Annotated in this window: 449 protein-coding genes, 10 tRNA genes, 7 rRNA genes, 1 other RNA gene, 2 pseudogenes, 2 riboswitches and 1 other annotated feature (2 of these 472 cut by a window edge); of the genes and pseudogenes, 121 read left to right on the forward strand and 348 right to left on the reverse strand. The window is 32.9% G+C overall.

Features of this window, described 5'->3' with window-relative positions; translation table 11 throughout:
• From ACM591_RS10790 to ACM591_RS10805, 4 genes are all read right to left on the reverse strand, one after another.
• Positions 1–473: the start of an ornithine--oxo-acid transaminase gene (locus tag ACM591_RS10790; protein WP_029379178.1), read on the reverse strand. 718 nt of this gene lie to the left of the window's left edge; only the first 473 of its 1,191 coding nucleotides appear in the window; its start codon is at positions 471–473; the stop codon falls past the left edge of the window.
• Positions 474–908: 435 nt separating this feature from the next.
• Positions 909–2,042, reverse strand: a complete 1,134-nt coding sequence (locus tag ACM591_RS10795) for an NADH-dependent flavin oxidoreductase (protein ID WP_029379179.1) — start codon at positions 2,040–2,042, stop codon at positions 909–911.
• Between the two features lie 460 nt (positions 2,043–2,502).
• Positions 2,503–2,883: a S1 domain-containing post-transcriptional regulator Ygs gene (gene ygs, locus ACM591_RS10800; RefSeq protein ID WP_017722342.1), complete on the reverse strand. Its 381-nt coding sequence runs from the start codon at positions 2,881–2,883 to the stop codon at positions 2,503–2,505.
• 479 nt (positions 2,884–3,362) lie between these two features.
• A complete protein-coding gene (locus ACM591_RS10805) occupies positions 3,363–3,956 on the reverse strand; it encodes a peptidylprolyl isomerase (RefSeq protein WP_029379180.1) in 594 nt (197 codons plus the stop codon).
• Between the two features lie 67 nt (positions 3,957–4,023).
• Here ACM591_RS10805 and kapB point away from each other — a divergent pair, with 67 nt between their 5' ends.
• The 9 genes from kapB to ACM591_RS10850 all read left to right on the forward strand — a co-directional run bounded on the left by kapB (position 4,024) and on the right by ACM591_RS10850 (position 11,698).
• Positions 4,024–4,404 (forward strand): sporulation phosphorelay system protein KapB, encoded by a 381-nt coding sequence (kapB, locus tag ACM591_RS10810; RefSeq protein ID WP_029379181.1) that lies wholly within the window; start codon positions 4,024–4,026, stop codon positions 4,402–4,404.
• Positions 4,405–4,532: 128 nt separating this feature from the next.
• Positions 4,533–6,950, forward strand: a complete 2,418-nt coding sequence (locus ACM591_RS10815) for a Na+/H+ antiporter subunit A (RefSeq protein ID WP_418354380.1) — start codon at positions 4,533–4,535, stop codon at positions 6,948–6,950.
• Positions 6,931–7,359, forward strand: coding sequence for a Na(+)/H(+) antiporter subunit B (locus tag ACM591_RS10820; protein WP_029379183.1), 429 nt, complete (start codon positions 6,931–6,933; stop codon positions 7,357–7,359). Before ACM591_RS10815 ends, ACM591_RS10820 begins: the two co-directional genes overlap by 20 nt.
• On the forward strand, positions 7,359–7,706 hold the full coding sequence (gene mnhC1 / locus ACM591_RS10825; RefSeq protein WP_017722347.1) for a Na+/H+ antiporter Mnh1 subunit C: 348 nt from the start codon (positions 7,359–7,361) through the stop codon (positions 7,704–7,706). Before ACM591_RS10820 ends, mnhC1 begins: the two co-directional genes overlap by 1 nt.
• A complete protein-coding gene (gene mnhD1, locus ACM591_RS10830; RefSeq protein WP_042363016.1) occupies positions 7,693–9,189 on the forward strand; it encodes a Na+/H+ antiporter Mnh1 subunit D in 1,497 nt (498 codons plus the stop codon). Before mnhC1 ends, mnhD1 begins: the two co-directional genes overlap by 14 nt.
• Before the next feature lies 1 nt (position 9,190).
• Positions 9,191–9,670, forward strand: coding sequence for a Na+/H+ antiporter subunit E (locus tag ACM591_RS10835; RefSeq protein ID WP_038678213.1), 480 nt, complete (start codon positions 9,191–9,193; stop codon positions 9,668–9,670).
• Positions 9,670–9,963 carry a Na(+)/H(+) antiporter subunit F1 gene (locus ACM591_RS10840; protein ID WP_038678212.1) on the forward strand — a complete coding sequence of 98 codons (294 nt, stop codon included), beginning with the start codon at positions 9,670–9,672 and terminating at the stop codon, positions 9,961–9,963. The genes ACM591_RS10835 and ACM591_RS10840 overlap by 1 nt, the downstream gene beginning before the upstream one ends.
• Positions 9,941–10,297 (forward strand): Na+/H+ antiporter subunit G1, encoded by a 357-nt coding sequence (locus ACM591_RS10845; protein WP_029379187.1) that lies wholly within the window; start codon positions 9,941–9,943, stop codon positions 10,295–10,297. The genes ACM591_RS10840 and ACM591_RS10845 overlap by 23 nt, the downstream gene beginning before the upstream one ends.
• 198 nt (positions 10,298–10,495) lie before the next feature.
• A complete protein-coding gene (locus ACM591_RS10850; protein ID WP_418354381.1) occupies positions 10,496–11,698 on the forward strand; it encodes an NAD(P)-binding domain-containing protein in 1,203 nt (400 codons plus the stop codon).
• Positions 11,699–11,841: 143 nt separating this feature from the next.
• On the opposite strand, the gene ACM591_RS10855 is transcribed toward ACM591_RS10850, so the two are convergent.
• The 7 genes from ACM591_RS10855 to ACM591_RS10885 all read right to left on the reverse strand — a co-directional run bounded on the left by ACM591_RS10855 (position 11,842) and on the right by ACM591_RS10885 (position 19,871).
• Positions 11,842–13,194, reverse strand: a complete 1,353-nt coding sequence (locus ACM591_RS10855) for an IS1182 family transposase (protein WP_411775964.1) — start codon at positions 13,192–13,194, stop codon at positions 11,842–11,844.
• Positions 13,195–13,939: 745 nt separating this feature from the next.
• Positions 13,940–14,317, reverse strand: coding sequence for a hotdog fold thioesterase (locus ACM591_RS10860; protein ID WP_029377557.1), 378 nt, complete (start codon positions 14,315–14,317; stop codon positions 13,940–13,942).
• 29 nt (positions 14,318–14,346) lie between these two features.
• Positions 14,347–15,663: a Na+/H+ antiporter family protein gene (locus ACM591_RS10865; protein ID WP_029377558.1), complete on the reverse strand. Its 1,317-nt coding sequence runs from the start codon at positions 15,661–15,663 to the stop codon at positions 14,347–14,349.
• A 396-nt stretch (positions 15,664–16,059) separates the two neighbouring features.
• Positions 16,060–17,538, reverse strand: coding sequence for a leucyl aminopeptidase family protein (locus ACM591_RS10870; RefSeq protein ID WP_326026116.1), 1,479 nt, complete (start codon positions 17,536–17,538; stop codon positions 16,060–16,062).
• Positions 17,539–17,818: 280 nt separating this feature from the next.
• On the reverse strand, positions 17,819–19,027 hold the full coding sequence (locus ACM591_RS10875; protein ID WP_029377560.1) for an NAD(P)/FAD-dependent oxidoreductase: 1,209 nt from the start codon (positions 19,025–19,027) through the stop codon (positions 17,819–17,821).
• Between the two features lie 234 nt (positions 19,028–19,261).
• Positions 19,262–19,621 carry a HesB/IscA family protein gene (locus ACM591_RS10880; protein ID WP_029377561.1) on the reverse strand — a complete coding sequence of 120 codons (360 nt, stop codon included), beginning with the start codon at positions 19,619–19,621 and terminating at the stop codon, positions 19,262–19,264.
• Positions 19,622–19,634: 13 nt separating this feature from the next.
• The gene (locus ACM591_RS10885; protein ID WP_029377562.1) at positions 19,635–19,871 is read right to left on the reverse strand and encodes a YuzB family protein; all 237 of its coding nucleotides are present in this window, start codon (positions 19,869–19,871) and stop codon (positions 19,635–19,637) included.
• A gap of 406 nt (positions 19,872–20,277) precedes the next feature.
• Between ACM591_RS10885 and ACM591_RS10890 the strand changes: the two genes are divergently transcribed.
• Positions 20,278–21,342 (forward strand): NAD(P)/FAD-dependent oxidoreductase, encoded by a 1,065-nt coding sequence (locus tag ACM591_RS10890; RefSeq protein WP_418354382.1) that lies wholly within the window; start codon positions 20,278–20,280, stop codon positions 21,340–21,342.
• Positions 21,343–21,538: 196 nt separating this feature from the next.
• Here the strand turns inward: ACM591_RS10890 and ACM591_RS10895 are convergent, their stop codons facing one another.
• On the reverse strand, positions 21,539–21,850 hold the full coding sequence (locus tag ACM591_RS10895) for a YuzD family protein (RefSeq protein ID WP_029377564.1): 312 nt from the start codon (positions 21,848–21,850) through the stop codon (positions 21,539–21,541).
• Between the two features lie 106 nt (positions 21,851–21,956).
• Between ACM591_RS10895 and ACM591_RS10900 the strand changes: the two genes are divergently transcribed.
• On the forward strand, positions 21,957–22,199 hold the full coding sequence (locus ACM591_RS10900) for a NifU family protein (RefSeq protein WP_002483816.1): 243 nt from the start codon (positions 21,957–21,959) through the stop codon (positions 22,197–22,199).
• A 166-nt stretch (positions 22,200–22,365) separates the two neighbouring features.
• Here ACM591_RS10900 and dltD read toward each other — a convergent pair whose 3' ends face one another.
• Genes dltD through ACM591_RS10925 form a run of 5 tightly spaced genes read right to left on the reverse strand, consistent with a single transcriptional unit; the run spans position 22,366 to position 26,601 of the window.
• Positions 22,366–23,514 carry a D-alanyl-lipoteichoic acid biosynthesis protein DltD gene (gene dltD, locus ACM591_RS10905; protein WP_326007538.1) on the reverse strand — a complete coding sequence of 383 codons (1,149 nt, stop codon included), beginning with the start codon at positions 23,512–23,514 and terminating at the stop codon, positions 22,366–22,368.
• A complete protein-coding gene (gene dltC / locus ACM591_RS10910; protein ID WP_029377566.1) occupies positions 23,511–23,747 on the reverse strand; it encodes a D-alanine--poly(phosphoribitol) ligase subunit 2 in 237 nt (78 codons plus the stop codon). The genes dltD and dltC overlap by 4 nt, the downstream gene beginning before the upstream one ends.
• Before the next feature lie 18 nt (positions 23,748–23,765).
• Positions 23,766–24,980, reverse strand: a complete 1,215-nt coding sequence (gene dltB / locus ACM591_RS10915) for a D-alanyl-lipoteichoic acid biosynthesis protein DltB (RefSeq protein WP_058625715.1) — start codon at positions 24,978–24,980, stop codon at positions 23,766–23,768.
• Positions 24,977–26,440: a D-alanine--poly(phosphoribitol) ligase subunit DltA gene (gene dltA, locus ACM591_RS10920; RefSeq protein ID WP_029377568.1), complete on the reverse strand. Its 1,464-nt coding sequence runs from the start codon at positions 26,438–26,440 to the stop codon at positions 24,977–24,979. The genes dltB and dltA overlap by 4 nt, the downstream gene beginning before the upstream one ends.
• A gap of 14 nt (positions 26,441–26,454) precedes the next feature.
• Positions 26,455–26,601, reverse strand: coding sequence for a teichoic acid D-Ala incorporation-associated protein DltX (locus tag ACM591_RS10925; RefSeq protein WP_029377569.1), 147 nt, complete (start codon positions 26,599–26,601; stop codon positions 26,455–26,457).
• Positions 26,602–27,754: 1,153 nt separating this feature from the next.
• Between ACM591_RS10925 and ACM591_RS10930 the strand changes: the two genes are divergently transcribed.
• A protein-coding gene (locus tag ACM591_RS10930) for an IS3 family transposase (RefSeq protein ID WP_418354383.1) occupies positions 27,755–28,896 on the forward strand; the annotation gives its coding sequence in 2 pieces (ribosomal slippage) (positions 27,755–28,025 and positions 28,025–28,896; 1,143 coding nt in all).
• Positions 28,897–29,094: 198 nt separating this feature from the next.
• Here ACM591_RS10930 and ACM591_RS10935 read toward each other — a convergent pair.
• The 3 genes from ACM591_RS10935 to ACM591_RS10945 are packed head-to-tail and all read right to left on the reverse strand — an operon-like array spanning position 29,095 to position 31,287.
• A complete protein-coding gene (locus ACM591_RS10935; protein ID WP_326026783.1) occupies positions 29,095–30,060 on the reverse strand; it encodes a D-glycerate dehydrogenase in 966 nt (321 codons plus the stop codon).
• A gap of 10 nt (positions 30,061–30,070) precedes the next feature.
• On the reverse strand, positions 30,071–30,850 hold the full coding sequence (locus ACM591_RS10940) for a TIGR01457 family HAD-type hydrolase (protein ID WP_029377571.1): 780 nt from the start codon (positions 30,848–30,850) through the stop codon (positions 30,071–30,073).
• A gap of 5 nt (positions 30,851–30,855) precedes the next feature.
• A complete protein-coding gene (locus ACM591_RS10945; RefSeq protein WP_029377572.1) occupies positions 30,856–31,287 on the reverse strand; it encodes a DUF86 domain-containing protein in 432 nt (143 codons plus the stop codon).
• 144 nt (positions 31,288–31,431) lie between these two features.
• Here ACM591_RS10945 and ACM591_RS10950 point away from each other — a divergent pair, with 144 nt between their 5' ends.
• Complete coding sequence (locus ACM591_RS10950; RefSeq protein WP_029377573.1) at positions 31,432–31,698, forward strand: DUF3055 domain-containing protein; 267 nt, start codon at positions 31,432–31,434, stop codon at positions 31,696–31,698.
• 217 nt (positions 31,699–31,915) lie between these two features.
• On the opposite strand, the gene ACM591_RS10955 is transcribed toward ACM591_RS10950, so the two are convergent.
• The 7 genes from ACM591_RS10955 to ACM591_RS10985 form a co-directional block, all read right to left on the reverse strand.
• Positions 31,916–32,299, reverse strand: coding sequence for a YutD family protein (locus ACM591_RS10955; RefSeq protein WP_029377574.1), 384 nt, complete (start codon positions 32,297–32,299; stop codon positions 31,916–31,918).
• A gap of 164 nt (positions 32,300–32,463) precedes the next feature.
• Positions 32,464–33,405 (reverse strand): lipoyl synthase, encoded by a 942-nt coding sequence (gene lipA, locus ACM591_RS10960; protein ID WP_029377575.1) that lies wholly within the window; start codon positions 33,403–33,405, stop codon positions 32,464–32,466.
• 80 nt (positions 33,406–33,485) lie between these two features.
• Entirely contained in the window at positions 33,486–34,805 is a 1,320-nt protein-coding gene (locus ACM591_RS10965; protein WP_029377576.1) for a bifunctional metallophosphatase/5'-nucleotidase, read from the reverse strand.
• Positions 34,806–34,826: 21 nt separating this feature from the next.
• Positions 34,827–35,651 (reverse strand): sulfite exporter TauE/SafE family protein, encoded by an 825-nt coding sequence (locus tag ACM591_RS10970; protein WP_418354384.1) that lies wholly within the window; start codon positions 35,649–35,651, stop codon positions 34,827–34,829.
• A 10-nt stretch (positions 35,652–35,661) separates the two neighbouring features.
• On the reverse strand, positions 35,662–36,510 hold the full coding sequence (locus tag ACM591_RS10975) for a DUF72 domain-containing protein (RefSeq protein ID WP_326026784.1): 849 nt from the start codon (positions 36,508–36,510) through the stop codon (positions 35,662–35,664).
• Positions 36,511–36,828: 318 nt separating this feature from the next.
• Positions 36,829–37,896 carry an NAD(P)H-dependent flavin oxidoreductase gene (locus ACM591_RS10980; RefSeq protein WP_029377579.1) on the reverse strand — a complete coding sequence of 356 codons (1,068 nt, stop codon included), beginning with the start codon at positions 37,894–37,896 and terminating at the stop codon, positions 36,829–36,831.
• Positions 37,897–37,951: 55 nt separating this feature from the next.
• A complete protein-coding gene (locus ACM591_RS10985) occupies positions 37,952–38,977 on the reverse strand; it encodes a hemolysin family protein (protein WP_058625711.1) in 1,026 nt (341 codons plus the stop codon).
• Positions 38,978–39,171: 194 nt separating this feature from the next.
• Here ACM591_RS10985 and ACM591_RS10990 point away from each other — a divergent pair, with 194 nt between their 5' ends.
• Positions 39,172–39,438 (forward strand): zinc ribbon domain-containing protein, encoded by a 267-nt coding sequence (locus tag ACM591_RS10990; protein WP_326026120.1) that lies wholly within the window; start codon positions 39,172–39,174, stop codon positions 39,436–39,438.
• A gap of 341 nt (positions 39,439–39,779) precedes the next feature.
• Here the strand turns inward: ACM591_RS10990 and ACM591_RS10995 are convergent, their stop codons facing one another.
• The 7 genes from ACM591_RS10995 to sufC all read right to left on the reverse strand — a co-directional run bounded on the left by ACM591_RS10995 (position 39,780) and on the right by sufC (position 46,527).
• Complete coding sequence (locus ACM591_RS10995; RefSeq protein ID WP_038678195.1) at positions 39,780–40,307, reverse strand: GNAT family N-acetyltransferase; 528 nt, start codon at positions 40,305–40,307, stop codon at positions 39,780–39,782.
• 90 nt (positions 40,308–40,397) lie between these two features.
• The gene (locus ACM591_RS11000) at positions 40,398–40,805 is read right to left on the reverse strand and encodes a phosphate-starvation-inducible protein PsiE (RefSeq protein WP_058625710.1); all 408 of its coding nucleotides are present in this window, start codon (positions 40,803–40,805) and stop codon (positions 40,398–40,400) included.
• A gap of 143 nt (positions 40,806–40,948) precedes the next feature.
• On the reverse strand, positions 40,949–42,346 hold the full coding sequence (gene sufB, locus ACM591_RS11005) for a Fe-S cluster assembly protein SufB (RefSeq protein ID WP_017722380.1): 1,398 nt from the start codon (positions 42,344–42,346) through the stop codon (positions 40,949–40,951).
• Between the two features lie 182 nt (positions 42,347–42,528).
• Positions 42,529–42,978 carry a Fe-S cluster assembly sulfur transfer protein SufU gene (sufU, locus tag ACM591_RS11010; RefSeq protein ID WP_017722381.1) on the reverse strand — a complete coding sequence of 150 codons (450 nt, stop codon included), beginning with the start codon at positions 42,976–42,978 and terminating at the stop codon, positions 42,529–42,531.
• Positions 42,968–44,206 (reverse strand): cysteine desulfurase, encoded by a 1,239-nt coding sequence (locus tag ACM591_RS11015; protein WP_029377584.1) that lies wholly within the window; start codon positions 44,204–44,206, stop codon positions 42,968–42,970. Before ACM591_RS11015 ends, sufU begins: the two co-directional genes overlap by 11 nt.
• A 150-nt stretch (positions 44,207–44,356) precedes the next feature.
• Positions 44,357–45,664 carry a Fe-S cluster assembly protein SufD gene (gene sufD / locus ACM591_RS11020; RefSeq protein ID WP_038678191.1) on the reverse strand — a complete coding sequence of 436 codons (1,308 nt, stop codon included), beginning with the start codon at positions 45,662–45,664 and terminating at the stop codon, positions 44,357–44,359.
• Between the two features lie 101 nt (positions 45,665–45,765).
• Positions 45,766–46,527 (reverse strand): Fe-S cluster assembly ATPase SufC, encoded by a 762-nt coding sequence (gene sufC, locus ACM591_RS11025; protein WP_029377586.1) that lies wholly within the window; start codon positions 46,525–46,527, stop codon positions 45,766–45,768.
• A gap of 364 nt (positions 46,528–46,891) precedes the next feature.
• On the opposite strand from sufC, the gene ACM591_RS11030 reads away from it, so the two are divergent.
• A complete protein-coding gene (locus ACM591_RS11030) occupies positions 46,892–47,740 on the forward strand; it encodes a DUF368 domain-containing protein (protein WP_058625709.1) in 849 nt (282 codons plus the stop codon).
• 153 nt (positions 47,741–47,893) lie between these two features.
• On the forward strand, positions 47,894–48,922 hold the full coding sequence (locus tag ACM591_RS11035; protein WP_081224896.1) for a hemolysin family protein: 1,029 nt from the start codon (positions 47,894–47,896) through the stop codon (positions 48,920–48,922).
• A 617-nt stretch (positions 48,923–49,539) separates the two neighbouring features.
• On the opposite strand, the gene ACM591_RS11040 is transcribed toward ACM591_RS11035, so the two are convergent.
• The 8 genes from ACM591_RS11040 to ACM591_RS11075 all read right to left on the reverse strand — a co-directional run bounded on the left by ACM591_RS11040 (position 49,540) and on the right by ACM591_RS11075 (position 54,689).
• A complete protein-coding gene (locus ACM591_RS11040; RefSeq protein WP_038678186.1) occupies positions 49,540–49,713 on the reverse strand; it encodes a VraH family peptide resistance protein in 174 nt (57 codons plus the stop codon).
• 343 nt (positions 49,714–50,056) lie between these two features.
• A complete protein-coding gene (locus ACM591_RS11045) occupies positions 50,057–50,872 on the reverse strand; it encodes a MetQ/NlpA family ABC transporter substrate-binding protein (RefSeq protein ID WP_029377595.1) in 816 nt (271 codons plus the stop codon).
• A 23-nt stretch (positions 50,873–50,895) separates the two neighbouring features.
• On the reverse strand, positions 50,896–51,591 hold the full coding sequence (locus tag ACM591_RS11050; RefSeq protein ID WP_107556155.1) for a methionine ABC transporter permease: 696 nt from the start codon (positions 51,589–51,591) through the stop codon (positions 50,896–50,898).
• The gene (locus ACM591_RS11055) at positions 51,584–52,609 is read right to left on the reverse strand and encodes a methionine ABC transporter ATP-binding protein (protein ID WP_017722390.1); all 1,026 of its coding nucleotides are present in this window, start codon (positions 52,607–52,609) and stop codon (positions 51,584–51,586) included. Before ACM591_RS11055 ends, ACM591_RS11050 begins: the two co-directional genes overlap by 8 nt.
• An 86-nt stretch (positions 52,610–52,695) precedes the next feature.
• Positions 52,696–52,801, reverse strand: a riboswitch (SAM riboswitch).
• A gap of 54 nt (positions 52,802–52,855) precedes the next feature.
• The gene (locus tag ACM591_RS11060) at positions 52,856–53,155 is read right to left on the reverse strand and encodes a thioredoxin family protein (RefSeq protein ID WP_029377596.1); all 300 of its coding nucleotides are present in this window, start codon (positions 53,153–53,155) and stop codon (positions 52,856–52,858) included.
• Positions 53,152–53,544: a toprim domain-containing protein gene (locus ACM591_RS11065; RefSeq protein ID WP_029377597.1), complete on the reverse strand. Its 393-nt coding sequence runs from the start codon at positions 53,542–53,544 to the stop codon at positions 53,152–53,154. Before ACM591_RS11065 ends, ACM591_RS11060 begins: the two co-directional genes overlap by 4 nt.
• A 234-nt stretch (positions 53,545–53,778) precedes the next feature.
• Positions 53,779–54,159, reverse strand: a complete 381-nt coding sequence (gene gcvH, locus ACM591_RS11070) for a glycine cleavage system protein GcvH (protein WP_029377598.1) — start codon at positions 54,157–54,159, stop codon at positions 53,779–53,781.
• 173 nt (positions 54,160–54,332) lie between these two features.
• Complete coding sequence (locus ACM591_RS11075) at positions 54,333–54,689, reverse strand: arsenate reductase family protein (RefSeq protein WP_029377599.1); 357 nt, start codon at positions 54,687–54,689, stop codon at positions 54,333–54,335.
• 141 nt (positions 54,690–54,830) lie between these two features.
• Here ACM591_RS11075 and ACM591_RS11080 point away from each other — a divergent pair, with 141 nt between their 5' ends.
• Positions 54,831–55,151: a thioredoxin family protein gene (locus ACM591_RS11080; protein ID WP_029377600.1), complete on the forward strand. Its 321-nt coding sequence runs from the start codon at positions 54,831–54,833 to the stop codon at positions 55,149–55,151.
• Between the two features lie 352 nt (positions 55,152–55,503).
• On the opposite strand, the gene ACM591_RS11085 is transcribed toward ACM591_RS11080, so the two are convergent.
• Both ACM591_RS11085 and aroD read right to left on the reverse strand, forming a co-directional pair.
• Positions 55,504–56,043, reverse strand: a complete 540-nt coding sequence (locus ACM591_RS11085) for a nitroreductase (RefSeq protein ID WP_326008785.1) — start codon at positions 56,041–56,043, stop codon at positions 55,504–55,506.
• 66 nt (positions 56,044–56,109) lie between these two features.
• Positions 56,110–56,829, reverse strand: a complete 720-nt coding sequence (gene aroD, locus ACM591_RS11090; protein WP_326026124.1) for a type I 3-dehydroquinate dehydratase — start codon at positions 56,827–56,829, stop codon at positions 56,110–56,112.
• Positions 56,830–56,984: 155 nt separating this feature from the next.
• Here aroD and ACM591_RS11095 point away from each other — a divergent pair, with 155 nt between their 5' ends.
• The 5 genes from ACM591_RS11095 (at position 56,985) to ACM591_RS11115 (ending at position 60,942) form a co-directional block, all read left to right on the forward strand.
• On the forward strand, positions 56,985–57,410 hold the full coding sequence (locus ACM591_RS11095) for an organic hydroperoxide resistance protein (RefSeq protein WP_029377603.1): 426 nt from the start codon (positions 56,985–56,987) through the stop codon (positions 57,408–57,410).
• A 487-nt stretch (positions 57,411–57,897) separates the two neighbouring features.
• Entirely contained in the window at positions 57,898–58,434 is a 537-nt protein-coding gene (locus ACM591_RS11100) for a GNAT family N-acetyltransferase (RefSeq protein ID WP_058625707.1), read from the forward strand.
• A 236-nt stretch (positions 58,435–58,670) separates the two neighbouring features.
• Complete coding sequence (locus ACM591_RS11105) at positions 58,671–58,934, forward strand: hypothetical protein (protein ID WP_029377605.1); 264 nt, start codon at positions 58,671–58,673, stop codon at positions 58,932–58,934.
• A gap of 164 nt (positions 58,935–59,098) precedes the next feature.
• Positions 59,099–60,394 (forward strand): citrate:proton symporter, encoded by a 1,296-nt coding sequence (locus ACM591_RS11110; protein WP_326008546.1) that lies wholly within the window; start codon positions 59,099–59,101, stop codon positions 60,392–60,394.
• Positions 60,395–60,705: 311 nt separating this feature from the next.
• The gene (locus ACM591_RS11115; RefSeq protein ID WP_029377607.1) at positions 60,706–60,942 is read left to right on the forward strand and encodes a hypothetical protein; all 237 of its coding nucleotides are present in this window, start codon (positions 60,706–60,708) and stop codon (positions 60,940–60,942) included.
• Between the two features lie 3 nt (positions 60,943–60,945).
• Here ACM591_RS11115 and ACM591_RS11120 read toward each other — a convergent pair whose 3' ends face one another.
• From ACM591_RS11120 to ACM591_RS11130, 3 genes are all read right to left on the reverse strand, one after another.
• Complete coding sequence (locus ACM591_RS11120) at positions 60,946–61,164, reverse strand: YozE family protein (protein ID WP_029377608.1); 219 nt, start codon at positions 61,162–61,164, stop codon at positions 60,946–60,948.
• A gap of 360 nt (positions 61,165–61,524) precedes the next feature.
• Positions 61,525–61,731 (reverse strand): TM2 domain-containing protein, encoded by a 207-nt coding sequence (locus tag ACM591_RS11125; protein ID WP_029377609.1) that lies wholly within the window; start codon positions 61,729–61,731, stop codon positions 61,525–61,527.
• A 67-nt stretch (positions 61,732–61,798) separates the two neighbouring features.
• Positions 61,799–62,302: a hypothetical protein gene (locus tag ACM591_RS11130; protein ID WP_038678174.1), complete on the reverse strand. Its 504-nt coding sequence runs from the start codon at positions 62,300–62,302 to the stop codon at positions 61,799–61,801.
• A gap of 227 nt (positions 62,303–62,529) precedes the next feature.
• Here ACM591_RS11130 and tsaT point away from each other — a divergent pair, with 227 nt between their 5' ends.
• Positions 62,530–62,712 (forward strand): type II toxin-antitoxin system toxin TsaT, encoded by a 183-nt coding sequence (tsaT, locus tag ACM591_RS11135; RefSeq protein WP_029377611.1) that lies wholly within the window; start codon positions 62,530–62,532, stop codon positions 62,710–62,712.
• Between the two features lie 241 nt (positions 62,713–62,953).
• Here the strand turns inward: tsaT and ACM591_RS11140 are convergent, their stop codons facing one another.
• Entirely contained in the window at positions 62,954–63,163 is a 210-nt protein-coding gene (locus ACM591_RS11140; protein WP_029377612.1) for a hypothetical protein, read from the reverse strand.
• A gap of 163 nt (positions 63,164–63,326) precedes the next feature.
• On the opposite strand from ACM591_RS11140, the gene ACM591_RS11145 reads away from it, so the two are divergent.
• The 6 genes from ACM591_RS11145 to vraX (ACM591_RS11170) all read left to right on the forward strand — a co-directional run bounded on the left by ACM591_RS11145 (position 63,327) and on the right by vraX (ACM591_RS11170) (position 66,458).
• Entirely contained in the window at positions 63,327–63,575 is a 249-nt protein-coding gene (locus ACM591_RS11145; protein WP_038678172.1) for a hypothetical protein, read from the forward strand.
• Between the two features lie 131 nt (positions 63,576–63,706).
• The gene (locus ACM591_RS11150) at positions 63,707–63,838 is read left to right on the forward strand and encodes a hypothetical protein (RefSeq protein WP_255200682.1); all 132 of its coding nucleotides are present in this window, start codon (positions 63,707–63,709) and stop codon (positions 63,836–63,838) included.
• A 100-nt stretch (positions 63,839–63,938) separates the two neighbouring features.
• A complete protein-coding gene (locus tag ACM591_RS11155; protein ID WP_326026787.1) occupies positions 63,939–64,901 on the forward strand; it encodes an arsenic resistance protein in 963 nt (320 codons plus the stop codon).
• 228 nt (positions 64,902–65,129) lie between these two features.
• Positions 65,130–65,258: a hypothetical protein gene (locus ACM591_RS11160; protein ID WP_255201477.1), complete on the forward strand. Its 129-nt coding sequence runs from the start codon at positions 65,130–65,132 to the stop codon at positions 65,256–65,258.
• A gap of 242 nt (positions 65,259–65,500) precedes the next feature.
• The gene (locus ACM591_RS11165; RefSeq protein ID WP_167330433.1) at positions 65,501–65,677 is read left to right on the forward strand and encodes a hypothetical protein; all 177 of its coding nucleotides are present in this window, start codon (positions 65,501–65,503) and stop codon (positions 65,675–65,677) included.
• Between the two features lie 616 nt (positions 65,678–66,293).
• The gene (vraX, locus tag ACM591_RS11170; RefSeq protein WP_017722413.1) at positions 66,294–66,458 is read left to right on the forward strand and encodes a C1q-binding complement inhibitor VraX; all 165 of its coding nucleotides are present in this window, start codon (positions 66,294–66,296) and stop codon (positions 66,456–66,458) included.
• 260 nt (positions 66,459–66,718) lie between these two features.
• Here vraX (ACM591_RS11170) and ACM591_RS11175 read toward each other — a convergent pair whose 3' ends face one another.
• A complete protein-coding gene (locus ACM591_RS11175) occupies positions 66,719–67,159 on the reverse strand; it encodes a GNAT family N-acetyltransferase (RefSeq protein ID WP_418354385.1) in 441 nt (146 codons plus the stop codon).
• Between the two features lie 164 nt (positions 67,160–67,323).
• On the reverse strand, positions 67,324–67,710 hold the full coding sequence (locus ACM591_RS11180) for a VOC family protein (RefSeq protein ID WP_058625706.1): 387 nt from the start codon (positions 67,708–67,710) through the stop codon (positions 67,324–67,326).
• Positions 67,711–67,945: 235 nt separating this feature from the next.
• Between ACM591_RS11180 and ACM591_RS11185 the strand changes: the two genes are divergently transcribed.
• Positions 67,946–68,146: a helix-turn-helix domain-containing protein gene (locus ACM591_RS11185; RefSeq protein WP_029377617.1), complete on the forward strand. Its 201-nt coding sequence runs from the start codon at positions 67,946–67,948 to the stop codon at positions 68,144–68,146.
• A gap of 184 nt (positions 68,147–68,330) precedes the next feature.
• Here ACM591_RS11185 and ACM591_RS11190 read toward each other — a convergent pair whose 3' ends face one another.
• On the reverse strand, positions 68,331–68,513 hold the full coding sequence (locus tag ACM591_RS11190; RefSeq protein WP_029377618.1) for a hypothetical protein: 183 nt from the start codon (positions 68,511–68,513) through the stop codon (positions 68,331–68,333).
• 117 nt (positions 68,514–68,630) lie between these two features.
• Positions 68,631–69,452 (reverse strand): alpha/beta hydrolase, encoded by an 822-nt coding sequence (locus tag ACM591_RS11195; protein WP_029377619.1) that lies wholly within the window; start codon positions 69,450–69,452, stop codon positions 68,631–68,633.
• A gap of 193 nt (positions 69,453–69,645) precedes the next feature.
• Between ACM591_RS11195 and ACM591_RS11200 the strand changes: the two genes are divergently transcribed.
• Positions 69,646–70,134, forward strand: coding sequence for a MepB family protein (locus ACM591_RS11200; RefSeq protein WP_029377620.1), 489 nt, complete (start codon positions 69,646–69,648; stop codon positions 70,132–70,134).
• A gap of 110 nt (positions 70,135–70,244) precedes the next feature.
• Here the strand turns inward: ACM591_RS11200 and ACM591_RS11205 are convergent, their stop codons facing one another.
• Entirely contained in the window at positions 70,245–70,622 is a 378-nt protein-coding gene (locus ACM591_RS11205; protein ID WP_029377621.1) for a DUF1722 domain-containing protein, read from the reverse strand.
• 269 nt (positions 70,623–70,891) lie between these two features.
• Between ACM591_RS11205 and ACM591_RS11210 the strand changes: the two genes are divergently transcribed.
• The 3 genes from ACM591_RS11210 (at position 70,892) to ACM591_RS11220 (ending at position 72,147) form a co-directional block, all read left to right on the forward strand.
• Positions 70,892–71,164, forward strand: a complete 273-nt coding sequence (locus ACM591_RS11210; protein WP_326026790.1) for a hypothetical protein — start codon at positions 70,892–70,894, stop codon at positions 71,162–71,164.
• Between the two features lie 351 nt (positions 71,165–71,515).
• Positions 71,516–71,698, forward strand: coding sequence for a CsbD family protein (locus ACM591_RS11215; RefSeq protein WP_029377623.1), 183 nt, complete (start codon positions 71,516–71,518; stop codon positions 71,696–71,698).
• A 281-nt stretch (positions 71,699–71,979) separates the two neighbouring features.
• A complete protein-coding gene (locus ACM591_RS11220) occupies positions 71,980–72,147 on the forward strand; it encodes a hypothetical protein (protein ID WP_167330432.1) in 168 nt (55 codons plus the stop codon).
• A 117-nt stretch (positions 72,148–72,264) separates the two neighbouring features.
• On the opposite strand, the gene ACM591_RS11225 is transcribed toward ACM591_RS11220, so the two are convergent.
• From ACM591_RS11225 to ACM591_RS11235, 3 genes are all read right to left on the reverse strand, one after another.
• A complete protein-coding gene (locus ACM591_RS11225; RefSeq protein WP_029377624.1) occupies positions 72,265–72,603 on the reverse strand; it encodes an ArsR/SmtB family transcription factor in 339 nt (112 codons plus the stop codon).
• Between the two features lie 13 nt (positions 72,604–72,616).
• Positions 72,617–73,237, reverse strand: coding sequence for a CadD family cadmium resistance transporter (locus ACM591_RS11230; protein ID WP_029377625.1), 621 nt, complete (start codon positions 73,235–73,237; stop codon positions 72,617–72,619).
• Positions 73,238–73,540: 303 nt separating this feature from the next.
• Positions 73,541–74,077, reverse strand: coding sequence for a CHAP domain-containing protein (locus ACM591_RS11235; RefSeq protein ID WP_058625704.1), 537 nt, complete (start codon positions 74,075–74,077; stop codon positions 73,541–73,543).
• Between the two features lie 105 nt (positions 74,078–74,182).
• On the opposite strand from ACM591_RS11235, the gene ACM591_RS11240 reads away from it, so the two are divergent.
• Entirely contained in the window at positions 74,183–74,674 is a 492-nt protein-coding gene (locus ACM591_RS11240) for an AAA family ATPase (RefSeq protein WP_029377627.1), read from the forward strand.
• Positions 74,675–74,771: 97 nt separating this feature from the next.
• Here ACM591_RS11240 and ACM591_RS11245 read toward each other — a convergent pair whose 3' ends face one another.
• Positions 74,772–75,143, reverse strand: a complete 372-nt coding sequence (locus tag ACM591_RS11245; protein WP_029377628.1) for a VOC family protein — start codon at positions 75,141–75,143, stop codon at positions 74,772–74,774.
• Positions 75,144–75,596: 453 nt separating this feature from the next.
• Between ACM591_RS11245 and ACM591_RS11250 the strand changes: the two genes are divergently transcribed.
• On the forward strand, positions 75,597–75,770 hold the full coding sequence (locus ACM591_RS11250) for a hypothetical protein (RefSeq protein ID WP_167330431.1): 174 nt from the start codon (positions 75,597–75,599) through the stop codon (positions 75,768–75,770).
• Between the two features lie 236 nt (positions 75,771–76,006).
• On the opposite strand, the gene ACM591_RS11255 is transcribed toward ACM591_RS11250, so the two are convergent.
• Positions 76,007–76,390 (reverse strand): YxeA family protein, encoded by a 384-nt coding sequence (locus ACM591_RS11255; protein ID WP_326026792.1) that lies wholly within the window; start codon positions 76,388–76,390, stop codon positions 76,007–76,009.
• A 535-nt stretch (positions 76,391–76,925) separates the two neighbouring features.
• Here ACM591_RS11255 and ACM591_RS11260 point away from each other — a divergent pair.
• Complete coding sequence (locus ACM591_RS11260) at positions 76,926–77,246, forward strand: hypothetical protein (protein WP_042363067.1); 321 nt, start codon at positions 76,926–76,928, stop codon at positions 77,244–77,246.
• A 514-nt stretch (positions 77,247–77,760) separates the two neighbouring features.
• On the opposite strand, the gene ACM591_RS11265 is transcribed toward ACM591_RS11260, so the two are convergent.
• Together ACM591_RS11265 and ACM591_RS11270 are read right to left on the reverse strand one after the other, a co-directional pair.
• Positions 77,761–77,934, reverse strand: coding sequence for a VraH family peptide resistance protein (locus ACM591_RS11265; protein ID WP_029377634.1), 174 nt, complete (start codon positions 77,932–77,934; stop codon positions 77,761–77,763).
• A 103-nt stretch (positions 77,935–78,037) separates the two neighbouring features.
• Entirely contained in the window at positions 78,038–78,232 is a 195-nt protein-coding gene (locus ACM591_RS11270; RefSeq protein WP_029377635.1) for a phage head closure protein, read from the reverse strand.
• On the opposite strand from ACM591_RS11270, the gene ACM591_RS11275 reads away from it, so the two are divergent.
• Positions 78,171–78,314 (forward strand): hypothetical protein, encoded by a 144-nt coding sequence (locus tag ACM591_RS11275; protein ID WP_231495855.1) that lies wholly within the window; start codon positions 78,171–78,173, stop codon positions 78,312–78,314. The two genes, ACM591_RS11270 and ACM591_RS11275, sit on opposite strands and share 62 nt — an antisense overlap.
• A 309-nt stretch (positions 78,315–78,623) precedes the next feature.
• On the opposite strand, the gene ACM591_RS11280 is transcribed toward ACM591_RS11275, so the two are convergent.
• Both ACM591_RS11280 and fosB read right to left on the reverse strand, forming a co-directional pair.
• On the reverse strand, positions 78,624–79,070 hold the full coding sequence (locus ACM591_RS11280; protein ID WP_326026793.1) for a GNAT family N-acetyltransferase: 447 nt from the start codon (positions 79,068–79,070) through the stop codon (positions 78,624–78,626).
• 12 nt (positions 79,071–79,082) lie between these two features.
• Positions 79,083–79,502 carry a FosB/FosD family fosfomycin resistance bacillithiol transferase gene (gene fosB, locus ACM591_RS11285; RefSeq protein WP_135059106.1) on the reverse strand — a complete coding sequence of 140 codons (420 nt, stop codon included), beginning with the start codon at positions 79,500–79,502 and terminating at the stop codon, positions 79,083–79,085.
• A 235-nt stretch (positions 79,503–79,737) separates the two neighbouring features.
• Between fosB and ACM591_RS11290 the strand changes: the two genes are divergently transcribed.
• Positions 79,738–80,895 carry a hypothetical protein gene (locus ACM591_RS11290; protein ID WP_326009964.1) on the forward strand — a complete coding sequence of 386 codons (1,158 nt, stop codon included), beginning with the start codon at positions 79,738–79,740 and terminating at the stop codon, positions 80,893–80,895.
• A gap of 307 nt (positions 80,896–81,202) precedes the next feature.
• Complete coding sequence (locus ACM591_RS11295; protein WP_326026794.1) at positions 81,203–81,910, forward strand: hypothetical protein; 708 nt, start codon at positions 81,203–81,205, stop codon at positions 81,908–81,910.
• A gap of 118 nt (positions 81,911–82,028) precedes the next feature.
• Here ACM591_RS11295 and ssrA read toward each other — a convergent pair.
• The 12 genes from ssrA to ACM591_RS11355 form a co-directional block, all read right to left on the reverse strand.
• Positions 82,029–82,389: a transfer-messenger RNA gene (ssrA, locus tag ACM591_RS11300) on the reverse strand.
• 118 nt (positions 82,390–82,507) lie between these two features.
• Complete coding sequence (smpB, locus tag ACM591_RS11305; RefSeq protein ID WP_029377645.1) at positions 82,508–82,972, reverse strand: SsrA-binding protein SmpB; 465 nt, start codon at positions 82,970–82,972, stop codon at positions 82,508–82,510.
• A 22-nt stretch (positions 82,973–82,994) separates the two neighbouring features.
• Positions 82,995–85,382, reverse strand: a complete 2,388-nt coding sequence (gene rnr / locus ACM591_RS11310) for a ribonuclease R (RefSeq protein ID WP_029377646.1) — start codon at positions 85,380–85,382, stop codon at positions 82,995–82,997.
• Positions 85,383–85,418: 36 nt separating this feature from the next.
• On the reverse strand, positions 85,419–86,159 hold the full coding sequence (locus ACM591_RS11315) for an alpha/beta hydrolase (RefSeq protein ID WP_029377647.1): 741 nt from the start codon (positions 86,157–86,159) through the stop codon (positions 85,419–85,421).
• A gap of 133 nt (positions 86,160–86,292) precedes the next feature.
• Positions 86,293–86,526 carry a preprotein translocase subunit SecG gene (secG, locus tag ACM591_RS11320; RefSeq protein WP_017722473.1) on the reverse strand — a complete coding sequence of 78 codons (234 nt, stop codon included), beginning with the start codon at positions 86,524–86,526 and terminating at the stop codon, positions 86,293–86,295.
• A 68-nt stretch (positions 86,527–86,594) separates the two neighbouring features.
• The gene (locus tag ACM591_RS11325) at positions 86,595–87,056 is read right to left on the reverse strand and encodes a hypothetical protein (protein WP_029377648.1); all 462 of its coding nucleotides are present in this window, start codon (positions 87,054–87,056) and stop codon (positions 86,595–86,597) included.
• Positions 87,057–87,910: 854 nt separating this feature from the next.
• Positions 87,911–89,215: a surface-displayed alpha-enolase gene (eno, locus tag ACM591_RS11330; protein WP_029377649.1), complete on the reverse strand. Its 1,305-nt coding sequence runs from the start codon at positions 89,213–89,215 to the stop codon at positions 87,911–87,913.
• A gap of 194 nt (positions 89,216–89,409) precedes the next feature.
• A complete protein-coding gene (gene gpmI / locus ACM591_RS11335) occupies positions 89,410–90,927 on the reverse strand; it encodes a 2,3-bisphosphoglycerate-independent phosphoglycerate mutase (protein WP_029377650.1) in 1,518 nt (505 codons plus the stop codon).
• Between the two features lies 1 nt (position 90,928).
• On the reverse strand, positions 90,929–91,690 hold the full coding sequence (gene tpiA / locus ACM591_RS11340) for a triose-phosphate isomerase (RefSeq protein ID WP_029377651.1): 762 nt from the start codon (positions 91,688–91,690) through the stop codon (positions 90,929–90,931).
• Between the two features lie 79 nt (positions 91,691–91,769).
• Positions 91,770–92,960 carry a phosphoglycerate kinase gene (locus tag ACM591_RS11345; protein ID WP_029377652.1) on the reverse strand — a complete coding sequence of 397 codons (1,191 nt, stop codon included), beginning with the start codon at positions 92,958–92,960 and terminating at the stop codon, positions 91,770–91,772.
• Between the two features lie 130 nt (positions 92,961–93,090).
• Positions 93,091–94,098: a type I glyceraldehyde-3-phosphate dehydrogenase gene (gene gap, locus ACM591_RS11350; RefSeq protein WP_029377653.1), complete on the reverse strand. Its 1,008-nt coding sequence runs from the start codon at positions 94,096–94,098 to the stop codon at positions 93,091–93,093.
• Between the two features lie 41 nt (positions 94,099–94,139).
• Positions 94,140–95,168 (reverse strand): sugar-binding transcriptional regulator, encoded by a 1,029-nt coding sequence (locus ACM591_RS11355; RefSeq protein WP_029377654.1) that lies wholly within the window; start codon positions 95,166–95,168, stop codon positions 94,140–94,142.
• A 368-nt stretch (positions 95,169–95,536) separates the two neighbouring features.
• On the opposite strand from ACM591_RS11355, the gene ACM591_RS11360 reads away from it, so the two are divergent.
• Entirely contained in the window at positions 95,537–95,761 is a 225-nt protein-coding gene (locus ACM591_RS11360) for a hypothetical protein (protein WP_029377655.1), read from the forward strand.
• Positions 95,762–96,420: 659 nt separating this feature from the next.
• Here the strand turns inward: ACM591_RS11360 and ACM591_RS11365 are convergent.
• A complete protein-coding gene (locus ACM591_RS11365; RefSeq protein ID WP_326026796.1) occupies positions 96,421–97,095 on the reverse strand; it encodes a DUF4887 domain-containing protein in 675 nt (224 codons plus the stop codon).
• Positions 97,096–98,076: 981 nt separating this feature from the next.
• On the opposite strand from ACM591_RS11365, the gene ACM591_RS11370 reads away from it, so the two are divergent.
• Both ACM591_RS11370 and ACM591_RS11375 read left to right on the forward strand, forming a co-directional pair.
• Complete coding sequence (locus ACM591_RS11370) at positions 98,077–98,973, forward strand: TIGR01777 family oxidoreductase (RefSeq protein ID WP_029377658.1); 897 nt, start codon at positions 98,077–98,079, stop codon at positions 98,971–98,973.
• A 23-nt stretch (positions 98,974–98,996) separates the two neighbouring features.
• A complete protein-coding gene (locus ACM591_RS11375) occupies positions 98,997–99,206 on the forward strand; it encodes a hypothetical protein (protein WP_029377659.1) in 210 nt (69 codons plus the stop codon).
• Between the two features lie 198 nt (positions 99,207–99,404).
• Here ACM591_RS11375 and clpP read toward each other — a convergent pair whose 3' ends face one another.
• On the reverse strand, positions 99,405–99,989 hold the full coding sequence (gene clpP, locus ACM591_RS11380; protein ID WP_017722486.1) for an ATP-dependent Clp endopeptidase proteolytic subunit ClpP: 585 nt from the start codon (positions 99,987–99,989) through the stop codon (positions 99,405–99,407).
• Between the two features lie 154 nt (positions 99,990–100,143).
• On the opposite strand from clpP, the gene ACM591_RS11385 reads away from it, so the two are divergent.
• Positions 100,144–100,215, forward strand: a tRNA-Arg gene (locus tag ACM591_RS11385).
• A 472-nt stretch (positions 100,216–100,687) separates the two neighbouring features.
• On the opposite strand, the gene whiA is transcribed toward ACM591_RS11385, so the two are convergent.
• From whiA to fakB1, 19 genes are all read right to left on the reverse strand, one after another.
• The gene (gene whiA / locus ACM591_RS11390) at positions 100,688–101,632 is read right to left on the reverse strand and encodes a DNA-binding protein WhiA (protein WP_029377660.1); all 945 of its coding nucleotides are present in this window, start codon (positions 101,630–101,632) and stop codon (positions 100,688–100,690) included.
• A 34-nt stretch (positions 101,633–101,666) separates the two neighbouring features.
• Positions 101,667–102,671 (reverse strand): gluconeogenesis factor YvcK family protein, encoded by a 1,005-nt coding sequence (locus ACM591_RS11395; RefSeq protein WP_029377661.1) that lies wholly within the window; start codon positions 102,669–102,671, stop codon positions 101,667–101,669.
• Positions 102,658–103,584 carry an RNase adapter RapZ gene (rapZ, locus tag ACM591_RS11400; protein WP_029377662.1) on the reverse strand — a complete coding sequence of 309 codons (927 nt, stop codon included), beginning with the start codon at positions 103,582–103,584 and terminating at the stop codon, positions 102,658–102,660. The genes ACM591_RS11395 and rapZ overlap by 14 nt, the downstream gene beginning before the upstream one ends.
• 353 nt (positions 103,585–103,937) lie before the next feature.
• Positions 103,938–104,882, reverse strand: coding sequence for a thioredoxin-disulfide reductase (gene trxB / locus ACM591_RS11405; protein ID WP_029377663.1), 945 nt, complete (start codon positions 104,880–104,882; stop codon positions 103,938–103,940).
• Positions 104,883–104,946: 64 nt separating this feature from the next.
• Positions 104,947–106,383 carry a tetratricopeptide repeat protein gene (locus ACM591_RS11410; protein ID WP_069796705.1) on the reverse strand — a complete coding sequence of 479 codons (1,437 nt, stop codon included), beginning with the start codon at positions 106,381–106,383 and terminating at the stop codon, positions 104,947–104,949.
• Positions 106,384–106,404: 21 nt separating this feature from the next.
• Positions 106,405–106,881 carry a DapH/DapD/GlmU-related protein gene (locus ACM591_RS11415; RefSeq protein ID WP_029377665.1) on the reverse strand — a complete coding sequence of 159 codons (477 nt, stop codon included), beginning with the start codon at positions 106,879–106,881 and terminating at the stop codon, positions 106,405–106,407.
• Between the two features lie 9 nt (positions 106,882–106,890).
• Positions 106,891–107,727 (reverse strand): prolipoprotein diacylglyceryl transferase, encoded by an 837-nt coding sequence (gene lgt / locus ACM591_RS11420; protein WP_326026797.1) that lies wholly within the window; start codon positions 107,725–107,727, stop codon positions 106,891–106,893.
• 3 nt (positions 107,728–107,730) lie between these two features.
• On the reverse strand, positions 107,731–108,675 hold the full coding sequence (gene hprK, locus ACM591_RS11425; protein ID WP_042363085.1) for an HPr(Ser) kinase/phosphatase: 945 nt from the start codon (positions 108,673–108,675) through the stop codon (positions 107,731–107,733).
• Between the two features lie 306 nt (positions 108,676–108,981).
• A complete protein-coding gene (gene uvrA, locus ACM591_RS11430; protein ID WP_135059089.1) occupies positions 108,982–111,816 on the reverse strand; it encodes an excinuclease ABC subunit UvrA in 2,835 nt (944 codons plus the stop codon).
• Between the two features lie 5 nt (positions 111,817–111,821).
• Positions 111,822–113,804 carry an excinuclease ABC subunit UvrB gene (gene uvrB, locus ACM591_RS11435; RefSeq protein WP_038678148.1) on the reverse strand — a complete coding sequence of 661 codons (1,983 nt, stop codon included), beginning with the start codon at positions 113,802–113,804 and terminating at the stop codon, positions 111,822–111,824.
• A 324-nt stretch (positions 113,805–114,128) separates the two neighbouring features.
• Positions 114,129–114,359, reverse strand: a complete 231-nt coding sequence (locus ACM591_RS11440; RefSeq protein WP_017722498.1) for a CsbA family protein — start codon at positions 114,357–114,359, stop codon at positions 114,129–114,131.
• Positions 114,360–114,364: 5 nt separating this feature from the next.
• A complete protein-coding gene (locus tag ACM591_RS11445) occupies positions 114,365–115,006 on the reverse strand; it encodes a YfbR-like 5'-deoxynucleotidase (RefSeq protein ID WP_029377670.1) in 642 nt (213 codons plus the stop codon).
• A 315-nt stretch (positions 115,007–115,321) separates the two neighbouring features.
• A complete protein-coding gene (locus ACM591_RS11450; RefSeq protein ID WP_038678146.1) occupies positions 115,322–116,272 on the reverse strand; it encodes a COG3942 and LysM peptidoglycan-binding domain-containing protein in 951 nt (316 codons plus the stop codon).
• A 472-nt stretch (positions 116,273–116,744) separates the two neighbouring features.
• A protein-coding gene (gene prfB / locus ACM591_RS11455) for a peptide chain release factor 2 (protein WP_099265805.1) occupies positions 116,745–117,861 on the reverse strand; the annotation gives its coding sequence in 2 pieces (ribosomal slippage) (positions 116,745–117,788 and positions 117,790–117,861; 1,116 coding nt in all).
• 220 nt (positions 117,862–118,081) lie between these two features.
• Positions 118,082–120,613 carry a preprotein translocase subunit SecA gene (gene secA / locus ACM591_RS11460; protein WP_029377673.1) on the reverse strand — a complete coding sequence of 844 codons (2,532 nt, stop codon included), beginning with the start codon at positions 120,611–120,613 and terminating at the stop codon, positions 118,082–118,084.
• 285 nt (positions 120,614–120,898) lie between these two features.
• Entirely contained in the window at positions 120,899–121,465 is a 567-nt protein-coding gene (gene hpf / locus ACM591_RS11465) for a ribosome hibernation-promoting factor, HPF/YfiA family (RefSeq protein WP_326026798.1), read from the reverse strand.
• A gap of 66 nt (positions 121,466–121,531) precedes the next feature.
• The gene (locus ACM591_RS11470; protein WP_326026799.1) at positions 121,532–122,203 is read right to left on the reverse strand and encodes a ComF family protein; all 672 of its coding nucleotides are present in this window, start codon (positions 122,201–122,203) and stop codon (positions 121,532–121,534) included.
• Positions 122,196–123,380 (reverse strand): DEAD/DEAH box helicase family protein, encoded by a 1,185-nt coding sequence (locus ACM591_RS11475; RefSeq protein WP_260987848.1) that lies wholly within the window; start codon positions 123,378–123,380, stop codon positions 122,196–122,198. The genes ACM591_RS11470 and ACM591_RS11475 overlap by 8 nt, the downstream gene beginning before the upstream one ends.
• A 168-nt stretch (positions 123,381–123,548) precedes the next feature.
• Positions 123,549–124,412 carry a fatty acid kinase binding subunit FakB1 gene (gene fakB1, locus ACM591_RS11480; RefSeq protein WP_101103892.1) on the reverse strand — a complete coding sequence of 288 codons (864 nt, stop codon included), beginning with the start codon at positions 124,410–124,412 and terminating at the stop codon, positions 123,549–123,551.
• 164 nt (positions 124,413–124,576) lie between these two features.
• On the opposite strand from fakB1, the gene ACM591_RS11485 reads away from it, so the two are divergent.
• Positions 124,577–125,218 carry a YigZ family protein gene (locus ACM591_RS11485; protein ID WP_038678138.1) on the forward strand — a complete coding sequence of 214 codons (642 nt, stop codon included), beginning with the start codon at positions 124,577–124,579 and terminating at the stop codon, positions 125,216–125,218.
• Positions 125,219–125,336: 118 nt separating this feature from the next.
• Here ACM591_RS11485 and ACM591_RS11490 read toward each other — a convergent pair whose 3' ends face one another.
• On the reverse strand, positions 125,337–126,398 hold the full coding sequence (locus ACM591_RS11490; protein WP_029377678.1) for a glycosyltransferase family 4 protein: 1,062 nt from the start codon (positions 126,396–126,398) through the stop codon (positions 125,337–125,339).
• A gap of 403 nt (positions 126,399–126,801) precedes the next feature.
• Here ACM591_RS11490 and gdpS point away from each other — a divergent pair, with 403 nt between their 5' ends.
• From gdpS to pepT, 4 genes are all read left to right on the forward strand, one after another.
• Positions 126,802–127,872: a GGDEF domain-containing protein GdpS gene (gene gdpS, locus ACM591_RS11495; RefSeq protein ID WP_029377679.1), complete on the forward strand. Its 1,071-nt coding sequence runs from the start codon at positions 126,802–126,804 to the stop codon at positions 127,870–127,872.
• Positions 127,873–128,397: 525 nt separating this feature from the next.
• On the forward strand, positions 128,398–129,159 hold the full coding sequence (locus ACM591_RS11500) for a threonine/serine exporter family protein (protein WP_029377680.1): 762 nt from the start codon (positions 128,398–128,400) through the stop codon (positions 129,157–129,159).
• An 18-nt stretch (positions 129,160–129,177) separates the two neighbouring features.
• Entirely contained in the window at positions 129,178–129,678 is a 501-nt protein-coding gene (locus ACM591_RS11505; protein WP_228064924.1) for a threonine/serine exporter family protein, read from the forward strand.
• 17 nt (positions 129,679–129,695) lie between these two features.
• The gene (gene pepT / locus ACM591_RS11510; protein WP_326026801.1) at positions 129,696–130,928 is read left to right on the forward strand and encodes a peptidase T; all 1,233 of its coding nucleotides are present in this window, start codon (positions 129,696–129,698) and stop codon (positions 130,926–130,928) included.
• Positions 130,929–131,119: 191 nt separating this feature from the next.
• Here pepT and ACM591_RS11515 read toward each other — a convergent pair whose 3' ends face one another.
• The 3 genes from ACM591_RS11515 to ACM591_RS11525 all read right to left on the reverse strand — a co-directional run bounded on the left by ACM591_RS11515 (position 131,120) and on the right by ACM591_RS11525 (position 133,888).
• Positions 131,120–132,244 (reverse strand): glycerate kinase, encoded by a 1,125-nt coding sequence (locus ACM591_RS11515; protein WP_029377683.1) that lies wholly within the window; start codon positions 132,242–132,244, stop codon positions 131,120–131,122.
• A gap of 275 nt (positions 132,245–132,519) precedes the next feature.
• Positions 132,520–132,840, reverse strand: coding sequence for a bacillithiol system redox-active protein YtxJ (gene ytxJ, locus ACM591_RS11520; RefSeq protein WP_029377684.1), 321 nt, complete (start codon positions 132,838–132,840; stop codon positions 132,520–132,522).
• 154 nt (positions 132,841–132,994) lie between these two features.
• Positions 132,995–133,888, reverse strand: coding sequence for an EMYY motif lipoprotein (locus tag ACM591_RS11525; protein ID WP_029377685.1), 894 nt, complete (start codon positions 133,886–133,888; stop codon positions 132,995–132,997).
• A gap of 127 nt (positions 133,889–134,015) precedes the next feature.
• On the opposite strand from ACM591_RS11525, the gene ACM591_RS11530 reads away from it, so the two are divergent.
• From ACM591_RS11530 to ACM591_RS11540, 3 genes are all read left to right on the forward strand, one after another.
• The gene (locus ACM591_RS11530; RefSeq protein ID WP_081224876.1) at positions 134,016–134,558 is read left to right on the forward strand and encodes a GrpB family protein; all 543 of its coding nucleotides are present in this window, start codon (positions 134,016–134,018) and stop codon (positions 134,556–134,558) included.
• A 231-nt stretch (positions 134,559–134,789) separates the two neighbouring features.
• Positions 134,790–135,710 carry a UDP-N-acetylmuramate dehydrogenase gene (murB, locus tag ACM591_RS11535; protein ID WP_081224875.1) on the forward strand — a complete coding sequence of 307 codons (921 nt, stop codon included), beginning with the start codon at positions 134,790–134,792 and terminating at the stop codon, positions 135,708–135,710.
• Positions 135,711–135,724: 14 nt separating this feature from the next.
• The gene (locus tag ACM591_RS11540; protein ID WP_029377688.1) at positions 135,725–136,039 is read left to right on the forward strand and encodes a CHY zinc finger protein; all 315 of its coding nucleotides are present in this window, start codon (positions 135,725–135,727) and stop codon (positions 136,037–136,039) included.
• 237 nt (positions 136,040–136,276) lie between these two features.
• On the opposite strand, the gene ACM591_RS11545 is transcribed toward ACM591_RS11540, so the two are convergent.
• The 8 genes from ACM591_RS11545 to nrdI form a co-directional block, all read right to left on the reverse strand.
• Positions 136,277–136,603, reverse strand: a complete 327-nt coding sequence (locus ACM591_RS11545; protein WP_029377689.1) for a PH domain-containing protein — start codon at positions 136,601–136,603, stop codon at positions 136,277–136,279.
• Between the two features lie 314 nt (positions 136,604–136,917).
• Positions 136,918–137,964, reverse strand: coding sequence for a ferrated catecholamine ABC transporter substrate-binding lipoprotein SstD (locus ACM591_RS11550; RefSeq protein ID WP_029377690.1), 1,047 nt, complete (start codon positions 137,962–137,964; stop codon positions 136,918–136,920).
• A 102-nt stretch (positions 137,965–138,066) separates the two neighbouring features.
• Complete coding sequence (locus ACM591_RS11555; RefSeq protein ID WP_029377691.1) at positions 138,067–138,867, reverse strand: ABC transporter ATP-binding protein; 801 nt, start codon at positions 138,865–138,867, stop codon at positions 138,067–138,069.
• On the reverse strand, positions 138,864–139,823 hold the full coding sequence (locus ACM591_RS11560) for an iron chelate uptake ABC transporter family permease subunit (protein WP_418354386.1): 960 nt from the start codon (positions 139,821–139,823) through the stop codon (positions 138,864–138,866). Before ACM591_RS11560 ends, ACM591_RS11555 begins: the two co-directional genes overlap by 4 nt.
• Positions 139,813–140,781, reverse strand: a complete 969-nt coding sequence (locus tag ACM591_RS11565; protein ID WP_029377693.1) for an ABC transporter permease — start codon at positions 140,779–140,781, stop codon at positions 139,813–139,815. The genes ACM591_RS11560 and ACM591_RS11565 overlap by 11 nt, the downstream gene beginning before the upstream one ends.
• 369 nt (positions 140,782–141,150) lie before the next feature.
• Complete coding sequence (nrdF, locus tag ACM591_RS11570) at positions 141,151–142,119, reverse strand: class 1b ribonucleoside-diphosphate reductase subunit beta (RefSeq protein WP_029377694.1); 969 nt, start codon at positions 142,117–142,119, stop codon at positions 141,151–141,153.
• Positions 142,120–142,235: 116 nt separating this feature from the next.
• Positions 142,236–144,341 carry a class 1b ribonucleoside-diphosphate reductase subunit alpha gene (nrdE, locus tag ACM591_RS11575; RefSeq protein ID WP_029377695.1) on the reverse strand — a complete coding sequence of 702 codons (2,106 nt, stop codon included), beginning with the start codon at positions 144,339–144,341 and terminating at the stop codon, positions 142,236–142,238.
• Positions 144,304–144,702 (reverse strand): class Ib ribonucleoside-diphosphate reductase assembly flavoprotein NrdI, encoded by a 399-nt coding sequence (nrdI, locus tag ACM591_RS11580; protein WP_017722526.1) that lies wholly within the window; start codon positions 144,700–144,702, stop codon positions 144,304–144,306. The genes nrdE and nrdI overlap by 38 nt, the downstream gene beginning before the upstream one ends.
• Before the next feature lie 725 nt (positions 144,703–145,427).
• Here nrdI and ACM591_RS11585 point away from each other — a divergent pair.
• The 5 genes from ACM591_RS11585 to ACM591_RS11605 all read left to right on the forward strand — a co-directional run bounded on the left by ACM591_RS11585 (position 145,428) and on the right by ACM591_RS11605 (position 151,822).
• Positions 145,428–146,309 (forward strand): DMT family transporter, encoded by an 882-nt coding sequence (locus tag ACM591_RS11585; protein ID WP_029377696.1) that lies wholly within the window; start codon positions 145,428–145,430, stop codon positions 146,307–146,309.
• Positions 146,310–146,330: 21 nt separating this feature from the next.
• The gene (queF, locus tag ACM591_RS11590) at positions 146,331–146,831 is read left to right on the forward strand and encodes a preQ(1) synthase (protein WP_029377697.1); all 501 of its coding nucleotides are present in this window, start codon (positions 146,331–146,333) and stop codon (positions 146,829–146,831) included.
• Positions 146,832–147,014: 183 nt separating this feature from the next.
• On the forward strand, positions 147,015–148,529 hold the full coding sequence (locus tag ACM591_RS11595; RefSeq protein ID WP_029377698.1) for a peptide MFS transporter: 1,515 nt from the start codon (positions 147,015–147,017) through the stop codon (positions 148,527–148,529).
• A gap of 482 nt (positions 148,530–149,011) precedes the next feature.
• Positions 149,012–150,520 (forward strand): peptide MFS transporter, encoded by a 1,509-nt coding sequence (locus tag ACM591_RS11600; protein ID WP_029377699.1) that lies wholly within the window; start codon positions 149,012–149,014, stop codon positions 150,518–150,520.
• 339 nt (positions 150,521–150,859) lie between these two features.
• Positions 150,860–151,822: a diacylglycerol kinase family protein gene (locus tag ACM591_RS11605; RefSeq protein WP_326026145.1), complete on the forward strand. Its 963-nt coding sequence runs from the start codon at positions 150,860–150,862 to the stop codon at positions 151,820–151,822.
• 164 nt (positions 151,823–151,986) lie between these two features.
• On the opposite strand, the gene ACM591_RS11610 is transcribed toward ACM591_RS11605, so the two are convergent.
• The 6 genes from ACM591_RS11610 to ACM591_RS11635 form a co-directional block, all read right to left on the reverse strand.
• On the reverse strand, positions 151,987–152,535 hold the full coding sequence (locus ACM591_RS11610; protein ID WP_017722532.1) for a 5' nucleotidase, NT5C type: 549 nt from the start codon (positions 152,533–152,535) through the stop codon (positions 151,987–151,989).
• Between the two features lie 249 nt (positions 152,536–152,784).
• Positions 152,785–153,840, reverse strand: a complete 1,056-nt coding sequence (hisC, locus tag ACM591_RS11615) for a histidinol-phosphate transaminase (protein WP_029377701.1) — start codon at positions 153,838–153,840, stop codon at positions 152,785–152,787.
• A 186-nt stretch (positions 153,841–154,026) separates the two neighbouring features.
• The gene (locus ACM591_RS11620; protein ID WP_029377702.1) at positions 154,027–155,544 is read right to left on the reverse strand and encodes an ABC transporter permease/substrate-binding protein; all 1,518 of its coding nucleotides are present in this window, start codon (positions 155,542–155,544) and stop codon (positions 154,027–154,029) included.
• Complete coding sequence (locus ACM591_RS11625) at positions 155,541–156,503, reverse strand: ABC transporter ATP-binding protein (protein WP_418354387.1); 963 nt, start codon at positions 156,501–156,503, stop codon at positions 155,541–155,543. Before ACM591_RS11625 ends, ACM591_RS11620 begins: the two co-directional genes overlap by 4 nt.
• A 455-nt stretch (positions 156,504–156,958) precedes the next feature.
• Positions 156,959–158,737, reverse strand: a complete 1,779-nt coding sequence (gene recQ, locus ACM591_RS11630; protein WP_029377704.1) for a DNA helicase RecQ — start codon at positions 158,735–158,737, stop codon at positions 156,959–156,961.
• 13 nt (positions 158,738–158,750) lie between these two features.
• Complete coding sequence (locus tag ACM591_RS11635; RefSeq protein WP_058625500.1) at positions 158,751–160,631, reverse strand: ABC-F family ATP-binding cassette domain-containing protein; 1,881 nt, start codon at positions 160,629–160,631, stop codon at positions 158,751–158,753.
• A gap of 112 nt (positions 160,632–160,743) precedes the next feature.
• On the opposite strand from ACM591_RS11635, the gene ACM591_RS11640 reads away from it, so the two are divergent.
• Positions 160,744–161,562 (forward strand): ZIP family metal transporter, encoded by an 819-nt coding sequence (locus ACM591_RS11640; RefSeq protein WP_017722538.1) that lies wholly within the window; start codon positions 160,744–160,746, stop codon positions 161,560–161,562.
• A 257-nt stretch (positions 161,563–161,819) separates the two neighbouring features.
• Here the strand turns inward: ACM591_RS11640 and ltaS are convergent, their stop codons facing one another.
• The 7 genes from ltaS to ACM591_RS11675 all read right to left on the reverse strand — a co-directional run bounded on the left by ltaS (position 161,820) and on the right by ACM591_RS11675 (position 168,828).
• Positions 161,820–163,760 carry a polyglycerol-phosphate lipoteichoic acid synthase LtaS gene (gene ltaS, locus ACM591_RS11645; protein ID WP_029377706.1) on the reverse strand — a complete coding sequence of 647 codons (1,941 nt, stop codon included), beginning with the start codon at positions 163,758–163,760 and terminating at the stop codon, positions 161,820–161,822.
• A gap of 699 nt (positions 163,761–164,459) precedes the next feature.
• Positions 164,460–165,464 carry a biotin-dependent carboxyltransferase family protein gene (locus tag ACM591_RS11650; protein WP_326026802.1) on the reverse strand — a complete coding sequence of 335 codons (1,005 nt, stop codon included), beginning with the start codon at positions 165,462–165,464 and terminating at the stop codon, positions 164,460–164,462.
• Positions 165,452–166,159, reverse strand: coding sequence for an allophanate hydrolase subunit 1 (locus ACM591_RS11655; RefSeq protein ID WP_029377708.1), 708 nt, complete (start codon positions 166,157–166,159; stop codon positions 165,452–165,454). The genes ACM591_RS11650 and ACM591_RS11655 overlap by 13 nt, the downstream gene beginning before the upstream one ends.
• Before the next feature lie 22 nt (positions 166,160–166,181).
• Positions 166,182–166,385 carry a hypothetical protein gene (locus ACM591_RS11660; RefSeq protein WP_225489270.1) on the reverse strand — a complete coding sequence of 68 codons (204 nt, stop codon included), beginning with the start codon at positions 166,383–166,385 and terminating at the stop codon, positions 166,182–166,184.
• Positions 166,386–166,500: 115 nt separating this feature from the next.
• On the reverse strand, positions 166,501–167,109 hold the full coding sequence (locus ACM591_RS11665; protein WP_038678119.1) for an aminotransferase class IV: 609 nt from the start codon (positions 167,107–167,109) through the stop codon (positions 166,501–166,503).
• Positions 167,109–168,251: an aminodeoxychorismate synthase component I gene (pabB, locus tag ACM591_RS11670; RefSeq protein WP_029377710.1), complete on the reverse strand. Its 1,143-nt coding sequence runs from the start codon at positions 168,249–168,251 to the stop codon at positions 167,109–167,111. The genes ACM591_RS11665 and pabB overlap by 1 nt, the downstream gene beginning before the upstream one ends.
• Entirely contained in the window at positions 168,235–168,828 is a 594-nt protein-coding gene (locus tag ACM591_RS11675) for an anthranilate synthase component II (protein ID WP_029377711.1), read from the reverse strand. Before ACM591_RS11675 ends, pabB begins: the two co-directional genes overlap by 17 nt.
• Before the next feature lie 109 nt (positions 168,829–168,937).
• Positions 168,938–168,984, forward strand: a riboswitch (PreQ1 riboswitch).
• Between the two features lie 99 nt (positions 168,985–169,083).
• On the opposite strand from ACM591_RS11675, the gene queC reads away from it, so the two are divergent.
• The 5 genes from queC to ACM591_RS11700 all read left to right on the forward strand — a co-directional run bounded on the left by queC (position 169,084) and on the right by ACM591_RS11700 (position 172,043).
• The gene (queC, locus tag ACM591_RS11680; protein ID WP_029377712.1) at positions 169,084–169,755 is read left to right on the forward strand and encodes a 7-cyano-7-deazaguanine synthase QueC; all 672 of its coding nucleotides are present in this window, start codon (positions 169,084–169,086) and stop codon (positions 169,753–169,755) included.
• Between the two features lie 2 nt (positions 169,756–169,757).
• Positions 169,758–170,186 carry a 6-carboxytetrahydropterin synthase QueD gene (gene queD / locus ACM591_RS11685; RefSeq protein WP_029377713.1) on the forward strand — a complete coding sequence of 143 codons (429 nt, stop codon included), beginning with the start codon at positions 169,758–169,760 and terminating at the stop codon, positions 170,184–170,186.
• Positions 170,179–170,895 (forward strand): 7-carboxy-7-deazaguanine synthase QueE, encoded by a 717-nt coding sequence (gene queE, locus ACM591_RS11690; protein ID WP_029377714.1) that lies wholly within the window; start codon positions 170,179–170,181, stop codon positions 170,893–170,895. The genes queD and queE overlap by 8 nt, the downstream gene beginning before the upstream one ends.
• Positions 170,896–171,131: 236 nt before the next feature.
• Positions 171,132–171,725, forward strand: a complete 594-nt coding sequence (locus ACM591_RS11695) for a hypothetical protein (protein WP_029377715.1) — start codon at positions 171,132–171,134, stop codon at positions 171,723–171,725.
• A 63-nt stretch (positions 171,726–171,788) separates the two neighbouring features.
• Positions 171,789–172,043 (forward strand): GlsB/YeaQ/YmgE family stress response membrane protein, encoded by a 255-nt coding sequence (locus tag ACM591_RS11700; protein ID WP_069796712.1) that lies wholly within the window; start codon positions 171,789–171,791, stop codon positions 172,041–172,043.
• 184 nt (positions 172,044–172,227) lie between these two features.
• On the opposite strand, the gene ACM591_RS11705 is transcribed toward ACM591_RS11700, so the two are convergent.
• From ACM591_RS11705 to norA, 11 genes are all read right to left on the reverse strand, one after another.
• Positions 172,228–173,289: a glycosyltransferase family 2 protein gene (locus ACM591_RS11705; RefSeq protein WP_029377717.1), complete on the reverse strand. Its 1,062-nt coding sequence runs from the start codon at positions 173,287–173,289 to the stop codon at positions 172,228–172,230.
• A 370-nt stretch (positions 173,290–173,659) separates the two neighbouring features.
• Positions 173,660–174,499, reverse strand: coding sequence for an aldo/keto reductase (locus ACM591_RS11710; protein WP_135059081.1), 840 nt, complete (start codon positions 174,497–174,499; stop codon positions 173,660–173,662).
• Positions 174,500–174,809: 310 nt separating this feature from the next.
• Positions 174,810–176,159 carry a hemolysin family protein gene (locus tag ACM591_RS11715; protein WP_029377719.1) on the reverse strand — a complete coding sequence of 450 codons (1,350 nt, stop codon included), beginning with the start codon at positions 176,157–176,159 and terminating at the stop codon, positions 174,810–174,812.
• Between the two features lie 268 nt (positions 176,160–176,427).
• Positions 176,428–177,588, reverse strand: a complete 1,161-nt coding sequence (gene nagA / locus ACM591_RS11720; RefSeq protein ID WP_326026803.1) for an N-acetylglucosamine-6-phosphate deacetylase — start codon at positions 177,586–177,588, stop codon at positions 176,428–176,430.
• A 189-nt stretch (positions 177,589–177,777) separates the two neighbouring features.
• Positions 177,778–179,727, reverse strand: coding sequence for a PTS fructose transporter subunit IIABC (locus ACM591_RS11725; protein ID WP_029377721.1), 1,950 nt, complete (start codon positions 179,725–179,727; stop codon positions 177,778–177,780).
• A 1-nt stretch (position 179,728) separates the two neighbouring features.
• Positions 179,729–180,652 carry a 1-phosphofructokinase gene (gene pfkB, locus ACM591_RS11730; protein WP_029377722.1) on the reverse strand — a complete coding sequence of 308 codons (924 nt, stop codon included), beginning with the start codon at positions 180,650–180,652 and terminating at the stop codon, positions 179,729–179,731.
• Positions 180,649–181,407 carry a DeoR/GlpR family DNA-binding transcription regulator gene (locus ACM591_RS11735; protein WP_029377723.1) on the reverse strand — a complete coding sequence of 253 codons (759 nt, stop codon included), beginning with the start codon at positions 181,405–181,407 and terminating at the stop codon, positions 180,649–180,651. The genes pfkB and ACM591_RS11735 overlap by 4 nt, the downstream gene beginning before the upstream one ends.
• A 319-nt stretch (positions 181,408–181,726) precedes the next feature.
• Complete coding sequence (gene ybaK, locus ACM591_RS11740) at positions 181,727–182,212, reverse strand: Cys-tRNA(Pro) deacylase (RefSeq protein WP_029377724.1); 486 nt, start codon at positions 182,210–182,212, stop codon at positions 181,727–181,729.
• A gap of 57 nt (positions 182,213–182,269) precedes the next feature.
• Complete coding sequence (gene galU / locus ACM591_RS11745) at positions 182,270–183,139, reverse strand: UTP--glucose-1-phosphate uridylyltransferase GalU (RefSeq protein ID WP_029377725.1); 870 nt, start codon at positions 183,137–183,139, stop codon at positions 182,270–182,272.
• A gap of 182 nt (positions 183,140–183,321) precedes the next feature.
• Complete coding sequence (locus tag ACM591_RS11750; RefSeq protein WP_029377726.1) at positions 183,322–184,056, reverse strand: hypothetical protein; 735 nt, start codon at positions 184,054–184,056, stop codon at positions 183,322–183,324.
• A 377-nt stretch (positions 184,057–184,433) separates the two neighbouring features.
• Positions 184,434–185,594 (reverse strand): multidrug efflux MFS transporter NorA, encoded by a 1,161-nt coding sequence (gene norA / locus ACM591_RS11755; protein ID WP_029377727.1) that lies wholly within the window; start codon positions 185,592–185,594, stop codon positions 184,434–184,436.
• 204 nt (positions 185,595–185,798) lie between these two features.
• Between norA and ACM591_RS11760 the strand changes: the two genes are divergently transcribed.
• The 3 genes from ACM591_RS11760 (at position 185,799) to ACM591_RS11770 (ending at position 187,486) form a co-directional block, all read left to right on the forward strand.
• Positions 185,799–186,218, forward strand: a complete 420-nt coding sequence (locus ACM591_RS11760) for a PPC domain-containing DNA-binding protein (RefSeq protein WP_029377728.1) — start codon at positions 185,799–185,801, stop codon at positions 186,216–186,218.
• 378 nt (positions 186,219–186,596) lie between these two features.
• The gene (locus tag ACM591_RS11765) at positions 186,597–187,214 is read left to right on the forward strand and encodes a DUF1361 domain-containing protein (protein ID WP_081224871.1); all 618 of its coding nucleotides are present in this window, start codon (positions 186,597–186,599) and stop codon (positions 187,212–187,214) included.
• Entirely contained in the window at positions 187,211–187,486 is a 276-nt protein-coding gene (locus ACM591_RS11770) for a hypothetical protein (protein ID WP_038678107.1), read from the forward strand. The genes ACM591_RS11765 and ACM591_RS11770 overlap by 4 nt, the downstream gene beginning before the upstream one ends.
• A 294-nt stretch (positions 187,487–187,780) precedes the next feature.
• On the opposite strand, the gene mdh is transcribed toward ACM591_RS11770, so the two are convergent.
• The 5 genes from mdh to ACM591_RS11795 all read right to left on the reverse strand — a co-directional run bounded on the left by mdh (position 187,781) and on the right by ACM591_RS11795 (position 191,649).
• Positions 187,781–188,716, reverse strand: coding sequence for a malate dehydrogenase (gene mdh, locus ACM591_RS11775; protein ID WP_029377731.1), 936 nt, complete (start codon positions 188,714–188,716; stop codon positions 187,781–187,783).
• A gap of 100 nt (positions 188,717–188,816) precedes the next feature.
• The gene (locus ACM591_RS11780) at positions 188,817–189,428 is read right to left on the reverse strand and encodes a DedA family protein (RefSeq protein WP_326026804.1); all 612 of its coding nucleotides are present in this window, start codon (positions 189,426–189,428) and stop codon (positions 188,817–188,819) included.
• Positions 189,429–189,461: 33 nt separating this feature from the next.
• A complete protein-coding gene (locus tag ACM591_RS11785; protein ID WP_029377733.1) occupies positions 189,462–189,761 on the reverse strand; it encodes a hypothetical protein in 300 nt (99 codons plus the stop codon).
• An 18-nt stretch (positions 189,762–189,779) separates the two neighbouring features.
• A complete protein-coding gene (locus ACM591_RS11790; RefSeq protein ID WP_326026805.1) occupies positions 189,780–190,688 on the reverse strand; it encodes an aldo/keto reductase in 909 nt (302 codons plus the stop codon).
• Between the two features lie 34 nt (positions 190,689–190,722).
• Positions 190,723–191,649: a CobW family GTP-binding protein gene (locus tag ACM591_RS11795; protein WP_029377735.1), complete on the reverse strand. Its 927-nt coding sequence runs from the start codon at positions 191,647–191,649 to the stop codon at positions 190,723–190,725.
• Between the two features lie 226 nt (positions 191,650–191,875).
• Between ACM591_RS11795 and ACM591_RS11800 the strand changes: the two genes are divergently transcribed.
• A complete protein-coding gene (locus ACM591_RS11800) occupies positions 191,876–192,319 on the forward strand; it encodes a MarR family winged helix-turn-helix transcriptional regulator (protein WP_029377736.1) in 444 nt (147 codons plus the stop codon).
• A 271-nt stretch (positions 192,320–192,590) separates the two neighbouring features.
• Here the strand turns inward: ACM591_RS11800 and cydC are convergent, their stop codons facing one another.
• Both cydC and ACM591_RS11810 read right to left on the reverse strand, forming a co-directional pair.
• The gene (gene cydC, locus ACM591_RS11805; RefSeq protein ID WP_225489275.1) at positions 192,591–194,270 is read right to left on the reverse strand and encodes a thiol reductant ABC exporter subunit CydC; all 1,680 of its coding nucleotides are present in this window, start codon (positions 194,268–194,270) and stop codon (positions 192,591–192,593) included.
• Entirely contained in the window at positions 194,254–195,897 is a 1,644-nt protein-coding gene (locus ACM591_RS11810) for an ABC transporter ATP-binding protein/permease (RefSeq protein ID WP_029377738.1), read from the reverse strand. Before ACM591_RS11810 ends, cydC begins: the two co-directional genes overlap by 17 nt.
• A 295-nt stretch (positions 195,898–196,192) precedes the next feature.
• On the opposite strand from ACM591_RS11810, the gene ACM591_RS11815 reads away from it, so the two are divergent.
• The 4 genes from ACM591_RS11815 to ACM591_RS11830 all read left to right on the forward strand — a co-directional run bounded on the left by ACM591_RS11815 (position 196,193) and on the right by ACM591_RS11830 (position 199,022).
• Positions 196,193–197,068, forward strand: coding sequence for an undecaprenyl-diphosphate phosphatase (locus tag ACM591_RS11815; protein ID WP_029377739.1), 876 nt, complete (start codon positions 196,193–196,195; stop codon positions 197,066–197,068).
• Positions 197,069–197,281: 213 nt separating this feature from the next.
• A complete protein-coding gene (locus ACM591_RS11820; RefSeq protein WP_326026806.1) occupies positions 197,282–197,983 on the forward strand; it encodes a hypothetical protein in 702 nt (233 codons plus the stop codon).
• Positions 197,984–197,988: 5 nt separating this feature from the next.
• Complete coding sequence (locus ACM591_RS11825) at positions 197,989–198,453, forward strand: YaiI/YqxD family protein (protein ID WP_029377741.1); 465 nt, start codon at positions 197,989–197,991, stop codon at positions 198,451–198,453.
• A gap of 2 nt (positions 198,454–198,455) precedes the next feature.
• On the forward strand, positions 198,456–199,022 hold the full coding sequence (locus ACM591_RS11830) for a TIGR00730 family Rossman fold protein (RefSeq protein ID WP_029377742.1): 567 nt from the start codon (positions 198,456–198,458) through the stop codon (positions 199,020–199,022).
• Between the two features lie 58 nt (positions 199,023–199,080).
• Here the strand turns inward: ACM591_RS11830 and ACM591_RS11835 are convergent, their stop codons facing one another.
• Positions 199,081–199,695 (reverse strand): LysE/ArgO family amino acid transporter, encoded by a 615-nt coding sequence (locus tag ACM591_RS11835; protein WP_029377743.1) that lies wholly within the window; start codon positions 199,693–199,695, stop codon positions 199,081–199,083.
• 118 nt (positions 199,696–199,813) lie between these two features.
• Between ACM591_RS11835 and ACM591_RS11840 the strand changes: the two genes are divergently transcribed.
• A complete protein-coding gene (locus ACM591_RS11840; protein WP_029377744.1) occupies positions 199,814–201,241 on the forward strand; it encodes a PLP-dependent aminotransferase family protein in 1,428 nt (475 codons plus the stop codon).
• Positions 201,242–201,462: 221 nt separating this feature from the next.
• Here ACM591_RS11840 and ACM591_RS11845 read toward each other — a convergent pair whose 3' ends face one another.
• The 4 genes from ACM591_RS11845 to ACM591_RS11860 form a co-directional block, all read right to left on the reverse strand.
• Positions 201,463–202,014, reverse strand: a complete 552-nt coding sequence (locus tag ACM591_RS11845; RefSeq protein ID WP_029377745.1) for a GNAT family N-acetyltransferase — start codon at positions 202,012–202,014, stop codon at positions 201,463–201,465.
• Between the two features lie 101 nt (positions 202,015–202,115).
• Positions 202,116–202,412 (reverse strand): hypothetical protein, encoded by a 297-nt coding sequence (locus ACM591_RS11850; RefSeq protein WP_029377746.1) that lies wholly within the window; start codon positions 202,410–202,412, stop codon positions 202,116–202,118.
• A 314-nt stretch (positions 202,413–202,726) separates the two neighbouring features.
• A complete protein-coding gene (locus ACM591_RS11855; protein WP_029377747.1) occupies positions 202,727–202,939 on the reverse strand; it encodes an SA0632 family lipoprotein in 213 nt (70 codons plus the stop codon).
• A gap of 40 nt (positions 202,940–202,979) precedes the next feature.
• Complete coding sequence (locus tag ACM591_RS11860; RefSeq protein ID WP_029377748.1) at positions 202,980–203,447, reverse strand: GNAT family N-acetyltransferase; 468 nt, start codon at positions 203,445–203,447, stop codon at positions 202,980–202,982.
• Between the two features lie 101 nt (positions 203,448–203,548).
• On the opposite strand from ACM591_RS11860, the gene ACM591_RS11865 reads away from it, so the two are divergent.
• Positions 203,549–204,232 (forward strand): DUF1129 family protein, encoded by a 684-nt coding sequence (locus ACM591_RS11865; RefSeq protein WP_029377749.1) that lies wholly within the window; start codon positions 203,549–203,551, stop codon positions 204,230–204,232.
• Positions 204,233–204,438: 206 nt separating this feature from the next.
• Here the strand turns inward: ACM591_RS11865 and ACM591_RS11870 are convergent, their stop codons facing one another.
• From ACM591_RS11870 to ACM591_RS11890, 5 genes are all read right to left on the reverse strand, one after another.
• Positions 204,439–205,599: an MFS transporter gene (locus ACM591_RS11870; RefSeq protein WP_029377750.1), complete on the reverse strand. Its 1,161-nt coding sequence runs from the start codon at positions 205,597–205,599 to the stop codon at positions 204,439–204,441.
• A 258-nt stretch (positions 205,600–205,857) separates the two neighbouring features.
• Positions 205,858–206,346 (reverse strand): DUF456 domain-containing protein, encoded by a 489-nt coding sequence (locus tag ACM591_RS11875; protein ID WP_029377751.1) that lies wholly within the window; start codon positions 206,344–206,346, stop codon positions 205,858–205,860.
• Positions 206,347–206,348: 2 nt separating this feature from the next.
• A complete protein-coding gene (locus ACM591_RS11880; protein ID WP_029377752.1) occupies positions 206,349–207,560 on the reverse strand; it encodes a sugar efflux transporter in 1,212 nt (403 codons plus the stop codon).
• Positions 207,561–207,659: 99 nt separating this feature from the next.
• Positions 207,660–208,514 carry a LysR family transcriptional regulator gene (locus tag ACM591_RS11885; protein ID WP_029377753.1) on the reverse strand — a complete coding sequence of 285 codons (855 nt, stop codon included), beginning with the start codon at positions 208,512–208,514 and terminating at the stop codon, positions 207,660–207,662.
• A 221-nt stretch (positions 208,515–208,735) separates the two neighbouring features.
• A complete protein-coding gene (locus ACM591_RS11890; RefSeq protein WP_058625498.1) occupies positions 208,736–209,416 on the reverse strand; it encodes a DUF402 domain-containing protein in 681 nt (226 codons plus the stop codon).
• Positions 209,417–209,626: 210 nt separating this feature from the next.
• Between ACM591_RS11890 and ACM591_RS11895 the strand changes: the two genes are divergently transcribed.
• Positions 209,627–210,739, forward strand: coding sequence for a 5-methyltetrahydropteroyltriglutamate--homocysteine S-methyltransferase (locus ACM591_RS11895; protein ID WP_058625497.1), 1,113 nt, complete (start codon positions 209,627–209,629; stop codon positions 210,737–210,739).
• A 70-nt stretch (positions 210,740–210,809) separates the two neighbouring features.
• Here ACM591_RS11895 and ACM591_RS11900 read toward each other — a convergent pair whose 3' ends face one another.
• The 5 genes from ACM591_RS11900 to ACM591_RS11920 all read right to left on the reverse strand — a co-directional run bounded on the left by ACM591_RS11900 (position 210,810) and on the right by ACM591_RS11920 (position 215,894).
• A complete protein-coding gene (locus tag ACM591_RS11900) occupies positions 210,810–211,316 on the reverse strand; it encodes a cupin domain-containing protein (protein ID WP_029377756.1) in 507 nt (168 codons plus the stop codon).
• A 1-nt stretch (position 211,317) separates the two neighbouring features.
• Positions 211,318–212,034: a YebC/PmpR family DNA-binding transcriptional regulator gene (locus ACM591_RS11905; protein WP_029377757.1), complete on the reverse strand. Its 717-nt coding sequence runs from the start codon at positions 212,032–212,034 to the stop codon at positions 211,318–211,320.
• Positions 212,035–212,235: 201 nt separating this feature from the next.
• Entirely contained in the window at positions 212,236–212,592 is a 357-nt protein-coding gene (locus tag ACM591_RS11910; protein WP_029377758.1) for a transcriptional regulator, SarA/Rot family, read from the reverse strand.
• Between the two features lie 169 nt (positions 212,593–212,761).
• Positions 212,762–214,912 (reverse strand): AraC family transcriptional regulator, encoded by a 2,151-nt coding sequence (locus tag ACM591_RS11915; protein WP_326026807.1) that lies wholly within the window; start codon positions 214,910–214,912, stop codon positions 212,762–212,764.
• A 316-nt stretch (positions 214,913–215,228) separates the two neighbouring features.
• A complete protein-coding gene (locus ACM591_RS11920; protein ID WP_029377760.1) occupies positions 215,229–215,894 on the reverse strand; it encodes a Bax inhibitor-1 family protein in 666 nt (221 codons plus the stop codon).
• A 465-nt stretch (positions 215,895–216,359) separates the two neighbouring features.
• On the opposite strand from ACM591_RS11920, the gene ACM591_RS11925 reads away from it, so the two are divergent.
• Complete coding sequence (locus ACM591_RS11925; RefSeq protein ID WP_029377761.1) at positions 216,360–217,166, forward strand: LysM peptidoglycan-binding domain-containing protein; 807 nt, start codon at positions 216,360–216,362, stop codon at positions 217,164–217,166.
• 394 nt (positions 217,167–217,560) lie between these two features.
• On the opposite strand, the gene ACM591_RS11930 is transcribed toward ACM591_RS11925, so the two are convergent.
• From ACM591_RS11930 to ACM591_RS11950, 5 genes are all read right to left on the reverse strand, one after another.
• Positions 217,561–218,568 carry an inorganic phosphate transporter gene (locus tag ACM591_RS11930; RefSeq protein WP_029377762.1) on the reverse strand — a complete coding sequence of 336 codons (1,008 nt, stop codon included), beginning with the start codon at positions 218,566–218,568 and terminating at the stop codon, positions 217,561–217,563.
• A 13-nt stretch (positions 218,569–218,581) separates the two neighbouring features.
• Entirely contained in the window at positions 218,582–219,199 is a 618-nt protein-coding gene (locus tag ACM591_RS11935) for a DUF47 domain-containing protein (RefSeq protein WP_017722596.1), read from the reverse strand.
• 605 nt (positions 219,200–219,804) lie between these two features.
• The gene (locus tag ACM591_RS11940) at positions 219,805–220,833 is read right to left on the reverse strand and encodes a sensor histidine kinase (protein ID WP_029377763.1); all 1,029 of its coding nucleotides are present in this window, start codon (positions 220,831–220,833) and stop codon (positions 219,805–219,807) included.
• Positions 220,826–221,500 (reverse strand): response regulator transcription factor, encoded by a 675-nt coding sequence (locus tag ACM591_RS11945; RefSeq protein ID WP_029377764.1) that lies wholly within the window; start codon positions 221,498–221,500, stop codon positions 220,826–220,828. The genes ACM591_RS11940 and ACM591_RS11945 overlap by 8 nt, the downstream gene beginning before the upstream one ends.
• 16 nt (positions 221,501–221,516) lie before the next feature.
• Positions 221,517–222,434, reverse strand: coding sequence for an NAD-dependent epimerase/dehydratase family protein (locus ACM591_RS11950; RefSeq protein WP_029377765.1), 918 nt, complete (start codon positions 222,432–222,434; stop codon positions 221,517–221,519).
• A 121-nt stretch (positions 222,435–222,555) separates the two neighbouring features.
• Here ACM591_RS11950 and ACM591_RS11955 point away from each other — a divergent pair, with 121 nt between their 5' ends.
• Positions 222,556–223,062, forward strand: a complete 507-nt coding sequence (locus ACM591_RS11955; RefSeq protein WP_029377766.1) for a GNAT family N-acetyltransferase — start codon at positions 222,556–222,558, stop codon at positions 223,060–223,062.
• A 379-nt stretch (positions 223,063–223,441) separates the two neighbouring features.
• On the opposite strand, the gene ACM591_RS11960 is transcribed toward ACM591_RS11955, so the two are convergent.
• The 12 genes from ACM591_RS11960 to ACM591_RS12015 form a co-directional block, all read right to left on the reverse strand.
• Positions 223,442–224,473, reverse strand: coding sequence for an alpha/beta hydrolase (locus ACM591_RS11960; protein WP_029377767.1), 1,032 nt, complete (start codon positions 224,471–224,473; stop codon positions 223,442–223,444).
• Positions 224,474–224,617: 144 nt separating this feature from the next.
• A complete protein-coding gene (locus ACM591_RS11965) occupies positions 224,618–225,685 on the reverse strand; it encodes a membrane protein (protein ID WP_029377768.1) in 1,068 nt (355 codons plus the stop codon).
• Positions 225,686–226,080: 395 nt separating this feature from the next.
• Complete coding sequence (locus ACM591_RS11970; protein WP_029377769.1) at positions 226,081–226,581, reverse strand: hypothetical protein; 501 nt, start codon at positions 226,579–226,581, stop codon at positions 226,081–226,083.
• A gap of 155 nt (positions 226,582–226,736) precedes the next feature.
• Complete coding sequence (gene dhaM, locus ACM591_RS11975; RefSeq protein ID WP_029377770.1) at positions 226,737–227,099, reverse strand: dihydroxyacetone kinase phosphoryl donor subunit DhaM; 363 nt, start codon at positions 227,097–227,099, stop codon at positions 226,737–226,739.
• Positions 227,099–227,677, reverse strand: a complete 579-nt coding sequence (gene dhaL, locus ACM591_RS11980; protein ID WP_326026808.1) for a dihydroxyacetone kinase subunit DhaL — start codon at positions 227,675–227,677, stop codon at positions 227,099–227,101. The genes dhaM and dhaL overlap by 1 nt, the downstream gene beginning before the upstream one ends.
• Positions 227,678–227,711: 34 nt before the next feature.
• Positions 227,712–228,677, reverse strand: coding sequence for a dihydroxyacetone kinase subunit DhaK (gene dhaK, locus ACM591_RS11985; protein ID WP_029377772.1), 966 nt, complete (start codon positions 228,675–228,677; stop codon positions 227,712–227,714).
• 539 nt (positions 228,678–229,216) lie between these two features.
• Complete coding sequence (locus ACM591_RS11990) at positions 229,217–230,233, reverse strand: FecCD family ABC transporter permease (RefSeq protein ID WP_029377773.1); 1,017 nt, start codon at positions 230,231–230,233, stop codon at positions 229,217–229,219.
• Positions 230,230–231,231: a FecCD family ABC transporter permease gene (locus tag ACM591_RS11995; protein ID WP_029377774.1), complete on the reverse strand. Its 1,002-nt coding sequence runs from the start codon at positions 231,229–231,231 to the stop codon at positions 230,230–230,232. Before ACM591_RS11995 ends, ACM591_RS11990 begins: the two co-directional genes overlap by 4 nt.
• A 9-nt stretch (positions 231,232–231,240) precedes the next feature.
• Positions 231,241–232,044, reverse strand: a complete 804-nt coding sequence (locus ACM591_RS12000; RefSeq protein ID WP_029377775.1) for an ABC transporter ATP-binding protein — start codon at positions 232,042–232,044, stop codon at positions 231,241–231,243.
• 338 nt (positions 232,045–232,382) lie between these two features.
• Entirely contained in the window at positions 232,383–233,219 is an 837-nt protein-coding gene (locus ACM591_RS12005) for a YitT family protein (RefSeq protein ID WP_029377776.1), read from the reverse strand.
• A gap of 579 nt (positions 233,220–233,798) precedes the next feature.
• Positions 233,799–235,028 carry a NupC/NupG family nucleoside CNT transporter gene (locus tag ACM591_RS12010; RefSeq protein ID WP_042363172.1) on the reverse strand — a complete coding sequence of 410 codons (1,230 nt, stop codon included), beginning with the start codon at positions 235,026–235,028 and terminating at the stop codon, positions 233,799–233,801.
• 381 nt (positions 235,029–235,409) lie between these two features.
• Entirely contained in the window at positions 235,410–237,128 is a 1,719-nt protein-coding gene (locus ACM591_RS12015) for an ABC transporter ATP-binding protein (protein ID WP_216715350.1), read from the reverse strand.
• Positions 237,129–237,369: 241 nt separating this feature from the next.
• Here ACM591_RS12015 and pbp4 point away from each other — a divergent pair, with 241 nt between their 5' ends.
• A complete protein-coding gene (gene pbp4, locus ACM591_RS12020; RefSeq protein WP_038678092.1) occupies positions 237,370–238,665 on the forward strand; it encodes a penicillin-binding protein PBP4 in 1,296 nt (431 codons plus the stop codon).
• A gap of 280 nt (positions 238,666–238,945) precedes the next feature.
• On the opposite strand, the gene tagD is transcribed toward pbp4, so the two are convergent.
• The 4 genes from tagD to ACM591_RS12040 all read right to left on the reverse strand — a co-directional run bounded on the left by tagD (position 238,946) and on the right by ACM591_RS12040 (position 242,746).
• Positions 238,946–239,344, reverse strand: a complete 399-nt coding sequence (tagD, locus tag ACM591_RS12025; RefSeq protein WP_038678090.1) for a glycerol-3-phosphate cytidylyltransferase — start codon at positions 239,342–239,344, stop codon at positions 238,946–238,948.
• Between the two features lie 92 nt (positions 239,345–239,436).
• Positions 239,437–240,495, reverse strand: coding sequence for a glycosyltransferase family 2 protein (locus ACM591_RS12030; RefSeq protein ID WP_029377781.1), 1,059 nt, complete (start codon positions 240,493–240,495; stop codon positions 239,437–239,439).
• Entirely contained in the window at positions 240,492–241,583 is a 1,092-nt protein-coding gene (gene tarB / locus ACM591_RS12035) for a teichoic acid glycerol-phosphate primase TarB (RefSeq protein ID WP_029377782.1), read from the reverse strand. Before tarB ends, ACM591_RS12030 begins: the two co-directional genes overlap by 4 nt.
• 362 nt (positions 241,584–241,945) lie before the next feature.
• Positions 241,946–242,746, reverse strand: a complete 801-nt coding sequence (locus ACM591_RS12040; RefSeq protein WP_029377783.1) for an ABC transporter permease — start codon at positions 242,744–242,746, stop codon at positions 241,946–241,948.
• Between the two features lie 395 nt (positions 242,747–243,141).
• Here ACM591_RS12040 and tagH point away from each other — a divergent pair, with 395 nt between their 5' ends.
• A complete protein-coding gene (gene tagH / locus ACM591_RS12045) occupies positions 243,142–243,936 on the forward strand; it encodes a teichoic acids export ABC transporter ATP-binding subunit TagH (RefSeq protein ID WP_029377784.1) in 795 nt (264 codons plus the stop codon).
• 152 nt (positions 243,937–244,088) lie between these two features.
• Here the strand turns inward: tagH and tarA are convergent, their stop codons facing one another.
• On the reverse strand, positions 244,089–244,835 hold the full coding sequence (gene tarA, locus ACM591_RS12050; RefSeq protein WP_029377785.1) for an N-acetylglucosaminyldiphosphoundecaprenol N-acetyl-beta-D-mannosaminyltransferase TarA: 747 nt from the start codon (positions 244,833–244,835) through the stop codon (positions 244,089–244,091).
• 236 nt (positions 244,836–245,071) lie between these two features.
• On the opposite strand from tarA, the gene ACM591_RS12055 reads away from it, so the two are divergent.
• Positions 245,072–245,821, forward strand: coding sequence for a M50 family metallopeptidase (locus tag ACM591_RS12055; RefSeq protein WP_326026163.1), 750 nt, complete (start codon positions 245,072–245,074; stop codon positions 245,819–245,821).
• A 231-nt stretch (positions 245,822–246,052) separates the two neighbouring features.
• Here ACM591_RS12055 and ACM591_RS12060 read toward each other — a convergent pair whose 3' ends face one another.
• Positions 246,053–246,697: a metal-dependent transcriptional regulator gene (locus ACM591_RS12060; protein ID WP_029377787.1), complete on the reverse strand. Its 645-nt coding sequence runs from the start codon at positions 246,695–246,697 to the stop codon at positions 246,053–246,055.
• 120 nt (positions 246,698–246,817) lie between these two features.
• On the opposite strand from ACM591_RS12060, the gene ACM591_RS12065 reads away from it, so the two are divergent.
• Genes ACM591_RS12065 through mntC form a run of 3 tightly spaced genes read left to right on the forward strand, consistent with a single transcriptional unit; the run spans position 246,818 to position 249,325 of the window.
• Positions 246,818–247,540: a metal ABC transporter ATP-binding protein gene (locus ACM591_RS12065; RefSeq protein ID WP_029377788.1), complete on the forward strand. Its 723-nt coding sequence runs from the start codon at positions 246,818–246,820 to the stop codon at positions 247,538–247,540.
• Positions 247,541–247,565: 25 nt separating this feature from the next.
• Entirely contained in the window at positions 247,566–248,399 is an 834-nt protein-coding gene (locus tag ACM591_RS12070) for a metal ABC transporter permease (RefSeq protein ID WP_037557076.1), read from the forward strand.
• A complete protein-coding gene (gene mntC / locus ACM591_RS12075; protein WP_029377790.1) occupies positions 248,396–249,325 on the forward strand; it encodes a manganese ABC transporter substrate-binding lipoprotein MntC in 930 nt (309 codons plus the stop codon). Before ACM591_RS12070 ends, mntC begins: the two co-directional genes overlap by 4 nt.
• Positions 249,326–249,556: 231 nt before the next feature.
• Here the strand turns inward: mntC and ACM591_RS12080 are convergent, their stop codons facing one another.
• The 9 genes from ACM591_RS12080 to ACM591_RS12120 all read right to left on the reverse strand — a co-directional run bounded on the left by ACM591_RS12080 (position 249,557) and on the right by ACM591_RS12120 (position 258,350).
• Entirely contained in the window at positions 249,557–251,608 is a 2,052-nt protein-coding gene (locus tag ACM591_RS12080) for a cation:proton antiporter (protein WP_029377791.1), read from the reverse strand.
• A gap of 319 nt (positions 251,609–251,927) precedes the next feature.
• Entirely contained in the window at positions 251,928–252,374 is a 447-nt protein-coding gene (locus tag ACM591_RS12085) for a Na+/H+ antiporter subunit G (protein WP_029377792.1), read from the reverse strand.
• On the reverse strand, positions 252,349–252,651 hold the full coding sequence (gene mnhF2 / locus ACM591_RS12090; protein ID WP_029377793.1) for a Na+/H+ antiporter Mnh2 subunit F: 303 nt from the start codon (positions 252,649–252,651) through the stop codon (positions 252,349–252,351). Before mnhF2 ends, ACM591_RS12085 begins: the two co-directional genes overlap by 26 nt.
• Entirely contained in the window at positions 252,648–253,130 is a 483-nt protein-coding gene (gene mnhE2 / locus ACM591_RS12095; protein ID WP_029377794.1) for a Na+/H+ antiporter Mnh2 subunit E, read from the reverse strand. The genes mnhF2 and mnhE2 overlap by 4 nt, the downstream gene beginning before the upstream one ends.
• Entirely contained in the window at positions 253,130–254,632 is a 1,503-nt protein-coding gene (gene mnhD2 / locus ACM591_RS12100; protein WP_058625493.1) for a Na+/H+ antiporter Mnh2 subunit D, read from the reverse strand. The genes mnhE2 and mnhD2 overlap by 1 nt, the downstream gene beginning before the upstream one ends.
• Positions 254,622–254,969: a Na+/H+ antiporter Mnh2 subunit C gene (gene mnhC2, locus ACM591_RS12105; protein WP_029377796.1), complete on the reverse strand. Its 348-nt coding sequence runs from the start codon at positions 254,967–254,969 to the stop codon at positions 254,622–254,624. The genes mnhD2 and mnhC2 overlap by 11 nt, the downstream gene beginning before the upstream one ends.
• Complete coding sequence (gene mnhB2, locus ACM591_RS12110; protein WP_326026811.1) at positions 254,966–255,391, reverse strand: Na+/H+ antiporter Mnh2 subunit B; 426 nt, start codon at positions 255,389–255,391, stop codon at positions 254,966–254,968. The genes mnhC2 and mnhB2 overlap by 4 nt, the downstream gene beginning before the upstream one ends.
• Complete coding sequence (locus ACM591_RS12115) at positions 255,378–257,774, reverse strand: DUF4040 family protein (RefSeq protein ID WP_326026812.1); 2,397 nt, start codon at positions 257,772–257,774, stop codon at positions 255,378–255,380. The genes mnhB2 and ACM591_RS12115 overlap by 14 nt, the downstream gene beginning before the upstream one ends.
• Before the next feature lie 24 nt (positions 257,775–257,798).
• Positions 257,799–258,350: a tyrosine-type recombinase/integrase gene (locus ACM591_RS12120; protein ID WP_029377798.1), complete on the reverse strand. Its 552-nt coding sequence runs from the start codon at positions 258,348–258,350 to the stop codon at positions 257,799–257,801.
• A gap of 147 nt (positions 258,351–258,497) precedes the next feature.
• Between ACM591_RS12120 and sroA the strand changes: the two genes are divergently transcribed.
• Positions 258,498–258,704 carry a sigS mRNA-stabilizing protein SroA gene (gene sroA / locus ACM591_RS12125; protein ID WP_326026167.1) on the forward strand — a complete coding sequence of 69 codons (207 nt, stop codon included), beginning with the start codon at positions 258,498–258,500 and terminating at the stop codon, positions 258,702–258,704.
• A gap of 14 nt (positions 258,705–258,718) precedes the next feature.
• Positions 258,719–258,937 (forward strand): DUF2922 domain-containing protein, encoded by a 219-nt coding sequence (locus ACM591_RS12130; protein WP_029377800.1) that lies wholly within the window; start codon positions 258,719–258,721, stop codon positions 258,935–258,937.
• A gap of 155 nt (positions 258,938–259,092) precedes the next feature.
• Here the strand turns inward: ACM591_RS12130 and ACM591_RS12135 are convergent, their stop codons facing one another.
• Complete coding sequence (locus ACM591_RS12135) at positions 259,093–259,317, reverse strand: hypothetical protein (RefSeq protein WP_037557080.1); 225 nt, start codon at positions 259,315–259,317, stop codon at positions 259,093–259,095.
• A 224-nt stretch (positions 259,318–259,541) separates the two neighbouring features.
• Between ACM591_RS12135 and ACM591_RS12140 the strand changes: the two genes are divergently transcribed.
• The 3 genes from ACM591_RS12140 to sarA all read left to right on the forward strand — a co-directional run bounded on the left by ACM591_RS12140 (position 259,542) and on the right by sarA (position 262,263).
• Positions 259,542–260,471: a DMT family transporter gene (locus ACM591_RS12140; protein WP_029377801.1), complete on the forward strand. Its 930-nt coding sequence runs from the start codon at positions 259,542–259,544 to the stop codon at positions 260,469–260,471.
• Positions 260,472–260,579: 108 nt separating this feature from the next.
• Positions 260,580–261,524, forward strand: coding sequence for an HlyD family efflux transporter periplasmic adaptor subunit (locus tag ACM591_RS12145; protein WP_418354388.1), 945 nt, complete (start codon positions 260,580–260,582; stop codon positions 261,522–261,524).
• Between the two features lie 364 nt (positions 261,525–261,888).
• Positions 261,889–262,263, forward strand: a complete 375-nt coding sequence (sarA, locus tag ACM591_RS12150) for a global transcriptional regulator SarA (protein WP_029377803.1) — start codon at positions 261,889–261,891, stop codon at positions 262,261–262,263.
• A 259-nt stretch (positions 262,264–262,522) separates the two neighbouring features.
• Here sarA and ACM591_RS12155 read toward each other — a convergent pair whose 3' ends face one another.
• The 21 genes and pseudogenes from ACM591_RS12155 to pta all read right to left on the reverse strand — a co-directional run bounded on the left by ACM591_RS12155 (position 262,523) and on the right by pta (position 283,416).
• Entirely contained in the window at positions 262,523–263,326 is an 804-nt protein-coding gene (locus ACM591_RS12155) for an alpha/beta hydrolase (protein WP_326026814.1), read from the reverse strand.
• 203 nt (positions 263,327–263,529) lie between these two features.
• Positions 263,530–264,240 carry a hypothetical protein gene (locus ACM591_RS12160; RefSeq protein ID WP_029377805.1) on the reverse strand — a complete coding sequence of 237 codons (711 nt, stop codon included), beginning with the start codon at positions 264,238–264,240 and terminating at the stop codon, positions 263,530–263,532.
• A 279-nt stretch (positions 264,241–264,519) separates the two neighbouring features.
• Complete coding sequence (locus ACM591_RS12165) at positions 264,520–265,026, reverse strand: SA0570 family protein (RefSeq protein ID WP_029377806.1); 507 nt, start codon at positions 265,024–265,026, stop codon at positions 264,520–264,522.
• Between the two features lie 339 nt (positions 265,027–265,365).
• The gene (locus ACM591_RS12170) at positions 265,366–266,166 is read right to left on the reverse strand and encodes an alpha/beta fold hydrolase (RefSeq protein ID WP_135059067.1); all 801 of its coding nucleotides are present in this window, start codon (positions 266,164–266,166) and stop codon (positions 265,366–265,368) included.
• Positions 266,123–266,867 (reverse strand): annotated as a pseudogene (locus ACM591_RS12175) (HAD family hydrolase). The gene ACM591_RS12170 and the pseudogene ACM591_RS12175 overlap by 44 nt, the downstream one beginning before the upstream one ends.
• 68 nt (positions 266,868–266,935) lie before the next feature.
• Positions 266,936–267,886, reverse strand: coding sequence for an iron ABC transporter permease (locus ACM591_RS12180; protein ID WP_326026815.1), 951 nt, complete (start codon positions 267,884–267,886; stop codon positions 266,936–266,938).
• 270 nt (positions 267,887–268,156) lie between these two features.
• On the reverse strand, positions 268,157–269,038 hold the full coding sequence (locus tag ACM591_RS12185; protein ID WP_135059065.1) for an ABC transporter substrate-binding protein: 882 nt from the start codon (positions 269,036–269,038) through the stop codon (positions 268,157–268,159).
• Between the two features lie 227 nt (positions 269,039–269,265).
• Positions 269,266–269,904: an endonuclease III domain-containing protein gene (locus ACM591_RS12190; RefSeq protein WP_029377811.1), complete on the reverse strand. Its 639-nt coding sequence runs from the start codon at positions 269,902–269,904 to the stop codon at positions 269,266–269,268.
• A 145-nt stretch (positions 269,905–270,049) separates the two neighbouring features.
• A complete protein-coding gene (gene argS, locus ACM591_RS12195) occupies positions 270,050–271,717 on the reverse strand; it encodes an arginine--tRNA ligase (protein WP_326008749.1) in 1,668 nt (555 codons plus the stop codon).
• Positions 271,718–272,131 (reverse strand): DUF1934 domain-containing protein, encoded by a 414-nt coding sequence (locus ACM591_RS12200; protein WP_029377813.1) that lies wholly within the window; start codon positions 272,129–272,131, stop codon positions 271,718–271,720.
• Between the two features lie 320 nt (positions 272,132–272,451).
• Positions 272,452–272,967, reverse strand: coding sequence for a YwhD family protein (locus ACM591_RS12205; protein ID WP_326026817.1), 516 nt, complete (start codon positions 272,965–272,967; stop codon positions 272,452–272,454).
• Positions 272,968–273,221: 254 nt separating this feature from the next.
• Positions 273,222–274,526, reverse strand: coding sequence for an HD domain-containing protein (locus ACM591_RS12210; RefSeq protein WP_326026818.1), 1,305 nt, complete (start codon positions 274,524–274,526; stop codon positions 273,222–273,224).
• Positions 274,527–274,554: 28 nt separating this feature from the next.
• Complete coding sequence (locus ACM591_RS12215; RefSeq protein ID WP_029377816.1) at positions 274,555–275,034, reverse strand: GNAT family N-acetyltransferase; 480 nt, start codon at positions 275,032–275,034, stop codon at positions 274,555–274,557.
• 195 nt (positions 275,035–275,229) lie between these two features.
• A complete protein-coding gene (locus ACM591_RS12220; protein ID WP_029377817.1) occupies positions 275,230–275,769 on the reverse strand; it encodes a flavodoxin family protein in 540 nt (179 codons plus the stop codon).
• A 262-nt stretch (positions 275,770–276,031) separates the two neighbouring features.
• Positions 276,032–276,967, reverse strand: coding sequence for an aldo/keto reductase (locus ACM591_RS12225; protein ID WP_081224861.1), 936 nt, complete (start codon positions 276,965–276,967; stop codon positions 276,032–276,034).
• 415 nt (positions 276,968–277,382) lie between these two features.
• The gene (locus ACM591_RS12230) at positions 277,383–277,724 is read right to left on the reverse strand and encodes a DUF1450 domain-containing protein (RefSeq protein ID WP_029377819.1); all 342 of its coding nucleotides are present in this window, start codon (positions 277,722–277,724) and stop codon (positions 277,383–277,385) included.
• Between the two features lie 250 nt (positions 277,725–277,974).
• Positions 277,975–279,051, reverse strand: a complete 1,077-nt coding sequence (locus ACM591_RS12235; protein ID WP_029377820.1) for a phosphomevalonate kinase — start codon at positions 279,049–279,051, stop codon at positions 277,975–277,977.
• Positions 279,052–279,063: 12 nt separating this feature from the next.
• Entirely contained in the window at positions 279,064–280,047 is a 984-nt protein-coding gene (gene mvaD / locus ACM591_RS12240; RefSeq protein WP_029377821.1) for a diphosphomevalonate decarboxylase, read from the reverse strand.
• Between the two features lie 5 nt (positions 280,048–280,052).
• Positions 280,053–280,976 (reverse strand): mevalonate kinase, encoded by a 924-nt coding sequence (gene mvk / locus ACM591_RS12245; RefSeq protein WP_029377822.1) that lies wholly within the window; start codon positions 280,974–280,976, stop codon positions 280,053–280,055.
• A gap of 617 nt (positions 280,977–281,593) precedes the next feature.
• Positions 281,594–282,430 carry a lipoate--protein ligase family protein gene (locus ACM591_RS12250; protein WP_029377823.1) on the reverse strand — a complete coding sequence of 279 codons (837 nt, stop codon included), beginning with the start codon at positions 282,428–282,430 and terminating at the stop codon, positions 281,594–281,596.
• Positions 282,430–283,416 (reverse strand): phosphate acetyltransferase, encoded by a 987-nt coding sequence (pta, locus tag ACM591_RS12255; RefSeq protein ID WP_029377824.1) that lies wholly within the window; start codon positions 283,414–283,416, stop codon positions 282,430–282,432. Before pta ends, ACM591_RS12250 begins: the two co-directional genes overlap by 1 nt.
• A gap of 172 nt (positions 283,417–283,588) precedes the next feature.
• Between pta and hemQ the strand changes: the two genes are divergently transcribed.
• The 3 genes from hemQ (at position 283,589) to ACM591_RS12270 (ending at position 286,055) form a co-directional block, all read left to right on the forward strand.
• Entirely contained in the window at positions 283,589–284,338 is a 750-nt protein-coding gene (hemQ, locus tag ACM591_RS12260; protein WP_029377825.1) for a hydrogen peroxide-dependent heme synthase, read from the forward strand.
• Between the two features lie 482 nt (positions 284,339–284,820).
• On the forward strand, positions 284,821–285,591 hold the full coding sequence (locus ACM591_RS12265; protein WP_326026831.1) for a threonine/serine exporter family protein: 771 nt from the start codon (positions 284,821–284,823) through the stop codon (positions 285,589–285,591).
• Positions 285,592–285,602: 11 nt separating this feature from the next.
• Entirely contained in the window at positions 285,603–286,055 is a 453-nt protein-coding gene (locus ACM591_RS12270; protein WP_029377827.1) for a threonine/serine exporter family protein, read from the forward strand.
• A gap of 113 nt (positions 286,056–286,168) precedes the next feature.
• Here ACM591_RS12270 and ACM591_RS12275 read toward each other — a convergent pair whose 3' ends face one another.
• The 4 genes from ACM591_RS12275 to ACM591_RS12290 form a co-directional block, all read right to left on the reverse strand.
• On the reverse strand, positions 286,169–287,656 hold the full coding sequence (locus ACM591_RS12275) for an APC family permease (RefSeq protein ID WP_029377828.1): 1,488 nt from the start codon (positions 287,654–287,656) through the stop codon (positions 286,169–286,171).
• Between the two features lie 63 nt (positions 287,657–287,719).
• Positions 287,720–288,082 carry a DUF423 domain-containing protein gene (locus ACM591_RS12280; protein ID WP_326026832.1) on the reverse strand — a complete coding sequence of 121 codons (363 nt, stop codon included), beginning with the start codon at positions 288,080–288,082 and terminating at the stop codon, positions 287,720–287,722.
• A gap of 26 nt (positions 288,083–288,108) precedes the next feature.
• Positions 288,109–288,474 (reverse strand): DUF5327 family protein, encoded by a 366-nt coding sequence (locus ACM591_RS12285; RefSeq protein ID WP_029377830.1) that lies wholly within the window; start codon positions 288,472–288,474, stop codon positions 288,109–288,111.
• A 3-nt stretch (positions 288,475–288,477) separates the two neighbouring features.
• A complete protein-coding gene (locus ACM591_RS12290; protein WP_029377831.1) occupies positions 288,478–289,134 on the reverse strand; it encodes a uracil-DNA glycosylase in 657 nt (218 codons plus the stop codon).
• A gap of 522 nt (positions 289,135–289,656) precedes the next feature.
• Here ACM591_RS12290 and thiD point away from each other — a divergent pair.
• Both thiD and vraX (ACM591_RS12300) read left to right on the forward strand, forming a co-directional pair.
• Entirely contained in the window at positions 289,657–290,487 is an 831-nt protein-coding gene (thiD, locus tag ACM591_RS12295; protein WP_029377832.1) for a bifunctional hydroxymethylpyrimidine kinase/phosphomethylpyrimidine kinase, read from the forward strand.
• 275 nt (positions 290,488–290,762) lie between these two features.
• A complete protein-coding gene (gene vraX, locus ACM591_RS12300) occupies positions 290,763–290,933 on the forward strand; it encodes a C1q-binding complement inhibitor VraX (RefSeq protein ID WP_017723548.1) in 171 nt (56 codons plus the stop codon).
• A gap of 256 nt (positions 290,934–291,189) precedes the next feature.
• Here the strand turns inward: vraX (ACM591_RS12300) and ACM591_RS12305 are convergent, their stop codons facing one another.
• The 8 genes from ACM591_RS12305 to ACM591_RS12340 all read right to left on the reverse strand — a co-directional run bounded on the left by ACM591_RS12305 (position 291,190) and on the right by ACM591_RS12340 (position 299,541).
• A complete protein-coding gene (locus tag ACM591_RS12305; protein WP_029377833.1) occupies positions 291,190–291,636 on the reverse strand; it encodes an ASCH domain-containing protein in 447 nt (148 codons plus the stop codon).
• 295 nt (positions 291,637–291,931) lie between these two features.
• Positions 291,932–293,344, reverse strand: coding sequence for an MFS transporter (locus ACM591_RS12310; RefSeq protein ID WP_029377834.1), 1,413 nt, complete (start codon positions 293,342–293,344; stop codon positions 291,932–291,934).
• Between the two features lie 191 nt (positions 293,345–293,535).
• Positions 293,536–293,799: a hypothetical protein gene (locus ACM591_RS12315; protein ID WP_029377835.1), complete on the reverse strand. Its 264-nt coding sequence runs from the start codon at positions 293,797–293,799 to the stop codon at positions 293,536–293,538.
• 1 nt (position 293,800) lies between these two features.
• Positions 293,801–294,163: a hypothetical protein gene (locus ACM591_RS12320; protein WP_029377836.1), complete on the reverse strand. Its 363-nt coding sequence runs from the start codon at positions 294,161–294,163 to the stop codon at positions 293,801–293,803.
• On the reverse strand, positions 294,135–295,277 hold the full coding sequence (locus ACM591_RS12325) for a thiolase family protein (protein ID WP_029377837.1): 1,143 nt from the start codon (positions 295,275–295,277) through the stop codon (positions 294,135–294,137). Before ACM591_RS12325 ends, ACM591_RS12320 begins: the two co-directional genes overlap by 29 nt.
• Positions 295,277–296,644 (reverse strand): AMP-binding protein, encoded by a 1,368-nt coding sequence (locus ACM591_RS12330; RefSeq protein WP_037557084.1) that lies wholly within the window; start codon positions 296,642–296,644, stop codon positions 295,277–295,279. The genes ACM591_RS12325 and ACM591_RS12330 overlap by 1 nt, the downstream gene beginning before the upstream one ends.
• A 309-nt stretch (positions 296,645–296,953) precedes the next feature.
• Complete coding sequence (locus ACM591_RS12335; RefSeq protein ID WP_326008739.1) at positions 296,954–298,129, reverse strand: NADP-dependent malic enzyme; 1,176 nt, start codon at positions 298,127–298,129, stop codon at positions 296,954–296,956.
• A 68-nt stretch (positions 298,130–298,197) separates the two neighbouring features.
• Complete coding sequence (locus tag ACM591_RS12340; protein WP_326008738.1) at positions 298,198–299,541, reverse strand: 2-hydroxycarboxylate transporter family protein; 1,344 nt, start codon at positions 299,539–299,541, stop codon at positions 298,198–298,200.
• A gap of 293 nt (positions 299,542–299,834) precedes the next feature.
• On the opposite strand from ACM591_RS12340, the gene ACM591_RS12345 reads away from it, so the two are divergent.
• Positions 299,835–300,743, forward strand: a complete 909-nt coding sequence (locus ACM591_RS12345; RefSeq protein ID WP_225489285.1) for a PhzF family phenazine biosynthesis isomerase — start codon at positions 299,835–299,837, stop codon at positions 300,741–300,743.
• A 46-nt stretch (positions 300,744–300,789) separates the two neighbouring features.
• Here the strand turns inward: ACM591_RS12345 and ACM591_RS12350 are convergent.
• The 11 genes and pseudogenes from ACM591_RS12350 to nagB all read right to left on the reverse strand — a co-directional run.
• A pseudogene (locus tag ACM591_RS12350) lies at positions 300,790–300,924 on the reverse strand (Lrp/AsnC ligand binding domain-containing protein); the annotation flags it as partial.
• Positions 300,920–301,213: an antibiotic biosynthesis monooxygenase family protein gene (locus ACM591_RS12355; RefSeq protein WP_058625488.1), complete on the reverse strand. Its 294-nt coding sequence runs from the start codon at positions 301,211–301,213 to the stop codon at positions 300,920–300,922. The gene ACM591_RS12355 and the pseudogene ACM591_RS12350, both read right to left, overlap by 5 nt.
• A 90-nt stretch (positions 301,214–301,303) precedes the next feature.
• On the reverse strand, positions 301,304–302,530 hold the full coding sequence (locus ACM591_RS12360; RefSeq protein ID WP_058625487.1) for a hypothetical protein: 1,227 nt from the start codon (positions 302,528–302,530) through the stop codon (positions 301,304–301,306).
• A gap of 586 nt (positions 302,531–303,116) precedes the next feature.
• Positions 303,117–303,713: an NDxxF motif lipoprotein gene (locus ACM591_RS12365; protein WP_038678055.1), complete on the reverse strand. Its 597-nt coding sequence runs from the start codon at positions 303,711–303,713 to the stop codon at positions 303,117–303,119.
• Between the two features lie 637 nt (positions 303,714–304,350).
• On the reverse strand, positions 304,351–304,515 hold the full coding sequence (locus tag ACM591_RS12370; protein ID WP_167330430.1) for a hypothetical protein: 165 nt from the start codon (positions 304,513–304,515) through the stop codon (positions 304,351–304,353).
• Between the two features lie 107 nt (positions 304,516–304,622).
• Positions 304,623–304,991: a YbaN family protein gene (locus ACM591_RS12375; protein ID WP_037557088.1), complete on the reverse strand. Its 369-nt coding sequence runs from the start codon at positions 304,989–304,991 to the stop codon at positions 304,623–304,625.
• A gap of 154 nt (positions 304,992–305,145) precedes the next feature.
• Complete coding sequence (locus tag ACM591_RS12380) at positions 305,146–305,865, reverse strand: response regulator (RefSeq protein WP_038678053.1); 720 nt, start codon at positions 305,863–305,865, stop codon at positions 305,146–305,148.
• A 14-nt stretch (positions 305,866–305,879) separates the two neighbouring features.
• A complete protein-coding gene (gene dcuS, locus ACM591_RS12385) occupies positions 305,880–307,460 on the reverse strand; it encodes a DcuS/MalK family sensor histidine kinase (RefSeq protein ID WP_326026174.1) in 1,581 nt (526 codons plus the stop codon).
• 427 nt (positions 307,461–307,887) lie between these two features.
• The gene (gene hxlB, locus ACM591_RS12390) at positions 307,888–308,436 is read right to left on the reverse strand and encodes a 6-phospho-3-hexuloisomerase (protein ID WP_029377851.1); all 549 of its coding nucleotides are present in this window, start codon (positions 308,434–308,436) and stop codon (positions 307,888–307,890) included.
• A gap of 1 nt (position 308,437) precedes the next feature.
• Positions 308,438–309,070, reverse strand: coding sequence for a 3-hexulose-6-phosphate synthase (hxlA, locus tag ACM591_RS12395; protein WP_029377852.1), 633 nt, complete (start codon positions 309,068–309,070; stop codon positions 308,438–308,440).
• 113 nt (positions 309,071–309,183) lie between these two features.
• On the reverse strand, positions 309,184–309,912 hold the full coding sequence (gene nagB / locus ACM591_RS12400) for a glucosamine-6-phosphate deaminase (RefSeq protein ID WP_225489286.1): 729 nt from the start codon (positions 309,910–309,912) through the stop codon (positions 309,184–309,186).
• Between the two features lie 365 nt (positions 309,913–310,277).
• On the opposite strand from nagB, the gene ACM591_RS12405 reads away from it, so the two are divergent.
• From ACM591_RS12405 to ACM591_RS12425, 5 genes are all read left to right on the forward strand, one after another.
• Positions 310,278–310,637 carry a YojF family protein gene (locus tag ACM591_RS12405; RefSeq protein ID WP_411848001.1) on the forward strand — a complete coding sequence of 120 codons (360 nt, stop codon included), beginning with the start codon at positions 310,278–310,280 and terminating at the stop codon, positions 310,635–310,637.
• A 12-nt stretch (positions 310,638–310,649) separates the two neighbouring features.
• Positions 310,650–311,315 carry a bacillithiol biosynthesis deacetylase BshB2 gene (bshB2, locus tag ACM591_RS12410; protein ID WP_326026176.1) on the forward strand — a complete coding sequence of 222 codons (666 nt, stop codon included), beginning with the start codon at positions 310,650–310,652 and terminating at the stop codon, positions 311,313–311,315.
• 14 nt (positions 311,316–311,329) lie between these two features.
• Positions 311,330–312,208, forward strand: a complete 879-nt coding sequence (folE2, locus tag ACM591_RS12415; RefSeq protein ID WP_029377856.1) for a GTP cyclohydrolase FolE2 — start codon at positions 311,330–311,332, stop codon at positions 312,206–312,208.
• A 301-nt stretch (positions 312,209–312,509) separates the two neighbouring features.
• Positions 312,510–313,256 carry a hypothetical protein gene (locus ACM591_RS12420; RefSeq protein WP_081224853.1) on the forward strand — a complete coding sequence of 249 codons (747 nt, stop codon included), beginning with the start codon at positions 312,510–312,512 and terminating at the stop codon, positions 313,254–313,256.
• A gap of 107 nt (positions 313,257–313,363) precedes the next feature.
• Positions 313,364–313,702, forward strand: coding sequence for a transcriptional regulator, SarA/Rot family (locus ACM591_RS12425; protein WP_029377858.1), 339 nt, complete (start codon positions 313,364–313,366; stop codon positions 313,700–313,702).
• A gap of 158 nt (positions 313,703–313,860) precedes the next feature.
• Here ACM591_RS12425 and ACM591_RS12430 read toward each other — a convergent pair whose 3' ends face one another.
• The 3 genes from ACM591_RS12430 to tadA form a co-directional block, all read right to left on the reverse strand.
• A complete protein-coding gene (locus tag ACM591_RS12430; RefSeq protein ID WP_029377859.1) occupies positions 313,861–314,427 on the reverse strand; it encodes an NADPH-dependent FMN reductase in 567 nt (188 codons plus the stop codon).
• Positions 314,428–314,445: 18 nt separating this feature from the next.
• Positions 314,446–315,318 carry a Cof-type HAD-IIB family hydrolase gene (locus ACM591_RS12435; RefSeq protein ID WP_029377860.1) on the reverse strand — a complete coding sequence of 291 codons (873 nt, stop codon included), beginning with the start codon at positions 315,316–315,318 and terminating at the stop codon, positions 314,446–314,448.
• A gap of 100 nt (positions 315,319–315,418) precedes the next feature.
• Positions 315,419–315,910 carry a tRNA adenosine(34) deaminase TadA gene (gene tadA, locus ACM591_RS12440; RefSeq protein ID WP_278197865.1) on the reverse strand — a complete coding sequence of 164 codons (492 nt, stop codon included), beginning with the start codon at positions 315,908–315,910 and terminating at the stop codon, positions 315,419–315,421.
• A 64-nt stretch (positions 315,911–315,974) separates the two neighbouring features.
• Here tadA and ACM591_RS12445 point away from each other — a divergent pair, with 64 nt between their 5' ends.
• A complete protein-coding gene (locus ACM591_RS12445; RefSeq protein ID WP_029377862.1) occupies positions 315,975–316,592 on the forward strand; it encodes a deoxynucleoside kinase in 618 nt (205 codons plus the stop codon).
• Entirely contained in the window at positions 316,585–317,247 is a 663-nt protein-coding gene (locus ACM591_RS12450) for a deoxynucleoside kinase (protein ID WP_029377863.1), read from the forward strand. The genes ACM591_RS12445 and ACM591_RS12450 overlap by 8 nt, the downstream gene beginning before the upstream one ends.
• 76 nt (positions 317,248–317,323) lie before the next feature.
• Here ACM591_RS12450 and ACM591_RS12455 read toward each other — a convergent pair whose 3' ends face one another.
• The 3 genes from ACM591_RS12455 to ACM591_RS12465 form a co-directional block, all read right to left on the reverse strand.
• The gene (locus tag ACM591_RS12455) at positions 317,324–317,713 is read right to left on the reverse strand and encodes a hypothetical protein (RefSeq protein ID WP_029377864.1); all 390 of its coding nucleotides are present in this window, start codon (positions 317,711–317,713) and stop codon (positions 317,324–317,326) included.
• 82 nt (positions 317,714–317,795) lie between these two features.
• Positions 317,796–318,488, reverse strand: coding sequence for an HAD family hydrolase (locus tag ACM591_RS12460; RefSeq protein ID WP_038678047.1), 693 nt, complete (start codon positions 318,486–318,488; stop codon positions 317,796–317,798).
• A 106-nt stretch (positions 318,489–318,594) separates the two neighbouring features.
• Entirely contained in the window at positions 318,595–319,065 is a 471-nt protein-coding gene (locus tag ACM591_RS12465) for a DUF1648 domain-containing protein (protein WP_135059056.1), read from the reverse strand.
• A gap of 170 nt (positions 319,066–319,235) precedes the next feature.
• Between ACM591_RS12465 and ACM591_RS12470 the strand changes: the two genes are divergently transcribed.
• Positions 319,236–319,454, forward strand: coding sequence for a hypothetical protein (locus ACM591_RS12470; protein WP_326008734.1), 219 nt, complete (start codon positions 319,236–319,238; stop codon positions 319,452–319,454).
• Between the two features lie 151 nt (positions 319,455–319,605).
• Here ACM591_RS12470 and ACM591_RS12475 read toward each other — a convergent pair whose 3' ends face one another.
• Both ACM591_RS12475 and ACM591_RS12480 read right to left on the reverse strand, forming a co-directional pair.
• Complete coding sequence (locus ACM591_RS12475; protein WP_326026820.1) at positions 319,606–320,682, reverse strand: branched-chain amino acid aminotransferase; 1,077 nt, start codon at positions 320,680–320,682, stop codon at positions 319,606–319,608.
• Between the two features lie 366 nt (positions 320,683–321,048).
• Complete coding sequence (locus ACM591_RS12480; protein WP_029377869.1) at positions 321,049–322,011, reverse strand: NAD-dependent epimerase/dehydratase family protein; 963 nt, start codon at positions 322,009–322,011, stop codon at positions 321,049–321,051.
• A gap of 438 nt (positions 322,012–322,449) precedes the next feature.
• On the opposite strand from ACM591_RS12480, the gene ACM591_RS12485 reads away from it, so the two are divergent.
• A complete protein-coding gene (locus tag ACM591_RS12485) occupies positions 322,450–323,091 on the forward strand; it encodes a FusB/FusC family EF-G-binding protein (RefSeq protein ID WP_326026179.1) in 642 nt (213 codons plus the stop codon).
• A gap of 62 nt (positions 323,092–323,153) precedes the next feature.
• On the opposite strand, the gene ACM591_RS12490 is transcribed toward ACM591_RS12485, so the two are convergent.
• The gene (locus ACM591_RS12490) at positions 323,154–324,086 is read right to left on the reverse strand and encodes a helix-turn-helix transcriptional regulator (protein ID WP_326008731.1); all 933 of its coding nucleotides are present in this window, start codon (positions 324,084–324,086) and stop codon (positions 323,154–323,156) included.
• A gap of 80 nt (positions 324,087–324,166) precedes the next feature.
• Here ACM591_RS12490 and ACM591_RS12495 point away from each other — a divergent pair, with 80 nt between their 5' ends.
• Positions 324,167–324,811 carry an FMN-dependent NADH-azoreductase gene (locus tag ACM591_RS12495; RefSeq protein WP_326008518.1) on the forward strand — a complete coding sequence of 215 codons (645 nt, stop codon included), beginning with the start codon at positions 324,167–324,169 and terminating at the stop codon, positions 324,809–324,811.
• A gap of 181 nt (positions 324,812–324,992) precedes the next feature.
• Here ACM591_RS12495 and ACM591_RS12500 read toward each other — a convergent pair whose 3' ends face one another.
• The 7 genes from ACM591_RS12500 to ACM591_RS12530 form a co-directional block, all read right to left on the reverse strand.
• Positions 324,993–326,300, reverse strand: coding sequence for an NtaA/DmoA family FMN-dependent monooxygenase (locus ACM591_RS12500; RefSeq protein WP_326008730.1), 1,308 nt, complete (start codon positions 326,298–326,300; stop codon positions 324,993–324,995).
• 282 nt (positions 326,301–326,582) lie between these two features.
• The gene (locus tag ACM591_RS12505) at positions 326,583–326,807 is read right to left on the reverse strand and encodes a hypothetical protein (RefSeq protein ID WP_029377874.1); all 225 of its coding nucleotides are present in this window, start codon (positions 326,805–326,807) and stop codon (positions 326,583–326,585) included.
• Between the two features lie 5 nt (positions 326,808–326,812).
• A complete protein-coding gene (locus tag ACM591_RS12510) occupies positions 326,813–328,162 on the reverse strand; it encodes a TRAP transporter large permease subunit (protein ID WP_029377875.1) in 1,350 nt (449 codons plus the stop codon).
• A gap of 15 nt (positions 328,163–328,177) precedes the next feature.
• Entirely contained in the window at positions 328,178–329,041 is an 864-nt protein-coding gene (locus ACM591_RS12515) for a DUF1932 domain-containing protein (RefSeq protein ID WP_029377876.1), read from the reverse strand.
• A 10-nt stretch (positions 329,042–329,051) separates the two neighbouring features.
• Positions 329,052–329,708 (reverse strand): RraA family protein, encoded by a 657-nt coding sequence (locus ACM591_RS12520; protein ID WP_037557094.1) that lies wholly within the window; start codon positions 329,706–329,708, stop codon positions 329,052–329,054.
• Positions 329,709–329,861: 153 nt separating this feature from the next.
• Positions 329,862–330,719, reverse strand: coding sequence for a MurR/RpiR family transcriptional regulator (locus ACM591_RS12525; protein WP_029377878.1), 858 nt, complete (start codon positions 330,717–330,719; stop codon positions 329,862–329,864).
• Between the two features lie 322 nt (positions 330,720–331,041).
• On the reverse strand, positions 331,042–331,395 hold the full coding sequence (locus tag ACM591_RS12530; protein WP_029377879.1) for a zinc ribbon domain-containing protein YjdM: 354 nt from the start codon (positions 331,393–331,395) through the stop codon (positions 331,042–331,044).
• A 272-nt stretch (positions 331,396–331,667) separates the two neighbouring features.
• On the opposite strand from ACM591_RS12530, the gene ACM591_RS12535 reads away from it, so the two are divergent.
• Positions 331,668–331,799 carry a hypothetical protein gene (locus tag ACM591_RS12535; RefSeq protein WP_017723505.1) on the forward strand — a complete coding sequence of 44 codons (132 nt, stop codon included), beginning with the start codon at positions 331,668–331,670 and terminating at the stop codon, positions 331,797–331,799.
• Between the two features lie 181 nt (positions 331,800–331,980).
• Here ACM591_RS12535 and ACM591_RS12540 read toward each other — a convergent pair whose 3' ends face one another.
• The 3 genes from ACM591_RS12540 to ACM591_RS12550 all read right to left on the reverse strand — a co-directional run bounded on the left by ACM591_RS12540 (position 331,981) and on the right by ACM591_RS12550 (position 334,053).
• Positions 331,981–332,283 (reverse strand): hypothetical protein, encoded by a 303-nt coding sequence (locus tag ACM591_RS12540; RefSeq protein ID WP_419749108.1) that lies wholly within the window; start codon positions 332,281–332,283, stop codon positions 331,981–331,983.
• A 45-nt stretch (positions 332,284–332,328) separates the two neighbouring features.
• Positions 332,329–332,457 (reverse strand): hypothetical protein, encoded by a 129-nt coding sequence (locus ACM591_RS12545; protein ID WP_418354390.1) that lies wholly within the window; start codon positions 332,455–332,457, stop codon positions 332,329–332,331.
• Positions 332,458–332,670: 213 nt separating this feature from the next.
• Positions 332,671–334,053, reverse strand: coding sequence for an amino acid permease (locus ACM591_RS12550; protein WP_029377881.1), 1,383 nt, complete (start codon positions 334,051–334,053; stop codon positions 332,671–332,673).
• A gap of 418 nt (positions 334,054–334,471) precedes the next feature.
• On the opposite strand from ACM591_RS12550, the gene ACM591_RS12555 reads away from it, so the two are divergent.
• Positions 334,472–335,479 carry a fatty acid desaturase gene (locus ACM591_RS12555; protein ID WP_029377882.1) on the forward strand — a complete coding sequence of 336 codons (1,008 nt, stop codon included), beginning with the start codon at positions 334,472–334,474 and terminating at the stop codon, positions 335,477–335,479.
• A 288-nt stretch (positions 335,480–335,767) separates the two neighbouring features.
• Positions 335,768–338,287, forward strand: a complete 2,520-nt coding sequence (locus ACM591_RS12560; RefSeq protein WP_418354391.1) for a fibrinogen-binding adhesin SdrG C-terminal domain-containing protein — start codon at positions 335,768–335,770, stop codon at positions 338,285–338,287.
• A gap of 230 nt (positions 338,288–338,517) precedes the next feature.
• Here the strand turns inward: ACM591_RS12560 and mmuM are convergent, their stop codons facing one another.
• Complete coding sequence (gene mmuM / locus ACM591_RS12565; protein ID WP_029377884.1) at positions 338,518–339,426, reverse strand: homocysteine S-methyltransferase; 909 nt, start codon at positions 339,424–339,426, stop codon at positions 338,518–338,520.
• A 9-nt stretch (positions 339,427–339,435) separates the two neighbouring features.
• Entirely contained in the window at positions 339,436–340,764 is a 1,329-nt protein-coding gene (locus tag ACM591_RS12570) for an amino acid permease (protein ID WP_037557097.1), read from the reverse strand.
• A 275-nt stretch (positions 340,765–341,039) separates the two neighbouring features.
• On the opposite strand from ACM591_RS12570, the gene ACM591_RS12575 reads away from it, so the two are divergent.
• The 4 genes from ACM591_RS12575 to ACM591_RS12590 all read left to right on the forward strand — a co-directional run bounded on the left by ACM591_RS12575 (position 341,040) and on the right by ACM591_RS12590 (position 346,452).
• On the forward strand, positions 341,040–342,284 hold the full coding sequence (locus ACM591_RS12575) for a Glu/Leu/Phe/Val dehydrogenase (protein WP_326026186.1): 1,245 nt from the start codon (positions 341,040–341,042) through the stop codon (positions 342,282–342,284).
• A gap of 289 nt (positions 342,285–342,573) precedes the next feature.
• Positions 342,574–343,518 (forward strand): agmatinase family protein, encoded by a 945-nt coding sequence (locus ACM591_RS12580; RefSeq protein WP_326026187.1) that lies wholly within the window; start codon positions 342,574–342,576, stop codon positions 343,516–343,518.
• Positions 343,519–343,535: 17 nt separating this feature from the next.
• Positions 343,536–344,756, forward strand: a complete 1,221-nt coding sequence (locus ACM591_RS12585; RefSeq protein WP_029377887.1) for an Nramp family divalent metal transporter — start codon at positions 343,536–343,538, stop codon at positions 344,754–344,756.
• 409 nt (positions 344,757–345,165) lie between these two features.
• Positions 345,166–346,452: a condensation domain-containing protein gene (locus ACM591_RS12590; RefSeq protein WP_418354392.1), complete on the forward strand. Its 1,287-nt coding sequence runs from the start codon at positions 345,166–345,168 to the stop codon at positions 346,450–346,452.
• A 139-nt stretch (positions 346,453–346,591) separates the two neighbouring features.
• Here ACM591_RS12590 and ACM591_RS12595 read toward each other — a convergent pair whose 3' ends face one another.
• Both ACM591_RS12595 and ACM591_RS12600 read right to left on the reverse strand, forming a co-directional pair.
• Positions 346,592–347,071, reverse strand: coding sequence for an SRPBCC family protein (locus ACM591_RS12595; protein WP_225489292.1), 480 nt, complete (start codon positions 347,069–347,071; stop codon positions 346,592–346,594).
• Between the two features lie 115 nt (positions 347,072–347,186).
• Positions 347,187–348,815, reverse strand: a complete 1,629-nt coding sequence (locus ACM591_RS12600) for a ribulokinase (RefSeq protein ID WP_326026823.1) — start codon at positions 348,813–348,815, stop codon at positions 347,187–347,189.
• Positions 348,816–349,018: 203 nt separating this feature from the next.
• Between ACM591_RS12600 and ACM591_RS12605 the strand changes: the two genes are divergently transcribed.
• The 3 genes from ACM591_RS12605 to ACM591_RS12615 are packed head-to-tail and all read left to right on the forward strand — an operon-like array spanning position 349,019 to position 352,176.
• Entirely contained in the window at positions 349,019–350,092 is a 1,074-nt protein-coding gene (locus ACM591_RS12605; RefSeq protein ID WP_029377891.1) for an alcohol dehydrogenase catalytic domain-containing protein, read from the forward strand.
• Positions 350,093–350,108: 16 nt separating this feature from the next.
• On the forward strand, positions 350,109–351,347 hold the full coding sequence (locus tag ACM591_RS12610; protein ID WP_029377892.1) for an MFS transporter: 1,239 nt from the start codon (positions 350,109–350,111) through the stop codon (positions 351,345–351,347).
• Positions 351,348–351,387: 40 nt separating this feature from the next.
• A complete protein-coding gene (locus tag ACM591_RS12615) occupies positions 351,388–352,176 on the forward strand; it encodes a DeoR/GlpR family DNA-binding transcription regulator (RefSeq protein WP_029377893.1) in 789 nt (262 codons plus the stop codon).
• A gap of 109 nt (positions 352,177–352,285) precedes the next feature.
• On the opposite strand, the gene ACM591_RS12620 is transcribed toward ACM591_RS12615, so the two are convergent.
• The 9 genes from ACM591_RS12620 to eda form a co-directional block, all read right to left on the reverse strand.
• Positions 352,286–354,007, reverse strand: a complete 1,722-nt coding sequence (locus ACM591_RS12620; protein ID WP_029377894.1) for an ABC transporter ATP-binding protein — start codon at positions 354,005–354,007, stop codon at positions 352,286–352,288.
• A 439-nt stretch (positions 354,008–354,446) separates the two neighbouring features.
• A complete protein-coding gene (locus tag ACM591_RS12625; protein ID WP_038678019.1) occupies positions 354,447–355,268 on the reverse strand; it encodes an SDR family oxidoreductase in 822 nt (273 codons plus the stop codon).
• The gene (locus tag ACM591_RS12630; RefSeq protein ID WP_038678017.1) at positions 355,268–356,299 is read right to left on the reverse strand and encodes a mannonate dehydratase; all 1,032 of its coding nucleotides are present in this window, start codon (positions 356,297–356,299) and stop codon (positions 355,268–355,270) included. The genes ACM591_RS12625 and ACM591_RS12630 overlap by 1 nt, the downstream gene beginning before the upstream one ends.
• Before the next feature lie 2 nt (positions 356,300–356,301).
• Positions 356,302–357,708, reverse strand: coding sequence for a glucuronate isomerase (gene uxaC, locus ACM591_RS12635; protein WP_029377897.1), 1,407 nt, complete (start codon positions 357,706–357,708; stop codon positions 356,302–356,304).
• A gap of 17 nt (positions 357,709–357,725) precedes the next feature.
• On the reverse strand, positions 357,726–359,021 hold the full coding sequence (locus ACM591_RS12640; RefSeq protein WP_029377898.1) for a TRAP transporter large permease: 1,296 nt from the start codon (positions 359,019–359,021) through the stop codon (positions 357,726–357,728).
• Entirely contained in the window at positions 359,018–359,527 is a 510-nt protein-coding gene (locus ACM591_RS12645; RefSeq protein WP_029377899.1) for a TRAP transporter small permease, read from the reverse strand. Before ACM591_RS12645 ends, ACM591_RS12640 begins: the two co-directional genes overlap by 4 nt.
• A complete protein-coding gene (locus ACM591_RS12650) occupies positions 359,502–360,539 on the reverse strand; it encodes a TRAP transporter substrate-binding protein (RefSeq protein ID WP_038678013.1) in 1,038 nt (345 codons plus the stop codon). Before ACM591_RS12650 ends, ACM591_RS12645 begins: the two co-directional genes overlap by 26 nt.
• A 25-nt stretch (positions 360,540–360,564) precedes the next feature.
• The gene (locus ACM591_RS12655) at positions 360,565–361,536 is read right to left on the reverse strand and encodes a sugar kinase (protein ID WP_029377901.1); all 972 of its coding nucleotides are present in this window, start codon (positions 361,534–361,536) and stop codon (positions 360,565–360,567) included.
• Between the two features lie 3 nt (positions 361,537–361,539).
• Entirely contained in the window at positions 361,540–362,157 is a 618-nt protein-coding gene (eda, locus tag ACM591_RS12660; protein ID WP_326026825.1) for a bifunctional 4-hydroxy-2-oxoglutarate aldolase/2-dehydro-3-deoxy-phosphogluconate aldolase, read from the reverse strand.
• Positions 362,158–362,293: 136 nt separating this feature from the next.
• Between eda and ACM591_RS12665 the strand changes: the two genes are divergently transcribed.
• Positions 362,294–363,238: a LacI family DNA-binding transcriptional regulator gene (locus tag ACM591_RS12665; protein ID WP_029377903.1), complete on the forward strand. Its 945-nt coding sequence runs from the start codon at positions 362,294–362,296 to the stop codon at positions 363,236–363,238.
• A gap of 819 nt (positions 363,239–364,057) precedes the next feature.
• Here the strand turns inward: ACM591_RS12665 and cidR are convergent.
• The 4 genes from cidR to ACM591_RS12685 all read right to left on the reverse strand — a co-directional run bounded on the left by cidR (position 364,058) and on the right by ACM591_RS12685 (position 367,545).
• Positions 364,058–364,933: a cidABC operon transcriptional activator CidR gene (cidR, locus tag ACM591_RS12670; protein WP_029377904.1), complete on the reverse strand. Its 876-nt coding sequence runs from the start codon at positions 364,931–364,933 to the stop codon at positions 364,058–364,060.
• A gap of 72 nt (positions 364,934–365,005) precedes the next feature.
• The gene (bla, locus tag ACM591_RS12675) at positions 365,006–365,866 is read right to left on the reverse strand and encodes a class A beta-lactamase (protein WP_326026193.1); all 861 of its coding nucleotides are present in this window, start codon (positions 365,864–365,866) and stop codon (positions 365,006–365,008) included.
• 699 nt (positions 365,867–366,565) lie between these two features.
• Positions 366,566–367,150, reverse strand: coding sequence for an immunodominant staphylococcal antigen IsaB family protein (gene isaB, locus ACM591_RS12680; protein ID WP_107546159.1), 585 nt, complete (start codon positions 367,148–367,150; stop codon positions 366,566–366,568).
• A gap of 269 nt (positions 367,151–367,419) precedes the next feature.
• Positions 367,420–367,545: a hypothetical protein gene (locus ACM591_RS12685; RefSeq protein WP_419749109.1), complete on the reverse strand. Its 126-nt coding sequence runs from the start codon at positions 367,543–367,545 to the stop codon at positions 367,420–367,422.
• Between the two features lie 297 nt (positions 367,546–367,842).
• Between ACM591_RS12685 and ACM591_RS12690 the strand changes: the two genes are divergently transcribed.
• Complete coding sequence (locus tag ACM591_RS12690) at positions 367,843–369,234, forward strand: gluconate:H+ symporter (RefSeq protein WP_029377908.1); 1,392 nt, start codon at positions 367,843–367,845, stop codon at positions 369,232–369,234.
• 74 nt (positions 369,235–369,308) lie between these two features.
• Here ACM591_RS12690 and ACM591_RS12695 read toward each other — a convergent pair whose 3' ends face one another.
• Complete coding sequence (locus ACM591_RS12695) at positions 369,309–370,388, reverse strand: aldo/keto reductase (RefSeq protein WP_058625831.1); 1,080 nt, start codon at positions 370,386–370,388, stop codon at positions 369,309–369,311.
• 221 nt (positions 370,389–370,609) lie between these two features.
• Here ACM591_RS12695 and ACM591_RS12700 point away from each other — a divergent pair, with 221 nt between their 5' ends.
• Positions 370,610–370,915, forward strand: coding sequence for a monooxygenase (locus ACM591_RS12700; protein WP_029377910.1), 306 nt, complete (start codon positions 370,610–370,612; stop codon positions 370,913–370,915).
• Positions 370,916–371,132: 217 nt separating this feature from the next.
• On the opposite strand, the gene ACM591_RS12705 is transcribed toward ACM591_RS12700, so the two are convergent.
• The 4 genes from ACM591_RS12705 to wecB are packed head-to-tail and all read right to left on the reverse strand — an operon-like array spanning position 371,133 to position 376,338.
• On the reverse strand, positions 371,133–371,972 hold the full coding sequence (locus ACM591_RS12705; protein ID WP_029377911.1) for a sialate O-acetylesterase: 840 nt from the start codon (positions 371,970–371,972) through the stop codon (positions 371,133–371,135).
• A gap of 57 nt (positions 371,973–372,029) precedes the next feature.
• Entirely contained in the window at positions 372,030–372,824 is a 795-nt protein-coding gene (locus tag ACM591_RS12710) for a hypothetical protein (protein ID WP_135059052.1), read from the reverse strand.
• A 13-nt stretch (positions 372,825–372,837) separates the two neighbouring features.
• Entirely contained in the window at positions 372,838–375,153 is a 2,316-nt protein-coding gene (locus ACM591_RS12715) for a CDP-glycerol glycerophosphotransferase family protein (protein ID WP_135059051.1), read from the reverse strand.
• A 51-nt stretch (positions 375,154–375,204) separates the two neighbouring features.
• Positions 375,205–376,338 (reverse strand): non-hydrolyzing UDP-N-acetylglucosamine 2-epimerase, encoded by a 1,134-nt coding sequence (gene wecB / locus ACM591_RS12720; RefSeq protein ID WP_326026826.1) that lies wholly within the window; start codon positions 376,336–376,338, stop codon positions 375,205–375,207.
• 422 nt (positions 376,339–376,760) lie between these two features.
• Here wecB and ACM591_RS12725 point away from each other — a divergent pair, with 422 nt between their 5' ends.
• Positions 376,761–376,904 (forward strand): hypothetical protein, encoded by a 144-nt coding sequence (locus ACM591_RS12725; RefSeq protein WP_158483908.1) that lies wholly within the window; start codon positions 376,761–376,763, stop codon positions 376,902–376,904.
• A 178-nt stretch (positions 376,905–377,082) separates the two neighbouring features.
• Here the strand turns inward: ACM591_RS12725 and ACM591_RS12730 are convergent, their stop codons facing one another.
• From ACM591_RS12730 to ACM591_RS12775, 10 genes are all read right to left on the reverse strand, one after another.
• The gene (locus ACM591_RS12730; RefSeq protein ID WP_051664327.1) at positions 377,083–378,348 is read right to left on the reverse strand and encodes a DUF1958 domain-containing protein; all 1,266 of its coding nucleotides are present in this window, start codon (positions 378,346–378,348) and stop codon (positions 377,083–377,085) included.
• Positions 378,349–378,587: 239 nt separating this feature from the next.
• A complete protein-coding gene (locus ACM591_RS12735) occupies positions 378,588–379,541 on the reverse strand; it encodes an ornithine cyclodeaminase family protein (protein ID WP_326026827.1) in 954 nt (317 codons plus the stop codon).
• A gap of 9 nt (positions 379,542–379,550) precedes the next feature.
• Positions 379,551–379,970, reverse strand: coding sequence for a hypothetical protein (locus ACM591_RS12740; RefSeq protein ID WP_069796846.1), 420 nt, complete (start codon positions 379,968–379,970; stop codon positions 379,551–379,553).
• A gap of 102 nt (positions 379,971–380,072) precedes the next feature.
• Positions 380,073–380,849: a 3-hydroxybutyrate dehydrogenase gene (locus ACM591_RS12745; RefSeq protein WP_418354393.1), complete on the reverse strand. Its 777-nt coding sequence runs from the start codon at positions 380,847–380,849 to the stop codon at positions 380,073–380,075.
• A 9-nt stretch (positions 380,850–380,858) separates the two neighbouring features.
• Complete coding sequence (locus tag ACM591_RS12750; RefSeq protein WP_326026828.1) at positions 380,859–381,506, reverse strand: 3-oxoacid CoA-transferase subunit B; 648 nt, start codon at positions 381,504–381,506, stop codon at positions 380,859–380,861.
• Positions 381,499–382,203 carry a CoA transferase subunit A gene (locus ACM591_RS12755; RefSeq protein WP_029377917.1) on the reverse strand — a complete coding sequence of 235 codons (705 nt, stop codon included), beginning with the start codon at positions 382,201–382,203 and terminating at the stop codon, positions 381,499–381,501. The genes ACM591_RS12750 and ACM591_RS12755 overlap by 8 nt, the downstream gene beginning before the upstream one ends.
• A 175-nt stretch (positions 382,204–382,378) precedes the next feature.
• A complete protein-coding gene (locus ACM591_RS12760) occupies positions 382,379–383,332 on the reverse strand; it encodes an accessory Sec system protein Asp2 (protein WP_037557100.1) in 954 nt (317 codons plus the stop codon).
• Position 383,333: 1 nt separating this feature from the next.
• Entirely contained in the window at positions 383,334–385,679 is a 2,346-nt protein-coding gene (locus ACM591_RS12765) for a CDP-glycerol glycerophosphotransferase family protein (protein WP_135059048.1), read from the reverse strand.
• A gap of 381 nt (positions 385,680–386,060) precedes the next feature.
• A complete protein-coding gene (locus tag ACM591_RS12770) occupies positions 386,061–386,564 on the reverse strand; it encodes a GNAT family N-acetyltransferase (protein WP_029377920.1) in 504 nt (167 codons plus the stop codon).
• A gap of 24 nt (positions 386,565–386,588) precedes the next feature.
• Positions 386,589–387,161 carry a GNAT family N-acetyltransferase gene (locus ACM591_RS12775; RefSeq protein ID WP_225489298.1) on the reverse strand — a complete coding sequence of 191 codons (573 nt, stop codon included), beginning with the start codon at positions 387,159–387,161 and terminating at the stop codon, positions 386,589–386,591.
• A 251-nt stretch (positions 387,162–387,412) separates the two neighbouring features.
• On the opposite strand from ACM591_RS12775, the gene ACM591_RS12780 reads away from it, so the two are divergent.
• Complete coding sequence (locus ACM591_RS12780) at positions 387,413–387,868, forward strand: hypothetical protein (RefSeq protein WP_029377922.1); 456 nt, start codon at positions 387,413–387,415, stop codon at positions 387,866–387,868.
• A gap of 310 nt (positions 387,869–388,178) precedes the next feature.
• Here the strand turns inward: ACM591_RS12780 and ACM591_RS12785 are convergent, their stop codons facing one another.
• On the reverse strand, positions 388,179–389,369 hold the full coding sequence (locus tag ACM591_RS12785; protein ID WP_326026829.1) for a glycine C-acetyltransferase: 1,191 nt from the start codon (positions 389,367–389,369) through the stop codon (positions 388,179–388,181).
• A 192-nt stretch (positions 389,370–389,561) separates the two neighbouring features.
• Here ACM591_RS12785 and ACM591_RS12790 point away from each other — a divergent pair, with 192 nt between their 5' ends.
• Entirely contained in the window at positions 389,562–390,740 is a 1,179-nt protein-coding gene (locus ACM591_RS12790; protein ID WP_058625507.1) for a M20 family metallopeptidase, read from the forward strand.
• 255 nt (positions 390,741–390,995) lie between these two features.
• On the opposite strand, the gene tuf is transcribed toward ACM591_RS12790, so the two are convergent.
• The 28 genes from tuf to ACM591_RS12930 form a co-directional block, all read right to left on the reverse strand.
• Entirely contained in the window at positions 390,996–392,183 is a 1,188-nt protein-coding gene (gene tuf / locus ACM591_RS12795) for an elongation factor Tu (RefSeq protein ID WP_029377925.1), read from the reverse strand.
• Positions 392,184–392,399: 216 nt separating this feature from the next.
• Positions 392,400–394,490, reverse strand: coding sequence for an elongation factor G (fusA, locus tag ACM591_RS12800; RefSeq protein ID WP_029377926.1), 2,091 nt, complete (start codon positions 394,488–394,490; stop codon positions 392,400–392,402).
• 119 nt (positions 394,491–394,609) lie between these two features.
• Positions 394,610–395,080: a 30S ribosomal protein S7 gene (rpsG, locus tag ACM591_RS12805; protein WP_002484155.1), complete on the reverse strand. Its 471-nt coding sequence runs from the start codon at positions 395,078–395,080 to the stop codon at positions 394,610–394,612.
• A 70-nt stretch (positions 395,081–395,150) separates the two neighbouring features.
• Positions 395,151–395,564 carry a 30S ribosomal protein S12 gene (rpsL, locus tag ACM591_RS12810; RefSeq protein ID WP_002484156.1) on the reverse strand — a complete coding sequence of 138 codons (414 nt, stop codon included), beginning with the start codon at positions 395,562–395,564 and terminating at the stop codon, positions 395,151–395,153.
• 94 nt (positions 395,565–395,658) lie between these two features.
• Complete coding sequence (locus ACM591_RS12815; RefSeq protein WP_038677964.1) at positions 395,659–395,913, reverse strand: ribosomal L7Ae/L30e/S12e/Gadd45 family protein; 255 nt, start codon at positions 395,911–395,913, stop codon at positions 395,659–395,661.
• A gap of 233 nt (positions 395,914–396,146) precedes the next feature.
• On the reverse strand, positions 396,147–399,743 hold the full coding sequence (rpoC, locus tag ACM591_RS12820) for a DNA-directed RNA polymerase subunit beta' (RefSeq protein ID WP_162471898.1): 3,597 nt from the start codon (positions 399,741–399,743) through the stop codon (positions 396,147–396,149).
• 169 nt (positions 399,744–399,912) lie between these two features.
• Positions 399,913–403,464, reverse strand: coding sequence for a DNA-directed RNA polymerase subunit beta (gene rpoB / locus ACM591_RS12825; RefSeq protein ID WP_029377929.1), 3,552 nt, complete (start codon positions 403,462–403,464; stop codon positions 399,913–399,915).
• A gap of 198 nt (positions 403,465–403,662) precedes the next feature.
• Complete coding sequence (locus tag ACM591_RS12830) at positions 403,663–404,271, reverse strand: class I SAM-dependent methyltransferase (RefSeq protein ID WP_058625506.1); 609 nt, start codon at positions 404,269–404,271, stop codon at positions 403,663–403,665.
• 267 nt (positions 404,272–404,538) lie between these two features.
• Positions 404,539–404,907 carry a 50S ribosomal protein L7/L12 gene (gene rplL, locus ACM591_RS12835; RefSeq protein WP_029377931.1) on the reverse strand — a complete coding sequence of 123 codons (369 nt, stop codon included), beginning with the start codon at positions 404,905–404,907 and terminating at the stop codon, positions 404,539–404,541.
• A gap of 41 nt (positions 404,908–404,948) precedes the next feature.
• Positions 404,949–405,458 carry a 50S ribosomal protein L10 gene (gene rplJ, locus ACM591_RS12840; protein ID WP_017723038.1) on the reverse strand — a complete coding sequence of 170 codons (510 nt, stop codon included), beginning with the start codon at positions 405,456–405,458 and terminating at the stop codon, positions 404,949–404,951.
• 76 nt (positions 405,459–405,534) lie between these two features.
• Positions 405,535–405,683, reverse strand: a sequence feature (ribosomal protein L10 leader region).
• Between the two features lie 88 nt (positions 405,684–405,771).
• A complete protein-coding gene (gene rplA / locus ACM591_RS12845) occupies positions 405,772–406,467 on the reverse strand; it encodes a 50S ribosomal protein L1 (protein ID WP_017723039.1) in 696 nt (231 codons plus the stop codon).
• 229 nt (positions 406,468–406,696) lie between these two features.
• The gene (rplK, locus tag ACM591_RS12850; protein WP_017723040.1) at positions 406,697–407,119 is read right to left on the reverse strand and encodes a 50S ribosomal protein L11; all 423 of its coding nucleotides are present in this window, start codon (positions 407,117–407,119) and stop codon (positions 406,697–406,699) included.
• 312 nt (positions 407,120–407,431) lie between these two features.
• Complete coding sequence (gene nusG, locus ACM591_RS12855; protein ID WP_029377932.1) at positions 407,432–407,980, reverse strand: transcription termination/antitermination protein NusG; 549 nt, start codon at positions 407,978–407,980, stop codon at positions 407,432–407,434.
• A 14-nt stretch (positions 407,981–407,994) separates the two neighbouring features.
• A complete protein-coding gene (secE, locus tag ACM591_RS12860; RefSeq protein WP_002484168.1) occupies positions 407,995–408,174 on the reverse strand; it encodes a preprotein translocase subunit SecE in 180 nt (59 codons plus the stop codon).
• Positions 408,175–408,304: 130 nt separating this feature from the next.
• Positions 408,305–408,448, reverse strand: a complete 144-nt coding sequence (gene rpmG, locus ACM591_RS12865) for a 50S ribosomal protein L33 (RefSeq protein ID WP_080661263.1) — start codon at positions 408,446–408,448, stop codon at positions 408,305–408,307.
• Between the two features lie 113 nt (positions 408,449–408,561).
• On the reverse strand, positions 408,562–409,137 hold the full coding sequence (locus ACM591_RS12870; protein WP_029377933.1) for a sigma-70 family RNA polymerase sigma factor: 576 nt from the start codon (positions 409,135–409,137) through the stop codon (positions 408,562–408,564).
• Positions 409,138–409,209: 72 nt separating this feature from the next.
• Positions 409,210–409,734, reverse strand: coding sequence for an NYN domain-containing protein (locus tag ACM591_RS12875; RefSeq protein ID WP_029377934.1), 525 nt, complete (start codon positions 409,732–409,734; stop codon positions 409,210–409,212).
• On the reverse strand, positions 409,731–410,480 hold the full coding sequence (gene rlmB / locus ACM591_RS12880) for a 23S rRNA (guanosine(2251)-2'-O)-methyltransferase RlmB (protein WP_029377935.1): 750 nt from the start codon (positions 410,478–410,480) through the stop codon (positions 409,731–409,733). Before rlmB ends, ACM591_RS12875 begins: the two co-directional genes overlap by 4 nt.
• Before the next feature lie 7 nt (positions 410,481–410,487).
• Positions 410,488–410,835 carry a Mini-ribonuclease 3 gene (locus ACM591_RS12885; protein ID WP_162471897.1) on the reverse strand — a complete coding sequence of 116 codons (348 nt, stop codon included), beginning with the start codon at positions 410,833–410,835 and terminating at the stop codon, positions 410,488–410,490.
• Between the two features lie 40 nt (positions 410,836–410,875).
• On the reverse strand, positions 410,876–412,276 hold the full coding sequence (gene cysS / locus ACM591_RS12890; RefSeq protein WP_038677953.1) for a cysteine--tRNA ligase: 1,401 nt from the start codon (positions 412,274–412,276) through the stop codon (positions 410,876–410,878).
• Complete coding sequence (gene cysE, locus ACM591_RS12895; RefSeq protein WP_037557109.1) at positions 412,260–412,910, reverse strand: serine O-acetyltransferase; 651 nt, start codon at positions 412,908–412,910, stop codon at positions 412,260–412,262. The genes cysS and cysE overlap by 17 nt, the downstream gene beginning before the upstream one ends.
• 343 nt (positions 412,911–413,253) lie before the next feature.
• Positions 413,254–414,708, reverse strand: a complete 1,455-nt coding sequence (gene gltX / locus ACM591_RS12900) for a glutamate--tRNA ligase (RefSeq protein ID WP_099265864.1) — start codon at positions 414,706–414,708, stop codon at positions 413,254–413,256.
• Between the two features lie 423 nt (positions 414,709–415,131).
• The gene (locus tag ACM591_RS12905; RefSeq protein ID WP_029377940.1) at positions 415,132–416,190 is read right to left on the reverse strand and encodes a PIN/TRAM domain-containing protein; all 1,059 of its coding nucleotides are present in this window, start codon (positions 416,188–416,190) and stop codon (positions 415,132–415,134) included.
• An 80-nt stretch (positions 416,191–416,270) separates the two neighbouring features.
• Positions 416,271–417,641, reverse strand: coding sequence for a DNA repair protein RadA (radA, locus tag ACM591_RS12910; RefSeq protein ID WP_029377941.1), 1,371 nt, complete (start codon positions 417,639–417,641; stop codon positions 416,271–416,273).
• A gap of 342 nt (positions 417,642–417,983) precedes the next feature.
• Positions 417,984–420,446, reverse strand: a complete 2,463-nt coding sequence (locus ACM591_RS12915; RefSeq protein WP_029377942.1) for an ATP-dependent Clp protease ATP-binding subunit — start codon at positions 420,444–420,446, stop codon at positions 417,984–417,986.
• 13 nt (positions 420,447–420,459) lie between these two features.
• The gene (locus ACM591_RS12920; protein WP_029377943.1) at positions 420,460–421,470 is read right to left on the reverse strand and encodes a protein arginine kinase; all 1,011 of its coding nucleotides are present in this window, start codon (positions 421,468–421,470) and stop codon (positions 420,460–420,462) included.
• Positions 421,463–422,014 (reverse strand): UvrB/UvrC motif-containing protein, encoded by a 552-nt coding sequence (locus ACM591_RS12925; protein WP_029377944.1) that lies wholly within the window; start codon positions 422,012–422,014, stop codon positions 421,463–421,465. Before ACM591_RS12925 ends, ACM591_RS12920 begins: the two co-directional genes overlap by 8 nt.
• 16 nt (positions 422,015–422,030) lie before the next feature.
• On the reverse strand, positions 422,031–422,492 hold the full coding sequence (locus ACM591_RS12930) for a CtsR family transcriptional regulator (RefSeq protein WP_029377945.1): 462 nt from the start codon (positions 422,490–422,492) through the stop codon (positions 422,031–422,033).
• A 156-nt stretch (positions 422,493–422,648) separates the two neighbouring features.
• Here ACM591_RS12930 and ACM591_RS12935 point away from each other — a divergent pair, with 156 nt between their 5' ends.
• Entirely contained in the window at positions 422,649–423,863 is a 1,215-nt protein-coding gene (locus ACM591_RS12935; RefSeq protein WP_029377946.1) for a NupC/NupG family nucleoside CNT transporter, read from the forward strand.
• A 381-nt stretch (positions 423,864–424,244) separates the two neighbouring features.
• On the opposite strand, the gene pdxT is transcribed toward ACM591_RS12935, so the two are convergent.
• The gene (pdxT, locus tag ACM591_RS12940) at positions 424,245–424,826 is read right to left on the reverse strand and encodes a pyridoxal 5'-phosphate synthase glutaminase subunit PdxT (RefSeq protein ID WP_029377947.1); all 582 of its coding nucleotides are present in this window, start codon (positions 424,824–424,826) and stop codon (positions 424,245–424,247) included.
• Between the two features lies 1 nt (position 424,827).
• Entirely contained in the window at positions 424,828–425,715 is an 888-nt protein-coding gene (pdxS, locus tag ACM591_RS12945; protein ID WP_326026197.1) for a pyridoxal 5'-phosphate synthase lyase subunit PdxS, read from the reverse strand.
• 97 nt (positions 425,716–425,812) lie between these two features.
• Here pdxS and ACM591_RS12950 point away from each other — a divergent pair, with 97 nt between their 5' ends.
• A complete protein-coding gene (locus ACM591_RS12950) occupies positions 425,813–427,186 on the forward strand; it encodes a PLP-dependent aminotransferase family protein (RefSeq protein ID WP_029377949.1) in 1,374 nt (457 codons plus the stop codon).
• 429 nt (positions 427,187–427,615) lie between these two features.
• On the opposite strand, the gene rrf (ACM591_RS12955) is transcribed toward ACM591_RS12950, so the two are convergent.
• The 36 genes from rrf (ACM591_RS12955) to spoVG form a co-directional block, all read right to left on the reverse strand.
• Positions 427,616–427,730, reverse strand: a 5S ribosomal RNA gene (rrf, locus tag ACM591_RS12955).
• 79 nt (positions 427,731–427,809) lie between these two features.
• Positions 427,810–430,732: ribosomal RNA gene (locus ACM591_RS12960) — 23S ribosomal RNA — on the reverse strand.
• Positions 430,733–430,921: 189 nt separating this feature from the next.
• Positions 430,922–430,998, reverse strand: a tRNA-Ile gene (locus ACM591_RS12965).
• A gap of 101 nt (positions 430,999–431,099) precedes the next feature.
• Positions 431,100–432,652: ribosomal RNA gene (locus ACM591_RS12970) — 16S ribosomal RNA — on the reverse strand.
• Between the two features lie 248 nt (positions 432,653–432,900).
• Positions 432,901–433,015, reverse strand: a 5S ribosomal RNA gene (gene rrf / locus ACM591_RS12975).
• A 79-nt stretch (positions 433,016–433,094) separates the two neighbouring features.
• A 23S ribosomal RNA gene (locus ACM591_RS12980) occupies positions 433,095–436,017 on the reverse strand.
• 288 nt (positions 436,018–436,305) lie between these two features.
• A 16S ribosomal RNA gene (locus ACM591_RS12985) occupies positions 436,306–437,858 on the reverse strand.
• Positions 437,859–438,009: 151 nt separating this feature from the next.
• Positions 438,010–438,085 (reverse strand) — tRNA-Ala (locus tag ACM591_RS12990).
• Between the two features lie 18 nt (positions 438,086–438,103).
• Positions 438,104–438,177, reverse strand: a tRNA-Pro gene (locus ACM591_RS12995).
• 23 nt (positions 438,178–438,200) lie between these two features.
• Positions 438,201–438,277 (reverse strand) — tRNA-Arg (locus ACM591_RS13000).
• Positions 438,278–438,290: 13 nt separating this feature from the next.
• Positions 438,291–438,379 (reverse strand) — tRNA-Leu (locus ACM591_RS13005).
• A gap of 8 nt (positions 438,380–438,387) precedes the next feature.
• A tRNA-Gly gene (locus ACM591_RS13010) sits at positions 438,388–438,462 on the reverse strand.
• Positions 438,463–438,476: 14 nt separating this feature from the next.
• A tRNA-Lys gene (locus tag ACM591_RS13015) sits at positions 438,477–438,549 on the reverse strand.
• 6 nt (positions 438,550–438,555) lie between these two features.
• Positions 438,556–438,631: transfer RNA gene (locus ACM591_RS13020), tRNA-Thr, on the reverse strand.
• 13 nt (positions 438,632–438,644) lie between these two features.
• A tRNA-Val gene (locus ACM591_RS13025) sits at positions 438,645–438,720 on the reverse strand.
• A 19-nt stretch (positions 438,721–438,739) separates the two neighbouring features.
• Positions 438,740–438,854, reverse strand: a 5S ribosomal RNA gene (gene rrf / locus ACM591_RS13030).
• Together the 16S, 23S and 5S rRNA genes with 9 tRNA genes alongside form the textbook arrangement of a ribosomal RNA operon.
• Positions 438,855–439,365: 511 nt before the next feature.
• Entirely contained in the window at positions 439,366–440,853 is a 1,488-nt protein-coding gene (gene lysS, locus ACM591_RS13035; protein ID WP_326026260.1) for a lysine--tRNA ligase, read from the reverse strand.
• Between the two features lie 22 nt (positions 440,854–440,875).
• On the reverse strand, positions 440,876–441,355 hold the full coding sequence (folK, locus tag ACM591_RS13040) for a 2-amino-4-hydroxy-6-hydroxymethyldihydropteridine diphosphokinase (protein ID WP_029379222.1): 480 nt from the start codon (positions 441,353–441,355) through the stop codon (positions 440,876–440,878).
• The gene (folB, locus tag ACM591_RS13045) at positions 441,355–441,720 is read right to left on the reverse strand and encodes a dihydroneopterin aldolase (protein WP_038678791.1); all 366 of its coding nucleotides are present in this window, start codon (positions 441,718–441,720) and stop codon (positions 441,355–441,357) included. The genes folK and folB overlap by 1 nt, the downstream gene beginning before the upstream one ends.
• On the reverse strand, positions 441,698–442,501 hold the full coding sequence (gene folP / locus ACM591_RS13050; protein ID WP_058625929.1) for a dihydropteroate synthase: 804 nt from the start codon (positions 442,499–442,501) through the stop codon (positions 441,698–441,700). Before folP ends, folB begins: the two co-directional genes overlap by 23 nt.
• Positions 442,502–442,730: 229 nt before the next feature.
• A complete protein-coding gene (gene cysK, locus ACM591_RS13055; RefSeq protein WP_038678794.1) occupies positions 442,731–443,663 on the reverse strand; it encodes a cysteine synthase A in 933 nt (310 codons plus the stop codon).
• 146 nt (positions 443,664–443,809) lie between these two features.
• Positions 443,810–444,691 (reverse strand): Hsp33 family molecular chaperone HslO, encoded by an 882-nt coding sequence (gene hslO, locus ACM591_RS13060; RefSeq protein ID WP_029379218.1) that lies wholly within the window; start codon positions 444,689–444,691, stop codon positions 443,810–443,812.
• 232 nt (positions 444,692–444,923) lie between these two features.
• Positions 444,924–446,990, reverse strand: a complete 2,067-nt coding sequence (ftsH, locus tag ACM591_RS13065; protein ID WP_029379217.1) for an ATP-dependent zinc metalloprotease FtsH — start codon at positions 446,988–446,990, stop codon at positions 444,924–444,926.
• Between the two features lie 300 nt (positions 446,991–447,290).
• A complete protein-coding gene (gene hpt, locus ACM591_RS13070; protein ID WP_029379216.1) occupies positions 447,291–447,830 on the reverse strand; it encodes a hypoxanthine phosphoribosyltransferase in 540 nt (179 codons plus the stop codon).
• A gap of 4 nt (positions 447,831–447,834) precedes the next feature.
• Positions 447,835–449,118, reverse strand: coding sequence for a tRNA lysidine(34) synthetase TilS (gene tilS / locus ACM591_RS13075; protein WP_326026262.1), 1,284 nt, complete (start codon positions 449,116–449,118; stop codon positions 447,835–447,837).
• A gap of 207 nt (positions 449,119–449,325) precedes the next feature.
• Positions 449,326–449,724, reverse strand: coding sequence for a S1 domain-containing RNA-binding protein (locus tag ACM591_RS13080; RefSeq protein WP_017722020.1), 399 nt, complete (start codon positions 449,722–449,724; stop codon positions 449,326–449,328).
• 100 nt (positions 449,725–449,824) lie between these two features.
• A complete protein-coding gene (locus tag ACM591_RS13085; protein WP_029379214.1) occupies positions 449,825–450,223 on the reverse strand; it encodes a septum formation initiator family protein in 399 nt (132 codons plus the stop codon).
• A gap of 21 nt (positions 450,224–450,244) precedes the next feature.
• Complete coding sequence (locus ACM591_RS13090) at positions 450,245–450,508, reverse strand: RNA-binding S4 domain-containing protein (RefSeq protein ID WP_029379213.1); 264 nt, start codon at positions 450,506–450,508, stop codon at positions 450,245–450,247.
• Positions 450,505–451,698 (reverse strand): MazG nucleotide pyrophosphohydrolase domain-containing protein, encoded by a 1,194-nt coding sequence (locus ACM591_RS13095; protein ID WP_038678797.1) that lies wholly within the window; start codon positions 451,696–451,698, stop codon positions 450,505–450,507. The genes ACM591_RS13090 and ACM591_RS13095 overlap by 4 nt, the downstream gene beginning before the upstream one ends.
• Positions 451,698–453,251, reverse strand: coding sequence for a polysaccharide biosynthesis protein (locus ACM591_RS13100; protein ID WP_326026962.1), 1,554 nt, complete (start codon positions 453,249–453,251; stop codon positions 451,698–451,700). The genes ACM591_RS13095 and ACM591_RS13100 overlap by 1 nt, the downstream gene beginning before the upstream one ends.
• Complete coding sequence (gene mfd / locus ACM591_RS13105) at positions 453,241–456,753, reverse strand: transcription-repair coupling factor (protein ID WP_326026961.1); 3,513 nt, start codon at positions 456,751–456,753, stop codon at positions 453,241–453,243. The genes ACM591_RS13100 and mfd overlap by 11 nt, the downstream gene beginning before the upstream one ends.
• On the reverse strand, positions 456,750–457,322 hold the full coding sequence (gene pth, locus ACM591_RS13110; protein WP_029379209.1) for an aminoacyl-tRNA hydrolase: 573 nt from the start codon (positions 457,320–457,322) through the stop codon (positions 456,750–456,752). Before pth ends, mfd begins: the two co-directional genes overlap by 4 nt.
• A 209-nt stretch (positions 457,323–457,531) precedes the next feature.
• On the reverse strand, positions 457,532–458,188 hold the full coding sequence (locus ACM591_RS13115) for a 50S ribosomal protein L25/general stress protein Ctc (protein ID WP_029379208.1): 657 nt from the start codon (positions 458,186–458,188) through the stop codon (positions 457,532–457,534).
• A 138-nt stretch (positions 458,189–458,326) separates the two neighbouring features.
• Entirely contained in the window at positions 458,327–459,292 is a 966-nt protein-coding gene (locus tag ACM591_RS13120) for a ribose-phosphate diphosphokinase (protein ID WP_029379207.1), read from the reverse strand.
• A gap of 152 nt (positions 459,293–459,444) precedes the next feature.
• Positions 459,445–460,800, reverse strand: coding sequence for a bifunctional UDP-N-acetylglucosamine diphosphorylase/glucosamine-1-phosphate N-acetyltransferase GlmU (glmU, locus tag ACM591_RS13125; RefSeq protein ID WP_099265874.1), 1,356 nt, complete (start codon positions 460,798–460,800; stop codon positions 459,445–459,447).
• Positions 460,801–461,264: 464 nt separating this feature from the next.
• Positions 461,265–461,373: the 3' end of a septation regulator SpoVG gene (gene spoVG / locus ACM591_RS13130; RefSeq protein ID WP_029379205.1), read on the reverse strand. Its footprint extends 203 nt past the window's final position; only the last 109 of its 312 coding nucleotides appear in the window; its start codon lies beyond the right edge, outside the window; its stop codon occupies positions 461,265–461,267.

Below are 461,373 nucleotides of genomic sequence, written 5' to 3' on the forward strand. Positions count from 1 at the left end.
TGATATTCTGGTTCTGATGATAAAGATACAGGTGCCATTGTACGACCGTGGAAGTTACCATTGAAAGCAATAACCTCTGCTTTATCTGGGTCTATTTTTTTAACATCGTAAGCCCAACGACGAGCTGCTTTTAAAGCCGTTTCAACTGCTTCAGCACCCGTGTTCATTGGTAAAGCTTTAGCTTTTCCTGAAAGCTTACAAATTTTTTCATACCATTCACCTAGATTTTCACTATGAAATGCACGTGAAACTAAAGTAACTTTATCCGCTTGGTCTTTCAATGCTTGAATAATCTTTGGATGTCTATGACCTTGGTTTACAGCTGAATATGCTGACAACATATCCATGTATTTGTTACCTTCTGGGTCTTTAACCCAAACACCTTCAGCTTCCGATATAACGATAGGAAGCGGCACATAGTTTTGCGCTCCATAATGATTTGTTACTTCAATGATTTCTTCTGATCTTGACATGATATCTCCCCTTTGTAAAAATTTAAGAGTAAAAAGACTCTTAAGTAATACTCATTCAATAGCATAACGTATTTAGCGATTAACTGAAACCATTTTCTAAAACTGCTTAAGTTTCATGTTACAAACGCCGTCAAATCAGTTAAATTAACGTAAATAATATAATGAGTAAGCACCAATTTTCCAGTGTAAACCCTTACATATATAATGCCACATTTACCAATACTAATACAAGACTATATTAACATTTTAAAAATTAATTATATTTTATTAGTATTGCGCTAAATCGCATATTTAATCACAGACTTCACCGTTCTATTTATAAACTTTACTTTTACAAATAGAACGATGAAGTTAGAAATATTTTATAACGTTATATAGTAATCGAGGCCGAAACATCAACTAAATGTTTCGGCCTCGATTACTATGACAAATATTCTATTTATTATCTGTTCTTGGTAATGGATAAAATCCTTTATTGAATTGTTCCCAAAGTTTAGGTGGTAAATGATGTCTATCTTCTCTATTTGGATCGAAGTGTGAAATAATTTCATCTTCTTTACCATCTTTAATTTTGCTTATAAAGTTATGGTCTAATAATATTTCTCTGCCTAATGCAACAAGTTCAACGTTAGTAGATTCAATCGCTTCAAGAGCTTGTTCCGCAGTAAAAATAGAACCAATACCTACTAAAGGCATACGACCATCAATCCACTCTAATAACAATTTAATACGTTCTTGCCCTTTATATTTACCTTCACGCGTTTCTGAATGTATATCCATTAGAGAAACATGTAAATAGTCTAAAGGTTTATCAATTAAGTGTTTAACTAATGATTCTGTAATTTCCATGCTTATACCAGGTGATTCTGCTTCTTCAGGTGAAAATCTATAACCAACAATAAAATCTTCATTACCATGTTGTTGTACTGTTTCTGTTACTTCATCAACAACGTTTAATGCAAATTTCAAACGATCTTTGCCCCACTCATCTTCACGACGATTATAATAAGGTGAAACAAATTGATGAATTAAGTAGTGATTTGCACCATGGATTTCGACACCATCGAATCCAGCTTCTATAACTCTACGAGTCGCTTCTCCGAAAGCTTTAATTGATTGTTTAATTTCATCTTCAGTAATTTCACGTGCGTGATGTTCTTCTTGCTCACCAAAACTTTTTAGTGAAATTGGTGTTGGTGCAGCTACATCTCCATTTGGTGTTAAATTTGGTAATGATTGTGCCCCACCATGATGAATTTGAACGACAGCTTTTGCGCCGTTTTTCTTCATAGCTTGAGCTAAGCGTTTTAAGCCATCAATATTTGAATCATGTGCTACTGATGGTTGGCCAGGAAATGCTTTGCCTAAATCCGTAACATTACTAGCTGCTGAAATAGCTAAGCCAACATCTTTCGAACGTTGTTCCATATAAACAACTTCTTCATTTGAAATAGATCCGTCGTCATTTGATGAAACATGCGTAAGTGGTGCTAAAACAAATCTATTATCTAAAACAACTTTATTAGGTAATGTTAATTTTTCAAAAAGTGGTTGGAACTTTTTATTCATTTTACTTTTCCTCCTATGCGTTAAAACATTCGAAAATTATAAAAACACTTATAGTTTGTAGTGCTTTTATAATTCTAACTATAATAATCTGATAGATAAATAAATATGCTCACGCATATATCATTGCGTTTTTTCCAAATTCATTTTCTAAATAGTTATTTCTTTTATGCATTTGGTATACCCATAATATAAATAAAGATTTCCCTCTAAAAAGCATGGCCCATTGCTAGGACAATATAAGCCTACTAAAAAACAACATTATTAATTCCTGACGCTCTAAAAAGTTACGCTTTAGTTCGTCTCATATGAAAAAAATTAACTTCTTAATCTAACAATACTTAGACTAATCGAAGTTGTCCAATAAAGTGTTAACGGTCCAAACATAACCACTAAAAATCACACTATAAAACACTTAAGGCTGAGACATAAATTTATGTCTCAGCCTTAAGAAAAGATGACTTTATTCATCTTTGATCGCATTTTTGGACTGTTTAATCCAAACCGGTAAGCGTTCTTTAATTGTTTGAAACCCATATCTTTCGGTTTCTTTAATTTCATCTAATACTGATTGCTTTTCTTTCTTACGCTCATAATTTTTAAAATAGTCATTATCTTTTAATGAAAGGTTTAATTTCCCTTCATCATCAATTGAAATTACTTTCGCTCTTACAATTTGTCCTTCTGATAAAAACTTTTTCAAATTATGGACGTAATCATCCATAATCTCAGAAATATGGATTAATCCTTCAGCATTGTCAGGGGTTTCTACAAAAGCGCCATACGGTTGAATACCAGTCACACGAACTTTAATATGTTGACCTACTTTATAGTGATTATTCAACGTGATAACCCCTTAATTCGTTTTACTTAACACTATTATAATAGCATACATTATAGTAAGGCACTAACATAAACACAGAAAAATTTCACATTTTACATTTTTATGTTGCTAAAACTATTACTAAATACAGCGTATAAACGCTCGATATTGTATTTTATAGAATTACTTAATAAATTATGACTTCTTAATTAGCTAATACTAATTATATTTACTTATATTAAAATTGTTAGTTAAATATTCCAGCTTTTATAAAAATCCTATTTCTTCCTATTCAAAATAAGTTCCAGTTGGAATTTGCAACGATTCATTTTTAACTATTTCATTCCGCATCATTTTAAAACATCTCTAAAAAAGGAGAAGAGTAAAAATCAACATCAAATTGATTTCTAAGCTCTTCTCCTATAGTTTAGATTAAATAATTAATCAGCTTATTCGTACTGAAATTAGATATTTATCTAGAGATTCATATATTCTGTTAATTATTCAACAATATCAATTGAGTCAATTGTAATATCATATAATGGCTTGTCTTGTGGACCTACTTTTGTATTAGCAATGTCCTCTAATGTAGTTTTACCTTCAATTAATTGACCAAATACAGTATGTTTTTGATCTAACCAAGGGGTACCACCAGTTTCGCCATAAGCTTTTACAATCGGTTCTGGCCAACCTCCGTCAGCTAATTGACTAAGCATTGATTCTGGCACTTCATTCATTTGAACAATGAAGAATTGAGAACCATTTGTATTTGGTCCTGCATTTGCCATTGAAAGTGCTCCGTAGATATTAAACGCTTCTCTTGAAAATTCATCTTCAAAAGGTCCACCATAAATACTTTCGCCGCCCATACCTGTAGCAGTTGGGTCTCCACCTTGTACCATAAAGTCATTAATTACACGATGGAAAGTAACACCATTATAATAACCATTTTTAGCATGTGTAACAAAGTTTTCTACTGTTTTTGGTGCAACATCTGGTAATAATTTAAAAGTCATGTCTCCCTTGTTTGTATGCATTACCATTTTAATTTCATTGTCATTTATTTCTGTGTTCAACTGAGGATAGTTCGTCATTTTTATTCTCCATTTCATGTTAAGATGATATATGTATTCTAACACAAAAGAAGGGATGTATTGAATTATGTTATACCGTTTTTCACATAAAACTGGCAGTTATGGCGTAACAATTAAGGAAGAAAATGAAAATAGCGTTCTCGTTCAAGTTGAACAAGTGATTAATCACCCTAAACAAGGTGATTTACACAATCCCACAGAAACTGAAAATGTGTTTTTCCATGAACGTAAAGCACTTAGTCATTATGAAAAGCGCTATACTACAAAGTCACACCTTAGAGAGTTCAATGCAGAAATTATGCCTTACACTGAATCATTACAGCGTGCGATATCAAAATTAGAAGCTCAATTAAAAGGTCAAGATACATTGCACGCAACTATGTCACTCGACAATTTACAAAGATTAAAACATGATTATTCCATTCAATATAAACAAAATTTTGAATAAAAATACCGTGTTTCTTCTTATTTAATAAAACATCTAACACAAGTGTTTCAAGGCTTCCTGACGTTTTTCAGAATAGTCTACTTCATGTATAATGGTTTTATAATACATTTTTAAAGGAGGATAAAATAATGAGTTTGTTACATATATCGGTACTTTTACCGTTCGTTTTCGCACTCATTATTCCAATTGTATATCGTTTTTATAAACGCATACATTTAGGATGGTTTGTGTTACCTATCCCCGTCGTCTTATTTATATATTTCCTATCATATATTTCGACAACCATGTCAGGAAATAACATAATGCAAAAAGCCAATTGGATGCCTCACTTCGGTATGAATTTCAATTTATACGTTGACGGTTTAGGCTTATTATTTAGTTTGTTAATAACTGGCATAGGTAGTTTAATTATACTTTATTCTATAAGTTATTTAAGTCGACAAGAGCAACTGGGAAATTTTTATTGTTATCTATTGCTCTTTATGGGTGCTATGTTAGGTGTTGTATTATCAGATAATTTAATTATCTTATATTTATTTTGGGAATTAACTTCATTTTCTAGTTTCTTGCTCATCTCATTTTGGCGTGATAAGCAAGCATCTATATATGGTGCTCAAAAATCCATGCTCGTTACGGTATTCGGAGGGTTATCGCTTTTAGGCGGTATTATATTACTTTCAATTGCCGGTGGGACAACAAGTATTCAAGAATTAATTCAGAATGTTTCTGAAATTCAAACTAGTCCATTTTTTATTCTTTCAATGATTTTAGTTTTAATTGGGGCTATTACTAAATCGGCGCAATTTCCTTTTTACATATGGTTACCAGATGCTATGGAAGCACCAACACCAGTAAGTGCTTACTTACACTCAGCAACAATGGTTAAAGCTGGTCTTTATTTAGTTGCCCGAGTGACACCAATTTTCGCTGTTTCACAAGGTTGGATTTGGTCAGTAACTTTGATTGGTTTAATAACATTATTATGGGCATCGTTTAATGCCACAAAACAACAAGATTTAAAAGGTATTTTAGCGTTTTCTACTGTTTCACAATTAGGTATGATCATGTCTATGTTAGGTATCGGAGCAGTTAGCTATCATTTTGAAGGCTCTGAAAGTCAACTTTATGTTGCTGCATTTACTGCTGCTGTTTTTCACTTAATTAATCATGCCACTTTTAAAGGCGCATTATTTATGGTAACTGGGGCAATCGACCACTCAACAGGCACACGTGATGTAAATAAATTAGGCGGATTATTAACTATCATGCCGATTTCATTTACGATTACAATCATTACTTCATTAAGTATGGCTGGTATACCGCCATTTAATGGATTTTTATCTAAAGAGTCATTTTTAGAAAGCATGATTGAAATTACAAATGCTAATATATTTAGTTTAAATACGCTTGGCGTATTAATTCCTATTATCGCAATTATTGGTAGTGTATTTACATTTGTTTATTCTGTCAGATTTATTGGTCAAATCTTTTTAGGTAGTCATAAGGCTGAAGAATTACCTAAAAAAGCTCATGAAGTATCTATACTCATGCTAATTTCACCAGCGATTTTAGCTGTATTAGTTATTGTATTCGGTTTCTTCCCATCAATATTAACTGGCACAATCATTGACCCTGCAGTAAATGCAATTAGCCAAACAACTGGTACAACTGCAGAATTTCATATGTTCCATGGCTTTACGCCAGCATTCTTCTCAACATTAGTTATTTATGTTGTAGGTATTTTGCTCATATTTACTTTTGGTTATTGGATTCGTTTATTGCATTTACAACCTACCAAACTCACATTAAATTATTGGTATGATAAATTTGGTAAAGTTATGCCGAATTACTCAGGTAAATTTACCGACTCTTATGTCACTGGATTTACGCGTAATAACTTAATTATTATCTTCGCTTCATTGATAGTAATTACGTTAGTAACGCTTTTAGTTACACCATTTAATATTGACTTTAAAGATGTCAGTGCTGTACGTCCATTTGAATTAATCATTGTAGTATTGATTATTACCGCTGCTTCTATGATTATATTTGCTAAATCTAGATTATTTAGCATTATCATGGCAAGCGCTGTAGGTTATTCTGTTGCCATATTCTTTATTTTCTTTGGTGCACCAGATTTAGCTCTTACACAATTTGTAGTTGAATCTATCTCAACTGCATTGTTCTTATTATGTTTCTATCACTTACCTAATTTAAATAGACATAAAGAAACACGTTCTTTTAAATTATTAAATATTGTTATTGCAGTCTGTGCGGGTATCGTAGTAACTGTACTTGGTTTAATTGCTTATGGTAATAGACATTTCGGCTCTATTGCTGAATTTTATAAATCAAATGTTTATGACTTAGCCCATGGTACCAACATGGTTAACGTTATCCTTGTTGACTTCCGTGGTACCGATACTTTATTTGAATCTGCAGTACTTGGTATTGCCGGTTTAGGTGTGTATACAATGATTAAATTACGTACAAATAATAATAAAAATGATGAAGGAGGTAAAAACGTTGAACAGACAGAAAAATAATTTAATCTTTCAATATTCAGCTGTTGTTATCTTCTTTCTCATCGTGATGTTTGGACTATATTTATTTTTAGCCGGACATTATACACCAGGTGGTGGTTTCGTAGGAGGTTTATTACTTTCTAGTGCACTCGTGATTATTACAGTAGCTTTTGATATAAAAACGATGCGTAAAATTTTCCCTTGGGACTTTAAAAAATTAATCGGTATTGGCTTTTTCTTTTGTCTAGCTACGCCGATGGCAAGTTGGTTTTATCATAAGAACTTTTTCACACATACACCATTTGAAATTCCACTAATAATTTTAAAACCAATGGAAATGCATACTGCTACATTTTTTGATTTGGGTGTATTATGCGCAGTTGTAGGTACAATAATGACTATAATATTAGCGATTGGAGAGAATGAGTAATGGAAATAGTTATGATTTTTGTTTGTGGTATTCTCACTGCGATGAGCGTTTATCTCATTCTTTCTAAAAGTTTGATACGTATCATTATTGGGACTACTTTACAAACACACACAGCCAATTTATTTTTAATTACTATGGGCGGTCTTAAAAAAGGTGAAGTGCCTATTTATGAAAAAGGAATCACTTCATATGTAGATCCAATTCCACAGGCTTTAATACTTACAGCTATAGTAATTTCGTTTTCTGTAACAGCATTTTTCTTAGTGTTAGCTTTTAGAAGTTATAAAGAATTAGGCACAGACAACGTAGAAAGTATGAAAGGAGTGCTGGACAATGATAGAGAGTAATCTCATTATTTCATTACTCGTCATACCAATGATTACTATTATCGCACTCATATTCATTGGTAAGCGCCCTAGGATAAAGCGCTACGTTGCCTTATCAGGTACAGCTATTACATTGATTTTTGCAATTATCAATTTCCAAAATGTGCTTAGAGATGGCCCTATTATATTAGAATTAGGTTCATGGGAAGCACCTTATAGTATTGTCTTTGTCCTTGATATATTCAGTGCCTTACTTGTCATCACAAGTTTGATTATAACGATGTTAATCATCCTTTATTCCTATCAATCAGTAGGCATAGAGCGCGAAACATACTACTATTATTTCGCAGTAATGTTTATGGTTACAGGTATAATTGGGTCGTTTATTACTGGAGATATATTCAACTTATTTGTATTCTTTGAAGTGTTCCTTTTAGCTTCATATATCTTGTTAGTTATAGGCGGAACTAAAATACAATTAAGCGAAACTATTAAATACGTACTTATCAACGTAACTTCATCAGCATTCTTTGTTATAGCTGTAGCTATGCTCTACTCTGTAGTCGGGACTTTGAATTTAGCTGATATTAGTGAAAAGTTAAGTCAACTACCTGCTGAAGATAACGGTATAATAACAATCATATTTATCATGTTTATCTTTGTTTTTGCAACTAAAGCTGGTGCATTCCCAATGTATATTTGGTTGCCAGGTGCATATTATGCCCCACCGATTGCAATTATTGCATTCTTTGGTGCTTTGCTAACAAAAGTAGGCGTATATGCCATTGCAAGAACAGCTAGTTTATTCTTTAATGATTCATCGGACTTTTCATTTTATACAATATTGTTCCTAGCATTACTTACTATTATTTTCGGTTGTGTCGGCGCTGTTAGCTATTTTGATACTAAAAAAATCATACTTTATAACATTGTAATTGCTGTAGGCGTTATCCTAGTTGGTATTGCGATGATGAATCAATCAGGTATGATGGGTGCGATTTACTATACACTACATGATATGTTAGTAAAAGCAGCACTATTCTTCCTAATTGGTGTTATGTATAAAATTACGAAAACACATGATTTACGTAAATATGGTGGTCTTATTAAAGATTATCCTGTTTTAGGATGGACGTTCTTCATCGCTGCACTAAGTCTTGCAGGCATACCGCCACTAAGCGGCTTTTATGGTAAATTTTATATCGTACAAGCTACATTTGAAAAAGGATTTTACTTAAGCGGTATTGTTGTTTTACTATCAAGTTTAGTAGTTCTTTATTCTGTTATTCGTATTTTCTTATTAGGCTTTTTCGGAAAATCTGAAGGTTATCAAGTAAATCCTAAGTTGCAGTATAAAGGAATACTTACAATATCAATCATTTCAGTCATTATCACAGTTGTTTTCGGACTTTCTGCAGATTGGTTGCAACCAATTATTAAAGATGCTGCTGAGACATTCTACAATCCTAGTATCTATAGAGACGCAGTATTGGGAGGTAAATAATATGGCAGTTCAAATATTAGTAAATTTGATGCTTTCTGTATTTTGGTTATTCGTCACAGGCAGTTATACATTTAATAACTTTATTTTAGGTTACTTATTCGCACTTTTATTAGTTTATTTAATGCGCGATGTATTACCTGGTAGATTTTATATCATCACTGTCTACAAAATTGTGAAACTATTCTTAGTGTTTTTAATAGAACTAGTAAAAGCAAATATAGATGTTATACGTATTGTAATTAAACCCAAGATTGATAATGAGCCGGCCTTCTTCACGTACCATACAGATTTAAAAAGTGACTGGCAAATCGCATTATTATCTAATTTAATCACACTAACGCCAGGCACAATTGTATTAGGTATTAGTGATGATCGTACAAAAATATATATACACAGTATCGATTTCACTACAAAAGAAGAAGAAGTAGATAGTATCAAATCATCCCTTGAAAAAGTGGTCAGAGAGGTAGGCGAAAATTAATGAACTATAATATTATATTAATCATTGCGCTAGTTATTGTAGCTTTATCAATGCTAGGCATGCTTGTTCGTGTAATTATCGGCCCTTCTCTCGCTGACAGGGTCGTCGCACTTGATGCAATGGGTATTCAACTCATGGCTATTGTTGCACTATTTAGTATTTTCTTAGGTACAAAGTATATGATTGTGGCCATTTTATTGATAGGTATTTTAGCTTTTCTTGGTACGGCAGTATTTGCCAAATATATGGATAAAGGTAAGGTGATTGAAAATGATAACGACGATCGTCATTAGTATTGCACTTATCTTGGTCATTTTAGGCTCACTTATCAGTGCCCTAGCGGCTATTGGTCTATTACGCTTGGACGATGTATACGCTAGAGCTCACGCAGCCGGTAAAGCTGCAACACTAGGCTCAATGCTATTAATTAGTGGTGTGTTCTTATATTTTATTGGTCGAGAAGGTTATGTGAATATGCAATTACTTGTGGGTATTTTGTTTATTTTAATTACTGGACCTTTAGCAAGTCATTTAATTATCAAATCAGCGTATAATTTACAAACGCCTGCTTCAAAAAGAACGAAGCATGATGAAATTAAAGAAGATTTAAAAGATACAAAATTATAAAAGCAGCTTACTTGGATTTAGTTAAGAACAATTTCTCCTAGTGCTGTTTATAAATTATTTGTGGGAGAGAGATATGTCTCTCCCACTTTTTGTTTACTATACATTTCATAATTTATATACGAAATCAGTTGTTATAAAGTTTATTACATGATATATTAAATCGTAATTATTACGATTTAAATAAACAGGAGTGTTTTTATGACAACTTGGACTATTATCGGCGGTGGACTACATGCTGTAACTATCGCTATTAAGTTAAGATCTTTAGGTTTAAAGGCATCACAATTATCAATTATCGATCCAAACCCTAACTTGTGTGCTCAATTTGATAATTTCTCAAAACGTATCGACATGCCTTATTTACGTTCACCATGTGTACATCATGTTCATCCTAACCCTTTTCATTTAAATAAATATGCTAAAAAAATGCATTATACTAATGCTGCATATGGACAATATAAACGACCTAACCGAAATATGTTTATGGAGCATACACATGATTTAATTCATTCATATCATTTAAATTCATGTCATATTCAAGGATATGTCAGTGATATTAAGCAGAGCAAACAACAATGGCACGTGCAATTGAATAATAAAAACTGGATTAGTTCAGACCATGTAGTAGTTGCATTTGGTTGTAATCATGAAATATACATTCCTGAACTTTTTCAACTTCAACCTGACATTTCTCACATTTTTGAAAATGAACAAGATACTTATACCGAAACATCTCATGTCATTGGTAGTGGTATTTCTGCAGCTCACCTCACGTCAAGGCTTTTAAAAGAAAACAGTAATAATCAGATTCATTTATGGATGAATAAAGCAATAGATGTTCATGACTTTGATGCAGACCCTGGATGGCTAGGACCTAAAAACATGAAAAAATTTAGTGCTATGCAATCTTCTATTGATCGCTTAAACACAATTAAAAATGAGCGACACAAAGGTTCAATGCCAAAAGAACTAGAATTAAGACTTAAAAAGTATATTAAAGCAGGTCGTCTTAAAGTACATATTAACGAAATAACAAATATAGTTAATCACCATATTTGTACTGACACGTATTGTATACATTACGACCATATATTATTAGCTACAGGCTTTAAAGAAACGATTATGCAACAGCCTTTAATTCAACAATTAGTAACAAAATACCAAGCCCCGGTAAGTAGCTGTGGACTACCTTCAATTACACCAACGTTAGAATGGCTCCCTAATCTTTATGTTAGCGGTGGCTTGGCTGATTTGGAGCTCGGACCATTTTCACGGAATATTATGGGAGGTCGTGAAGCCTCATTAAGAATCGGTGAAGCTTTTGAACACAAACAGTACAATCAATCACAGCATTATTATAATAGCGAGGGCTTGTACACCAATCAAAGCATAGGACAATAAAGTTCTTGGACAAGTAAAAAAAGACAATTTCTATATAACTAATATAGAAATTGTCTCAGAACCTAGACAAACCTTGCGCAAATTAATGCGTAAGGTTTGTTTATTTTTATTTATATAGTTATTTTTCAAAAAGCAGTGGTCTTTCAGACCATTATTGGCCCTTTTACTAACCACATTGCTATTTTTTTTAGATTCATGGCAGCACAAATTAGCGTGGTATCCATGGAAACTTTGTCATGCCCTCTATATCTTGTCCATCGCATACCATGCTGTTCTTTTGCATCGCCAAATCTTCTCTCTATTGTTTGACTTCGCAATTTATATTGTTTTTTTACAGTATCAATAAACCTTAAATCTTCAACTATATCTAAATCGTCTTGCCAAACATGTCTTCTAATTTGTTTTATGACATCTTTATTTTCGGTACATTTACTTAATACAGGACAGTCTCGACATATTGAACCATCTGATACATATAACCTGTGTCCTGTCGGCATCGTTCTTTTGTATGATAAAATTTCATCATTAGGACAAATATAAGTATCATAATATTCATCGTAGATGAAATCTTTTGTTCTGAAAAATCCAGGTTTCCCCTTAGGTCTTGTATAGGGCATTGCTGGTACAATTGCTTTTTCAAGTAAAAAGTGGGCATTAAAAGGTGTTTTATAACCTGAGTCAATTGCTAATGTAATAGGCAACATCTGCTTTGCTTCTAGTCTTTCAATCATTGGTTTGAGTTGTGTACTATCATGAATATTACCGGGCGTCACATGCTTATCAATTATATAACCATTTTTATCCACACATGCATGTAAACTATAAGCAAATTGCTTTTCTCGTTCTCCTTTTACATAGTATCCAGCTTCTGGATCAGTTGTACTTACCTTTTTTGTTTTATATTCCTCCTTCTTTTTATTTTTTAATGGCTTTTTTCCTTGTGCTAACCTTTGTTCATTTATTTCATTGTCCAATTCTTCTTGAAAGTGGAGTGTATCTTTTTTAACAATTTCTGTAATATACTTATTTTTATTTGCATTTGCTTTAATATGGGTGGAATCAATAAATAAAGATGAGTGATCGATTAAGTTATTTTTGATAGCTATTTCGAGTATTTTCTCAAATATTTGTTCAAATAAATCCGTATCATGAAAGCGACGTGTATAGTTTTTACTAAAAGTCCCAAAATGAGGTACTTTATCTAAAAAGCTATATCCTAAATACCAACGGTAAGCTACATTTGTTTCTATTTCTTTAATTGTTTGTCTCATTGATTTGATACCAAATAGTCTTTGTATAAGTAATATTTTTACTAAAATAACTGGATCTATAGAAGGTCTACCATTATCGAGACAATATTTGTCTTCGACAAGTTCATATACAAAATTTAAATCTAATATCGTATCGACTTTACGTAATAAATGATTATTAGGGACTAATTCAGAAATAGAAATCATTTCATATTGATCTCTTTTATCAATTGATTTATTCAACATAATAAACACCACCACTGTTTAATTTATATATATTATAATATTTTTCGTATAATATTGGCAGTGATTTGGGCCGACTCCTGCGGGAAGAGCGCTAGCCGAAGACTACAGGCTAAGGCAGTGCCCGCGGAAAGCGTGCACAAAAAACTGCCAACAAAGTCGGAGACTTTGTCGACAGTCTGAGACAATTTCTATATAACTAATATAGAAATTGTCTTTTTCATTATCTTTTTAATTATAGTTAGCTAGTTGGGCTACTATTTTTCTTATATTAGGGTTTATTAATACAAAGCCCAGTTCTCTTTTAAATTTAATTATGTCACGAACCGGTATTCGAGCGAAACTCAAAAAAACTTCACAAATTCCAAAAGTAATTCAACATAATTTTTCTTTGATTATAGATTTCTTTTGTTTTTAGGACTAAAAGCTTTTGCTTGATTTAGAATTTAAAATATTTCGGTTATAATTTTTATACATTAGGTATCTCGTTAATTTAGTTTAATAGTATTTATTAAATTATATGTAAGGGGCTTATCTTTTTAAAAGTATTTTAATTTAAAATTACATATCGATATGACGTATTTGGGCGAGACACTTGAGGAAATAATTATAGGCTAAACTGTTCCCAAAGAAACCTAGCTAAGAATACGTAGTATTGCATAAAAAAAGAAGCACTCAGATGATTTAATTTAATTCATCTGGTGCTATTTTTCTGGGATTTATGCCCCAAGCTCTTTATTTATATTAATTAACGTTTTAATGGTTTTATAGCAATAGTACCTCTCATAACACAAATTAATCTATCTTTATCATCTTTAATATCAATAGACCATACCTGTGTGGTTTTTCCTTCATGAATAATCGTAGCAGTTGCAAATATAGTTCCTTCAGTAGTTGAACCTATATGATTACCATTCATTTCTAATCCAAGCGGTACATATTGTTCAGTATCAATTAAATAAGCAGCTCCCATCGAACATGCTGTTTCACCAAGTGCTAGACTCGCACCTCCGTGCAGATAGCCAAACGGCTGTTTTACATTGTCCGTCACAGGCATCGACATTACCATTAAACCACGTTCTTGTTTCACAACTTTAATATCTAACGCATCTAACATATTAGCCATTGTGTCACCTCATTTTCTTTATATACCTTTTATAGTACCATAGCAGCAATTGTTCCAAAAATAATTAATGGAATATTGTAAAATAGGAAATTAGGTATACAAGTGTCTCTAATGTGGTCATGTTGTCCATCAACATCCAATCCTGCAGTAGGACCAAGCGTAGAATCACTTGCTGGTGAGCCTGAATCCCCTAATGCACTGGCTGTACCTATTAAGGCAATTAATGCCATTGTGCTTAATCCCAAAGATTCTCCTAAAGGCACGAACAATGTAGCAATGATTGGAATAGTAGCAAATGATGAACCAATACCTAAGGTAACTACTAAACCGATTATATACATCACAATGATACTAACTAATTTGTTATCCCCTATAACTCCACTTAATCCCTCTACAAGTCTGTTAATATCTCCAGTTTCATTCATTACTCCTGCAAAACCATTAGCCGATAAAATAACTACTCCGATAAATGACATGATCTTTATACCATCAACAAATTGCTTGTCTAATTCTGTCCATTTATATGCTCTGGAAACAAAGAATACAAGCACACCTGCTAACGCACCAAAGATCATAGAGTCTGTTAATAATTGCACTAAGAATGTTGCTATAATTGAAATAACAGTAACTACAAGTACATAGGGTTTAATTTCTATTTCACTATTATCTTTAATCTCTTCATGTTGAATGTATTTTCTTGGCTTTCTATAATAAAAGATACCTGCAAGCAATCCAAAAATGTAACCTAAAGATGGAATAATCATCGCTTTCCAAATCATGTCCATTTCAATTGGATGATTTGCTTTGGTAAAACCATTCTGAATAATTTGGTGGAATATTTGACCAAATCCAAAAGGTAATAAGACATAAGGCCAACATAAACCAAATCCTATAATAATTGCTATTTGTCTTCTATCTATATTCAGTTCATTAAACAAACTAATTAACGGTGGTATTACAATAGGAATAAACGCAATATGGACGGGTATTAAGTTCTGACTCATAATGCTCATCACTAATAAAGCTAATATGATAATCACTTTCACTTTAATACGTGACATCTTGCTATTTTCAGCATGGATACCATTTATAATTTTATTCACTAAATAATCGGTAATTCCACTATAAGAAATAAGCGCTGCAAAGCCACCAAGCAATGCATAACTTAGTGCTACTTCTGCACCGTCTACAATATTCTTACCAAAAACAGACACGATATCTGAAACACTCATACCTGCAATTAATCCACCTACTAAGGCACTGATAAACAAACTGATTACTACATTTAATCTACATAAACATAAAATAATCATCAGTACCACTGCTATTACTACAGCATTTATCAAAAAGCACAACTCCTTTACCACGTTATCGAACTAAAGCATCATGAGAACTATAATATCAATAACATGAGCACTTGTCAAACACAACAAATAATTTATTCATATATTTCCTATTCATCATTAAATAGCTAATTGTATGTCGCTCATTCTTGTCACTCTAAAACCTTATAACCCACGATTTATAGCATTATCATTCATCTCTCTTTATGATTTAAAAAATAAAAAAAGGAAGTATGAAATCAATATTGTAAAATTAATTTCATACTTCCATTCAAGAAATGTTATGTTTCTATTAACTTTTAAAGTATTAGTTATTTAACTATAGTGATTTTATAATATCAACAAATACAATAAATTAAAATGAACACTTCATATTAACGTCTTTCTAGACTTACATAATTATTTTATATTGCGTAACCATTCAACTATTGTAGGAATTAAATATCCTGTTGGACCTTTTGGACCTTTATACGTATTCTTATTGATAGTTGCAGGGCCAGCTATATCAAAATGCATATGAGGTGTATCTCCTGCAAAATGATTGATAAACGTTGCTGCAAACAAAGCTTTACCTTGGCCATTTGTATGGTTAACTAAATCTGCAACATCACTATTTTTAATTAAATTACGCTCAGTCGTTGTCATTGGTAACTCAAATACAAATTCATCATTAGTCTGTGCATAGTTAAGTATTTTTTGTAAATGATTGAATGCATTATGACTAAACACGGCAGCCTTATCATCTCCTAAAGCTACAATTGCTGCACCTGTTAATGTTGCAAAATCTAAGATCACTTGTGGTTGGAATTGATTTGCATAGAATACTGCATCACCTAATACCAAGCGACCTTCTGCGTCTGTATTCAACACTTCAACTGATTCACCACTTAAAGCGGTATATACATCATCAGGTTTCATTGCAGCTTCATTTATCATGTTTTCTGCTGCAGCAATAACACCGACAATATTTACTTTCAATCTAAGTTTGCGTGCAACTTCTATCATTCCCACGACGTTAGCCGAGCCACACATATCGAATTTCATCGTTTGCATGCCTATTTTTCCTTTTATGGAATAGCCACCTGAATCATAAGTAATACCTTTACCTACTAAAGCAATAGGCGCTTCATCTTTTTGCCCACCATTATATGTTAATGTAATGACTCTTGGACCATTTTTAGAACCTTTACCTACTGCATGAATTAAGCCGAACCCTTCATTTTGTAATGTCTCATGATCTTTAATATCTACATCTACTTCTGTCTCTTTAAAATGATCGTAAATAGAGTTTGCATAATAATCAGGAGTTAATATATTTGGTGGAATATTACTATAATCACGCGCTAAATTTATTGAACTACCAATGATTTGACCTTCTTCAATAAATTTAAGTATGTCATCATCGTCTGTATGTATATCTAATGTTAGTTCAAATGGCACAGATTTATCTGTTTTGTAATTATCAAATTGATAAATCGCACGATTACTCTGTTGTCCTAATATCTCTGCAACTACATCTTTAGATAAAGATGGTGCTTCAAACGTTTCTAATTTAAAAGAGGCTTGTGTAATACGGTTTTGTTTCAAGTATTGAAATAAATTGCCAAACATTTTCAAATAGTCGTTAAACGTCAAGTTTTTAACATTACCCATGCCAACAGTAACCAATTTTACGTATTCATCACGTATTGTAAACATCGTGCTAGAAACTGTACCAATATTAGTACTAACTATTTGATTTTGCTTTAATGACTTTAATTGATCATTAATATTATCTCCGCTAATAATGATTTCCCCTAATTGATTTAAATGTTCAGGTAAACCTATAATTAGCGTATTTGTTGCTATATCGTTGGAGTTTTTAAGATTAACTAACATATAACATCTCTCCTTTATAAGTTTAGACTTCTTTTTAATGCATTTTAAAGTAATACTATCAAAAAGTGTAATAAAAAGAGGCCGGACATAAATTATGTCTCGGCCTAGGATATGTTTTAGATAATGATGACTGCAATATAGAGAGTTTTAACTTTTCTACTCTTGTCATCAAAGTCTTGGCGAGACAATAAAATCATTTTTAGAAAGTGTTTTACTATCCCGCTCCTTTAAAAATTTGCATCACAGTTAAGTATGTGAATTACATATTTAAAATTATATATTAAAATTTACCTTTTTTGAACGCTAAACCGATACCGCCAAGTTTAAATACTGCACGTGTATCAATAACTTTCTTCATAAATGCTGCTTTTTTACCTTGGATATCTTTACCGTAAACAACACCAACGCCATCATGCGCACCTAGTGAACATACAGTACCGCGATCAACATAATCAAATTCTTGAGTTGGTTGACCTCCTAATACATTTTTAATATTTTTAGCAGTATGTTCACCTTGTTGCATAGCGATTTGTGCTGTAGTTGGTAATGGACGTTCTTCTCCAGCAGGGATAAATGCAGAACAGTCACCAATAACAAAGATATCGTCATAACCTTCGATAGTTAAATCTTGTTTAGTTACAATACGTCCACGTTTTACGCCTTCGAATGATTCTTCCATTAATTTACTACCACGAACACCAGCAGCCCATACAACTGTATTAGCTTCTAATTGTTCTTCTTTGTCATTAACTTTTACAACGAAACCTTTTTCGTTAGCTGCAACAATCGGTGTACCAATTTTGAATTCTACACCTTTACCTTCTAAGTAACTTACTGCATAGTTAACTAGTTCGTCAGAGAACATTGGTAACATTTTAGGAGCAGCTTCAACACAAGTAATTTTCACTTTGCTTTGCTCAACACCATATTTATTACATAATTCTGGAATTCTATCAGTTAATTCACCTAAGAATTCAACACCAGTAAATCCAGCACCACCAACAATGATTGCTAAGTCTTTATCATCTTTTTGTTTTGAAGATGCATAGTTAGCAAATTTATCTTCGATGTGACGAGATAATTTACGAGCAGTTAAAATGTTTTCAATTTGGAAAGCATGATCTTTCATACCTTTGATACCAAATGTTTCACTTTCAAAACCTAAACCTACAACTAAGATATCAAAGTCAAAGATTCCAGCATCTGTTTCAACTTTTTTTGCATTGCGATCAATTTTAGTAACTTCTGCCTTAACAAAGTTAACTTTATTTTTGTCTACAACGCTTTCTACTGGATATAGTAAATCTTCATAGCTAAGAGTACCTGCTGAAGCCTCGTGTAACCACGTTGCTTCGTAGTGGTAATCATTTTTATTAATTAATGTAATTTCAGCTTCATCTGCTGAAATTTGCTTTTGTAATTTTGTAATAGTTTGTAAACCGGCATAACCAGCGCCTAGAACTAATACTTTTTTACGATCTTGAGCCATTTCATTCACCTAAGCTTTCTTAATTTTTTTGTTGCAATAGTCTTTTTCTATACCCCATTCACAATATAGTAATTCACAAAAAAGACATTTTTCATCCAATACTAATTTTATAGTTTTTACTGCTGATTTTCAAGCACCAACGACCATATTGTTTATTATTTCACATAAACGAATAAAAGACTATAGTTTACACTTATTTTAAGTAACTATAGTCTTTTATTTAAGTATTATAATTTAGCAATCTTCTGGTGAGCCAGCAACTTTTGCAGTTCTAAATGAACTACCACAACCGCATGAAGCAATTGCATTAGGGTTGTCTATTTGGAAGCCACCACCCATAAGTGATTGTTTAAAATCAATCGTTGTTCCATCTAAAACCGGTTTATCGTATTTATCTATTAAAACTTTTAAACCATGAAACTCATATATTTCATCATTTTCAGCAGGTTCAGCTTCAGCAGACATACCATAAGTTAATCCGGTACAACCGCCACCGTTCACCTTAACTTTCAAATAACCATCCGCCATATCATTTTGTTGTAACATATCTTTAACTTCATATGCAGCAGCTTCAGTCATTTCAATAATAGCCATTATTTTTACCTCCCTAAAAAATCCATGTTTCTTCTATATGTGCGTAAATTTTTTGTAATAAATCATCTGGCGAATCACCTTCAACGATATCACCATTCACTAATGCATACAACCCACTAGAACATATACCACAATTTTGTAAACAACCGTATTCTAATACGTCTACATCTGGGTCATTTTCAAGCTGATTGTATACATAATCTCCACCCTTCGCTAAATTCGAAATGCAGAACTCGATTATTGGATTCATAATACACCCTCTCATAAAATATCAGTTAAACAATTATAACAAAAACGTTATTGTTATTTCTACATACTAGCTTATAAAATATCACTTAATAAATAGCTTGAATTAATATGTACTTTACATCACTAATACAATAAAATTGTAAGTAATAATCTCCATTAAAATAAAATATATATTTTTAATAATTACAATTTGTCTTCTTTATTTGTAGTAACAAATAAAAAAGCATATAATAAATATAAGTAAGCTGATTATAGAAAATTGGTATATCGATGCAGGACGAAATATGATTTAACCACATTATATTTAATAACTTACATTGACGAGATAACAAGTTCAATTACCTACTATAGAAGTAAGTAATTGTATGTTTATGCTCAATACAATTTTTACTAGAGGGGTATCACAAATGAAAAACTTAGTATTATTAGGTGGCGGTTATGGAAATATGCGTATCATGTCTCATATCTTACCATCTGCACTACCTGAAAATTATACGATTACATTAATAGATCGTATGCCTTATCATGGTTTAAAACCAGAATTTTATGAATTAGCAGCTGGTACAAAGTCAGATAAAGATATTCGCATGAACTTTCCTGATTCAGATAGAATCAACAATGTCTATGGAGAAATCAATGATATTAATTTAGAAGATCAAATTGTTTCAGTTGGTAATACGAAAGTAGACTATGATGAATTAGTGATCGGTTTAGGTTGTGAAGATAAATATCATAATGTTCCTGGTGCTGAAGAATACACGCATAGTATTCAAACACTTTCTAAATCACGTGAAACTTTTCATCATTTAAGCGAACTACCAAATGGTGCCAAAGTGGGTATTGTTGGCGCTGGTTTAAGCGGTATTGAATTAGCTAGTGAATTAAGAGAAAGTCGCAAGGACCTTCAAATTTATCTTTACGATAGAGGTGAACGTATTTTAAGTCGTTTCCCTGAAAAACTTAGTAAGTATATTGAAAAATGGTTCAACGACCACGATGTGACAGTTGTTCCAAATTCTGATATTAATCGCGTGGAACCAAGTCGCATTTATAATAATGACGTACCTGAAGATGTAGATTTAATTGTTTGGACTGCCGGAATTCAACCAGTAGAGTTAGTAAGAAATTTACCAATCGATATTAGTAAGAGTGGTCGTGTCATCTTAAACCAATATCACCAAGTACCAACGTACAAAAATGTTTATGTCATAGGTGATTGTGCTGAATTACCACATGCACCAAGTGCTCAACTAGCAGAAGCACAGGGTGACCAAATTGCAGATGTTATGAAATTACAATGGCAAGGTAAACCTCTACCTGAAAAAATGCCAGAAATCAAAATACAAGGTTTCCTTGGTTCCCTAGGAGACAAAAAAGGATTTGCTTATATTATGGATCGTACCGTTACAGGCCGCTTAGCTTCCATTTTAAAATCCGGCGTACTTTGGATGTATAAATATCATAACGGTTAACTAATTACTTTATTAAATATAAACTTTTGGTTATTAAGTTTGTTGAAAGTCCATTTTCATAATTATAAAAGCACAAGCACCGTCATTTGTTTATGACGGTGCTTGTGTTTATTTTTAAAAAGTAAGGTTCTAACACTGAAATCTTTATATGATAAATAGTTATAACTTAAACATCTTTTTCGTCGAATTAATTGATCTAATGATTATCTAAAAAGCGAGTTATATCCTTCAATTGTACATATCCATCAGAAACATACTCGTCATTCATAGTTACGAGTGGATAAAAGAGTTCGTCATCTTGAATACGCTCAATAAATTGTTGGTCATGATCCGACAAATTTTCGGTATCATTTTCTATATCGATATACGTAAATTCAAATTGTTTATCTGGATACTTTCTCTGCAATAATGGTTGCAACCAGTCAAACGTATTACGAGATGTCGGCGCATTAACACAACTTGCACAAATAACATCTGCCCCATAAACAACAACACTTATTTTGTCCATATATCTTTTCCCCTTTTATCTTGAATTATAGATTTTTCATTACATTTCTATTATAATAAAAAGATAAGTAGAAAATGAAATAATATACTTGAAAGGAGGCATTTCCATGCCAACTGAAAACGTAACAATGTTTGATCAAGTAGCGGAAGTTATCGAAAAATTACGTCCCTTCTTACTACGTGATGGCGGTGACTGTTCCCTTGTTGACGTAGAAGACGGAATTGTTAAATTACAATTACATGGTGCTTGTGGTACATGCCCAAGTTCAACAATCACACTAAAAGCAGGTATTGAACGTGCTTTACACGAAGAAGTACCAGGAGTAATCGAAGTAGAACAAGTATTCTAAATGATAGATGCTTTATATATAACATCAGAAAATTTAGTTCCTTTCGAACACTTTTATAGAGAACAGGACAATGTAATTGATTTTTCATTGTCCTGTTCTATTTTTAACGCGAAAAATCCCTTCAACATTTCACTTAAATGTGTACATGTTGAAAGGATTTTTTATTTTATTTCTGGTGCATATGTTCATCGATATTTTTAGTGATATATACCCAGCCTTTCCAGCCAATATGAACTGCATCACTTACAACATATGGTTCGTAGTCTTTATCTGACATATCGTATGTCTGTCCACCATGAGCCACTATTGTTTTATCAATTTTTTTATATATTTTCTGACGTCTATCTTTATCAATACCAATGTGATCATACCACTTACCGTTAGAAGGTATAATTATATAATCAACATCTGCGCCAGCTTCTCGTAATGTATCTACAAGTAACTCTAAATCTTTAAATTCAGGAGAATTTTCCCTAAATTCATGGTTTCGATTAATTTTTCGTTTATGTTTTTTAATTAAATCCCAATATTCATCTCGAATACCAAATTCATTTGTTTTTGTATGTTTAGCGCCATAGATTTCAGCTTCTGTCATCACATCATCCCAAGAATCATTTTTTGAGGTAATTGGATCGATATGCGATACAGGTGATTTTCTCAATGGATATACGGCTTTAATAGCTTCAATTTTTTTCAATTGTTCATCTTTAAAGTTTGAAAGATAATTTTTATTTTCTTGTGATTTTCCTTGTGCAACTTTTTCTAAATATGCGCGATTTTCCACATCTTTAAATTGTAATAATCGGTTTGCATAACGTTGCTTAAGTTCTGGGCTTAGTTGTTCTTGCTTAAACAACTGATTGAGCTGTGCTTTTGAAATACGCGCCTTAAAATTATCTTGCGTTAAGCCATTTTTTGTAAACCACTGTGGCGAAACAATAAATGCCATTTTTTTACCTTTTAAATTTCCATATTGTGAACCTAGTTCCACAGCGTTCACTAAATCTGTCGAACCACCAGTACCAATTAAGAATGGTTTCTTACTAACTTGATTTCGATTATTTAATAAGATTGCTGGATTAAATGGATCGTCTTTTTCTAATTCACTGGAACCATATATCGGATAATAAGCATCAGATTGATACATTTTATCTTGCACTAAAGTTCCTTTTAGTACTTGATCTGTTAGAGCAACACTTTGCGTAGCTACTGTCTTGGAATTGATTAATCCAGCGAACCAACTTGCTGGTAATACTAAGAAAATTCCAAACAATACAAGACTTACAATAACAGGTATAAATGGTTTTAACTTCATCGTAATTCTTCTAATACCGCTACAATCTTGTTAGGTGTCGCCCATTCATCTCTATCAAAATCCATAATCGATACTTCAATATCTAATTTATTTTGAATCTCTAGTAAAAGACCTACCGTTTGAAAAGAATCAATAATCCCCTCTTCAAAAAGTTCTACATCTGGATTTTCCTTAATGACATTATTTTCAGCTACTTCAGTTAATAAATCTAATACTTGTTCTCTAAATTCCATAATAAATCCTCCTCATAATTAAAACAGTTTCCCAGAAAAGATAAGAAAACCAAACGTTACAAAATGGAATGTAACGATAATACTTAACATTGTTGTATATTGGTTAGACCATCTTGGCGGATGATTTTTTCGCCATTTTTCATAATATCCATAACCAATAAATAAAACTGCGTGATATAAACCATACAAAATATAATGAACTTCAATGCCATGCCAAATACCCATAATTAAAAAGTTTAATGAGAAAGCAATATTAGACATTGTAAATTGATTTTTTAATAAGCGTTTTTTCGACATAAAGAATAAGGCTCTCATATAGATACAATCTCTAAACCAGAAAGATAAAGACATATGCCATCTATTCCAAAAATCCTTGATATTCTTTGCTTTAAATGGTTGCTTAAAGTTTTGTGGCGTCTGTATACCATATAAATAGCTAAATGCCATCGCAAATAATGAATAACCAGCGAAGTCGAAGAATAGATACAAACTATATGCATACATATATAACCATTTAGCAGTGAAATTTGAAAAATCTAACATTAATGGATTAATCGCATAAACTTGTATTAAATAAGCAATAATGTATTTATATAAAAAACCTATCATGATGAAATGTATTGCTTTATTTAGTGATGCTCGATAACTTTCGCTACTTTGTATCTTACTTTCATCTTTAACAAAACGTTTGTAGCGGTCAATTGGACCAGATGAAATTGTAGGGAAAAAGGAAATGAATTGAAATACTTTAGTAGCTTTGACTTCTTTTATTGAACCATCGCGAATTTCCATTAATAATTGAACACTTTTGAAAGTAACATAAGAAATACCTAAGAAGCCTATAAATTCAATTACCTTGTTTTCATGGAGCTTTAATTGTGCAGCACCAAACCACGAACTTTGCATTACCTTTACCCCTACAAGTGGTAATATCGATAATACAATCACTATGAAAAACTTTATAAATGAATTGTTTTTCGCACGTGATTTCCAATAAAACATAATGATTGCTACTTGCCACAACAGATATAAAGCAAAGTTTATAAGTTGAACACTTAAATATGATTGACCAAATAAATTATGTTTATCTGAGGAAAAAATGAGCACAATCATGATAGCTGTGCTTATGCCATTATAAATACGGCTTCTTTTTCCAGTTAAACCTAATATAATCACCGGAATTAAGACTATAAATGCTATAAGAAAGAACGTAAATGTGCCATATGGAATCATGCTAATACATCCTCGGCAATCTGCTTACGATCTAATTTCCCATTAATTGTTAAAGGAAATTGCTCTTTAAATATAATCTTTCTTGGAATCATATATTCTGGCATCGCTTGTTTAAGTTCTTGTTTAATATCGTGTATCAAGTTTTGTTCATCTTTGTCATCATTCAAGTCATTTAAGACTACAACACCTTGTAGTTGCGTTACTTTATTATTTTTGTATACTGGTACCACAATTGCTTCTTTGACAACATCTATTTGTCTTAAATGAAATTCTATTTCTTCTAGCTCCATGCGATAGCCATTTAATTTCACTTGAAAATCTATACGTCCAGTGATAAACCATAGGTCATCTTGAACTGTTGCTTTATCTCCAGTAAAGTAAGATTTACGTTTATCTATATCTTTAAACACTGCATTAGAACGTTGCTCATCTTTCACATAACCTTCACTTACACATTGTCCAGAAATGATTAATTCTTCATTTTCTGCTAAAGATAATTGCGTACCTGGTCTCGCTTTCCCCACAGGTAATGGATTATATTGATTAATGACCGCTTCAGTAATTAAGATACTCGTAACTGCAACTGTCGCTTCTGTAGGTCCATATGTATTATAAATATATGCAGATGGAAAGCGTTGCAACAACAACTTAGCAGTTTTATGAGGCAAAATTTCTCCACAAAAGAAAAATTCTTTTAAACTTTCATAATGTGTTTCAGCTAAATTTGGTAACATTAAGCACATTTCCATAAATGATGGTGTAGACACCCAAACATTTATTTTAGATTGCTCTAACATATCATTTAATAATTTAGGCTTGTTAATCATTGTTTTATCTACTAAATTTAGTGTTCCTGCAGTAGCTAAACATGGATAAATTGCCATTACAGATAAATCAAATGAAAATGGAGCTTGATTTAGCCACTGTTGATTCTCACCTATTTTATTCAAATCTACCATCCAGTTCGTAAACTCGTTAAGACTTTCGTATCTAATTTGTACGCCCTTAGGTTCCCCTGTAGAGCCCGATGTGAAAATGGTATACGCAATATCTTTATCTTTAATTTTAGATTCAAATTCAACGGTACGATTATCCGTTAAAAGTGTTTCAGTATTTACGATTTCTCTGCCATTACTATCTAGTGAATGTTCACTTGTATTAAAAATAAAATCAGGGTTGATTTTTTCAATAATAGTATTAATACGCTCTTCAGGCATTGATATATCAAGGGGTACATAACCACATCCCGCTTTCATGCTGGCAATCATACCTACAATCATAAATGGTGACATATGACCATATACGATTAATGGGCTTTTAGTATCTTTGATTAAGTTTGCAAGTTTATTTGCATATTGATTTAACTCACGATACGTTAATACATCTGTATTATGCTTTATCGCTATTTGCTCAGGGTACATTTTTTCATTTTCAATTAATGAATATATAATATCCTTCATACTATTCTCCTCGACTAAAATTCATTATAAATAAAGTTATTATGCGTATCTCCAGAACCGTAAATTAAATACAGTGCTATAAATATTGCAAAATATAAAAGAGTTAATAACCATGGTTTAATTTTTTGATATTTCGTCGTATTTTCCATCTCTTTACGCATTTTTCACCTCTTAATTCAAATTATTTTTTATATTATTAATCATTTATTACATAAGTAAGTTTTTTGTTGTAGCACGATTTACACTACTTTAACATTTTACCAACTTATTATACATTTTTTATGATGTTGTGACAATCGAATTAACATATTTATATATAACAAAAATGTTAGATTGTTTATTTTATAGTGTTTTATAAAATCAAAATATTTGTTTATTCTTAGATAATTTTGCATAATATGATTCGAAGTTATATTTTATTATCGTATTAATATTGTAATGCTTTGTTAAAAATTATTGTTAAAAATACTTGATTAACGCTATAACTTCAAGGTGTTATTGCTATCTATCATATATAGAATGTTTAGTAGCATAATCATAATGCGCCGGAAAATATATGAATTTTTGTGTGAAAATAATACATGATTTTGAAAATAATTTATTATAGCATTACTAAAAATTTTAACGTGTACGCATTTAACCGTGTCAACTTCGTAACAAATTTGACACAATTGGTATTTTTTAAAACAGTATTCTTTACATCATGATTTATAATCTATTAATTAAAATTCCACATAAAAATACACCTCTATTTAAAACAGAAGTGTATTTCAGTATGTCGACAAAGTCTCCGACTTTGTTGGCAGTTTTTTATGCACGCTTTCCGCGGGCACTGCCTTAGCCTGTAGTCTTCGTCTAGTGCTATTCCCGCAGGAGTCGGCATAAACCACTGCCAATATGACAAAAAAGTTATGATAATATATGTAAATTAAACAGTGATGGTGTTTATGTTGAATATATAAGATTAGTGGATATAGTAAAAAACAATATAAAATGCGAAGTCAAACAACAGTAGAGAGAAGATTTGATGATACAAAAGTGCAGCGTGGTATGCGATGAACGAGGTATAGAGCCATGACAAAGTTCCCATGGATATCACACTGATTTGTGCTGACATGAATCTTAAAAATCGCAATGTGACTAATAAAAGGACCATTAATAGTCTGAAAGATTACTACTATTTTGAAAATTCATTTAAAATAGAAAATAAACAAACCTTTCGCATTGATTTGAACTGACCCCAAATAGTGGGAAGGAAATAAAAACACTTTCGTTGAATTCATTTAAAATGAATCATACGGAGGTGTTTTTTCTATGAAAATAATGTCTTATTCAATAGAAACAAAATATAAGACTATTGAAATGAAAGAAGCTGGATATACTGTAAAAGAAATTATGGAAGTATTAAATATCAAAAACAGCACACAGGTAAAAACTTGGTGGCGATGGTATCGAAATGGTGAAACTTATAGATTTTATCAACAAAGAGGCAAGCAATATACTTATGGCAAAGGAGTGAAAGAATTATCAGAAATAGAACAATTAAAGTTAGATAATAAGAAAAAAGATATTGAATTAGATATTTTAAAAAAGTACAAGGAATTAGAAAGGAAGTGGTACCAAAAGTAATTGTAGAATTAGTTAATCAATTAAAGCATAAGTATTCAATCAAAATGATACTTGCTGTTTTAGAAATACCTAAATCGACATACTATAGATGGAAACACAAGAACAATGAAAAAGATAAAGTGACTCAAAAGATTATTGAATTATGTGAAGAAAATAATTTCACCTACGGTTATCGCAAAATTACAGCGTTGATTAATCAATTGTATTCAGCATCAATTAATCATAAAAGAGTTCAGCGAATCATGCGAGAGTATAATCTGAACTGCCGAGTTAGGCCTAAAAAATCTAAAAAAATTGGCAAACCTTATTATAAAACAGAGAATTTATTACAAAGACAGTTTAAAGCTAACCAACCAATGGAAGTATTAACAACTGATATTACTTATTTACCTTTCGGTAACTCTATGTTGTATTTATCTTCAATTATGGATGTTTATAACGGAGAAATTGTGGCGTATAAAATAGATAACAAACAAGATCAAAGCTTAGTAAATGATACATTGAATCAAATAGATATACCTGAGAATTGCATACTACATAGTGACCAAGGCAGTGTTTACACCTCGTACGCTTACTATCAATTATGCAAAGAAAAAGGCATTATCAGAAGTATGTCCCGAAAGGGAACACCAGCTGATAACGCCCCTATAGAAAGTTTCCATTCCTCGCTAAAGTGTGAAGCTTTCTACATAAACAATGAGCTCAATAGCTCTAACCAAATTGTAATAGATATTGTCGAAAATTACATTAAAAACTATAATAATAATCGAATTCAACAAAAACTAGGCTACTTAGCTCCCATAAAATATAAGGAATTAGCAGCCTAGAACAAAGTGTTTTTATTAAGTTCCCATTCTAAGGGTTCAGTGCCGATTTGCGAAGGGTTTGTCAACGTTCTGAAATACACCTCTATTTAAAACAGAGGTGTATTTCTATATTATAGATAAGTATTAACGCTCTACGTTATTTGCTTTATCTTAGGATATGATAATACAAAATATTGATATATCATCTATTTACAATGTTTACTTTAAATTGACTGGCGTTTTAGCTGGTTGGTTATTTAATACTAATCTTATATTATCAACACATAATTGAATCATACGATTTCTGGTTGTAACAGACGCACTTCCAATATGTGGAACTATAACTGCATTGTCCATCTCTAATAAAGGATGAGCCATATCTATTGGCTCTTCACGTAGAACATCTAGTCCACAAGCTGCAATCTGTCTATTTTGTAGCGCAGATACAAGTGCCTCTTCATCTACAACAGCACCTCGTCCAATATTTATAAAAATAGCATCACTTTTCATTTTTTCAAATGCTTGAGCATTAAATTTATTTCTAGTTTCTTCTGTAAGTGGTGCAGTACAAATAATAAAATCACTATGTTCAAGCAAAGTATCAAAAGGAACGTACAATGCACCAAGTGCTTTTTCAGTATCTTTATTTCTAGATCTATTATGGTACATAATCTTAGTATCAAAACCTTTTAATCTTCTTGCAAATACCTTACCAATCTCGCCCATACCATATATTCCTACATTGGCATTAGATAGATCTTTTCCAGCAAACAAGTAAGGCCCCCAACTTTGCCATTCTCCATTTTGAACATACTTTTCAGCTTCCACAATACGCCTAGCTACTGTTAACATCAATGTAAAACCAAGTTCCGCTGTTGTTTCAGTAAGTACACTGGGTGTATTAGTTACAGTGATCCCTTTACTATGTACAAGAGGTACATCTATATTATCAAAACCAACTGCCATATTAGCAATCACTTTTAAATTTGGAGCAGCTTTGATAACTTCACTATCTATTTTTTCACTTAAAGTAATTAAACAAGCAGTTGCATCTTTAATAGCCTCTAGAAATTGATCTCTTGGCATTGGTATTAACGATTCATCCCACATTTCAACTTGTGCAATAGCCTCTAATTGATCTATAAATGGTTGTGGAATACTTCTACTTACAATGATTTTTTCCATTCAATCACTCCTAACTTTCGAGTTCTTTGATAACGTCATTTAAATCTTTAAATGTATATGTCGGAGGAACTGGCTTCTGTTCAATTTCTTCTTTAGTTGTTACACCTGTTTGCACATGAATCGTATCAATATTCACATTGATTCCCGACATTATATCCGTGTCATATAAGTCACCGACCATTGCAACTTCTGAGCGCTCTAACCCTAAAATGTCTAGCGCTTTTTTCATAATAATTGGTTCAGGTTTACCGATAAATGTAGGTTGAATACCAGTTGATACTGTGACCACGCTTGTAATCGCTCCATTTCCAGGTAAAAAGCCACGTTCCTTTGGTATAGATACATCCTGGTTAGTTGAAATAAATTTCGCACCATTACGGACACCTAAAGTAGCAGTTGCTAATTTTTCATAGGTAACGGCCTCATCCAAACCAATAACAACATAATCTACAAATTCATCTTCTTTAACTACTAATCCTTTATCTGTTAACGCATGTTTCAATCCGCTACCACCTAGCATATATACGCTTGCACCTGGAGATTCCTCAGCAATATATTCTGCAGTAGCTAACGCTGATGTAACAACCTCATCAGCTTGTGCGACTAACCCCATTTTATTTAACTTTGCAGCTACCTCTTCTGGCTCTTTAGTAGAATTATTAGTTACATATAAATGTGGAATTTCATATTGATTTAGATATGATATAAATTGAGATGCACCATCTATATGTTCATCTCCTTTATATAAAGTACCATCTAAATCAATTAGGTAAGCTTGATATTTTTTCATACTACTTATTCTCCTTTTTTGCCAAATGCAGTTACTGGTACATTTTCATTCTTTAAAAATTGTATAACTTCTTCTATATATGTTTGATAATAAGATACCGACTCATCAAAAAGTGGTACTAATTCAGCGGTATCAAGTTCATCATAATAATGAACAAATCGTTTTCTGACATCTACAGTTTTATTGATTTGATTTTGAGTATCTTCTGAAATCACTTTTTCTAAAGCTAAGATATCTATTACGTCTTTATAATTTCCTGGGTCTCTTAAGATAAAACCATCAATAATCATGTTTCCAATGTCTACTGCTGATTCAATGAACATTTGTGCTATGCGTTCAAATGCATAAGCATTATCTTTGTTTTGCGGATAATCTTGAATAAGTTGTTGCAAGTAATTTAATTTTGTATTTAATTGATCTTTATTCACGAAATACATCTTTTCACCCCTATCAATCTCATCATACCATACCTTTGCAGTCGAATTCATTTATGGTTATACTGTAAATTAAGACTTTTTAACTAAATTAAATATCTATAGTAATTAGATTTAAAAAATAGAAGAAGTAAGGAGTGTTTCAAAGTGATTGATATGTATCTTTATGACGATGATGAATCTGCTCAGGTGCAATTTGTTGGTTTCGTTGGTGAACATAGTCGCTATGACCTAATGTTAGTCCAAACAAACCGTCACTTCGGTAAAACGATTGTATTAAATATGCAAACGAATCAATTTGGTATAATAGGTACCGACGATTTAGAAGAAGAAGGTTATATAGCCCACATCTTAGGCGTTAATGAAGAAGAAGGTACTGAAATTTCAGAATACCTTAATGAGGTTATTCAATAAATAGACACTAGTATGCAAAGATTATCAACGCAATAAACCTTAGCTAAATAAAAATACTTATATTAATGATAGTAATTCAATTCTATGCGAATATATCCCCTTCTACACCATAATTAAAAAGCAACTTTATTCATTTTTTGAATAAAGTTGCTTTTTTAGCGAGACTTTTCTATTAGTGTGCCAAATTTTTTCAAACAATATTAAATAAGCAAAATCATTATTTTTCAGTATCTTGAATACTAGGTTTTATTTTAACATCATGTAGCTTATCTTCTTCAAGATCCGTTTCAACTATGTCATTTGACTCTACATAATTTTTCATCTCTGCTTCTGGAATACGTCTTAATATAAAGTACGGGCAACCAAAATTACAATATTCTAATAAATAATCTTGAATTGTTGAAAAGCGTTTGCTTAATTCGGCTTTCTTATTAGAATCTTTATAAAAACCTTTTAACCTCAGTTGATCGTAACCAAAATCTCCAACAATAAAATCGTACTTATCTAATATATCAGAATAGCGATTTACAAATGTTTCTTCATCAAAACATTCTCTATAATCTTCGATGATTTCAAAAAATTGTCCATTTAACTTTATCATGTCATTCACCTAATCTAAACGCATCAAATTACTATTATCCACTAATTTATTAATAAATAGTTCTTTGACTTGTATGTAATTATATTTTACTTCTAAGAAAGACTTAGCTCATTGATATTGCGCATCAGCACAACTATAATAAATGAACTAAGTCTTTAATTAACTTATTTATTTAAATGCTTACCTATTTCTGTACCAAGTTGTTCTTCACCAATACGGTGTTTTTCTTTCGCCGCTTCATTTACTTGCTCATCGGCATGATATGAACTTCTTACAAGTGGTCCTGCTTGGCAATGTTTAAATCCTTTATCCATTGCTATTTTTCTTAGTTTACCAAATTCTAATGGCGTATAATATTTTTCAACTTTTAAATGTTTACGTGAAGGTTGCAAATATTGACCAATCGTTAAAATATCAACATCATTAGCACGTAAATCATCCATAGTTTCATAAATTTCCTCGTGTGTTTCACCTAATCCAACCATAAGACTTGATTTTGTTGGGATATCAGGTTGTAATTCTTTAGAACGTCTTAGGAACTCTAACGTACGATCATAAGTTGCTCTAGCACGAACTCTCGGCGTCAAACGGCGGACTGTTTCGATGTTATGGTTTAAAATGTCTGGTTTTGACGCCATTAAAGTTTCTAAAGCATCATAGTCTCCACCCATATCTGAAGGCAAGATTTCTATTGATGTGAATGGATTACGCTCACGCACTTTACGCACTGTTTCAGCGTATACATTTGATCCTGCATCTCTTAAGTCATCACGAGCCACAGCTGTAATAACAACGTGTTTTAAATTCATTAATTCAACAGATTCTGCCACACGCTCTGGCTCATCTAAATCTAATTCATTAGGAAGCCCTGTTTTAACTGCACAGAAACGACATGCACGTGTACACACTGCACCTAAAATCATAAACGTAGCTGTACGACGTTCTCCCCAACATTCATGTATATTTGGACACTTTGCTTCTTCGCAAACTGTATGTAAATTCTTTTCGCGCATCATTTTCTTAAGACCAGTGTAGTTTTCGTTAGTATTCAGCTTTATTTTCAACCAATCTGGTTTACGTAAAATTTCTTCATTTTTAGTAGCCATAACCGCACAATCCTCCTGATTTGAAATCTCTAATCATTATAACGAAAATTCAGGTAAATTAAAACGTATAAAGTCATATTTTAGTATTCTAATAATTTTTCTTTGAAAATATCTCTTAAAAACTCCGGCATCAAGTAATCTATAGACTGATCTTTTAAAGTAGGAAAGTAACGTCCAAACGTATACATATCTATCGTTCCTAATATATACGTTTCGTCATCATTTATTACTTCGCCATTTATAAAGTAACGTGATTCAGATTCAATAAATCCTAAATTATATAAAATATAGCCACCAAAAATATTACCTCTAAAACCCAGACCCTGTGCATGTTCATTAAGATATTCTTGTTTTTGACTTTTAATTATTATATTTTTCAACTCTTGTCCACTTAATCTAATACGCACAGCATTAATTGGATGAGGTAACATTTGATGAATATCATATTCAGTTAAACGCTCTGCCTCTACGCCATTTACAATGAGTCCCGCATTAATAATTGTGCAATCTGCATTCGTAAATTCAAAAACACTTTCTGCTAAAATATGAGCCGTTTGAGTAATAGTATCTGTTCTTCTAGGTAAAGAAATTGGATGATCAATCACTGAATCATTTAACAACATTTTCCCTTCTTCATCAAAATGAGTTTCAACTTCTGGTAGCGTATCAAGAGGATGAAGTATTGCTTGTTTTTTAATTATGCTATTATTTTCAATTTCTAACGTAACTTCTCCTAAAAAATGTCCATACTTTCCTGCTGCAGCCATTAAAACACCGTTGTTAATCTCACCATTTTCAAAATAGTGGTGTGTATGACTACCTAAAATCAGATCAATTTCTGGAATTTCTTGGCATAATTTCTCATCAAAGAATACACCGACATGACTCATAATCACAAGTAAATCATAAGCACCTTCGTTAGCTTTTATTTCATCTTTAATTGCTTCTAAAGGATTTGTAACAATCCAATCTAAAGCTCTATAAAAAGGAGTGAATGGAGCTGTAGCTGCAATAAAAAGTATGCGAACCCCGTCTATAACTTTTATAAATGATGATGACATATTACGCGGTAACTGTCCTTGTTCATCAAAGACATTCGCACAGGTTACATCGAATGTTGCATTATCATATAAAGTATTTAATGCATCATGTGAGATTGTCATACCTTCATTATTACCAATCGTAGCGATATCGCAATGTGCCGCATTTAATAATTCGACATTTTTTATACCCATAGTTGCTTCAGTGACGGGTGCAGAAAGATCAACATGGTCGCCAATATCTAAATATAGTGAATGATGCATTAGTTTTGGTCTATTTTGAGTCATATACTCTGTAATTCGTGCATATTCATGCAAGTGACTATGTATGTCATTTGTATGATAAATTGTTAATTTCATCTATAGTTCCCTCCCTTTATTTTATAAAAATGATTTAATTATTAAATATATACCCATAATTAGCATTACTGTACGCAGCAATATTACAACGGTTTCTGACTTTACCGAATGGTTAATTTTCACACCGATCTTCGCTCCAAAATAACTTGCAGATACTAACACAATTGCATATAAACATGCCACATGACCTTGTGCAATATGGCCTAGTGAACTCATAACACTAGAAAAGAAGATCATCATCATGCTCGTACCGACCGCCACATGTGGTGGAAATCTAAATACAATTAACATCAGTGGCGTCATCAATGCGCCACCACCTATGCCTAGTAATCCTGTTAATATACCAATAAACAATGTTGCTATGAAAGAAATTAAAGGCGGCACATGATAAAAATATTGTCTGCCATAACCATCAATATAACTCCGTTCATACTTTGCTTTAGCAAAAATTTTTAGTGGTTTTATTTTCTTTCGAATTACAAGTAAAATTGCTACTAATATTAAAAACAAACCAAAATACAAGTTAAAAGATGCTAATGTTAAGTAACGACTTATTACAGAACCAATTAGCGCCCCAGGTAACAAACCAAATAAAAATATCGAGCCATTTTTCACATCAACTTGTTTTGTTTTCAAATACCCCAACGTTGAAGATAATCCAGTTACTATTAATATAACTGATGAGGTACCTATAGCGATTTGAGGTGTTATTCCTTCAAGCAAATCATTGTCAACGCCTAAATAAACCAATGTAGGTACAATAATTATGCCTCCACCAATACCAACTAATGATCCTAAAATTGCTGATAAACCACCAATTAAAATCAATAATATTACTGTCAACATCCAATCGCTCCTAAAATAATTTTAATTGTTGTGGCGCTAACCCCTGATAGTCTATGCCCAATAAACGTTGATAAGTTTTAGCATTTTGGGCTGCATGTCCACCAGAATTATTATTAAAAATGACGTAAATATCTTTGGCTTTATGTTCTAGGACTTTCACTTTATCAATTAATGTTTTTAATTCTTGTTCACTATAATCATATAAATACCTTACTTCTCTCCATGCATCATCCGTCATATCTTTTTTAGTCCATCCATGTACATTTCTCCCATGGTAGCGTACAAATGCAGTTTCATTTGTAATGCGGTTAATCATCGGTACAGAACCTTGACCAACTTGAGGTTCATCACAAACTGCATGAATAATATTTTGTTGTGTTAAGAACGACAAAGTTTCTTCTTTAAAAGACTCATTAAACCAAGATTGGTGTCTAAATTCTACGCATACAGGAAAATCTACCAATTGTGCACGGATATAGCGAATATAAGTAATATTTTGAACAGTACAATCAAACCAAGGTGGAAATTGCACCAACACCATCGCAAGTTTATTCTCATCTTTTAATGGTTGAAGCATCATTTTGAATTGATCTACCAAAGTTTGTCTTGTCTCAGCAAAATCATGGTAGTCTGCATGCAAAGTTAATGCTTGATGTATTTTCACTATAAATTTAAATCTATCGGGTGTTTCTTTTATCCATTTTCTAATATTTCTTTCAGGTTGAATAGCGTAATACGTTGCGTCCAATTCTACGATTGGAAAATGGCTTGCATATGTAGCTAATTTATTCGTCTTACGCTGCAAGTCTTCATATAACGAATCGTGGTCACCCCAACCTGTTAATCCTATATTTATCATAGTATCACCAAGTTAATGATACCATATATGTTTTAATGGATTCACTTGATTAAATTCAATTTACTATAACTTAAAAAAATAAATATTAATACTTTATGGTTTTTCAAATGTATTATAAAAATAGATAAAGACATACTAGTTATAGTACGTATTATTTTAATAAAAAATGAGAAGTAGTATTGAAATCAAAAGTTTAAAGTTGATTTCAATTTATACTACTCCTCATTTCTTAAAAACACTATTCACTAAATTATTTTTGACCTAAAATATAGTTAATAAATAATTTTCTTATTGCCTTGGTCATATATTTATAGTTATTTACTGATTCAATAGTTGCTTGGCTTGTTGTACAATACGTTCCATCAATGTAGATGCCGACGAACATTGTGCCAATCTAGGACTTTGACCACTCCATAAGTGTGTCCACTGCTCATTACCCTCTCGAGCCGCTTCTTTGCGAATTGCGCTAGTCAATTGATTTTGTATTGGATAATCTGGAATATCGTCATTATATTCATTCATCTTATGAATAAACTCATTATCTATACCTCTCGCTGGTTTACCAGTAAAGACATTTGTAACTACAGTATCAGTTTCTTTACTATGTTGGATTGCGTTTTTGTAAAGTTGGCTTGCACCGCTTTCTTCTGATGTTAAAAATGCCGTACCCATTTGTATACCTTCAGCACCTAAAATTATACTAGCTACCATACCTCTGCCATCCATGATACCGCCTGCTGCAACAACAGGTATACTCACCTGGTCAACAATTTGAGGTACGAGTGACATCGTACCTATGAGAGGTGTATGATTGCTATTCGTCTCTGTAAAAGCTCCCCTATGCCCACCTGCCTCACTACCTTGAGCGATGATAGCATCCATACCTGCACTTTCATTAGCAATTGCTTCCTCCACACTTGTAGCCGTTCCTATAACTTTAATGTTTCTCTCTTTTAATCTGCTAAGTATTGATTGTTCAGGAATGCCAAACGTAAAGGAAACTACAGGCACTCCCTTTTCAATCACGATATCAATCGTGTCTTCAAACTGCTGTTTTTCACTTATATTTATAATAGGCTCATCTATATTTAACGCTCTGCGATACGGTTTCAACCAAGCGTTCATATGCTCCACTTTTTCAGGAATAAATAACTTATCACTAGGCACAAACAAATTTACTGAATATGGTAAGTCAGTTAATTGTTGTACATGAGTGATTTCTTTTTCCAGTCTCTCTGCACTAAAATAGCCTGCGCCTATCGTTCCTAATCCACCACTATTACTCACTGTCGCTACTAATTCAGGCGTGGTAGATCCTGCCATGCCAGCTTGTATAATTGGATATTTAATATTTAATAATTTAGTAACTCTAGACGATAATTTCATTTAATCTGCCCCTTTGTCTTTTTAACAAAATAACACTATTAAATAACGATTAAAATCATTTATTATTTTTATGATACGCCTTCATTTGTTCCTCTAGTTTTTCATTTTCTTCTTCGTCCATCTCATCTTCTATTTCCATACCTAACATTTCTTCAATAAGATCTTCGTGAGAAACAATAGCTTCCGTACCACCATACTCATCTAAAACAATAGCTAAATGTTTACGTGAAACTGTCATTTTCCTCAATACCCATTCAGCACGATTATGCTCATTTACAAATAAGGGCTCGGATGTATATTTTAAAATATTATTCTCAGGTTCACGACTCCATGCTAATAAATATTTAGAATGAAAAATACCTATAACTTGATCGATGTCGTTACCATAAACAGGGTAACGTGTATATGGGTTAGAAACGACAGTATTATAAGCTTCTTCATACGAAATATCTGAAGGAAAGGCAGTAACATTTATGCGAGGAGTTGTGTGAATATCTTTAACCTTTAATTGTTCAAAGTCCATAACTCCTTGAATACGATTACGCTCCATCTCATTAAATGCGCCTTCACTACCAGCAATGGTTACCATCTGTCTAATCTCTTCCTTGGAATATCGTTGTTGATCTTCCTGTCCCTTAGATAAAAATCGGTTAATTGTATCAGTAATACCATTAAGAATTATTGTAATGGGTTTAAATATTAAGACGAAAAACGATATAGGTGTATACACTAAGCGTGAAATTCTATCTGGGTATGTAGCTGCAATTGACTTAGGAATCACTTCTGATATAACAATGATTACTACTGTTGTTACTGCTGTTGCAATCCCAACATTTAAACCTATATCTACTGCTAATATTGTAACTAATGTAGGTAATATAATATTAGCAATATTATTTCCTATCAGTATTGCAGTGATAAATTCACTTGGTTTTGTTAATAATTTTGATAATTTCCCCGCTTTTTTATTTCCCTCTTGAGCATCTGTTTGTATTTTCATCCTGTTTGCAGCAGTTAATGCAGTTTCACTTCCCGAAAAGAAAAATGAAGCAAACAAAAGTATGATTATACCAATAACCATAAATTCATGACTCCTTTAATAAGCTTTATTAATAAATTCACTTTCATATTATTTCCCACTTTAATAACTTTATAAACGCATTGTTCTTGTATTATGATACATTGCCGCTCAATAAAAAAGTCATATTTAATAACTATTACATACAAATAAATATGTTATGATAAGAAAAATATTATAAAAATGGAGTTGTTTATATGGCTAAGGTAACGCAGTGCCAAAGTTGTGGAATGCCTATAGATAAAAAAACGCCTGCAGGAACAGAAAGTGATGGTTCAGCCGCAGAAAAATATTGTCATCATTGTTATCAAAATGGTTCATTTACTTTGAACCTTGGATTTGATGATATGTACAAGTATAATCTAAAAAGATTTCAAGAATCAGACATGAATAAAATACAAAAATTCTTTTTAAACAAAATGTATACTAAAAAATTCATGGCCAAGTTAGATCGCTGGAAATAACACACATGAATAGCATGCAAAAGTACCAAATCAATTGACTTATTTAAGCCACTTTCACAAAATTGCTCTTAAGTTAAAAACAACTATAATCAAACACATAGTCAGTTCAGTCTTAGTAAATATTATTTTATAAATTCTCAAACTGTTGGCTGTTTTATTTTAAACACTCTCTTTTATAATTTGGAATATAAAAAGAGAGTGAACGCACGAAATCATAACGGTTAACTTGATTTCATTCGATTACTCCCTTTGTTTACGCTGTTATAGTTAAATAATATAATAGTAGTGTTACTAAAAAACCCCTTTTTACGCAAAGCTAATGTTCTACAATTTTAAATAACTTAGCTCATAATTTTTTCAAATTTAAAGAACTCAAATTCTTTTTGCACGCCATTCACATCAAACATCTCTTTATAAAATCCTGTGATATGAAAATTGCATTTATTTATGTAGAAATGGATATTCCGCTTTTCAAAATAAGGTGTATGTAACTCCCAAACTTTAGTTTCTGGAAAATGATTTTCAATCGCTTTCCAAACTTTAGTTCCAATCCCTTGGCCATGTGCATTATCATTAATATATAATGTATCGACATGACTTCTTTTATTTTCTTTATTAATTTCAAAGATAGCACCACCAATATTCCTACCATTTAAATAAAAATAATAAATATGAGGATTATCTGAATAAAAAGATTCATTATAATCTTGTTCTGATGGGATCGGTGCAAAATTTTCTGGATATTCTTGTTCTGGGAAAGTTGCTTGGAGACCCTTCAAAAATGATAATGAAGATTGTTTTTTGAAAGCTTCGAATTCATCCTTTTTAACGCGTATTAATTCTATCTCATCAAATCTTTGCTCTGCCACGTTTTATGACTCCCCTCAAAAAATAGAAAATATTAATTCATTGCATTTTGTTATTCTCAAAATTAAAAATGTTTAAATGTTAGAAATAAGTTAATCTAATGAGAATCTTTTTAAAAAATAAAGTGAAAATACCAATACTATAATAGCAATGGCTAAGCCAATCGTTGTAGACGCACTATGATGATCTACAATAATATATCTCACAATTGCTGTGATTGCAGCATAAATAAAATATTGCATTGAAAAGTGATAATTTTTCTTAAAATACTGAACAATTAATAGTATAAACTCAATATACAAGAATGAGATTAAAAGTTTTTCAATCATATAATCATATTGAACATTACTATTACTTATAAATATCTCATTAATCATGCTAATACATTCTTTAAATAGAAAGATAACCAATATTAATGCTATTGTTGCAATAAACATATTTAATATTAACATTAAAAACATACTAAAGATTTCTGCAGCATTCTTTTTATTATTTACCATTAAACTTCCCCGATAAATATTATTTTTCAAAATAAAAAACACGAAATGATATGTAATTTTAACAACATTTAAAGATAAATGCTATCAATTTAGTATCATTTCGTGCTTTTAATATTATCAAATGGTGATTTCAATGGTTAAATTTAGCCGATTGAACCTTCCATTTCAAATTTAATTAAACGGTTCATCTCTACCGCATATTCCATCGGTAATTCTTTTGTAAATGGTTCAATGAAGCCCATTACAATCATTTCAGTCGCTTCTTCTTCAGAAATACCACGGCTCATCAAGTAGAATAATTGTTCTTCAGATACTTTAGAAACTTTCGCTTCATGTTCTAAAGAGATATTATCATTGAATACTTCGTTATATGGAATTGTATCTGAAGTCGATTCATTATCTAAGATTAAAGTATCACATTCGATGTTTGAACGTGCACCCTTAGCTTTACGTCCAAAATGAACGATACCACGATAAACAACTTTACCGCCATCTTTAGAAATAGATTTAGAAACAATTGTTGAAGAAGTATTTGGCGCTTTATGAATCATCTTAGCACCAGCATCTTGTACTTGTCCTTTACCTGCAAATGCAATAGATAATGTGCTACCTTTGGCACCTTCACCCATCAATACACAGTTTGGATATTTCATTGTTAATTTAGAACCTAAGTTACCGTCAACCCATTCCATGTTACCATTTTCATGAACTAGCGTACGTTTTGTAACTAAGTTATAAACGTTATTTGCCCAGTTTTGAATTGTTGTGTAACGAACATGTGCATCTTTATGAACGATGATTTCAACTACTGCTGAGTGAAGAGAGCTCGTTGAGTAAACAGGAGCTGTACAACCCTCAACATAGTTAACAGATGCACCTTCATCAGCGATGATTAATGTACGTTCAAATTGTCCCATATTTTCAGAGTTAATACGGAAATATGCTTGTAATGGTGTATCTAATTTAATGTTTTTAGGTACATAAATAAATGAACCACCAGACCAAACAGCTGAGTTTAATGCTGAGAACTTGTTGTCAGCTGCAGGCACAACTGTTGAGAAATATTGTCTGAATAACTCTTCGTTTTCTCTTAATGCACTATCTGTATCTTTAAAGATAATTCCTTTATCTTCAAGTTCTTTTTCCATATTATGATAAACAACTTCAGATTCATATTGTGCAGAAACACCAGCAAGGTATTTTTGTTCTGCTTCAGGAATACCTAATTTATCAAACGTACGTTTGATTTCTTCAGGTACTTCATCCCATGAACGTTCTGTATTTTCAGATGGTTTAACATAGTAAGTGATATCATCGAAGTCCAATTCAGATAAATCTCCACCCCATTGTGGCATCGGCATTTTGTAGAATTGTTTTAATGATTTCAATCTATAGTTAAGCATCCATTCTGGTTCATCTTTCATGCTTGAAATTTCACGGACAATATTTTCCGTCAAACCACGTTCTGATCTAAAAATGGAAACATCTTCATCATGAAAACCATATTGATAATCTCCAACATCAGGTGCTTTTTTAGCCATTTAAATCACTCCTTTTATATATTAAAAACGACTTACGTGCAAAAATCATTTTGTGTATTTACTTTTTATATGCTATTTAAATAGGCAATATATTAAACCTTTAGCTACATTAAATATCATGTTGTAATCCCTAGTTTGAATGGAATTTTACACATTGTCAATGCATCAACTTCAGTTTAATCCTACTCTTCAGTATTGCCTTCTTTTTCAACTGTACCCTTTTCGAGTGCTTTCCATGCTAACGTGGCACATTTAATACGCGCAGGGAATTGAGCGACGCCTTGTAGAGCTTCGATATCGCCCATATCTTCGCTGATTTCATAATCTTCACCAAGCATCATTTTGGAAAATTCTTGACTCATTTTCATAGCATCTGCTAGAGAATGACCTTTTACCGCTTCAGTCATCATTGAAGCACTAGACATGGAAATTGAACAGCCTTCCCCATCAAATTTAGCATCTTTTATGAAACCATCTTCAATATCAAACGTAAGATGAATGCGGTCCCCACACGTTGGATTATTCATGTCGACGGTCATGGAACCATTATCTAAAGTACCTTTATTTCTTGGGCTTTTATAATGGTCCATAATCACTGAACGATACAATTGATTTAAATTATTAAAATTCATATGAGAAAAACTCCTTCGTCTGTTTCAACGCTTCGACGAGTTGGTCAATATCTTCTTGCGTGTTATAAATATAAAAACTTGCACGTGCTGTAGAAGATTGATTCAACCACTTCATAAGTGGTTGTGCACAATGATGTCCGGCTCTTACAGCCACACCTTCAGTATCTACCGCAGTTGCTACATCATGCGCATGAACATCAGTCATATTGAATGTAATAACACCAGCGCGTCTTTCTTTCGCAGGTCCATAAATTTCAATACCATCTATTTCTGACATCTTGTCGTAAGCGTACTGTGTTAATGCTGTTTCATGTTGCTGAATCTTTTCGAAACCTAAGTTTTCAATATATCTTACCGCTTCAGCTAAGCCAATTGCTTGAGCTATTAATGGTGTACCAGCTTCAAATTTAGTAGGTAAGTCAGCCCATGAAGCTTCGTATTTGCCTACAAAATCGATCATATCTCCGCCAAATTCAATTGGTTCCATTTTATTAAGTAACGTGCGTTTACCGTATAAAACGCCAATCCCTGTTGGTCCGAGCATTTTATGACCACTAAAGCTGTAAAAATCAACATCTAATGCTTGCATATCTAATGCCATGTGAGGCGCAGCTTGTGCACCATCTACGCTAATAATTGCACCATGTTCATGTGCAACTTCTGTAATAGCTTTTATGTCATTAATAGTGCCAAGTACATTGGATACATGGGCGATAGCTACAATTTTTGTATTATCATTAATTGTAGCTTTTACATCTTCAATCGCTAATTCACCATCATCAGTCATTGGGATAAATTTCAACGATGCATTTTTGCGCTTAGCTAATTGTTGCCATGGCACGATATTAGCATGATGTTCCATTTCAGTGACTACAATTTCATCGCCTTCTGAAATGTTAGCATCACCATAACTATGAGCGACAATATTTATTGATGCTGTTGTACCTCTAGTGAAAATGACTTCTTCAAAGTATTTTGCATTTATAAAGCGTCTCACTGTTTCTCGAGCACTTTCATAACCATCTGTTGCCAATGACCCTAATGTGTGTACACCACGATGTACATTTGAATTATAACGTTTATAATAATCAGCCATTGCATCAATAACTTGCACGGGTGTCTGGCTAGTAGCGGTTGTATCTAAATAAGCCAAGCGATTGCCATTAACTTGTTGATTGAGGATTGGAAAATCTTCTATAATTTCAGTAACATTTAAAGTTTCAGTCAAATTACTCACAGGCCTTCCTTTATTAAAATCAATATGCAGACCTTAGCAAAGGTTCAGTCACAATTGATAGATCGTTATACTTTCTTTATCGTTACGGTCAAAATTGGACTTCCCGTTCTCATTACTATTGTCCTAACTTCAATTTAAAGTCTATTTGTTTACTTTTAATTCAATTACGTCACGTAATTGACGTTTAACATCTTCAATTGGTAGTTCACGAACCACTGGATCTAAGAAACCATGGATAACTAAGCGTTCTGCTTCTTGACGAGAAATACCACGACTCATTAAGTAGTATAATTGCTCTGGGTCTACACGGCCAACTGAAGCTGCGTGTCCTGCTTCTACATCATCTTCATCAATTAATAAGATTGGGTTAGCATCCCCACGCGCATTTTCAGATAACATCAATACACGAGATTCTTGGTTAGCATTTGATTTAGCGCCACCGTGTTTGATGTATCCAATACCATTAAATACGGTTGAGGCACTTTCAAGCATAACACCATGTTTTAAAATATAGCCATTTGTTTCTTTACCATATTGAACAATTTTTGATGTTAAATTAACTTTTTGACTACCTGTACCTACTACAACAGATTTTAATTCACTTTCTGAACGATCACCAATTAAGTTTGTTGTATTATCAATAATCTGGCTACCTTCATTCATAAGTCCAAGTGCCCAATTAATTGTCGCATCTGCTTGCGTAACACCACGACGAATGATATGACCAGTAAAACCTTTATCTAAATAATCTACAGAACCATAAGTGATTTTTGAGTTTGCTCCTGCATTTACTTCTGAGACGATATTCAACTGGCTACCTTCACCGCTAGCATTTGATAGATAGTTTTCAACGTATGTCACTTCTGCACTTTCCTCTGTACTAATAAGGACATGATTGTAGAAACTTGCTTGTTCATCGTCGTGTAAGACAACGTATTGAATTGGATGTTCTACAACCACATTTTTAGGTACATATACAAATACGCCACCGTTTAATAATGCAGTGTGTAATGCTGTTAATCTATGTTCATCAACAGTTACAGTTTCATTCATGAAATATTGTTTTACTAAATCTGGATGGTTAACTAAAGCCTCAGATAAACCTTCAACGATAACGCCATCATTTTTTGCAGAATCAGAAACTTTAGTAAAAGCCAATGTATTATTATGTTGAATAATCAAATTTTCAGAATTATCTATATCGATAATATCTTTTACTGCTTCTGGTAATTCTTCTAACGTTTGATATACGCTACCTGTAGTTTCATGTTGCTTAAATGAGTCAAAATCCCATCTGTTAATTTTTGTTTTATCTGGTTTTGGCATTTCTAAAGTTTCAGTTAATTTTAACGCTTCTTTACGTAATTCTGTTAGCCAAGTAGGTTCATTATGGGCTTGTGAATATTCAACTAGTTGCGCTTCAGAAATGTTCAAAGTTTCAGTCGTCATACTTTTTTCCTCCCATTTGATGATTGTATGATTTAATTCATCGGTATAAATCAAGACCTTAAATCTTCATCTAAATTAATATGTTTCATATGAGTTGAGACTTATTCTGTAGCACCGTACTCTTCTTTAACCCATTCGTAACCTTCTTCTTCAAGACGCTTAGCTAATTCTGGACCACCAGAAGTAACTACTTTACCGCCATACATAACGTGAACATGATCAGGCGTAATGTAATTTAATAGACGTTGATAGTGCGTGATAATTAATGAGCCAAATTCGTCTCCACGCATTTGGTTGATCCCTTTAGAAACAACTTTTAATGCATCAATATCTAAACCTGAGTCAATTTCATCTAAAATTGCGAATTTTGGTTCTAACATCATTAATTGAAGAATTTCATTACGTTTCTTCTCACCGCCAGAGAAACCTTCATTTAAGTAACGTTGTGCCATATCTTGATCGATATCTAAGTAATCCATTTCTTTATCAAGTTTTTTGATAAATTGCATTAAATTGATTTCTTCACCTTCTTCACGTTTAGCATTTATTGCTGAACGCATGAAGTCTGCATTTGTTACACCAGTGATTTCTGATGGATATTGCATTGCTAAGAAAAGACCAGCTTTTGCACGTTCGTCAACTTCTAATTCTAAGATATTAACGCCGTCTAAGATTACTTCCCCTTTTGTTACTTCGTAGCTTGGGTGGCCCATGATTGCTGATGATAATGTTGATTTACCAGTACCGTTTGGTCCCATAACTGCGTGTATTTCACCTGTGTTAATTGTTAAATTAACACCCTTTAGAATCTCTTTATCTTCTATAGACACATGTAGGTCCTTAATTTCTAATGTTGATGGCATACATATTCCCTCCGTATTATATGATATGTTTTTCCTATCTAGTTTATAATAATTTTAATCTACAGTCAAAAGACTGAGCACTTGTTACATCATCTAATTATAACGTAGTTATATACGAATATAAACCTTTTCTAGTGCTAAATTAAAATCGTTATTAAAACACAATAATTTTCGATAATAATACTATGATTTTTGTAAATGATAAAAGCCACCTTAATGTTCTCAATACATTAGAGTCTCTTTTCCATGTTTTTTCGCATTATAAATATGGTATCTACATCATTTAGTTTCTTTGTGTTTATAATATTGTATTTCACTTTTTTATGCTAATATCATTACTACATTATTAAAAAAGGAGAAAGATATGTCAAAAATTAAATGGTCTAATTTATGGAAAGGTTTTGCAATGGGTACGACTGATTTAGTCCCTGGCGTAAGCGGTGGGACAATTGCACTGTTACTAGGTATCTATGATGATTTCATACGTTCCATTAGCGGCATTTTTTCAAAACGATTTTGGGAAAGTTTGAAATTCTTAATACCTATAGGTCTGGGTATGGTTATCGCAATTGGAGTATTAAGTAAACTCATTAATTACTTACTAAGTACACACACGATCCCAACAATGTTCTTTTTTGTTGGTCTTATCGGAGGAATTATTCCTTACCTATTGAAAACGTCTAAATTCAAACAAACATTTAATACACTGCATTATATATTATTAGTATTAGGTATCGTTATTATAGTAGTTATTACATTACTCAATAACGGAGACAAACATGCTGGAGAAACTTTAACATTAAATTCTGGTTTAGTGATTAAATATTTTATTGCGGGTATGTGTGCCTCTAGTGCAATGTTATTACCTGGAATATCAGGTTCATTCATGTTACTCGTCTTTGGGGTTTATGGCACAGTAATGTTTGCTATTTCAGAATTTATGTCATTAAACTTTGCGGCAATACCTATTTTATTAACAGTAGGGTTTGGTGTTATTTGCGGATTTTTATTCTCGAGTAAATTAATTCAGTATTTACTATCTTATTATACTTTTCTCACATATGCCCTTATTATAGGTTTTGTAGTTGGCTCACTTTATGCAGTGTTCCCAGGTCTACCTGGCACATTTATAATTTGGATAATTTCAATCATTACACTTATATTAGGATTTGTTATTAGTTATAAATTAGGAAAAATTACAGCAGATGACTAATGATTTTTTTATTTTGTATTACATTTATCGTTCAACCACCTTATTTCACATAAAGTAATTCTTTACACTAGCTATAAACCTGTACTTTTTATATAATAGAATACCAATCAGAAATGATTGAATAACAAACATATCGGAGGAATTAATTAATTTTTGGGAACCATTATTAGTTTATTTATATTTATTTTATTATTGATATTAACCGCGTTCTTTGTGGCGACAGAATTCGCAATCGTTAAAGTTCGAACATCTAGGATTAACTCACTTGCGAACGGAGACAATAAGAAAGCAGTTGCCGCACAAAAAGTAGTTTCACACTTAGATGAATATTTAGCTGCTTGTCAACTTGGTATTACGATTACAGCTTTAGGTATTGGAATGGTCGGTGAATCTACCTTTGAGTTTTTATTACATCCTATTTTTAGTAGTTTAGGTCTTTCAGAAACAATGATTCATATATTCACATTAATTAGTGCGTTTGTAATTGCAACTTATTTACACGTGGTTGTCGGTGAAATGGCACCTAAAACAATTGCAATTCAAAAAGCCGAACAAATCACATTATTTATCGCTAAGCCAATCATCATGTTTTACAAATTATTTTATCCATTTATTTATATTCTTAACGGCTCGGCAAGATTAATTTTAAAAATGTTTGGTATGCAACCTGCTAAAGAAAGTGAATTATATCATTCAGAAGAAGAATTAAAACTATTAATTAAAGAAAGTCATGAAGGCGGAGAAATTTCTGAAAATGAGTTAACACACATAAATCGTGCTTTCGCGTTCGATGAAATGAAAATTGTAGACGGCTACTTGCCACTTGAAAAAGTCTCAGTTGTTGATATCAATAGTAATATTGACGAAACTAAAGCATACGTAAGTAATGCAAATTACACAAGATTTCCAGTAATTAAAGACACCACTACACAAATTGTAGGTTATATACATGCAAAAGATCTATTAAGTAATGATATCAACTCGCTTAATGATATTACTCACAAAATTCTTAAAATCAAATTAAATTCAAAATACCATCAAGTCTTAGAGCAAATGAAGTCTCACCAAATTCATATAGCTCTAGTGGAAGACGAACATCAAACCCCCCTTGGTATTATTACAATGGAAAATATTTTAGAAAACATTGTCGGTGATATTAAAGACGAATACGATCAATCGTAATAATCAAATAAGTACAAATGATTCCGAGGCATAAATGTATGTCTCGGTTTTTTTATGTATTTAACTATCAATAGTTGTGGTTAAAATTTTAAAAGAAATACTAAAGTTTCAGCTAGATAAATCTGTTAGGGTTAGATTAATATATGGAATCGTTAATGCAAAAATTGATTTCTATGATTTTAGTCCACGAGAAGATTCATCTAATTTTTTATCAAGTATAGTATCACAAATAAAACCCGACACATAACTTATACACGTTTTCATCTATATTGAAATGAAAATGCATATAACATAATTGTCGGGTTTAAAAATGATAAAATATCAATAGCGAAAATGATATTCCATACATGTGATATATCAATAAATAGAGCTATAAGAAAATCTATGTCTCTAATTATTTTAAGCTCTCCCATCACAGTTAAAATTAACAATTGGAAACTAATAACATTAAATTTTCAAAGTAACAATGGTACCTTTGGCATTTAACTTAGCAAATATATTAATTATAACTTAATTATATTTTACACCTTAGAATTGTTTAATTCAAACTTAACTGCTAGGAAATACTTTATTACACTTTCTGTTAGTATTAAATCTAAATACTAATTAATTTCGACTTATTTTTTGAAATTTTTATCAAACCAAAGTAAATAGACGATAGCACCTACTGGTACCCCAACCAATGGTGTTGTAACCATACTCACAACAAACATACAGGCTATAATTGATAATACATCATTAGTTCGCCACTTCTTGTTTAATAAATAATTCCACATTTCTTTTAGGCTCACTTCAATTCACTCCTTAATATTTAAATTTTATTTATTAATAAGATGCGTTTTAACTTACAAATAGCTAAAATGTCAAAACGACATCGATTCAATGTTGTCGATAATTCAATGATAACATGTAATAAAGTAGATAAAACTAACACTGTTGTCACTTTTTAAATAGTTCAATTAATTAATAATATGAGTTAAATTCATCTAATAAATACTCAAAATCTCAGAAAAGCACTAACTATTCAAGCTAGTGAATAGCTAGTGCTTTTTTATTTTTATAGAGTCTTTAACAAAGAACACACAAAAATCCCCTTTAACCATTAAGGCAAAGGGGATGATAACTATTTCGATATTATTTTGCTGGAACTACGGCACCATCATATTTTTTATCGATTTCATCTTTAATTTCTTTAGATTGTAATACTTCCATCAATGCTTTGATTTTTTTATCATCTTTATGTCCTTCTTTAACAGCAATTAAATTAGCGTAAGGATTGTCTTTCGCTTTCTCTAATACAATAGAATCATCTTTAGGACTTAATTTTTGATCGATTGCAAAATTAGAGTTGATAATTACTGCATCAGCATCTTCATTTTGATAAATTTTCGGTAAGTATTCTGCAGATTGTTTATTATTAAATTTGATATCTTTTTTGTTTTCTACGATATCATCAAATTTAGCATCTTCAATCTTCACACCATCTTTTATTTTAATTAATCCTGCATCTTGGAAGAATTTTAAGAAACGGCCTTCTTCAGCTGGATTATTAGAAACATAAACAGTGGCACCTTTTGGTAAATCTTTTAGACTCTTATATTTTTTAGAATAAACAGCCATTGGTTCTAAATGAACATTACCTGCTGATTCTACTTTATATCCTTTATCTTTTTTCTCAGTTTTTAAGTAAGGTGTATGTTGGAAAAAGTTTGCGTCTAATTCACCTTTATCTAATAATTTATTCGGTGTTGTATAATCATTAATTGTTTTAATCTTCAAATCATAGCCTTTATCTTTTAATAATGGCTTGGCTTTTTCTAAAATTTCAGCATGAGGAGCTGGAGAAGCACCTACTGTAATTTTTTTATCTTCACTGCCACCACTATTTCCACAAGCTGCTAAAACAAGCGCTAATACAAGTACAGAAGCTAAGCTAAATAATTTTTTCATATAAAAAGTCCCCCTTTTTAAGATTATCTCTTATCAATTTTATTAGTAGCCCAATCACCAATAAATTGAATGATGAACACAATAATAAGGATTAAAATTGTTGAAACAAAAATAACGTCATTTTGATTTCTGGTGAAACCTGTTAAATAAGCTAGGTTACCTAAGCCACCTGCACCAATAACACCGGCTACTGCAGTAGATCCTACTAAAGCAATCGCTGTGACAGTAATACCTGAAATTAATGCTGGCATCGCTTCAGGTAATAATACTTTTTTGACTACTGTCCAAGTAGTGGCACCCATTGACCAAGCTGCTTCAATAACGCCTTTATCAATCTCTTTAAATGCAATTTCTACAAGTCTGGCATAGAAAGGCGCCGCACTAATGATTAAAGCTGGTAATGCTCCTGTTGGACCACTAATCGTGCCTAAGACTAAACTTGTAAACGGAATTAACAATAAGATTAAAATAATAAATGGTATCGCTCTAAACAAGTTAACTATAAATGAAACAACAGTATAGAAAACTCTCGCTATAGGTGATTTGCTTTTAGCTGATAAAAAGAGTAAAACACCTAATATTAAGCCTAGTACAAAGGCAAAAATTGTCGAAATAACTGTCATATAAATTGTTTCGTATGTCGCTAACCAAACTTCGTCCCAACTGACGTTTGGCATTGTAAACATCTCGCGGAGGATGTCACTCAATGAATTACCCATGTCTTAACACCTCCACTGACACATGCTGTGCTTCTAAATCATTTTTAAACTTTTCGAATTTTTCTGAATTTACATCGCTCAATTGAATTACTAAGAAACCAAGTGAACCATCTTTTGTATGTTTAATATTAGCTTCTAATATATTCACATCGATGTTATGCGTTTTCGTTATGTATGACACGAGAGGTTGCGTGGTATTATTCCCTGTGAAATTCAAACGAACAACATAATCATCTTCATTAAGTGACACTAAGTCGCTAATAGATTTATCAAAATCATCATTTAAATCATCTTTAACAAAACGTTTTGTAACCGCATGTTGTGGATTCTCAAAAACTGTGGAAACTAGACCTTGTTCAATCACACGACCGTTTTCCATAACAGCTACTTCGTCACATATGCGTCTAATGACATGCATTTCGTGTGTGATGATTACAATTGTTAAATTTCTTTCTTCTTTAATTTTCAATAATAATTCTAAAATTTCATCTGTTGTTTGAGGATCTAATGCACTTGTCGCTTCATCACAAAGCAATACAGTTGGTTCGTTTGCTAACGCTCGCGCAATGCCGACACGTTGTTTTTGACCACCTGACAGTTCTGAAGGATACGCACTTTCTCTACCTTTCAGTCCAACAAGTTCTACTAATTCTTTTGCCCGTTGTTTTGCTTCACGGCGAGGCACACCCGCTATTTCCAATGGAAATGTAATATTATTTAATACAGTACGCGACCATAGTAAATTAAAATGTTGAAATATCATGCTCACTTTTTGACGCTTTTTTCTTAACTGTGATTTTGATAGCTTACCAATTGTATCTCCATCGATAATGACGTCTCCTGAAGTTGGTTGTTCGAGATTATTTAAAAGTCTAATTAAAGTACTTTTCCCCGCACCTGAAAAACCAACTACTCCAAAAATCGAGCCTGATTGAATACTTAAATCAACATGATCTACAGCCAGTACGTCCTGTTTTTTCGTTTTGTACTTTTTGACTATTTGATTTAACTCAATCATTCTGTTTCCTCCTTGTGTTGCTAATCCTTCAATTAAAAAAATGCTTTCTCTATGTTCACCGAAGTATAGAGAAAGCAAAATCGCTTCTCTCATCTTCTAAAGTTTTAAAACTTTATGTGAATTGGCACCATTTCTATTAAAGACGGTTGCCGGGCTTCGTAGGGCACATCCCTCCACCTCTCGTGATAAGAGTTTCATTATTTAATTATTTTTAATCCTACCATCGTACTAATATTTCGTCAATAACTATTTTAAATTTTCTAACAAATAAGGCACCGATTGAAATGCATAAATCCTTTTTTGCTCTTCACCTTTTGACATTACTAATAAAACTGGTACAGATTGAATTTCATACATTTGACTAAAATCAGGATGAAAGTTTAAGTCCATTTTTATTATAGGTAATTGCAAAATATCATTAGCAATATCTAGCATACGTTCAGAAACCTTACATGTCCCACATGTTGGTGTATAACCAAAGATAAGATACTTATCTTCATTTATATATTTATTGACGTCAACGCGTTGTTCACTTGTTACATTCATGTTAATAAACTTACCCTCTCAGCTATATAATCCAATCTTGCTTTCGCCACCTTTTCTTCATCCTTAACTATAAAACCATGTTTTTCCAATACTCTAGATAAATATGGTTTAGGACAACGAGCGACTTCGCAATATTGTTTATCTACTCTTATATGTCTACTTTCACTTAAATAGCGTTTGAACCATTTTCGTATTCTTTCACCTTCATCATCCGAATCAACAAGAATATACACTTGTTTGTCATATAAAGTATCAATCATTTCGTCTAATTTATCTACACCCATCGTTCCATTCGTGCAAATAATTTCTATTGGCTGATCAATCACTTGTTTGACACGCTTCTTGTCTGACTTTCCTTCGACAACAATTACTTGGTTCAGTATCGTCATGACATCCACCCTCTAAATGTTGATAGTAAATCTTTTCTACTTAGTTCTTCACAATCCGTAGTGACAATAAACATAATTTACATAGTTAAAATATTTCTTATTATTACAAACATAATTTATCATTATTTTAAGTTGAGGTGAACTTGTTAGACTTATAAAATTGATAAATCTTCAATAATCCTCAATGGTATGAAAAAACTCCAAGATAGTTATATCATGGAGTTCAGTGTTATATTATTCGCCAATCATTTCTGAATATTGCTCTGCAGTTAATAATTCATCTATTTGACTTTCGTCACTTAGTTCAACTTTAACCATCCAAGCTTTTTCGTAAGGTGATTCATTTACGAATTCTGGGCTATCTTCTAACTCATCATTAGATTCAACTACTTTACCTGATACAGGTGCATATAGTTCTGAAACAGTTTTTACGGATTCAACACTACCAAAAGTGTCGCCTTCATTAATTTCGTCATCTACTTCTGGTAATTCAACAAATACGATATCGCCAAGTTCACCTTGAGCGTATTCAGTGATACCAATTGTTACTGTATTACCTTCAACTTTTACCCATTCATGTTCTTTAGAATATTTTAATTCACTCGGTACTGCCACGAGAATCCCCTCCTAAATGATTTTACATATTAATGATGCCATATGCATACCATACAATCAACTATTTATTAACATGTTAATACTATTATAATGTTTTCATAACAATAAATGAAGCGTTTACATACATTACTTATAATTCACTTACAGAGATTGCTCTATTTCCAAAAGAGGAATTAAGATAACCATGTTGCCTTATATTGATCTTCTTTAAAACCAACTGTAACTTTATCCCCAGAAATAGCTAATGGTCTTTTGACCAACATACCATTTGTTGATAATAAATCTAACTTTTCATCATTAGTAAGGTCACTCATTTTGTCTTTAAGACCCAATTCACGATATTTAGCTCCATGCGTATTAAAGAGTTTATTTATATCGATATCTGTCGCCTCTAAGATTTCTTTAAACTCATTTTTAGTGGGCGTATGTTGCACTATATCGATTGGTTCAAAGCTCACACCGTAGTCTTGTAAAAATTTCGCTGCTTTTTTACAAGTAGTACAATTAGGATATTGGTAAAATTTTATCATTATTCTGTACCTCCTATAACTAGTTAACATTAATATATCAAATTTATTGCTAAAACGCTCTAATAAATAAGCTGATTTTTTTTATAACTTTAAAATGTCCGTTATAATAAGCTTAATAATATTTTTAAAAAGGAGAAAATTATGAAACCTATTAATACAAATGATGCATTTAAAGAAACTGTACAAAGTGATAACCCTGTTATTGTAAAATTCGAAGCTGGCTGGTGCCCTGACTGTAAAGCAATGGATATGTGGATTGACCCTATCCAAGAAAAATACAATGATTACGACTGGTTTACAGTTAATCGTGATGAGCTGGAAGACGTTGCAGCTGACAACGACGTGATGGGCATCCCAAGCTTATTAGTATTTAAAAATGGTGAGAAATTAGCTCACTTACACTCAGCTAATGCGAAATCACCAGAACAAGTAGAAGCATTTTTAGCAGAAACATTTAAATAATTGATTTATAAATGAGATATTTCATCTCATCTTGATCGGCTGGGACAAATTAATTGTCTCAGCCTTTATTATTATATTGGTAGTATTTTTAAAGAACCACTACTCAATTTATTGAGTTAGTGGTTCTTACACATGAGTTTATACTCAGGTGTTCCATTTTTGAAAATCAGTGGTTCTTAACCATCAACATGAATTTCAAATCAGATAAAGCCACTATTAGTTTTAGTCGAGTTTGACAAAGTATGACGACGAAGCCTTTTTGACATTTGAGTATATAATCATAAAAATTAGGAATGGGCATACGAAGTCAAATTTCACTTTTACTTTCGTATACCCATTCTCTATAACTACTTTAAAATTTTTCTATTACTTGATCGACATGACGTTTTCTATATGGCATCTCATCTTGTAAATCTGTGAGATACAAGAAACCAACGAGTTGTTCATCATCTCTCACATTAAATATCGACCTTATTTCGGGTGTGAATATATATGCTGGTGATTTCCAACACGTGCCAATTCCCGCTTCATGCAACAATAACATTAAATTTTGTGCGAAGGCTCCAAATGCCATGTTATTCTCTAAATCTTCTCGTTGTCTAGGGTCTCTTTTTAAAATTAAGGCAAGCATGCCACCTAGATTTGTAACAGTGTTATAATGATTTTCTTGTTTTTTATCTAAATTAGGAAACGCAACTTCTGAGAGTTGTTTACTCATAGGACCTAAGCGTTCTTTAGCAATATGAATCACTCTCCAAGGCTCTCTCATGCCATGATTGGGGGCATCTGTTGCTTGCTGTATCGCTTGGTATAGTGCGTTATCATCTATTGTCATATCTCTTTTAAAAATCTTAATACTTCTACGATGTGCAATTGCATCTTGTAGTTCCATGGATTATCGCCCTTTCATTAGTGATAATTATTTTCAATTATAAATCAGGCGACCACTATTTTCAAACTACTCGTATAATTTAATTTGTTGTTTTAATGTTTCAACATGAATTTGGCCAGGCGCTTTTGGTGCGTCTAAGCAACCATATGAAACTGATCCTCCAAATAAACCCTGAGCAGTTCTTGAAATTAATCCAAGCTTAGACATCGCTATACCAACAACATGTTGGGAAACCGTGTCTGAACTCTCAGACATTGCATTTAATAGATTCAAGACATCTTGTTTATCATGAGGCATAACAGCTACTTTTAAATAATCTGGTTCAAGTTGATGCATTTTATAATATAAGCGTTTTAATACTTCCAATTTAGGTGTTTTTTTAAAGTTATGCTGCGATAATACAACTTCTAAATTTTTGCGATGCGCTGATTCTATTAATGATTGGTATTTTTCTATTGGCATCATTTCTTCATATTCAATATCTATCATATCAATATAATCTAATGGAATTATTTTTTCTAGCGCATTTAAGTATTTATCATTTGCTAATTGACCCTCTCCACCTTGAGTCTTCGTTCGATAAGTTACTAACAATTTTTTATTTAAGTTTAAATTGTATATATATTCAGCAATTTTTGCTACATGTGTCTCATCAAAAACTGACCACTGGTCTATTCTTAGTTCTATAATATCTATAGAGGCTTGATATTGTTTTAAATCTTCAATTGTAACTTGTTCGAGTTCATTTTCAGGTGCAATTGTAACAGCTATATCAACTTTGGCCATGTTTAAACTTCCTTTTACTTTAGTAATATTTAAATTATTGTATAACAATTTCTAAAAATAATACAATTAAAAAACATATAAATTACTCCGTGAAATGATTTAAATTATTTTTCTTGGGTAAACATGAATTAGAAGTTTTTTTAGGAGGTCATAAAATGGCAGTAAATTATGAAACGAAAGCAACAAATACAGGTGGACGTAACGGCCACGTTCAAACTGACGATAAAGCAATTGACGTAGCAATTGTACCACCAGCTCAAGCTGATGCTGAAAAAGGTACAAACCCAGAGCAATTGTTTGCAGCAGGTTATGCTTCATGTTTTAATGGCGCATTTGATTTAATCTTAAAACAAAATAAAGTGAGAGGCGCTGAGCCAGAAGTTACTTTAACAGTACGTTTAGAAGATGACCCTGAAGCTGAAAGCCCTAAATTAAGTGTCTCAATTGACGCAAAAGTCAAAAATGTATTATCTCAAGAAGAAGCTGAGAAATATTTACAAGATGCACACGAATTTTGTCCATACTCAAAAGCTACACGTGGCAACATTGATGTTGACTTAAATGTAGCAGTTGTTGACTAATATATTCCCCCGAAAAATTCTTAATTGAACTTTCGGGGGCTTTTTTTGTTTTTTTATTCCTGGTGTGCAATCTAGATGCTTTAATGCTTAATAAATGTTTAGTTAGTTGTCTCTTTAATCTTTACTATGAAATAAGATATAAGCAATCAACACTGCAAAAGAAATCAGGATTAGCACTCCCAGTGAAACTATAATAGTTATTAAAGCTCCCACAATATATGCCTCCATTCACATTTATGTGTCTCGCTATATTATACCACAATTATCATATGCCTATTTTTTACTTAATATATTTATTAATATTTTTTTTATGTTTATAAAAAGTTATTCTTTTTCATACTGAATTGAAAATGTCCACATATTTTTGCAAAAAATTAAAGATAGTATTGCTCAAATAAATTATTTCCTTTAATATTATAATTAAATTGGCAAACTAGAACTATTCATTCTTTATAAAAAATACTTTGCAGAGGTTAGGAGGCATTGAATGACGCAAATTCGCTATTTAACAACTGAAGATTTTTCTATTTATAAATCCTTGTTACTACAAGGCATTAATAAAGAACTCGAAGTATTAGCCTGGAAATTACAAAATGAGAAATGCTTAAATGATACAGATTTACACAAGCTACTATCCACAGACTCAACAGATTGTATCGTTCTTGGCGCCTTTGAACAGGATATACTTATGGGCGCTGTTACACTAATTCATCATCAAACCTATAGCTTGTCTCATAAAGCAACTTTAGAAAATATGTGTGTTAAAGATGAAAATCAAGCATCTAAAGAACAAATTTCAAATTTGCTTATGCGCCAAATATTTAAAATTTGTAATGAAAAAGAGATTGAAATATTGATGACTTCACTTATTTCAAATAACATCAGTGGCAAGGTCTTTTTTAGTAACTTAAATTTTGAAACACTTGTATTAGAACAGCATGCTAGAAAATATGATAATTATTATGTAGATGAGCATTGGCTTATTTATCATTTCGATGGTAATGACAGTGACTTATTTGTTTAACAGTAGTGATTGCTAAATGGTTGACATAGGGTAACTAAATCTCTATTTCGTAATTAATTTTAAATGCAAACGGATAGATTGTATGCTATCTCAAAGAAACTAATTAATATAGTCCAAATCCATTAATCTTTAAAATGACTTGCAATTATATTGCTAAACAAATATTATTTTTGTTAAGTGCTATTTTATTAATAAATATTTTATTCATCTTATTATTTAAGAGAGGGCTGAACATTTTGAAATATGCTACAACATTATTATCACTGTTCTTGTCATTAATCACACTTGCTACTCCATTATTAGTAGTTAATAAAGTTTTAGAGGGTAATCTGCCAATATTAGCCGGTGGACTATTTATCCTAGGCGTTATTTTAATTAATATATATGCAGGCATACGTGGTGATCGTATTGCTAATATATTTGCACTATGTGTCTCTATCTTTTCATTCGTTTTATTAAGCTATCCTTTATGGAAACCTTTTGTAATTAGTTTTTTATAATACCAATAAATACCCTACTTAATTTATAGAAGCTTTATGATTACTTTTTTTGTAATCATAAAGCTTTTTATAGTTTCTTAATGTAATAAATATAACTTTACACATTTTTAAATTTACAAATTTTCTGAAAACGCTATAATATATAAAATAAGGGGGAGAACACTATGAATTTAGCACTATTAGGCTTTATCATGATTATTATTTTTATGATATTAATCATGACACGCAAAATGTCTGCATTAACAGCTTTAATTGTTTTACCAACGATTTTCGCTTTGATTGGTGGTTTCTATGCTGGTCTAGGAAAATTTATGCTGGAAGGAATAGAAACAGTTGCACCGACTGGGATCATGCTTACATTTGCTATTCTCTACTTCGGAGTTATGATTGACGCAGGTTTATTTGAACCTGTAATTAACCAAATCATTAAAGTGGTCAAAGGGGATCCAGTTAAAATTGCATTTGGTACTGTAATCTTAGCTTCAATGGTAGCATTGGATGGAGACGGTACAACTACGTTTATCATCACAGTAACAGCAATGATGCCACTTTATAAAAAAATTGGCATGAGCTTATACACTCTGTCAACACTCGCACTTTTGTCCATCGGGGTTATGAATATGTTACCTTGGGGAGGACCAACAGCACGAGCTATTTCCTCATTACAAGTAACAACTGAAGAGGTATTTATTCCTATAATACCTGCAATGGTAGCAGGTGTTATTTTTGCTTTCGGCGTTGCATTCATACTAGGAAAACGTGCTAAAAAACACATTACTTCATATAGCGATATAGATTTAAATGACGTTAAACCAGAAATTACATCTGAAGATTCATTGTTAAAAAGACCAAAAATGCTTATACCAAATGCAATACTTACAATTTCACTCATTGTCTGTTTGGTAATTGGTATATTGCCAATCCCAGTAATGTTCATGCTTTGGTTTGGAGTAGCAATTTTATTAAATTATCCAAATCTTAGTATTCAAAATTCTGTGGTAAAAAAACATGCAGGAGACGTTCTATCAGTTATCAGTTTAGTATTTGCCTCGGGTATCTTTACAGGCGTAATGAACGGTACAAAAATGGTTAACGAAATGGCAAACGCCTTAGTTAGCATTATTCCTGATGCTTTGGGTAATCATTTTGCATTAATAACTGCCATATTAAGTGGACCATTTACATACTTCATGGCAAACGACCCATTTTATTACGGCGTACTACCTATCCTTGCTGAATCTGCACAGCAATTTGGAATTTCGAAAGTTGATATGGCGAGAGCGTCCGTTTTAGGTCAACCATTACATGTGCTTAGTCCTTTATATGCCGCAGGTTATTTACTAGTCGGTATGCTTGATATTGAATACGGACAAAATCAAAGGATCGTTATAAAATGGGCTGCAGGATCCAGCTTATTTATGATATTTGTGGCGTGTATTTTAGGTATTATACCGTGGTAACATCATATTAAACTTTTAAAATAAATTATAAAATGAGGGCTATGTAACCTATCTAAAAATGATAGATGACATAACCCCATTTTTGGTGAGTAGTATCGTTATGCAAGACCATAATTGGTGTCAGACCATATTTATGGTAGCACATCCTACATACCGCTACTGCAACTTTTTTAAAATTTATATTCAATTATAAACTTAGATAACAATAAAAATACTTCACTAGAAATAAATTTATATTATGCAAACCGTTTGATTTATGTTTTACATGGGTAAAAGTTAACGTCGGATTTACAATATTGAGGAGTGTTTTTATGAATCAAATTAATGAATGTAATTATATCAATCCTTCTAAAGTTTCACTTGATTGGGAATGCTTTGTACTAAGCAAAAGTGACATGGAATTAGATGGATTGCCAAAGGAACTCATTAATTCTTGGATGGCAAAAAACATCATTGAACCTTTTTCTATCAGAAACAACGAGATTAATTTTAAAACAACAGATATAAAAGCCGCTTTAGAAAAACAAAATTGGTATTATGACAATTAAAGTTTAGTTAGCTAACTCTATATTATTTCGATATAAACTTAATGCTCGTTTTGCAGAAGCTAAAACTTCATGATCAAAATAATTACTATAGAAATACGAATTTAATACAATAAAACTTGTTTCATTTTTCGGAAAATTTTTGTCGCCTGTAATATTATGCGCAAGTTGTCCGAGTGGCGTATCATCTTCTATAAAATCGATTACAAAATCGTAAAATGTCATAAGCATTACCTCGATTATCTATATTTTAATCGTTACAGTCTTTTCCAAATGTGAGCGTTTGTTTAATCATAACAAATAATAATGTTTTGTCTATCACGATACATTTATAAATTTAAATGTTTTTTAATTAAATACTGCTATGACAATATTTAATTTGGATTGTAAAATTTACAAAGTTTTTTTAATTTAATGTTAATTTCATAAATTAAACTAAAGGTAGGGATATTTATATAACCGTATAGATCCCCCTACCTTTTTAACATGTCTAATAAATCCTTTTATCTTGGAAATAAAAAAGCTGTGAAGCAATCTAAAATGATAGATTACTTCACAGCTCATATACTTATATTTTAATTGTGTTTATACTAACACATTACCATTTTGATCTGCTGGTTTAAATAGTGTTAATATTGCACCTATAATAGCTAATATTTGTGGAATTCCAGTCCAACAAAAGACCAAGAATAATAAGCCCATTGCTGTTTTTCTAGCATAAAATTTGTGAATTCCAAAGCTACCTAAAAAAACGGCTAAAACAATGTAAATAACTTTATTTACTTCATTCATATTTAATCTCCTAACTTATTTATATTGACTTAATTATACATCAAACTATTTAATAAATTAAATAATGTTACATATTATCATAATATACTTTAAAATATGCTTGCTCTAATTTCAAAATATTCGAATAACTATTAGGCATAATTTCAAGGCTTAATTCGATAAACTTGTCTAAAACTAAATTGATCAAGTGTACATTATATTTATCCTCTTTAAACTTTTGTTTGATTTGTTGAATCATTGTATTTTCTTCTAAGAGCACCAGTGCACGTCCATAAGTTTTATCTACTTTACCTCTTTGAAAAGCTGGCTCTAAATAATTAAGTATGTCATCTACACTACTATACGTTTCAAGCCCTGTTTGGATATGCAAATGAATTTTGTCAGCAATTTCTCTTATTCTCTCATCTTCTTGTTTATTTTTTGGCATTAAACTTTCGCGAATCAAATTTTTTTGTTCAACAATATCATTTTCTACTTGATTATATAACTCAACAAAATCACTAACACTTTTCGACTTTAATGTTTCTATCTTTTGTTCAATCTGTGTAAAGCTACTGTCATATTCTTTCATTATTATCCCTCTTTTCATGCTTCAAATAATTAAATACCCTTATTTATTATCCAATCTTTAATAAATGAAACTTTAAAATTCTTCCTATATGAGATTGTAAATTAGTGATAAGATGTTTATATTACAAGATTAAATATAACTACAGTTAATTTTTTATGATTCACATAAATTTTGCACAAATATGATAGTTTCATGAGTGCATACACATAAAAAGGAGGTGTAGTATTTTGAATCTACATTTCATGGTTGTTTTTTGGCTATCAGTAATTTTCTTAATTTGTGGTATTGGCGCACTTATCGCATACAAAGTAAGAGGATCACAACAAGCTAAAGAATCTTTACTTGGCGTTACAGTCATGCTGATTGTTTTTGGTGTTGTTGGTATACTATTCTCATTAATATTTAGTTAAAAAATAAAATTGAATTTTTAAGAAGAACCAATAAACTATACTTCGAAAAACTTTATATCATTTCTTAACGTGAATTAATCGACGTAAAATTCTTAACATAGTTCTAAGAATAATTTCAGAGAATAAGTTAATATTGTTTTATTTGCGAACAAGACAGAAATCAATTTTAATTTTTTGATTGTTGTCCTGTTCTTTTTTACTATAAGCAAACTGCTTTTCCTATTAATTTAAACTTCACCTTTTAATCTAAAAGAAAGGTATAAATGATTAACATTACTAAAGCTAAAACAAAGAAATAAATAAAACGTTGTAAAGTGCGTCTCTTTTCATGACGTATCTCATCTTTGGCATAATTTTTATTTTGATGTAATCTAGTGTTAATAAATAAAAACGGCATTGTTGCTAAAAATGCAAAAATAAGACTTAATATCATAATAATAACTATGTTCATAGGCTCACCTCTATAAAAACATTGTTTACTTAATTCTTATTCCCTGTATTTTGTACTTTAATGAAAATTAATCAAAGACATTGGAAGTAGCATTATAGCTTTATGATTTATAATTAAATTAATTTCTAATCAACTCGATAAAATTTTAAAAGGAGGCACCAATTTGAATTTAACTTACTTACCACAATGGACAGTAATTAATCAAAGTCAAAAACAATTTGTTATACAAGAGGATGAAACTTCCATTTCAATAGTTAGTCCTATAAATGACTATGCCATGGGTATCTTAAGCCAGGTATCTTTTGATATTGAACAAGGCACAGTAATAAACTATAAAGTAGAAAACAACAGCAAATCTTTAATTATTGATATCGATGAATTAAAGAAACATTTGATAATTAAGGACATTTAAAATACTATATTTTGAACATAGATCTATGAGTAGTATTAGATTTATATTTTCACTTATTAGTGTAATTAACGGGTATAATGTTTATAACATGAGTTATTTTTTATCTAATATAAGATGGGTGAGTGATTCGAATGAAATTCTTCAGAAATTTATTGTTACTCGTATCTGGTGTATTAGTCGTCCGTGCATTATTATTAAGTATTGATAATTCAACTAACGAAAAAATAGAAAACAAAGTTAGCGTTCAAGATAAGCAAAAATAATAAATTAATATTAATTTAACTAACAATCATTATAAAGAATTATAATGATTGTTAGTGTTATATCTGAGGATTTATTTTATATTTTTAAAGAGAGGTTATTATGCATCATTTAAAAACTAAAATTGAAAATTACCAAATTTACTTATATTTTACTGCCATATTACTTGCTATAATAACGGGATTAACGTCAACGCATTTAATTAAATTACTTGAATCGGTCATCCCTATTTTTATTGGAATTTTAATGTTTAGTATGTTCTCACAGATTCCTTTTTTAAAATTACATAAAAACGCTCTAAGCGGCAAATTTATTATGGCATTAGTATTATCAAACTTTATACTTATTCCTATCTTAGTTTATTGTTTAATTCAGTTATTCAATATTACTTCTCCTGCTATATTAATAGGTCTAATGCTCGTATTGTTGACGCCCTGTATTGACTATGTAATTGTCTTCAACTCATTAGGCAAAGGAAACGCGCAATATATGTTAATTTCTACACCTATTTTATTTATTTTACAAATTATCTTATTGCCCTTGTACTTTGCTATCTTTAATAGCAAAAACACCTTTTACTTCATTGATTTAGCACCGTTTATTCAATCATTTATCACTTTTATTGTCCTACCATTTGTAATTGCTGCACTACTACAATATTTTAGTAAACGCATTTTGATCATAGAGAAAACGCTAAAAATTACTGCATGGTTGCCAGAAATATTTATGTCTTTCGTACTTTTTACAGTCATTGCTTCTCAAATACATAAAATCACTCATGATTTAAGCGTCATAGCTACCGTTATCCCTATCTATATCCTATTTATGATTATCGCTCCATTCATTGGATATCTGTCAGGAAAACTATTCGCATTAGAAACTACGACTTTACGAACATTAGCCTTTAGTTCAAGTACAAGAAATGCTTTGGTTGTATTACCTTTAGCACTCTCATTACCAGATAGCTGGGTAACAGTTACAACAACTGTGATTATCACACAAACGTTGGTTGAATTAATAGGAGAAGTTTTTTATATAAAAATAATACCTAAATTTATCAAGTAAGATTTTCCGTGGCATCTATATAGAAAACATGAGACGTTCTCAGATATAAAAAAAGTTTTTTTATGTATTAAAAATTACATATCATACAACTAAAGCATTTGTTGTAATAGATATCAATCGTAAAATATTACCTTTTGATTTAAAAACATCGTATAAGTTAATATTTTAATACGTTTGGCTATGAATTCATTATGTTTCATATTGAAATTAAACAAAGGAGTGGATGTTTTGAAGAAATTTATTTTAGTTTTTTTAGGGGTAATAGGTACAGCATTTTTAATCAAACCATTATTAACAGTTGTAGTTGATGACGAAGATGAAAGTGTTGATGAAGATCGAACAAATGAACAGTTTTAAACTTAACTATTTATAAATACAATAAGTTAATTATTAATAGTTTCAAAAGCGCCGACAAATTCTTAAGATTTTGTTGGTTTTTTATTTTGCTATTTTTAAGCACAATTCAAATATTGTTATTTTGTGTAATTTTACTATAAAGTAGATATATAGTTTCACTTTTTAATGTTTATGTATTCCCTTAATTTACTATAGCTTAATGCCCTCTACACTTGTGAAATTTCTAAATTTGAGGTGATTTTATGCAAATACTAAGAAAAGTTAATGACGATGACACTCTTTTATATTATGTAAAAACTGACTTAGGTTTAATTATTAAAATTAAAGGTAATCCCTCTTTAAATAATGCCGAAACAAAACAAATGTTGATTGATGTAGCCAATGAAATGGATGATAAATTGAGAAGAAATATTGAATAAATAATAATTTCTATACTCTATATATTCAAAACTTATTGATCGCTTATAAACTAGTACCTTTTTATTGTTTTATAAATTCATTTCTATAAATTATTTACTGCTTAATTTATTAATATCATAAGCAAATTATAAAAACTGCGAAAGAATCTGTAGTTAAAGATTTTTCGCAGTTTTTATAATTTTATTAAAGAAGCACTGCAAAATTCTCTTAGAGATTAAATCAAAAAAAGCGCCACCCTTTAAGAATGGCGCAAATCTCGAAAATATAATCCACACTAGAGTTTGGAGGACTTCTTGTGCTTATTAATATATACCCATAAATTATTTAATAAAAACATAAATAACTAATTTTACACTAAATTACTTAGTTTCATTTATTAATGCTGTACATTCATTTTAATGACCCTAATAATATAAACTTTGCTGTTTCAAAAAAAAATTAAATGAATTCAATCATACTGTTGGAAAACAAATTAATAAAAAGTTATCCTATATATAAAGCATTAAATGAAATGAGTTATTGAATAAGCGTTATTCGTAGTAATAATTTACAACGCATTTCTATTTAGTTAGTAGTAAAGAAAATAGAAATGTTTTCAATAAAAAGGGTGATGAAATGGAAGTACTACGTAAAGTCTATAAGGACGATGAGCCAGTCTATCATGTAAAAACTGACAAAGGGTCAGTTATTAGAATTAAAGGTTCAGACGAGCTAACAGACCAAGAAACTGAAGAACTATTAACACTTGTATCTCAAGATATTGATAAAATGAAAAAATAAACCATTACATTTTATAGGCTACTACAGAAAGTATAATGCAGAAACTTATTAGGTGTATGTTTAAAGCAAGGGGCAATTAAACTATAAAACGCCTGTATAAGACAAAAATACATTAACAGTAGTGATATAACGAGATAAAAACTTAATAATACGTTTCTAATAATTTCAAGAATAGTAACACATATGAAATGCGTGAATATGAAACCTAAACATAGTTTTAGATTTCGAATTCACGCATTTCACTTTATTTTATCAGATTATTAATGGTTTAAATGCATTTGAAAAGTTATATGAGGGATATTATCTTCTAAATAAACATCTGAGACACTTTCAAAACCAAATGACTCATAAAATGACTTTAGGTATGCTTGGCCGGATATTCTAACCTGTGTTTGCTTATAGCTTTCTTTAATCTTATTTAATGTTGCCAACACAATTTCTCTACCATAATTAGACTTTCTATACTTTTCTACTACTAGTACCCTACCAAAAGTTATATAAGATGGATGCTCAATAATACGGCTATATGCAACGATTTCTTCTCCCTTTTTAAGCATTACATGCAAAGTATTTAAATCAAATTCATCTACTTCTTGATATATACAATTTTGCTCAACTATGAATACATCGACTCTAGCTTGAAAAACTTTAATCAATTCTATATTCGACATTTCTTTTGTGTGCTTAATAACTAATTCCATCTTATATTCCTCCAATAAATAAAAAGTACTAGATTTATACGATTCTTTTTAAACGAGAACACGTAGCATAAATCTAGCACTATTAACGAAAACATGAAAGAATTTATATTTAGTTCTTATTCGAACTTTTTTCACTACGATGACTTTAACTAAAAATTTAGATCTTATTGTTCAACAATTTGAATTAAATTACCACATGTATCATCAAGTATGGCATATTTCACACCTTCAACCTCTTTAGGTTCTGTATGAAATTCAACCCCTCTATTTACCAATGCTTCATGTTCTATTTCCAGGTTATCTACTCCAAACATGGTTACGGGTATACCCGCTTCATATAAACCATTTTGGTAGTTTTTCGCAATTAGACTTTCATTAGGTTCCAAAACAATTTCAACAGGGTTATTAGAATTTTCCTCAGTCACCGTTAACCATCTAAATCCTCCACCCATTTCAATGTTATGCTTTAATTTAAATCCTAATTTTTCAGTATAAAATTTTTGTGCTTCATCTTGGTTATTAACAAAAATACTCATAGCAATTATTTTCATTATAAATCTCCTTAGTCTTAATTAAATTATTTTTTGCAAAGTTGATGATTTTTACACATTTCTACAATTAATTATTTAATTTACACATTTCTATATCAAGATAAAAAATACATGTAAATATACAATTTTTAATTTAATTTACTTAAATAAAAAAACATAAATTTTGTAATACTAGTACCCATATATTACAATTAAAAGTGGTACAAGTATTATCTATTTTTAGGAGTGAACGATTGTGAAAATTCTTAACGAATTACGCGAGAAATCTAATTTAAGCATATCTAAACTAGCTATTAATTTGAATGATGGCTATGGTACAGATATCAGAAATTGCCAAATATGGGACTGGGAAAATGGCTATCGCACCATTTCAGAAAAAGACGCTGCAATGTTAGCAGACTATTTTAATGTTTCAGGAGAAACATTTACTTCATAATTGCATCATAATGAAATGTAATATAAATTAAGGGACAATAAGTTGTAATAAAGGCTATGGCATAGCAAATGTCATAGCCTTTCATCATGTATGTGATATTATCACATAGCCCTATCTCACTAAAAATAGCTACATCTTTCCTTTCAATCTCAACTCAAATAACTACAATTTCTTTTTAACTATTTTATTTTTTGTAAACAATAGTAATAAAGTAGTCAACGCCTTCAATACTATTTGTCACAGATGGAGTAACACTTACTAATTCCCAGTGTTGTTTCTCATCTACATATTGTAAAAATTCGTTAACACGTTCATCAAATTCTTCAAAATTTTCTTCATATTGCATATGCAATGTTTTTATTTTCATTATAACCTTTCCTTTCAATAAACTTTCCACAATCAATTGTAAATCTTTAAATTTTTCATAACAAACATTACGATAATCGTTTAGTTTGGTTAAACACTTTTATTGTAAGGATGCTCTTTAATTTTTAGAAATACGTATTTCATTATCTATCCAATCAACAATTTCTTTGAAAATACTTAGATTATAAGATGACTCATTTAATATCTCATGTTGCAATCTATCATAAATATGAATGGATTTATGTTCAGATTCTATTTCTTGGTACAATTGCAACGAATCATGATAACTTACTAATCCATCTTCTTTACCATGTAATATCAAAATATTGTTAGTAAAACGCCCCGCATTATTTTTCAAATACGTTACGCCATCTAATAATGTGCGGATAAGCCCCATAGATATTTGTTTTGCGTTTAATTGGTCAATTTCATATTTTCTAATAACTTCAGAATCAGAACATACACCATCTCCTAATTCATTTTTAATATAAGTTTCTGATGAAATACTTGGATCAGGGTCACCAAATAACTTGTTATTATACCTTGTTAACGCACCAGATGTAACTACACCATCTACAGTACCGGGATGAATCGTTTCAAATAAAGTTACTGTATAACCACCCATGCTATGTCCAAGAAGATATACTTTTCCTTCGAAAGTGTTTTTTACATATTCAATTATAGCTGTTAAATCTTCTACAATTTCATACATATTACTATAGTAAGTTTGTACCCCTCCAGATCTACCATGTCCTCTTTGATCGTATCTTATGACATTAAAATTTTTTTCATTTAAGTATGCCGTTAAAATATCATAACGATCTAAATGTTCAGCTAATCCATGTACGATAATAATGTTTGCCTTTGCTTCTGGCGTATCATTAATTTTAGTATATAGTTTCGTGTTATCAGATGAATTTAGGTATTTAATATAATGCATCTTGTTCACCCCTCAATTTATAAATTCTACACTCGCAATTACGTCTACCCTCATTGTATCAATTTACACTTTTTTCATATGAGCAATTTATTATTCATTATAGATTCTATTTAGGTGGAACTAAAAAAATAGTTATACGCTAATGAATTTGGTATACTCAAGGCAATCAAAACTCAATTAAGAAGGTTAAACTATGTATAAATCATTAGACTTTATAAGCTCAATATTAAAATCTACGAAAAGTATTAATTTAAAAAATTGTAAAACAGAATTTTTTAATGCGGAGTATGAAAGTTGTACTTTTCAAGCCGATAAACAAACTTTTAGAAGTAGGATCGCTAAAAAAACGCCAAATAAGCAAGGTTATTTTGTAGTATTTTGGACCAAAGATAACGAGAATAAAAACAGACCTTTTACTTATAATGAATCATGTGACAAATTAATTATTACAGTAATTGATGAGAATCATAAAGGGTTATTTATATTTCCAAAAGACGTGTTAGCTCAACAAAATATTATAGCTAACGGTGCAAAAAAAGGAAAAATGGCAATGCGAATGTATCCAACTTGGGAACAGAAATTAAATCAAACTGCAATTAAAACTCAAAGTTGGCAATTAAATTATTTTATTGATTTAACTGATAATATTGATGAAGTTTCACTATACAAATTGTTAACTTGAAACTTAAGCTAATATAATTCAAGCAACATTAAATACTATAAAAATATTGCTTCATTAATTCTGCGATACACCTTTTAGAAATCGAACAATTTTAAATCGATACACATTCGTCAATTTATTTTTTGTATTATAGTTGAAGTTTTGATATAGCTCATATCATAATAATTTGCCATGCTTTTTAAAAATTGTAATAAATATGTTTCATCTATTTCTTCTTTTTTAAACGCTTCTTTTAAATAGTTATGCAAATTTCTTTCTGATGAACTACATTTTCTTTTAAAATAACCCCACATATGGTCATATGCGTTAACTATTGATCCTTTACTTGGTGTAGTATTTATTGCTTCATTAATTAATGTTTCAATTTCCTCTATCGTTGTGCTATATTTCAATTTTTCTCTAATCGCTTTATATTTATTTTGATCATGCCATAGCACTTCATATTTATGTTGCTTCCATAATTGCTCAATTTCATATTGTCTACTCATTGTTATCTATCCTTTTTAAATCTCCCACCAAATAATATTTTTAATGGGAGAACATATTATTGATATAACGTATATAAGTTAAAAACATAATGTTCATTTCTATCATCTGTATAGAATTTATTACCTTATTTTTAGTTTTATAAACCAGGATATTATCTATATTTTTGACTTTATATTTAAAACTATAATAATTAAAATAAAACTCATACTAGGTTCCTACAACTTTTAAATTTCAGTTAATGATATGCTTGTATGGGAGCGTGATATAAATGTCAAAATATATATTGTCTTATAATTTAAATTCAATTTCATACGGATATGAAAAATTACCGGCACAATTAAATTATTTAGGTAATGCACTATATATTTATAGTAGCCTGTGGTTTTTACAAAGTGACTTAGATAAAAATACAATTTGTGAATGCATCAAATCATCATTTAACGCAACTGATGATTTTCTGATTTTTGAAATTGAACAAAGCCCTTTGGGTACATTAAACGCACAAAAATATTCCGAAATTCAAAAACTAATTAATGCATAAGGGCTTGATTTATTAACTAATGTCTGTAATTTCTTAATAACGCCTCATGCAAGGTTACCTTTACAAAAATACACCAATAATACGTATTGAACTATCTTCACTCCCTACTTTGGGAGGAATACTTTTTTAAGTATAGTTCTCTTTTTAACATCAAAATAGTGAATTTTTATTAGAGTAACATATGACTGCTCATCATCACTTTCCCCCTATTTTATAAACTTTATTCTTTTGTCATATATAATTCATTTTAAATACAAATATATCAAGTTACATACATTTTGATTGTTTTAAATTTTATCATTTTGTATATTATTAATAGAATGATCAAAAAATATTTTTGAGGTGAATAACATGGCAGATGAAAGTAAATTTGAACAAGTAAAGGGAAATATAAAAGAGACAGCAGGCAATGTTATGGATGATAAAGAATTAGAAAAAGAAGGTAAAGAAGATAAGGCTTCAGGTAAAGCAAAAGAAGTAACTGAAAATGTTAAAGACAAGATCAATGGCGTTATCGACAAACTAAATAAGTAAAAATAATTTATATAAGATCACAAAATTAATTATTGTGGTCTTTTTTTCTAGCTGAATTTAAAACAATTCATTAAAATGCTCAAAATACATTCCTCAATAGTTAAAGCTTATCTTTTCACATATAAACATAGTACGCTTTATAGTTGCAAAAGCGTTTATATGTAGTACAATTAAACAAAACATACTATTTCTATAGGAATATTACCTTCATAGTTAAATAGTGGATTTATTTAAACGTATATACTCAAACTAAATTTTAAAAGCTATTTTAAGGGGACATTATGAAAATTATTAAATATAAAATCGGTAGTATAGATATTAGTTACACAGTTGAGACACATAAGGGGCATGTGTTCACACATACTTTACCTAAAGATACACCGTCAGATAATGTTCAACGCTATTTGACGCTATTATCAAATACTGTGGATGAAAGAAAAATTAAATAAACACTTTTAACTATTATAATAAAGGAGTGAATCGACCTACTTATTAAAACAATGAGTTGGCTGACGCACTCCCTTATTCTTATTCATGGTACTTACTAATTTATTAGCTATCTAATATTATAAATTATCCAAAAAAAATGTTTTTATTTGTTCATCTTTTATAAAGTAATAAGACATTTTTCCTTCTTTGTATTTATCAAGTACCCCTTTTTTATATAATAATCTTAAATGATGTGATGTAGTTGCAATACTCATATTTAATAATACAGATATATCACATACACACATTTCACTTTCTTTTAATAACCCAAGTATAATTTTAACTTTAGTCTCATCAGAAATCTTACTAAAAATACTTAATAGCGACTTAGGTGCAGCTTCTTCAATGAAATTCTGTGCGTTTTCAATTTTCTGTTCATGCATACACTGCACTTCACAAATATAATCATTAGCCATCTCTTCCACTTCCTTAATTTATAATTATATTATAAATAGTTTGTATTGTCTCATTTTCAATTATAATGAATAATCCTAACCCTATGTATATCACAGCCATAATCCAACGGTTAAATCGTTCAATTACTTCACCTATACCTGGAGTTTTTGATAAAAGTTGTGCTGAAAATACTAATACCAAAATTAAAATAATAAATATGATTAATGTAGTTATCAGCTCTATTGTTTTTAAAGTTACAAAGTATGGCACAAATAAACCTACATTGTCTGCGCCACAACTAGCTATGGTAACAATTGCAACCATACCAACAAGCTTACTTAGGCCTTTTTCATTTAATTCTCTTTTAGCTCTCTCCTCACCTTCACAATCACCAGAAATCGCTACACGAATCCCTAAATAAATTGGTATTAAACCTAATAACCCTAAAATCCACTTTTCAGGAACATAGTTTAATACAAATGCTAAAAATAAACTTATTAAAATTAATGCTAATGAACCTACATATTGGCCAATATAAATATCCCGATATTCTTTTTTTGTATTAGCTTTAGCAAAAAATATTAATAGAATGACTAATAAATCTACCGCTGTCGCTGTGTACAAAATAATTGCTGTCATAATAGTTTGTAGCATAACACACCTCATTCAAAAATAATTTTGAATGTATTATATAATATTCAACATCATAATTAAATAGAAATTATACTAACTACTATGTAGGTTAGCTTTTATACTCCACTAATAAGTCAAAAATATTCAGTTGAAAATCAAAAAATACGGGACATCAATCTAAATTAAGATTTTAATGCCCCGTCAAAATAAGAATTATATCTATCACTGTACGCTTATGGAACTCACAGTAAAATGCCTACATATTTAAAAACTGAAATTAAAGATTATGCTTCAGTTTTTGACTTATTATTTTTTACTATTCATCTATTTACTGTAATGTGGGCGAATAAATATCATTTCTGATTCATAATCATGAATGATTTTGTGCGCAACTTCAGTTTTATCTGCGCCGCCGCCTTCCCAATTTTGGTCTAAGGACTGAAATTGAAGATAATTACCATCATAATTACCGTTAGTTACAATCGCAGTATGACCAGCTCCTTCACCATAATTTTCATTAAACACTACAATATCTCCTGCAGTTGCTTTGAAATCAGGCGTATTTTCATAAACTGTCGCTTCGCCTATAAAATTATTTTCTTTTGGAATATCTTTTGCATAATCACCCTTTAATCCATGGCCATATAAATAATCCCACTGTTCATTTACCAGATCAAAGCATTGCCATCCATACTCCGAATCATAGTCCCAACCTTTACCGTTTAAAGTTTCAACATGATTAATTGCATCCTGTTGCGTTGCATTTGTAGCTGCTGAAGCATAACTAGATTGATTTATTACAAATATGTATAATGTTGCTACCATTAAAAACGAACTGATTTTCAAAATATACTTAAACATAAAAATCCCCTTTGTTTATTATATAACTCTAGTTTTCACTATAACTTATTTCATTATTTCTTTATACTAAAACTATTCCTAAAAATTCTAAACGGAGGTAACGTAATGGCATATTTTGGTACACTATATTTTTGCACTGGTAAAATGGGTGCTGGTAAATCAACAATTTCTAAAAAGATTGCTAGTGATAAAAATGCCATACTATTGTCAGAAGATGAAATACTTGAACAATTTTATCCAAATCAAATAAAGACCTTTGATGATTATTTAACTTATTCTAATCGTATTAAACCTTTTGTTAAAAATCATGTTCAAAATTTATTAAGGGCTGATACAAGTGTGGTCATGGACTTTCCTGGCAATACTCAAAAACAACGAAAATGGCTAAGTAATATAGCTTCTGAAATCAATGTTAGCCATAAACTCATTTATCTAAATATACCAGACGAAACCTGTTTACAAAGGCTAAAACAACGAAATATAGAAAATCCTGAAAGAGCGAATTTTGACACACTAGAGACGTTTAATTATGTTAGTCAGTATTTTGAAAAACCTAATGAATCTGAAAGACTAAATATAGTAGAAATTACGCAGTAACCATTTACTCATATTTTTGCATAAAATTAAAAAGCGTTTCTTATGATTTTTGAATTCATAAAAAACGCTCTTTTTCTATAACTTAGTACAACTATAATTAGTCACTTACTGCGAAGTAATTGCCTTGACCATCTTGGAAATTAAAGACTCGTGTGCCTGACATTTCAATTATCTCATGACCAGTCAAACCTTTTTCTTTTAATTTTTCATACAACGCATCAAGGTCCTTTTCTTTGAACATTAGAGATGGTGTTGTAACGCTTACTTCAGGACTATATTTTTCCATAAAATCTTTTTCAATGATTGAAATTGATGTTTCAACACTCTCATTTGGTGCTACCTCTACTGCTTTAAAACCTTCTGCCATTTCTTCTTCAGAAACTACAACAAACCCTAAAATGTCTGTCCAAAACTCAACTGATTTCGCTTGATTATCAACATATAACATCACTTGATCTAACTTTTCCATTTAAAAATCCCCCCGTTTGTCTTATATATACTTACCTTTATATTATCGTTTAGAAACATCATTAGTACTAATTACTTCAAATTTATTGATATAAAAAAATTAGTAGCTAACATTAAGTCCCAATTTAATTATAAGTAATTATATTGCAAAGTATAAGGTTTTGTTATCACAAAACCTTACTTATATATAGTACAATTAACTAATATAATTATTTTACTTATATATTCAAAAAAACATATGATTGTTATTAATAAATTTTAGTGTTGTGAGTATTAAAAATTATACTTACATTGAAAAAACTATATCAGGTGCTTTACCTTCTCATTCAATACACAAAGATATAAACTACCTAATAAAATTGCCTCTGAAATATTTTAAAGAGAAAGACAACTTGAATAATGCAGATTGACTTATTACACTAAAAGCAGAAAAACAAAAATAAAGGGAGTTAATATGAAAATATTAAATTATAGCATAGAACACGATGTTTTTAGCGAACTTGTTACTATTGTGGCAGAAACAGCAAAAGGAAAGCAATTTAGTTTTACTTTTGCAGATAGTCACACGCTTAAAGAAGTGAAAATTAAATTGGAAGAACTTGCTGATGCATTAGACAACCAAAAATAATTTTAATTACAGCAGTGATTTTTTGTTATTATTTTAGCCAATACTAATATAATTTCTTAGGCTAAAATATCCCATACACAGCTTATGTTTACAATTGATAAGTAAAAAATTCAGCACTTATCTTTTTGTATGAAACGAACAACTAGTTTACCGTTGTGGACCCATCATTTCATGCTTTTAATCTAAAAATAAAACTATAATATCTAAACCTCACCGACAATGATGAGGTTTAGATATTATAGTTTTATTCTCGCTTTCTTAGGTATGTCTTTTTCTTTCACTTCAGTATATCCTTTTACTTCTCCAACTTTATAATCTAATTCTAAATAATGATTTGTTTTTAATTTTTTTGTTGCTGTATAAGTAATTTCTTTTCCATTACCGTCTTTATCATATGCCTTATTTGTATATTCATATACTTTTATATGTTTACCAGAATCTTTTACACTTTTAGGCTCATTAGTCTGTATATAATATTTTTCAGTTGTAATCAAAGGATTTAAGTTAGCCAAATTCCTAACGTTTTTACTATCTGTATGAGATTCAGCATATAACTTCCAAAAGAATAACACTAAAATTATTGCTACAATTAATAAAAATATTTTAAAAATAATTTTCATTATTCAACCTCCTAAATTTTAATTCAATACTAACATTTCACTTTCATTGAATCGTTCGTAAATTATTACAAAATACCATTCTCATGTGACAATTTTGAAAGAAACGGTCTATCATATAACTAATAAAGATTTCTTTAATACATTGCACTTCGTTATCATTTAAGATAGCTATTGTAAAAATTTAAAACTATAACAATTGTGGTGATAAAATTTTTAATTTTAGAAAATCAGCTACTATGATTAAATCATTGCTTTATTTTACAGGGTAAAATTAATAAACCACCCATATATAATTGGGTGGTTTGTTTAATCATAAATGTTTATTTTTAAATACAATGCCGAAACAATAATAATTTCATATTCTCCCTTGATTGTTGAAATTTTATTTAGCTCCTAATACTAAATTATTGTAATTTCTTGACTCCACTAAAGTCTATTTATTATTTTTGTAATGTCCCCATAAACAGAACAGAACATTTGTTCTTGAAATAAATATAATGTATAGTCTAGTAAAGTTCTTTAGGGGGAGTTTGTAATGGAATTAAATAAAGTAGTAGAAGAAAGTATGAAAATTCGTGAAGCGTATCATGCTCTAGAAGAAAAATACCACGGAAGAAAATGGGATATTCAAGAAGATGCTTTGGCTATGTCAACAGATGTGGGCTTAATTAGTAGACTTATAATGGATGAAGCTAATATTTGGCCCGCTAAAAAAGATGAAACTAATAACTTAGAATATAAAATTGGTGAAGTTGTATGGTGGTTATCTGTTATATCTAATAAAAGTGAAATAGATTTTAACAAAGCTGTGGAAGATTTTATTAAGAAAAAACAAAACGACTTCAATATTGAATAAATTTTATCGCCTATATTAAGTAAATGTTTTTCAGTTGCTTTTTTATTACAAAAGCCACCCAGTAACATGTGTGTGGGGGTAACTTGGGTGAAACTCATCTTGATAGTTAAGTTATTAAATGGTCCTTATTTTTCTTTTACATTTGCATCTAGCACTTTTGTGTTTAACGTTTATTTTCAGGTCATATAATGTTAATTAGTAAGTAATCATATTCATTATTTTTTGTAAGCCATCACATTCACTTGTGGTGGTTTTTGTTTTTATGAAAATAAAAATTCAAGTGTATACAGATTAATCCAATAATTATAAAAGCGCTATGACCTGTTATTTCTAAAGCTATAGATCTATCTAAATTAAATGCTTTAAATACAATTGATTGTATAACTATAATAGCTAATAAATATAGACCTACTTTATTCGATGTAAAATACTTTGCCAAATTAACACACACCTTTCTATATAGAGATACTACTTTATCATTTTTCGATGCAATACAGACGCTCTGACAGAGTGATTATTTATCTAAAATCTCTTCATTAAGGATTAAAAATGCTATAACTCCAATAGGTACTCCTAACAATGGTGTGACAAATATACTTGCTATAAATACATACAATATCAACATCCAAACGTCATCAGATTCCCATTTTTTATTTAATAAATAATGCCACATTTCTTTTAAACTCATAATAAAACCACCCTTTGTATTTTAGTCAATTTAATTTTATTTAAATATAGGTTATCATAATAACTATCATAATAAAAACCCCATCATCACGATGAGGTCATAGCTATTCTGTACTTACTGCAAATATAGTCAGTGTTTCATTTCTTCCATTATCATTAGTAACAGATTTTATATTATATATTTTATTCTGATACTTCACATTGTTTTTTGGGGTAATCCCTTCACGATATCTGATCATGAAACGGATAGGTGTTTCGTTCAGTATTGTACCAGCACCTGAAAACTCTTTACCTTGCATAGATTTAATATCTGCCCATGGCTTTGCTATTGAATATTCTTCAACGTCATCTGGATATGCCGCTGAACTTACTTCTTTATAAATTTTAATTTAATTATTAAAGTAATATGCTAATTATTTCACCTCACAATATATAGACTTTTTTATCCGTTTGCTGTTAGTCATTTTTGGATAATAGTACGCGTCTTTTTTTGACCGTGTACTTTTACATATTGGTTAGACACTTTTGTCTAACTAAATCACATACTCATTTTTGAGTAATAGCTCTTATTAAATAACTAAACATGCATTACATGGCCATAATATAGCTCTGACATTCGCTCTGTACTGCATCGAGAAATGAATAAACGTATAGTTGTTTGATGTTTAATATCTATTCATGCATATCCTCTTATTCTATACTTTTAGAGAATCCAGATGACTTATTTTCAAACCCATTACTTTTATAAAAACTATGTGCACTATCTCGTTCTTCTCTATTACCACTATTTAGAGTAATTGCTTTACATCCTAATTGAGTTGCTAGCATTTCTGACTCTTTTAATAGAAGTCTTCCATAACCTTTTCCTCTATAATTAGAATTAATAACAAATGCTAATAAACGCATGTATTCACCCTTCTTTTCATAGAACATCATTTTGCATAACCCGCTCAAACCGATTATTACATCATCTTTTATTAAAAGTAACAAATAATAATCTTCATGACTGCATATCTTTTTCAAACGATTAACTAAATCCTCTGTTATTGTTGGATAACCTAAATCTTTATATAAAACTAGCAATTCTTTAATTTTGATTAAATCTTGTTCTTCAAATAACCTTGCTTCTATTGTCATAATATAACCTACTTATTTATAAAATTTCATGTGTGGCTTTTCTTCTTTATAATAATCTAACCTATCTTGTAATGTGCCTGTATGTAATTCTAATTTGTGGCCATCTGGATCAGTGAAGTATATTGATTGTTTATCTCTTAAGTCTCTACTGCGCCCCTCTAATATATTAACATTGTTAACTTTTAACCACTGGTACCATTCACCAAATTCACTTTCATCAATTGTAAACGCCATATGTGTATACGAGTATTGAATTTCATTTCTCGGTATATCCTTTTCTTCATTAAGAGCTAACCACAGGCCACCTAATGTGAAATAAACCGTCTTGTCACTCTCTACTAAAATTTCAGCTTTTAATATCTCTTTATAGAAAGCAATAGATGTCTTAATATCTGATACTGAATAAGTCACGTGGTTTATAGATTGAATCATATAAAAACTCCTAAAATAGATTAGTTTACAGAATATTCTAACATATAATCATTCAATAATTACTACTACTTATAATTATTCCACTACTTTAACAGATAGTCCTACGTAATCTTTTACAAAAATGCAATATAAGTATATTCATAAATAATAATTTTGATCATAACTTTTTGTTATCACCATTATTTTTTAAGTATAGTACAATTAAGATATAAAATTATTTTTTGGGAGGTAACAAATGAAAAGAATTTTATTTGTTTCGTTGATAAGCTTTTTAATTTTAGCTGCATGTGGGAATGATAAAAATTCAGAATCAAAACAAAAACAAGATAATTCAAATTTATCTGCTGAAGAACAGGAAAAAAAGTATAAAAAAGAAACTAAAAAACTGGGAAGTTTATTGGAAGCTATGGGCTCAGGTGTTACAGATGAATCGGAAATTGAAGAATCAGATTCAGACATTAATGACGAAGATATAAAAGAAGTTCAAAATGCTATTCAAGATTTTGAGAAAAACACAAAGGGGTTGAATCAAGCTAACAAAGAAATTGGCAATTACGCTCTAAAATCAGCTAAAGCAATGTTAGCCTATGTTGAACGTATTCAAGAATTAGAAGAATTTAAAAGTAATAACCCTGATTTAGAAAAATCATATGACTTAGCATTAACTGATGCCACATTCTCATTGTTCTCTACATTTGAAACAATTAAAATGGATTACGAAGATTTAGATATAAATTATAAAAAAGATTATTTAGGATCTAAAGGTAATGAAGGTTTAACTGACCTTTTAGCTATAACTGCTGATACTGATCTCATGGAATTAGGGGACGGTATGGGGAGTCTAATTATTGAGCACGATGAAGACCTTGATAGCAAACAAACTAAAGAACTATCAAATAAAGGCTATAGAGAAAAAGTATTTAAATCAATGGTTACTGAAGAACCGGATATGTCAAAAAAAGAATATAATACTTTAGTGAATGATTTCAATGATTTATCACCCGAATTTTTACATTATGAGGAAGCAAATAGAATGGTATCAACAACTGAATATAATTACTTTATGGATTTGAGAAACGGTGTAGTTGGTGCTCAGACAGATTCTGAAATAGATGATACTGATTTTTCTAGTGAATCTGATTCGAGTGAAGAATCTAGTGATGATTCAAGTAGTGAAGAAAATGTTAGTAGAAATAATGTAATAGATTATGTAGAAGAGTATGAAGGTGAACCTCTTGATACTGAAATCTATACTTATAAAGAACCCGAAAAAACTGAAGATGGTGAATGGGGATTCTCTTTTACAGATAAAGATGGCGAATTAGCTGGGTCATATATTATTGATGAAAATGGAAAGGTTACAAAATATGATGAGAATGGTGAAGAAAAATAATTTTAAGGGCATATTTAAATGCCCTTTTTTATTTAACTACCTACTTATATATAAAATTTTATACGTGGCTTTTCTTCTTTATAATAATTTAATTTATTCTGATCAGATATTTTAGAACATTCAAATGGTTCTAAAGCGGTAATGATACACAGTGAAGATAAACTAACATATAGTTTCTTTTGATGTTCAATAATTAAGTAAAATTGTCATAACATTAAGCAAAATAATAAATTATGATAAGCTGTTCTCATTAACATTTATGTATAGTGCAATAGTATTTAACGCTATTATAAAAGGAGAATAAGATATGAAAAAGTTATTTTTCTTATTATTATCAAGTTTTTTAGTATTAGCAGCTTGTGGGAATGAAGAAGAAAGTATGCTAGACGATAAGAAAGAAACAAAATCTGAAAATAAAGATAAAGAGACTGATAAAGAAAAAGAATCAGGCAAGAAAGAAGATAAATCAAATAATAATGAAAAATCTAATGAAGAAGTAGCTAATAATGCAAACAAACCAAATAGAACTTCTCAAGAAAAACAAAAAATGGAAAACCAAAATAATACGCAACAACAAGATTCTAATATAAACAATAATGAAGGCCCTACTCAACAAGGTAATAGACCCTTTGGAGGTATACCACCGAAAGGTATGACAAATGAAGAATATCAAGTTCTAGAAAACAATATGCCTAATGCAAATAATGTTTCAAGTGAAGAATATGAGAAACTATTAAACGAACAAGTACAAAGAATAGCTAATAAAAATAATCACTCAATAGAAACACCAATGGGTACATTTACTCCAAATAATCATAATGAGAATACAGATCAAAATCAAAAAATAGATTTAAATAAAATGCCTGCTGGTGGTTTTTCAACTGAAGGTATGTCGGAAGAAGCCAAGAACAAGATAGAAGAACTCACAAGACAAAAAGATTTTGAAGGATTGTCACAAGAAGAATACAATGATCGAGTATCAGAAATAATGAATGAAGAAATGAACAACAATTAATGGTATCATGTGCAATAAATTTTCACATCCTTTTTAACAAAACTTACATCCTCTATGGTATGAATTTTAACATCCTAAAATAAAAAGCCTATGACCATTTCAGTCATAGGCTTTCCTTATATGGAGACGGCGGGATTCGAACCCGCGTCCAGAGGTTCTGATACTAGCACTTCTACGTGCGTAGTCTATCAATAGGTTTCGCATAATGGGAGGTGATAGACATCCGTCATTATGCTAGTTTGATTAATCTCTTCTAGGCAGACTTCAAACGGCAGTGCCTAGCGTATCCTACTATAGGTTGAATCGCGTTAACGGTACATAGGAGATACCGTTAGGCGATGCAGAGTGCTATTACGCAGCTACTGCGAAATTATTGTTTTCTTTGCCAGTTATTATAACTGTGTGTGTTGGTGACGAAGACAACCCTCCGACACGCTTAACTAGCTCATGGAACCCCTGTCGAATCCAAAAACGCCCCCAGAATAATATTAAATGTACTTCCTGCTGACTTCGTAGTGACTTTGTAGTAACTACTAAGCTTTTTCAGAAAGCACATATTATATTACCAAAGATTATCATCTTTGGCAATATATCCGCTTAATAACGGGCTTTCATCTCTCTAGCTACATCACGTTGTACTGCTTTTTCTTTTAAAGCTTGGCGTTTATCATATTTCTTCTTACCTCGAGCAACACCTAATAAGACTTTGCAGTGACCGTGTTTGAGATAGAGTTTCAATGGAACAATTGAATAACCAACTTCACGTGTACGTTCGCCTAGCTTTGTAATTTCACGTTTGTGCAATAATAGCTTACGTGAACGACGTGGATCATGGTTAAATCGGTTGCCTTCTTCATATGGTGCAATATGCATGTTATTTAAATACATTTCACCACGATTGACTTGTGCATAACTATCTTTAAGGTTTGCACTGCCTCGGCGGATCGATTTAATTTCTGTTCCTTGTAACACAATGCCCGCTTCAATCGTATCTTCAATATTATAATCATGTCTTGCTTTACGATTTTCTGCTAGTGTTCCTGGTGATTTTTTCTTTGGCATTGAGTTTCACCTCTTTGTTGAGTTATTTTTTCTTCTTGCGCGCTTTATTTTTCACTTTTTTATCTTTGTAAAATGGTTTATGTTTCGTATTACCTTGTTCTTGTTTCCCATTATTACGTTTATTTTTACCCTTACGTTGTTTCTGTTTCGTTCGGTTGCCTTTATTGTTTCGATCATCTTTTGATTTGTCTGATGATTTACCACGCGGGTTAGCTTGAATCGTCTTACCACGCGAAGGTCTTTGACCACGTTCATTTTTAGGTAATGGCATACCTACAATTTGGAAATCAATCATGCGTTCATCAACATCAACATTGATTACTTTGATCTCTACAGGATCACCTATACGGAATACTTTAGCTTGGCGTTCACCAATCATAGCCATTTGACGCTCATCAAAATGATAATAGTCATCTGTCATGTTGGATACATGCACCATACCTTCAATTGTATTTGGTAATTCAATAAACATACCAAAGTTTGCAACTGAACTAATGATACCTTCGAACTCTTCACCGATATGTTGTACCATATATTCGGCTTTCTTCAGCTCATCTGTGTCACGTTCAGCTTCTATCGCTCTACGTTCTCTTTGTGACGTATGTTCAGCAATTTCAGGCAATGCTTCTTCCCATTTGTTCTTTTCTTTTCTATCCATAGACTGTTCTACAATGTACTTACGAATTAATCTATGCACAATTAAATCAGGGTATCTACGTATCGGTGATGTGAAATGCGTATAATACTCTGCTGATAAACCGAAGTGACCCAAGTTTACATCATCATAACGAGCTTGTTGCATTGAACGTAACATCATAGTTGAAATAACCATTTGTTCTGGTTGACCTTCAACTTCTTGTTGGATTTTCTGTAAAGTGGATGGGTGAATATCTTCGCCTGTCCCTTTAATCATTAAACCAAAATTAGTTACAAAATCAAAGAATTGGCGTAGACGTTCTGATTTAGGTTGCTCATGGACACGATAAATAAACGGTACTTCCAAACGATCAAAGTGTTCAGCAATTGTTTCATTAGCAGCTAACATAAATGATTCGATTAAGCGTTCGCCTTCACCACGTTTTCTTAATTGAACATCAGTTGGGATACCTTCCTCATTGACAAGTACTTTTGCTTCATCAATATCGAAGTCAATTTCACCACGACGTCTTCTCATATTTACTAAACGTTGCGATAGATCTTGTGCTAAATCAAGCATTGGCGTAACTTCACTATATTTATTACGAGTTTCAGCGTTTTGATCCGTTATAATTTCATTTACTTCATCATAAGTCATACGATAATTTGAATGGATTACACTATCAAAAATCTCATGTTTAACAACTTCACCACGTTCATTAAGCTCCATTTGACAACTTAAGGTCAATCTATCTACTTTAGGATTTAATGAACAGATACCGTTACTTAAACGATGTGGAATCATTGGAATTACTCGGTCAACTAAATATACACTTGTTGCACGACTATAGGCTTCTTCGTTTAATGCTGAGCCTTCAGTAACATAGTAACTTACATCTGCAATACTTACTGTTAATTGTGTATTACCGTTACTTAATTTTTTAACACTAATAGCATCATCTAAATCTTTTGCATCTGCGCCATCGATGGTAATTGTCAATTCGTCACGTAAGTCGTGACGTCCTGAAATTTCTGATGGTTCAATTTGATCTGGAACTGCTTCAGCTTCTGCTAAAACATTATCTGGAAATTCAATTTCGATACCATGTTGATAAATGATTGATAAAATATCGACACCTGGGTCATTCTTGTGTCCTAAAATTGCTGAAACGATACCTTCTGGATTGTCTGTACCATCGGCATATTTTGTAATTTGTACGAGCACTTTGTGGCCATCAACGGCTCCAAGATTTTGACCTTTTGGAATAAAGATATCTTGCATAATTCGTTTATCGTCTGGTAATACAAAACCGAAATGACGTGCTTCACTATAGGTACCAACCACTTGAGTGACCGAATGTGTTTCTATAGTTTTAACTTCGCCTTCAACCTTCCCTTTATGGTCCCCTTTAGATTGGTGTACCTCAACTAGGACTGTATCACCGTCCATAGCTCTGTTTATCTTTGTAGGTGGGATAAAGATGTCATCCATGTCCTCTACTTCTGGACGTAAGAATGCAAAGCCCTTTTTATTTTGGCTAAGTTTACCTTTTATTAATTTTGGTTGTTTGGACTTTTGTGATTCCTTGCGTTGATATCTATCTGTTTTTGTACGTTGAATTAAACCTGTTTGTTCTAATTCAACAAGCACCTTAATTAAGTCTCTAAATGAGTCGGCACTATTTAAACCTAATGCATCTTGAAAATCAGACACAGACATTGGTTCATAATCTGGTTGTTTTATAATTTCTTCAATGGATTGCTTTAAATTCATTATGCCCCTCCTTTCTATTTTTAAATATTTATATTTTTAATTAGACCAATCTAATGATTCTAAGAAATTATAGACGTCTTCAAATACTAATTCTTTCTCTTTATCTATTGTAATGACATGTCCTGAATTTGCATACCATTTAATATCTTTATCATCAGATTCGCTCTCATTGTATATAATGTTTGCAGAATCTGTATTGATCATTTGATCTTGCTCTGCTTGAATAACCAATAACGGATCCATCACTTCATCAATGTGTTCTCTTACTTCTTGAATTTGACCTTGTAATTCTTTTAAAGTATCTGTCGGTTTGAAATTGTCCATTTCTTTCTGAATTGTGGCTTCATCTTTTCCTTCGTACTTTTTAAAATTACGGGCATATTCTAAAACGCCTTCAAACATAGCACCCTCAGTCTTAATATACATAGGAGAGCACATAGTTACAATACCCTTTACATCTCTGTTTAAGCTTAATTTTAAAGCATAGCAGCCACCAAGTGACAAACCAGCTACAACAATTTCATCGTAACCTTTATCTACTAAAAAATCATAACCATCTAAGGCATCTTTAAACCATACAAAAGGACTTGATTTTAAAATTTCTTCAGGTGGTGCTGCATGTCCTTCATATTGTGGTGCGTACGATGTATAACCTTTTTTCTGTAAGAATCTGCCTAATTGTCTTACATCTGAGGAATTCCCTGTAAAACCATGCAATAACAGCACTGCTCTTTTCCCTTCTTCAAAAAAGAATGGCTCTGGAAGTTTTATCTGCATTGAATTCAATCCTTTCGTTTATGCTTTTAATTACAATATCACTATATTTATCTATACTTGAATATTTCACTATTCATTTAAACTCAACATATCTATTATAAATAAAAAAGCCCGACTTTAACATTGTCGGACCTTATAAACCAAAATAACTTATGCCTAACATTAACAAGAAGAAAATGATAGACAATACAATTGTTAATCTATGCAAGAATAAATCAATACCGCGTTGCTTTTGTTTACCAAATAACTGTTCGGCGCCACCACTGATTGCACCTGATAGTCCATTACTTTTACCTTCTTGGAGTAACACAACAGTTACTAATGCAATACAATCTAAAATCAAAAGTACTATTATTAATGTATGCATGAAAATTGTCCTCCATTCATCATATACGAAACGCATTATATCATAGGTTCGTTGTCTTTAGCAAACTTCTATCTATTGAACGTACTCTTACGTACTATTGAAACGATTAACATGTATACGCCGAGTACAAATGACATCACTAATACTAATGTTAGTGGCAATAAGTTTAAGCTAGTTTTCACATCTAGAATTGCGCGATAAACTGCACTAATATTAATGATATTATATAAAATTTGCGATGCGAATACTGCAAACATAAACCACCATAAATAGCTATGTCGATTCCAAATCGCAAATATACCAGCTAAGTTCGCTAAGATGTACATAATACCCGTAAACTGAAAACTATTTTTAATTGTACCAACAGCGCTTTCTGATGTTTTTTGTCCACTATTAGATAGCAATTGTTTTATAACACTATCATCTAACACTAAAAATAAATGTATAGCATAAAGTATAGCAATAATTAATGAACTATATGCAATCAGATGTGCCGTCTTAATTTCTTTTGACTTAGGTTTTACATCCATAATGAGTTAAGACTCCTTCTATAATTTACACTTACAATTATATCAGTTTCATAGTGAAAGATGAACAATTTAAGTAAATAAGTAAACTAAAGTCATGTGCACTAACTAATACTTTTTATTTTGATATTACATATAAACTAATAGGCAAACTTCCGTCTTGTATATCTAAAAATGTAAATAAGAAATCGTATTTCATTATTAAGAAAGTACTTTTCTTGTTTACAATAGTTTTGCTATTGCATAAGTCCTACTAGCGAGTGGGACAGAAATCTAATTTGTTGTTTGAATGATTTCGTCGTCCCACCCCGGCAAGGATGACTAGGATTGAAATGGATAAAGGCTTTATTCGGACTAAAGCTCATACTTTAAAAACATTGACTCCACACACGAGAAGGCGTGTTTTAATTTTCAATCCAGTCAGCTACTGCCTTTTTAACAATTTCTATTTGAATCAAGAACAAGATTTATACGTCTACAATAGCTTTGCTATTGCATAAGTCCTACTAGGGAGTGGGACAGAAATCTAATTTGTTTTTTAATGATTTCGTCGTCCCACCCCGGCAAGGATGACTAGGATTGAAATGGATAAAGGCTTTATCCGGACTAAAGCTCGTACTTTAAAAGCATTGACTCCACACACGAGAAGGCGTGTTTTAATTTTCAATCCAGTCAGCTACTGCCTTTTTAACAATTACAATTTGAATCAAGATTAACATCCCTCTGATTACAATAGCCTCGCTATTGCATAAGTCCTACTAAGCTCAATTTTCAATTGAGCAAGTAGGACTTTAAAAAACACGCAAGTCATAATGACTTGCGTGTTAGCGCGTGAACTCTTAAATTTTAAAGCTATATTATTTAGATAAGTTATAGAAAGATTTAAGTCCGTCAAACTTGCCTGTTTCGTATAATTCATCTTCAATACGTAATAATTGGTTGTATTTTGCAATACGGTCAGTTCTTGATAATGAACCAGTTTTGATTTGACCAGCGTTAGTTGCAACAGCGATATCAGAAATTGTAGTATCTTCTGTTTCACCTGAACGGTGAGATACAACTGCAGTGTAACCAGCTTTTTGAGCCATTTCAATAGCGTCAAATGTTTCTGTTAATGTACCAATTTGGTTAACTTTGATTAAGATTGAGTTACCGATACCTTTTTCGATACCTTCAGATAATTTAACTGTGTTTGTAACGAATAAATCGTCACCAACTAATTGTACTTTGTCACCGATACGATCTGTTAATACTTTCCAGCCGTCCCAGTCATTTTCATCCATACCATCTTCAATAGTGATAATTGGATATTTGTTAACTAATTCTTCTAAGTAGTCAACTTGTTCTTCAGCATTACGTTTCGCACCATTTTCACCTTCGAATTTAGCGTAGTTATAAACGCCATCTTCAAAGAATTCTGAAGAAGCACAGTCGAAGCCTAAGAATACGTCTTTACCTGGCTCTAAACCAACTGCTTTAATCGCTTCTAAGATTGTTTCAACAGCATCTTCAGTACCTTCAAATTTAGGTGCAAAGCCACCTTCGTCGCCTACTGCTGTTTCTAAACCACGGTTTTTAAGGATTGATTTTAAGTTGTGGAAGATTTCAGCTCCCCAACGTAATGATTCTTTAAATGTTTCTGCACCTACAGGTAATACCATAAATTCTTGGAATGCGATAGGAGCATCTGAGTGAGAACCACCATTAACGATGTTCATCATTGGTACAGGTAATTGTTTACCGTTAAATCCACCTAAATATTTGTAAAGTGGTTGTCCAAGTAAATCAGCTGCTGCACGTGCTACTGCAATAGAAACACCAAGAATAGCGTTAGCGCCTAATTTACCTTTGTTTTCAGTACCGTCTAATTGAATCATCATTTTATCGATTGATACTTGTTCTAATACTGAAAATTCACCTTCGATAAGTTCTGGTGCGATAATTTCGTTAACATTGTCAACTGCTTTAGTAACACCTTTACCTAAGTAACGTGATTTATCACCGTCACGTAATTCTACTGCTTCATGTTCACCAGTAGACGCACCTGATGGAACTAATGCGCGACCAAAAGCGCCACTCTCTGTTAATACTTCTACTTCAACTGTTGGGTTACCACGTGAGTCTAGGACTTCGCGAGCGTAAACATCTGTAATAATTGGCATGTTTATAATCTCCTTTATAAATAAGTAGTTTAGAAATATTAAATTTCATCTTCATTATAGCTTTAAATACTATAAATACAAAGTAATTTAATTCTCTTGTGTTGTTTATAGATGCTACAAATTTTTAAGAATAAAAAATCCTTATATACTAAATTTATAGCATCAATTTTCACTCTAAATTTCAATTCATTACATTAGTGATTTATTAATGATGTGCCAGTCATGTCTTCTGGCTGATTTACATTTAATAAATCTAATAATGTTGGTGCTAAATCACCAAGACGACCTGTTTCACGTAACGTCACACCATCTTTTGTAACAATTACTGGAACTGGATTAGTTGTATGTGTAGTCATAGGTTGATCATCGTCAGTTAATACCATATCTGAATTACCGTGGTCAGCGGTGATAATTGCATGGCCACCCATTTCAGTTATTTTATCAACAACCTCACCTAAACATTCGTCTACGGCTTCAATAGCTTTAATCGTCGGTTCTAACATACCACTATGTCCAACCATATCAGGGTTTGCAAAGTTTAATAAGATTAAATCTAGGTCCCCTTTATTTAATTCTTCGATTAAAGCATCTTTTACTTCATATGCACTCATTTCTGGTTTAAGGTCATAAGTTGCAACTTTAGGTGAATCAATTAAACGACGACGTTCACCTTCAAATTCTTCATTGCGACCACCACTCATGAAATAAGTTACATGTGGGAATTTTTCTGTTTCAGCAATACGTAATTGTTTCAAACCATTATCTTGTGCAACTTCACCGATTGTATTAGTTAAATCGACTTTTTCAAAAACAATTTCAGCATCTACGTTGTCATTGTATTTTGTAAATGTTGCATAAAATAAATCATTGACTTGTTCCACTTTAAACCCGTCGAATGCTTTATCTGTAAACACTTCAGAAAGTTGTCCTGCTCTATCTGGGCGGAAGTTATAGAAGATTACAGCATCACCATCATTGACACCTTCATTTTGATCTTCAATGATAAACGGTTCTACGAATTCATCTGTTAAATCTTTAGCATAGTTGGCTTCAACGCCAGCTTTTGCTGATTCAAATGTCTCTCCACCAAAATTACGAATAGCATTATATGCTCTTTCTTCTCTATCCCAACGTTTATCACGATCCATTGCGTAATAACGTCCAGATACAGAAGCAAATTGGCCAATGCCTAGTTCATTAAATTTAGCTTCAGTTTCTTCTATATATTTTAATGCTGATTTTTGATCAACGTCACGTCCATCTAAAAATGCATGAACATACACTTTTTCAACGCCTTGTTTTTTAGCTAATTCTAATAAAGCAAAAAGGTGCTGGTAATGACTGTGTACGCCTCCGTCTGATAATAGACCAAAAACATGTAGTACTGAATCATTACCTTTAACATGTTGTACGGCACTGTTTAATACATCATTTTCAAAGAAATCTCCGTCTTCAATTGATTTATTGATACGTGTCAGACTTTGATAAACAATACGTCCAGCACCAATATTCATATGCCCAACTTCTGAATTACCCATTTGACCGTCTGGCAGTCCAACATCTAAACCACTTGCTTCAATTTGTGTTGTTGGATACTTACTATAATAACGGTCGAAATTAGGTTTATTAGCTAGTTTTACAGCGTTACCGTGCTCGCTCTCTCTGTTTGCAAAACCATCTAAAATAATTAATGCAGTTGGTTGTTTCGCCATATTATTTTGCACCTTCTAACAATTGTACAAAATCATCCACTTTAAGCGATGCGCCGCCTACTAAAGCACCATCGATGTCTGATTCTGCCATATATTCTTCAATGTTGTTAGGTTTAACACTACCACCATATTGAATACGTGTTGCTTCTGCTACAGTTTGGCTAGATAATTCTGCAACTGTTTGTCTTACAAATGCACACATTTCGTTTGCATCTTTAGCTGTTGATGATTTACCAGTACCGATAGCCCAAATTGGTTCATACGCGATAACAACTTGTTGTAATTGTTCTTCAGATAAACCTTCTACTGCTTTTTTAACTTGGTTTCCAACAACTTCATTTGCTTTACCGCTTTCGCGTTCTTCGTCAGTTTCACCAACACAAATAATTGGAGTCATACCATGATTAAAGATTGCATGAGCTTTCTTGTTAATTTCTTCGTCTGTTTCATGGAAGATTTCACGACGTTCTGAGTGACCGATAACAACGTATTTAACGCCTAAGTCAGCTAATGCTACTGGAGAAGTTTCACCAGTGAAAGCACCATTGTCTTCGAAATATGCATTTTGTGCACCGATTTGTAAGCCTTGTGCTTTACCTTCATTAACTAACGTTACTAATGCGTCAAGTTGAATTGTTGGTGCACAAATAACAGATTCTACTTCTTTAGTATCTGGTAATGCTGGTAATTCATTTACAAAATCTTTCGCTTCTTGAACAGTTTTGTTCATTTTCCAGTTACCTGCGATAATTGGTTTTCTCATTATATTACACTCCTATTAGTAAATTATGATTAAATTTTGCCTATTTTATAATCATGGGTTGCTGTTTTTAGTCGTGCGATTATTTGTTAGCAATTGCAACTACGCCAGGTAGCTCTTTGCCTTCAAGATATTCTAATGATGCGCCGCCACCAGTTGAGATATGGCTAAAGTCATCAGCATAACCTAACGAAATAGCTGCAGCTGCTGAATCGCCACCACCAATAATAGTATTAGCGTCTTTTAATTCAGCGATTGCTTCACAAACGCCAATCGTACCTTTAGCAAAGTTACTTAATTCAAATACACCCATCGGTCCATTCCATACTACTGTATGCGCACCTTGTAAATGTTCTTTGAATAATTCAACTGTTTTCGGTCCAACATCCATCGCTTCTTGATCAGCTGGGATATTATCTACTGTTACCTCTGTGATTTCTGCATCATTTGAAAATTCTTTAGCGATTTTACAATCAACCGGTAAAACGATTTGATCGCCAGCGCGGTCTAATAATTCTTTAGCAAAGTCAACTTTATCTTTTTCTAATAAAGATAAGCCAATTTCTTTACCTTGTGCTTTAAAGAATGTATATGACATACCGCCACCGATAAGTACTTTATCTGCAATTTTCAATAAGTTTGTAATAACGCCGATCTTGTCAGAAACTTTTGCGCCACCAAGAATTGCAACTACAGGTTTATCAGGGTTTTCAACTACGCCACCAATATATTTTATTTCTTTTTCCATTAAGAATCCTGCGACTGTTTCTAAGTTAGCTGCAATACCTACATTTGATGCATGTTCACGATGTGCTGTACCAAAAGCATCATTTACGAATACATCGCCAAGTGAAGCCCAATATTTACCTAATTCAGGATCATTTTTAGACTCTTTTTTACCATCTACATCTTCAAAACGAGTATTTTCGACTAATAATACGTCACCTTCATTAAGCTCTTTAACAGATTGTTCTAATGTTTCCCCACGTGTTTCAGGTACAAAAGTAACTGTTTTACCTAATTTTTCCGTTAATGCATCAGCTACTGGTTTTAAAGTTAATTCTGCTTTATCGCTTTCTTCTTTCACTTTACCTAAATGAGAGAATAATACAATTTTACCACCTTGTTCAATAATATATTTAATAGTTGGTAAAGCTTGGACGATACGGTTATCATCAGTAATTTCTCCATCTTTCATCGGTACGTTAAAATCAGCACGAACAAGTACAGTTTTACCTTTTAATTCTAAGTCAGTTACAATTTTTTTAGCCATGTAAGCTTCCTCCTCTGAATGGAACAATAAATTAAAATAAGCGGAGAAGCGTTGTGCTCCCCGCTTACTCCTAAGCATATTGTTTAAATTTAACAGCACATTGCGCTTGCTAAATTAATTTTACATCGAATTATTTAGCTTGAGTTGCTAAGTGTTCTAATGTACGAACTAATTGTGAAGTGTAAGACATTTCGTTATCGTACCAAGCTGCTACTTTAACTAATTGGCGATCGCCAACTGTCATAACACGTGTTTGTGTTGCATCGAATAATGAACCGTAAGTCATACCAACTACATCAGAAGAAACGATTTCGTCTTCAGTGTAACCGAATGATTCGTTTGAAGCATTCTTCATTGCAGCATTAACGTCTTCAACACTTACATTTTTGTCTAATACAACTGTTAATTCTGTTAACGAACCAGTAGCTACAGGAACACGTTGCGCTCCACCGTCTAATTTACCATCAATTTCAGGGATAACTAGGCCAATTGCTTTAGCAGCACCAGTTGAGTTAGGGATAATGTTTTCAGCAGCTGCACGAGCACGACGTTTGTCGCCTTTAGCGTGTGGCGCATCTTGTGTATTTTGGTCACCAGTGTAAGCATGAATTGTAGTCATGAAACCTTCTACTAAACCAAAGTCATCATTTAATACTTTAGCAACTGGAGCTAATGAGTTAGTTGTACATGAAGCACCTGAAACAACTGTTTCTTTACCATCTAACTCTTGGTGGTTTGTGTTATAAACGATTGTTTTTAAATCACCAGTAGCTGGAGCTGAAATTAATACTTTTTTAGCACCTGCATTAATGTGAGCTTCTGCTTTTTCTTTATCAGCGAAGAAACCAGTACATTCTAATACAACATCGATGTCTAAATCTTTCCAAGGTAATTTGCTTGGATCTGGCTCAGAGAATGATTTTACTTCTTGTCCGTTTACACGGAAACCGTCATTTTCTACTTCAACTTCTCCTGTGAAGCGTCCTTGCATAGTGTCATATTTTAATAAATGTGCTAACATTTCGTCATCTGTTAAGTCATTTACTGCTACTACGTCAATTCCGTCAACGTTTTGAATTCTTCTAAATGCTAAACGACCAATTCTACCAAAACCATTAATTGCTACTTTTACTGCCATTATAATGGCCTCCTTTAATAAATGATATTTAAAAAGTGTTATCACTTTTTATTACTATTGTTTGCTATTGCTTTTGCTGCACCTTCATCTGTAATTAATACAGTGTTTTTAGGAGCAATTGAAAGATAAGCTTTAATTGCTTCTCCTTTTGATTTACCCCCTGCTACAGCAAAAATAAACTTTTTCGATTCAAGGTCCTCTAACTGAAGTCCAATCGTTTTCACTTTGTGCACGATCTCACCTTGATCATCGAAATAATATCCAAATGCTTCTCCCGAGGCATTGTGATGTTGAAGTTTTTCTATAACTTCGTTAGGTGATTGACGTCTTCGCGCCATCTTCAGCGCATCACCAATGCCATGGATTGTAATATTGGATTGTTTAATTTTTTCTAGCGTTTGGATTACGGATGGCTCTAACATAAGCGTGTTATACGTCGTCTCGCTTACGTTATCTGGTACATATAATGTTGTATAATCACCATTTGTCTGCTGTGCCATGCTAGCTGCAATAGTGTTTGCTTGATAAACAACATTTTCACCGAGTCCGCCCCTCGCAGGAACGAAAAACGCATTGTATGGCTGATGATGCATCGCTTCACTAACATAGGCCATTGTCGAGCCACCTGTTACTGCAACAATTGCATTTTCATAAAGTACATCCTCAACTAGTTGTCCTGCCTGACGGGATAATTCAATCTTCACCGTTTGATCAGCGTCTGAGTCTCCTGGTATGACATAGACTTCTTTGATTCCATACTGTTCTTTAATAACTTGGGCAAGATGGTGGTCATCAGAATAAACATTAAAATAACCATTTAATTGTCTGACGGTTGCCGCACCTGCTTCTGTTATTTCCATACCTGTGGGTTTAACTTTAATTAAATCCTGTTTCTTTAGGGTGTCCGTTTCAGAACGAAGCACACGTTCAGTCAAATTCATATATTCACTTAAACTACGTCTACCTACGGGTTGATGCTTTGAAATAGTAGTGAGAATTGAGAAACGACGATACATTTTTTCAACAATTTCTGGCACAAGCTTTTGTTGAACTTTTATCAAATCCTTCACTACTATCCTCCTCCGTTTCTTAATAAAGGGTCAAGTTCTAACCATAGATTGACTTTTTACGTCCCTAGCGGGACAAAAAAATATAACCTCTTATATTTGCAATAATACTACTATCAATTTGAAATTGCAAGCAAAAATAGCTTATATTTCATCAGCCAAACTAACTATTAAAATCATACATTTTCATTTCCGTACAATAACATTTTACCCGTAATATAATTTGTTAATCATTATTTATTAAATAAATGAATAAATGTGTTAGTCACATTTTGTTCACCCTCACTCACTGCGCTGAGCAACTCTAATTGAATACTTAGTATTAAATCTTTAAAATGAATATATACTAAACAAATCAAGGAGGTAAACACATGCCTAACAATAAAAAACCGGAAGTCATTGACCCTGATGATCAACGTTATAAGGATAAGGATTACTTTAATAAGAAAAATAAGGACATTCCTATAAATAACCGTCACCAATCTTTAAATTACACAAAACATTTTGGTTGCGGTCCTTTAGGATGTTTTGGCGGTTGTTTCACTTTAATTATTATATTCTCGTTAGTCTCTTACTTACTTAGCTTTTTATTTTAAAATCATATTTTAAAATAAATAAGTATAGATCATATTTTATCATTCAACTACTATACTATTGGTTGCTTACTGACAATAGTATCCACATACATTCTATATATTTTTATAGTAAATACTTCTACCTGTACACTAACTTCCCAACCCATTGTAATGCTTATACATTCTTAACTGTTGTATGGTCACTTAAGCTATATTACAGTTATTCTTTACGCCCTCATAATAACTTAACTTCTTTTAATAATACCGGCACTTAGACAAAAATTCACTAGGCTAATCGAAATCTTTCAAAACCCACGTAACCTTATAGTAATATTTTTATAACAATAAGGTTACAAACAATATAATCACAAAAATATTGAAATAAGTCTTGAAAAACGAAAAAATTCACAAAAGTTATTTTAGCTGGCGGTATCGCATTAAGCACATTATTAGGTACTACAGCAACTCAGTTTGCATCACAAAGTAACGTTGCAGAGGCAGCGGCAAAACTCTAGTACAATTACTCTGGTATGTCTGGTCACAACGGTAGCTTTATATTAGATTCTAATTTTAAGAATGCAGTGAAATACCTTTTATATAAATAAAGCCGGGCTGATGAATAATCAGTCCGGCTTTTCAACATTAACAAATGAATTGACGCAACCTTATACAACTGTTCTTTAATCTTCCTCAGATGTTTGTGCGCTTCTATTTGAAGTATTATTTTGTGATGATCTCTCTTGTGTACTATTTTGTGCGCTTCTTTGACTTGTTCTTTGCTCTGTAGAAGGTTCAGATGTTTTTTGCTCTGTTGATGGTTCTCTTGTTCTTTCTTCAGTAGAAGGCTCTGGTGTTTTTTCTTCTGTCGTTTTTTCTTCTGTTGTTCGCTCTTCAGTTGTACTTTCTTCTGTAGTTCTTTCCTCAGTTGTTGCTTCTTTAGTTTTTTCTGGTGTTTTCTTTTCTTCTGTTGTACGTTCAGCGGTAGCAGGTTGACTAGTTCTTTGTTGCGTCTGTTGTGTTTGCTGCGTTTGAGGAGCTTGTTGTGTCTGCTGTGTCTGCTGTGTTTGTTGCATCTGTTGAGTTTGTTGTGTCTGTTGAGATTCTTCAGTAGATTGCTCTTTCTTTCTCTTCTCTTTTTCTTCTTTAGTCTTTTCTTTTTGTTTCTCTTTTTCTTCTTGTTTCTGATCTGCTAAACGTTCGTTAGCTTTATTGGAATGATCTACAAATGCAAAAATGGCAAATATGAGTCCGCCTACTAATAATAATACAATTACTCCACTAACTATTTTCGCAAAACCACTCATTTTCTTATTATCTTGGTCATCAAAGTTATTATTTTGATTATGCTTTGGCATATGCTCCCCTCACTTCAATTTATATCATACATTTATAAAAATCGTGTATGCGTTCAATATCAAATATATATTTTACACTATTTCATATGCTAATTAAACTTATTAACTAATTTTTTAATCTAGATGTTATCTTAAAGTAATATATATAGTAAAATACATATGTATGATAAAATTTTATGATTTGCTTTAATACTAATCTAGTTTCATCTAAAGTTTCAATACTTTTGTGCAAGTAATTCAAAAAAGATTACCTTATATCTATTATCATAACAGGATGTGTTCTAAATTGAAAAAACATGAACTATTTGACGACTTAGATCAACACTCAAAGAATACCAATAACGGTCTTAGACAAATTATGCTTGAAAACGATAATCATAAGACAAAAGTAAATTCGAAATCACGTGTTACGTTCATAATTTTTATATCTTTTGTATTAATTAGTCTTTTTGGTTTTATTTTATTATTTCTGTAGACACAAGTATAAACTTCTAACATGCCCATTTTTCAAAAGGGATAACAAGTAAAAAGATAGTTACATTCTGCAAATTGCGTTAATATAAATTTAAGGTCAGGGACAATCAATGGAATCTTCTACACGGAGTTTTCTAACTCCCTATACATCCACACTAAAAAGTAATTGGCAATAAAAAATAATTATAAATTTCAAATTATCCTCTGAACATAACGCATTTAAGGCTGAGACACATAGTTATGTCCCAGCCTCACTACTAAAGGGAGTCAAAATTTTACCTTCGTTAGTATATTATGGGGTATACTCGAAATAATTAAGAGATGATTAATTAATATCGAAGGTACTCTTATTATAAATGGAACCTTCTTTATTTTAAATACTTCTTAAGGTAAGTAAATGACATATTCTTGAACAATCTTTGAAAAAATTATGACCTTCAAATGCGATGCGATTGTTTCGCTTAAAATCATTGCAACATTAGGCATTACTATTTATGAGGTGATAAAATGAAAAACTATTTAATTACAGGTGGCACAGGCATGGTTGGTACACAATTAGTAGAAGCCATTGCCCAAAGTGACTCACATATTACAATTTTAACAAGACAAGACAAAACAACATCACATCCCAAAATTACTTATGTAAATTGGTCTAAACCTGATTGGGAAGCACAAGTACCTAACATAGATATCGTTATCAATCTTGCGGGTGCAAGTTTAAATAAGCGTTGGACTAAAAGCTATAAACAAAAAATTATGGTGAGTCGCCTACAATCAACGCAAGCCTTATTCGAATTATTTGAAGGTCGCGAGCAGAAACCTTCAGTATTCTTCAACGCAAGTGCTGTCGGTTATTACAAACCAGATTTATATCGCACATATACTGAATTATACAAAACATTACCTTTCGATTTCTTATCAGAAGTGGTCTACCAATGGGAGCGTCTTGCTCGTCAATTCGAATCATTAGGTACACGTGTAGTTATAGGTAGGTTTGGTATGGTGCTATCTAACGAAGGTGGTGCCTTACCAATGATGAAACTCCCATACGAATTCTATGTTGGTGGTAAGATTGGTTCAGGTAGACAGTGGTATTCTTGGATACACATTGACGATTTAACCAGAGCAATTCTTCACACTATCAACACTGAAGATGCACATGGCGTATTTAATTTTACTGCACCAATCGTTGAACACCAAAATTTATTTGGCTACACTCTTGCGCGCATATCACATCGCCCCCATTATACGTGGGTACCATCAATAGCATTAAGAATTATCTTAGGCCAGATGTCTACAGTTATTCTTGATACTCAAAAGGTTATTCCTAACAAATTACAGGCAATTGACTTTAAATTTAAATATCCAGATTTAAAAATCGCTTTAGAGGATCTAATACATTAATTGGATAGGACTGAATTTTTAAAATGAAACATGATCGTTTATCTCATGTATTACTTTTAATCTCTGGTATACTCCTGTTACTAAACGGTGGTTTTGCTTTTGAGAAATCCACACCAATGCTCGTTGTTTCATCCTTTTTAATCATTTTTGGAATCATCGTTACTACATTTGCATTAAAACTTTTCTTTAATGGTAAAAATACTTCTGAAAGTAATACATTCCAAGATTCTTAATATACTTTTCAATAAAAACCAGTCAAGTGCTATTCATGCATTTGGTTGGTTTTTTCATTCACCATACTCATTTGTTTGAATTTAATCACTATTAAAATGCACATAAAAAATCCGGAACATCTATTTATGTCCCGGACTCCATGAAACAAGCTACACAATTTTATTCGTAACTTGTCGATAACTTTACAATTTGTAATCCTATGATTCAGGAACCATTACTTGGTCAACTAAACCATATTCTTTTGCTTCTTCAGCAGATAAGAAATTATCTCTATCTGTATCTTTTTCAATTTTTTCTATTGATTGACCTGTACGTTCTGCTAAAATTTGATTTAATTTAGCACGTGTTTTAAGAATGTGGTTAGCAGCAATTTCAATTTCTGTAGCTTGACCTTGTGCTCCACCTAATGGTTGGTGAATCATTACTTCTGCATTTGGAAGTGCAAAACGTTTACCTTTTGCACCAGCTGCAAGTAAAAATGAACCCATTGACGCAGCCATACCAATACAAATCGTTTGTACATCTGGTTTGATGTGTTGGATTGTATCATAAATTGCGAAACCAGCAGTTACACTACCACCTGGTGAGTTAATGTAAAGATAGATGTCTTTCTCAGCATCTTGTGCTTGTAAGAATAATAATTGAGAAACAATAGAGTTTGCTACATTATCATCGATTTGTGAACCTAACATAATAATACGATCTTTTAATAAACGTGAGTAAATGTCATAGGCACGTTCCCCACGGTTTGTTGTTTCAATTACTGTAGGTATTAAATTCATTAATATTGCCTCCTTATTTCTAATTGATAAACTTATTTTAACTCAAAAGTCAAACATGGTCAAAAAATAACGCTCAATTTTTTTATGAAAGTTAAATTATTCTTATTGACCGATGGCATTTAGATTTGTACACTTAGATTAATGTGTTTTTTATCCCCTCGTAGTGTAATGGATAACACGTAAGATTCCGGTTCTTAAGATAGGGGTTCGATTCCCTTCGAGGGGACTTATAATTATATACATACCAAAAGAGATTCCATAGCTATGGAGTCTCTTTTTTATATCTTTCTAATTTTACTACGTATTAAATTACAAAGATAGGGTCTACTAATCTTGATTGACCAGTCATATAATTTTCCCATGGAGATCACAGGCATAGAACAACAGTTGCTAATTCTTTGGACTTAGCTAATCTTCCAATCGACAATTGTACAATTAATATTTCTATAGCTTCGGTTCCAATTAATTAACTCATATCAATAAAAGTTCTACTTAAAACTTCTCGTACGTTATGGATTACTAACACTATGCCCTTTTTATTTTCTAAACTACTTAATCAAATTTCGACACGATTCAACCTTAGAATTAACCTTAAGATTATAACAAAAAGACACCTATACAAGGTGTCGATAATTGAAATGACTTCTGATATATAGAAAAAGTTCAGATTCAGTAAATTAAGCAATTGCAGTGCTAATTTACAACTCTATTGATTCTCCGCTTCGTATCTTATCGGCCATTTCATTTAATTTACGTAAACGATGGTTTACACCAGATTTAGATATCTTTCCAGTAGACATCATTTCACCAAGTTCTTTTAGCGAAACTTCTTGATGTTCTATTCTTAATTTTGCGATTTCACGTAATCTATCAGGTAAGTTGTCTAATCCTATTTCTTTATCAATGAGTTGTATACTTTCTACATGCTTCATTGCAGCACTTACTGTTTTATTTAAATTTGCCGTTTCACAATTAACAAGCCTATTTACAGAATTTCTCATATCACGTACGATACGCACATCTTCGAATTTTAATAATGCTTGGAAACCACCAATTAAACTAAGAAAGTCTGAGATCTTTTCCGCTTCTTTTAAATATGCAATACTTCCTTTTTTACGTTCAAGATGCTTGGCGTTTAATTCATATTCATTCATCAATTGTGTGATACCTTCAGAATGATCTTCATACAACGAAAAGACTTCAAGATGATAAGAAGATGTTTCTGGATTATTCACCGAACCACCAGCAAGAAAAGCCCCTCTCAAATAACTTCTTTTCATTTCGTCTTCATAAATCATGCCTTGATCAATTTCATGCGTGAAAACACCATTTTTTAAAATACCTAATTCATCTAAAATTTCTCTTGCACGTGCTTTAATGCGACAAATGTATATATTATTCTTTTTAAGCTTCATTTTTTTTCTTACTAGTAATTCCACTTCAACATTAAATACCTTTTTGATTAATGAATAGATACGTCTAGCTGTCGTAGCATTTTCAGTTTGTACATTGATAACAAATTGTTGATTGGATAGACTGAGTGCACCATTCATTCGAATAAGGGCACTGAGCTCTGCTTTTGCATTCTTTTCATCCACTTCTATTCTTGTTAGTTCATTCTTCATATCGGATGCAAAGCTCATTACAATCAGTCCCTTCTTAACTTTATAGTCTCACTTAATACTTTTCATCATTTTCTTTATCGCGTGTAAATTCTATTGTCTCTGTTTCTTGCATAGCAATTTCATATATCATTTTCGAAAGAACTTCAGTATTATGTCGCACATAATTTTCAGTGGAAACTTCAACCAAATTTGGATGTGTAAAAACTTTAATACCTTTGGCTTCCATTTCAGCTATATCACATTTTACAGGCTCAGCATTATCTTCTCTATAACGTTCGACTACATCACCATGAAATGGTTGCGTGCTACAAATAGCATAGCTAATACAATTATTACCTATATGATCATGTATTGCTGTAACGTGATCAAGCGCTGTGTAATGATTTGTTTCCCCAGGTTGAGTCATAACGTTCGATACATATAGTTTAGGTACATCAACTTTAAGTAATGATTCAGAGATACCTTTAACGCAAAGATTAGATATAACACTCGTATATAACGAACCTGGACCTAATACAATTAAATCCGCTTCTTCAATAGCTTCTACAGCTTCTTCCATTGGTTCTACGTCTTCAGGCTCTAAAAATACACGTTCTATCTTTTTATTCTTTTTAGGTATTTTAGATTCACCATAGACAATTTCTCCATCTTCCATCACCGCATTTAATCTTACACTGGTATTAGTTGAAGGAATGACACTGCCTCTAATATTTAGTATTTTACTCAATTCTTTAACTGCATGTCCAAAATCATTATTAATATTTGTAAGTGCAGCAATCAATAAATTCCCTAAAGAATGCCCTTCAACTTGATTTTCTTTGAATCGATATTGAAATAGTTGCTCTATTGTTGATTCAGTTTCACTTAATGCTGAAATTACATTTCGTATATCCCCTGGAGCAGGTATATCCATTTCACTTCTTATCTTTCCAGTACTACCCCCGTCATCAGCAACCGTAACAATTGTCGTAATATCTATGGGATAACCTTTTAAACCACGTGCTAAAACGGATAAACCTGTACCTCCACCTATAAGTACAAGTTTAATTCTTCTCATCTTTATGTTTCACGCCACTTTCGACATGCGCATCTCTATGATGCACATAAACATTATAGTCAAAACTCTCTTTGAGTTCTGCTCCGATTCTTTTGGCTAATGCGACAGAACGATGTTGCCCACCAGTACATCCAATGGCAATAACAAGTTGAGATTTACCTTCTTTTTTGTAACCTGGTATCATAAATTTTAATAAATCCATTAATTTTTCATAAAAAGTTTCAGTTTCTTTCCATTTCATAACATATTTATAGACTGGTTCATCTTCACCAGTTAATGGTCTCAAATCATCAACATAGTGTGGATTTGGTAAAAACCTGACATCAAACACTAAGTCAGCGTCCATTTGTATACCATGTTTAAAACCAAAACTAGTTACATTGATATTAAAAGTTTGATAGTTACTTTGATTGAAATAGTCACCAATACGTTTGCGCAATTCTTTCGGTTTCATTTGTGAAGTATCAATCGTATAGTTTGCCAAACTCTTAATCTCAGTCAATAGTTCGCGTTCATCTTCAATAGATTCAATCAATGAGCGCTGCCCTCTTTCATTCAAAGGATGCGCACGACGTGTTTCTTTATATCTAGAAATCAGTCTTTCATTAGATGCTTCTAAAAACATCATATCGACGATGACATCTGAATCTCCTTTGATTAAATCTATTTCTTTAACAAGCGATTTAAATAATTCTTTACCTCTTAAATCTATTGCGATTGCTACTTTTTGTAGGGAAGGATTACCTTGTCTCATAAGTTCGACAAATTTCGGCAAAAGAATTGGTGGTAAATTATCTACGCAAAAATATCCAATGTCTTCTAAGCTCTGTATAACTACAGACTTTCCAGCACCTGACAAACCTGTAACAACTAATAATTCACTTTTCACTATATCTTTTTCTTCCGGTTGCATCTTTTCACACCATCCGTTGTTAATTTATCATAATTATTGTTAAATCGTTATATTGAGCGACTATTATGTTCGTTCCTTAAAGTGACTCGTTTATAGCTAATAGTATCATAAACTATTTTACATGAAAAAGGTCTAAGGTAGTAGTCTAAGCATTTTTCACTATAGTGCTATTAGTATTCAATGATTTTGATTTTAAAAATATTAATCATGACTACATTGCCGCTCATATAATTCTTTATGTAAAAAAAGCTAGAATGTGTTCACTTACAATCTAGCGTAAGTTTAACATTCTAGCAATAACTATATAACCGTGTTACATTGATTAATTCTGATTGACTCAGTTTGTTTTTTAATTATGCTTCAATAGTATCTTTAAGGTGTTCGATATACGCAATTGCACTTTGAGCTGCAATACTTCCATCACCTGTTGCTGTTACGATTTGACGTAAGCCTTTTTCACGAACGTCACCTGCTGCATAAATACCAGGAATATTAGTACTCATATCTTCATTAGTTAAGATATAACCAACTTCGTTAGTAATACCTAAATCTTGGAAAGGTATTGTTAATGGTTTCATACCAATATAAACAAATACACCATCTGCATCTAATGTTTGTTCTGCGCCATCTTTAGTTGATTCTAATGTGATAGAGCCAACTTTTCCGTCTTTTTCATTAATTGTTTTTAACGTGTGACTCCAGATAAAATCAATTTTGTCATTTTTAAATGCACGATCTTGAAGTATTTTTTGTGCACGTAATTCATCTCTACGATGAACGATTGTGACACTATCAGCAAATTTTGTAAGGAATGTACCTTCTTCAACAGCTGAATCTCCGCCGCCGATAACAAATAATTTTTTACCTTTGAAGAATGCGCCATCACAAACCGCACAGTAACTTACTCCACGACCACCAAGTTCTTGTTCACCTGGCACTCCAATTTTTTTATATTCTGCACCAGTTGAAATGATAACTGCATGCGCTGTAATTACGCTATTACCAAGATTGATTTCTTTATAAGATCCTTTATCTTCGATTGATTTAATATCACCATATTGATATTTTGCACCAAATTTTTTCGCGTGTTCAAACATTTTTGTAGATAAGTCTGGACCTGTTACCATTTCAAATCCTGGGAAGTTTTCAACTTCTTCTGTATTTGCCATTTGACCGCCAGGCATGCCACGTTCAATCATTACTGTGCTTAAATTTGCACGAGATGCGTAAACTGCAGCAGTCATACCTGCTGGACCTGCACCGATAATTGCAATATCAAAATCCACTTGTTCAGCCATTAAATTGCCTCCTATTTAATAATTCATTATGCGAAGTATATATGATTTCTTGCTTTTTATAAACTTATATGCTCACTAAATAATCGATTGTTTTATTCAAGCGATACGCTGAGATATTAAACCATTCTAATACTTGTTGTTTCGTAACTTTAATATCGGTATTTCGAAAATACATGTATACAAATGCTGCTACATAGTTATCGACATTGTTTAAATCTACCTTTTCAGAAATAATTGCTTCCGCTTGATCAATCCATATAATAAATAACTCTTCATTATTTTTCAATGATTCTACATTATAAAGCATTAACAAACCTCTATGAATAAAATCTAACTTATTTAATTTTAAATCTTGTATAAGGTATGTTAAATATAATTTTTCATAATCATTCATAGATTCTAATACACCCCAAATTTCTTGGGTCAATAGCACTTCGCGTCCTTTTAATTGATTAAGTAAAAAAATACCATACAATCTATGGTGACTATCTTCATTTAATAGTAATGGTAGAATTTGTTGATCAAAGTAAGCTTTACTTTCTTCTATCACCCACGGGGCATGGCCAACGTCTACTTGAGTAATCTCTTGTAATTTGGTCCAAAAATATTTACTATCCTCCAAATTCCCTAAATAGTAATTATTATAGCTGAGCGCATTATACATTTGTATAGATAGGAATTTCCCTCTTCTATATAAGGGGTGTAATATCTTTTGCGATGCTTCATATTGCCTTAAATAACATAGAACGATTCCTAATTTAAACGATTCGTCATCATTCATTGGCATAACTTTTCCTAATATATTTAAGTATCGCTGATATTTTTCTTTATCATTCGTATTATAGAGTAATAATGTATAATGACATAAGGCATGTACATCACTATTATCTTCACTCAATAAGCGTTCAAACATCTCTTTTGCCGTATCATATTCATTTAAATATAAATAACACATTGCCAATAAATTACGTACGACGCGATGTGCTTGTATGTCATCATTTTGATTTAAAATAAAATTTCTTGCTTCTGGTAAACGACCTTGGGAAAATAAATATTGAAAAATGAGTTGTATGGCGAATAGTTGACTTTCTGTTTCAATTTTTTCAGCAGAATGGTAGGATACTTCAAACATCTCTTCAAGTTCATCTCTATAATCTTCATCGTCGGACATTGTAATATAGTTAATTCCAAATAAGAATGCTTTATTAGCTTCATTCATCGTAATATTGAGTTGGCTAAGCTGAAAATAACTTTCTTCTACAAGTTCATCTTGCGCTATACTTTCATAAAAAAGATGTTCTGCCTTATTACCTAGCCCTATATTTACTAGACATTCAGAATATTTTACTTTTGTATCAAAATCTTGAGGTGACATTTCAAGCACTTTTTTAAAATGTTCTGCAGCCTTTTTATAATCTTGTTGGCGAAATTTTTGATCACCTAATTTTTTATAAAACTGACTATCAAACTTCATCGGTATTACATTGTCGTTATGCGCCATCCATGATCACCTCCTATGTTTTTAATTTTTAATTTGTATGGGATTCCCATAAGCCAGTGTATTATCTGGTATATCTTTAGATACGACGGCACCCGCACCTACTTTGACGTTATTTCCTATCGTAACGCCAGGCAAAATAGTTACGTTTGCTCCTATTAAAGTATTGTCTCCGATATGGACAGGTCCTGTTTTAAACTCATCCACTAGAAATTCGTGCGTCAAAATAGTTGTATTATATCCAATGACACAATTTTTACCTATCGTAATATATTCTGGATAAAGTAAATCCGGAACGACTTTAAACGCAAATGCGGTTTCTGCACCGATGTTCATTTTCAAAAATTTACGATATATCCAATGCTTTAGCTTCACTATAGGTAAATAGCGACAAATTTCAATAATCACTGTCTGCTTGAAAATTTTTACTATCCTGACGTAATGATACATATGCCACAAAGGGTTTTTGCCATGTGACTTCTGTCTTTTTAAATTCCGCATGTTATTTTATCACTTCACTTTTGGATTTGGCCATGTTAACGGACCAACATCTTTATAACGTGGCGAACGATATTTCACTCTTCTAATAATCATTATGATAACACCAATTAGAATTAAGATAATAGACATTAACTGTGCTACACGAATATCACTTGTTAACATTAAGCTGTCCGTGCGCATGCCTTCCACGAAAAATCTACCAATAGAATACCAAATTAAGTAAAGGCAGAACGTATCACCAACACGCAGATGTTTTCTTAATAAAATTAATATAACAAAACCTAAAATATCCCATACAGATTCGTATAAAAACGTTGGTTGATAATATTTACCATCAATGTACATATTATCAATAATAAAATTGGGTATATGTAAGTTTTCAAGTACAGATCTTGAAATTGGTCCGCCATGAGCTTCGTGATTCATGAAATTTCCCCATCTTCCAATACCTTGACCAAGAATCATACTAGGTGCAATGACATCGCCGATTTGAAAGGGATTAATATTCTTTTGTTTACAAATAATAATGCCGGTGACAAATCCTCCAATTAAACCGCCGTGTATCGCAATACCACCATGCCATATCATTGGTATCTCAATTGGATTTTGTATGTAGTATGGCCATTGAAAAATAACAAAATAAATTCTTGCTACAATAAAGCCAAATATTGCACTCCAAAAAATAATATCAACTAGCGTGTCTTGGTCATAGCCAATCTTTTTCACGCTAGCTTGTGCTATAAAATAGCCTAATAGGATACCAGCCGCAATGATAATACCGTACCATCGGACTGAAATCGGTCCTAGTTCAAATGCAATAGGATCGATATAGTTTAATGTCAACATTGCTTATTTCTCCTCACCATTATTACCGTTATTACCATTGCGTAAAATTTCTGCGTTTAAACGATCATTAAATTCTTCAGCTGTATTAATACCCATAATATTTAGTCTGTAATTCATTGCTGCTACTTCAATGATTACTGCTACGTTACGACCAGGTCTTACTGGTATTGTTTTCTTCGTGATTTCTGTATCTAAGATGCGTAATGTTTCTTCATTTAATCCTACACGATCATATAATTTCTCTTTGTGCCAGTTTTCTAAATGAATATTCAAGCGCAATCTTTTTTCTGTTAGTATCGATCCAGCGCCAAATAACGTCATAACATTGATAATGCCCAGACCTCTAATTTCTAGTAAATGTTCTATTAATTTTGGTGCTCTACCAATTAATTCATCTTTACTTATCTCTCTAATTTCAACGTTATCATCTGCTACAAGTCTATGACCTCTTTTAATTAATTCTAAGGCTGTTTCACTTTTACCTATACCAGAATCACCAGTTATTAGTACACCTACGCCGTACACATCTACTAGCACACCGTGAAGTGACGTTGTCCTAGCTAGTTCATGTTCTAAAAACGTGGTCAATCGGCTCATTAATTGTGTAGTAGCAATTTTAGAAGTTATTAATGGCGTTTCATGTTCTTTAGCAGCTTCAATTAATTCCTCTGGTGGTTCTAAATCTCTCGTCACAATAATTGCCGGTGTTTCTGGTCGGCATAATTTTCTCATGCGTCCTTTACGTTCTTCATCTGGCAATAAATTATAAAAAGATAATTCCGTAGTACCTAATAATTGGATACGGTCTGAAGCATAGTGAGAAAAATACCCCGCCATTTCCAATCCAGGTCTTGAAATATCAGTGTTTTTAATTTGTTTATTTAGTCCTGCTTCACCTGCAATCATCTCGAGTTCGAAGCGTTCTACTAAACTTTTTGTAGTTAACATTGGTTCACCTCTATCAATATTTCTCCGACTTTTATAGTATAGTTATTATCATATCAAAAAGAATTGATAATCCATATTAAAAAGTGTAGAAGATCAATAATTAATTCATCTTTTTAATCATATCACTGTCTAATTAATTATAAATGATATCTTCAATTTATAGTTCCTTCATCTAACGATTATGTATTTTTCATAACAAAATACAGAAAAAGACTCCTTATATCTGACACTATTTCGTGTTTGGTATAAGGAGTCTCATTTTATATGATTTAATACGATTGGTTGCTCAGTATTAAATCGTGTTTTTTATTTAACCGTATCACGTGCTAATACTGGTTTTAAATATCGACCTGTATAACTCTCTTCAACTTCTGTAATTGCTTCAGGCGTACCAGTAGCAACCAGTGTACCACCACCATCGCCACCTTCAGGTCCTAAGTCTATGATATGGTCAGCCATTTTAATCACATCTAGATTATGTTCAATAATAACTACAGTGTCACCATTCTCTACAAGTTTATTTAACACTTTTAACAAACGACTAATATCGTCCACATGTAAACCAGTTGTAGGCTCATCTAATATATAGATTGATCGACCTGTAGATCGTTTATGCAATTCTGAAGCAAGTTTAACACGCTGCGCTTCACCACCGGATAAAGTTGTAGCAGGCTGGCCTAAAGTTACATAACCTAAACCAACATCTACTAACGTTTTCAATTTGCGATGAATTTTAGGTACGTTTTCAAAGAACATCGTAGCTTCTTCAGCAGTCATGGCTAAAATATCAGCAATATTTTTTCCTTTGTATGTCACTTCTAGTGTTTCACGGTTATATCTAGAACCACCACACACTTCACAAGGTACATATACATCAGGTAAGAAATGCATCTCTATTTTTATAATACCGTCGCCTTTACATGCTTCACAACGACCGCCTTTAACATTGAAACTAAAACGACCTTTCGTATAACCTCTAACTTTCGCTTCATTAGTCTGTGCAAAGATATCTCGAATATTATCAAAAACCCCTGTGTAAGTAGCTGGATTAGATCTTGGCGTTCGGCCAATTGGAGATTGGTCAATGTCAATGATACGATCTAATTGATCTATGCCTTGAATTTCATCGTAATCACCAGGTTTTATTTTAGATTTGTTGATATGTTTAGCTAATGATTTGTAAAGCACCTCATTCACTAATGTACTTTTACCAGAACCTGAAACGCCTGTGACCACAGTCATTGTTGAAAGTGGAAAATCAACATCTATGCCTTTCAAGTTATTACTTCTCGCACCTTTCACACTAATTTTGCGATCTGTAACCTGTCTACGCGCTTCTGGTACTTCAATACGTTTTTGACCACTTAAATATTGGCCTGTTAATGATTTCTTATTATTCATTACCTGTTTCGGTGTTCCACTCGCAACAATTTCTCCACCGTGTTCGCCGGCCCCTGGACCAACATCAACTAAGAAGTCTGCTGCGCGCATTGTATCGTCATCATGTTCAACAACAATTAAAGTGTTACCTAAATCACGCATTTCTTTTAACGTATTAATTAACCGATCATTGTCTCGTTGATGTAATCCGATAGAAGGTTCATCTAAGACATAAAGCACACCTGAAAGTCTTGAACCAATCTGAGTCGCAAGTCGAATACGTTGTGCCTCACCACCAGATAGCGAACCAGACGCACGATTCAATGTTAAATACTCTAGTCCAACATTATATAAGAATTCTAACCTTGAATTGATTTCTTTTAAGATTTGGTTCGCAATTTTTCTATCTTGTTCAGATAATTCTATATGTTCATAGCTATGCAACGCTTCCTTAATAGATTGTTCAACGACATCACCAATGTTATTTCCTGCAATATAAACCGATAGCGCTTCACGACTTAAACGTTTACCGTGACAAGTTTCACATGGCAATTCAGTCATGTATTTGCTCATCATTTCTCTTACCAATTCAGATGGTGAATCATGATATCTTCTATTTATATTATTGGTTACACCTTCAAACTCCATTGTACGTTTGCGAGTTTGGCCATTACGTTGTGTGAATGTAAATTCAATTTCTTTACCTTTTGAACCATATAAAATGATATCTTTTTGTCGGTCTGTAAGCTTTTTAAATGGTTTGTCCATATTTATTTTAAACACTTCGCAAACACGTTTTAATAAAGTTGGATAATAATCAGAACTAGATGATTCCCAAGCAACAATAGCACCTTCGTTTAACGTTTTGCCAGCATCAGGAACTACTAAATCTAAATCAACAGTAAGTTTTTGGCCTAAGCCATCACAAGTTGGGCACGCGCCAAATGGACTATTAAAACTAAACATACGTGGTTCTAATTCACCAATTGAGAAACCACAAATAGGACAAGCATGATTTTCTGAGAATTTTAATTCTTCGCCGTCAATGATATCTACAATGAGACTACCTTCAGAAAGTTGCAACGCTGTTTCGATAGAGTCTGCCAAACGTGCTTCAATATCTTCTTTAACTACTAAACGGTCAATGACTACTTCAATAGTGTGGTTTTTATTTTTATCTAATGCAGGCACTTCATTTACATCAGTTATTTCACCATCTACTCTGACACGCACATACCCCTTTTTACTAATGTCATCAATTAATTTCTCATGAGCACCTTTTCTATGTGTAATCACTGGCGCGAGAATTTGAATCTTAGTACGTTCTTCTAATTTTATGACTTGATCAACCATTTGTTGGACTGTTTGTGATTCTATTTCAATGCCATGATTAGGGCAGAATGGTCTCCCTATACGTGCATAGAGCAATCTTATATAATCGTAAATTTCTGTTACGGTTGCAACAGTAGATCTTGGGTTTTTACTCGTCGTTTTTTGATCTATTGAAATAGCTGGAGATAAGCCTTCTATCGTGTCTACGTCTGGTTTATCCATTTGACCTAAAAATTGTCTTGCATATGCACTTAATGATTCAACATATCTACGCTGTCCTTCGGCATATATTGTATCAAATGCTAAAGATGATTTACCTGAACCTGAAAGTCCAGTCATAACTATAAGTTTATCTTTAGGTATTTCTATATCAACATCTTTTAAATTATGGGCACGTGCCCCTTTTACTACAATGGATGGTTGTTTCATTTGTGTCACCCTTCTGCTTTTAATTCAAATAACATATCCCTAAGCTCTGTAGCTTTTTCGAAATCTAAATCTTTCGCCGCTTTTTTCATTTCTTTTTCTATATTTGCAATTGTTTTTTCGCGTTCTTTTTTCGTCATCTTCTTAGGAACTTCCGTTTGTTGTCGCTCATTAGTTTCATCGTTATCGACAGTAGCACTAATCACATCATGTATTTTCTTATTGATAGTCGTAGGCGTAATGTTATATTTTTCGTTATATGTTTCTTGGATTGTGCGGCGTCTTTCCGTTTCGTCCAACGCATAACGCATAGAATCTGTAATCTTATCACCATACATAATAACTTCACCACGACTATTACGTGCAGCACGTCCAATCGTTTGAACAAGTGATCTTTGTGAACGCAAGAATCCTTCTTTATCTGCATCTAATATCACTACGAGAGATACTTCTGGTATATCAATACCCTCTCTTAATAAATTAATTCCGACTATGACATCATATGTGCCCATTCTCAAGTCACGAATAATTTCAATTCGTTCTAATGTTTTAATTTCTGAGTGTAGGTAGTTAACTTTTATTCCTGCTTCTTTCAAATAAGTAGTTAAATCTTCACTCATTTTTTTAGTTAAAGTAGTTACTAGCACACGTTCGTTTCGATCAATACGATCTTGAATTTCTCCAATTAAATCATCAATTTGATTTTCAGTTGGTCGAACTTCAATCTTAGGATCCAATAAACCTGTTGGTCGAATAATTTGCTGTACCATCTCATCTGTATGTTCTAATTCAAATGGACCTGGTGTAGCAGATACATAGACTAATTGTTTGGTCTTCTCTTCAAATTCTTCAAATTTTAATGGTCTATTATCTAAAGCACTTGGTAAACGGAAACCATGGTCTACCAGTACTTGTTTACGAGCGCGATCCCCATTATACATCCCTCTAATTTGCGGTAATGTAACATGTGACTCATCAATCATCACTAACCAATCATCACCAAAGTAATCTAGAAGCGTATATGGAGTTGAACCTGTTGGTCTTAAAGTTAGATGAACGGAATAGTTTTCTATGCCTGAACAAAAACCCATTTCTCTCATCATTTCTAAATCATAGTTCGTCCGCTGTTCTAAGCGCTGTGCTTCTAACAATTTATTTTCAGAACGTAATTCAGTCAAACGTGCTTCTAATTCATTTTCAATTCTTTGGATAGCTAATTTCATTTTTTCTTCACGTGTTACGAAGTGTGAGGCTGGGAAAATAGCAAAATGGTCTCGTTCTCTTAATACTTCGCCCGTTAAGTAGTTAACTTCACGAATGCGATCTATTTCATCACCAAAAAATTCTACTCTTATACACATTTCTTCTCTTGAGGCTGGGAAGATTTCCACTACATCGCCTCTAACGCGGAACGTACCACGTTTAAAATCAATATCATTTCTTGTATATTGCACGTCAACCAATTTTCTCAGTAATTCGCTTCTGTCCATTTCCATGCCAACACGAACACTTACGACTAAATCACGGTATTCTTCAGGATTACCCAGACCATAAATACAGCTGACACTTGCTATGATAATAACGTCATCTCTTTCAAATAATGCACTAGTTGCTGAGTGTCGTAATTGATCTATTTCATCATTAATTGAGGCATCTTTTTCTATAAAAGTATCAGTCGATGGCACATAAGCTTCTGGTTGATAATAATCATAATAGCTGACAAAATATTCCACTCTATTTTCAGGGAAAAACTCTTTAAATTCGCTATATAATTGACCTGCAAGAGTTTTATTGTGCGCGATAATTAACGTAGGTTTACCCACTTGCTTAATAACGTTACTCATTGTAAAAGTTTTACCTGTACCTGTAGCTCCAAGTAACGTTTGATGTCTTTTTCCTTCATTGACACCATTCACAATTTTTTTAATGGCTTCTGGTTGATCACCTCGAGGCTCAAAATCAGAATGCAGTTCAAACGGATAATGTTCCATATTATAATCCCTACCTCCTATATCATTTCTAACGCTTAGAACCTATTTAAAATCTTTTTATTGGGCTATATATATATTATTTTTTGGCGTAATATTTTCCGAAGGTGTTTATACTCGATACATATTTTAACAGATTAGCAAACACGAAAGCAAACATTTGTTCGTTTTAATTAAACTTGTTCTATATAAATAAAAAAACAAACATAGTCACTCTACCATGTTTGCATAAATTAACATTATAATCATATTCTTGATTATCTTAAGCCATATAATTATAAAGCGATTATTAAATTATAGCAATTAGGTTGCTCAACACTTACTTTTTCAATCGTCTTCTTTTTTGTGCAATTCTAATTGATCAATAATGAGATATCCTGCCAACATAGACACTACATCTATAAAAATAATCCATTCACTATGGAAGAATCCTTTTTGTACAGATGCACCTATAATAACTAATGTCAGAATTGTTCCTACCCATTTACTTCTCGTTAATACACTAAACAACACAACAAATATACAAGGAAAAAAGGCCGCAAGCGCATACCAAATCATTCAATTCACCCATTCCTATTATTTAGAATAGCCATGGTTGTTTCTCGTAATTCAGATTTTGGAATGAACTTTTCCGTTAGCATTTCAGGGATGATATTTTCTATGAAATCCTGAACTGAGCTAAGGTGATCAAATTGCATGATTGTCTCTAATGACATTTCATATATTTCAAAGAATAGTTGTTCTGGATTACGTTTTTGAATTTCTCCAAATGTTTCATACAATAAATCTATTTTATCGGCTACCGAAAGTAATTGGCCTTCTAAAGAATCGTCCTTACCTTCTTGTAGCCTTTCTCTATAGATAGCTTGATATGGTTCTGGAATCTCTTCATTTATAAAATGATCCACCATTTCCTCTTCTACTTGTGAGAATAATTTCTTTAATTCTCCACTAGCATACTTTACAGGTGTTTTGATATCTCCTGTAAATATTTCTGCAAAATCGTGGTTTAATGCCTTTTCATATAAGCTTTTCCAATCCACTTCATTCCCATGATACTCTTCAACTGTACCTAAATATTGAGCTATTTTAGTCACTTTGAATGAGTGGGCAGCGACGTTATGCTCGAAATACTTAAATTTACCTGGCAATCTAATTAATTTTTCTAAATCAGACAAGCGTTTAAAATATTGATGTACTCCCATGACATCGCCTCCTAGTTTATTTAATGAATCATTATACTTGTTTTTATAATATCACTCAACAAATAAAATGTCTTACCAATATCCTTAAAAATAATTATTTATTTGTATTATAAACACACTTCTTTAATTAATATAATAAAGGAGTGAGACAATGAAATCATTGTCCCACTCCCTTAAACACAACTTTCAGGTTAGTTAGTCACTTCTTCAGCCTTAATTTTATTATATAAATATTGTTCGTGATTCTACTCATTATGTCACAAAAGAAGATATCAACCTATTTATTCTCAATCCAACTGAAAGCTATAGTATTAGCTAATGAATGTAATTATATTGTCCTGTGTTATGTACCGTTCTATAGGATTTTTGTCCTACTCCTTGCCAGTTCATTTCTGACACAAGAATCGATCCATCTGAATTTTTACGTTCCACTACACCTACATGACCATAGCTACCAGCATTACTTTGGAAAATAGCGCCAACTTCTGGCGTGTGGTTTACTTGATATCCATTTTGGCGAGCTGCTGAAGCCCAATTATTCGCATTTCCCCATAAATTACCAACTGATTTTCCTAATTGCTGGCGTCTATCGAAAGCGTAATATGTACACTGTCCCCATGTGTAATAGTTATTGCCATTTGAAGCTTGTTGTACTGGGCTATAGTGTTTTGTGTCTTCCGCATTACCATCGACATACACATGTTGATTATCTCCACCTGCATCTTGTGTGTTAACATTTGACCAGGTTTGCGGTACCACAGACGTCACGTTAGTTGATGTTGTAGCACGATGTGGTATTGACTGTTCACTAATTGCTTCATTGTAATTACTATTAGAGGTATTGCTTTGTCCTTGGATTTGCTCATTAAACATTTGCTGTAATTGATTGTTTAAATGTGCTGAACCTTTTTCAGAAACTGCGATAAGCTGACCAGGATATATGATTTCGCCTATATTTGGGTTCAACTGGTTAAGTTGCTCAACTGTCAGTTGATGTGCAGTTGCAATACTTTGAACGGAATCACCACCTTTTACTTCTACAATATCATTGTCTGGTAATACTAATCTTTCCCCTGCTTGTACATATTCTCTATCATCTATTTGATTTAAATTTTGAATTTCATTAGTTGATGTTGCAAATGCTTGAGCTATATCTGTTAATTTAGCATTTTCCTTTACTGTATGGATTTGGTCTGCTGATGCTATACCATTTATACCAAAAAACATTGCTGCCGTAGTTATAGAAAATGTTAAGCCTTTCTTCATTACATATTTCATCCTTTACTTTCTTAATTTTAATCAAGAATAATATAGCATATCCTCCATAGCCATATGTGTTTGTTATTATACTGTAATACAACAGTCAATTTTCAATTTTAACGAATAATTTTATATCGTTTAATTCTCGTCTAATCCCTTGATAAAACTATGTTTGAATAAAGATTATTATTCTGCGAGTATCAGACTATGTAATATTAAAAAATGCATTTTACATCCAACTATTAAAGTTTTAAAGACATTAAAATATATAATTATATATTTTCACTCTATTTAACGAATAGACTGCCTATCCATTTGTTAAAGTTCGCATATCTTTTCTTAACATTCACTAAAAAATCCAAAAAAATAAGGGATGAAATAGCAATCAACATGTTAAATTTAATCGCTATCACATCCCCTCTATACATAGTAAGCTTCAGCTTGCTACTTTATATCATATATTTAATTACATTCATGCTTATTTTTCACTATGGTCCATCTGACTGCGTAAATATGCTTCTATAAACGAACTAATGTCTCCATCCATAACCGCATCAACCTTACCAGTTTCAGCATTAGTACGATGATCTTTAACCATGGCATATGGGTGGAATACATAAGATCTTATTTGACTACCCCAGCCTATATCTTTTTGTTCTCCTCTAATTTCTGCCATTTCTTGTTCTTGTTCTTCAATTTTTAATTGATATAACTTAGATTTCAAAGTCTTCATAGCAGCTTCTCTGTTTTTAATTTGAGAACGTTCGTTTTGGTTATTTACAACTATACCAGTTGGATGGTGAGTTATTCGGATAGCTGATTCAGTTTTATTGATGTGTTGTCCACCTGCACCTGATGCTCTAAAAGTATCAATTGTAATATCATCTTGATTAACTTCAATTGCTATCTCGGTATTATTAAATTGTGGGATTACATCACATGATGCAAATGATGTATGTCTACGACCTGAAGAATCAAATGGAGAAATTCTAACAAGTCGGTGCACTCCCTTTTCAGCTTTTAAATAACCATAAGCATTATGACCTTTTACGATTATCGTTACACTTTTAACTCCAGCCTCATCTCCAGGTAAATAATCAGCAATTTCTACCTTAAACCCTTTTTGCTCACAGTAACGCTGGTACATTCTTAATAACATGTTAGTCCAATCTTGTGATTCGGTACCACCTGCACCTGGATGTAACTCCATAATTGCATCGTTCGTGTCATATGGACCATCTAACAATAATTGTAACTCGAAGTTATCTAACTGGCTTTCAAACGTATGAACGTCTTCTTCCAATTCTTGTTTCATTGTGTCATCATTTTCTTCTAATAGTAATGCTCTTGTGGTGTCCATGTCTTCCAGAGTTGATTCAAGTGATCTATAAGCATTCACAATTGATTTCAAAGCATTGTTCTTATCAATTACCTCTTGCGCTTTATCTTGATTATCCCAAAAAGTAGGATCTGTCATCATCTCTTCGAATTCCTTAATATTCGTCTCTTTTTCTTCTAAGTCAAAGAGACCCCCTAAGTTGTTCTAATCTTTCTCTATAAGCATCAATATTTCGCTTGATTTCTGATAATTCCATTTTGCATCTCTCCTATTATCATTTAAATGAAGTACTTACAAAACATACTTATTCATCTTATTTATTTTATCCAATATCACTATTCTACATAACTCGCGGTTAACATTTCAACTTTACACTTAATCTCCTCCGTTTACCTGTAATGTTGTAGAACAAAAATAAAACCGGAAGTTAATGATACGACTATCAAAGCTCCCGGTTTAATTTATAATCACATGTGTTACGCACCGTGACAGTTTTTATATTTCTTACCACTACCACAAGGGCAAGGGTCATTTCTACCAATATGTTCATCTTTAACATATGGTGACGATTTAGCTTTTTCTTTGCCATCTTCTGCAGAAACGTGTTCAGCTTTACCAAAGTCAGTAGCTTTGTCTCTTTCTACATCATCTTCAACTGATACAACTGATTTAAGAATATATTTACTTACGTCTTCTTCAATATTTTCCATCATTGTATCAAACAATTGATGACCTTCATTTTGATAATCACGCAACGGATTTTGTTGTCCATAAGAACGTAAATGTATACCTTGTCTAAGTTGATCCATCGTATCGATATGGTCAGTCCAATGTGTATCAATAGAACGTAGTAGTATCATACGTTCAAATTCGTCAAATTGCGTACCAATTTTCTCTTTTTGGTCTTTTAACGCTACTTCAACTTTATTCCAAACGATTTCAATAATGTCTTCTTTATCTTTCCCTTTAATGTCTTCAACTTTTAAGTCGCCTTCATTTAAAAATACATCATCGACATAATTAATGAATGGTTCATAATCAGGTTCGTCTACTTCTTCATTCACATGATAGTGAACACTTCTCTCTAATGTTGAATGAAGCATTTGATCGACTAAACCACCACTTGTATCACTATCAATAATATTATTACGCTCACTATAAATAATTTCACGTTGCTTGCGTAATACATCATCAAATTCAAGAACACGTTTACGCGCATCGAAGTTATTACCCTCAACACGTTTTTGTGCAGATTCCACTGCACGTGAAACCATCTTAGACTCAATTGGTGTAGAATCATCCATACCTAAGCGATTCATCATATTTTGTAAACGCTCTGAGCCGAAACGCACCATCAATTCATCTTGAAGTGATAAATAGAAACGACTATCACCTTTATCACCTTGACGACCAGAACGACCACGTAATTGGTCATCGATACGACGAGATTCGTGTCTTTCCGTACCAATCACTGCGAGTCCACCTATTTCTTCAACGCCTTCACCTAGTTTAATATCTGTACCACGACCTGCCATATTCGTAGCAATCGTAACAGCGCCACGTTGGCCAGCATTGGCAACAATATCTGCTTCACGTTCGTGATTTTTAGCATTTAATACATCATGACGTACGCCATTTTTCTTCAATAAGTTAGAGATGTACTCACTGGTCTCCACTGCCACGGTACCTAAAAGTACAGGCTGACCTTGCTTATGCTTTTCAATAACATCTTCAACTACTGCATCGAACTTACCTTTTTGACTAATGTATATCAAATCGGGTTTATCTATACGTTGAATCGGTTTATTTGTAGGTATTTGAGTCACAGTCATGTTGTATATATTTCTAAACTCTTCTTCTTCCGTTTTTGCAGTACCCGTCATACCTGATAATTTATTATACATTCTAAAATAGTTTTGGAATGTAATAGATGCCATTGTCTTAGATTCATTTTGAATTTTTACGCCTTCTTTGGCTTCAATAGCTTGATGTAGCCCTTCAGAGAATCGACGTCCCGGCATTGTACGACCTGTAAACTGATCGACAATAAGCACCTCGCCGTCATTGACCATGTAATCTACATCTCGTTGTAATGTTACATGAGCGCGTAATGCAGTATTAATGTGACTAATAATATCGACGTTTTTCACATCATATAGGTTATCAATTTTAAACATACGTTCAGCTTTATCGATACCTTGTTCTGTTAATTGAACTGCTTTTGTTTTCTCATCAAAGTTATAGTCATCTTCACTTTTTAGCATTTTTGCGAAAACATTTGCTTGTGTATAAAGGGAAGTAGATTTCTCTGCTTCACCTGAAATTATTAATGGTGTACGTGCTTCATCGATTAAGATAGAGTCAACCTCATCAATAATAGCAAAGTTTAACGGTCTCATAACACGCTCTTCTGCATAATTCACCATGTTATCACGTAAGTAGTCAAAACCTAGCTCATTGTTTGTACTATACGTAATATCACATGCATAGGCTTCTCTCTTTTCATTTGTTGTCTTACTATTTAAATTTAAGCCAACAGATAATCCAAGAAACTCATATAATTCAGCCATTTCTTGGCTTTGAACACTAGATAAGTATTCATTGACCGTAATTACGTGTACGCCACGCCCTGTTAAAGCATTTAGATAAACTGGCATCGTTGCTGTTAATGTTTTACCTTCACCAGTTCTCATTTCTGAAATATCGCCACCATGAATTGCGATACCACCCATAACTTGTACTTTGTATGGAATCATGTTGAACACGCGTTTTGAACCTTCTCGTACGATTGCAAAAGCTTCTGGTAAAATATCATCTAGTATTTTATTTTGTTTTTTTATATCTTCTTCAGCTTGTAATTGTTCTTGAAATGCTTTTGTTTTCCCTTTAATTTCTTCATCAGTTAATATCGACATATCCTCTTCTAATGCAAGGACTTTGTCGGCTAATTTACCAAGGCGTTTTATTTCTTTTTTATTGCCATCTGCAATTTTTGATAAAAAACCCATTTTGTTCGCTCCTTTAGCTTAATAACTCTTAGCTTACAACAACTTATATTATCATTAATAAGCTTAAATTTACACTTATAGACTTCAATATATATGTTGATTGTGACATCAAACATAAACTTAGTTATTTTTTAATTCGTCTTCGAAACCCTGTTCACTAAAAATATACACAATTTCATGTATAACTTTCAAATTATTTTATAGTAACATAGCAAAAAATGAGCGTCCACGATTTAACACAATCATGAACGCTACTGTTATTTAATATGAAACTAAATTAAAATGTTATTCAGTTGTTTCAATTAGCCCATATTTACCATCTTTTCTTTTGTAAACAATGCTTGTTCCATCTGTTTCACGATCTGTAAAAATGAAGAAATCATGTCCTAATAGGTCCATTTGTAATACTGCTTCTTCTGAATCCATTGGTTTCAAGCTGAAATTTTTAGCACGAATAATTTCGATTTCATTTTCAGAATCGTCATTTTGAATTTCTACTGCTTCATTTTCTTCTGGTAGTGATGCAAATGCTTCTTGCTCACCACGGTTTCTATTTCTACGATTTACGCGTGTTTTGTATTTTCTAACTTGTCTTTCTAGTTTGCTATTAATTAAATCAATGCCTGCATAAAAGTCATCATTACGTTCTTCAGCTCGTAAAGTAACATTTTTCAATGGAATAGTTACTTCTATTTTAGTAGCTGAGTTTTGGTACGTTTTTACTTTAACGTGTGCAGTTGCATTTGGCACATCGTTAAAATAACGTTCTAGTTTACCAATTTTCTCCTCAATATAGTTGCGAATCGCATCAGTAATAGTGAGGTTCTCCCCGTGAATTTCAAATCTGATCATAATAATCGACTCCTTTAAAACCTCTATATTGGTAATATTGCTTACTCTTATAATACCACTTTTATGTTATCGTGCAAACGTAAACACATCGAATTTTCTGATTTTTCTAATAAGTAGTGTTGCTAACGCATTATGAACTGTTAATCCTGTAGTATATATATCATCTACAAGTAAAACATTTTTGTTTTCCAAATCTATGTTTCGCACAATTTCAAATGGATTGGTCAGCTCCGCACGATGTAATTTATTTAATACGGATTGTTTCGGTCTCACTTTTGCTATTAATAGAGATTCATACGCTACATTCATATGATCTAAGACACACGTCACAGGATTAAATGTACGTGCCTGATCTCTTTCTCTCGATGACGGTATAGGTATGACATAATCGTATTTCATTTTAGGCAGTTGCATTTGTGCTGCTAATACTTCAGCAAGTGCCACATCTTTCATAAATTTATATTCATGTAATAACTGTTTTACAATACCTTGATATTGGTAATTACAGTAAAGTTGATGCATTAGTTTAAATTTTGACGCCAAAAACTTACAGTCTAAGCAAGCTGTTTCATTTATATCTAATCGTTTCAAACATCGCTGGCACCGATTTTCTGATGACAGCTTAGCCTTTTCCCACAGACCTAAACAACTATCACAGAACTTTGACGCTTTTTTATAGAATGTTTTAGCATTAAACTGTTCAATATATATTGTTTGGCACTGTATACATTTAGTCATCTATCCACCCTTTTTCACGAGCCAATTGATTCATACGTTTAATGTTTTTACGTGCCTGTAACATTTTAAATGTGATACCTTCATGCAAAAACAAAACAAGTCCACTGGGGTCTTCTCTCTTGCGTCCAACTCTCCCAGCTATTTGAATCAATGCATTGGTTGAAAAGTTATTACTGTTGCACACTATAACGTCTAAATTAGCCATCGTAAAACCGCGTTCTAATATTGTAGTCGTAAACACAATATGATACTTTCCATTTCTTAAGTCTTTTACTTTTTCCAAGCGATAAACATCATCACTGTGCACATAAGTTATTGACTTGAACCGAGTTTTGTATTGGTTATAAGTTTCTTTCATTAATTGAATATTGTTAAAAAATACGAGTGTATAACGTTGATTAGTAATTTGCTTTCTTAAAATACTAAATAGTTTCCTTTGTATTTGGTGAGGTTTTAAGTTGAAGTATTTAAAATGAGGTATCGGAAGGGAGTGTCTATGAAAACGTGCAGGTAAGACAATCACATCAATATAATTCAATCTTTGGAGTAAGTTTTTCGATGGCGTAGCAGTCATATAAATATGAGAACAATATTTATTTGAAGCGTGTTTAACCGCTTCAAATAAAGAAGGGTCTATGTCTAAAGGAAAAGCATCTACTTCATCAACAATAATTAAATTAAAATGCCTTTTGAAACGATATAACTGATTTATTGTTGCTACGATGAAATGTCCATTATATTTTTGTCCATGCCCTTGGTATAAAACATCAATATCTTCTTGCTGAAAGGCTTCTGCAATTCTCATGCTCACCTCGATAACTACATCCATTCTAGGAGAAACAACGGCAACATTAAATCCTTGACTACGTGCATATTGAATAGCTTCAAATATCATCTCCGTCTTTCCTGCACCTGTCACTGCATATAATAACTTTGAACGAAATGCCTTTGTAGCAGCTAAAATTTCATTTGATGCATAGCTCTGTTGTTCCGAAAGGTTAAATTGCAATTGAAATGTGCCCGACGAAACGCAATTTTGTGATGCTGTGATGAAAACAGAGTGAACACTGTCCATTCTTCCTAAATTAATACAATTTCTACAATAAACAATATACTTATTTAAAACTTCTGAATAATATTTATAGTAATGGCTTGGTTGATTAGTATGACATTGCATACAATACCACTTATTCTTTTTTATAATTACACCTTTTGATACATGACTTATCGTTTCATTTGTTAAAAGTGATTTATCTAAAATTAATCTACCATAGTATTTTATCGCTCTTTACCTCCAAATAAAGACATGTGGCAACAAAGCCAAACATGTCTTTATTATAAAATATTATTTTGTACGAATATTACGCCCTACATAACCTAATCCAATTCCACCTGAGCCTAGATGAGCTGCGATTACAGGTCCGAAACTAGAACGATAGACTGGATATTGCGCATATTTTTCTTCTAACTCATGTTGAATCCAATCTGAGTCTTCCGCGATGTCGCCCTCGATAACAAATAATGTTGCTTCTTCAAAATCTTTTACTTCTGCAATAACTTTATCAATCATTTTACGTAATGCGCGTTTTTTTGTTCTTACTTTCTCGTCAGGTACTATTTTACCATCTTCAAATTTCAATACTGGCTTCATTTTCAGCATTGTACCAATCCATGCTTGTGCACCTGTGATTCGTCCACTTTTTTGCAGATTTTTTAAGTCATCCACCATTAAAACCGCACCAGTATCTTCTCGCATCGCATATAACTCTTCAATGATTGCTTGTGGTTCATAGTCTTGTTCAATCATTTCAATGGCCTTGAGTACATATGCACCTTCAACCATTGCAGCTAATTTTGAATCGAATGTATGAACATTGATACCTTCTACCATTTCTCCAGCTTGAGTAGCTGTTTGATAACAACCACTAATACCTCCAGATAAGAATACACAAATAATATCTGTATAACCTTCTTCACGTAGTTGCTCGAAATTCTCCAAAAAATCTCCAATCGCGGGTTGGCTAGTTGTTGGAATAGTATCAGATGTTTTCATGCGTTTATAAAATTCATCCGTTGATATTGTTGCATTCTCAACAAAATTTTCTCCAGAATCAAAAGTGACACTTAATGGGGCTACTTTTATATTATATTTTTCAATTAATGTTTGAGATAGATAACTCGTTGAATCTGTCAAGACAGCGATTTTCATCATAATCCTCCTCAATTATACTCACAACTATAATACCTTACTTTTGCTTAAAAGAAAATTTATTTTAACATTTAATCTATAATTCAATACAGTGTATAATATGAGTTAATAACTGATTCACTGAAAATGACTAAACGTATAATACATACTCGAGGTGACTATAAATGGATGACACAATCAAAACAATTAAACAAGAACATACGATTGAAAATATAATTAGTAAGTCGCGTTTTATAGCGCATATTAAACCTGTTGAATCAGAAGATGAAGCAAAAGATTTTATTGCAGCTGTCAAAGCAAAACATAAAGAGGCTAACCATAACTGTTCGGCATACACAATTGGTGATCAAATGAACATTCAAAAAGCAAATGATGACGGTGAACCAAGTGGTACAGCCGGCGTACCAATGTTAGAAATTCTAAAAAAGCTTGAAATCCACAATGCATGCGTCGTGGTTACACGTTACTTCGGTGGAATTAAATTAGGCGGTGGCGGCTTAATACGCGCTTATAGTGGCGCTGTGAGAGATGTCATATTTGATATCGGACGTGTCGCTTTACGCCCTGCTATACCTACTACTGTAACTATAGGTTATGATTTAACAGGTAAGTTTGAATACGAGTTAGAAAGCACACCTTTCTTATTGCGCGAGCAAAACTACACGGACAAAGTGAGTTATCATATTGATGTTGTAACTTCCGATTACGATATCTTTCTAACATTTTTAAATCGCACTACTTCAGGTAATTATAATTTAATTGAGGGCGAGACAGTTCGTCTGCCTTTCGATATTCCTACAAATTAACGTTTGAGTCATTAAATTAACTTTCGATTAATATATTGTCTTAAATTTTAAGCATAAAAAAATACACCTCCAATAATATGGAGGTGCACTTTTATTACTATGACTAATTTTCAGATTGTTACTTGTGATAATCGTCATGCTGTTCTTTATTTTCAATTAATTTTAATAATGGTCTATAATCATCATCAATCAATCCCGTAAATTCTACGATAAGTTCAATTGTGATTAAAATCAAAATAAACATCATGAGTACGCCCCACGGTTGAGATAGATATAAAATTATACTAGCAAGACTAAATAGTATTGCTATAGAATATATCAATAGTACAGTTTGACGATGTGAATAGCCAAGTTCTAAAAATTTATGATGTAGATGAGATTTATCAGCTTGCATAATATGTTGACCTTTCTTCACACGACGAATCATAGCAAAGAGCGTATCAATAAATGGTACAGCTAAAATAACAATCGGGAAGAATAATGATACAAAGGTAATATTTTTAAATCCGAGCAACGATAAGAAACCTACGATAAAACCGACAAGCAAAGCACCACTATCGCCTAAAAAGATTTTTGCTGGATGGAAATTAAAGAATAAGAATCCTAGAAGCGCTCCAATTAAAACACTACAAATCATCATAATGAATATATTTGCTTGTAAGATGGCGATAAAACCTATCGTCATTAATGCAATCATTGAAACACCAGATGCTAAACCATCTAGTCCATCTATTAAATTAATCGCATTAGTAATTGCCACAATCCAAATAACTGTAATCGGTATGCCTAGTATACCAAAATGAATCGTCGGCCCAATAGGTAAAGAAATAAAATCAATAGTCACACCATAATAAACAACAACAAGTGCTGCAATTACTTGTCCTAATAATTTAATTATTGGTTTCAAATCATAAATATCATCTATGAGTCCCACCAAGTAGATTAACACTGACCCAATAACCAGAGGTTTAACTTCCGTTTCTATAGGATGTCCAAGCCATATCCCTACTAAAAATGATATGAGTATTACAGTTCCACCAAGTACGGATATAGGTTTAGTATGTACCTTTCTAAAATTCGGTTGATCCACAATCCCTAATTTATGTGAAACCTTTATAACTATTGGTGTAAGTATCAAACTGACAATCATTGAAAAAATGATTAATAATAATGTATACATCAGTTCACCTTCATTAATATAATTCTATTTTATTTTTTGATTTCAAAATTCTAAGTTAAAAATAATTATTTAAACTAATTGTAAGCTAATCATCATCTTATTTATCCGCTTATGTAAATTTAAAAAATTAATTACAATTGTTGTATAGTCTGATATATTACATAATTCTATAATACCCTATACACTTTTACTTATACAACTCGAAATGCGATAATTAATAAGTCTTATGATTATTTCTTAAATATTTAAATTTCAAAGTGAATCGTTATATGTATTCACTCAAAAAATCATTTTAACACGAATGTTAAGTGAATGTTATAAATTTCTATTTTCATAAAGATGACAAATTGTAAGTTTTCACTTACAATTACTAAGTGTTAATTAAAGAGGAGTGTCAAATTAAATGTTTGAAGCTATTATTTATAATATTTCTGTTACAGTAGCAGGTATCTATTTATTTCATCGCTTACAGTATTCAGAAAATAAAAACATGGTGTTTTCTAAAGAATATGTTACTGTTTTAATGACCATAGTAGCACTTTTATTATCTGCATATCCCGTACCATTATTTAACCAATATACGCTTTACTTAACCTTCATACCTATACTCTTCTTAGGTAGATATACAAACATGTTTTACACTGTGCTTTCAGCATTAATCGTAGGGTTAGTAAACGTTCTAATTGGTGACTATACGATTATTGCAGCTATGATACTCATCGTTATCGCTGTGATTGTTGGTGCTGTCGGCCCATTTTTAAAACAAAACGACATTATTTCACTACAAATTCTTAATGCGATTACACTTGTTATTTTCTTTATCTTATCACTCATAAGTCCGTATTACGAAATTACAGAGGTATTATTCCTAATACCTATATCATTTATATTAATGATTACTTCGTCAATTACATTTGTAGATATTTGGTATTTTTTCTCTTTAGTAAATCGTTATGAAAATGAAGATAAGTTTGATTATTTAACAGGTTTAGGTAACGTTAAAGAATTCGACAGACACCTTAATGAAACGACAAGCATCGCTGAGAAAAATAACCAAAGTATTGGACTGTTGCTCATCGATATCGATGGCTTTAAAGATGTAAATGATAAATTTTCGCATCAATCTGGTGATGCCGTACTAAGACAAGTTGCACAACTTCTTAAAAATTATGTACCGCAAGAATTTAGTATTTATCGTAATGGTGGCGAGGAATTCTCTATTGTTTTATACGACTATACTTTAGATCAATGTGTTAAATTAAGCGAGAGTATTCGTGGTGGTGTAGAACAATCGACTTTCCATTTGCCTAATAAAGAGGTTATTAAGTTATCTGTTTCAATAGGTGTTGGCTATTTAACAGCAGATGATTATAAATCACAACGTAAAGTGTTTAAAATCGCAGATGATATGTTGCATATGGCTAAAAATGAAGGCCGTAATCAAGTGATGTTCAACCCTATTGTTAAACTATAAATCCCTTTAAAACATATTTATAGTTGTGTCTATATGAGCTCAGTCCATAAACCTATTGTTAAACATAACTTGGGAGTTGTTCTATCTTAAAATAACTTCCTAGTACCTCACAACATGATTTATACTAATCAAAAGACAAACACTCATCAGAAGTTGTTTGTCTTTTTTTGATAGACTTAAATCCCTATCAAATCAACTTTTAATACGAAATACATCTCTAACTTGAACAACCGTTATGAATTAAACTATCATTTACTTCATATACTAAAAACTTTAAGTTTTTTATATTTAGAATTCATCAAATCATTATGACAAGCAGTGTTAATCTAATGAAGTAGCTACTAACTTTAATATCTTTAGCTAAAACTTTCAATTCTATAAACTGTTATAGTTATACAATTGAGTTTGTTACAATATATAATGGAATATAAAAAAATGATGATGGCGTATGAATTGCTATTGAAAGTTTCAATTGTACAATGTAAACTTTCAATTGTTCTAAAATTTTTCAGGGGGTGCAAAGCTATGTCAGATTCAATTACGATTATTGATGAGGATAAAGTCATTGATGTCGTGCTTATTGCAGGAAGAATTTTACTTGAAAGTGGCGCTGAAACATACCGTGTTGAAGACACGATGACACGTATAGCTGCGAGTTTTGGTTTAGATGATACATATAGCTTTGTGACATCTACTGCAATTATTTTCTCACTAAATAACCGTACTAATACACGGCTTGTCAGAATTCGCGAACGTACAACAGACTTAGAAAAAATTGCTTTGACTAACAGTCTCTCACGAAAAATTTCTAATAATGAGCTTAATATAGATCAAGCAAAATCTGAATTGGTACATTTGCATCACGCTTCTTTACAATATTCATCCATAACTAATTTCTTGGCAGCACCGATTGCATGTGGCTTTTTCCTATTCATGTTTGGTGGAATCATCCAAGACTTTATTTTCGCTATCATTGCTGGCGCGGGTGCTTTTTTAACCTTTAATTATGTACAACGTTACATACAGATTAAATTCTTTTCTGAGTTCATTAGTGCAACAGTGGTTATCATGATAGCCTCTGCTTTCACCAAAATAGGTTGGGCCCATAATCAAGATATTATAACCATTGCTGGTGTAATGCCTCTTGTACCTGGTATTTTGATTACTAACGCTATACGTGATTTGATGGCTGGAGAATTACTTGCTGGTATGTCACGTGGTGTTGAAGCGGCGTTAACTTCATTTGCTATTGGTGCTGGTGTTGCTATAGTTTTATTAATATTTTAAAGAAGGAGTGCTAACATCATGGCCATTGTATATTATTTTTCACAATTTATAATTAGCTTTCTTGCAACAATGCTATTTTCAATTCTGTTCAATGCACCAAGACGCCTCCTTTTAGCATGTGGTTTTGTAGGCGCAATGGGCTGGATAATCTATAAGTTGACCTTTGATGGTGATTTAGGTAAAGTGCTAGCATCTTTTCTAGGTAGTTTTATCTTAGGATTAATGAGTCACGTCATGAGTAGACGATACAAACGGCCTGTAATCATCTTCATTGTACCTGGTATTATTCCACTTGTACCAGGTGGCTTAGCATATGAAGCGACACGATTTTTAGTAAGTAATGAATACACACACGCTGTTAATACATTTTTAGAAGTAACTCTAATTTCAGGAGCAATTGCTTTTGGTATTTTATGTGCAGAGATTATTTATTATATCTATACACGGATAAAACAACATTATGGTAAAATGAATGGCAAAACTTATAAAAAATCTTACAATATGAACAATAGAGCTTAACTTTAAGGGGTGTTTTTATGAAACAAGACATAATTGAAAGACTGACAAGATACGTAACTATTGACACACAATCCGATCCAGAATCTAATACGACACCATCTACAGAGAAACAGTGGGATTTATTAAACTTGTTAAATGATGAATTGACTGACTTTGGATTAGAGACGGACATCGATGAACAAGGCTACTTATTTGCAACATTAGAAAGCAATGTGGATGCTGATCTACCGACTGTTGGTTTTTTAGCACACGTCGATACATCACCAGACTTCAACGCTACGAATGTCAATCCACAAATAATTAAATCTTATGATGGCAAACCGATTCAACTTGGAGATACGAGTCGCGTTTTAAGTCAAGATGTTTTTCCAAACATGAAAAACGTTGAAGGCCACACACTTATGGTTACAGATGGAACATCATTATTGGGCGCTGATGATAAAGCTGGTGTAGTTGAAATTATGGAAGCTTTAAAATACCTAACTTCACATCCTGAAATAAAACATGGGCGTATACGTGTTGCATTTACGCCAGATGAAGAAATCGGTAGAGGTCCTCATGAATTTGATGTCGAACGCTTTAACGCTGACTTTGCGTACACGATGGATGGTAGTGAATATGGAGAATTACAATATGAAAGCTTTAATGCTGCTGAAGCGATCATAACTTGTCACGGAGTCAACGTACATCCAGGTTCAGCAAAAGACGCTATGATTAATGCTGTATTATTAGGTCAGCAATTTAATTCATTACTTCCACCAAACGAAGTCCCTGAAAGAACTGAAGGTTATGAAGGTTTTTATCATTTGATGAAAATGAATGGTGACGTTGAAAAAACAACACTTCATTATATTGTTCGCGATCATGACAGTAATCAATTTGACTTGCGTAAAAAACGTTTAGTCGAAATTAAAAATGATATCAATACGCATTTTGAAGACAATCCTATTGAAATTGAAATCAATGATCAATATTATAATATGGGTGAAAAAATTTCGGCAAATCCACATGTTATTGACATACCAAAACGTGTTTTTGCTAAATTAAATATCCCAGCCAATACCGCCCCAATTCGTGGAGGTACAGATGGTTCACAACTCTCTTATATGGGGTTACCTACGCCAAATATCTTTACTGGCTGTGATAATTTCCATGGTCCTTTTGAATACGCATCTATTGATGTAATGGAGAAAGCTATTAAAGTCATTATCGGCATTACTGAAGAAGTCGTACAAACTTATCAAAAATAATTATATATGTATTAAAATAGGTTCCAAGACATTTTCATATGTCTCGGAACCTTAATTTTTATCATGCTTAACAACATATTCTCACTAAAGGATAGCAACATAACGGATGCAGTTACTAAAAACTATTTATCATAATAATAATTTGAAACGCCATTCAAAAAGAAAACTAGCGACGCACTTTAATCCTGAATCTATTTGTTTATATCAAATTGCGTTTTTAATAACTTAATCGCTTGAACAGTGTAATGCCTGATTTGAATTCCCATTTTAAAATCAGTAAAACTTTCTGGCATTTCAATAAATGTATTAAACATTGCGGTAACACCTATAGATTCAAACAAATCAAACTTATCATCAGTGGCACAAATTGCTATTGAAGGCTTATTATATTTTGTAGCTAATTCTGCTAAGCGTAAGGTTGTTGTTTCAAGAATTTGATCTTCTTCATTTATACCTTCACCAAAAATGATTAAATCTGCTTGCTCAATCAATGCATCTAAATGTGTGATTTGATCTACGAGTTCATGGCTAGTCATGATTTCTGCATTATAGAGCGCATTTAATACTGCAGCGATACCACCACCAGCGCCACCTCTTTGCACTGGCCCAAGCACAAGTCTTAGTTCACTTTTGAACATTTCACTTAAGTACCAAATCAAGTTATCAATTTCAGCAGCATTGCTACGTGTTATCCCATAAGCCTCATAAGTCTGCATAATCTCACTATTTTTACCATAAATTTTACTATCAAAATCTGACATTAATTGAAAACGTACGTTATTTAATTTTGGATGTAATCCGGAAATATCAATTTTACGTATATATTTCAATTTATGGCTACCTTGTCGTAAGTCAATTTCCTGCGCTTCGTCATCGTAAAACTTAGCACCCAATGCTTGTAACATACCAGCGCCTCCATCAAAGCTACCCATACCACCAAGGGAAATAACAATATGCGTCGCGTCGTTCTCTAAAGCACCTAATATAACTTCTCCCAAACCATAACTTGTACGTTCATTAATTGGCTTTTGACCTTTTAAAAACAGATTACCTTCAATCACAGTCATACCACTATCTGTGATGCCATATACAGCTTCTACTTCTTCCATATCAGCATCATGTGTCAACATTCTATATTTAGTACCTGACTGCCAAAGAAAGACAGAATCCATAAGCTCATGGCGTCCATTAAATAAAGGTACTTGCACTATGTCTGCTTTTTCAATTTGGCTAGCTACCGCTTCTTCAACATAACGATTCGCTTGATAGCTGGAAATAATCCCATTAAATTCATCCATCGCAACTAAAACTTTCATTTTTGTCACCTCTAGTATTTTTATTTTAAAAATTTTAATTGATAAAAGTAAAAAATTGGATATATGATTACTTTTCAATTTTATACACCCGAATATATGAACACCACATACTTTACCTGTATATGTGCAACAATAAAATCGTAGTCTACATTTCTTATTCAATTATTTATTATACATGCCAGAAGAAAATTTTTCACATTATAAGAAACGCTTGTTAAACACCTACCTCATTGATAAGCGCTTAACAAGCGTTTGAATCTGTATTTTATTGTAGTTTATTCTTCAGCGCTTGCTAAAGTCGAAACATTAATGTCTTCATGACTCGCATTCCAAATTGCTTGTCCCTCAACAAAATAAAATGCTTGTGGTGATTCATGTTTTACACTAGTTTTTTCTTCTATATAATCAGATAATTCACGTTCTTGTTGTACAATTAAATAATAACCATCCATATCTCTTTCATATAAAAATTTGTTGAATTGGTCAATTGCATTTGCTGAAATCGGGCATGTTTCGCTATGTTTCAGTACAAATACATATTTATTTTCATTAATAATTTGCTCAAACTGGTCAATCGAACTCAGCTTTATAGCCATTCTATTCACCTCTAAAAATATTTAACACACATTGATTTTTCAAAAAGTGTGAAATTTACACGATATACTCGCATCATTGTTTCCAATTATACACAACTCTCTTTTTGTTGTTAACTGTTTATTTTAAATTTTATAACTTTAGTAAAAAATCTTTTTAATTAAAGTCTTCTTTCACATTATTATATTCTTTGTCAAAATCAGCGTCAAACTCCTCTAAATCTTCACCCTTCTTAGGTAAATCTTTAGCATTGATTTTGTCCAATTGTTCGCTAATATCTATCGTCTCTTTTCGAGTTTCATAATAATTTTGTAAGCTGTAATACATTTCTATGGCATTTTTACGAGCATCATTGACATAATTATTTGTTATTGCTGTTTGATTCAAATCTTTAATTTGCTTATCAATTAAAGGCATAATTTGTGTTTCTATAGACTGTTTTACTTTTGTAGCATCCGTTGAGTTCGCTTCTTTTTCAGCTGTGTTTTTCAACTCTTTATTATTTTGCTCTAATTTATGTTTAAAATTATTTACATCAGTTGTCGAACCAGCGTCACTTGCTTTTTGTATATGTGCTTCAACCTGGGATCTATTTTTTTCAAATAACTTAGTATAATCTAAGATATCTTCGTTTGCCTTAACTGCTTGATTGCACAAATCTATGAAGTTTTTTAAGTTATTAATAGCTGCTTTTTTATCTTCCACTGACTTTAAATATGTTGATTTTAATTCTTTAGTTTCTTCAGAATCAGCAGGTAGTTTTTTTGCTGACGCTTCATAATTATCTAGCTTAGGAATCAATTTACTATTTACTTTATTTTGCAACTCGTTAAATTCTTTTTTATTTTTATCTGTCATATCTGTCTTGCTTAGATCATCTAAACGCTTTAAATGAATATCATCTATGACTTTTTTTAGTTCATTCTCCTTGGTTTTTACGTCATTAAGCGTACTATCAAAGTCTTTAAATTCGGTAGCTCCTTCATTGCCACATGCGCTTAGTGTAATTGAAAAGCAAAACAATAAAACAATGCAAATTATTTTTTTCATTTCTGCACTCCTTATCAATCAGTATTATACAGAAACTTATTTAACTTGAAAATGATATATGATATATTGTTTCAGAATTTACAGTTTAACAGTTCTATCAAAACATTGAAAGGCGTGGACAACCTACATGTATTCTCATATCCAACCATTAATAACAGAAGATCATAACAACATTTATGGACAACGATACCAAGAACTAAGCGACATCCTCTTTAACTTACTTGATACACCTGTTAAATCAACACATCATATCGGTGGAACTTCACACTTTAACTATCCTACCGAGCCTATTCTAGATATATTAGTGGGTGTAAATAATTTACACGACATTACATCCCTAGATGAAAAACGTTTGAATTATGAGGGATTCTACCGCTTGCACCATCCATATAAGAAAAAAGTGGTTATGGCACAATTTAATAACTTAATTGAATTGAAACAAGTCACTCGTTTACATATCATACAAAAGGACTCGAAACTTTATAATGATTATTTGCAAACAAATTTTTCACTCAGTAAAAAGAGCCCCTTAGTCACGACATTTGGCCAAGCAAAACAATCTGCTTCAACTACTGCTATAAATATCCGCGACTATGAAAATAAGAAGCAACAGCTGTTTGACAATTTCATAAAACATTTAAGTGATGGCTTGAAAGATACTGATTTGTAATTAAATATGCTTAAACACTTATATGAATATATCAAAATGATTAAAATAGGTATTTATAACTTGCACATGTAATTTAAGTCACTTTAACTAAAATCTTGTTTCTACATGAAATCCTTAAATGTATCAATTAAAGTTTTAAAAAATAATGAATATTATCCTAAGATTTTAGCCAAGCGCACAAATCATTGGTATAATAAATAAATGAATTCAACAAGAAAGGATGTTCTATAGTTGCATAAAGATAACATCTTAAAGGAATTAAAAGCAATTGTACCATCAGAAATTATTAAAATTGATGAGCCCTTAAAAAAGTATACTTATACGCAGACTGGTGGTAAGGCTGATTATTATCTTTCCCCTACCAAAAATGAACATGTTCAAGCCATCGTTCACTATGCCTATACTAAAGATATTCCTGTAACCTATTTAGGAAATGGTTCTAATATTATTATTCGCGAAGGTGGTATTCGTGGAATTGTTATTAGCTTACTTTCACTTGATTATATCGATGTATCAGATGATGCAATCATTTCTGGTAGTGGCGCAGCAATCATAGATGTTTCGCGCACTGCAAGAGACCATGCCCTAACAGGACTTGAATTTGCATGCGGTATACCTGGCTCGATTGGCGGCGCTGTATTTATGAATGCAGGTGCTTATGGTGGAGAAGTAAAAGATTGTATAGATTATGCCCTTTGTTTAAATGATAAAGGCGATTTGATTACGTTAACGAATAAAGAATTGGAATTAGATTATCGTAATAGTATTGTGCAACAAAAACACTTAGTGGTCTTAGAAGCTGCATTTACACTTGCACCTGGTAATCTAGAAGATATACAAGCGACTATGGATGATCTAACTGAGAGAAGAGAAACAAAACAGCCATTAGAGTACCCATCATGTGGTAGTGTTTTCCAACGTCCACCGGGCCATTTCGCGGGTAAATTAATTCAAGACTCTGATTTACAAGGTCATCGTATTGGCGGAGTTGAAGTATCTAAAAAGCATGCTGGCTTTATGGTGAATGTTGATAAAGGTACGGCTACTGATTACGAAGATTTAATTCACTACGTTCAAGAAGTTGTAAAAGAAAAATTTGACGTTGATCTCCATCCAGAAGTGAGAATCATTGGAGACCATCCTGTTGATTAATAGGAGTAAAGACTATGATTAATGTATACGGTTCTACAGTAGATAATGAATCTCGGTGTACACATTATCAAACACCATTAGACATCATTGCGATTAAATTCAAATGTTGTAACAAATACTATCCTTGCTACAAATGTCACAATGAACATGAAAACCATAGCATACAGCGATGGAATTCAGATGAATTTAATGAAAAGGCAATTTTATGTGGCGTTTGCCATCATGAAATGACCGTAAATGATTATATGATGATTGAAGCTTGTCCTGAGTGTGATGCACATTTTAACAATCGTTGTAAGTATCACTATCATTTATATTTTTCAGTTTAATTAACTATTTAAAAATACGTGTCACATCATTTTTGATTAAACAGAAGATGTAACACGTATTTTTTATACTTACTTGTTATATTTGGATAATATTAAAACAACACCTTCACAAAAGTTGAAGGTGTTGTTTATTTTAAGTATTAGTATTTATGTACCAAACTATTTCATTTGTTATAACTTTATTTATTAATTCAAAATTTCACACTTTGATCGTATGACGATTTTTCAGATAGGCTATTAATGATCTATTTTATCACTAACAAATTGAACGAAAGTCTCTACATCACCTTTTTGAATATCCTTCATAGGCATTGGTCCAATATTAAATTTAAAATTAATCTTTTCACCATCATAGTCAATTGATTCTATTTCATTATACGCGATACTTCTATAATAAAATTCCCCGTTCATATCCACATTTAAAATAACTCTTTCGCTTGTGGCTATAAAAGCACCTTCAAATTCTGAAGAACCTTGTACAGAATATTCTATCGTCCCTAATACATTAGGTCCTTTTTTCTCAGTTGGATATAAATCATTTGGATTAACATTATCTAATATCATGTATCTCAATCCCCCTACATTCGATGTTTTAATTTTTACAAGTTGATGTTAGAGGTTTATTTTCTAAAAATCAACTTGTATTCTTTATGTGATTATAACATTACTAACTTAAAGTTTAATAATATATTGATTTATTCAAAATCAATATAACATGTATATCCAATCATTATTTATAATATTATATATGTGTTGTAACTTAATAATTCTACTATTTCTTAATCAGCTATAAGACTGGCTTCGCACATAAAAAAAGAGAGCCTAGTATGCTCCAGACTCTCGATTCAGATGTTTCCCCACAAATAACATCTTTAACTTTATTTTTCTAATGCCTTCTCAACTTCTTCAATTTGTTTAATTGCTGTTGTTGTAGAACCACTTGCAAAGTACCAAAGTTTAGGATCTAACTCATACACTTTGTTATCTTTAATTGCATCCACGTCTTTAATCACATCATTACCTAATGCATTTTTAGCTGTTGATTTACCACCAATTGCTTGTCCACGGTCCATTGCAAAGATAATACTTGGATTTTTCTCTGCTACGTATTCATTAGTGACATTTTGACCATGTTTACTATTTTTAATATTATCATCAGCTGGCGTGAAGCCCATTGTGTCGAATATCATTGCACCGAAACGTTCTCCTGCTCCGAATGTTGATAATTCACCTTCATTTACTAATAAGAATAAAGCTTTGTTATCTTTTAAATCTTTTGTTTTATCTTTGATACCAGCAATTTTATCATCTAATTTTTTAGTTAGTGATTTTGCTTTGTCTTCTTTATCATAAATTTTACCTAAAATTTCAGTATTCTTTTTCAATGAATTTACTTCATCTTTATCGTCAACACCAACGTAAACTACTTTTGCATCTGGTGCAGCTTTTTTAAATTCATCTAGATTTTTTTGATTCGCTGTTCGTCCAGAAATATAGATAACTTCTGGTTTAGCTTCTGCAACTTTATCGAAATTAACTTCTTTTAGACTTCCAGTATTCAAATATTTTTCATCTTTGAAATCACTTAAGAAATCTGGCAATGATTTATTGCCTTCACCTTTAGGAAGTGCTTTAACTTTATCTTCAAGTCCCATTTCTTTCATTGTATCTAAAGTACCATAATCAAAGACAACTGCATTTTTGGGATTTTTAGGAACTTCTACAGTTTCTTTAACAGCTTTAGCATCACTACCATCGCGTTTTTCACCACTTGCTTGATAGTTATTTTCAACCTTTACTGTTTTATCTGAACTTTCACCCTTTGAATCAGCATCTGAATTCTTTTTGTCATCTGATCCACCATTGCTACATGCTACTAATAAAAACATTAAACCTACTACTAATAATATACTTAATTTTTTCATGTGCTTAACTCCTCCTGTATTTCTAAATGGTGCACTCCTTTTTTATGTCCCTAAAAGTTAACAACGTTACAGTTGCATCACTCCCCTCAAAGTCAACATTAATTACATTGAATGTGCCAATGCTAAATCTTGATGCGCTGTTAACTCATCGTAATAAACACATATACGTTGCCCACGAATTTCTTCAATCCTAACATCCATATCGTATAGCGTTTTTAATACATCTGTTTGTATAACATCATTTTTTGTACTGGCTTTTACAAGTTGACCGTCTTTTAATGCGATGATGTCATCAGAATAGCAAGACGCAAAGTTAATATCATGAATCACAACGACTATCGTTTTATTCAAATCTTGCGCGAGCCTACGTAGTGTTTGCATAATCTGAACTGAATGTTTCATATCAAGATTATTCAATGGCTCATCTAATAATATGTATTCAGTGTCTTGAGCAATCGTCATAGCTACATAAGCTCGTTGGCGTTGCCCTCCAGAAAGTGTTTTTAAATAACGATCTCTTATTTCATTTAATTGTAATAAGTCTAATGCGTATTCAACTTGATCTCTATCTTCTTGTTTTAATCGACCTTTTGAATGTGGAAAACGTCCAAATTTCACAAGTTCTTCAACAGTAATATTTAATTCTGTATGGTTGGATTGTTTTAAAATTGCTAATTTTTTAGCTAACTCATTACTTTTGTAATCCCTAATTAACTTTCCTTCAATTTCAATCGTACCTGATTCAAAGTCAATCAACCTTGTTATAGCTGACAAAAGTGTACTCTTCCCTGCACCATTTGGACCTATCATAGTTGTCAATTTTCCTTTGTTGATTTCAACGTTTATATTTTGCAAAATTGCTTTATCTTGTATCGTCTTATTAAGACCTTGAACTTTGATCAATGCGCATGTCTCCTTTTTATTAACAGATAAATGAAGTAACTTCCACCAACTAAATCAATGATAATGCTAACTTGCGTAGTTGCTTCAAAGAAATTTTCAACGACTGCTTGGGCTAGAATTAAACTTAACCAACTAATACAAATCGTTGCTGGCAAAATATACTTATGTTTATATGTTTTCATTAATTCATGTGCTAAATTGACTGTTAGTAAACTTAAGAATGTGATAGGTCCAACTAAAGCTGTTGAAATTGATACCAACACAGACACTAAAATTAATAATAATCGCGTTAAAGTTTTATATGATATCCCTAAGTTAATCGCTTGGTCTCGACCTAATAACAGCACGTCTAAATATGGTATTGCGTATACAGTGATCAGGATAAGAACAATAAGTATAATGCCACATAAGGTTACGAGCTTACTATTGGAAGCATCAAAATTTGCAAACATTGCGCTTTGGACCGCTAAAAAATCTTCTGGATTTATAATTAGTTCTAAAAAGCCTGTAATACTTCTAAAGAAAGTTCCTAAAATGATACCAACCAGTAATATAAAATACACTGATACATCACCAATACTAAAAATACCTTGGAATAGTAGTAACGAAAATCCAATCATAACTATTATAGAAATTAAAAAGCTTAAATATAAATCTGTAACAAATACTGATTGTACACCGAATACGAATATAATTAGTACTTTTACAAACATATAAATCGCATCTAATCCCATTATAGAAGGCGTTAGTAATCTATTGGTCGTAATCGCTTGGAAAATAACTACAGATGCTGCTATTGCACCACCTACTAAAACCATAAGTATGAGCTTTCTCAAACGACTAGTAAATTGATATCGGAATATTTCAAAATCAATACCTACTAGAAGGTAAACCGCTGCTACTATGACCGTACAAGAAATTAATATGTACATTTTTGTTTTAGCGCTAATTTGCATAGTTATGTCTTCCTTTCATTAGCAAGATTAAGAAAATAATAGTGCCAAAGACACCAATTGTTAAGCCGATATTAATCTCATATGGATAAACAATCAGTCTGCCGATAATGTCTGAAAACATAACAAAAATTGCACCTAACATTGCTGTATGCGGTAAAGCATTTTTCAAATGATCTCCTCTAAAAATCGATACAATATTTGGGACAATAAGCCCTAAAAAAGGTAATGTTCCTACGGTAACAACTACTAAAGCTGTAATCGTGGCTGTGATAAATAAGCCAATGTTAATAATTCTTTCGTAGTTAACACCTAAATTATTACTGAAATCTTTTCCCATTCCTGCGATTGTAAAATGATTCGCAAAAATATATGTAAATATTAGTAACGGTATACTTAAGTATAAAATTTCATACCTTCCACTCGTAATAATGGCAAAATTACCATTTAACCAGTTACCGATACTTTGAACTGTATTCGTTCTAAGTGCTATAAAAGTTGAAAAACTCGAAACAATACCACCGAGCATGATTCCTAACAGCGGAATAAAAATAACATCGGTAAAACGAATATATTGAACTAATTTTACAAATAAAAAAGTACCTGCAATACTCAAAACTACTGCAAAAACTAATTTAATCATGATATTTTCTTGAGGGAAAAATATCATTGATATTAAGATGCCTAGTTTTGCCCATTCCATAGTCCCAGCTGTAGTTGGACTCACAAATTTATTTTGCATCATTTGTTGCATGATCAAGCCAGCGAGTGCTAGCGTACTACCTGATATTAATATACTAACAGTCCTTGGAATTCTACTTGAGACTATAATATTCATTTGCTCTTTAGAAAGTGTGAAAATGTCAGTAATTGAAACCTTACTCACACCTATAAAAAGAGAAAGGATAGTAAGTAATGATAAAATGATAGCTAAAACAATACCATTTAAAAAAAATTTCATAATGATATACCTCTAATCCTTTCATAATTGCGAATTATTCATGATGTTAACCATTGGTTATGATAATCATTATCAGTGGTTATAATAAAATTTTACCATTTTTAAACGTAAATTCAATAGCAATCAGTGATTTAAATAAAAGTATTTAATTGTATACTATATACAAAAAATATTCAGTTTACTATCTATCAATTATTTCTTGCTGAAATATTAATGTATCTTTTTCATTGATTTCTTCCTGAAATATTTGTCTCTAACTACTAATATCATATAAAAATAAGCCTTCTAAAAGTTTAACTTTTAGAAGGCTTATTGATTATATAATTAACATTAATACACTAAAACTAATCTTATATTTATAAATTTGGTTTAATCTTCGAAAATAAAGTCTTCGTCTTTTAACGCTTCAACGTTTAAAGCTAATGTATAACCATCACCTTTTACAGAGAAGAAGTCATGGTTTTTAGTAGTAGTGTCTAAAGCATTTTCTATAATTGGATTAAATTCACGTTCTTCGAAATATGGATCGAATCCTAAATTAGACAACGCTTTGTTACCATTATACCTAACATAATTAAGTACATCTTCAGATAAACCAATATCATCATAAAGTGAATGTGTATAAGCAACTTCATTTCTATATAAATCTTCTAATAATTTATACATTTCTTGATCTGCTTGTTGTTTCTCACTTTCTGAAAGTTCATTACGTAAACTTTGTGCATCCATACCAGTAAACACACCATGAATAGATTCATCTAATAATATCTTACGGATGATTTCTCCAGATGTAGTCATTCTACCTTGTCCTGCAAGATATAATGGGTAATAGAAACCAGAATAGAATAAAAATGTTTCTAAGAATACGCTTGATACGCGCGCCATATATTGATCAAAAAACGAAGCTTCTTTGCCCCATAATTTATGATAATTATTAACTATTTTATCTGATTTATATTTCAAATGTGGTTCTTCAATAACCCATTTGTCTAATAAATAGTTTGTTTCACTAGAAGGTAGTAATGTTGTAAAAATATGCGAATAACTTTTAGCGTGGATTTGTTCCATCATAGCCATAAATGAATAAACGGCTTTCTTACGCAAATCTGTCGTGTGTAACATGATCAGTGGCATACCATCGTCTGCTTGATGAGTATCTAAACCTGTTAATCCTGCTAAAGCTTTTTTGAATGTTTCTTTTTCGGGTTCAGATAATGTTTTCCAGCTTGCAATATCTTTAGATACCTTAAATTCTGTTTCTACCCACATTTGAGAAATGTTTTGTCGCCAAAACATATTGGTCATGTCTTCTTGTGTATTCCAATTGACTGCTTTCATTTAGATAATGTCCCCTATCTAGTAAAAATTTAATTAAAGCAGTGATTTACAGCCTAATCTGATTCTTAGATTAGACTGCTTTTATATAATCACTTAACTCGACTCTTATTGCTTATTTATATTGAACAACTTGTACATTCTTCAACACTCAATAATTTATTTCTAGTGTAGTATAAAGATTTTAATCCTTTATGATGTGCATATACATAAAGTCTAGATAATTCACGTGTAGAAATTTCGGAATTTACATATAAAATTGTAGAAATACCTTGATCCACGTGAGTTTGAATAGTTGAGATTAAATCTATTAATTTCATTTGATCTGTATTAAATGCAGATTTATAGTACCACATTGTCTCTGGTGATAAGAATGGCATTGGATAGAATGTTTCTGCATTACCGTAAGTACGGCGCTCAATTTGGTCAACGATTGGCATAACTGAACTAGTTGCATTTTGTACATATGAAATACTTTGCGTTGGTGCAATAGCTAAACGATATGCATGGAATAAACCATGTGCTTCTACTTCTTTTTGTAAAGCTTTCCAATCTTCAGCTGTTGGAACTTCAAAACCTTCAAATAATTTACGAACTTTTTCATATTTTGCTTCAAAATTTTGAGTTGTATAGAATTCGAAGTACTTGCCGTTTGCGTAATCAGATTTTTCGAAGTCTTTGTATACTTCTTGTCTTTCTTTAGCAATTTCCATTGAACGTTCAATAGAATAATAGTTCATCATCATGAAGAAAATATTAGCGAAATCTTTCGCTTCTTCAGATTCATAACCAATTTTATTTTTAGCTAAGTAGCCATGTAGATTCATTACACCTAATCCTACTGAATGTAACTCTCTATTAGCTTTTCTAACGCCAGGTGCATTTTGAATATCCGCTTCATCACTAACAACCGTTAAAGCGTCCATACCTGTGTGTACTGAGTCTTTGAATTTACCTGATTCCATTACATTAACAATATTTAATGAACCTAGATTACATGAGATGTCACGTTTAATTTCATCTTCAGTGCCATAATCATTGATAATAGAAGTCTCTTGTAATTGGAAGATTTCAGTACATAAGTTGCTCATTTTAATTTGTCCGATATCAGAGTTAGCATGCACTTTGTTTGCATTATCTTTAAACATTAAATATGGGTAACCTGATTGTAATTGTGTTTGTGCAATCATATTTAACATTTCACGTGCATCTTTTTTCTTTTTATCAACATTCGGGTTAGCAACAAGTTCATCGTAATATTCATCTAAGTTAATATCATCTAAAGTAACACCGTATTCTTTATAAACTGTATGCGGTGCAAACATATGGAAATCTTTGCCTTCTTTTGCAAGATCGAAGAACTTAGATGGCACAATTAACCCTGTTGAAATTGTAGACAAACGTAAATCTTCATCAGCGTTTACTTTTTTCGTATCTAAAAACTCTTCAACATCGTAGTGGAAAATATTTAAATAAACCGCGCCCGCACCAGGACGTTGTCCAAGTTGATCTGCATAGCTAAAGCCGCCTTCAAGTGATTTTGCAACTGGAAGTACACCTTTGGCAACGCCTTTTATACCTTTAATCGCTTCACCACGCGCGCGTAATTTAGATAAATTAATAGCAACACCGCCACCAATTTTACTTAATTGCTTAGCTGTTGAATCAATGAAATTAATTGAATTCAAACTGTCATCTGTTTCAAGCAAGAAACAAGATACGAGCTCACCACGACGAGCACGACCGGCATTTAAGAATGTAGGTGTTGCTGGTTGGTAACGTTGTTCAACCATTGCTGAAATAAATTGTTTAGCTGTCGCTTTATGTCCATTTGCTAGATATAATGCAACGATTGCTACGTGTTGCTTATAGTCTTCTAAATACTGACTTTTATCATTTGTTTTTAAAGCATAATCTTTGAAAAACTTACTTGCAGACATGTAACTCGCAAATTCAAATGGAATGCTTTTAGCGTAATCTGTTATTTCTACTAAATCTTCTTCTGAGTATTTTGCAAATAAGTCAAAATAGAAATCATTATCAACGAGATAGCGAAGGCGTTCGATTTCAGTATCAAAGTATATCGTCTTATCTTCTATTTCCTCTAAATAAACTGCCAATGCTTCTTGATCCTTTTCTAAATTGAAAAAGCCATTATCTTTACGTTTAGTAACCTCGTTATTTAACTCAATATGATTGTATTTCTTCTCGTCCATAATCTTCATTGAAATGCCCCACCTTATCTTTAAATTCGCTAATATCATTTTGTGTTCCTTGTACTTCAAATTTCATTAATAAAGGAACTTGATATTTTTCTGAGATAGACCGTCCAGCTTTCGCAAAGTTTTGACCCCAATTGCGATTTCCGCTTGCTGCAACGCCTTTTAATAAATTTTTATTTACATCTAAAAATGACTGAACTGGTTGTGGTACTTCGCCAAATCCTATCGTTCCAGTGACCAATATGAATGGTTCTTCGATTTTCTCAGAACAATTACTTTGTGTAATTTCCATCACATTCGTAAGCTCAGTTTTTTTGATAAATCTGCGCACATTGCCGGAAAATGAAAAATAGACAACCTTCATTGGACCACCTTCTTTCTTATATTTAACTCATATTTTATTAATGAAAAATCACAAGTAAAAAAATTGAACTATTACAATTCTCACTTAATAAATAAATACTCGTATTAACTTTTGGAGTAAACCACTATATATAGTAAACTTGTTATCTATATATTGGTATGTAAAAAATCATTAATTAAGTATTTATGCTTGATTTGTCATTATTAAACGCTCTCAATAGTGTTATTTTACTTAAAATTTGGTTTATTATAAATAAAGTGACAACGTGTATAAAACACAATATATTGTGTTTCGTCCCGACTATCAATACTATATTATGTGTTTCATTATACATAATTCAGAACCTTATTTAAAGACCTTTGTTTTTGACAAAATCTTGAAAATCAGAGATAAATGGCACCAATTCAACTTTAAACTGATGTTTTTGATTACAAAAAAATTTTTTTCTAAATTTAAGGTTTTTTCATTTGCTTTTTTTGAAAAGCATGTAACGCTTGATTTACCGTGGTTTAGGCATTAACGCCCATCCTGTTGTTTACAACATAAATTACACAAGCTATAAATTTCATTTAGATAAGTTATAGGTTACAGTATAAAAACAAGAACGTTTGTTCTCTTTTTTTATAATCATAATATAGTTACTTCATACTTTCAAGGATATATACATATTCTAGAAAAATATGCTAATATAAATACGTTAAAAACTAACAATTGAGGCGATACATGTGAATCCTAAAGTTAAGGGTATCATTGCCATACTTATTTCAGCAGTTGGTTTTAGCTTTATGTCTGTTTTCTTCAGACTAGCTGGTGACTTACCAGTATTCCAAAAGTCACTTGCTCGAAATTTAGTAGCAATGTTTATACCAATGTATTTTATTTTCAAATATAAACAACCTCTATTTGGTAAACTCAGCAGTCAGCCCCTGTTGATTTCACGTTCAACATTAGGTTTGATTGGTGTTTTGCTAAATATTTATGCAATAGATCATATGATTCTAAGTGATGCTGATACTTTAATGAAGTTAAACCCATTTTGGACTATCTTACTTAGTTTAATATTTTTAAATGAAAAGGTTCGTAATTATCAATTTATAGCTATGATTGTAGCGATAGCAGGAATGTTATTTGTAGTGAAACCAGAGTTTTCTTCATCTATGTTTCCAGCTATAGCCGGTTTATTATCTGGCATATTTGCAGCAAGTGCTTATACTTGTGTCAGAGCACTTAGTACACGCGAAGCACCCTATACAATTGTGTTTTACTTTTCATTCTTTTCCATTATAGTTCTAATACCATTTACTATATTTACATTTGAGCCAATGACAATGACTCAGGTATGGTATTTAATCGGTGCTGGTTTATCAGCTGCCGCAGGTCAAATTGGTATTACGCTTGCTTATAGCTACGCACCTGCTAAAGATATTTCCATCTTTACTTACGCATCTATTATCTTTACCGCGTTATTTGGCTTTATCTTATTTGGGGAATCGCCCGACTTTTATGCAGTGCTTGGCTATATGATTATCATTGCATCTAGTTACTATATGTTTGAAAAGGCTAGAAGACAACCTACTACTGTTCAAAAAGCAGAACAAAAACCATAAATTTAAAGGAGTTTTTTAATTATGAGCGAAGGACGTAACACAGAAGATTTACAAGATATTACTCTACTTGGCAATCAAAATAATAAATATGAATTTGATTATGACCCAGCTGTCTTAGAATCCTTTGACAACAAACACCCAGGACGTGACTACTTTGTAAAATTCAACTGTCCAGAATTCACATCACTTTGTCCAATTACAGGTCAACCTGATTTTGCGACAATTTATATTTCTTATATACCAAATGTAAAAATGGTTGAGTCAAAATCATTAAAACTATACTTATTTAGTTTTAGAAATCATGGTGATTTCCATGAAGATTGTATGAATATCATTATGAATGATTTAATCGAATTGATGGACCCTCACTATATTGAAGTTTGGGGCAAATTCACGCCTCGTGGCGGTATTTCAATCGATCCTTATACAAATTATGGTCGCCCAGATTCTAAATATGAAAAAATGGCAGAACATCGTTTAATGAATCACGATTTATATCCTGAAAAAATAGATAACCGTTAGTATCCTATTTCCATAAACTATCAAAGAAGATTGCCTAATTTACATCTTTGATAGTTTATTTTTTATACTTTTTTATCATTAATTAACTGATTATTCATTAAATTTTGTACTTTTCATATATACGCTTGTTATTTTTTTGAAAACGGTATAAAATAAATCCAACCGTTTAAGGGGAGGGAATTTATGAAAAAGATTGATTACACACACGAAGAAATAATGAAAAGTATTCCAAATAAAGGTTTCTTCGGACATCCAAAAGGACTAAGCACACTTTTCTTCACTGAATTTTGGGAGAGATTCAGTTACTATGGTATGAAAGCCATTTTGATTTTTTATCTATACTATAGCGTAGCTGAAGGTGGTTTCGGATTAAGCCAAGCCGTCGCGATGCAAATCGTTGCAATATACGGTACCTTAATCTACATGTCGGGCGTGATTGGCGGTTGGATTGCTGATAGGATTACTGGTACTCAAAATGCCGTCTTCTATGGTGGTATCCTCATCATGATTGGTCATTTATTGCTATCATTACCAAATAATTTAACATTAGTCATGGTTGCATTAGCTGTCATCATTGCAGGTACGGGTTTGTTAAAACCAAACATCTCAACTACAGTTGGTGAATTATATGACCGTAATGATGTGCGCCGAGACTCTGCATTCACATTATTTTATATGGGAATTAACTTAGGTAGTTTACTTGCACCGTTATTAACTGGTTTCTTACAAACTAGAATTAGTTTCCACGCAGGTTTCTTAGCTGCTGCAATCGGTATGTTCTGTGGTTTAGTTGTCTATGCGATTAAACGTAAGAAAAACTTAGGTTTTGCTGGACGTAACGTCCCAAATCCATTAACAAGACCAGAAATTAAGAAATTCGGTTTTATATCTGGTGGTTTCATCTTATTATTCTTAGTTTATTTATTAGTTTTACATTTATTCAATGCACTGACGCTTGAAAACTTCAGTTTCTTAATTACTATTTTAGGTATCGTATTACCTATTTACATCTTTATTAACATGATTGTAAGTAAAGATGTAACTAAAGATGAGCGTTCGCGTGTATATAGTTACGTACCACTGTACATAACATCTGTAGCTTTTTGGATGATTCAAGAACAAGGATCAACAATTTTAGCAACATTTGCAGATAAAAAAACACAATTAGAAATGTCAGTCCTTACCAATGGATTATTCGACTTTACAATTCCAGCAGCTTGGGCACAATCATTAAATCCAATATTCATTGTTATTCTAGCACCGGTATTTGCAACGTTGTGGATGAAATTAGGCAAACACAACCCGCCTACTGTATATAAATTTGCATTTGGTGCAATTATTGCCGGTCTATCATATTTAGTAATGATTATTCCGTTAGCTACTGGTAATGAGTTAATTAACCCATTATGGCTTGTACTAAGTTTCTTATTGATAACAATTGGTGAACTTTGTATCTCACCTGTTGGTTTATCAACAACTACAAAATTAGCACCAATTACATTCACAGCACGTATGATGAGCTTATGGATGCTTAGTAACGCAACTGCACAAGGACTGAACGCACAACTCGTTGTTGTCTATACTAAGATGGATCAAAGTGATTACTTTATGTATTCAGGTCTTCTTGCAGTAGTCATTGGTGTATTATTATTACTCATTTCACCAAAAGTTAAACGCGCAATGAAAGGTGTTTATTAATTAAATTTATTGAACAGATGTTTAGGAGAAATAACTTTATATTTATGGTTTAACTACGCTCCTTTCGTCTATACTATACATGATTAGAAGCCCGAGACATTTATGTCTCGGGCTTTTTTGTCTTATCATTAGTTCTGACTACCTTTAAAAGTAGTTGATTTTAAATATGCCTGCCTTATATCTCTATCCACTAACACATTGCTAATCCATACACATATGCACTTTACAGACTTCATCTCTCCCCCTTTTATCATGAACATACTATTCTCAACTAAAATCCAGCACAAGAATTTCCATTTTATACATTCTGTAAAAAAAATATTTACATCTACCGAAATATAAATGCAATGCTATATTAACTATATTTTATCGGAACATTCAGAATATTCTTATTTTGAGAATATTATTGCAATTAAATTTAATTAAGCGTAAAATCTTTTTTATACATTTTTATTGGGAGCAAGGAAGGACGGGAATGTTTTATGCAAGATAAGTATACATCACAAGATCCAACAGTCGAATCAATTCCTCAAAAAGGTTTTTTTGGTCATCCTAAAGGCCTTGGTGTTTTATTCTTCGTAGAATTTTGGGAAAGATTTAGCTACTATGGTATGCGTGCATTATTAATTTTCTATATGTATTTCGCTATCAAAGACGGTGGCCTTGGTATGGATAAAAGCACTGCACAATCAGTTATGGCTGTGTATGGTGCTCTAATTTATATGACTTCAGTACTTGGAGGTTGGATTTCAGATAGAGTTACCGGCACACGTAAAGCCACATTTTATGGTGGCGTATTAATTATTATTGGCCACATTTTCTTAAGTTTACCATTAGATGTTATCGGTTTATTTATCTCAATGTTTTTCATTATAATTGGTTCAGGTTTAATGAAACCAAGTATTTCAAATATTGTTGGTAGACTATATCCAGAAAATGACACGCGTATTGACGCCGGTTTTGTTATTTTCTATATGTCAGTAAACTTAGGTGGATTACTTTCACCATTAATCTTAAATCAATTTGTTGATAGTGGAAATTTCCATGCAGGCTTCTTAATCGCAGCCTTTGGTATGGCACTTGGTTTAATTTGGTACATGATTTTCAATAAGAAAAACATTGGCGATGTTGGTACAAAACCTACCAATCCATTAAATCAGCAAGAAAAGAAAAAATATGGTTTAATATTTGCGGTTGTAACACTAATCATTGCCGCTGTGTTAATCATTACTGGTTTAACAGGTACACTTTCATTTAACATCGTAAGTACAACTGTATTAGTACTTGGTATAGCATTACCTATTATTTACTTTACAATAATGATACGCAGCAAAGAAGTAACAGACGATGAACGTTCACGTGTTATTGCATTTATACCATTATTTGTTTTAGGTGTTTTATTCTGGTCTATTCAAGAACAAGGGGCAAATGTACTCAACTTATTCGCCTTTGAAAGCAGTGATATGAAATTAAATATTTTTGGATGGAAGACAGACTTTGGTCCAACAATGTTCCAATCTATTAATCCACTGTTTATCGTATTACTAGCTCCAGTTGTTTCAATCATATGGGCAAAAATGGCTCGACGCCAACCAAGTATAGCGACAAAATTTGTTTTAGGTGCATTGTTAGCTGGTGCTTCGTATATCATGATCGGTTTAATAGGACACTCCTCAGATGGTTCAATGTTAAGTGTTAACTGGGTTATCCTTTCATATATCATCTGTGTAATTGGTGAGCTATGCTTATCACCAACAGGTAATAGTGCTGCTGTTAAATTAGCACCAAAAGCGTTTAACACACAAATGATGAGTTTATGGTTATTAACAAATGCATGTGCACAAGCGATTAATGGTACACTTGTTCATTTAATCGAACCACTAGGCTATAAAAACTATTTCTTATTCTTAGGTGTTATCGCAATTGTCGTAAGTCTTATTGTCCTTGCTTTTGTACCCAAAATTGTCAGAGGCATGAGAGGCATTAAATAATTTAAATTAAGATACAAACAAACCAAACGCTTAAACAAGTGTTTGGTTTGTTTTTTATTATTTTTAAATTTTTCTTTTTAATATACACTTATCTATAGGCGCAAAAATTTAGAATAGCTCTCATTTCTAACCATCACTCGTCATGAACACTAAAACATCATTTTATATGTACATAAAAATCACACAATTTGCTAACTCACTACTAGCTCATAACTATAATAAAAATTGGTATTTGCTTACTAAATGATTAAAGGCTATAATTTAGTCCCTAAACGTTATGTATTTATTTTGTTAAAAAATCGGGTAAATAATAAAATAGAACGCAAAATCAAAAGAAAAATGGTGAATAGATTGACTAAAACAAAATACAAACACGGTGTGTTATTTTATCATGAACACTCAGGTATAAAAGATATTTATAGAGCCTTGGGGGATGTAGCCTCTTCATTAACAACATTTTGTAAACATTTATCTATCCAACTAAGCGAGAATGAAGGTGATATTATCACTTTCTGTAAAGAAATAAAAAATCAAAGCTATAGCGATGATGTTGATATTATTTTCATTCTTGGTGGAGATGGCACAGTAAATGAACTTATTAACGGACTGATGCAAAGCGAATTAGATATTCCTATTGGTATTATTCCTGGCGGTACGTTTAATGATTTCGTAAAGACATTAAATCTTAATCCACGCCATAAAGTAGCAAGCCAGCAACTTATCAATTCAGAGTTACAAGCTTATGATGTAATGAAGATAAATGATCAATACGCACTTAACTTTGCAGGATTAGGTCTTATAGTGCAAAATGCAGAAAATGTGCAAAATGGGAATAAAGACGTTTTCGGGAAACTGAGCTATGTCGGTTCTACTGTTAAGACATTACTCAATCCAGAGCACTTTGATTACAAAATGACCGCAGATGGAAAAGAAATCAATGGCAATACCGCAATGATTGTTGTAGCAAACGGTCCATTTATAGGGGGAAGTCGTATTCCTTTAACAGACCTCTCACCTAGTGACGGTTATTTAAATATATTCGTTTTTGAAGAACATAGTTCAAGTGTAATAACTGATATATTTAAACAACGTGATAGTATGAATTGGAATAACATGACGGACGGTATTAAACACATCCTAGCTAAAGAAATAACTATTGAAACTGACCCACAAATGAAAGTAGACATAGATGGAGAAATTGCCTTAAATACACCACTCAACATTGAGATTGTGCCTAGCGCAATTAATATACTAACTCTACCGGACTCAAATATAGATACACAACAAACAGAAGAAGAGTAGCAAAAACACTGATTTACAACCTAATAACGTAAAAAATAAGATTTTATTAGTGGCTATAATACCAATAATAAAATCTTATTTTTAATGCTTGCATAATGTTTAAAATTTATAAATAAAAGCAGCAAAAAGGCAATAAACCCACCCACTTCACTGCTAACAAATATTCAAATCTTGTATTCACTATCTCCTAAAAAATACTGCTCTACATCTTTCCAATTATTAACACGTGCAAATCTATCATCATTAATATTATGTGTTGCTGTGTACATAATTGGTGTTCCAGTAAAGATACTTAACTGTCGTGGATTATCGTCAATTAAATAATCTGCGTTAACAATATCTTTTCGACCACAAAATACAAAATGTTGAGGATCAAGAAACGGGAAATACTCTCTCAACCAATTATATTTATCATGAAACGACGTCGGTACATCCATTGCAGCAGTGGCAATAAATACATCATAATGTTCAGTTAACTTCTTCACAACTTCTTGTGCATCAGCCATAACTTCTAATTTTTTAAAAAATCCAGGTTCACGTAAAATTTCAGTCAGTAAGCCATCATGTTCAGGCATCGCATGTCTTAATTTAATACCATCTAACATATCTATAGAAATACCTAAGTCTGTGCGTTTATTTACATCTTCAATTAATGCACCCACTGTATCAGCAAGTACTTCATCCATATCAATCGCTATTGATTTTCTAGTCATGTACTACTCTACTCCCTTTTTCTTACTTTATATTCTTTAATTTGTAACGTAATATATACATAACAAATCTATCCCGATACACCTCAATTATAGCAAAACACGTTCAACTAAACCAAAATTGAACATAGCATTAATATTATCATCTTCAAGTATTTTACTAGACCGATAGGATAGCCATATAATAAACACCATACTAATATTAATCAAATGCTAAATTTTGTATCGTTGAACGTTCATTAAGAATTATTTTTAGAAGTTAAACGCTTTAAGTACTTCTATCATTTTTTCATTTTGCTCTGGGAACCCAATTGTAATACGCACACCTCTAGGAAACTCTCTTGTAATACATCCTACATTTAACAATGCTTCATACAATTCGTGTGGCTTATCTGTTCTCACATAAATAAAATTCGTTTGACTAGGATAAAACGCATCACTTTGAGATAATTCAAAGAATTTTGCTCTCTCTTGAGCGTTGCGATCACGTATAGAAGCTAAATAAGCCTGGTCCTCTAATGCAGCTAAGGCAGCGTATTCTGATAGACGGCCAACATTAAATGGCGGACGTATAATGTTGTACTTATCAATAGCCTCTTTAGCGGCTACAACGTATCCAATACGCATACCTGCCAAGCCATATGCTTTAGAAAATGTACGCAATAAAAAGGCATTGGCAAATTGTTGTTGTAATGCTAATGTATCTGGGAAATCAGCAGCAGTAACAAATTCAACATATGCTTCATCAATAATAACTGGGATATCACTCGGTACACGTTCTAAAAAACGCTGTAATTCATCATGTGAAAAATAAGTTCCCGTTGGATTGTTTGGATTACATAACCAAACCAACTTAGTATCTTTATCAATTTCCGCTAAAATACCTTCTAAATCAAAATGACCCTCTTGAAGCGGCACTTGTGTTACGTTTGCAGATTCTACAATTGCATTATGATAATATTGTCCAAATGTCATTTCACTTGTCACAATTTTATCTCCAGCTGTCAGTACTGCACGTGATATCATTAAGATAACTTCATCTAAACCAGCACCGAATAATATACGTGATGCATCTACATTTAAATGTTTGCTTATTGCTTCTTTTAATAATGGAGAACCCGTTTCAGGGTAAAATTGTAGCTCATCTAAATGTGCTTGAATGGCCTCATTAACTTTTGGTGTTGGACCATATAAATTCTCATTAGAAGCTAATTTATATAACTCACCTTCAATTCCGTATTGTTCTTTTAATGCTCGAGGTGATAGTCCTGGTTCGTAAGCTGATAATTGTTCAATTTGTTTCTTCATAGTTGCTTCGGTCCTCCTTGAATTTACAGAAATTTCAAAACTTAGTAACTATTATAAACCTTATAACAGACTAAAATCAATGTATCAATATAGACACCATTATTTATAAAGATAAAAAAATGAGACCAGCTAACTTAGTATTATGTTTCATACCAAGTTAACAGTCTCATATTATTTTATTAAGATTTATTTATCGATTAAATTATGTTTCTCTAGATAATTTTTTGCAACATTATAAGGGTCTTTCTTTTTCACTGTTACATCATAATTCATAGCCTGCATATCTTCGTCTGAAATTTTCCCAGCTAAGCGGTTTAGTGGTTTTTTAATTTCAGAATGTTCTTTCAGGTAAGATGTTTTAAACATTGGAGCTCCTTGATAAGGCGGGAACACATGCTTATCATCTTCTAAAACAATCATATCATATTGTTTTAATTCGGCATCCGTTGAATAAGCATCAATCAGGTTAATATCTCCATTCTCGATTGCTTGATAACGTAATTTTGGTTCCATTGTTTTTACATCACCTACATCTAGATCGTAGGCTTTTTTAACAGCTGGATATCCATCATCGCGATCATTAAACTCCAATGTAAAGCCTGGTTTAATCTCGTCACTTACTTTATTCAAATCGCCAATTGTTTTGATGTTATGTTTTTCAGCAAAATCTTTTTTTACTGCTAATGCATACGTATTATTGTATTTCATAGGTTTCAACATCGTCATATCATATTTATCTTCTAAACTAGACTTCGCTTGATTGTATACTTTTGCTTCCTGCTTAGATTTTAAATCTTCTTTAGTTAATTCACCTAATACAGTTCCAGTGAATTCTAAATAACCATCAATATCATCAGATTTTAGCGCGTTAAAAAGGAATGAAGTTTTCCCCATACCATCTTTAACTTCTACTGTATTATCGGTTTCTTCCTCGATTAATATTTTATACATATTAGTTATTACAGATGGCTCTGAACCTAATTTTCCAGCTAAAACAATCTTATCTCCTTTTTGGGCTAACAACGGTGCAATAATTATTAGCAATAAAATAATAACAATCGCTCCAAGTGACACCAAAAGTTTTTTATATGAAAGTTTTTGCATAAAACGTAACACTAAATCGAATAAAATAGCTAATAATGCCGCTGGTATGGCACCAATTAAAATAAGTGATGAATCATTTCTATCAATTCCCAGTAATATTAAATCACCTAAGCCGCCAGCACCGATTAACGCAGCTAACGTTGCTGTACCAATAATTAATACCATTGCCGTACGAACACCCGCCATAATGACTGGCATAGCAATCGGTAATTCTACTTTAATCAATCTTCTACCTGGTTTCATACCAATACCTTTTGCCGCTTCTACTAATGAGGCATCTACTTCCTTAATACCAGTATATGTATTTCTTAAAATTGGTAATAGCGCATATACAACTAATGCTATAACCGCCGGAACTTTCCCTATACCGAATAGCGGTATCATTAACCCTAACAATGCTAATGAAGGTATCGTTTGAAGTATCGCCGCGATATTCATAACAATTTCGGAAAGTTTACGTGTTTTTGTTAAAAATATACCTAACGGCACACCGATTATTGCTGCAATCAAAAGTGCTATAAAAGATAATTGTATATGTTCAAATATCGTTGTTATTAATTGTCCTCTACGCTCTAAAAGTGTATTAATGAAGGTATTCATTCATCATGACCTCCTTTATGCTCTGACAAAATTTGAAAAATGTCTTTTCGTCTTAACACTCGCTGTGTGGAGGTAGCTGAATCATTTATAATAACCGCTTCATTGTTTATCAAATCTGTATATACGTCTTTAACATATAAATTACTGTCAATGATTGGATAACCTTCTTTTGTTTCTCCTTCTTGTATAGATAGTTGATTTGTTACTTCGGAAAGTTTCAACTCATTAACTGATCGGTTTAATTTGTCACCCATAAATTGTTTAACAAAGTCATTTTTGGGATTTGTGACAAAGCCTTCTGGTGTATCTATTTGTTCGACATGGCCTTTATTCAACAAACATATACGGTCGCCCATCTTCATAGCTTCTTGAATATCATGAGTTACAAATATAATTGTTTTTTTGATTTTTTGTTGTAATTCAATTAAATCATCTTGTAATTTTTCACGGCTAATTGGGTCCAAAGCACTATATGGTTCGTCCATTAAAATAACTGGTGGATCAGCTGCCAGAGCACGAATAACGCCTACACGTTGCTGTTGTCCACCGGAAAGTTCATCTGGTTTACGATCTTTATATACTTCAGGTTCTAATCCTACCATATCCATTAGTTCATCAATACGTTGATCTATATCGACATCTTTCCACTTCTTCATTTGCGGTACTTGCGCAATATTTTCCTTAATTGTCATATGCGGAAATAATGCAATTTGTTGTAAAACATAGCCAATATCCCAACGCATTTCATATATTGGATAATCACTTATCGGTTTATCTTTAAAATAAATATAACCTTCAGAAAGAGAAATTAATCGATTTATCATTTTTAGCGTAGTTGTCTTGCCGCAACCAGACGGCCCGATTAAAACAAAGAATTCTCCTTCATCAATATTAAAACTAATATCATCAACAGCTACTTTATCACCGTAACGTTTAACTACATTTTTAAATTCTATCACTTTGTCACCTTCATTATCGTATATTCATTTAACAAAAATTTGCATTTTCAATTAAATGGTATATTCCCTATTTTTATTGATTTTATGTATAATTCAATTAATTTATCCATAGCATTTAACTTACAAGTCATCGTTATAATCTTTAAAAAAAACGAAGTTAATTCGAAATAAAATTATATCTATGTCTTAAGAGTTTGCATAGTATATTAATTATTGTCAAATTAACTTCGCTTAATAACTTTAGTTTATTTATTTTTCACTTATGATAATCAATAGGGGTACAACTATCAATTTCTATTAGAAGATGGCTACAACCTTGAACTCTCAACAATCTCAACTTAGAAAAGCGTTTTGTTAAGCCTATTTTTAGTGCAAGGATCATCGCGATTATCTTAATAGCATATAAGTGACTCATTCTATCGCAATTATTTGTGCACATTAGCTGTTTGAATCTGCTAGATTTTAGATTTATATGATTGAATTTTTTCTAAAAACATCGGGCAATAATGTTTTAATTTATAACTACCTACACCTTCAATTAAAATCATTTCTTGTTTTGTTTCTGGTTTTCTTTTAGCAAATTCTTCTAATGTAAAATCTGAAAAAATACTAACTGGTGGAATACTCAAGCTCTCACTTAATTCTTTGCGGACGCTAATCAATTCATCAAATAGTGCACGGTCCACACCTTCTACCGTATTTATATTTACTTTTTCTCTAGTTTTTCGTTTGAATGGAGTTGTAAATATTTCAACTTGCTCGCCGAGCAAATTCTTAACAGATTGATCACACGTTAAAATCTCATCGTGTTCATTTAAAAACCCTTTAAATCTCAATTCATCTATCAAATGGCTAAGTTCTGAAGTTGTATAATTTTTCATAATTCCATGTGTTGAGAGTTCGTTATAATCACAATAACGAATATAATCAGAATCTTCGCCTCTTAACACCTGTATAATGACACTATAACTCTCTTTTTGCTTCATACGAGCTATACAACTTACAATCATTTTCGCTTCGTTCGTCATATTATAAGTCTTATTTTCAATGACACAATTACTACATTGTTCACATTCTTCAAGTTTTTCGTTTGGTTCAAAATAATGAACTAAAGTGGCCTCTAAACATTTTTTCGTTTTAGTGTAGAGAATCATTTTTGTTAATTTTTCACCCATTTTATCTTTATAGTCATCATCAGCTTTTGAAGATGAAATAAAATATTGATGTAATCCAATATCTCGTTCACTAAATAATAAGATACAATCACTGTTCAAGCCATCACGACCGGCACGCCCTGCTTCTTGATAATACGATTCTAAATCGCCAGGCATATTATAATGTATAACAAATCTCACATTGGATTTATCTATACCCATACCAAAAGCATTAGTCGCAACAACAATACGTACTCGATCATACACAAAATCATTTTGCGCTGCTTCACGTTCTTTGTTTGTTAGTCCAGCGTGATAAATCGTGCTGTTGATATCATTATTCTGTAAAGCTTCATGTAATTCTTCAACTTGTTTACGTGTAGAGCAGTAGATAATGCCCGCTGCCTTTTTATGTTGCTTCACATATTCCATAACAAATTTTTGTCGTTGATATGTAGGATTGACTTGAAACACGAGATTTCGTCTTTTTGTACTCGTTTTTATCTCATCATTTTTTCCTATATTCAAACGTTCCATTATGTCTTTTTGAACTTCAATAGTTGCTGTTGCAGTTAGTGCAACGATCGTAAAGTCTTGTGGCAATGCAAATACCTTATGGATTACATCTTGATAACTTGGTCTAAAATCATGTCCCCATTTAGAAATACAGTGCGCTTCATCAAAAGCAACTAAATGAATTGATAATTGTTGTAATAAGCTAATAAAATAAGCGTTATCAAAACGTTCTGGTGCAACATATAAGAATTGAATTTCACCTTTTCTTAATTGTGTTTCAATTTCTTTTTGTTGTTTTTGAGTTAAACTACTATTTAAATATGCTGCACGAATACCCATTGCCTTTAATTGATCAACTTGGTCTTTCATCAATGAGATTAATGGGCTGATTACAATTGTTGTGCCACCCAACATTAATCCTGGTACTTGATAACAAATTGATTTTCCCCCGCCGGTAGGTAAAACGCCGAGCACATTTTGATGATCTAATACTTTTGATATGATTTCTTTTTGACCAGGACGGTATGTGTCATAGCCAAAATAATGCGATAAAGTTGACTCCATGTTATAAAATCCCTCATTGTTCTTTTTGTTCTTCAAGTTCGCTCCATCTTGCAATATCTTCTTCATACAACGCATTTAATCTTCGTTGTTCTTCGCTTAGTTCTTTAATCTTGGCATAATCAGAGGTTGCCTCAATCATTTCTTTTTCTATAGTTTCTAATCGTTCTTCAGTTGTATCAATACGCTCGACAATCATTTCATACTCTTGTTTTTCTTTAAAAGATAAACCTTTTTTCTTTTTCTTGTCAGGTTGTTGTTTGACTTTAGACTGTTGACTCTTTTGCTCTTTTAACTGATGTTGTTCCTTTTTGTAAGCTTCATAATCTTCAAAAGTACCGATGATGCGCTCCATTTGTCCATCATGAATATACCAATACTCTTGTGCTACTTTATTTAAGAAATATCTATCGTGACTAACTGTGATAACGGCGCCACCAAACGTTTCAATATAATCTTCAAGAATTGTAAGTGTTTCTGTATCTAAATCATTTGTTGGCTCATCTAGAAGAAGTACATTCGGTTGGTGTACCAATAAGCTTAAAAGGTATAATCTTTTCTGTTCTCCACCTGATAATTTATAAATCTTTTTACCATGTGTTGAACTTGGAAATAAGAACCTTTCGAGTAATTGAGTGATTGATACTGACGTGCCATCTTTTTCTTTAGCAACTTCACTTTCTTCCCTCAAATAATCTATCATTCTTATATCACGATCTAGTCGTTCCTCAGTTTGTTTAAAATAAGCGACTTTTACCGTTTGTCCAATTTTAAGGTCACCTTCAAAATCTTTATCTTCACCGTTTAAGATATTCAGTAACGTTGTTTTACCTGCACCATTTGGACCAACAATACCAATTTGTTGACCACTTTGGATAATTTGCGTTACATCTTTAAATAATGTTTTTTGATGAATGCGTTTCGTTAAGCCTTCTAATTCGAAGACTTGTTTCCCTAATCTAGAATAAGCAAGGTTTAAAGAGGCTTTATCTTGTTGGTGTTGATTTTTCACATCTTGTTCTAGGTCGTTGAATCTATTTTTACGAGCTTGCTGCTTAGTCGTACGTGCCTTAACGCCAGCACGCATCCATTCAAGTTCCTTCTTGTATAAGGATTGCTGTTTCGCTTGTTGTTTTTGTTCTATAATTTCGTTTTCTGCGCGTTGAGCTATATAATCTTCGTAATTTCCTACATAGGTTGTAAGCTTACCTCTATCTAATTCAATAATGCGCGAGGATACTTCATTTAGGAAATAACGATCGTGTGTGATAAATAATACTGTATGCGGATATTGTTTCACATAGTTGATTAACCAATTGATTGATTCAAAATCTAAATGGTTTGTTGGTTCGTCTAATAGTAATAAATCAGGTTGTTCAATAAGTGTTTTAGCTAAACCAACGCGTTTCTGTTGGCCTCCTGAAAGTTCACTCACTTCTTTGTTTGTATCATAAATACCTAATTTAGAAAGAATCGTTTTAATTTCAGCACTATAATCCCATGCTTGGTAATTATCCATTGCTTCTTGTGCTTGCATCATTTTCTGAAAATCTTCATTACTTTGGGTCGCTGTATATCGCGCCAAAGCATTTTCATACGTTCTTATAACTTTAATTGTTTCAGTTTCTGAAGTTAATACTGCTTCAAACACCGTCATATTTTGATCAAAGTCATGTTTTTGAGAAGAATATCGGATGCGATAAGCATTGGGATGTGATACTTCTGCCTCAAAGTCTTCATCCAATCCAGCTATTACCTTCAATAATGTACTTTTACCTGTACCATTTATACCTACAAGTCCTATTTTTTCACCTTCAGAGATTGACAACTGCAAATTATCAAAAATGGTTTTATCGGCATATGATTTATGTAAATGTTCAATTTTGTATGCTTCCATTGCCCAACATCCTTTTTAATATCGAAAATTATAATTATTTCTGTTAAACTTAATTTCAGTTCTACATATTATACACCTTTTTTAACTCAAATGATACAAAGGAGCAATGCTTATGTCGGAATTTTTCCAAAACTTGCCTCCTTATATCCAAGCATTAATAGCAGGTATTATTACATGGCTACTTACTGCATTAGGAGCTGCAGCTGTTTTTATTTTCAAAAGAGTAAACGATAAGATTTTAAATTCAATGCAAGGTTTCGCTGCGGGTATAATGATTGCAGCTAGCTTTTGGTCACTCTTGCAACCAGCTATTAATTATGGCGAAGGTACATCATTACCGTGGCTACCGGCTGCTATCGGTTTTCTATTGGGCGGAGTATTTATTCGTGCACTAGATTTAGTTATCCCACACATACACCCAAACACCCAAGACACAAACCAATATCAAGAAGGTGTAGGCACAAAAAAACTCAATAAGAATACGTTACTCGTTTTAGCTATAACGCTACACAATATACCCGAAGGTTTATCTATTGGTGTGGCATTTGGTGGTATCGTAGCTGGCAATGGGCAGGCTACATTTTTAGGTGCCCTTGGTTTAGCTATAGGGATTGGTATCCAAAACATTCCAGAAGGTGCAGCCTTGTCTATGCCAATAAGAGCAGCTGGTGCTTCTAGATGGAAAGCCTTTAACTATGGGCAAGCGTCTGCTATTGTCGAGCCTATATTTGCTACAATTGGTGCAGCAGCCGTACTGGTCGTTACACCTATGCTACCGTATGCCTTGGCATTTGCTGCAGGCGCGATGATATTTGTAGTTGTTGAAGAACTTATTCCTGATTCTCAAGCTAGTAATAATACTGACCTTGCAACAATGAGCCTCATGTTAGGGTTCACTATCATGATGATTTTAGACGTTGCGCTTGGATAAGGGCAAACAAAACGATGGATGTTGACATATTTTAAAAATTAAACATTACGCAAAGCAACTTGGTTCAGTAGTCCGGGATATACATTAATGTCCTGGACTTTTCTTATTCATAGTCATACTTGGATTAAATGGACATTTTAATCAATTTACAAGTCACAGTCAATTCCTCTTTTTTTATAATTATATTAAAAACCCCTCTAGATTTTTAGTATAAAAAAATACCGACGACTCTATATTAGAATCGTCGGTATTTTTATTTATTTTTTCTCTTGTCCTTTTGGACCTGTTTTGTATTCATAATCTGAAGGCTTAATTTTATCGAAATCAGGATTATCATAGAATCTCAATAAATCACCGTTGAGAACATCATCACTCATTTGTAAATCTTTCTCAGATTGTTGTTTACGCTTATCAAAGTCTTTAGGTTTTTCTGTCATAGGTTCATTATTCTTATTATCATAAATTCTACCGTTAACATATTTATAATCTTTCGTTACAAAGTCACCATTTCTGAATGGTACTGTATCATTGTGATCTTTAGATAATAAATCTGTACCCATCATTAAATAGTTCTTCGTATCGATACCCATTAAGTGTAATAATGTAGGCATTACATCAGCTTGCCCAGCATAAGTTTTATCTACAGTACCTTCCTTACCAGGAATCTTCAACCAGAAACCTGTACGGTTTAAGTCATTGAATTTAGCAGGTGTAATTTCTTCACCTAATAATTTTTCCATTGCTTTATTATGGTTTTCAGAAATACCATAGTGGTCACCATAAATCATTATTACTGAATCGTCATATAAACCTTTTTTCTTCAATTCATTGACAAACTCTTCTAATGATTCATCGAGGTATCTTGCTGTTTGTACATAACCATCTACTGTAGAATCGCCTGTGTTCGGTTTGTCGATTGATGCATCTTCTGGTTGCACAGTGAATGGATAGTGGTTAGTTAACGTAATTAAATGACTATAGAATGGTTCTTTTTCTTTTGCTAAATAATCTGCTGATTCTTTAAAGAACTCTTTATCTTTAAGACCTAAGTTTTCAAGATTCTCTTCAGACATGTCGTAATAAGTTGCATCGTAGAATTTATCTACGCCAAAGTGTTTGTAAACTTGATCACGGTTCCAGAAAGTTTTGTAGTCACCATGCATAACACTAGATGTATAACCTTGCTGTTGATCTAGTATAGCTGGCAGTGATTGGTATGTGTTATCACCTTTCAATGAATAAGCTGAACCTTGTGGTAAACCAAACAAGCTGTTATCCATAGTAAACTCTGAATCCGATGTTTTACCTTGTCCTGTCTGATGATAGAAGTTTGGATAATATCTGTATCCTTCATTACCAGACGAGAGTTTATTTAAGAATGGTGTAACTTCTTCACCATTTACTTTTTTATTTATTAAGAAAGTTTGGAAACTTTCTAAATGAATTTTAATAACATTTTTCTTTTTAGCAGCACCGAAATATTCCTTATTTGGCTCAGTTTGCTTTTGCTTCGTATAATTCAATACTTTAGTTAAATCATCTTCATTAGCCAACGCTTTTTGTTGGTTATTTTGAATTGTTTTAACACCATCATATACAGTGAAATTATACGGACCTAAATATTTAACTAAATATTTATGGTCAAATGTACGTGTTAATAATTCTGGGCGATCTGATTCAGCAAATGCCAAGTTTAAGAAGAATAAGGCAACTGAAGCAGCCATTACTACTGGTACAAACTTTTTGCTGAATACACGTTTATCAAACCATTTTTGTTTAAAAATTAAAATAAACAGATAAACAAAAGTATCTATAAAGTAAACGAAGTCATACCATTTGAATGAAGCTGTTACCGCGCCACCCATTGATTCAACATTTCCAACCTGGTTTAATGTACTAAATGTTAAAAAGTCAGAAAAGAATCTAAAGTATACAACGTTTGCGTATAATAAGAAAGTTAATATAAAGCCACCAATAAAGATGAACCAAAAAGCTTTCTTACCCTTGAAAAACAAGAAAATACTCAATACTAATGCAATTAAACTGTAAGGATTCATTAACAAGATTAAGTTTTGAACTAATCCTTTAACGCCTAAAGAAAAATCAACATAATATGAAAAATATGTTTTTAAGGTGACTGTTAGCACCGTTAAAATAAAAAACCCAAAAAGAGTTAATTTCTTTTTGTGTATACTCATGTTCTTATCCCCCGATATAAATTAATATAGGCTAGAACGCTTACCTAACCTTATAAAAAGTGTCAAAGTTACTATCTTAAACGCTTATTAGCGATGTTAGTATCTCTAATAAACGAAAGTCGTTATTGGCTTGGGTAAATTGTTTTTAGAATTATGCTTTAGTGCCATCTTTAATCAATAATTTAAAGTACACTGTTACAAGCATTCATATGTTTCAGTTTTTAAGTTTTAATTGGTGTCTATATTATAAATCATTGATATTTGTTTATAATCTTTCCAATCCATATTATTCATAATTATAGGTTGAAATTAGCTTTACATTTTTTATAGTTTTGTAATATGTTCGTAATAAAACGCACATAGTTCAATTAATAAATATAAAGCAATTATAGCTAAATATCAAGTAAAAAGACACTTTTTTATGTAATTAGGCATTCAACAAAACCTTTATTAACGCCTTGTTAAACGGTTATTAACTTACTATTAAGTATTTATATGTTTTTTAATTATACCTTTATTGGATAGTATATTAATCGGACTATGGTCGCATTAAAATTTTAGTTAATACAATGTCAGACTTTCATGTGCTTACATAAATAAAAAAACTATTCAAAAATTCATGGGAATAAAAATAGAAAAAGCAGTAACCCAAAACCTAGGCTTATCTTTGGTGTTACTGCTTTACATTATATATACTCGTTATTTTAACATTTCTAATTGCATCCTATATTCAATGCCGTGAAATAACTGGTTCAACCAGTTTGTATATTTGATTAAATTCTTCTCCGCACTTTCCACATCTATAAATTGAAATTTCAATTTAGTTCCTTGATGCTTTTGCCCTAGCTTTGTTAAATGATAACTCGCAATCGTACCAACTTGTGGGTAGCTGCCTAAAGTATAATGATCATTTAATAAAATAATTGGTGTGCCGTCTCGTTTTACTTGTATGGTACCAATTTGTACCGATTGATGTTCTGGCATGTCTTCGTAAAATGCTTTTACAGGTTCTCCTTCTAAATACATGCCAACTCTGTTTGCTTTACTTGTAACTTTATACTCTCCAAAAGTAAATCTATTCAATACTTTAGGTTTAAAATCTTCTGTTCCTTTATTCTTTATTACATGAAAAACATCAGACATATAATTGAAAGATAACGCGTAACCATCGATACCCCAATCTGTTTGATGCGTTTCTTTTAAATTTTCAAATAATTTATGATGGCGCTTAGTGTAGTTTCGTTTCATGTTAACTTCGTCACCTTTTTGTAGTTTGCGACCGTGGAAACCACCAATGTTTGACTTGAAGTCCGTCGAAGTTGATCCTAACCACTCACTAAGTTCAAATCCTCCACCTACTGCCAAATAAACTCTAGATGTACGATTCGTTTCTGTAAACACGAGTACATCACCCTTTTCCATCAAATACAATTTATTGGGTAGCACTTTCATATGTTCTGTCTTAGCTTTGAAACTTCCCCCACTCAATGCAATAAGCGTCGGTTCAGTAAAACGAAAACTCGCCATTCTATTTGTCATTTCTAAAGTAGCTTCATTCTTATCATTAGCTACAAGTCTATTTGCTATTTCATGCGATAGAGGATCCAAAGCACCGCCAGGGATAACACCATCATGTTCATACCCTTTGCGACCAAAATCTTGAAAACTTGAAAACAGCCCTTCACCTTCTATTATGATTGACATGGTTGAAACCCTCCTAAATCCAGCGTTTCCTCTTGAATCGCACAAAATTTAACATTATCTCCTAATTTTAATTTCGTGAAATCTTCTAATTCCGGATTAAATAATCGAACAGGTGTATATCCTATGACTAGCCAATCACCATATGTATCTGTTGTAGTGATGCCTGTCTTTTTACCTTCAATAATTACAGAACCTGCAGGAATGAAAGTCTTTTTCCCACCTGTATGATTTACAAATAAACGCTTATTCATGCCAGTTAAATAAGGAAATCCTGGTGTATAGCCCATCATTGACACAAAATAAGTTTGTTCCGTATGTAATTTCACGAATTTTTCAAAATCCATTTTATAATAAGTCAGTAAAGCGTCTAAATCAGGCCCATAGTTTCCACCATAAACTACTGGAATTTCAATAGGTTCAACCGTTTCTTCCTCATGCTTAATTTCCATTTGTACCGTTTGCATTAATGCTTTCATATATAAAAATGGAGATTGGATGTGATGATGCTTAATCATGTCCCTTGCATCATAACAAATCATCATGTCTGATTCTGTAGGTACAATTTCTGTTATAAAAGGATACTGTTTGTCCGCTAAATACTTTTTCAAAGCAAGCAGATCTTCAGTCAAATCTTTAGAGACTTCTTTTTCTATAGAAACCACTATTGCTTGGTCTCCTTGACTATATATCTTCATAGTTTCACCTCATAAATTGTTACTAACGATAAAATACATCAAATGCTTGTATCAAATAATGTACCAGTTCTTTTACTAGGAAATAGACAAATATAAATTGAAATATGCAAGATACTGTAATGACGAAGCGTGTTAAATAAACACTTTGTCGTTTCAACAATTGATTTACGCCCCATTTGGTAAGCACAGAAATTATAATAATTGTTAATGCCCAAACCAATATCATCATTTTTCCTCACTCACTGTTTATAAATTTTGTCTTTACTATTTTGTTTATAAAATTTGATTATCTTAAATCGCGTATGCGCTATCAATGACGCCATGTTTATACTTTCTATATTCTATAGATAAATTTCTACCTCGGCAACCTCTCGCAAACTATTTATTAGAAAAATCTGTATTATATTACTATTTATTTTATCTTTTAATTCCTGTATATCATAATCTTTTTCTAATAACTCGCCTTTGTCTAATAATTCTTGACGCATACAACCACGCAAAAAATCTTCGTTATAAAATGGTGTATAGTAATGGCCATCTTCTTTGATCATTATATTCCCAATATCAAATTCTAATACTTTACCTTCTTCATTATATAATAGAACGATATCGGTTTGATGATTATGTTCTAAATGTGCTCTTTGTGTCGTTTTGTGAACTATGACTTGTTTATTCACATCAGCTATTAAGGGTAACAGCTTTGCTGTAAATGTTGTCTTTTTTGGTAGAGGCGCTGCAACATAATTCATTACTCCATCTTTATTCAACATAATTTTTATTCGATAAACACCTGTTGCATATTGCTCGCTAATTGATGTTATAAGCTCCGACCAAGTCGACTCATTAAACAAAAATCCTAATTGTTCAGAAGCGGTTTTCATTCTTTTCTTATGATAAGAAATTCTGGGGAACAAACCTGACTCTAACTTCATTGTTTCAAAAAGTTGCATTATAATCGCTCCAATATCTTTGTTTTGTCTATAAATTCTTGAACTTCCTGCTCAGGTTTAGAGTCAATCGTAATACCTGCACCGACTCCATAAATGGCTTGGTTATTTAAGTATTGTATTGTTCGAATCGGCACATTAAAGATTGATTTCCCATTTGGAAGTAATAAGCCAATTGCACCACAGTAAATATTTCGTGGCGTTTGTTCTAACGCTGTTATGTAATTCATCGTATTGAGTTTTGGGGCGCCTGTAATTGAACCACAAGGAAATAATGCACTTAGTACCTGATTTAAATCTGTATCTTTGCGTAAAGTGGCAGTAATCATTGATGTCATTTGGAATACTGTCCTGTATGGTTCTATATGGAACGGCTTATATACTTTAACAGTGCCAGTTTTTGCAATTCGACTCATGTCATTACGTAGTAAATCTACAATCATTACATTTTCCGCTCTATCTTTGCTTGAGTGTCTTAAAGTGTTTAGATTTTGCTTATCTTCTGTTTCATTACTACCTCTTGGCATCGTACCTTTCATAGGTTTACTTAACAATACATCTTCACCTGCTTTAAATGGCCCTCGTTGAAAAAATAATTCTGGTGATAATGAAGCAACTTGTAGCTCATCTGTTTCAATAAGAGCAGAATAAAAGCCGTGATTATCATTTAATAGATGATAATATAATGTGGCTATAGAATGATGAATCGAATCTACTAATCTCGTTGTATAATTTACTTGATACGTATTACCCTCCACAATAGCTGATTGTATCGTCCGAATATGTTTAATAAGTTCGGCTCGATTTAATTGAAATTGAAAATTACATTGTTGTTGATATAGCTTATCCTCAAGATCATTTTCAGTTTCTGATGTATTTTCAAAAACATATGCTGCCGCGTATACATATCCTTCGTCTGTCGGCACTGTTGCCATGTCTTTATTGAAGTAAGTTGCCGCTTCATAAGGTAAATATATGGCTACATAATAGCCATCATTTTGATAACTTTCTGCAAAGCACACGACATCACCAACTTCTTCTATTGAATATGCAATTTTCTTAGCAATGCATTGTGTGAATAAATAACGATGCGTCTCATGCGTTGTTTCATCAGTTATGTAACGATAATTAAAATGTATTTGCATGGTAGGCCTCCACTATATTTATAAATATTTGAATTTGTTTAAGACCATATTCACTTAATATGGATTCTGGGTGGTATTGTACTCCATAAATTGGTAATAATTTATGTTCCAAAGCCATTATAATATTTTCATGATTTGTTGCTGTCACAGTCAATGCTTCTGGAAAGGATGATTGCTCCGCCTTTAAAGAATGATAGCGCATCACATCGAATGATTCCGGCAATCCATCAAAGATACCTGTGCCACTATGTTTTATACGCGTTGTGTGGCCATGAATAGGCTTATCACTTTTCACTATATTTCCACCGAAATATGTCACAATTTGTTGAAACCCTAAACAAACACCTAATATAGGCACCTGTGTTGAAAATGTTTGAATTACTTCATTCAATACTGGGTAGTCCTCGGGAGAACCTGGCCCTGGTGAAATTACAATTGCATTAGGTTTATATAAATGAATTCGTTCATTGGTTACCATTTCTACATCAATAACCTCAACTTGTCCTCGATAACTTTGCTTAATATAATCTACGATGTTATAAGTGAACGAATCTTTATTATCTATAATTAGTATCATTACGTCGCCTCTTTTTAAATATCTTCGTTATTCTGTTATACTTATTATCACAAATATTAACTTGATTTTACAGTTTAAATGTATTATTCTAAATCACGTTATAAATGAATACAAAGAGGTTCCTAGCTGATACCCTCTATAAAAAACTAGACACATGATTTTCGTCTGTCTTTTTTATAGAGATGGACGTTTTTTTATGCCGTCATAGCATGAGTTATAACAGCTAGTTTGACAATATGAAGGAGTGCAAGCAATATGACGCAACAATCATTAGACAATAACAAGGCTATCGTAGTATTTAGTGGCGGACAAGATAGTACGACTTGTTTATTTTGGGCTAAGAAACATTTTGAAAGTGTAGAACTAGTTACATTTGCCTATGGCCAAAGACACGATACAGAAATCGAAGTAGCAAAACGCATTGCAGAAGAACAACATGTTAAGCACCACATCTTAGATATGTCTTTACTTTCACAACTAACACCTAATGCCCTTACGCAACACGACATGGAAATAGAAGTAGGAGAAGATGGTATCCCTAATACATTTGTTCCTGCAAGAAATTTACTTTTCTTATCTTTTGCTGGCGCCTTAGCATACCAGACAAACACTAAAAATATTATCACCGGTGTATGTGAGACGGATTTTTCAGGGTACCCTGATTGCAGAGATAGTTTTATTAAATCAATGAATGTAACATTATCACTATCAATGGATAAAGATTTTGTAATTCATACGCCTTTAATGTGGTTAGATAAAAAAGCAACCTGGGCATTAAGTGATGAACTTGGAGCGCTAGACTACATTCGTTACAATACGCTTACTTGCTATAACGGTATCGTTGGTGAAGGCTGTGGAGAATGCCCTGCTTGCGAATTAAGAGCTCACGGTTTAAATACGTATTTAGCTGAAAAAGGAGAGAATTAATTATGTTCCAACAAAATTATCCTAGTGTACAACATCCATATACTTTCGAACTAAATAAAGACTTTAATTTTTCTGCGGCGCATTATATACCAAGTGAAGATGCAGGCAAATGCATGCGCACACATGGTCATACTTATTTTGTGAATTTAACGATCGTTGGCGATTCATTAGATCACAATGGTTTTTTAGTAAACTTTAGCGAGCTAAAGAAATTAGTTCACGGCCAATTCGATCACCATTTACTCAATGATTTACCACAATTCGAAGGAAAAAGTCCTTCTACTGAAATCGTAGCTCAAACTATATATGAAATGGTTCAAACATCTTTAAACCAACGCAATAACCAACCTAAATGTGTACAAGTCTATGTAAGAGAAACACCGACAAGCTATGTCGTATATAGACCAAAGGAGCAACGTAATCATGAGTAAAATACCTGTACTAGAAATTTTCGGTCCAACAATTCAAGGTGAAGGTCGCGTCATAGGCCGTAAAACCATGTTTGTACGAACTGCCGGTTGCGATTATCGTTGTAGTTGGTGTGATTCAAGCTTTACTTGGGACGGTAGCGCTAAAGAAGATATTCGCATGATGACTGCTGAAGAAATTTATGATGCTTTATACGAGATTGCCGGAGACTCTTTTAACCACGTCACAATATCTGGTGGTAACCCTGCCCTAATTAAAGGGATCCAACAATTAGTTGATTTATTTGATGAAAAACACATACAAAGCGCATTAGAAACTCAAGGTAGTAAGTTCCAACCGTGGATGACTCAAATAGACGACTTAACAATCAGTCCAAAACCACCAAGTTCGAAAATGAAACCAAACTTGCCTATATTAGATGAAGTCATTGAACAATGTGTGCCAAAATCACTAAATCTGAAAGTTGTTATTTTCGATGATGAAGATTATGAATTTGCGAAAAAGATCCATCACAGATACCCTGATATTCCTTTTTACTTACAAGTAGGTAACCCTTATTTAGATGGTGAATACGTAGAATCACACACTAAAAAGTTATTAACGTTGTATGAAACGTTAGTAGACCGCGTAATGGTCAGTAGTGATATGAACAATGTATATGTTCTACCCCAATTACACACATTACTTTGGAGTAACAAAAAAGGTGTTTAAATTGTGTAATCTATGCGATCCGTTGTATAATGCTCTTTGTCTATATAACGAATCGCTTTTTAGTGATGCAAAAATATATAGTTGGTCATCACTGTAAAATTATTTTTATTATGCATTTAACATCATTTTTAATCTCATTTTAATGATGATGCTTTGAAGAAATTATGTAATTAAATGATTAAGTTTCACTTAATTGCTATAATATTGCAGTGAAGTATCTAGGTTAGGAGAGCATCATGCTAATTAATATAATTATAAATATAGCTACGGTATTAATTGTGCTCGGCATTGATTTATATCGTCAGAATTTCAAACAACTAAAGTTTAGCTCTATACTGCTTGCAATAACACTCAACGGTATTATTAATTTATTTCTAGTCGGTGAATATGATTACATCGCCTTTTATACAATTACACAATTACTTATTTGGACTTTATTACAACTTTATTTAAATCGTAAGCTAACTGCTTATAAAATTACAGATCAAAAATTCATTGCAATTATTTTGACAATTATCATGAGTACATCATTAATTCTTACATATAGCACTAGTCATGACTCGTATTATATGTCTATTCCATACTTAGCCCCTGCTATTTTCTTAATTGGCGCAATCTTATTGTTCTATAGTACTTTTCAGCCAAAGGAAAAAGAGCAACTTAAGCTTTTACAACGTATCAAGCATCCAATTTTAATAGGTCAAATATGTATGATTGGTGCTTTAACGATAATGATGCTATTAACGCCTTATTGGTATGCCTTTATTATAGTTCATTTACTATTTATATTTTTCTTATTATGGCAGAATATATTTTTTTCACATAAATGATTAACATATTATATTTTGTGGTATAAATAAACAGTTAAATGATTTCTTAAAGGAGGTTAAATTATGTTTGGCTTTATACTTATGTTAATTGTCGGTGGCTTAATCGGCTGGATAGCTGGTGGCATCGTTGGTAAAGATATCCCGGGTGGGATTTTAGGTAACATTATTGCTGGTATCGTAGGTGCAGCAGTAGGTTCATGGATTTTTGGTGACTGGGGTTGGCACTTAGGTGGCATCGCAATCTTCCCAGCATTACTTGGTACAATTATTTTAGTTGCAGTCGTTTCATTTATTTTCGGTAAATTACGTAAAAAATAATCAACCATAATGAAACGCAATGATTTACTAAAATTAATATGGGGTGGCTCACAGAAGTCTAATTGAGATTTTGTGAGTACCAAGACTAAAGCGTCCGGGACATAACGATTGTCTCGGACGCTTACTTATTACGTTGTATTTTACAAATTCGTTATTTTTATTTTAATCAAGGACTAATTAAAACTCATCTGCTTTTAATTAGTTCTTTTTTCTTTTTATCTTGTGTTTTCGAAGACTTTCTACGTTCACTACTTCCTACATCGTCATTGATATCTTGGGTGATATTATGATGATTTGTTTCATCAGCACATTTGAAATTAGAAGCCTGTACAATATATTTTGGACGTTGCTTCACTTCATAATAAATACGTCCGATATATTCACCGACAATCCCTATCGAAATGAGTTGTATACCGCCAAGTAATAATATAGCAGCAATTGTAGAGAAATAACCAGGTGTTTCAACGCCTCTAATCATAATACCTACCGATATATAACCGATATATAATAAACTAATAAAGAATACAATTAGACCGAGATAAATCATCGCACGTAAAGGTTTGTTATTAAATGAAATTAGACCATCAATGCCATAGTTTAATAATTTACTAAATGACCATTTAGATTCTCCATCCTCACGCTCAACATTTTCATAACTAAAGACTTTAGTATTGTAACCTATCCATTCATACAATCCTTTGGAAAATCTATTATATTCATCTAATTGAGTCAACGATTTTACGGCACGTTGGCTTAGCAATCTAAAATCTCCGACGCCATCTTCTAATTTAATATCTTCTACAAAATGATTTATTAATTTATAATAAATTTTTGTCATCATTTTCCTAGATTGATTTTCACCCGTTCTGTCTCTTTTGGCTATAACTTGGTCATAACCATCCATATACCCTTCTATCATTTGTGGTATTAATTCAGGTGGATGTTGCAAATCTGCATCAATCATAATGACGCCATCACAATTTTCACTATGCTGATATCCAGCAATCATTGCTGATTCTTTACCAAAATTGCGGCTAAAGGATATAAATTTTACATGTTTATCTTTCGTGGCCATCTCTTGAATATAATTAATGGTCTTATCTTTACTTCCGTCATCTACAAATAATAAATCATAGTCATAATGATGATCCTGACTATCTTTCGATAATATTTCAGTCAATCGTTCATACGTTTTTACTATTACTTCTCCTTCATTATAACAAGGTACTATAACTCTTATTTGCATATATAAACACCTTCATTTCAATTACTTCATTTTTACTTTATCAATTTCCACCATCATTATGCTATATAAATCATTTGGATTTACATAATCTTTATATAGCCTTAATACTAAATATTAAAACTTAACTTTTAAGCGAAGTTTTTTTAAAAACGAATTAATTTTAAGATGATTTTAAAAAAACACATAATCATTTATTCATTGAATTTTTAATAAAAATGCTAATATTGACTGAAACATAAACTTATAAAAGTTATAAATTGTTACTTTAAGTCTATCAATTATTTCCATTATTTGAAAATAAAAACCATCAACACAATAAAGAAGAGACTATCTATTCAAAAATCAATTGAATACATAGTCTCGTTCAAAGTTATTTTAATGTCCCTATACGAACCTTATCAGGATCATTGCCTTGGCGCTCATCTTTATTTAAGCTATCAATTTCAGCAATATCAGTGAGTTCTAAACTAAAATCAAAGATATCATAATTTTCTTTAATACGTTCAGGCGTCTTAGATTTTGGAATCACTAATCTATTATGCGCTAGATGCCAACGTAGTACAATTTGAGCTGGTGTTTTATTATAACGTTCAGCTAATTTTGTAATAACATCATATTCAAGCAAACCTCTATTTCTCATTAATGGCATCCAAGCAGTAACTGCAATATCATGGCTATCACAATATTCTTGTAATGCTTGTTGATTGAAGTTAGGGTGCACTTCTATCTGGTTCACAGCAGGTACAACTTCAGTTGCTTCCATAAGCTTTTCTAAATGATGTTGATTAAAGTTACATACGCCAATGGCACGGATACGTCCCTCTTCATATAATTTCTCCATTGCTTTATAACTCTCAATAAATAATCCATCCGCTTCACATGGCCAATGTATTAAGAATAGATCTAAGTAATCAGTACCAAGGTTTTCAATAGATTTGGTAAAGAATTCAATTGTTTGATTATAACCTTGATAGTCATTCCATAATTTAGATGTAATAAATAGATCTTCTCTAGGTACGTCTGATTTTTTCAATGCATTGCCTAATGCAATTTCATTTTTATAAAAATAAGCTGTATCAAATGCGCGGTATCCTGCTTCTAACGCTGCTGTTACAGCTGGTTCCATCTCTTCCTCTGTAATTTTATAAACACCTAAACCAATTTTAGGCATTGGGTAACCATTATTTAAATAATATACGTCTTCTATCATTGTTAATCCCCTTTCCGATTACTTTATTTATATAAGTAATATCCTTATTTTAATACGCATAGATATAAAAATATACTATCTCACACTTTTATCTTTAATCGAGCTCAACGTGTTAACCATTTGAACGTGCTTCCTTGCTGAATTTTTAGTTCTTCTATTAAGAAAAGTCTATTGCAATACGAAATTTCAAAATTAACTAAAATGCCTTCAACGAATCTTTCTTTAGTCGTATTTTCAATACAAAAAATAGGAGAGAAATCATTTTATCAAAAATTGATTTCTCTCCCGCTTCTACATTAATAGATATATTTTAATTATTTTCTTCTTCTTCGGCTTCTTCTTCTAGTGTTGGTCTATTTTTATGATATTCCAATTCTAAAATAACAGTAATGATTTGATGGTTATCAATTTCAGAAATAACCCATCTATCATATTCAGTATCAACATAATCATTCTGTTGTAAATTCGTATTGTGTGCTTGTAACCAACCACCAATCGTATCAATATCCTCTGAATCTTCAAACTCAATATCTAATTGATCTTGTAAGTCATCTAATAATACACGACCATTAATTTGATATCTACTGTCTGTTATTTTCACAATATCGTTGACTTCATCATCATCAAATTCATCGCGAATTTCTCCAACAATTTCTTCTAAAATATCTTCCATTGTTAAGATACCAGCTGTACCACCATATTCATCTATGATAAGAGAAATATGAACATGTTCTCTTTGCATACGTACTAATGCGTCACTAATGCGTGTTGTTTCTGAAATCATAGGTAAATCATGAACATAATTACTTACTTTCATTTGTTTACCTGAAGCGTATTCAGTTAAAAACTCTTTCACATTAATAAATCCTTTTACATGGTCTTTATCACCATCAGCCGTAATAGGATAACGAGTAAATTGATGTTTTTTGATTGTATCTAACAATTCATCCACGTTAAATGGTTCATTCATCGTTATCATTTGCGTACGTGGTACCATAATATCTTTAGCTTGTCTTTCATCAAATGAAAAGATATTTTGCATATAAGCTAATTCGGTCTGATTAATTTCTCCACCATTATAGCTATTGTTGATTATTATTTTTATTTCTTCTTCTGACATTGCATCATTATTAGCATCGGGATCAACACCAAACATACGAATAATCATTCTCGCTGAACCATTCATTAACCAAATTAATGGTTTCATAACAACCCCAAAATAGAATAATGGTCTTGAATAGAACAATGCTAATTTTTCAGTATGTTGTATTGCTAACGTTTTAGGTGCTAATTCACCTAGTACTACATGTAAATAAGTCACAATAATAAATGAAACAATAAATGATATTGTTGTCGTTAACGGGTCTGGCAAGTGGATCGCTTCGAATAACGGGTGTAATAATTTATTAAAAGTTGGTTCACCTAACCAACCTAATCCTAAAGATGTTACAGTGATACCGAGCTGACATGCAGATAAATAATAATCTAGATTTTTAATCATTTTTTTAACTACACGTGCACTACCATTACCTTCTGATGCAAGTTGATCAATTCTAGAACTGCGGACTTTCACCAAAGCGAATTCCGAGCCTACGAATACCGTTGTTAATGCTATTAAAAGAAAAAATATTACTAAATTCATTATGGTCACAGTTTCCAATTAGTTCCCTATTTCTAGGGATTCACCTCCAAAATATCGTGTCACAATAGATGACCGAATATAAGTATTTATATTATTATTAATTACTTTTTGACATACTACATCCTTCCCATTGTGACACCTCCCTAAAAATACGCATTTCTTTTATCTTATCACAAAATGAACATTTCTTGTAATTTTTACAATCAATAATTTTGTTAATCCAATACATTATTGAAACGTAAATCGGTGTTAAAGTCAATTTTAAAAATATTTTAAAGCTCAATAATTATGAGTTGAAGTTGTGAACTTTACCTGATTTAATAGTTGTTAAAACTTGAATATCATCATCGACGACTACAATATCTGCATCTTTGCCTATGGTTATACTTCCTTTGTCATCTTCAATCTTCAATGCAATGGCTTGGTTTAAACTTGTAACACGCCACAAGTCATCTAATGACGCTCCTGTATATGCTATTAGGTTCTTTAATCCTTCATTCATTTTCAAGATACTACCTGCAAGAGCACCAGATGCCAGTCTCGCTTCTGAACCTTTAACTACCACATTCTGTCCACCTAAATCATATTCACCATCTGGCATACCTTTTGCTCTCATAGCATCAGTAATCAAAAAGAAACGTTTATTCCCTTTTTGTTTATAGGCTATTTTTACAGATGCAGGGTGTGAATGAATGCCATCAACGATTGATTCTGTGCTAAGCTCATCGTTAAGCCAAGCAGCACCAGATAAACCTGGGTTTCTGTGTTCGAATGGTGTACCGGCATTATAAAGGTGTGTCACATGCTTCGCCCCTTGTGCTACCGCTTCGTTAACTTCATCAAATGTTGCCACTGTATGACCAATAGAAAAATTAATTTGATCATGTAATGTTGATAAGGTTTCATCTGCACCTTCTACCTCTGGTGCAAAAGTCATTACTTTTATTTGATTGTTAGCAATTTCTTGAAATTGTTGTACCTTTTCAACTGAAGGACGTTGAACGTACGCTGGATTTTGAGCACCTACTTTATACTCAGATATAAACGGTCCTTCTAGATGTATCCCAACAATACTAGCTGCATTTAATGAATCTTGTTGTTCTTGATAGTCCGCAATATTCTTTAAAGCTTTGATAATATTCTCATCAGACTGCGTCATTGTTGTAGCTAAGAAACTCGTTGTACCTTCTGATAATAATGATTCTGACAAATGTTTTAAACCTTCAAATGAAGCGTCCATAGCGTCTTCGCCATAGCCACCATGCATATGTATATCAATAAAACCGGGTAACACATGTTGCCCTTTTACATCGATGGTTGTTAAGTCTCCTTGATATTCACCTTCAGCAATTTGTATAATTTTGCCATTTTCAATCAAAATGTAACCTTGTTCTATCGTTTCATTTTCAGTATAAATGCGTCCATTTGCAATAACATATTTAGTCATTTTTCTACCTTCTTTACGCTAATTTAATCTCTTTAATTTCTTTGCAACTTTATTAATATTTTACCAAATTCAATCACTTAATTATATTCAAAACTTTTTACTTCTAGTCATATAATATAAAAAAGCCAGAAAATGAACTCAATTAGATGAGCTTTTCTGGCTTTTCTTATTTACTATCAAGCATCTATTTTAATCATTCATAGCTTCAGAAGTATGAATTTCGTCTTGTGTTAACTTAGGTTTTAATAAACCATAGATAATCGCTGCAATTAATGAACCGATAATAATTGCAATTAATGATTGAAGTACGTGACCAAAGTCTGTACCTAGTATAACAATAATACCACCATGTGGTGCTTGAATTGCCGAACCAAGTCCTAACGCAATAGCACCAGCCACACCAGATCCAACCATCATTGAAGGTATAACTCGAATTGGGTCAGCAGCTGCAAATGGAATAGCACCTTCCGTTATAAATGATAAGCCCATGATATAGTTCGGTAGTACAGAACCTTTTTGTTCTTTTGTAAATTTCTTACGGAATATAAGCATTGCAGTCGCAATAGCAATTGGAGGTACCATACCACCAATCATTGCTGCCGTAATCGGAGCAGCATTACCACTTGTCAACGCTGCTACAGAGAATACATAAGCAGCCTTATTAAACGGACCACCCATGTCAATGGCCATCATTGCACCAACAACTAAACCAAGTAACATTATGTTTGTACCCGATAAACTTTCTAATCCGTTCAACAGTGTATTGTTTAGCCATGATGCAGGTGGATTAATGACATAAATCATTAATAACCCTGTGACCGTAACTGAAAGTACTGGGTAAATAAGTGTTGGTTTTAAACCTTCTAACGCTTGAGGCATACCTGAACATAATTTTTTAATAGCTAATGTTAAGTAACCTGCTAAGAAACCTGCAAGAATACCACCAATAAATCCTGAATCACCTGTGCTAGCTAGAACACCACCGACAAGACCTGCTGCAAAGCCTGGTTTATCTGCAATACTGCGCGCAATGTAACCAGCAAGTATTGGAATAATTAACATGAATGCACTCTTATTACCTATATTCCATAATTGTTCAGCAAAAGCATTATATTCTGAACTTTTTGGATCAAAAGAGTTAGCGCCAAATAAGAACGCAATTGCCATCAAAATACCACCAGCAATAACAAGCGGCAACATATTAGATACACCGTTCATTAAATGCTTGTATATCGTTTTACCGACACCTTGTTTTTCATTGCTTGTTGATTGACCACTCGCCGTATTACCACTACGGGCTACAAATGGTTTACGAGATGTATCTTGTGCCAAGTTAATTAATTCTTCTGGTCGTTTTATACCATCTGCAACCGGTACTTCAACAACATTCTTACCGTCAAAACGATCTGTCTCAACATGTACATCAGCGGCTACAATAATACCTGATGCACGTTGAATATCTTCGTCTGTAAGATGATTTTTTATACCGCCTGATCCATTTGTTTCAACTTTAATTTTAACATTCATTTTCTCAGCTTGTTTTTTCAAAGCGTCACGTGCCATATAAGTATGAGCAATACCTGTTGGACATGCTGTTACTGCTAAAACGTATGGTTCATTTGAATTTTCATTATCTGTGGCAACACCTTGAGCCGCTTCTTCAGATGCTTCTTCTTCAGTTGCTTCATCATCTGCCTGATCTATAATTTGTAATACTTCTTCAGGTGAATTGGCATGAAGTAATGATTCACGAACTTTTTCGTCCATCAGAATACCAGACAATTTAGCTAATGCATCTAAGTGCGTTTGTGCTCCGCCTTCAGGTGCAGCAATCATAAAGAATAAATGTGCTGGTTGCATATCTAAACTCTGATAATCTACACCTGCTTTTGATTTCCCAAAAGCAATTGCTGGAGTTGTAACTGCTGAAACCTTAGCATGAGGTATAGCTATGCCTTCACCAATACCTGTTGTACTTTGAGATTCACGGTTATGGATTGCTTCTTTAAAAGATGTCACATCATTTAGTTTTCCAGCTTTATCTAATTGATTAACTAGTTCGTCAATGACACCATTCTTTTCTGTTGAAGAAAGATCCATTGCAATTGTATCTTTTGTTAATAATTCGGTAATTCTCATATTATTCACTCCCGTCTAGTGTCGTAATCACAACTTGTGTTCTAATGTCTTCAATTGCAGTTTTAGTAGCTAAATCATCATTAAATGCTGTAGCAGTACCTGCTGACACAGCTTGTTTGAAGGCTTCTTCAATCGACAGACCCGCTTCTAAACCTGCAACCATGCCTGCCACTGTACTATCTCCAGAGCCAACAGTATTTACAACATGACCGTTTGGTACACTTGCTTTATAACTGTAATGTTCATCGACATATACGGCTCCTTCTCCTCCCAATGAGATAATTACAGATTTAGCACCTTTTGCTAAAATTTCACGTGCAAATTGAATTACTTTTTGATCAGAATCAATTGTAGTATTAAACATAACTTCTAATTCATCTTTATTAGGTTTAATAAATAACGGATTATATTTTAATACAGATTCAACTAAATCCTTTTCAGCATCTACTACTAGTTGTGCGCCTGTTTCTTTCGTAATTTTAGCTATTTGTTCATATGCATCATTAGGCACACTTTTAGGAATACTACCAGCAACAATCACTGTGTCCTCCTCAGTTGTATCTTTAATTTGCGCTAATAACGTTTCAAACTGCACATTCGAAATTTGTGGACCAGGCGCATTAATCTCAGTTTCTTCACCCGTTTTTAATTTAACGTTAATTCTAGTATCCTCATCTACTTGAACAAAATCAGTGCCAATATTTGCTTTTTTTAAGGTATCTGCAATAAATTGTCCTGGAAAGCCTCCTGCAAAACCAAGTGCAGTAGATTGTACTCCTAACGTCTTTAATACTCTGGAAACATTAATACCTTTGCCACCAGCAAATTTATATGTTTCTGTAGCACGATTTAACCCATTAAGTTCAAAGTCATTCGCAAACATAATGTAGTCAATAGAAGGATTAAATGTAACTGTATAAATCATAATGTTCCTCCAATAAAGTTATATTTTTCAGCAAATAATCTAAAATATTTATTTGTCATTGCCTTCTTAGAAGTAATAAGTGATACATTAGCTTCTAACGGGACATGAGCAAAATAAACTTTTTCATATTTAGCATGGTCGATTAATACATAAACTTGTGTTCCTAATTCCATGGCATGATGTTTAATGATTGCTTCTTGTTCATCAGGTGTTGTTAAACCATATTTTAAATCAATACCATTCATTCCCAAAAATACTTTGTCAAAGCGATAACGCTTCAATGTTTCTAATGCGCTCGCACCGACTGTCGCAAATGTAGTGGATTTAACTTCCCCACCAATTATCAAAGTTCTAATCCCATATTTAAGAAGTTCTTCAACATGCGTTAGACCATTTGTCACTACGATTATGTCATTTGCTTTAATAAAAGGAATCATTTCGAGTGTAGTAGATCCTGCGTCCAAAAATACACAGTCGCAGTCTTCAATTTGACTCGCAGCGATTCTGCCAATTTCTTGTTTTTCTTTTAAATTAGTACCTCGTTTATCTGCTAAATTTGGCTCTAATACTGATGATTGATTGAGTGTCGCGCCTCCATGCAATCTTTTTAATTTCCCAAAATTTTGTAGCTTTGATAAGTCACGGCGAATTGTCGAGGCACTACAGCCAGTCCGATCGATTAATTCTTGTAATGTTAAAAAATCTTTTTTTGACAATTCAGTCAAAATTAACTCGTGGCGCTTTTCCGTTATCATACCTTCACCTCAGCTCATTGTCATTATAATGTTTCCGCTTTCTTATTTCAATCATTTTTTATCAAAATCAGTCAAAAACAGTCAATTATTGATTGGAATTTTCATGTTTATGCCTTATTTTGTGTTTAATAAAAGAGCATCTTGGACCTAAATCCCTTTAAAAATATTTATAAAAATAGGATTGGGACACAAATCCCCAAAAAATAGCACTCCGATGGTTTAATTCATCGGAGTGCTATTTTTTTATTCATTACTTCATACTAATATGTGCTTTTACATGTATATTAAGTCTAATCAGTCACAATGGGGTACTATCCTGTTAAATTATCTCTTGTATGACATGCATTACTTGTGCTTGCGTTACTGCGATTAAATCTTTTACATTTATATTAATTTGAACGCCTCGGTCTCCACCACTTATATATATTGAATCTAATGATTCAGCATTTTGATCAATCACTGTTGGAAACTGACGCTTCATTCCTATTGGAGAACAACCGCCTCTAATATAGCCAGTAACTTTTTTCAAATGATCAAGCGGCATTAAATTCAACTTTTTTTCTGCCACTGAGTGGGCTGCTGCTTTCATATCTAATGTTTTATTTACTGGTATAATAAATACGAAGTGTTCATGCTCAGCGTTTTCTAATACAAGTGTTTTATATACATGATTTGGGTCAACACCTACTTTTTTTGCTACATGTTCTCCATCCATATGTTGTGTACTAATATCATATGTATTCACGCTATAGGCTATAGCCTGTCTGTCCAATATTCGCATCGCGTTTGTTTTCTTTTGTTTCATTTCATCACCTCATAGTATATCAACCATTTTAGTCGATACATATAACAGCGCAAGAATTCAATCTATTTTCAAACTTTTAATAAAATCAACTAATTCATCACGCATCGATTCATCTTTCAAAGCATACTCAATCGTAGTTTTCACAAATCCCAATTTTTCACCAACATCATAACGTTCACCTTCAAAATCATAAGCATAAACTTGATCGTCAGCGTTTAAACGTTCAATTGCATCTGTAAGTTGGATTTCACCACCTGCGCCTTTACCTTGCGTCGCTAAGTAATCAAAGATATCTGCAGTCAATACATAACGTCCCATAATAGCTAAATTAGAAGGCGCTGTGCCTTGTTTTGGTTTTTCAACAAATTTCGCTACTTCGTATTTTCTACCTGATTGTTCCATAGGATCGATAATGCCATATCTATGTGTTAAACTTTGTTCAACTTCTTGAACACCTATCACTGATTTTCCAGTTCCTTCATATACATTCATCAATTGTTTAATCGCTGGCGTGTCAGATTCGACTATATCATCGCCTAATAATACTGCAAAAGGTTCGTCGCCTATAAATTGACGTGCAGAATAAATTGCATGTCCTAACCCTTTTTGTTCTTTTTGTCTAACATAAAATATATTAGCAAGCTCTGTAGAGTATTTTACTTTTTCAAGTAGCTCTTGCTTATCTTTTTCTTCTAAAATCATTTCCAATTCTTTTTGATTATCAAAATGATCTTCGATAGCCCTTTTATGTTTACCTGTTACGATAATGATATCTTCAATACCCGCACGAGCCGCTTCTTCAACAATATATTGAATTGTCGGTTTATCTAAGATTGGCAACATTTCTTTCGGCATAGCTTTCGTAGCCGGTAAAAATCTCGTGCCTAAACCAGCAGCTGGTATGATTGCTTTCTTTATTTTTCTCAAAACGCTCATCCTTTTCTTAAATAAAATTTACGTACTGATTGAATATAATCTACGCTTCATTATTCATTTTAACCATTAACATTATCATAACATTGAAACGTTTCACTTAATACTTTTTTCATTTATAAAAAAGACCCACATAAACGCCATGGGTTAACGTTTGTGTGGCTCTCTTTCAATGATTAATCAAGTGCGGGTTGGCGAATTACATCACCCTTTTTATTCACAACAACTTTATAGTCTCTTTCGTTCTTGTATTCATGGAATGTGTAAAACATACCATCTTTCGATTCTTTTACATCTTTTAATACTGCATTTTGACCTAGTTCATCAATAGCGTATTTTTGCGCTATAACCTCAGATTCTTGAGGTGAAATATTAGGTTTATCATTTTGCTGTGTGATTTGATAAGATTTATCAAAAACACTTGCTTTATTATCTTCATCTACAGTTACTCGATAATACGTATTTGGTTTACTTTTATTTTCAAATGTAAAGATGTAATAATGAACGCCTTGACATGTTGTATCAATGCCGTAATCATTATAGCTATTTGAATTGTTATTATCTTTATTTACTAATGTTTGTGCTTTTTGTAATGCGCTAGAAAACGAAGGTAAATTTGCTTTTCCAACTTCATCATCTTTTAAATCATGTGTTGTCAATTTGGCAATCGGTTTATAGTTTTTAGCGTTATATGGTTCTTTATTTATTTCTTCTTTCGTTGCTGCTTTTATTGGATTTCCACTTTTTTCTTTAGTTATATCTTTAGCTTCTGCAATTTCATCCATAACAGAAAAGCTAGAAATAGTTTCATGAACTTTAGCTAAAGCTTGTTGATTTGTAGCTATAAAAAGAAGAAAGGCTAAACAGCAAGCGAGAAGGAAAGCCATGATAGTTAAAATTAAATTTTTCAAATTTATCCCCTTACTTACAATTATTACATTTCCTATCATGTTATCATAGATTATTGATGTAAAACTTATATAGAACACAATTTAAAACAATCGTAACCTTTGTTACATGTTTATTACGTAAATTCAACCTTATTTAATACAAGTGTCATATTCAGACTTCATTCAACACAAATAATGTAATATCACCGTTGACGCTATTAAATTTTTATATAAAAAGTGGGACATTGAAATCTAATTATTGTAATCAGATTTCAATGTCCCACTTCTATATAAAGACAATATTTAATTTTTTAGAAAACATTACTAGACCCTATAGCATATATAAGGTTAGGACATGTCATTCACACTATATCCTATATGCTTCTTGTTGCGATGAATTATGTTTTTCTGAAGCGTGATCTCAACTGTCTCTCTATAAAGATGACCAACATACCTAAAATCATAACGAATATCGACATGTATAATGGAAATTCAAAATTAATATCATATAATGTTCCTGCAACTAGTGGACCGATAAAGTTCCCCATACTGGTAAACGTAGAGTTTAATCCACCTGCGAAACCTTGTCTATTACCTGCTATATTCGAGAAATAATTTGTAATAGCTGGGCGAATCATATCGAAGCCTATAAAAACAATAAAGCTAATGAACATAATCGACCAATAACCGTGAACAAAAGTTAATGCTAATAGAATAATTGCTGAATATAGCAATGAATAAGTAATAAACGTTAATTCTTTAAAATAGCTCATAAACTTATCAAAGAAGAAAACTTGGAATACTGCACCTAAAATGCCACCACCTGTAATAGCAAACGAGATATCAATAGGAGAATATTGTGCTTTATCTGCAGTATATAGTGGAAACAGCGTTTCAAATGATGATAACCCGAAAGCTAATACAAGTGTTAAAACGATTGGCGTAAGAAAGACTTTCCAATCAATTTTTGCTAGCAACTCAGGTTGATATTTGGTGAATCCATCTTGTGTTTCATGTTTCGGATTTTTAATAAGTATAATAGAAAGTATCAATGCTAAACAACCACTAAAGCCGGCTACATAGAATGGTAATCTATGCGAAACTTCTGCTAATAAACCTCCAATACCAGGCCCTAAAATAAATCCTGAATTAATTATTGCTGACATATATCCAAAGTTTTTAGCTTTATCTCTACCTGATGAAATATCTGCAATCATGCCTGTGACACCGGGCATAACCATACCTGCACTAAAGCCACCAAGTATTCTAGAAACAATTAGAAGTGAGAACGTATGACTTGCAGCGAATAAGAATTCTGAAATCGCAAATAGGCCTAAGCCAATACAGATGATTAACTTTTTACCTAATTTATCTGCGAGCGTACCACCAAATGGTGAAATAATCATTTGAGCTAAAGCAAATACAGCTACAAGTATGCCTAAATCGCTACCTTTTAAGCCTAAATCTTTTAAATAAACAGGGAGCACTGGCACGACTAAACCTATACCTAAAAAGACAAGAAAAATATTAAAATATAAAATAATAAACTGCTTCTTCACGTTGCTCGCTCCTTTCTTTTTATAAATTGTTTAAAGTGACTTTCAATTCTCAATGACACGAGAACAAGCCTAATATTAAAACATTTTATAACAGTTTCATGATAAATGACAATAAAAAATTTATTTTCTAATCACTATCGTATAATATCGTAATTATAACTTGTATAATAAAGATGTATCTAATTTTCAGAATGGGGGTTTTCTATGATTTATCAAGTAGATGGTAAGACGATTGTTTTAGTATTAGAACAAGGTGAAGACATTGTATCAGCAGTAACAGATATTGCAAAAGAACAAGGCGGTAAATTTGGCACAGTTAGTGGCATTGGTGCATGCGCTAGCGCGGAACTTAACTTCTATAATTTAGAAACCAAAACTTATGAAAAGAAAACCATTGATGAACCTCTAGAGCTCATCAGTTTAATGGGTAACATTTCTCATATTGACGAAAAACCCTTTGCGCATTTACATGCCACTTTCGGAACTAACCAATATGAAACACTGAGTGGTCATTTAACTAAAGCCGTTGTTTCTGCTACAGCAGAAATTATAATCACAATGACAAATTTAGATATAAATCGCAAACATAATGAAACAATTGGGTTAAACCTGTTAGATTTATAATTTGTTAATTAAAGTAAAAAGCGTTAATTCAGATTAAGCATTACTAGATAAGCAAGAGGAGTAGTAAGCAGAGATGTTTCAATGTAATAGAAGCATCTCTGCTTTTATACTTATGTTTATCGTTCTATATGTCACATGCTTAAATATTTCACTACAGAGTTGTGTTTGTTTAGCATGTATATCTTAAAGTTAATGATTGAAATTTATATTTAAAAAATGTATTATGTAGTCTCATATTTCAAAAACATAAGTTAATATTTACCTTCGCCTATTAGCATAAAAGAGGGTTTATATTGCATTTACTAATGTACAATCAAATTACGATTCATTAATAATCTATTATATTAGCGCTTAATTAAAAAGAAAGTAGGTGTATTTATGCAAGCGCGTTATATCGCTAGAAGCATGTTCCTTATATTGATATTAGTTTCAATATTTTTTAATAATTACTTCCAGTTTATGACACTTAACCTATTTCTAGCGTATGTGCCGTTTGAACTATGCTTACTATTAAATTTATTCAAACCAAAATACAAATATGAGTGGCCGTTATTCATTATTTTCACATTTATTTTTATATTAATGGTACCAAATACTTTGTATATGATTACTGACTTAATACATTTAAATCAGTTTAATTTCAATTTCTATCAAGGTTTAGTAATCAGTGAATGGGCATACTTTGCATTCCTTGTATCTGGCGTATTACTAGCCATTTACCTATTAATTCTAATGTTTTTAGAAATGGAGCAATTCACCCAACATCTCTGGCTCAACAGATTAATTATAGTAGTAATGATGTTCTTAAATGGTCTCGGTATATTTATTGGACGCTTCTTGCGTCTACATTCAGTTTACCTTATACATGAACCACTTCGTATCTTTAACGAAGTATCTTCGAGTTTAAATACTGAAACGTTACGTTTTATTTTATTACTTATTGCATTACAAGTAATTATATTCCTATTTGCGAAAGGAGTGCGTAGCGTAAAATGACTTTGAATATTATAGTTCTCATTATTGTTTTAATTTTATGTCAATTAATCATTGGACATTTATTACATGATGTAGGTTTTTCATATCTTCACAGTATCATATTGATGTTGTTCCCCTTAGGTATTGGTTTATTTTATCTACAACTATTTTATTATGAACGTCGTTTTCCAAATTGGAGCGTCCCTATCAACATTAAATTAAGATTAAAATATATGTATATATTAACGTTTTTTGAATATGTAACTTTATATATTTGCGTCTTTAGATTTTAATAAATTTATGCAGCATTCATTATATATAAACGGTCTCACATCAATAAATACATGTAACAATTTCTAAACTTTCATATGTATTACTAAGCTGTCGACAAAATATTTAAATATTTTGTCGACAGCTTTTATGTGCTTATAAATTGATTCCTCTGTTGTGGTAAAGTATCAACGATCATTTAATTTCTACACACCATTATCAAAGTTAAGGGCTGAGACATGTTATTATGTCCCAGCCCTTAAATAAAGCGTTGTATACAAATCATTTATTTAAATGAATAACTTATGCCATAAATATTAAAGCTTTAATGCTTGTTTAACTTCTTGAACGGACTCAGCAGAAACTTTTAATTGCTCATATTCACCTTCAGATAAATTTAAATCTACAATACGTTCAATACCATTTGAACTTAAAATTGTTGGAACACCTAAGCAAATATCTGTAAATTGATACTCTCCTTCTAATAAGGCAATACTAGGTAGTAATCTATGTTGGTCTTTTAAAATCGCTTCAATCATACTGTATACTGCTGAAGCTGGAGCATAATAAGCTGAACCATTTCCGAGTAATTCTACGATTTCTGCGCCGCCTTTACGGGTACGCTCAACGATTGCCTCAATTTGTTGGGCATCGAGTAGTTTATGAAGTGGGACACCATTTACATTAGTTGAATCTACTAATGGAACCATCGTGTCACCATGCCCCCCTAATACTAAACCTTTGATATCTTTAATAGAAACATTTAAAGCTTCTGCAATAAACGTTAGATATCTTGACGTATCTAATACACCGGATTGTCCTATTACTCGCTCTTTCGGAAATCCAGAAGCTTTTAATACTGAATAAGTCATAGCATCTACAGGGTTCGTAAGTACGATAATTTTACAGTCAGGTGAATATTTCACAATTTCTTTTGTAACATCATGCATAACCGCTTCATTAACTTGTACTAAGTCATCACGACTCATTCCAGGTTTACGTGGTACGCCTGCTGTAATCACTACAATATCTGAATCTTTTGTATCAGTATAATCAACGGATCCTTTTACATTTACATCAAAGCCATAGACCGGACTACTTTCTAAAATATCCAATGCTTTACCTTTAACTTGACCTTCATTTGTCGGGCGATCAATCAGTACAACATCAGCCAACTCTTGTTGCGCAACAATAAAAGCCAATGTTGCACCTGTATTGCCTCCACCTATAATAGAAACTTTTTGTTTTGCCATAAAAACATCTCCCTCATACAATCACTTGAATACGTTACATAAATTATATCATCTCTAACTCTCGATAATGATTTCATTTCGTTAAGTTAAATTATCAAATTTACTTATGTGTTTTTTGCCTTTTAATCCATTTCCAAATTATAAAAATGGCTAAAACAAGTAAAACTAAATAAATAATTTTAGAATAGATATCCATGTAGTAAACAATTGCATGCCAATTTCCGCCCACAGCTTGTCCTAAATAAATCAGCACCATATTCCAAATCAGGGTACCAAGCGTAGTAAACAAAATAAACAAAGGTATGTTCATTCGAGTTAAACCAGCTGGGATAGAAATTAAACTTCTCAACAGTGGCACAAAGCGACAAAAGAAAATTGTCCAGTATCCATACTTTTCAAACCAATTAATCGTTCTATCTATATCCTTGGTTTTCACACGCAAAAACTTTCCATAACGATTTACAAAGCGATATAAGTTTCTTTCGCCAATCCAGGCCCCAACACCATATAAAACGATAGCTCCGATAATAGATCCAAGTGTTGAAGTGATTGTCACACCAATAAAGCTAAGATCAGACTTGGTCGTCATAAAACCACCAAACGTCAAAATAATTTCAGATGGTATTGGAGGAAATATATTTTCCAAAAAGATTAATAATCCAATACCTAAATAGCCATGTTGCTCCATAAAATGCGTTATCCACTGTTCCATTCATTTCCTCCTAAAGGTCGTTAAAACAAAGCATTAAAATAGATTATTTGTTAACGCATATAAATACATTGATAAGCCAAATAGAATCATACTTAAAATCGTTAATATCAATGCCAAAATAGTAGTACGTTTATAATGTTTAATAAATGCTATGAATAAAATAGCTCCATTATAAAAGAAAAATAATCCAAAAAGTGTCATCATTATATTAATATCAGGATACACAATATTTAATAATGCAATGACTAAGGCAAAACCTAAAAACGGAAAATTAATAAAATTACGTTGAAACTTATATTGTTTTAATTGGTGCTGTTCGTTCTGTGTATTCATTATCTTTACTCCTTCAAACTATGGGATATCATGCCCCAAAGAAGCCGTATAAATATCAAACCATTCTTGGTCTGTAAGTGACACCTTCAGGCCATTAATTGCTTCATCAATACGTTCAATTTTGTGTGTACCTAACACAGGCATTAATGATGCAGGGTGTTTATTTAACCATGCCATAATGATACCATTCGAGGTTACATTATATTTTTGTGCTAAAGGAGAAACAACTGCCATAATTCGCGCAGATTTTTCGTCTTCTAGATCGAATAGTTTACCACCTGCCATTGGACTCCACGACATAATTTTAACATCATCTTTATACATATGATTAATGATACCATTTTCAATAGCGTCTAAACTATATGGTGAGACCTCCAGTTGGTTTAAAGTGATATGCAATTTATCACAAACTAGACATTTACTTAGTAAATCGTATTCAGATTTGTTGAAATTTGAAACACCAAATGACTTAACTTTCCCCTGTTTAACCAATGCTTTTATTGCTTCAGTCACTTCGTTTGGATCCATTAAAGGTGATGGTCTATGGATAAGCAGAGAATCTAGTTGTTCAACTTGTAAATTTTGTAACGAACGGTCAACAGATTGAATAATATGCTCTTTACTATGATCATAGCGATGGCCACTTGTTTCATCAAGTGGGCTTGATGGCAATACGATACCACATTTACTTACAATCTCTATTTGATTGCGTAGTTGTGGCGATAGTTTTAGTGCTTCACCAAAGATACCTTCACAACTGTATGAACCATAAATATCAGCGTGGTCCATAGTGGTGATACCTCTTTCAACTAATTCATTCAAATATCTATTTAATTGTTGAGGTGTCCAGTTCCAGTCATTCGTTCTCCAAAATCCTTGTATTACATTTGAAAAAGAAACGTATTGATTAATTTTTACTTTATTCATATATCTTCAACACCCTTTTTATTATATTCAATAATCAAGTGAACTGTAGCATATCCAATTTATTGCGCAGTTGGTTTTCATCTATTTGTTCACCAATAATCACAATTGTTAATGGCATCATTGTATCGATAACTTGATAATCTGGTAAACCAAATGCATATTGAAATTCATATATATCATTTGGTGTATCACGAAACTTGACGTATCCCTTTAATCTTAGAACATTATCGGGTAGTCGTAAAATAAACTGATAGAATAATTGACGATCAATTGCTCCAGTAAATTGATACTGCATACTCTTAATACCATGATGATGCATTGGTTGTTCTAAATGTGACATACTATCATCTGCAGTTATCATTATGTTATCCATATCAAAATCAGCATATGATGTATAAAATTTTGGTGCTCGTGGATTTATTTTTTCAATTTCTTTTATTTTATCGTACCCAACACTATCTAACAAATCCATTTTATTGATTACAATTGCATGACTTACTTTTAATTGTTCTTCCATTAATTGTTTTGTACTATTAGTATATTGTGTTCTAGTCAAAAATCTTGGTGCGTCTACTAAGCCTATAACTACTGGTGCATCAAGGTATTCAACGATTTCAGGATCTTGACAAGCCGCAATAATTTCAATGGGATGTGCGATACCCGTAGCTTCAATTATAATATGGTGCATTGCACTTTTGTTAATAAAATGTTTTAATTGTTTTATTAAATCCCGTTGCAAGTCACAACATATGCAACCATTTAATATCGATGCAACCTCTATATCATGACTTAATGCATGGCTATCTACATCTAAATTGCCGTATTCATTTACGATGATACTCGGGTTTTCATTTTTATTTAGTAAATATTTTACATAATTACTGAGAAAAGTTGTTTTCCCACTACCTAAAAACCCTGTTACTACGGTAATAGCTATTTTAGGCTGTTTAATATTTTTCAAAAAATCACTCATTTCATAAATTTAAATGTTTGTGTAAAAGATAATTTTTTTGTATAATTAATCTTTCACTTGATAAAATATTAGATATCTTCTAAACTTTATACACGCTATATTTTAGCATGGCACAGTGCAAAAGTGTGTTTGAGGAAGTGTCACACACAACGTTAGACGGATTCAGGTCCGATGCATAGTCAAGAAAACGGATAGAATGTCTGGAGGAGAACTTATGTCTGAACCACTTAATTTAAAGGAACAACTTTGTTTTAGTTTGTATAACGCTCAAAGACAAGTAAATCGCTACTACTCTAATAATGTCTTTAAGAAATACAAACTAACATACCCACAATTTTTAGTACTTACTATTCTTTGGGGCGAATCACCTGTCAATGTCAAAAAAGTCGTTACAGAATTGGCGCTTGATACTGGCACAGTATCTCCATTACTTAAAAGAATGGAACAAGTTGATTTAATCAAACGTGAACGTTCTGAAGTAGATCAACGTGAAGTATTTATTCATTTGACTGATAAGAGCGAAGCAATTCGTCCAGAATTAGATACTGCATGTCAAGATGTTGCAGTTGCATCTTCTCTTGATCAAGATGAATCTAAAGAATTAAATAGATTGCTTGCAAAAGTAATCTCCGCCTTTACTGAAGAAAAAGCAAAATAAGATTTTCTACCCATATTAAAGGCCAAAGATATATCAAAATGATTACTTAAATATACTTGATTTAGAGAGAGAGCTCAAACACTTATGTGTTTGAGCTCTCTTTTAACTATTATAAAACTTCGTATTGTAAACTGTAAATCTTAAGAATCTACATTAAGAAAAAGTCGTACTTTCTATAATCATGAGCCCTAGACCCTCTTAAATTCTTATTCTAAATAAAATTGAAAGTAATCCTTTTTGTATTCTATACAAATGCTAAAATTTCATAATATTATGAAGCATTAATCTTAACCATTTGTTGCAAATAACCATTTTCTTTAGTAGTTAAAGTTTCATAACTACCTTCTTCTAGAATAGTACCTTCTTGCATAACAATGACTTTATCAAAGTGTGGTAACAATCTTAAATCATGCGTAGCAACAACTAGCGTTTCAGCATGCTTATGGACTAAATCCATGACTACATTTGTATGATGAACATCTAAAGCAGTTGTTGGTTCATCAAGTATCCAAAGTGAAGATGGTTTTAATAATAGTCTTGCTAAAGCCAATCTTTGTATTTCTCCACCGGATAATGTCTGGCCAGAAAGTGTAATCACTCTGTCTAAATCAATGTGTGCTAGTCCAAGTCGATCTAGCAACTCTCTAAGTACATCATCTGCTTGCTCTGAAAATAAATTTTCTCTTACAGTTCCGTCAAACAATTGTTGAGATTGTAAGAGTGCATTGATATAACTATATTTATCTTCATTTACTATTTTAGAAATATGCTGTTGATGTAATAGTACTTCCCCTTTATCACTTTGGTATAGTCCTAGCATAAGTTGTAATAAAGTGCTCTTACCTGAACCAGATGGTCCAACTATCGCTACGTGTTCACCTTTATTGATGACTAACTGAATCTGCGATAATACAGGTGTTGACTGATTCCAATATTTGAAATCTACATCTCGTAAGTGTATTAAAGGCAATGCATCAGAACCTCCCATTTGCATAGGTTCATTACCTTGTGTCATTGGATGCGCAATCACCTCATTAATATCAGCTAAAGCTTCGTCAGTATCAGCTTTATAATAAGCTACGTTACTCATCGGAATCGCTTGTTCAAATAATGTTAGCATCATTAATACGATACTCGTCAAATACACAACATCTAATTGTTGGTTATGTACTTGAACAACACCTAAATATAATGTGAAAAATAATGCAATCATCGCTACAATGTTCAAGCTATATTCATAAAGTGATAAAAAACGTTGCTCCTTAGCTTGTACACTTTCATACTCATCTAATTGCTCTAAAACTTGCTTTTTATAATATTCCGTTTGATTAAACCGTATTAGTTCCTCATAACCTTCTTTATAGTCATAAAATTGACTTAAAAATTCACCTTGGACTTCGTTTACTTGTCTTTTTAATATACGTGCCCTTTTAGCACTTAACCAAGGGATAACAATTAACGTAGTAATCATACTCAAACAAATAATCACTGCATGTATATATGAAAAATAAAATATCGTAATCATAGTGACAATTGCAGTTAAACCTATGACTACAGGAGGATAATAAACCCTTAAATATATATTTTGCAAAGCTTCAACTCTACCAATCATACGTGCAATTAAATCACTAGAATTGAATTTACGATAAACATCAGGTACAACAGGCAGTAATTTTTTGAAGAATTGAACTCGCACATCGCGCAACATTGTAAACGTTGTTCTATGAGATAATAGTCTCTCAATATATCTCGCTACCGCTCTAAGAAATCCAAACATTTTCACCGAAACAATCAATACCATCAGCGCAAACAGAGGAGCCCCCAGAGCACTTTGTGTAATCATATAACCACTTAAAAAGAACATACCTAATGCGACTAAACTGCCAACTACACCAACTAAAACAGATAATATTAAATCCTTATCTATACTAAATTTAATCCGTGGTTTCATGTTCATCACCACCTTGTCGAAGGTTATTTAATTTATGCGTATCATCTGATTTTAAAATGCCCTGTTCAATCAAAATACGTCTGTCTGCATTTTTAATTGTATGTGCTCTATGCGCAATAGTAATCATTGTGATATTAGAAAACTGCTGTTCAATAACGCTTTGTATTATATTTTCAGTTTTCACGTCTAAGCCTGTTGCTGGCTCATCAAAGATCAATAGGTCTGGACGGCCCAATAATATTCTTGATAGCTCTATACGTCTCATTTGACCGCCTGAAAGCATCTCTCCACCTTCACCTATCCTTGTGTCTAAACCATCTTTTAGTGATAGCACTTTTTCTTTTAATTCTACATCGGCTAAAACTTGTAATATTTGCGCTTCATCCACTTGATGAAACATCGTTATATTATCTCGTATAGATGCATTGAAAATATAAGGAGCTTGGCTAAGGAACCCTATATTTAAATCTTTCTGTTTATAAGTAATCGTGCCATTGCTCGGTTCCAAATTTTGCGCGATCAGTTGCGCTAGTGTTGATTTTCCTGCACCACTTCTTCCAATTAATGCGATATGCTCACCACTCTTAATATTTAAGTTAATATTTTTTAATGCATGTTCATTGGCGTCTTTATATTTAAAATCCACTTGGCTTAATCGAATCAAAGCACTCTGATTTAAGTTAATTTGTGTTTGGGGTTTAGGCTCTTTATCCTCTTTGTCCAACACTTCGAATAACACATCACTAGAACCTTCACTTTGTTTACCAGTATGAAAAGATTGCCCGAGGTCTTTAATTGAATTATAAAATTCTGGTGCCAATATAATCGCAATTGCTGCTGTCTTAAAGTCTAAATTATGAAATAAAATCAAACCTAAACCAGCCTCTAACGCAACTAAACCAATACCGAGCATGCTAATAAATTCAAGCATTAAGCCAGATAAAAAGGCACTTCTTAAAATACGCATCGTTAAATCTCTAAACTTAGTACTTTCCTCATAAACTTCTTTTTCTGTCTGTTCAGTTCTATTAAAAAGTTTTAACGTTACTAAACCTTTTATTTTATTTAAAAATTGTTGGCTAAATTGATTTAAATAAGTCATTTTATCTTTAGATTCATCACGCGTTTTTAAGCCAAAAATGATATAAAAAAGTGGAATAAAAGGTGCTGTGACTATCATAATCAATGCCGTATTTAAATGAACAAAACACATAGCGATAATTATTAGTAATGGTATCATCATTGATTTAAATACTTGAGGAAAATAACTATTAAAAAAAGGAACAATGCCATCAACACTTTCAGTTAAAGTGTTCATTTGCACACCAATTGGATCTTTGGATTGCTTTATAATAAGCTGCTTTCTTAAATCACGTTTAACTTTCGCTGCCATTTGATTGCCTATCATTTGATTTATAGTATTAAATGTAGCACGTGCTATCAAAACGATTAATGTAAACATTAATAAATTTAATAAATCATGATTATCACTTAATAACATTACATTTAATATTTCTGCAATAGAAATATTTTGTACTACAACTGTAATTGCTAAGAGTGTACTAACTACAAACATAAAGATAGGATATATTTTATATTGCATTGCTAAACTTGTTAATCTTTTCACAAATATCACCTACCCCACATTATAGACTGCGTGTATAAAAATTAAATTAATTCGCTCATTGTTTTATATACTTTTTTATGGTGTTTTCATATTTTAGACATAATTACTTTTTATAATTTCAACTTAAATTTTACTGTAACTTTACACACGTCCTTTAAAATGACTGTTTTCTTTTAATTATATACATCTTTAGTCTAAAATCACATTTTTAAGTGGCATAATACATTTTTATTGTGCTATCATTAAAAAATGAAAATACACAAAATTTTATAAGTACTATGAAAGTAGGTAAATTATGTTAATACTTGAATTGATTAAAGGTATCATTCTAGGTATCGTTGAGGGTTTAACAGAATTCGCACCCGTTTCATCAACAGGTCATATGATACTCATAGATGATATGTGGTTGAAGTCGAGTGAATTTTTAGGATCTGAATCGGCATTTACATTTAAGATTGTCATCCAACTAGGTTCAGTATTCGCAGGCGCTTGGGTATTTCGTGAGCGTTATTTCGAAATGTTACATATAGGTAAATACAGAGCAGAACCTATTGATGGTATTGGTCAAAAGCCAAAACGTTTAAACTTACTACACATCATTGTGGGTATGATTCCTGCAGGTGTTTTAGGTTTGCTATTTGATGATGTTATCGAAAAATATCTATTCAGTGTACCAACAGTAATGATTGGATTGTTTATAGGCGCAATTTATATGATTATTGCTGACATCTACAGTAAAAGAGTTTCAAATCCACAAACTGTAGACCAAATCAATTATTTCCAAGCTTTTGTTATTGGATTATCTCAAGCCATAGCAATGTGGCCAGGTTTTAGTAGATCTGGTTCAACAATCTCTACTGGTGTATTAATGAAAATGAACCATAAGGCTGCCTCAGATTTTACATTTATTATGGCAGTGCCTGTTATGCTTGCAGCAAGTGGTTTATCACTAGTGAAAAATTTAGAATATATTCAATTAAATCATATTGGTTTCTATATTTTTGGCTTTATCGCCGCGTTCATTGTTGGGTTAATTGCAATCAAAACTTTCTTATACTTAATTAGTAAAATTAAATTAATACCATTTGCAATTTATAGAATTATATTGGTCATTATCATCGCTATTCTATACTTCGGCTTTGGTATTGGACAAGGTATTACAGGAGAATAATTTAAAGTCTAATTTAAATACTTGAACATTAAAGCCGATAAACATCTCACTATTTCTTAGATGTTTATCGGCTTTTTATTCTTTTCTTATAGCTTGCTTAAACATTAGTCTATTTCTCCCTAATAAATGCTATACTCAGGCTATATTTACCGTTTATTTTCATGTATGATAGGGTAATATGAAGATAGTATAAATTAAATGGAGGCAACGCATATGGACAAAAAGCAATTAATTAAAACAATAATCACAGTGGCTCCTGTGTTTTTAGTACCATTAATCGTTGAACGTAAACGAATTAAAGATCACCCAGACGTTAAAAAAGCGAGCGATGCAACCGTGAGCGCTTCTAAAACAGTTGCAAATAAATCTGGACAATTGAAAGATACTGTCGTAGAAAAATCATCTCATGCAAAAGAATATGTAGCAGATAAAAAACACGACATGGATCAAAAACGAGAACTTAAACGTATCGCTAAAGAACACGATCCAGCATATATTGAGAAAAATGGCGAAAAACTAGAAAAAGAAAATCGCAAAGAAGCTCAAAAAATGAATAAGCTTCTTCAAAAAAATATCGACAAACGTCATAAAGAAGAAGAAAAAGCACGTCAAGATAATGAAAAACAGCGTATTAAAGATATGAAAAAATCTAACAAACATATGGAAAAAGTTGGATTAACACCTGGTAAACTTGATGATGACACTGAGAAAAAAGGCGAAAAATTAGAGAAAGAAAACCGTAAAGACATTCAAAAACTAGATAAAATCTTACAAAAAAACATCGACAAACGCCACAAAGAAGAAGATAAAGTACGAGCAAAAGATAAAAAAGCACGCTTATCTGAATTCAAAAAATATGAAGACTACGTTGCTAAAAGCGTTGTAAAACAAGACAACGAAAATAAAGGCAAATAACACTAATGACACAGGTCATTATAGACGGAGATGCTTGTCCTGTAATCAATTCAGTTATTGAATTGACTGAAGGGACAGGCATTTTTGTTACAATCGTTCGTAGTTTCAGTCACTTTTCTACTATAGAACAACCTGAGCATGTAAAAACCATTTATGTCGATGATGGACCAGATGCGGTTGACTATAGGATTGTTAAACTAGCAGGAAATGATGATTTAGTAATTACGCAAGATTATGGTCTTGCAAGTTTATTACTAAATAAAACAAAAATTGTCATGCATCACAAAGGCTATATATACAACCACCAAAATATTGACACTTTACTTGAGCAAAGGCATACAAATGCACAATTTAGAAAAAGTGGTGGTCGCACAAAAGGCCCTTCTGCATTTACAGAACAAGATTTGTTTAAATTTGAATCTGCATTTTCATCTGTATTACAAGATCAACACTTGAACAAGGAGGAATAAACATGAAAAGAATTGCCGTATACTGTGGCGCTAGTAAAGGAAATGACCCTTCCTATATGTCAGAAGCTTATCAGCTAGGTAAAACCATGGCCGAAAAAGGTTATGAATTAATCTTTGGAGCTGGCTCTGTAGGCATTATGGGGGCAATACAAGATGGCGTACTAGATCATGGCGGTAGCGCTATCGGAGTTATGCCTAATATGTTAAATGAAAAAGAAATAACTAGTCAGAAATTAACGGAACTTATTTTAGTTGACTCTATGCATGAAAGAAAAAACAAAATGGCCGAATTAGCAGACGCCTTTGTCATGGCCCCTGGTGGCGCTGGTTCTTTAGAAGAATTCTTTGAAATGTATAGTTGGTCTCAAATTGGCATTCATCAAAAACCGATCGCTATATTTAATATCAATGGGTTCTTCAATCCATTACAATCCCTATTATCTCATATGATTGAAGAAGGGTTTATCGATGCTAAATACGATACTTTAGCGCCATTATGCGATACAACAGAAGCACTATTTGAAACTATCAATAATTATAAACCTTTAGGTGTTAGAACTTACGACTAACTTCAAGGGCAAGGAAGTTAATTATTTTAAATTTCCTTCCTTGCCCTTTATTTATAATTTAAATAATTGCTATTAACTGTTTTAGGATCATCAATGCAACAATAATGATAATAATTGCTGAACATTTATTTAATACCAAAATATATTTTCCTGTTTTATCTACATATCCTATAATCTTCCCCACTATTGCTAAAATGAAAAACCAAAACCACGACACCAGTACAGTGGCAATACTAAACACTACTTTTTCTACTCCTTCGTATATAGCAGCACTTGTACCAATTACACCTATCGTATCCATAATTGCATGTGGATTTAGTAATGACACTGATAATGCGAAACCTATTTGCTTTTTAGCAGTCATAGGTTTATAAGTTTGAAGTTGATATTGATGTGATGTCCACAATGACCATGCCATATAACTTAAAAAGACAATACCTATACAATAAATAGTTATCTGCAAAACAGGTAAAGACAACAAAATTAATGATACCCCTAAAATAGCTAATAATATTAATAATGTATCACATAAACCAGCGGTGATAATTACCGGTAGTGATTTGTATATACTTTTATGATTAGCTCCTTGATTAAATACAAAGACATTTTGAGCGCCTAAAGGCAATATGAGTCCTAGCGCCAAAAGTAATCCATGAACTGCTGGTTGTAACATACCAAAATACTCTCCTTTAATTATTACGTCTATATTAACTATGCTATACTATATCCAAAGAAATTAGACCAACCAGATGCAAATTAAAATACCAACCAGATAATATAGGAGTTATTTTATGTTCAAACCAAAATACAAACAAATTATTGATGATATCATTTCACAAATTGATACCGGGAAATTAGAACAAGGCATGCAATTACCTTCTCAAAGAGATATGGCCAGGAAATATCAAGTGAATCGTTCTACCGTTATACAAGCAATCGATATTCTTAAAAGCCAGGGAATAATAGATGGTAGAGAGAAACAGCGCTTATATGTATCTGGAAATACTTGGCATACTTATATTAGAAACAATATTAATTGGCAAAACTATATCAGCAATAGTACAACCAAAAATAATCAATACTTCGTTCAACAAATTAACAAACTAGAATTCCACTCTAACATCAAGCGATTAGGTACTGGAGAACTAGCTCCCAATCTTATACCTAATGAACAATTCAAAGAAATTTTGAGTAAGTGTAATACTAATGTGTTAAACACTAATTACGAACATCCCCAGGGAAATCTAAAACTTAGAGAAGCAGTTGTGCAATATATGCAAAAATTAGGCATCACATGTAGCATTGACCACATTTGTATCACCTCTGGCGCATTACAAGGTTTAAAACTAATTGCAGATGGCTTACTAATCCCACAATCCAAGATTATTGTTGAATCTCCTTCATATATTAATTCGATACGTACTTGGCATAATATTAGAGCTGATATACAACAAATAAGCATTTCTGATATTAAAAGTAATATTAACAATATATTTAAAGCACAAGCACAATATGCAAATAGCATTTTCTATTGTATACCGACATTACACAACCCTACACAACATTGTTATTCGCTAGCAGAAAAACAAAAAATTATTATGCAATGTGAACAACATGGTATGCCTATTGTAGAAGATGATGTTTATGGTGACTTATATTTTAATCACGAACGTCCACTACCTTTAAAAACATTTGATACAAATGATAATATTTTATATTTGACTAGCTTATCCAAAACTGTAAGTCCTGGTTTGCGGGTCGGTTGGATCGTTGCTAAGCCCTCCGTTGCGGCACATTTAGCTGATTTAAAAATGCAAAATGACTATGGCGCAAGTTCTATATCACAATATATCGCATCAGAATGGTTAACACAGCCACAATACCACGACCAACACCTCAAAGAGCTTAAGGAAAAGCTTTTAATTAAAAGAAATTTGTTTTTAGAATCCTTGAAGAAATATTTTAGTGATTTCGGTTCATGGTCGATGCCAGATGGTTCATTTTATATTTGGTTCCAATTTAAGTTCTCCATCGATATGAAAAGACTTTTCGATGCAGCTATTACAGAAAATATACTAATTAATCCCGGTGAAGTTTACGATAAACATGCGCATAATTGTATCCGTTTCTCATATGCTTATATTGATACCGATGATATCGATGCAACTTTAAAACAATTAAGGGAAATTATCAAAACACGTTTTCTCATATCGTCATAAACAGGGGATGATATAGAAATCTAATTTTTTAAACAGATTACGTCGTTGCACCTCGGCAGAGAATACTAGAGCTGATAGTGACAAAAGTTCACCTGAGGAAATCCATCTATAGATTTTACAAATTCAATAAATTAATTAAGGCTGAGACAATTAAATTTGCCTCAGCCTTAATTAATATGCATTTGAAATGGCCACAATGCCTACTACCAAAACAACGTTTCTTAAACGTTTTTTGATAAATCTTTATGATATCTAACATGTCTTTTAAGTGGATGATATTTACTGAGATTAGGATACTCAAAATAATCGTATAATTTCATGCCGATTTTTTCCATCACTTTTCTAGAAGCTGCATTATTTTCTGAAGTAAAGGCATAGACCTCTTCTAAACCTTGAGATTTGGCATATTTCAATACGGCTTCCGCACCTTCTGTAGCAAAACCATTCCCCCAAACTTCAGGAATTAAACGCCATCCTATTTCATAAAATGGCAACTCATCAAATGTATATTTACTTTCTTTAGGTACATAATTCAATCCAATAAAACCTAACCAACCATTCGTCTCTTTCAATTCAACAGCGAATAGGCCAATATTATATTTTGATATAACTTCATCCATTTTATTCATATCGTGTTCTGAACGTCTATAACTTAATAAACTAGGAAAATATCTACGAACTTGTTGGTTTGCGTTCATTTGTTGAAATGGTAGCAAGTCTTCCTCCCGCCAGTCACGTAACCTTAAACGTTCAGTTTCAATATAAACTGTCATATGTTACACCTCTATACTGGAAAATAAATTTCTATATAAAAGTAACGCGTTATGAAACAGTTCATATCGCGCTACCTACATATTCTATCAATAATCAACATTTAAGCTCTTGAAATATAACTAATTAACTCTACGTTTACTGCAACTTCTTTCAAACGGCTACGTTCACTTTTTGGTGCAGTAAATGTTGCATCAATAAAATCATTTTTATGATTTAGTCTGTAAGTAGCTACAAAAGTATCTGTATCAGATTCAAAATTTGGTAAGTGTGCAATCACACGTTTAATTTCACCTGTAGAGTCTTTTATTTCTCTGCCTGTAATATTTTCTATTTCTCTACCTAATTCTGGTAAAGTAATAGATCTGCCTTCTAATAAATTGAAATCTTGTTCGTGCATATTCATTACCTCTTTTCTATGTAAGGAAATTATCAAAACACAACTTACTCCAAACTAGTCGTTAACTTAAGCCTGAATGATTGTTTAATAACTCCCTTGTATTTCAACTTCTTTGCATTTTTATACGTACTTACTAATCCACATTATGTTTAATGATACCCATTATAACAATTAGTAAAACCATATTACAATAATTTCCTAGGAAATATTACAATGCCTTTTTAAAAATATAATTAAATCTAATTTCTATATATTATACAGATATATTTTTTCATTCTCCATATTTCATTCGATTATACAACAATCTACACGGTTTAGGTTTCTGAATTTATATCTTTTTCTAAGCTTTCAGATTTATCCTTCAGCTTATCATGTTCTTTTTCTAGTTTATCTTTTTGCTTTTTCAAATCTTTTTTTTGTTTCTCTAATTTATCGACATCTTTTTCCAATGATACTTTTTCATCATCTTTACCACAAGCTGTTAATGTAACTGTCGCTGCTAATATGAGTGCCAAACACCTTTTCATGTAAGAACTCCTTTTTCATTATAATATATTAATTTTATCATTAATTATTATTATCTTCATTAATTACTGATAGTTTTTTGGACATAATTATTTTTTCCACCTGATAATCCATATTTAAATTCATTTCAATCATTTGTTTGTTACTATACGCTACGGTACTTTCTATTTTTTGAGCACCTTGACTAATGGCCCACCATTCAATAGATGATTTCAATTTGGCACCTATACTCTGGTGTCTATATTCAGGATGGACATAGAGCATTTCAATGATAACTTTATACCCTACTGTCTCAATTCGCGCCCATACAAATCCTTGTAAAATACCATCCAGTGTTTGAATTAAAATGCGACCTGTTTCTAATTTCAAGCTCCGCTCGATCATTTCTATACGTAAAGCCACTGATAAATTAGTTTTTCTGTAATCATAATATTGTTGTTCAAGTTGCTGCTCGTGTATGTTGGCAATTTCTTCTATAAATTGATTTTGTGATAGTGAAAGTTGTTCCATAATTTCTCCTTCTAAAAAGTTAAGTTGATTTATGTTGTGATATTCGTCATAATAAGCCATATCTTATTCTTACATTCTATAAAAAAGGTAGCGAAATTCAAATGAAATCTACTGAAAGATTAATGCGTGAAAATAATGTGAAATCACTACGATTAAACAATACTGATAGAGAAACATTCGAAAACTATATGACATATGTACGCGCGGATCTAAGTGTGAATCCCTATGATTCCGAAAAGATGTTAAATCGTATATTAGCTCAATTATTACAAGCCGAAAAAGAAGGCACGCTCGCTATGGATTTCTTTGATCATGACCCTAAATCACACGCAAAAAATGAAATTAAAAAATTGCCAAATGAAACGCTCATCAACATATTCAAATATATTTTCCAACACATTTTACTTTTCTTTGGTATTTTTTGTTTCCTTAAAGGATTTATTGGTTTTTTTATCGGCGCTAAACGACTATATATATATACATTTCCTATAATGTTACTCGTCGGTATTAGCATTATTTTCATTTTTATATGGATGGTTTTTAAAACTGTACAAATGCAATGCTTTACCAAATCACATTGGACTTGGATTATGACATACGTCAGTATTATACTTTTGTTATGTGCGTTATTTTATGTGTTTTTTGTACCTCAAGCAGCACTCGCTGTTGGTCCTTATATTCTTATAAGTAATTGGACATTTATTATTATTTCTTTCATAATTATGCCAATTTCATTGTATATCGATCATCACTATATTAATAAAGATGCAAATACTTCACTATAATTTGATGACATTACTTTAATAATAAAAAGAAAGAGCCTGAGACATAACTCTATATGCCTCAGGCTCTTATTTTATATAGCTTAGTATCTAGTTAAATTAAATAAAATATTTCTTACTTATGATCTCTAAACTCTATTACCTTTTCCGAACAAGCATAATGCAAGTATATAGAAAATTACAACGATATATATCATGATAATGTGAATTTAAGTTGTCATGCCTTCTTTTTTCTCAACTGCAACACTGATAAACAAGAATATTAAACCAATCGCTGTTAAAATAGGAGCGATAAGACTTAGAGACGCTACTGGTAAATGCGTAACGACTAGTCCACCTATAAAGGCACCTAAAGCATTTCCTAGATTAAATGCTGATTGATTCAATGTACTAGCAAGCGTTGGCGCATCTTTGGAAATTAAAGTACTTTTGAACTGTAGCGATGGACTCATGCTAAATCCTATTAGACCAAAGAAGAATATGCCTGCTACCATTAAGAATCCGTTCATTTGGATAAAGTATAATAGCACGAAATATAGAATAAATATTGTAAATATCATTTGTAATGATTTATTTAAATTCCAATCTGCAAGCTTACCACCTACGATATTACCTAATGTAACACCTACACCAAATATAATAAGTAGATATGAAATAAGATTCTCTTGAACATTAGAAACGTCAGTTAAAACTGTAGAGATATATGTGAAATAAGCAAATACACTACTAAATCCGAATAGTGTTACTGCTAATGTTAACCATAAACGCTTCTCTTTTAAAATTTTCAATTCATTTAATACTGAAGATTTAACTGTTTCACGTTGCATTGGCACAAAAATAATAATCCCTACTAAAGCTATAGCACCAATAATAGAAATAACAATAAATGTCATTGGCCAACCAAAATTTTGTCCAACTAATGTACCGAATGGCACACCTAAGATGTTACTTAAACTTAATCCCATAAACATCAAGGCCATGGCACTTGCTCTTTTCTCTGGTCTAACCATACTTGCGGCAAGTATAGAGCCTATACCAAAGAATGAACCGTGCGCTAACGATGTAATAATACGACTTGTCATCATAAATCCGTAACTTGGACTAAATGAAGCAGCAAAATTACCTAAAATAAAAATGCCCATTAAAACTAATAATAGATACTTTCTATTCCATTTTATTGTTAACATAACTATGATTGGTCCACCAATGGCAACACCTAACGCATAACCAGTAATTAGCTGTCCTGCTTGACTCACAGTCACATCAAAGTCCCTTGCAATATTTGGTAAAAGTCCCATAATTACAAATTCTGTCATACCGATTGCAAACGCACCGATAGCCAGCATCCATATAGCTATTGGATATTTCATTTCGACTCCCCTCCTATTCCATTTTTTAAACATGTTTGTGATTATACTAAAATAAAGCAACTGAAAACAAGGCAATTGCTTTATTTTTTATTAATTTATTATATTAATGCGCTTTCATTAAAATTATATGTATATTTAATCGTTCTATTTTAATTTTCGAGTTACAATTTTTCACAAAAAAAGAGCTAACAGTAACCTTAGAATTAAATGAATTGCTCAATTTATTCTAAAGATAAAACTATTAGCTCAAAAATGAATTTAATTAATTAGTAATGCATCTACAAAAAACCATACTACCATAATAATCATGATAATCGCTTGTGCGATAGTACTTGCTAAAAATGCCACAACCGAGCCAAAACTTGCTTTTAAAGCTTTTGAAAAATTTGGTTCTTGAATCATTTCTACAATTAATACCGCTACAAATGGAATAATGATAATTCCGAATGGTGGAAATACAAAGCACCCTACAATAACACCTATAAGCGCTGCATACTCACTCTTTTTTGAACCACCAAATTTATTAACAAAATATTGATTCATTATAAAATCTGCAACGATTATAAATAATGTAAGTAAAATCATAGATACATAGAACACCCATGATAAGTTACCATTGTGAAAACCGAATTGATAAATCAGAAAACCAACCCATAAGACAAGTACAGATGGAATAACCGGTTTAATTAAACCTATAAACGCTAAGACAAATGCTGCTATAATACATAACCATAAAATAATTGTCATTATTAATTACTCATACTTTCTTCTGTAAATTTTTGATCTTTGGTAAAGAAAATGAGAACCATACCTATAAATATAGATCCTGCAGAAACAAAGAAAACATTTCCTAAACCAACCCATTGACTCATTATACCACCTAACAAGTTACCACATAATTGGCCAATAACCATTGCATTAGCAAATAACGTTGAGGCATAACCCGGAAAGTCTGGTAATATATCTTGAAAGTAACTAATTCCTAAACCAAGTAGTATTGCTAAAAATATCGCTAAAAATACTTGACCTACAAACATCATCGCTAAACTTTCGAACATGCCGATACTAAAGTAAAACAATCCTCCGAAGAGACCACCTAACATGAGTAAGGCACGTGTTGTCATTTTTGCTGACAATATACCTAAAATGACCATAAAAGGCACTTCTAGTCCAGCACATAAACTTGCTAATCCACCAACAAAACCTTCGGGTTCATTAAGGTACTTCGTTACAAATAATGGCATATTCAATGTATACATCCATTGCCCTATATGTAGCAAAATAAACGCTAAAAACGGAATAAATAGTGACTTATCTCTTAGCATGTTGGGAGCTGTAGCCTCAACATGATTTACATCAGAAACAGTGTGTTCTGTCTTTATATCTTTAAAGAAAAATACTTGCAATAGTAAGGTAAAGATAATGATTGTAATCGTACCACCAAACAAGCCCGAATACCCATTAGCATTTAGAAGTAAGGCACCGATTAAAGGACCAAATAAAAAGCCAAATGAAAACATGGAACGCAAAACTGCATTGGCAAATTTAGCTTTATTTCTTGAAGCAGAGGCATTAATTGATTCACGTGCTGATGCATACATTTGTGGCATCGCTGGCGCAAAACACCCTTGGAAAATAGCGTACATTGCTATAAAAATCCATATTTCATGTATATAGAAATAAATTGAAAAACTAACTGCCCCCATAAATAAGGCAGCAATTATTATTAATTTTCTATTAATATTATGCGTATCAGAAAAACGCGCAACTATCGTATTCATTATAAATTGACTGATTGCAGCTAAGGCTAACAACAATCCATATTGTGTGGAAGTCATGCCTAAATCATTTGTAGCAAACAATACTAAATAAGGTACTGTAATTGCTATCCCCATACCTAACAGCATCATATTCACTACAAATAATTTGTAGTTTTTAATATGTAATAAGGCACTAAACATGTAGACAACCTCTATTCTCTTAAATAATATATTTCTTCGTCAGTGCAATAACTTTAATGTTATAAAATAAAACCTTAAATTAAATCCGTATCTGTTTTATTACTCAACATATTCCATCATTAGATTTATAAATGACTCTACCTGGGGCAACTGTGTCATACTTGAATCGTAGCTTAAAAACGTAGAACGTATGAGCGATTTATTATCGATATCCACGCGTTTGAATTCGAATAATTCGCGATCTATATGTTTCATCATAATCTCTGGTAATATTGTTACACCAACACCATTTAATAACATTTCTTTACAAGTTGCCACTTGATCTACTGTAATCATTGCGTGGTAATCTTGGCCAATTTGACTTCCATACCATTCTTTTATTTGATTAATATAAATTGGGTCTGCTTGGAATTCGATAAAAGGCATTGTTTCAAGTTCATCATTCCTATTTTTAGGATAAATGAAGTAGTGCTCGTCATTAAAAAGGTGTGTATTACTTAAATTCATAATCTTATTACCACGGATAATCATGACATGATAATCTCTATGATTCGCTTTAATTTGTTCGCTTGAACCAACTTGAACTTGAATTTCTACATTAGGAAATTGTCTTGTATATAAATTTAATACTTCAGGTAACAATGTTTGGCCAATTAAAGATGAACAACCGATAGATATGGTTCCATTGACTTCACCAATATGCGCTTGCATTTTATCTAAAAACAAACGCTCTCTATTGAGCATTTCTCTAGCGTGTTCAATTATCATTGTACCTTCCGTCGTCGTAATCAATTGTTTCTTAGTTCGGATAAAAACGTTGACGCCAAAAGCATTTTCAATCGCTTTAAGCCTTTGCGTAACTGCAGGTTGTGAAATATAGAGAATTTCAGCTGCTTTTCTCAGTGTTTTTGTTTCATCCAAAGTAGTTAACAAGCGATAATCGTCAATCTTCATAATTATCCCCCTATTTTTATAAGCCACTGTTAATTATCGTATAATAACTCTCATTTTTATTTGTGTAGATTACATGTAATTCTAAGTTTTTTGTTATACATGCAATATTTACTATAACACGTTTATTTATATACTTATATGCCTTTTCAATACCTGAATTTCGGTAGTTCGTATCGTTTAACATTTCATACTAACTGCGATTCAAATACATACCATATAGGTTAGCTCTTTTCATGATTTGAAGACTTTTGTTGCTCTGATTTATGCGTAGAAGTATGTCTATGATGTTTATCATTTGGGTGTTGTTTGGATTTATGAGTATTGTGTTTGTGCGCTTTCGGCTTATGTTTACTATGATTCTGTCCCTTTGCTTTCTGTTTAATTTTATGATAACAATACATAATTTTGTCTTGCATAGTTGGAAAATCAGCATCGATTTTTATCATGAGCTGATGCGCGATTACATATGCTTCATGATATTGTTTCTTAGAAATTTGTCCTGTATCTAATGCACGTTGTAAATCATCTTCATCAACAAGTTCATAAGACCCATTTGGTAATACAAGCACATCTAAACACAAATCAATCGTACGTGCATTTCCTTTCTGTGTAACATTCTTTAAATTGATATCAAAATAATATTCTAATGGGTTGCCCTTGTCATCTAACATCACTGTAATACTATAACGTTTTTTCTCAGGTAAGATTTGTAACCATTGATAGTTGTCATCAGCAACAATAATGTTTTGTCCAACAACTGATACCTCTAATGGCTCACGAACTTTTTTCATAGTGACTAAACCAATAATACCTTTAAACTTATTATTGTTCACTTTGACCTCTGTGTATTCTCTATCAATGATGCGACGCCAGTGACGCTTATCAATATATTTTACTTTCACTGTCACCAACTCCTTGTCATTATTATATAAAACTGTTTCTCCCATGTCATCTCATGAATTATATTGATGTCTTTTATTTTTACCTTCAAAATTTGATTAGTATTATTGTACTATATTTCATAGTGTAAAAGCGAAATTGACAATTCCCCAGAAGTCTGTTAAATTTTATCTATATTTTTCAGAAAATTCCATAAATAAAGGAGCCTTACCATGACAGTTATCCATAGACCATTTAGAGCAGATCATGTTGGTAGTTTATTACGACCAGATCGCTTAAAAGAAGCACGACAAGACTATAAAAATAAAGTAATAGACGCACAAACACTAAAAGCTATTGAAGATGAAGAAATTGAACATATTATCGAAAAACAATTAGAAGTAGGGTTACATAGTATTACAGATGGAGAATTTCGTAGAAGTTGGTGGCATTTCGACTTCTTAGAGAACTTAGATGGTGTTCAAGGCTATACATCAGAACACGGTTTAGAATTCGAAGGTGTCGAAACTAGAAATCATAATGTGAAGATTGTAGACAAGGTTGCATTTAACCCTAACCATCCCCATTTTGAACATTTCCAATTCTTACATGAAAAAGTAAACGGCCGAGGGACATCAAAAGTCTCTATTCCTAGCCCTAACCAACTTTTCCATCCAAACATTTTGAATGAAACAATATATCCAGATATTGAAGCATATTCACATGATGTTGCCAAAGCCTATCATGATAGTCTATTAAAATTTTATGAACTAGGTGCGCGTTACATCCAATTAGATGACGTTTATTGGGCAAATCTAACATCAGGAACTCAAAAAACACGTGGACGTGATCGTTCTGAAGCTGAAAAAGAAAATGCACGACAACTTGCATTACGCGTCGTCAATGAAGCAGTACAAGGATTACCCGAAGATTTACTTATTACAACACACGTTTGTCGAGGTAACTACCAGTCTACTTGGGCAATTTCAGGTGGTTACGAACCAGTAGCTCCTTATTTATTCCAGGAAAATTTAGGCGGATTTTTCTTAGAGTATGACGATGATCGCTCTGGAGACTTTGAGCCATTACGCTATTTCCCAAAAGATAAATCAGCAGCAGTATTAGGATTATTCACTTCAAAAACTGGTGAACTTGAGGATAAAAACGCTATACTCAAGCGCATTGAAGAAGCCCAACAATATGTGGATTTAGATCAAATTTGTTTAAGTCCTCAATGTGGATTTGCTTCTACTGAAGAAGGTAATAAACTTACGGAAGATGCACAATGGAAAAAACTTGCTTATGTAGTAGAAATCGCAAAAGAAGTATTTGGAACTGCAAAATAACATACAGTAGCATCAACGATTTGAGAGCCCGAGACATTTGTGTCTCGGGCTCTCAAATCTTTTATAGAATTTAATGTTTGTTTGCTTCAATAGCTTCAGAAGATAATGCATAACGCATATTAATATCTTCTAAGTTAGGATATTGTTCGTTCAACCAACTTTGGCTCAATAATTCAAAATGTTCAAACTCAAATGCAGGTTGACACATACATCCAACAAGCGCGTAATCATTTTGCCTTTCAACTGATGATGCGAATATGGTTCCTTTAGGTACTACATACTGTAATACGTCACCCGCTTCTATATTCTTCCCTAAAGATACTTGTTCGTATCTACCATCAGGGTGAATCATATGAATCGTTAGTGAATCACCATCATGATAATACCAAATTTCATCTGCATCTATACGATGAAAATGTGAAATATTGTCATGCGTTAATAAGAAATAAATACTAGAATACTGCGCTCTTTGTCTTGCATTGTCTGTAGTACCTTTAATTACTTCTTTATAATAACCACCTTCTGGGTGTGGTTGCAGTTGTAATTGTGAAATCCAAGATTGTATATGTTGATTCATATTATTTCAAATCCACGTTATGAAATACATTTTGCACATCATCTAAGTCTTCTAATACTTCAATAAGTGTTTCAAATTGTTTTTGGTCTTCTTCTGATAATTCAATATCAGATTGGGGTAACATTTCAAATTCCGCAACTTTAAATGTATCAATACCTATTTCTCTTAACGCATCTTGTACTTGAGCAAATTGGTCTGGTTCAGCATATACAATAGTTAAGCCATTCTCATCAATCACATCTCTGACATCCACATCTTTTTCCATTAATGCTTCTAATGTATCGTCTACCGATTTGCCTTCAAAACCAAATACAGCTGTATATTCAAACATATAAGCGACTGATCCTGATACGCCCATATTCCCTCCATTTTTACCAAAAGCTGCACGTACATCTGAAGCCGTTCTATTTACATTGTCTGTCAAAGCATCAACGATAATCATTGAGCCATTTGGACCAAAACCTTCATATCTTAATTCATCATAACTTTCTTCACCAGAGCCCTTAGCTTTTTCAATTGCTTTCTCAATAATGTGGTTCGGAACTGAATAAGTTTTGGCACGCTCTAATGTTAAACGTAAAGCTTGATTGGCATGCGGATCAGGTTCACCTGATTTAGCTGCTACATATATTTCTTTACCAAACTTCGCATAAATTTTACTTGTATTTTTATCTTTTTGGGCCTTTTTTTCTTTAATGTTATTCCACTTACGTCCCATGATTTCATCTCGCTTTCTCGATTACTACATTTATTAATATGATATATTATACAATATTTTTGCTTTAGAATATAGATTTACGCACATCAGTTGAATCCAAGTCCTATTCAAACTACAAAAACTACAGATACTTACCATATAAAGTAAATACCTGTAGTTTTTATTTTATTATTTATTTAGCCTATTAAAGTACACTATTATTTACTTAACATATCCTTCAATATCATCTAATAAAATTTTATAGTTTTGTGCATTGTCATTATTCATAAATAAATATACTTTACGCTCATCTTCAGTTGAACGTATTTTGCTCACTCTATCCTGATCAATCAATCTACGAATCGATGCAAGCACCTTAGTTCTACTTAACTCAAGTTCAGTAGTTGCAATTTTTAGAAATGGCTGCATTAACATATTATTTTCACTACAATTTTGTTCTATCAATTCTAAAATTGCAACGTCATTCATAGTCAATTTGTAGTTTGATTCAATGTAGTGCATTAAACTTTTATATTTTTTGTAAATATTTAAAAATTGCTCTTTTTTGTCTTTATTCACTGTTGTCACACCTCCAAATGCTAGTAAACAATACAATACAATACAATTATCCATAAATTACAAGTCTATGTCCTTATTAATTATAATTATAGATTTGTCAAAATTACGAATAACGATAAATTGTATTTTGCTACGCATAATTTTAAAAGAGGTGAACTATAAAATTTTTTTATTTTTTATAAATATCAATAATGTGAACCGTATTATAATTTAAATCAATGGTCAAATGCGCTTCTTTAAAATCATGTTGCATAACACTAAAATGCGGTTTATTATAGTCATCGATTTTACTAATCAATTCATCTGACCACGTATGCTCAATTCTTAAAGCTGGCGGAATAATACCATTTATATTTCCAAATGTGCTATTTATTTTTTCATAAAAAATTATATAAGGACATCTCATAGCCTTATCTTTAAAATTTAAATGTATTTGTATATTTTGCGGTTCGCTCTCTGCAGTTTCACTTTCCACTATACGCCAATCATTTACAAAAATTGAAATTTTCTCTGGTTGATTCACAATTGTATAGTATTCAAAATCTTTCACTTCATATCTCATTTTCTCCATTATTCTTTCATACATATTACCTAGAACGGAGCGGAATCCTTTTTGATCATATAAATATAATGCAATTTTCTCACCTTGTTGCTGGAATAAATCTATCCCCACTCCTGTAAAATATTCACGCATCTGTTTGAACATGCCCATAAGTAATGGGGGACTTTCAATAATCTCCATATTATCGTCATTCAATAAGTAATTATTATGAACATTTAAAAGAAAATATGCTCTTTCTTCTAATTCCATATCGTTCATAATCTTTTTAATATTACTAAACTTAAACACTTGTTTTGTAAGCAAGTCTTCATGATCTTCGCTCAAATAGGGAGATGTCAATTTATGATTATCTATAAAGAAATAATCAAACCCTATACGTTTCATCTGCTTCTCCATCAATTTAAAACATTCAGGATTATTGAATAAATGCGTAATATCAATTCCAAACTTTACATATTCTCTATACTGTTGAATTTTAATAATATTACGATAAATTTCCTTGATAGACATACTTCTAACATTAAAGATGTAACTCACTGAATGCATATGTTTATCTGATAATCCTGGATGTGCTTGTAAATAAGCTTGATATTGGCTATATATTTGGTCGATATATATATTAACATCGTCACTACTTTTAATTTGAAATGCAAGGTCCACATTTGCGTGATAAACAAAATTAATGAAGCCATATGATTCGTCCATAAATGTTTCCTGTAACTTTTTCGGATCTATCATGCAGTAAACAATCACTTTTTGTGTACCTTCAAATAAATAACTCATACTTTTATTCGCAAACAAATTGTGAAACTCTTCTATACTATGAATTTGAATTACAATAGTATCGTTAGTAAATTCATTAGTATGTTGCAGATCAATACAAATATAATTATTCTGAACATTGAGTTTGTTAAGTCGTTTAGCTATTATATTCTGAATTTCAGCGATTGTACTCATGTTATAATCTTCTGCTGTAAAAGGAAATGACTTATCCAATTTTGAAAGTAGACGATAGTCCTTAGGTGAATAGCCAAAATAGTGTTTAAATTTTTTACTATAGATAGCAGAACTGCTAAATCCATAGTAATCGGACACCTCACTTATCGTAGATTTTCCTTTTAGCAAACTAGATATCGATGTTGAAAGTTTTAAAGTATCTATATACGTTTTAAAGCTCATCCCCAACGTATTATAAAATTGAGTCGATATATTTGATTGAGAAATGAAAAGTTTATTGGCAATTTCTTTTAACGTTAATTTCTTATCTAAATGGTTATTAACATAATCTAGCATTTCGCCGGTAATACCATAAAATGAATAGTCTGTTTGTTGTTTCAAATATTTTATGTCGACTTTTGCTTCAGAAGCAATAATGTCGACAATATTATTCATGTAAGACTCAAATAACGCTTCGGTCAAAGTTTGATTTAATTGATGTTGCGCTAAGCTAAGTATAGATTGGAATAACGCATTGGAAGATCGTATTAAATTAGATGTATATTGATACGCAAAAAAATCATAGCCACGATCATAAAACCAATCACTCGCAATATACAACTTAATCGCTTGTTCATTTCTTTTTATTGTAAAAATTTCAGAGTTATTGATTATAAACAAATCATTTTCTACTTCTATATTTGTTATAAAATGTTGTATTTCTGTAATCCCTTTTAATGGGAATATTAGTAATAATCCGTCAGCTACGCGTTTCGCAGGATAATTATCCATAGAAATAATATTTAAGCACTGCGCTTTCATAATTTAACCTCTTTCAAATATTGTCATACGCTATGCATTAAAATGTCACTCTATCATAAAAGCTAAAGTTGGCACTTTATATCTTAATTAATAAAATAAGTATTTTTTGTCTTTAGATAATTTTGTATAAAACAAATAATTTTGTCAACTTTTTTCATTAATTAAACTCAATTTTAAAATTTTAGCATTGTATTTTTTTGAAAATTAAAAAGGTCGTTTTATTAAAGCCTTTCATTAGATAAAAAATCACCTTCAAAAACTCTCAATTCATAAGGTGTTTTGAAGGTGTCTTCATTATATTAGATTTTAAATTTTATTATTTTCTAAACTTAGTTGCAAGCCTTAACACATACTTGATAATGTGCAATAGATTCACAAATAAATTAAAGCCCATTTCTCTTGGAGAGAACTGTCCCCGCTTCATACGATTGAAATCGTATAGTGTATAGAGTAGAAATAGTAATAACCCTACTACAGTTATAATTGTATGGAAGATTGGATTTTGTATAAACATACCAATCAAACTTGCTATAATAAGCGCAACTAAAGTAACAAATAAATATTTTCCCATACTAGCTGCATTTCCAATTAAGAAATAGCCAATAATACCAAAAACAATAAATGCTGAAATTGCTAAAATGATATTTTTGAAGAAAACTTCCGGCCCTAAATTCTGTAAATATGCAGTGAATGTTGCATAAGATAATAACCCTACAACAATTGCGTAAATATGAGAGATTACTATGCCATATTTACGTGCACGATTAAAGATAACTGTAATCAATACTAAGGCAAGAAGGACAAATGAGAGTGGTTTCCTCCATTCCATAGGTAAGAATTGTCCAAAATAGCAACCAATACCAAAAATAATCCAGTAATACATAAAGAATAGCCATACTTTACTATATGCATGCGATTGTGATTTAGATTGGTTTTTAGACTGCTTTTGTTGCTTATTTACATGTTGTGTTGATTCCGCCAATTTATTCACTCCTTCTCAATTATAGAACTATTTATAAAAATAATATGCGTTTAATCATAACATTTATAGGATATATGTATAGCATGTAAATTTTCACAATGTCCTACGATAGTAATTATTAATACTTTAATGTTCACTGTTTCATTGATTAGCAAACATGATGAATGTATTTTCTAACAATTTTAATGTTAATATCACTATTTTTGCTAATAGTTAATGTTACATTTCAAATAAAATTAATTACAAGTGAAATGTAACACATACTTATAAATCCCTATACTAAGGTATTTGTCAAACAATCTTCAGTGGATAACTAAATGTTAATAATATTACAACTTTATAACAACGTACACAAAGCAAATGATTTTTGTTAGTATGAAACGTGAATTGAGATTTAAAAAAACTAACGACATGTATTTATTTTAATAATCACTGTTAGACATAGGCATTGAAGGAGGAGTTTTTTTGAAAAAGTTAGCATTTGCAGTAACAGCTGCTTCAGGTGCAGCAGCATTCATAGCAAATAATGAAGCTGATGCATCAACACAGCATACAGTAAAATCTGGCGAGTCACTATGGTCAATTTCACAGCAATACGGTGTTTCAATTGATGAAATTAAACAAAATAATAACATTAACAATAACATTGTATTCCCAGGACAAGTCATTGAAATTGGTGGAAGTGGTTCTCAGGGACAAGAATCATCTTCAAACGCTACTTCAGGTGGATCAACTCACACTGTACAATCTGGTGAGTCTTTAAATATCATCGCAAATAAATATGGCGTTTCAGTTGAAGAAATTGTTTCAGCCAATAATTTAAATGGTTATATTATCTATCCTAATCAAACTTTAACAATCCCTGGTGCAACAGGAACTGGTGGTGCTGGCGGTAGCTCAACAGAAACACCAAGCACGAACACGGGTGATTCATCAGCGAGTGATGCTAACCTATACGATTGGGGACAATGTACTTGGCACGTGTTTAATCGTAGAGCAGAAACTGGTCAACCAATTAGTACTTATTGGTGGAATGCAGATCACTGGGCAAACAATGCCGCTGCAGATGGTTATACAGTAAATAATTCACCAAGTGCTGGTTCAATCATGCAAAACTATGAAGGACCTATTGGGCACGTTGCTTACGTAGAACAAGTAAATCCAGATGGTAGTATTCTAATTTCAGAAATGAATTATAATACGCCTCCAGGTACTGTTGATTATCGTACTATCCCTGCATCACAAGCTTCAAGTTATAATTACATTCATTAATTATAACTTATTACGCTAATAGAAATGATGAACGTAGTAAAATAATAGCCTGAGACTTAAATGTCTCAGGCTATTATTTTATGCTCATGAACTATTGCTTTGTCGTTTGACCACTCTATATTTAAATACAAAAGTCAAAAAGAAATCTAATTTATTTAAAAGTTTCCATTGTTTACACTTAGGCTAATATTGATAAAGTTAAAGAGTTATTTGAGCTAATGCTCAAACATAAGCTACACTAATTCAATATATTAATTACTAAAACTAGAGTCCTTGTGTCATTACTACTAACTCATTTAAATTAAAAAATATGACTTTAAAACTACTATTATACAATAATTACGGCTGAGACAATTCAATTGTCCCAGCCGCTCTTCGATTGCTTTATCTTAAATTATAAGAAAAAATTAATAATGTAATAAATTAGTGCTGCAACTATTGCAGAAATAGGTAATGTAATAACCCATGTAACAATCATACGTTGCGCTGTGTTCCATTTAACACCTTTAATACGGTTAGAAGATCCTACACCTAATATAGATGAAGAAACGACATGCGTTGTAGATAGCGGGAAATGTAATGATGATGCTACAAATATAGTTAATGCAGATGATAAATCTGCTGCTGCACCATTAGCTGGTCGTATTTTCATAATATTACCACCAACTGTTTTAATAATTTTCCAACCACCGACAGCAGTACCTAATCCCATCGCAGTAGCACAGGAAATTTTAACCCATAGCTGTGGTTCTACGCTAGAACCAGTTTGAATACCTGCAACAATTAAAGCTAATGTAATAATCCCCATTGATTTTTGTGCGTCATTCGTACCGTGTGAGAACGATTGTAAAGACGCTGTGAAAATCTGGAAGAATCTAAAATTACGGTTAGTTTTTGTAAGGTTTGCATTTTTAAATACTATTTTCACAATGGAGTACATTATAAACCCTACACAGAATGCAATGACTGGTGATAAAAGTAATACGATTATAATTTTTGTAAAACCTTGATAATGTAATACGGCAAATGAACCTTGTGAAGCAATTGCCGCACCAGCGATAGAACCTATCAATGCATGAGAAGATGAACTTGGTATACCATAATACCAAGTTAATAAATTCCAGAAAATTGCAGCGATAATAGCTGCTAATACTACAACTAGACCATTTTCTAATTTAAATGGGTCTACGATATCTTTAGTTATTGTTCCTGCAACCCCAGTGAACGTTAAAGCACCGATAAAATTCATGACAGATGCCAAAAGTATAGCCGTTCTAGGAGTTAAGGCACGTGTTGAAACAGCAGTAGCAACAGCATTGGCTGTATCATGGAAACCATTGATAAAGTCAAATATAAGTGAAAAAATAACAATAGCTACTGTGATGATCAAAATATATTCCATAAGTTAGGACTCCTTAGCTATTTTTCATTATTATAGTTTCAAAGTTATTTGCTACGGCTTGACATTTATCTGCAATTTCTTCTAAACTTTCATATATTTCTTTTATTTTAATTAATGTGATTGGGTCTGTTTCACTGTTAAAGATATGCTTAATTGATTGACGTAAAATACCATCACAGTTTGTTTCAAATTCTTTAATATTAATAGAATGAATACGCATGTGAGATAATTTTTTATCTACTAATAATCCAACAGCTAATTTCATTTCTGCTATAGCTTTTTGAATATTATCTACAAATTCAGCCATATATTCATCAGTATATTCAATAGAATACATTTCAAACATACCTGAAGTTTCTTCAATTGCGTCTAAAACGTCATCAATTGCATTACATAAAGAGAGGATATCCTCACGTTCAATTGGTGTAATAAAAGTTTGGTTTAAGTCTGAAATCACTTGATGCATTAATTCATCACCGTGGGACTCATATGTTTTAATATTATCTGAGTATGCTTTCAAATCTAAGTGTGTATTAAAATCCATTTTTCCAAATTCAATTGCTGCTCTATCTAAATTGAACACCATTTCTTCTAGTTTCACCATGAACTTATCTTTTTTCTTGTTAAACATCCAAAAAATCCTCCATTTACAGCGATTGTTCCCAATCACCTTCAATAAATTTAAAAAATTTAAATACCTATGTCTAAGATAAATTAAGATTCACAAGATTTACAATTCACTCATTTTTTTGAATCATTTTACTATTGTTAAAATTGTGTAAACGAGTATTTGCTTCTATTGGTTAAAAAATCTCATAAATGTTAATTTATCCTTATTTGAAAATAGCACAAAATTTACAATCCTACAATTGCATTTACAAATTCTTAATATTACATTTTCGTAAAATTAACAAAATTTTACTACTTTTATTATTATAAACCGTAGTTGTATATTTAGGAATTGTAAGCTATCAGATTGAATTAATTTTAATAACTACTTCATATTAAACTCACCTTAAATATGATTGCATATTTATTATTTGTATTCAACAACTTTTTTCACTAATTTGCAAATATTTTTATAAATAATTTTAAATACACATCTTGCGAGCATACAAATTTTCAGAACAAAAAGAACCCAAGAAACAAATAATCTTCTCAGGTTCTAAACACGTACTGGCTAACATAATTTATAATGCCTATACTCTTATTATAGTTTTGCATTTACTTAGTATTTTATAAATTTTCGGATATTCTTGATATCAATTCATTTTGCATAGGGAAAGTGAATTTCATAGATGTTCCTACTTTCGGTTCTGAAGAAACCGATACATGGACGCCTAATTTTTCTTTCACATGATTGACAAGGTACAAGCCCAGCCCAGAAGCCGATGTTTCATTACGATCGCTAGTGGAAGTAAAACCTTTTTCAAAAATACGTGGTAGATCTTTGGCACTTATCCCTTTACCTTCATCTGTTATTTTAAGAACTGTATGACCTTTTTCGACATAGGCATGAACATGAATTGTACTTTCTTCACTATATTTAACTGAATTTGATAAAATTTGTCTAATCATCATCCGACACCATTTAGTATCTGTGTATACTTTATAATCATCTTCAAAATTCAAATCATAGTCAATACCTTTAGACTGACTAATATATCGAGTAATCTGTATTTCTTCAATTACAAGACGTTTCAGCGCGACATGTTCAAAATACATATCTTTATTTTGTGACTCTAGGCGAGTTAAGAACAACTGTCTATCTAACATGTCATTTATTCGTGTCCATTCATATAAAAGCGCGTTTTTTCTAGTCATGTCTTGTTCTTTTTCTATTAATAGTTTCATTGCTGTTACAGGAGTTTTAATATCATGTACAAAATCTGTTAATGATGCTTCAGTAGATTGAATTTGCTTTTGCTGACGTGTAACTAATGATTTTTGGTCTGTAATTTGACCGTATAAATATTTAACCATTTCTTGCTGTAAAGGCGTATCCGCCAATGATTTATGTTTTAATGCTTCAGGTTCTATATTTTCATCTAAATGCTTAAAAAATTTGATTTCCTTCAAAAACGTGAATGATAAAAACAAGATAGAAATACCTAGATTTAAAATAATAATATAATATGTACTCCCTACACTAATATCATAATCTAAATAAGCAATAAGCAAAGTGATAAAGTTTAAGAAAACAAACCATAATATCCAATATATTCGCGACCTTAAAAAGATATAAATCCATTTAAAGTTATCCATGCGCCATATACCCTTTACCTATTTTCGTTTCAATCGCGTTACTCATATCAATATCTGCTAATTTCTTCCTTAAACGGTTCACATTAACCGTTAAAGTATTGTCACTAACGAATGCCTCATCATCCCATAATGCAGTAATCAATGTGTCTCTCGTAACAATTTGGTCTTGCTTCTTAACTAGCATTTCTAAAATAATCATTTCAGTTTTAGATAAGTAAATTTGCGATTCATCTTTACTAATACTATCTTTAGACAAATCTAGAGTTGCATCTTGCCAAGTAAGAATTCGCTTTTCTTCCAAACTAAATTGATATACCCTTCTATAGATTGCTTGAAGTTTAGCAATTAATATACTCGTGTTAAATGGTTTTTGAACATAATCATCTGCACCCAATTCCATACTCATCACATGATCCATTGGATTATCTCTCGACGATAAGAACAAGATTGGCGTATTAGATATTTCTCTAATCTTTCTAGTCCAGTAAAAACCGTCATATTTAGGTAGTTTCACATCCATAATAACAATAGTAGGATTAACTGCTTCAAATTTAGTCATTACATCATTAAAGTCATCAATGCCATAAATTTTAAAATCCCATTGTTCTAATTCTTCACTTAATTCTTTAAACAATGTCATATCATCTTCTACTAATAAAATATCCACTTCATCACCACTTTATCTATTTAGTATATTTTATATCTTCTCCAGATTGAATTCTTCCATTAAAGTGCTTAATTCGGCAATCTATTTCAAATCCTCTCATCATTAGGCCTTGGAATGGTGACTGGATTAAATAATACACCGGCCAAACGAGTTTAGGTATATAATCATATAAATGTACTACTACAGTTTGTGTATCTTTGAGTCTACGAAATTCTAACTTACCTTGTTTCAATACATTAGGTTTAACCAATGTACCACCCACTAATTGTAATGAAATGATATCATCTTCTATTTGCATTTTATGAAAAACAAGAACAGGTTTAGCCTTGTCTTTAAGATATATTACATAGTCCTCTTCTTCTTTGTAAGTATGCAATAATGTGCCTTTAGTTTCATTCAACCATTTAAAATAGTATTCAACCAACTGTTCTAGTGTCCAATTCATAGGAAGTTGCATGCTTAGGGCGCTACGTACATCATCGTATTTAGAAGATTGAAGTTCTACCGACACATGCGGACGCGATACAGTTGTTTCTGTCTTTTCGACAAAGACACCATATGACGACAAGCGTTGGATGGTTTCATAATCAAATCTGCTTCCACTAATATAAATAATTTTACTTATGCCATTTTTAGCAGCTGCCCGACCAAAGTTATCTGCAGCGATTAAATTCAAATCTCTTGCTGTGGCTTGTGTTAATTTTGCAGAATGCTTAGTTGGATCTAAATAATAAATGGCTATATCCATATCTTCCATAGCTGATAACACATCCATATAATTATAAATATCTTTCTTTAACCATGTCACTTCTTTAAAGTCTTCTTCTTTAGGATATTTTGATAATGTATATAAATTAGCGTCATTTTTTATATGTTGAATTAAATTTTTTCCTATATATCCTGTGACACCTGCTAATAAAATGTTAGGTTTCATAATCATACTTCCTTTGTATTAGTTTAGCTCAACATAAATATATCCTAGTAATATCACGCTAATGATGTTAAGTTATACTATAACTAAGCATTAGCAAAATAGAAATAAGGAGTGGACACACATGGTTCATCAAATACGTGAAATCGGTATCAATGATGTAGATCCATTTGTTAAATTATTAACGACAATTTATGATGAATCTGATTATTTAATATACAATCCAGGGGAATACGCACCCTCTAATAACGATGCGCTTTCAAACCTAGAGCACTATATTACATCGCCTTTCAATGCCATTTATATCGCTGAAAATAACGGCGAACTCGTCGGCTTTGCAATCGTAACGACAGAAAATTTTGAACGCACACGTCATGAAGCTCATTTTTCAATGGGCGTCATTAGACACTACAGAGAAAAGGGCCTCGGCCAATCTTTGATTAATTCTGTAGATGCATGGTGCTTAAATCATAACATTCGTCGTATAGAAGCAACAGTCGTACCCGAAAATACTACAGCTGTTGAATTATTTAAAACTGCGGGCTATCAAATTGAAGGTGAACTTCGTGATAAATTATACATTGACGGTAAATATTACAACAAATATGTAATGGCAAAGTTATTATTTTAATCTACCTCTAAGTATAATATTTAAACATGTCACACTTATAGTTTAATTGTAAATGAACAAAGACCCAAATAACAATATTGTTATATAATCATTTAGACGTTGAATGTCAAAATATTTATACCGTGTTATAGGCATTAATAGTTGACCTTACTCAACTTCTTGCTGCGATTTAAAAAAAGAAGAGGGGGACTGAAATCATATTTCCAATAATGATTTCAGTCTCCCTCTTCTTTTCTTTATAAGTAGGATAATCTCAATTTTTGAAATTAGTAATTATACTATATGTGTTAAGTTCACTCTCATATTTATACTATAGTAATCTAAAATTACTATTACTATATCAATAAGATGCAAATAACCGCCTGTATTTCCCTATAATCTAATAAGGATTTAATTCAACTCCATTAGGATTCGTCGTTTCTTCACTAAGATTTGTTTCAACGCCAGATGAACTTGTATTTCTACTTAAAAATCTTAGAACATCTTTCATGTTTTGTTGTGATTCTGGTAAATCCATGTGGAATTGGTATTGATGTCTTAAATTATGAGAACCATCATAAAATAATTTGTCCACTGGAATATCCATAGATTTCAGCTTTTTATAAAATGATATATTTTGACTATAGAATGGATCAGCGTCACCTACAGATAAAAACGTTGGCGGGTAATCTTTAGTAACCTGATTTATCGTAGACATTTCACTAATATATTTAAATTGCTGTTCCCAGTCTCGTTTTCCAGTATAACTTTCCATAAAAAGTTGTATCCTTGGAAACTCAGTAGCTTTTACTGTTTTCATATCATAAAAACCACCGAAAAATATTGCTGCCTTCAATTGATCTGCTTCAAATTGTTGTTTAAATGACATATCTTCTCGTAATGATTTATTTGTTTGAATGGCCGTGTATTGGCTAGATAATTGTGCCCCCGCAGAGTCGCCTCCAAAAATCACTTGATCAAAGTCCATCGGCAATTCATGCTTATTACGCTTTATGAATTTTACAGCTTGATCAATTTGGTGTAGCTGCGTTGGATATTTATTATCTGGTGCAAGTGCATAATTAATATTCACAACAATATAGCCTTGCTCAGCGATTTTCGATAATAGTGGGTTCTTATATTGTTTATCTCCCGCTATAAAGCCACCACCATGCATCCAAAAAATGACAGGTAACTTATTATCTGAATCTAATTCAGTAGGTGTTAGTATATCTAACCTACTATTAGGCATACCAGTACCATAGGTTATATTTGTAAATGCATTTACATTTTTATTGTTAATCTGTACTTTTTCTTTAATTTCTTGTGAATGTTGACGGTCATACTGTTGTTTTAATAACAGAGCAGTCACGATTGCTACTACAATAACAATACTTAAAGTAATTATCGTCCATTTGTATTTTTTCTTCATGCATTACCTTTCCTTTCGAAATGCATTGTACCATAATTAACCATTGCACAGTAGTGTTTATAAATTGTCGAAATTATTAAAAACTCAGCTTGCACAATTTGTACAAGCTGAGACTTTATTTCTTATTTTAATACCATGAATAATTTATGCTATGAACTTTTTGTTTTGACGTTTTCTACTATAGTATTTAATCAACACGCCGATTACAACTACAAGTCCAACAATACCCATTATTGGGTATAAGAAGTTAATCAATCCTGCAAAGCCTACGAAACTTAGACCATAAGCTACAACCATTATAACTATGATAAATATATGATATTTTTTACTATATGGTTCTGTAAATCTGGCAGCAAATGAATACATTAAACCAAGAATTGTATTATACATAACAGCCAACATAATAACTGATAGTACAAGCGCAATCCAAGGGCTTATTTCATTTGCTAATGTCAGCATAGGAATATCAGCATTCTCAATTTTTGGGAACTCAGACTGTAATGCAAAGTTAATCAGTGCTAATAATATTGTATAAACAATACCGCCAAATAATGCCCCAGCTCCGGACACTCTACGTCTAGAAGCATCACCGCCGATTGCTACAATCGTACTAAAGCCTACTGCGAATGCAAGTCCACCATAATTAATTCCTTTTAATATACCTAACCATAAGCTAGCTTCTGGTACAGTTTCATTTACTTTATCTATCGAAATACTACCATTAAAAAGGTAATACCCAGCAATAATTACAACCAAAACAATTAAGAATGGTGTAACAATGCCTAATGCTCTAACGATTTTATTAAAATCCATCAATAATGTAATATAAATTGCAATAACCATAATCAATGCGCCTAGCCATGTTGGCACATCAAAGCTCTCTTGAAATGTTGACCCTGCTCCAGCAATCATTGTAACTGAAATGCCAAACAAGAAAAAGATAAGCAAATAGTCTACAAATTTACTGAACTTATCACCAAACAAGTAGTCTAAAGTTGACTCATGGTTTTGCGCATCAAACGCAGTACCAATCTTTGCAACTTGTCGACCTATAAAGCCTAATATTAAACCAGAAAGTATAACCCCAATATATGACCATAGGCCATATGGTGAGAAAAATTGCATAACTTCCTGTCCTGTTGAAAAGCCAGCACCTACAACGATACCGACATAAGCGAAACCAATTTTTATAGCTTCTTTATTCAACCCCATGTTATTTTAACCTCCTCATAGTTAACACATTGCATTATTATAACTTACTGATTATTTTTTGCAACTGCACAATATAAAATTTTACACTTCTAATTGCTCTCAATAATACTCAATAAGTTAAATATCATTTTTTAATCATTCATTATATTCTTTAAATATAACAAATATTAATAAAAATACTGCATATTTACAGTTATTACAATTTAATTTTTGCAATTTTATACATTACTAAAAGCATGCTTTAACAATGCATAAAATTACAAAAATTAAAATAAAAAAGAATCAAAATAGATACACCTTTTAACATGTATATTTCGATTCTTCAATAAATCACTTTAATGTGTTATTTTGTCAAGTTCTAATAATATGATTACTCAACTATGATAATTTTGTTATTAGTGTGCGTTTTTAAAACGATTAAGTTCATTAAAGTCAACAACTACGTTATCCATACGTTTTGCTGTTTCTTTCAGTACATTACGCGCAACACTGTTAGTTGGGTCCAATTTAAGTATTTGGCGAGAAATTTCAAACGCCTTTTTATCAGAAATGACTGGTTCAGGAACTGCATGCAATAATAACATTTGTAACAAACTTTTTACTTCTTTGCCCTCAGTAAGTTTTATGGAAGACTCCGCATGATAATATGCAGAATCTAAAGCACCCTGAAGTTCACTTAATGGATAGACTAATAATAGAAAAGCTAAGTCATGCATTTCTGCAGTTTCTTCTACTTTCATCATATCTAAAATACATGTATAAAACATAATGTTTTCAGCTTCATGTGCGCTTGAAATGTATAATTCTTCAAATTCCATAAAATCTGTTTGGGACATTAAACGTTTGACTGACTCAAATTCGCCGTTTAAGACATGCTTTAATATTAAATCTTTCATGGCAATGTCCTCCTAGATATCCAGATTTCTATTACAATTAATTTTCATTTTACCACAATTCAATTAAATATTCCTATAAAAAAGAAATTTTTTGTTATATTAGTTGAGAGCTTCATTTTAATTTATATTTAACATAGCAAAACAAATAACATTATTTAACCAAACGTTTTATTTAATTCTCCCAAAGTTTGTTCTATGGAACTACCAACTGACAATTGCACAGCTGCAGTAAAACTACCTTCAACAATAGGTGCTTGTACTTTTTCAATACGTTGGTCACCTTCATACATTTCAATTGCTAAATCTAAGTTCATTTCAGCAGACCCTATATCATAAAAGCATAATGCATCATCAGTTAATTCGTTTATTAATTCTTGAATATGGTCATACGATGTACCAATTTTACCATCAACGCCACCTTGGACAATGACGTTAACATCACCGGCCATTTGATTTAATAACGCTTTTGTACCTTCTGCAATTTCTTTACTATGACTAATTATTACTATATTTGTCATTACGAATCATCTCCAATCAACGCATTTAAGATATAAACACTACTTTGGGCTCCAGGGTCAACATGTCCTAAGGAATCTTTTTTAAAATATGCAGCTCTACCTTTAGTTGCTTCGATATCTTTTGTTAAATCTGCGTAGGATTGCAATACATTTCTTGTTAATGGTTCATCATTTTGTACAGCCTGATTTGCACGCTCGATTACATCATACATCGTTTTTTCATTCAATGTTACTTTACCTCTTTGAGCAATTGCCTCTGAAAAAGTTGTTAAAAGTGCCTTCAAATTCGAATGATCTATTTCATCTGATACTGCTTGTGACATTTTCACAAAACTAAAACCGTATAAAGGACCGGAAGCACCGCCAATATTAGACATAAGTGTCATACCAGTAGATTTCAATAAACTTTGCATAGAGCTTTCATCAATATTCTCTGGTAACGCTTTGAAACCTCTAACCATATTCACCCCATGGTCACCATCACCGATTACTCTATCTAATTCTGTTAATAACTCTTCCTTTTCTTCAAATACATCTACTAATTTTAATAATCTTTCTTTTAGTTCAACGACATTCATCTATCTTCCGCTCCTTTCAATAATCACTTTATTTTTAATGGAAATACGCACTTTCTGTTGTATCAGTTAGTGCAACTAACAATTCTTCTGAAGATGGTACAAATGTTAATGATAAACCTTGCATATCTAATGCCGTCATGTAATCTCCAACAAGCCAATGAGTAATCGATTTACTTTTTTGTTCTAAATTTTCACCGACATATTTTGCAGCAATATTAAGTTCTGACAAAGGTGTTGCTCCCATGCCATTGACCATTACAATGAGCTCATCTGAGTCAACTTCTTTAAGTAAAACTTGAATTAATTGATCTACAATTTGATCTACAGGTTTAACCTTTTCTCTAGACAATCCCTTTTCACCATGTATACCCACACCAATTTCCATATTTTCCTCTTCTATATCAAATCCATATTGTCCAGTAGTGGGAACCATAGGTGCTGTTAACGCCATGCCAATGCTCTTTATTTTAGGTAATAAATCTTCTACTTTTTCTTTAATCTCTGCTAATGACAACCCTTTTTCTGCCAAATAGCCAGCATACTTATGAACAATCACTGTACCCGCTACACCTCGACGTTGGGTTTCATCTTCCACTGCAACGTCATCTTTTACAACTACAGTTGCTACTTGAATGTCTTCCATTTCCGCCATTTCTTGAGCCATCTCAAAATTCATAACATCCCCGGCATAATTTTTTACTATAAGCAATACACCATCACCATTATCAACAGCTTTTATAGCACTAAGAATCTTATCTGGCGTAGGTGAAGTAAATACTTCTCCACACACTGCAGCATCCAACATACCTTTGGCAACATAACCCGCATGAGCTGGCTCGTGACCACTTCCACCACCAGAAACTAAAGAAACTCCTTGTTCTTTTCTCTCTTTTCTAACTACGACTGTATCCGAAATAATTTCTATTTGCTTGTTCGTTTTTGAAAGCCCGTCCAACATATCATTCAAAAAATTCGTTTTTTGTTTAATTAGTTTTTTCATAATAACGACCTCCTATTTAACCTATTCATTTATAGTATACCCCACACACAAATGCAAACGCTAACATATGAGTGCTAATTTCATTTGTGCGTGAAAAATTGAAATATAACTCATATTTTCTAAAATCACTTGATATTATAAATACTTTAATAACAAAGATGAGTAATCACAAAAAGCACAAGATATAATTATATCTCGTGCTTTCAAAACGTAGACAAATCTTAAGTGATATTTCACCTAATGTTTGTTTATGTATATTTTTATAGTTTCATTTCAAAATAATTGTGGTCTTTCAAAGCAAAGTTGCTTGCTTTAACTTTTAACTATTGATTTATTCAATATAATAAGCACGACCACTGTTTAATTTATATATTATAATCTTTTCAGTCTAATATCGGCAGTGACTTAGGACGCCTCCTACGGAAAGACCCCTAGCCGAAGACTACAGTCTAATACAGCGCTCGTGGAAATCGTGTATAAAAAAACTGTCAACAAAGTCAAGGGCTTTGTCGACAGTCTGAAAACACGAGATAAGCAAATTATACTGATTTCGTTTTATACATTAAGTATAAGAAATAAGGCGCGCCTATTATAGCAACTACAATTCCTGCTGGAACACCTGATGGTTGTAGTATAACCTGTCCGATAGTATCTGCTAGTACAAGTAAAAAAGCACCTATTAGTATTGAAATCGGTAAGAATAATTGATGTCTTGGGCCAACAATTGACTTAGCAATATGTGGTCCTAACAATCCAATAAATCCAATCGCACCCGCTACAGATACAGCGGCTGATGATAGCACAACTGCAACTAATAATAAGACAATACGTTCGCGACCTATCTTCACACCGACGCCTTGAGCAATATACTGATGTGTATTCAATAAATTTAGGACGTTCGCTTTGAATAATAAGAATGGTATTAATACGATAACCCAAGGTAAAAAGGCTATTACAAACGCCCATTCATCACCCCAAATATTACCAGCAAGCCAAGAAGCTATAAATTCTGATTGGTCTTCGTCAAAAGTGGACATTAGTGTTAATGACCCACCACTAAGTGCAGTAGACATCCCCACACCGACAAGTACCATACTCGCTGGAGTAATACCTTCTCCTTTATTATAACTAAATGAGAAAATAATAAGCGCAGTCAAAACGCCACCTATCATACTAATAAATGGTAAAACATACACAAAATTACTCGCATCTACTTGCCCTACTACTATAAACAAGGCTATTACAAAGCCACTTCCGGCATTAATACCTAATATACCCGGCTCCGCCAGTGGATTTTTCGTTACACTTTGTATGACCGCACCACTCATGGCTAAAGCAGCACCAGCTAGTATTGTAATAATCATACGTGGTAATCTAAATTCCATCAATATCAGCGTGTCGGTATATTCACCCTGGCCAATTAACGTCTTAAAAAATGCTTCGACAGACATTTTATATTCTCCAGAAGTAATGCTCCATACACACGCTAGCAAGACTAGGACCGAGAGAATAATCATCGTAAGCCACTGTTTATATCTTAACTTTGGATCTATCATGAGAAGCGACCTCCTCTTTTAACTAAGTACAAGAAGTAAGGTACACCAATAAAGGAAATGATAGCTCCTACTGGTGCTTCTCCTAACATACGCGCAACCGTATCTGCTACTAGCAATAGCAAACCACCTACTACAGCAGTTAAAGGGATCACTCTAGCATAGTCCGTACCCACTAAGTATCTTACTATATGTGGTACCATCAGCCCGACAAATGCAATTTGACCAACCATTGCAACTGCAATACCAGCCAAAACCATAGATAATATCAGTGAAATAGCTCGTGTAAACGCAACGTTTTGACCTAGACCTTTGGCTAATGTTTCACCTAAATTTAAAATTGTTAATTGCTTACTCATTGAAATGATAATAACGAGGGCTATGATGATAAACGGCGCTGCCCATATCAATTGATTCCAAGTTGTACCAGATACGCCACCAGCACTCCAAAAAGTTAAACTTTGATTTAATCTAAATAATAACGCAACACCCTGACTTAATGCCGTTAATAATGCACTGACAGCCGCACCGGCCAAAATAATTCTCATAGGATTGAAGCCGTCACTTCTGGATCGTCCAATCATTAAAACAATAAAGCCACCCATCAACGCACCTATAAACCCAGCAAAAATCATCACTAGGAATGGTGCCGTAGGATAAAATGCAAACGTAAGCGCTAGCATAAATGATGCACCAGAGTTCAACCCTATAAGACTCGGGTCAGCCAAACCATTTTTAGTCACGCCTTGAATAACAGCGCCAGAAGTACCCAACGCAACGCCTACTAATATGGCACCAATATCTCTTGGAATACGAATCTCACTGATAATATTATGCTGTTGATTTTTAGAATCATAATTAAACACTGCTTCAAAAATAGTGCTTAAATGAATTTTGGCATCCCCAAACAATATTGAAATGATGAGTACGCCGATTAATAATAATACAGCTATTACAAAAGTTGCTGTAAAACTTAACTTCCCTTTTCTCTTAGTAGTCATAATTTACCCCTAAACTTCTGAATAGCTTTTTCTGCACAAGTCATACGTTACTAACATTGGTTTGCCAGTTCTTGGGTCTGTACTAATTTCAACATCAATGTTGAATACTTTTTCTAAAATGTCTTTCGTTAATACTTCTTCAGTATCACCATTGGCAATAATATCGCCATTTTTCATAGTAATTAAATGATCAGAAAAACGAACGGCTTGGTTAATATCATGCAGTACCATAATAATAGTACAGCCTTGTTCTTTATTGAGTTGGGTAATTAATTCTAAGATCTCTAACTGATGTGAAATGTCTAAATATGTTGTTGGCTCGTCTAAGAATATAATATCTGTACGTTGCGCTAATGCCATTGCAATCCATACACGTTGTCGTTGTCCTCCACTCAAATCATTTATAGGGCGTAATTTAAAATCATAAGTACCTGTAACACGCATTGCCCAGTCGATTTCTTTTTTATCTTCGGCAGATAGACGTCCGAATCCTTTTTGATGTGGAAAACGGCCATACGATACTAATTCACCAACTGTAAGTCCATCTGCAACCTCTGGAGATTGAGGTAAAATGGCAATTTTTTTAGCTATTTCTTTCGTAGATTGTGAGTGTATGTTTTCATTATCTAATTTGATTTCTCCACCTTTAATCGGCAGTAGTCGTGATAATGCTTTAAGTAATGTCGACTTACCACAACCGTTTGGTCCTATAATTGAAGTAATCTTGCCATCAGGTATGTGAACATCTAAATTATCCACAATGACATTTTCTCCATAACCTATAGTGACCTGTTCTCCTTTTAAGCGATTCATAATTCCCCTTCTTCCTATATTAATAAGCATAACATCGTAAATTTTCCCAATTTAATTTATATTAAGTCATGTTGAAATTTTAATTTTTTCAGTAAATGATAATCATTATCATAGATGATATTATACCATTTTTTACACCTATTGACTATTAATTATTTTCAACAGACCCTCAAAATTCGTTATCCTTATAGGCTTTTTTTTATTCACAAAATGGCACTGTTTAATCTTAACTTTCCCTCCTGATTTATTTAATTTTTTATATTAAAAAACCTAATTCATAATGGAAATAATCCAAATGAATTAGGCAATTTATTATTCAACTTTAATTTTATTTTATGTTAATGTTCATCGATTAAAAAACCATTACCGTACACATCACGTACATCATGAATAACTAAAAATGCGTTATCATCGATTTTTCTTATTAAACGTTTTGCTTTCGTTACTTGTGTTTTAGTGATAACAACATACAAAACGTCTTTATCTTCTTTTGAAAAATAGCCACGTCCATTTAAAATGGTAAGTCCACGTCCTACTTGTTCATCAATAATTTTAGCAATTTCATCAGGTTTGCTTGAAATAATTGTCATGGCTTTCTTCGTATTTAAACCTTCGATAACGTAATCCATTACTTTTGTACCGATATACAATGAAATCACAGTAACCAATGCACTAGAGATTGGAATAACAGTCAGTGATATAGCTACAACAATTAAATCGAAGAATAGTAATGCGTAAGGTGTACTAACATCTAAGTATTTATTAGCGATTCGAGCTAAAATTGTAGTCCCAGCTGTAGTTCCACCTGCAAGCACGATCACACCAATACCTAGTCCTACGCATAGGCCACCAAATACTGCATTAACCAATATATTGCCTGTTTCAATTTCCCAACTTACAGTTAATTCTAAAAAGATAGAAATTAATATCGTTGCGACAATCGTTAAGTACATACTTCGTTTACTTAAAAATTTATAACCTATCCCAATTAAAATGGCATTAAATACAAAGTTTGTAATACCTGGAGAAATGTGAAAAGCATAGTAAAGTACGATCGCTATACCAGTCACGCCTCCTTCACCTAAATCAGCAGATATAATAAAGGTATTCACCCCAGCTGAAAAAAAGAACGATCCAAAAACAACTAATATTAAATCTCGTACTGTTTTATTCACCCACACGACCCCCTTAAATTTACACTAATCAATTGAATGTTAGCAAATTATCAGAAATACTACAACACGAATATAAAGAAAACTCTTTATATAATAAATTTAATTTGCATTGTAATCTCTTCTTATATAATTAAAATTCTTTAATTTTTAAAAATTCTGAAATTTCTGTTTACTTATTAATTTTTCTTTGATATAATAAAATTTATCTTCTTATTGGTAGCCAATAAGAAGCCATCTCCTTTGTGTTGTTTATAGTAACAAACAAAACAATTTTTGCTCGAGTATATATTTAGTACCTAGTCCTTACTACTTATATACAGTTAATTCATTTCCCGTAAAAGCCAAGTAATGATGAATGTGTCTCCTCACTTCAATTACTTGGCTTAATTTTTTTGCTTTTTTTAATCATAATGCTTTGTAAATACAAACATAATCTATAGTAAACTATAACGTTATATCTAATAAAGAACAAAAAAAACTAGACATTCAAAAGCGTGTACTAACACTTTTAAACATCTAGTTAATTAATTTTTTCAATCAAAATAAGTATATAACTAAGATTCAATATTTATTTATGATTTACCAAGCAAATAATCCCACAAATCCTGCAGTCATTAATGATACTAAAATACCTGCAAGTAATAACATCGGTACATATTGTGATACGAAATCTGACGTTTTCTTATCTACGATTCCTTTTAATGTTCCTACAATCATACCAATTGTCGAGAAGTTCGCGAATGAAATTAAGAATGTTGTAATGACAGCACGTCTATGTGGAGAATAAGATTCAACAACATCTTTAATCTGTCCCATAACAACAAATTCATTAGTGACAATTTTTTTAGCCATCTGCTGTGCAACAATCCAAGCTTCATCCCATGGTAAACCTAGCAATAACGCAAATGGATACATAAAGGCACCAAGTATTTGATCTAAACCAAAACTACCTTTAATACCTGCCCAACTACCAATGAAACCTGTAAGTAAATTAATTAATCGATCAATTAAATCTGATAGCGCAACGAAACTAATAACAAACGCTACAATAATTAAGATTAATTTACCTGCGTTTAATACGGAGTCACCTAAGAATGAGAAGAACGGTTGACGTTCTAATTCATTACTTTGAATAGTGTAAATAATATCTTCTTTTTCTTCTACTGTAACCGGATTTAATATAGATGAAACTATAATCGCATTGATTATATTTAACGGAATCGCTGTTAATACTAAATCACCGGGAACCATAGAGACATATGCGCCGACAATAGCCCCAGATACAGAACTCATAGACATCATCGCCACCGTTAACACACGAGTTTCTTTCATACGTTTTAATTGTTCATTCGAAACTGCTAATGCTTCTGTATTACCTAAAAACATCATTTCAATACCAAAGAATGATTCGAACTTTGGTTGACGCGTGATTTTTGCTAAAACCCAGCCAATACCACCAATTACCTTAGGTAAAATATTGAAATACATTAAAATATCAAATAACGGAACAACTAATAATATTGGGAATAATGCACTAACTGCCATGTCCATTGCACCTGGTTTTACCCAGCTAGAAAAAGCAAACCCTGTACCTGCATGTGCTGAATCAATCACCCAAGAAATACCATTAGCTAGTGTTTGTACTGCAGTTTTCCCCCATGGGAAGAACATGAAGAACCAAGCTAAAAATAAGTTTACTACAACTAATATTGCAATTGATTTCCATTGAATATCCTTTTTGCTTCGAGAGAATAATACTGCGATCCCTAAAAACACAAACAATCCAATTATGTTAATCACTAAAAACATAATACACCCACCATTTCTTATTAAAATCATTGATAACAATGGATTTTTGAAAGTAATTTATGTAGCTATGTATTCGGAAGAATAAAGGTAAATGCATATTACTGACATAAACAATCATAAACAGCTTTAAACGATGCATTTACCTTAATTATTCCTAATCCCTAGTTTTGTTAATTCATTTTTGTAATTAATTTATACTTTCTCAAAACACTGTTTATTAATAATTCACAATAATTATAGCATGCATGTACTTTATATAAAATAACAATTTTATAGTTCGACAAACGTCACTTTTTATACACAATCTAAGCCTAAACATTCGCCTTTCTCTATGAAAACGCCTACACAACTATAGTTATGATTTACTTTTTACTCTTTTTCTTATTTCGTCAAATTCTGTGTGTTTACAAATTGTTGATATTTCTCATGATTCATAATCAATTCTTGATGTGTACCTTTACCAGTCACTTTACCCGCATCAACAAAAATAATTTGCTCTGCTTTTTTAATAGTAGATAATCTATGCGCGATAACTACAGTTGTACGGTTTTCCATCAATTCTTCTAGTGCATCTTGAATCTTTCTTTCACTTTCACTATCCAGATTAGCTGTAGCTTCATCTAATAATAGAATATCTGGATTTTTGACAAAACTACGTGCTATATCAATACGTTGACGTTGACCGCCAGATAATTTTAACCCTCGTTCGCCAACCATCGTATCGTAGCCATCTTCAAATTGTTCAATAAACTCATGACAGTTCGCTAATTTCGCAAAATGTATCAGTTCCTCATCACTTACTTCACGATTAATACCATACAATATATTATCTCTAATCGTACCATTCATCATTGAATTTGATTGCATTACATAACCAATTTTATCGCGCCATTCACCTAACCCGATGTCATAAATGGACTTATCACCATATTTAATATCCCCTTGGTCAATATCATACATTCGCTCAATAATATTAAAAATGGTACTCTTTCCTGACCCTGAAGGCCCCACAAATGCAGTGACTTTGCTCTGTGGTATTTCAAAATTAACATCACTCAGAATTGGCTTAACTCCATATTTAAAGTCAACATGCTCAAACATCAAGCTGCCATCAGTAATGTTAGCTTCTTGTTCTATATGGAATGCTTCTGTAGGCTCTTCCATAATTTCATAAATACGACCACTTGCACCTACAGCTTTTTTATAATCTGTGACAAGCGTTGAAAGATTGATCAGTGGTGTTGATAATTGTATAACATAGAAAATCATAGCAATCAGTGTACCTGCTGTGATAGCACCAGTTGAAATTCTAATCGCACCAAACCCTAATATAATTGCGATCGTAAGTAACATAATCACGCCTGAAATAGGCTGTATTACTGCAGTGATTTTAGCTTGTTTTAATCCTAAAAAGTAAATCTCTTTTAAGTTTTTATGCGCATTATTTAGTTCTAAGTCTTCAGTATGTGAAACTTTCACTAAACGCATTTCTGTCAAAACACGACCTAACAAACCACTAAAATTAGCGATTTCAGCTTGTGTTTTTTTAGAAATCTTTTCCATAATTTTACCTAACGGAAACATGATTAATACAAATATTGGAATAGTGATGAATGTAACTAATGTCATCTTCCAATCCATAATGAATAACATAACCAACGAACCTAAAATTGTTAATACTGACGGTAATAAATTAGGAAGTTTTTGAGAAATAAATTCATTGATGACTTTCGTATCATCCGTCAGTCGACTCATTAATTGTCCACTTTCATTTTGGTCAAAAAATGGCATTTTCAAATGGATAATATGATGCCATAACACAGATCTAATCGCATATATAACTTTTTCTCCTATTTTACTTAACAAGTATAATCCAACACCGCTAAGTAGTGCATTAACAATAAATATTGAAATAAATCCTGCAACAAACATCCAGTTCATATTATCAAAGGAAAATTTATCTACTAGTTTCCCAGTAAATAGCGGAACTAAAAGTCCAGTAATACTCCCCAATGAAGAAATAAATACAGCAATAATGATAAGGCCAATAGGCCATGATAATTTTTTAAATAAATAGAATAATGGATTTTCTTGCTTCATATTTTTACCTCTTCTATTTTTATTTTTTATTTTTAAGCTAATGCTAAAAATGAGTTTGAGCAGAATAACATTATAATAGTTAATCAGTTAAATTCCAAGCAAACACAACTTTATTTTTTACAATTATTTTTGACTATACAATAATTGTAATAATTTCATGAATATATTTTATTTAAACTTTACAATATGCTAAAATACTTCTATTGCAATAAAACTTAAAATATTAAGAGGGAATGTAATTATGAGAAAGTTAATTTTGACATTTATAACTGTACTCTTCATTGGTACAATTATAACACCTTTTGCTGAAGCTGAAACTGTTACCCCTACGCAAGCAGCAAATCAATATGGTTATAATGTATCTGAGTCATATCAACCTGAGGGTGCAGTAAATGTTGCGCAAACAGGCCAGTTACTTTATCAATACAATATGAATAAAAAATGGTATCCCGCTTCAATGACCAAGCTTATGACTATGTATCTAACGCTTGATGCAGTCAACAATGGCGAGTTATCTTTAAATGATAAAGTAAAAATTACGGATACACACTACCGTATGTCCACCTTACCAGAATTAAGTAATACCAAGTTATACCCTGGCGAAACTTATACAGTTAAGGAATTACTTCAGATTACGGTATCAAATTCAAGTAATGCAGCTGCACTCATTTTAGGAAAAGAAGTCTCAGGCAATCTTTCAGACTTCACCGATAAAATGAATAAAAAAGCAAAAGCATTAGGAATGGAAAACACGCATTTTGTAAATCCAACTGGTGCAGAAAATCATCAACTTCGTGACTTTGTGCCTAAGAAATATAAAAGTGAAAATGATAATACGTCTACTGCCAAAGACTTCGGTATACTTTCGCAACGTGTCGTTCAAGACACACCGAAAATTTTAGATTTTACTAAACAACTAGCACCTACGCAACACGGTGTGACATATTATACCTTCAACCATTCGCTTGAAGGTGCAGATATGAGTTTAGAAGGTACTGACGGTTTAAAAACGGGGTCAAGCGATGTTGCTGACTATAACCATACAATAACAACGAAACGTGATGGTTTTAGAATTAACCAAGCTATTATGGGCGCAGGTAATTACGATAAACTTGGTGGTGAAAAGCAACGCAACATGATTGGTAATGCTTTAATGAACATGTCTTTTGACCAGTATAAATATGAAAAAATATTGTCAAAAGGCGAACAAAAAATTAATGGGAAAACATATTTTGTAGAGAAAGATCTCTACGACGTGTTACCAAAAGATTTTGATAAAAAAGACTATAAAGTTGTAATTGAAGACAACAAAGCGCACATTGAATATGATCGCGAGTTTATTAGTGATAAATATGGTCCGCCTTCAGTTGACGTCAACAAGCCGCTAGTTCACCAAGCAACAACAGTTGTAAAATCATCTTGGGATGACCATCCTATATTAACTTTATTAGGTACAATTCTAATAATTGCAGCAATCGCAATTATTATCTATCTAATCATTGACTTAATCAGAAAAAAATCAAATAAAAAGAAATAATCATCATTCAAGTGATTGTTACATTATCAAGTAATGCTCCCTTTCAATTAAAAATTATGCTCATGCAAAGCAAACATAATATAACTACTACCTTTAGCTAGCGTAGTAACTGCTCAAACATTGAGGGTGTGAAAATAAAATCGTTGATTTTATTTTCACACCCCCTTTTTTATTTTAATAACAAAAAGAAGCTAGATTACATTAAAGAGTATCGTGCCCAATTTTCTGTAACCTAGCTTCTCAAATTACTTCACAGCGAATAATTTAAAAAACAACAAAGTTATTTTTCATTATCACCGTAAAGTTCTTTTTTAATTTTAGTCGTAGAGATACCTTCAGTACGATTTAGATAAATAACTTCACACTTCTCTTTTAAGAAGTCGAATTCACCTTCCCAATCGTGCCCCATAACAAACGTATCTATCTCATAGCGATCTACATCAATTTCTTTTTGTCCCCAACCACTTTCAGGGATAACAAGATCGACATATCTAATTGATTCTAACATCATTTTTCTTTGTTCATAGTTATAATAAGATTTTTTATTTTTAACACGATTAAATTCATCTGTTGAGAGTGCAACGACTAAATAATCGCCCATTTCTCTCGCTCTTCTTAATAATTCAATATGGCCATAATGCAATAAATCATATGTTCCATAAGTAATAACTCGTTTCATTAGCATATGCTCCTTAACAAAATATTAATTTAATATTTACATTTTTAAAAATTATAGCATATTAAATCTTAGTTTACTAATTCTGATAATTTTCATCTTTTCAAAATTTGTTTTAATTTCATTTTACTTCTAAATTTTGCGCGTCTCGGTAGCACTTCTACTTTAAAACGATAATAGTTCGGTCTTCCAATACCAACGCTTAGTAGTGCGTCTCTCCACTGATAATATAGAGCCTTATTCCATTTGCCACTACCTTGTTCGATTACTTTAATTATTCTAAATAATGCTTCACCAGCATAATCTGTTTTTTGCATTTCTTTAATATATGAGATAACAAGATCTAACATTTGTTGTGTAACGGTTTTATGCTGCCCGACATATGCTTGGATCAGATAACTTACGATCAATTCATCCATACGATAACTATAATAGACTCTTGCTTCTCTTAACAATAAGGTATCCATCACACGTGCTCTAACTTTTTCTGCATCACGTATATAAGATTCAAATTGATTCGCAAGTTGATCAGTTACTGAACCAGCTTGCTCATTGTAGCCATAAACGATATCTGGCAATAATTGAATGTCACGTGCCTTTTTGTATGCTTGGATAATAAAGGTATGCTCTTCACAAAAAACAACGTCTTCATCAAATCGTAAATCAGCAAATTTTGCGCTAAACATTTTGGCACCAGGACCAATTGATTGCATCACTTCAGGACATTGAGCAATATTTACAGTCTCTAATTTCTTGATTGCTTCGTGAGAATAAATGGATTGCCAGTCACCATTGTTTTCTCTTGCAATTTGTCCAATAACAATATCTACATTTTCATCTCTTTGATAATAATCAGCCATAAAATCTATTCTACTAGGTAAGAATTCATCATCAGCATCTAAAAACATAAAAACATCGCCTGACATATTAGCAATACCAACATTTCTGCTAGCTGCCGCACCTTGATTTTCTTGGTTAATAATCGTTATGTTTTTATATTCCTTTTGCAGTTGTTCTAATACAAACTTACTATCATCTTCCGAACCATCATTGATGCATATAATTTCATAATTTTGCTTTGTATCAATCGATGCAATTGCTCTACGAATTGTTTTTTCTGCGTTATACACAGGAATGATTATTGAAATTTTCATTTTTTCACCATCTCTTCAATTTCATTAATTATGCTCGTCAAACTATCTTTCGTATTATATTCATGCCAAGCTTCAAACAAAAGAGCTGGCGCGTAACTATTTTCATGTAACTTATGCATTAAGTCATCCTCACTATACGCTTTATATGCCTCTGGTATTTTTTCATAAAATACATTTAATCCACGGGTGCGATTATAATCCGCTTCATCATAAACATAAAAAAGTGTGGGTTTCTTTAATATACTTGCTTCAATTGCCAGTGAACTGTAATCACTAATAATCACATCTGCTAATATCATTAACGATTGCAAGTTAATTGTCGTCTGCTGTTCTGTAGCAATAGACGGGTGTAATTTACTCAATAAAGTATAACCTGGTAGCTCTGCTTCAAATTTCTGCTTATCTATCTGACGATTAGCCTGCTTGTGTTCTCGATAGGTAGGCACGTAAACAGCTACCTTGCCATTTATCCCATATTGTTGTTTCAATTCTTGTTGTCTTTGTTCAACATCCAATCTCGTATATGGCACCAACCTCGGCAATCCGGTTCTTAAGAACTGTTCTTCATTAGCCCCAAATGATTCTGTAAAACAAGCAGCCATCGGTTCACCACCAATAATGTACTTATCTGTCGCGTCATAAACTTTTTTATATTGTTGAACTATTTTATTATTTGATAAGTCAACTTGTCTATCTGTAAATCCGAAATTTTTCAATGCACCTGCTGCGTGCCATGTTTGTATGACCGTCTGTTGTTTTTTCTTCTTGAAGCCACCCATTATTAGATAGTATGTGTCTATCACGACTACTTTTGCGCTACTTAACGCCTTGATATGCTTAAACACTTGCTTATTTCCTGCAGGTAAAAACACTAAATCCTCTAAATGTTGGATATATTTACGATTTTTTTCTGTGCCAATAACTGTTAGTTTATACCCTTTACGGTTTAACGCTTCAATAATAGGTAACACATCTTCAGCAAAAGTCATCATTACCACAATTTGATTACTTTGAACTTTTTTCTTTTGATATATCATATTCAAAAAGCCAATAATAATAATATAGAGCTTTTTTATAATTTGTCTCAATACATTTCACCGCCGTTAATTATTAACTACTTTAGCTTTCATTATATCTATCCTGTATAAAAAATTATAGAAAAAACCTTTTCTGTGAAATAACCTCAACAGATCTTTAAAAACGTATTTTAATTTCATTTATAAACACACATAATTTCAAAATTTCTTATTTCCAGCTAAAGTTTTGTGTTATTTAGGTATCGTATCAGTTCTTTATCAAAACGTTAACTATAAACACCATTCTATTTAACAACTTTTAATTTTAGAAGAAAATAAAAAAAGGAAGTAGGATAGAAATCATTTTCAAAAAATTGATTTCTACCCTACTTCCACTACAACACTACTGAATTGCAGTTATTCTAATATTGTTATTACATAAAGTCTGCAAAATGATCTCTATAACGCATATGCATAATTGAACCTACTATGAATAAGAACAAGATGATTAATAGATTATACAAAGTCAGTTCCCAATGTGTTATAAAGTACCACTCTTTATGTAACACAGCAGAACGATATGCTTCAGCTAGATAATAAATTGGATTTAATTGCATTATGTCTTTTACAATGCCTTCTGGTGGCACAATTAAAATGGATGATGCAAAGAACACCATTCTCATGAGCGCTTGAATGGCCTGTTGCGTATCCTTTACAAGCACTCCTAACGTTGACGTAAACAACGCTATTGCAGTTGTTAATATTAATGCAAATGGTACATATAAGAAAAGTTGCAACGTGTATATTGTTGGATAGTAACCAGCCAACATACATAATAAAATGACCACAACAAGTAGTGCAAGATGACCGTAAAACCTACTCATTACTATATAAGAAGGTATGATTGATAACGGGAAATTCATCTTCGCTACTTGATTATATTTCGTTGCTATTGATTTAGTACCTTCCAAAATTCCTTGGTTAACAAAGAACCACATACTGATACCTACGAGTAACCAGTAAATAAATGGCACACCATCTATAGGATCGTTACTTCTAATACCAAGACCAAATACAAACCAATAAACCATGATTTGCATAGCTGGATTAATTAACTCCCAAGCCATACCTAGATAGTTATTTGTATTAGAAATCTTCACTTGGAACTGTGCTAGTCTTTGTATTAGATAGAAATTTTTAAAATGCTCTCTAAATACTACCCATACTGCATTCATTTAAATAAACCACACTTTCAATCGATTTGCTTATCACAATTTACTTATGACACTATTATATTCAATTTCAATATACGCTTTATTAACTATCATAACAACTTTCAGCAACTTTCGGAAATAGTTATTTTAAAAAGTGTTAAAAAGTTAAATCTTTTGTATACTAAATAATGAAATAATAGTTGATATAAGTCTAAATAATAGCTATCGCACTTTATATATTTTTTTATTTTGTCGTTATAGTTGATTTTATAATTTTTATTCAGTAAAATTTAACAACTGTATAAGCATTAATTTCGTTAAATTATACTCACTTACTTTACAATAGGTTTATAAATTTAACAACTAATATAATGTATAATATAATAGTACTATCTGTAAACAAGGAAGGTAAAATTATGAATGTATCCGTTAACATTGAAAATGTAACTAAAGAGTATCGTATTTATCGTAATAACAAAGAACGTTTAAAGGATGTCTTACTCCCTTTTCATAAAAACAAAACATTTTATGCCTTAGATAACTTGTCCTTAAAAGCTTATGAGGGCGATGTGATTGGATTAGTCGGTATTAACGGCTCAGGAAAATCTACCTTAAGTAATATGATTGGCGGTTCTCTATCTCCTACTGATGGTGGTATTAAGCGTGATGGTGATGTAAGCGTGATTGCGATTAATGCAGGATTAAATGGACAACTAACAGGCATTGAAAATATCGAGTTTAAAATGTTATGTATGGGATTCACTAGAAAACAAATCAAAGAATTAACACCTGAAGTTATTGAATTCAGTGAATTAGGAGAATTTATATACCAACCTGTTAAAAAATATTCTAGTGGTATGCGCGCTAAATTAGGCTTCTCAATTAACATTACAACCAACCCAGATATCCTTGTTATTGACGAAGCTTTATCCGTTGGTGACCAAACTTTCGCACAAAAATGTTTAGATAAAATCTTTGAATACAAAGAACAAGGTAAAACCATTTTCTTTGTGAGTCATAATATGAAACAAGTACGTGAATTCTGTACTAAGATTGCTTGGATAGAAGCTGGCAAACTGAAACAATTCGGTGAATTGGATGAAGTCTTGCCTGAATATGAGAAATTCTTAAACGACTTTAAAAAACGCTCTAAAGCAGAACAAAAGAAATTCAGAAGTGATCTCGACAATTCAAGATTTGTCGTAAAATAATATAAAAAGTCCTAGCATTGATTTCGAATTCAGTGCTAGGGCTTTTTATATTTAATAGACTTTTGAATTAATAAATTACAAACAAGGTAATTAACACATACATTTAATTATCGACTTAAAACGTGTAAATAAATAATTCGACGAGATTCTTACTATTTTTTGAATTTAACTTTAGCTACTTTAAATAAAAATTTAGGTATCGACTTCATTCTACCTATACGCTTCCAATCAATTAACAAGCGATAAACCCACTCAATATTTAACTTCCTAAATATCATAGGTGCTCGATTTTTCGCACCACTGAATACTTCGAATGAGCCACCTACCCCCATTAACACTGATTGATTAAATTGATCTGAGTGACGTTCTATCCATTGTTCTTGTCTTGGATAACCCATGCCAACAAACACATAATCCGGATCAAAAGAAGTTACTTGTTTTAATACCATCTCATCTGATAAATCAAAAAAACCATGGTGGTAATCAAAAATAATATTCGGGTATTTTTCAGCTAGTTTATGTTGCGCCGTTTTAACAACATCATTTTCAGCACCTAGTAGAAATACTTTTTGCTGATTTGCATTAGCAATTTTTAAACATGCTTCCATCAATTCAATACCTGGAACTCTGGCTTTTAAAGGCGTATTAAGTATTCTCGCAGCCTTAACGACCCCAGTCCCATCTGGCACTACATAATTTGCACTGTTTATTAAATTTCTATAATTTTCATTCTCTGTAGCATAATCTACAATTTCAGGGTTTGCCGTTACAATAAACAAATTTCTAGAACTTGCTGTTAAGAAAAATTGTTTAATATTGTCTCGCATTTCCTCTAGAGTAACGTTATCAAAATATACAGATAACACGTTTACTTTATTTGCTTTATTGCTTTCCGTCATGTCTTGGAATCTCCTAACTCAATTATAGCGCTTTAGCATTATGGTTTATGCTTGTTATATTAACACATTATGATTCATCCAGATAATATAAATAGGTACTAATTATTTTTATATTCTAAATCTACATCCAAAGTCCAAATGCGTTATTTCAAAATTTACTTTATACTTAATATTGCGCTATAAATGTTTTTAAAATCTATAAAAGCGTTTATTGAAAATTAAATCGAGGTTATATTATGTCATATTTACAATCATTTTTTAGTTCTGTAATACAACTCAATTTGTACTGGGTCGTATTTATAGCTTTAATATATATTTTAATTCATTCTTATCGCAACAAACCAATAAATCAATTTTTAGATATATACTTAAATTACATCCCCGTATTAACACATGAATTCGGACATATCTTATTTAATAAAATAAGTGGTGGTAAAGCTAAAAATTTGGTGATTGTTTCCTCACCTTCAGAACGTATTGAAACTTCACAACAAGGTTTCGCCATTACTCAATCAAAATCACGATTAGGACAAGCCATTACAACATTTGGTGGATATATTATGCCACCACTAATGCTGTTTATCGGTTTTTGGGCACTAGATTCAAAATACCCTAGTTTATTTATTACGGCATACTTAATCATTTTTATATATTTTTTAATATTAACTTCCAGAAAATTATTGCCAATTATTATTGTAATATTGTTAATTGCTTTGCTTTATTTCTTATTCCAAAGCGATAATCAACTCATGATGTTTTACATCGTAGCCATCACTTACCATTTCATTCTAGGTGTACTTTTAGGCGAAGTTATACAATCATCTTGGACTATTTTCAAACTCACATTTTCACATCAATCAGTTACTTGGGATGGCTCAACTCTAAAATCATTAACTTATCTGCCTACATTCGTTTTTAGTGCTATTTGGATAGCAATCAATCTATTTACTATTTACCAATTATTTCATGCTTATTTTACAACCTAAAACCTAGTTGTATTGGTTACTGAAGTAGTACAACAGTATCATTGTAATTACTGGTATTAAACATTAGAAATTGAGAGAACGCCTCCATGGATATACAAATCCCCCCTCCAAAGTTTTCATTTATTAATGATTACTTTGGAGGGGGGGGATCATTACCGATAGTCTGAGCACCTTCATAAAATGGAGGTGCTTTTTTTGAGTTCAGTATATGTCAAAGCTCAATCTGCACCATCATTTTTCTGCATAGATATGCTCTGCGTTATCATAACTTAATACCGTAACTTGATCATCTTTTTTAACAATAATGACTTTGTTGGTATCATCTCTATTGATAATTTCTATTTGCTCACCTATTAAAATTGCTTTACTTGATAAATAAATTAATAAGTCCGTTCTATCACGTACTCTTTTAATTGTTACTATATCACCAGTTTCAAAAGACAATAGATTCGTAGTGTATAGTTCTTTATATTGATTTTCTCTTGGTATTACGCCCCCGTGAGGACATGTTATTGGATAATCCAATAATTTATCTAAACGATCAACAAACAAATGAGATACTCTATGTTCTAATACCTCTGCTTCTTGATGCACTTCTTCCCAATTATATTGCAAAATTTTTATTAAAAATAATTCCAATAAACGATGACGTTTAATTATATCTAAAGTATAAGTTAAACCTGTTTCAGAAAGTTTCACACCTTTGTAAGGTTTTGTTTCTACATATCCCGACTTTTCCAAACGATTAACCATTTCACTTACAGAAGGTGGCTTAATGTTTAAATATTGGGATAGTGTTTTATTTGAAACGAAAGAATGGTCACCATCATGCGTTAAAATTGCTTTTAAATAATCTTCCTTTTCTTCAGTTAGCATTATCTCACCTCTCAAGTCATTCAACTTATTGTATCACGAATCGACTTGACACGCTAAAATTTCATGGTATATTATAAAATAAATTAGGTTAGCCTAAAATTATTATTAAGGAGGATGAAAATGTTAGAAATTGAGAATTTAAATCTTACGTTAGGAAATAAACATGTTCTACAAAATGTTAATTTATCCATTCCTATTAATGGTGAAATAGTCGGAATTATGGGTCCTAATGGAGCTGGGAAATCATCTTTAATTAAATCTCTTATCGGAGAATTTAAATCAACAGGCAAAGCCCAATTAAATGGTAATCCCATACAAAATGATTTGAAATCTATAACTTATATCCCACAAAAAGCACATATTGATCTAGATTTTCCTATCAATGTGGAGCACGTAGTCATGTCAGGTGCATATAAAGATATAGGCTGGTTTAGATGGGTAAATTCCGAAACTAAAAAAAGATTAAATCAATTAATGGATACGTTAGAGTTAAAAGATTTACGACATCGTCAAATTTCCGAACTGAGCGGTGGACAGTTACAACGTGTGCTCGTAGCTCGTGCATTAATGACTGATAGCACATTATATTTATTGGATGAGCCTTTCGTCGGGATTGACTTTCACAGTGAACAAATCATTATGTCACAATTACGAATTCTAAAAGAATCCGGAAAATTACTGCTCATTGTACATCATGATTTATCAAAAACTGATGAATATTTTGATCGCGTAATCCTTTTAAACAGAAATATTCGTTATTTTGGGGATAGCACAACTGCTATGAAACCTGAGCATTTAAACAACACATTTATAAGTGCTCCATCACAACATGAAACTGCTTAGTATTTTAGAAAGGACGTAACTTATAATGGATTTTTTTCAACAATTACTCGATTATAAATTTTTAAGCAATGCACTAATTATTTCAATTGTTGTAGGTATTGTATGTGGAACAGTCGGCTCTCTTATTGTTCTTAGAGGCCTTTCACTAATGGGAGATGCAATGAGCCATGCCGTACTACCAGGTGTAGCATTATCATTTTTATTTAATATACCTATGTTTATTGGTGCTTTAGCAACGGGGATGGTAGCAAGTATTTTTATTGGTTTTATTACTAAAAATAGTAAAACCAAATCCGACGCAGCTATCGGCATTAGCTATACTGCATTTTTAGCTTTAGGGATTATCTTAGTCAGTTTAATCAATAGTACAACTGACCTTTATCATATTTTATTCGGTAATTTACTCGCAGTTACGCAAGTCACATTCTGGTCAACTATCGTTGTTGGAGTTTTAGTAATGTTATTAATTATTGTTTTTTATAGACCTTTAATGGTTTCAACATTCGATCCAGTATTCAGCAGAATGAGCGGCTTAAACACAACATTAATTCATTACTTTGTAATGTTATTACTATCTCTTGTAACTGTAGCAAGCATTCAAACTGTCGGTATTATACTGGTAGTAGCTTTACTTATCACGCCAGCATCTGCTGCATTTTTAATTTCTAAAAAATTACATACAATGATGATTGTAGCTAGTCTAATTAGTACTGTAAGTGCTATTGTCGGACTATATTTTAGCTACGTTTATAACATCCCTAGTGGTGCAACGATTGTATTCTTCGCATTCTTAATTTATATCGTTATTTTTGCTTTAACTAAATTAGAACTTTTTAAAAAGAGAGGACAACAAACATGAAGAAATTACTATCAATCGCTTTAATATTTTTACTATTTTTAGCAGCCTGTGGTAACACCAAGAATGACTCAGGTGCAAATTCAAACGAAAAATTAAAAGTTGTAACAACAAACTCTATTTTATATGACATGGTTAAAAATGCTGGAGGTAAAAACGTTGAAATTCACAGTATCGTACCAATAGGTCAAGACCCACACGAATATGAAGTTAAGCCTAAAGATATTAAAGCATTAACTGATGCTGATATCGTTTTTTATAACGGATTAAACTTAGAAACAGGTAATGGTTGGTTTGATAAAGCCTTATCTCAAGCTGGTAAGTCAACAAAAGATGACAGTGTAGTAAAAGTATCTGAAAAAGTAAAACCTTTATACTTAAACGACGCTGAAGGCGATGAAAGTAAACAAGATCCACACGCTTGGTTAAGCTTGGAAAATGGAATAAAATACGTAGAAACAATTAGAGATACCCTACTAAAACACGATAAAGCACATAATGATGATATCAAATCGCACAGCAAAGATTATATCGCTAAATTAGAAGAGTTAAATAAAGATAGTCATGAGAAATTCAATGATATACCAAAAGATCGCAGAGCCATGATTACAAGTGAAGGTGCATTTAAATATTTCTCTAAACAATATGACATCACACCAGGTTATATTTGGGAGATAAATACTGAAAAACAAGGTACACCAGAACAAATGAAACAAGCGATTCAATTCGTAAAAGATCATGACTTAAAACATCTCCTTGTTGAAACGAGTGTAGATAAGAAGAGTATGCAAAGCTTAAGTGAAGAAACTAATAAAGATATATACGGTGAAGTATTTACTGATTCAATTGGTCAAGAAGGATCAAAAGGTGATTCTTATTACAATATGATGAAATCAAATATCGATACTGTACACGGCAGCATGGAATAAATGGTTTGGGCTATTTAACCTAGATAATAGGTGAATAGTCCCATGCCGTACAGCTTTCCTCCTAATTGCGTACGGCATGGTGGTATTCAAGCCTTAAATCATCTCCCTAACTCCATCAATGGTCGGTTCCTCCCCCCATTGATGGAGATTTTTATAATACTTTTGCTAAATCAAATAATAGATTTCATAAAAAAGGCAGATTCCACAATGGAATCTGCTTTTTTTTATGATTTAATCCGTCAAACTATCTACAATAATCATTTCATCATAATTTATCGCTTCACGGATTTTTAATGCTGTCACTTCACTTACTTCTTCATCTTCAACAAGTTGATTTAAAATACGACGCTGCTCTTTAAGTGCAAGTAATTTAATTTTTGTTATTGAATTCTCATTTTTAGGATTGAAGAAATTAGAAGGTGTTAAGTTATCTATACGAAGTAGATAGCTATCACAAATCATACCGACTTCTAATTTATTATCTTCAGTTGTTTCTCTTCCTAAACGGCTCACAACGCGATAGTGAACTGTACGCATTACATTTGAAATCTCTTGCAAGTTATCAATTATTGATAACGGAGATGCCGCATTAGTTTTCACTTTATGCTTAATTCTTCTTTTCAAAATCATCGCTCTAAATTCAACTTTAATGCGTTGTATTAATGAAGCTTGTTTATAAACTTGGGTACGCTCTGTATAACGCATATAGTTATCTAATACGTTAGTAGTAATATCGCCATTCTCAACTAAGTTATTAAGTGTATGGTTCTCTACATCAAATGCTAATTTTTGTAATCTTTGAAGTTCTTTAGTATTTTCATCTTCATTTTCAACAGTTCTTAAGAAAGCTAATTTATCATGATAATCTTTAATTACGTTACCATATTGAAAGCTAGATTCTACTGAAGACATTTGATTTAAATTATCTATTACTTTTTCTAAGATATATACACGTGCTTGTTTGAAATTCATACCCACAACTTTAGGTTTTTTAGCGTTAGGAGTAACAACAGGAAGTACAAATTGTGCTACGATTAAACTGATGATGACCATACCTGAAGCTATAAACAATAGATCATCTCTAAAAGTAAACGAGTGATGGTCTGCAAGCATATAAGGTAATGTTAAAGCAATGGCTAAAGAAATCGTCCCATGAACACCACATAAAGTCATGATAAAAGCATACATGCCACGTTTAGGTGGCGTTTCCTTTACTTTGGTTTCATCTTCATTATACGAAATCATTTTCTGGAATGGGCTCACTGGCAAGTAAAAATACGGATATAAAACAAAAACCCATAAAAATCTAAATAAATAAATAGCTAAGGCAATTAAACATGTCACCACTATTAAGAAAATTAAATTGTGTGGTTCATTTTCAATGATACGCCCCACCACTTCAGGGATTAAATAACCTAAAATAGAAAATACAAAACCATTCAAAGCATATCCCAAAATATTCCAAGTATGGTTATAGCTCATCTGTAATCTTGTACGTGCTTGAGCAATACGATCACGTTCAAAACCATGAACTAAACCAGCAATTACTGCTGCAATAATACCAGAAGCATGGAACATTTCTGCCACAATATAAGTTACAAATGGTGTAACTAACTGAATAAATGTGAACATATTAATATTTTCAATACCACGACGAGACAGTGTCACTCTAAATCTAACAAGTGCAACACCTATGATTAAGCCTACGACGAAGCCGCCGATTGAAGAGATTAAGAACTGTTCAACAGCATTAATCATTGAGAAGCCACCTGTAATCAGTGCAGCTACAGCAATTTTAAAGGATATGATACCAGCTGCATCATTTAAGAGAGATTCACCCTCTAAAATTGTCATAGAACCCTTCGGTAATACTTTCCCATTAGTTATAGCTTGTACTGCGACTGCATCAGTTGGACATAGTATCGCGGCCAACGCAAAGGCAGCTGCCATCGGTAATTCTGGCCAAATCCAATGTACAAAAAGTCCTACCACTATAACTGTCGTAACTACTAGTCCTAACGCCATCATTAAGACTGGTTTTATGTACCGTCGCAAATGAACACGTGAAACTTTAACACCTTCAACAAACAGAAGTGGTGCAATTAAAGCGACCATAAATAGTTCCGAATCAAATCGAAATTCAACGGGAATTGGTGTCACATACAATAACATACCTAATATAATTTGGATAAAAGCCAATGGTACTTTAGGAAGTATTGTGTGCACTAGCGAACTTACAATAACAAGTGCTAAAAATATAAGTATCGTTTCAAATATTTGCAAGGTTTCACCTCTTTTCAACATAATTATTCATTCATAAATGTTGAGGTTGAAACATAAAATAATATTGTCTTTTATTGAACATATTGTGTTTCAAACTCTTACTCATCAAATACCAAAAGTTTTTCATCCCCAATTTGATAATTAATTTAAAAATTAACATAATTACATATATATTATTTTATCATTTTATTGACTATCCCTTAAACGTAATGCACCCAAATACCGTAATTTTCTATTTTAAAGTAAATTTACGGTTAATTAAGCTATTTTAAACAAAAAGACACTTCTTAAAATATGAGAAGTGTCTTCTTGTAACAAATTAGTAATCATGTTCTTTTTCATACGTTTTTCTTCTACGTTCTTCACGCTCATGTGCACGCTTTTTCAATTGATCAAATGTATTATTCTCAGTAGCACTCAATAAGATATTCGTTTGTCTAGGAGCATCACTTTTTCTATACATATACGCGCCAGTACGGTATGCTGCACGAGAAATTAAGTGTCCTCCAACAGGAGATGTTAAATTAATAAACACTAAAGCAAGAATAAGTCTTACACTTAGATAACCTTGCGATGAAATAAAATAGATGATAACGCCCACAAGTGTCAATAATACAGATAATGTTGAACTTTTCGTTGCCGCATGACTACGTAAAAAGACATCTTGGAATTTAATTAGACCAATGGCACTAATTAAAGCTATAATACTTCCTAAAAATATCATAAAGGCCGCAATAAGATTAACGATTTCGCTTGTTATTTGCATTGAAGACGTGCCCCCCTTCTATAAATCTAGAAATCGACACTGTACTTACAAAGGAAATAATGGCGATAAGTAATATCGAATCCAAGAATGAGAATGTACCGAACACGATGCTTAGCAATCCAACCATCGACATTAATATTGCACTGGCAGTATCAAATGCAACTACTCTATCTGCAGTAGTCGGACCCTTTATCAATCTAAATAGTGTTAGTAATAAAGCTATACCAAATATAATGAGCGCACTTGTGATAAAGAAATCTATTAGATATTCGATCATTCTGCCACCTCCAATATGAGTCCTTCATATTGTCTGATACTTTTCAGTAATTTCTGTTTTTCTTTATCTGAAACATCAATGGCATGTATAAAGAACTTTTGCTTTTCTTTCGAAATTCTAATAACTGTAGATCCAGGCGTGATAATAATTAAAATTGTTAAGAAAGATACTTCCCAATCTGTATCTAACGTCGTTTCATAAGTTACTAATCCAGGATTTAAGTCCTTTGTTTTAAATAATATATAATTGATTGTCGTCATACTTGAAGTAATTAGCTGATAAAGATAAACTGCTAAAAACTTAATACTGACCCATACCTTTTTCAAATAGAATTGTTGCCCAAAGAAACGATGTAAAATATAGATAACTAATAATCCTATAAGGTAACCTGCGAAAAAGGTCGATATTTTAAAAGAATCTTCATCTTGAAAAAGGACCCATAAAAAGGCAATGACGATATTAAGTAAGACTTGTCTCATTATTTATCCTCCTTCATTAAATGAGGATTAACCATTTTTTCGTACAATCCATCATCCATATTTAAGTGCGTCGCATTTTCAGTTACTTTAAATATTAACGGCGCCGCAATACCCATTGCAATAATCGTTGCTACTAAGATACCTATAAGGATTTTACGGTACTGTGGAATTTTTTTAAATACAATAGCTTCTCCTCTTTGTTCATTACCTAGATACATCACAAAGAATACTCTAAATAAACTAAACATTGCTATTAAACTTGTAATAATCATCAACGTTAAACCAATGTAGTTTCCATTTTCAATTGCACCTTCAAAAATAAACACCTTACCAGGGAAACCACTTAATGGAGGCACCCCTCCGATTGCTAAAATCATCACAACAAATGCTACACCAAAGAATGGTTCTTGTTTCGCTAATCCATGTAAACTTCGGTACTGCCTATAACCTGTGACATATACAAGACTACCTATAATAAAGAATAGCAACGTTTTAACTACAATATCATTCGCTAAATAGAAAATAGCACCGTTCACACCAGCAAAAGTATTCGTTCCCAATCCTAATATTACAAAACCGATAGATAAAATAACCTGGTATGCTGCAATCTTTTTAATATCTTTATATGCAAGTACACCAAAAGCACCTATCAGCATTGTAATACAAGATAAGAAGACTAATAACGGATGTGAAATCCCATGATGTTCATCAAATATAAGTGTAAAGAAACGAATTAATGCGTATGCACCTACTTTAGTCATTAATGCTGCAAATAGTGCTGCTAATTCTGTATTTAACACTGCGTATGCTTTAGGCAACCACATAAATAGTACTAAAGCAGCTTTTGCACCAAATGCAATTAAGAACACCATTGAAACAATTACGATGGCACTCTTGTCATTCATTTCATTTAGTCGTTGAGATACAAGTGTGAAATTTAATGTACCAGTTAATTTGTACAATAAACCAATGCCTAATAATAGTAACCATGAACCTAAAATATTAAGTACGACATAGATAATTGCAGCTCGTAATTGTTCTACTGATTGCCCTAATGTAATAAGTACGAATGATGCCAATAACATCACTTCAAACATAACATAGATATTGAATAAGTCTGCTGTTAAAAATGAGCCTATTACGCCGACAGTTAAGAATAAAATAAAACTAGGTAAATAGTAACGTATCGCTCGTTTCTCAGTTCGTCCAAAGCCATATGCCATAATCAGCGTAACGACAAAACTTGAAGTTACAACCAACAATAGACTTAAGGAATCTCCCACAAATTGAATACCATATGGCGCTTTCCAACCACCAAAATCTAACGCAATTGGTTTGTTATACATTACATAAATGAGCAATGCCAAGGAAACTAACGTTGTAAAAGCCATTGTACCAATTGAAAAGATCCTAGATAATCTACTGTGCGTACGAATGAATACTAAACCTAAACCACAAACTGCCGGTAGTAGTAATGGTAGTATTAATAAATTACTCATCATTATCGTCATCACCTCTCAGTACATCGATTTCATCTTCTTTAGTAACACGATATGTCCTATAAACAAGTACTAAGAGAAAGGCGGTCATTGCAAAGCCGATAACAATTGCAGTTAGTACAATTGCTTGTAATAAAGGGTCCACAAATTGCTTACTACCTTCACCAATTAAAGGTTCAACCATTTCTTTGCTGTATTTACCCATACTCATAATAATCAGGTTACCAGCATGAGTGTAAATCGAAATTCCAATAACAATTCTTATCAAATTGACTGATAATATCATATACGTTCCAATAAATATTAAAAAGCCAATGACCATTAATAATATTAAATTCATGAGCGACCACCACTAATTGAAAGCATAACTGTAACAACCACACCCACAACGGATAATACAATCCCTGCTTCAAATAGCGTTACAGTTGATAAATGTACTTCGCCTAACAATGGTAACTGTACATATGCATCTGTTTGGTAAAGGAACGGTTTACCAAAGAACATAGGTACGAGGGCTGTAATAAATGATAGTAAAGAACCACAGATCATTAGAATTCTGAAATCTAATGGTAATGCGACTAAAACTTGTTTAACGTCGAAGGCCAAAAACATCAATAGAAATGCTGAACTGAAAACGAGGCCGCCAATAAAGCCACCGCCTGGATTATTATGCCCAGCTAAAAACAGATAAAATCCAAAAGTTAATAAGATAAACACAACAATTTTCGTTATCGTTCGTAATACAACATCATTCTCTTTCATCTTGACCCCTCCGTTCTTTGAAGTTAAGTAATGTATAAATACCTAAACCAGCTATGATTAGTACCATACCTTCAAACAATGTATCTAAAGCACGGAAATCACCTAGTATTGAATTCACAATATTTTTACCACCTGCTAAATTATAAGCATCATGATAAAACGTTGAAATTGTAGGCATTGAATCACTTTGTTGAGCGATAAACACCAGTGTCACGACAATGATTGCCATCAGTAGTGATACGACAATTTTAACTGCTTCACGCTTTTTGTGTACTTTTGCACGTGGAACGTTTGGTAGTCTTGAAAAACTTACGATAAACAGGATCGTAGTAATCGTTTCTACCACTAATTGTGTTAATGCTAAATCTGGCGCTTTCATTAAAATGAAGAAAATCGTGACACAATAACCAATAATCCCATTAAGTATAACCATTGTTAAACGTTGACGAATAAATGTTAAAGCTATACCGAGCACAAATACAACGATTAAAGTAATTACTTCAATTGGACCAAATTCACTAACGTGAATCTGTTGGACATGTGGGAAGCCTGCTTGAATAATCCCATAAATGACAACCATACTAAATATTAATAAAGTCAATGTAATATAATGATTTAAGCGGTTATTCATTAAAGTACGGATACCATAACCAGAATAATGTTCAAATTGATTATATGAACCCAAATATAAGTCGGTGATAGATTTCACCTTAAGTTTGTTAGCATGATTTTTCCAATTTATTTTAAAGGCCATCGTAAACCCAACAACTATTACAACAATGCTTAATATGAGAGGTAAATTGAAGCCATGCCACTGAGCAATATGTGGCGCCACATTGTCTACTTTTTCTCCAATTGTGATACTTCGCAATGCCGGCAAAACAACATAATGTCCAAAAATATTTGGGACAAAGTAGATAACCGGTAATAAAATCATCATAATTGCAGAAGGTAGAGTAAATACAAACGGTTCATGTGGTGATTTTATCGGTAAATCTGCTTTTTGATAATCTCCCCAAAATACTTCCTTAATCATGTAAGCTGAATATATTAAAGTAAAGATACTTGCTAAAACCCCAATTACTGTTATAACTATAGTTAATGAAAGATTAAATTGAGGTAGTTCAACCGCACTAACTAGGCCATCAAAGAACATCTCTTTGCTGAGGAATCCATTTAAGAATGGTATACCGGCCATAGAGAACGCTGATAATAACATAACGATGTGTGTGATTGGAAACACCTTTCTTAATCCAGACAATCGACGGATATCTCTCGTACCTGTTTCATGATCAATAATACCTACACCCATGAATAATGCACCTTTAAATAGCGCGTGGTTCATAAGATGGAATAATGCTGCAAATAGGATAAATCCGTATGCCTCAGATAATGCACCAGTAGGATGCTGTGCAAACCCACCACCTAAACCAACCATGGCAACAATCATGCCTAATTGACTTATTGTTGAATAAGCTAATATAGCTTTCATATCAAACTGTCTCGTTGCATTAACCGCTCCAAATATCATTGTGATTAAACCAACAAATGTCACACAATAAATATAAAAATCACTCAATCCTAATAATGGTGTAAACCTAAATAATAAGAAAATACCTGCTTTAACCATTGTTGCAGAGTGTAAATAAGCACTTACTGGTGTAGGTGCAGCCATTGCCTTCGGTAACCATATGTGGAAGGGAAACTGTGCTGACTTTGTAAATGCACCAATCAAGAATAATATAACAATTGGGATAAAAAGATTACTTTCAGCAATCTTGTCGCTTTGTTCAATAATCGAAGATATAGAATTGGTACCTGTTACGGTATAGACCATGATGAACCCTACTAATAAAGCAAGTCCACCAAACACTGTAATCATAAATGATTGAATCGCACCAAATTGACTTTCGCTTTTACTATACCAATATGCAATTAGTAAAAATGAAGAAACACTCGTTAATTCCCAAAATACATACATTAAAATAGTATTATTTGCAGTAACTACGCCTAACATACTAATCATAAAAAGTAATAAATATATATAAAAACGTGGTAAATTATCATGTTCTTTTGATAGATATTGCGTAGCATAGAAGAATACCGCTAATCCAATAAGTGATATTAGCAAGCTAAAGAATAAACTCAAGCCATCCAATCTAAAATCTATATTAATGTCCAACAATGTAAGCCACGGTATTTTTACTGATACAAAATGACCGTGCATTACTTGTGGTAATTGCCATAAAAAGTATATAGAGGCAACGATGGGTGCTAAGAGTGCAATATGACCTGCAAATCTTTGGATTTTAGGTATAGTCATTGTTAGTAACAAAAGTAACATTATTAAAAATAAAGCCCCAAGTAGATAGACTAAACTCATCGTATTCCCCCTTTAATTATAATTTTATAAATTTAAAGCTATTGTGGTATTGCTCTTCTTTGTAGAAATACCTATAAATTTCATAGTTTCATAAGTAGTTTGATGACCGAGGTATTTTTGAATAATAGATATCGATATACCTGATTGATAAGCATGATATGCAAATGTTTTTCTAAGAGTGGTCAAACCAATATGCAACATCCCTAATTCATTAGCAGCCGCATGTATAATTCGATATGCTTGTTGCCTCGACAAACCTTTAAATGTTCTATTTGATTGAAACAACAATTGATTTTCATTTAGACCTTCCTCATTTATATAATCAAATAACTCATTTCTTAAATCATCAGGTAATTTGATATAAATATTAGGAGCGTGATCTTCAAGCCAATATAACTTTATGTGATCGTCTGATCCTTTGACATCATTAACACATAAATTCAATAATTCAGATAGTTTAACACCTGTATGTATTGCAAATTTAAACAGTAAATAATCCCGCCTAGACTTACAGCTCAATACTTTATACATTGATTTAATTTCTTCAATATCCCTAATAGGATCCACTTGATTCATATTTCCACCTCTCACACCATAAATGTTTCTTATTTAATGATATATGATATTTATGTCACATGGAAGTATTTAATACAAATTTCTTAATTTTTTTTGCCCATTTTGCTATTCGCAGTCGATATATATAGTGAAAGGAGGTTAATTACAATGAATAATATCAGTCAACTCGCAGTTACATTATCGCGTACATTGTTCGACAAAAATGGTAAAGCTAGTCAGTCTAAGCGTCATTTCGCTAATTTAAATACAGACGTAAAAACTGAACAACTTAAAAGTTTCAAATCCATTATAGAACAAATCACAGGAGAACGATTTGACAAACTTGAAGTCATTAAGACAGAAACAATTAATTAAGGAGGAAACGAAATATGTCACAAACGTTAGAACTTATTTTCAACGATGCTGTTAATAAGACGGTCAAATTACAAATACCCAAGATTGAGCATTTTATAAACGAATCTACCGTAAAAGAAGGTATGGCCAAATTAATAGAGTTGGATATTTTGAGACCGAAGTCAGGTATTCCTAAAACAGCCCATGCTGCACAAATTATAGATAAATCTACTAAACTCATATTTGAAAATTAAATATCTAGTAATATCGACGTAATGGACTATAATTAAAAAACGTTACGTAAAAAAGGCTTGAAACAAATGTTTCAGGCCTTTTTACTGGTTAATAATAAACGTCAGATTATATAATCAACTGACTACTTTCCTATTCTAATCTATCATTAATCTCTCTAAGGTCTTAGCCTGACGGTATCACCAAAAAATATCTTTTTCTTACCCAATTTTTTACACATTGAGTATTTATCATATACTTCAACAACTTGAGCTAAATTTTTATATGTCCGTCTAGGATTCAACACTTCTATAAATTGATTCTTTTTTATTTGATCGTTACTGCCTGCACCAACAAAAAAAGTTTCTTCATCTAAAAGACGAATTATGGAAAGTTGTTTCAATATCTATAGTCACTCACTTCTAAAATTACTTTCATTATTCAAAATACATTAAATTTGTTAATTTTTCATTATCTAAAAAACATCAACATATATATTTTATTATACTTTGTTTGTTGTGTACATTTTTTTCTCTGATATACATATATTTCTGCTCCCAATTTAAATGTATGCATACATTAATCTTTCCTTTATAATAAAGTTATCTCAAAGGAAAGCGTGGTTTAATGATTCTCTTATATATCATTGGTATTATTGCAGGTATGGTAGTTCCATTTCAAACTTCAATCAATTCTAGATTGAGTTTATATACAAAATCTTCATTCTATGCATCAACCATTTCATTTGCAACAGGTACTCTTTTTTTAATTTTAATTAATCTTATTATTAATCCCCATGTTTTTACGGGTCAATTTTATAGCAATCAATCATTGAATTATCAATGGTTTGTTGGTGGTATGCTAGGCGTTATTTTCTTAACAGGAAATCTATTGCTTTTGCCACGTTTAGGGGCTTCTTTAACAGTCGTTATGACTGTGGCAGGTCAAATTATAATGGGCGTTGCAATTGATAGCTTTGGTTGGTTCGGCGCCGATAAACATCCCTTTACTTTACTAAAAGTGTTAGGAATTCTCTTTTTAATTGTAGGTATTTTACTTATGAATTATGTCCGACGAAACCCTAAAGACAAATCACAGTCTTCAACAGTTTATATATGGCTCATTATTGGTTTTATATTTGGCTTTTGCCCGCCTATCCAAACAACCATTAATAGTGCGTTGGGTCAGCAATTACATTCATCAATAATGGCATCACTAGTATCCTTTACAGTTGGTACCATTGTATTATTTATATTGACACTGATATTTAACAAAAGTCTTAAAGTTGCAACTTTTAATAGTAAACAAGGCAAATTAAAACCTATTTATTTTATCGGTGGCATATTAGGTGTCATCTTCGTAACGACAAATATTATCTTGATGCCACATTTAGGTGCTGCGCTGACAACGATTATTGTGATGCTAGGTCAAATGCTAATGGGTATCATCATAGATCATTTTGGTCTGTTAGGCACACACGTTAATAAAGTAACAACACGTAAAGTTTCAGGCATTATAGCCATTATGATTGGTATTATATTGCTCAGATTATTTTAAAATTGTAATAGTGCGTCATTTACTTTTATCAAACTGTAAATGACGCACTTTTTTTATGGCAAATAAAGTTATTTTCACTGTATAATCAAACTATATTAACAACAAGAGGTGACCTTATTGCGAAAAATTTTTGCATTACTTATATTATTAATAATTTTAAGTAGTATTGCCTTATTTTGTTGGTACTATTTAAAATCAATATCCCCTAATCAAACCAACGCTCATATAGAAACTATCAAAATTAAGTATGAACCCTCCTATAACTTTACAGGCATGTATTACCCAACCCAAATAACCAATCTATTATCCGAAACAGATAAAGGCTATATTCATAATTGGTTTATAAAAAATAATGACAGTGTTAAAAAAAATCAACCACTTTTCGAATATTACAATCCTCACGCCGAACGTCTCATTGCTAACAAGCCAAAATATCTTTCCGTCTTAAAGCAAAAGAATCCAAGACCACAGCCAATTATTAGTAATGAAATCAGCAAGACGCAATCAGAAATTGAATCATTACAGTCGACGTTACGTACCGTCATTTATGCCCCGCTTGATGGTAACATCCATATAAACCAAAATTTTCCTACTAAAGATAAAGAACTTATTCTGCAAATTTTTAATTCTAATGCTATAATCAAATCTGTTGTTTCTGAATCACTGATAACACAATTACATGAAAATGATAAAGTATTGCTTAAAGATGACAATCAAAGAATTTTCACTGGTGAAATAACATATATTTCTAAATTACCAATACAATTTGATTCTACAGCTAAAAATTCGCAATATAATGTAGAAGTAAGTACTAACTTAAAATCATTATATGGCAAGCATTATAATATTGAAAAACCTAATAAAAAAATTGTAATACCGAAGACTGCAATATATGATAATAAATTTGTTTTCTTACAAAGAAATAAAAAATTTATTAAACGGGTTATCAAAACACAAAATATGGGTAATAAAAAAGATGTATTAATTCTTGAAGGTTTAAGACAAGGAGACATAATCGCTAAAAATGCTGATACATTAGCATCTCAAAATTAGATGTACACAGTATAAATAGCAATTACCTTTAAATACAAAACGCTTATTTACTATTTTTATCAAATTACGGAAAATTGAAACAAAGATATATTAATTTCAATTCAATCATTGGTATGTATAGAATTGAATTAATATCTGAAATCATTTACGTAACGCTTAAACAGTTTTTTGTTTACTTTCTATTTTTATTTAGTTATAATAAACTAAATAATAGTGGTTTTAATATATTTTACCCAAATATAATTAAGCCATAGATTATGATAAACTCTTTGTTTTACACTTTGAATTAAGACAAATAATTATACAAAAACATTTTTAATATGTATATTTGATTGGGCATATAGAATTAGGGAGGAATAATAGGATGGCTATCACCAAAATCAATGATTGCTTTGAATTATTAGCTATGGTTACTTACGCTGATAAATTAAAAAGTATTATCAAAAAGGAATTTTCTGTAAGTTTTGAGGAGTTTGCTGTATTAACATATATTAGTGAGCACGAAAGTGAAGAATATTATTTAAAAGATATTATTAACCACTTAAACTATAAACAACCTCAAGTTGTTAAAGCAGTAAAAAACTTATCACAAGAGGACTATTTTGATAAAAAACGTAATGAACATGATGAAAGAACTGTATTAATTTTAGTAAACACAAAACAACGCAAAAAAATTAATGAGTTATTATCACGTGTTAACGACCGTATTAAAGCAGCAAACGACGATAAAGAAGTATAAACCTTTCGTTGAAAAATTAGAGTGACAGAAACTTTATTTTTTAAATTCGGTTCCTGGCTACTCTAGTAGGCATAACTTATTAATAAAAAGCTTATAGCGCTTGTTAGAAGCGCTTATTTTAATTTTAATCAGCATATTCAAATTAAAAAATAAACCTAAGACATGATTTATTATGTCTTAGGTTTATTTTTATGTAAGGTATTTTCAAGTGCTTATCATTAGTACAATGTATAAAGAACAGAATACCAAAAATACCACTTCAATATTTTTGATACTCTGTAACATTTATAAAATCACTATAAACATCTAAAAAATGTTTCGGCTCTTCTATATGTGGTGCATGACCAGAATGTTCAAATTCTACCATTTTCAGTGAAGTAAATGCATAATGATACTTTTCTATTACTTCACTAGGAACTAATGAATCATATTTTCCATTAATAATTAATGTTGGTGTCTCCGTATTTTTAATAACAACATCTTTATTAAATACTGGAAATTCCATTAATGCTCTCGTGGCTACGGCACTATCTTCTGCCGATTGTCTACTATAGATAAGTTGGTTTTGGAACCATCTTTTCGCCTTATCTTCTGCTTGGTACATATATGGTAACAATAAAATAAGTGATTCTGACTTATCGAAACCTTCAATTTCATCTTGATGTTCAATCATCAATTTATTTAATCCATGTACGCTATCGATTAAATTACATGCTATCAATGTTAGCGTCTTTACCATCGAGTTATAACTATCATTAAAATACTTTGCAATCAAGCCGCCCATATCATGCCCAATAATATGCGCCGTTGAAATATCTAACTTTGTCATCAATCCCTTTAAATCTTCTACATGATCTTCCAAATTAAATGAATTGGGTTTAGATGATTTACCGTGACCTCTAACATCGTAAACAATAACTTCATAATGTTGCTTTAATTCCTCTTTTAAACTAAATAATGAAGCCATATTACCATCAAGTCCATGGATTAATATAATAGGAAAACCTTGACCCTCTCGGATGTAAGCAATCTCGTTGTTACAATTTGTTACTAATTTTTTCATTATGGGTCACCTCCCCTTACAAAGGTAATATACCCCATTTCTAAAGTGCGTATGCTATATTTTTTATTTTTAATTATTTTATATTCTGTTATGATTTATAAACATTTTAGATACAATAAAAACACTTACCATTTTGTAGTCATAAGACTTTGAATAAATGCCACGTGTTTTGGTTCACTTTTTAATTAATACAAACATTAATATTATTTTCGTGAAGAGATTCGAATAGTATAATAAATAATCACTATAAGTAGTAAGATCCAAATAACTATAGAAGCACTTTGTGTAATACTTGAGTTGCTTATCATGGCATCAATGGTTTTTTGACATAAAAGTAAACCAATACCTGTAAATTCTAATCTTCTAAAATACAGACCGGATACACTAAATAAAATACCAATAAAAAATACAGCTTGATGTGCATGAATTGTAACAGCAACAATCCCTAAATTGACATTAAAGCCTTGCAAGACAACTAGAATCATCGATACAACAGCGACACCTAATCCTATAACCATTTCGAATTTATTACTATACAGATAATTTTTCCAATCAATTCTTAAATATATAAAAATTGAAATTGGTAAAATCACTAGACAATAAAAAATAGAAGTGCCCGTAGCTGCTTGGAATGGTACATATTGTTTATCATATAGGTAAGATAACAGGATAAAATTCACAATAAAAAATATGATAGGATTCAATTGTAAAGTGAATAAATTACGTTGTATAGTTAAAATAATTTCAGCTGGTGATTTACGTCTATATTCTATATAATCTTCATCTTTTGCTTCTGATTTTTTTAAATCTTTTTTTAGTTTCTCTTTAATATCGTCTATTAAATTAGGAGAAAGCCCTTTATGAGTAAAATAGTCATTTATATTTTCTACTAAAACTTTGTCGTTAACTCTCATGATTGGCTCCTTTAAATCATTTTTTAATTTATGTAATGACTCGCTATTTTAAAATCATTAAAATAAAATAATATAACCTTTAATTCAGTTAATATTCTCATATTACTTACTATTTTAACAATAAATTGAGGCTAAGACATTAATAAATGTCTTAGCCTCTCAATTAATATTGGTAGTTTAAGTCCTACTTTAAAGAACCACTTTTTAAAGTCATACTATTCAACCATCAAAATTCTAATTCGCTACCACACAATTCGCTAAAATATTACAAAGTAAATGTTATTTACCCATATCTATACGATATAATTTGATATCTTTATCACTTGGTGATGCTGAACTAAATTGATAAGATAATTCATCATCTTGTACATAACCAAAGTTACCAGTGACATTATTATAATGTTCACGTGTAACAGCGTTTTTACTTACCTGTGATTTAACATCTTTATATGTTGGGCCATTTGTATCATTGTAACTCATAGAAACGCGGATAATTTTACCTTTGTTTTTCTTACCGTCTGCCGTCACAACAAGCACACCGTTTTCTTTTTTAAATTCATAATAATGTTCATTACCATCAGGACTATATGAATAAATTGGTGCGTTATTTTCATTCAATACACTTTGTATAGAAGCGCCTATTTTAGCACCTTCTAGCGTTGTATCTCCTTGTTGAAGTGATTTAACACTTTGGATAGAGTTACCTGATGCTGCGTCAACACTACCTGTACTAAATCCAGAGATCGCTAAGCCTGAAACTAGGATTGCTGCAAATACTTTTTTCATAAGCACTCTCTCCTTCTGTATATATAAGTTATCTTGTGCTTATCTATATTGTACTATAAACATTACTAAAATAACAGTGGTGTTACAAAAATATTACAAAAACCTATCATTCTGTAATCAAAGTAACATTTATATTTTAACGACTACAAATTATGTTATTACTCGTTAGCTAAATGAAATTGTCTCATTTTCACAATTTTCTCGATCAACTATTTCATATTATTATTTAATCATATCTGTTACTCTCACAGTAATATTCACCTATCTAATCAATTTTTAGCTTCAAAAAAAGCAAACCAAACGCTATAATTAGCTTTTGATTTGCTTACAATACTGTATTTAGTACAACATCGTTGGCTCATGTGCTTTAATAAATGTAGTTACAACATCTACAAATTTCTCTTTCTCTTCCACAAATGGATATAACCCTGATGCTGTAAAAACATCAAATTTCACTTCTCCTATATAGTCACCTACTTCTTTTGCTTCAACAACGGTAGTTCTCTCACCATGTTGACCTACAATAATTAAAGTCGGTGAATTAACTGTACTTAAGTAACGCATAATATTATTATCATTAAACGAATCTTTCACAGCATTTAATTCTGATTTTGTTGCAATGTTGTTTGTATTATCTACTTGTTTCAAGAATTTTTTGGCTTTGCGTTTAGAATAATATAAATGCTTATCTAGGAATTTTTGTTGCGCTTCTTTATCCCAATTTCTAATCAGGTCAGCGTGCTTTCGATACAAGCGTTCCTCAGGTGACATATCACTCAATAAAGTTGCATTGATTAATGTTAATGAACTTGTCATATCTGGATATAATGATGCAAATGATACCGCAACAGAAGCCCCTAATTCATGGCCGATAAATGAACACTGAGTTACATATAAGTGATCTAATAACGCTTTAATATCCTGTGCATATGTTTCAAAATTAATTTCATTTGGCTTATCTGAATAACCATGACCACGTAAATCAACTAATAAAACTTGATTATGCTTATTAAATTTCTCTTCAATGTCATTAAAAACAGTTAAATTGTCTAAAGCAGTGTGTATCATCACTATCACATTGCCTTCTCCACTCGTTCTATAATTTAAGGCTACACCATCTCTTGTTGTAAATAGATTCATAATTATCTCCCTTTCTTTCCAATAGGTAATATAGATAACAGTTCTTCAGTAGTGTTGATTGTAAAGTCAACTTCTTCTAGTAAAGGTTCTACATCGACTGTTTGTTCTTCTTTAAACCACACACTAACCATTCCCATCGCTCTTGCTGGCGCTACATCATTTAGTGGGTCATCACCCACGTACATTGTCTCTTCTGGTTTTGTGCCTAATTGATCTAACATATCTTCAAAAATCTTCGGATGTGGTTTACGATAGCCAACAGTTTCTGAAGTGGATAAGTAGTTTATAGCATCTTCTACACCTAACGCATGCATTCGATATTGCTTTATCTTAGATTTACCATTAGCTATGACACCTGTTAAATAACCACTGTTTGTCAATTTTTCTAACGTATATAATGTATCGTAATATGGAAAGACATAACGATAAAAATGCATCTCAAAGTCATGAAATAAATCTTTCCAAGTTAAACGATCGACGTGAAAATCTTTAATAATTGCTTTATACAGTTCTGGTTTATCATGATCTTCATCATCATCTAGCTCAATAAATTTTCTTTTAAAATCTTCAAGTTGAATACGCACCAAATAATCGTGAAATCGCTCATATTGCTCTTCAATAAATTTTTCACGTGATTTTTTTCGGTCTAAAAGTGTACCTTCTAAATCAAATACGACCGCTTTAACTTGTGTTAAGTCCATTATCATAACCTCTTTATTTACAATTTTTCAAACAGGCAAATTTTGCTTTATATTTTAAATAGAACTATCTAACCATGAACACGCGATTGTGTTATCATAATATAAAATAATACTGGGATACCAAGTAAAGCTAAAATAATACTAGCTGGGATTTGGAAAGGATCTAACAACCTACTTCCCAACCAATCTGAGAGTACCATAATTGTACCACCTATTATCATGTTCAGTACCATTTGTTGACCTAAATTATAATGCACACTGTTTCGTCTTACAAGTTGAGGAATAACCATTCCAATAAATCCTATAACACCCACATATGCCACAATAACTGCAGTCATAATTGAAGCAATTAACAATAAAATATACGTCACGCTTTTCACACTTAGTCCTAATGATTGCGCACGTAAATCTCCAAGTTGTAATAACTTTATTTTAGAAATCATACCGAATAGTATTATCACACTTATTAGGGTTACAACACCAATATAAATGACTTCATTGTACTCTGCAGATGAAAATCCGCCAAACATATAATTTACTATATTCTTCATCTTACTTTGATTAAATATAATCAAAACATATAAAAACGCATTAAATAGTGCCCCTATCATAATTCCAGCTAATATTAATGTTCTAATTGGATAGCCTTTTGACATAGCTGTAGTTAAAGCAATAACTAAGATTAGTGTAATTATACTGAATACTACTGAAAATATTGGCAACCATATAAATGAAACACCTAAAACAACAGCTAAACCCGATCCAAACGTAGCACCACTTGCAAGACCTAAAGTGAAACTATCTGCTAAGGGATTATTTAGCAAAGTTTGAAACATATGTCCCGCTAATGTTAAACCTACTCCTGCAAATAATGCTTGCAACATTCTCGGCATTCTCACTTGATATAAAATTGTTTGGGATAATGTATCGTTCACATGTCCAATCCCCCACACCAAACTTAATAAAATGCTCGTTATAAGAAGTATTGACCATATGATGATTGCTTTATAATATCTCATTGCTTTCTAAGCCACGCTTTCACTTACATATTTCAACTATTACAATACCACCTGTAATCCATTAACACTATATTTAATCGTATGTTTTTCTTAAATTATAAAAAGAGAACGAAACATAACTCTAAACTTTTGCTTAGGTTTACATTCCGTCCCTCACGACTAACTAACATTTTTCACATTCTAGCAAGGAAGTATGTAATACTCAACATATTACGCATCAGTTATCATGTTTAAAGCTCCTTATGATAATTACAACCTTTTCTATACTTATTATTTATAAATTGCATCTCTTAACGCTTTCAATCCGTCATCGATTCTCGGGCCTGGACGTGAAATTTGATCTCCATTTATCGCTTCAATGTTATTCTTTTTTACCGCATTAATTTCATTAAAACCGCCACGTTGATCAATAACTTTCTCGTATTCTGATTTTGAAATTCCCATCGTAGATATCAAAATATCAGGATTCTTCTTAATGATATCTTCTTTACTAACTTTTTGCCATCCTGTTAAATTAGAAAAGCTGTTATCTACTTTTAATTGATTTAGCATATCATCAAAAAATGTTTCTTTACCTGCAGTATATATTTCTGGTTCAGATGATACCTCCATAAATACTTTTTGGGCTTTAGCATTTTCAGGAATCGTATCTTTAACTTCTTTAATATTTGATTTTGTTTCATTTACAAGTGCCTTAGCCTCTTTATTTTTACCAGTGACATCCCCTATTTGATAAAATGTTTTATACATTTCATCAATGGATTGAGCATCTTTGACATATACAACTTTCACGCCATTTTCCTTTAGTGAATTGAGTATTTTACCACTCGTAGACTTTTGAGATTCATGCGCCAAAATCAAATCAGGTTTAGCCTTCAACAATGCTTCTTTATTTAATTTCATCGCATCAAATTGTTTTTTATCTTTTACTTCTTTCGGATAATCATCTACAGTTGAAACACCAACCACTCTGTCTCCTAAACCTAATTCATATAAAATTTCAGTGTTACTTGGTATCAACGATACAATTCGTTTATAATTATGATTTTCTGACTGCTCATTTTTTTCTGATTGATTAGAATTTGTACCACATGCTACTAAAAGCATAGACATAACAATAAAAAGACATACTATTTTAAATTGCTTTTTCATTTCCTTAACTCCTATTATCAATTTTCTTTTATCATACCAAATCCCAATACATTTTTAATTATTTTTTTGTAATATTTTGTTTCAAATTCAGACAGATATTGACATAATTTCATGAAGATAGCGGACAGTTTCCCAGTGCTTCACATAAAGTTTTGCTCTTATATCAACGTAATTGAAACAATATGAGCAAATCACAATTTTCACATACAAATCTTTTTTAATTAAAATCATCGTACGAAGTATTTTTCTAAAAAATCAACTTTGCTTGTTCCACCACCATTAAAGTATGCTTTACCAAAATTATCTAATAGTGCATGAAATTCATTTGCATCTTGATTAGTAAAACTATCTGGCAGTGCGACATGTTTTTTAAGCTTTTCGTAACTCGTAGTATGATCATAACCCAATTTATAATATATTCTTCGCGTATAACTGTCCGGTATAAATTCAACACCACCAAAAATATAGACAAGTAAAACATCTGCCGTCTCACTCCCAATACCTTTTATACTTAACAATTCTTTACGAAGATTTTCTTGAAAATATTTGTTAATGGCTTCATAATCAAAATCAAATTGCTCTAACCATCTAAATAAAGCATGAATCGTTTGTGCTTTACTTTTGTAAAATCCACTAGATCTTATAACCTTTTGCAAAGTTTCAATTTCTAAATTTAGTATTTGTTGGGTTTCTAATGAAGTCTTATGTTTAAGAGATTCAATTGCATATGCAGCATTTCTCCAATTCGTATTTTGAACTAAAATTGCTCCTAACATAATTTCAACTTTTGTATCGGCAGGCCACCAACCTTGTGGACCCATGTGATGATATAATTTACGATATAACGTTTCGGTGTCTAAATTCACTTGAATCTTCCCCTAAATATGTTTGATTTTCTTCAAATTTTAACACAATAAAAAGAGCTAGCACGATTTATTATTTTTTTAAGTAAGCTGACATCAGCACACTCAAAAATAACAAATTTCATACTAGCTCTCTTTTATTTACTCATTACATTGATTCTGGTGCAGTCACACCAACTAAATCAAGCGCATTATGCAATGTAATTCTCACTGCATCTACTAAAGCAATAAGCGCTTTTGTCTTATCTTCATCATCTGTCAGCACTTTTTCAGCATTATAAAACTTATGGAAATGTGAAGCCAAATCTTGAATATAGTTTGTAATTCTATGTGGCGCTCTATTCGTAGCAGCACTTTGTATTGTAGTCTCAAATTCAGCAATTTTTTTCAACAAATCAATTGCTTTGTCATTTGTAATAAGTGAATAATCTGCGTCTTTAGAAGGCGTAATACCTCTTTCAGCCGCTTGTCTCAATATAGAACAAATACGCGCGTGTGCATATTGAGCATAATAAACTGGATTATCTTGTGATTCTTGTTTAGCAAGTTCCATATCAAAATCAAAGTGTGTATCAGGGCTACGCATTGTTAAGAAATAACGAGCAGCATCTACGCCCACTTCGTCCATAATTTCACGTAACGTAATAGCATTACCTGTACGTTTGCTCATTTTAACTTCTTTTCCGTCTTGCATTAAACGCACCATTTGCATAATTTGTATCTCAAGACGTTCACTATCCACACCAAATGTTTCAAGCGAAGCTTTTAAGCGATTGATATAACCATGATGGTCAGCACCAAATAAATTGATTAAAGTATCATTACCACGCTCAATTTTATCAAAGTGATATGCAATATCTGGTAAGAAATAAGTGTAATTACCATCATTTTTGATTAATACTCTGTCCTTATCATCCTTAAAATCAGTAGTACGTAACCATGTAGCACCATCTTTTTCGTAAGTATAACCAAGTTCAGTCATTTTATTAAGCACTTCTGTGATTTCGCCTTTTTCATATAAAGTCGTTTCACTGAACCAACTATCAAAATGGGTATTAAAATCAGCTAAATCTGTTCTTAATTTTTCCATTTCATAATCGACGCCTAATTTTCTAAATGTTTTAATACGCGTTTCTTCATCTAGATCTTTTAATTCTGGCTGCTTTTCAGCTAAATCTTTACCAATATTAATAATATCTTTTCCGTGGTATCCGCCCTCTGGCATTTCAAATGAGTAATCACCAAGCGCTTCAAAATAGCGTGCTTCAATAGAACGCGCTAAATTGGTAATTTGATTACCAGCATCATTAATGTAATATTCTCTAGTTACATTATAACCTGCTGCAGTTAAAATATTAGCCAATGTATCACCAACAGCCGCATTACGTGCATGCCCAATGTGTAGATCTCCAGTTGGATTTGCAGACACATATTCTAGTAATATGTTTTTACCATTTTTTTCTTCTGTGCTTCCAAATTCAGTGCCTTTATCTATAGCTTCTGAGATGATAGCGGTTAGATAAGCATTATCTAAATAAAAATTTATAAAACCAGGTCCAGCAATTTGTACTTTTTCAACATTTGCTGCAGTTGTATCTAAATGGTCTACGATTGCTTGGGCAATTTCACGTGGATTACGTTTCGCAATCTTGGTTAAAACCATTGCAATGTTCGTTGAATAATCACCATTAGAAGTATCTTTAGGGATTTCAACTTTAATTTCTGGAATTTCACTTGCGTCTGCAAGTTCTGCTTGCTCTATACTATGCTTGATTTCTTCTATCAATATTTGTTTCACTTGATCAATTATATTCATTTACGGCGTCTCCTTATAAATAATTTCATATTGGTAAGAACCCATTTTTTCTTCATCTTGAATTAAATCATAATGCACTTTTAACTTACCGCCATCATCTAATACAAAATGTAAAATAGAGTGTGTACGTACAGTTAACGGAATTCGACCACCACTAATTTCGTATAAAGTAATTGTATCCTCACCTTCAACAAAATGAAGATTCATATTGATATCACCTTTACGAATAATTTTCACACCAGTTTCTTCAATTTTAACTGTCACATTGACAGTCATTTCATTAACTTCTTCTTGATAACGTATAAACTCAGCGTTTCGTTTTTGCCATGTGCCTCGTGTATTCACATTAAATTTTTCTTTATTATCAAATTGTTTAACAACTTGTTTAGTTTGGATATTAACATTGTTTTCCAATGTACGTTTCACCCTAATCTTTTAAAATAATACACACCATTATAGCATACTTAATATACGCATTACAGTTGAGAAAACGATTTTTATCATAGAGTTATTTTCTTTAAATAACGTATATCTATACAAAATAAAGAAATTATATAGACAAACTCCTACGATTGTATACGTATAAAGTAAATCATATCTTTTTAGGTATAGGAAAAGTTAGCACAGTAGAAAGTAACTGCGTATCAATATTAAATCAAACTTTCACTTAATTTAATATAGCGAAAGGGAGATAGCAATACCTTATTTAAAGGTTTAGCCATCTCCCGATATCATTAATTATTCGCTTTTAAAGTTTCATGTAATAGTGCTGTAGAATTACGCCACATATCTGCATCATGTGATTCAAGAAATTCTCTTAACACAACTTTATTTTCTTCACCAATATGATCTATTTCGATTTGATGTTTCATTGATTTATCCATCATATTAACATGTTCAGGCATACTCTTATACCCTCTACGAATACTCTTATTTACTAATAAGTAGCAAGCTGTAACACCGGCATAGTAAGGTCCATTTTCTCCTCTTTCAGTTGTAACCCAACATAGCCAATATGGCTTCGCTTCGTCACCTTCTACTACTTCTTTTTCTTTAATCCATTTAACGCCTTTTTCAACGCTCGAACGTGCGTGCATACCACCTATATCAATAAAAGCCTCTTTATTTTGTACATCTATAAAGACAGGCGCTACGTTGTCTAAACTTATTGAGCCTATATTTGTACCCTTATGCCCGTCTAGTGGATCATTTTTGATAATATTGAATTTAAACCCTTTATTTTCAGCCATTATCGCACACCTCCCGCATTTTCATTAAATTTATAATAGTTTTTGAACTTAATCAATTATTGTCTACTAAATATTGAGTTTAACAGTGATGTTTTATTGTGTTAAGTATATACGTAAATCATATGCAATTTAGCTGTATATCTGAAATCTCATTATAACTTTTAATTTCTGCTAAATTATTAGATTGTTATTACTTAACGCTATATTTGCTTACTTAATCACATGTTAAGTAAATGTAACAACTCCACTTAAAGCTAATTCAACTCATCTAAAATGCTATTAATAGCATTCTTTATTTGGTCATCTTCTATTTGAGAAATTAATTCTTTAGGATAATACAATTTATAATCTTCTCTATTAATGCCTGTAATACTATGGATAACTAGCGATTGGCTACTTATTTCCCGAGTCTTACCATTTCTTTTTAGCAGATGGATTGGTTTTCTATCAGATCCTGGTCTGTCGTAATCATATGGTAAATCTGAAAAAGACTCACTTACGAAATAATAGTTTGGATCAATCCCTGCTTGAATAAATAAATCCGTTAATTCTGTAATCGTTATAATAGAGCCATCAAATGGCATATATTTAAATAAATCGCGATTAATGAAACGACGAGATAAGTCACTCAATATAGGGTCGTCTTCATTAATCCAAGCTTTTAAATAATATAATACAACCGCTTCATCTAAATCAACGTATTGCTCAATTGTCATAGTCTCTTCAAAGAAAGGTATGAAATCAGTCGGATACATTTTAAATGTGTAACCTTCGTTATACAATTGTTTCGCTCGTTTTAAGCAATTATTTAATAATACTTCGCCACCTCTACTTACCGGATGAAAGTATATTTGCCAATACATTTGATAACGGCTCATGATAAAATTCTCAACGGCGTGCATACCACTCTCTTTAATAAGAACCTCATCTTTAGAAGGTCTCATCAGCCTTAATATACGTTCCATGTCAAATTGTCCATAAGATACGCCTGTAAAATAAGCATCACGCTGTAAATAATCCATTCTATCTGCATCAATCTGAGAAGATATCATTGAGATTACTAATTTATTTTCATGTGTTTTGTTAATTACATCAGCTACTTGTTGCGGAAAATCCTCTGACACGCGTTTTAAAACTTCGTTAACTTCAGTTGGTCCAGTGATTATCGCTTGTGTAAAAGCTTCATGATCTGTATTAAATATTTTTTCAAAACTATGTGAAAAAGGTCCATGTCCTAAATCATGTAATAAGGCTGCACATAAGGCTAATGGTCTATCATTGTTATCCCATGCCTCTCGTCCATCAAATGAATCATCGATTATTCTGCGCACGATTTCATATACACCAAGTGAGTGACCAAATCTACTATGTTCAGCTGTATGAAATGAGAGATATAATGTACCTAATTGCTTAATTCTTCTCAAACGTTGGAACTCTTTTGTCTTGATTAAATCCCAAACTACTTGATCTCTTACATGAATGTACCTATGAATGGGATCTTTAAACACTTTTTCTTCTGGTAATTTTTGTGTAGCATATGTTGTAAAAGTCAATGTCATTCTCCTATCCATATCTATGCTGCGCAGCTTATTTTAATGTTTTACGCATTAATGCCAAATCCATTGCTTCTCCATACATTACATGCGTGTATGAACGGAGTCTTTCAAAGCCTTTTTGCTCATAAAATGACACTGCTTCATCATTTTTATTATCGACTTCCAAAAAGACTTCGTCATATTCACCTTCAAAATAACTCAATCCTTCAGTCAACAATTTCGAACCATAACCACGGTGTTGCCACGATGGCCTCACATAATGTGCAGATAAAAATAATTCCGCGCCATATATGAATGTTGCAAAACCAATAATCTCATTATCTTCTTCTACGACCAAGAATAATTGATCTTCTAATCGTTTAAGTAAGTGTTGACCATTATATGAAGCAGCTAATAGCTCATTGACCGTTTTAGCTGCGTAAATATTCAAATAAGTGTTATACCAAGCTTTCGTTGCTACATCTCTGATGCCTACAACATCATCGGGTGTTGCTCTTCTAATTTCTTGCATGACGCTCTCCCCCTATTTAGATAGGTAATAATAGCTACATTATAACATAATATTTGTATTCAAAATACTTTATCTAGCTTGATACAAATAGTTTGTTATAAGCGCATTTTCATTTCGCTCATCTATTGCTTATGTGATTAAAAAGTCCGAGACACGTAATTATGTCCCGGGCTTAAACTATTGATTATATATTTATTAATGCTGTAATGTCTGTTGCCACTCTTGGGCACGTGTTAATGCGTATACATCTTTTTCTATATCTCCAGGTCTTTCTGCTGTACCTATAATATAGCCTGATAAGCTCGCGCCTAAAAATTCCAAACTATATTTAACTTGTGTAATACAAGGTTTAGCTTTGACTTTAGGGCAATCTCCACCCACAATAATCAATCTAAAATCCTTTTCTGCCATTTTTGCTTTAAAGTCTTTATATCTTGGATCCATCAACGTTTCAGACCAATGATCAATGAACGCTTTCATTGATGCTGATAAGCTATACCAATATATCGGTGAAGCAATAATAACTGTATCACTTGCTAACACTTTATCTATAATTGTTTTGTAATCATCTTCGTATGATTCTATAGTGGTATTATCGTGTCTTACGTCTCTCACAGGATTTAATTGATGTTCTGTTAAGTCTATCCATTCGTAGTCATACCCAGCTACGGCCATCTTAGTTAAATATGCAGTATTTCCATCTGGTCGACTGCCCCCGAATAACACTGTAATCATAATAATCTCCTTCTACTACTAATTTAAAAATACATCACATGAAAAATTATAAATATACAATTTCATATTTGTTCTAAACTTAATTAATAATCCTACACTAAAAAGTCTAGTTTATAAACAGTTTAATGAAAATAGATTGAAAAATTAAATTATTTGCTCAAAATCAGAACCTTAACCTATATTATAAATGTATATTTTTAGAAATAAAGTTATAAATATAAAAATAAGACAAACTAAATTCTAGCTTGTCTTATTGTATTTATTATTTCACAGGAAATAATTCTTCTATTTTATTAATTTCGTCTTCAGTCAATTTCACATCTAATGTCGTTAAATTATCAACTACTTGGTTTGGGCGTTTTGCACCAGGTATAACAATATCTAAAGAAGGTCTAGTTAAATAGAATGCCAATACAATGTGTGCTACATCTACTCTATGATTATCAGCAATACCACGTAATTGATCAACTTTAGCTAAGTTCTCTTTATATCTTTCTCCTTGAAATTCAGGATTTTTTGCACGAAGATCATCAAACGTTGTGTTTTCATTATATTTTCCAGCTAATAAACCTGAAACTAGTGGGAAATACGGAATAAATGTAATATTATTTTCGCTTGTGTAATTAAAAATATGTTCATTTTCACGGTTTAGTAAATTATATTCCATTTGTACAACATCTACATAGCCATCTTTATTAGCTTCTTTTAGTTGCTCTAAATTAAAATTAGACACACCAATCGCTTTAATTTTACCTTCATCTTTAAGTTCTTTTAAAGCAGCAACCGCTTCATCCTTCGGCGTGTTATCATCTGGGAAATGTATATAATAAACATCTATATAATCTAATTGCAGGCGTTTTAAACTTTGTTCAACTTGATCCTTTAAAAATGCAGGATCATTTGACATTTTAACATTGTTATCATCATCAAAATAATGTGCGCCTTTTGTAGCAATAGCATACTCTTCACGTGTGAATTCTTTTATAGTTTCTCCTATTAATTCTTCAGAACGCTTTGGCCCATAGATAAACGCTGTATCAATCAATGTTATGCCATTTCTAATTGCAGTACGTACTGTTTCCATACCTTGTTCTTCATCCAGGTCATTATATAAATTATGCCCACCTACAGCATTAGCTCCAAAAGCTATTGGATTTACTTTAACATCTGATTTTCCAATTTGTACTTTTTTAGTCAATATTACCAACTCCTTCGCAAAAATTTTAAAATTCACTTTATTAGTACGCTTGTTACTTAGATTTGTCATTTATAATCAGTTACTATTTTAAATAATGAGAATAATGATTCACATTCTTCTTTACCCATTTTAAACAATTTTAATAATGAGAAATATGATAATTTAATCTATTTCAAATTTAGCACGATATCATTGTGAAATTAAATAAATTTGCTTATTAAACAACTTAATTTTGTAATTCATTAATATCAAGTCATCTCAAATAATAATTATGGTTTAAATAATTTTTAAAATTTATCCATAAAAACACCCTAAAGCCAGAAGTTTAATTCTAACTTTTAGGGTATTCCTTTTACTCTTTATTTTTTAATATGCTAAATCCGTTTTATGTAATTACTTTATAAACTCGTGTAACTTATTGCGTACTTTTCCGTTTCGCTAATTTCTCTTTAAGCTTTCTATCTTGCTCTTCTTTACGACGTTTACGCTCTTCATTACGTTTTCTCAAACGTTCTTCTTCTTCAGGATCTCTTGGTTTTTGTAGTTGTTTTACTACTTTTTCCATGAGCTCATCTTCTGAGAGTGCCGCTAACGGACGATTATTAACAAAAGCAAACGTTTTACGTCGGCCTGGGCCACAATATGACTGACAACCGATTTCAATTTCAGCGTCAGGGTCTAATTTAGTCAACTTTTTTTCTAAAGTTTTGCAATTTACAGCTTGGCAATCATCACAAATCAGAAATTTATTTTGCAACTATACCCTCACCTTCCTTATCATTGACTTCCACATATCCAAATAATTTATAATAGCATTAATTTTATCTCATTTAAGATTACATATATCTCATGCAACATTTTTATTCTATGTCACTTTCCATTTACAACTCTAATTATTTTACCCTTTTTAATAAAAATTTCAAGTTCTTAATTTCATGCTTTAAAAAAACAGCACTTTAATCCTCTTATTCGGATTAAAATACTGCATTCGCTCTAATATTCATTATTTATTGACCATGATAAATATTAAATTCAAGTGGTTTCACTTCATTATCTAACCATTCTTGATAAATTAATTTTTTCTTCACTTTATTGTCGATAATTGTAATACCACAATCACCACCGCCTGCGCCTGATGTTTTAGCTGCACCACCGTATTTTTCGGCTATAGAACATAAAACTTTTAAATGCGCTGTCTCAATATCAATCGTTGCCTCTTTATCCATCGATTGAATGATTTCACGGTTTGTACGAATCATTTGCTGTACGCCTTTAATGTGATTTGTTTTGAAGGCATGAATCAGTTTTTCTACACATAAATGTGAACGCTCTAAGAATTTCCCGTAAAATGTAGGGTCTGATTTTAAGCGTTTAACTTCACTAACAAGATGATGTGATGACGCAGGAGAGCCTGTCCAACCAATTAGCACTTCCATATTTTCAGGAGGCTGCAACGGTTCAATATGTAGGCCTGGCCAGTTTTTATTTAATACTTCATTGACCGAAGTGTCCTCTATTTGTTGTGAAACCCACTCATGATCAAATGTACTATATGCTAGCCATCCTGTATAAATACTTACAGCAATGTCTCCACAAGAACTTAAACTTTGTAATTTCATATTAGCAATCACGGCTAATTTATAAATATAGAGATTGGATAAATGTGTCTCATAAAATTCATTTAATACTTTTACAACTGAAACGAGCACAGCTGCACTAGATCCTAACCCATACTTATGACCATTAGCATCGTCCAGATTACTATCTATCGTTAAATTAAAATGCTTTAAACTAATATTGTTACTGCGAACATACTGCTCAAATACTTCAATCGCAGTAATGACATACTTCAATTGTTTAGCAGCATGTACATCTGAAACAACGATTCTATCTTCACGTCTTTGGAAAGTCACAGGTTCATGGTGTAATGTTTTTGAATGTATTGTGCCTTGAGAAGCACTAGAATCTTCAATAGTAGCTGTTACAAATCGATCTACTGCAATTAATACAGATTTATATCCAGGTTCAGTAACAGCATATTCACCTGCAATATATAGCTTACCTGGTGCTTTGACTTGAATCATTTTATCTCTTCCTTACTCAATAATTTCAACGCCTGTGCCTATAATATCACTCGCAATGATTTGTGCTTCGTCAAATGATTTATGTAAGGCATCTATTACTGCTTGTTGATTTTTCTTTTCAACTAAAATTTTCACATTAGGACCAGCATCCATTGTAAAGTAACAAGGATAACCCGCTTCACGACATTGATGTACGATATCCATTACAAGATAACTATCATCTACCATATATGTAAATGGTGGTTGTGCCCCTAAGTTCGTTGCATGCATACGTAAACCATTTGCCTCTATAACTTCACCTAGTTGCTTAAAGTCTTTTTGATTTATCGCATGTTTAACTGCTGATATATCTTCATCTACATGATCCAACCAATATTGATAAAATCGAGATGTATCGCGTGTATGTGACATACCAGCACGACTAGATACTTTTTTAGATTTATTATTGATTACTACAAATATCATTGCTAAGTCATTTTCCCAATTGTCTGCTTCAACAGGAAAACTGTATGATGTTTCATCATCATGACCTTTTTCCCATTCTACAAAGCCACCGTAGATACTTCTTGATGCTGATCCAGAACCTCTACGAGCTAACCTAGATAATGCTTTACCCGTTAATCCAAGATTTAAAGCCTTGTCACACGCAGCTGCTAATGCGGCATACGCACTTGCTGAGGAAGCTAGCCCTGCAGCAGTTGGTACATAATTGTCACTTTCAATATATGCATGTGCAGATGTACCACCTATTTCTCTGACGATATCCATAAATTTACTTATCTTAATGGCTTCGTTTTCTTCAACTACTTCACCATTTAAAATAAGCGTATCTTTAGTATAACTCTCATCAAAAGTAACTTTTGTTTCAGTATAAAAACGATCTAATGTTACAGAAAGGCTATTATTCATCGGAATAATATAAGTTTCATCAGCCTTCCCCCAATATTTAATCAGTGCAATGTTTGTATGCGCACGTGCTTTACCACTATTGACCAACCTCATTACCCTCCTAAGTATTCAATCCACGTATGATGTGCACCTAAATCTGTTGCACATTTAGCGATGTTCTCTGCTATTTCTAAATCAGTTGCTAGTACAATCATACTACCACCTCTACCACCACCAGTTAACTTACCAGCAATAGCACCTTGTTGCTTACTTTTTTCTAGTATTTCTTCAATCTTCTCATGACTTACAGTTAATGTTCTCAAATTCTCCTGACATAAATTGAATACAGAGGCTAATTGTTTGAAATCATGGTGTTCAATTGACTCACTTGCTTCATGTACAAGTTTACCAATATGCTTTACATTTTGCAGATATTTATGATCTTCTTTACATAAATTATGTACATCTTCTACTGCTTGTTTCGTAGAACCACGAACGCCTGTATCGATAACAACCATATAGCCGTTTAAATCTAATGGCTTTAAAGTTTGTACTTGTCCTTGTTGAAACCACACAGGCTTATTGGAAACAATAGTTTGTGTATCAATACCGCTTGGTTTACCGTGCGCAATACGCTCAGCCCAATTCGCTTCCTCAATTAATAGTGCATCGGATAACGGTTTTTTAAGATAATCAAAGCTTGCACGCACAAAAGCCACTGCCATAGCAGCACTAGAACCTAATCCTCTAGAAGGTGGTAAGTTTGTATCAATCGACACTTTTATAGGCGTTTTAATACTATATTTTTCAATAAATCTTGTAATTACTGCTTTCAAATGTTCAGGTGCCTTACTTAATTCACCTTCAAATACTTCACTTTTGATAAAAGAAACGCTTGTTTCCTTCAAAGATTCAATTTTTGCTTTTACTTTACCAGTCGTGAATGGAATTGCAATTGCTGGTTCACCAAATGTTACAGCATGTTCACCAATTAATATTACCTTACCATTCGCTTCCCCGTATCCTTGTTGTGCCATATTTTCAATCACCTTTAGTATTTTCTTTAAATTGTATTTATATGTACTTATTTGTACAGTTCAGGCTTCTATTCTTTTATCCCATAAAAATGCATTCATCACTTAAATTATATTTCCAAGGAAATCTTTTGTTTTCATTTTATTAATAATGAAAAAGAAGTCGTATTTAAGTATGCGATTTTTTAAATTCAGATAAAATTCATTAGCATTAAACATTTTCATTATTTTTGCAAACATCATTTTATATTATCTCACAAATTCTATATAATGCCATACGACTCTGGTCATAGTTTATCAAATTCTATAAACTAAACCTGTCCTCATTATCATAAAGACCTATAAATGATCATCACAAAAATTAATACCAGATGCTAATTCATCTTCATACTTACTCATTATAAAACGCCTAGGCCATATATTCAAAAACTTACATTGAAAATAGCCAAATTTATTAATTATTTGTTTTTTAACCATACTTTCACTATATTACTTATTTCATTTCTATAATTCAACAGATTTAAAAATCTATTGCTATAAATCTTATTTAATTTAACAAAATAAAAAAAGACTAGTATGCATACTTAACCTTTAAGTACCCATACTAGCCTCACTCTAATCTAATTCATTGTTTGATTGATTTTAGCATTACGCTCTATCATTTTTTCAAAATAACCTTCATATAATTGCCACTCTTCATCAGTGATTGGCTCCATGTTCAAGCGCCCACCTAAATCTTTGATTGCATACAACAATTGGAACATCACATCTTGGACTGTTATCTTCTTATTTAATAGCGTTTCTAAAGATGCCATACAAGATGGTTCAATATTGGGGTAAGTAAACTTAGTTTCTTCACCTTTTAATGCACGTTCATAAAATGACTGCATCATCTCAGCTCTTTCACTGCCGTCGCCTTCTACACAAAGGTAAATTTGAACAGCAATACCACCACGAACACGTCTTTGTGAAATACCGGCAAACTTTTTACCATTAATACTCAAGTCAAATTTACCTGGGCAGTATGACCTTGTGATTTCATGTGTCGCTATTTCAACATCTTCATCTTCAAACATTTTAGCAATTAATAAATACATTACAGAAAAAGCTTCATCAATTGTTATATCATGTTTCCCTTTAAAAATTAATGATATATTTAGCACACCTTGATCTAAGACCACACCTAGTCCACCCGAGTTTCTAACAATCGCATTATAACCACGCTCTTCTGTAAGATAACGTATACCATCTTGCAAATAAGGTAACCTTGAATCATGAATACCTAGTATTACAGTGTGTTGATGTACCCATGTACGAACAACACTACATGATAAATCTTTTCCTACACTTTCAGAAAAAGTATCATCAAATGCAAATGATTGCATAGGCGCCAAACCTGAAGAATGATCTATATAACGCCAATCAGCGGCATTAAAATATTTGCTTGCTAAATCCATTATTGTAATGACTGCGCAGCAGTAATGATTGACAGATTATATACGTCTTCTATTGAACAACCACGTGATAAATCATTTACTGGTGAATTAAGACCTTGTAATACTGGACCGACTGCATCAAATCCACCAAGACGTTGAGCAATTTTATAGCCTATATTTCCAGCTTCTAAACTTGGGAATACGAATACATTTGCATCGCCTTGAATTTTAGCGTCTGGCGCTTTTTTCTTCGCAACTTCTGGTACAATTGCTGCGTCAAATTGGAATTCACCATCAACAACAACGTCTTCAATATTGTCAGCTTTAATTTTCTCTTGAGCCATGTCTACAGCGTTTGAGACTTTCTCAACATCATCTGATTTAGCAGATCCTTTTGTTGAGAAACTTAACATTGCAACGCGTGGTGACATTCCGAAACTTTTAGCAGATTTAGCACTTTCAACTGCAATTTCAGCTAAATCTTGTGCTTCAAGTGTAGGGTTAATTGCACAATCACCAAAAATATATTGCTGGTCGTCTTTAATCATAAAGAAGATTCCTGAAGTTTTAGATACACCAGGTTTTGTTTTGATAATTTGTAATGCTGGGCGCACAGTATCTCCAGTAGAATGAGCAGCACCACTAACAAGTCCTTCTGCTTTACCAGTATAAACAAGCATTGTTCCGAAATAGTTAACATTTTTCAACATTTCTTGTGCTTGTTCTTCTGTTGCTTTACCTTTACGACGTTCAACAAAAGCAGTTACTAATTCTTGCTTTAATTCACTTGTTTCTGGATCAATGATTTCTAAATTAGCAATATCTAAACCTTTGTCATTAGCTAAAGCTTTAACATTTGTTTCATTACCTAATACTACAGGTGTCACATAGTCTGTCCCTTGTAATTGTGTTGCCGCTGTTAGTACTCGTTCATCTTCCCCTTCAGGTAAGACTATTTTCACGTTTTTTCCTGAAAGTTTTTCTTGTAATACATCTAATAAAGACATAAGGGCCTCCTCAAATTTTCAATTCTTTTTATTTTACGAATACCATTATACGTTATTTTTTCTTAGAATTCCATGTCACCAATTTGTAATCATTTACTTATGTTTTAACACTTCCTTTATGGTAAAATTTTGTAGTGAAGACATAGAAATTTTCATAAAAGGAGAGATTTAAATGCCACAAGCACCAGAAACATTAGATGGATGGTACAGTTTACATTTATTATATGCGATTGATTGGTCAAGCCTACGTTTAGTGCCGAATGAAGAACGTCAAAATCTCGTACAAGAGTTACAATCGTTTTTAGACAAACATGAATCAGCACGCGCAAATAATACTGGTGACCATGCATTTTATAATATAACAGGTCAAAAAGCAGATATTCTTTTATGGGCATTACGTCCAGAAATGAAAGACTTAAATGCCTTTGAAAATGAATTTAACAAATTAAAAATCACTGATTTCTTAATCCCAACATATTCATATGTTTCTATCATTGAATTAGGAAATTATCTTGCAGGAAAATCTGATGAAGATCCTTACGAAAATCCTCATATTAAACCAAGATTATTCCCTGAATTACCACATTCTGAATATATCTGTTTCTATCCAATGGATAAACGTCGTAACGAAACATACAACTGGTACATGTTACCACTTGAAGAACGCCAAGAGCTTATGTATGCACACGGCAAAATCGGTCGTCAATACGCTGGAAAAATCAAACAATTTATTACTGGCTCAATGGGATTCGATGACTTTGAATGGGGTGTAACCTTATTTGCAGATGATCCATTACAATTCAAAAAAATCGTCTCTGAAATGAGATTTGATGAAACGACAGCACGCTATGGTGACTTCGGTAGTTTCTATGTAGGACACATTGTTAAGAAAGAAAGTTTACAAGACCTTTTTTCATTATAAATATATGAAATAAGAAGAACAGAATGAGAACTAATTTGCGTAAATGCTACTAACTCATTTTAATAAATACACATTATGATTAAAAAAGATCTCGTCACTAGATTAACTAATGACGAGGTCTTTTAATTTTGAGACAAGGGTTATGCCCCAGCGCTCAATTTATTGTAGTGTGTTTGGGAGAACTTTAGTCACTACTTAATTTAAATATTAACTGTTTATATTGTCGCTACTCAATATATGTCTGTAACAGTTAACTAATACTATTTTAACCTATTTGAAACATTTGAAACATAAGCGCATTAGAAAGATTGTGCAAAATACATAACCCCCCCTTATATAACAAGTTCAGAGCGATTCTTATAACAAAATGTAATAATAAAGTGTTACAATAAAAATTATTAATTCAATAACTTATTCCCACGCTATGAGTACGGTTCAATAGTGTTGGTTAAATACATTTTTATTTGGTGATTAAAATGACAATTTATAATCAAACAATCGAGAGCTATGATGAAAAAATGGCAAAAGATGTTATTATGCTCGCAGGAAGAATTCTATTAGAATCAGGCGCAGAAGGTTCACGCGTAGAGGATACGATGACAAGGATGGCTTTTACTCTAGGCTATAAAGAGAGCAATAGTTTTGTTACGAATACTGTCATCAATTTTATGCTACATAATGAATCTTATCCAAGGATTTTTAGAATTAAAACACGAGACACAAACCTACTTCGCATTTCAAGAACAAATGGCATTTCTAGGCGACTGGCACTTGGCGACATCTCTTTAGAAGACGCATTTCAAGAATTACAAAAAATATACAATGAACAAAGCATTCAAAACTATTATCTTTTTTACAAATTTATAGCTGCCGCAATTATTTCAATCAGCTTTTTATATTTACAAGGTGGTTATTTAATAGATGTTTTTACCGCTTTAGTAGCTGGGTCTTTAGGCTATATCGTAGTAGAATTATTACATCAAAAATTGCACGCTCAATTTATTCCTGAATTTATGGGGGCGTTAGTAATTGGCTTAACTACAATTATAGGACATCATCTCATTCCAGGTGGTTCTATCGCCACTATTATAATTGCCGCAGTTATGCCGATTGTACCTGGTGTATTAATCACAAATGCCATTCAAGATTTGTTCGGTGGACATATGTTGATGTTTACCACTAAATCATTAGAAGCGCTTGTCACAGCTTTTGGTATCGGAGCTGGCGTTAGCACAATACTAATTATTTTTTAGGAGTTATGTCTATGTTTTGGATATTAAATTTTATATTTAGCTATACCGCTTCCCTCTTTTTCGGTGTAATATTTGATGTTCCTAAACGTCTATATAACATTGTCGGACTTGTTGGATCTTGTGGTTGGATGGTTTATATTTTATTTTATGATGGCTTATCTGCTCACACGATTTACTCTAGTTTCTTTGGAAGCCTTGCTTTAGGCTGTTTAAGTCATATCATGGCTCGCGTTAAAAAAGAACCCGTTATTATCTTTATGATTCCAGGGATAATTCCATTAGTTCCAGGAGGGCTAGCTTTTGATGCAACTAAGAATCTGGTACTGTTAGAGTTCAGTAAAGCTATAAATACAATGTTAGAAGTCACACTTATAGCTGGTGCAATAGCTTTAGGGCTGCTCTTTGCTGATCAAATAGCTAAACTAATCGTTTCCGGAGCAAAAATACGTAAAAAACGTGTATGATCACTACAATAGACACATAAAAGAAGGACAGTACATGGTATACTGTCCTTCTTTTTATATAATTAAATTTTTACTATTACATGCTAACTACATATTTTTACGAGAAGTAATAACTATTGATTCGCTTTTTCTGACTTATGTTCATTTATTAGATCTACCACATCATCTTCTGAACGATTTAAAATCAATCTACTTAATTTATCGTTGTCCATACGCTTCAGTTTTGGATAGCGAACTATAAAGAAGATTAAACCAATCACTAACCAACCACCTAAAGCAATATATGAAGGTCCAGATAATGACGCTGGTGAACCAGGAACTAATAATAATAATAAGAAAATAAATGATACGATTGAGCCTAAGATTGCTAATATTTTATAAACAGGACTGTACGTATTGCTAGATTTATTAAAACTAAATAACCTAGCAGCTGACAGACAAGTAATAAAGTATGCAATAGATACTCCTGTTGACGACATATCGACAATCCAAGTCAATGCCGTACGACCTAACCACGGTGCAATTAACGTAATCGCAACTAAGAAGATAATTGCAATATAGGGTGTTTTATATCTATTATGCAACTTACTAAATACTGATGGCATAATACCTGAACGGCCCATAGAGAATAACAAGCGACTTGAGCTCATTAAGAAGCCATTTAATCCAGTGAAAATCCCCATAATAATAGCAATTGCTAACACTGCTAAACCAATATAGCCAAAGGCTTCTTGTGTTACAGCACCTGTTAACCATAAGTTTCCATTTAAACTCGTCGCTGAAGTGCTTAACCAACTAGTGTATAATATCATCAATACATAGGTAAATGCAGCAGCTAATAAACTATATACAATAAGTTTGAATGTTTTATTAGGCGAAAAATCAAATTCTTCAGCTGTCTGTGGTATATTATCAAATCCAACATAAGCCCATGGAGCAATTGCCACAATCATTATGATGGAAGTAAACCATCCCTTACTTTCATTAGTTAATGGTTGTAAATTTTCAAAAGAAAAGTTATTACCAAAAAAAGAACCAAAAAATAATAATATTATTGTAATAACCATTGCTACACAGAAATAGTATTGTAGAGACCCTGAAACACTTGCACCTTTAATTGCTATAAACATAAAGACAATTAATAATAATGAAGCAATCAGAATTTCAGTGATATACACATCCCATCCTGCTATCGTATATAATTTACCAGTTTCTAAAATATCAGGTAGTAAAAATTTAATTAATAAACTAAATGCTGTGGCATTTAATGCAACCACACAAATATACCCAAATGTTAAGAACCAGGATGAGAAGAAACTCACGTATCTCCCAAATCCTAAAAAGCTAAATGCAAAGGCTCCGCCCGAAACAGGAAAACGTTCTACTAATGCACCGTAACTTACCGCAATGAGTATCATTAGTAATGCACCGATTACAATACCTATCGCAGCAGAAATTGGGCCTGATTGACCTATCCAGTCACCAGGTAATATGAATGCCCCCCAACCGATACACGATCCATAGGCGATTGCCCATACAAACTTCTCAGATAAATTCTGTTTTAAATCTCCTCTATCTATCTGTTTTTCATTTTGACTCATAAATAAAATTCACCTCATGGAGTGTATTATACCCATAAGATGAATTCTATAACAATTATAAATTTATAATTTAATCGTTGCTATAACTAACATTAGCCAGCCAGCAATAAATAGCACACCGCCAATTGGTGTAACCGCGCCTAATATGCGAATTTGAGTTAAAGCTAAAATATATAATGAACCACTGAAAAATATAATACCAAAGAATAGTAACCAACCTGCCCAATTGACATTCATCGATGTAGTACCACTAATGATACCTATCGCTAATAATCCTAGACCATGATACATCTGATAAGTTGTCGCCTTTTTCCAAATTGACAAGTATTTTTCTGATAGCTTATTTTCTAATCCATGTGCACCAAAAGCACCTGTACCTACTGCCATCATTGCATTAAGTGCGCCTAAAATAATAAACACTTTCATCATGTTAATTTCCATCCTTCCATTATTTAAAAATCAAAGATTGAGTCGCCATTTCCTATTTCATCATCAGTAACCAATTTATTAGAATTTAATCCTGTGTCGGTCGTTACATTCTGATTGGAACTATTTGGAACTTTTCCACCCATCGCTCTGATTTCATTTTCAGAAATATTCGATTTAGTATTTCCCTGTTGTACTGTTGATGATTTAAAAGAAGATGATACATTAAAACTATTGTCACTATATCGTTGTTTATTAGAACGAGTTTCAGTAACTAATGATGTTAATGTATGAATCGCATATATATGCTTTTCAAAATCAGTATTACTTTGAGCTTCGTCCGCTTGGACTAGCTCCTGTTCAATCAATTGAATAATCTTTTCTTTTTCCATGTATTAATCCTCACTCTCACACCAATTCACTGGTTGAATGCCATTTGCTTGTAAATATTTATTTGTCAGAGAATACGGTTTTGATCCAAAGAACCCACGATATGCTGACAACGGACTCGGATGTGGAGACTGAATAATATGGTGTTTCGTAGTGTCTATCAGCTTAATTTTCTGTTGCGCGGGTTTCCCCCATAAAATAAACACGACATTTTTCAATTGTTCAGATACCGCTTTTATCACTTCATCAGTAAAGACTTCCCAACCAATATTTTTATGAGAATGCGCTTCCCCTTGGCGAACCGTCAAAACAGTATTTAACAATAAGACACCCTCACGCGCCCAATCCTGTAAATGTGGAGATTGTCTTACACAACCGATATCATCTTCAAGTTCTTTATACATATTTCGCAAAGAAGGAGGAAACTTAGCATCTGGTTGTACTGAAAAGGCTAATCCATGTGCTTGATTTGGTCCATGATAAGGATCTTGGCCTAATATAACCACTTTCACTTGTTCAAAAGGAGTTAAGTCAAACGCCTGATAAATATTTTCCTTATCTGGATACACCACTTCAGTAGTATATTCTTTTTCTAAAAAATCATGCATAGCAGTAAAGTCATGTCGCGTAGTTATATCATGAAAAACATCCGACCATTCCATATCGTCTCACCTCATTCATATAGTAACATAAAGAACCACTTTTTTGCTTTAGCAAAATTAGTGGTTCTTACACATGAGCCTATGCTCAGGTGATCCTCTCTCATCTATCTCGGTAACGAGATATTAAACACTTTTTTGCTTTTGCAAAATGAGTGGGTCTTACACATGAGCCTATGCTCAGGTGATCCTCTCTCATCTATCTCGGTAACGAGATGCTAAACACTTTTTTGCTTTTGCAAAATGAGTGGTTCTTACACATGAGCCTTGCTCAGGTGATCCTCTCTCATCTATCTCGGTAACGAGATACTAAACACTTTTTTGCTTTTGCAAAATGAGTGGTTCTTACACATGAGCCTATGCTCAAGTGCTTACTTCGTTTATTAATTTAATGACTTTTACTAATATAAATACTATTAAAACCTTTGCAACCTTCTCAAAGCCTTATTCAACAACACCTCATTATTTAGAATACACGTTAAACATGGTATGATAAGTGCAAAAGATATTTAGGAGTGAAATTAAATGGCATTAAAAAAAACATTAACGATTGCCGGTTCAGATACTAGCGCTGGAGCGGGCATGCAAGCTGATTTAAAAACCTTTCAAGAATTAAACACATACGGCATTGTAGCCCTAACTTCAATCGTAACAATGGATGAAAAAACATGGTCACATGATGTGTCACCAATTCCATTTGATGTATTTGAAAAACAATTAGAAACAGCAATTTCAATCGGTCCTGATGCAGTAAAAACAGGTATGTTAGGTACACAAGAAATTATCAAACGTGCCGGTGAAGCATTTGTTGAATCTGGCGCGGACTACTTTGTTGTAGATCCAGTAATGGTATGTAAAGGCGAAAACGAAGTACTAAACCCTGGTAACACGGATGCAATGGTAGAACATTTATTACCAAAAGCTACTGTCGTAACACCAAACTTATTTGAAGCTGGTCAGCTTGCCAATTTAGGTACTTTAAAATCAATAGATGATATGAAAAAAGCTGCAAAAATCATTCACCAACAAGGTGCAAAACACGTTATTATTAAAGGTGGTAAAGCATTAGACCAAGATAAATCATACGACCTTTACTTTGATGGCAAACAGTTTTATCAATTAACAACAGATATGTTCCAACAAAGTTATAATCATGGTGCTGGTTGTACATTTGCTGCCGCTACTACTGCATACTTAGCAAATGGCAAATCACCTAAAGATGCTGTTATCGCTGCAAAAGCATTTGTTGCTTCAGCAATAAAAAATGGTTGGAAAATGAATGACTTCGTTGGTCCAGTTGATCACGGTGCATTTAATCGCGTTGAACACATAGATGTAGAAGTTACAGAAGTTTAATTAAATAAGAGACAGAAACACACCTTAAAAGAATACTAATAATGAGGTGTGTTTTCTTTGTATATTATGGAAGGTTTTGAAAAATGAATAATGAACAATTATATAATACAAATTTCAAACAACCTATAAAGCCGAGACAAATACGCGCTATTATTTAAATATTCAAATAATATACGACAATAGTCTGACAAAAAGTTGATACTGTAGACTCATGTATTTACTTTGTTTTTCTATTAATATAATAAGTGTAGAGAGATAAAGGAGGGCATCACAACATGATTATCTACAAACAAGCTTTTGAAAATGGTAACCCAATATATGAAATTATCACCAAGACTTTCAAAACAATTTCTGTTAAATTCGATGAAAATTTCAACATGAATGAATTATATAAGTTACTCTCTCTACTTGAAAATGATGTTGATAACATGAAGTTAAGTTATTAAGCACATTTTCTATACATCGAAGACTATGCAGAAAATGCAATATGAAGAATTCAGAATTTAAGCTATACAATTAACTCCCCTTTAAGAAATATGAAGTTAAAAAAGCAAAGCATGTATAAGTTGTCCCCTTATACACACTTTGAACACACAACCCTATAAACACTCACCCTAAGTGGTACATAGTTAGACAAAGATTGTCCCCTTTGTTTGCTTGGAGAGCAACCTCGAAGCAGTTCTAACTGATGTACCACTATTTTTATACATATAGCAATTTAAATTCTTCACAAACAACGATAATAGATTCGTTAAACGTCAATCCTAATGACTCATAATAGGGCTTAAAGAAATCAATATGTGCTTTACGCCAATATGCTAACGACTTGTCCCCTTCGCCTTCTAAGTAGGCATGATGCTCTGTTACTTCATTAAAAGGAGTTTGATAAACTCGTGTTGTTTGAATTACACATTGGGGATGTCCCTTTTCATTTAAGATAACACTAACTTCTCCTACTTGAGGTAGTGGTTCATCTTCCACTTTATAGGCTTCATAACCACTTGTCGTAGCAGTTTTGTCACCTTGTTTTACTAATTTAGCTAATTCATCTTCATCAACACCAAAAGACCATGCTTCAAATTTAATTCCTTTATATTCTGGAAATGCTTCAATAAACTTTCTCCAATACTGTTCAACTGTAACAGCCATATTCATCCTCCTAAATTTTCTCAATTCTCCTTAAGATAACATAAAAAAACAGTCCTGGACATTGAATGTCTGGAACTGTTTAATCATAATAGACAATTGATGACTAGAATGAACATAAGTAGTATTAATCTTTTCAATCTGTTTATTGAAATGTGATGCTTGCACATGAGCATTAATTCGAGTGTTTCTTTCATCAAAAACTATTTCATTCCTCATCATTGCTCATAGAAAAGGACAAAAATCATTTTATAAAAATTGATTTTTGTCCCTTTTTAATTATATTTGAAACTTTTAATTATACGTGTTTATCTTTCGTCCACCATAATGCTTTATCAGGATTATCTTTATAGTACTCATATTCTTCGTTACTTTCGACATTAGGATATGAACCTTTAAGTGATTTGCCTGCTGTACTTACATGTAATAACGAAATAATGATAATACCTACAATACTCACGGCTGTTAAATAATAAGCCGGAGATAAAGGGTCACCTGTTTTCGCTACAAGTGAAGACGCAATTAATGGCGTCGTACCACCAAATAAAGATACTGATACATTAAACGTTACAGCTAAAGTTCTATATCTAATATGTGTATAGAACATAGTTGGTAATGAACCTGGCATAGTCCCTTCATATGTCGATAAGAAGAAACCTAAGATAAAGATACCAACGATAATGAAAATAATTGACGTTGTTTGGAAAAGTGAAAAAGCAGCAATACTAAACACTGCAGTACCAACCAATCCAATTAAAAATACATTTTTCTCACCAATTCTATCGGCAAGTCGACCAAACATTAATGCTAATGGAATCATTACTGCCATAACAACTGTAATTAAAACAGATACTGTTGTACTATCTAATTTAATAATTTGTTGTAAATATGACGGCATATATGAAGTTACCATATAATTTGTACAGTTAAAGAACGCAACTGCAACAAAACATACAATAATATCTTTATAATAATATCTAATAATAGTTAAGAAACCAATATTATCTCTTTTCGGTTTATCTGCAAGTTCATTTTCGTATACTGGAGATTCTTCTAGTTTTCTTCTTAAATAAAAACCAAAGATACCTAAGAATAAGCCTAAGATAAATGGAATTCTCCAACCCCACGAAGCCATTTGATCATCATTTAAGAAGAAGAATAATAATCCACTTAATACTGATGCAGCAATATAACCTGATAATGTACCAATTTCTAGTCCAGAACCAAGTGTATTTCGTTTTCTATCTGGCGAAGATTCTGCTATATATACCATTGCACCTGCATATTCTCCACCTGTTGAAAATCCTTGTAACACTCTACCTAACAAGAGCAGTATAGGGGCCCAAACGCCAATTTGGTCATATGTAGGCAAAATACCAATGAGTAATGTAGAGAATGCCATCATAATGATGGTTGTTGTTAATACTACTTTTCTACCGTATTTATCTCCAATCATACCGAAGATAATACCACCGACTGGTCTAAGTAAGAACGCGATTGCAAATGTTGCAAACGTAAATATTGTTTTGAGTTGATCATTTTCTACCGAACTGAAGAAGTTTTGTCCGAGTATCACTGCTAAATAAGAATACAAACCAAAGTCAAACCATTCCATTGCGTTTCCGATACCTGTGGCAAACACAGTTTTTTTAGCAGTTTTGGGATCAACCTTATTTATACTACTTTTATCAAAATCCTTTTCATAATCCATGAATATGTCCACTCCCTTTAACATGTTATACAATTATACGTAGTTAATGAATATTGTCAAACTGACCTCAACCTTTCCATCACTAAATCGCTCATTTTTATGCAAAAAATGCATATTACCCTTTTATTTTTTGTGCATATAAAACTTATAACAAAATAAAAAATGAGTTTCCATTAAGTAAATATGGAAACTCATTTTTTTGTTATATTTATTTTTATTTTGTCATTTTCATTTAAAATAATTAATTTATTAGATTTTTCAATTTTAACTTTAATAACTTCTGATATTTCAATAGATTCAACATACTTTACTTTGTAAGCTGACCAATTCACTTTTGCTTTTGTAAGCGCTATTTGAACTACCATTTGACCAGGAACAATTTGCTTATGTACTGGATTATAATCATTAATCAATGTTAAATATTCACTTACTTGCTTTAAATTTAACTCAAACATTTTAAATACACTCCAAAAAAGTTTGTGTAATAGATATACATTTATATTTATTTTTATTAATTTCTAATTTGACTATATACTTCATATATTGACGTACTTTCTTACACCCAACAATATACATATGTGCTAAATAATATTCATTTACACTGAGAGGTCGTATTTGAGTAACCTCGGTTTCTTTTAGTAAAATTTCATTTTCTGTAAATTCTTGAAACAAAGTGAACTCTGGCCATAGCTTTGCGCACATAAGTGGCGGGACTGAGTTAGTTAACTGATCACCAAATAGTTGGTTGTAAACATCCACTTCCTTATCACTAAATATAACTTCTCTAACTTCATGACCATCGTTCAAATAATGCCGCATTTCCCATGCCACCTCCAATCCCCATAGTTGCAATAGTTCTATAGTAATCCTTCATATAAAACAAGCGTGTAACTAATGCCGCACCACTTGCACCATATGGATGCCCTGAAGCAATTGCCCCACCATATATATTCAACTTATTTAGTGATATACCTAACTCTCTTTGACTTGCTAATACTTGAGATGCAAATGCTTCGTTTAATTCTATAGCGTCTAATTCATCTATTGTATGTTTATTTCTCTTAAGTAATGTGTTTACTGCAGGAACTGGTCCAATTCCAAGTAACGTAGGATCAACTCCCACTGTAATACCATCTTTAAAAGTTAAACCCTGTTGTATACCATAAGCTTCAGCCATTGCTTTATTCATAACTAATAATAATACTGCGCCATCGTTCTTCATACAACAATTTCCTGCAGTGACTGTGCCTTCAGTTAACAATGGTTTCAAGCGATTTAATGTGCGTTCATCCATTCTTTCTTTAATACTTTCGTCTCTGTTAAAAATTTCCCCCTTCACTTCTAACGAAACAATTTCCTGATTAAGTTGCTTTTGTTTATAAGCCATAATCGTCTTTCTATGACTTTCTAATGCAAATGCATCCTGATCATTTCTTGATATATTATATCTTTGCGCTACATTCTCTGCAGCTTGTATCATCGATGGATCTTGGTTATCTGGTGCAAAAGAAGCACGTTCAAAAAATTCAGGTAACTGTGTGTCATATACGGATTGTGGCCTTTTAATCTTCCATGGCGCTCTACTTGTACTTTCAACGCCACCAGCTATATATATAGATCCCGCGCCTGCTTGAACCATTCGACATGCGTGTATCACTGCTTCTAACCCAGAACCACATTGCCTATCTAATGTTAGTCCAGTAATATTTTGGTTCAATCCAGCTTCTAACAAAGCTTTCCTAGCAATATTGCCACCGTTTCCTATTACATTACCTAAAATCACATCATCAATTTCTGTCATTATGTCTACATATTGTGCATTAAAATGCTCAAATAACGGTTTTAATAATGCTTCTGGTTCTAAATGCTTTAATTTTCCACCATATTTACCAAATGGTGTTCGTTTCGCTGCGACTATAACCGCTTCATTCATTATTTTAATTCACCCTTTAAATAAAGACTTTTCATATATTTGCGTGCAATTTTACCACTTTGTGTATAATGCATTTCACTTACTTTTACTAACTTTGATGGCATCTGATAACGAGCCAAATAGTGAGTTAAAAAATATTTAAACTCACGATACTTCACTTGGCACTCACCTGTATAAAGCAATACAGCGATTTCGCCAAATTTTGAATGAGGCTCACTAATGACTAATACTTCATTGAATTCTTTAAAATTTTGAGCAAAATATTCTATTTCACTTGGATAAACATTTCGACCTCCAATAATCATTCGATCATGTTGGCGTCCATGTAAATATAAATAGCCTTCTGAATCTAATGATGCAAAATCACCAATTTCTATCCAGTAACCATTTGGAAGTGGATCCCCAATATATCCACTAAAGAGCATGTTACTCTTAACTTTTAATTTACCAATACCATGTTCATCAATTTGGTCGAGATTGATTGTAACATTAGGGAACAGTTTGCCTACAGAATGACTAGGCGCATCATTATTATAGTTATAACTAATAAAACTTGCCTCCGAAGTTCCAAAGAACTCTATTAATATAGCATTAGGAAAATGTATTGCTACACTCTCCCTTAAACTATGTTGCAATTTATCTCCAGTGGTAAAAATATATCTAATTTGTTGCATAGTACTATTCCAAGCAACACAAGTATCTAACATTGTAGGGACTACAAACAAAACGCAATGCTTTATTGCTTTGTCTGTCTTCAATATATCCATTAATACTTGTGCATTAAATTGTTGCTGCCCAATAAATTTCCGACCACTATACAAAGCAAAGACGCACACAAATAAAGATAACGAGTGTGATAGTGGTCCTGGCGCAATCATTGTATCAATTTCAGTTTCCATTAATTTTTCAGTTTCTTCATATGAATATAACCATGACAACTCATTTCTATAATATGCTTTAGGCAGACCTGTCGTTCCAGAAGTAAAACCAATATGTAATATATTTTCTATTTCTGTAGTATTTTGTTCTACTTGTTCAAATAATATGACTGTTAAATCATTATTTATAAGATATGCAATATCGTATTTTTCTATTAGTTTATTTACTTGCTCATGAGTCCATCGAAAATCCATAACACAAGGTATGCAACCTTTTTTGATTAAAGCCAAATAATACAATACTGTAGACATCGGGTTGTTCATCGTAAGCGCAACACATTGATTTTCAGGAATATCATGCAATTGTTCTACAACCTCTACTATACGTTCTTGCAACATTTTATAACTTATAATTTCTGCATCAAATTGAAGTGCACCATCATACGGTTGATATTGCGCATACCATTCAATATTTTTTAATAATTGCATTTTCATCACCTTATTGTTAACTATAATATTAATTATGTTAACATTTATTGTAGAGATTTCCTATTATTCAGTATAGCTATACACTTTTTTTCTTTTTCAACTACTTGTATTTTTTATTATTACGATTTCTACGATTTCTACGATAATAATATTTCCATTTTAAATAAAAAAGTCGATATGATTTCAGGACAGAAATACTATCCTCGACTCATACCGACTTCATTTATTATATGATTTAGAATACTTTAAACAACATTTGTAAGAAATAGAATTTTTAATATTGGAAGTTTTGATAGTTTTAAAATCAATTTATTTATGGACTGCTTCCAAAGCTGATTTTTCAACTGCATTGGCTACCGTTGTTACCACTTCTGAATTTAATGCATGTGGTATTACATAGTCTTTACTTAATTCACTTTCAGGAATAACATTCGCAATACCCTGTGCAGCAGCTACTTTCATTTCAGTCGTAATATTCTGCTTACGCGCATTTAAAATGCCTCTAAAGATACCTGGGAACGCTAATAAATTATTAATTTGATTTGGATAATCTGAACGTCCAGTTCCTACAACAGCCGCACCTGCAGCAATGGCTTCCTCTGGAAAGATTTCAGGTGTAGGATTGGCTAATGCAAAGATAATTGGCTGATCACTCATTGATTTAACGTGACTTTCATTTAAAACATTAGGTGCTGAAACGCCTATGAACACATCTGCCTCTTGAATCACATCATCTAAATCACCGCGTTTTTGCGTTAAATTAGTCACTTCAGCAATGGCTTTTTGTGCATCATTCATCCATGTCTCACCTTGACAAACTACCCCTTCAATACTTAATAACACGATATCTTTATATCCAGCACTTAATAATAATTGCGCAATTGCAATACCTGCTGATCCTGCACCATTAATCACTATTTGTACTTCATAATTTTCTTTCTCTACAACTTTTAATGCATTAATTAATGCAGCAAGTACAACAATAGCTGTTCCATGTTGATCGTCATGAAAAACAGGGATATCTAATTCTTCTTTTAATCTTTTTTCAATTTCAAAACAACGAGGTGCTGCAATATCTTCTAGATTTATTCCTGCAAAATTAGGTTGCAGTGCTTTTATAATATGAATAATTTCTTCAGTATCTTTAGTATCCAAACAAATCGGAAATGCATCTAAGTCCGCAAATTTTTTGAATAATATACTCTTACCTTCCATGACTGGTATCGCAGCTTTAGGTCCAATATCACCTAATCCTAAAACCGCTGTTCCATCTGAAACAATGCCAATCATATTACCTCTAGACGTCAATGTATTTACCTTTTCTTCATCTTCAGCAATCACATTACAAACTTCGGAAACACCTGGCGTGTATACCGTACTTAAATCTTCTTGTGTATTCACATCTACTTTACTATTAATTTCTAATTTCCCTGCATGTTTTTTATGAAGTTCTATAGATTCAACTTTATAGTTTTTTATAGTCATGTATTTCTACTCCCTTAATTAATTGTTATTTCGTCTTTTATTTATAAATAGCTTTGACTGTATGCTCACTAGCTCAATAATTTCATTAAGAATGTGGCAGCTATTACTGTTGATACGCCACCTAATCTTGTTGCTACTTGTGCAAAGGGCATTAATGACATGCGTTTTGATGCTGATAAAATTGCAACGTCACCTGTACCACCCAAGCCACTATGACATCCTGTAACAATTGCAGCGTCAACTGGATACATTTTCATCAATTTGCCGACAAAAAATCCTGAACTAATCATCGTTATAACAACTGATGCACAAATCACAATATATGCAGGTGAAACAATCTTAACTACTTCCTCCAAAGGTATATACAACATGCCTAGACCAACCATAAGCGGCCAAGTCAAACTTGTTGATATAAATTTGTATAGTTGGTGTGCACCTTGTTCCATTTTATTAGGCATTAATTGTAAACATTTAATCAATGTAGCCAACAAAATCATAATAACGGGTCCTGGAATACCAATAAATTTGTGTGCAAGATCACCAAAAATAAAGAATGTACAGGCTATTAATAATCCCGCTCCCATAAGTGAAAAATCTACTTTCTTATTATCGTCGTTTGTATCAGCTACCATCTCTTTATCATCAGATGTCTTTACCAATGTCCCATTACCAGATAATGACTTTTTCTTTTCACCTAGTCTCATCATTAATCCAGCTGTCACTACTGCAATAATATTACCGATAACGGCTGCTGGTATCATTTGTGCAACAAAGGATTCAGCAGATTCCCCTAAAATTGATGAATATGCTATTGATAAAGGTAAAATACCTTCTCCAATTCCTCCCCCTATAATAGGTACAATAATATAAAATAATGTATGCTTAATTTCATAACCAAACAACATACCTACAAGTAATCCAACAATGACCGCTGTTAATGTACCTACAATTAACGGAATAAACATACGAGTAAATCCCTGTATTAAAACTTTACTCTTCATTCCTAAAATACTACCGACAACGAGACATGAAATATAAAAATATAAGAAGTTTGATGTTTTCATTAATGTTGTGACGGCGTTCATTGAAGATGTATTAAACACACCTAAAAAGACTAAAGTAGATGGTATTAATAAAGCTAAAATTGCAGGACCACCTATATCTTTTAAAATTGGAATTTTCATTCCTAAATCACCAAACAATACCCCTAAAATCATAATAATTGCAAAACCACCGATCATATCAGCAGGTAACGCATTGTAAACTGAAGCAAGAAATATGATTACTGCTAATGTTATATATAAAGGTAAAGGTATAACCCCTACGTTCATATGCGTTAATTTCGACCATATTCGGTCATCTTTTTCTACCCCATCTATAGTAAGCGCTTTCATTTCACTTTTCGATATCATTGACATCCCCCTTAAATAATGAATATTCTCATAATATTGCTAAACAAGTAGGAATGATAGATTATGTAAATTTTTAAATCTTTTTGTAATTAAAAAAACCAAAAATATTTAACATTATTAAATAATAACGGGTAAACAGAATAATATTTTGGTTTATAAATGATTACAAGTAGAGTTATTTTAATAATCATTTATTATCCAAGTTATAAACTTTGATAAATTAGATGTAGCAAGAAATGATTTAATCAACAACATTACAGAGTGAGGTTGTTACTTATATTAGGAGTGATTCAATGACAAAATCAGTACAAGTTTATCACTATGACGCTTTTAGTACTGAAGCAAATAAGGGTAACCCGGCAGGCATAGTATTATGTGGTGACGACTTGAAAGTTGAAGAAATGCAAGCAATTGCCTTAAAAGTTGGATTCAATGAAACTGCTTTTCCACTTAAATCTAATAAAGCTGATTTAAGAATACGATTTTTTACGCCAGGTCATGAAATGAACCTTTGCGGTCATGCAACTATTGCAACACTTTACGCATTAAAGGCTAAGGGTTTATTACAAAACAAAACAGACTTTACAATCGAAACGAATGCTGGTGTGTTACCAATAAAAATTGGTAATGCAAATGGTGATGTTTATATTACTATGCAACAATCCTCACCACAGTTTAAAACATTCTCTGGTTCAATGACTGATTTAGCTAATGCTTTAGGTATAGAAACAAGCGATTTTGACGATAATTTGCCTATTGTTTATGGAAGCACGGGTGTTTGGACACTTCTTATCCCGATTAAAAACCTTGAAGTTTGTGAAAAATTAAATCCAAATAATGAACTATTTCCTTCAATATTGAAAGAAATGCCCCACGTTTCAATTCATCCATTCTGCATGGAAACGTATCATTTCAACACCGATATGCATGCAAGACATTTTTCCTCGCCCTTTTCAGGTACTAAAGAAGACCCAGTCACAGGTACCGCTTCCGGTGTAATGGGCGCATATTATATTAAATATATAGAACAAAGGCAAAGGATAACAAACCCTTTAACACTGCTCATCGAACAAGGTCAAGAAATAGAAAAGGATGGTAAAGTGAACGTTGAAGCTATAAGTCATACTGATGGATATGATATAAAAATTTCTGGAAATGCGGTTTACGTCAAAACCTTTCACATTGCTTTAGATGACATTTAAACTAATAAAAGCATGTGGATCATATATTTATGCCACATGCTTTATTTTAAATTGTCTTTGAAAATATAAAATGTGTTTTAGTATGACCATACTTTTGTATACTATCGACAAAACGTTCTACATCTATCATATTTTTAAATCTTACTTTAAAAATAAAACAACTTTCCCCAGATATCCTATAGTTCAATTTCTTCAAAGTGTTCAACTATTGGAAATGGGTCATAAAAATGGTGTAATAAATTTTTCCATTCTTTATATTCTGAAGAATTACGAAAACCTTTTGTATGATCTTCTAGCTTTTCCCATTTTACTAACAATAAATATTTGTTACTTTCCTCAAAACATTTATTCAATGAATAGCTTATATAACCATCCATAGAGCTAATAATTCCTGATGCTTCCTCAAATGATTTTTCAAAATCAAATTCCATGTTTTTCTTAACTTGTAACATAGCAGCTTCTAATATCATGAATTATCCCCTCAGTTGCTTTTTTTTATTAAAACTTTTAAATAGATATAACATTATTCTTAACGTTCTAAATATTACGTATAAATACTACTACATTTTTTTATAATTATCTGAGTCGAGTTTTTTAGTCAATTCATCTAATTTTTCTTTTGAGCTTGTCATTGAGAGTTCTTCAGTAGTATCGTCTTTAACTAGTCTATTGTCTTCTAGCTTATAATTTTCATATCCTTCATAGCTATATTTAACTTCTGAGTCAGTAAATTCACCTGTTTCAGTAATTTTTGTTGTTGTAATAAGCGTTAGATTTGTAGGTTCAATATCTGAAACAGGTGTTACTTTTTCACTTTGTTTATCTTCGTCTTCATCTGAATATATACTGCCTTCAGAATTTCCATTTTGAACTTTGTAATAATTACCTATATTTTCAGTATTATATTTTGTGTATTTGCTGCTTTCATACGCTTTATTAATTAACTTATTATTTTTTTCTAGAACCTCCGTGATGTTATCAAGATTATTAATATCTTTTAAATCTTTAACTTTCACTTTATAAGATTTACTACCACTAAAAGTGTTGGAACCACTGTTATTTATATCATCTACTAAATCCTGAGGGATTTTCAGATTAAGTTCTTCACCATTTTTTAAATTTCCATTATCAGGTACTGTGAACTCATAATTAGAAAGTGACAAATCTTTTAATGTTTTAGGTGCATCTTTACTTACTAAATTAAATGAACCTGCGCCATTCACACCAGTAAATTTTGGTTTTAAACCTTTAAATAAATCTTTGGCTGTTAAATTTTTAGGTTCTTCTAGCCCTTTCACTTTAAATTCTTTTGTGAATTCTTTGGCTTTCAATTTATAATCTTTTGAGATACCTTTTTTGATTTCTAATTTAACTTTGACTTTGTCCCCGTTTTTCAAATCAGTATCGTTATGTATATCAAAATCTACATTTTCCATTATTTTTGATGCTTGTCTAACTTGTTGTTGTTCTTCATAATTTAAATTTTCTTCTTCAATTTCTTCTGTGTTATTATCTTCAATCATCTTAATTACTTCTTTATTTTTGAAGTTGGATTGTTTTAATGCACGTACATAAAGCTTGTTCATTACTTTTTCATAGGAGTCATCTGTGATTTCTGCTGATCCTGATTTATTGTAACCACTAAATTCAACTTTCACATCATCCTCAACATTTACTTTATGGTTTTTCACTATCAATGTTGCGATAACAGCGATAATAATTACCAAAATTAATGCTCCAATCAAAATCCATTTAAATCTGTTTAAAAATTCTTTTATCTTCCCCATAATAAACCTCCAATTTATTTTCATAATAAGTTTATCTTTTATCAATACAATAATAAATAGTTTTTTTGATTTTTATCAATAAATTTTACGATTAATTATATTATAAATGTTTATTTTCAAATAAAATCATTTACTCTAATAAAAAGAATTACTTAATAACCATTAACCTAATCAATATAATTTGTGCTTTTAAATTTATCAATTTCTATAAAAACTTAAAAATTATTACCTTTAAGTAATATTTAATGTAAACAAACATTATGTTAAGCTTATTTAGTATTTATTTTTATAAATGCCAATTAGGAAATTTATTTTTTTAATATATCAACAGTTACACGTAAATTTTTCATTAGACCTAGTAAAGAGGTGTATCAATTTGTCCCCCAAAATTTTAGTCGTTTTATTAATTTTGCTATATCCAACATTCATTAAATTAAAAAACAAGAATAAACAACAGACTTATAATAGTTTAAAAGAAAATAAGTTCGGTAACTAAATAGACTTATTTAAACAGTTAATCCCCTCACTACATGCATTACAGTAGTGAGGGGATTAACTTTACTAACCAAAATATTTCTCTTTTATTTTAATCGAACGCCTTTGTTTTAATATCATGCTTTTTTAGAAATTGTTCTACTTTTTCTTGTTTTTTTCCATCAACTCTATCTTTATATTTAGCATTCAGATCTTCAATTTCTCCTATCGCTTTTAATTTAGACTTATCTGAATGTGACTCATTTTTCGTTTCATTTACTTTATCATTGATTTTACTCATTAATTCATTCACAGAAGTTACATAATCACTAACTTCAAAACTTCCTTTTTCATATTGTTCAGGTATTTGATTTGATTCTATAAAATGCTTAAAGTTTTCATCATTCTTGTGAGCCATTTTTGTTAATCTATTTAAATTTGCTTGATCCTTCTCACTTAACCCATCTCTCTCACTAATTTTTGAAGTATTTTCCTCCAACGTGTTAAACGTATCCAAATATTTCTTAATGTTTGAATCCATTTCTTCTTCACTAATAGTTTCGTCTACTTTTTGACTTGAAAATATTTCAGTTGATACCCCTGTCGCTTGTGCTTCTTTATCAGGGGTTTCATATTCTGACTTAGCATTATTGCAAGCTGTTAATAGTAATGTTAACACAATTAGTGACGAGTATTTTATAGCTTTCATTATCAAACCCTCTTTTCCTAAAATATATTTGTTGCGATTATAACATATTAATAAACTATGTTATTATGTATATAGTGTTTATCACAAAATATTATTTATTTTATAATTAGGTTTAAAATTTAAAATTCAAGAAAAAATGAATTGCTAATCCTATAATGATAAATGAAGAGTTTTTTCTATCTCTTATTTGTCACTTTACTTTAAATATAAACAACTAGTATTTTCCATAAATCAAATTCGAAGAAAGCAGTGAAGATATGATTACTAAAAATATCAAGTACCCTTATGCTAAATTAATGATGGATATTATAAGCATACTTTCCTTTATTGGCGTGATAATTACTATTATTATAAATTTTTATATGCATAAGAGTAGTACTACTTTTGAAATGGGTTTTAATGTCGCTGGCAGTAGTTTCATACTTTTATGTGTATTACTTTGTATTACAATTTTTAGTACTATTGCCTCAACTATATTTAAAAGAATAAACTAAATTTCTTGCTAAAAAGCTCCCCGAAACCTAACGTACAGATTTCGGAGAGCTTTTCTAATTATATTATGTAATATAATTACTAGAATTTATAAATTTTAACTCTAAACTTTTAAAACCAATTAGCATTATGTCCAAGTCTCTAACTAGTCAAAGAAATTCATTAATGTCATTACAAAAGTCAAAGCACAAGCAATTAGGATGACTGTCTTACCTTTTTCTGTTTTCTCATTTCCTTGCTTGTACTCTTTAAGTACAAACAACCATGACAGTATCACTAAAATACCCAAAATAATACTGATAAATTTCATTTTCAGCCCTCCTTTTATAAAGGATAACGCTCAAAAAAACTCGTTTTTAGGCATATCAGTCCTATACCTTTATTCTTAAACTATCATATGTAATATGCTTATTGAATTTAAAAATTCTTAGGTAATGTTTTAACAACTGTAAACAGCACAATAGTCTGGATTGTCACCATTATTACCAAACCTACTCTTATTAATGAATGGTCTATCATAAAAATCGAAAATCCTACGACAATATAAACACTAATCAATAACTTAAATTTATTTTTCAAAGTATAGCCTTTGTTGTTTTTAAAACTTTCTACATAAGTTATATAAACTTTAGTATTCACTAACCAGGTTTCAAATCTTTCCGAACTCTTCGAAAAACAAATAACAGCAACTAACAAAAATGGAGTCGTAGGTAATAGCGGTAATACAACACCTACAAAACCAATAACTGTAAATAATACACCCATAGTAATTAAAAAGTATTTCAAAAGAACACTCCTAAAGTTAATTAATTCCAATTATAAACTAATTATATGTCTTTTTGAACTTTAGACTTTAATCATAGTCCAAGTTGAGCAGTAGATATTAAATCTTAGGTTATAGACACTACAAAGATATACTTGAGACAGTGTTACTTAATTTCTAATTAATTGATATATATCGTTGTAGAAAATTGATGTTTTTCTTTTTAAACTTATATAAATAAACTGGTCTCCCTATACCATAAGTGAGTGATTCTTCGAGGATATCTATTTCTACTAGAAACTTTAAATATTTACGCACAGAAACTCTAGATATATGAGCCACTTCTGCAATTTCTGCAGTAGAAAACTCATTCTTTTCTGATTGATTCACATTATTAATTATCGCATGCAATGTACTTTGCGTTAAACCTTTAGGGAGTGTCGCTTTAGTTTCATTATTAGCATTGCTCTTATTAAGCAGCGCTTCATCTAACGCGGTTTGATCTACTACTTTACATTGATTAAATATTTGAAATTTATTCTTATATTTAACCAACGCTTGTTCAAATCTTTCAAATTCAAAAGGCTTAATTAAGTAATCAACCACTCCATAGTGTAGTGCAGCTTGCACCTTTTCTATATCTGAAGCTGCAGTAATTAGGATTGCATCTGTTTTCAACTGATGCTGACGTATATAATTTAGCAACGTTAGTCCACTTTCATCTGGTAAATAGACATCTAATAACACTAGATCAACCTTCTTACATTGAAGTATTACTGTAGCATCTTTAATGTTATGTGCGATATCATTTATATTAAATCCTTCTATTTTCTCTAAAAATTGCTTGTTTAATTGAGCGACCATCGGATCATCTTCAACAATTAATACATCAATCATCTTTACCCCTTCTTTCAATCGTATGGTATTTCAACTATAAATTTAGTATATCCATCCGAATCGTTATCGATGTTAATTGAGCCGTTTAACTTCTTAACACTTTCATTTATTAAATACAGTCCATATCCCCTATTGTCGCCTTTTGTAGAATAACCCTTTTCAAATATTTTTTGTTGCATATGCGATGATAGGCCTTCCCCGGAATCTGTAATATCAATTTTTAACTTTTGTTGAGTATAATTTAATTTAACTTTGATTATTTTGCTATTCTGATTTGCTAAAGCATCTATACTATTATCAATTAAATTACCAATCACAGTAATTATTTCATGTGTTAATTGATTATCATGCGGTTCCGGCACTATTTCATTTATATGAATCGTTAATTCAATATTTTTCTCTCTAGCCAAACTCAGTTTCCCAATTAGAAATCCTGCCAATGCTGCATCTTTAATTTGTGTAGCTATATTAACATTTTCTTGAACACTAAAACTCACAATTTCTCGAATATATTGTTTTACTTCCTCATAATTTTCCATTTGTAACATGCCCATAATAACATGTAACCTATTACTAAATTCATGAGATTGCGCTCGTAATGTCTCAGCATATGTTTTTACTCCTACTAACTGCTCAGATAATCTATTCATCTCTGTCTTATCTCTAAAAGTTGAAATTGCTCCAACGATTTGATTATTAACATATAATGGTACTCTATTCACCATTATTTTTACACCGTTAATATTTTGTTCTTCATCAACTTCAGGTCGGCCAATCTCTACTACGTTATGCAATTGAGTTGAATCCAAATATTCATTTATTTTTAGACCTATCGGATTTGCTGCTAAACCTGCTCTTTTAAATATTTGTGTAGCTGATTTATTTATTAAATTAATTTTACCTTCTTTATCTACTGCAACGATACCTTCATGCACTGACTGCAACATCGTATTTCTTTCTTCTAACCGTTTCGCAATAATTGCAGGTTCTAAACCATGTAGTATTTTTTTAATATATCTTGCCAATAAATAAGCACCAATTATACCGAAAAACATACCTATAATCAGACCAATAAAAATATCTCTCATTCCTGATGCAAATGCTTCATTTACAGTTTCAATTGGGATGCCAACTGCGACTAAACCAATCTGTTTACCATTGTCATAAATTGGGGTGAATGATCTTAATGATTTGCCTAAAGTTCCTTTAGACTCAGTTATGATTTCTTTACCTTTTAAAGCTGGGGATTCATCTCCGCCTTGAAACTTTTTACCTATCAAATCAGAATTGGGATGCGATTTTCTTATACTATTCATATCCATGACAACAATAAAGCTGACATCTGTAGCTGATTTAATTTCTGAAGTATAACGCTGTATTTGTTGCTCCTTACTTTTATCTTTCAAACCTCTTTTGACTATATTCGATTGCGCTGTTGTTCTAGACACAGCTTCAGCCTTCTCTTCAGCAGTTTTATGAATAGAGTTTTTAACTGTATTACCTATCAAAATACTAGTAATAACTAAAGAAATTAGCACAACAATACACACAAAAATAATAATTATTGTACTTAATTTCCATTGTCGTTTCTTCAAACATCTCACCTTCATCTCATTAGATGCTAAAACATCAATATATCCTAGCTTTATATTATTATTCCTAGTTAGCTAAATTCATTTATTTTTATCTATTTAATTCATATTAAATTATAAGCTTATTTTTTGAAAGCCCTTACTTTAATAGTTGGCAAACACTAATAAACCCATTATATATTTATAATATAAATTTTAACAACATAATAAATATAAAAAACCTCCAATTTAAGCTATATCTTACATCTGCATATAAACAAGATATAAATTAATAAGGCAGTATATGTTCACGAGAATATCAATAGCTGTGGTATATAGTCTAAAGTTCGCTCACGAAATTACGCAAAAAAAACTGTCAACAAAGTCGGAGACCTTGTCGACAGTTAAAAGATGTTAGTGATTTATGTGCCTAACCGCTTGAACATCTTTGTTATTCTAAATTTGCGTGGTTTTGTTGCATAGTTTCTTCATCTATATTCAGCTCTGGCATTAGATCTAAAACGATGCTGTCTAAAAATATTTGTGATGCTTGTTCGAATAAACTGCCTAAGGGTTGAGCCGAACCTTCTGCATCGTATTTAGTCCCCGCTGGTAACTCAATGATTGCATTAGTTAATTGACCGATGGGTGAATTTGGACTTGTCGTCATTAAAACTACTTCAGCGCCAACGCTTTTAGCTTTATCAGCTAAAAGTTTCAAATGCTCAGTTTTTCCTGATCCAGAAATAATTACAAATAAATCTTCTGAAGTAATGGAAGGCGTCGTTGACTCTCCTACAACATATGCATATTTACCTAGTTGGTTTAAACGCATAGCAAAACTATTTGCCACAAAGCCAGAACGACCCTTTCCAGCAACAAAAACTTGTTTCGCTTTAACGACCTGTGCTAAAAAAACTTCAGCTTCATTATCTTTCACATGTGAAAGGGTATGGTCTAGTTCGTCTAAGATTAGACGATAGTTTGTAATTTCAGTCATATTATCTGCCTTCAATCGCATCTTTACATTGTTTTGCAGCTTCTACTGGATCATCTGCATTAGCGATACCGCCACCAACTACAACTAAATCTGGGTCTTCTGCTACCACTTCTTTAATTGTATCGGGTTTAATACCACCGATTACCGCAACTTTAGAACTTTTAATTACTGATTTCACTTGGCGTAAACTTTCTAATGGTGATTCGCCTTCAGCCTGTAAATCATAACCAGTGTGAACTGCAATATAATCCGCACCTAATTCATCTAATTCTTTCGCACGTTTTTGTAAATCTTGTACTGCTATCATATCGACTAATAATTCTTTACCATGTTTATGTGCTTCTTCTACTGCAGCCTTGATAGAAGCATCTTCAGCAACACCTAAAATAGTTACTACGTCTGCACCAAACTTCACTGCTTGGCTCACTTCATAATCTGCTGCGTCCATAATTTTAAGGTCAGCTAAAACTTTAACGCCTTCAATATTATCATTTAAATGTTGTACCGCTGGTAACCCTTCATTTATCACAATCGGTGTACCAATTTCTACAATATCTACATAGTCTTTAACTTTATTTGCAAGCTCTGCCGCTTCCTCTTTGTTTAATAAATCAATTGCTAGTTGTAATTCCAAAATGATCATCCCTTCTTGAATTAGATTATCAAAGCCTCATTGGGCTTAGCTTACGCTTTAAAAATCTTACGCTTAAAATATTTACCCGTTTCCATATAATTAAAACTCAATCACTATAATCTAGGTGCTGCCTCATCATCAACATAAATTTCTACATTAGGATGTGCATGTAATATTGTAGCTGGCACATCACTATTCACTTCATTTTCAGCTAATTTCTCAATAGCCTCTCTTTTCTTCTCTCCAAATGCTAGTAAAATGATTCTCTGCGCTTTTAAAATTGTAGAAAGTCCCATAGAAATTGCCTGACTTGGCACTTCATCTCCATCTTCAAAATAGCGACTATTCGCATTAATCGTACTTTCTGTTAAATTTACAACATGTGTGGCACTATTCACATCTGTACCAGGCTCGTTAAAACCAATGTGTCCATTTTCTCCGATACCTAATATTTGAATGTCTACCGGACCTTGTTGGTTTATTAAATATTCATAACGCTTTGTTTCTTCATCTAAATTCTCCGCATTTCCATTTGGAATATGAACTAATGATGGATTAAAGTGGGGATAACGTTTGAATAATACGTCATTCATATATGTGTGATAACTTTGTACGTGTGCAGCATCAAGTCCTACATATTCGTCTAAATTAAATGTTTCTATTTGAGATACGTCTAACTTGTTTTTATTTAATAACTCGACTAAAAATTTATAGACTTCAACCATGGTACCGCCTGTAGCTAAACCTAATTTACTATGACATTGTTGACTCATCTGTTTGTATAACTCACAAGCTACATAAAAAGAAGCATAACTTCTCGTCCCAAGATTTGTTATTTTCATAAACAAATGCCCTCCTGTTAAGATGATCAAACTACTTTATACTACAAATGGTTATAACTTACATTATACGTTTTTATAGTAGTTTTAACAGAATTTGAATTTTAGAACCCACATTTTTTACAGAATAGAAATTATTTACATTAAAATGAGCAGAGTTATACATTTCTATTGTTGTTTTTAGTAGAATAGATAGATAATCAAAATTACAGTACAATTCTGGTATATAAAATTCACTTTTCAGGTAGCAAATGTGCAAAAGGCGGTTTAAACTAGACTATAGATATATTTTAGAGTACATTATTTGTACTAAATTTAAATCAAATGAATTTTGTAATGTTGGGTTTTGAAAGCAAGGAGGCAAAATTTTGGAAGAAATCAATCATGAAAAAGTACAATCTTTACTTTCTTCATATGAGCATAAACCTGTATACTTACACGTTGAAACAACAAATGGTGCTTACGCCGCACACTTTGACCAACGTATATTTAATGCAGGAACCTTTTTAAGAAATATTCAAGTGACTTATGAACATGCGCAACTTAAAGGTGGTAACAAAGACCCTTTCCGCGTTGGACTCAAATTAAAAGATAACGCTTGGGTTTATGTTCAAGGGTTAACACATTACGAAGTAAATGAAAATGGCGAGTTTCTATTAGCAGGTTTTAACTATGAAGGTCAATTAGCTGCTGCGTTAGAAATAAGTACTCAACCATTTAAAGCTTAAGGAGGGCATATTATGTCAGAGGAAAGCCAAGTATTAGTAATTTTTCCACATCCAGATGATGAATCATTCTCGTCTGCAGGCACACTCGCACGTTATATAGACAATGACGTTCCGGTCACTTATGCATGTTTAACACTTGGGCAAATGGGTCGTAATTTAGGTAACCCACCTTTTGCAACACGTGAAACATTACCGGACATTAGAGAAAAAGAATTAGAAAATGCCATGGAAGCAATAGGCATAACTGATTTACGTAAAATGGGATTAAGAGATAAAACGGTTGAATTTGAACCCCATGATGAAATGGATGCTATGGTTAAATCATTAATTGATGAATTACAACCATCTGTAATTATTTCGTTCTATCCTCAGTTCGCTGTACACCCAGACCATGAAGCTACTGCTGAAGCAGTCGTAAGAACTGTTGGTCGTATGGCAGAATCTGAAAGACCACGTTTACAACTTGTAGCATTTAGTAATGACGCACCTGAAAAATTAGGTGAACCTGACATTCTAAATGAGATCAGTGATTATAAAGAGGTAAAACTTCGCGCATTTGAAGCACATGCATCACAAACAGGACCATTTTTAGAACAATTAGCAACACCTGATGTCCCTGGAGAAGTGCACAGTTTCTTAGAAGTAGAACCTTATTGGACTTATAACTTTGAATCTTAAGTGGAGGCAATAGCATGACAGAATTTGACTTATCTACTCGAGAAGGTCGTTGGAAACATTTCGGATCCGTCGACCCTATTGAAGGCACTAAACCAACTGTAAAAGAAAATATGAAAGACTTGCAAAGCACGCATAAAGACTTTTTATTCGAAATAGAAGAAGTAGGCATTAAAAACCTTGTATATCCTGTACTTGTTGATCGTTTCCAAACTGCTGGAAATTTCAGTTTCTCAACAAGCCTTAATCAAGATGAAAAAGGTATCAATATGAGCCGTATTTTAGAAAGTGTGGAAAAACATTATCATAATGGTATCGAATTAGATTTTGACTCTCTTTATCAACTGCTACGTAGTTTACAAGAAAGCATGAACCAAAATGCTGCTGGCCTAGACGTGTCAGCAAAGTGGTTTTTTGATCGACACAGCCCAGTAACTCAAATTAAAGCTGTGGGGCATGCAGATGTTACTTATGGTCTAGCAATAGATAAAAAAGAAATAACACGTAAGGAAATCACAATTCAAGCTGCAGTAACCACTCTCTGTCCTTGTTCTAAAGAAATCAGCGAATACTCAGCCCATAACCAACGTGGTATTGTGACTGTCAAAGCTTACATCAATAAAGATGTTGAGTTAGTAGACGATTACAAAGGAAAAATTCTTGATGCTATGGAAGCGAACGCAAGCTCTATATTATACCCTATCCTTAAACGTCCAGATGAAAAAAGCGTTACAGAACGTGCTTATGAAAACCCAAGATTTGTAGAAGATTTAATCCGTTTAATCGCTGCAGACTTAGTCGGTTTTGAATGGCTTGATGGATTCGATATAGAATGTCGTAATGAAGAGTCTATACATCAACATGACGCCTTTGCAAAATTAAAATACAGAAAATAACATATAGCAATTAAAAAAAGTGTACAAAATGTCTGATTAACAAAGACATTTTGTACACTTTTTTATTTTACATATAAAACTTAAATTTTATGTACCTGTATTGTAGACTGTACTTTATTAAAATTTTGGTATGTTAGATTAAAATTTTAACCTTTACTTTAACTCAACTTCTCTGTTTTTAAAACAATAAATACTAACATTTAATTTTAGCTAATGTTCTATATACGATTTCCATATTAAAATGATTATGATAGTAACTTTAAATCAATTTTTATTAGATAAGTGTGGGGTAAGCGTAAAGATGGACTATAAAATTAAACTGCATAAACTTATAAAAAACACCGATTATAATCTAAGTACACCACACTTTTTAAATATTTATTGGCTCTCCAAAGGCAATGTCACATTATTAAAAAATGACATATTTGAACAATATATTTCCGGTGATATTTTTTATATCCATGACTATGAATATATAGAGCTTATATCTATCGATGCTGACTTACATTGTTTATCAATAAACAATTATCATTACATAAATGATACTGAACAAACGATATCTAAAGAAATAGACCCACTTCTTGAAGATGGAGAACACCGTATTTTAAAATCACAATTCACAAATATTTTTTCAGCTTTGACGGAACAATGCCCTGTGCCTAAACAAACTTTCTTATCACTTTTAACAACGATACGTATACTTAGCATGTATAACAATCAACTTGGCTATAAATCAAATAATTATAAATATGAGCTTATTAAAAGTGTAACAATTTATATCCATAACCACATAAAAGATAAGTTGAATTGTCAGAAAATTGCCGAAGTATTTTTTGTTAATTCTAGTTTTTTATCTCGTACTTTTACATTGATTGTGGGTAGTACATTATCACAATATATAGTTGCTGCAAAAATTCATTTTTCTAATTGTTCATTACTGAATGGAGATACATTAGATAACGTATGGAAAGCATATCACTTTCGTACGTTTCAAAATTATTTACAACAATTTGAAAAGGTTAAGGGCTATGTTCCCTATCAATCTTGAAATATATAAAACTTACTAAAGGGATAGTCAATATGGGTGCGCACTAGAAAGTGAATCAATAAGACCAATCTTTATAAAAAAGTTTAAAAGGAATTGAGAGGCAAATTATGGATACAATTTATTATGAAGAAAATAGAAATACGATTAAAAGAGCACTAAAGAAAAATTTAGACCTGTCATTTTTAGAAATTGTCATTTTAGAAAAATTGAATTATCTCAACAAAGAAAAAATTGATGCTGTAGAACTAAAAAAACACCTGAATATTGAAAATACACCTATATCGGTGCAAATTAATCATTTAAGTGACTTAGGATTATTTAAAAAATCAAGAGATGTACACGATGAAAGACGCATCTTCTTACATGATATAGATTTTCCAAAAATAGAATCTATTATTAAGCAATATCATTTAATCGTCGGTACAATATTAAATAGAAAAAGCTAATCAACCAAGTTTATAGTATAAATAATGGGCTGGAACATATATATGTTCCAACCCATTATTTATATTGCATTATATAGGGGCTTTGCCCTTATATAACTATTTTTTTAAGCTAATTAATATTCCCCATTTTAGTTCATAAATGAAATGGCGCTCTCACCCTATTTTAAATGTTCGTAAGGACTATTTTTAACGAATGAGATTATTTGATCTACAAATAAACGTGCACGTAATTGGAACTCTTCATTATCTAAGTATAATGTGCCGTCTTCAAGTTTTTTATAATCTGTATCATGAGTAGCGATTTGTGTTGGTACTGCAATACCTAATAACGTTCTAACGATTAGTCGTAAATGTGATAATGGTTCAGAACTTACAATACCACCACTATTACCAATCAAGCCAACTGGTTTCATTTTAAAATCATCCATCGTTAAATGATCTAATGCATTTTTTAAAATACCAGAATATGAACCGTGGTAATTCGGACTACCTAACACAAAGAAGTCTGCTGCTCTCGCTTTTTCTTTTAACACATTTAAATTATTTTTATAATCTTCACTTGGTTGTGAAGCACCAGATACATCAAGTTGATGGATTGGGTGTTCTGCTAAATCGAAGATATCAACTTCAAAGTCATGCTCTTCAAAATGGCCTTTTAAATATTTTGATAATGCTGTAGTATGCGAACCTAATTTCGCGCTACCTACTATAATTAAACCTTTCATTTATTACTTCACCTCATACTATTTTTCGTTATTTTCTTTAAGTAGTTTCATAATCGCCTTACCGACGCCACTTTCTTCATTAGAATCTGTTTCGTATGCTGCTACTACTTTTACTTCTGGCGCAGCATTATCCATGGCTACAGAATAACCGACACGTTCAAGCATTGAAATGTCATTCATGTTATCACCGATTGCCATAACATTTTTCATGTCAATATTCAGTCGTTCAGCAATTGTTTCTAAAGCTATACCTTTTTGCGCATCTGAATGAGTAATTTCAATATTACCCCTAGATGATGATGATATTGCAAGACTTTCTGATTGAGCTAACTTTTCACTGACGCGGTCAATTTTTGACAAATCACTATCAAACGCCAAAATTTTCATTACAATTTCACCTGGCGTATCTTCAATTTTGTCATAATTGTCTACCACTTTTAAAGTGCCGTTATCAATACGCTTTTGAATACCGGCTTTAATCTTATCTACATCCGCACTCTGTCCTGCACGTTCAGCAATATCTATATAAATTTCTAAGTCACGTTGGGGATTTTCTGTATAGATACCTAAGTTTGTATACACTTGGTAATAGATATCTTCTTTCTTGAGTTCATAGGTAATTCTATTGATTAATTCGCGGTTCAAATTAGAAGTGCTCATGATGTTAAATGTTTCATCTCTCACTTCTGCACCATTCAAGCAAATATACGGCATTTTTAAATCTGTTTGATTCACAGGCGCATTCGCCTCATAAAAAGCACGGCCTGTTGCTATAACAACAGTGATACCTTGTGACTGCGCGTATTTAATGGCTTTAATATTTTCCTCGGATATTTCATGTGCGGCATTAAGTAACGTACCATCCATATCTGTAGCAATTAAGTTTATCATTCGTTTACCTCGTTCCCTTCTTAGATCGATTACACAAATTTAATTACATCTCATTCTCATTTGCCATAATTTTGTAACATATTCTTATTCTACCAAAAGTTTAGTTATTTGTATTATCGGCTGTTTGTATGATTTTTTTCTTTTTTCTAATATTCCTAAAAAATTCAGTCAATAATTGACTACATGCTTCTTCCATTACACCTATTTCTACTTGTGCACGGTGATTAAATCTAGGTTCTTGTAAGAGGTCCATCAGACTCCCCGCACATCCACCTTTCGAATCTTTCGCACCATATATCACATGCGGAATACGGCTCATTACAATTGCGCCAGCACACATAACACAAGGTTCTAAGGTCACATAGAGTTGGCACTCTTCCAATCGCCAGTTATTTAAGAACTTTGATGCTTTTTGAATAGCAAGATATTCTGCATGTGCGGTTGGATCTTTTTTTGATTCTCTTAAATTGTGGGCTCTTGCTATAATTTCATCATTTTTAACAATCACAGCACCAATAGGTACTTCACCTATATCGCTAGCTTTTTTTGCTTCTTCAATCGCCATTTTCATATAAAATTGGTGATTTGTCATGTGTCTCACACACCTCACATATGGTACAATATTTAATGTCTATTTTAACATTGGAGCGGAAAATATGAAAAAACAATTTATCGCAATTGAAGGTCCGATTGGAGTCGGAAAGTCTTCTTTAGCACATAAACTCAGTCAAACTTATAAATATTACGAAGAAAAAGAAATTATTACAGAAAATCCTTTTTTATCAGATTTCTATGACGACATTTCAAAGTGGAGTTTCCAAACAGAAATGTTCTTCTTATGTAATCGATATAAGCAATTTCAAGATCTTGCTTTAATTGATAATGGAATTGTTAGCGATTATCACATATATAAAAATAAGATATTTGCAAATAATACCTTAACCACATCAGAATATAATAAATTCTCAAGAATCTACGATATTTTAACCGAAGATTTAGAAATGCCAAATATCATCATCTTTTTAGATGCTGATTTAGCAATGCTAAAAACACGTATTGCACATCGTAATCGCAGCTTTGAACATCAAATTGCAGATGATTATTTATTAAATCTAAAACGTGACTATAATGCATATTATGAGTCTCTTAAATCAGAGGGTGCACGTGTTATACGAATCGATACTACTCAACTTGACTTTGTTAAATATGATGAAGATTATAATTATATTTTAGAATTAGTGAAACCACTTATTGGAGGACATGAGCATGAATAAATATGGTATTCCACAAGATGCTGTAATTACTATCGCTGGTACAGTAGGCGTTGGTAAATCAACATTAACAAAGGCTTTAGCAGAACGCTTTAACTTTAAAACTTCATTTGAAAACGTCGATAATAATCCATACCTCGATAAATTTTATAATGACTTTGAACGTTGGAGCTTCCATTTACAAATTTATTTCTTAGCAGAGCGCTTTAAAGAACAAAAACGTATGTTTGAATACGGAGGCGGTTTTATTCAAGACCGTTCTATTTATGAAGATGTTGATATTTTTGCCAAAATGCATGAAGAACAAGGAACGATGAGTCTTGAAGACTTCCAAACTTATTCTGAGCTTTTCAACGCTATGGTAATGACACCTTACTTCCCTAAACCAGACGTCTTAATTTATTTAGAATGTGACTATGAAGATGTGATTCAACGAATTAAACAGCGAGGTCGTCAAATGGAAATTGAAACAGATGTAGCATATTGGCAAAAATTATTCCAACGCTATGAAGATTGGATTTCTGAATTTAACGCGTGCCCTGTTGTTCGTGTAAACATTAATGAATACGACTTACACGAGGATCCCGAATCATTAAATCCAGTTATCGATAAAATACGTCATGTCATTGACACATACCGTAAAGTTGATCAACGCTAGACTCTAACTTTGCATAAAAAGTCACTCCCACTAAACTTTTTTAGTCGGAGTGACTTTTTTATTCAGGTATCGTAATTTATTCAATATGACGTCGATAAATGATTTTTTCGATTTCATCTTCTGTCACATATTTACTATAATAATATTCATCTGTTTGTGCTAAACCAAAGGTGCTAGCCTTATCTTGGTCTTCGGTGCCAATATATAATTGCCCCTCAGTATCTTGATAGAGATCAAAAACAGCACCGCCGTATCTCGCTTCTTGGAACAGTGCATATAGTTCATCTATATCATCGCGCGCAACATGTTTAAAATACAACGTGTGTGCAGTTTGGTTTGTCGTATTTGGTTCAAAACCATGCGCTAAAGCACGCTCATCTTCAGTAACCAATACAACTTCATTACTAATAATTTCCACTACTTTATAAGTTTCACCTTGATAATCGGCGTATTTACCATCAATCATCTTATCACCTCGACACTTATATTAAATATAAAAAAATCATAATATACGTTACGTATATTATGACATAATTTAGATGTTAAGCCTATTGATTTATTATTTCCACAATATCATTTGCAGTTTCTACTATGTAATCTGCATTTGTAAATTCTTGTTTTAAACCAACACCTGTTAACACTGCAATTTTCAAGCCTAATTTCGCATTAACACCTGTTTGCATATCATTTGCAGTATCACCTACAATAGCTACATCTTGAGGTGCTACATCATAATGATCAAATAACGGATTAAGTACTTCTGGGTTTGGTTTTTCAACTGCGTTTGCTTCTGTTGAAATAACCACATCAAAAAAATGATCGAATTTCGTAATTTCTAAAAACTGCTCCACACCTTTTTTAGAATCACTAGTTACAATTCCCATCTTATAACCTTGGCGTTTTAAGGTTTCAAGTGTCTCCTCAATACCTTCTACTAAGACATTTTCTGGAACACGATTATCTACAAGTGTTTGACTTCTACTTTGTGCCCATTCAGTAACATCTTGACCTGCAATGTCACAAAATGCTTGAACCATTTCATCTAAGGCACCTGAAGCCATGATTGTTCCTGGTTGAATTTCTCCATTTACAACACCTAAATGCGCATATGCTGCTTCTCTATCACTAATTTCATCTTGGTAAACTTCCATAAAATCATCTACAAGTTGTAAACCAATCTTCATCCAACTACGGTCGAAATATATAATTGTGCCATCTTTATCAAATAAAATCCATTTCATCGCTAGAACAGCTCCTATAGTTTCACACTATCATTGTTTTTAAAACCTATTTTATTTTAATATAAAACTAACTCTGTATACAAATAATGAAACTGTCTTTGTTATATCATTTTCGTTTGTTCTTATAGTCATTCACTACCAACCATATTAATGTTACTCCAATAACTATAGCGAAAGTCACAAATTGAAAGATGCCTAAATGTATTGATCCACCTTTGATATTATAGATATCCATTACTCCCATTAAAGAAATAAATAAAATAATTTCAAAGTTCAAAATAGCAACAAAAGTTATATGCGTTTTAATCGCCTTTTTTGTCGGTTGTTCTCCTTTTAATTTAATATCTAGATTTATTAATTTTGGATAATATTTGTATAGTGAATACATTAAAAGCCATATCATTAATCCTATAAAAGGTATCAAAAACAATGAATTTTTATCACCCCATCCGTCTGCATGATTATATAAATCATAATGAATTGGTACCGTTTTAGGCAAAGCACTATAATTTATCCATGTATATAGCGTTAACAAAATAAGCATAATAAAACTGGCAATGTTCAATATTTTATTCATATCTATGTTCCTTTCAAAAAACAACTTATACTTCACCAATCTTTATATTTAATATGATTTTTCAAATATTTAACGTTATAAAAAGTTGTGTTAGTATTTAAATGCGAATTTATTTTCTTAAATATTTAGTTTTGTTTAGTTTTAAACATTTCCAAAAGGAGGTTTGTTTTATGGGTTACGAAATTACTTTTATTGTTGTTGCAGGTTTAATCGGGTTATATTTTGCCAAGAGAGATAAACAAATGTCTCCATCTAGTTGGTTTAAAGGCATTGGTGTCATTATTGTTTCTATGATTGTCGTTAGCGGATTTCACCACATTGATGACATACAAAAAGGTGCTAAAGATGGAATGAAAAAAGCAAATGCTGAAGCAATAACTTCAAAATAACAATTCCATTGGAATACATTTTATCAAATTATACATAAAGCGAGGCTGGGACATATCAATATATGTCCCAGCCTCAAATATTATATTAGTTATTAAATATTAATCACCTAAATTAGATTACTGTTCAATACTCATTATATTATTGTGTATTTTAGTATCTTGGTACAACAACTCTCCAGCCTTGTGGATCTTCAAGTTTGCCGCTTTGGATGCCAGTATAATTATCGTATAAGTTTTGAGTAACTTCCCCAGTTTCATTATTATTAATAACGATCTCAGTTTCCCCATATTTCAACTGACCTACAGGAGAGATAACTGCTGCAGTACCTGTACCAAATACTTCTGTTAATTCACCTTTATTGTGTGCTTCAATAAGTTCATCGATAGATACTCGACGTTCTTCCACTTCATAGCCTAAATTTTGTGCTAATTCAATCACGGTTTTACGTGTTATACCTGGTAAAATACTACCATTTAATTCCGGCGTTACAAGTTTACCATTTTCTACGAAGAAGATATTCATACTACCAACTTCTTCTACATATTTTTGTTCAACACCATCTAACCACAATACTTGGTCATAACCTTGTGCTGATGCATTCGTTTGTGCTAATAGGCTAGCAGCATAATTACCTGCAACTTTTGCATGACCTACACCACCACGAACAGCACGCACATATTCATCTTCTACATAAATTTTTGTTGGTCTTAACGACTCCCCACCATAATATGAACCTGATGGTGACAAAATAATCAATAATTTATATGAATAAGAAGGACGTACGCCTAGAATACCTTCTGTAGCGAAAACATATGGACGTATGTATAACGATTGACCTTCACCTTCTGGTACCCAATCACGTTCTATATCTACTAATTGCTTTAACCCTTCTAATACTGTCTCTTCATCAACTTTCGGCATATCTAATCGTGACAATGAATTATTAATACGTTTAAAATTCTCAGAGGGACGGAATAAATCTACCTCACCCTCATGTTTGTAAGCTTTCAAACCTTCAAATACTGCTTGGCCGTAATGTAAGGCTTGTGCTGCCGGAGAAAGTTCGATTGGTCCATAAGGCACAATCTTTAAATCATGCCATCCTTGATCAATATCGTAGTCGAAACTTAACATATAATCTGTGAAATATTTCCCAAAACCTAAATCACTTGGATCCGGTTTTTCTTTAAGTGTTTCTCGTTGTACAAATTCAATTTTTTTTGACATGATTTTTCCTCCTAATGGTATTTCTTTAAGTATTACATTAAATTATATCAATCCAACGAGTGCTGTTCAATAATTTTCAAAAAATTTAAAATAAAGAAATAATAAGGGAGAGGAATAGAAACCAATTTTCACAATTAAAAATTGATTTTTAGAATTGATTCATTTCCGTCTATCTTAATATATTTATTAATAAAAATAGCGTAGACATGTTATCAAATTCAAAATTTTGCCAACATATCCACGCTACACTTAACAGACGAAATAAATACTATTTAGTTTTATTTTATAACAGCAAATGCTCCATTTTTAATTATCATCATTGCGGTTTTATTTTTCAAATACTATTAAATAGCAGCTAATTTTCTTTTATCTTACTTCAGCTGTTTCTTTACCTTCGATAGCATCTAACATCACTTTAGTCATTTTGTTTAAATCGTATTGTGGATCAAAGCCCCATTCTGCTCTTGCACAACTTACATCAATGCTATCTGGCCAACTGTTAGCAATTGATTGTCTCACTGGGTCTACATCATAGTCTAATTTAAAGTCTGGATAATGTTCTTGAATTGCTGCTTTAACCATTTCTGGTTCAATACTCATCGCACTTAAATTATAAGCATTACGGTTTATTAATTTAACTCCGTCTGCTTCCATAAGTTGGATAATGGCGTCAATCGCATCTTCCATATACATCATGTCCATAAATGTACCTTTTTCAATAAAGCTTGAATATTGTCTTTCTCTTACAGCTTTAAAATAAATATCGACTGCATAGTCTGTTGTACCGCCACCAGGTTCTTTAATATGTGAAATTAAACCTGGGAATCTTACACTACGTGTATCAACGCCAAACTTGTCAAAGTAATATTGGCATAATAGTTCACCTGCAACTTTATTCACACCATACATTGAAGTTGGACGCTGAATCGTTACTTGTGGTGTATTTACTTTAGGTGTTGATGGACCGAACGCACCAATCGAACTTGGCGTGAAGAATAATAAATCATATTCACGTGCTACCTCTAAAGCATTCATTAATCCACCCATATTTAAATCCCAAGCAAATAAAGGATTTTTTTCTGCAGTAGCAGATAGTAAAGCAGCCATATGCATAATGGTGTCCGGCTTAAATGATTCAACAAGTTCATTCATACGTGATTTATCAGTCACATCCAATATTGCAAATGGACCATTTGCAATTGCAGAATCAGCTTCTGGCTCTTTAATATCAGTAGCCAAAACATTGTCATTTCCATATAATGTTCTACACTTCACAACTAATTCTGTTCCTATTTGTCCTAATGCACCAGTAATAATAATTTTTTTCATATTTATATCTCCCTTGTATATTACAGAAATCGTAATGTTTTTCCCCAGTGGACAATAACCGTATTTTCAACCATATTATACTATAATAACGCTCTTTTGTATACTTTGAGTGAACATTTCCTTTGATTTTAGCAGTGTAACTCATTAATGTCTACTATTTAACTATTAGCTTTTTCACTATTTCTCGTTGCTACCTCTCTATTCAATATAAAATCTATTTAATAAATAACTTATACCAACATTTGACACACTTGTCATATGTTGGTATAAGTTATTTATTAAGTATTTACGGAGATGATAATATGTTGCATTCAAATGCTACATTATTAATACAAAGTTCTCGATTAAAATAATCGATGCTTTGTAGAACTTTTTTCTTTTCACAGGGCATCAATCTTATGCATGCAGTTATTAAAATGTGAGAGGAATATCAAAATTATGGAAAAACAACTATACCCTTATCAATTTAATTATATAAAAGAACGTATTGTACATTTAATCAATGTGTACAATTCAGTTAATGATCTTAATACTATCGCTTCTATCCAAGAGGCTACACGTGAACAAATTCTCAACACGTTTCAAAAGGTAGATTCATCTATTCAATCAGAAATTGAAAAATTGATGAATAACCAGTTATCAAAAATGCAAGCTGAAAAAATCTTAAGTAAACTTCAAACTTATGTGTTACCTTTCGAACACCCTTCTAAAAAACAAGTAGATAAAGTTTTTAGAAAAGTAAAGAAATTGAAAACACCATTAATCAGTAATGAAGTCCTATTAGAAAGTACATTTATTGGTTGGAACGATGTTGCTTCCAATAGAAAATATATAATCTATTATAATGATTTTGGAAATTTAGATGGTTTTCATGGGGATATTTCAAACCAAACAGTTAAAGGCTTTTGCTCAATTTGTAATAAGGAGTCTCGAGTCACCTTATTTATGAGAAAAACACGCACCACAAGTGACGGGCAATATACTAAAAAAGGTGATTATATTTGTTTCGATAGTACAGTTTGTAATCAACAAATCTCTGATTTATCCTACTTCTATCATTTTCTAAATAAAATACAGTAATTAAAAAGCAGAGGCTATAAGGACATCAATGTCACCCTTATAGCCTCTGCTTTATTTTGCAGTCAGACATATTTCTTTAAAATATTATTCAACTTAGTTATATAATTTCGTTTGAGTTGCTCCGGATAAACAATCTCCACATGTTCCCCTAGTGAAATTAAGTAATCAGTCATATAACCCAATTCTTCATTATTGTATCCCCCTACAATATAAGGAATATTTTCAATATATTCCAATTTCATATTCGGATAATGTTTCTTCAAAAATAGTTCTACTCCAAAAGTCGTTAATTTGCATTTAAACGGTATGTTATTAAATGTTTCTTCGTGATGTTGCTTAATGTCCTCTAGTGTTTGCCTAGAAAACGTGTCTCTAACCTCATTAACCTCTAAATTCACAATATAATCGCAACGATATGTACCCCAAGTATGTTTATTTAAGTCATAAGCACTACAGAACCATATCCCATTTCTATAAAATAAATCATAAATTTGAATTTCTGTTTCTTCGTATTTGTATTGCGTATAAGTAATATAAACACTATTCTCACTCATAATTGAGGTTAATATTTGCTCTAAATAAACTGCGTTATTAATTGGTGTTGCATTATAGTAATGAATATATTTTAATACTTTAGCAATGTCTTTTTGCTTTTGCTCAGGTAGACTGGCAAATAATTTTTCTTTTATTTGATCATAAGATTTTTCAAAAGGTGTCGTAGATAGTATATCTAAAGCTTTAAGTGCAAAAAATATCGCCAAAATTTCATTATTATTAAAATAAATAGGTGTTAATAAATTTTGAGAAAGCAACTTATAACCACCATATCGGCCATTTTCTACATAAAGTGCCAAACCCATCGCTTCAAGTTCTTGAATATCTCTAAGTGCAGTTCTTTTAGAAATATTAAAAGCCTGCATAATATCTTTTAAATGAAAAGTAGATTTATTACTTAAGAAAATGAGTTCTTGATTAAGTCTTTCAGATTTTTTCATAATATCTCCTTCAATGGTGCCGTATTTAGACACCTTTAAACTTTATAATTATCTTATCAAATAACTAAGGAGTATGTACTATGAAAACTTTAATAATTAACGCTCATCCTAATTTCGAAAATAAAGACAGTTTTTCTTATAAACTACAAAATATATTTTCAACAAAATATAAAGAGACTTTTCCAAATGAAAAACCAGAAATATTAAATCTATATGAAATTAATTTACCTCGTATAGAATCTACACAGTTATTAAACATTTGGAACAAACAACGTGAAAACGAATTACTGACAATAGAAGAACAACAAATATCTGATATGACGTCATCTTTACTTTCACAATTTAAGTCACATCATAGAATAGTAATTATTTCGCCGCTTCACAACTTTAATATAACGTCTCGTTTGAAAGATTATATAGATAACATTATGATTGCACGCCAAACATTTAAATATACTTCTGATGGTTCAGTCGGATTGATGACTGATAACTATAAAGCTCTATATTTACAAGCTAGTGGTTCAATTTATACAAATGACGATCGCTATAAACCTTTAGACTTTTCTTCTCAATATCTACAAGCCATGTTTACAGATATTATGGCATTTGATGATTTTTATATTGCGCGTGCTCAAGGAACAGCAATATTGCCTGAATCGACTGTTTTACAAAATGCTGAAATTGACTTAGATCAAGCCTTTACATCTTTTTTTGATTTACAATAAAAAATCACAAATATACTAAATTATTCTACGAAGAAATAATACACTTTTTATGTATCTACTTTAAAGAAAGTATATAAACTAAAAACAAACGTCAATTTGCATTGAGATATGGAAATTGACGTTTTCTTTGCTTTTATGAAATTTTGTAATTGCTATTGCTACTATCTTATTCATTAATAGCCTATTTCACTACGCATTGTAAATTTTCTCTCAAAGTTGATCCTGTGTATGCTTTTCTGAATAAACCTCGCTCTTGCAATATAGGAATTACTTTATCAATAAAAGTTTCAAACATATCTGGATACGTAGGTGGCATAAGTGTAAAACCATCACAACACTCCTCTTCAAACCATGCCTGCATCATATCTGCAACTGTTATTGGGTCTCCTACAATTGTCTTATGTCCCATCCAAGTACTCACGCGTTGTGCTAATTCTCTTAATGTAAGCGATTCTGTTTCTATCGTACTTCGTATCGCTTCATAGCGCGCTTTCGACACAACTTTTGTCGCTAATTTATCATAAGACGGTAAAGATGGTACTACAGCATCAAAATCCCATCCCTCAACACTTTGTCCTATACTTTGTTCAATCTGTTTAATTTTTTCGTTCACATCTATGAATCTATCTAGTGTTGCTCTTTTTTCTTTAGCTTCTTCCATCGTATCTGCAACATAAACAGTCAAACCTGGTAAAATCAATGGTCTACTTTCAGAATTATTAAGCTGTTCTACTCGTTTCTCGATATCTTTCAAAAATCTCTTAGCGTCTAACTTATTCCAAGCTACTGAAAAAATCATATCTACAGCTTTCGAAGCAAAATCACGACCTGGAATCGAAGTACCAGCTTGACACAAGACTGGATATATTTGAGGATTAGATGGTAAATTTATAGGACCCTTCACCTTAAAATATTCTCCTTCGTGATTAATTTCATTTATTAAGGACCACTCTATTCCTCTACCATTCTTTCTATCATTAATTAATGCATGACTATCAAACGACTGCCACAATTGTTTTAATACATGTACAAATTCTTCTGCCTTTTTATATCTTTCATTTAAAGGAGGAAGTTGCGTCATTGAATGATTACCTGCTTCATTATCAAATTGTGAAGTGACAATATTAATACCAGCTCTCCCCTGACTAATATGATCTAAACTACCTATTAAGCGTGCTGTATTGTATGGATCATAAAATGTAGAAGATACGGTTGCTATTAACCCAATATGTTTCGTTACTTGTGAAATAGCAGTCAAGGTAGTGATAGGTTCTAAGAAATAAGATAAATGCCCTGTATTTTCTTGAGAAATATATTGTCCATCTGCTAAAAATATAGCATCCAAACAGCCACGTTCTGCAATTTTAGCAATTTCTTGTTGATATGTAATTTGGCCTATTTCATCAATTCTAGAGTTTTCTAGTCTCCATGAAGCAGGATGTAAACCTGTACTATAAATAAGTGAAACAATGTGCATCTGATTCTTCATAATATTGTCTTCTAATCCCCTTATTACTATGAAAATCCCCTCTATATAATCTAACAAAATAAGATATTACGAAAATTTTCACAATATTTTAATTACACATAGTATATAAAAACAATTTCTTTTATGCACCTATTTCAAATACTTTTTACACATAAAGATTAAAATATCTGATTAATTAATACATTAAAATAGCCACTAAATTCTTTAAAGAAATTGAAATTAGTAGCTTAGACTTATTATTTGATTCATTTCACTTCAGTCATAAAACACCCTTTTGTTACTTTAATTTTTATCTTTATATTTCGGGAAATAACCTAATATAAATGCTACTCCTGAGAATATTGCGGCTAAAATAATAGCTGGTGTTAGTAATATATCATTTACTTTTATAATAAATTCTCCGTTAAGTATAATTAATCCAAGTAGTTGTGCAATTACCATAATAAGTGCCGTTATAATCGAAAGTAATAAGAAAATTGCGAAAATTTTTTCTAGTAATTTTTCCATAAATTTTATCCTCCCCATATTGGCAATATACCCATACCTATAAGCCAGCCTATAATAATTACAGGCAATGCATAAAGTACAATCAACATGCCAAATGTTTTTTCAGGTTTAGCATCAACAATCCCTGAAGCAATATAAATGGAGCCAGAAGCAGGTGGCATTTGAGCCGATGTAGAAGCAAACGTCATCACTACTACTGCCGAAATTAATGGCGAAAATCCGCTTGAAATTAAAATTTGATAGGAAACCAATCCTACTGCCGTAAGTGTTCCAGTAGACGTTAAAGGGCCAGCAATAATTGTAATACCTATACCTATAAGTAATAACGTTAACCAAGCTGGTGCATTCGCCGACTCTATAAGAAATGCGATATTATTTGATAAACCTAATTTAGTTAAAACTTCACTAGCTGCAACAGCAAAGAATATTAAAGCACCAATTGTAGTAAATCTCGGTATTGAAGCTTGAACAAACTTTATAAACTCCGGTACTGTTTTTGGTAAATTTTTTCTCCCTAATATAAATGCGATAGTAATCATTAAAGTTGGTATCCATACAACGATATCTATACTATCTAATGATTTTTCTCCTATTGATGGTATACTTGTTAATTTTTCCCCTAATGGTCCGATTGTTATAGCTAATGGAATAATGGCGCCGATATATAATAATCCTGAAGTCCATCCTCTTTTAAACGAACTACTTAATGGCTCTAATTCTTCAATAGAGAATGCCTTTATACCCTGTTTCTTTACAAAGAACCAAATCATTATTAGTCTGTGCGCAAGTTGATATAATGATGCGACAAACAATGCAATATAAAATTCGCCAACGCCAACCGCTGCAGCAACTGGAGCAAATCCAAGTATGATAAACATTGAAGTTGTTGGTGGAAATACGGAAGCAATACCACCATTCCCAACCATTACTGATGCGGCAATTTCTTTCTTCCATTTATTCTTCAACATCCAAGGTCCTGTTATGGATCCTGTAGCAGCTGTATTACCGGAGTCACCACCTGATAATGTGCCTAATGCAACTGAGCCCATAGCGTCCATATAAGCTGGTGCTCCTGGAATCTTCCCTACCATAGAATTTAAAATTGCTAATAGTTTCTCAACAATTCCTAATTTATCAATAATATATGCCATGAATACAAAAGCTAGTGCAGCATAAAGCACTGAAAATGTTGACGCAAATGAAAAACCATTTGCAAGTAATCCTAAAGCTTCTTTGCCACCTAAAAGACTTGACGCGATAAACCCAATCAATGACGCTTCTCCTAAATTTCTTTTTAAGAAAACGCTCCAAATAATTAAAATAGATACAAATATTAATAAAGCCAATATCCCCATGTACATGCCTCCTATTTATTTTTGATTGTAAGCCTTTATTACGGTAGACCAATCATCAACTTCATCTCGTAATTTACTTTCTAAATTTGCTTGAGTTATATTTTTCAATTTTTGGATTGTAGCTTTAGTCATTACCGGTTCGATATAATGAGATTCTAAAAATTCACTTACATTTTTCATTTCTTTCTCTCGACGTTGTGAATGTTTTACGTTACTTTTTATATATCTATTTATGATTTCTCCAAAATCATCTTTATCCATCGTACCGGTGATAGATTCATATATTTCCTCTGAAATATTAAGTTGATCGGCAGATGCCATAACCTCAAACAATAACGTAGACAATCCTTTTGTAAAGATACTCCTCACAAATTTGAAATTAGTAGCATCGCCAACTTTGTCATTTAATTTAGTAATATTCATCCCAATTTGATGACCTAACTCTATAAACTTATTTGTTTGTGCTCCAGATGCTAATATGGGCACTTCATTTTGATATACTTTTAATGCACCAAGAATTGCAGCATCTATAATTGTCATACCTTTGTGGGACATCATTTCATTAACCTTATTTTTCTCTTCAGAACTAGCCGTTGTTAAATCTACTAGAACTGTTTCACTAGCAACAACGTCACTTATTTCTGACCAAGCTTCTACAGTTTTCGTCGCAGGAACAGCAACAAATAATATAGATAATGTTTGTTCTGCTACAATTTCTGCCTTTTCAACATAGTTAATCTCTGTGACTTCAGATAATTTTTCTGAATCTGAACTTATCAGTAATGGATCGTAAGCATATATTCGATTTACATCATATTTACTAAAACCTTTAGATAATTCTTTTCCAACTTCTCCAAATCCTATAAATCCTATATCCATTTAATCACCCCTATTGATTTTCAATATTTTCTCTTAACCAGGACGGCTCAATTGTACTTTTGTCATACTCCTGATCCGAGCTAAATGATATTATTGTCTCTAACCTTTTTTCTTCATATATTAATTTTTCTTCTGCTTTTACTATAAACTCTTCTGCTTTTAAATAAGGAATGATTGCAATGCCATCCTCATCTGCAACTACAAAATCATATGGATTTACTATTACCCCTCCACATTGAATTGGTATATCAAATGCACCTGGTCCATTTTTTCTTGGACCTTTAGGTATAAATCCATTTGCGTAGATTTGTATATCCATGTTCTCTAAATCTTTTTTATCTCTAATTAAACCATCAATAATTATTCCTTTTATACCAAGTTTTTCTGCTGCTGCTGCCATCAAATTTCCCATATAAGCTGAAGTTGTAGAATCTTTCCCTTCAACAATTAATATTTCTCCTGGTTTTGCCTCATATATTCCATAATGTAAAAAAAGATTATCCCCTGGATAAAGCGATACCGTTCTTGCTTGACCGACAAGCGTTTCTTGAAAATTAACTGGCTTTAATCTATGATTCATAACATTTTCAAATTTCATGCTATCGGCAATTAACGTTGAACTTAGCTTCTCTAAACGCTTTAAAATTTCATCATTATTACTATTCATTAAGCCACCATCCCATTAGTAAAATTTATTACATTTCATTTTACCTTTGTAATATTATTTACAAAGTTACCATTTACCCGAATAAATGTAAACCCTTTCATTTAATGCCACATAAAAAAACAAACCATTATATTTTTAAAATGGCTTGTTTTCTTAGTTATTTGTATGATATTTAATTTGTTGTAATATTTCATTTATATCATCTAAGCGATTTGAATTCTTCTTAGTTTCTTTAACAGCTAAAGCGTTAATCAAGTAATCAATAACTACAAGTGACAATATTGGTGAATTATGAAAAGCTAAACTGTTAGAATCACAAGGTAAAATTACATCTGCATAATCAACTAATGGAGAGGAGAATGTATCTGTTATTATAATGATTTTAACCCCTTTATTTTTAGCAATTTTCACGAAATCATTAATGCGCTTAGCATATCTAGGGTAACTAATCGCTACTAACACATCTTTAGAATTCATTGACACAACTTCATCTACCCAATCTGAAGTATCTGCTACTATAAGGTTACAGTTACCTTTTATTCTATTTATATTTTGTGAAAAATAATGACCTGCAGGCAATCCACTTCTCACGCATGTACAACAAATATTGTTAGCATTTTCAATTAAATTTATTGCTTTATCCAAAGTTTGTTCATCAACTTGATTTGAAAATTGTTGTAACTGTGTAGTATGAAAATCAACCGTTTCTGTCCACAAATTATCTTTCTCTATATTTTGTAAATTAGAAGCTAGCCTGGACTGAGGCGCCTTACCATCTTTTAAAAATTTTTGAATATCTCGTTGCAACTCTGTATATCCGGAGTAACCTAATTTACCTGCAAGACGCATAATCGTTGTAGTACTGGTACCAACCTTTTCAGATAATTCGTTTATAGTATCAAACATGATATCTGTGGGTGCTTTAGTTATAAAATTGGCTACTTTTCTTTCTGATTGAGATAAATTTTTTATATTTTCTTTAATTTTCATAAAAATGTTATCTTTTGACATATACTCAATCTCCTCGTAATGAATAATTAAATTCGAATTTGTTATATGAGAAAATTATAGATGAATTTCATATCTACCATAATTAACGAATGTATAATAGTTAGATTTATAATAACATATAGAAATTTACACAACATGTTGTTTTAATATGTAATATCATATTTATTACGGAGTAATTGTATTTGTTCATATACTATAGTAACCTATCAGCTATTTAACTTTACTAAATATAAATAACAAAAAAGGGCGAGACAACGAACCCTCATTTAAATCAGGTCCTTATCCCATCCCTCAGTGTTATTATTTTATGCTTAATTTTGCTCTAACCTTTTAATTTTTTTACAAGTGAAGATTTTAATCCCACTAGTCCAATTTTATCAACTTTCGCGTCGATGTCATGACCGTCGTCAGGTTCAACTATTTTTATACTTTTTACTTTCGTACCTTGTTTGATTACAAATGATGTACCTTTTACTTTTAAATCTTTAATAACTGTAACAGCATCTCCATCAACTAATTCCTGTCCATTAACATCTCTAGTAATTTGAGCTTCTTTATTCTCATTATTTTCAACTTCAGACCATTCGTGACCACACATAGGACAGACAAATAAATTTCCATCTTCGTATGTATAACTTGAATCACATTCTGGACAATTAGGTAAAGTATATTCCATGCTTTGACCTCCATTAAATTATTGTCTTGCTTTTAATCTACCATATTATAAAATATATACTCTTTTTTCTCTACATTTTTGTTAAAATCGTCATTTATTTTTAACCTTATTTCCTCTAAATTATCCTACCAAAAAGCCTATATAGTATATTTTTTTGATAATATTAATACTTTCATCTTCTTATCTTTTTCGATTAATATAAATAAATATGTTTATTTATATTAATAAGTGGAAAAGTACTTGTGTCACAAATCTTAAAGGAGGTTTTTATAATGAGTAAATTTGACGAGTTTAAAGACAAAGCAAAAGATAAGGTTGACGAAGTAAAGAACGATAAAGATAAGCAAAAAGAAGTGAAAGATCAAGCTTCAGATAAAGCAAAAGACTTAAAAGATAAATTCTAATTTTATAAACTAAAAAATGAGCTGGGATATTAACTATTATGTCCCAGCTCATTTTGGTATTAAGCGACGATTAGTACAATAAAAACTAATACTACTAAAAAATCATCGCTCAATTTTTAAAATTAGTTACGCTTATGCAACCGTATGGTATCTATTTTTAAATTCTAATAAATTTAAAATGTTAACCTAAATCAAGTTTTGTTTCTACTTCTTCTTTTACACTGTTAAAATCATATTCACTTTGGTCTAGGGATCTGCCTGTTTCTGCAACGCTTTTTATACTTTGTATTTGAAACTGCCAACCTGAAAAATCTAAAATGATATGCGGAAAGTCAAACGGTAAAAATTCATCTAATATAAGTACTGTTTCGCTCCCACTATCATACAAATCAAATCTTACTGCACCGGTACTCCATGTGTAACCAATAGCTATATTATCTTCGAAAGCGGTAATTTCCATTTCTACGTCGTCTTGTTCATCCATATGAAATGTCATCTTACCACCAACTATACGTTCCTCAAATGATAATTAAGGAAACCATTTCTGAACACCCTCAGTCGTACTTAATAAATTAAAAACAGTTTCACTATCTTTCTCAATATTTATTTTCAGTGTTTGATAAGCACCTTGGTCATCCTTTGCATATACAGCTTCCATTTCAAACTAACCTCCTCACACAAATCAAAAAAAATAATTGTATTATTAAATTTTGTCGTAAGACAACAATAATCTTTTATTAAAACAATACCTTTGTATTAATCTGGCCTTAGAATTGATGTCTTTGCATAAATTTTTTAATAAATTCCCATTAGAACTAGGATTATTTCACTTTAGCCATCTACTATTTAAATGACTACTCAACTTGATTACCTACTTCTCTCTCTGATTGTTCGCTTCCAATTTACGCGCTTTTCTTGTATATCTCAAATAAATTAATGCAAGTAAGATAAACCATATTGGTGATAATACGATACCCATTCTCGTATCGGGAACAAGGAATAAAATGATCAATACAAAAACAAAGAATAATTGAACCATTCTTGCCATGTTTATGCCACCTGGTAATTTAAAGGCACTTTTTTTATGATTTTCTGGGTGTGATTTAACATATTTCGCATAAGAATGCATGATAAACATCCACACAATAACTAACAATATAGTTGATATTGCTGTTACATAAAAGAATACTTGCGTTGCGTTAGGTATTAAGTAATTAAGTAATACTGTTATAGACAATAATGCACAAGTCACTAAAATTGCTATGTACGGTACACCTTTTCTATTTGTTTTCATCAATAAATGATGTGTTTGCTTTTTCTCTGATAAGCCGAAAAGTATTCTACTGTTGGCAAAGATACCACTATTACAAGCAGAAGATGCTGCTGTTAATACTACAAAATTGATAAGTCCTGCCGCAAATGGCACGCCAATTAATGCAAACAAGCTAACAAAGGGACTATTATTTGGATCAATATCTTGCCATGGAATAATAGACATCATTACCGCTAATGCTCCCACATAAAATAATAAAATTCTTATAGGTACACTATTAATTGCTTTCGGTATCGTTCTTTCTGGATTCTTAGTTTCACCTGCTGTAATACCTAAAATTTCAATACCAGTAAAAGAAAAAACTACCATTTGGAACGACATAAAAAAGCCAGATGCTCCATGTGGAAAGAATGAGCCGTTATTAAAAATATTAGCTACACTCGTATGACCAAAAGGTGTCTGTATCGCAAATACTATCATTACAATACCTACAATGATCAATGCAATTATTGTAACTACTTTTATAATTGCGAACCAAAATTCTAATTCGCCAAACATTTTTGTACTTGTTAAATTAAAGGCCATTAATATCAAAATACATGATAAGGATGTAATCCAGTTAGGTAAATCTGGTATCCAAAATTCTACATATTTCGCAACTGCTGTAATTTCAGCCATACCAGATGTAATCCAAGTTAGCCAATAAGTCCAACCAGTCACAAACCCTGCAAAAGGCCCTATTTGATGGTGTGCAATGTCTGCAAATGTTTTGTATTCTGTATTATGTAATAGCATTTCTCCCATTGCACGCATAAACATAAACAATACGAAACCTACAATAATATAAGTGAGTAAAATGGATGGCCCCGTTAAACTAATGGATTGTCCTGCACCTAAGAATAAGCCTGTTCCAATAGCTCCACCAATCGCAATAAGTTGAATATGTCTATTGCTTAACTCTCTGTTTAAAGTATTCGTCATAAAACTAGCCCCACCTCAATTGTTTTTAAGCACACTTAATATATGCTCAGTTTATTTCCCCTTTTTTTTAACATAAATAAACTAATTCAATTATTACATGCATATATCTCACAATGCTTGGTTGTATAATATTCTTTTTTCTGAAAATTACAACTATTGATATAAAATTATTTAAATATCATTGAGTTTTTACAACTTTTTATTTTTCAACACATTAATTGATTAAAATACAAGTATTTAAATTGTCTGAGAATTAAATTTCATTTTTAGATGAAGCTTTTATAGCTGTTATTTCACTTTTCATTAAAAAGTATTCAAATAATTCAAATAATGTTTGTAATAGATGTACTAGTTCTATACACTGAATTAAACACTTCATTAAAAATATATTTATGAGTGGATAGAAAGTTTGGTGTAAATGGAAAAAGATAAAAAGAAATTGTTACGTAAGATGGTAAAACCGTTTGAGAAAACAAGCTACACAAAGAGTACAATTCAAATAATCAATACAATAATCCCTCTCCTTGCATTATTAGTAGCAAGTGGATTTTTATATCAAGTACATTGGTCATTAGCAATTATTAGTAGTATTTGTGCTTCCATATTTTTAATTAGAACATTCATTATTTTTCATGACGCATGTCATGGTTCATATCTAAAAAAACAGAAGCATAATGATTTATTAGGTAATGTGACCGGTTTCTTGACCTTCTTTCCTTATCGAAAATGGCGTAGAGAACATTTAATGCACCATGCAGGTAGTGGGAATTTGGAGAAACGTGGCATTGGAGATATTTGGGTCATGACAGTTGAAGAATATCAAGCGTCGTCTCCTTTTAAACGTTTAACTTATAGATGCTATCGCAATCCATTTGTAATGTTTGTTTTAGGACCATTTTTCTTAGTATTTGTATCTAATCGCTTTAACGTAAAAGGTGCTAAAATAAAAGAACGTACGAATACATGGCTCAATAATATTTTATTATTAGTTATTTACGGTTCCCTTATTTATCTATTAGGTGCCAGTCAATTTTTTGCTATATTCGCGCCTATGGTCTTTATTTCTGGAATGATAGGTATTTGGCTTTTTTATATTCAACATACTTTTGAAGATTCCTATTTTGAAGAGTCATCCGAATGGGATTACGTTAAAGCAGCTATTGATGGTAGTTCATACTATAAATTACCAAAATTCATTCAATGGGTAACTGGTAATATTGGATATCACCATGTACACCATTTAAATCCTAGAATTCCAAATTATGCTTTAGAAGCTACGCATGACAATGTTACACCATTACATCATGCAACCTCGATTACAATTACTGAAAGTTTTGCTTCATTAAAATTCAAATTATACGATGAAAGTCATAAACGTTTTATCACATTTAAAGAATTTGCATTACGACAAAAAAAGCCTTCCTAAATGCAACATTACTTATACTGAAATAAAATATAATTACATTAATACACTACTTAGTTCTCAAATTCCATGAGGATTAAGTAGTTTTTTTACGCCAAAAATACTTTGCACGTTGTTTTAAAAAAATAATAAATTAATTATGTTTTAAACGATTAGCAAAGCTAATCTTATTTTTATCATTTAATAAATAATTCAAAACAAATAATTATTACATTGCACAAATATACGAAATAAATTATAATACTTATCTATGTCACAATATAATATAAATTTTAAAAAGAGGAGAATGTTATGTTTATAAAGAAACATGAAAAATTTGGTATTCGCAAATATAAATTGGGGGCTGCATCAGTACTTTTAGGTACTTGTCTAGCTATTGGTTTAAGTGCTTCTGGGGAGGCAAAGGCATCAGAGACAACGAATGAAGAAACAAAAATCGATTCAAAACATATAGATTCAAATAATCAAAATAGTGTAGCAGAAAGTGAAAGCAATACATCAAATGAGGTTGCTACTAACAGTGAAATAACTGCACCTAATGATACATCATTAAATGTAAATGTTGTTCAAAAGACGGAATCCATTAACAACGATAAAAAAATAGAAGCAGCTAAAACGTTAGAAATTGAAGATAATACTAAACTTGAAGCACCATCCCAAGAAGATATCAACGATAGAAACGAAAATGCTAAATTAGATACGATTAGCGACAATAAAGCCACTAATTTTGATGAACAAGCATCATCTAATTCTGTACCAACTTCACAAAATGAAACTACGCCATCTGCCACTACATCCGAACAAAACACATCACAGAAAAATGAAGTAAGTGAACCTAAGAAAGAGGAAAAACAAATATCATCACTTGAGAACATTACTTCACCAAAACGCACAATCTCTACATATAATGCTGCGAACCCAAACCTTGAAGTAGCTAATAATGAAAATGTAGGCGGTAAAGATGTAAGTGATAAAATCACTATAGTTAATAGCAATATTGAATCGAATGATACAATTAGGCCACACAATGGTGAAAGATCAACTTTAAAATACGAATTAACATTCGACGAGGGTGTTAAAGAAGGCGATTACTTTGATATTTCACTTTCTAATAATGTTAATACACGTGGCGTATCTGCTATAAGTAAAGTGCCAGAAATTAAAAATGGTGAAACAATTATTGCAAATGGAAGTATTTTAGAAGACGGTAAAATTAGATATAGATTCACAGATTATGTAAATAATAGAGAGAACATAAAAACAAACTTATCTTTAAATTTATTTATTGATCCTAAAACAGTTCCTCGTGATAGTAATCAATCAATTATTGCGACAATAAATGGGAAAGAAACTCAAAAAGATGTTTATGTAAAATATTTAAATGGCATAAATAATGTTGGTTTAAGTGTTAATGGTAGTATTGTTTCATTAAACAAACAAAATAATACTTTTACACACCTTGCATACATTAATCCAAATAATTTTAAAATTCCTGCTGCTACCGTCTACGGTCAAATTATTAACGGAAACAAACCAGATGGTAACCTACTATCTGTAAAAGTCTTTAAAGTAATGAAGCCAAATGAATTAAATCAAAGTGTATATGCTGACACGTCAGATACTTCAATGTTTCAAGATGTTACTAACGACATTAATTTAAATGTTACTAATGGTAATTATCAAATAGACTTTGATAATTTAGATAGTGTCTATGTAGTAAAATTTGATAGCACTTATGACGGTGATGCACAATCATTAACATTTAGAACAACACTTTCAGGATTTTCACCATATTATAAAGATTATTACTCACAAGCAAGCTGGGATAATGGAGTATTATTCTATCAAAACAATGCTGATGGAGAAGGATCTGATCCGAAACCTAAACCAACGCCGGATCCTGAACCAACTCCGGAACCTGAACCAACTCCGGAGCCTGAGCCAACTCCGGACCCTGAACCAACTCCGGATCCTGAACCAACTCCGGAGCCTGAGCCAACTCCGGACCCTGAACCAACTCCGGAGCCTGAGCCAACTCCGGACCCTGAACCAACTCCGGAACCTGAACCAACGCCGGACCCTGAACCAGCGCCAGATCCTGAGCCAACACCTGATCCTGAGCCAATTCCGGAGCCTGAGCCAACGCCGGACCCTGAACCAACTCCGGAACCTGAACCAACGCCAGATCCAGAGCCAACTCCGGACCCTGAACCAACGCCGGACCCTGAACCAACGCCGGACCCTGAACCAGCGCCAGATCCTGAGCCAACACCTGATCCTGAGCCAATTCCGGAGCCTGAGCCAACGCCGGACCCTGAACCAACTCCGGAACCTGAACCAACGCCAGATCCTGAGCCAACACCTGATCCTGAGCCAATTCCGGAGCCTGAGCCAATACCTGATCCTGAGCCAACTCCGGATCCTGAGCCAACACCGGAACCAGAACCAACTCCGGATCCTGAGCCAACTTCGGATACTGAACCAAATATAGACCCATCATCTAAGGATAATGAAATTCAATTTCCACCTAATAATCGCAATAATGTGGTTAAACTTGAATCACAAGAAGATACAAACTTAAATATAAAAGCTATCAATGCTAGTACGGCGGTAAAATCTAGTCAAATCGCAACAGATACAGAAGCAGTAAATTCACTTGCAAAAACAAATACTTCACAGCATACAAATGAAAAGAAACAATTACCTAATACTGGTGAAAAAGAGCGCAGTACAACTATGTGGAGTAGCTTCTTACTATTATTAGGATCTACACTACTCTTCTTTAGAAAAAAGAAACAAGAAGAAAAATAAAACTTCTCGATAAACAAAAACTAGAATGACTTATTTACTGCCATTAAGTGCATTTTAAAACCTAAATGTATTGAACTTTACAATTTTTATGAGTTATATCTAAAATTAATAGCTGAATCAACTTAAATAGTTTTGTTAGCACCTTAGTTACCGCTTCGTATTAAAATACGCTTCAAGAAATAACCTAAAAAGTTATTTTCTTGAAGCGTATTTTTTCATAAATATTATAATTAAACTGATAAATTTAATTTATCGTGAATATTTTCAATGTCTTCTGGTGTCGTTTGACAGCAACCACCAATTATTTTAACATTATGCTTTAACCAATCTGGTATTTGTTCAATAATTAAGTGGCTATCCCCCATACTCTCCCACTGTTTTGTTTCCGCATTGTATTTTGCGCCACCATTAGGATAAAGTGCAATTGTCTGTGGCAAATCAGCAAGTCCTTTAACTATAGCTTGATTTATACCCTCTACAGATGAACAATTAATACCAAAAACCGGAATTTCTTTTTTATAATTTTTGATAAACTCACATAAGTATTCAAATTTAGTACCATCAGATAAATCACCTGAATCATCTACCGTTACAGATAACCAAAATGTCTGGTCTTTATAATGTGGCACAATATACTCAATAATAGCTTTAACCTCATCAAAGTTAGGCACCGTTTCAAAAACAAAATCATGTATCCCTCTTGTAATCAATGCATCTATACGGGCACGATGAAATTCAAAATAGTCCTCGTTGCTTAATTGATAATCACCTGTGTACTCAGAACCATCACTTAAATATGCACCATAAGGTCCTAAACTACCAACGATTACTTGCGTAGCAATGCTCGAATCCATGATTTGATCAACTGCCGTAGTAAATAATTGTTCTATTTCAACATTTTTTAGTCCAATATCTGAAAAAGTTTGATAACTTGCTTGATATGTACTCGTAAGTAATATATCTGCGCCTGCATCTGTAAATGATTGATGCGCTTCTTTTATTTTAACTGGATTATTTTTTAATACTTCACTCGACCATAATGATGAATTTAAATTACATCCAGCTTGTTCCAATGTTGTTGCTAATCCACCATCTAACACTAGTGGTGATTGACTTTCTAACTTTTCTAGTAACCTCATTTATTTGCCTCATTTCTTGTGATACTTAATAAAATAGTATAATAATGCTATCGCTGCAAAAGGCACACCGAAATAAAGCGCTGGTGCTTGATTAGAGTCAAAAACCATACCGATACACGATACTAAGCACAAAATAAATCCAATAATAGGTACCGATTGATGTATTTTCAAACTATGATCGACTCTTTTAGCATTAAAGTAAGAAACACATATACTCATCCAAACAATTACTACGGCTAATCCAGCAATAGAAACAAGTACTACATATAGCGAATCCGCTGCATAAATACTTGAAAATAAAGCTAACAAACCACCTATCATACTAAATAACGTTGCATTTACAGGCATACGATATTTATTTAAATGTCCAAACCATTTAGGAAACACACCTTCGTTTGATAAACTCCATATCATTCTGCTTGCAGCATATAACCCTGAATTGGCTGCAGATAATAAAGCAGTAATAATCACTAAATTCATAATGTCTCCAGCATATGGGATTCCCATTTTTTGAAAAATCACCACGAAAGGACTTTCTAGTGATTTCCCTTGATAACTAGGAATTAATATCGAGATAATAACCATCGTTCCGATAAAAAAGATAATAAGTCTCCATAAAGTTGCGCGTATCGCCTTAGGAATAACTTGTTTAGGATTTTCAGTTTCACCAGCTGCAATTCCTATTAACTCCGTTCCACTAAAAGCATAATTCACAGCCAACATTGTTAAAAATACTGCCCCTATACCATTAGGAAAAGTCGGATTAGTGTATCTCTGTGTAATTGTATTTATGCCTTCATATCCATTGTAATGGATTATACCTAAGATGACGCAAATACCTAAAATAATAAATACAATAATCGTAATCACTTTTACCATCGAAAAATAAAATTCAACTTCTGCATAAAACCTTGTCGATATGATATTAAAGATCAATACCAATATAATCGCACTAGCAGCAAATATGTATTCTGGTATTTCAGGAAACCACCTTTGCATCAAAATACCTACTGCAGTAAATTCAGATCCTAATGCTACCGTCCACGTTAACCAATAAAACCATGCAACAATGTACCCCACAGAAGGGTGAATATATTTACTGGCATATGTATGAAAGCCCCCTGTTACAGGATGTTTAATAGCTAATTGCCCTAAACAAAGCATGACTAAGTATACGAGAATTGAACCTACTAAGTAAGACAATACAGTTCCCAGTGGACCTGCTTGCTGTAGTGTATATCCAGAACTTAAAAATAAACCTGTACCAATGACACCGCCAAAACTTAATAACATAAGGTGACGTTGTTTCATAGCACGTTTGAATGTCGTTTGTTCCATTTTATGTGCTCCTAATCTTTAAGTGCTAAATATATAATTTTTTATATTATTATTCATTCTATTGATTTCTGAAAATTTAGTCAATATAAAGTTACAAAATATACTACTCAAAATTTACCGCTATTTGTGCATATAGCAGTAAATTAGATAAAAAAGTAAGCGCTATCTTTTTTAACTGAATTTTCTAACTTTTATAAAAATTCAGTTTTTAGTATTGATTTTCATTCTTCACAGCCTTAACATGAAATATAAGTAACAGATAAAGGAGATATGTAATGACAGAACATAATGATTTAGTAACTTCAACACAAGAAATTACGAAAGAAGCTTTACATAAATTAGGTTTTGACGATGGCATGTATGAACTTATCAAAGAACCTTTAAGATTTTTAGAAGTACGTATCCCTATCCGTATGGATGACGGTACGGTTAAAACATTTACTGGTTATCGTGCACAGCACAATCATGCTGTCGGTCCTACTAAAGGTGGCATCCGTTTCCATCCCGATGTAAATAAAGAGGAAGTTAAAGCGTTATCTATGTGGATGACTTTAAAATGCGGCATCACCAACCTACCATTTGGTGGTGGTAAAGGCGGCATCATTTGTGATCCTAGACAAATGAGCAATCAAGAGTTAGAACATTTATCTCGTGGTTATGTTAAAGCCATTTCACAATTTGTTGGTCCTGAGAGTGATATTCCGGCACCGGATGTTTATACTAATCCACAAATTATGTCTTGGATGATGGATGAATATAGTAAGATTAACCGTTCCAATGCTTTTGCATTTATTACGGGCAAACCTCTTTCTTTAGGCGGTTCACAAGGACGTAACCGTGCCACTGCGCTAGGTGCAGTCATCACAATTGAAGAAGCAACAAAGCGTAGAAATATTGATATTAAAGGGTCTCGTGTTGCGATTCAAGGCTTTGGTAATGCTGGAAGCTTTATCGCAAAAATCCTACATGATATGGGCGCTAAAATTGTAGCCATATCTGAAAGTTTTAAAGCGTTACATGATCCGAATGGTTTAGATGTTGATCATTTAGTTGAACTTAAAGAGCAGCATGGTAGAGTCACAAATTTATTTGATGATGCTATACCTAAAGAACAATTATTTGAGGTTGATTGTGATATCTTAGTACCTGCCGCACTATCTAATCAAATCACTGAGGATAATGCGCATCAAATCAAAGCAAAAATTATAGCTGAAGCAGCTAATGGACCGACAACTCCAGAAGCGACACGTATTTTAACTGAGCGTGACGTCTTGATTATTCCTGATGTCTTAGCTAGTGCTGGTGGCGTAACCGTCTCTTACTTTGAATGGGTACAAAATAATCAAGGTTACTATTGGCCTGAAGCTGAAGTTAATATGAAGCTACGTGAAAAAATGGTAGAAGCGTTTAATACAATATATGACTTAGCAGAAGATAGAAAAATGGATATGCGTTTAGCTGCTTATGTCTTAGGAATCAAGCGTACTGCTGAAGCATCACGTTTCCGCGGTTGGGCTTAATGCTTAATACGTATCACGCAAGTTTATAAATCATTTAAATAGAGATTGCTTATAACATCCACTAGCGTTAAATGACGCTAGTGGATGTTTTATTTTATCACTAACCTACCACTAAATATGCACTACTTAATCTCTTGAAATTAGCTTTCTATCTTAAAAATCATTTTTATAACAGTGTATATCATATAGCTAATACTTCCACCTTCTAAAAATTCGAATTTTCAGATTTATTTGAAATACAAAATAATAATCTATATACTTATTTACAATAAAGGGGATGATATACATTATGAAAAATAATATCTACGGTAATGTTCCATGTTTTTTAAATAGTAAGAACCTAACTCAAAAAAACACTTTAGACACAGATGTCATCGTTTATGGTGCGCCGTTTGAAGGTGAAAGTACTTGGGGTGATTATACTGGTGTTGAATTAGGCCCAAAACAAATACGTGTTTGTTCGGCACGTTACAGTCAATATTTACCCGAGTTAAATCATATTGATATCAGTGAACACTTAACTATTGGAGATGTCGGCGATGTTCCATTTGTAGCACACGACAATAAACAAAGCTATGATAATATTGCTAATTTCACTAAACCTCTTTGGGAAAGCGGAAAATTCTTAGTAGGGTTTGGCGGTGAACACGGTGTTACATATCCTATCCTTAAATCTTTAACAGAAACTGGTAAAAAAGTAGGCATCATACATTTAGACGCCCACTATGATAATATGCCGGACTATGAAGGTGAACATTATGCACGTAATACACCTTTTATGCATCTTTACAATACCGATGGCATACGAAATGAAAGTATTATTCACACAGGTATTCACGGACCTCGAAACCAACCTGCTACAGGTCGTTATGCTCAACAAGCTGGGGCTGTTACTTTAACAATTAATGATATTCGTGAAGCTCAGGATTTAAAAAAATATGCACACGATATTTATGAACAAGCGAGTCAAGATGTTGATGTTGTGTATTTAACAATTTGCAGTGATGTATTAGACTTTGCATTTAATCCAGGAGGACCAGTAGATGGTAACGGCATCACCTCTTATGAATTATTAACAATGATTCATGAATTTGGTAAATTAGGTCTTTGTGGCATGGATTATGTAGAAGTATATCCAATGATGGATGCCAACCAAAACTCAGCTCACTTTGTCTCTACAGCAGTACTATATGTGCTTGCTGGCCACGTCGCTTATTTAAATCAATCAAAATAATTTGAGGAGTGGTTTAATTGCTAAAAGGTGCTAAGAAAGTTTTACGTTCGCTTGGTCCAGGAATGATTATTACTGCCTCTTTTATTGGTCCAGGCACTGTGACGACCATGACTCAAAGTGGCGCAGGATTTGGATATAGTTTACTTTGGGCGGTAGTATTTTCCATCATCGCCACAATCGTACTGCAAGAGATGATTATTCGTTTATCTCTTGTCACCCGTGAAGGTTTGGGTGAGGCCATCCAAGACTTATTTAAACATAAAATTGGTAAGCTGATTATAGTTTGGTTCACTTTAATTGCTGTCACCATTGGTTGTGCAGCATATATCAGTGGTGACTTGATTGGCACCTCACTCGGAGCTTCATATTTACTGAATTTACCTGAACATTGGGTAGCGCCCGTAATTGGGATCATTATATTACTAATCGGCTTATTTGGTAACTATCGTTTTTTAGAAAAAATAATGATTTTACTCATGGTTATTATGGGCATTATATTCATTACTACTATGATTGTTATTAAGCCAGATGTTATAGGTATCTTAAAAGGGGTTTTTGTTCCTACAATACCAAATGGTTCAATCCTAACTGTCATTGCACTTATTGGTACAACGGTTGTACCCTACAATTTCTTCATTCATTCTACTGCAGTCCATGAAAGATTTGGTCACATAAAAGAACTAAAATTTGCCCGTTGGGATACAATTATTTCCATCTCAGTTGGTGGTGTTATTTCCGCAGCGATATTAATCTCTGCTGCCACTTTAATCCAAGGTAAAGAGATCACAAGTGTGATCCAACTCGCAGGGCCACTGGAACCCGTGTTAGGTGATGCGGCTCCAATCGCAATCAGTGTAGGTTTATTTGCTGCAGGTCTATCATCAGCTATCGCTTCACCCACAGGCGCTGCTGCTACTATCAGTAGCCTACTTGGCTGGCAAGGTGGTATGAAAAGTAAAAAGTACAAAGCAGTATTTACCATTATCATAATTATAGGTATTATCACTTCAGCCTTAGGCTTTGAACCGCTTCAAGTATTACTCATTGCTCAAGCCTTAAATGGTATTATCTTACCTATTGTTGCTATTTTAATTTTTATTATTATTAATAAGAAAAACTTAATGGGTCACTTTGCAAATACCATTTGGCTTAATATTATTGGGGGCATCGTAGTTTTAGTCGTAAGCTTTTTAGGCATTTATAGTTTGATAGATGCTATTAATACTTTTATGTCATAATCTTTTATCATTTAGTTCCATAGCCTAATTGTCTCTCGCCTCCCTATATAAAACTTTTCAAGCTACTAATCATCTGTATTCATAGGAGATTAGTAGCTCTTTTATTTTTTAGGGTAAATTATAACTTCTCTATTTTCTTTCTCTCTTATTACAAAAAATTGTTACAATAACTTCATTTTTCTACATTCATATTTATAAATAGTAAAGCAAAATAACATTTTAATAATAATTAAATTGACTGCTTAAGTCATAAGGTCAAAACACTATGTTAACTTTGTAGCACTATAAATAACATAGTAATACAAATATTTTTATTCAATAAAATATTGTTACACAAACTTATTTTTAATTGTTTTTAATAATATTTATGTTAATATTTATACTAACTATATAATAAGGGAGATAAATAATGAAGAAATATAAGATGTCTACAGTTCAAGATGAATTTATTCGTATTGAAGAACGTCACGAAAATACAAGTATTAATAATATAGCTGGTATTATTCATATAAAGAAACAACTTAACTACCAACAAATTAACGACGCCTTCAATAAAGTGATTGAACAACACGACACACTTAGAATTAGATTCACTAAAGAAGATAGCGAATATAGGCAGTATGTTGCTGACTATGAGGAGCAACATTTTGAATTCTTAAATTTTCACGATGATCAAGTGAACTATGATAAGTGGCTTAAAAATAATACGAATAGAAATTTATTTATCTCAGATGAAAACTTGTACCATGTAAAAGTAGTAAAATGTCCGGATGGGCATATGGGAATTTTTATAATATTACACCACTTGATAATCGATATTTGGGGAATTACTATCATTATAGATAATTTTGTAAAAAAATTAATAGGTAAAAAGAACGAAATGATATCAAATTCAACTTACTTAGAAATAATTACAAATGAACAAGATTATAAATCATCTAAAAGATTTATTAAGGATCAAGCTTTTTGGCTTAAAAGAACTAAATATTTTGAAAATAACTCTCTTTTTGAAGATAACAGATTAAATAGTATAGTTGGAGAAAGACTTCGCATTGATTTATCAGATAAATTAAGTGCAAAAATTAATCATTTTTGTACTAAAAATGCAATTAGTGTAAGTAACCTTTTCACAGCAATCATGCATATTATTAAACATAAAAAAACACGCGCAAAAACCACTTCAATTGGAATGGTGATACATAATAGAAATGGGCAAAATGAAAAACAATCAACTGGATTGTTTGCAAAATACTTACCAATGATAGTCGAAATAAATAATGACTTATCTATAACAGACTTTTTATACATAGTAAAATTGGAAAGTCTTAATTTATTAAAATACAGACACTATCCATTTAGATATATTGTTAAAAATTGTAAAAATAGAAAAGGATTAAAAGATTGTTTTATTTCCTTTCAAAATGCAAAATATGATGCAGAATTTATAAAAGATGGATTTACTGATGAGTGGTTGAGCAATGGTACAAATGTCGCTCCACTGGGTATAAACATTTGTAATAGAAGTAACAAAAATAATTTAGAGTTTGATTATGCCTATCAAACAGATGTATTGGATAAAGCGGGAATCTATCGCTTACACGAAACAATTCTAAATGTATTTAATAAAATATCAGAAAATCCCGAACAAAAAATTAGTGAAATGAATATAAGTTTAGAGGAAGTCTTAATACATTAATAACTTCTATAGGAAGATGATAGAAAATGTAACTTCGAATTACATAAAATAGTTAACTAAAAGACATATTAAACCCCTCACTACCTTCATTACGTAGCGAGAGGTTTATATACATATGATAATAGCTTTACGTCTAATTTTAATCTAGTATTTGCTTTAGTTTTTCAAACATTTCATTATATCCTTCTTCTGTTTGCTTTTTAGCAGCTTCCTTTGTTTGTTCATATGATTGCTTATTAATTGTGTCATTTAAGGAAACTTTTAAACCTTGATTAAATTTAACTTGTGTTTCATTTTCTAAACCTATAAATTCAACAGTTATGATATCTTCTAAATCACTAAATTGAGGCATTTTAAATGAATACATCAATTTATATGGTTCTACAATATCCATATATGTACCTGTCGCTCTATATGTTTCACCCCTTCTTTCATCAACTATCTCCCAATCACCATTAATTTCAAACTGATTCTGTGCGACTTTATTTGTTTCTTTAGAGGTATACAACCATTGTTTAAAAATCTTTGGTTCTGTCCACGCCTCAAACACTTTTTCAACCGAAGCGTTCACTTTAAATTCTATATCTAAATTTACAATTTCCCATTCCACAACAGTCATCCCCTTAGCATTATGAGTTACTATATCATTTCCCCTTTTTATACCTATAAATCACAAATACCTAGTATTTTCAGTTGCATAGTTAACTATTTCAAATTGTATTAGAACTATAAATTTACATCAATGCACTAACATTACGCATAATACGTGCTTTTTTGTAACCATGTAAATCATGCAATTCTTTATAAGCGCTGAATAATTTTTTATAAATACGTGCTTGTTGAGGGTCTGGTTCTACTTGATAAAGTACTGGTTCTTTCATCGCTTCTATAGCTGAATTGAAATCAGAATGCACACCTCCACAAATAGCACCTAAGATTGCTGCACCGATGGCTGGTGCATATTCACTATCAATTACAGTAATCTTCTTATTCAATATATTGGCATAGATTTCCATGAGCAAACCATTCTTTTTAGGAATACCCCCACAAGCAAATACATGATCAACTTCCATTTGCCATCCTTGGTATTGCTGCATAATCATTTTTGCACCAAACGCAGTTGCTTCTAAATATGCACGATAAATTTCCTCATGTCTTGTCTGCAAAGTCATACCAAAGAGGCTACCTTTTAAGTTACTATCACTTAATACGCTACGATTACCGTTATGCCAATCTAGAGCAATAAGGCCACTTTCTCCTGGATAAAGTTGGGCAGCCTTTTCATTAAGTAAATCAAATATGGAAATACCACGTGATTCTGCTGCTTTAACATAATCATAAGGCGCTTGCTTCGCGACATATTCAAATAAATCACCCACTGCCGTTTGACCCGCTTCATAAGCATACAAGTCCGGAATGATGGCTCCTTTAACTGATCCAGAAATACCAGGCACTTTATGTTGTTCTTTATTAAGCATTAAATGACATGTGCTAGTCCCCATAACCATAGTCATTTCTTTATCTTTTTCTGAACCAATACCTAATAAACTTGCATGTGCATCAATGATAAACGGACTGACTTGTGTATCTGGAGACAAACCTAGTTTTTCTGCCATCTCCTTGCATAAAGTACCTACACTATCACCTATACTGACTACTGGTGCATCAACCTTTGTACGTACAATATCTGATAAATCTGAGTCTACTTTATCAAATAAATCATAATGAAATCCTGTCTCTGCTTCCCAAAATGATTTGAAACCCAAACCACAATTAGACCTTACATTTTGACCAGTAAGTCGATTTACAATCCAGTCGCCTGCTTCCATAATATTTGCTGTAACAGCCATAACTTCAGGCGCTTTATTGTTAACTTCCATGATTTTAGGAATCATCCATTCACTACTAACGTTAAATCCGTAGTAACCCAACCATCTATTTTTACCTTCTAATGCCGTCTTAAATAATAAATCTGCTTCATCTTGTGCGCCATGGTGTTTCCACAACTTTACATAAGCATGCGGATTATCTTGAAAACCTGATTTATTGTGTATGGGTTCCATTTGTTCATCTACAAATATAACTGTTGAAGATGTAAAATCAATACCTATACCAACGATTTCAGATACTGAAATATTGGCTTTTTCAATAATGGTAGGAATACCTATCTCAATAATTTCCATATAATCATTGGCATTTTGGAGAGCAAAGTTTTGGGGGAGTTTTTCTCCACCTAATTCACCTTCTATAGTGCCATGTGTATAGTTTCTTATATATTGCTCTTCAATTTCCCCATTTTCAGTATTAATCAAAAATGCCCTGCCTGAACCTGTACCAAAATCAATACCTATGCTGTAAGTCATTGTGTAATCCCCCATTCAATTCTCTATAAGAAAACGCTTTCTTAAAGCATAATTAAGTTCACAGTAAAAATCAACATAAAAAATCATAAAACAACAAACAACTGCATAATAGAACAAAATTAGTTTGACAAATACAAGTGTAAGCGTTTACTATTGGCGATATAAACATATATAAACAAATATTATCAAGGAGATGCGCAAATATGAAAATTCAATCGAATGCTTTCCGATTAACTGAACCTGGTCAATTCGAACAGGCTACACTTATTCATGACTATGATGAAAGAGATATTATTATTAGACCAACTAAAGCAAGTGTCTGTCATGCAGATTTACGCTATTACACAGGTAATCGTCGTCCCGAAGCACTCGCAAAAAAATTACCTATGGCACTCTTTCATGAAGGAATTGGCATCGTTGAAGATTCCAAGCATCCTGATTTTATCCAAGGTGACAAAGTTGTAATTGTTCCAAACATTCCATCTTACCTACGTAAACAAACTTTTGCACCTTCTCCCTATCAAGATAATTATGATGAGCATGCTTTATTTATGGGAAGCGGCTTTGATGGTATATGCCAAGATCAACTTGTTGTACCTGGAGATAATGTAGTTAAAGTACCTGATACTTTAGATGAAGACGTCGCTTTGTTAGCAGAGTTATGTTCTGTGTCATTATTCCCTATCAATCAACTTGAACATATAACTACAGATAATTCTCCTCAAGTTGCCATATTCGGTGATGGTCCAGTTGGTTACTTAGCAGCTACAGCATTACATTATATTTATGGTATTAAACAAGAACAATTGTTAGTGTTTGGAGCTATCGCAGAAAAATTAGCTGCTTTTGAGAATTTTGCAACGACGCATTTAGTGTTTGACTATGATTTCAAACAACATCGTGGTGTACATACTGTCTTTGAATGTGCTGGAGGTAAATTCTCTGAATCCGCCATTAACCAAGCCATAGACTTAATTGATAGACAAGGTCATATTGTATTAATGGGTGTCACTGAAGATCGTGTTGGTATTAATACGAGAGATGTGCTTGAAAAAGGGTTAACATTTTCAGGGAGTTCTCGTAGTACAAAACGTGAATTCGAACAGCTTATAGATGCTTTTAGTAACAAACAATACCAAAAAGCATTAAGAAAGTTAATCCCTGATACTTATTATGATATTTATGACACAAATGATTTAAAAATAGCGTTAGATGATACAACCGCACACAAAGGATGGAAGAAAACTTATTTACAATATCATTGGAAAAATGACTAAAAAGGGTGGTTTATAAATGAATAATTCAAGTTCTATTCTAGGCATGCCTCGACAAATCATTTGGGGCTATATTGGTATCATCGTCTTTATGATGGGCGATGGCTTAGAGATTGGTTGGCTAAGTCCTTGGTTACATGGACATGGTTTCTCAGTACAAGAAACAAGCTTACTCTTCTCTGCATACGGTGTAACAGTTGCTGTAGCAAGCTGGCTCAGTGGTGTGTTTGCAGAAGCACTCGGTGGTAAACGTACCATGTTGTTAGGCTTAATCTTTTATATTATCGGTACAATTTTCTTTGTTGGCTTTGCAATTCCATCTCAAAACTTAGCACTAATGTTGCCAGCATATGCATTAAGAGGTTTGGGTTATCCCTTATTTGCTTATTCATTCTTAGTATGGATATCATATCGTTCCGAACAAAAGACCCTCGGTGCAGCTGTAGGTTGGTTCTGGTTTGTCTTCACAGGTGGTTTAAATGTTCTTGGTGCACTCTATTCTATTTGGGCAATCGAATATTTAGGACATATAAATACACTATGGAGCTCATTAATATGGGTTATTCTAGGTGCTTTCTTTACTATAATATTAAATAAAGACACACTACCTTCAAACCAAGGTAGTGCTTTAGAAAAACTTAAAGAAGTATTTAAAGGTGTTACCATTGTTGGCGAAGAACCAAAAGTGTTATTGGGTGGTATTGTTCGTGTAATTAATACTACGGCACAATTCGCTTTCCCAGTCTTTTTACCTATCTATTTATCATCTTTTGGTATCCCTACCTCTAAATGGTTGGCGGTATGGTCCACTATTTTTGTTGGTAATATCTTGTTCAACCTTATCTTCGGTGTTGTTGGAGACAAGATTGGTTGGCGTAATACCGTAATGTATTTCGGTGGTATTGGAAGCGGTATTTCGGTACTATTGATGGGCTATGTCCCTATTTGGACAGATGGCAATTTAGCCTTATTAACAATAGTTGGTTTCTGCTGGGGGGCATTTATTGCAGCCTATGTACCACTTTCTGCATTAATACCATCGCTTGTTAAAAAAGATAAGGGTGCGGCTTTATCCGTGCTTAATTTAGGTGCTGGTTTACCTGTATTTGTCGGTCCAATGATTGTTTATCTATTCATTGGTAGTATAGATGCAATTGGTGTCATTTGGGTCCTCGCCATTTTATACTTTATCAGTACGTTCCTAACTTACTTTATTAAAATGCCAAAACATATGCAAAATGATGAATATACCGCATAATTAACAATAGCTAAACAATATAATTAGGAGGTAGTCGTCGATGTTACCAGCAGAACGAGAACAGCATATTATTACATTTTTGAAAGCTAATAAAAAAGCCACAATACACACGTTAGCTAAAGAATTCAATGTCCACGAAGCAACGATTCGTCGTGACTTAAATAAATTAGAACAGTACAACCACATCAAGCGGACACATGGTGGTGTCGTTTTAAATGACACTGAGGTGTGGGATGAATTAAATTTTGATGATCGTGAAACAAGTTATTATTATGAGAAAGTAGCTATAGGTCAAAAAGCTGCCGAATTCATTGAAGCGAACGACACATTGTTTATTGATTCTGGATCGACGACATTACATTTTGCGCGTGCACTTGCACAAAAAAGCAATTTAACAATTATTACAAATGATATACATATTGCTTCTATTTTAAAATCAACATCTAACCAAGTAATCGTTACTGGTGGCACTTTGTATAAAGATAATTACTTGTTAAATGGCATGATGACAAACGAAGCAATTAAACAATTTAACCCTTCTAAATTATTTCTCGCAACACCTGCAATTGATTTAGAAAAAGGGATTACGCATTTTAATGACACACTGGCTTCAACAAAAATACAAATGGTTAAACAAGCCAAAGAAATTTATGTACTTACCGACAGTTCTAAATTTGATAAAGTGTCTCTCCATCATGTTTGTCCAAATGACGCAATTGATGTATTGATAACGGACCAAACTAACTCAAAAATTGATTGGCAAAGTTATCATAATTGTTTTAATCAAATTATTACTGTAAATGTAAACACACAATCTGAATCACCTTAATGTCATTCCCAATATATAAACACCATTTACTATTTGTGAGAACAATAAAGCGTGCATCATTAGGTACTAAACCTAGTGGTGCACGCTTTTTATTTAATTCACTTTAAAATTAAAAAGTTTCAGCTTCCGCAAATTGTGATGTGTAAAGTTGTTTATATGGACCGTCCTGTTGCATGAGGGTTTCATGACTTCCTTCTTCCAAAATTTGGCCATCTTTTATAAATATTATGCGATCTACATCTTTAATCGTTGATAACCTGTGCGCAATAATTAAAGATGTTCGATCTTCTGAAAGTTTCTTAAATGCTTTTTGAATTTTATTTTCTGTTTCAATATCTAGTGCACTTGTTGCTTCATCTAAAATAATAATCGATGGATCTTTCAAAAACATTCTCGCAATCGATATACGTTGTTTTTGTCCACCGGATAATTTTGTACCTCGTTCTCCTACGAGCGTATCAAGTCCAAATGGTAATTCGCTTATAAATGTTTCAAGTTGCGCGTTACGGATGGCATTCCATATCTGTGTTTCATCGGCATCTAAATGGCCATAAACAATATTATCTCTTAGTGTACCAGAGAATAAGAAAACATCTTGTTGGACGACTCCAATTCCTGAACGTAATGATGCTAATTGGATAGAGCGAATACTTTGTCCATCTATTAAAATATCACCTTTATCTACTTCATAAAAACGTGGTAATAACGAACTAATTGTAGTCTTACCACTACCGCTCGGACCGACTAATGCGATCTTCTCACCTTGATGAATCGTTAAATTCATATGATTTAAAATAGGTGTCTCTCCATAGCCAAATGACACATCTTTATACTCAATCGTCTTAGGCTTTGCCGGCATCTTAGTAGCATGTGGATCATCTTGTATTTCGGGGTCTAATGATAAGATTTCTCTAAAATTATTGAATCCTGCAATAGCTTTTGGAAATAATTCGATAATCATGTTAATTTGTTCTAAAGGTTTAAACAATACATTCGTAATCATAATAAATGCTATGATGCCGCCGTAACTTAAGTCCCCATGTAATACGAAATAACTACCTACGATTAACACGATAACTAGCGTTAATTTTTGAGCGATATGACTAATCGTAATATTCCATGACATGTAATTATAAGCCTTTAATTTCGTAGCTCTAAAATTATCATTAATACCATTGAATTTCTGTTGTTCATGACGCTCATTAGTAAATGCTTGAACTAATCTAATACCCCCAACATTATCTGCTATCAATTCATTAAAGCGAGACACATTCGCGAATAGCCCTTTAAACGCTCGAGACATTTTTTGACTGAAATATATAGCTAGTATAAAAACAATTGGCACAACACAAAATGTAATAAGCGCTAATTTCACATCAATCGTCAACATAATTACAAAAGCACCGATTAAAGTCATAATCGAAAGGAATATATCTTCTGGCCCATGATGGGCTGCTTCGCCAATGTCCATTAAATCATTGGTTAGTCGTCCTATTAATTTCCCAGACTTTTGATTATCAAAATACTTAAAATTTAATTTTTGAATATGACCGTATAAATCATTACGCATATCTCGCTCTATATTAGTGCCTAACTTATGCCCCCAGTAGGTAACAACAAATTTAAGCACCGATTCAATAGCAAAAACACCTAGTAATAGTAATCCAAAGATCACAATAAGATTCCAATTATTCGTTGGTAATAGACGATCTATGTATATACTCGTTATGAGTGGAAAGATTAACTCTAATAATCCAACAACTATGGCAGAACCAAAATCTATAAAAAATAATCCTTTATATGGCTTATAATATTTCAAAAATGATTTCACAACATCCCACCCAATCTATAATTTTTAAATGCGCATATGCCATTCATTATGGATTAAGTGATAATTATTATCAATGTTTTTCATAAATAAACTACATTCATTTTGTAATAATGATAGCTACTTACTCTCACTTTCAATATTTTATTAAATCTAAGATACTACATACTTTTACAATAAAAATAAGAGTGGATCAGAAACCAATTTTGTTTACATTGATTTCGTATCACACTCTCTCCATAATAATTACCCATTAATACATTTGTTACAATATTTACTTCGCCATTTTTGACAATGATAATATATGTGGTTAAAGGTATAAAACAATACAACATAACGATTTTGGTTCATTACTGAAACTGGTGTAAGCCATGCAGTCATTTGCTTATTTTCTCCTTCGACCTGTCAATTTACTGATGCCTCAATCAGTTACGAACCCTTTCTAAACTCCAGAATATGATGAGAATCCACCATCGACAGGTACAACTATACCAGTAACAAATCCACTCATATCATGATCCATTAACCAATAAAGTGTACCTAAAATTTCTTCAGGTTCGCCAAAACGATTCATTGGTGTTTGAGATAAAATTTTCGAAGCACGTTCAGAATATGAGCCATCTTCATTACGCAATAGCGCTTTATTTTGGTTTGTTTCAAAGAAACCTGGTGCAATTGCGTTTACACGAATACGACCTGCAAAGTAAGTGCTTAACCACTGTGTAAAGTTACTCACTGATGCTTTAGCACCACTATATGCTGGAATCTTCGTTAATGGTGTAAAAGCATTCATAGATGATATGTTAATAATCGTTCCTGTTTCAACTTCTACCACGTCTTCACCAAATACTTGTGATGGTAAGAATGTACCTGTGTAGTTTAATTTAAACACTTTATCTACGCCTTCTTCAGTTAAATCGAAGAATGTTTTGTCACCGTCTTCATCATACATTTCATCATTCGTTGTAGCATTTGGATTATTACCACCTGCGCCATTAATAAGTACTGAAATTTTTCCAAATTTATCGTTAAACGTTTGTTTGGCTTGTTGCAACGACGATTTATCTAATACGTTAGCTACCATTGCGACGGTTTGTGTTCTTTCTTTATCAATTTCATTTTGTAAGTCTACAATTTTCTCTTCGGAACGTCCTAAAATCCCCACATTCGCACCTTTTTCTACAAGTGCTTTCACAAATGTTGAACCTATTACGCCTGTTGCTCCTGTAATAACGACATTAATGTCTTTAAATTGTGCAGTCATTATTTACTCACTCCTTCAATTAAACCATTAATATATGTTGCCCCTAATGCTCTATCGAACAATCCATAGCCTGCTTTCCCTGTTTCTCCCCAAATCATACGTCCATGATCTGGTCTGATTGTGCCTTTATAGTCTATATCTCTTAATGCTTCTACAACTGCTTTCATATCTACAGATCCATTTTTAGATAAGTGACCTGTTTCAACGAATGAAAATTCATCTAAGCGTTTCACATTACGCATATGCACAAAATGAATATGCTCACCAAATTCACGAATCATAGTTGGCAAATCATTCTCAGCTAATGATCCCAAAGATCCAGTACAGAAGCAGATACCGTTATGTTTATTATCATTTATTGCTAGTAATTGTCTGTAACTGTCATTGTTCTTGATAATACGAGGAATACCAAAAATTGACCATGGTGGATCATCCGGATGAATCGCTAAATCAATATCGTGCTCAATTGCAGTTGGTAAGACTGCGTCTAAGAAATACTTTAAGTTTGCCCACAATTGTTCATCTGACATTTCACGATATGTGGTAATGAGTTGATTCATCTCTGCTCTCGAATAACTTTCGTCCCATCCTGGTAAATTCAAATCTGTTGTTAAAGGATCGACGTCTTTCAACTGATCGTGTTTATAAATTAACGTGTTAGATCCATCATCAAGTTCGTAATCTAGCTGTGAACGTGTCCAATCAAATACAGGCATAAAATTATATGTGACTGTTTTAACGCCATTAGCAGCTAAATTTTTCAATGATGTTTTATAATTTTCAATTAAAGCGTCGCGTTCCGTCGTCCCCATTTTAATTTTTTCACTGACTGGAAGACTTTCTACTACTTCAAATTTTAAGCCTTCCGCTTCAATAGATTGTTTTAGCTGTGAAATTCTTTCGAATGTCCAAACTTCACCAACTGGTATATCGTAAATCGCCGTAACAATATGTTTCATATCTGGAATTTGTTTAATATTTTTTAAAGTTACGGGGTCATCTTCCCCGTACCAACGAAATGATAATTCCATAATTATTCCTCCTTAACTCCTTCAATTTTGAATAAATTAACTGCATTGTTATAACAAATGTCTCTCACCATTTGATCAATGGTTGAGGGTGATAATGCAATTTCTCCTTTTTCAATCTTTTCTCCCAAGAAATTACACAATATTCTTCTAAAATACTCGTGACGTGTATAAGAAATCATGCTACGAGAGTCTGTTAGCATGCCGACAAATTTAGACAATAAACCAACGTTGGCATAATCTACTAGGTGGCGTTCCATGCCTTCTTTCGTATCATTAAACCACCATGCTGCACCTAACTGTACTTTGTGCTTACTATTGGAAAAGTTACCGGCAGTCGCTTGAACCATTAAATGATCATTTCCATTGTTAGGGTAAATAATAGTGTCTGAAAGTGCTTGGTGTTGCTCAAGATGGTCTAACATAGCATTTAATCTCTTCGCGCTGAGTTGTTCTCCAACACTATCGAAACCACTGTCTGGACCCACTTTGTCATACATATTTGTATTATTATTTCTTGTAGGACCTAAGTGGAATTGAACTACCCAATTCAATTCGTGATAGACTTTACTAATCTCTGTTAAAATATAGCCTGCTAATTCATATTGTTCTGTTTCTGAAACACTTTGACCACTTACTAATGTTTCAAATATCGTATTAGCTTCTTCAGACGAAGCGGTCATTAATGGTGTTTTTTCAAAACTTTGATCCGAACTTCTAGCGCCTTGTCTATCAAAGTAATGTACGCGTGCTTTCAATGCTTCGATATAATTATTTAAGCTATTAACGTCACAATCAGTCGCTTCATCCAATTTAGTTATTTTTTCTTGTACTGTTGTACTACTTAAAAACACATAGCTATCAGGTCTGAATGTAGGACACACCTTAAATGTTACATTTTTATCTTCATTTAATAATTGATGATATTTCAAATCGTCACATGGATCATCTGTCGTACATACAACTTTCACATTACTTTGCTTTATTAAATTCTGTGGTGTGTGTGATGTCTTAGCTAATTTACGGTTTAATGATTTATAAAGTTTTTTTATATTTACTTTATCTAAATCAGTACCCTCATTAAAATAACGTTTTAATTCAAGCGCACACCAATGGTACATCGGATTAACGATTGAATATGGCAACATATGCATAAATGCTTGGAACTTATCAAAGTCATCTGCATTACCAGTGATATATGCTTCTTCAATACCGTAAGCCCTCATTAACCGCCATTTATAATGATCTCCCCCTAACCAAAGCTGCGTAATATTCTCATAATTTTTGTTTTCATAAATTTCTTTAGGGTCTAAATGACAATGGAAATCGTAAATAGGTAAATCTTTCGCCTTCTCATATAACTTCACTGCTGTTTTATTGTTTAATAAAAAATCATCGGTAATTAATGACATAATATTTTGCTCCTTTTCTATAATCCTAATAATTTAGGAAGGAATAATGATAGTTCTGGGATAAATGTTATACATAGCATCAAGATAATTAATGCAATGAAATATGGTACTAAATATTTAAATACTGCTTCTACACGCACACCACCAACACTTGCACCAACAAATAATGCACTACCTACTGGCGGAGTGATATTACCAATACATAAGTTAAAAGCGATAATAATTCCAAAATGAATTGGGTCTAAGCCTAAAACCTCTGAAATTGGTAAAAATATCGGCGTAAATATTAATACAGCTGGTGTGATGTCCATAAATGTACCAATCATCAATAAAATGACATTTATTAAAAGTAATAAAATGATTGGATTATCCGTCATAGAAATAATGCCATTTGAAATTGTTTCAGGTAATCCCGTATAACTCATGACAAGCGAGAACAATGCAGAAGCAGTAATTAAGAACAAAATCATTCCACTTATTTCTGCAGTCTCTTTTATCACATTAGGAATTTGTTTCAATGATAAACTTTTATAAATAAGCGATAATACAGTCGAATAAAGTACAGCTACAGCTGCACCCTCAGTCGCAGTAAACACACCTGAAACGATACCGCCAATAACAACGACAATTAATAACAAACTAGGCAAAGCATCTAATGTTAAAAATATTTTATCTCTCCAACCAATACTTTCGGATACTTTATATCCTTGTTTTTTTGCCATAATAAAAGCTACAACCATACATGCAATGCCCCACAAAATGCCTGGTATATAACCAGCTATAAATAATGCAGCAATCGATGTACCGCCACTCACAAGCGAGTATACAATGAGCAATGAACTCGGTGGAATCAATAAACCTGATGGTGCTGAGGCAATATTCGCAGCTGCCGAGTATTCTTTTTTATAACCTTGTTTTTCTTCCATGGGACCCATGATGCGCCCCATTGCTGCTGCGGCTGCTACGCTTGATCCTGAAATTGAACCGAACAACATGTTACCAACAATATTGGTATGCGCTAATGATCCAGGTAAACGACCTACAAGCACTTTCGCAAAGTTAACTAACCTAAATGCGATTCCACCATTGTTCATTATGATACCTGCCAAAACGAATAGTGGTATGGCGAGCATCGTAAAATCGTCAATTCCTGTAACCATTCGTTGTGCTGCCGTCACTATGGTCACATCAAATGGTAAAATCATTAACAACGTGATGAGCGAACTCAAGATAATCGCTAGTGCAATAGGCAAACCGAATAATAAGAAAAAGAAAAAAGTTATAAACAATACTAATCCTGCCAGGATTGTCATATATGCTCACCTCTATCTTCCTTATTAGCTTCTTGGACGGTCGCTAATTCTTGTTTATCTAACAGGTTATATATGGCATAAAAAATAATAAACAAACCAGAAATAGGAAGTGCACTATACATCACAGCCATTGATAAACCAGTTGAAGGTGCGATTTGCAACCATGTCAGTTTAACTACCTCATAACCGCCCCAAATCATAAGAACCAGTGCTACAATGATTAAAATAATATCCGAAATTTTTTCCATCATTAATTGTATTTTCTGTGGTAGTTTTTCACGGATAAATAGTATAGCTATATGCTGTTTGATGCCGAACACATAACTTGCACTTAGTAATCCAAACCAAATTAATAAAAATCTTACTATCTCTTCACTTACAGTACTTGGACTATTAAATATAAAGCGTGTCAGCACTTGGTAAATCGACAGGATAACCATTACGAAAAGCGCAATACCAGCTAAAGTTAGCAATAATTTATCAATGATCACCTTTGCTTTCTTCATAGCGTTGTTCCTCCTTTTCGATTAAATTATAATCCGCTTTAGTGTCGGGATTCTTTTTAAATTCATCTTGTAAAGGTTTTGAAGACGCTTTGAATGATGATTTATCTATGTCATGGAATTTCACACCCATTTTTTCTTTAGCTGTTTTCTTACTGTCCTCAATTGCGTTATCCCAAATCGTTTCATGCTTGTCAGTTGAATAAGCCGCTGCATCTTTCAACCACTGTTGTTGTTCTTTAGAAAAACTGTCATAGGTCTCTTTATTCATTATTAATATATCTGGAACTATGGCATGCTCGGTATAGTAATAATGTTTAGCAATTTCTCCATGATTATTACTTGTTAATGCCGTTTCGTTATTCTCTCCAGCATCAATCACGCCTGATTGCATTGCAGTGTATACCTCTCCAAAATCCATAGGTGTAGGTGTGCCACCAAGAGATTTAATTAGATCGACACTCGTCTTACTAGGTTGCACACGCGTTTTCACCCCTTTTAAATCTTTGCTTTTTTCAATTTTTTTATCTTTTGTATAGAGATTACGCATACCTGCATCGTAATAAGTAATACCTAAAAATCCTTTATCTGCAGTTGATTTAAAAAAGGCATCCTGTACAGATTTTTTTTGCATCACATGTCGATAACTATCTTGCGACTCAAATAAATAAGGCATATTAAATAAAGAATAAGTCGGTGAAAAACTCTCCAATGCCCCAGCTGAAACCTTAGTCATCTGTATTGCGTTTGTTTGTGTCATTTCTATAGCTTCACGTTCACTACCTAATTGGCCATTCGGATATATATTAACTTTTATCTGTCCATGGGATTCTTTTTCTAATCTATCTTTAAAGATCACAAGTGATTTGTGTACTGGATGTTCGGTTGGCTGATTATGCGCTAACATAATCTCCTTTTTCTTACTTTCTGCGTTACCTTTAGAATCTGATAACACAATAACTGACATGCCAGCTAAAAAGAATGCGCTTACAAACAGAGCTAAAAATTTTTTCATGTTTTCGCTCCTTTTAGTTTAGACTTTAACGTTTCAATTCACCAAAATGCGACGACAGATTATGAACTGCACTTTCTTCTATATTCAATGCATCATCATTGGTCGTATGTTGTATCACTGAGCATTTTGTAGCAAAATCAGTTATAGCATCTAATGGCCATCCCATTGCTAGACCATGTATAAAACCAGCCATAAATGCATCACCAGCTCCAATACGGTTAAGTACGGTATATGAATATGCTTTACCACTTATAAATTTTTCGCCAGCTAATGCAATTCCTTGCAATGTACTTTGCTCAATATCTCGATTACTGGAAGCCATTAAATCTATATCAAATCGCTTTTGAATTGTCTTGGCACAAGTTTCAATGTCATCATTTTCGCCATTTGTCTCTAATAAGTGCGTAGCGTCTTTCTTCCCAAAGAACAATACATCTACAAGTGGTAATACAGATTGAATTACCGGTAATGCTTCTGCTTTTGTCCACAAATTGCTACGGAAATTAATATCAAACACAATTTTAGTACCTTGAGCTTTTAAGTCTGTAAGTACTGATACAATTTGCTCCCGTATAGTCTTATTAACAGCTAATGTAATGCCTGTGAAGATAAAGTAATCACCACTTTGTGTATCTAAGCCGTCGACAACTGCGTTTCCGTGCTCCGCAAATGTAGAATGCTCACGATCATATATAACCTTACCGCTTCTATAACCAAAACTTTCTTCCATGTAATATGTGCCTATTCTACCTTGCTGTTGTTTCACGAATTTAGTACCTACACGTGTTTGATACATTTTTTGCAATGCTATGTGACTCAGTGCATGTTGTGGTAACACCGTTAACATCTCTGTTTTGTGTCCAAATTCTGCTAGTGTGATGAGCGCATTTAATTCTGCGCCGCCGACATTGACATCAAATGTATGTGTATCTTTAAGCTGCTCATAATTAGGCGGAGTATAGCGTAGTAACACTTCACCAAATCCAAATACCGTCATAAATTATCCCTCGCTTTTTAATTCAGCTACATAATCCATTAAACCTGCTTTACCTTGTTGTTGATAAATTTTTGTAATTTCACTTCCGATACCGACTGCAAAGCTACCTGCGTCTAACCATTCTTGATGATTATCTTTACCAACACCTCCTGTAGGAACAATTTCAATTTGAGGTAGAGGCCCTTTAAAATCTTTTATAGATTTAGGAGAAAATTGTGTCGCAGGAAACAGTTTTAATACTTTGCAACCATATCGTAAAGATTCGACCATTTCTTTAACAGTCATGCATCCAGGAATATAAGGTACATCATATAGATTAGCCATTTTCGCCGTTTCTTTATCAAAAGATGGACTTACTATAAATTTAGCACCATTTAAAATAGCGTTACGTGCAGAGACGCTATCTAACACTGTACCAGCACCAATAAGCGCGTCTTCTCTCTTTGATAACTCATCAATAATATCAATGCCATTCGGAGTTGTTAACGTTACTTCGATAACATTTAGCCCCTTATTTATGATTGTATGCGCAATATCTAAAAATGATTCAGCATCATCAGTACGCATCACCGCAATATGTTGTTCCTGTTGAATTGTCTTCATTGTTTCTACGGAATTCATCCTGTCATCCCCTTTTTAAAATAGTTTAGCTACAAAATAACAACGTTGTTATTAATGTCCAAAAAAATATTGTAATGCTTGTCTCTATGGTATAATTAATTCTATCTTAAATCAATCTATTTCAAGGAGAAGTTTTATGGCTGTGACTTTAAAAGATGTTGCCGAAGCCTGTGGTGTCAGCTATTCCACAGTCAGTAAAGCATTAAAAAATTCCCAATTAGTTAAACCAAAAACAAAACAAATGATTCAACAAAAGGCCGTTGAGATGAATTATATCCCAAATCATTCCGCAAGAGCTCTCGTTTCTAAAAAAAGTGGCACAATTGGATTAATCTGGCCATCTGTAGATCGTGTTGCTGTAACACATCTCATTACAGAAATTAATTTAGCCATTAAATCATTAGGTTATGTCATGTTTGTGTCAATCGATGATGTCGCTGCTGCTTCAAAAAAATTTGTTGAGTTTGGCTGCGACGGTATTGTTATTTTTGATGAAGGCGATGACACTAACCTACCTCCAGAAATATATAACAATGTGCCTGTGGTAGCTTATGGTGTAGACCGTACAATTCCTTATCCAATCGTTAACGTAAATCATGCTGAAGCAATGGTCCTAGCAATAAAAGGATTGCTCGCTAAAGGCATCGATACAATAGACTATATTGGCGACATCAATACAACAGATGCTCGTCAAATTGCTAAAAAAGAAGCCATCATAAATTACTGTAAAACCAACAATGTTACCTACCGGATTATCGATTCTAACGGGTTGAATGCAATGGACGCTGAAGCTGCGGTTAAACAATTTTTAAATAATAACACCCTCTCACCGGGAGTTATTTGCGGAAGTTATGATATTACTGTAGGTACAATTAATGCTATGGATTCACGTCAACAACCTATAATTTATTCTTATGACAATATTCCACAAATAAAAAAATTAGATTATCCCGTTCAAGCTATAGGTGTACCAACTGCTGAAATTGCACAGCAAATCGTCACAACTTTAGATCAAGTCATCAAAGGTGAGCCTACGGAGTCTGCATATCATCTACATCCTTCTACAAGTGATGAAAACTGATTAATATATCGCTATATAGTATAAACAAAGCGCCCAAGACTACATGGACAGTGTAGACTTGGGCGAAATTGTTTGAGAGATATTTATCTAGAGGGTTAATGCATTTTTATGACCTCAAACGAAATGAATATTTCGTTCAATGTATTATAGTTTCGTCTGGTAATTGTTTTTAAAAATCTGATAAGTGACTTCATAAATGCGTATGTCATCTTATCGATTTACAACAGCCAGTATAACAATATGTTTTGTTAAATACAGTTAATATAACGTATATTAGGTTCATTCTTTCGTCTACGATGTGGCGTCCTGTGTCGAAATGATGCTTTACCAATGGCGTTGGATGGGGTATTTTTAACGTTCATGACTGGGAGAAGTTAATTTAACATTGGTTTTATTTATCATTTCGATTATTATGTCTACATTCTTATAAGTAATACATCATTCATCTGTTTAAGGCTTACAAATAACAACCATATTAGGTTATGCCACAACGACTCTGTGCAGCAATAACGTATTACCCAGGCAATACATAATTTCAGACACTTTTAATTTGATTAATAAGTTATGAACCCCAGTTAATAAAACGCTTTCTATTAAACTGCTGTTGTATCTTAGGTGTACGATAAAATAAATACATTATGAAATACTTATCAATAAATCATTATGAATGATTTATTTTGCGAGTACTCATAACCCTCTACAACTCTATTATAGTATGGTAATTAACATGATTAAAATACATAGTTGGAATATTTAACATTCCCTGTTGGAATACTTAGTGCTAGCTAAGTGCATTAATTAGCCATTACCAATCAACATTTATTTATACTCTGTTAAAAATTGAATCCATTCATGTGTCACATGATTCATATAGCTATCTTTTTTCCAAACCAATCCTAAATTCCATGCAGCATCAGCCCCCGTAATTTCAATGCCAACAACACCATCATTTAAAATGCGAACAATACTCTCAGGCAAAATACTCACACCAATTCCATCTCGAATCATATTTTCAATAAAAGTTATTTGTGACATTTTCGCTACTGTTTTTGGATGAAAGCCAACTTTCCTACAACTTTCGATAATTTGGTCTTTTAAGTAATAATCATCATGAAACATGATAAATTTTTCGCTCTTTAAATCTCCTAAATAGACAGACGATTGTTTTGCTAACTTAGCATTTTTGTCGACCACTAGTAATAACTTTTCATTATATAAAGGTACTGCATGGTAAATGTCACCATCTACAGGCAACGTAGTAATACCAACGTCAATTTCGTCGCTGTTCAAGTATGATTCAACAGCTTTTCCGCCGCCTTCTATCACTTCATACGTAACATTTGGATATTTATTATGAAATTCATTTAAACTTTCTGTAAATAAACGGACATTCATAATAGCAGAAATACCAACACGAATATGTCCACGTTCTAAATTTGTGACATCACCCATTTCTAACGACAAATCATCCAGTACAGCCAAAGCTTCAACGCACTTATCATAAAATATTTGACCAATATCTGTCAGTATAATATGTTTTTTTCGTCTATCGAACAAAGTTATATTAAACTCATCTTCTATGCTTTTGATATTCTTACTAATTGTAGATTGTGCGATATAAAGATGTTCCGATGCCTGTGTCATACCGCCATTTTTTACAACTTCCACAAAATACTTCATTTGCTTAATTTCCATTTTAAACTCCTCTATACCCCTTTGTTTAATGATTATTAGTGATTGATTTGATTTATCGATAGAACAAAGTTATCATTTCAATTTTTTAATCGCTTCTTTCGCTGCTGCTGCAATAATTTTGTCATCAGGTTTCGCGTTTTTTTGATCTTGTTTCGTATAAATTGCTAAAATAATTGGCTTTGCATGTTTGTCCGTATATATGAATGCTAAATCATTGCGTGTTCCATAAGTTAAACCTTGGCCACTCTTATCTCCGACAGTATAATGTTTTGGCACGCCAGCTTTAATCAAACTATCACCTGTTTCATTTTCAATCATAACTTGTTTTAATAACGCTTGATTTTCTTTATCCATTTGCTTGCTAGTTAATAATTTATTCAAGCTTGTTGCTGCTGCTTTAGGCGTTGTAGTATCAGCAATTTTAGTTGGATCGTAATCATTTAAATCTGGTTCTAACCTTTGTGGTTTTGAAATATAATCTCCTAGACTTTTAAGTTCTTTGTTAAATCCCTCAATGCCACCAATTTCATTTATGATCTTATTATTTGCAGTATTATCACTTTGGAGCATCGATGCCTGCACTAAACTTTTCAATGACATTGTTTTACCTATATATTTTTCGGTAACTGGAGAATATGCAACAATGTCTTGTTCATTTATTTTTATTTTTTTATTAAGTTTATTGTTAGGCGTATTATTAAGTAAAATCCCGCTCGCAATCGCTTTATATGTAGAGGCAAATGCAAATCTTTCATCTGCGTTATGTTGGTACACTTTACCATTATCAGTATTCATTCCGTACACACCTATAGTGACATTATTCTCTTGTTCGATATGTTCAATCTCACTCGCAGATGCGACATTATTATGCGTTAAATGTGTTAATATCACTGTAAATAGACTCGCCATAATAGCTAGAACTATTTTTTTCATAAGAAACATCATCCCCTTATTTATTTAAAATATTTTTATTAAACTTTTTTATAATTATAACTGTAAACTTAACTAATGAAAATCAACATTACAATGAAGTGAGACAAAAGTCTAATTTAATTTAAAAGCCTTCTTCGAAACACACCCTAAAATCACTAAAATCAAAAGGTGTAAAGGTTTATCTAAGATAAAGGTCATGTACAAGAACCAATTACTTAATATACTGATTATAAGCGCTTGCGCTCATGTATAAGTCCCACTAACCCTTAAAAGCGGAACACCTGAGTATACACTCATGTGTAAGAGCCACTAACTTTACAAATTAAGAAGTGCCTCTTTAGTGAAGTGGGATTAATGATTACCTGAGCTTGCGCTCATGTATAAGTCCCACTAACCTTTAAAAGCGGAACACCTGAGTATACACTCATGTGTAAGAGCCACTAACTTTACAAATTAAGAAGTGCCTCTTTAGTGAAGTGGCATTAATGATTACCTGAGCTTGCGCTCATGTATAAGTCCCACTAACCCTTAAAAGCGGAACACTTGAGTATACACTCATGTGTAAGAGCCACTAACTTTACAAATTAAGAAGTGCCTCTTTAGTGAAGTGGGACTTTAAAATAATTAAGACTGAGATAATTAAATTTGTCCCAGCCTCTCTACTCATGATTTTTAAATTATTATTGCTGTTAAATTATTCTATTGACCAATTGTGATTTCCATTAAATTGTCGTTTTGGTCAAAGAAAGCTGTATAGAAGCCATCATTTGTTTCATATTTTACAAATGTACCATCTTTATTACCTAATTTTCCTTCATCAATAATTTCATTAGAATTATGTGCATCTTTGAAAGTTTCTTTAGAAACTGAGTCTGGTTTTGTGAAGAATGTTATTTGAACTACTTCATTATCGCTATTAAAGGATACAGAAGTATCATAAACTTTTTTAACGTGGTCAAACTCTTTCTTAGCATCTGTATCTACTTTATAACCGTTAATTGAAACATTGTCATATTTTAAAGCACGTACAAAGTTATAATCTTGAGTGAATGACGGGTCGTATGTTGTGTAACCTTCGTAGTTATACCATGGTGTTTCAGCTTTTAGTTCTGCTTTACTTTCAGTATTTGCACCGCTAGAACCACCTTCACCATGTCCCCATTTTTGCTCTTGCTCAGCTGCTTGTGCACTTGGACTATTTGTCGTAATATATGCTGCTGAAGAACCTACTACAAGCGTTGAAACAACGACAGTTGCTGAAAGTATCTTCCCTATTTTACGCATAATAAATCACTCCTTTAAATTTATGTCCTTTTTTGCCAAACAACAATCTTTCATAACTATTGAATCTCTATTTGATATAGATAACCTTATTTATCAAAGTACACATTATAACAACTTTCATTTATCTCAAATCTAGCAACACTATTTACATTACCTGGTGATTCTCCCTCTGCAAAAACTTCATCTACTGGAATGATACATCATGTGTTGTGTATCCATTATTTTTGTACCAACATGGTATTTCAGATTTTAGATTAAATGCCCCCTCATCACTCCCCATGTTTGACTTGCTTTTTTGCTTTTGCTTCTGATTTTCTTTCTGGATTGTTACTCGTTAAATGCACAAGAGATTGTCTAGAAACAGAACTAACGTTAAGCCTACTATTGTTCATCACCTGATTAAATAACGAATATAATCACTCCTCCATTTTTATAGAACCTATCCACAAAAGTGTAATTATTCACTTTCATCATACACCTACTATTTTTAATTGCAAGATAATATTAAATATTTAATAAATTAGTTTTTTTATTTCTGCAAGTATTATGAAAACGGTTTATTGTAATTGCTTTTGATTTGTTTTAAAATGTTTCTCATGACTGAAATTAATTTTCTTAAAAAACTTTTAATGTACGATGTATATAACAGAGACATAAATTAATTTTGTCATATTCAAAGGGGGAAACATTCAATGACAACTCAAGATTATCAACTATTAATTATAACTGTAATCAGTATTGTGTTACTGATTTTTTTAATCACTTCTAAATTAAAATTCCATCCACTACTAGCGCTGTTGCTTACAGCCATATTTGTCGGATTCACTTCGGGGTTAGGCATTGATAAAATTGTCGAATCTATAGAAGCAGGTGCCGGTTCTACACTTGGGGAAACTGGGGTAACTATTGCTCTGGGAGCAATGCTCGGCAAGATACTATCCGACTCTGGTGCAAGTGATAAGATTGCTTCATCTATACTTCACAACGCTTCTTATAAAAAATTACCTTGGATGATGGCACTGGCTGCATTTATCATTGGTATTCCAATGTTTTTCGAAGTCGGATTAATAATGTTATTACCACTGATTTTTACAATTGCTAAAAAATTAGAAGACGAAAATAAAATTAAAGGGTCTGCGTATGTTGCAATCGGTGTACCCGTTATCGCAGCATTAGCAACTATGCATGGTATGGTACCACCGCATCCGGGTCCTCTTATTTCTGTAAATCAATTTAATGCTAACATAGGTTTAACGATGATTTTTGGTATTATATGTGCTATTCCAACTATTATCATCGCTGGCCCTTTATATGCAAAATTTATTACACCTAGATTATCCGTAAAGCCAAATCAAGATTTGCTAAACCAATATACATCAGAAAATGATAACAAAGATGAACAAACGAAATCAGTACCAACTATCTTAGCTTTTTCAACTATTTTAGTACCTGTCATCATGATGTTATTACATGCAATTGCAGGTGTCTTCTTTGGAGAAAAAACATTACAATATAAAATTTTTGAATTTTTAGGAAGTCCGATTATTGCAATGTTTATTGGTGTGCTCTATGCCATAACCGTACTTGGTTATTTTAACAAACAGGATACACAAAAAATTCGTGATGCATTAGGTAGTAGTTTAAAACCTATTGCAGGAATCATACTTATTATCGCTGGCGGTGGCGCATTTGGCCAAGTCTTGGAAGACTCAGGGGTAGGTACTGCTATTGTACATCTAGCACATAGCTTTTCATTATCTCCATTACTCATGGGTTGGGTAGTTGCTGCACTATTATCCATTTCAACAGGTTCCGCAACAGTGGGTATAGTTGGTGCAACTAACTTAATCTTCCCACTTGTTCAAGCAGATCCTAATATAAACAAAGAATTATTAACAATTTCAATTGGATCAGGTTCATTATTCTTCAATTATGTGAACCATGGTGGATTCTGGTTAGTCAAAGAGTCCTTTGGTATGTCCATGGGTGAAACATTTAAAACTATAACCGTAGTACAGTCGATTGTCGGTATTTGTGGTTTAATCATGGTATTACTATTAAATGCAATTTTAGGTATTTTTTAAGAAAAAAAGGAGCTATTCCTCAAATTTGGAATAACTCCTTTTTTGTCTTTTTATTATTTTCAACAACACTATATTTATAATAGCGTATCTTTATTAGACATTAATTGATTATAACCATCCAAATAAACTTTTTCTGATTCTGAGGCTTTATCATAAGAATTCATAGCACGATGCCAAAGAGGATATATAGGTTCTGGAATAGTTAAATCAGTAATTGCGGCTGTTTCTTGACTAGTTAATTCTAAATTGTATGAAGCAATATTATCTTGTAGTTGTTCTTTCGTTCTAGCAGCTAAAACAAGAGAGTCGACATTTGGACGCTCTCTAAGCCATGCAAGTGTGACTTGAGCTACTGAAACACGATGTTGGACAGCAATTTCTTGTAAGGTATCTATGAGATTATAAAATAACGCTTTATCTTTGATATACGGTTCTGCCCAACCATCACCTTGTCTTGTGCCAGGCTCACCAGACTGTTGTCTATTAATCTTACCTGTTAACAATCCTTCTCCTAAAGGTGACCAAATACTGTTACCTACACCTAATTCTTTGCCCGCAGGTAATAACTCATATTCTGCTTCTCTTGATTCAGGCGTGTAATAAATCTGTTGTGCGATTGGTGGTGCCATATGATTTGCTACTGCTAGGGTATGTGTCTTTGCTAATGCCCAACCACTATAATTAGATACACCCCAATAACGAATCTTCCCCTTTTTAATCAAATCATTCATCACTTCTATCGTCTCTTCTACAGGCGCTTGGCCATCCCATAAATGCGTATAATATAAATCAATATAATCTGTGTTCAAACGTTTTAAAGAGGCATCAATTGAGCGTTCTATGTTCACTCTACCTGCCCCACCATCATTTGGATTATCTGTTAATTGAAAGCCTGTCTTACTGCTGATAACCATCTGTTCACGTTTATCTCTAATCGCTTTACCCAATGCAATTTCCGCATCACCTTTAGCGTATAAATTAGCAGTATCGAATTGGTTGATACCTTGATTTAACGCATAATCTATCATATAGTCAGTCAACGCTTGAGACATACCGCCTGCATTTTCAAAACCGTTTGTACCTGCGAACGGAATACTGCCAAGCGCATATTTCGATACTGATAAGCCTGAATTACCTAACAATGTATAATCCATAATTATCCTCCTTATTAACATAGTTGTACTCACTTTCCCTTAAAAGTAAATTTAAATCAAAATAACTTTCATAAAAAAATACAAACTCTATTATCATAGCTATTTAACATTTCTATTTTTCATGAAATATACGACAAAATTAAACTTTTGTTGGTACACGTCATTACTAATTCTAGTTATGATGAATTTATAGTTAATTTAATTTCGAAAGGATGTTTTTAATGGTAACAATTTTACAGGTAGACTTTCCTTTAGAGGGACCATTCGGTAATGAAATGGCTGAACAATTTGAAGATTTAGCAACATCCATTAATCATGAACCAGGATTTTTATGGAAGATTTGGACTGAGAATGAGTCAGAACAAGAAGCAGGAGGTATTTACGCATTCGATAATAAAACTAACGCAAGGAAGTATTTAGACATGCATAGCCAACGTATACAATCTATGGGTGTCCCTTATGTAAATGCCAAGATATTCGATGTTAATGAAGATCTCACACAAATAACTAAAGGTCGATTAGACTAAAGCTTAAAAAATAAAAACCCCTTTAATGCCACACCAGTCAAAGTGTGCTTTAAAGGGGTTCTACTATGTGATTTTAATTCAAGTTAGTTCACGACTCGTCTCATCATATTAAATCATTCCACTTATACACTATTACAATCTAATAAAACTATAAAAGTATAGAAGTTAAATCGTATCTATTAACAAGCAGCAAAGTTATTTCCTGGGTAATTCAAGCTTACTGTAATTCCCCCATACCTTCTATAAACTTCTCATAAGTAATTTCATTTTTGGAGAACTGAGCAACAAGCATATACATTTGCTCGTTTTTCGTATGTTCTTGTTTATATAATAGTGTGTCAGCTTGTGTTTCTGCTGATAATGGATGAATAACGTGCTCACATTTTGAAAATGCTTGATAGTAACGCATACCAAAGCGACGTTGGGAAACTGCATTGATGTGAATGGCATCTGAATTAGAAGTTAACCCTGCTGCCGTAACATAATAGCAATTGTCTTTTTCTTCAGCCGTTTGCTGTAATGCCTCATTAATTTCCTTATATTCTATGGCACTTTGACCAAATGCTGACTTCCCTAAGAAATCGGGGAGCAAACCTAACACAAATGGTACTTCATGTATATTTAATGTTGTTCTAAAATGATCAATAAGCCCGCTTAATTTTGAAGCATATGTTTGATATTGTTGATTTAAACTATCGCTCTCACCTTGATGCCATAATATGCCAATAATTTCACTCGTTTCTTGTGCAAATTGCGCTTCAGTAATAGCATGTCTAGCAAGTACACCTTCTGGATTCCAATCATCTATAGAGGTTCCACCATCTGCACAAGGAATCAAGCCTATCGATTCATTAGAATGATCATCTAACCACAGCTTAGCAAATGAGGCAGCTGGTCCAACGCCAGCTACAGAACGATCACTATGTATAGGCTCGTCCATCATTTGCCATCTACCATTTTTAAGAACCATAATACGCTCATCTAAAATAGGCGAAACATCTTCCAAGTAACCTCGTCCTGCCATATTCGACTGTCCTATTAGCAAAATTGATTTCATATTAAAACTTCCTAACTTAGTTACGTATTTGTTATAAATATCATACTACTAATATATTTATTTGTCTTTTAATAACAAGACGTTCGAGGTTACTCTCTTTAGTCTTGGTCCTTTCATAACAGCACCATTTGTAATAATTTTCAATGCTGATTTAATAAACGGTGTATTATCCATTACAATGTCATTATGTAATTTCAAACTTGAATTTATTATAATATTGTTATTACATTTTAAACTATCAAGAAATTTATATAATTCTAATAAATCTTCAAATTGTTCATCGTTAATTCCTGTATAAAAATAAATATTAGTATCTTTTATATTTTCTTCATCATATAAATCTTTATCGAAAAAGATATTATCAAAATATCCTTCATTATTATCATCAGGAAAAAAAAGTGTTTTATATTTCAATAATTTTTGATTAATATATTTCACAACATGTACTTGTGGGACTAAAGAAAAGACATTATTAATATTAGGATTAATCAAACCATATAACAATGCAGCCGTTCCACCTTTACTACTGCCATAAGTCGTTACAGTTTCATAGTTTTTCGAATGAATTAACTCGGTCAACGAATTATTTATTTCATGTATAATGTTATTACCTTCATCGAACATATACCATCCATAGCTTTTAGAATAATAATCTTCAACAAAGTAGTAATCTGAATATTGATCATTTGAAAACTTAAACCAAGTATACTTTTCATGCGCTTTTTTCACTTCTTCTTTAGTCGCTTCTCCATAAAGTATTTTATCGAATAAATTATGAGAAATTCTTCCCGCACTTTGAAATACTATAGTTAATTTTGTGGAATTATTATCCACAAATTTACCATTCAGCAAAATTTAATCACCTCTATAACACTTTCTGTTCTTTTAAACAGTTAATAACTCTTTTGGAATTTTGATTATCATAAAATTCATTTATTAATCTATATTTTTCTAAATTCTCTTTTTCAATCAAACAATCTTTTTCAATAGCATTTTTAATAATTTTGATTAACTGTTGTTCAGAGTCAGCAATTGCTCCAGGAGCATTATCAATATTAACAGGTGGAATCGCCTGATAATTTTTTATAAGATAATCCTTATCTTTCCAATAAAAAACAGGGTATGCCCCTCGATATATTGCATCATAAATTATTGATGAATAGTCTGTAATAAATATTTTTGAGTTTTTCAATGCTTCAGTCGGGTCATCACAAATTATAGATTTATATTGAGGTAGGCTTTCAGAAATAAATTCAGAAAATTTATTATGTGCAGTTATTTGTAATAGATGCAATAAATTGGCATCCTCAAACGCCTTAATCAAATTGATGAATGTCTTAAAATAAGTAGTATTTTTAATATTACCATTCAATATTTCTGCTTCTTCCCAATATCTCCAAGTAGGCATATAAGTTATTCTATTTGCATTACTATTTAAAGTAGCTCCATCAAATTTTGGTAACCCTGTCTTCATTAAATCGCTATCTTCATACCCCATTTTATAAAATTGTTCTGCTTCGAGATCTGAACTAATTACATTTTTAACAACATTATTTGAGATATTCTTTTTATGAAAACCCGCTGCCATAGGGTTATCAACAGGTTTAGCAAACATTATACCATGTTGCAAGAAATACAATGGAGTTTTTTGTATTTTCTTATTCAATTTATCTTCGAATAGTCTTCCAGAAATAACGTGGCTACTAAGCTCACTTGATATAAAACTAGTTGCTAAAAAGACATGTAAATAGTGCCTAAAGCTAAAACGCTTTATTACATTTTTACCCCATTTAGCCTTCATATATTTATAACCCTTAGCTTTTTTATCGATTATATAATAATTAAAACTTCTATTCTGAGGATTTTTCATTACTTCTTCAAAAACATAACTACCAGATTCTCCAATTTTTGAGGCCTCTTTTTCAAAAAATAAGTTTATTTTCTTTGGAAGAAAGGGTTTAAAATTTTTAATGACTTTGTCAGCTAGATTTATTTTAACTTTATTAAAATAATTATAAACTGGCAGACTAGGAACTACTGATAATGCAATATTGTTAGCCATATTTATTCTTGCTACTAAGACTTTGTCTTTAAAGACATTAGTTGTATAAACAATTTTTTTCGAAGGATTTTTTTCGATATTATATCTTTTTAATGGATGTAACACTTCATTATTTTTGCTCAGATATAGAGTGTTATGTATGTTAGGTAAATTTAATATATCTGTTTTTTTAATTTTAGCTATAAAGTTAGTAGAATCCTTCCATTCCAATTTACTTATGATTTTACCTTTACTTGTCATAATAGAATCCGGACATGGATTTTCTTTATATTCTATAGTGCCTTTAATAAGAAAATGTTTATATTGATTTTTTACGTCAAATTCAGAATACTTCAGCATTAAATTTATACGCGAATTAAATTTAATATAAATATTTTCATTAATTTTATTTTCAATAATTACAAATACTCTTTTCCCTACTCTAATAAAAGCTGGTAAAGATATATTCCCCTTGAATTTAGAGTTTAATCGTAAGTGCTTATTATTCAATAATTCGCTTATTTTTATTTGTTGTTGTATATTCTTAGTCTTGATGTTTAATTTATTTGCAGTTGAAAATGTCAGTTCCAATTCTTTATTACCAAAGCAAGAAGTATTAATAGATTTTAATGATATTTTATTTTTGTCTTGGTTATACTCTATAAAGTTAAAATAATTATTATAAGTGAATTTTAAATATAGTATTTTATCATTGTCATACCTTTTGGGATTTTGACTAATAGTTTTATGACCTATCTCAAAAATATTACTATCTATCACAAAATTTTTATTATCAATTTCATCAATTAACATGTAACTATATTTTGTTTTTTTTATCTTAAACCTATCATCATACTTTACAAAATTTATTTCAAGGCTCCCTTTAGTAGTTCCGTTTATATATTTTGTAAGTATCAATTTCTTGCTTTTTATGTGTATATAATATTCGTCTGACTTGTAGACTACAATCCCCAATAATCCATTCTTTCTATTTAAATTAAATAGAAATTGCTCTTCAACTCCAAATGAATTTTCTGTTATTTCTACTGTTTTTTCACTATTGTGAAAACCTAAAATTATAGATTGGTTTGACTGCGATACTATAAAACCAATATTATAATCTATTAATTTCAACTCCATTTTTCTGTCTCCCTTAATAATACTCAATTAACATCCTTAAATTCAATAAAATTATAACTCAAAAGGATCTGGCTTATTCTCTATTAAACCGAAGTAATATTTTATATTTTCACAAATTCTCTGAGATGCGTATCCATCACCGTAAGGGTTACGAGCCTTACTCATTTCTGCATATTGTTCTTTATTTTCTAATAACTCTTTAGTAGAGTTATAAACTACCTCTGTTGAAGTACCTATTACTTTTAATGTACCTGCTTCTACACCTTCTGGTCGCTCAGTAGTGTCCCTTAATACTAAAACAGGCTTTCCTAACGATGGTGCCTCTTCTTGCACTCCACCAGAATCAGTTAAAATTAAATATGACTGGTTTGCAAAGTTGTGAAAATCAAATACATCTAATGGTTCTATCAATTCAATTCTTTCATGATTGTTTAAGTGTATATCAGCTATTTCTCGAACCTTAGGGTTTTTGTGCATAGGATACACCACTACTACATCTTCGAATTCATCAGCAATTTTTTTTACAGCTTTAAATATATTATGCATTGGCTCACCAATGTTTTCTCTTCTATGCGAAGTTAATAAAATAACTCGTTTCCCACTATGTTTCTCAGTTACTTCAGAATAATAATCCTCTTTTATTGTTGTTTTCATTGCATCAATCGCTGTATTACCTGTTACAACAATTTTATTTTCATCTTTATTCTCATCTTTTAAATTTTTAGCTGCTACATTTGTCGGCGCAAAATTCAAATCAGACATTGTTCCTACCATTTGTCTATTCATTTCTTCAGGGAAGGGAGAGTATTTGTTCCATGTACGTAAACCAGCTTCTACATGTCCTATTGCTACTTGATTATAAAATGCTGCTAATCCGCCAGCAAATGTGGTCATAGTATCACCATGAACTAAAATCATATCTGGCTTTTCTTTTTTTATTACTTCTTCTAATTTTATAATTACTTTAGATGTGATTTTTGAAAGCGTTTGATTTTTCTCCATTATGTCTAAATCGTAATCCGCTTTAATATTAAAAGTTTTCATTACACCATCTAACATTTCACGATGCTGAGCAGTGATAACAACTATAGGATCCAATCCATCAGATTTTTGCAATTCTTTTACTAATGGCGCCATTTTAATTGCCTCAGGTCGTGTTCCAAAAATTGTCATAATTTTTTTCATTACTCATATACTCCTTTTTATCGCATCAAAATAAATTATAATTATTTTGATTTTTACACATTTTTCATCATACAATTTATTATCACTCTTTAATTATATTAATAAGTTTTTCGGAATATTTCCACATCTTTTTTTAAATTTTTTATATTTATTATATTTAAATTTTAAAAATGCATTTAATTTACTGATTTTCTATTTTGTATTTCAGTGTAATATCAACATCTTATGCTTACTACATTTTTAATTTAGGGAATTTATTTATATGAGCATATCGGAGAAAGTAATTATTAAAAAACATTCGCTACTGGAATGACAAGATTAATAAATACAAAAATTAACATAAAAATTATTAAAAGAAGGGTATCAAGTTGCTGTATTTAAGACATCACTACAAGTAAAGACAAAGCTCATTAATAATTATATTGAGCTATATTGGAAAGATTTTAAAATATGATAAAGTAGCAGCTACAATTCAAGCATTAAACTTTGAGTCAGCTATTTATAATATCGTGGATGATGAATCAATCAAAGCTGATGTAGAGGGTGGCGGTATCAAGGCTTATTAATGGACACCCAAAAACCAACATTCAAACTTCATAATTGCATGAACGTGGTGCTAATTATGCTAAATTCCACAACCAAGATGGCTCCATAATTTATCCTTCCTGGAAGCAAATTATGGAGCTAATTATATAATAAAAATAGTAAAGACTCCTAAATTTTAACTCTAGGAGTCTTTTACTATTACGATAGATCTGAGTTTTTTCTATTGCTAATAATTATATATAAAACAGATATTACACACAGCGCAATTAATAAAAACCATCCATATTGGCTTACCATATAGACATAATTCTGTTTAAGCGACGTCACCGTAACACTTGGTTGTTTCATATCACTTGTGAGATATTGTCGCTTCGTATCCGAAACTAATAATTGATTGTTTTTAACTTCAAACTTAATTTGTTGTCCTTTTTCTACTACGTCACGTAAAGGTGTCTCGACGTTATACCATTTACCATTAATATATTGTTTACCTTTAGGCATAACTTCTTTATATTCAAACTGATTATATACCTTATCTAATAGCGCATTACCGATAACATGTCGTTTGTACTCTGAATCATCAACGTCCCAATGCCCTACTCCCATAACAACTTGTACGAGTCCAAAGTTCCCCCTATCTATTGTAGCAGTATAGTTGTATGCTGCTTTATCACTAGATCCAGTCTTCAACCCGTTTGTACCTTTATATTCATGAACATCGCCTTCCAATGAATGATGATACGTATGGAAATGTTCTTCATATGGAGTATTGGGTTTACTAGTGTATGTAATATGTTTTGTAAAAGACGTTAAATATGGGTATGTATTTTTTAAATAAAAAGCCAGTTTGGCAAAATCTCGTGGTGTCGATGAATTATCCTCATCTAAGTTACTACCTGGTGGTAAATATTCATTTCCGACACTACGATTTTCAGCACCAAATGGATTGGTAAAATGTGTGTGTTCCATCCTGAGCTTTTTAGCTTTTTGATTCATCATTGTTACAAATTTACCTGTATCAGGTTCTACCTGTTGCATGAGCATACGTGTTGCAACATTAGAACTAGGTACAATCAGTAAATTAATGAGTTCTTTAATAGTATAATGCGTTCCCTTATGCATAATATTATTGCTTAGCAAAGGATGGTGACTAAAACGTTCATCATCTGCAGTCACGGTAACCGATTTATCCATAGATAGCGTACCATCTTGAATTCTTTCTAACACAATTGATAAGGTCATTAGTTTCGACATGCTTGCAGGCCGCCATGGTTTATCAATATGCTCTTCCCATAATATTCTACCCGTATGACTGTCTGCTATAATGCTACCTTTGGGTTGATAAAAATCACTCACGTTATTACCATGTGCTCTTGTTACATCAATAGACGACTCTGCAAATACATAACTAGGTTGCGATATCACTAAAATTAAAATGAATAATAAAAATAATGTTTTTTTCACTTTAGCCTCCTTCATAGATATAAAATATTTACTATAATATACTACGTTTCATTAAAGTTTAGTATATTGTTTTTTTACACTTTATTGATAATTTTTGAATTCTTTACATAATCTAAATAGGTAAAAGTGCTTTTTGTTAGAAGGTGCACTTACGATATCTTGAAATTCAGTAAACTATTCAATACATTAAAATGAGCTAAGACAATAATGTTTGCCTTAGCTCATTTCTTAAACTTTAATTATGATTTTATGACTTTTTGATAAAAGTAATTTGCTACCACAATATCTACAATAGCAACACCTACAGATTTAAATATCGTGATTTCGTCTTCAGACACGCGCCCAGCTAACTTTGAAGCAACGATATGTCCGAGTTCACCATATAGGTAATCTTGTGCAAACACACCTTCTGATACTGGATTGATTAAGTCTCCCGTCTCTTCCATTGCTGCTTCTACTGCTTCAACAACGACTTTGTCTGCATCTTCAACTGCATTGGATGGCAATTCTTGCATGTCTGGTTTAAATGAGCCAACCGCATTCACGTGCACCCCATGTGCTAATCGTTGTTTGAACACAGGCGTTTTTGAATTAGTCGCTGTTACGATAATATCTGAACCTGCTATAGCTGTATCAACATCATCACAAACAACTAACTTTAAATGCTCATGGTCTTGTTGAACCTTTTTAGAAAAGTTTACTGCTTTATCATAAGTACGATTATAAAATTGTATACGCTCAATATCTCTAACAGCTAACACCGCTTCAATAAGTCCTTGTGCTTGGTCACCCGTACCGATGACACAAAGTGTTTTCGCATTTTCTCGCGCAAGATACTGTGTAGCCACGCCAGAAATAGCACCTGTCCTAATCTTAGTTAAATACGAGCCTTCTAAAACAGCTAACGTCTCACCTGTTTCATAATCCGATAGAATTACAGAGCCGACAATAGTATTTTTGCCGATTTTTGTATTATTAGGAGCTACTGTGACATTCTTAAGGCCTACAATCTTTAACTCATCTGAAAGTGCTGGCATGACGAGATAACGATTATCTTCGTTAAAAGGTAATGAATAACGTAATGGCGTATCAGTCTTTCCTTCAGAATATGCTTTTAGTGATTCAGCCACTTCATCAATAATCTCTTTCATATCTAACAATTTTGCCTGTTCCTGTGCATCTATATAACGCATAAGCCACCTCTACTCTGTATAATTTTCTTCATATATGTCAGTTTTAGATTCAATGAAATGCTCGAAAAATAACAATAGTGTGTATGTAGCTGCAATGGTAAGTATCGCTATCAATAATCTCTTCCCTTCTATAAGTAAAAAACTAATGCCTAATCCAAGCACAAGACAAAATGCAATCATATTTTTAACAAAAATAATCCAATAATCGACTTTGATGCCAATCCATGTACGAACATTAACATCTTCGGTTTTTATACCATATAAAGTAATTTTCAAATTTTTAATAGTTGTATAAATAAATGATAAAATCATCAATGCAAGGATTATTTTTCTAAATAAGTGGTTATCCATAAAATTAGACATAATAGCACAACTCACAGAAAAAATAATCGTAAACCAATTTGTATCATTTGCCTCTGGATTTTTCATCAAATTCTTACCTCCAATTAAACGTTACACTGTTAACTTTAACGTAACATATTTTAATTGGAAATTATCATAGATTTAAAATTAATTTGTTTTAATTTTAAATTATTGTACTGTGTAGCCTCCATCTATAAGAATTGCTTGTCCTGTTACACTTTTACCGCTATCGCTACATAGGAATAAAGCATAATCTGCAATATCGTTGGTATCTAACAAACGTTTTTGTGGAATCAATGGATACAATACCTCTTCTAACACTTGATCTACTTCTACGCCTCTGTCTTTTGCTAAATCTGCCATTTGATTACGTACTAAGGGTGTGTCTATATAACCGGGACAAATTGCATTGACTGTTATACCTGCAGTCGCTGTTTCTAATGCCGATACTTTTGTTAAACCGATGATTCCATGTTTCGCACTATTATATGCCGCTTTCCCTGCAAAACCTATCACACCATTGATCGAAGCCATGTTTAAAATACGACCAAATTTTTGTTGTTTCATAATAGGCAAAGCATATTTAGTTCCGATAAAGCTCCCTGTTAACATGATATCTATCATCTGTCTAAATTTTTCTGTAGGAAATGACTCAATACTTTCAACATGTTGCAAACCAGCATTATTGAACAAGATATCTAACCGTCCATAATAAGAGACAGTTTCCTCAATCATTGATTTCATAGCCGTTTCGTCTGTAACATCCACTTGTATAGCTATGCAGTCATAGCCTTGTGCTTTCAATTTATCTCTTTCTTCAATGAGCTGATCTTGATTTAAATCAGCTAATACTACTTTTGCTCCATTTTCCAAAAATACTTTGGCAATACCTAACCCTATACCACTAGCTGCACCTGTAATAATCGTCACTTTATCTTTTACCAATTGTGTCACCTACTTTAATTCATTTTCAAAATGTGCCTCGGTACTAGCTTCTACTTGTTCCAATGTTGTACCAGGTTGTAATTCAATCAGTTTCATAACACCATTCTCAAACTTAAATACAGCTAAATCAGTAATTAATGTATTCACCACACCGGCACCTGTCAGTGGTAGTTCACACTGTGACTTAATCTTAGAGTCTCCATGTTTATTCATGTGGTCCATAATGACGACGACCTTTTTTGCACCGACGACTAAATCCATTGCGCCTCCCATTCCTTTTACTAACTTTCCAGGAATCATATAATTTGCTAGGTCTCCTGATTCCGAAACTTCCATACCACCAAGAATGGCTAAGTCAATATGACCTCCGCGGATCATGGCAAACGATTCTGCATTATCAAAACAAGATGCCCCTTTTGCAGCAGTTACTGTCTCTTTCCCTGCATTAATTAAATCCGGATCAATTTCTGCTTCTGTAGGATACGGACCAATACCGAGCAATCCATTTTCTGATTGAAAATAAACATTCTTTACGTGATCATTAATTTCATTTGCTACTAATGTAGGCATCCCAATACCTAAGTTAATGACCATATCACTTTTAATTTCTTGTGCTGCACGTTGAATAATCTTTTGTCGTTGTAATTGCTTATCCATGGTTAGCCTCCTTAAACGTACGTTTCTCAATCCTTTTTTCAAAATGAGACCCTAAATAAATGTAATCAACATACACTCCAGACATGTGGACCTCATCTGGATCAATTTCACCTACTTCAACTAATTCTTCGACCTCAACTACAGTCGTTGCGGCTGCCATCGCACATAGAGGGTTAAAATTTCGTGCCGTCTTTTCAAAGACGAGATTTCCAAAAGTATCTGCTTTATGTGCTTTCACAATACCAAAATCACCTTTAATTGCACGTTCCATTAAATATGTTTCACCATCAAAATCGCGTGTCTCCTTACCTTCAGCAATTCTTGTACCAACACCTGTTTTAGTATAAAATGCAGGGATTCCTGCCCCACCAGCACGCAATTTTTCTGCTAGTGTTCCTTGAGGGGTTAATTCAACATCTAATTCTCCACTAATCAGTTGCTGTTCAAAAATTTTATTTTCCCCAACATAAGAGCTAATCATTTTATCAATTTGTTTATGCTCTAGTAAACGACCTAAACCAAAATCATCGACGCCACAATTATTACTAACTACCGTTAATCCCTTCGTACCTTTGTCACGAATCGCTTCAATACTATGTTCTGGAATACCACACAATCCAAAACCTCCTGCAAGTACTGTCATACCATCCTCTAAACCTTCAAAAGCTTTATGTATTTCTTTAATTACTTTCGACATATATTAACCTCACTTCTAAGTTTACTTTTAATACCTAGTACTAAAGCAATTATACGTGAAATTTTAAGTGAAGTCTTTTATTTATGTTTACGCTTACATTTACGTGCATATTATTGATCTAATAAAAAAGAGAAACTGTAGTAATTCTACAATTCCTCCTATAATTTATAAATTTTTATCTACCTAATAACAGACCATTTAACAGCATAAGTTGTTCTGGTACACTGTTGCGTGAAACGTCTGGGTGATTCACAACCATATCGTCATCTAAATTAATTTTATTAATTAACTGATTATCAATACGGTTTGTTTCATCAAAATAATATTTAACATTATCGCAACAAATCACATATTTTTTGGCATCGTTTGATTGCTTCAAATGTTGCTCAATTGAAGGGACTAAGTCTTCCTTTCTTAATCCTTTCATAAAACGTCTATCATTTTGAGCTAAATTGCCGCCTATATTAACGATTGGATCAACGGCCACTGTCTTAAAGTCTAATGCTGCACCATGATATAACGCGCCCGTTCCACCCTTAGACCCACCGTAAAGTACCACGTTCTCATCTTCGACACCTAAATTACTCGCTGCATATCTGATCGCGTCTTGAACATCTTCTTCATACTCTGGATAATTTGTCGTACTAATATAATGAGATCCGTGAGAAACATTTAAGTCCATAATACGCATCGTATAAACGTTTTTCACTAAACTTCTTTCAATACCATCAAAAAATTTAGGAAACATACGCTTAGGCATTAATGCACTATCATACTCTTGTAGATTAGGCATACAAGTGAAAATAACTAACAATTTCTTAGGTACATTTTCATTTACTTTTCTGCCTTCCGGTTCATCCAATGTATAGAAGAGATCTCGAAATTGTTTCAAATCTTTTCTTTGAAATAGCTCTTTGACATGTTTTCTTTTATAAAATTTAGAAATAGTCCCTTGATGAAAATAAAGAATATAATCATTTTTCAATAACGTCTTATATTGTTCATGAAGCTCAGGATTTTTTCTTACCATTTCTAAATAATTTAAGTTACTTTCCGTATCTATCAATATTCTTTTATCATTATTAAAGTCAATTGGCTCATTGATTCTATAAATCATTTCTGTACTCATTTTATTTATCCATCCCATTACTATTAGTTTCTTCAAAAACAGTGTTTAAGATTTGTTGCGAACTTTCTTTACTATCTTTTGAAATCAGTCGGTTCACGATTTTTGAATAGTCCATATAATTCATACCTTTAAGTTGCAACGCGAGCTTTTCTTCATCTAAAGAAACGATTGGGAAGTGTCCTAATTCAAAAATATTAAAGTAGAAGCCAATATCCTTCTGATACATTTCTACATCTTCTTGTAATAACAGAATAGGCTTATTTAAATGTGCAAAATCAAAGATAGTTGATGAATAATCAGTAATCATCGTTTCACAAAGAATATATAATTCTTGAATATCTACAAATTCATTATAAAAACAATGTATTCTAGCATCTAAACTATTATATTTACTTCTAAGCATGCCTTCGTTTGGATGTAATTTAACAATGATTTCATATTCCTTAGGAAGATATTCTAATAATTTCACTAAATCAACACTGGTTAAATTTTCTCTTTCTTTTTTTCTCCATGTTGGGCAGAACAAAATATATTTCTTATCTTCATTCGTTGTAAATAAATATTTTCGCTGTAATTTCTTCCGTTCTTCGTCAGTTACTTGGTTGAGTAAATATTCATTTCTAGGAGCACCGTAGTCTAATATTTGCAGGTTTTCATTATCTTTTAAATTAAATGCCGATTCAAGTAACATCGTATTCATTTTTGAAGATGTTAATAAATAATCCCACTTTTTCATACGTGGTCTGAATTGTTTTAATTGATCTCTTCGTTCTTTTTCGTCTTCTAAATCATTCACCATTTTTTTCAACGGGAAGCCATGCCAAGTTTGTACAAACACTTGATCCGGATGCTTATACACTTTATCCCATGAATTACTATTCATAAAGACATATTTACATTGCCTAAATTTATTTTTGTAGTCCTCAGTTCCAAAGCGTATAGGTTTAAAACCGTAGTTTCTAATTTCAATGTCTACTAAAGAATTAGCTGAACTAACAAAAATATTTTTTTGTGGATAGTTTTTTTGAATACTAAGTGCGATATATTTAGGATCCCCACTAAAATTATTACCGTGGAACGATTCAATAAATACATTACTCTCTTTTGGTTCTATATTATCTAATATTTTCTTACTAAGTCTTTCTTTACGATTATTATAATATTTTTTAAACCCTTCGAAGAAAATATTATTTTTTAGCACCTTACTTAAAAAAGGTTTCTCTTTTAAATCTTTATATAAAACCCTACCACTATCTAATTTTTCAATTTTATTTTTAGGTTGAAGACGTACTCTTTTTCTATATTTTGTAGGAACAAGAGGACGTTTGTTTTGAGACGCTTTTTTAAATTGTTTTAAATATTGGTTACTATATTCACTATCAAGAAATTCTGTATTTAAATTTTCAACATCTGTTAGTCTATTTTCTTTTGAATATTTATTATTTAGCATTGAAAGTAATAATTTACTATCTTTAGAAAGATTTTTTTCTAAAAATTGAATACCATAGTATTTGTCATAAACTTCTCTAAGTACACCATCATTACCTGGATAGATAAGCGCTCTATTGCCTCTAGCTAGCGTTTCTAAAATTGAATAACCTAACGTTTCATAAGGCGATGAAGAAATATAAATATAATTTAATGGTTCTTTCTCATTAATATGTATATTGTCTTGTAAGTTGTAGTAATTCACGAGATTCTTATATAAAGCTTCTGATGGACCATAACCAACAATATAAAGTTGGATATCATCTCTTTCAGTATTTTTAATAATATAATTCACCAATTTGATGACATATGAAATATCTTTGATGCCATCTTCAAAGCGTGCTTTTATTAAAAGATTTCTTTTCGTATTTATCGGTTCTTTTTTAATTTTAATATGTTCTGCATTAACGTATTTATTAAATACTGATTTATAGTTATATTTACAAATAAATCTCTGTTTAATACCTTCTGTACTAACTCTTACCCCATCTATAGCCTCTAAGCAAAGGTCTATCGAATCATCTATATATTCCATCGGTCCATGTATTTCTCCAATGACCTTAGTTGATTTATTAATCGCTTTGACGTCTTTGGCATAATGGAATAAATCTTCTCTTGTGATAATCAACACATCACATTTAGATAATAGTTTTATATCTCTAAATTTATATATCTTTAAATTTTCATTGTCAATATCTTCATGAATATACAAGCGTGTAGTAGCATCTTGATCAAAGTCTAAATTATTAAAGTAATTAACTGTATATCCTTGCTTTAAAAAGGATTTGATCAAATTAATATTACTTCTTGAAGTTCCGCCTTTAGCAAAAATATTAAATCCCAAAATATTGATATTCATAAACGCATCCTCCATTCAATTATTATTTCGCCCTTATGAACATTTCACTCTTATAATAAAAAACTACCGAAAAAGTCATTTAGGTTATATTATACTGTATCATTTTATTAAAATCTATATATTTTTCAATAAATATACATTTTCTTTAAGATTAAAAGATTATTGTGAACAAGAATTATAATTTATTAGATTCTAATTAAACTCTATTTTTTTATTTGAAAATTTAGATGAGTTCGTTAATAATTTAGTTTTTTTACAAATTGCAGTACCCCCATATACTTTCTAACAGTTAAAACGACAAAAATACCGGCAAAAGTCCTAAGACTCTTGCCGGTGTTATTACAACTATATCATTAAATTATGCTATACATTTTATACTTATTAGGCAATTTCAATTTGGAAACGACGTATCACTGTTCCATCATCTAGTGTTGAAGCTTCGATTTCTTCTCCACCGTTGTGTTGAATGACTGCCGCTGAGGCATCATTTTCCTTATCGCATGTTATCAATGCTTCTTGCACACCAATTCTTGATAAATAATCTAAAGATTTTTTCAATAATTTATTACCAAAACCTTTGCCACGGTGTTTCTTTCGGATGCCGTAGCCAACATGGCCACCAACTGTTTTAAGTTGCTCATTTAAATTATGACGAATGTTTGCAGCACCAATAATCTCATCATCATCGATTAAAAATAGCGTCGTATTATCTACTGATGCGTCATGTGATTTATTATCTGCTAATTCATGTACTAAATCTTCAAAGTTATTATACTTTGTAATATTAGTGATTTCAGGTACCACTTTCTCATCGTGATCAATCCACTCTCTCATATAATCACAATACATCATTTCGTCTTGCATTGTTAACTCTCTAAACTCCATGTTGACACTCCTTCCTTTCTCGGTTTATGTTTTTAATATTTCATCATGTGTATTTAGATAATAAACGTAATAATCTGTCCATTGACCATTTTCAAATATAAATCCCTTACGGACACATTCATATTGGAATCCTACTTTTTCAATTAAATTCACAGACCTCGGGTTATCGATATTGATATGAGCCTCAACTCTATGAAATTTGAGTGTATCGCGGCATTGTTTAATCAATTCTGTTAATGCTTCATAAGCAAATCCTTGATGCCAATGTTGGCTATGAATAAAATAGCCAATCTCCGCCCACTGAAAATTATCACGACTTAAATTTTTAATATTAAGCATGCCTAAATGATTATGTGCTTTATCAAAGATGCCAAAGATGTATAAATCATCCGATTTAATTGCCTCTTGATGTCTAGTTACTAGAGCTGCAAACCATGGTTCGGTAGCATCTGACATATCTAATTGACCCTTGTCATGTTTATATTGAGATGGTTTTCTATTTACAAAACCTCGTAACCATGATTCATAATCATTTTCTTCCAACGGTCTAATGATAAGACGTTGTGTTGTGAAATGCAACCATAAATTTTTATCCATTAACTAGCCCCTTATAACACGTTTATTTAACACAAATATACGATTCAAACAGGTGAAATGATAGTTATTTTCTATCATCATAAATTGAATTTACTACAGTATTATTAATATATTACCTTTTTACTGTGCGTTAAAACTTTCTATAAAGGGTATATAAGTTAATGAAAGCGCCATCAATATTAGATATAGTATTTTCAAGTATTTACTTAACATATGCCAATAAAGATTTGATATCTTAGGAGGTTGTTATAATGAATAAAACAGACACTTCAAAAATTTTCTTTATGTTTTTCGGTATTTTGTCATGGTTGTCAGCGATGATTCTATTTATTTTACCTACACTTCCGCCTTACCAAGATTACATTAAAACTCAAGGTGGTATGGCAATAGGATGGATTATTTTGTTACTTGTGTTTATCACACTATTTTACATTGCCATTTTAATTCTAGATATTTATAGTCCGATTGCTACACAAGTGGTTCAATTTGTATTATTAACAGTCGTTATTGTCTGTGCTATACCATCAATAACAGCATTTATCTTAGCATCCTTTGTTATTAATATTAGTATCGTGGAAATATTTATTCCAATCATACTTGTAATCTTAGCAAGTATGCTGCATATTTTATGGTTTGCGATTCCTTTTATGCAAAATAAAGAAAACCGAGATAAACCTAAGCCTAAAACAAATCCATTTAAACAATAATAACCTCTAAAGAACTACTGCTATAAAGAACTACTGCTATAAAGAACCACTGCTATAAAGAACCACTGCTATAAAGAACCACTGCTATAAAGAACCACTGCTATAAAGAACCACTTCTAAATTTATTTAGTTAGTGGTTCTTACACATGAGCTTTTGCTCAAGTGTTCCGCTTAATCTCATATCGTTACATTTATTTGGTTATTATATATTAATATAAAACGAGACAGCATTCTAAGTTCTACAACTAGAATACTGCCTGTTTTCATTAATACAATCAAGCACATATCCCATATGTCGCTTGTTCGATTACTATTTAATTGTGCCTAGTTCTTTACCAACTTTTTCAAAAGCTGCCAAAGCTTGATCTAACATTTCTTTTGTATGAGCTGCTGTAGGCATATTACGTACACGTCCAGTACCTTTAGGAACTGTTGGGAAGACGATTGATTTCACATAAACGCCTTCATCTTTTAAGCGACTACTAAACGCTTGTGTTTCCTTTTCATCACCGATAATTACAGGTGTAATTGGTGATTCTGAGTTACCAATATCAAAACCTAATTTTTGTAAGCCTTCTTTTAAATAATTACCGTTTTCCCAAAGTTTATCATGCAATTCTGTAGATGCCATTAATTTCTTCACGGCCTCTGTAATCGCTTTTGTATCGCCAGGAGCTAATGATGTTGAGAATAAAAATGGTCTAGATTGTGCTTTTAACCAATCAATTAAAGATTGAGTACCTGCTACATAACCACCCACAACACCTATTGCTTTTGATAACGTACCAATTTGAAAATCAATCTTATCTTGTAATCCGAAGTGCTTAACTGTTCCCGCACCTTTACCCATTACGCCTGAACCATGTGCATCATCGACATAAGTAATCAGACCAAATTCTTCGGCGATTTCTACGATTTCTGGTAACTTAGCTACGTCACCGTCCATGCTAAATACGCCATCAGTAATATACATTACTTTATTATATTGACCAGATTCTACAGCTTCTTTCGCTTTTGCTCGTAAATCTTCCATATCTGAATGGTTTACACGAATAATTTTCGCTTTAGATAAACGGCAACCATCAATAATAGAAGCATGGTTTAATTCATCTGAAAGAATTGCGTCATTTTTGTTCATAACCGCTGAAATAGCTGCCATATTACAATTGAATCCTGATTGATACGCAACGGCTGCTTCAGTTCCTTTGAATTCTGCAAGTGTTTGTTCTAATTCATCATGTACGTCTAAGGTACCATTGATTGAACGTACCGCACCAGCACCAACGCCATGTGAATCGATTGCATCTTTTGCTGCTTGCTTTAAGTCTTCGTCTGTTGCTAGTCCTAAATAGTTGTTTGAAGATAGATTTACATAAGTTTTCCCGTTAATAGTAATTTGAGGGCCATTTGCACCTTCAATTGTGTCTATTTCATTATATAATCCGTTATCTTTCAAATATTGAATATTTTCATCTAAAAAGCCATGTAGTGACTGAACCACTGCAAGTCCCCCTTTGAATTATCTTAGTTTTTCAAATTAATCATAACCTATTTTAATAAAAGTGGAAAGTATTATAAGCACACGTCACAATGCAACTCTCACAACATAAATTACCAAATATCAATTGTACCTACAGTTGTGCATTATTAAGTGGTATAATAGTGAAAAATGTTCAAGGAAGAAGGGTTGAAGTTGTTTGATTGGTTTCAACTAGCACAACAAAAAGAAAGTAAAATGGTACAAGTTCGACGTTACCTCCACCAATACCCCGAATTATCATTTGAGGAATATCACACACATGACTTTATACTAAATCAATTAAGTCAATTATCGTGCGAAATTCGTACTCCTGTAGGGCGTAATGGTATCGTAGCTACATTTAAAGGCCATGGTGATGGGCCTACTGTTGCGCTTCGTGCAGACTTTGATGCACTACCAATAGATGAATTAACAGAAGTAGACTATAAATCTAAAAATCCTGGTGTTATGCATGCATGTGGTCATGATGGTCATACGGCCATTTTATTAGGTGTTGCAGAAATCATTGAAAATCACTTATCCTTTTTAAATGGTGATGTCGTATTAATCTTTCAATATGGTGAAGAAATTATGCCTGGTGGCTCTCAAGAGATGATTGATGATGGCTGTCTACAAGACGTTGATAAGATATACGGAAATCATTTATGGTCTGGATATCCCACGGGTACTATTTATTCACGTCCTGGTGCATTAATGGCTTCTCCTGATGAGTTTAGGATTACAATCCAAGGTAAAGGTGGACATGGTGCTAAACCGCAAGAAACGATAGATCCTGTCGTAATTATGGCAGAATTCATTATGAGCGCACAAAAAATTGTTTCTCGTACGATTGACCCTGTAAAACAAGCTGTAATTAGTTTTGGCATGGTACAAGCAGGTTCTGCGGATAACATTATTCCAGATTCTGCATTTTGTAAAGGGACTGTACGTACATTTGATACAGAAATTCAAGCTCATGTTATGACTAAAATGGAGAAATTACTTCAAGGCTTAGCCGTGGCTAATGACATAACGTATGACTTCGACTATATTAAAGGATATTTACCTGTACACAACCATCAAGATAACTATGAAATAGTTAAACAGGCCGCTAATGACATGAACTTAAGATTCAATGAATCAGACCTAATGATGATTGGAGAAGACTTCTCGCACTATTTAAAAGTACGTCCAGGCGCATTCTTTTTAACTGGGTGTGGTAACCCTGAAATTGATGCTATACATCCACATCATAGCCCATGTTTTAATATTGATGAACAAGCGATGAAATACGCAACAAGCGAATTTTTAAAAATATTAGAACTCGAAAAAGTAATTATTAAAGCACCTTAGTCATTTTATGACTTAGGTGCTTTTATGCATGAGCTTTTGCTCAGGCGAACCTCTATTTACCTTAGTCATTTTATGACTTTAAAGACTGACTTATTCAGCAAAACTGGATTAGTCAGTCTTATGCATTTGTATAAGTAAATGTATACCTTTATATAATACAAAGAAGCACAAGATTCCAACTGGAACCTTGTGCTTTTTCATAAAAAAAGCCCCCGAAGGAGGCTTTAAAAAATCTATCAAAGATAGAAAATTATATTATTCGTTGATTACAGTAACAACGCCTGATCCAACAGTACGTCCACCTTCACGGATAGAGAAACGAGTACCGTCTTCAATAGCGATTGGAGAAATCAATTCAACGTTCATTTCTACGTTATCGCCAGGCATAACCATTTCAGTACCTTCTGGTAAAGTAACAACACCTGTTACGTCAGTAGTACGGAAATAGAATTGTGGGCGGTAGTTAGTGAAGAATGGTGTATGACGACCACCTTCATCTTTTGATAAAACATAAACGTCAGCTTTGAATTTAGTATGTGGTGTAATAGTACCAGGAGCAGCTAAAACTTGACCACGTTGGATATCATCACGTGAAACACCACGTAATAATGCACCAATGTTGTCACCAGCTTCAGCGTAGTCTAATAATTTACGGAACATTTCTACACCAGTAACTGTTGTTTTGCTTGACTCTTCTTGCATACCGATGATTTCGATTTCTTCACCGACTTTGATTTGACCACGTTCAACACGGCCTGTAGCAACAGTACCACGACCAGTGATTGAGAATACGTCCTCAACTGGCATCATGAATGGTTTGTCAGAATCACGTTCTGGAGTTGGGATGAAATCATCAACTGCTTGCATTAAGTCTAAGATTTTTTGCTCATAGTCAGCGTCGCCTTCAAGAGCTTTTAATGCTGAACCAGAGATTACAGGTACATCGTCACCTGGGAAGTCATATTCGCTTAATAAGTCACGAACTTCCATTTCTACTAATTCTAATAATTCTTCATCGTCAACCATGTCAACTTTGTTTAAGAATACAACTAATGCTGGAACACCAACGTTACGTGATAAAAGAATGTGCTCACGAGTTTGTGGCATTGGGCCATCAGCAGCAGATACTACTAAGATAGCTCCGTCCATTTGTGCAGCACCAGTGATCATGTTTTTAACATAGTCAGCGTGACCTGGGCAGTCAACGTGCGCATAGTGACGTTTTTCAGTAGTGTACTCAATGTGAGAAGTATTAATAGTAATACCACGTTCTTTTTCTTCTGGAGCGTTGTCAATCATGTCATATGATTGTGCTACAGAGTCACCATTTTTTGCTAATACAGTTGCGATAGCAGCTGTTAAAGTAGTTTTACCATGGTCAACGTGACCAATAGTACCAATATTGGCATGTTCTTTTGAGCGGTCAAATTTTTCTTTAGCCATTATAAAATCTCTCCTATTCGTTAGAAAATTATTTTTAATTTATCTCTCATGACAGTTTCTCACCATCATGAGAAGATGGGTTGTAATTTGGAAATAAAGGACCATACAGTACCTTTATAATGCATTTTTCCCAAAAAATCAATTGATAAAACAATAAGCTACTTAATTAAGCTTTATGTGTATTGTACAGACAGTTGTCGCACAAAACAAGTTTAATTATTCGGCTTTATTGCCACTGTTTTTCTTAACAATTTCTTCAGCAATTGATTTTGGAACTTCAGCATAGTGATCAAAGTACATTGTATAAGTACCACGACCTTGAGTGTTAGAACGTAATGAAGTTGCATAACCGAACATTTCTGAAAGTGGTACAAAAGCATTTACAACTTGTGCATTACCACGAGGTTCCATACCATCAACACGTCCACGACGAGATGTTACGTCACCCATGATGTCACCCATGTACTCTTCAGGCATTTCAATTGTAACTTTCATCATTGGTTCTAAGATAACTGGATCACATTTTTTAGCAGCTTCTTTAAGCGCTAATGATGCGGCAATTTTGAAGGCCATTTCAGATGAATCGACATCATGGTATGAACCATCAAATAATTTAGCTTTAACATCAATTAAAGGATAACCAGCTAGTACACCGTTTTCCATTGAATCTTTAAGACCTGCTTCAACTGATGGAATGTATTCACGAGGAACTACACCACCAACGATAGCGTTTTCGAATTCGAAACCGCCACCTGTTTCATTAGGTGTGAATTCAATTTTAACGTCACCATATTGACCACGACCACCTGATTGACGAGCAAATTTACCTTGAACTTGAGCTGAAGCTTTAAATGTTTCACGGTATGAAACCATTGGCGCACCAACGTTACATTCAACGTTAAATTCTTTCTTCATACGGTCTACTAAGATATCTAAGTGAAGTTCACCCATACCACCGATAATAACTTGTCCAGTTTCATCGTCTGTGTGTGCATGGAATGTTGGATCTTCTTCTTGTAACTTAACTAAAGCTGTAGTCATTTTGTCTTGGTCTGCTTTAGATTTAGGTTCAACTGATAAGTGAATAACTGGTTCTGGGAAATCCATAGATTCCAAGATAATGTCATTCTTCTCACCACATAAAGTATCACCAGTACCAGTATCTTTAAGACCTACCGCAGCTGCGATATCTCCTGAATATACTGTGTTTAACTCTTGACGAGAGTTAGCGTGCATTTGTAGTAAACGACCTACACGTTCACGTTTGTTCTTCGTAGAGTTTTTAACGTATGAACCTGATGTTAACGTACCTGAGTAAACACGGAAGAATGTTAATTTACCAACATAAGGGTCAGTCATTACTTTGAATGCTAAAGCAGCGAACTCAGCATTGTCATCAGCTTTTGCGATAACTTCTTCTTCTGGGTTGTCAGCACGGTGACCAACGATTGGTTTTACGTCTAACGGTGATGGTAAGTAATCAATTACTGCGTTAAGCATTAATTGAACACCTTTGTTTTTGAAAGCTGTACCAACAAGAACTGGATAGAATTCAATGTTGTTTGTAGCTTCACGGATAGCATCTTTTAATTCAGAGACAGAAATCTCTTCATCAGCAAGATATTTTTCCATTAATTCATCATTAGTTTCAGCTACTGCTTCAATTAATGTTGAACGAGCTTCTTCAGCTCTTTCTTTATGATCTTCAGGAATTTCAATTTCTTCAATTTCAGTTCCTAAGTCATTGTTGTATTTGAAACATTTCATTTCAACTAAGTCGATGATTGCTTCAAATTCGTCTTCCGCACCAATTGGTAATTGGATTGGTTGTGCGTTTGCTTGTAAACGGTCATGGATAGTGCTTACTGCGTATTCGAAGTTAGCTCCTAATTTGTCCATTTTGTTTACGAAAACAATACGAGGTACGCTATAAGTTGTTGCCTGGCGCCAAACTGTTTCAGTTTGAGGTTCAACACCTGATTGAGCGTCTAGTACTGTTACTGCACCATCAAGTACACGTAATGAACGTTCAACTTCTACAGTGAAGTCTACGTGTCCAGGTGTATCGATGATGTTTACACGGTGGTCATCCCACTGTGCTGTTGTTGCGGCAGATGTGATAGTGATACCACGATCTTGCTCCTGTTCCATCCAGTCCATTTGTGAAGCACCTTCGTGTGTTTCACCAATTTTATGGATACGTCCAGTATAGTAAAGAATACGTTCAGTCGTAGTTGTTTTACCAGCATCGATGTGAGCCATGATACCGATATTACGTGTTCTATCTAAACTAAAATCTCTAGCCATGTATTTTTCTCCTTCCAGTATAACTGCGAATAAATACTATAAATATGGCGATGCCCTAAACACGTACCTGCGATAGTAATCTATCAATATGGAACATGTTCAGGGAAACAGCTACTATCCTACCAACGGTAGTGAGCGAATGCTTTGTTAGCTTCAGCCATTTTGTGTGTGTCTTCACGTTTCTTAACTGCGCCACCAGTGTTGTTAGCAGCATCTAAGATTTCGTTAGCTAAACGTTCTTCCATAGTTTTTTCACCACGAAGACGTGAATAGTTAACTAACCAACGAAGACCTAATGTAGTACGACGTTCTGGACGAACTTCTACTGGTACTTGATAGTTAGAGCCACCAACACGGCGAGCTTTAACCTCTAATACTGGCATAATGTTATCGATAGCTTCTTCAAATACTTCAACTGCTTCACGACCACTACGTTCTTTAACTAAGTCGAATGCAGAATAAAGAATTCTTTGTGCTGTTCCACGTTTACCGTCTAACATAATTTTGTTAATCAATTTTGTAACTAATTTAGAGTTGTGAATTGGATCTGGTAATACGTCTCTTTTTGGTACTGATCCTTTACGAGGCATAATATAAATCCTCCCTTCCGATTATAATATAATTCTTTAGTTTATAGCGAAAATTTACGCAATCTTAAACTTATTTTTTAGGTTTTTTAGTTCCGTATAATGAACGGCCTTGTCTACGTCCATCAACACCTGAAGTATCAAGTGCACCACGTACAATATGGTAACGCACACCAGGTAAGTCTTTTACACGTCCACCACGTACAAGTACAACACTGTGTTCTTGTAAGTTATGTCCGATACCAGGAATGTACGCATTGATTTCAATGTTGTTAGACAAACGAACACGAGCATATTTACGTAACGCGGAGTTAGGTTTTTTAGGTGTCATTGTTCCTACACGAGTACAAACACCACGTTTTTGTGGAGAATTTAAGTCAGTAAATTTTTTCTTTTTACTGTTAAAGTTTCTATTTAATGCTGGTGAATCAGATTTTTTAGATTTACTTTGTCTAGGTTTACGTACCAATTGGTTAATAGTTGGCATTGAATGTTCCTCCTCTCTTCTTTTATAATCCCACACATCCAGGTGGTTCATTTTAAGGGTAAATAAAATTTAGTAAGAATGATTCTTACTAATCTCATTTTACTAATGCAACAATAGTTGCACTAACATTTATACCTACATATTCTCCTAAAGCTTTTTTGCTTTTGAAAAATGAGACAGGCATGTGTTTGTGATTGATTTGGCTTAACACGCGAGTCATAAGATGAATCTCAACGTCTTCAGCAATAATCAATGATGTAACTTGATCTTTATTCAAAGCTTTGAGCGTTTGTTTAAGACCAATGACATGATGTTGTTTGTTAAAGCGTGCAACTTTTTCATTAGACATCAAAATATCCTCCAAAGTTCTGCTTGCATCAACCTTAATAATAATAACACTTTCAATACTACTGAGTCAACTTTTATTCGAACTTTTCAATAAAAATTTTTTGAACTTCAGAAGTCGGATAGAGACCACAATTTTAAATATGGTTTCATTGCTCTACTTCTATGGTCAATAATATTAAAGAGCCCGAGATATCAATTAACACCTCGGACTCTTAGCTTATTAAATACTAAATATTATATTTCAGTAGTTTGAACTTCTTCAACAATTTCAGTATCTGGTGTTGCTTTGTTGTATTCAACGTCTCTATAACGTCTCATACCAGTACCAGCTGGAATCAATTTACCGATAATAACGTTCTCTTTAAGTCCGAGTAAGTTATCACGTTTACCTTTGATTGCTGCATCTGTAAGTACACGAGTTGTTTCTTGGAATGAAGCCGCTGATAAGAAGCTTTCAGTTTCAAGAGAAGCTTTCGTAATACCTAGTAAGACAGGTTTAGCTGTTGCAGGACGTTTACGTTCTTTAAACGCTTCACGGTTAGCATCAGTAAAGCTATGAATATCTACTAATGAACCAGGTAATAACTTAGTATCTCCTGCTTCAATGATACGTACTTTACGTAGCATTTGTCTTACCATAACTTCAACGTGTTTATCGTCGATTTCTACACCTTGCATACGGTAAACTTTTTGAACTTCTTTTAATAGATAGCTTTCTGTAGCATTTAAACCTGATACAGATAAATAATTCTTAGGTTCGATTGAACCTTCAGTAAGTACTTCTCCACGTTCAACACCTTGTCCAACTTCTACTTTCAATCTTGAAGTACCAGAAGCTAGATAAGATTTCGTTTCGTTAGCACCTTTTATTACGATTTCTTGTTGACGGTCTTTAGCAAGTTTGATGTCATCAACGACACCTTCGATTTCAGTAATCACGGCTTGACCTTTAGGATTACGTGCTTCGAAAATTTCTTGGATACGAGGAAGACCTTGTGTGATATCGCTACCTGCTACACCACCTGTATGGAATGTACGCATTGTAAGCTGTGTACCTGGTTCACCAATTGATTGGGCAGCAATTGTACCAACTGCTTCACCAACTTCAACTTTTTCACCAGTCGCAAGGTTTTTACCGTAACATTTTTCACATACACCATGACGTGTATTACATGTAAATGCTGAACGGATATACATTTCCTCTATACCTGCATCTGTGATTTTCTTAGCGATTTCTGGCGTAACTAATTGATCTGGGTTAACAATGACCTCATCTGTTTCTGGATGACGGATTGTTTCTTTAGAATAACGACCTTCAATACGTTCGATGAATGGTTCAATCATTTCTGTACCTTCTTTGATATCAGAAACAAGTAAGCCACGGTCAGTACCACAATCTTCTTCACGGACGATAACATCTTGAGCCACATCAACAAGACGACGTGTAAGGTAACCTGAATCGGCAGTCTTAAGCGCTGTATCGGCAAGACCTTTACGTGCACCATGAGTAGAGATGAAGTATTCTAATACCGTTAAACCTTCACGGAATGATGAAGTGATTGGTAATTCAATAATCTCACCAGATGGCGCGGCCATAAGTCCACGCATACCAGCCAACTGTGTAAAGTTAGATGCGTTACCACGGGCACCAGAGTCACTCATCATGAAGATTGGGTTTGTTTCTTCGAGTGATCCCATTAGTTCGTTTTGAATTTGGTCTTTTGCATCAGTCCAAATTTCAATTACAGCATTGTAACGTTCAAAATCAGTGATTAAACCACGATTGAATTGTTTCGTTACTTTATCAACTAATTTTTCATGTTCATCAAGGATATCTTGTTTATCTGGTAATACCACGATATCAGATACACCAACAGTAATACCTGCTTTAGATGAGAACTTGAATCCTAAGTCTTTCATTCTATCTAACATCATTGACGTATCAGTGATGCTGAAACGGTTAAATACTTCAGCAATAACATTTCCTAAGAAATTCTTATTGAATGGTTTGATTAATTCTTGCTCATCAAAGTAAGCTTTTAATCCACCTTCACCAATTTCAGTTGGCGCAATGAAGTATCTTTCCGGCGTTTTATTTTCTAAATTCGTTTGTGTTGGTTCATTAATATATGCAAATGAATCTGGAATGATTTCATTGAATATTACTTTACCAACAGAAGTTAGCAAGATTTTTTTGTTTTGCTCTTCAGTAAATGTTGGATTGTTAAATGATGATGCATGTACACCAATACGTGTATGCAAGTGAACATAACCATTTGCATAAGCTTTGAGTACTTCATTTGTATCATTGTAAATCGTACCAGTATTCACAGCATCTTTACGCTCAAGAGTTAGGTAATAGTTACCTAATACCATATCTTGTGATGGCGTAACAACTGGTTTACCATCTTTAGGGTTCAAGATGTTTTGCGCAGCTAACATTAACATACGCGCTTCAGCTTGTGCTTCTTTAGATAATGGTACGTGAACAGCCATTTGGTCACCATCAAAGTCAGCGTTGTAAGCTGTTGTAGCAAGTGGATGTAAACGAATCGCACGACCTTCAACTAATGTAGGTTCGAATGCTTGGATACCCAGTCTGTGAAGTGTAGGTGCACGGTTTAAAAGAACTGGATGTTCTTTAATTACGTCTTCTAATACGTCCCATACTTCGTCATCCATACGCTCAATTTTACTTTTCGCATTTTTAATGTTTGTTGCAATTTCACGTTGTACTAATTCTTTCATTATGAATGGTTTGAACAACTCAAGTGCCATTTCTTTAGGCAGACCACATTGATACATCTTCAAGCTTGGTCCAACTGCAATAACTGAACGACCTGAGTAGTCAACACGTTTACCTAATAAGTTTTGACGGAAACGACCTTGTTTACCTTTTAACATATGTGAAAGTGATTTTAATGGGCGGTTACCTGGTCCAGTAACTGGACGGCCACGACGACCATTATCAATAAGTGCATCAACAGCTTCTTGTAACATACGTTTTTCGTTTTGAACGATGATGCCAGGAGCACCTAAGTCTAACAAACGTTTTAAACGGTTATTACGGTTGATAACACGACGATACAAATCATTTAAATCACTTGTTGCGAAACGGCCACCATCTAATTGAACCATTGGTCTGATTTCAGGTGGAATAATAGGAAGTACGTCTAAAATCATCCAAGCTGGATTATTACCAGAATGTCTAAATGATTCAACAACTTCTAAACGTTTAATCGCACGTGTAAGTCTTTGACCAGTAGCTGATTCTAACTCATCACGTAAATGTTTAAGTTCAGCATCTAAGTCTATTTCTTCAAGTAATTCTTTAATACCTTCAGCACCCATTTTAGCAGTGAATTTGCCTGGGAATTTATCGTAGTACTCTCTAAATTCTGCTTCAGATAACAATGTCTTTTTCTCTAAACCAGTTGGACCTGGATTTACAACAACGTATGAAGCAAAGTAAATAACTTCTTCTAACGCTCTTGGTGACATGTCTAATAATAGACCCATACGACTTGGAATACCTTTGAAGTACCAAATGTGAGATACAGGTGCAGCTAATTCAATATGCCCCATTCTTTCACGGCGCACTTTAGATTTAGTCACTTCTACGCCACATCTGTCACAAACCATACCCTTATAGCGTACGCGTTTGTATTTACCACAACTACATTCCCAGTCTTTCGTAGGTCCAAATATTCTTTCACAGAATAGACCATCTTTTTCTGGTTTTAAAGTACGATAGTTAATTGTTTCTGGCTTTTTAACCTCACCAAAAGACCATGAACGGATTTTTTCGGGTGAAGCAAGTCCTATTTTCATATAATGGAAATTATTTACATCAATCAAGGAGCCTACCTCCTTCAATTTAGATTAGCTGTGCAAATTGATTGATTGCTCTATATCAATAATAGAATAACCAATGTAGAGACTTAGTCCATTATTGAACTTTATCTCTACAAGGCTTATTCGTTTATAAACTTAAATGCAATTAGTCTGTAACTTCTTTTTGTGATTGCGGTGCATCTTTTTGTTGAAGATCCACTTTACGCTCAACGACATCATCATCTTCATTGTCTTGCATGTCAATTTCATTGTCATGCTCGTCCATGATTTTAACGTCTAGACCTAAACTTTGTAATTCTTTCATCAATACTCGGAATGATTCTGGAACACCAGGTTTAGTGATGTTTTCACCTTTAACAATAGATTCGTATGTCTTAACACGACCTACTGTGTCATCTGATTTATAAGTTAAAATTTCTTGAAGTGTATATGCAGCACCGTATGCTTCAAGTGCCCATACTTCCATCTCACCGAAACGTTGTCCACCGAATTGTGCTTTACCACCAAGCGGTTGTTGCGTTACTAATGAGTATGGTCCAGTTGAACGCGCATGTAATTTATCGTCAACCATGTGTGCTAGTTTCAACATGTACATTACGCCGACTGAAATTCTGTTATCGAATGGTTCACCAGTACGACCATCGTATAATACGGTTTTACCGTCACGAGCCATACCAGCTTCTTCAATTGTTGACCATACGTCTTCATCACTCGCACCATCAAATACTGGTGATGCAACATGGATACCTAAGTTTTTAGCAGCCATACCTAAGTGTAGCTCTAATACTTGTCCGATATTCATACGTGATGGTACACCTAGAGGGTTTAACATGATATCAATCGGTGTACCGTCTGGTAGATACGGCATGTCTTCTTCAGGAACAAGTTTTGAAATTACACCCTTGTTACCATGACGACCACACATCTTATCTCCTACGTGGATTTTACGTTTTTGAACGATATAAACACGAACTAATTGGTTAACACCTGGAGATAACGTATCATCTCCTTCTTCACGGTTAAAGACTTTAACATCTAGAACAATACCACCTGCACCATGAGGTACGCGTAATGATGTATCGCGAACTTCACGTGCTTTTTCACCAAAGATTGCGTGTAATAAACGTTCTTCTGCAGTTAATTCTGTTACACCTTTAGGCGTTACTTTACCTACTAAGATATCTCCATCATTAACCTCAGCGCCGACGTATACAATACCGCGGTCATCTAAGTTTTTAAGCGCACTATCTGAAACGTTTGGAATATCACGTGTGATTTCTTCAGGCCCTAGTTTAGTATCACGTGCTTCTGATTCATACTCTTCAATATGAATAGAAGTATATACGTCATCTTTAACTAGGCGTTCACTCATGATTACGGCATCCTCATAGTTGTAACCGTCCCAAGTCATGAAACCAACAACTACGTTTCTACCTAATGCCATTTCACCAAGTTCCATAGAAGGACCATCAGCTAAAATTTCGCCTCTTGTCACTACGTCACCAGGAGAAACGATAGGTCTTTGGTTATAACATGTACCAGTGTTTGAACGTTTGAACTTAGCTAATGGATAGCGATCTAATTCGCCTTCGTATTCTTGACCATCTTCCTCAATAAGTTGACGAACAAGAACTTCATTAGATTCAACGTGCTCAACACGGCCTTTACGTTTTGCAACAATTGCCGCACCTGAGTCACGTGCTGCCACGTGCTCCATACCTGTACCAACAAATGGTGATTCAGGGTTCATCAATGGCACTGCTTGACGTTGCATGTTTGCACCCATCAATGCACGGTTAGAGTCATCATTTTCTAAGAAAGGAATACACGCTGTTGCAGCAGAAACGACTTGTTTTGGTGAAACGTCCATGTAATCCATTTTTTCTTTAGCCATAACTGTGTTATTACCACGGAAACGACAAACAACTTCATCATCTAAGAAACGACCATTTTCATCTAATTTAGAGTTGGCTTGTGCTACCACATAACTATCCTCTTCATCAGCTGTTAAGTAATCGATTTGCTCAGTAATGCTGTTTGTTTCAAGGTCTACTTTACGATAAGGTGTTTCAATGAAACCAAATTCATTCACACGTGCATAACTAGACAATGAGTTGATAAGTCCAATGTTTGGACCTTCAGGCGTTTCGATTGGACACATACGGCCATAGTGAGAATAGTGAACGTCACGTACTTCCATTTGAGCACGTTCACGTGTTAAACCACCAGGTCCTAGAGCAGATAAACGACGTTTGTGCGTTAACTCTGCTAATGGGTTAGCTTGGTCCATGAATTGTGATAATTGTGAACTACCAAAGAATTCTTTAATAGATGCAATAACAGGACGTATATTGATTAATTGTTGTGGCGTTACAGAATCTGTGTCTTGAATAGACATTCTTTCACGTACCACACGCTCCATTCTTGATAAACCAATACGGAATTGATTTTGTAACAATTCACCTACTGAACGTAGACGACGGTTACCAAGGTGGTCAATATCATCTGTGAAACCAATACCACTTAATAAGTTAAAGAAGTATGACATTGATGAAATAATGTCTGCTGGCGTAATACATTTCACTTCTGAATCAGGGAATGCATTACCAATCACTGTTGTTGTACGTCCTTCTTCATCATTAGGGACATAAACTTTAATCGATTGAATCTCAACAGGTTCATCAATTACTGTACCTTCTAATTCAAAGACTTCACTGTTAGCATTTGATTCTAATACGTCCATGATTTCATCTAAATTACGACGATCAAGTACAGTACCTTCTTCAGCTACAATTTCACCTGTTTCAGAATTAACAATTGGTTCAGCTAATTTTTGATTAAATAAGCGATGTTTTAAATGAAGTTTTTTGTTTGCTTTATAACGACCTACACTTGCTAAGTCATAACGTTTCGGATCGAAGAAACGTGAGTATAAAAGACTCTTAGCATTTTCAACTGTAGGTGGTTCACCAGGGCGCAAACGCTCATAGATTTCTAATAGCGCTTGATCTGTGTTTTCTGTACCATCTTTTTCTAAAGTATTACGTAAATATTCATTATCACCTAAAAGATCAACAATTTCTTGATCAGTTGAGAAACCTAAAGCACGTAATAATACTGTTAATGGTAACTTTCTAGTTCTATCAATACGTACATATACAACATCTTTAGCATCAGTTTCATATTCTAACCATGCACCACGGTTTGGAATAATTGTTGCGTCAAAGTTTGTACGGCCGTTTTTATCTAGTTTTTCATTGAAGTATACGGATGGTGAACGAACTAATTGTGATACGATAACACGTTCAGCACCGTTAATTACGAATGTGCCTGTATCTGTCATTAATGGGAAATCGCCCATAAACACTTCTTGTTCTTTTACTTCGCCAGTTTCTTTGATAATTAAACGCACTTTAACACGTAGAGGTGCAGAATACGTTGTATCACGGTTTTTTGATTCTTCTAAATCATATTTCGGTTCTCCGAGTCTATAATCTACAAACTCTAAAGATAGATTGCCTGTGAAATCTTCAATCGGTGAAATGTCTCTAAACATTTCTAATAAACCTTCTTCTAAGAACCAATCGTAAGACTTAGTTTGAATCTCAATTAAATTCGGTAATTCTAATACCTCTGAAATTCTCGCATAGTTTCTACGTTTACGATGTCTTCCATATTGGACAAATTGACCTGCCAAACAGATTCACCCCTCAAAAATTGCGTGTTTACTTTTAGTAAATCACCAAATATAATTAGACAAAAAGAAAACGGTAGCATACTTATGACACCATTTTCTATTTCAACTTATATACATTGTTAATTTATACGTAAAAGTACACACTTATTGAACATAATTTTTTACATTCTATTACTATATCAGAATACAGCTACTTAATCAACCTTTTACACTTCTTAAAATGTAATAGCCTTTGCTTTTTTCTAATACTTCAACGTTATCGAATGTGTCTTGCATTTTTTTCTTTGCGGATGGCATACCTTGCTTTTTTTGAATTACTACAAAAAGTTCACCATCAAGTTTCAATTTAACATAAGCGTCTTCCAAAATGCGATGTACAACTTCCTTTCCTGCTCTAATCGGCGGATTAGTAAGGACAAAGTCATACGTGTTGTCTTCCACTTGTGATAAACCATCACTTTCTTTAACTTCAACATTCTCTATACGGTTTCTTTTTTTATTTTTTCTTGATAAATTTAGTGCGCGTTGATTTACATCAACCATTGTCACTTCGTGGTGTGGGGAAACTTTCGCAATCATCAAACCGATAGGGCCATAGCCACATCCAACATCTATGATATTTTTTGTAGGACCAGGGGGATATGTTTTCAAAAAAGTTTTTACCAGTAAATCAGAGCCAAAATCTATTTTCCCTTTTGAAAATACACCAGCATCTGTTACAAGTTCTAAATCATGGTTATCGTAGGAGTACGTAAAAAGCGCTTCTTTACTTTCTACTTCAGGATTTTCATCATAATAATGACTCATGACTACACCTCTTTTAATCTAATTCGTCTTAGATTAATAATATACCCAAATATTTTAAATTTCGACTTCAAAGCCTTTATTTAAATATTGAAAATAGGCAATAGATAAAATAAGATAAAACCCCGTTATAGTAATAACGGGGTTTTCATTTCTCAAAGATTTCAGATAGCTCATGATACGCTTAATGTTAACGTACCAAAGTAGTTAATGTATTAAGCTACAAGAACTATCTTCCATATATAATTATCAACTGTTAGCCAACAGAAATTATTTTAATTCTACTGTAGCGCCAGCTTCTTCTAATGTTTCTTTAAGTTTTTCAGCTTCTTCTTTAGGTAAAGCTTCTTTAACTACTTTAGGAGCTCCGTCAACTAATTCTTTAGCATCTTTTAATCCTAAGCCAGTAGCTTCTTTAACAGCTTTAACGACTTTGATTTTTGATGATCCAGCTGAAGTTAATTCAACATCGAAATCAGTTTTTTCAGCTTCAGCGTCTCCGCCACCAGCTGCGCCTGCTGCTGCTACTGGAGCTGCTGCAGTTACACCAAATTCTTCTTCAATTGCTTTTACTAAGTCGTTTAATTCTAAAACTGACATTTCTTTAATCGCTTCAATGATTTGTTCTTGATTAGCCATTTTTAATATTCCTCCATTAATTTTAATTAGTTTATGCGCAATTATTCAGCGCTTTCTTCTTTAGATTCTTTCTCTTCTCCAACAGCTTTAACCGCATAAGCGAAGTTGCGTACTGGAGCTTGTAATACTGATAATAGCATAGAAACAAGACCGTCGTGTGATGGTAATGTACCAACAGTGTTAACTTCTTCTGCAGAAATAACGTTGCCTTCCATAACACCTGTTTTAATTTCTAATGCTTGATGTTCTTTTGCAAATCCTGCGATAACTTTTGCTGGAGCAACAACATCTTCTGTTGAAGTAGCAACTGCAGTAGGACCTACTAAGAATTCATCTAAACCGTCGATACCAGCTTTTTCTGCTGCACGGCGAACCATAGTGTTTTTGTAAACTTTGTACTCAACACCAGCTTCACGTAATTGTGAACGTAATTCAGTTACTTCAGCAACGCTTAGACCACGATAGTCAACGATAACTGTAGATACTGAGTTTTTAAGTTGTTCAGCAATAATATCAACTTCTTGTTTTTTTGCATCGATGATAGCAGACATTTAGACACCTCCATAGATTTTAGTTTGGTGCTTTTAATTTTGAAGTAATCATTAACGAATCGTATTCGCTTTGCATTACTCAATAAAAAAAGCACTTTCTACCCGTGGCAAAAAGTGCTTGAAAGATCTAAATTCTTCACGTTCAAGTCAATTTTAGCCTCGGTAGGATTAAAATTTTAAGTTATTACTAACTCCTACTGTCTTAGGTAAAATAATACATTAACCAATATAACTAAATTAATGTACTATGTCAATATTTTTTTAAAGGCTGAAAGCATAAACTTTCAGCCTAAGTAACTTTTATTTTAATAGATTAAAGTTTGATGCTTGAAGTATCAACTTTAACTCCAGGACCCATTGTTGTAGTTACAGCAATAGATTTGAAGTACGTACCTTTAGCTGAAGCAGGTTTTGCTTTAGTTAATACGTCTTGTAAAGCTCTGAAGTTTTCAACAAGTTTGTCTGTATCAAATGATGTTTTACCAATTGATGCGTGAACAATACCTGATTTCTCAGCACGGTATTCTACTTTACCAGCTTTGATTTCTTCAACTGCTTTTTTAACGTCCATAGTTACTGTTCCAGTTTTAGGGTTTGGCATTAAACCTTTAGGTCCTAATACACGACCAAGTTTACCAACTTCACCCATCATGTCTGGTGTAGCTACTACTACGTCAAAATCAAACCAACCTTGTTGGATTTTTTCTACATATTCGCCTTCGCCAACGAAATCTGCACCTGCTGCTTCTGCTTCAGCTGCTTTTTCTCCTTTAGCGAACACTAATACACGTTGTGATTTACCAGTACCGTTTGGTAGCACTACTGCTCCACGGATTTGTTGGTCATTTTTACGTGTATCAATACCTAAACGGAATGCTACTTCAACTGATGCGTCAAAGTTAGCAATGTTTGTTTCTTTAGCTAGTTCAACAGCTTCTTGTACATCGTAATGTTTTAAGCGATCGATTTTGCTAGCTGCTTCTTGATATCTTTTGCTTTTTTTAGCCATTTCATGTTCCTCCTTTAGTGGTTTTAGCGGAATTTCCTCCCACATTTACTTGCTTTCACAAGTTAAGAGCAGATAACAGTGAGGTATAAATTATGTTTTATCTTAGAATTAAATTCCTTAATAAATGACATTTCCCCTCATATTACGACAATATTGAACGCTGTCATCATGTTTGTCATTTCTGTCATCTGCTTCTATCGTCAATCTATATATTCATTAATGTTTTTTATTATTGAACTGTGATTCCCATACTACGAGCAGTACCTTCAATGATACGAACTGCCGCTTCTTCGTCTGAAGCGTTTAAATCTTGCATTTTTTGGTTCGCAATTTCACGTACTTGATCTTTAGTTACTGTAGCAACTTTGTTTTTATTAGGTTCACCTGAACCTTTTTCAACGCCTGCTGCTTTTTTAAGTAATACTGGAGCCGGTGGTGTTTTTGTAATAAATGTAAATGAACGGTCTTCATAAACACTGATTTCTACCGGAATGATTAAACCTGCGTCTTCTTGTGTACGTGCGTTGAATTCCTTACAGAATCCCATAATGTTCACACCCGCTTGACCTAATGCTGGACCAACTGGTGGTGCTGGATTTGCTTTCCCTGCAGGAATTTGTAATTTAACTACTTTTTCTACTTTTTTAGCCACGATGTGCACCTCCTTGATATCGTGATGTGGTCACAGGACTGAGTTTTGTCCTCCCACTCTTCTACATTTCGTGACGAAATGAACGCTCTATGAGCGCGACCACAGTATTATAACATTAATTCATTACGTAAAGCAATGGTAAAATGTAAGTTTTTTTATAGAACCCCTTATCATTTTAATGATTAGGGGTTCTTAATGCATGAGCTTTTGCTCAGGCGTTCCTCTAATTTCATCATTTTAATGATTAGGGGTTCTTAATGCATGTAAAGTAATACTTCTTGTTTTAGCAAGTCTAGTATTACTTATATACCATTATAATTTTTCTACTTGATCAAATTCTACTTCTACTGGTGTCTCTCTACCAAACATGTCTACAAGAACAGTAAGTTTGAATTTATCGGTTTCAATTTCTTGAATTTCTCCAACTTGGTTAGCGAATGGACCTGATTTAATTCTCACTTGCTCACCTAATTCAACTTGGACATCGATTGTTTTCTCTTTCATGCCCATTTGTTTAAGAATGAAACGCGCTTCTTCAGGAAGTAGTGGATTAGGTTTTGATCCAGCACCAGCCGAACCAACAAATCCTGTTACACCAGGTGTATTTCTTACTATATACCATGATTCATCAGTCATAACTAATTCGACTAACACATAACCAGGGAAAGTTTTTTTACTTAATGTTTTGGCTTTGCCATCTTTAACTTGTGTCTCTTCTTCTTCTGGTATAACAACTCTGAATATTTTTTCGGTCATATTCATAGATTCAACACGTTTTTCTAAATTCTTTTTAACTTTATTCTCATAACCAGAATAAGTATGCACAGCATACCAACGCTTTGCGCCGACTTCTTCAGACATGTCGTCACTCCTATCTATTTAATTAATTCTATAATTCTACCAATTCCTAAGTCTAAGGCATAGAAGAACACTAAGAAAAATACTACTGTAGCTACAACAATGACTGTGTATTTAAATAATTCTTCTTTCGTTGGCCAACTTGTCTTTTCCATTTCTGATTTTACGCCTTGGAAGAAATTTTCTTTTTTAGCCATTTATAAGACCTCCGTATATTTCGTTATTCCTTATTTGCTTATTCCATACAACAAATCAAGCAAATACAATACTCTCAACTTAAATGGAAGGGCATATTTACTCAATCGTGAACTTTCATATGTCGTTATATTATTTTGATTCCTTGTGCATCGTATGTGCATTACATCTCGAACAAAACTTTTTTAATGTTAATCTAGATGTAAGATTACTTTGTTTGGGAACGTTATAATTTCTACTACCACATACGTCACAAGTTAATGGTACTTTTTTCATTAGACTTCCCCTTACTCATTATAATACCAATCTACTATACATAACATCTGAGTCAATTGTCAATCTTCAAACGCATACCTATTCACGCCATTCAATCCTTCGAATCGCCCTAATTAATAACCATCTATATGATGTCTTAGTTTTATTTTACAACGATGTATCGCGTTGTAAACTACTTTCTTCGGAACAGCTAATAATTCTGCAATTTCTTTTGGCTTATAATCTTTTAACAAGTAAATGACGACCACTTGTTCTAACTTAGTTAAGTTTAACACACATTGTTGGATATATTCTCCCACTTCTATAGCTAGGATGTGCTTGTCGACGGGATATTCCATCTTACTATTATTGTAAGACACGATAAACTCATTAATCAATAACGTTTGTCTTTCGTAACCATAAAATTTCTTACGAATATAGTCATTTTTTACATTCTTAATGACACGATTTACATAATGTTCAATTGGTATAGTATCTTTAAAATCAAAATGTTTAAACGCTTGAAAAAGTTTAATCAGCACCTCTTGGCACAAATCTTCTTGATCATTCGGATGAATAGAAAAGTGTTTTAACCTTTTACGAATTAAAGGCGTTAGTGCTATAAATATTTTAGGTAGTTCTTGCTTTTCAAAAATATTTTGTTCTACATTTTTCGAGGGTGTATTGTCATGGTTGTGTGGCTCTAACATAGCAACTTCCTTTCTTCAAAAGTAAAGATAGGATACAGCTACTATGCTTCAAAAATCAAGTGGACAATAATGTTATTGATGATTATCTCCACGTCGCAGTTTTTCAAATTCTTCTAAAATCTCATTTGAAAGTTCTATTCTTGTTCGTGGTTTTTGTTCATTAAAGCCATCAAGTTTTTTAGATACAGACACTTCATTTTCTCTTAAGTCTCTCCACATTTCTCTTGAAGACACACGATATGCTCCAGCGCCAAATATCGCATGTTGCTCACTCATATCACTCGTGACAACTGTAATGTGTCTCGTATGTTTATCATATAAGTCATACACATAGCGTTCGATATAGCTATCTGCTGTTTCTTTTTCTTTTGTAAATATCGTTTTAACACCATGATACATGTATTCAGAATGGGCGCCCGATTGCTCATAAGCATCAAATACACAGACGACTTCATCTGCTATCACTGCATTGTAATTCGCTATTGTTGTAAGTAACTGTTCGCGTGCTTCCTCAAGGTTATCTTGCGCAATACGGCTCAGCTCCTGTGAATGACCAATCATATTATATCCATCAATGATTAAGTATCTATCCTTCATGCCTTATCTCCAATGTTGTTGCGTTTACGAAACACCTCGTACATCATTAAACTTGCCGCTACTGAAGCATTCAAACTATTCACATGTCCAACCATCGGAATGTTGATGTAAAAATCACACTTATCTTTTACTAGACGACTCATTCCTTGGCCTTCACTACCAATAACGATTGCTAACGGCATTGCTACATCCATTTCTCTATAGTCTGTAGAGTTGTTTGCTTCTGTACCTACGACCCAATAGCCGTTATCTTTTAATGTTTCAATTGTATTAGCTAAGTTTGTCACTCTCATAACTGGTATATGCTCAATTGCACCTGTAGATGCTTTAGCAACCGTTTGCGTTAACGCTACTGAACGTCTCTTAGGTATGATGACGCCATCAACGCCTGATGCATCAGCTGTTCTCAAGATAGAACCTAAATTATGTGGGTCCTCTAAACCATCTAATATCAATACTGTAGATAGTTTATCTTGCGCTTTTTGCTTTTCTAAAAACGCATCAAAATCCGCATATTCATATGGCGCGATATAAGCTGCTATTCCTTGATGAGGAGAATCAGATAATCCATCAATTTTCGATTTCGGTACTGATTGAACTATGATTTTTCTACTATTTGCTTTTTTTAAAATTTCATTAATTTGGCCTTTTTTAATAGTATCTTGAATTAAAATTTTATTAATTGTATGTCCTGAAACGATTGCTTCTTTCACAGCATGTCGCCCAACGATCACGATCTCTTCCATAATATCACTACCTTTCGTTTACATTCTGTACGACACTTTCCAATAAAGCCGTCAAACGTTTTTGTTCTTTTTCTAAATATAAATAGCCAATGACCGCTTCTAGTCCCGAACTTTTTCTATATGTTTGTATATCTGTATTTTTAGCTTTGGTATAACTTTTAGCATTTCTACCGCGACGAACAATATCTAATTCATCTTCAGTAAACCAATTGTTTTCCATTAAAAATTCAAGCGTTTGTGCCTGACTTTTGGCAGAGACATAGCGTTTTGCTTCTTGATGCAGCCGATTAGGTTTTGCTTTTAATTTTAGCACGATATATTCTCTTACGTGTTGGTCTAAAACTGCATCACCCATATAGGCAAGTGTTAGTGGATTTAGTAGTTTATTATCAATATTAGCCACGTTTAAATCTCACACCTTGAGCCGTGTCTTCTAGTATAATATTTTGTGCTTTTAATTGGTCGCGAATTTCATCAGCGCGTGCAAAATCTTTTTCTTTACGTGCATTGTTTCTTTCTTCAATTAAAGCTTCAACTTGCTCATCTAACAATTCGTCACTTGCCTTATCTTTTAACGGAATGCCAAGTACATCGCTAAATACTTGGTACACTTCTTTAAAACGTGTTAGGACTTTTACAGAAGTAGTGTTTTCTAACACATATTTATTAGCTAATTTCGCTAAATCATACCAAGCTGTAATGGCATTTGCAGTATTAAAGTCATCGTTCATTACAGTTTCAAACTGCTTTAAAATATTGTCGATTTCAGTAAGGTATGCAGATTGATCTTCCACATCTGTGGCAATTGCTTCACGTTCTTCAATAGCTTGATAACTATTACGCACACGTTCCAAACCACTTTTCGCTGCTTCAACAAGTTCCATATTATAGTTGATTGGACTTCTATAATGCACACTAATCATGAAAAAGCGTAGAACGTCTGGGTCAATTTGTTTAATAATGTCATGCACTAATACAAAGTTACCTAACGATTTACTCATCTTTTCATTATCTATATTAATGAATCCGTTATGCATCCAATAATTAGCGAAAGGTGCATGATTATGTGCTTCTGACTGCGCAATTTCATTTTCATGGTGAGGGAATTGTAAGTCTGTTCCGCCTGCGTGAATATCAATCGTCGCACCCAGTTCATGATATGCCATAACTGAACATTCAATGTGCCAGCCTGGTCTACCTTCTCCAAACGGACTGTCCCAGCTAATTTCACCTGGTTTCGCTTTCTTCCACAATGTGAAATCTAACGCATCTTCTTTCTGTTCACCTTGTTCAATACGTGCGCCCACTTTTAGGTCGTTAAGTGACTGATGACTTAATTTGCCGTAATCTTCAAATTTACGTGTTCTAAAGTAAACATCGCCACCACTTTCATATGCATTACCTTCATCTACAAGTTCTTTTATAAATTTAATAATATCGTCCATATGATTCATTACTCGTGGATTAGATGTCGCTTTTTTTACATTTAAAGCACCTACATCTTCATAAAATGCTTTAATGTAACGATCCGCAATCGTTTCAACTGATTCGTCTAACTCCTTAGAACGCTTGATTAATTTATCATCTACATCAGTGAAGTTAGATACATAAACAACTTCATAGCCTTGATATTCAAAATATCTTCTTACTACGTCATAGTTTATTGCTGGTCTTGCATTACCAATATGGATGTAATTGTATACAGTTGGTCCACAAACATACATTTTAACTTTACCAGGTTCAATAGGCTCGAACGTTTCTTTTTGACGTGTTAATGTATTATATAATGTAATCATCTTGAATCTCTCCATTTCTTGTTTTCTCAAGTTGTTTTTCTAACTCTTTTAATTGCTCGTAAATTGGGTCAGGTAGATTACGATGGTCAAACGTTTTCCCTATACGTCTACCATCTTGTTTTACGATATGTCCTGGTATACCTACTACTGTCGAATAACTTGGCACTGAATTTAACACTACTGAGTTAGCCCCAATATTCACATTAGCATTAATCGTTATGTTTCCAAGTACTTTTGCTCCTGCAGCAATCAATACATTATCACCTATATCTGGGTGACGTTTACCTCTTTCTTTACCCGTTCCACCTAATGTAACACCTTGATAAATCGTTACGTTATCACCAATGCGACATGTCTCTCCAATGACTACACCCATACCATGATCAATAAACAAACGTCTACCGATTTGGGCTCCTGGATGTATCTCAATACCTGTAAAAAAACGTGTAACTTGAGAAATTAGTCTTGCCAAAACATACTTTTTCTTTTTATACAGTTCATGTGCAATCAAATGACTCCATACTGCATGTACACCTGCATAAGATGTAATCACTTCTAACGTAGTACGTGCAGCTGGGTCTTGTTCAAACACCATATTTACATCATCTTTAATTCTTTTCAAAAATTTAAACAAGGTTGCTACCTCCTTATTAAAAAAGCACCCCTAACTAAAATTGTTAGAGGCGCTTTTGCTTTAGCACGGTTCCACTCTTATTTTAAACAAAGCCACTGGTTTAAATACATTCGCATTAATCGAAACTCAAACGACTTTTGTTTACTCTTTAAAGTTTATTTAATTCATTTGTAAAAAGGTGCATTCAGTAATTTCAGTGATGTGCTTGCAGCAACCGCACACTCTCTATACACTTCCATTACATACTAATCCTTAGTCATTTTCAATGTTAATAATAGGTTGTTTGATGTAATTTTTCAAGTATTATCAATTTAACACGATCTTTACATGCTACAACTTTATTTTAAACATATTTTTTTAAACGAGATAACACTTTTTCTCTACCTAAAACTTCAATAGTATTTGGTAGTTCAGGACCATGCATTTGGCCAGTTACAGCTACACGGATAGGCATAAATAATTGTTTACCTTTAATTCCTGTCTCTTTTTGAACTTCTTTGATTGTTTTTTTAATTTCAGCCGCTTCAAATGGCTCAAGTACTTCTAATTTACCGTATAAATGATTCATAAGTTCAGGTACTTGTTCACCGTTAATCACTTCTTGCTCATCATCACCTAAAATTTGTTCATCGCGGAAGAATAGTTCTGATAAAGGTACAATTTCTCCAGCATAACTCATTTCTTTTTGGTAAAGCGCAACAAGCTTACGTCCCCAATCTAAATCTTCATCAGTTGGATTCTCAGGAATTAACTCTGCTTTAATAAGATGTGGCAACGCTAATTCAAATACCGTTTCACTATCTTTTTGTTTCATATACTGGTTATTAATCCAAGCTAGTTTTTGTTTATCAAAAAATGCCGGTGACTTAGATAAGCGTTTTTCGTCAAAAATCTTAATAAATTCTTCTGGAGAATAAATTTCATCTTCACCTTCTGGTGACCAACCTAATAGCGTAATAAAGTTAAATAGCGCTTCTGGCAAATAACCTAAATCGCGATATTGTTCGATGAATTGTAAAATTTGTCCATCACGTTTACTTAATTTTTTACGTTCTTCATTGACTATAAGTGACATATGAGCAAATCTAGGTGCTTTCCACCCAAATGTTTCATAAATCATCAATTGTTTTGGTGTATTAGAAATATGGTCGTCTCCACGAATCACGTCAGAAATCTCCATATAATAATCATCTATTGCTACGGCAAAGTTATAAGTAGGTACGCCGTCTTTCTTAACGATGACCCAGTCACCCATATTATTTGAATCAAATGAAATTTCACCTTTTACCATGTCATCAAATGAGAATGTTGTATCTTTAGGTACACGGAAACGTATAGATGGTTGACGACCTTCAGCTTCGAACTGTTGACGTTCTTCTTCTGTTAAATGCGCGTGTTTACCACCATAGCGTGGCATTTCACCGCGTGCAATTTGTTGTTCGCGCTCTTCTTCTAATTCGTCTTCTGTCATGTAACATTTATAGGCTTTATCTTCATCTAGTAATTGCTGAATTAATGGGTTATAAATTTCTGCACGTTCTGACTGACGATAAGGTCCATAACCTTTATCTTTATCTACAGATTCATCCCATTCTATGCCTAACCATTTTAAGTTATCAAATTGTGATGATTCTCCATCAACTAAGTTACGTTTACTATCCGTATCTTCAATACGAATTACAAAATCTCCATCATAATGTTTAGCAAATAAATAGTTAAATAATGCAGTTCTTGCATTACCGATATGCAAATAGCCTGTTGGACTTGGTGCATATCTCACTCTTACACGATCACTCATTATGTTCACTCCCGTTTTTAATGTTTGTTTTATTGGTTAAGTTAATATTCAGGTTACACAAATCCACACAGTAAATAGGCTGAACGTGTGTTAACTCATCTACGTGTAGTTCACCAAGAAAATAACGCTCAACTATTAATTAAGTTCATGATTATCGCTTGTTAATCATATCATAGCTTAGTATTTTTCAAAGTATTCTAAGCTGAAAAAGTACTTTGCATAATTTTATCCAAACGAATAAACAATCCACTTTTATAGAAATATAATTTCGCTATCTATTGTAGCACTTTAGCTAGTAATATGATATCACTGTGCTTAAATTATCTTATAGTTCCCCTTAATTTTTCAAGGTATTTAAAAAAGGTTTCATGTGAAACTGTAACTGTAGGCGCTACAATTTCAAATGAAACCTTTCCTTATAAATCAATTTATTTTTTTCGCAAAAATAATTCGACCTGAAGATGTTTGTAATAAACTAATTACTTCTAAATCGATATGTTCACCTATATGTTTTTTAGCGTTATCTACTACAACCATCGTACCATCATCTAAATAACCTACTGCTTGACCAGATTCTTTCCCCATTTTAGTAAGCAACAGATTAAAGCGATCACCTTGGTGTACTGAGGGTTTAATTGCTTCAGATAAATCATTAACATTTAACGCTTGTATTCCTTGAACATGACACACTTTATTGAGATTAAAATCCGTTGTTATAATATGTGCTCTATAATGTTGCGCTAATTTAATCAACATCGCATCGATATCGCTATGAGACTTAGTCGGGTGAATAATTCTCGTTGGATGGTCGGTATCATATAATTCATTTAATATATCTAGACCTCTTTGACCTTTTTCACGCTTCACACTATCGTTCGCATCTGCAACGACTTGGAGTTCATTAATAACACCTTGAGGAATTAGTATTTCTCCATCAATAAAGCCACACTCGATAATATCTAATATGCGCCCATCGATAATGGCGCTTGTATCAATAATTTTAGGTACTGCATTACGTGCATTGATAGACATTGAACGCGCCATATTTTCTGGTAAAAATAGCAACATTTCATCACGCTTTCGCAAACCAAATTGAAAGCCGAAATAACCTAAAATAATCGTAACTATAATTGGTACAAAATGATTAATGACATTATTGCCGATAATTTGAAAAATAAAAGATATCATAACAGAAATTAGTAAACCTATCATTAGTCCAATTGTAGCAAATAATATTTCTACTGCACTTTGACGCATAATCGTTTGTTCTAATTCTTTTAAAGCATATGTTGCTTTTTTAATAAACCAACCAAAGATTAAAAAGAATATAATAATCCCTAGCAGCCCATTGAAATAAGTATTTGTTAATAGGGGTACATGATTTAGGCCAGCGTCATTGACTATTTCTGGTAATAGATACACACCTATACTTGCACCCAAGATAATGTAGCACAAAATAACAATGAGTCTTATAATGTTCACAGGTTAACTCACCTTCCTTTAGAAAGTTAATCAGGCCAAATATTTTATATACTTAGCCTAAATAGCTTTGTATTTTTTAATTACTGTTTTGTTAGTGCATATTTTAATGCTTCATGGACATTCTTAACACCAATAACCTTAATGTCCTTTGGAAATTGCCATCCACCAATATTTGATTCTGGAATAATTACGCGCTTAAACCCTAATTTTTCCGCTTCTTGTACACGTTGCTCTATACGCGAAACACGCCTAACTTCCCCTGTAAGTCCTACTTCTCCAATAAAGCAGTCTAAACCATCAACTGTTAAATCTTTAAAACTTGAAGCCGTCGCAACAACAATACCTAAATCTACTGCAGGTTCTGTTAAACGTACACCACCGGCTACTTTAATATAAGCATCCTGTTGTTGTAGTAAATAATTCTCTTTCTTTTCTAGCACTGCCATGAGCAAACTCAATCGATTATGATCGATACCTGTCGCCATACGTCTTGGATTATTAAATGTAGTTGGCGTCACTAACGCTTGTACTTCTATAAGTAATGGTCTCGTGCCTTCCATCGTAGAAACAATGGTTGACCCAGGTACATTAGTCGAACGTTCTTCAAGGAACATTTCCGACGGGTTTTTTACTCCTTTTAATCCAGTTTGTTGCATTTCAAAGATACCCATCTCATTCGTAGAGCCAAAACGGTTTTTAACTGCTCTTAAAATACGATACGCATGATGCTCGTCGCCTTCAAAGTATAGAACTGTATCCACCATGTGTTCAAGTAAACGCGGGCCAGCTATTTGTCCTTCTTTCGTAACATGTCCCACTATAAATGTAGCTATATTCAATTGTTTAGCTATATTCATTAAACTTTGCGTACTTTCTCTAACTTGCGACACAGAACCTGGTGCCGAACTAATTTCCGGATGAAAAATAGTTTGGATTGAGTCTACTACAAGTAAATCTGGTTTGAGTTGCTTAACTGTTTCATGTATAACTTCTAAATCTGTTTCAGCAAACACATTTAATTGACTTGAGTCCTCGTCTAACCTTTCTGCTCTTAATTTCGTTTGATTTAACGACTCCTCACCTGTAATATACAGCACATTTTTAGATTGTGATAATGCTGCACAAATTTGTAAGAGTAATGTAGATTTACCAATACCTGGATCGCCACCTATCAATACAAGCGAACCATTTACTATACCGCCGCCAAGCACTCTATTAAATTCTTCAGAGTTTGTTTTTACTCGTGGCGTCGTTTCATGTTTTATGTCATTTAATTTTTGCACTTTAGAAATATTGTCTCGACTGCGTACGCCATGTTTTGGACTCGCGGCCTTTTGTTCGACTATTTCTTCCATTTGATTCCAGCCACCACAATTTGGGCATTTTCCCATCCACTTTGGAGACTGGTAGCCACAGGCCATACATTCAAAAATCACTTTCTTTTTAGCCAAAACAGCACCTCCATCTTTCATTGAACAAATCTATTTTAAACCTCTGTCTGTTTAAAAACAAATTTTATTCATAATCAAGTAATTTAACCGAATAATATTCTTATATAGTTATTTAAAATTCTTAATAAGTTTAAGTTTTTCATCTTTAGCAAAAGCTATTTTTATAAAATATCATGCTTATGTATAGAGTGCCACTGATAATATATTTTGACTTTTTAAATATTACTCGTTTGTTAAGGTAAATACTACTCTATTGTCTATATATTATAAAAAAACAAAGCAGCACTCCCCAAATATGCATCTACATATTTGAGAAGTACTGCTTTAATTTATACTTAAGTTTTATGATTCAGTTGTTTCTTTATCTTTAGTTGTTTCTTTTCTATCTTGAATATCATACTTGAACTCTTTACCATCATGATTAATTATTACTTCTTTACCTTCAACTTGATTGCCTTCTAGAATCAATTCACTTAAGTTATCTTCAACTGTTTTTTGAATTGCACGAATTAATGGTCTAGCACCATATTCAGGGTCATAACCCTCTTCGGCAATTTTTTCTTTAGCTGCTTCTGTAACTTTAATGTTAATATCTTGTTCAGAAAGGCGTTCTGTTAATTTATCCACCATCATAGTCACAATTTCTTTCAATTCTTCTTTAGAAAGTTTGTGGAATACGATAATGTCATCGACACGGTTTAAGAATTCTGGACGGAATGCGTTTTTCAATTCTTTCATCATTGTCTTACGGATTGATTCATAATCTTGTCCTTCAGATGCGCCTCCAAAACCAGCGAAACGTTGGTCTTGTAATTCTTGTGCGCCTACGTTAGATGTCATAATAATAACTGTATTACGGAAATCTACGCGACGACCTTTTGTATCTGTTAAGTGACCATCGTCTAATACTTGTAATAGAATATTGAACACATCAGGATGTGCTTTTTCAATCTCATCAAATAAAATCACTGAGTAAGGTTTACGTCTTACTTTTTCAGTCAATTGGCCACCATCATCATGACCTACGTAGCCTGGAGGGGCACCTACTAAACGACTGACAGCGTGTTTTTCCATAAATTCACTCATATCAACACGAATCATTGCGTCATCTTCACCGAACATAGACTCAGCTAAGGCACGAGCTAACTCAGTTTTACCTACACCCGTTGGTCCTAAGAAGATAAAGCTACCAATAGGACGTTTAGGATCTTTCAATCCAGCTCTAGCACGTCTAACTGCTTTACTAATAGATGTAACGGCATCTTTTTGGCCGATTACTCTATTATGAAGTGTATCTTCTAAGTTAAGCAGACGGTCAGATTCAGTTTCATTAATTTTAGTTAATGGAATACCTGTCCAACCAGCGATAACTTCACCAATATCTTCTTCTGATAGAGAGGTATTATCACCGTTTTGAGCATTTTTCCAGTTGTTATTAGCTTCTTCATATTGTTTTTCTAATTTAGTTTGTTTATCACGCAAGTTAGCTGCATTTTCAAACTCTTGGGCGTGGACAGCTGCATCTTTTTCATTTTTAACTTGTTCTATCTGCTGTTCAATTTCTTTTAAGTTTGGTGGTGTTGTATGACTCTTAAGTCTCACTTTAGAACTTGCTTCATCAATTAAGTCTATCGCTTTATCTGGTAAGAAACGATCTGAAATATAACGGTGACTTAATTTAGCTGCTGATTCTAAAGCTTGATCTGAAATGTTAATACGGTGATGCGCTTCATAACGATCACGCAATCCTTTTAAAATTTCAATTGTATCTTCAACATTTGGTTCACCAACTTGAACAGGTTGGAAACGACGTTCAAGCGCTGCATCTTTTTCAATGTTTTTACGGTATTCATCTAAAGTAGTTGCACCGATACATTGTAATTCTCCACGAGCTAATGCTGGTTTAAGAATGTTAGATGCATCAATAGCACCTTCTGCACCACCTGCACCTACTAGGGTGTGCAATTCGTCGATGAATAATACTACATTTCCAGCTTGATGAATTTCTTCCATTACTTTTTTCAAGCGCTCTTCAAACTCACCACGATATTTTGTTCCGGCAACAACTGTCCCCATATCTAATGACATTACACGTTTACCTTTAAGCGTTTCAGGTACTTCGTTATTAACAATTGCTTGTGCTAAGCCTTCAGCAATAGCAGTTTTACCTACACCTGGTTCACCAATTAATACAGGGTTATTCTTAGTACGACGACTTAATACTTCAATGACTCTAGTAATCTCTTTTTCTCTACCAATGACAGGATCTAAAGTACCGTCTTTTGCGATAACTGTTAAGTCGCGAGCTAGACTGTCTAACGTTGGTGTGTTGTTAGATTTATTAGCTTGCGCATTTTTATTACTTGTTTCAGGGCTACCTAAAGCTTTAACAACTTGCGCACGTGCTTTTGTGATATTTAAATCTAAATTTGCAAACACACGAGCTGCGACTCCTTCATTTTCTCTGATTAATCCAAGTAAGATATGTTCTGTTCCTACAAAGTTATGGTGTAATTTTCTAGCTTCATCCATTGATAATTCAATTACTTTTTTTGCACGAGGTGTATAGTGTAATGCGCCCATTTGTTCTTGACCGTGGCCGATTAATTTTTCTACTTCCTCAACTACTTTTTCTTCAGTAATATCAAACGTTTCTAATACTTTAGCTGCAATACCTTCAGGTTCTTTCATTAGACCTAAAAGTAAATGTTCAGTTCCAATATTCGAATGATTTAAGCGTATTGCTTCTTCCTGAGCATGTGCTAGTACGCGTTGAGCACGTTCTGTTAGTCTACCAAATAGCATATAGTATGACCTCCTAATTTATATGTTCTCTTAATATATCTGCTCTTTTTTCATTAACTGCTCTATCATCTTCATCGTCTAGTAAGAATGGCGATTGTATTGCAACCATTAACTCATTAAACTTAAAGTCTTCTAATTCAATATAGCCTAAATCTAAACCAAGTTTCACTTCACTTAATCTTAGTGAAGCTTCCTCCATAGATATCAGTCTACTATATTTTAATATTCCTAACGAACGATATACTCTGTCTAATGTTTCTATATGATTGTGTCGGTTTAGTCGTTCGCGGATTTGCATTTCTTCATTAATAATTTGCTGCACTACCTCTGATAAACTTTCAATGATTTCTTCTTCTGTTTTGCCTAAAGTAAGTTGGTTTGAAATTTGGTATATATGGCCATAAACTTGAGATCCTTCTCCATAAATACCTCTAATTGTAAAACCAAAACGATTAATTGTTTGGGCAATGCGATTCATACGTTTCATTATTGTCAAGCCAGGTAAATGTAACATGACACTGGCACGCATTCCTGTCCCAATATTAGTGGGGCAAGTTGTCAAATAACCTAGAGTTTCATCAAAACTTACATCTAATTCACTATCAAGTTGATCATCAATCTCTGAAGCTTTTTCGTATAATGATGATAGCGATAAATCATTACCCATGGCTTGAATGCGTATATGATCTTCTTCATTAACCATAATGCTTAAAGATTCATCTTCATTGAGTAATACGGCAGAAGCAGGTTGTCTTATTAATTCAGGACTTATAAGATGTTTCGCGACAAGTTTGTATTTACTTTGTTGATCCATTGAATCCAAACGTTGTACAGACAAGTCAGGAAGCGCATCTTGTACGTCATTAATTATTCGAAAACCATCTTGTTCTGACAAAAACATTAATGGGTGAACATGATTTTCTAAATTTCTTGCTAGTCTTATTCTCGAAGACATCACAATCGGACTTTCTTCTCTATCACGCATCCATTCACTCATGTATGCACTAATATCATTTTTACTCATCATGCTTCACCTCGCCATCTTCTTTCAATGCTTTAATTTCATCACGAACAACGGCGGCTTCTTCAAAGTTTTGTTCTTCTATCAGTTGTTTTAAATACGAACTTTTTTCTTCTATTTGTTTTTTTAATGCTAATTTTCTGTGTGAAGAATGCGGTGTTTTTCCTACATGTTCAATTTGACCGCCTTGCACACGTCGCACAATATCGATAATGTCATCTTTGAATGTAGCATAGCAATCTGAACAGCCAAATTTACCAACATGTGCGATATCTTTTAATGTCATATGACAAGTAGGACATCGTTTTTCTTCTTTAAAAGCAATTTCATCAAAATCGATACCGTGTTTAGCTGCTAAGTGTTGTAAGATTTGTTTCACTACAAATGCGCCTTCAATATCATCTTGTGACTGAATTTGCTGATTTTGGGTCCATGGGTTACCACCTTGTGCACACGTGGAACAAACCCATTTTTCATTTATACCATCTTGACCTTTCACTGCCAATTTCACTTCTGCTTCATTCAAATGACAATTCTCGCACAGCACGACGAAACACCTCACTTTAATAATAATTTATAACATGCAATAACCGTTTTATAATATTTGCTCGAATGATATCTCTCGATAATACATCCATTTTTAATGTCTCTCTGTCTATAACGGCGTATATCATTTTTGCTTCACGTTCATTAATGTAATTTTTATCCAATAAGCCATCTACAATGTAATAAGCTTGCTGTTGTGAAATAGATGGACCAACTAATTGAAGTAAATGATTAATGTAACCTGTTTCATCTCTGTTTTCAATTTTGGTGATTCGAATATATCCGCCACCACCTCTTTTACTTTCAATCTCATAGCCATGCTCATTTGTAAAACGTGTTTTGATTACATAATTAAGCTGGGAAGGCACACAGTCAAAGCGCTGCGCAATATTGGCACGTTGAATTTCTACAACGTCTTCATTGGTGTCTTCAAATAACTTTTTAATGTATTGTTCTATGATGTCAGACATGTTGTGCATGATTATCACCTCTTTTGACCTTCTTTGACTATATTATATGACCAACTTTGACCTTTTTCAACCAATATGTTTTAAAAATTTTTAATTAAAGATGTAAGTGCTATCTAATTTATTGTATTATAGGAGTTAAGAAAAATTAAAAGGGATGAATGACTTATGCATATTATTATTGGATTAATTGGGATAGCAGTGTTTCTTGCATTGGCGTTTCTATTTAGCTCAGATAGAAAAAATATTCGTTGGCAATATGTCGGTTTACTACTTGTCATACAACTAGTATTCGCATTTATTTTACTTAAAACTAAATTTGGTATTACAGTTATTGGTGGCATATCAGACGGATTTAATTATTTATTAGCAAAAGCAGCAGAAGGTGTGAACTTTGTGTTTGGTGGATTTGAATTTGTAGATCCTAAGAACCCCCCCTTCTTCTTTAATGTATTATTACCAATTGTGTTCATTTCAGCTTTAATTGGTATTCTACAATATACAAGAATCTTACCTTGGATTATCAATGTTTTAGGTTTAGCCATTTCAAAAATTAATGGTATGGGCCGCTTAGAATCATATAACGCTGTAGCAGCTGCAATTTTAGGGCAATCAGAAGTGTTTATTTCATTGAAAAAGGAATTAGCACATATTCCTAAACAACGATTATATACATTAACAGCTTCTGCAATGTCTACAGTATCAGCTTCTATTATCGGTGCTTATTTCACATTAATTGAACCACGTTTTGTAGTTACAGCAGTTGTTTTAAATCTATTTGGTGGTTTCATCATTGCTTCTATTATCAATCCTTATAAAATTGATGCAAAAGAAGATAAACTTATCGTTGATGAAAGCGAATCAGGTAAACAATCATTTTTCGAAATGTTAGGTGAATATATCTTAGACGGTTTTAAAGTTGCAGTCATCGTAGGTGCAATGTTAATTGGTTATATTGCTATTATTGCTTTACTTAATGGTGTTGTTAGTGCAATCTTCACTGGTTTATCTGGCGGCAGTATCACTTGGGACTTCCAAACGCTTATTGGATTTGTCTTTGCACCATTTGCATTTTTAGTTGGTGTGCCTTGGAACGATGCAGTACAAGCTGGATCTATCATGGCTACTAAATTACTATCAAACGAATTTGTTGCAATGCAAAGTTTAAGTCAGATTAAAGATATGAGTGCTCATGCTAAAGGTGTTATTTCAGTCTTCGTAGTATCATTTGCAAACTTTAGTTCTATCGGTATTATTTCTGGAGCAATTAAATCACTTAACAATGAAAAAGGTGATATCGTAGCTCGTTTTGGACTAAAATTATTATTTGGTGCTACACTTGTTTCATTTATTTCAGCAGCTATTGCCGGATTCTTTATTTAAAAAATATAACTTGGGTATAGATATTCTTAAATATTAAAATGCTTATTCGTTTAATTTAAGAACATTTTAAATAATATCAACTATTTCTATTACAAAATAAAATCTTGGTACATATCGAAAACAAACTATATAAAGCACACTTCTATACAAAAGAAGTGTGCTTTTTTACTACTTGTTAAATTGTTAATGCCATATTATACATAATTACAAGTAGTAGATATCAACTACATATATTCTCTAATTTATGCGATTTGCAAAATATCAATAACTAATATATAAAGTAAAATAAGACACTTCATGTTATAAAATAACTACTCATTATTTTTAACGAAGTGCCTTATTAATGAAATTCTTACGCGATATATTCTAGTGAAGTTTTATCTATAATACCTTTTCTGTCATCATAGTAGGTTTTACAATTTCTTCTATAAAATACTGTGTTACTCTATAATCATCAGTTAATTCTGGATGGAAGGATACGCCTAAGTAATGTCCTTCTTGTACTGCTACAATTTTTTCGCCAACTGTACTTAACACTGATACCTCACCGTGTGTCGCTTCAATATGCGGCGCTCTAATAAACACACCTTCAATATCTTCTGCGATACCTTGTACATTTAATTCACTTTCAAAACTATCCACTTGTCTGCCAAATGAGTTTCTTTGAACTGTGATGTCTAATTTATCCAAATAACCTTCTTCGCCAACAATATGCTTAGCCATAACTATTAATCCAGCACACGTTCCGAACATAGGTAATGTAGATTGCTTTAGTGCTTCTTTAAAGCCGTATAAATTCATTAATCGACGTAATGTAGTAGATTCACCACCAGGTAAAATGAGGCCATCAATGTCATCTAATTGTTCTGTACGCTTAATTGCTATACCTTCATGGCCACTAAGTTCAATATGACGTATATGTTCTCTTACTGCGCCTTGCAGTGCTAGTACACCAATTTTCATATTACCATCCACGCTCTTGCATACGTTCTTCTAAAGTTAATTCATTGATGTCTAAACCTTTCATAGCTGTACCTAAATCTTTTGCTAAACGCCCAATTAATTCATAGTCTTGGTAATGAGTTGTAGCTTGCACAATAGCTTTAGCGAATTTTTCAGGGTCTTCTGATTTAAAAATACCAGAGCCTACGAATACACCATCAGCACCTAATTCCATCATTAATGCTGCATCTTGAGGTGTAGCTACACCACCAGCTGCAAAGTTAACAACAGGAAGTTTACCATTCTCTTTAGTATTTTTTAGCACTTCAAACGGCGCTCCAATATTTTTAGCTTCAGTCATAATTTCGTCATCATTCATCACTGTTAATCTTTTTACTTCTGCATTAACTTGACGCATGTGTCTAACAGCTTCTACAATATTTCCTGTACCCGGCTCACCTTTTGTACGTAGCATTGCTGCACCTTCACCGATACGTCTTGCAGCTTCTCCTAAGTTACGGCAACCACATACAAACGGTACTGTAAACGTATCTTTTAATAGATGATATTCTTCATCTGCAGGTGTTAACACCTCTGATTCATCAATATAGTCTACGCCCATTGATTCAAGTACACGCGCTTCAGTAATATGACCTATACGTCCTTTTGCCATTACCGGAATAGAAACAGCGTTCATAACTTCTTCTACAATTTTAGGATTAGCCATACGAGCAACGCCACCAGCAGCTCTAATATCAGAAGGTACACGTTCTAGAGCCATTACTGCAACTGCTCCAGCTTCCTCTGCTATTTTAGCTTGCTCAGCATTGACAACGTCCATAATCACGCCGCCTTTTTGCATTTCTGCCATTCCTCTTTTAACTCTCTCTGATCCAGTTACTTTAGACATTTGTTTTTCCCCTTTACTTAGTTGATTAAATTCATTTTAAGAGATAAACTGGTATTTAAAAAGGTTCAATTTCAATTTAATTTCGGAGGTCAGTTCCATGTCTAAATCACATCTTTATATCGATTTATATGAAAATTTGAAAAACCAAATTATTGAAGGTCAATATAAATCAGGAGATAAATTTCCATCTAAACGCGTATTAGGTCAACATCTTTCTGTTAGCAATACAACGATTGAACATGCATATCAGTTTCTACTTGATGAAGGATATATATACTCGAAACCACGCTCTGGTTATTTCGTTTCAGATATTGAAACATTACCTATAATCAATAGGAAAACACAATTTAATACAGATACATATTTGTCATCACAACATAAGCACTCAGGTGATTATTACGAATTTGCATTCAATTTATCGGAGATTGATACTGATTACTTCCCCATCCAACAATTTAGAAAATATGCGCGAGATGCTTTTGAAATAAACCAATTACAACTACTTCAACACGCAAATCCAAAAGGCGAGTGGTCTTTAAGACAAGAAATTGCTCACTATTTATTCAATAGTCGTGGTGTATCTTGTCATCCTGAACAAATTATTATTGGCTCATCAACTGAACAATTAATTAACTTACTAACGGATATCTTAAACAAAGCACAATTCCTTATCGAAAATCCAAGTTATCCTCCTATTAAACAAGTATTAGAAAAAAGACAAATTCCTTATATGCAAGTTCCAGTAAATCAAACTGGTCTTGAAATAGACTATTTAAAGACTGCAATTCATAACATCGCCTATGTGACACCCTCACATCAATTTCCTACTGGCTATGTAATGAATTTAAAAAAGCGTACGCAACTTATAACATGGGCACACGAACGTGATGATAGATATATTATTGAAGATGATTATGATTCTGAATTTCGCTATTTTGGCAAACCGATTCCTGCATTACAAAGTTTAGATACCAAAGACAAAGTGATTTATATTAGTACATTTTCTAAATCACTATTTCCTAGTTGCAGAATTGCGTATCTTGTTTTACCTAAAAAGCTACTTAATAGGTATGAGAATTTAGAACATAAAGAAGGTAATACAGTACCTGCGCACTTACAAAAAATTGTGGCAAGTTTTATGGAATCAGGGAGTTTTGAAAGACATTTAAATAAAATGAGAAAACTATATAGTCGCAAATTAAAATTTATTATTGAAGCACTCAAACCTTATGAAGATCAATTAGAAATAGAAGGTGCATTAGCTGGTATGCACTTTAATTTAACAGTTAAAAATGGACTTTCTATAAAAGAATGTCTAAAAAATGCAGAAAAGAATAGATTAAAAATAACACCGTTTAATCAATATGATGCTACACAACACACTGTAAAATTCATATTAGGATTTGGTGGCATTCCTTTTTCAGATCTTGAAGCACATACAAATGCACTAATAGACAGTTTATGCATTTAAAGTACCATACTCAACAAAATGAGTATGGTACTTATGCATGAGCTTTTGCTCATGTATTCCACTTTTCCTACTCTTGCGGAACGTAAGTCTGCTACCTTCGGCGCTAAAGAGCTTTCTTGCCGTGAGACAAGCGCTCGCATCTTTTCTCACTTGCACGCTCTCCTTACTCACTTACCACTCGTAAGCTCGTTTCGTCGCTCGTTTAGTTCGTCAGCATCTAAAGTCCCACTTTCTTAATTTTGATTCTAAATTTATTAAAGTAGACTTGTTACTCTCTTATCAGGTTATATTTCATTGTACTAGTGGGACTTATGCATGAGCTTTGCTCATGTATTCCATCGAAACTGACAATTACTTCTGAAGAAGTTAAGCTCTTTGCGCACAAAAAAAGAGACCTCTCGGTCTCGGCTCATCGCATCCTATAATGCTGCCTGGCAACGTCCTACTCTTGCGGAACGTAAGTCCGACTACCATCGGCGCTAAAGAGCTTAACTTCTGTGTTCGGCATGGGAACAGGTGTGACCTCTTTGCCATTGTCACCAGACAATGAAATGTATGAAATTATACATTCAAAACTAGATAGTAAGTAAAATATGATTCAACCAAAACAAAACATTTTAAATTTGATTAAGTCTTCGATCGATTAGTATTCGTCAGCTCCACATATCGCTATGCTTCCACCTCGAACCTATTAACCTCATCATCTTTGAGGGATCTTATAACCGAAGTTGGGAAATCTCATCTTGAGGGGGGCTTCATGCTTAGATGCTTTCAGCACTTATCCCGTCCATACATAGCTACCCAGCGATGCCGTTGGCACGACAACTGGTACACCAGAGGTATGTCCATCCCGGTCCTCTCGTACTAAGGACAGCTCCTCTCAAATTTCCTACGCCCACGACGGATAGGGACCGAACTGTCTCACGACGTTCTGAACCCAGCTCGCGTACCGCTTTAATGGGCGAACAGCCCAACCCTTGGGACCGACTACAGCCCCAGGATGCGATGAGCCGACATCGAGGTGCCAAACCTCCCCGTCGATGTGAACTCTTGGGGGAGATAAGCCTGTTATCCCCGGGGTAGCTTTTATCCGTTGAGCGATGGCCCTTCCATGCGGAACCACCGGATCACTAAGTCCGTCTTTCGACCCTGCTCGACTTGTAAGTCTCGCAGTCAAGCTTCCTTATGCCTTTACACTCTATGAATGATTTCCAACCATTCTGAGGAAACCTTTGAGCGCCTCCGTTACTCTTTAGGAGGCGACCGCCCCAGTCAAACTGCCCATCTGACACTGTCTCCCACCATGATAAATGGTGCGGGTTAGAAATCCAACACAGCGAGGGTAGTATCCCACCAACGCCTCCACGTAAGCTAGCGCTCACGCATCTCAGGCTCCTACCTATCCTGTACAAGCTGTGCCGAATTTCAATATCAGACTACAGTAAAGCTCCACGGGGTCTTTCCGTCCTGTCGCGGGTAACCTGCATCTTCACAGGTACTATGATTTCACCGAGTCTCTCGTTGAGACAGTGCCCAAATCGTTACGCCTTTCGTGCGGGTCGGAACTTACCCGACAAGGAATTTCGCTACCTTAGGACCGTTATAGTTACGGCCGCCGTTTACTGGGGCTTCGATTCGTAGCTTCGCAGAAGCTAACCACTCCTCTTAACCTTCCAGCACCGGGCAGGCGTCAGCCCCTATACATCACCTTACGGTTTAGCAGAGACCTGTGTTTTTGATAAACAGTCGCTTGGGCCTATTCACTGCGGCTCTCCTGGGCGTTAACCCTAAAGAGCACCCCTTCTCCCGAAGTTACGGGGTCATTTTGCCGAGTTCCTTAACGAGAGTTCGCTCGCTCACCTTAGAATTCTCATCTTGACTACCTGTGTCGGTTTGCGGTACGGGCACCACAATTCTAGCTAGAGGCTTTTCTTGGCAGTGTGAAATCAACGACTCGAGGAAACAATTTCCTCTCCCCATCACAGCTTGACCTTAAGAGTGCCGGATTTGCCTAACACTCAGTCTTACTGCTTGGACGTACAATCCAATAGTACGCTTCGCCTATCCTACTGCGTCCCCCCATCGCTTAAAACGAATTATGGTGGTACAGGAATATCAACCTGTTATCCATCGCCTACGCCTATCGGCCTCAGCTTAGGACCCGACTAACCCAGAGCGGACGAGCCTTCCTCTGGAAACCTTAGTCAATCGGTGGACGGGATTCTCACCCGTCTTTCGCTACTCACACCGGCATTCTCACTTCTAAGCGCTCCACATGTCCTTGCGATCATGCTTCAACGCCCTTAGAACGCTCTCCTACCATTGTCCTTACGGACAATCCACAGCTTCGGTAATATGTTTAGCCCCGGTACATTTTCGGCGCAGTGTCACTCGACTAGTGAGCTATTACGCACTCTTTAAATGATGGCTGCTTCTAAGCCAACATCCTAGTTGTCTGGGCAACGCCACATCCTTTTCCACTTAACATATATTTTGGGACCTTAGCTGGTGGTCTGGGCTGTTTCCCTTTCGAACACGGACCTTATCACCCGCGTTCTAACTCCCAAGTTAAATTGATTGGCATTCGGAGTTTGTCTGAATTCGGTAACCCGATAAGGGCCCCTCGTCCAAACAGTGCTCTACCTCCAATAATCATCACTTGAGGCTAGCCCTAAAGCTATTTCGGAGAGAACCAGCTATCTCCAGGTTCGATTGGAATTTCTCCGCTACCCACAACTCATCCGCTCACTTTTCAACGTAAGTCGGTTCGGTCCTCCATTCAGTGTTACCTGAACTTCAACCTGGTCATGGGTAGATCACCTGGTTTCGGGTCTACGACCAAATACTCAACGCCCTATTCAGACTCGCTTTCGCTACGGCTCCACATTCACTGCTTAACCTTGCATCAAATCGTAACTCGCCGGTTCATTCTACAAAAGGCACGCCATCACCCATTAACGGGCTCTGACTACTTGTAAGCACACGGTTTCAAGTTCTATTTCACTCCCCTTCCGGGGTACTTTTCACCTTTCCCTCACGGTACTGGTTCACTATCGGTCACTAGAGAGTATTTAGCCTTGGGAGATGGTCCTCCCGGATTCCGACGGAATTTCTCGTGTTCCGTCGTACTCAGGATCCACTCAAGAGTGAATAAACTTTCGACTACAGGATTATTACCTTCTTTGATTCATCTTTCCAGATGATTCGTCTAGTTTATTCTTTTGTAACTCCGTATAGAGTGTCCTACAACCCCAACAAGCAAGCTCGTTGGTTTGGGCTCTTCCCGTTTCGCTCGCCGCTACTCAGGGAATCGATTTTTCTTTCTCTTCCTGCGGGTACTAAGATGTTTCAGTTCTCCGCGTCTACCTTCAGATATGCTATGTATTCACATATCGATAACATGACATAACTCATGCTGGGTTTCCCCATTCGGAAATCTCTGGATCAAAGCTTACTTACAGCTCCCCAAAGCATATCGTCGTTAGTAACGTCCTTCATCGGCTTCTAGTGCCAAGGCATCCACCGTGCGCCCTTAATAACTTAATCTTTTTTGACTTTCAACACGAACAAGTCGGTTGAAAACCCAAAATGTTATTAATCTGTGAGTGTTCTTTCGAACACTAGCGATTATTTCTTTTTGAATTCAAAGCTTGTTAAAAAACTCTAATTCACTCGGTTTTGCTTGGTAAAATCATAAATTTTACTTACTTATCTAGTTTTCAATGTACAAAAAAATGGTGGGCCTAAGTGGACTCGAACCACCGACCTCACGCTTATCAGGCGTGCGCTCTAACCAGCTGAGCTATAGGCCCATTCTTTTTGAATACTCTAATGAGCACTCAAAACTGAATACAATATGTCAATGTTATTCCTATTTCATCTTCGTAAGAAGATGTTCCGAATATATCCTTAGAAAGGAGGTGATCCAGCCGCACCTTCCGATACGGCTACCTTGTTACGACTTCACCCCAATCATTTGTCCCACCTTCGACGGCTAGCTCCATAAATGGTTACTCCACCGGCTTCGGGTGTTACAAACTCTCGTGGTGTGACGGGCGGTGTGTACAAGACCCGGGAACGTATTCACCGTAGCATGCTGATCTACGATTACTAGCGATTCCAGCTTCATGTAGTCGAGTTGCAGACTACAATCCGAACTGAGAACAACTTTATGGGATTTGCATGACCTCGCGGTTTAGCTGCCCTTTGTATTGTCCATTGTAGCACGTGTGTAGCCCAAATCATAAGGGGCATGATGATTTGACGTCATCCCCACCTTCCTCCGGTTTGTCACCGGCAGTCAACCTAGAGTGCCCAACTTAATGATGGCAACTAAGCTTAAGGGTTGCGCTCGTTGCGGGACTTAACCCAACATCTCACGACACGAGCTGACGACAACCATGCACCACCTGTCACTTTGTCCCCCGAAGGGGAAGGCTCTATCTCTAGAGTTTTCAAAGGATGTCAAGATTTGGTAAGGTTCTTCGCGTTGCTTCGAATTAAACCACATGCTCCACCGCTTGTGCGGGTCCCCGTCAATTCCTTTGAGTTTCAACCTTGCGGTCGTACTCCCCAGGCGGAGTGCTTAATGCGTTAGCTGCAGCACTAAGGGGCGGAAACCCCCTAACACTTAGCACTCATCGTTTACGGCGTGGACTACCAGGGTATCTAATCCTGTTTGATCCCCACGCTTTCGCACATCAGCGTCAGTTACAGACCAGAAAGTCGCCTTCGCCACTGGTGTTCCTCCATATCTCTGCGCATTTCACCGCTACACATGGAATTCCACTTTCCTCTTCTGCACTCAAGTTTCCCAGTTTCCAATGACCCTCCACGGTTGAGCCGTGGGCTTTCACATCAGACTTAAGAAACCGCCTACGCGCGCTTTACGCCCAATAATTCCGGATAACGCTTGCCACCTACGTATTACCGCGGCTGCTGGCACGTAGTTAGCCGTGGCTTTCTGATTAGGTACCGTCAAGATGTGCACAGTTACTTACACATTTGTTCTTCCCTAATAACAGAGTTTTACGAGCCGAAACCCTTCATCACTCACGCGGCGTTGCTCCGTCAGGCTTTCGCCCATTGCGGAAGATTCCCTACTGCTGCCTCCCGTAGGAGTCTGGACCGTGTCTCAGTTCCAGTGTGGCCGATCACCCTCTCAGGTCGGCTACGTATCGTCGCCTTGGTAAGCCGTTACCTTACCAACTAGCTAATACGGCGCGGGTCCATCTATAAGTGATAGCAAAACCATCTTTCACTTTAGAACCATGCGGTTCTAAATGTTATCCGGTATTAGCTCCGGTTTCCCGAAGTTATCCCAGTCTTATAGGTAGGTTACCCACGTGTTACTCACCCGTCCGCCGCTAACTTCAAAGGAGCAAGCTCCTTATCTGTTCGCTCGACTTGCATGTATTAGGCACGCCGCCAGCGTTCATCCTGAGCCAGGATCAAACTCTCCATAAATGAATTATGATGTTTGATTAGCTCATAAAATACTAATTTGTGTTATCTCTAACACTTGTTTTGAACCAACAATTTAATGTTGTGTTCGGAATTAACGTTGACATATTGCAATTCAGTTTTCAATGTTCATTTCTTCAATCACAAGAAACAATTTTACTCTCTTTGACTCAGAAAGTCAAGAAGATTTTTAAAATTATTTTTTTGGTAAAACTTCCATAAAAAAACGACCCAAGGGTCAATATGGAATTGCCTGGCAACGTCCTACTCTTGCGGAACGTAAGTCCGACTACCATCGGCGCTAAAGAGCTTAACTTCTGTGTTCGGCATGGGAACAGGTGTGACCTCTTTGCCATTGTCACCAGACAATGAAATGTATGAAATTATACATTCAAAACTAGATAGTAAGTAAAATATGATTCAACCAAAACAAAACATTTTAAATTTGATTAAGTCTTCGATCGATTAGTATTCGTCAGCTCCACATATCGCTATGCTTCCACCTCGAACCTATTAACCTCATCATCTTTGAGGGATCTTATAACCGAAGTTGGGAAATCTCATCTTGAGGGGGGCTTCATGCTTAGATGCTTTCAGCACTTATCCCGTCCATACATAGCTACCCAGCGATGCCGTTGGCACGACAACTGGTACACCAGAGGTATGTCCATCCCGGTCCTCTCGTACTAAGGACAGCTCCTCTCAAATTTCCTACGCCCACGACGGATAGGGACCGAACTGTCTCACGACGTTCTGAACCCAGCTCGCGTACCGCTTTAATGGGCGAACAGCCCAACCCTTGGGACCGACTACAGCCCCAGGATGCGATGAGCCGACATCGAGGTGCCAAACCTCCCCGTCGATGTGAACTCTTGGGGGAGATAAGCCTGTTATCCCCGGGGTAGCTTTTATCCGTTGAGCGATGGCCCTTCCATGCGGAACCACCGGATCACTAAGTCCGTCTTTCGACCCTGCTCGACTTGTAAGTCTCGCAGTCAAGCTTCCTTATGCCTTTACACTCTATGAATGATTTCCAACCATTCTGAGGAAACCTTTGAGCGCCTCCGTTACTCTTTAGGAGGCGACCGCCCCAGTCAAACTGCCCATCTGACACTGTCTCCCACCATGATAAATGGTGCGGGTTAGAAATCCAACACAGCGAGGGTAGTATCCCACCAACGCCTCCACGTAAGCTAGCGCTCACGCATCTCAGGCTCCTACCTATCCTGTACAAGCTGTGCCGAATTTCAATATCAGACTACAGTAAAGCTCCACGGGGTCTTTCCGTCCTGTCGCGGGTAACCTGCATCTTCACAGGTACTATGATTTCACCGAGTCTCTCGTTGAGACAGTGCCCAAATCGTTACGCCTTTCGTGCGGGTCGGAACTTACCCGACAAGGAATTTCGCTACCTTAGGACCGTTATAGTTACGGCCGCCGTTTACTGGGGCTTCGATTCGTAGCTTCGCAGAAGCTAACCACTCCTCTTAACCTTCCAGCACCGGGCAGGCGTCAGCCCCTATACATCACCTTACGGTTTAGCAGAGACCTGTGTTTTTGATAAACAGTCGCTTGGGCCTATTCACTGCGGCTCTCCTGGGCGTTAACCCTAAAGAGCACCCCTTCTCCCGAAGTTACGGGGTCATTTTGCCGAGTTCCTTAACGAGAGTTCGCTCGCTCACCTTAGAATTCTCATCTTGACTACCTGTGTCGGTTTGCGGTACGGGCACCACAATTCTAGCTAGAGGCTTTTCTTGGCAGTGTGAAATCAACGACTCGAGGAAACAATTTCCTCTCCCCATCACAGCTTGACCTTAAGAGTGCCGGATTTGCCTAACACTCAGTCTTACTGCTTGGACGTACAATCCAATAGTACGCTTCGCCTATCCTACTGCGTCCCCCCATCGCTTAAAACGAATTATGGTGGTACAGGAATATCAACCTGTTATCCATCGCCTACGCCTATCGGCCTCAGCTTAGGACCCGACTAACCCAGAGCGGACGAGCCTTCCTCTGGAAACCTTAGTCAATCGGTGGACGGGATTCTCACCCGTCTTTCGCTACTCACACCGGCATTCTCACTTCTAAGCGCTCCACATGTCCTTGCGATCATGCTTCAACGCCCTTAGAACGCTCTCCTACCATTGTCCTTACGGACAATCCACAGCTTCGGTAATATGTTTAGCCCCGGTACATTTTCGGCGCAGTGTCACTCGACTAGTGAGCTATTACGCACTCTTTAAATGATGGCTGCTTCTAAGCCAACATCCTAGTTGTCTGGGCAACGCCACATCCTTTTCCACTTAACATATATTTTGGGACCTTAGCTGGTGGTCTGGGCTGTTTCCCTTTCGAACACGGACCTTATCACCCGCGTTCTAACTCCCAAGTTAAATTGATTGGCATTCGGAGTTTGTCTGAATTCGGTAACCCGATAAGGGCCCCTCGTCCAAACAGTGCTCTACCTCCAATAATCATCACTTGAGGCTAGCCCTAAAGCTATTTCGGAGAGAACCAGCTATCTCCAGGTTCGATTGGAATTTCTCCGCTACCCACAACTCATCCGCTCACTTTTCAACGTAAGTCGGTTCGGTCCTCCATTCAGTGTTACCTGAACTTCAACCTGGTCATGGGTAGATCACCTGGTTTCGGGTCTACGACCAAATACTCAACGCCCTATTCAGACTCGCTTTCGCTACGGCTCCACATTCACTGCTTAACCTTGCATCAAATCGTAACTCGCCGGTTCATTCTACAAAAGGCACGCCATCACCCATTAACGGGCTCTGACTACTTGTAAGCACACGGTTTCAAGTTCTATTTCACTCCCCTTCCGGGGTACTTTTCACCTTTCCCTCACGGTACTGGTTCACTATCGGTCACTAGAGAGTATTTAGCCTTGGGAGATGGTCCTCCCGGATTCCGACGGAATTTCTCGTGTTCCGTCGTACTCAGGATCCACTCAAGAGTGAATAAACTTTCGACTACAGGATTATTACCTTCTTTGATTCATCTTTCCAGATGATTCGTCTAGTTTATTCTTTTGTAACTCCGTATAGAGTGTCCTACAACCCCAACAAGCAAGCTCGTTGGTTTGGGCTCTTCCCGTTTCGCTCGCCGCTACTCAGGGAATCGATTTTTCTTTCTCTTCCTGCGGGTACTAAGATGTTTCAGTTCTCCGCGTCTACCTTCAGATATGCTATGTATTCACATATCGATAACATGACATAACTCATGCTGGGTTTCCCCATTCGGAAATCTCTGGATCAAAGCTTACTTACAGCTCCCCAAAGCATATCGTCGTTAGTAACGTCCTTCATCGGCTTCTAGTGCCAAGGCATCCACCGTGCGCCCTTAATAACTTAATCTTTTTTGACTTTCAACACGAACAAGTCGGTTGAAAACCCAAAATGTTATTAATCTGTGAGTGTTCTTTCGAACACTAGCGATTATTTCTTTTTGAATTCAAAGCTTGTTAAAAAACTCTAATTCACTCGGTTTTGCTTGGTAAAATCATAAATTTTACTTACTTATCTAGTTTTCAATGTACAAAACAATGCAATGAATACTCTAATGAGCACTCAAAACTGAATACAATATGTCAATGTTATTCCTATTTCATCTTCGTAAGAAGATGTTTCCGAATATATCCTTAGAAAGGAGGTGATCCAGCCGCACCTTCCGATACGGCTACCTTGTTACGACTTCACCCCAATCATTTGTCCCACCTTCGACGGCTAGCTCCATAAATGGTTACTCCACCGGCTTCGGGTGTTACAAACTCTCGTGGTGTGACGGGCGGTGTGTACAAGACCCGGGAACGTATTCACCGTAGCATGCTGATCTACGATTACTAGCGATTCCAGCTTCATGTAGTCGAGTTGCAGACTACAATCCGAACTGAGAACAACTTTATGGGATTTGCATGACCTCGCGGTTTAGCTGCCCTTTGTATTGTCCATTGTAGCACGTGTGTAGCCCAAATCATAAGGGGCATGATGATTTGACGTCATCCCCACCTTCCTCCGGTTTGTCACCGGCAGTCAACCTAGAGTGCCCAACTTAATGATGGCAACTAAGCTTAAGGGTTGCGCTCGTTGCGGGACTTAACCCAACATCTCACGACACGAGCTGACGACAACCATGCACCACCTGTCACTTTGTCCCCCGAAGGGGAAGGCTCCATCTCTAGAGTTTTCAAAGGATGTCAAGATTTGGTAAGGTTCTTCGCGTTGCTTCGAATTAAACCACATGCTCCACCGCTTGTGCGGGTCCCCGTCAATTCCTTTGAGTTTCAACCTTGCGGTCGTACTCCCCAGGCGGAGTGCTTAATGCGTTAGCTGCAGCACTAAGGGGCGGAAACCCCCTAACACTTAGCACTCATCGTTTACGGCGTGGACTACCAGGGTATCTAATCCTGTTTGATCCCCACGCTTTCGCACATCAGCGTCAGTTACAGACCAGAAAGTCGCCTTCGCCACTGGTGTTCCTCCATATCTCTGCGCATTTCACCGCTACACATGGAATTCCACTTTCCTCTTCTGCACTCAAGTTTCCCAGTTTCCAATGACCCTCCACGGTTGAGCCGTGGGCTTTCACATCAGACTTAAGAAACCGCCTACGCGCGCTTTACGCCCAATAATTCCGGATAACGCTTGCCACCTACGTATTACCGCGGCTGCTGGCACGTAGTTAGCCGTGGCTTTCTGATTAGGTACCGTCAAGATGTGCACAGTTACTTACACATTTGTTCTTCCCTAATAACAGAGTTTTACGAGCCGAAACCCTTCATCACTCACGCGGCGTTGCTCCGTCAGGCTTTCGCCCATTGCGGAAGATTCCCTACTGCTGCCTCCCGTAGGAGTCTGGACCGTGTCTCAGTTCCAGTGTGGCCGATCACCCTCTCAGGTCGGCTACGTATCGTCGCCTTGGTAAGCCGTTACCTTACCAACTAGCTAATACGGCGCGGGTCCATCTATAAGTGATAGCAAAACCATCTTTCACTTTAGAACCATGCGGTTCTAAATGTTATCCGGTATTAGCTCCGGTTTCCCGAAGTTATCCCAGTCTTATAGGTAGGTTACCCACGTGTTACTCACCCGTCCGCCGCTAACTTCAAAGGAGCAAGCTCCTTATCTGTTCGCTCGACTTGCATGTATTAGGCACGCCGCCAGCGTTCATCCTGAGCCAGGATCAAACTCTCCATAAATGAATTATGATGTTTGATTAGCTCATAAAATACTAATTTGTGTTATCTCTAACACTTGTTTTGAACCAACAATTTAATGTTGTGTTCGGAATTAACGTTGACATATTGCAATTCAGTTTTCAATGTTCATTTCTTCATTTAATAATAATTATGGTGGAGACTAGCGGGATCGAACCGCTGACCTCCTGCGTGCAAAGCAGGCGCTCTCCCATCTGAGCTAAGCCCCCATATATATTTTAAAAGAGTCGGGAAGACAGGATTCGAACCTGCGACCCCTTGGTCCCAAACCAAGTGCTCTACCAAGCTGAGCTACTTCCCGTATTAATTTAAGCATTTTAAAAATGGTGCGCCCGACAGGGGTCGAACCTGTAACCTCTTGATTCGTAGTCAAGTACTCTATCCAGTTGAGCTACGGGCGCATTATTAAAATGATGGTGCCGAGGACCGGAATCGAACCGGTACGGTGATCTCTCACCGCAGGATTTTAAGTCCTGTGCGTCTGCCAGTTCCGCCACCCCGGCAAAAATAATGGAGCAGAAGACGGGATTCGAACCCGCGACCCCGACCTTGGCAAGGTCGTATTCTACCGCTGAACTACTTCTGCAAAATGAAACTGTATGAGCCATAGTGGGCTCGAACCACTGACCCTCTGATTAAAAGTCAGATGCTCTACCAACTGAGCTAATGGCTCATGAAATGGTGCCGGCCAGAGGACTTGAACCCCCAACCTACTGATTACAAGTCAGTTGCTCTACCAGTTGAGCTAGGCCGGCTATTCATTTGAAATGGTGGAGGATGACGGGTTCGAACCGCCGACCCTCTGCTTGTAAGGCAGATGCTCTCCCAGCTGAGCTAATCCTCCACATGAAATTTATTATAAAGCCTGGCAACGTCCTACTCTTGCGGAACGTAAGTCCGACTACCATCGGCGCTAAAGAGCTTAACTTCTGTGTTCGGCATGGGAACAGGTGTGACCTCTTTGCCATTGTCACCAGACAAAATAACTTACTCCATTAATGATACATTGTTTATAAGTTAATTGCAATAGTCAATTTTACACTATCTTCAAGAAATCTTTAAACAACATTTACTTGAGTTACTTATTTATGTATTCATTGTTTTTGACGACTTTTATATAATACTATGTTTTCTAGTTCGAGTCAATAGCTTTTTTAACTTTTTCTCGAAAAAGTATTACTGTATTTTCGTATGTCATGTTTCGCTCACTTGCTTAACTCGACTTGAATAATCTTACCATATGAAAACAGCATTTACCATACCTTTTATAGTATATTTTTATATCTTTATAGCATAATTATGCATAAACGTTTCTTATTACTTAATTTATTTATTGGAAATGCCTTTAATACTGACTTTTATCCCCTTCCAACATATATTAACTACTTCTTTCAACAATAAAAAAACGAATATCGCGTCTTGTAATAATAACAAGACATGATATTCGCTTTATTTTAGGCAAGCATATTTAAACGCGTAATTAGTTATATTACTTCTGTCTCATATATGGGAACAGTAATACGTCACGTATTGATGCTGAATCAGTAAGTAACATCACTAATCTATCAATACCAATACCTAATCCACCTGTTGGAGGCATACCGTATTCTAGTGCTTCAATAAAATCTTCATCCATTTCATGAGCTTCATCGTTTCCTTGTTCTTTTTCTACTAATTGCGCTTCGAATCTTGCTCTTTGGTCAATAGGGTCATTTAATTCAGTAAATGCATTACCATGTTCTCTTCCTACAATGAATAACTCAAAGCGATCTGTAAATCTAGGATCCTCAGCGTTTTTCTTAGCTAATGGAGAAATCTCTATTGGGTGTCCATAAACAAATGTAGGTTGAATTAATGTTTCTTCAACTTTTTGTTCAAAGAATTCATTTAAGATATGACCATACTTCATATTACTTGTGATTTCTACGCCATGTTCTTTAGCGATTGACTTAGCTTCATCATCACTTTGGATGTTGAAGAAATCCACACCTGTAGCTTCTTTAACAGCATCAGCCATATGGATTCGTTTCCAACTAGATTCTAGATCAATTGTTTCTTCTCCATATGATACTTTAGCAGTGCCTAATACTTTTTCTGAAATATGTCTAATCATATTTTCAGTAATATCCATGATGTCGTGGTAGTCAGCATATGCTTCATACAATTCAATCATCGTAAATTCTGGGTTATGTCTTGTAGACACACCTTCATTTCTAAATACACGACCAATTTCATATACTTTTTCTAGACCGCCGACGATAAGACGTTTTAAATGTAATTCAATTGCAATTCTCATATATAATGTAGCATCTAATGCATTATGATGTGTAACAAACGGACGAGCTGCAGCACCACCAGCTATTTGATGCATCATTGGTGTTTCTACCTCTAAAAATCCTTGAGCGTTTAAATAGTTACGCATCTCTTGTAATATTTTACTACGGTTAATAAATGTCTTCGTACTATCTTGGTTTGTAATTAAATCAAGATAGCGTTGACGATAACGTTGTTCAATATCTTGTAAACCATGGAATTTATCTGGTAAAGGGCGTAATGCTTTTGTTAAAAGTGTAAACGATTTTGCTTTAACCGATAGTTCACCTGTGTTCGTTTTGAACATAACTCCTTCAACGCCCACAATGTCACCTAAATCTGAAGAATTCCAAATCTCAAATTGTTCATCGCCTACTTGGTCTTTTCTTACATAAATCTGTATTTGACCACTTAAATCTTGTACATGAGCAAAGCCTGCTTTACCTTTACCACGTTTTGTCATTAAACGTCCTGCTATACTTACATGACTTTCTTCTTCTTTTTCTTGTAATTCTTCTTTAGAGAATTGATCCCAATCTTCCTGTAATGGGCTAGCCATTGAACTACGGTCAAACTTTTGTCCAAATGGATCAATTCCTAAATCGTATAATTCTTGTAATTTTTGTCGGCGAACCTGCATTTGGTCGTTCATTTCTTCTGACATAACTTTCTCTCCTTTATGCTTTTCAATCTTTATACTTTTTCACTGAATCGTCTGTCATCACTATATTACCAATTGTTTCATTAGAATGCGGTTCAATAAAATTAGATGCTATATCATTTAATGGAATCAGAACAAATGAACGTTCTAACATTCTCGGATGCGGAACAACCAAATCTTCTTCTTCAATAATTTGATTTCCATACAATAAAATATCTACATCTAAAGTTCTTGGTCCCCAACGTACGTCTCTCACACGATGCAATTGTTGTTCTGTTTCCATACATGCCTTTAACAAATCTTTTGGTTTCAATAATGTTTGAATTTCAATACATTGATTTAAAAATTGTGGCTGATCAACATAACCTACTGGCTCTGTTTCATATATCGGCGAAACTTTCGTGACTTCAATACCATTTTTATTATTTAAAATGCGCACCGCTTCATCAAGTTGCGTTTCTCTTTCTCCAACATTACTACCTAATCCTAAATAAGCATATACCATTAGTGATTCTCCCTCACCACTTCAACACCTACGCCATTATAATGTCCAGGTATAGGTGGATTTTCTTTAGTGATTCTGACTTTCGTTTCCACTACACGATTATAGTGTGAATTTATACGTTTTGCAATACGTTCAGCCAGATGCTCTAATAAATTTACTGGCTTCCCTTCCATAATCGCTTTCACTTCTTCAAATATTTCTCCATAATGCACAGTATCTGTAACTTTGTCAGTTTCACCAGCTATGCTAAGATCAACTTTCATCGTGACATCAACAATAAATATTTGTCCAATCTCATTCTCGGCTGGTAACGCGCCATGATAACTATAAAACCTCATACCATTAAGAAATATTGTGTCGCGCATCCTCATTCTCCTTTAAATAGTCCATACTTTGTGCTATACGAGCATTTAATGCAACGTTATGTACTCTTACACCTCTAATACCTTTTGTAATACCATATGCTGTTGTGCCAGCAGTTGCTTCATCTCGTTGAGTTGGAGTTGTATCTCCTCCAATCATTTCCTTAATAAATCTTTTTCTGCTAGTTGCTAACAGCACTGGATAGCCAGTTGCTACAAGTTCATCTAATCGAGTCATAACTTCCTTTTCCTCGTCCCTTGTTTTTGCAAAGCCAATACCTGGATCAATCCAAACTTTATGCTGTGGTATACCCGCCATTTCAGCTTTATTTGCTTGTTTTAAAAGATACAGCAGCATCTCATCAACAACTGATTCATCTCTATGTCCGTCTCCATTGTGCATTAACACAATTTCACCTTCATATTTCGCAACAATTTCAAATATGCGTGGATCATGGTGGCCAGCCCATTGGTCATTAATCATCGTAGCGCCTAATTTCATGGCCGCTTCTGCTACTTCACTTCTATATGTATCAACTGATACTTGAATACCTAGACGAGTCAAAGCTTCTACCACAGGTACGACACGGCTAAGTTCCTCATCAACACTCACTTCTTCATAACCCGGTCTCGTAGATACACCACCGATATCTATAATATCAACGCCTTCTTCTATCATTTTCTCTGCGCGTTCAATAGCTTTTTCAACTGAATTATACTTTCCCCCATCAGAAAATGAGTCAGGGGTAACATTTAATATTCCCATAATTTTTGTATGCGTCATAATCATTTTGCTTCCTTTCACATCTAAAATGATTTTCCTATCAAATTATTATCATAATTCTATAATAACGTTAATTTTTATTTTTTTCAGTAACAAGTGCTTGAATGATCTGTAATTTTTAACGAACCAAAATAAACCTATATATATGAAGTGAAACATCTATTCTAATAATCACATTAAAAAACCGGTACACATAATTATGTGACCGGTTATTAATATACTTCTTTGATTAATCATCAAATGCAAATAATGGTGTTGATAAGTAACGTTCACCATTACTTGGTAATACAGTGACAACTGTTTTGCCTGCACCTAGGCTTTTAGCTTTTTCAATAGCTGCGTGAATCGCCGCACCTGAAGAAATACCACATAAGATACCTTCTTCTTTAGCAACTTTACGTGCTGTTTCCATAGCTGTTTCATTACCTACTTGAATAATTTCATCGTAGATATTTTCATCTAAAGTATCAGGAATAAATCCTGCACCTAAACCTTGTAATTTATGAGGGCCAGGATTTCCACCACTTAACACTGGAGAATCTTCTGGTTCAATTGCCACAAGATTTATATCTGGGTACTTCTCTTTTAATACTTTGCCTGCACCACTTAATGTTCCACCTGTACCAACGCCAGCTAAGAACGAGTCAATTGTTTTACCTTCAAATTGTTCAACTAATTCTGGTCCAGTTGTTAATTCGTGTACACGAGGATTAGCTGGATTTTCAAATTGTTGTGGTTCAAAGTAACCAAACTCTTCTTTCAATTCTTTGGCTTTTTTGATTGCACCTTTCATTGCTTCTGAACCAGGTGTTAATACTAACTCTGCGCCGTATGCTTTTAACAAGTTACGACGTTCTTGACTCATCGTTTCAGGCATTGTAAATACAGCTTTATAGCCTTTAGCTGCACATACAAATGCTAAGCCAATACCAGTGTTTCCACTTGTTGGTTCAACGATTGTATCACCAGGTTTAATTTTGCCTTCTTTTTCAGCTTCTTCAATCATAGCTAATGCGATACGGTCTTTTACAGAACCGCCCGGATTTTGATACTCAAGTTTTACATAAACGTCTGCAGCACCTTCCTCTACAACGTTATTTAATTTAACTACAGGTGTGTTTCCAATCACTTGTACGATGTTATCTACTGGTTTATTTGACATAAGTATTACTCCTTTTCGTTAAAAAGTTTTCAAACCCTACTTTTTCTCTCGGATATACTTTTATTTTATCAGATTTTTCTGTAAATACAACAATAAAACCTTATTTATTTAATTTCCAAGATATTACAATATTAATATTACCCTTTTTACTTAATATTTTCTAATAATTCCTGTAATTCTTCCTCTGAATAAGTGTATTTACTTCTACAAAAATGACATTCTGCTTCTGCACCATGATCTACATCAATCATATTCTGAATTTCTGCTTCCCCTAAACCTTTAATTGCATTTAAAAATTTATCGTGACCACAGTTACATTCAAATTGTGCTGGAAGGTTTTCTAGTAATTGTACATTGTCTTCACCCAAAATTTCAAACAAAAGTTCTTCTGGTGATAAACCTTGATCAATCAGTTTAGATACTGGTGTCATATTATTAATGGCATTTTCTAGCTGATTAATCGTTTCATCTTCTGCGCCTGGCATTACTTGGATTAAAAATCCACCTGATGCTTTAATTGAATTATCCGGGTTCACAAGTACACCAAGACCTACTGAGGAAGGAACTTGTTCACTTTTAGCAAAATAGTATGTGAAATCGTCACCTAACTCACCTGAAACTATTGGGCTTGAACCTGAGAAATAATCTTTAAGTCCTACGTCTTTTACTACAGTTAATGATCCATTTGTGCCAACTGCTCTGCTAACATCTAATTTACCACTTTCATTTAATGGAAAATGTGTTTGAGCATTAGTGACATAACCTCTTACATTTCCTTTCGCATCAGCATCAGCAATAATTTTACCTATTGGGCCTTGACCATCTACTGTTACCGTTAACTTTTGTTCACCTTTCAACATAGCACCCATCATTAATGTTGCAGTCATTGTACGACCAAGTGCAGCTGATGCAGTTGGCCAAGTATAATGTCTTGTCTGCGCTTCTTGAACACTTTCAGTTGTCAAAGCACTGTATGCTCGAATTTGTCCTCCAAAAGCTAAAGCTTTAACTATATAATCATTAGTCATTGTTAAGATTACTCCTTTAATTTTAATTATTTTTTGTCATATATCGGCTCATTTTGTCAAATTTCCTTCTATTAACGCAATTTATTTTAATATTTCTTGATGAAAATTACTAACTATTTGTTTGACTAAACACTTTTTATAAAATAATAATCGCTTAAATAGTCATTTACAACTAAAAAAACTCCTTTCTACTATTCATATTGCTAGTAGAAAGAAGTTTTGGTTTTATTTCTTAGTTTCTATTGCTTGGGTCATTAGGATCACTTGGGTTGCTTGGTTTATCTATATTTGGTGATTGTTCATGACCTGTATCTTCTTTGTCTTTGTCGTCTTGCTGTTGTTGATCATCGTCATTGTTTTCTGATTGCTCTCGACGAACTTCATCGTATGATTTTCCGTATTTACCTTTTTCAAAATCATCATTTTCGTTTTCGACAACTTTTGCGCCATCGTAATCGACTTCAGGTAATACGCCGTCATAGAATAATGAACGTATCTGTTCAGCAACTAACGTCTCTTCAGTCAATAATGATTCAGCGATTAAATTCAACTGAGATTTGTGTTCTAGCAAGATATCTTTACAACGCTCATATTGTTCTTTAATAATACGTTGTACTTCTTTATCAATTTCGTAAGCAATTTGCCCTGAATATTCTGGATCACCTTGCATGTCTTTACCTAAGAACACTTGTCCATTACTACTACTTGAGAATTGAACCGTACCAAGTTTTTTACTCATACCATACTCAGTAACCATTTGACGTGCAATTTGCGTTGCGCGTTCAAAGTCATTAGATGCACCAGTGGATACTTCGTTAAAGTTAATATCCTCTGAAACACGTCCACCGAGTAAACCACAAATTTTATCTAGTAATTCTGGTTCCGTCATTAAGAAACGATCTTGTTTTGGTAACATCATTGCATAACCACCGGCTTGACCACGAGGGACAATAGTAACTTTGTGAACCACTTCAGCTTCATCAAGTACCATACCTATTATCGTATGACCCGCTTCGTGGTGTGCTACAATGTTACGTTCTTTATCAGAAATAACACGAGATTTCTTAGCAGGACCTGCAATAACGCGGTCAGTTGCTTCTTCTATATCACGCATATCGATTTTTTTCTTACCTTCACGTACAGCAACAAGTGATGCTTCATTTAATAAGTTTTCTAAATCGGCACCTGAGAAACCAGGAGTTCTTTGAGAAATTGCTTTCAAATCAACTGTTTCATCAAGTGGTTTATTCTTAGCATGCACATGTAATATCGCTTCACGACCCTTAACATCTGGACGGCCTACTTGAATCTGTCTATCAAAACGACCTGGGCGTAATAATGCTGGGTCTAAAATATCAGGACGGTTAGTCGCAGCTATCATAATGATACCTTCGTTTTCACCAAATCCATCCATTTCAACTAATAATTGGTTCAATGTTTGTTCACGCTCATCATGGCCACCGCCAACACCTGCGCCACGTTGGCGTCCAACTGCATCTATTTCATCAATAAAAATGATACAAGGCGCATTTTTCTTAGCGTTTTCAAATAAATCACGTACACGGCTTGCACCGACACCAACAAACATCTCTACGAAGTCTGAACCACTGATTGAGAAGAATGGTGTACCTGCTTCACCGGCAACTGCACGCGCAAGTAATGTTTTACCTGTACCAGGAGGACCTACTAATAGGACACCTTTTGGTATTCTTGAACCCATTTGTTTAAATTGTTTATTGTCTTTTAAGAAATCGACAATTTCAATTAATTCTTGTTTTTCCTCATCAGCCCCAGCTACATCTGAGAAGCGTACGCGTTTCTTTTGACTGTCGTACATTTTTGCTTTGGATTTACCAAAGTTCATCATACGGCCGCCACCGCCGCCGCCACCTTGTGCTTGGCTTAGGAAGAAAATGAATAATAACGCAATAATTAATACAGGAATTAATGTTGTTAATATACTTACAAATACGCTTTGTTTTTCTTCTTCTTTAACTGTAAATTTTAATCCATCTTGATTTTGTGCTGCGTTTGTTATTTTTTCAAGCTCTTTATCGTTGTTATATAAAATTGTTGAAGAATAGTCTTCATCATTTTTTGTTTTACCACTTACCATATATACATTTTGTTCAGGCTGGATTTCAAGTGATTTCAAATCACCTTTTTCTAGCTGTTTCACAAATTGGTTATATGTAAGTTGTTTTGGCATATTCCCATTTCCATTTAAAAACGAAAACAGACCAAAAATAATAACGCCAATGATTGCGATAACTAGCACGTTACGAAAGGCTTTCTGCATGCGTCGTTTCCTCCTACTTCAATAATAAAACTAACAAAAATTGTAACATAATGCATGAGTTCAAGGCTAGTATTTCAACTTTTGTACTACGTTTACAATTTCAGACGCTTTATCTTAATTTTTATTTCTTTTTTTGCTTTTAATTATATTTAAATTGCATTACATATTAACAAACCACCATAAATTTATGTATCCAATACTTACAAGAATTTATTTAATTAGTGTCTATTCTATTTACTCATATAAAACGACTTAGACTTACATTATATAATAATTTCCTAGTCGAATAAATTGTATTGCTTATTTCGAATAAATTTCTGGTTTAAGTGTACCGATATATGGTAAATTTCTATAGTTTTCAGCATAGTCCAAACCATAGCCAACCACAAATTCATCAGGAATTTTCTTACCAACATATTTAGCTTCGATATTGGCTTTACGACGGTTAGGTTTATCAAGCAATGTTACTATTTCAAGCGAATTCACACGACGAGATTCTAGTAATTCAGTAATTGATTTTAAAGTCGTTCCAGTTTCCAAGATATCTTCTATAATCAAGATGTCTTTATTTTCAATTGAAGAACTTAAATCTTTCAAGATTTGAACCTCTCCTGTAGATTCTGTTCCTCCGTGGTAACTTGAAACATCCATGAAATCTATCGCTAAATGTGTATCAATATGTTTAATTAAGTCTGCCATAAACATTACTGATCCCTTTAATATGCCGATACAAACAAGGGGTTTCCCTTTATAAGCTGCTGTAATTTGTTCACCTAAATCTTTACATATTTGATGAATATCTTCCTCTGATAACAATACTTCCTTTAAATCATCTCTCATTTTTTCATTCCTCTCCCATATCTCGTATACAAATTAAGTCTTTGTATTTACTCTTTAAAAATAATGTTCCAATAGCAATAATTTCATTATCAGCATTAACTATGATTGGCATTTGGTCACGTTCTTGTTGCTCAATTTTATTATCAATCAACAATCTGCTAACCTTTTTATGCCCTTTTGTTCCATTTAATTCAAATTTATCACCATCGTTTCTTGTACGAACTACTAGTGGAAATTCAACTGTAGGAAGATCGTTATTAATGTCAATACTATAGTGACTATAGTTGTAAGTCCCTGATTGATTCATCTTAGTCGGAGAAAGTTTCACGTCATCATTTGCCATTATTATAAATTTATCATAAGAAATGTAAATTATCCATTTATCTGTTGTATATAATGTAGATTGTGCTATATTTTCATCCATGACTTGAAACCATTGATTATAAGTTTTTTCTGTTAAAGAATCGTGCATTGGTAGACTAGCAAGCAATTTATCTAATATGCCCATTTTCACGCTACGTCGCAATTGTGAAAATTGCTTTCTAGAAAAACGGTATTGGGCGTTACTAATTTCAACACTATTTTCTATAAAAGCATTAGCCTCGCTCTCAATGACTAACCTTTGTTCGTCATGCCACTCTTTTAGTTTTAATAACTGCTTAGTCTCTAAGTGTTTATTCAGCTCTATTTCAGGTAATATGCGATTTCGAATGTCATTTCTTACATAATGATTTTCTGCATTAGTTTCATCTTCATAAAAAGGGACGTTGTAAGTTTGTTGATAATTTCGAATTTCCATTTTAGTCGTTGTCAACAGTGGTTTACATATATCGTAGCAACCTCGAGTTGTTAAATAAGACATCCCTAGACTACTTCTAGTAGAACGGCCAGTCATTAACCTATAAAAAATGGTTTCTAACTGATCATCTAGATGATGGGCTGTGAGTAGTACATCTGCATTTAAATCCTTCATCATTAAATCAAACCAACGATACCGTTCAATTCTAGCCTCATTTTCTATACTATTACCTTTTTCAACAATATTAGATAAATCTAATTGTTTAACATGTAGTGCAATGTCATGGTCAATACAATATTGCTTGAGAAATAATTCTTCTTCATCGGCAATCGATCTAATATTATGATTCACATGCAAACAGGTTAATTGGGCGTATGTATCTTGCAAGTTTGTAATAAGTTGATGCAATAACACCATGCTATCTATACCAGTTGATACAGCCAATACGATGTGCTTATCTGAAGACCAACCTTCAATATTAACTTCCATGCAAACCATCTCCTTACTTGTAGACATACATTAAACACACTAGCATAAAATTATAATGTACTAATTTTTAACAAAAAAGAGACTGTTTCCTCAAGTAAGAAAACAGTCTTAGATTGTTACGATCAAACTTAATATTGGAATAAATGATTTCACTTTGTCCTCAATGAATCAAGTTAGGTATATGCGGAACAGTCTCATTATATATTTTTAGCGTCTAGCGCCTTTTCCGCCACGTCTAGATTCTGTTTGACGTTTGATGGAAGTTAATTTATCTTCACTATCTTTCAAGAAATTTGTTAATTTCTTTTCAAAGTCTTCACCTTTTGGTTGAGGTTGTTTGTGATTAGGTTTACTTTGCGGTCTACGCGGGCGATCTTTTGCTTTTTTAATAGATAAACTAATTTTTCCATCATCAGCAATTGAAAGCACTTTAACTTCGACTTCATCTCCAACAGATAAGTGGTCTTCTACATTTTCCACGTAATTATCTGCAACTTCACTTATGTGAACTAAGCCACTCTTTCCTTCTGGAAGTTCGACAAAAGCGCCAAACTTTTTAATTCCAGTGACTTTACCTTTAAGCTTGTTTCCTACTTCGATTGACATATTGTAAATAAATCCTCCCGATTTGTTTCGATTTTAACCTTATTATATGCCTGTTTGCATAAATTAACAATGGTATTATGATGCAAAAAAATTTTTTTCGTTATTTATCCTCTTTCGATGATTTCGATTTGGATTCAGACTTGTCACCTGGCAACTTGAAAATTACTTCCCCATCATTACTTAAATAATAATCATCTCTCGCTATTTTCTCTATATAACTTTTATCATTAAGATTATTAAGTTGTTCTTTTAATGCAAGTTCTTCATCTTGTTGCTTTTGATATTTTTGTTCTTTTTGTTGGCGTTCTACAGCATCTTCTTGATTACTTTGTTTTTGAGTGACAAGCATTACGCATAAAATAATTATAATAGCGAGTAAAATACCGCCGAATAAAGTAATACGTTTACGAACTACACGTCTTCTCATTTTTTGTTTCTGTTTCTTCTTGTTTTCTGAAGAAGTGAATGTATTACCTATGTTTTCTACTTTTTTACTCAATGCTTGTCACCTCCTCTATTATTAAGATTCACCAATTTTTTCTTCTTTTACAATTTCATACATGCCTTTAGCATTTTCTTTTGTTGCATGTTCGCTTAAACCAGTCACATTTATAGTTATAATTTTCTGACCAAAACGAATTACAAGTTCGTCTGTAACTTTAACGTCTGTGCCAGCTTTTGCAACTGAACCATTTACTGTAATTCTTCCTTGATCACTTATCTCTTTTGCTAATGTACGGCGTTTCACCAATCTTGATACTTTAAGATATTTATCAAGTCTCATGATTTATCTCCTCCTCGCTCTAAAAATTGTTTCAAATCAGCTTCGTTTAACGACATATTTTTGGTTATATCATACAACTTCATAAAATACTCTGCAAACACTTTTTCGAATTTCACACGTTGTACTTTACCTTCTTCAGCTTTAGCATTGGCCCATATATGTTTTAAATCTTCTTCTGACTCTGCTTGTGCTTCTCCAAATATATGTGGGTGTCTGTGTATCATCTTACTTGTTAAGCTTTGTACTACTTCATTTATATCAAAAAAGCCTTCTTTTTTACCAATACTTGTATGCAAGAGTACTTGTAATAGTATATCACCTAGTTCTTCTATAATATGCCAATCATCTTCATTATCTATGGCTTCAAATAGCTCAAATGATTCTTCTAATAAATACCTTTTTAGTGTATTGTGTGTTTGCACTTTGTCCCATGGACAACCATTTTCATCATCAACCAGTTTATCAATAATACTTGTCGCGTAATAAAAATCACCGTAGTAAGCAGTTTCGTTATCTACCTTTTTAATAAATACACTTGTTACATTACTGAATATCATAGCGTGATGGTCTAATTCATACAAAGGCGTTTCAATAACTTTTGCCCCACTACTCTTAGCGCCATCTACAATATAAACGACTTGTTCATCATCATAACGCTCCATCAATGTCACTTTTAAATCTCCAGCTGTCATCGGACTATACACTTGTGTTATTAGCGTGTGCGTACGTATGTTCAATTGCTGACTAGTAAGTGACGTAGCATCAAGCAAAGTAAAACCATCATTAGGGTCTACTTTTACCGCTTCGAACACATCATCTATAAAACTTTTACCACCCAATATTTCAACTTGTATATTGTCATGTTGTTGTGCATATGCTTCTAATTTTACAGTTGTTGTTTCTGCTACGCGAGGATGGCCTGGCACCGTATAAACGATATCATCTTGCTGTGCTGCTTCAATTAATTGCATCACAATAGTTTGGTAGACGTCATCAAATGCTTGATTTTCTTCATAAACATGATCAAAACTTTGGAATTTCATACCTTCGTTAGTCAATGCTTGAATTACTGGATGCTCCAAAGTTCTAGTATATGCTATAGGCTTATTTTTTAAAAATTTGTATATACCTAATGGTAAATCGTCGATTCCATAGTTGCCTAGTCCAACAATCGTTATCTTCCCTGTCATTATCTTTTCCCTCTCTTTATATGGTATAACTTATCACCAAATGGTAAATGTTTTAATTCTCTATAACTTAACAAGTTGGTGCGCACAATAGCAACAATAATCACGATGGCGCCAACACCTGCTGCGATTAATAATTCTATTAAGCCAATTATTCGTCCATGTTCAGGAATCAGCCACATTGTAATTTGAACTGCTAATGAAAGAATAAGCATTGTGATGATTAACTTAATAACATATTTACGCATACTCTGGAAAAGATAATATTTTAATACGTGTTTGTGTAATACAATTGTAAATAAAACGAGTGATATCACAGTACTTAGACTACTACCTAACATTAATAGTTGCGGTATCAATACTATATTTAGTATCGTTTTACTTACAACCCCCACGCTAAACGCCAACAACACAGGACGCACTTTATTTTTCACTTGTAATAGAGCGATATCCATCATAATGAGTGACACACAAATAACGGTTAACATATAAACGGCTAGCGTTATCGTTTGGCTATCATTTTTAAAAAACACGCTATTCATAGTAGGCATTAAATTAATTAAACCAATGCCCGCCGAGACGCTAAACAAGATCGTGATTTTAATAGAAGCATTCGCGTATCTATTGGTAAGCACCTTATTCTCAACTTTTATTGCGTCCGTTAACAAAGGAATTAGTACAAAGCAAAACGTCGTTGTTACGATTAATCCCATTTGAATAAAAGATGCCCCACGATCATAGACGCCTTTTTGGGAAGTCGCTTGTTGAAAATTCAAACCTGTACTTTGCAGCATGTGAAGTACTGTAAAACTGTCCACTACCTGCCAAACAATTACAATCAATTGGCTTACAGCAAAGACAAGTATAGCTAAGACTAGTTTGCGCCATTCTACAAATGACTTTTGCGCTGCTTCATATGACTTATTTTGTGAGTCTCTGAATGGTTTGCGTATTACAAGAAAGAGGCTCGATGCTAAAAATCCAAATGCTGAACCGATAATCGCTATTGTTCCCGCAGCATAAAGTGACCATTGCTGTGTCATAAATAAAACAATTGCCAAAATGATGATAGCAACACGTACAAATTGCTCGATTACCTGGGAAATAGCTGGCACATTCATATTTCTCTGTGCTTGATAATAACCTCTAAACACACCTAAAATGCCGATAAATAAGAAGCTAAAACTTGCTGCTCTAAGCATAGGCGTTAGGCTAATATCACCCATTAACAATGCAACCCACTTCGCACAAAACAGCAGAAGCAAGAAAAAGACTGTGCTTATGAGTTGTATACGCATCATTACATGAATGTATTGCTTAAAATCTCCTTCTGAACCAAATATCTGGGTAACTGCACTAGGTATTGCATTCATCGTTAAAATAACCCCTAATGCTACGATCGGATAAACTTGCTGATATGCATATAACCCTTCATCCCCCAAAATATTTTGATAAGGTACACGGTAAATTGCACTTAATACTTTGACAACTATAAGAGCCAAAGTGAGTACGACCACTCCATTAAAAGCAGTCGACTTGTCTATCTTAGCTTTCATCAGAGATAACCATACTTTCTTCTAAACATTTTGCTAGGAATTTCAAATTATCAAACCAAGTACTTGTTTTATTTAATGTCACTTTCATTTTACCATCTTGAACGCCTACTTTCATTGAGCGTCCTAATGGTTGAGTTTGTTTAAATAATGTTTCGCCATTAATGTCTGTCGTACCCTTTTTAGATAAATAAATTTCTACTTTTTTACCAACATCCTTGATCAAGGTTACACCAGCATGCAATGCATGTACTTTAATTTCCATCATTTCTAGAAGTCTTTCAACTTCAACAGGATAATCATTAAAGCGGTCAATTAACTCATCTTTAACGTCCATTAGTTGTGCTTCCGTCTCAATTTTACGTAATTTCTTATAAATTTCTATTTTAGCCTGCTCATTTTGAATGTACTCTGCTGGTAAGTATGCATCTATGTTAAGTTCAATCTCAACTTCTGGAGCGTCTTGTTTTTCATCTGTCACGCCGCGTTTTTCATTTACCGCTTCTTCTAGCATTTGAGAATATAAGTCAAAGCCTACTGAATCTATAAAGCCATGTTGTTGTTTACCTAATAAATTACCAGCACCACGAATGTTTAAATCACGCATCGCAATTTTGAAACCTGAACCTAATTCAGTAAATTCTTTAATTGCTTGTAAACGATCTTCGGCAGTTTCAGAAAGTACTTTATTCGTAGGATGTAAGAAGTACGCATAGCCAATACGGCTTGAACGACCTACACGACCTCTTAATTGATAAAGTTGACTTAATCCAAAGCGGTCAGCATCTTCTATAATTAAAGTATTCGCATTTGGAACATCTACGCCCGTTTCAATAATAGTCGTAGTAACAATGATGTCATATTCATGATTGATAAAACTTAGCATTGTTTCTTCTAAGTCCCTTTCATTCATTTGTCCATGTGCAACACCTATGTTGGCATCTGGCATAAGCATTTGTAATTGCTCTCTTTTCTCATAAATAGACTGCACTTTATTGTATAAATAAAACACCTGACCATCTCTTGATAATTCTCTTTCTAATGCTTCTTTAATAAAATTAGTGTTCTGCTCTAATACGTATGTTTGCACTGGAAAACGGTTCTCTGGTGGTGTTTCAATAACAGATAAATCACGCACGCCTAGCATACTCATGTGCAAAGTACGTGGGATTGGTGTAGCTGTTAATGTAAGCACATCCACATTATTTTTTAAAGATTTGATTCGTTCTTTATGTCGTACACCAAATCGTTGTTCTTCATCTACAATAAGTAATCCCAAATCTTTATAATGAATATCTTTCCCCAATAATTTATGTGTACCTACAATAATATCGACAAAACCTGATTCCAAACCTTCTTTAGTTTTTTTAATTTCTTTTGCAGTTCTAAACCTACTAATTAACTGTACTTCTATTGGGAAGTCTTGCATGCGTTCGATTAATGTTTCATAGTGCTGTTGTGCTAATATAGTTGTCGGTACTAAAAAGGCAACTTGTTTACCTTCCATTACTGCTTTAAACGCTGCTCTTACAGCAACCTCAGTCTTACCGTAACCAACATCTCCACACAGCAATCTATCCATAGGACGTTCAATTTCCATATCCTTTTTAATCTCTTCAATCGACTTACTTTGGTCAGGAGTAAGCTCATAAGGAAAGTCAATTTCAAAATCATTTTGTTCAGCTGTATCCGGACCAAATTGATAACCAACAGACATTTCACGTGCTTTATATAATTCTATTAATTCATCTGCCATATCTTCAACACTTTGTTGAACTTTCGCTTTGGTTTTTTTCCACTCTGTGCCACCAAGTTTATTTAACCTAGGCGTTTTATCTTCTGATGCCACGTATTTTTGAACTTGGTCCATTTGGTCTACAGGTACGAATAATTGATCTGTCCCTTTATATTGAAGTTTAATATAATCTTTATGTACACCACCAACTTCTAGCGTCTCTACACCTAGGTATCTGCCTACCCCGTGATGAACATGTACAATATAATCACCTACTTTTAAATCTTGATAAGATTTAATTTTTTCGGCGTTTGTTAAAGTTTTTTGTTGTTTCGGTTTTTTCTTTTGTTTTGATTTAAATAATTCTCTCTCTGTGACAACAACTAATTGCATATACGGCAATTCAAAGCCTTCTGATAAACTACCTTCAGTAATAATCGCGCTTCCACCTTCATTGCGGTGTGTAGGCGTATCAATAAATGTTGGTATATGCATTTCATTGAGCATTGATTGTATACGTTCTTTTTTGACTTCTGTTTCAGCAAGTACAACAACCGTATAATCATTTTGAATAAATCGTTGGAATTCTGAACGCATAATATCGTATTGTCCATAAAACTGTTGCACAGGCTTACATGAAAATTTAATAATTTCGTTTAACTCAACAGACATTGTCGCTGTAAATAATGTGAAATATGTCACCGGATATGACTTTAGTTGGTTTTCAAAAGCATCGTATTGCAAGAAGCTTTGATCAATAAATCCTTTACCGCTTTCAATCAAATTTTGCATAAACTCATCCGCTTCTGAAATAAGTGCCGTTTCAGTTTCTTTAATTCTGTTATATTCATCTACCGCTACAATTGCGTCATCTTTAAAGTAATCGATAATTGTAGTAGGCTGTTGATACATAAAAGCGACAAGACGGCGTAATACTTGATGATCAAACATAGATGATTCGAATAACTGAAAGCTTTCATACGTTTCTTTTAATTCATTACGGACCGCTTTATCAATTTTTGGTCTTGTATATTCATATGCTTCTTTGAGTTTTTGCTTTGTGTGATTAAGCACATCTTCTGTTATTATATAATCGCTCGCAGTAGTGATGTTTACCTCTTCAACGTTTTCCTGTGATCTTTGGGTTTCTACATCAAAATCACGAATTGAATCTACTTCTGTATCAAAAAGTTCAATTCTAACCGGACTACCAATTAGTGGATAAATATCAATAATACCGCCTCGTAAAGAAAACTCGCCTATATGAGAAACAACACTTTCTCTACGATAACCCATATTAACTAACTTATTTAAGAAATCATCAATATCTATATCGTCCCCTACACTCAATGTTAATTGATGTGATTTCCACATTTCTACAGGGGTCAACCATTTCTTCAGTCCGTTAAGCGGGACAATAAATAAACCTCTCTTTTCTTGAGCAAGCGCCGTTAATGTGCGCACACGTTCACTCATAAATTGAGGGCTTTGTGTTGAAAATTCTTCTGTCATAATATCTTGCATTGGGTACTTGTAAATATCTTGTTCTTCCACAAACTGCGTTAAATCACTTTCTAATTTATCTGCTTGATAAAGATTGTTTGTTACAATTAGTAATTGTTTAGAACTATTCAAATATTTTTCAGCGATTATCGTTGCTTTAGCAGCCCCCGATAAACCCGTAACCAGCACCTGCTCTTTTCCAAATACTTCGTTTAATTCCTGATAACGTTTATCTTCATTTATATATTCTGTAATTATTGATTTCAATTGATTTCACCATTATATTCATTCATCACACGATCAAACCGATCACTTTCTATGTAGGCTTCAATTGCACGTGCAGAATGTTCTATTACTTTATTCATTGTTTCCATTTCTTGTTTTGAAAATTTTTGCAATACGTAATCTACGATAGACATCCCATTTGAAGGTCTGTCTACACCAATTCTAATACGTTTAAATTGATCAGTGCCTAACACTTGGATAATTGATTTCATACCATTATGTCCACCAGCACTTCCTTTTTGTCTTAAACGGATCTCACCTTGCGGCAAGTCTAAATCATCATATAAAACGACTAAATCATCAATATCTATGTCGTAATATTTCATTAATGGACCTACTGCCTCACCAGATAAATTCATCATCGTCATTGGTTCAATAAACATTACTTTTTCGCCTGCAAATCGTTCTATCGTGTATGCGCCTTTAAACTTCTGTTTATCTAAACTGAATTTATTCTGTTCTAACATATAGTCAATTACTTCAAATCCAATATTATGTTTTGTTTGTTCAAAGCGTTTACCAATATTGCCTAAACCTACAATACACTTCATTATGTTACCTCCAATAGTTGTCTTTCTTCATCTAATTTATATTCGAGTTCTATTATTTATTATTCTTATCATTTTTTATCGTATCATTCACTATAATAACATAAAAAAGCACCTGCTTAACGTATTAAGCACGGTGCTTTTTATAAGATATGATAACGCTGACTTAATCAGCGTATGATGATAAAGTAATTACAAGCTGTGTCAGCTTATTATTTCTCTTCTGCATCACTTTCATCGTCTTTTTCTTCGCCAACAACAGCTGGTTCTTCAGTTTCTGAATCGCCTTCCATTGCTTCGATTTCTTCTTCAGTAGGTTCTTCAGTTGGAGGAACTACTGTTACAACTGAATCAGTTACTTCGTTTTCGATAGTGAATTCGCCTGAAATTTTGATGTCTTCTACTGAAAGCGTATCGTTAATTTCTAATTCAGTGATATCTACTTCGATTACTTCAGGAATATTATCTGGAGTAGCAGTAACTTCAAGGTTGAATAATGGTTGTTCAACAACGCCGCCTTCTTTAGCTCCAACAGCTTCGCCAACTAATTGAACTGGTACTTCAACAGTACGTTCTTCAGTCATATTGATAGCTAAGAAATCGATGTGAGTGATTTGGTTTTTAAGTGGGTCGAATTGGTAGTCTGAAACCATTACTTTAATAGTTTTAGAACCTACGCCTAATTCGATAACACCGTTACGTCCAACTTCACGGATAACTTTGATAAATTCTACTTCGTCTACTTTAACTGAAGTATTTTTAGTACCATAACCATATACGATTGCAGGTACTTTACCAGTGTTTCTTAATTTTTTAAGGTCTGAACGAGTTTGTTTACCTTGACGAATAATTGACTTTAATGCAGCCATATTATTTCCACCTTTCATATTTTGTTCTTATCTTTCATAATAAGAACCCCTCCACTTACCCATCAACATTACGTTGCTTGCAAGTGTTTATTAAGTCGTGATTTCACGAACGGAACAATTATATATCTATTTTACCAATTAGTCAAATAGCACACTAACAGATTCACGTTCATACACACGGATAATAGCTTGTGCTAATAAACCTGCTACAGACAATTCTTTCGTATTAGATGGTTTACGGCTTTCATCTAATTGAATTGAGTTCGTAACTACAAGTTCTTTTATTGCTGAATTTTCAATGCGTTCTTTTGCTGGGCCTGATAAAACAGGGTGAGTACAACATGCATAAACATCTTTAGCACCTTTATCTTTTAAGGCTTGTGCAGCTAAAGTAATCGTACCAGCTGTATCAATAATATCGTCTATAATAATAGCTGTACGACCATCGATTTCACCTACAATATTCATAACTTCAGCAACATTAGGTTTTGGACGACGTTTGTCTATGATGGCAATTGGTGTTTTCAATATATCTGCAAGTTTACGTGCTCTTGTTACCCCACCGTGGTCAGGTGAAACAACAACGCACTCTTCAAGGTCAATATCTGTCTGATTACTAAAATATTCTGCTAAGATCGGAACACCCATTAAGTGGTCAATTGGCATATCGAAGAATCCTTGGATTTGTGGCGCGTGTAAATCAAGTGCAATCATACGATCTGCGCCTGCTGTTTCAATTAAGTTCGCTACAAGTTTTGCTGTAATTGGTTCACGGCTACGTGCTTTTCTATCTTGGCGTGCATAGCCATAATATGGAACAACTATATTAATGTTCGCTGCTGATGCGCGTCTACAAGCATCAATCATGATTAACAATTCCATTAAATGTAAATTCACCGGATTTGATGTTGGTTGAATAATAAATACATCACAACCACGAATACTTTCTTCTATATTTATTTGAATTTCTCCATCGCTGAAACGTTTCACTGAACATTTACCTAGCTCAATTCCAACTTGGTCTGCAACTTCTTGGGCTAATGGTTCATTACCCTTTAAAGAAAATATTTTCAAAGCAGAATTCTTATACTCATTGTTTAACATTTATAGTCCTCCAATTAATTCTTTCAATTCGTTTTCCTTTGTAGACAAAACAAAACTTAAAGCGTTCAGCAATATAATCACATACTCTGGTTAACTTTCATACAATTACATTGATTTTAACAGTTTAAGCACGCTTGTCTAAATATATGCCTTTATTTTTTCAAATAACCCTCTTTGGTTGTTTGTCTAGCCCTAGCTAATGCCAAACTGTCTTGTGGTACATTATCCGTGATTGTGGAACCTGCCGCTATAAACGAACGGTCTCCTAATGTTATTGGTGCAACGAGATTTGTATTGCAACCAATAAATGAATCATTACCAATAATCGTCTTAAATTTATTGATACCATCATAGTTCACAGTTATTGAGCCACAACCTACATTTGTTCTTTCACCAATTTCAGCATCACCTATATAACTTAAGTGAGGTAGTTTAGCACCTGTTTTAACAACAGATTTCTTAACTTCAACAAAGTTACCTACTTTAACTTTTTCACCTAAGTCTGCACCAGGACGAAGCTGTGCAAACGGCCCAATATTAGTGTAATCACCAACAATCGCTTCATTGATTATAGATTGTTTTATTGTGACATTTGACCCTACTTTACTATTAGTTATTTCAGTATATTGACCAACGATTGTATCTTCTCCAATTACAGTGTTACCAACAAGTTTTACTCCTGGTTCAATGACTGTATCTTCTCCGATGATAACGTCAGCACCTATATATGTAGTTGCTGGGTCAATAATTGTTACGCCATTTTTCATGTGCTGTTCATTAGTGCGTTTCTTGAAAGCTTTTTCAGCTTCACTTAACATCACTCTATCATTAACACCCATAATTTCTTCAAAATCATCTGTGTGATAGATTTCAACGATACCCTCATCTTCTAAAATTAATGAAAGTACATCAGGCAAATAGTATTCTTTTTGCGCATTTTCGTTTTTCACTAACTCCAATTTTTCAAATAAAATTTGGTTATCAAATGCAAAAATACCTGAACTAATTTCATTAATTTGTCGCTCTGTCTCAGATGCATCTTTTTGCTCAACAATTTTAGTTAACCGTTGTGCCGAGTCGCGCAGGATACGTCCATAACCGAATGGATTTTCTGTAGTTGCTGATAAAACAGTAGCCTGTGCTTTGGTGTTCTCATGATGTTCTATCATTGATTTCAATGTTGTCGCAGTGATTAACGGTGTGTCTCCACATACTACTAACGTTGTACCTTGTTTATCTTTCAAATGCTCACTTGCCATCTTAACAGCATGTGCAGTGCCTAATTGTTCTTCTTGAAAACTGTAAAGCGATGCATCACCCAATGTCTCTTTGACATTTTGTGCACCATGCCCAACAATTGTAACAAGTTGTTCTACGCCTGATTGCTTAACGTTGTCAATGACATGTTCAATCATTGTTTTGCCTGCTACATCATGTAGTACTTTGTATTTCTTTGATTTCATACGCGTACCTTTTCCAGCCGCAAGTACTATTGCATGTCTTTGCATGTATGTTAACCCTCCATTAAAATATACACTTCTTACTTATTATAATTTAACGCTGGTCACACTTTCAAGGCTCAAAACATCAATGTTATATAATGGAAATATTTTTATTAAAAATATTAGAAATTTCTATGCATATATTTGTCATCTTTATTCAATTGAGTAAACGCTTTTATATTATCAAGTCGTAGTGTAATATACGAATGTATAATGGAAATATTGTTTTCTCATTTTGTTGTTATCATACACATATCCACCTATTTTTCATTATAATCTTCTAATTTATACCGTAGTAAAAAAGTATATTATTTATAATTATAAATAATATACTTTTTGTCACCTTTATACTTTCTCAATTAATTTTATTTTTTATTTCGAATTGACTTTGTAATATTAAAAAAGATTGGATTTCCGTTTATGCGAAAATCCAATCTTTTTTAATATTACTTAATTTCACTTTTTTTAATTTAAGCTTCTTCTTCTTCAGAATTATCTGATGACTGTGCATTTCTGTCAGGGATGACCTCATCAGTTTCTTCATACACTTTCATCACTGCATCTTGTATTTCTTGTCTC

This window comes from Staphylococcus sp. Ze2, assembly GCF_048568365.1.
In the GTDB taxonomy this organism is placed as follows: Bacteria; Bacillota; Bacilli; order Staphylococcales; family Staphylococcaceae; genus Staphylococcus; species Staphylococcus xylosus.

What these genes read in the sequence shown, in the direction of transcription:
- ACM591_RS10990 (WP_326026120.1), top strand. Translation starts at nt 39,172, where the DNA reads ATGGCTAAGGTAACGCAGTGCCAAAGTTGTGGAATGCCTATAGATAAA.
- ACM591_RS11735 (WP_029377723.1), bottom strand. Translation starts at nt 181,407, where the DNA reads ATGATAACGGAAAAGCGCCACGAGTTAATTTTGACTGAATTGTCAAAA.
- ACM591_RS12525 (WP_029377878.1), bottom strand. Translation starts at nt 330,719, where the DNA reads ATGTCAAAAGATAACATTTTTATGAAAATTAAAGAAAATATAAAAAAT.
- mnhC2 (WP_029377796.1), bottom strand. Translation starts at nt 254,969, where the DNA reads ATGAATTTAATATTATTAATGGTCATTGGCTTTTTAATATTTATTGGA.
- ytxJ (WP_029377684.1), bottom strand. Translation starts at nt 132,840, where the DNA reads ATGGCTATAAAGCTGAGTTCGATTGACCAGTTTGAGCAAATTATTAAT.
- ACM591_RS13095 (WP_038678797.1), bottom strand. Translation starts at nt 451,698, where the DNA reads ATGACAGGGAAGATAACGATTGTTGGACTAGGCAACTATGGAATCGAC.
- ACM591_RS11065 (WP_029377597.1), bottom strand. Translation starts at nt 53,544, where the DNA reads ATGACGATACTGAACCAAGTAATTGTTGTCGAAGGAAAGTCAGACAAG.
- whiA (WP_029377660.1), bottom strand. Translation starts at nt 101,632, where the DNA reads ATGAGCTTTGCATCCGATATGAAGAATGAACTAACAAGAATAGAAGTG.
- ltaS (WP_029377706.1), bottom strand. Translation starts at nt 163,760, where the DNA reads ATGAGTATACACAAAAAGAAATTAACTCTTTTTGGGTTTTTTATTTTA.
- ACM591_RS11325 (WP_029377648.1), bottom strand. Translation starts at nt 87,056, where the DNA reads ATGGATGTAAAACCTAAGTCAAAAGAAATTAAGACGGCACATCTGATT.
- ACM591_RS11655 (WP_029377708.1), bottom strand. Translation starts at nt 166,159, where the DNA reads ATGAAGATATATAGTCAAGGAGACCAAGCAATAGTGGTTTCTATAGAA.
- ACM591_RS11240 (WP_029377627.1), top strand. Translation starts at nt 74,183, where the DNA reads ATGGCATATTTTGGTACACTATATTTTTGCACTGGTAAAATGGGTGCT.
- ACM591_RS11990 (WP_029377773.1), bottom strand. Translation starts at nt 230,233, where the DNA reads ATGATAGATCCAAAGTTAAGATATAAACAGTGGCTTACGATGATTATT.
- ACM591_RS12950 (WP_029377949.1), top strand. Translation starts at nt 425,813, where the DNA reads ATGTCTAAATCACATCTTTATATCGATTTATATGAAAATTTGAAAAAC.
- ACM591_RS11050 (WP_107556155.1), bottom strand. Translation starts at nt 51,591, where the DNA reads ATGGGTAATTCATTGAGTGACATCCTCCGCGAGATGTTTACAATGCCA.
- ACM591_RS11175 (WP_418354385.1), bottom strand. Translation starts at nt 67,159, where the DNA reads ATGGAATTAGTTATTAAGCACACAAAAGAAATGTCGAATATAGAATTG.
- ACM591_RS12570 (WP_037557097.1), bottom strand. Translation starts at nt 340,764, where the DNA reads ATGGAACAAACGACATTCAAACGTGCTATGAAACAACGTCACCTTATG.
- ACM591_RS11665 (WP_038678119.1), bottom strand. Translation starts at nt 167,109, where the DNA reads ATGCAACTTTTTGAAACAATGAAGTTAGAGTCAGGTTTGTTCCCCAGA.
- tadA (WP_278197865.1), bottom strand. Translation starts at nt 315,910, where the DNA reads ATGACAAATCACCAATTTTATATGAAAATGGCGATTGAAGAAGCAAAA.
- lysS (WP_326026260.1), bottom strand. Translation starts at nt 440,853, where the DNA reads ATGTCAGAAGAAATGAACGACCAAATGCAGGTTCGCCGACAAAAATTA.
- ACM591_RS10795 (WP_029379179.1), bottom strand. Translation starts at nt 2,042, where the DNA reads ATGAATAAAAAGTTCCAACCACTTTTTGAAAAATTAACATTACCTAAT.
- ACM591_RS11165 (WP_167330433.1), top strand. Translation starts at nt 65,501, where the DNA reads ATGCAAATACTAAGAAAAGTTAATGACGATGACACTCTTTTATATTAT.
- ACM591_RS12435 (WP_029377860.1), bottom strand. Translation starts at nt 315,318, where the DNA reads ATGATAAACTTAATTGCTACAGATATGGATGGTACGTTACTTAATGCC.
- ACM591_RS11395 (WP_029377661.1), bottom strand. Translation starts at nt 102,671, where the DNA reads ATGAGAAGAATTAAACTTGTACTTATAGGTGGAGGTACAGGTTTATCC.
- ACM591_RS10955 (WP_029377574.1), bottom strand. Translation starts at nt 32,299, where the DNA reads ATGATAAAGTTAAATGGACAATTTTTTGAAATCATCGAAGATTATAGA.
- ACM591_RS11885 (WP_029377753.1), bottom strand. Translation starts at nt 208,514, where the DNA reads ATGAAGATTGACGATTATCGCTTGTTAACTACTTTGGATGAAACAAAA.
- tarA (WP_029377785.1), bottom strand. Translation starts at nt 244,835, where the DNA reads ATGACGGAAAGCAATAAAGCAAATAAAGTAAACGTGTTATCTGTATAT.
- ACM591_RS11515 (WP_029377683.1), bottom strand. Translation starts at nt 132,244, where the DNA reads ATGAAAGTTTTAGTTGCGATGGATGAATTTAATGGGATTATTTCCAGC.
- dltA (WP_029377568.1), bottom strand. Translation starts at nt 26,440, where the DNA reads ATGAAGGATATTATATATTCATTAATTGAAAATGAAAAAATGTACCCT.
- ACM591_RS11780 (WP_326026804.1), bottom strand. Translation starts at nt 189,428, where the DNA reads ATGGAACAGTGGATAACGCATTTTATGGAGCAACATGGCTATTTAGGT.
- ACM591_RS12140 (WP_029377801.1), top strand. Translation starts at nt 259,542, where the DNA reads ATGATTCTCTTATATATCATTGGTATTATTGCAGGTATGGTAGTTCCA.
- ACM591_RS12690 (WP_029377908.1), top strand. Translation starts at nt 367,843, where the DNA reads ATGACAACTCAAGATTATCAACTATTAATTATAACTGTAATCAGTATT.
- mnhB2 (WP_326026811.1), bottom strand. Translation starts at nt 255,391, where the DNA reads ATGAAAGAGAATGATGTTGTATTACGAACGATAACGAAAATTGTTGTG.
- ACM591_RS11200 (WP_029377620.1), top strand. Translation starts at nt 69,646, where the DNA reads ATGTATAAATCATTAGACTTTATAAGCTCAATATTAAAATCTACGAAA.
- ACM591_RS11215 (WP_029377623.1), top strand. Translation starts at nt 71,516, where the DNA reads ATGGCAGATGAAAGTAAATTTGAACAAGTAAAGGGAAATATAAAAGAG.
- ACM591_RS12930 (WP_029377945.1), bottom strand. Translation starts at nt 422,492, where the DNA reads ATGCACAACATGTCTGACATCATAGAACAATACATTAAAAAGTTATTT.
- ACM591_RS11605 (WP_326026145.1), top strand. Translation starts at nt 150,860, where the DNA reads ATGGTGAATAGATTGACTAAAACAAAATACAAACACGGTGTGTTATTT.
- ACM591_RS11085 (WP_326008785.1), bottom strand. Translation starts at nt 56,043, where the DNA reads ATGGAACTACAAGATGCAATTGCACATCGTAGAAGTATTAAGATTTTT.
- ACM591_RS12510 (WP_029377875.1), bottom strand. Translation starts at nt 328,162, where the DNA reads ATGGGGATATTGGCTTTATTAATATTTGTATCTATTTTAATTATTTGG.
- ACM591_RS12180 (WP_326026815.1), bottom strand. Translation starts at nt 267,886, where the DNA reads ATGAGATATTATAAAGCAATCATCATATGGTCAATACTTCTTATAACG.
- queD (WP_029377713.1), top strand. Translation starts at nt 169,758, where the DNA reads ATGTTCCAACAAAATTATCCTAGTGTACAACATCCATATACTTTCGAA.
- mnhF2 (WP_029377793.1), bottom strand. Translation starts at nt 252,651, where the DNA reads ATGATCGAATATCTAATAGATTTCTTTATCACAAGTGCGCTCATTATA.
- ACM591_RS11650 (WP_326026802.1), bottom strand. Translation starts at nt 165,464, where the DNA reads ATGTCAATCATAATAGAAGGTGAAGGGCTGTTTTCAAGTTTTCAAGAT.
- ACM591_RS12755 (WP_029377917.1), bottom strand. Translation starts at nt 382,203, where the DNA reads ATGTCGAAAGTAATTAAAGAAATACATAAAGCTTTTGAAGGTTTAGAG.
- ACM591_RS11155 (WP_326026787.1), top strand. Translation starts at nt 63,939, where the DNA reads ATGCATCATTTAAAAACTAAAATTGAAAATTACCAAATTTACTTATAT.
- clpP (WP_017722486.1), bottom strand. Translation starts at nt 99,989, where the DNA reads ATGAATTTAATACCTACAGTAATTGAAACAACAAACCGTGGGGAACGT.
- hslO (WP_029379218.1), bottom strand. Translation starts at nt 444,691, where the DNA reads ATGACTAATGATTATATAGTTAAAGCTTTAGCTTTTGGAGGACAAATT.
- ACM591_RS12280 (WP_326026832.1), bottom strand. Translation starts at nt 288,082, where the DNA reads ATGAAAGTGTTTATTATTTTAGGCGCACTTAATGCAATGATGGCAGTA.
- rlmB (WP_029377935.1), bottom strand. Translation starts at nt 410,480, where the DNA reads ATGGAAGAGATCGTGATCGTTGGGCGACATGCTGTGAAAGAAGCAATC.
- lipA (WP_029377575.1), bottom strand. Translation starts at nt 33,405, where the DNA reads ATGGCTACTAAAAATGAAGAAATTTTACGTAAACCAGATTGGTTGAAA.
- rnr (WP_029377646.1), bottom strand. Translation starts at nt 85,382, where the DNA reads ATGAATTTAAAGCAATCCATTGAAGAAATTATAAAACAACCAGATTAT.
- ACM591_RS11770 (WP_038678107.1), top strand. Translation starts at nt 187,211, where the DNA reads ATGACTTTGAATATTATAGTTCTCATTATTGTTTTAATTTTATGTCAA.
- ACM591_RS12130 (WP_029377800.1), top strand. Translation starts at nt 258,719, where the DNA reads ATGTCACAAACGTTAGAACTTATTTTCAACGATGCTGTTAATAAGACG.
- ACM591_RS12345 (WP_225489285.1), top strand. Translation starts at nt 299,835, where the DNA reads ATGACAAAATCAGTACAAGTTTATCACTATGACGCTTTTAGTACTGAA.
- ACM591_RS12650 (WP_038678013.1), bottom strand. Translation starts at nt 360,539, where the DNA reads ATGAAAAAATTTTTAGCTCTGTTTGTAAGCGCATTCTTTTTAGCTGGC.
- ACM591_RS12290 (WP_029377831.1), bottom strand. Translation starts at nt 289,134, where the DNA reads ATGGAATGGTCGGATGTTTTTCATGATATAACTACGCGACATGACTTT.
- ACM591_RS11225 (WP_029377624.1), bottom strand. Translation starts at nt 72,603, where the DNA reads ATGGCTAATGATTATATTTGTGAAGTGCAGTGTATGCATGAACAGAAA.
- ACM591_RS11415 (WP_029377665.1), bottom strand. Translation starts at nt 106,881, where the DNA reads ATGCGGAATTTAAAAAGACAGAAGTCACATGGCAAAAACCCTTTGTGG.
- folP (WP_058625929.1), bottom strand. Translation starts at nt 442,501, where the DNA reads ATGACGCATACAAAAATTATGGGAATATTAAATGTTACCCCTGACTCA.
- ACM591_RS11505 (WP_228064924.1), top strand. Translation starts at nt 129,178, where the DNA reads ATGGCCATTGTATATTATTTTTCACAATTTATAATTAGCTTTCTTGCA.
- ACM591_RS12360 (WP_058625487.1), bottom strand. Translation starts at nt 302,530, where the DNA reads ATGGGGAAGATAAAAGAATTTTTAAACAGATTTAAATGGATTTTGATT.
- ACM591_RS11995 (WP_029377774.1), bottom strand. Translation starts at nt 231,231, where the DNA reads ATGACTACTAAGAGAAAAGGGAAGTTAAGTTTTACAGCAACTTTTGTA.
- ACM591_RS10845 (WP_029379187.1), top strand. Translation starts at nt 9,941, where the DNA reads ATGATAACGACGATCGTCATTAGTATTGCACTTATCTTGGTCATTTTA.
- ACM591_RS11820 (WP_326026806.1), top strand. Translation starts at nt 197,282, where the DNA reads ATGGACAAAAAGCAATTAATTAAAACAATAATCACAGTGGCTCCTGTG.
- nagB (WP_225489286.1), bottom strand. Translation starts at nt 309,912, where the DNA reads ATGAAAATAACAAATCTTGGGACGAGAAGTTATGCTTCTTTTTATGTA.
- ACM591_RS10840 (WP_038678212.1), top strand. Translation starts at nt 9,670, where the DNA reads ATGAACTATAATATTATATTAATCATTGCGCTAGTTATTGTAGCTTTA.
- ACM591_RS12765 (WP_135059048.1), bottom strand. Translation starts at nt 385,679, where the DNA reads ATGAATATCAATATTTTGGGATTTAATATTTTTGCTAAAGGCGGAACT.
- secG (WP_017722473.1), bottom strand. Translation starts at nt 86,526, where the DNA reads ATGCATACATTAATAATAGTACTTTTGATTTTAGATTGTATTGCATTA.
- pbp4 (WP_038678092.1), top strand. Translation starts at nt 237,370, where the DNA reads ATGAGAAAGTTAATTTTGACATTTATAACTGTACTCTTCATTGGTACA.
- ACM591_RS11110 (WP_326008546.1), top strand. Translation starts at nt 59,099, where the DNA reads ATGAATTTAGCACTATTAGGCTTTATCATGATTATTATTTTTATGATA.
- ACM591_RS11115 (WP_029377607.1), top strand. Translation starts at nt 60,706, where the DNA reads ATGAATCAAATTAATGAATGTAATTATATCAATCCTTCTAAAGTTTCA.
- ACM591_RS12425 (WP_029377858.1), top strand. Translation starts at nt 313,364, where the DNA reads ATGGATACAATTTATTATGAAGAAAATAGAAATACGATTAAAAGAGCA.
- dhaM (WP_029377770.1), bottom strand. Translation starts at nt 227,099, where the DNA reads ATGACAAATATAGTAATAATTAGTCATAGTAAAGAAATTGCAGAAGGT.
- ACM591_RS11565 (WP_029377693.1), bottom strand. Translation starts at nt 140,781, where the DNA reads ATGAAATTTTTTTTAAATGGTATTGTTTTAGCTATCATTTTATCATTA.
- ACM591_RS12740 (WP_069796846.1), bottom strand. Translation starts at nt 379,970, where the DNA reads ATGAAAAATCCAGAGGCAAATGATACAAATTGGTTTACGATTATTTTT.
- dhaK (WP_029377772.1), bottom strand. Translation starts at nt 228,677, where the DNA reads ATGAAAAAACTAATTAAACAAAAAACGAATTTTTTGAATGATATGTTG.
- ACM591_RS11230 (WP_029377625.1), bottom strand. Translation starts at nt 73,237, where the DNA reads ATGCTACAAACTATTATGACAGCAATTATTTTGTACACAGCGACAGCG.
- ACM591_RS11725 (WP_029377721.1), bottom strand. Translation starts at nt 179,727, where the DNA reads ATGAGAATTACCGAATTATTAACAAAAGATACAATTGCAATGGATCTT.
- hemQ (WP_029377825.1), top strand. Translation starts at nt 283,589, where the DNA reads ATGCCACAAGCACCAGAAACATTAGATGGATGGTACAGTTTACATTTA.
- ACM591_RS12015 (WP_216715350.1), bottom strand. Translation starts at nt 237,128, where the DNA reads ATGAAGCAAGAAAATCCATTATTCTATTTATTTAAAAAATTATCATGG.
- wecB (WP_326026826.1), bottom strand. Translation starts at nt 376,338, where the DNA reads ATGAAAAAAATTATGACAATTTTTGGAACACGACCTGAGGCAATTAAA.
- ACM591_RS11830 (WP_029377742.1), top strand. Translation starts at nt 198,456, where the DNA reads ATGAAAAGAATTGCCGTATACTGTGGCGCTAGTAAAGGAAATGACCCT.
- ACM591_RS11125 (WP_029377609.1), bottom strand. Translation starts at nt 61,731, where the DNA reads ATGAATGAAGTAAATAAAGTTATTTACATTGTTTTAGCCGTTTTTTTA.
- ACM591_RS12750 (WP_326026828.1), bottom strand. Translation starts at nt 381,506, where the DNA reads ATGGATAAGCAATTACAACGACAAAAGATTATTCAACGTGCAGCACAA.
- ACM591_RS11930 (WP_029377762.1), bottom strand. Translation starts at nt 218,568, where the DNA reads ATGGAATATATTTTGATCATCACAGTAGCTATTGTTATTTTTTCACTT.
- ACM591_RS11860 (WP_029377748.1), bottom strand. Translation starts at nt 203,447, where the DNA reads ATGGAACAACTTTCACTATCACAAAATCAATTTATAGAAGAAATTGCC.
- cidR (WP_029377904.1), bottom strand. Translation starts at nt 364,933, where the DNA reads ATGGAAATTAAGCAAATGAAGTATTTTGTGGAAGTTGTAAAAAATGGC.
- ACM591_RS12550 (WP_029377881.1), bottom strand. Translation starts at nt 334,053, where the DNA reads ATGACGAATACTTTAAACAGAGAGTTAAGCAATAGACATATTCAACTT.
- ACM591_RS10805 (WP_029379180.1), bottom strand. Translation starts at nt 3,956, where the DNA reads ATGACGAACTATCCTCAGTTGAACACAGAAATAAATGACAATGAAATT.
- hxlB (WP_029377851.1), bottom strand. Translation starts at nt 308,436, where the DNA reads ATGACTGAAATTACAAACTATCGTCTAATCTTAGACGAACTAGACCAT.
- gdpS (WP_029377679.1), top strand. Translation starts at nt 126,802, where the DNA reads ATGTTTGAAGCTATTATTTATAATATTTCTGTTACAGTAGCAGGTATC.
- cydC (WP_225489275.1), bottom strand. Translation starts at nt 194,270, where the DNA reads ATGAAACCACGGATTAAATTTAGTATAGATAAGGATTTAATATTATCT.
- ACM591_RS11260 (WP_042363067.1), top strand. Translation starts at nt 76,926, where the DNA reads ATGGAATTAAATAAAGTAGTAGAAGAAAGTATGAAAATTCGTGAAGCG.
- ACM591_RS11055 (WP_017722390.1), bottom strand. Translation starts at nt 52,609, where the DNA reads ATGATTGAGTTAAATCAAATAGTCAAAAAGTACAAAACGAAAAAACAG.
- tpiA (WP_029377651.1), bottom strand. Translation starts at nt 91,690, where the DNA reads ATGAGAAAACCAATTATCGCAGGTAACTGGAAAATGAACAAAACTGTT.
- ACM591_RS11895 (WP_058625497.1), top strand. Translation starts at nt 209,627, where the DNA reads ATGACAGTTATCCATAGACCATTTAGAGCAGATCATGTTGGTAGTTTA.
- ACM591_RS11835 (WP_029377743.1), bottom strand. Translation starts at nt 199,695, where the DNA reads ATGTTACAACCAGCAGTTCATGGATTACTTTTGGCGCTAGGACTCATA.
- ACM591_RS11560 (WP_418354386.1), bottom strand. Translation starts at nt 139,823, where the DNA reads ATGCAAATTAGCGCTAAAACAAAAATGTACATATTAATTTCTTGTACG.
- ACM591_RS12365 (WP_038678055.1), bottom strand. Translation starts at nt 303,713, where the DNA reads ATGAAAGCTATAAAATACTCGTCACTAATTGTGTTAACATTACTATTA.
- ACM591_RS12495 (WP_326008518.1), top strand. Translation starts at nt 324,167, where the DNA reads ATGAAAACTTTAATAATTAACGCTCATCCTAATTTCGAAAATAAAGAC.
- eno (WP_029377649.1), bottom strand. Translation starts at nt 89,215, where the DNA reads ATGCCAATTATTACAGATGTTTACGCTCGCGAAGTCCTAGACTCACGT.
- ACM591_RS12220 (WP_029377817.1), bottom strand. Translation starts at nt 275,769, where the DNA reads ATGATTACAGTGTTATTCGGGGGCAGTCGACCAGATGGAAATACTGCA.
- ACM591_RS11825 (WP_029377741.1), top strand. Translation starts at nt 197,989, where the DNA reads ATGACACAGGTCATTATAGACGGAGATGCTTGTCCTGTAATCAATTCA.
- ACM591_RS11545 (WP_029377689.1), bottom strand. Translation starts at nt 136,603, where the DNA reads ATGATATTAGATAATGTTAATCCAAATGATTTATATCCAACTGAGAAA.
- ACM591_RS10890 (WP_418354382.1), top strand. Translation starts at nt 20,278, where the DNA reads ATGAAAAACTTAGTATTATTAGGTGGCGGTTATGGAAATATGCGTATC.
- ACM591_RS12625 (WP_038678019.1), bottom strand. Translation starts at nt 355,268, where the DNA reads ATGACTGCACAATTTAAAGACATTAATGTCGTTATTACAGGAGCAACA.
- ACM591_RS11705 (WP_029377717.1), bottom strand. Translation starts at nt 173,289, where the DNA reads ATGCAAATAAGAGTTATAGTACCTTGTTATAATGAAGGAGAAGTAATA.
- ACM591_RS11100 (WP_058625707.1), top strand. Translation starts at nt 57,898, where the DNA reads ATGACGCAAATTCGCTATTTAACAACTGAAGATTTTTCTATTTATAAA.
- ACM591_RS12330 (WP_037557084.1), bottom strand. Translation starts at nt 296,644, where the DNA reads ATGCAATTATTAAAAAATATTGAATGGTATGCGCAATATCAACCGTAT.
- eda (WP_326026825.1), bottom strand. Translation starts at nt 362,157, where the DNA reads ATGAATTCCGTAGAAACAATGAAGACAATTCAACAGGAACAACATATT.
- ACM591_RS12590 (WP_418354392.1), top strand. Translation starts at nt 345,166, where the DNA reads ATGAAGAAATATAAGATGTCTACAGTTCAAGATGAATTTATTCGTATT.
- ACM591_RS12615 (WP_029377893.1), top strand. Translation starts at nt 351,388, where the DNA reads ATGTTACCAGCAGAACGAGAACAGCATATTATTACATTTTTGAAAGCT.
- ACM591_RS12580 (WP_326026187.1), top strand. Translation starts at nt 342,574, where the DNA reads ATGAAAAATAATATCTACGGTAATGTTCCATGTTTTTTAAATAGTAAG.
- ACM591_RS11765 (WP_081224871.1), top strand. Translation starts at nt 186,597, where the DNA reads ATGCAAGCGCGTTATATCGCTAGAAGCATGTTCCTTATATTGATATTA.
- ACM591_RS11250 (WP_167330431.1), top strand. Translation starts at nt 75,597, where the DNA reads ATGAAAATATTAAATTATAGCATAGAACACGATGTTTTTAGCGAACTT.
- tuf (WP_029377925.1), bottom strand. Translation starts at nt 392,183, where the DNA reads ATGGCTAAAGAAAAATTTGACCGCTCAAAAGAACATGCCAATATTGGT.
- ACM591_RS12470 (WP_326008734.1), top strand. Translation starts at nt 319,236, where the DNA reads ATGGGTTACGAAATTACTTTTATTGTTGTTGCAGGTTTAATCGGGTTA.
- ACM591_RS12215 (WP_029377816.1), bottom strand. Translation starts at nt 275,034, where the DNA reads ATGCAAGAAATTAGAAGAGCAACACCCGATGATGTTGTAGGCATCAGA.
- ACM591_RS12445 (WP_029377862.1), top strand. Translation starts at nt 315,975, where the DNA reads ATGAAAAAACAATTTATCGCAATTGAAGGTCCGATTGGAGTCGGAAAG.
- pdxT (WP_029377947.1), bottom strand. Translation starts at nt 424,826, where the DNA reads ATGAAAATTGGTGTACTAGCACTGCAAGGCGCAGTAAGAGAACATATA.
- ACM591_RS12815 (WP_038677964.1), bottom strand. Translation starts at nt 395,913, where the DNA reads ATGTCTAATGAAAAAGTTGCACGCTTTAACAAACAACATCATGTCATT.
- ACM591_RS11130 (WP_038678174.1), bottom strand. Translation starts at nt 62,302, where the DNA reads ATGAAAGAATATGACAGTAGCTTTACACAGATTGAACAAAAGATAGAA.
- ACM591_RS12490 (WP_326008731.1), bottom strand. Translation starts at nt 324,086, where the DNA reads ATGAAAAAATCTGAAAGACTTAATCAAGAACTCATTTTCTTAAGTAAT.
- rplJ (WP_017723038.1), bottom strand. Translation starts at nt 405,458, where the DNA reads ATGTCTGCTATCATCGATGCAAAAAAACAAGAAGTTGATATTATTGCT.
- ACM591_RS11940 (WP_029377763.1), bottom strand. Translation starts at nt 220,833, where the DNA reads ATGGATAACTTTAAATGGATTTATATCTTTTTAAGGTCGCGAATATAT.
- ACM591_RS12185 (WP_135059065.1), bottom strand. Translation starts at nt 269,038, where the DNA reads ATGAAAAAGCAATTTAAAATAGTATGTCTTTTTATTGTTATGTCTATG.
- ACM591_RS11760 (WP_029377728.1), top strand. Translation starts at nt 185,799, where the DNA reads ATGATTTATCAAGTAGATGGTAAGACGATTGTTTTAGTATTAGAACAA.
- ACM591_RS11205 (WP_029377621.1), bottom strand. Translation starts at nt 70,622, where the DNA reads ATGAGTAGACAATATGAAATTGAGCAATTATGGAAGCAACATAAATAT.
- nrdI (WP_017722526.1), bottom strand. Translation starts at nt 144,702, where the DNA reads ATGAAGGTTGTCTATTTTTCATTTTCCGGCAATGTGCGCAGATTTATC.
- ACM591_RS12320 (WP_029377836.1), bottom strand. Translation starts at nt 294,163, where the DNA reads ATGCGGCATTATTTGAACGATGGTCATGAAGTTAGAGAAGTTATATTT.
- ACM591_RS11855 (WP_029377747.1), bottom strand. Translation starts at nt 202,939, where the DNA reads ATGAAAAGGTGTTTGGCACTCATATTAGCAGCGACAGTTACATTAACA.
- ACM591_RS11060 (WP_029377596.1), bottom strand. Translation starts at nt 53,155, where the DNA reads ATGAATGTAACAAGTGAACAACGCGTTGACGTCAATAAATATATAAAT.
- rapZ (WP_029377662.1), bottom strand. Translation starts at nt 103,584, where the DNA reads ATGCAACCGGAAGAAAAAGATATAGTGAAAAGTGAATTATTAGTTGTT.
- ACM591_RS11470 (WP_326026799.1), bottom strand. Translation starts at nt 122,203, where the DNA reads ATGACTAAATGTATACAGTGCCAAACAATATATATTGAACAGTTTAAT.
- ACM591_RS13120 (WP_029379207.1), bottom strand. Translation starts at nt 459,292, where the DNA reads ATGTTAAACAATGAGTATAAGAATTCTGCTTTGAAAATATTTTCTTTA.
- ACM591_RS12875 (WP_029377934.1), bottom strand. Translation starts at nt 409,734, where the DNA reads ATGAAGGATAGATACTTAATCATTGATGGATATAATATGATTGGTCAT.
- gpmI (WP_029377650.1), bottom strand. Translation starts at nt 90,927, where the DNA reads ATGGCGAAACAACCAACTGCATTAATTATTTTAGATGGTTTTGCAAAC.
- ACM591_RS12270 (WP_029377827.1), top strand. Translation starts at nt 285,603, where the DNA reads ATGTTTTGGATATTAAATTTTATATTTAGCTATACCGCTTCCCTCTTT.
- ACM591_RS11410 (WP_069796705.1), bottom strand. Translation starts at nt 106,383, where the DNA reads ATGGCGCATAACGACAATGTAATACCGATGAAGTTTGATAGTCAGTTT.
- ACM591_RS11190 (WP_029377618.1), bottom strand. Translation starts at nt 68,513, where the DNA reads ATGAAAATAAAAACATTGCATATGCAATATGAAGAAAATTTTGAAGAA.
- recQ (WP_029377704.1), bottom strand. Translation starts at nt 158,737, where the DNA reads ATGGAGTCAACTTTATCGCATTATTTTGGCTATGACACATACCGTCCT.
- ACM591_RS13080 (WP_017722020.1), bottom strand. Translation starts at nt 449,724, where the DNA reads ATGTCAATCGAAGTAGGAAACAAGCTTAAAGGTAAAGTCACTGGAATT.
- ACM591_RS12460 (WP_038678047.1), bottom strand. Translation starts at nt 318,488, where the DNA reads ATGAAATGGATTTTATTTGATAAAGATGGCACAATTATATATTTCGAC.
- lgt (WP_326026797.1), bottom strand. Translation starts at nt 107,727, where the DNA reads ATGTTGACATTAAACTATATCGATCCTATTGCATTTGAACTAGGACCG.
- dltD (WP_326007538.1), bottom strand. Translation starts at nt 23,514, where the DNA reads ATGAAGTTAAAACCATTTATACCTGTTATTGTAAGTCTTGTATTGTTT.
- queF (WP_029377697.1), top strand. Translation starts at nt 146,331, where the DNA reads ATGAGCGAAGGACGTAACACAGAAGATTTACAAGATATTACTCTACTT.
- ACM591_RS12205 (WP_326026817.1), bottom strand. Translation starts at nt 272,967, where the DNA reads ATGGCTGAAAATAAAGGGTTTAAATTCAATATTATCAAAAATGATCCA.
- kapB (WP_029379181.1), top strand. Translation starts at nt 4,024, where the DNA reads ATGTTATACCGTTTTTCACATAAAACTGGCAGTTATGGCGTAACAATT.
- ACM591_RS12630 (WP_038678017.1), bottom strand. Translation starts at nt 356,299, where the DNA reads ATGGAATTATCATTTCGTTGGTACGGGGAAGATGACCCCGTAACTTTA.
- ACM591_RS11635 (WP_058625500.1), bottom strand. Translation starts at nt 160,631, where the DNA reads ATGGAAGCATACAAAATTGAACATTTACATAAATCATATGCCGATAAA.
- ACM591_RS11195 (WP_029377619.1), bottom strand. Translation starts at nt 69,452, where the DNA reads ATGCATTATATTAAATACCTAAATTCATCTGATAACACGAAACTATAT.
- ACM591_RS12830 (WP_058625506.1), bottom strand. Translation starts at nt 404,271, where the DNA reads ATGAGTCATTATTATGATGAAAATCCTGAAGTAGAAAGTAAAGAAGCG.
- ACM591_RS10880 (WP_029377561.1), bottom strand. Translation starts at nt 19,621, where the DNA reads ATGGCTATTATTGAAATGACTGAAGCTGCTGCATATGAAGTTAAAGAT.
- ACM591_RS12610 (WP_029377892.1), top strand. Translation starts at nt 350,109, where the DNA reads ATGAATAATTCAAGTTCTATTCTAGGCATGCCTCGACAAATCATTTGG.
- ACM591_RS12605 (WP_029377891.1), top strand. Translation starts at nt 349,019, where the DNA reads ATGAAAATTCAATCGAATGCTTTCCGATTAACTGAACCTGGTCAATTC.
- ACM591_RS11870 (WP_029377750.1), bottom strand. Translation starts at nt 205,599, where the DNA reads ATGAAATATCCAATAGCTATATGGATGCTGGCTATCGGTGCGTTTGCA.
- pepT (WP_326026801.1), top strand. Translation starts at nt 129,696, where the DNA reads ATGAAACAAGACATAATTGAAAGACTGACAAGATACGTAACTATTGAC.
- mdh (WP_029377731.1), bottom strand. Translation starts at nt 188,716, where the DNA reads ATGGCAAAACAAAAAGTTTCTATTATAGGTGGAGGCAATACAGGTGCA.
- ACM591_RS12505 (WP_029377874.1), bottom strand. Translation starts at nt 326,807, where the DNA reads ATGGAAAAATTACTAGAAAAAATTTTCGCAATTTTCTTATTACTTTCG.
- ACM591_RS12640 (WP_029377898.1), bottom strand. Translation starts at nt 359,021, where the DNA reads ATGACAATCCTGGCAGGATTAGTATTGTTTATAACTTTTTTCTTTTTC.
- ACM591_RS12305 (WP_029377833.1), bottom strand. Translation starts at nt 291,636, where the DNA reads ATGGCTGTTACAGTTGAACAGTATTGGAGAAAGTTTATTGAAGCATTT.
- ACM591_RS12370 (WP_167330430.1), bottom strand. Translation starts at nt 304,515, where the DNA reads ATGAAATTTATCAGTATTATTTTGGGTATTTTAGTGATACTGTCATGG.
- ACM591_RS12665 (WP_029377903.1), top strand. Translation starts at nt 362,294, where the DNA reads ATGGCTGTGACTTTAAAAGATGTTGCCGAAGCCTGTGGTGTCAGCTAT.
- ACM591_RS11815 (WP_029377739.1), top strand. Translation starts at nt 196,193, where the DNA reads ATGTTAATACTTGAATTGATTAAAGGTATCATTCTAGGTATCGTTGAG.
- ACM591_RS11370 (WP_029377658.1), top strand. Translation starts at nt 98,077, where the DNA reads ATGAAAAACTATTTAATTACAGGTGGCACAGGCATGGTTGGTACACAA.
- vraX (WP_017723548.1), top strand. Translation starts at nt 290,763, where the DNA reads ATGATTATCTACAAACAAGCTTTTGAAAATGGTAACCCAATATATGAA.
- ACM591_RS12515 (WP_029377876.1), bottom strand. Translation starts at nt 329,041, where the DNA reads ATGGATATAGGATTTATAGGATTTGGAGAAGTTGGAAAAGAATTATCT.
- ACM591_RS11030 (WP_058625709.1), top strand. Translation starts at nt 46,892, where the DNA reads ATGTCAAAAATTAAATGGTCTAATTTATGGAAAGGTTTTGCAATGGGT.
- ACM591_RS12085 (WP_029377792.1), bottom strand. Translation starts at nt 252,374, where the DNA reads ATGCAAATAACAAGCGAAATCGTTAATCTTATTGCGGCCTTTATGATA.
- ACM591_RS12315 (WP_029377835.1), bottom strand. Translation starts at nt 293,799, where the DNA reads ATGTTTGAGTTAAATTTAAAGCAAGTAAGTGAATATTTAACATTGATT.
- ACM591_RS10935 (WP_326026783.1), bottom strand. Translation starts at nt 30,060, where the DNA reads ATGGAAAAAATCATTGTAAGTAGAAGTATTCCACAACCATTTATAGAT.
- ACM591_RS11450 (WP_038678146.1), bottom strand. Translation starts at nt 116,272, where the DNA reads ATGAAGAAAGGCTTAACATTTTCTATAACTACGGCAGCAATGTTTTTT.
- hpf (WP_326026798.1), bottom strand. Translation starts at nt 121,465, where the DNA reads ATGATCAGATTTGAAATTCACGGGGAGAACCTCACTATTACTGATGCG.
- ACM591_RS12010 (WP_042363172.1), bottom strand. Translation starts at nt 235,028, where the DNA reads ATGTTTTTAGTGATTAACATAATTGGATTGTTTGTGTTTTTAGGGATC.
- ACM591_RS12210 (WP_326026818.1), bottom strand. Translation starts at nt 274,526, where the DNA reads ATGACATTGACTTTTACAACATATGCTACACAAAAATTACCAGAAGAA.
- trxB (WP_029377663.1), bottom strand. Translation starts at nt 104,882, where the DNA reads ATGGCTGAACAAGTGGATTTTGATATTGCAATTATCGGTGCAGGTCCA.
- ACM591_RS10940 (WP_029377571.1), bottom strand. Translation starts at nt 30,850, where the DNA reads ATGAAAAAATATCAAGCTTACCTAATTGATTTAGATGGTACTTTATAT.
- ACM591_RS12540 (WP_419749108.1), bottom strand. Translation starts at nt 332,283, where the DNA reads ATGGATGAACAAGACGACGTAGAAATGGAAATTACCGCTTTCGAAGAT.
- ACM591_RS11530 (WP_081224876.1), top strand. Translation starts at nt 134,016, where the DNA reads ATGTATTCTCATATCCAACCATTAATAACAGAAGATCATAACAACATT.
- ACM591_RS11640 (WP_017722538.1), top strand. Translation starts at nt 160,744, where the DNA reads ATGTCGGAATTTTTCCAAAACTTGCCTCCTTATATCCAAGCATTAATA.
- ACM591_RS11045 (WP_029377595.1), bottom strand. Translation starts at nt 50,872, where the DNA reads ATGAAAAAATTATTTAGCTTAGCTTCTGTACTTGTATTAGCGCTTGTT.
- rplL (WP_029377931.1), bottom strand. Translation starts at nt 404,907, where the DNA reads ATGGCTAATCAAGAACAAATCATTGAAGCGATTAAAGAAATGTCAGTT.
- bla (WP_326026193.1), bottom strand. Translation starts at nt 365,866, where the DNA reads ATGAAAAAAATAGTTCTAGCTATTATGGCGAGTCTATTTACAGTGATA.
- ACM591_RS12705 (WP_029377911.1), bottom strand. Translation starts at nt 371,972, where the DNA reads ATGAAATCAATTTTGCTAATAGGACAGTCGAATATGGCAGGACGAGGT.
- ACM591_RS11905 (WP_029377757.1), bottom strand. Translation starts at nt 212,034, where the DNA reads ATGGGACGTAAGTGGAATAACATTAAAGAAAAAAAGGCCCAAAAAGAT.
- queE (WP_029377714.1), top strand. Translation starts at nt 170,179, where the DNA reads ATGAGTAAAATACCTGTACTAGAAATTTTCGGTCCAACAATTCAAGGT.
- ACM591_RS12915 (WP_029377942.1), bottom strand. Translation starts at nt 420,446, where the DNA reads ATGCTATTTGGTAGACTAACAGAACGTGCTCAACGCGTACTAGCACAT.
- uxaC (WP_029377897.1), bottom strand. Translation starts at nt 357,708, where the DNA reads ATGTCATTAATTACCGATGATTTTTTATTAAACAATAAAACAGCAGTG.
- hprK (WP_042363085.1), bottom strand. Translation starts at nt 108,675, where the DNA reads ATGTTAACTACAAAAAGTTTAGTAGAACGCTTCGAACTCGAGATGATT.
- ACM591_RS11315 (WP_029377647.1), bottom strand. Translation starts at nt 86,159, where the DNA reads ATGCAGATAAAACTTCCAGAGCCATTCTTTTTTGAAGAAGGGAAAAGA.
- cysS (WP_038677953.1), bottom strand. Translation starts at nt 412,276, where the DNA reads ATGATTACATTATATAATACATTAACACGTCAAAAAGAAACGTTCGAG.
- ACM591_RS12355 (WP_058625488.1), bottom strand. Translation starts at nt 301,213, where the DNA reads ATGATATTAGAAGCTGCTATGTTACAAGTTAAGAAAAACATGGAATTT.
- ACM591_RS11490 (WP_029377678.1), bottom strand. Translation starts at nt 126,398, where the DNA reads ATGTATACATTATTATTAATCATTTTTTCAATGATTGTCAGTTTGATA.
- ACM591_RS11955 (WP_029377766.1), top strand. Translation starts at nt 222,556, where the DNA reads ATGGTTCATCAAATACGTGAAATCGGTATCAATGATGTAGATCCATTT.
- ACM591_RS11620 (WP_029377702.1), bottom strand. Translation starts at nt 155,544, where the DNA reads ATGAATACCTTCATTAATACACTTTTAGAGCGTAGAGGACAATTAATA.
- ACM591_RS11075 (WP_029377599.1), bottom strand. Translation starts at nt 54,689, where the DNA reads ATGATAAAATTTTACCAATATCCTAATTGTACTACTTGTAAAAAAGCA.
- ACM591_RS11965 (WP_029377768.1), bottom strand. Translation starts at nt 225,685, where the DNA reads ATGGGGTTGAATAAAGAAGCTATAAAAATTGGTTTCGCTTATGTCGGT.
- sufU (WP_017722381.1), bottom strand. Translation starts at nt 42,978, where the DNA reads ATGAATTTTAATAATTTAAATCAATTGTATCGTTCAGTGATTATGGAC.
- ybaK (WP_029377724.1), bottom strand. Translation starts at nt 182,212, where the DNA reads ATGAAACAAAAGAAAACAAACGCGATGCGAATATTGGACAGACAGGCT.
- ACM591_RS12500 (WP_326008730.1), bottom strand. Translation starts at nt 326,300, where the DNA reads ATGAAGAATCAGATGCACATTGTTTCACTTATTTATAGTACAGGTTTA.
- ACM591_RS12155 (WP_326026814.1), bottom strand. Translation starts at nt 263,326, where the DNA reads ATGAAAAAATTAGTAACAAATTGTAACAACGAGATTGCTTACATCCGA.
- ACM591_RS12520 (WP_037557094.1), bottom strand. Translation starts at nt 329,708, where the DNA reads ATGAATAGTAATAATGATGAAATTTTAAAGCGTTTAGAGAAGCTAAGT.
- ACM591_RS11500 (WP_029377680.1), top strand. Translation starts at nt 128,398, where the DNA reads ATGTCAGATTCAATTACGATTATTGATGAGGATAAAGTCATTGATGTC.
- ACM591_RS11265 (WP_029377634.1), bottom strand. Translation starts at nt 77,934, where the DNA reads ATGAGTTTAAAAGAAATGTGGCATTATTTATTAAATAAAAAATGGGAA.
- ACM591_RS13115 (WP_029379208.1), bottom strand. Translation starts at nt 458,188, where the DNA reads ATGGCTGCATTAAAGTCAATTATTCGTCAAGGTAAACAAACTCGTTCA.
- ACM591_RS12700 (WP_029377910.1), top strand. Translation starts at nt 370,610, where the DNA reads ATGGTAACAATTTTACAGGTAGACTTTCCTTTAGAGGGACCATTCGGT.
- ACM591_RS12535 (WP_017723505.1), top strand. Translation starts at nt 331,668, where the DNA reads ATGAGTAAATTTGACGAGTTTAAAGACAAAGCAAAAGATAAGGTTGAC.
- sufD (WP_038678191.1), bottom strand. Translation starts at nt 45,664, where the DNA reads ATGACGACTGAAACTTTGAACATTTCTGAAGCGCAACTAGTTGAATAT.
- mnhE2 (WP_029377794.1), bottom strand. Translation starts at nt 253,130, where the DNA reads ATGAGACAAGTCTTACTTAATATCGTCATTGCCTTTTTATGGGTCCTT.
- ACM591_RS11540 (WP_029377688.1), top strand. Translation starts at nt 135,725, where the DNA reads ATGATTAATGTATACGGTTCTACAGTAGATAATGAATCTCGGTGTACA.
- fakB1 (WP_101103892.1), bottom strand. Translation starts at nt 124,412, where the DNA reads ATGAAAATCGCTGTCTTGACAGATTCAACGAGTTATCTATCTCAAACA.
- ACM591_RS11270 (WP_029377635.1), bottom strand. Translation starts at nt 78,232, where the DNA reads ATGCAAGGTAAAGAGTTTTCAGGTGCTGGTACAATACTGAACGAAACA.
- ACM591_RS12935 (WP_029377946.1), top strand. Translation starts at nt 422,649, where the DNA reads ATGCATATTATTATTGGATTAATTGGGATAGCAGTGTTTCTTGCATTG.
- gap (WP_029377653.1), bottom strand. Translation starts at nt 94,098, where the DNA reads ATGGCAGTAAAAGTAGCAATTAATGGTTTTGGTAGAATTGGTCGTTTA.
- mmuM (WP_029377884.1), bottom strand. Translation starts at nt 339,426, where the DNA reads ATGAGGTTACTAGAAAAGTTAGAAAGTCAATCACCACTAGTGTTAGAT.
- argS (WP_326008749.1), bottom strand. Translation starts at nt 271,717, where the DNA reads ATGAATATAATTGATCAAGTGAAACAAATATTGATAGAAGAAATCAAG.
- ACM591_RS12695 (WP_058625831.1), bottom strand. Translation starts at nt 370,388, where the DNA reads ATGGATTATACATTGTTAGGTAATTCAGGCTTATCAGTATCGAAATAT.
- ACM591_RS12575 (WP_326026186.1), top strand. Translation starts at nt 341,040, where the DNA reads ATGACAGAACATAATGATTTAGTAACTTCAACACAAGAAATTACGAAA.
- smpB (WP_029377645.1), bottom strand. Translation starts at nt 82,972, where the DNA reads ATGCCAAAGAAAAAATCACCAGGAACACTAGCAGAAAATCGTAAAGCA.
- nusG (WP_029377932.1), bottom strand. Translation starts at nt 407,980, where the DNA reads ATGTCTGAAGAAGTCGGCGCAAAGCGTTGGTATGCTGTGCATACTTAT.
- ACM591_RS10895 (WP_029377564.1), bottom strand. Translation starts at nt 21,850, where the DNA reads ATGGACAAAATAAGTGTTGTTGTTTATGGGGCAGATGTTATTTGTGCA.
- ACM591_RS11245 (WP_029377628.1), bottom strand. Translation starts at nt 75,143, where the DNA reads ATGGAAAAGTTAGATCAAGTGATGTTATATGTTGATAATCAAGCGAAA.
- ACM591_RS12770 (WP_029377920.1), bottom strand. Translation starts at nt 386,564, where the DNA reads ATGGAGTTTAGAGAGTTAACAATGCAAGACGAAATGATGTATTGTGAT.
- secA (WP_029377673.1), bottom strand. Translation starts at nt 120,613, where the DNA reads ATGGGTTTTTTATCAAAAATTGCAGATGGCAATAAAAAAGAAATAAAA.
- rpsG (WP_002484155.1), bottom strand. Translation starts at nt 395,080, where the DNA reads ATGCCTCGTAAAGGATCAGTACCAAAAAGAGACGTATTACCAGATCCA.
- rpoC (WP_162471898.1), bottom strand. Translation starts at nt 399,743, where the DNA reads ATGAAAATAGGACTTGCTTCACCCGAAAAAATCCGTTCATGGTCTTTT.
- ACM591_RS12480 (WP_029377869.1), bottom strand. Translation starts at nt 322,011, where the DNA reads ATGAAAAAAATTATTATTACTGGTGCATTAGGACAAATAGGAACAGAA.
- ACM591_RS12040 (WP_029377783.1), bottom strand. Translation starts at nt 242,746, where the DNA reads ATGAATGCAGTATGGGTAGTATTTAGAGAGCATTTTAAAAATTTCTAT.
- dhaL (WP_326026808.1), bottom strand. Translation starts at nt 227,677, where the DNA reads ATGAATGTCGTTGAACTAAAAGAAAGATTATTAAAATTAGTAGATGTA.
- tagD (WP_038678090.1), bottom strand. Translation starts at nt 239,344, where the DNA reads ATGAAACGAGTTATTACTTATGGAACATATGATTTATTGCATTATGGC.
- ACM591_RS11475 (WP_260987848.1), bottom strand. Translation starts at nt 123,380, where the DNA reads ATGCAATGTCATACTAATCAACCAAGCCATTACTATAAATATTATTCA.
- vraX (WP_017722413.1), top strand. Translation starts at nt 66,294, where the DNA reads ATGGAAGTACTACGTAAAGTCTATAAGGACGATGAGCCAGTCTATCAT.
- ACM591_RS10885 (WP_029377562.1), bottom strand. Translation starts at nt 19,871, where the DNA reads ATGAATCCAATAATCGAGTTCTGCATTTCGAATTTAGCGAAGGGTGGA.
- ACM591_RS11675 (WP_029377711.1), bottom strand. Translation starts at nt 168,828, where the DNA reads ATGATACTAATTATAGATAATAAAGATTCGTTCACTTATAACATCGTA.
- ACM591_RS11180 (WP_058625706.1), bottom strand. Translation starts at nt 67,710, where the DNA reads ATGAAAATAATTGCTATGAGTATTTTTGTTAATAACCAAGATGAAGCA.
- secE (WP_002484168.1), bottom strand. Translation starts at nt 408,174, where the DNA reads ATGGCTAAAAAAGAAAATTTCTTCCAAGGCGTAAAATCAGAAATGGAA.
- ACM591_RS12455 (WP_029377864.1), bottom strand. Translation starts at nt 317,713, where the DNA reads ATGATTGATGGTAAATACGCCGATTATCAAGGTGAAACTTATAAAGTA.
- ACM591_RS12560 (WP_418354391.1), top strand. Translation starts at nt 335,768, where the DNA reads ATGTTTATAAAGAAACATGAAAAATTTGGTATTCGCAAATATAAATTG.
- sufB (WP_017722380.1), bottom strand. Translation starts at nt 42,346, where the DNA reads ATGGCTAAAAAAGCACCTGATGTTGGAGATTATCAATATGGTTTTCAT.
- ACM591_RS11695 (WP_029377715.1), top strand. Translation starts at nt 171,132, where the DNA reads ATGCTAATTAATATAATTATAAATATAGCTACGGTATTAATTGTGCTC.
- ACM591_RS10870 (WP_326026116.1), bottom strand. Translation starts at nt 17,538, where the DNA reads ATGTTAGTTAATCTTAAAAACTCCAACGATATAGCAACAAATACGCTA.
- ACM591_RS10850 (WP_418354381.1), top strand. Translation starts at nt 10,496, where the DNA reads ATGACAACTTGGACTATTATCGGCGGTGGACTACATGCTGTAACTATC.
- ACM591_RS11095 (WP_029377603.1), top strand. Translation starts at nt 56,985, where the DNA reads ATGGCAGTAAATTATGAAACGAAAGCAACAAATACAGGTGGACGTAAC.
- ACM591_RS11280 (WP_326026793.1), bottom strand. Translation starts at nt 79,070, where the DNA reads ATGACAATAGAAGCAAGGTTATTTGAAGAACAAGATTTAATCAAAATT.
- ACM591_RS12655 (WP_029377901.1), bottom strand. Translation starts at nt 361,536, where the DNA reads ATGACGGTATTTGGATTTGGTGAAGTGTTACTACGCTATACTCCGCCT.
- cysK (WP_038678794.1), bottom strand. Translation starts at nt 443,663, where the DNA reads ATGTCAAATAAACCAGTAGATAACATCGTACAAGTGATTGGAAACACA.
- ACM591_RS11445 (WP_029377670.1), bottom strand. Translation starts at nt 115,006, where the DNA reads ATGGGAGTACATCAATATTTTAAACGCTTGTCTGATTTAGAAAAATTA.
- rpmG (WP_080661263.1), bottom strand. Translation starts at nt 408,448, where the DNA reads ATGAAAAAAGTACCATTAACTTGTGACGTATGTGGTAGTAGAAATTAT.
- ACM591_RS11785 (WP_029377733.1), bottom strand. Translation starts at nt 189,761, where the DNA reads ATGAATACACAGAACGAACAGCACCAATTAAAACAATATAAGTTTCAA.
- sufC (WP_029377586.1), bottom strand. Translation starts at nt 46,527, where the DNA reads ATGCCATCAACATTAGAAATTAAGGACCTACATGTGTCTATAGAAGAT.
- ACM591_RS12030 (WP_029377781.1), bottom strand. Translation starts at nt 240,495, where the DNA reads ATGAAAATTTCAATAATCATTCCTGTGTATAACGCAGAAAAAACAATT.
- ACM591_RS10860 (WP_029377557.1), bottom strand. Translation starts at nt 14,317, where the DNA reads ATGGCTAATATGTTAGATGCGTTAGATATTAAAGTTGTGAAACAAGAA.
- ACM591_RS12530 (WP_029377879.1), bottom strand. Translation starts at nt 331,395, where the DNA reads ATGGAATATACTTTACCTAATTGTCCAGAATGTGATTCAAGTTATACA.
- ACM591_RS11140 (WP_029377612.1), bottom strand. Translation starts at nt 63,163, where the DNA reads ATGAACATAGTTATTATTATGATATTAAGTCTTATTTTTGCATTTTTA.
- ACM591_RS11255 (WP_326026792.1), bottom strand. Translation starts at nt 76,390, where the DNA reads ATGAAAATTATTTTTAAAATATTTTTATTAATTGTAGCAATAATTTTA.
- ACM591_RS12715 (WP_135059051.1), bottom strand. Translation starts at nt 375,153, where the DNA reads ATGGAGTTGAAATTAATAGATTATAATATTGGTTTTATAGTATCGCAG.
- ACM591_RS12595 (WP_225489292.1), bottom strand. Translation starts at nt 347,071, where the DNA reads ATGACTGTTGTGGAATGGGAAATTGTAAATTTAGATATAGAATTTAAA.
- ACM591_RS12120 (WP_029377798.1), bottom strand. Translation starts at nt 258,350, where the DNA reads ATGAATCAAGTGGATCCTATTAGGGATATTGAAGAAATTAAATCAATG.
- ACM591_RS10815 (WP_418354380.1), top strand. Translation starts at nt 4,533, where the DNA reads ATGAGTTTGTTACATATATCGGTACTTTTACCGTTCGTTTTCGCACTC.
- ACM591_RS10945 (WP_029377572.1), bottom strand. Translation starts at nt 31,287, where the DNA reads ATGTATTTCGTGAATAAAGATCAATTAAATACAAAATTAAATTACTTG.
- uvrB (WP_038678148.1), bottom strand. Translation starts at nt 113,804, where the DNA reads ATGGAACATTATCCGTTTGAACTGCATTCTGATTTTGAGCCTCGAGGT.
- ACM591_RS11275 (WP_231495855.1), top strand. Translation starts at nt 78,171, where the DNA reads ATGAAACGGATAGGTGTTTCGTTCAGTATTGTACCAGCACCTGAAAAC.
- folE2 (WP_029377856.1), top strand. Translation starts at nt 311,330, where the DNA reads ATGACAGAATTTGACTTATCTACTCGAGAAGGTCGTTGGAAACATTTC.
- ACM591_RS12285 (WP_029377830.1), bottom strand. Translation starts at nt 288,474, where the DNA reads ATGGAAAAAGAAAAGATTATTCAATTGATTGAACAGGAGCTAGTCCAA.
- ACM591_RS13090 (WP_029379213.1), bottom strand. Translation starts at nt 450,508, where the DNA reads ATGAGACTTGATAAATATCTTAAAGTATCAAGATTGGTGAAACGCCGT.
- isaB (WP_107546159.1), bottom strand. Translation starts at nt 367,150, where the DNA reads ATGCGTAAAATAGGGAAGATACTTTCAGCAACTGTCGTTGTTTCAACG.
- ACM591_RS11345 (WP_029377652.1), bottom strand. Translation starts at nt 92,960, where the DNA reads ATGGCTAAAAAAATTGTAACTGACTTAGAATTAAAAGGTAAAACTGTA.
- ACM591_RS11960 (WP_029377767.1), bottom strand. Translation starts at nt 224,473, where the DNA reads ATGAAGAAAAAATACAAATGGACGATAATTACTTTAAGTATTGTTATT.
- ACM591_RS11080 (WP_029377600.1), top strand. Translation starts at nt 54,831, where the DNA reads ATGAAACCTATTAATACAAATGATGCATTTAAAGAAACTGTACAAAGT.
- pta (WP_029377824.1), bottom strand. Translation starts at nt 283,416, where the DNA reads ATGTCTTTATTAGATGTATTACAAGAAAAACTTTCAGGAAAAAACGTG.
- ACM591_RS11900 (WP_029377756.1), bottom strand. Translation starts at nt 211,316, where the DNA reads ATGAATCAACATATACAATCTTGGATTTCACAATTACAACTGCAACCA.
- ACM591_RS12065 (WP_029377788.1), top strand. Translation starts at nt 246,818, where the DNA reads ATGTTAGAAATTGAGAATTTAAATCTTACGTTAGGAAATAAACATGTT.
- ACM591_RS13100 (WP_326026962.1), bottom strand. Translation starts at nt 453,251, where the DNA reads ATGAAAGCTAAGATAGACAAGTCGACTGCTTTTAATGGAGTGGTCGTA.
- ACM591_RS11950 (WP_029377765.1), bottom strand. Translation starts at nt 222,434, where the DNA reads ATGAAACCTAACATTTTATTAGCAGGTGTCACAGGATATATAGGAAAA.
- mntC (WP_029377790.1), top strand. Translation starts at nt 248,396, where the DNA reads ATGAAGAAATTACTATCAATCGCTTTAATATTTTTACTATTTTTAGCA.
- rplA (WP_017723039.1), bottom strand. Translation starts at nt 406,467, where the DNA reads ATGGCTAAAAAAAGCAAAAGATATCAAGAAGCAGCTAGCAAAATCGAT.
- ACM591_RS12165 (WP_029377806.1), bottom strand. Translation starts at nt 265,026, where the DNA reads ATGAAAAAAGTATTTGCAGCAATCCTAGTTTCAGGCTTAGCGATCTCT.
- ACM591_RS12115 (WP_326026812.1), bottom strand. Translation starts at nt 257,774, where the DNA reads ATGAGTTTAGTCTATCTACTTGGGGCTTTATTTTTAATAATGTTACTT.
- nrdE (WP_029377695.1), bottom strand. Translation starts at nt 144,341, where the DNA reads ATGAAGATTATGGACGAGAAGAAATACAATCATATTGAGTTAAATAAC.
- ACM591_RS12275 (WP_029377828.1), bottom strand. Translation starts at nt 287,656, where the DNA reads ATGAGTCAAAATGAAAAACAGATAGATAGAGGAGATTTAAAACAGAAT.
- ACM591_RS10985 (WP_058625711.1), bottom strand. Translation starts at nt 38,977, where the DNA reads ATGGTTATTGGTATAATCATACTTTTGTTTGCTTCATTTTTCTTTTCG.
- ACM591_RS11550 (WP_029377690.1), bottom strand. Translation starts at nt 137,964, where the DNA reads ATGAAAAAATTAAGTATATTATTAGTAGTAGGTTTAATGTTTTTATTA.
- glmU (WP_099265874.1), bottom strand. Translation starts at nt 460,800, where the DNA reads ATGCAAAGACATGCAATAGTACTTGCGGCTGGAAAAGGTACGCGTATG.
- ACM591_RS11935 (WP_017722596.1), bottom strand. Translation starts at nt 219,199, where the DNA reads ATGTTTAACAAGAAAAAAGATAAGTTCATGGTGAAACTAGAAGAAATG.
- queC (WP_029377712.1), top strand. Translation starts at nt 169,084, where the DNA reads ATGACGCAACAATCATTAGACAATAACAAGGCTATCGTAGTATTTAGT.
- bshB2 (WP_326026176.1), top strand. Translation starts at nt 310,650, where the DNA reads ATGTCAGAGGAAAGCCAAGTATTAGTAATTTTTCCACATCCAGATGAT.
- gltX (WP_099265864.1), bottom strand. Translation starts at nt 414,708, where the DNA reads ATGAGTGATCGTGTAAGAGTGAGATATGCACCAAGTCCAACAGGCTAT.
- ACM591_RS11600 (WP_029377699.1), top strand. Translation starts at nt 149,012, where the DNA reads ATGCAAGATAAGTATACATCACAAGATCCAACAGTCGAATCAATTCCT.
- sroA (WP_326026167.1), top strand. Translation starts at nt 258,498, where the DNA reads ATGAATAATATCAGTCAACTCGCAGTTACATTATCGCGTACATTGTTC.
- mnhD2 (WP_058625493.1), bottom strand. Translation starts at nt 254,632, where the DNA reads ATGATGAGTAATTTATTAATACTACCATTACTACTACCGGCAGTTTGT.
- ACM591_RS11290 (WP_326009964.1), top strand. Translation starts at nt 79,738, where the DNA reads ATGAAAAGAATTTTATTTGTTTCGTTGATAAGCTTTTTAATTTTAGCT.
- ACM591_RS11360 (WP_029377655.1), top strand. Translation starts at nt 95,537, where the DNA reads ATGCCTAACAATAAAAAACCGGAAGTCATTGACCCTGATGATCAACGT.
- ACM591_RS11875 (WP_029377751.1), bottom strand. Translation starts at nt 206,346, where the DNA reads ATGACAATTATTTTATGGTTATGTATTATAGCAGCATTTGTCTTAGCG.
- folB (WP_038678791.1), bottom strand. Translation starts at nt 441,720, where the DNA reads ATGCGCGACACAATATTTCTTAATGGTATGAGGTTTTATAGTTATCAT.
- ACM591_RS12060 (WP_029377787.1), bottom strand. Translation starts at nt 246,697, where the DNA reads ATGCTAACTGAAGAAAAGGAAGATTATTTAAAAGCAATTTTAACGCAT.
- ACM591_RS12600 (WP_326026823.1), bottom strand. Translation starts at nt 348,815, where the DNA reads ATGACTTACAGCATAGGTATTGATTTTGGTACAGGTTCAGGCAGGGCA.
- ACM591_RS11800 (WP_029377736.1), top strand. Translation starts at nt 191,876, where the DNA reads ATGTCTGAACCACTTAATTTAAAGGAACAACTTTGTTTTAGTTTGTAT.
- ACM591_RS12760 (WP_037557100.1), bottom strand. Translation starts at nt 383,332, where the DNA reads ATGAGTACAGAAATGATTTATAGAATCAATGAGCCAATTGACTTTAAT.
- ACM591_RS11595 (WP_029377698.1), top strand. Translation starts at nt 147,015, where the DNA reads ATGAAAAAGATTGATTACACACACGAAGAAATAATGAAAAGTATTCCA.
- ACM591_RS11525 (WP_029377685.1), bottom strand. Translation starts at nt 133,888, where the DNA reads ATGAAAAAAATAATTTGCATTGTTTTATTGTTTTGCTTTTCAATTACA.
- mnhD1 (WP_042363016.1), top strand. Translation starts at nt 7,693, where the DNA reads ATGATAGAGAGTAATCTCATTATTTCATTACTCGTCATACCAATGATT.
- pth (WP_029379209.1), bottom strand. Translation starts at nt 457,322, where the DNA reads ATGAAGTGTATTGTAGGTTTAGGCAATATTGGTAAACGCTTTGAACAA.
- ACM591_RS12645 (WP_029377899.1), bottom strand. Translation starts at nt 359,527, where the DNA reads ATGAAGAAAGCAAAGGTGATCATTGATAAATTATTGCTAACTTTAGCT.
- ACM591_RS10855 (WP_411775964.1), bottom strand. Translation starts at nt 13,194, where the DNA reads ATGTTGAATAAATCAATTGATAAAAGAGATCAATATGAAATGATTTCT.
- ACM591_RS11880 (WP_029377752.1), bottom strand. Translation starts at nt 207,560, where the DNA reads ATGTTTAGTGCCTTATTACATATTAAAAACTACAAATTATTTGTAGTG.
- ACM591_RS12055 (WP_326026163.1), top strand. Translation starts at nt 245,072, where the DNA reads ATGTCATATTTACAATCATTTTTTAGTTCTGTAATACAACTCAATTTG.
- ACM591_RS10925 (WP_029377569.1), bottom strand. Translation starts at nt 26,601, where the DNA reads ATGCGTAAAGAGATGGAAAATACGACGAAATATCAAAAAATTAAACCA.
- ACM591_RS11295 (WP_326026794.1), top strand. Translation starts at nt 81,203, where the DNA reads ATGAAAAAGTTATTTTTCTTATTATTATCAAGTTTTTTAGTATTAGCA.
- ACM591_RS10965 (WP_029377576.1), bottom strand. Translation starts at nt 34,805, where the DNA reads ATGAAATTAACAATTTATCATACAAATGACATACATAGTCACTTGCAT.
- ACM591_RS12775 (WP_225489298.1), bottom strand. Translation starts at nt 387,161, where the DNA reads ATGGATAAAAATTTATGGTTGCATTTCACAACACAACGTCTTATCATT.
- ACM591_RS12235 (WP_029377820.1), bottom strand. Translation starts at nt 279,051, where the DNA reads ATGATTCAAGTCAAAGCACCAGGTAAGCTATATATTGCAGGTGAATAT.
- rpsL (WP_002484156.1), bottom strand. Translation starts at nt 395,564, where the DNA reads ATGCCAACTATTAACCAATTGGTACGTAAACCTAGACAAAGTAAATCT.
- mvk (WP_029377822.1), bottom strand. Translation starts at nt 280,976, where the DNA reads ATGGCACAACAAGGATACGGGGAAGCGAATGGTAAGGTAATATTAATT.
- ACM591_RS12885 (WP_162471897.1), bottom strand. Translation starts at nt 410,835, where the DNA reads ATGGGTGATGCAGTTTTAGACCAACACGTAAGAGAATATATCGTGCTA.
- ACM591_RS12340 (WP_326008738.1), bottom strand. Translation starts at nt 299,541, where the DNA reads ATGATATCGAAAAGTGAAATGAAAGCGCTTACTATAGATGGGGTAGAA.
- ftsH (WP_029379217.1), bottom strand. Translation starts at nt 446,990, where the DNA reads ATGCAGAAAGCCTTTCGTAACGTGCTAGTTATCGCAATCATTGGCGTT.
- ACM591_RS11440 (WP_017722498.1), bottom strand. Translation starts at nt 114,359, where the DNA reads ATGATTTGGTATGCGCTTGCGGCCTTTTTTCCTTGTATATTTGTTGTG.
- ACM591_RS11660 (WP_225489270.1), bottom strand. Translation starts at nt 166,385, where the DNA reads ATGATATTGGTTTGGGCATTAACAATTATTATAATTTCTGTGCTTACC.
- ACM591_RS12465 (WP_135059056.1), bottom strand. Translation starts at nt 319,065, where the DNA reads ATGAATAAAATATTGAACATTGCCAGTTTTATTATGCTTATTTTGTTA.
- ACM591_RS11235 (WP_058625704.1), bottom strand. Translation starts at nt 74,077, where the DNA reads ATGTTTAAGTATATTTTGAAAATCAGTTCGTTTTTAATGGTAGCAACA.
- ACM591_RS11915 (WP_326026807.1), bottom strand. Translation starts at nt 214,912, where the DNA reads ATGAAAGCGCAGTGCTTAAATATTATTTCTATGGATAATTATCCTGCG.
- ACM591_RS10875 (WP_029377560.1), bottom strand. Translation starts at nt 19,027, where the DNA reads ATGGCTCAAGATCGTAAAAAAGTATTAGTTCTAGGCGCTGGTTATGCC.
- hisC (WP_029377701.1), bottom strand. Translation starts at nt 153,840, where the DNA reads ATGAAGAAACAAATTGAACAATTATCAGCTTACGAACCAGGACTATCA.
- ACM591_RS12780 (WP_029377922.1), top strand. Translation starts at nt 387,413, where the DNA reads ATGAATAAAACAGACACTTCAAAAATTTTCTTTATGTTTTTCGGTATT.
- ACM591_RS10980 (WP_029377579.1), bottom strand. Translation starts at nt 37,896, where the DNA reads ATGAAATTATCGTCTAGAGTTACTAAATTATTAAATATTAAATATCCA.
- ACM591_RS12920 (WP_029377943.1), bottom strand. Translation starts at nt 421,470, where the DNA reads ATGAGTAAAAATGATATTAGTGCATACATGAGTGAATGGATGCGTGAT.
- hpt (WP_029379216.1), bottom strand. Translation starts at nt 447,830, where the DNA reads ATGAGAGATGATTTAAAGGAAGTATTGTTATCAGAGGAAGATATTCAT.
- ACM591_RS11840 (WP_029377744.1), top strand. Translation starts at nt 199,814, where the DNA reads ATGTTCAAACCAAAATACAAACAAATTATTGATGATATCATTTCACAA.
- uvrA (WP_135059089.1), bottom strand. Translation starts at nt 111,816, where the DNA reads ATGAAACAACCATCCATTGTAGTAAAAGGGGCACGTGCCCATAATTTA.
- ACM591_RS12160 (WP_029377805.1), bottom strand. Translation starts at nt 264,240, where the DNA reads ATGAGAGTTAACGACAAAGTTTTAGTAGAAAATATAAATGACTATTTT.
- ACM591_RS12070 (WP_037557076.1), top strand. Translation starts at nt 247,566, where the DNA reads ATGGATTTTTTTCAACAATTACTCGATTATAAATTTTTAAGCAATGCA.
- ACM591_RS12735 (WP_326026827.1), bottom strand. Translation starts at nt 379,541, where the DNA reads ATGCGTTATATAGATGCACAGGAACAGGCAAAATTGTTAGATATGAAA.
- ACM591_RS11610 (WP_017722532.1), bottom strand. Translation starts at nt 152,535, where the DNA reads ATGACTAGAAAATCAATAGCGATTGATATGGATGAAGTACTTGCTGAT.
- ACM591_RS11850 (WP_029377746.1), bottom strand. Translation starts at nt 202,412, where the DNA reads ATGCACGAACAAGATTTCAATTTATTAGAAGGCAGATCTATTACTTTA.
- ACM591_RS11220 (WP_167330432.1), top strand. Translation starts at nt 71,980, where the DNA reads ATGAAAATTATTAAATATAAAATCGGTAGTATAGATATTAGTTACACA.
- pabB (WP_029377710.1), bottom strand. Translation starts at nt 168,251, where the DNA reads ATGCAAATACATTTTAATTATCGTTACATAACTGATGAAACAACGCAT.
- ACM591_RS11485 (WP_038678138.1), top strand. Translation starts at nt 124,577, where the DNA reads ATGGATGACACAATCAAAACAATTAAACAAGAACATACGATTGAAAAT.
- ACM591_RS12420 (WP_081224853.1), top strand. Translation starts at nt 312,510, where the DNA reads ATGGACTATAAAATTAAACTGCATAAACTTATAAAAAACACCGATTAT.
- ACM591_RS12250 (WP_029377823.1), bottom strand. Translation starts at nt 282,430, where the DNA reads ATGGATTTAGCAAGCAAATATTTTAATGCCGCTGATTGGCGTTATATA.
- aroD (WP_326026124.1), bottom strand. Translation starts at nt 56,829, where the DNA reads ATGGCCAAAGTTGATATAGCTGTTACAATTGCACCTGAAAATGAACTC.
- ACM591_RS12555 (WP_029377882.1), top strand. Translation starts at nt 334,472, where the DNA reads ATGGAAAAAGATAAAAAGAAATTGTTACGTAAGATGGTAAAACCGTTT.
- ACM591_RS10900 (WP_002483816.1), top strand. Translation starts at nt 21,957, where the DNA reads ATGCCAACTGAAAACGTAACAATGTTTGATCAAGTAGCGGAAGTTATC.
- folK (WP_029379222.1), bottom strand. Translation starts at nt 441,355, where the DNA reads ATGGTATATGCTTATTTAGGATTAGGTAGTAATGTTGGAGAAAGAGAA.
- ACM591_RS12170 (WP_135059067.1), bottom strand. Translation starts at nt 266,166, where the DNA reads ATGAATCTATTTACAACAAGAGATGGTGTAGCCTTAAATTATAGAACG.
- ACM591_RS11365 (WP_326026796.1), bottom strand. Translation starts at nt 97,095, where the DNA reads ATGCCAAAGCATAATCAAAATAATAACTTTGATGACCAAGATAATAAG.
- ACM591_RS11150 (WP_255200682.1), top strand. Translation starts at nt 63,707, where the DNA reads ATGAAATTCTTCAGAAATTTATTGTTACTCGTATCTGGTGTATTAGTC.
- ACM591_RS12325 (WP_029377837.1), bottom strand. Translation starts at nt 295,277, where the DNA reads ATGAATGAAGCGGTTATAGTCGCAGCGAAACGAACACCATTTGGTAAA.
- thiD (WP_029377832.1), top strand. Translation starts at nt 289,657, where the DNA reads ATGGCATTAAAAAAAACATTAACGATTGCCGGTTCAGATACTAGCGCT.
- ACM591_RS11375 (WP_029377659.1), top strand. Translation starts at nt 98,997, where the DNA reads ATGAAACATGATCGTTTATCTCATGTATTACTTTTAATCTCTGGTATA.
- ACM591_RS12485 (WP_326026179.1), top strand. Translation starts at nt 322,450, where the DNA reads ATGGAAAAACAACTATACCCTTATCAATTTAATTATATAAAAGAACGT.
- ACM591_RS11710 (WP_135059081.1), bottom strand. Translation starts at nt 174,499, where the DNA reads ATGATAGAAGACGTATATTATTTAAATAATGGTTACCCAATGCCTAAA.
- ACM591_RS11700 (WP_069796712.1), top strand. Translation starts at nt 171,789, where the DNA reads ATGTTTGGCTTTATACTTATGTTAATTGTCGGTGGCTTAATCGGCTGG.
- ACM591_RS12545 (WP_418354390.1), bottom strand. Translation starts at nt 332,457, where the DNA reads ATGGAAGCTGTATATGCAAAGGATGACCAAGGTGCTTATCAAACACTG.
- ACM591_RS12310 (WP_029377834.1), bottom strand. Translation starts at nt 293,344, where the DNA reads ATGGATTATGAAAAGGATTTTGATAAAAGTAGTATAAATAAGGTTGAT.
- ACM591_RS12430 (WP_029377859.1), bottom strand. Translation starts at nt 314,427, where the DNA reads ATGAAAGGTTTAATTATAGTAGGTAGCGCGAAATTAGGTTCGCATACT.
- ACM591_RS11865 (WP_029377749.1), top strand. Translation starts at nt 203,549, where the DNA reads ATGAAATCTACTGAAAGATTAATGCGTGAAAATAATGTGAAATCACTA.
- ACM591_RS10835 (WP_038678213.1), top strand. Translation starts at nt 9,191, where the DNA reads ATGGCAGTTCAAATATTAGTAAATTTGATGCTTTCTGTATTTTGGTTA.
- ACM591_RS12450 (WP_029377863.1), top strand. Translation starts at nt 316,585, where the DNA reads ATGAATAAATATGGTATTCCACAAGATGCTGTAATTACTATCGCTGGT.
- ACM591_RS11210 (WP_326026790.1), top strand. Translation starts at nt 70,892, where the DNA reads ATGTCAAAATATATATTGTCTTATAATTTAAATTCAATTTCATACGGA.
- ACM591_RS10975 (WP_326026784.1), bottom strand. Translation starts at nt 36,510, where the DNA reads ATGATAAATATAGGATTAACAGGTTGGGGTGACCACGATTCGTTATAT.
- dltC (WP_029377566.1), bottom strand. Translation starts at nt 23,747, where the DNA reads ATGGAATTTAGAGAACAAGTATTAGATTTATTAACTGAAGTAGCTGAA.
- ACM591_RS12000 (WP_029377775.1), bottom strand. Translation starts at nt 232,044, where the DNA reads ATGAATCGCTTAAAAGGAGAACAGGTCACTATAGGTTATGGAGAAAAT.
- ACM591_RS11970 (WP_029377769.1), bottom strand. Translation starts at nt 226,581, where the DNA reads ATGAAAGATTTAATATTAAAGCATGTCTTAAACGGCGAATTTGAGTCA.
- fosB (WP_135059106.1), bottom strand. Translation starts at nt 79,502, where the DNA reads ATGATTCAATCTATAAACCACGTGACTTATTCAGTATCAGATATTAAG.
- ACM591_RS11845 (WP_029377745.1), bottom strand. Translation starts at nt 202,014, where the DNA reads ATGACAGTTTATATTGAAACTGAACGTTTAAGGTTACGTGACTGGCGG.
- nagA (WP_326026803.1), bottom strand. Translation starts at nt 177,588, where the DNA reads ATGACTAAATATGTTATTGCAAATGGACGCATTTATACTGAAAATGAA.
- ACM591_RS12380 (WP_038678053.1), bottom strand. Translation starts at nt 305,865, where the DNA reads ATGATTGATGTATTAATTGTTGAAGATGATCCGATGGTCGCTCAATTA.
- ACM591_RS11000 (WP_058625710.1), bottom strand. Translation starts at nt 40,805, where the DNA reads ATGGTAAATAATAAAAAGAATGCTGCAGAAATCTTTAGTATGTTTTTA.
- mnhC1 (WP_017722347.1), top strand. Translation starts at nt 7,359, where the DNA reads ATGGAAATAGTTATGATTTTTGTTTGTGGTATTCTCACTGCGATGAGC.
- ACM591_RS12475 (WP_326026820.1), bottom strand. Translation starts at nt 320,682, where the DNA reads ATGTCAAAAAAAATTGAATTTGTACAACGAGAAACACTTAAAGAAAAA.
- ACM591_RS11790 (WP_326026805.1), bottom strand. Translation starts at nt 190,688, where the DNA reads ATGAATAAAGTAAAAATTAATCAATACGTTTCTTTTTCAAATGTAATA.
- dltB (WP_058625715.1), bottom strand. Translation starts at nt 24,980, where the DNA reads ATGATTCCATATGGCACATTTACGTTCTTTCTTATAGCATTTATAGTC.
- ACM591_RS11120 (WP_029377608.1), bottom strand. Translation starts at nt 61,164, where the DNA reads ATGACATTTTACGATTTTGTAATCGATTTTATAGAAGATGATACGCCA.
- pfkB (WP_029377722.1), bottom strand. Translation starts at nt 180,652, where the DNA reads ATGATTTATACAGTTACATTTAATCCTTCTATTGACTACATTATGTTT.
- sarA (WP_029377803.1), top strand. Translation starts at nt 261,889, where the DNA reads ATGGCTATCACCAAAATCAATGATTGCTTTGAATTATTAGCTATGGTT.
- tagH (WP_029377784.1), top strand. Translation starts at nt 243,142, where the DNA reads ATGAATGTATCCGTTAACATTGAAAATGTAACTAAAGAGTATCGTATT.
- ACM591_RS10970 (WP_418354384.1), bottom strand. Translation starts at nt 35,651, where the DNA reads ATGTTGACAGTAATATTATTGATTTTAATTGGTGGTTTATCAGCAATT.
- nrdF (WP_029377694.1), bottom strand. Translation starts at nt 142,119, where the DNA reads ATGAAAGCAGTCAATTGGAATACACAAGAAGACATGACCAATATGTTT.
- ACM591_RS12870 (WP_029377933.1), bottom strand. Translation starts at nt 409,137, where the DNA reads ATGTTAGAGCCACACAACCATGACAATACACCCTCGAAAAATGTAGAA.
- fusA (WP_029377926.1), bottom strand. Translation starts at nt 394,490, where the DNA reads ATGGCTAGAGATTTTAGTTTAGATAGAACACGTAATATCGGTATCATG.
- tilS (WP_326026262.1), bottom strand. Translation starts at nt 449,118, where the DNA reads ATGGAAGTTAATATTGAAGGTTGGTCTTCAGATAAGCACATCGTATTG.
- pdxS (WP_326026197.1), bottom strand. Translation starts at nt 425,715, where the DNA reads ATGTCTAAAGTAACTGGATCAGAGAGAGTTAAAAGAGGAATGGCAGAA.
- ACM591_RS12335 (WP_326008739.1), bottom strand. Translation starts at nt 298,129, where the DNA reads ATGACTATAAAAAACTATAAAGTTGAATCTATAGAACTTCATAAAAAA.